The following is a 454,702-nucleotide window of genomic DNA, read 5'->3' as shown; positions in this document are numbered from 1 at the left end:
AGTGCAACGTGCGGTACAGGCGGCCTGCGCGTCGCCGGCCGGTACGACGAAAGCGATGATCCGGTCCGCCAAGGCGGTGATGGATTTCACCGGTCCCACCCTTCTCCGGCGAGTTATTCGCAAAGCGTGACCATGTAATAGGTGCAGTCCGATCGATAGCACTTCATCTTGTAGCACCCGGTGGCCGGGTCGTAGCTGACCTGCACGCACCTCACGGCGCACGCCGCGTCAGCCTTGACCGTGGGAATCAACCGGTCGATGAGCTTGTCCAGCATTCTGTTTTCACCTCCTTTCTTGCCTCGGGTTCACTGGGCGCGGTATCACCGGGGGCTACCTCGTGATATCCGCGGGCTTGTAGGCGGAAGAGGCGCGCGTAGGTGCCGTCCACCGCCATGAGTTCGTCGTGGCTTCCCCGCTCGGCGACGACCCCGTCCTTCAGGACGACGATCAGGTCGGCGTCCCGCACGGTGTTCAGCCGGTGGGAGATGAGCAGGCTGGTCTGGCCCGTGCGGTACTGGCGCATCCGGGCGTGCACGTCGGCCTCGGCTTCGGGATCGAGACCCGAGCTGGGCTCGTCGAGGATCATCAGATCCCGTCCGTCGCGGAAGAAGGCTCTGGACAGGGCCGTTCGCTGCCACTGGCCGCCGGAGAGCACGACGCCGGTCGAGGAGTCCTCGCGGTCCTCCTCGCTGGTGAACATTCGGGTGAGCAGCGTGTCGTAGCCCCGGGGAAGGGCCGCCAGCAGCTCGTCCACGCCGGCCTTTCGCGCGGCGGCGCGGATCCGGTTCAGGTCGTCACGGGCACCGACGTCTCCCACGCCGACGTTGTCGCGGGCGGAGAAGTCGTAGGCCATGTGGTCCTGGAAGACGCCGCTGATCCGCTCCCGCAGCGCCTCCGGCCGGACATCGCGCAGGTCGGCTCCGTCCCAGAGGATCGCTCCCCGGCTCGGGTCATAGAACCGGCAGAGCAGCTTGACAAGCGTGCTCTTGCCCGCGCCGTTGAGCCCGACCAGTGCCACGGCCGCGCCGTACGGGATGAACAGGTCGACGCCGCGCAAGATCCAGGGGTGGTCGTCGCTGTAACGGAACCAGACGTCGCGCAGCTCGATCCCCCGGCGCAGTGGCGGCAGCGGAGCGGGGGCGGTCGGCACGACGAGGTCGGGCTCGGCCCTGACCACTGCCACGTAGTGCCCGAAGAGCCGCAGGTTGTGATCGGTGATCGCGATGCCGTTGACCAGGGTGTCGAGCCCGCCCTGGACGGCGACGACGGCGACGGTGAACATCGACACGTCACCGACGGTGAGCGTGCCCGTCCGGGCCGCGGCTATGGCCCAGACGAGCCCGCCTCCGGTCACCACGGCGGACAGCAGGGCGAGCGCCCCCTCCGCCGACAGCTCCTTGCGGTCCATCCGCCGCTTGCCCGCCTGAGCCGTTGACAGCTCGGCCATGAGGCGGCCGCGCAGGAATCCGCCCAGGTTGAAGAGCCTGATCTCCTTGGCCGCCTCGATCGTGCTGAGCAGGGTGCTGTAGAAGAGCTGCCGTCGTTCCGCGGGGCCGATCTCCCACATCAAGGTCGTGCGCCGGCGGGACAGCTTCAGCTGCGCGATAAGTGCCGGCACGGCGGCGCACAGCACGATCAGCGTCATGGCAGGACTGAGCACCAGCACGGACCCGACGAAGCCGATCACAGTCACAGCGGAGCGGACCAGGCCGAACGCCTCCGTGACGATGCCATCTGCTCTGGACATTCCCTCCTGGGCAAGGCGCAGCCGGTCGAGGAAGCGCGGATCCTCGAAAGGCCGGAGCCCTGGAAATCGTGCCGTGGCCGCGAAGAGCCGGTCCGTCGTGGTGGCCGCAATGGCGCGGCCGATCTGGCTGCCGAGGTACCGCGAGGCGTGCGGCAGGGTCGCGGCGACGACGCCGGTACCGGCCAGCCCGGCGGCGAGGCCCAGCAGCTCCGACAGGGAGGCCGCCCCGGTGAGGCCGTCGATGACCAGCTTGGTCAGCCAGGCCACCGCGACCGGCGTCGTGGCCATGCCCAGCAGGGTGAACGCGTACTCGATCATGGGAACGGCAGCGCTGCTCCAACCGGTGGCCGCCGCCTCACGCACGGAGGCGGCCAGGCGCACCCCGTCAACGGCCATGCTGCGTCTCCAGCTTCTTGACGGTGACGGCATGGAGGTCGTCGGCGTGGAAGAAGCCGTGCTCGCGGGAGTCGAAGCTGGCCTCGGTGTTGTCACCGATCAGGACGAACCTGCCGGCCGGGACGACGTCGTCGGCGACGACTCTCCGTACCCGCTCCGGGACCGGATCGCCGGGAAGGGCGGCAACACGTTTGATCAGGAATTCGCTGCCGGCCGGGTGTGGGCTCGAGACGACGGCGATCTGCCCCTTGCGCAGCGCCGCCAGGTCCGTGCGCCGGGCCAGGAGCCGGTCTCCATGGGTCAGCGCCGGGGCCATGCTGTTGCCGCGGACGCGGATCACCAGGTACGTCGCGCGCAGCCGAACGGCCAGCAGGGCCAGACCCACGAGTCCGCACGCCGCGGTGAGGAACGCCCGCCTCACGACGCCTTGACCTCGGCGGGCATGGTGTGGCCGCTGCTGACGACCGTGTCCCGAGCGTCGATCGTGATGACCGTCGGGTACCCGTTGACCTTGAACGCCGTCTGAAGAGGGCCCTGGGGTGCCTCCGTGACGACACGTGCTACCTCCGCGAGCCGTTCGATGTCGGCTGCGGAGTCCTCGCCGGGGTCGGCGACGACCACGGCGAGCACGGCGTCCGACGTGCCGCGTGCCCGCTCCACGAAGAACGGGAGCAGGTCCTTGCAGGGCTGGCAGCCCCGGGAGAAGAATCCGACCATCGCGGGTCCGCTCAGGAGTTCGTCGGAGATCGGCTCGCCGCTCGTGCTCGTGGCGGCGAACTGCGGGACCCTCGCACCGGGGGAGAGGCCTTCCACCGGCATCGACGGCGGCAAGCTCTGGCTGCGCAGGCGGCGGATCACACCGACGGTCAGCAGCAAGTTCACCAGGCCCAGCAGACCGACCAGCACGACCGCGGCGACCAGGTACTGCATCACGCCCTCCCCATTCTGTCCATGAACAACTCGGTGACGTCGTCAAAATCGATGAGCACGGCCGTCCCGCCAGCCCCGCTGGCATTGCCACCGCCAGCGCCGCGACCGGCGGCTCGCTCGTGAAGGTCAGCGCCATCTCGCCGAGCGCCACCACGAGCAACAGCAGGGCGTTCCGCATCAGGTACACCGATCCGAGCGAGACCACGGACGGGCCGGAGCAGCGGTAGGACACTCACATGCCCCGCCGGGCGGTGACAGCGATCATCAGAGTGAATGCGCCGAGCATGATCCGGCTGAGGACCAGCCCTGGTTCCCGGGATCGCCATGAGCGCAGCCGTCGCCGCCTCACTTTTCGCGACCACGCCACCCACCGGAAGGCGCAGCCTTTCCGGCACCATCACCAGGATGGACGCGAACAGGCGGAGGTCCGCGCTGCTGCGCAGCTTGGTGAACGCGGCAACGGCGAACACTGCCCCGATCAGGACCGGGCACGTGACGAGCAGGGGATCCACGATCTGGATATTTCATGATCCCGCTCGCCCGGCCCTCGCGCGCCGCTAGCCCGACCGGAATCAGGCCTGTGGGACTCAATAGCGGGATTCGGCGTCTGACCTGCCGGTTCTTCTCCGTGGTTTCAGCTGGCGATCTCGTACGCGTTGATGAGACCGCCGACGACGGCTCTGCGGTGGCCTCGGCGGTTCGCCGGGTCGATAGGGGACGGCTGTCCGATGCTGCGGGGGGGTCCAGGTAGCGGGTGAGGGGCGCCCGGTGACCCAGTTCGCTGTCGGGTGAGTGGTGGTGCTGAGCACGCGGACGCGTCGGGTGGCGTTCTCGATGGCCGCCAGGATGTACTGGCTCGATGGTCGTCTCGAAGGACGGATTGGGATTGACCGGCTGCGCGGGGGGCGGCGCGGCCGTGGTGAACGTACAGCTCGACAGGGTCATGACGTTGCCTGCCGCGTCACTGGCGCTCGGATTCCGGACCGCCGTGGATGGACAGCAGGACCGGGGGAGGGCCGGGGTCGTCCGGGCGGTAGAGCAGAGCGTGGACGTCGCGTCCATCGCGCGTGCCGAAGCCGCCTCCTGGCCGTCTTGAGAGCTGCCCGCCCCCCGTCATGAAGTCCGCGCTGGACGTCACCTGGGATGACCCGGTCCAGTCGAACGCTCCCTGGACGGCCTGATAGCAGAAGCCTGGACGACGGCACGTACCGCCTCCCCGCAATGCGGGGGAACGACGGCTCCGCCGGAAGGGCATGCCTCCGATATACCGGGCCTCCCTAGCATTGCCTCTCCAGTCCGACAACCGCAAAGGGGACCTGAAATGCGCAAGATCTGGACCTTGGCCGGAATGGCGGCCACCGCCGCGATCATCGCCTCCACCGGGGCGGCCCCGGCTACGGCAGCCGCGGCCCCTACCGCGACCCCGGCCGCAGCCGCAGCGCTGGCCACTTCGTCGGATGCGCCGACGAAGGCCACCAGCGTCAAGACCAGGGTCTACAGCCATAGGACCGATCTCGGCACGCTGCAGATGCGCTATGGCAAGTACAAGAACAAGACCTGGATCTGGGCCCGTATCGAGAAGCCGACGAAGCTAGCCAACGACAAGTACGAGATCACGATCTCCGCCCAAAGCAACTATCTCCACAAGAACATCAGCGGCACCAGCTACACCAAGGCGTTCGAGGCCAAGGACGGCGTGAAGTACTACGTGTGCATAGCCAAGATCGGCGCTGCCACATGCACGGGCAACTCACTCTCGTGGGTCTATTGACGCGTTAGGCGGCCAACTGCCGGCCCAGGGCGGTGAGGTTGGTGCAGGGCCCAGTCGAGCTCGCGGCTACCGCCGTAAAGAGCGCCCGCTGATCCCCGACCTCACCGGAGCGACCCGGCCGCCGTCGGATGAGCCCAAGCCGCTCGACCTGTGGGAGGGGGTGAACAACGAGGTCAAGGTGTTCTTCGACGAAGCCCGGGCCAACCGGCCCGCCGCCCGCGAGCTCCTGGCAATGTTCACCCGCAGCTGCCGGTCCCTGGAGGAGTTCGAGCGGGAACGCCAGACCCTGATCAACGCCGGGATCAGCCCGGACTTCCTCCCCGACGCCCTATCGATCTCCTCCCGCCGCCAGGACGAGAGAGCGCTTCTGACCCCTGATCATCCTCACCCCGGTCCTTGAGGTGCAAGGCCGTGCTGCCGCCCGGTTCGTTCCCCGGAGTGGACGAGGTAGACGTTTACTCCTTTTGGGAGCAGTACGCGACGAGCCGATAAACATACCCGCGCCATACCGTCGCCTCCTATGGTCGATCCCGCGCACGAGAGGTCAGCGGGAAGGCGGGCAACGTCTTAACGCACGTTACGGAAAATCGCCTTCCCTGTTCATTTTCCATTCAGTCGGAATCCTCCTGGAGGAATCTCATGCCTCGATCCGCTTTATTACGCGGATTCATCGCCACGCTGTTCGCCGCCGCGCTCGGGATCGTCGGGCTGGCGAGCCCCGCGCTGGCCGTACCAGACTTCCAGCTTCCCTTCCTGTGTGGTCAGAAGTGGCAGCTGAACAGCTGGGGGCACGCGCCCGCTCTCGACATGGTGAAGGAGCCCGACCAGCAGGGGACCGAAGGCGCCACCCTGCTCGCAGCCGCCAGCGGGACCGTGGACAGGTCCTTCTGGCACGACAACGGCGGCAACGTCGTGCAGATCGATCACGGCGGCGGCTACTTCACCACCTACATCCACCTGCAGTCCCGTGCCGTCTCAGCCGGGGACAAGGTGGAGCGGGGAACAGTGATCGGCAAGGTCGGCAAGACCGGGGCATTGTCTAACGACCACCCCCACCTGCACTTCGAGCTCGCCTACGACTCCAACGGCGACGGCCACGCCTCGTGGGGCGACCCCGACTCCGAGCGGATCAAGCCGATCTTCAACGGCGTCACCTATGGCCAGGCCAACGGCATGGAGTGGAACAACGTCGAAAGCCACAACTGCGGCACGGTGTCCCCCAAGGGCACGGCCTCGGTGTACGGTGTCCTGTCCGACGGGCGGTTGACGTACACGGCGATCGATGCGGCGACCGGGAAGCGGACGGCGGGTGCCGAGCTGTCGGCGGTATCGCTGGGGTTCAAGGCCAAGGCGCTGGCGACGTTGAATTACAACACGTTGCTGGTGACCGAGGATGGTAGGGATGGTCGCCTGTATCGGGTGGATGTCATCTCGGTAAGGGATGGGGTCACGTTCTCGCCGCCGGTGTTGCTGGGGACTGGTTGGACCCATGATCTGCTGGCGTATGACGGGTCGAATTACCTGTTCGGTATCGCTGATGGTGCGTTGCGTCGGTACAAGCTGACGGCTGACAAGCCGGTGCTGGCCGATATCACGGGTAACACGCTGATCGGGACCGGGTTCGCGCTGAAGACGCTGACCGCGACGGGTCCGAGCTGGATTCTGGGTACGACGTCGGCGGGTGCGTTGATCTCGTACAAGATCAATGGTGCGGAGTCGTGGCAGCGATACCAGCTGCGTGACACGACCTGGCAGGTGTTCGACCAGCTGCTGTCGCCGGGTGGCGGTGTCTACTACGGCCACAGGAACGCCGAGGGGTCGGTGCACCGCTACTTCGACGAGAATCCGCTCGACGGCAAGGGCGACGATCTGTACGGGCAGGGCGTGGTGGACACCGAGGGTTGGACGCAGGTCCTGCTGTCGGCCTACCCCGACTCCGTCACCTGAGAGGGGGCGTGAAGGTCCCGGTACCTGCCGGGGCCTTCACGCATGCCCGCCCCTATGCTTCGGGCGCGATCGCGGTGGCGATCTCCTCGTCCGGATCGATGACCACGTTCTGGTCTTCGTCGTAGACGAACCCGACCGGCAGCGGCAGCCGCAGCTCGCCGCGGGCGGCCGCGGCGCGTTTGGCCTCGTTCATCCGGCTGGTCAGCCAATGCAGCTCGGCCTCGCCCATCTGGCCTTTCAACCCCAGCAGCAACCGGTCGTTGATGTCGGACAGGCCATAGACCCCGTCTGTGTCGATCACCAGGGTGTCGGTGAAGCGTGCCAGCTCCAGCAGGCGGGCCACGTCCGCGTTGGAGCGGGGCCAGCCGGGAGACCTCCAGCCCGAACACCGCCCCGACCTCGCCCAGGTAGATGCGGGCGACCAGCTGTTTGAACCCGTCCCGGCGGGCGGCGCTGCGTCCCGACAGCCCCAGATCGCAGTCGATCACCTCGATATCGCACCCGTCCTAGCCCATCCGCGCCGCCAGATCTGCCAGATCGTACTGGCGCCGGGTCGACTCGGTGTGCTCGCGAATCTGCACCAGCGTCGATTGGCAGACATACACGATCGCGACGCGTTCCAGGCGCGAACGCGTCACCTTCGACTCGCCCCGGATCATCGGTGCTCGCTCCGTCGCCCTGTCCGCTCGGCTGGTCGTCGCCGCCGGGCGTCGCCTCGCCAATCCGGCGCGCCGGCACCGTCTGCGGGCCGCCGGCCAGGGCGGATTCCAGCATGTTCGCCAGCACCGCGATCACCTCATACGACGTTGGGGGTGCTCACCGTAGATCCCCTCAGTGGGGACGCCTTCTCATCCGGGTTGAAGGAAGAAGCCGTCCGCATGGTGGTGGAGAACGCGGGGGTGGTCGCGTCGGTGAGGTGCGAGTTCGGGCCCCGGTCAGCAGACTGGCCTTGGGCATCGGAGAGGCGAAGTTCGAAGCCGGTGTCTCGGTCAGCGGCTGTGGGCAGTGCCGCTGCTGGTCATCGCGCTCCAGAGCCGGGGCCGTACGTGGCGGAGCGGGGACTGTTCAGGGCTAGCGCAGATCCCGAATCCGTGGACCATCGAACCGGCAGTCACAAGCTGGCCACCGGGCAGAACACGTGGCGAGCCCGTTCCGGTGAGAACCGCACGGCGGGTGCGAGACGGCGGCTCGGGGAAACGGACCGGCGGCAACACCGACACCGCGCCCTGGGCCGACCGCACAAGCGCACAACCAGCCCATGCCGCCAACCGCGCTACCGGCGTGCTAGCGCCGGGCTAAGGGGCCGGAAGAGCATCTGGGGTCATGGTTCACGTGCTGGTGGCGAGTCAAGTCCTGCTCACCACGGTCTTCGTTGTCTCCGCGTACTCGAAACTGCGCAGTCGTGCCGCACTACAGTCTTTCGCCGCCACCCTGCGATTGCTGCCCGGCCCGGCCCGGTTCCCGGCTGCCATGGCAACGGTGGCCGTGGAAGTTGTCACTGCCGCCACCTTGATCGTGCTTCCACATGCGGGGCTGGCCGTCGGCGGGATGCTGTTGATCGCGTTCTCCACGTGGATCGCTATTTCTCTTCGCTGGGGGCAGCGCGAGCCATGCCAGTGCTTCGGCGCGTCCGTGACCCCGCTTGGCCCGGTGCATCTGGTCCGCAACGGGCTTCTGCTGCTCGTTGCCGCGCTGGGTTCAGTGGCGCTGATGTTTCCCGGCGGCCCGGTAACCATGGTCGGCCTCGCCCTGGCAGTGCCGGTTGGGTTGGTCGGCGCCATCCTCTTGATCGTCTTCGACGATATCGCCGATTTGTTCATGGAAGTCGCGGGGAGTGCGTGATGCCGTATCTGATCGTTGCCGTCGTCCTGGTCGGCGTGCTGTGCCTGCTGAATCTCCTGTTGACGGTCGGAGTGATCCGCCGGCTGCGGAAGCAGGCGGCGTCAGCGGCATCCTTGCCACCCATGGAGGAAGGGCTCGCCATCGGAGAGAAGATCCCGGAGTTCGCCGCCACCACCACCAGCGGCGAGCCGATCTCCGATGAGCTGATCGAAGGGGCCGCCCTGATCGGGTTCTTCTCCCCGTCCTGCCAGCCCTGCAGGGAACTGATGCCGCGCTTCATCGACCATGCCCGCCGAACCCCGGGTGCCGTGCTCGCCGTCGTCGTCACCGACAGCGACAAGGAGGCCATCGCTGACGTCGAACGCCTCGCTGAGGTGGCACGTGTCGTGGTCGAGGCACCTCATGCCGCCATTCAGAGCGCCTTCCGGGTCACCGGATATCCGACCGTCTTCGAAATCGGTGCGGACGGCAGGGTCACCGACAACGATCCCGTGTTGCCCGCCACGGTCAGCGCATGATCGGAACGGCGAAGGCCGCCGCGGGGGTCGCCCTGCGCGCGGCCCCGGGATTGATGGTGGTCTATGTCCTGGTAATGATCGTTGAGGCCATCGCGCCGATCGCGGTGGCGTGGCTGACCAAACTGGTGGTCGACTCCCTGGCAAGACAGGGATCGGCGGCCGAGCTGAGCACCCTCGCGGTGGGGTTGGCCGCCGCGGGCATCCTGGTAACGGTGCTGCCTCAGCTCATGCAGTACCTCAACAGCGAAATGGGCAGGTTGTTCACCGCTCAGACCACCACACAGCTGTTCTCCGCGACGCTGCGGTTCGCCGGGTTGCGACGGTTCGAGGACCCCAACTTCCACGACCAGTTGCGGTTGGCGAAGAACAGCCTGTCAACGGGACAGGAAGTCGTCACCGGATCCCTGGGGGTTGTGAGCGCGGTCATCACGCTGGCCGGAATGGTCGGCTCCCTTCTGACGGTCAGTCCGGTTCTCACGGGGATCGTCCTGGCAACCGGGGTTCCCGCACTGTTGGCGCAGTTGCGGCTGTCGCATCGTCGCGCCGCGATGATATGGGACATCGGCCCGGCGGAGCGACGCCAGATGTTCTACGGCGATCTGCTTACCACGATTGCGGCGGCAAAGGAGATCCGGCTATTCAACAGCGGCCGTTTCCTGCGAGGCCGCATGATGACCGAGTTGCGCACGTCCAACGCCGCACGCCGCCGGATGGACATCAAGGAACTGTCCGTTGAGGGCCTGCTGACGCTGCTGGGCGCCGTGGTCGCGGGCGGCGGGCTGATCTGGGCCGTCATCTCCGCCGGCTCCGGCGCGTTGAGCATTGGCGACGTGTCCCTGCTGATCGCCGCCATCGGCGCGGTTCAGGCCGCCCTCAACGGGCTGATCATCGGTATCGCCGCTCTCCACCAGGATCTGCTCATGTTCGGCCATTACGTGGCCGTGACCTCGGCCGAACCCGACCTCCCCATTCCCGCCGAGCCCGCGCCACTGCCCCGGCTGAGGCACGGCATCCAACTGACCGACGTGTGGTTCCGCTACAGCGAGGATCACCCTTGGATCCTGCGCGGCCTGAACCTGTTCATCCCGGCCGCCGCGTCGGTCGCCATCGTCGGTCTGAACGGGGCCGGCAAGTCCACCCTCGTCAAGCTCCTGTGCCGGTTCTACGACCCGCAGCACGGAAGCATCACGTGGGATGGCGTCGACATCCGTGACGTGCACCCTGATGATCTGCGGCACCGCATCAGCGGAGTGTTCCAGGACCATATGGCCTACGACATGTCCGCAGCCGACAACGTCTCCATCGGCTTCGTCCCCGCCCGTGAGGACGAAACCCGAATCCGTGGGGCCGCTCACGAGGCCGGGATCGACGACAAGCTCTCCTCACTTCCTCGCGGGTACGACACCCTGCTCACGCGGACCTTCTTCAGCGAGGATGACAAGGACGCCCCCGACACGGGTGTCATGCTCAGCGGCGGGCAATGGCAGCGCACGGCCCTGGCCCGCGCGATGTTCCGCGGCCACCGCGACCTCGTGATCCTCGACGAGCCCTCCGCCGGGCTGGACCCTGAGGCCGAGGCCGACGTGCACACTCGAACCCGGCGCCGCCGCCACGGCGCCACCAGCCTGCTCATCTCTCACCGGCTCAACACCGTGCGCGACGCCGACCTCATCATCGTTCTGGAGGACGGCGCCATCCGGGAAGCCGGAAAGCACGACGCCCTCATGGCCGTCCGCGGCCCCTACGCACGCCTCTTCAATCTCCAGGCGACCGGGTACCGCGGCCCGGAAGAGGCGGTGGCCCTGTGAGGTGGGTGCTCTTCGTCGTGAGCTGCGCATCGGCCTTGTTGATCGTACGGCTGCGCGCGACGTATTCCGTGATCCGGGTCGATGGCGACAGCATGGCTCCCACATTGACTGACGGCGATCGGCTACTTGTCCGGCGCGTGGCCGCGTCGGCGCTCCGATGCGGCCAGATCGTGGTGGTCCGCGCTCCTCAATTCGTCGGCGGGACCTTCCTCATCAAGCGGATCGCCGGATTGCCGGGCGATCCTGTTCCGCTCTCGGTGGCCCCGGTGGTGGCCGAAGGTCGTATCCCCGTCGGCAATGTCGTCCTGCTCAGCGACAACAGCGAGGGCAGCTTCGACTCGCGAGACCACGGTTACTTTTCTCTCGCTGACGTTCACGCCATCACTCGCCGAAGGCTTTCCCTCGGATCTGCAGGCCTGTCAGTAAAGGAGACGGCATAGAGCAACTGACCAAGTTCTGAGACCGTGAACGAAGAAATGGATGAAAAGCGTGAAGATCATAACCGGGCTCGCGGATCGCGCCCTGGCCTGGGTCCTTCCCGAAGACTCTGCCGGCGCCCTCGTCAAGTGCTACAACAGACCCATTGACGGCTATTGGTGGGGGCGGTGCTATTACAACCCCGCGTGCGGCAGCAGGTCAATGAAGGACAAGTACGCGTGCAACTGGGGGCCAGGAAGCACCTTCGGGGTTCGGACTACTCTCGAGCGCAGGTGTTGCTAGCCGCGTAGTGACCACTGCGGGGCCGGACAGTTGCCGTAACGGGAAATGTCCGGCCCCCTCGTGTGCGTTCAGACCTGAGACGGCCTGCTGCCGAGGGTGGAGCGGACGCTCGGCGGCGAGCATCCTGACACCTTGCTCACCCGGGCAAGCCTCGCCCGCTGGACGGCGGAGGCGGGGACGCTGCCACGCGCACGTACCCAGCTCACCGCCCTGGCTCCTGTGGCAGAGCGCGTGCTTGGCCCTCAGCACCCGTGGCCCCTGCGCCGCGACATGATGACCGGTCCGCCTCCGTGGTCGCGCTCCTGTGCGCCGCCACGGTTTGCGAGCTCGCCCGCATCCAGACGGCCCCGGCCCGCCGGTGCTCTCTGGAGTATGGGATCCATTCCGTGAAGCCCCGATGCGATGATCATTAGGGTTGTCGGCCGTGCTCGGTGCGTGCTCGTACGCCCCGTCACGCATCGTCAGGACCCGGCACTGCCGGACACGCAAAATTCACGCTGGCCCGGCCAATCGCGCGGTGTTGAAGACCGGTGACGCGAGCGGCATTCAGCGTTTGTCATTGACCGCAGATGGCACAGTCGCGTTGGTCGGTACTGATGACGGCGGGGTGGAGGTGTGGAGTCTGGCCACACTCGCCAACCCGGAGCGACTGACAAGACTTGCTCACCCCTCATCGATCAGCGATGTGGCGGTGAGCTCCGACGGGCGTACGGCGGCGGTGGTGAGCAGGGGAGAAGGCTACCTGTGGGACTTGACCGATGCCTCCCACCCCTCTCTTTACACCCGTCTGCCAGGCGTGCGAGGCATTGCCCTCAGCGGTGATGGGCGGCGGGCCATGACAGCCGGCGTGAGCGATGGCGGCACTCAAAGCCCGGTACGCCTTTGGGACTTGGCCGACCGACGCCGTCCGAGGGCGCTGGGCTCGTTGACTACCGATGCCAATAGAGTGGCGATCACTCCAGACGGGCGTACCGCTCTTGCCGGCACCCCGCACGGAGTGACGACGCTCTGGGACTTGCGGAACCCGTCACGTCCTGCCCTGCGCGCCACGCTAAAGGGCCCGGCCAAGGCCGTGGAGGATGTGGTGCTGAGCGCCGATGGAGATACCGCGATGCTCGCCACTCCACGCTGGGGTGCCTTCTCCTGGAACGTGCGCGGCATATCGGGAGATCCCTTGCGTGATCTATGTGGCTCCGGTGACCAACGTGCGGATGTAGCACTCAGTCGGGAACGTTGGGCCGCCATCTCCGGCGGCCAGAAATGGCCCAGCTACTTCGGTGGTCTCGCGAAGTTCGATCCCTGCGACTGAACCGTGTGCCGCTCGAATATTGAGTTACGTCTCCTGAGCTGCGGCTGAGCGGCGTGGAACTGCGGGAGAGCCAGGGCCGGTGGCGATGTTGTTCGAACGGTGTGCGGATCGTGCCGTCGGCGCCTTGACAGCCCTTGTTCGCGAAGGTCTTGACGCCGGCACTGGTCAGGGCGTCGATCAGGCCGACCGTCGCGGCGGTGCGGTGAGCGGTGGTGCCCAAAACGCGGACGCGTGTGCCGGCGTGCTCGATGGCGGCCAGGATGTGCTGACGCTGCATCGGCATTGTGGAGATGCTGCGCACCGGGTCCGTCAGTCCCGGATCGATGAGGGCTCGTCCGTCGGTTCGGCCCGCTGGTGCGTTCCGTGCGGACCCATCGCTCGGCGAACGCGTTCGCACATGGATCGTCAGCGTCGCGTGGCGGCGCGAGCCTTGGTCACTCAGAGGACGGAATCAAGTGCGGAAGGATGATCCGCCGTGTTCCTTCGCCTGGCCTACCTCACCATCACCGACACCTTCGCCGCACTGTGACTACTGCCCATGAGCAATCGGAAAAGGGTCTGGAGATTCTCGCCCCGCGTTGGTGGTGTGGCCGCCCGATCACTGTTCGAGTGGTTCGCGGTCACCCGTGCCCCGGGACGCCCTACCTTCCGAGGACGTGACACCAGGCCGGTACTGCCAGACGAACTCCAGCCACGGCGGGGCCACCCCTATGAAGTGCGACCAACTGCCCGGTTCCGCATCGGGGTAGTCGCCTCGGACTTCGGACAGGTGTGTCAGCATGAAGCCGTGCTGGATCAGGCTGTTGACGATCCGGCTCAGTGTCTGCGTGTACTCCCTGGGTTCGCGGATGCGATCATCCGCCGGCTTCCCGCCGTAGACCCAGTCTTGGTCGGGATAGCTGGTCTCGGCCTCGTCGATGTAGGGCTGCTTCAGCGGGTAGCCCGCCCCGTTCCAGGAGTCGTGGGTGAGCCCGGCGAAGAACGGGTTGGCGCACATCAGGTAGTAGTGGCCGCCTTTTCCGACGACTCTCGCGACCTGGCGGAAAACGATCCGGGAGTCCGGGACGAAGGTCAGCGAGTATGGATGCCAGACAAGATCGAATGTGGAGTCGTCGAGGGCGGACAGGTCCCGCATGTCTCCTTGGATCGTGCGGATGCCGACGCTGTAGTGCTCAGCGGCCAAGCGGTCCCGCTCCAACTGTCCGGAGGAGATGTCGAGAACCGTCACGTCGGCTCCGAGCAGGGCGAAGGCCGCGGACTGCTGGCCGCCTCCTCCTGCCAGGCAGAGCACCTTTCGGCCCGCCAGGTCTGCGGGAATGCCCAGCCTGTCCAGGCCGAGATAGGCCTGAGCCTTCTCCGCGTCCAGGTCGAGCATGGGACGGGTGAACAACGCGTCCGCCTCCGCAAGGGCTTCCCAGCGTTCCTTGTTGTAGCGGTAGATCTCGTCTCGCACAGCGGACACGCTATCTGTTGTCCAGCTGCCGAGGCGAACGATTATGATCTGGCCTTGCTCGTCCGCCGTCCCTGGGCCTGTTGAAAACTCCATCCGTACGGGTCAAGTGGCATGTGGGTCGCGTCCACGGAGGTGGTGTACGGGTTGGAGCACGTGCCGAGCACTGCGACTGACCTCTATCTATCGTGTTGGCATGGCTGGAACGTGGGATCCATTCCAGGGAGCCTGATGCAATGATCAATAGGGTGTCCGCCGTGCTCGGTGCGTGCTCGTACGCCCCACCACGCGTCGTCAGGGCCCGGCACCGCCTGACACGCAATGTGCGCCGAGGTGGTACGAACCACCACCAGACGGCGCCGCGCGACACTAAAGGATCTTGCTTCTAATCCGACGGTCGCAGGTTCGAATCCTGCAGGGCGCGCTTCTCTGGCCAGGAAAATCATGGCCTGACCTGCGAGGACGCCAGTCGCTCAACTTCTGGCGTGTGCCACCGTGTGCCAGTCGTGGCCCTCGTGTGCCGCCGTTCACGGACTATACGCGGATTGGTTTCGCCGTCCGCCGCGACCCCCCGGGCGGGGGTGCCGCGGTGACAGCGGCGGCCGCTGGCGTGTCGGACGCGCCCGTTCTTGCTGTCGCGCCGTCGAAGGCGCTCATCCTGGCGTCCGTGCCGCACGGCATGCGCCGCACCCCCGACCAGCAGGCGTTCCTGCGCGCTCTGCGTGAGGATCCTGAGGTCCTCGGCCTCCGCTACGACGGATACGGCAATCTACTCCGCGTCGCCCAGGTGATCGCCTGGGCCGCTGACTGGAAGACGATGTGCTCCCGTCCGACGATCGCGGGCATCGTCGAGCGCACCGGCCTGTCCAAGGCGACCGTGAAGCGCTGGGTGCGCTGGCTCCGTGAGCATGGCTGGCTCGGCGTTGTCGAGGAGGGTTCCACCGTCCGTTTCCGGAAGGGCACCGCTGCGGGCCTGGACGACGACGGCATGGGCAACCGAGCGGCCCTCTGGGTGATCTGCATCCCTCGCGACATCACACCTATTCCGACCAGCGACACCAGATCTGACCAGGTCAAGACCTAAGTGAACCCCCTCCTTCTCTCTCCCTGAGAGAGAAGGAACAGATCCCACGCGCACGCGCGAGGCACCCCGCCGAACCCGCCGCAGCCCACGTATCTCGCCGACCTGGGCATTGCACAAATCGCCGAGGACCAGACGTGATCGACTCGCAGCCTGCGAACGGCTCCGGCAGGAGTCGAACGTGCTCCAGCACATGACGCCCTGGTATCTGCGGTAGCTGCTGCGGTCTTTCCTCGCTGCTGGGTGGACGGCGGCCGACGTGCTGCACGCGCTGGACGTCCGCCCGGACGACAGCGCGTGGACGTACACGTGGTCGAGCGTGGCCGAGCTGCGGCACATCCCCGGCTGGGTGCGGCACCGCCTCGCGGCCTGGCTCGGCGACGACGGCCAGGCGCTGCCCTCGCGGTCGCAGCGCGCGGCTGCGGCCGACGCCCGGCGCCGAAAGGAGCAGGAGGAGCGCAGGCGAGCGCGTGAGTTCATGGCGGCCGCGGCCGGTGTCGAGCTCGTGGACGAACCTCGAGTGAGTCGCGCGGAAGCTGGCACCGCCGCCTGTGGCTGACGTCTCGCAGTGGTCGGACCCGAACGACGCCTACCGGGCTGTTCGTGCGCAGATGGCGCGGCGCCGCGAGGAGCGGGAGGCGGAGATCGCCGCGGCGATGGCGCGGAGGCGGCGGTGAACCAGCAGGAGGGCGTGGCCATGCTCCGCAGGTGCTGGCACAGGCGTCGCCCAGGGCGGCGGGCGCGATGCGTGATCGTGAGCTGGAGCGGGCTCGCCGGCCGGAGGCGGCGCGGGTTATCTTGGGTGACCTTTGGGAGGCAGGCATGTTCGGTAAGTAAGGTTGGCGCGTACTACTCCACGACCTCGGACGGCACCCGTTACGGCCTGCAGCCTGGTACGCGCCCCGGGCCATCCCGGAGCCTGCCTCTCCGGCGAGGCGAAGGGGGCAGGGGCAGCGGCCTCCGCGTCGGCCGTCAGTGGGCGCAGTGCTGCCAGTACCTCGTTCAGGGCCCGGCTGACGGACCGCCGTCCGGGTCCTGAGTTGCGCAGCGCGTCGTGAGGCCGTCAGGCTGTCCTGGTGTCGGGCACAGTGCCGGGCTCGCCGTCAGACCAATCGGCTACTCCGGAGGCGCGATGGTCGGTGCTGCCGTGGCCGGCAGCTTCGCTGCACCGGACCCACTGCCCGAGATACTCGCTGTCCGGATGCTTCGTGGTGTCCCACGCCAGTTTCAGCGCACTGCAGTCCTCGCCGGGGGGATCCATAGCCCCCGGCAGCGGGAACAGGCCAAGAGCGCCCAGAGCGGCGTAGACGAGCTGTTGGGCCACAAACCAATCCACGGAATACTCTTGGGCTTTGCCGATGAGGGCATTCCCGACGTGGATATCCTCCTGTTCAGTCAGTAAGCGCAGGGGCGGGGGAAGCGGGACCGGCGTGTCGGTCTGATCTTCGGACATGCCGTCACAATGGCATAGGGCGTTGCCCCCGTCACCATGGCCGCTTCGCGGACGGCGTCCTTTGCCCGGTCTCCTGCGTCGGCAGACGTCAGTGGCGCGGGCCCGGGAGTGGGCTCGGGCTGAACGCGCGGCGTGCCTTGGACCCGGGCTGTCTACGCCTCGTCCGGCGAGTCGCCCATTCCTCGTCCGTGAGGTCGCCACGCGCCATGCCCATGGCTTATCAGGGCCGGACCGCACCGCGCAGACGAATCCACAACCCCTCGTGATCCGAACCCCGAACAGGCCCGAGTCCTCTAATTTGACTGGAACCAGGCGGCGCCGTCCGGATCCTTTCCGCGTCGTCAGCCACCGGGCGCGGGCAGCTTCCAGGTGTTCCCGTTGCACACCCTGCCCTGATAACGATATTGCCGGCCGCTGTCCGACGTGGCGGTGAACCGGTCGCCCCGCGACTGTTCGCAGTAGCCCTCGGGAAGCGCTGTGGCAGTCATACGACCGGGCGGCAACGTGGCGTAGACGGCGTCATTCCACTTCACCACCACCGTCTCGTCGGTTTCGTTGACGACCCTGAACAGCTCGCCAGGGCCGATCTGGCAGGCGGACAGGGTGAGCAGAACCAGGAGTCCCGCCGCTGCCCGCACACGCGCCGGCTCGCTCATTCGGGTGACCTCCCCGGGGACGGCCCGGCAGGAGCACGGCGTGCCCCTGCCGGGCGGCGTTCACGGTGTTTTGGTGGTGAAGAAGGCCGTGACCGGCACATCGATGAATCGGGGGTACTGATTGTCAGGGAAGTAGTAGCCACGCGTCCAGCAACTCGGTCTTCACAGCACTGGTCCCGACCGTGTAGGCGATGGAGATCTTGCCGGGGTCGTTCAGCACATACGGCTGGATCCTGGCGCCGTGGACGGTGGCGTACTGGGGGCTGGTATGCGTCTCCGGCGGCGTGTAGAGATCGATCTGCTGAGTCCCGAATCCCCAGAGAGTGCCGGTGGGCGGCCATGCGGCACGTTGCGGTTATCCGAGGTCAGGCGGCGCGCAGGGTCCAGAAGGTGGCGGTGACGTCCGGGTTGGTGAGCAGGATCCACTGGTCGACGTTCACGTCGGTCCACGGACGAAAGGCCTGGCCGAACGGGTACGAGGTGGCCGCAGGTGACGATGTTGTCGATACTTCCTCGCTCACTTGTCACCCCGGCATCACCGGGCACAATCTGCGTCCCCGTCGCAGATGCCGGACCGAGCTGCATCGTCCTCGGGCGCAACGAGCACGACCATCGCGACTCCGTCGCCGCCCTCATGGCGGCGACGGCAACGGCCAACAGCACCCGCTGAGACCACCGCGCCCGTGGTCGGCCCAGTACAGAGTCGAGCCGGTTGCGGGTGCCGGTCAGGTCGGCGATCCGCCTGTCGATCTAGTCGCGCTGGGCGGCCAGCCGGGCGAGCAATTCGGGCCCCTTTCTCCCCCGATCGCATCGAAGCGGTGGGCCGTCAGGAACGGCTTGAGGGCCGCCAGCATTTCCTCGGGGGCCTCTTCGGCGGGGTAGTGGCCGCAGTCGGGGATGATCACGCTTTCCACGTCGTCGGCGGCGAGCCGCATGGTCTTTTCGACCAGGTCGCCGGAGTTGCCCGCTCCGGCGATCGCCAGGACGGGGATGGTCAGCCGTCGGGTCTTGCGCCGCTGGTTCTGCGCGATGGTGGTGTCGAGTGCGCGGTAGAACGCGAAGCTGGCGCGAAGGGCGTCGGGGTCGGCAGCGAGGGGGCCGACATAGTGTTCGACAGCGTGGTCGGGCAGCTTGCGCACGGCCTTGGTGGCGAACTGGTGGCCGAAGAAGATGCGCTCCTTGCCCTGGATGAGCAGCTCGTTCAGCTCGGCGAGGCGGTTGAAGGCGAAGTGCCAGAGGCGGTCGTTGGCCTGTGTGTCATGGAAAAGCGGCGGTGAGGGGGACAGGCCCGGGATGGCGGCCTCGGCGACGGCCAGGCGGTCGAGGCGCTCGGGGTGGTCGGCGGCCAGCGCGTAGCCGGTCCACATGCCGATGTCATGGCCGACCATGGAGAAGCGCTGGTGCCCGAGCGCGGCCATCAACGCCACCATGTCGGCGGCGAGGGTGCCGGTGTCGTAGCCGTCCTGCGGCTTGTCCGACAGCCCGACGCCGCGCGGGTCGACCGCGACGACCGAGAAGTCGGCGGCCAGCGCAGGCATGAGCAGCCGCCAGGCATACCAGCTCTGCGGCCAGCCCGCCAGCAGCAGCAGCGCGGGTCCCCGGCCGCCGGTGACCGCGTGCAGGCGCACGTCGCCGGTGTCGACGTAGCGGCTGATGAAAGTGTCGGTGAAGCCGGGCGGCAGGTGCGGCGCTCCGCTGACCGAGCCGGGACCTTCGAGCATGGGTGCCTTCATGGCGTTTCCTTTCTTGTAGGTGATGCGGCCGCGTCAAGCAGCCGGAGTGGGACGCCTCAGCGCCGAGGCTGGGCCAGCCGCTGGGTGACGGCGACGCCGCGGCGGAACACCAGCCCGACGCCGGCGCCCGCAAGAATCGTGCCGACGACGAACAACGCCAGCGACCGGGTCCACAGCGCGGTCTGGACGACGACGCCCGCGACGAGCGACAGCGGCGGCGGCCCGCCAGAACTCCGGCCTCCCCGCTTCCCGGGCCGGTACGGCCGGCCTGCGCACGGCCAGGGCGGGTCGTCCGCGGACCGCGACGGTCTCGGGCGTGATCGCGACGGCGAGGAACGCAGGCGCCAGCGTCGCCAGGTAGACCCAGAAGACCAGGTGCGTGGGGTCGGTGCCGTACTCGGCGAACACGCCGGCCATGACGGCGCCGAGTCCCAGTCCGCCCATGTTCGCCGCGGTGGACACCATCGCGGCGCGCCGAGCGTTGCCGCCGGCGAGCTCGCTCAGCGCCGCGATGGCGGTGGAGGCGAACACCCCTGTGGCCAGCCCGCACAGGAATCGCGCCGCCAGCAGCGTCCCGACGTCCCGGGCGATCAGGAACAGCGCGGTGCTCGCGGGGGCCGCCAGCAGCGGCCGGAGCCCCGCGCGATCGGACAGGGACGCGAACATCATCAGCGCCAGCACCGTTCCCAGCGCATAGACGGCGAACGCCAGCGTGGTGGTGAAGGGCCCGAAACCCATTTGCGGCGCCCAGAATGCGTACAGCGGAATCGGCAGGGTGCCACCCAGCATGACAGGGCGTACATCGTTGCCACGAGCCAGAACGTGGCGCGGATGCGGCGGCCGCCGTGGTTTTGCGAACCGATTTCTGGAGCGATGTCCTGGATCACAGTGGTTTCTCCCGTGCGAATGCTCCAGCACGCTATGTCATCTTGTACTGAACAGTCAAAGATAGTTTTATCGTTCAGTCCAACATGTGAGTAGAATCACGGCGGGTTACCAAGAACCCGGGAGGTGTGGCATGTCAGGCCGCAAGCAGTTCGACGTCGGCGTTGCCCTGGACCAGGCGATGCGTGTGTTCTGGCAGCGCGGATACACCGATGCCTCGCTCGACGTCCTGGGCGCGGCCGCTGGTCTGGGCCGCGGCTCCATCTACGGCACGTTCGGCGGCAAGGATGCCCTGTTCCGCCAGTGTCTCGACCGCTACGCGGCCACCTACGCCGCCCAGTACGAGGTGGCGCTCGCCGCGCACTCCGACGATCCGGTGCGCGCGATCGAGGCGTTCCTGGACGTGGTGCTGGCGCGCATCGCCGATCCGTCGGTTCCTACGGGGTGCCTCATCGCGCAGTCCGCGGCGCAGTCGGCGATCCTCGGCGAGGAGAGCCGTGGCCATGTGCGCACCCTGCTCGACATCCAACGCCGACGGGTACGCGGGGCGCTGGCGGCCGCATCGGCCGATCCCCGCGTCCTGGACGAGCTGGCCGTGTTCGTCGTCGCCATCAACCAGTCGCTGGCCGTGCTCAGCCGCGCCGGCGCCTCCGACGCCGAACTGCGTTCCGTGGCGCGGCTCGCCCGCACAACGGTGGCCGACACTCTCGCCCGCGCGGCGACGGGCGAGGCCGCAGGCGACTGAGGGCCGGCGATGCGATTGCAGCCGCTCACCTGCCCCGACCGAAGCGACGCCTCCCACCAGCCCCGCCGCCGTTGAGCAAGTGGGCTCCAAGGTTGTCAGGCACGTTCGTCACCGGTGAAGTCCTTCGAGGATTTCGCGCAAGGCCGCGGGGCGCACAGTGACCTGGTCGAGGCCCCAGCGATCCGGACCGGCCGACGGCGCGGTGGGCCCCCGAGCCCGCGGATTAAGCGCGGAGGGCGTCGATCAGGGCGTCGACGGCGGTGAGCGCGGCGGAGGCGTCGAGTCCTGCGCGGGAGACCAGGGAAAGGCCCTGGACGGTGAACAGCAGGAGCTGCGCCTGGGCCTCGGGGGTGGCGGCCTGGGTGACCTCACCGATGGCCTGCGCGCGCCGCAGGGCGTCGGCGACGATCTGGGTGAAGCGAGCGTGTGAGCGGGCTACGATCTCGCGGGCCTCGGCATCGTGCGGGACCAGTTCGGCGGTGGTGTTGCCGATCATGCACCCTTGCGGAACGCCGACGTCAGAGGCGTACTCCTGCGCCCGGGCCGGATGGGTGAGCACCTCGCGCAGCGCCGGCAAGACCGGCCCGGCCTCCAGCGCCGTGACCAGCTCGCGCTCGTAGGTGTCCCAGTACAACTGGACCGCTGCCAGGTAGAACTGCCGCTTGTCGCCGAAGGCGCCGTACAGGCTGCCCCGCTCCAGCGCCAGCGCGTCGACGAGGTCCTGGACGGAGGTCTCTCCGTAGCCCCGGGACCAGAACAGCAGGAGCGCGCGCTCGAGGGCCTGGTCTTTGTCGAATGCGCGGGGGCGTCCTGTCCGTGCCATATCCCCCAGGGTACGACTTTTTGACCGCTTGCACGAAATACCGTACGGTGACGGCTGGCGACTTATTGAACGAACGCATAGAAGTCGGTGGCGCGTGAGCGCGCCGGCGGACGAGAGGCAGGACCCCATGGACTTCAACGGGAAGACGGCGCTGGTCACCGGATCGGGTGCCATCGGCGGGCTCGGGCACGCGACAGCGAGGATCCTCGCCGCCGGCGGGGCCAACGTGATCATCACTGGTACCGACCCGGATCGTGGCGCCCAGGTCGTGGATGACGTGCGGGCGAGCGCGGCCGGCACCGTGCGCTTCATCCCCGCCGACCTGGCCGACCCGCAGGCCGTGCAACGGCTGGCCGATGACGCCGGGGCGGTGGACATCCTCGTCAACAACGCGGGCGTCGTCCCGTTCAGCGCGACCGCCGACCAGGACCTCGCCGGTTACGACGCCGCCTTCGCGGTCAACGTGCGCGCGTCGTTCGTCCTGGTGGCCCGGCTCGCGCCGAAGATGGCCGCCGGCGGGGGCGGCAGCATCGTCAACGTCAGCTCCACCGCGGCCGCCCTGGGCATGCCGACGATGGCGGTCTACGGCGCCACCAAGGCGGCGCTGGAGTCGCTGACCCGCACCTGGGCGGCCGAGTTCGCCGCCTCCAACGTGCGCGTCAACGCCGTGGCGCCTGGCCCGATGACCACATCAAAGGTGGTGGCGGCCATGGGCCCGGACCTCGGCGGCATGGGGCTGACGACCGCGCTGAAGCGCGCCGCCGACCCGGCCGAGGTCGCCCAGGTGATCGCCTTCCTCGCCGGCGACCAGGCCGGCTACGTGACCGGCGCCGTTGTGGCCGCCGACGGAGGCCGCACCGCCATCTGACCCGGGGCGTGCTCCGGTCCTCTGCACAACCATCGTTACCAGAACCACGCGCTCGGGCGCGAGTGAGGAGATTGAGGTCAATGGGTCGTCTTGAGGGCAAGTACGCCCTGATCACGGGAGGGACGAGCGGCATCGGGTTCGAGACTGCCCGCGAGTTCCTCGCCGAGGGAGCGGTCGTCGCGATCACCGGCCGCTCGCGCGAACGTCTGGAGGAGGCCGCCCGGCGGCTGGGCGGCCGGGTGTTGCCCGTGCTGTCCGACGCCGGCGACGTGCCCGGCCAGGCGGCGCTCGCGGCGCGGCTGCGGCAGGAGTGGCCCCGGCTCGACGTCGTGATGAGCAACGCCGCCGACGTCACCCACCTGCCGATCGAGGAATGGACCGAGGAGGCGTTCGACCGGCTCGTCGCCACCAACCTCAAGGGGCCGTTCTTCCTGATCAAGGCCCTGCTGCCGCTGTTGTCCCGGCAGGCGTCCGTCATCCTCGTCGGCTCCGTCTCCGCCTTCATCGGGCACGAGAACGCGGCGGTCTACGGCGCCGCCAAGGCCGGCCTGCTGTCCCTGTCGCGCGGGCTGACCTACGAGCTGAAGGAGCGGGGCGTCCGCGTCAACGGGCTGAGCCCGGGGCCGACCCTCACGGACACGTTCGCCTCACTCGGCCCCGAGCGGCAGGCCGCCCTGTACGCCGAGCTGCGACGGACCGTGCCCCTGCATCGCATCGGCACCGCCACCGAGCTGGCAAAGGCGGCTGTCTACCTGGCCTCTGACGAGTCCGCCTACACCGCCGGCACCGTCCTGCGCGTCGATGGCGGCATCGGAGAACTCGCCTACTGACCTCGATTCGTCAGCGGTCCTGCCCACACTCTCGGTTGCGTGGATTGGCGAGGTGTTTCATAAGCGACTATGAAACACCGCTCGCGGCGGCGCGCGTCCAGGGCGAACGCTGTTTCATAGGTCGGTGCAAACAGATGGCCACATGAAACGGGCTCTGGCACAAAGATCGTGATGTGATCACCCTGGAGCGCCTGCAGGTCGGCCAGAGTGGCCGGCTGGTCGGGCTGAGCGCGTAGCCAGTTCTTCATGGTCTTCTGGAAGCGTTCGACGGCCGGGAACTTGCCATCCCTGTCTCGGATCAGAAAGCGCGCACGGCAGCCCGCATCGTTCAGGTCCATCACCAGGTTCTTGATCGCCTGGGTGACCCAGTCCGCGCTCGGGTGCGCGGTGGTGCCGAGCACGCTGATGCGCCTGGTGGCGTGCCCGATGACGGCCAGGATGTACTGGCGCTGCCCGTTCAGGGTGACGGTCTCGAAGAAGTCGGCGGCTAGTATGGCGTCGGCTTGGGAGCGCAGGAAGTCGGCCCACGTGGTGGACGCCCGCTCGGGCGCCGGATCAAGACCTTACTGCTTGAGGATCCCCACGCCGTGGATGGCGCGACCTTGATGCCGAGGGGGTGAGCTCTCCGTGGACCCGCCGGTAGCCCCAGTCGGGGTTCTCCCTAACCAAGCGCAGGATGAGGGTGCGGATGGAGCGGACGGTGGGCGGGCGGCCAGCCCGCTTCGGTCGGCAGGTACGGGCATGACGCCGTTTCACCAGATCGCGATGCCACCGTAGGACGGTATCCGGCCGGACGATGAGTCGCAGTTGGCGCAGGGCCTCGCGGGGCAGCGAGGTCAGGAGCACGGCGAGAAAGGCTCGGTCCTCAGGCGCGAATCGCACTCTGGTGTCAGCGCCGAGTTGGCGTTCAAGGACGGTGATCTGGTGGCGCAGGGCAAGAATCTCTACGTTCTTATCCCGATCGCTCACGGGTAGCAAGCGCAGTGCGGCGAAAGCGTTCGTGACGGTGAGGTAGGCCAGGCGAAGGAGCACGGCCGATCATCATGCCGCACCCGCCTCCCTCTTCTGCTCGCCGGAACTCGTGCATGCCGCACCTAGCCCTAACAAAGGGCGTGACCTGGGCAGACGTAATTTTCGGCAGGCGCGATGTCCAGCACTTCCGCGTGCCCGTCGACCTGGACGTACGGGCCGTTCCAGTCGTCGGACAGCACGCACATCGACACCCGCTCGTCCCGGCGCGCGTTGACCGCCTTGGCCCGGTCGGGATGGGTGGAGACCACGATCCGGCCGCCGTCGTCGACGCCGCAGGCCACCGGCGAGAGTTGCGGCCGGCTGTCCGCGCGGGTGGTCGACAGCAGCCCGTGGTGCCGGGGGCGCAGGAAATCGAGCAGTTCGGGCAGGTCGCCCCGCGCGGTCGCGATGTTCGGAGCCATCTCAAGTCCCTTCCAGGCACACTGAGGGGACCATCCTTTCACTCCCAGAAGAGCTTCATGACGTCCTCGAACCGGGTGTTGACGTACGCCAGGTGCTCAAGGGTGAGGAGGGCCTTCGAATTCGGGTACAGATAGTAAAGGACATACTGAACGCGGAGCCGGCGGAGCTCCTCATGGGTGAACCTGGTGAGCGGGAACTGGATGATTCTCTTGCCGCGGGATGCCGCCCGATTGCTGATGTCCGCTGGAATGACGAATTTCTGGGGTGCGAAGAAAACGACCGCCTCCTTCGCGTGCTCGACCGCCGCCAGGAGCATGATCTCCCACCAGCGCGTCAGTGTCAGATCGAGGTCGAACTTGCTGGACAGAAGCCGGCGAACATGATCGGGATCGCCGATCAGATCGGCTTTGGGAACCCGTCGATCCATATCACTGCCCAGCCGGCTCAGCACATCCTCGAGCGTGAGGCTCCGATCCAGGAAAGTGACCCGGCCGTACACCTCGTGACATGACACCGCGACCCAGTCGCCGTACTTGTTCTTCAGGTCCGGCTTTTCCCAAAGATTTTTCCAGAAAAACCATTCTTCGACACCTGGGTCACTGTCCCGGCCCGCCATGCTGGACGCGAACTCGCAGGTCGGAGTATCTGGGGTGACGGAGTCGTAGCCGTCGAACAGCCAGAAAACCGGCTCGTTGCGGTCGATGTCCTTCCTTTTCTTGGTCACGTGCTTCTTCACGTACAGCCGGGGCTGGCCTCTGTAGTGGCTCCGCAATGTGCGGCGGAAGTCGATGCCGTCATGCAGCGAGCCCTGGAACTCCATGCTCTTCACCTGCCGGTCCCCGCTCAGCTGGACCATGTTGTACGCCTTCTGCCGCATTTCGTTGACGAACCAATCGGCGGGTGGCCAGCTCATGCTGGTTTCCGTGTCTTTCGCGAACGGCCGGCGAGGCCTCCGGGGAGGCGTCGGGTAGTCGAGTTCGACCTCCTCGATCTGATCCGGTGAGAGGTCCGGCGCGAAATCCGGCACGGCTCCGTCGACGTGGGGCGGTTCGCGCGTGCCCGGCGGGTACACGACCTCGTAGGAGTGTTCGAAATAAGTGCAGTTGCGAGCCACGAAGATGTCGCGGCGACTGCCTGGATTCGTCAGGCTGACCTCGAAAAGGCTCTCCCTCGTGCTGAGGACGCGTCCTATCCGTTCGACCTTGACCTGGTCGAAGTAGCCGGCCAGGTGCCGGAACACGCGTTCCCTGAAGGGACCGTTGAAGCAACTCCCGCTGGCCAGCAGCACGGTGTCGAACTGCGGCGAGATCCGTTTCTCCTGCTCCAGGAGCTTCGTCAGCACCTGCGAGAACGCCTGATAGTGCCGGATCGAGAACCTGAGGTCCGTCGCCTCCTGGTTCATCAGGTAGATGAGCTCCAGCAGGGCGTCGAGTTTGTCGAATTCATGGGCCTGCCCGCCGGCCCTTCTTCTCTCGTACATCTCGACGAGGCGGGGAATGTAGTCCAGGTAGCGCACGAGAATCGGCAGGCTCGGCTCCCAGATCCGATAATTCACCGGTGGCAGCGCGGATCCGGCGGCGTCGGCAGGCGGGACCGGGCGGCGGATCAGTTGCTGGATCGGCCGGACGTGCGCGGCGTGGCAGACGAAGAGGATGCGGCGGTGGCGCGGATGCAGCCGCTGCAATTCGGCGGCCATGTGGAGCTCACGCCAGGTGTCCACCGGCTCGAAGCGGGAGGGCGGGTGCGCGAGCCGCTCGGCGATGAGGTCGAGATACCACTCGGCGCCGTGCGTGAGAGCCAGGCCGTCGTCGGGCCAGTCCTCGTCGGCGACGCAGAAGTGGTCGACCAGATTCCCTGGTGCGATCTCCTGGTCGACGAATCGGAGGGGGACGTGCCGCTCGGTCGCGAGGCGAATGGCCTCGACGATGCCGTCGGCGGGCGTGATCGGAAAGACCTCACGCTGGTCACTGTCGCTGACCGACGAGATGACCAGCGAAACGCGTGGAAGCCTGCCGATGGCCTCGAGAGTCCGCTCCCTGACCGATTCGGGAAGTCCCACCGCGACGAGGTCCTCCGGACCGAGCCGGAGGAGTTCCGCTGCTTTCTGGACCTGCACCGCGAAATTAAGATGGTGGCGCAGGACGGGCACGAAGTAGATGTTGCCCCGTTGCAGATAGGGCATGGGAAGATCCACGCGGGCACCTTCGTTCTCATGCGCTCAGCTCTTGCGGCCCATCACGAACGACGCGACCTTGTCCAAGATGCCGGCCTTGCGGCCGCCGACCTGCTTTTCGTAGCTCATGGCGTAGGTGACGAGAGCGAGTGCCTGCCGCACGGAGACCTCCGCTCGCTCCTCCTTGTGGTACCACTCCGTGAAGGCGTCGAGAAAATCCGGCGACGGGTTGAGATGTCTCTGGATGATCTGCTGCAGGTCTTCGAACGGCGGGTGATTGATCTCGATGACGGGTATCGTCCGCTGTTCGATGTAGTCCGGCAGCACGTAGCCGGCGCTGCTCAGCCCCGGATTGAGCGCACAGCAGAAGCGAAAGCCCTGCCTGGCCTCCTCGTCCGGCGGCTTGATGGTGATGCCGGTCATCGCCGAATAGATGGACTGCCGTCCGTCGAGCACCGAAGCCAGCGGGCTCAGCGCTCGTTCCGGGACCCGGTTGATCTCATCGAAGAAGAACAGACCGCCCACGTGAAGCGCGGTCGCGAGCTTGCTTGCCCGAAGGGTCATCGGCATCGCGTCGACGAAAGCGGCTTCGGGGTCAGGGGCCAGCAGCAGCGCGAGATCTTCCGGGGTGAACTCCTCGTGGCCCTGAAGGATGTACAACGGCTTGCCGAGTGCGCGGGCGATCTCATAGACGATCTCGTTCTTGCCGAGGCCGGGCGCGCCTTCCAGACGAAAGGGGAGCGGCGGGACCTCACTGGGAAGGAACTCCGTCCCGTCCTGGGTGACGCCCCATGCCACTCGGCACATCCGCAGCTCCTTCTCGCGGCCGACGAACGTCCGCTGCCGAACGTCATCGGGTTCCGCCAAGGTGACCCTGGACCCCTCGATCTCCACCACTCTTTGCGTCACGCGCTGCCCTCCTCTTCCTCCATCCGCCGCGCTCCGGCCACGCGGAACCCCAACCGGTGAAATCTGACGAACGGATCGAACCAGCCCCCCATCACCAGCCAGACGGGGTTGTACGGGTCCGTGGTGGAACCGCCTTTCACCACGATCGACTCTCCTTTGCCGACGTGCGCCGCCCGCGGCAGGTCCTCAAGACGCGTCTCCGTCGAGGACACCGTCGACACCGCGGTGCCGCACCATTGCCACACGTTCCCGAAGAGGTCATGGCAGCCGAGACCGTTCGCCGGGAACACACCGACAGGCGTCACCGCTCCATGCTCCAGCTGGTCCCGGTAGCGAACCATGTAGCCCTTCGTTCTCGACACGAGCTCGTTGCTCAGGTCGAGCTCCTGCTGGCGATCAAGCTCGATGGGCTCGGCGGCGAGCTCCTTGTGCGCGGGCCGCCTCCGGGCCTTCCACCGTTTGATTCTCGACGCGTTCCGTTGCCCCGCCCGGCGCTCGGCGTTCAGCCGGAAGGCGTCGCGGGTGATCCGCAGGATGTCTTCGAAGACGCCGACGTCGCCGTGTGCTGCTCGATCCCATTCGGCTGCGGACGGCAGCCGGAAGAGGTAGCCCTGATGCCGCTCGGTCAGCCACGCGCAGTACGCAACGGCTTCGAAGAAGTTGACCCCGGTGACCGGCTGGTTCGGCTGGTTCAGACGGTTGTTGCGCCAGTACCGGGGATGACGGATCTTGTTCTGCTGCGCCCAGTCCCAACCGGCGTCGGGCCACCATCGCTTGGTGTCATATCCACGATCGACGAACTCGGCGAACTCCATGTTCGTGACGGGATACTGGCCGATCTTGAAGGGCTCCATCAGTTCCGACCCGGGAACGTCGACCATGTTCCCCAGCGGAGTCCGCACGTCGATTCTCGGATCGAGGTGACGCAGCGTCCTGGCGTCGTCGACCTTGGCCGTGATGTCGTCGGTCTCCCTCATCCGGCTCCTCAGGAGCGGTGAGGTCGGATCGTGCAGAAGAGACCCTTGGACCGCCAGTTCGAGCACGCATTCGTGCGCCAGGCGGAGGTCGACCCGGCTGAGGAAGTCGACCAGCTCGCCGGCTCGCGCGTTCGGGAGCAGGCTCACGACCATTCTGAGGACGTCACGCCACGTCGCGGGAACGGTGCCCTCGCCGTGCTCGCCGTGCTCGCCGTGCTCGCCGTCCTCGCCGCCCAGGAGACCGGCGAGGATGGAAGCCACATCCGACCGCGTCAGCTCTTTCGCCAGCTGCCTCGCGGCGAAGTAGTCGCTGAGGGTCTCGAACCGGAACGCCAGCACGCCCGGATCCCTGACCTCGTTCAACAGTCCGAGTGCCCGGCCGATGGAGATCAGTCCCTGCTCTTCCGGGTCGTCGGTGCGGTAGTGATGCTCCTGCGCGGCCTTCGTTTCCAGCGCCACCTTGGCGAGCCACTTCTCCGTGACCCTCCGGCGGCGGTCGCTGACGACCCGCCGGCCCGAGCCGGCGACGTAGAGCTCGATGACCTTCCGGAGGTTGGCGTTCTCGACCTCCTCGCCGGTGCACTCGAGGTCGCAGATCAACCTCAGCAGCCGGGGATTGCGTACGTACCGTGATATGGGTTTGCCGTTCGCCGCCATCAGAGCGAGCAGTGAGGGATGCCCGTGTCCTTGGCGGAGCAACAGATCGACCTGCTGCTCGTTCAGCTCCCGGATCTCCGCCACGCTGAGCCGCGCCCGCGTGGCCATCCGCGCGTCGCGGCCGGTCAGCAGGATCCCCATGCCGGGATAGTCGTTGCGCAGATCGTCCAGGTCCTTGGTGAGGCGGTGCTCGTTGGCCGGGGAGAGCCGATCGGCGTCATCCAGCAACAGCATCAGCGGAGAGCCGAACAGGCCGCACAACGCCTCCAGAGTCCCGAGCTTGCCGATGAGGGCGTGGCAGGCGAGCCGGTGGCGTTCGCCGCCCTCATCGAACCGGCTGAACGAGCCGTCCGCGAGCCGCTCCCCGATCTGGCGCGCCAGGCTGAATGCGCCGGCTTTGGCGAGCGGAACGTACAAGGGAAGGTAGGCCGGGAACCGCATGCCCGACGTGGCCCACCGCGGCAGCAGCCAGAGTTGCTCCGTCTTCAGCAGGGAGGTCGTCTTGCCGCTGCCTGTGTCACCGACGAGGAGCCCGTGTCTGACCATCGCCGGCAGCTCCGCGGTCGACTCCACCAAACCGACGATCGAGCTCTTCCGATCCGCCACCAGATCCGCCGTCAGCGGGATGAAGACCTTGTCCTGCGCCAGGGATCGGCAGTAGCCCTCCAGCCGGAAGGCGATCTCGTAGTATCCGGCTTCCAGGAGCCTGCGGGACAAACCGAGCAGGAAGGCGATCCTGTCCGATTCCGAAGGGTGCCTGGGGACGGGCAGGCTCGCGATCATCTCTGCGCTTGTCCGGGCGAGCGTGGCGCTGTTGGCGCTGAGCAGCGGGAGCAGGACGTCCCGGAACGGGACGCTCCTGCGGAGGACCTTTTTCTCGCAGTCCTCCACCCGAGGCTCGTACGCGGGAGAGAACAGCTCGCCCGAAACGAAGGTCCATGGGGAGAGCCGTCGTAGCGTCTCCCGGCTCAGCCGCGACGCGACGAACCGCGGCAGGCCCAGCACGACCCTGTGATCACGGCTTTTGGCCAGGGAGAGGAGCAGAGAGAGGTCCTCACCGAAATCGCGCTCGCCGGACTTCAGCACCCGGTCGGGCGCCGCGGCGGAGAAGTCGATCACCAGGGTGGACGGCCGCGAAGCGGAGAGGTCGACGGTGTCCGCGCCCTCCTGTGCTGCGTCCGCCGGCGCGATCAGCGGCTCACCGTCGATCCACAGCGTGTTTCCCGTGTCGTCGTCGGCGGCGAGAAGGGTCGGCGGCACGTCGGGCGGAAAATCCATGATGAGGATGAGCGGATACCCCGAGGACGACCGCGCCCACTCCGCCCAGATGTCCTCCACGGGCCTCGGCGCGGTGCCTGGTGCGGACAACTCGTCGAGTGGTTGGAAGAGCAGCGAGCGGAAGCCGTCCACCTGGCTCTCGGGCGGTCGTTTCCGGCGCACGGCCGGCGGTCGCCTGGCCGGCCGTACGCCGGTTGCCGCGTCGATGCGTGAGCAGACTCGCTCGACCGCCTCGCGCTGCTCGGCACCCGCCGGGATCCTCCGCAGCACCCGCTTGAGCAGGTCATGAGGGAGCCGCAAGACCAGCCGGCTGGAGAACACCCGGGGGGAGCCCTCCCACTCGATGTCGTCGAACCCGTGCCACTCGCTGAGAACCGGTTTCAGGATCTCGCGATCCGCGCTGCTCTGCAGGTGTCGGCTCAGGTAAGCCACGATCTCGTCGAACAGGTCCTCAGGCAACGCGGGCACGAGGTCAGCCCTTCAATCTCGCGGCGATCTCCGGTGCGTTTTCGCGGAGGTCGTCCAGTATGGCGATGCTGGTCGTACCCGCGTTCCTCAAATAACGTCGCTGAGTGCTCGGCTCGGTCAGCATTCCCCCACTGTGATGGATTCCGATCACTTTGAACGCGTTGTTGCACACGGGCGATCCCGACGATCCGGGCTCCGTCGACGTGGTGTACTGAATGACGCGCGCATCGGCGTACGCCACGAAATTGTTCTGAAAGGAAATCTTCTTGTAGTGGCCGCCGGGGTGCTGAATGATGTTCACCCGGTCATCCCGTCTCACCTGCTCGGCCTTCAGCGCCAGCGGTGCGAACTCGTACGACGCGTCCCCGAGTTCCAGCACGCTGAAATCCAGCTCCGCGTTGGTGTAGAACGCGCCGTCCGCCCTGGCCTTGCACGTGTGCACAGGAGCTTCGAGGCCCCATCGGTCGAGCTGGTAATTGAACTGGTAGTGGCTCCGCCCGGCGGTCCGGATGTCCGCGACCACGTGGTTGTTCGTCATGAGCAGGTCTCGCGTGATCATGAACCCCGTTCCCAGCGACGTGGGGGTCGCGATGCGGACGACCGCTCTGGCCGCGTCGAGGGCGAGCTGGAGCATGGCGATGTCCCGGAGCGTGTTCTCGCCGATGATCTTCTCGTGGACCTGTCCGGGGGACTCACGTCCACGCCAGTCGCCGAGAGCGCGGAGGTCCGCGGTGGGCTTGGTCTCCAAGGGGTAGTGCCGCAGGAGTTCGCGCAGGAAGTCGGCGTCGTCGCCGCCGCCCATGTACGCCAGCGTCTTGTTGACGAGCACGCCCAGCGTTTCCCGGCCCGGCTCGTCCTGGCCGAAGTTCTGCAGGCGTTCGATAACCCGCACCGCGACCGCGCGGGGAGTGCCGTCGAGGTTGAGTGAGGCGATCACGTCGTCCTTGCGGGGTGATCCGGCGAAAACATCGGTCATGAAGTCGACGCGATTCTGTACCGTCCGGAAATCCGGCAGCATTCCCAGAAGGTCGGATAAGCGACTGAAGTCCTCCGGATCGAGTCTGATGCTCATGGCGTTCTCCGGTCCGGCGCGGAGACCAGGGCAGCGCAAAGCCGAGTCATGGGCGATTCTCTCGTTTCCCCGAGGGCCGAAGACGGGAGCATCAGCGTAAACGACCTGTGGCTCATCGTAAACAACACTCAAGGAAATGCGATCATTTCATCGAGGGCTTCGCCGCGCTCTCGCGGACACCCGTCAGGACCGGCACGAACGTCACGTCCGTACGAGCCGCCGGCGGCGGCTACCGCGTGACGACGAGCCGCGGCGAGATCGCCTGCCGGGCGGTGGTCATCGCCGGCGGCGCCTGCAACCGGCCGGTGGTGCCGCCGTCCAGCGACGCGGTGCCGCCGTCCGTGGAGCAACTGACGCTCTGCGACTACCGCGAGCCCGGCCGGCTCCCCGATGGCGGCGTGCTGGTGGTGGGCGCGTCGGCGACCGGTGGTCACCGACACCTTGACCGTCCTGCTCGCGCAGACCCGCTAGAAGGCCGCCTTCCGGCTCAGGAGAACCGTGTGTCCCCTCGCGCTGGGGGACAGCGCCGCCGTAAGTGCGACGTTGGCGTGCTCGGTGCGTGCTCGCGCGCACCAACCCCGCACACACCGTGATCCATTCACCACCTTCGACTCCTGCGGCAAGAGCAGCGGCCCCGCCTCGCCGCGAGCAGGGTTCGTGCGATGATTCTTCCCGTGTTGCCTGGGGGCGGTCAGGTGCCGAGCACCAGCGGTACGAGGTGGTAGATCTCGACGGCCTCGTAGACCGCGCCGATGACGAAGAGCGCAAGCGCCGGGACCCAGAGCCGGCCGAGTCGACTCAGACCACGCACATAGGCCTGTCCTCTCGTGGTGGCACCCACGGTCGCCGGTCGGAGCCAGGACCTGCCCAGCAGGTAAGCGCTGAACATCACCAGGACGTAGGCCTGGAACTCGATGAGGATGGTCGGTGAGTGCGGGATGAGGATCAGTGCCGATGTCCGGTTGACAGGCGCCAGGGTGATTCCGATGTCGACCGTCTTGATCACGAAGACGGCGAGGCCGGCGAAGGGGATCACGAGCGACGGCAGGACGATGAGCAGTAGCGCTGTGGCGAAGACGTTGACCACGAAGATGGTCGCGCCGAAGGCCCAGGGGCTGCCGATCACGGTGTTGACGAGCGCCCCTTGGCCGCCGTCGGCGAAGGCGGACGTCCGCGCGGCATGGAGATCGGGGAAGATCATGGCCAGGACCATGCCCAGGAGCAGCACTCCGTAGACGAGGGCATTGATCAGCAGGTACGCGCGCAGGTCGGCGCGGATGATCTGGAACGGTCTGCGAAGGACGTTCATGATTCTGGTGTCCCTTTCTGGTGATGTGTCATCGACGCCGGCTGGAGCGGGCCCCGAGTGGTACCGGCCCGGGTACTGCGTGCGGATTGCCTGCCAGCCGCAGCCAGGGTTGTCGGTCAGTGGCCTCCGGCGTCGAGCAGCCAGTGGTAACGCAGACGCAGCGCTCTTTCCGCGCTGGCCAGCGCGGCGCCGAGGGCGAGGGTGATGTTGAGCCAGGGCGGCAGGTGGATGGGGGAGGTGAAGGTGCCGAGGTTCTCGGCGATGGGCGGCACCTGCGAGATCGGCCCGATGATCTGCGGGAGGTTCAGCCCCACGCCGATCACGAGCAGCACGATCGAGGTGGCGGCGATGATGCGGCTGACCGTCGGATGATCGCGCTCGAGACGGGCCCGCCGGCCCTCGCCCGATTTCGGGTCGGGAACAAGTTGGTGCTCCTGGCCCGTGGTGGTGACGTAGTGGCAGCGCTTGATCCCGAACCTGCTGGTCGCGACCTCGATGACGCCGCCCTCCACGGGGAACGCGGCGGGGATCTTGGACTGGGCGTGATGGCGGCCGTCGAGATACAGGTGTGCTGTCTTCTCGCCGCCCGGCTGGTTGCCCCAGTGCCGTACGTCGACGGTGTATGCCCCCGGCCGTCGGCCGTCGGATGAGGGCCGGAGGTGGAACAGTGCGCGCCCTAACGGCAACTGCCACCAGCGAAACCGCTGAAGGGGACGCCCGTCGCCCTGCTTGACCCGCCGGATCGCCCGGCTGCGCCGCCATGCCTTCACCGCGTTCCCTCCGCTCCCGGCCGGTCCGGCCGATGCTCCCTGGGTCGCTTCATCACCACCCGACTAACACACTGTGTTAGTCGCTCCGACGGCAAGCTATCACAGCGTGCTAGTACAGTGTGATAGTGCCGTGGGTGAGTGAGGCGGAGGCTCAGGTGATGACGGATCAGAACGAGCAGCTCAGCAGCCGGGACAAGGTTCTCCTGGCGGCGATGCAGTTGATCGGGGAAAACCCCGGGGCGAAGCTCAGCGTGCGAGCGGTCGCCGCCCGCGCGGGAGTGAGCACGGGATCCCTCCGGTTCCACTTCCCGACGCAGCGCGCGCTCCAGGACGAGGTGCTCACCCGCCTGTACGACGTCGTCGTCTCCGAAGAGCGGATCCACGATCGGGACGTGCCGGCCCGTGACCGCCTGGTCGACTGCCTGCGCCAGGTCGTCGCCCCCGCCGGAGTCGGCGCCGGCGCGCGGGAAGCGCACCGCACCGTCTACGAGCAGTTCATCGCCTCGGAACCGACTGAGCAGGTGCGGGAGGCATACTTCGCCCTGGAACGGGAGGGGCGACGTCGCGTGGAGTACTGGCTGACGGTGCTCGCGCAGGAAGGCGCTCTCGCCCCCGGCGACACCTCCCGGCGCGCGAAGTTCCTCCTTGCCGTCCTGGACGGACTCGCACTGGAGCGAGCCCTCCCCTCCGACGGCTCGATCTTGCAGTCCGAGACCGACACCCTCTACATGGCCGTCGATGCGGTCTTGAGCGCCGGAACATCCTGACCCCGTCGACTTCGACCGCGTACGCCACGGCCGGTTCGATGTTCCCCTGGCCGCCGCTGACAAGAACTCAGTGAAACGCAGGATGCGCTGGCCGGCCAGTAGACGCTCACTGGCCGGCCAGGGTCATCCTCGCCGGATGTGCGGCCGCGGCATCGCCGTCGCCCTGCCGTAGCTCGGCGCCACGGCGATTCTCGTCCTGGGCCCGGCCGTCCAACTCCAGGTCCAGATGCCGGTGCCACCGCGCACGAAGATCTGCTGATCTTCCGTAAGCACGTCTCGTACACCGGTGGTGTCAGGGGTGGGACGGCCGTGGCCGAAACGTGCGGGCGGCTCCTCAAGCCGGTCGACCTCGCGCCAGGGATTCGAACCCTGAACCTACGGATCAAAAGCCGGTGGCGCGACGGACTGGCGCACCACGACGTGCGTGCCGAACACGGCGTGCTGCTCCGAGCCGCTGCTCGCCCGCCCCTCTTTCAGCTCCAGCGCCAGGCGCACGGCGTTGCGGCCCAGCTCCTCGTACGGCACGCGCACGGTCGTCAGCTGCGGCCGCAGGTCCGTCGCCAGCGGTATGTCGTCGTAGCCCACGAGCGAGATGTCCTCGGGCACGCTCAGCCCTGCCTCGAAGATCGCGGCCATCGCGCCTCCCGCGACGATGTCCGTCTCGGCGAAGATCGCGGTGAACGGCGGCCCCGAGCTCAGCCACCGCCGCGTGTGCTCATAGCCGGACGCCCGGCTGAATTGCACTTTCGTCTCGATCAGCTCGGGGTCGACGGGCACTTCATTGTCCTCCAGCGCCCGCCGGTACCCCGCCAGCCGGCCCGCGGTCGTGGTGAACCCCGGCGGCCCGCCGCCCAGGAAAAGGATCCGCCGATGCCCGCGGGACAGCAGGTGAGCTGTGGCGGCGTAGGCGCCGGCCTCGTTGTCGTACTCCACGACCGTGACCGGCATGTCGCCGCCCATCGGCGGCCGGCCGCACAGGACCAGCCGCGACCCCGCCGCGTCCAGCGAGCGCGCGATCTCGGCCATGCGCGTGTGGTAGGCAGGCTCGTCGACCGCCCCGCCAATGAGGATCACCGCCGACGCCCGCTGCTCGCGCATGAGGTGGATGGCGGCCAGCTCCCGCTCGGGGTCGCCCTCGGTCGTGCACACCAGGCACAGCCGCCCGCGGCGGGCCGCCTCCTGCTCGGCTCCGTAAACGGCGGCGGCGAAGGCGGGCCCGCGCACGTCGTTGACGATGAACGCCACCGTCTGGGTGCTGCCCACCACCAGCGCGCGGGCGTGGGTGTTGGCCACGTAGTTGAGCTCCTTGATGGCCCGTTGCACCCGCAGCTTGGTGGCCTGCGCCACCGGGTAGTCGCCGGCCATCACCCTGGACACCGTGGAGACGGACACGCCGGCCCGCGCCGCGACGTCCCGGATCGTGTTCTGGCGGTGCTCATCTCTCCTGGCCATGATCCCGCAGTATAGACAACGTTTTCCAACAGCACTCTATTTGAGGCTGCCCAAGGTGACGCCGGAGCGCCAGTAGCGCTGCATGGACACCATCAAGGCCACCATGGGAATCAGGGAGACGATCGAGCCGACCACGACCAGCCCGGTCAGGTCCGTGGAGTTGTCCACCTTGACCTTGAGCCACGAGTAGAGACCCAGCATGACCGTCCACTTGTCCTGGCTGCGCAGGTAGACCAGAGGCCCGAAGAAGGAGTTCCACGACCCCACGAAGCCGAGCAGGAAGATCGTCGCCGCGCCCGTGGACATCAGCCGCGCCCCGATGACGAAGAACATGCGGTACTCGCCGGCCCCGTCGATCCTGGCTGCTTCCAGCAACTCATGCGGGATGGCTCCCTCGGCGTAGACCTTCGCCAGATATACCGAGAAGGCGCTGAAGAAGCTCGGCACGATGATCGCCCAGGGCGTGTCGATCATCCGCAGGTCCGTGTAGAGCAGGAAGGACGGGATGGTGAGCAGCGCGTGCGGCACCAGGAAGGAGCCGATGATGCAGCCCATCATCACGCCGCGGCCCCGGAAGCGGTACATCGCCAGGCCGTAGCCGCACGCCACGCAGATCAGCGTCATACCGGCGGTCCCGGCGAAGCTGTAGACCACGGTGTTCCACATCCACGTCAGGAAGATGCCGTCCTGGTAGGTGAACAGCTCCCTGAAGTTGTCCAGCAGCCGGAACTCGGCGAACCACAGCCCGTTGGTCGTGTAGAGGTCGCTCTGCCCCTTCGTCGCGGACACGATCAGCCACCACACGGGCGCCACGGAGTACACAGTGAAGGCGATCAGCCCGAACAGCACCGTCGCCTTCGTACGTTTGCTGTGCGGCGCCACCGGCTGCCGCGGGGCGGCGCCGGTGACGGTACGGCGGTCGAGCGTCGTGGTCATGAGGTCGGCGCCTTGTTCGTGAACCGATAGAAGATCGCCGACGCCAGGCCGACCACGAGGGCCAGGATGATGGACAGGGCGGCGGCGTAGTTGAAGTCACCCTGCGCGAAGGCCCAGTCGTAAATGCCCATGATCGGCGTGAAGTCGCGGGTGACGGTCTCCGGTGCCATCGACCGGAAGAGCATCGGATCGCTGAAGATCTGCAGCGTGCCGATGATGCTGAGCACAGTCGTCAGCACCAACGATCGCCGGATCAACGGCACCTTGATCGACCAGGCGATCCGCAGCTCCGAAGCTCCGTCCACGCGGGCGCCCTCGAAGATCTCCCGAGGCACGGCCTGCAACGCGGCGTACACGATGAGCATGTTGAACCCGATGCCGCCCCACGCCATCAGATTGCCGATCGACACCCAGATCAGTTCGCCGCTGTAGAAATCGGCGTCCATCCCGAACAGCGCGAAGAACGGCGTCAGCGGCCCGACGTCGGGGCTGTAGAGATAGATCCAGATGAGCGTCGCCACGATCCCCGGGATCATGTACGGGATCAGCAGCGCCAGCCGGAACCGCGCCGCCACCTTCCGGGTGGCGGCGTCGAGCAGCAGCGCCACGGCGACGCTGGCGACCTGGATGAGCGGGATGCTGATCGCCGCGAACAGTGCCACCCGCCCCATCCCCGCCCAGAACCGCTCGTCGCCCACGCCCTTCAGCAGGTTGGCGAGCCCCGAGAGCTCGATGGTCTTCTCACCGAACCCAAGCCCGGAGCTCTTGGTCGTGTACATGCTCTCGCGCAGCGCCAGGACGATCGGCACCGCCGTGAACAGCACGAATCCGAGGAAGAACGGGACGGTGAAGGAGGCTCCCTTGATCGCCGCGATCCGCCGCCAGGTCATGACGGCGGGCGAGGCCATGCTGTCAGCCCTGGACATTGATGTTCTTGGCCTTGAGGTCGTCGACCGTGAACTTCTGCATGTGCTCCAGCGCTTCGTGCACCGTGATCTTCTTGGTGACGATCTGCGCCCACTGGTCCTGGAGCTCGGTGAACACGCCGGTGTAGTTGGGGCCGACCACCCAGGGGTCACGGGCGCTCTTGACCGCCTTGAGAATGACGTCCTTGGCCTCGCCGCGGCGCTCGCCGAACAACTTTGCCGGCACCGCGGAGTCGACCCAAGGGCTCGGGTCGGGGATGGCGCCCGGCCAGGCGTACTGCTTGGTGTCCTCCTGGTAGCTGGCGTCGACGGCTTGCTTGCTCGTCGTCATCCAGACGGCCGCCTCGACCGCCTCCTTCACGTTCTGGCAGCCCTTCGGCACCAGGATGGCGCTGCCGTGCGCATTCGTCACGAACGCGGGGGCGTCGGCGAACTGCGGGAGGTCGATGGGCTGCCAGTCGCCCAGCGACTTCTTGTAGTTGAGCTCGTAGTTGCCGAGCTGCCAGGTCGAGGTGGGCAGGGACACCATCTTGCCGGAGTCGAAGTAGGCGATGAGGGCCGGCCGGTCCTGGTAGGTCTGGTTCGCCACCAGCTCGTTGTCCACCAGCTGCTGGATGACCTCAGCGGCCTTGAGCGACTCGGGCGAAAGGAAGTCCACCTTCCACGTGTTGCCCTCAACCTTGTACCAGGTGCCGCCGGCCTGCTGGGTCAGGTTGACCAGCGTGGAGGGGTCCTCGCCGGCGAGGTTCATCACGTAGACGCCGTGCTTCTTCAGCTCCTTGCCCGCCGCGATCAGCTCGTCCCAGGTCTTGGGCGGCGCGATGCCGTACTTGTCGTAGACGGTCCGGTTGATGATCATGAACGACGGGTTGAACCCCGACGGGACGCCGTAGTAGCGGCCGCCGGCCTGCGCGCCGGCGTAGGCCGGCTCGTTGTACAGGCCTTTCTTGGTGTACGGCTCGAACTCCTCCGTGACGTCCTCCAGCAGCCCTTCACCGGCCAGTCCTGGCACCTCGCCGATGTTCTTGACCAGGCAGGGCACGTCCTGCTTCGCGGCCACGGCATTGCGCAGGTTCGCCGCGGCGCCCGGAAGGTCGGTCTGCTTGACCGCCTTGAGCTTGATGTGGTCGTGGGTGGCGTTGAACTTCTCGACGATCGGGTCGAGGAACTTGTGCTCGTCCCAGGACCACCAGGTGATGGTGACCGGTCCCTTGCTCTGGGGTGCGGCGGGTTGCTCGCCGCCGCAGCCGGCCAGGGTGACGGACGTTGCAAGGATGGTCACAGCTGCGGCTTTCAGCTGCTTACGGGTCATGAGGACACCTCTCCGTAAGGGGGAACGCGCCGCGCGGGTCGGCGGGAACGGGGAGTAGTCGGATAGAAAACGGTCTCTACGGAAGTTAGAACCTGGCGACAGCCCGGGGCAAGATGTCACCCGGATAAATATGGTGTTTCGGGGACTTTGCCGGTCGCATGCAGGCAGGCGGATTCAGACAACGTTCCCTGCTTCCCACGCGGCGGGGTGGCCACCGTCCGGCCATCGCCAGCGGGACCGCTGGCGTGGTGAGCCCGGCTGACCGTCGTACTGACGACATGGTCCGGGTCCCGCCCGGCCTGACTGGGCCGGGCGATGTTGCCCTACCCAGACAAAGGAGTCGAACAGATTCCCGGCCCGCGCGACCTGCTTTCGTACTGGTAGGCGCTCGCCCTGGTGGCGTCGTCGGGCGTGCGCGCCTTCGAGTCGAACTACGCGTCGGACTTGATGTCGCCGTAGAGCTCGACCTCGGAGAGGTCGCCGTACCAGCTGGTGGCGTTGTAGATCCGCAGGTACCGATAGTGGTCTTCGCCCGAGGTGGGCTGGTCGCTCCAGCCGTTTGCGGCGGCCCCGGTGAGTGGCTTGGTGAGGTCGGTCCAGGTCTGGCCGTCGTTCGACCCCTGCACGACGGTGCCGTTGGCCCGCTGGGGGTGGCTGGCCCGCGGCAGGATCAGGACCTCGTCGGGCCGCACGGTCGCGTGAGCGCCGAAGTCGATGTCGTAGTACGCGCCCGGTCCGGTGTTCAGGTCGCCGTACGTGTCGGGGTCGCGGTCGAAGAGCAGGTAGCCGACCTTGTCGGCGCCCAGTCCGGTGCCCGGCCACTGTTTGTCGGAGGCGATGACGGTGGCCACTTTGGCCACGTCGATGAAGTGCGCGGGGTCGCCCGCGATGTAGAGCTTCGACCCGTCGGTGGTGCCGTAGGCGGTCGGCCCGGGCTTGCCGTCGGCGTCGAGGTAGTCGACCGCGACCTGGATGTCGCCTGGGGCCACGTTGTCGAGTTTGACGGAGGCGGTCCAGTTGACGCCGTCGTCGGAGTTCGCCTTCGCCGTCACACCTTGGACGGTGACGGTGACCTGTTGGATCGGCTTCTTCGCGGTGACCGAGGCGTCGACGGTGTCGCCAACCATGATCTTGCCGGCGATGGCCTGGTCGGAGGCGATCGAGGTCGCCTTGACGTAGTTGTCGATCTCGTGCCGGTTGCCGTAGATGTGGAACTCGGTCATTTCGAACAGGTTGCGGACGATGCCGTAGAGCACGTCCGGCAGGGGTTTGAGCAGCTGAACCTTGATGTAGCGGAATTGCTGGTCGCGCAGAGCGGGGGCGACGTCGAGGGTGTTGAAGTCCTGGGTGAACTGGGTGACGCCCGGGGTCAGACGGGTCCAGTTCCTGCCGTCGTTCGAGCCGTAGACGGTGGAGTTCGCGAGCCGGTCGGCGAAGATGTTGCTCTGGAATCCGAAGCGGGTCGCCGAGACTCGGAAGTCGGGCCCGAAGTCGAAGGTGTGGGAGAGGTTGACCGCCTGGGCGTACCCGGTTCCCGACTGGTTGTCGCCGTCGACGAGATTGCCGATGTTGGCCCCGGCCGTGGAGGTGGTCACGAGCGAGGGATAGTCGAGGCTGCGGTCCACGGCCGTGCGCGGGGAGAGGAGGGCGAGACCGTCGACCGCCGTCACGAGGTGGGTCAGCGCGGCGAGGTACTCGTCGTCCGTACCCTTCTTGCCCGCGGCCTGGGCAGCGGTGAGCGCCTGGTCGAAGGCGGCCTCGGTGCCGGAGACGTACTCGGCGTCCGTGTCGTGGCCCTGCTGGGCGAGTGCCAGCGCGTCGGAGCGGCTGTGGGCGGCGGCGAGGACGACGGGGTGGCTCGCCAGGGTGGTGCCGTCGGAGACCGTCACGGTGATGACGGTGGAGCCGGCCGCGGCGGGTGTCCAGGTCAGCTGTCCGGTGGAGGCGTCGAGGGACGCCCCGACGGGCAGTCCCCGCGCCGTGTAGGCGAGCTTGTCGGCGCCGGCGTAGTGCGCGGAGAGGTCGGCCGTGGCGGTCGCGCCCTTCCAGCTCACGATGCGGGCGGTCGAGGTGTCGTCGAAGGTGGGCGGCGTCAGTTCGGCGGCGGCATTCGTGTTGATGTGATCGATGTCGATGGTCGCCCCGTCGCCGGTGGCCTGGATGAACAGCATGTCCCCGATGGAGCGCGGGTACATGACGTACCGCCATTTGCCGCCGGTGTCCGGCACAAGGATCGTGCGGTCATCGTGGCGGTCGATGCGCAGCCGGACCTCGCCGTCGGTACGGACCCGGAAGGCAAGAAGCTGCTTGCTGCTCGAGCCGCTGAGGTAGGCGATCTCGGAGCCGGGGCGCGAGGTCGACATCCGCACGTATGCGGTGCCGGCGTCGGTTCCGCGCTCGACGTCGCCGGAGAGCCGGGTGTACTTGTTCTCGACTTCGAGGATCGTCGGGCTGTCCGGCAGCGGCGGCACGGTCTGCCCGGCCGCCGAGGCGGGCGCGAAGAGCCACGAGTCGCCGCCGCCGTCCACGTTGTCCCACGCCTTGTTGAGGCCGCCGCCGTAGTAGAACAGGGGGCCGTTGCGTTTGGCGTACGCCTCGGCGAAGTACGGCGCGAGCTTTCTGACGTCCTCGCCGCGGGTGAACGCGTAGTAGTAGTAGACGTCCCAGAAGCTCGCGGTGTTATAGCGCCCGCGGTAGCTGTTCGAGATGTGGTTGTAGGTGTCGCGGATGGTGCCGTCGGGCGAGATGGCGTACGCCATCGGGGTCCACTTGGTGTCGTAACCGAGCATGAACCGCCAGAAATAGTCGGCGGCCGCGAGGATCCGGTCGCCGAGGAACTCATAGGGACCCACTGCGTTCGGGGCGTCGGAGACGGTGCCGCTGACGGGGTCGACCTTCGTCCGCTGCGCCAGCAGCATGCGGGAGATGATCGCGGCGTTGGTGAGGTCGCCACCGCCGTGGGCCTGGTCGCGTCCCATCTCGGCGTGCTGGACGTGCGGGTCGTCGATCGGCTCGCCGGTGGCGTCGTTGGTGTCGACCCATCGGAACAGCCGCGTGATCGAGCCGTTGAAGCCCTGATCCTTCGCGGTGGCGTTGACCGTGAACCATTCGACCGACCGCTTGTAGAGGGTGGTGTCGTTCATGAAGATGGAGCCGGCCATCGCACCCATGAGCGGGTAGTTGTGCTGGTTCATGAAGTGGTTGTTGTCGTTCTGGAAGGTCTTGATGACCGGGACTACGAGGTTGTCGGTGAACGACTGCGTGTCCGCGTCGGTCCAGGGGTACGCCTCGTCGGCGCACGAGGTGTAGCGCAGCAGCTCGGCGGCGGAGACCATGCGGTTGAGGGGGATGCCGGTGTGGATGTGCGAGTCGGTGAAGTACTCGTACTTGTCGGGGGCCATCTGCTCCCAGATGCGGATGATGTCGAGGGCGTTCTTGCGGTAGACCTCCTTGCCGGTGAGTACGTAGAGGATCGCCTGCGTGTAGGACTTGAGGCCGTCGGCGATGAAGCGGCCGTTGAAGCCCTGGCTGTTGAACGCGTCGGAGGCGGGTTTGGTCGGGTCGGCGCTGCTGCGGTTGGACGAGGTCACCCCGGTCCCAGCCGCGGACGACTGCTGCATCGCCTTTAACGACGAGGTCCAGGGTTCGGCGCCCGCGGCGATCTGCCGGCGGGCGTTCTCCAGGATCGGCTGGGTCAGGCCGACGCCGGGGTGGACGAACCCCTGCTCGCTGACGGTGGCCTGGAATGTCGGGGTGCACGTGCCGAGATCCTGCGCGGCGGCCGGCCGGGCTGCCGCGCAGAGGAATCCGGTGACGAGCAGGAGCGCTGCGGCGAACGCGCCGGGTCGTCGGACGTGGGCGCCTGCGGCGGCTGGAGTCGGATTCGGACGGCGACGTTTCCGCGCGTCCTGGTCGAAGCAGACTCTTCGCAGAACATCGAACATGGCACGGTCCTCCATTCAGGCGGCTACACCGGAAAGCGCTTGCCTGCCTAGGTGTCGAGGATGCCGGGAGCGGCCGAACCGGTCAAGAGTTCTCAGCAACCGTTTTCTAATCCTCCGCTTCCGCATCATCGATGCAGAACGAGGCTCTGATGGGGCGATGTGTGGATATACGTAACATTCCGATAACGAGATCTGGTGGCATCGGGCCTCCCTCACTAATGTCCCCAGATAACGTTCTCTGCCTCGTGGCCGCTTCAACCAGAGCCGGCGCGGCCTGGTCCACCCGCGCACCGACATCGGCTGCGTCTATCGCTGGGACCGCGACCGCTGGGTTCCGCTGCTGGACTGGCTGCTCACCGCCACACCCGCGGCCGGACTGCCCGCCGGTCGGAAGGGTGTGGCCAGGGTTCAAGACGGTCCCGGACAAGGCGGGTCACGGGGTGAACGGCCTGTTCAGGTCCGACGACGCGGGACGGCGCCGGAGGCGGATCAACGACGCCCGGCACCAGTACGGCGACGCCGAATACGCCCTTGCCGGCGATCCCAGGATTCACGGCAGGCTCTATCTGGGTGCGAACGGTCGCGGCCATCCATGGCGACCTCCATGGACGGGGTCGGCGCCGTCCACCCGGGCCGGTTCGTCCGGAAGCGGTGGTGGACGATGCGGCGCCGGGCCCAGCCCTCTGACATCAGCCGCTCGTTCTTGGACAGCGTCACCGGTTACCGGCTGCTGTCTGCGATTCCTCCAGCAGACCCCACAGCGCTCGCGCACACATCGCAGGAAGTGCTCGACCTCAACGATGAACCCGCAGGGCATAGATCTGGGGCTGCAACGGGCAGCCCAACCAGCAGTGGACCGCCGTCACTTGACGGCTCCTCCGGTGATGCCGGAGATGATCCGTCTTTGGGCGACGACGAAGACGACGACCAGCGGCAGGCTCATGAGCACGACGTAGGCGAAAACGAGGTTCCAGTTGTTCTGATACAGGTTGCTGCTCGCCACCGAGTACAGGTTCAGGGGAAGTGTCGAGTACGTCCCTCCGCCGAGCACGAAGAAGGCGTAGAAGACGTCATTCCAGATGTAGAGGCAGATGAGGATCGTGGCGGTCGCGATGACCGGGCGCAGCAGCGGCAGGACGACCTTGATGAAGATGCCGAGCGGCCGTGCGCCGTCCATGCGGGCCGCTTCCTCCACCTCGACCGGTATGGTCCGCACGAAGCCGGTGACGAAGAAGATCACCAGGGACATGTACATGCCCATGTAGACCAGCATCATGCCGATCGGCGTGCTGGCCAGGTGGAGTTGCCGGAGCAGCAGCACGATCGTGACGACGGCCGGGGGCAGGATGATCCCGCTGATCGCAGCCGAGTAGAGCACGGCCATGACGCGCCCTGCCCGCCGAGCCAGCACCCATGAAGCCAGCGAGCCGAAGATCAGCACCCCGGCGACGGACGGCACCATGACCAGCAGGCTGCCGAACAGCGCCCACAGCATGTGGCCCTGCGTGAACGCCTGGGAGTAGTTGTCCCACAGGTGCCACACCCGTGGGAGGGACAGGTCGGGCAGGTTCGCCTCGCCTTGCGACTTGGCGGAGGTCACCAGGGCCAGCCACAGCGGGATTCCGATGACGACGGCGGTCAGGATGATGACGACGGCCGGGTGAACGAGGCGGGACCAGCCCCGGGCGGAGATCCTCACAGGACACGCTCCCTCTTGCGCAGGTAGCCGATGACAGGGAAGGCCAGCAGAGCGACCAGGAGAAGGAGGGCGAGGCTCATCGTGGTCGCCTGGGCGAACAGGCCGTTGCCGTAGACGCGGAAGATGTAGATGTCGAGCACCTCGGTCTGCTGTGCGGGCCCTCCCCCCGTGGTCGCCAGGATCGTGTCGAACCCGTTGAAGGAGCCCAGCAGCGCGGTCGCGACGTTGAAGGTCACCGCGGGGGCGATCAGCGGGAACCGGATGGACAGGAAGGTCCTCCACCTGCCGGCGCCGTCGATCCTGGCCGCCTCGAGCACGTCGGCCGGGATCGTCTTGAGACCGGCCAGGAAGATCACCATCGCCAGCCCCATCCACTTCCAGGAGTTCACGAAGGCCACCGTCACCACCGTCCAGGTGGTGCTGCCGAGCCAGGGGATCGTCACGTGCTGGCCGGTGAGAGCGCCGATGAGCCCGTTGAGCGGACCGTCGGGCTTGAGGAGCGCCTGGAAGGTGTACCCCACCGCCAGGGCGGACATCAGCACCGGGACGAAGAAGACGACCCTGGCGAACCGGTTGATCCGGGTGTCGCGCTCCAGGAGGAGAGCGAGTCCCAGCCCGAACCCCGTTTGCATGATCGCCACCAGGACCGCGTAGACGATGGTGATCCGCAGTGACGACAGCAGGGCGCCGTTGGACAGCACCGCCTTGACGTTCGCCAGCCCCACGGGGCGGATGTCGTCATGGAAGGCCGACCAGTCCGTGAAGGCGTAGACGAAGTTGAAGACGGTCGGTAGGAAGAAGAACACGGCCAGCACGGCGAACGCCGGAGCGAGGAACGAGCTCGGGTACAACACCGCTCGCCGCGGCGAGCGACCGGAAGCGGCCGAATGAGAAGGGATCATGGCGATCCTGCACACCTTTCAGTGTGATGGCGGGGGCGGGCGGGGGTCCGTGCCCCCGCCCGCCGTCAGAAGCCCTGGATCCCGAGTGCCTGGGCGAGCTGGGCGAACTGTGACTGTGTAGTGGAGGTCACCTGTTCGGGGGTCATGGTCCCGTTGACCATGTTCGCCAGGTTCACGTAGAAGTCCGGGTTCACCGCGGCGTTCTGCTGCATCGAGCCGGCCGCGTCGTCCAGCGCGGCCGAGGCCTGCTTCACGACCTCCGGCACCCCGGCGGGAGCCGGTACGGTGGGTTCGATCGACACGGTGCCGGCCGACTTCACGTAGTCGGGGTAGTAGGTCTCCAGCCAGAACCGCAGGAACTGCCGGGCGCCGGACTCCCGCTTCGGATCTCCGGTCTTGAAGGCGACCAGGGCGTTGTCGCCGCCGGGCACCGACGTGGCGATGTTGCCGTCCTTGGAGATCGGGAACCAGCCGATCTCCCGGTCTATGGTCGCCGTGTCCGCCGTCGACTGCATCAGCGACGCGAACGAGGTGAGCTGGAGCACCATCGCCGCCTCGCCCTTGAGCAGGGCTGGGCCGGACTCGGTGTACTTGGAGGTCTTGTCGTCCTTGTTGAACAGACCCTGCTTCACCATGTCCTGGAACTGCCGGACGGCGCCGAGGATCTCCGGATCAGTGAACTTCTCCTTGTTCTGGCTGACCCGCTCCCACAGGCCCTTCTTCGACGCCTCGGCCAGCAGGACCTGCGGCCACCACTGGGTGGGCCACTGGTCGCCGGCGGCGCCGAAGAACGGCGCCACCCCCTTCGCCTTGATCTTCTGGGCGTCGGAAAGCAACTCGTTGAAGTTCTTGGGCGTGCTCGTGATCCCCGCCTTCTGGAACACCGACTTGTTGTAGAAGACACCGAGAACGGAGGGGACGTTGACGAAGGCCGCGTAGTGATGCCCGTTCACCAGACCCAGCTTCTGGATGGCCGGCGTCTGCTTGGCCAGCCACGGCGCGCCGTCCAGGCTCTGCAGGTCGGTGGCCGGCTTGAGCAGGGAGAGCATGCTGCCTGTCGGCTGCCAGGTGGCGAGGTCCGGTTTGGCGCCCGTGGCCAGCTTGGTCGGCGCGTTGGTCTCGTAGACGTCGGGAATGACGACCTTGTTGATCTTCGCTCCGGTCTTGGCCTCGAACGCCTTGATGACGTTGTCGGCCATCGCGGCGGTCTGCGTCGACATCCACAGGGTGAGGGTCACGCCCTGCAGGCCGGCGCCCGGGTCAGGCCAGGTCGTGGTGACCGGCCCGGCTGTGGCTGAGGACGTCCCGGGGTTGCCCGCCGAGCAGCCGGCCAGCAGCAGCGCCCCGCACGTGGCGGCGGCTGCTGCGCGGAAAAGGCGTCGCGTCTTCATGGATTCTCCTGGTGTGTGGTGGGAGGTGAGGGCTGCCACGCTGAAAAGGGATCAGTTCTCCGGCCGCAGGCGGAGCAGGCGTGCGGACGGTCCGGGTACGGCGGGACGCACCGTGAGCCGCGCGGTGGAGGCGTCCCACTGGTGCTGCCAGCCGGGTAGCGTCGCCGGATACTCGGTCTCCACCCGCAGCCGGCGGCCGCGCAGGCCGGGCAGGTCCACCTGGATGTCGTGCGGCCCGCCGTCGCGTTGCCATACGGCAAGGCGCACCGTGTCACCGGTGCGCAGGCCCAGCGCGACGACGTCGTCGGACCAGGCGGGCAGCCCCAGCGGCCAGAACGGCTCGGCCGTGGCGACCTCGGCCCTGATCCGCTTGTGCACGGCCACCCCGTCCGCGACGAGCTCCCGCTCGGCCCGGCTCATCTTGTCGAGATGCCCCGACAGGTAGAGTCGTCCGGCCAGACCGTTGATCATGGTGAAGGCCAGAGCCTCCGTGTGCATCCCCGGCTGCGGGTAGGCCCAGTTGCCTGCCTGCTCGGGGAGCACCGTGGCGGGCGCGGACGCCGCGATGGCGGCGTAGAGCCGCCAGTCCTGCTGGTCGGAGGTGGACTGGAGCTGGAGGCGGGAGAGCATGGCGTAGTCGGCCCGCATGGCTCCCGAGGCGCAGTTCTCGAAGATCACCTCCGGGTGGCGGCCGAGCAGGGCGTCCAGCCACTCCAGGTGGGCCCGGTTGTGCTCGAGCAGTCCCTCTCCCGGCTGGAGCGCGCCCCGGTCGGTGCCCGGCCCCGGGGTGACGTTGTAGTCGAGCTTGAAGAATCCGGTGCCGTAGTCGTGCACGAGGCGATCGACCACCTCGTCGAGATGCTTCCTGGCGGAGGGGTGGCGCAGGTCGAGGAAGTACCGGCCGTGCTCCACGACCCGCTCGCCGTTCCGGCTCAGGAACGCCTCGTCGGGCAGCATGGCGGCGACCGGGCTGCGTACCCCGACGACCTCCGGCTCCAGCCACAGGCCGGGGCGCATGTCCCTGGCCCTGATGCGGTCGAAGACCCGGGCGAGCCCGCCGTCCGGGAAGCGGCCGGTCGAGGGGCGCCACTCGCCGACGCTGTCCCACCACTTCCCGCCGTCGTCGTACCAGCCGGCGTCGATGCAGAAGTACTCGGCGCCGCTCTCCGCGGCGGCGTCGATGAGAGGCAGCAGGCGCTCGGTGGTCGGGTCGCCCATGAGGGTGTTCATGTAGTCGTTGAAGATGACCGGCAGCGTGTCGCCTGTGGGATGCGCGCGGCGGATCGCCCTCCGCTGCCGGGTGAGGGCGGCCAGCGCTCCCTGGCAACCCTCGTCGGACACGGCGACGGACACGGGAACAGCGACGAAGCTCTCCTCGGGGAGCAGCCGGGTGCTCCACTGGTGGTCGAGGTCGGTGGGGCCGCTCAGCACGAGGGAGACGGCGTTCGCCCCGTCGCGGCGGCGGTCCACCTCCCAGCGCCAGGCGCCGTTGTGCTCGATCTGCCAGCCCCAGGCCCGGCCGGTGCGGGCGCTCGCCAGCACGCCGGTCGGCAGGTACTCGCCCGAGGACCAGGTGCTCTTGCTCACCGTGACGAGCGCGCCCCGGCCGTCGTGCTGGTGCAGTTCGCTGTTGATGTCCGCCAGCCCGTCCGGCCCGGACAGCGGGATGGCCGCCCACCTGCCCTCTGCGCACCAGTCGGCGCGCGCCCGCCACAGGACCAGGTCGCCGTCGTCCGCCGTCTCGGCCAGCGCGCCGGAGGCGAAGGACGACACCATCTGCAGAACCCGGGGCGCCGACCCGGTGTTCGTGACCTCGGTCCAGGTCTGCAGGGCCGGGACGTCCGTCCTGGCGCGAAAGACACTGGTCGCCTCCAGCCCGGTCACCTCGTCACGCTGCCTCACCCGCAGCTCGCGCCAGTCGCCGTCCGCCCGCTCGACGGCGTCCACGAACCGGAGCCGCGATCCGGCGGCGGTGTCAGTGAACCGGGTGTTGGACAGCCCCCGGCCTTCCCCCAGAACCATCAGCTCGACCAGCGGCTGCACCCGGAACGGAGCCACGGGGCTCGGTGCGGGCGACGCGGTCCCGAGCCTCACGATGCGGGCCGGAGCGTCTTCGGGCCGCTCGAGTACCAGGTCGAGTGAGCCGGTACGCCACTGGATTGTTCTGCTCGTCATCACGTTCCTAAAGCCGGACATATGGTGCGGTTTAGCTATGAAAACGTTTATCAAGCGATGTGGCAAGGGGACCACGGGAAATGGTCTGATAACGCTTTCAACACGAGATGCCGTGAAGGAGCATGACCACGCGTTCGCGCGGGTTTCCCAGGGGTCCTGGGCCGAGGTCAGCCGGCGGGTGGAGCGGTGCTTTTGCGCACGACCAGGCGCGGGGTCGACCGCGCCGCCGCGACCGGCACGCCTGCCAGCCTGCCGAGCAGGAAGTCGACCGCCATGCGCCCCAGTTCGGCGAAGTCCTGGCTCATCGTGGTCAGCGAAGGAGTCCAGATCTCGGCCAGCGGATGGTCGTCGAAGCCGACGACGCTGACGTCCTCGGGGACCCGCGAGCCCTCGTCCTGCAAGGCCTTGATCACGCCGAAGGCGACCTCGTCGTTGCCGCACAGCACCGCGGTCACGTCGTCGCGCCTGGCCAGGCGCGCGCCGGCCTCGAGGCCCGAGCGCGGGGTCCCGTCACTCTCCACGATCTCCGGAACCGGGGCTCCCGCCGCCTCCAGCGCCTCCCGCCAGCCCAGCAGCCGCCCGCTCGGCCGGCCGGAGGCCGGTATCCCCACGTGGTGCACGGTGCGATGGCCCAGTCCGAGCAGGTAGTTCGTCGCATCCCGCGCGCCGGCGTGATCGTCGAACAAGGCGCGCGGGACGCTCCTGCCCTGCCCTGCGGAGGACACCGCCGCCACGGGGAGCGTGTCGGGCAATGCCGCCAGCGCCCGGCTGCCCTGGATATCGAACTCGAGCACGATCATCCCGGCGAGCGGCTGGTCGAGCGCGAGGTCCACGGCCACCCGCGCCGACTCCTCGTCGTCGCCGTCCAGCATCGTCAGGGCGACCACCAGGCCGACCGCGCGGGCGGCCTCCTCGATCCCCCGTATCGTGCTGGCATAACCGTATCGGGTGGTGTCGCTGGTCAGCACGCTGATGATGGAGCGCCGGCCAGTCACCAGGGCGCGCGCCGCGGCGTTAGGGCGGTATCCCAGCTCCTGGATCGCGCGTAGGACCTGCCTGCGCTTGTCGGCGCTCACCGGCGCGGACCCGCTCAGCACCCGAGACACCGTGGGGACGGACACGCCGGCGGCCTTCGCCACGTCCGCGAGGATGGGAGGGCGGGTGTGCGGGCGGCGGGTCACACCGGTAAGCGTACATACCAGGAGGTGAAGGCTCAGACGGGCGGCTCCTCCGCCTCTGACAGGCACGCGAGCTGCGTGGCCAGGGTGGCTCGCCCAAGGAGATCGCTCGCGCACTCGGGATCACCCGTCAGCGGCGGCCCCCTGATCCGCGCGGTCATGGCCGAGGCCTGATCCGACCAGCCGCTGAGCGAGGCGGCGGGCTGCTGGGTCGGGGGTAGGTGTGGACGGCGGGTCGTGGGACGATGCGGCGTTCACCTGGTTGCGCACGGGTGACGTGGCGGTGCTGGGGGAGCGGCGGCCGCCGGCGTTGGAGAGCTGTCGCAGCGATCGCCCGCGGCCCCGCCGGCGCCGTTACCGGTGCCGCCCAGTCGCGCGCGCGTAGCTTGGAGGCCAGCCGGGTCTTTCCGACACCGGTCTTCCCTTCGATGAGGGCCACGGCCGGTGGCTGCAACACCGTCGACACCAGCCGGGCGAGCTCTTCGCCGCGCCCGACCAGCGTCGGCGACACCAGTCGCCGCCTCGATACACGGGACTCCCGCAACCCTGACCCGGCTCGTCTGATACCGCTGCCGGTAGCCTCCGCCGGGCTCCAGGCTGACCGGGCGGCCGGTTCCGGCCCCGGCTCGCTCCGAGCACGTCCGTGATCAATCCTGGAGGCGGTGTTTCCAAAGATCACGACGTGGAGGCGTCGGTGATCGCGCGGTGGTACGGATTGCCATCAAATGGCACGCCCCCGACACCAATGGATGGTGCTTCTGATCCTCTGCTAACGTTCACCGTGACGCGGGGTGCCCGGGAGGCCGGGCTGAGATCACACCCGTCGAACCTGATCTAGTTCGCACTAGCGAAGGGACGTCATCGGTGACTTTTTGTGAGCAGATGTGGATGCGCACGGCCACGTTGCTCGAGGCGATCCACGACCACCCGTTCAACACCGCGCTCCGCGACGGCACCCTCGACCGGGACCGCTTCGCGTTCTACCTGGTCCAGGACGGCCGCTATCTGGTGGCCTACTCCAAGGTGCTCGCGACGGCCTCGGCCCGCGCCACCGACCCGGCCGACGCCGCGTTCTTCGCCCGGAGCGCGCACACGGCGCTGGTCGTCGAGCGTGGCCTGCACGCCGGCTACCTGCAGCAGTTCGGCCTGGCGGCCGCCGAGACGGAAGCCGTCGCCACCTCGCCCACCTGCCTGGCCTACTCCTCCTATCTGCAGGCCACGGCCCTGGCCGCCCCCTTGCCCGTGCTCGCCGCCGCCGTGCTGCCCTGCTTCTGGGTCTACCAGGACGTCGGCACGGCGCTGCTCGAGCGCACGGCGGAGGTCGCCGACCACCCGTACCGGAGCTGGATCGCCACCTACTCCGACCCGTCCTTCGCGGCCTCGGTGGAGCAGGCCAGGGCGCTCGTGGACCGGCTGGCCGAGCTCGCCGACCCGGGGACGCGCCGGGCGATGGAGGAGGCGTTCTGCCGGGCCACCGAGTACGAGTGGATGTTCTGGGACAGCGCGTGGCGCCTCGAGAGCTGGCCCACGGAGCGGTGGCTGGCCGGACACCCCGCCGTCACGCGAACGACTCGCTGAGCTCCCTGCGCAGCTCGTGGGCCTGGTGCAGGTAGTGGCGGGCCAGCACGGAGCGCCCGGACGAGTGGTACAGCTCGCCCAGCGACTGGTACGTGTCGGCCTCGCCGCTCCGGTCCCCGAGCTGCTGGAAGATCACCAGTGAGCGCTCCAGCTGGTCGGAGCCGTCCGACCGGTCGCCCCTGGCCACCTGGAGCCCGCCCAGGTTCCGCATCGCGTACGCGCCGCAGTGCCGATCCCCGAGAGCCTCGAAGATGTCCAGCGCGTGCCCCTGGAAGCGCATGGCCCGGTCGGACTCGGCGACCAGGTCGTACAGGCGGCCGAGCTGCATCGACACGCAGCCCTCGCGGTGGGCGTCGCCGAGCTCCTCGGCCAGCCGCAGGGCGTCCCCGAGCCACCTGGAGGCCTGGCGCACGTCGCGCAGCGACAGGTAGACGCGCCCGATCGCCTGCCGCGCGTACGCCTCGCCGCTCCTGTCCCCGATGGCCAGGAACATGGCCAGCGCGTGCCTGAAGGATCCGAGCGCCCTGAGATGCCGGCCGGAGAACTGGTTGACCGCCGCCAGCCCGCAGATCGAGATCGCCTCGCTCCGCGTGTCGCCCAGCTCGTGGAAGATGACCCGCGCCCGCCGGAACATGTCGCCGGCCTCGGCGTAGCGGTCCTGGTAGACGCAGACCTGTGCCAGGCCGCGGAGCATGGCGGCCTCGCCGTGGCGGTCGCCGGCCGCGCGGGCGCTGTCCAGGGCGACGCGGTGCGTGGTCTGCCACTCCTCCAGGCGGCAGTGCAGGTCGAAGTACGGCACCAGGGTCGCGGCCAGCCCCCACGCGGACTGGGCCAGGCCCGCGTCGGCGGCCAGCCGTACGGCCTCGACCAGGGAGTCCTGCTCGGCGTCGAACCACGCCAGCGGCTCGGCGGTCAGGCGGCCGAGGGTCTCCCGCTCCAGGCTCCAGCGGGGCGCCCCGTCGGACGTCAGCCCGAACAGGGTGGTCGGCAGCTGCGTGGCAGCGTGTTCGGCGGCGGTCAGCCAGCCGCCGAGCACCCTGACGAGCGCGTGCCGTTCGGCGCCGTCGATGGTGGGGGCGCCCGCCTTCTCCTTCGCGGCGCAGCGGACCAGGTCGTGCAGGCGGTAGCGGGGCTGGCCGACGGGGTCGGTGCCGGCCAGGCGCAGCAGGTTGGCGTCCACGAGGGTGTCGACCACGGTGTCCGACCGGTGCCGGTCGAGCACGGCGTCGGCCACCCAGCCGGGCACGGACTGCGAGCCGAGCAGGCCGAGCGCGCGGAGGGCCAGGGCCGCGTCGCCGGGGAGCCGGCGGTAGCTGAGCTCGAACGAGCCGCGTACCTCGAGGTCGCCGGCGCGCAGCTCGTCGAGGCGGCTCGTCTCGTCGTCCAGCCGCTGCCGCAGCACGTTCAGCGGCCAGCCGGGCCGCCCGGCCAGCCGGGCCCCCGCCACCCTGACGGCCAGCGGCAGGTGGCCGCAGGAGTGCATGATCGCCTGCGCGGCCTCGCGCTCCGCGGCCACCCGCTCGGCGCCGACGATCTTGCCGAGGAGCTCCTCGGACTCCGCGGGCGCCAGCACGTCGAGCTCGAGCTGGAGGGCGCCCGGCAGTTCCGCGATCCGCCGCCGGCTCGTGACGAGCACCGCGCAGCCGTGGCCGGGCAGCAGGGCGCGTACCTGCGCGGTGTCGGCGGCGTCGTCGAGGAAGACCAGCATGGGCCGCCGGGCCAGCAGGGACCGGTACAGGGAGGCCCGCTCGCGCAGCGTGGGCGGCAGGGCCGGCTCCGCGACGCCGAGCGCGCGCAGCGCCTCGGCGAGCAGGTCGAGGGGGTCGGCCGGCGTCGCCTCGGTGCCGCCCAGGCAGAGGTAGAGCTGCCCGGCCGGGTATTCGGCGCGCAGGGCGTGCGCGCAGTGGACGGCCAGCGCCGACTTGCCGACGCCGGGCGGCCCGGTCACCACGGCGATCGAAGGGGGCCCGTCCGGCGGCCGCTCGCCTGCCGACAGGGCCTGGGTCAGGGCCGCCACGTCCGCCGCCCTGCCGGTGAAGTCCGGCACGTCCGCCGGGAGCTGGTGGGGCGTGAAGTCCGGCACGTCCGCGGGAAGCTGGTGGGGCGCGGCGGCGGGCGCCGCAGGCGGGTCGCCCGCCGTCACGGGCGCGGGCGCCGGGTCGCCCGCCAGCACGGAGGCGTGCACGTCACGCAGGTCCTGCCCCGGCTCGATGCCCAGCTCGTCCACGAGCTGCCGCCTGATCGTGGTGTAGGCGTGCAGCGCCTCGGCCCGCCGGCCACTGTGGTGCAGGGCGAGGATCAGCCGCTGCCACAGATCCTCCCGGTAGGGGTGCTCGCCGATCAGCGCGCGCAGGTCGTCGATCGCGCCGGCGTGCTCGCCGCGGGCCAGCTTCAGCTCGGCCAGCTCCTCGGCCGCGGCCAGCCGGGCCTGGGTGAGCGCGCGCAGCCGCCCGTCCCACAGCGGGCTGGCGGGCAGGTCGCCGAGCGGTGTCCCGCGCCATAACGCCAGCGCGCGGCGTAAGTGCTCGAAGGCCTCATCGGTACGGCCCGCCGCCCGCGCCCCGGTCACCAGCTCCTCGAACCGCAGGGCGTCCAGCCGGTCCGTATCGAGCTCGATCGCGTAGCCGGAGGCCTGGGCCACGATCTGGACCCCGGCCGAGCGCAGCGAGCTCACGTACGTGCGCAGGTTGGCCACGGCGGACGACGGCTGCACCCGCGGCCACAGCACCTCGACGAGCACGTCCGAGCTGACCACCTGATTGGCGTCCAGCAGCAGCGAGGCGAGCAGGAGCCTGGGCTTCCTGCCCGCGATCCGAAGGGGCCCTTCAGGACCCCGGACCTGCAGCGGCCCGAGAACACTGAATACGGGCTGTTCAACCACCATGACCGCGCGTTCTCCTGAGCTGGACGCCGGGCGGGGCGCCCGTGGGTGAGGCGTATCAAGCTGGAAGGGCCTTTATACCGATTTTGGATGTTATTTGTATGCAGTACTCGCAATCTTGGTCCCCAGCAAGAGCGCTTCGAAAGATCCAACGGACAGTTCGCGGTGCCGGGCGGGGACCACCCCCTCCTGGCGCGCGCAGAAAGGTATCCGCATGAGACCCAGAGGGGTGCTTACGGCCGGGGTTGCCCTGTTCTTCAGCCTCGCCACGAGCTCGATCGCGACGGCGGCGTGGGCCGCCCCGACCCCGACCCCTTCGGCATCGCCTTCGCCGAAGGAGGACGAGGGGGAGATGGGCAACCCGCCGAACCAGGTGGACGTCCCGCCGGTCTCGACCCTGGCCGCCCCGAGCTTCCAGCTCCCGTTCCCGTGCGGCCAGACCTGGACGGGCAACAACAGTGGGAGCAGCGCCCACAGGGCGTGGGAGATCGACTTCAACCGAGGCAGCACGCCCGACGCCGACAAGGGTGACACCGTGGTCGCCGCCGCGGCCGGCACCGTGGTCATCTCCGCCCACCAGGGCTCGACCAACGGTTACGGCAACCTGGTCAAGATCGACCACGGTGGTGGCTGGACCTCGTACTACGCCCACCTGAACTCCCGCGCCGTCTCGGCCGGCGCCCAGGTGGCCCAGGGCCAGAAGATCGGCACCGTGGGCAACACCAGCAAGCCGGGCAACAACATCAGCCCCCACCTCCACTACGAGGTGCGCAACGGCTCCAACTACCCGGCCAACATCAAGAAGGCCGTCTTCAACGGCGTCACCTTCGGCTACCCGATCGCCTCGGTGACCTCGAAGAACAAGTGCGGTGGTGGCGGCGGCTCCACCAACCCGCACACCCCCGAGTCCGTCTGCGGCAGCGGCTACAAGGTGATCGACTCCCAGGCCCTCGGCTCGAACGGCACGGTCTACCTGACCTACAACTCCGCCAACGGCAACAACTGCGTGGCCACGATCAAGAAGACCTCGCTCGGCAAGGCCAGCGCCACCAGCGCGTACCTCGAGATCAAGGACAAGGCCCGCGTCAGCGACAGCGGCAGCTTCGAGTACTACGCAGGGCCGGTCCGCGGCGCGGCCGCCGGCAAGTGCGTCAAGTGGGGCGGCAGCGTCGGCTCGAGCAAGTATGACAGCCCGTCCGAGCACTGCGGGAGCTGAACCCTGTGAAGATTCGCATGATCCTGACGGGCGCGGTCATCCCCCTGGCGATGCTCGCGGGCACGGGGCACCCGGCCTCGGCCGCCGCTGCCGACCCGCTGGCCGACGCGTTCGCCAAGGCCGCGGCCGCCTACGAGGTGCCGCGTGACCTGCTGGTGTCGGTCGCGTACTCCGAGACGCACCTGGACGGCCACAAGGGCCAGCCCAGCGCGGACGGCGGGTACGGCATGATGCACCTGGTCACCTCCAAGACCCTCGACCGGGCCGTCACGCTGACCAAGAAGCCGCTCTCGGCGCTGAAGGCGGACGACGCGGCCAACATCGCCGGCGGCGCCGCCGTGCTGCGGGCCTACGCCGACGAGCTCAGGCTGACCGCCGCCGCCCGCAAGGACGCCGGCAAGTGGTACCAGGCGGTGGCCAAGTACTCCGGCGCGTCCGCGCCCGAGGTCGCCCGGCTCTACGCCGACACCGTCTACGACATGCTGGCGCAGGGCATCCGCGCCACCACGCCGGGTGGCGAGACCGTCACCGTGCCGGCCCGCACCGTGACGCCTGACCGCGGCCAGTACGCCAAGGCGGACGACCTGGACAAGCCCGGCACGCTTGCGGCGAGCACGGACTACCCGTCGGCCGTGTGGGCGCCCGCCCACAGCAGCAACTACGCGGTCTCCAACCGGCCGACCAGCGACGCCATCGACCGCATCGTCATCCACGTGACGCAGGGCTCCTACGCCGGGACGATCGACTGGTTCCAGACCGGGCCCAGGCCGAACCCCACCTCGGCCCACTACGTCGTGCGCTCCTCCGACGGCGCCATCACCCAGATGGTCAGAGAGAAGGACCGCGCCTTCCACGCCGGCAACTACAACCGGCGCTCGATCGGCATCGAGCACGAGGGCTTCGTGGACAACGCGACGTGGTTCACCGACGCGATGTACCGCTCGTCGGCCGCGCTGACCCGCAACATCGCCGACCGGTACGGCATCCCCAAGGACCGTACCCACATCATCGGCCACGTCGAGGTCCCCGGTACCGACCACACCGACCCGGGCCGCTACTGGGACTGGACCAAGTACATGCAGTACGTCACCGGCGGCGGCGGGGGCGGCGGCACGAACCCGCACACGCCGGAAGAGGTGTGCGGCAGCGGCTACAAGGTGATCGACTCGCAGGCCCTCGGCACGGCGGGCACGGTCTTCCTGCTCTACAACTCGGCCAACGGCAACAACTGCGTGGCCACGATCAAGAAGATCTCCCTGGGCACGGCCTCCGACACCAGTGCCTTTCTGGAGGTGAAGGACAAGGCCCGCATCGAGGACGCGGGCAAGTTCGAGTACTACGCCGGACCCGTGAGGGCCGCCGCCGCCGACAAGTGCGTCATGTGGGGCGGCAGCGTCGGCACCAGCAAGTACGAGAGCCCCTTCGAACACTGCGGATGAACACCCACTGACCTGTGGCCGGATCGCACCGGACTGGCGATCCGGCCACAGCCATGTCCGGCCCCGATCAGCCGGCCCGATCAGCCGGCACGGGTGCCCCTGGCGTATTCGGCGGCGCCGCCCGCGAAGTCGTAGACCACGCACTGCTCGTCGCCCACCACCCAGGCGTCGTGCCCGGGCGTGCAGACGAAGACGTCGCCGGGGCCCACCTCGGCCTCGCCGCCCTCGTCGGTCCGCAGGCGCATCCGGCCCTGGACGACGAAGCAGTTGTGGTGGACCTGGCAGGAGTCGGTGCCCACGATCGGCTTGACCGACGCCGACCACCGCCAGCCGGGCTCGAACGTGGCCACGCCGAACGTCAGGCCCTCCAGGTTGCACACTTCGAGATGCCCCATGGGGAAGTCGCGGCGCTCGTCAGGCTTGTCGATGCTCTTGACCTCGATCATGACGTCCCCCTTCCGTCATTCCCAGCTTACCGTCCGTGATCGCCGCGCCGGGACCCGCCGTTGCCGGTGCTTGTCCTGTTTCCGTACATGGCGGGAAAAGGACTCTCGATCATCTTTCGCGGCTTTACTGCGATCTGTCATGGTTCCCGGGGACTAGGCCGTGTTTCGAAAGATCACGTGTGTGAGGCGTGTCGGTGATCGTTGAACGAAGAGGTCTCCGGTAGGTGGTTCAACGACCAAGAAGAACGAAATACCGGAGACCTCGTGACCAGCGTAGTGGTGACGAGGCGGCACGACCTCACTGATGCGCAGTGGGCGGCGCTGGAGCCGCATCTGCCTGCCGCATCGGGCAAGGGGCGTCCGCCGAAGTGGAGCAAGCGTCAGTTGATCGACGGGATCCGGTGGCGGATCCGGACCGGGGCGCCGTGGCGGGACGTTCCTGCCTGCTACGGCCACTGGTTCACCGTGTATGGCTTGTTCCGGCGCTGGCAGCGGGAGGGGATCTGGGCGCGGATCCTGGCGGCCTTGCAGGCGTGTGCGGACGCCGCCGGGAAGATCGATTGGACGGTGAGCGTGGACTCCACCATCACCCGGGCTCACCAGCACGCGGCCGGAGCACGCCGGGACGGTCACCTGCAAAAGGAACCACCCGGCGGGGTGCACAGCGAGCCGGCCGATCATGGCCTGGGGCGCTCGCGCGGCGGGCTGACCACCAAGACCCATCTGGCTTGCGAGCAGGGCCGCAAGCTGCTGGCTGCGGTGGTGACCGCCGGGCAGCGGGGCGACAGCCCGCAGTTCATACCGGTGCTCGGCAAGATCCGGGTGGCCCGCCTCGGCGGTGGCCGTCCCAGGACCCGCCCGGACCGGGTCCTGGCCGACAAGGCCTACACCAGCAAGGCCAACCGGACTCATCTGCGCCGGCGTGGGATCAAGGCGTGCATTCCGAGCAAGGCCGACCAGGACGCTCACCGGCGAGCCAAGGGATCGAAGGGAGGTCGCCCGCCCGCCTTCGACCCCGCGTTCTACCGGCTGCGTCACGCTGTGGAGTGCGGCATCAACCTGCTCAAAGGCAACCGCGGCATGGCGACCCGTTACGACAAGCTCGCCGTACGCTACGAAGCCGTCGTCATCATCGCTGCGATCAACCAGTGGCTCAATGCCTTATGAAACACGACCTAGATGATCTCTGAGGAGACGCATGATCGGTCGCTCTCTTGTCGCGTTAGGCGTGCTGCTGTCCACCGGGATGGCAGCGCCGACCCCCCTTCCCCCCCTCTCGGCCCCGGCGCCGGTCGCCGGTGCGGCGGGGGAGTCCGCCAAGAAGATCACATTGATCACCGGGGACGTGGTGACCTACGGCACCGCCCCCGACGGCAGCCCGCAGGCCCAGGTCGAGCCGGCCAGGAGGCACGACGGCGCACCGATGTTCTTCATGTCGGTACGCGAGGGCAAGGCGTACTACGTCTACCCCACGGACGTGATGGACGAGCTGTCGGCGGGCCGCCTGGACAGGGGCCTGTTCGACATGGCGTACCTGGCGGGCAACGGCTACTCCGACGCCGAGACCCCCACCCTGCCGCTGATCGTCCAGCACGGGACGCAGCAGCGGATCGCCGGGGCGCGCGCCCTCGCCAGCATCGACGGCGTGGCCGTCAAGGTGGACAAGAAGGCCGCCGGGCAGTTCTGGTCCGGGGTCGCCACCGCCAGGGCCGCGTCCTCGAAGATCTGGCTCGACCGCAAGGTCCAGGTCACGCTCGACCGGAGCGTCAAGCAGATCGGTGCCCCTGAGGCGTGGGCGGCCGGGTTCAAGGGCACGGGCGTCAAGGTGGCCGTGCTCGACACCGGCGTCGACGCCACCCACCCCGACCTGGCCGGCCGGATCGCCGCGACCGCGAACTTCAGCTCCGAGTCGAGCGCCGAGGACGGTCACGGCCACGGCACGCACGTCGCCTCCATCATCGCGGGCAACGGCCCCAAGTACCGCGGAGTCGCGCCCGAGGCGTCGCTGCTCGTCGGCAAGGTGATGAACAACTACGGCAGCGGCCTCGAGTCCGACATCATCGAAGGCATGCAGTGGGCAGTCGCCCAGCAGGCCCGCGTGGTGAGCATGAGCCTCGGCGGGTGCTGCCCGGGCCCGGACAACCCGCTCGACCAGGCCGTGGACAAGCTCTCCGCCGACTCCGGCGCGCTGTTCGTGATCGCCGCGGGCAACGACGGCCAGAACCGCACGATCGGCTCGCCCGGCACCGCCGCCTCGGCGCTGACCGTCGCCGCCGTGGACCGCTCGGACGCGCTCGCGTCCTTCTCCAGCCGCGGCCCCACCCCGATCGGCTACAGCCTCAAGCCCGACATCAGCGCCCCCGGCGTGGACATCGTGGCCGCCCGCGCGCGCGGCACGTCCATGGGTGAGCCCGCCGAGGACGGCTACACCGCCGCGTCCGGCACGTCGATGGCCACCCCGCACGTCGCCGGCGCCGCCGCGATCCTCGCCCAGGAGCACCCCGACTGGACCAACGTCCAGCTCAAGGCCGCGCTCACCAGCACCGCCCACGGCGACGGGCGGGACGCCTACGAGCAGGGCGCGGGCCGCGTGGACGTCGCCCGCGCCGTCAAGCAGCAGGTACGCGCCTCCGGCAGCGTCGACTTCGGCTTCCTGCCCTCGCCCCAGAGCGGCCCGGTCACCAAGACCCTCACCTACACCAACGACGGCGACCAGCCGGTGACCCTCACCCTGAGCACCGGCGTCAAGGCGCACCGCGGCGACCTGCCGGCCCGCGCGCTCACCCTCGACCGCGACACGGTCACCGTCCCCGCGCACGGCACCGCGCCGGTCACGGTCACGTTCGACCCGGCGGGCCCCGACACCTGGTACGAGGGTTACGTGCGGGCCTCCAGCGGCGACGTCCAGGTGAACACGGCCGTGGGCGCGTTCGTCGAGCCGCGGAAGGTCACCGTGCGCACCCGGCTGGTGCTGCCCGACGGGGCCACCGGCAACACGGAGATCCCGTGGCTGCTCATGCGGACCGACGACCGCGACGACCTGCAGTACTCCTACAGCCCGGCCACGGGCACCGAGAGCCAGGCGCAGGTCTACCCCGGCACCTACGCCGTGATGAGCGCGGTCGCCTGGCGCGGCGCGGACGGCGAATGGGCCCAGGCCCTGCCCGTCGAGCCGCAGATCGAGATCACCAAGGACACCACGGTCACGCTCGACCTGCGCAAGGCGCGCAAGGTCTCCGTGGAGACGCCGCGCGACTCGGAGGTCTACCTCTCCCAGTACACCTTCCGGCGCAATGCGGCCAACGGCATCGCCTCCATCGACGCGGAGTCGCTGTATCCGCAGTACGGGATCGACGACTACCTGATGCTGCCCACCCGCAAGGTCACCCAGGGCACGTTCCATCTGACCGGCCGCTACCAGATGGGCGCCCCGGCCATCCGCATGAAGGTGCCCGGCGGGCCCGACCTCACCCCGCGCTACGCGGACCTGCAGACGGTGACGCCCAAGCTCGACGGCCGCAGCAGGCTCACGCTGGTCAACGCGGGCAAGGGCGCCGACCTCAGCGGCCAGGACGTGCGGGGCAAGCTCGTCCTGCTCGACCTCGGGGACCTGTGCCCGGCCACGGCCTGCACGGGCAACGCCCTGGACCGGGTCAAGGCCGCCCAGCAGGCGGGCGCCGCCGCGGTCCTCGGGTACGGGGCCGCCGGCCGGTCCTTCCTCGACCCGGCCGCGAGCTGGCCCACCTACCCGATCCCGACCATGAGCCTGCCCGCCGAGCAGGGGCGCGCGCTGGCCGCCCTGTCCCGGCGCCGGCCGGTGACGGTCACGGCGGAGGGCGTCGCGACCACGCCGTACCTGTACTCGCTGTTCCTCCCGGAGCAGGGCCGGGTCCCCGCCGACGTCCGCTACTCGATCAGGTCGCGCGACCTGCAGCAGATCGACGACCGCTTCCACGCCGACCGGCCCGGCGACGTGGAGCTGAGCACGGCGGCGTCGCTGCTGACCCATCCGGGCGCATACGCCGGGCCGTGGTCCATGGAGCACGCCGTGCGCGCGCAGACGACCCTCACCGAGTACGTCGGGCCGGTCTCGCCGGACGTCGTCTGGACCCGGACCAACACCATGACATATGACGAAGGCGACGACTGGTACGCCAAGCACGCGCTGACGACCACCGCCGTGGACATCTTCACCAAGGCCGGGTCGCGCACGGAGCCGTGGGGCATCCAGCCCCGCGTGCCGGGCAACATCGTCGTCTCCGACGCGGTGCTCGACGCGGGCGTCGCCATGTGCTTCCCGTGCCGTACGCAGGACACCTTCCTGGCGGCCGTGCCCGTCATGGGGCCGGTGCCGAACCACCAGGAGGCGTACACGTACAACGCCAACTTCCAGAGTGACGTCCACGGCGGCAAGGACGAGATGCACCTGTACCGCGACGGGCAGGAGATCCCGCTCGTCGAGGCCCAGATCGTGCTGGCGATCGTCGCGTTCATCGTGCCGACCTTCACCCTGCCGGAGACGGCGGCCGCCTACCGGCTCACCGACAAGTTCCACACCCCCAACCCGTCGCAGCTGTACGCCAAGGACGTCGAGACGGCGTGGACCTTCCGGTCCAAGCGGCCGACCGGAGGGATGTCCACGACGGACGACGGTCTCTGCATAGCCTGGTTCGCCACGGGCAAGCTGGCGCCGTGCGAGCCGGTCAGGCGGCTCAACCTCCGCTACGACGTACCCCTCGACCTGGACAACCGGCTCAAGGCGGGCACCTCACACCGGATCACCGTCACCGGCTACCACGGGTCCTACGGGGTGCGGGACGCGAAGCTCACCGCGCTGAAGCTCTCGGTCACGTTCGACGACGGCGCCCACTGGACCCCGGTGCCCGTGTCCTCCTCGGGACGCGCCACCATCACGCCGCCCGCGCTGTCCCGCACCACGGGCGCCGTGGGGCTCAGGGCCCAGGCCACGGACGCCGAGGGCAACACCGTGGAGCAGACCGTCCACCGGGCGTACGGCCTGAAGTGAAGACTTCCCTCCCCGCCTCCAGGCGCGCTGGAGGCGGGGAGGGAGCGCCCACTAAGCTCTGCCTGTGCGGCGAAGGATGATCATCTGCTTGGCATCGGTCCTTCTGCTCGCGGGATGCCGCGACGAACCTTCCCCCGAGCCCCGGAGGACCTCCCCGCCGCCCACCGCGTCCGTGCCCGCGCCCACGTCGGCATCCGCGTCTCCGACGCCGTCCACACCCCGTGCCAAGAAGGCGAACGCACGCCCTGACGACGTCAACGGGGACAGCCGGGCGGACCTGGTCGTCGCGTACGGCGAGGTCGGCCGGCGGCGTCTGGCGGTGGTCTACGGCTCGTCCCGGGGGCTCGATCCGGGGAAACGGGCCGTCGTGTCATCGGATGCGTTCCAGCCCTGGTTCAGTGGCATGGAAGCAGAGGTGGGGACCAGAGCCGATCTCGACGGCGACGGCTTCGGCGACATCCTGGGCTACGGGAGCACGCCCGGCCAGGACGGCCGGGTGCGCCCGTACGTCTTCTGGGGCGGCCCGCGCGGCATCAAGTCCAGGGCGCTCCCCACACCCGTGAGGGTTCCGAAGGAGAGCAAGTGGGGCGAATACTGGCCCATCGCCGGTGACTACGATGGCGACGGCGCCGCCGACGTGGCGATGTCCAGCCCGGCCGACAGCGGGGAGGACAACATGGGACTGGCCGTGCTCTACGGCCCGTTCAGCCGCGAGGGGATCCCGAGCCGCCAGACCGTCCAGCCGTCGCCGACCGGCTACGTGCTCGGACGGCTGGCCGTGGACAAGATCGAAGGACGGCGCCCGACAGGGCTGATCGTGTACGAGCCGGACGACGACAACCAGATGCCCGGCTGGCTGCTCGGCGGCGGACCCTCGGGGTTGGCGAAGGAGGGGCGTAAGCTCAACGCGGGCATGGCCTCCGCGTTCGGCGACTTCGACGGTGACGGCACCAGGGACATCGCGGTCGGCGACGACGGCAGCCGCAACGACGAGCCCGGCTACGAGACGGAGCCGCCCACGGTCGACAGGACGCTGACCGTCTACTACGGCGACGGCCGGCAGAAGGTGTTCAAAGGCACGGCGGGCGCCGCGGTGGCCGGCGACTTCAACGGGGACGGCCGCGACGACCTCGCCTTCGGCGGGGACAGGGAATGGCCGGTGTCAGGGCGCAGGCACACCGTGGCGCGGATCTTCTGGGGCGGCCCCGGCGGCCTGCGGGCCGGCGGAGGCGTCCCCGGCGTCGGCCAGGCCGCGCCGCTGGCGGCGGGCGACTACGACGGGGACGGGGACGACGACCTCCTCTTCGCCTCCGGCTTCGACAACCTCACGATCATGGTGACCGACGGCAGGAGAGTCCTGACCCGCTTCACCACGTCGAGCCTGAGACCCTGAACGCGGCCCGCCCGCCGGGCCTCCGCCGCCGATCCCCGCCTTCGCCGGGTCTCAGACGCGGATGCCCGCCTTCCGCCACACCTTGAGCAGGCGGCGGGCCGAGCCGCCGACGGGCCCCACCGCTTCGTACAGCACCTCTCGTGACACCGGCTCGGCCTCCGTCACGGCGGTCAGGGCCTCGTCCGCGGCCGTGATCGTGTGCGAGCAGACGCTCAGCAGGTACTCCGGGATCTGCAGGCGCGGATCCGTGCAGCCGACCAGCGGGACACCCACGGCCGCGACCACGGGGAACACCGTCCCCGGGATGCCGATGGCGGCCTCGGCCCGCGCCGAGGCCTGGACCGACGGCACGGAGCTGATCTCGTACCGCTCCCACAGCGAGCGGTCCTCGCGCGGGTGCAGCCCGACCAGGATGTGCTTGCCCGCCGCCGCCAGCCGCTCGGCCGCGGCCAGGAGCAGCTCGGTGCCGGGCGCCGAGCCGCCGGTGCTGCTCGACCTGGTGACGCTGGTCAGCACAAGGACGGTCCCGTCCTCGGGGGCGTGCCGGGGCAGGTCGTCGGTCTGCGGGGTGCCCACGACCGCGATCGGGCGGCGCGTGCCCAGGTAGTCGTCGAACACCTTGGCCTCGGCGGGCGAGGACGCGGTGATCGCCCTGAGCCGGCCGCGGAACTCCTTCGCGCGGGGCGCCTCGACCGGCAACTGGTACGCCAGCGAGCTCGCGATCAACGGCAGCTTCGGGAACCGCGCCGCGCACTCCGCCGGCCAGTCCCCGGCCCCCGTCACCACGAGCAGGTCGGCGCCCTGAACGCGGTCCGGCGTCACCGCCGGCACCGGATCGCCCGGCTTGATCCCGGACAGGTCCGGCACCAGCTGCGTGATCTCCCATCCTTGCCGTCGCGCCTCGGGCAGCAGCGGGGCCACGTGGTAGGTGCCCCACGGCTCGTTCGTGGCGATCAGCACGCGGGGCGCCCGCACGTCGGCGTACGCGGCCGTGCCGCTCAGCGCGGCGAGACCGGCTCCGGAGAGCGCACCGGCAAGCAGGGAACGCCGGGAGAGCCTGGGCGACATGTCACTAAATTTCATGGGATAGGAATCTATGGCGTGGTTGCAACCCGTTTGTGAACAAACGTGGACACTCAGGGGAATGGGCGGCCATCAGCCCTTTTCGGAGCCCTCGTTGGCGCCGCGTACGAAGTACCGCTGGAAGACCACGAACACGACGGCCACCGGAATGGTCGCCAGCAGCGCGGCGCCCAGCTTGAGCGGGTACTGCGTGCCCTTGCCCAGCGACCCGCTCACCAGGTCGGCCAGCCCCCGCGGCAGCGTGAACAGCTCCGGGCTCTGCACCGCGACGAGGCTGTGCGGGAACTCGTTCCACGTGCCCTGGAAGGAGATGATGGTGAGCGTCAGCAGCGCGGGCCGGGCCATCGGCAGCACGACCGACCAGTACGTGCGGAAGACCCCCGCCCCGTCCACCCGGGCCGCCTCCTCGACGCTGACCGGCAGCGAGTCGAAGAATTGCTTCATGATGAACACCCCGGCGGCGTCCGCGATCACCGGCAGGATCAGGGCGGTGTAGCTGTCGTACATGCCCAACTGGTTCAGCACCAGGAACTTCGGGATGAACAGCACCACGCCCGGCACCGCCATGATCGCGATGATCGACGAGAAGATCGCGCGCCGCCCCGCGAAGCGCAGCCGCGACAGCGCGTACCCGGCCATGGAGTCGAGCAGCACGCGCCCGGCCGTGACGACCACGGTCACCAGCAGCGAGTTGCCCAGCCACAGCGGCAGGTCGGTGTTGACGAACACCTTCTCGTAGCCGCCCATCGACATGGGGTCGGGGAACGGCGACAGGGGGTGTGCGGCCGCGTCCGGCTCGGTCTTGAAGGAGGTGGCGATCTGGATGACGAACGGGTAGAGGAAGACGAGCGCGAAGAAGATCAGGATGCAGTAGCCGGCGAACGTCGAGGCCAGCGACCGCGCGTTGTCCTTACGCATGGCGCCTCTCTCTCATCACCCAGCGCTGCACCAGGGTCAGCACCACGATGATGGCGAACAGCACGAACGAGATCGCGGTGCCCGAGCCGTACTCGAAGCTGCGGAAGGCCGTCTGGTACGACAGGAACGCCGGCGTGAGGGTGGTCTTGGCGGGATTGCCCTGGCTCATCACGTAGATCTGGTCGAAGACCTGCCACGTCGAGATCAGCCCCAGCGTCAGCACCAGGAACAGGGTCGGCTTGAGCAGCGGCAGCGTCACGTTCCTGAAGACTTGGCGGCGGCCCGCCCCGTCCAGCATGGCCGCCTCCTCCAGCGACACCGGGATGTCCTGCAGGGCGGCCAGGAACATGAGCATGAACGTCCCCGACGTGGTCCAGACGACCAGCATGATGATGGTCGTCATCGCCACGCTGGGCCCGGACAGCCACTCCCACCACGACAGCCCGAACGGCCCGCCGGAGGTCAGCGCCTCCGGCGGAACCGCCGGATCGACCAGGCCGACGGCCCCGAGCAGCAGGTGCAGCACGCCCCGCGAGTCGGCGAACCACTGGGGCCCGTCGACGCCGAACAGGCCCAGCAGCGCGTTGACCGCGCCGGAGTTGGCGAACACGAACAGGAACACCACGCTGATCGCCACCGAGCTGGTCACCGAGGGGAAGAAGAACGCGGCGCGGAAGAACGTCCGGCCCTTCAGCAGCCGGCTGTTGACGATCAGGGCCAGGCCGAGCGCCAGCACGGTCTGGGCGGGCACCACGATGGCCACGTAGTAGACGTTGTTGCGGACGCTCGTCATGAAGTCCTGCCTGGCCAGCCCCTCCTCCGTGAACAGGCGGGTGTAGTTGGCCACTCCGGCGAACGGCACCCCGCTCCGGAACGGGCTGCCCTGCCCGTTCCAGTCGGTCAGGCTCACCCAGAACGCCATGAGGATCGGCGCCAGCATGAACAGGCCCAGGATCACCACGACGGGCGCCACGAACAGCCAGCCCGCCAGGTGCTCGCGTGTCTTGCGCGCGGTCATGACGTGCCGAGCGCGGCCTGGATGTTCTTCTGCGTCCGCTGCAGCAGCGTCTTGGGCGCGGTGGTGGCCAGCTTCTGGAGCCCCGTGTCGAAGTCGACCAGGACGCTGTCCATCTTGGGGGCGTTCACGGGGCCCTGGGCGTAGTCGGCGCCGTTGACGAAGGGGCCGTCGTCGGGGAACTCGGCGGTGTAGGCGGCCTTGGCGGACTGCCGCGAGGGCATGACGCCGAACGCCTTGGCGAAGGCCATCTGCTGGTCGGCCTTGGTCATCGCCTCGACGAACGAGACCGCCTGGTCCTTGTGCCGGCTCTTGGCCGAGATGCCCCAGCAGTTCGTGAACGACAGCGTGCCCTTGCCCTTGGGGCCCGCCGGCAGCTCGTGAACGGAGTACTTGACGTCGGGGAAGTCCGCCTTGAGCGCGCCCTTGATCCAGTTGCCCTCGATGGTCATGGCGACCTTGCCCTTGCCGAACGCCTCGCCGCCCCAGCCCGCGTCGAGCTGGTCGGGGTAGCGGGCCAGCTTGGCCGACACCAGCGAGCGCACGTACTCGAGGGCCGCGAGGTTCTGCGGGCTGTCGGCGGTGGCCTGCCTGCCGTCGGGGCTGGTCAGCCAGCCGCCGGCCTGCACCATGAACGCGCCGACGCGGTCGCGGGTGGGGCCGATCGCCAGCGGGGTGACGCCCTTGGCCTTGAGCTTCTCGCCGACCGAGGTGAGCTGCTCCCAGGTGGTCGGAACGTCGGCGTCGGTGAGCCCGGCCTTGGACCACAGGTCCTTGTTGACGATCAGCGCGAGGGTGGAGAAGTCCTTGGGCGCGCAGTAGAGCTTGCCGTCACGGGTGAACGCGGTGCGCAGGGAGGGGTAGAAGTCGTCGGGCTGGCTGATCTTGTCGCCGTACGGCTCCAGGGCGCCGACGCTGGCGTAGTCGGCGAAGCGGGAGGCGTCCACGTAGAACACGTCCGGCGGGTTGTCACCGGCGAAGGCCTGGCCGAGCTGCTGGGCGAGATCCTGTGCGGGCGTCACCGTCGCGGCCGCCCCCGCCGAGGCGGCCCACGTCTGGGCGGCCTGCTTGACGGCGGCGGTCTCGGCCTCGCCGGAGGAGCCGATGAGGACCTGCAGGTTGACCTGACCGCCCGTCTGCTGGGCCGGGCTCGGCTTGTCGTCGAAGCCGCTGCCGCAGGCTGACAGAGCGAGCGTGGCGCAGGCGAGGCCGCTGATCGCGGTGGCGCGGCGGGTACGTGGCGTCATCGGAGTGGTTCCTGTTCTCGCGTTGGGGGGCAGGGGGCAGGGGTCAGGCGGACTGGCGGATGGTCAAAGACGGCGACAGCAGCACGTGCGCCGACGGCGGTCCGGCGTCGGGGCTCTCCAGGGCGCGGGCGAGCAGCTCCACGCAGGCCGCGGCGGCCTCGCCGAGCGGCTGGTGGACGCTGGTGAGGCCGACGGCCCTGGCGGCGGGCGTGTCGTCGAAGCCGATCACGGCGACGGGCCGGTCCGGCTCCCGCGCCTGCAGCGCGCCCAGGGCCAGGGAGTCGCTGGCGCACACCAGGGCGGTCACCTCGGGCTCGGTGCCGAGCAGGTCGCGGGCCGCGCTCTCCCCGGCGGCGATGCCGTCCTCGACCGCCCGCTGCACCCCAGGGGACGAAAGCGTGCGGGCCCAGCCCTCCCGCCGGTCGTCGCCCACGCCCGAGCCGGGCGGCCAGCCGATGAAGCCGATGTGCCGGTGACCGGTGGCCAGCAGATGGCGGGTGGCCGCTTCGGTGCCCGCGGCGCCGTCCACGTCCACCCACGGATGGCGGGCGTCGGGCAGGTCGCTCCAGGGCCGGCCGAACGCCACGAACGGCAGCCCGCGCTCCAGCAGCCAGGACGCGCGCAGGTCGTCGTGGTGGGTGCCGGTCAGCACGAACGCGTCCGGCTGGTAGGCGCCGAGCAGGTCCTCGTACGTCGCGATCTCCGAGCGGTCGTCCGCGGCGGTGTAAAGCAGGATCCGGTACCCCTCCTGCGCCGCCGTCTCCGACAGGCTGTGCAGGAAGCGGTCGGCCCAGGAACCGCTGATCCCGTCGCCGTCAGGCTCGATGCCGATGGCGATCAGCCGGGAGCGGCCGGTGCGCATCTGGCGGGCGGCCTGGTTGGCGCGGTAGCCGAGCCGCTCGATCACCTCGAGGACGTGCTTGCGGGTCTCGTCCCGGACCACTTCGGGGCTGTTGAGCGTGTTCGACACCGTCTGGCGCGACACGCCTGCCGCCTTCGCCACATCGGTGATCGTCACCTTTCCCGCCATAAATCGCCTTTCGAGGGGTTGAACGTTCAAAGTCTGTTGCGGCATGATTTGATCGTTCAAAATTAGCGGAGTGTTTCGAAATCTGCACCCCCGGCGACCTTCTGTCAAGACCCGCCGGTGACCATTGACCCGACCCCAGGGGGAGTCCCAGTGCTTCAGCCGCTGCTGCACGATCTGGTCAGCACCGTCATGGCGCCGGCGAGCGCGCTGAGCGACGCCGACGGCCAGATCCGCCCGGCCGGCGTCCAGGGGCTCTTCTACGCGGACCGCCGGGTGCTGTCCCAGGCCCGGCTGTTCGTGGACGGGCGGGAGCCGGAGTCCGTCGGGCACGCGCCCGCCGGGGCCGGGCGCGACCGCTTCGTGTCGCTCGCCCGCTGGCTCGGCGACCGCACGGCCGACCCCACGGTCCGGCTGGACCGGCTGCGGGAGCTCTCGCCGTACGGGATGATCGAGCAGGTGGCGATCACCTCCACCGCGTCGTCGCCCGTGACGGCCACGGTCACGGTCGAGCTGTCCTGCGACTTCGCGGCCATCGACGCGGTCAAGTCCGGCCGCCCCGGCACCCCCGTCCCGGCGACGCCGGTCGGCGAGGGCCGCCTGAGCTGGGGCTCCGACACCACCCACGTCACCGTCACCGGCCACGACGCCCAGGCACTCGTGGAAGGGAGCGACGGACCGGCCTGCCTGAGGTGGGAGGTGAGCCTGCCGCCGCGCGGCCGGGTGACCTTGCGCTGGGAGCTGACCGCCGAGGACCCCGCCGCGGTCGTCGTAACCCCTACGGCCTCCCTCGAATGGAGCCCGCCGCGCGTCACCGCCGACGACCGGCGCATCACCAGGCTGCTCGACCAGTCGCTCGAAGACCTCAGGTCGCTCCGGCTGGCCGAGCCGGGCGCGCCCGGTGACACGTTCCTCGGGGCGGGAGCCCCCTGGTTCCTGACCCTCTTCGGCAGGGACAGCATCTGGGCGGCGCGCATGCTGCTCCCCCTCGGCACCCGGCTGGCCGCGGGCACCCTGCGCGTGCTGGCCCGCCGCCAGGGGACGCGCCTCGACCCGGACACGGGGGAGGCCCCCGGCAAGATCATGCATGAGCTGCGCAGGGAGGCGTTCGACCTGGCGGGCCAGAAAGGACGGCTGCCCGCCGTCTACTACGGCACCATCGACGCCACCCCGCTCTGGATCAGCCTGCTGCACGACGCGTGGCGCTGGGGGATGCCGCCGTCCGAGGTCGAGGAGCTGCTGCCGCACCTGCGGGCCGCGCTGGGCTGGCTCGCCGACCACGCCGACCCCGACGGGGACGGCTTCATCGAGTACGTGGATTCCAGCGGTCGCGGCCTGGCCAACCAGGGCTGGAAGGACTCCGGCGACTCGGTGCGCTTCCACGACGGCCGCCAGGCCGAGCCGCCGATCGCGCTGGCCGAGGTCCAGGGCTACGCGCACCAGGCCGCCCTGCACGGGGCCGCCCTGCTGGACGCCTTCGGCCTGCCGGGGGCGGCCCGGTGGCGCGAGTATGCGGCGGCGCTGGCCGAGCGGTTCCGCGACGCCTTCTGGGTCGACGGGCCGCAGGGCCGCTTCCCGGCGCTCGCCCTCGACCGCGACAAGCGGCCGGTGAACGCCCTCACCAGCAACATCGGCCACCTCCTCGGCACCGGCCTGCTCTCACAGGAGGAGTCGGCCCGGGTCGCCGAGCTGCTGGCGTCACCCGCCATGGCGGAGGGGTTCGGGCTGCGCACGATGTCGTCGCGTGAGGGCGGGTTCAGCCCGCTGTCGTACCACTGCGGATCCGTCTGGCCCCACGACACGGCCATCGTCATCGCCGCCCTGGCCAGGGAGGGCTTCGGCGAGCAGGCGGCCACCCTCGCCGAGGGGCTGCTGGCGGCGGCCGAGTCGTTCGGCTACCGGCTGCCCGAGCTGTACGCGGGCGACGCGAGGGACCAGGTGGGCCGCCCGGTCGCCTACCCCGCCGCCTGCCGCCCCCAGGCCTGGTCCGCCGCCGCCGCGATCGCCATCGCCCACGCGGCCCTGGGCCTCTACCCCGACGTGCCGGCGGGCCGGGCGCGCCTGCGCCCGCTGTCCGGCGCGCCCCTGGGAGCGCTGACCGTCGCCGGAATGCGGGTGGCGGGCGCGGAGGTCGAGGTGAGCGTGGACCACGACGGCGGGGCCGCGGTCACCGGCCTGCCGTCGGACCTCCATCTGGAGGAGGCCGTCAGCCCTTCGTCGCGCCGCCCGTGAGGCCCTTGACGAACTGCTTCTGCAGCAGCAGGTAGAAGACCAGGATCGGCAGGGTGGCCAGGAACATGAGGGCGAACATGCCGCCGAAGTCCGCGGCGTACTGGCCGAGCGACTTGTACACGCCCGTCATGATCGTCGTGCCTTCGCGTGGCCCGTAGATGATCAGCGGGTTGAGGAAGTCGTTCCAGATCCACACGCCGAGGAAGATCAGCACGCTCGCGGTGGCCGGCCGCAGCAGCGGGAAGACGACGCGCCAGAACGTCTGCCACCGCGTCGCCCCGTCGATCGCGGCCGCCTCCTCCAGCTCGCGCGGGATCCCCTTCATGAACCCGGAGAAGACGAACACCCCGAACGGTACGTAGTAGCCGACGTTGAACAGGACGAGGCCCTGGAGCGTGGACATCAGCCCGAGCGACTTGAGCACCTGCGTGACCGGGATGAGGATGACCTGCGGTGGGATCATCAGCCCGCACAGCAGCAGCACCATGACCGCCCGCGACCACCACTGGCCGTGCCGCGCCAGGTAGTGGCCGAGCATCGCCGACAGCACCGTCAGGATGACGATCGACAGCGAGGTGACCACGACGCTGGTGCGCAGCGACGACCAGAAGAGGCTGTCGGGGTCGGTCAGCACGCGGACGAGGTTGTCCAGGGTGGGGGGCGCGGGCAGCGACATCGTGTCGCGCGCCACCTGACCGCTCGCCTTGAAGACGTTGATCAGCGCGATGTAGAGCGGGATGAAGAAGACGGCGCCGATGACCAGCGCGACCAGCGGGCGCACCCACGGCAGGCGGGATCCCGTCATAGCTGCACCTCCCTGCGCTGCAGGATCCGCAGCGTGACCACCGACAGCAGGGCGATGATGACGAGCATGACGACCGCCTCGGCTGAGGCGTAGCCGGTGCGGTTCTCCACGAACCCCTCCTGCAGGACGACGAACGCCACGCTGGCCGTCGTGCCCGTGCCCGGCCCGCCGTTCGTGATGACCTTGACGTGGTCGAAGATCTTGAACGCGGAGATCAGCAGGACGACCGTGTTGATGGTCAGCGCCGGCGCCAGCAGCGGCCAGGTGACCTTCCAGAAGCGCCGCAGCGGCCCGGCCCCGTCGATCGCGGCCGCCTCGGCCAGTTCCTGCGGCACCCCCTGCAGCCCGGCCAGGTAGACGACCACGCAGAACCCCAGCATCTGCCAGCAGACGATGGACGACAGCGAGTAGAGCGCGATGTCCGGGTCGGACAGCCAGCCCGGCGGCTCGCTCACCCCCAGGGCCCGCAGCCCCTGGTTGACCGGTCCGTCGTCGGCGAGCACACGGGTCCAGATCACGCTGATGACCACCGAGCTGATCACCATGGGGGTGAAGAAGACGCTGCGCAGCGCGTTGTAGAGCCAGCCGCGCCGGTCGAGGACGACGGCGATGGCCACGCCGAGCACGTTCGGGACGATGACCACGATCAGGGACAGGATGGTGGTGACCCGCAGCGAGCTCAGGAACGTGTCGTCCTTGAACAGCAGCGCGTAGTTGCGCAGCCCGACGAACCGCGTGTTCGGCCTGAGCAGCGCCTGGTTGGTGAGGCTGTAGCCGACGCTCATGGCGATCGGCAGCAGCACCAGGCACGTGTAGACGAGCGTGCCCGGCGCCGCGAAGGTCAGGAAGTGCCACAGGCCCGGCCGCACCGGCCGCCTGCTCCCACGGCGGGTCAGCGCGCCGGGCCTGCGATGGGTGGTGCTGACGGCCATCAGCCGCTCTTCTCCCATTCGGTGTCGAGGAACGCCAGCGTCTGGTCCGTCGTCTTCTTGCCGCTGACCAGGTCCTGCGCGGCCGACCAGAACTTGCCCTGCATGCCGGGCAGCATGGCCGCGTCGCCGGCCTCCCAGCCGAACGCCGGGACGGTCGCGTTCTCCTTGATCGCCTGCTGCCACAGGTCGTACACGGCCTTGAAGACCGGGCCGGTGGTGGACGGCGGCGTGTAGCCCTTGATGGCCGGGAACAGCGCGTCGGCCTTGACCGAGGCGTCCAGGTTCTCCCTGGTGAGCTGGAAGGCCAGCGCGAACTTCTTGGCCGCGGCCAGGTTCTTCGCCGTGGCGCTCACGGACAGGCCGCCGCCGGTGAACGCCGGCAGGTGCAGGCTCCCGTCATCGCTGGGCCAGGCGAACACGCCGATGTCGTCCTTCATGTCCGACTGGTCGGCCGCGGCGGCGAACCAGCTGCCCATCGGGTACATCGCGCCCTTGCCGCCCAGGAACGCCTCCTGCGTCTTGGGGTAGTCCTGGCCGATCTGCCGCTTGTCGATGTAGCCCTTGGCGGCGAGATCGGCGAACTTCTGCGTGGCCGCCTTCACGACCGGGTCGCCGGCGAAGGTGACCTGCCCGGCGCGGCGCTTGGCGATCCAGTCGGGCGTCTTGGCGTACAGGTCGGTGGCCAGGATGGCGGTCCACGGCTGGGAGGTGACGAACACCCCGCCGCTGACGAACGGCGTGATCCCGGCGGCCCTGAGCTTCTCGGCGTCGGCGAGCAGCTCGGCGTACGTCTTGGGCGGCGCCGCGATCCCGGCCTTCTTGAACAGCTTCTTGCTGTAGTAGACGTTGGGGATCGTCTGCGTGTTGGCCGGCAGCTGCAGCACCTTGCCGTTGACCGCGCCGCAGGTCGGGCAGAGGAAGTCTGTCAGCTCCTGCTCGGTCCAGGGCGCCAGGTTCGGCTCCAGGGCGATCAGGTCCTGCATGCCGATCTGCACGTCGGGCAGCTGCCCGGACGCGGCCAGCTGCTTGGCGTAGTCGTTGCGCTCGGACTCCGACGGCGCGGCGACCAGCTCCACGTCGAGGTCAGGGTTGGCCTTCGTCACCAGCGCCACCTGGGCCTTCCAGTACGACTCCGGCAGGTTCGGCGAGGGGAAGACGAGGAACGTGACCTTCTGCTTGCCGCCGGACGAGCCCCCGGACGAGGGGGCGGCGGACGTGCCGGGCGTACCGCTCGAACAGGCGCTCAGCGCCAACGTGACGGCCAGTGCGAGCGCACCGGACGCGGACAGCTTGTTCATGGTGAGCTTTCTTCGGTGGTGGGGGATGGGGTGTCGTCGCCGGTCGTCCGCTGGACGACGTCGGACGGCGGGCCGTAGCGGAAGGCACGCACCCGGTAGGAGGCGTGCCGCTCCTCGGGCAGGGTGACCAGGCCGAACGCGTTGACGTCCGGCGCGAGCACGGCGGTCACCCGGTAGCCGGGCCGGCCCGCCGGTCGGTCCTCCAGCAGGTAGCCCTCCTCGTCGCGGGCCTGGTCGGCCCACCGGAACGCGACGCCGTCGGCCTGCGTCACCGTTGCCTTCAGGCCGGTGGGAGCGGCTCCTTCGCTGCCCACAGGCCGCGTCCCGGGGGACCCTCCCGGGAGCACGCGCGGCTCGGCCCAGCGGGGATCGGGCTCCGGGTACGGCCCGCCGCCGAGCGTCACGTCGACCGGCGCGGAGGCCGCGCCGTAGTAGGGCCGCAGCCGGTAGGAGAAGGTGGTCCGCGGCATCAGGTCGGGATGCGTGTACGACGTCTGCTCCGGCGGCAGGAACCCCAGGATCGTGTACGGCCCCGCGGGCTCGGTGGCGAACTCGATCACGTGCCCGGCGGCGCCCGGATCGCGGCGCTTCCAGCGCAGCGTGATGTCGGTCGGCGACACGAGCTCGGCCTCCAGCCGGACCGACGGCTCCTGCCGCCCCGACGGCTCCTGCCGCTCCGACGGCTCCGGCCGCTCCGACGGCTCCGGCCGCGGGACCGCGCACGCTGCGGCCACCGGGACCACCAGCACCAATGCCATCAGCACCCACGCCTTCCGGGCCCTCATCGCCCCCTACTTACGCCAGAAGCGGATGCCGCTCCACTCGACCGTGGCGGGCCCCTGGCCGCTGGCCGTCCGGTACGCGCCGAACTTGTCGTAGAAGCTGCCGCTCTCGCTCGACACCGTGTGCTTCAGCGACCCGTTGATGTAGGTGCGGTGGACGCTGCCGACCACATGGACGGTGTTGACACGGACCGTGGTGCCGATCGTCGCGCCCGTGGCGACCGTGTCGCCGCCGTGCACCGAGTACAACCGGCCGCCGCGCTCGACGGCGAGCATGAAGAACGGCCCGGTCGTCTTGAACGTCTGCTTCAGGCTGATCCGGGTGCCCGGCAGGCTGGTGATCTTGAAGTAGCCCTCGAACTGGCGGGTGCCGCTGGAGTAGGTGGCGTAGCGCCGCTCGGCCCGCTGGTCGCCGCTGTCCGTCGAGCAGGTCAGCTTGAACGTCAGGTCGCTGACGTCACCGCACCCCCGCTCCTGGACGGTGAACGTGGGCGAGTACTCGGTCCAGGGCCCCGACTCGACGGGATCGGCGGAAACGGGGAGGGCGGGCAGCAGCAGCCCGACGGTCAGCGCGCTCGTGCTGAGTAATCGCATTGACCCTCCATATTAGGAAAGTTTCCTATCACGAGTCATAGGATCACTTTGCGTGTTCCTGCGTCAAGACCCTTGACCGGCTGCTGAGGCTGCTGTATTCATCGGATGTCTGGAGGGGTTTGCCCATGGGACTTCGACGTACTTTCGTGGCCGCACTGATCCTCGCCGTGGTCGTGAGCCTCTGCGCGGCGCCCGCCGGCGCGGAGGTCCAGCATCCGAGGCAGCAGTGGTTACGCGACTCCACGGCCGGGCTGTTCCTGCACTGGGGCATGTTCACCGCGCCGCGCCACCTCGACTGCGCCGCCTGGGAGCGCGACGTGACGGAGGGCGGCTGGAGCCCGGACTACTGGGTGGACGAGGCCCGCAAGCTGGGCGCCTCGTACATCGTGCTGGCCACCTTCCACAGCAGGCTCGGCTACGCGCGGCCGTGGCCGTCGGAGGTCCCCGGCTCGTGCGCCACCAAGCGGGACTTCCTCGGCGAGCTGGTGAACGCCGGGAAGGCGAAGGATGTACGGGTCATCCTCTACATGACCGACGACCCCCAGTGGCACAACGAGCAGGGCGTCGAGACGCTCGACTCGGCCGCCTACTCCGCCTACAAGGGCCGGCAGGTGGACCTGACCACCCGCGCCGGATTCGGCATGTACAGCTACGACCTGTTCTCCGAAGTTATGGCGAAATATCAGGACCTGGCGGGGTTCTGGATCGACAACGACAACGAGTACTGGGAGCAGAACCACCTCTACGAGCAGATCCGCGAGAAGCGGCCGTCCTGGTTGTTGAGCAACAACAACGAGGACACCCCGATCATGGACACGGTCAGCAACGAGCAGAAGACCGGCATGACCCCGGCCTACGACTACCCGCAGGCCGCCTGGACCCCGATGCCGCGCCTGGTCGAGGCCGACTACAAGCTGCCCACGACCGGCGACTGGTGGTACGACGGCGGCAGCCACCCGGTGGACTTCCGGCTCAGCACCGGCCGCTACGTCACCAACGCCGGCTCCTCGATGAAGTCGCTGATGGCCGAGACCCCGATGGTCAACGGCAGGTTCCCGCCGGAGCAGGAGGAGTTCAACGACTTCATGGCCACGTGGGTCCCGCCGATCAGGGCGTCCCTGCGCGGCACCGAGGGCGGCGGCTACCTGTACGGGGGCCTGCAGCCGGGCTTCTGGAACGACGGCGCGCACGGCGTCGTCACCGTCGAGCGCGGCGGCGCGAAGATCCAGTACGTGCACGTGGTGACCAGGCCCAGCACCGACCTGGTACGCCTGCGCGACAACGGCTACCGGGTGAGCGCGGTGAGCGACCTGCGCACGGGGGAGCGGATGCGGTTCAGCCAGTCCGGCGGCTACCTGACGATCCTCGGCATCGCGAAGTGGGACACCTACGACACGGTCTTCAAGGTGGAGACGGCCGGACGGCAGCACTTCTACGACCAGTCCGCGCTCAGGGCCACCGCCTCCTCGTCACGTGACGGCCACCCGGCGGGGGCGCTCGTGGACGGCAGCCACGAGGTCTACTGGGACAGCGCCGCGAAGCTCCCCGTGTCGGTGACGCTGGACCTCGGCAGGGTGCGCAAGGCGGCGTACCTCGCGGTCAGCCAGCGCGAATGGTCGCCCACGTACGCCCGCGAGACGTTCGGCCGCCCCGAGGACTCCGCGCGGATCAAGGACTACCGCGTCTACGTGAGCGACGACGGCCGGCACTGGGGCAGGCCGGTCCGGACGGGCGCGATGCGCAGCGCGCGCGGCACGCAGGCCGTGGACCTCGGCGAGCGGCGCGCCCGCTACATCAAGCTGGAGGTGCTGAACACCTGGGCCGGGCCGCAGGCGCCGCGCTTCTTCCAGGAGCTGCAGATCGACGAGATCGAGGTCGCGCACGACTACCCGGTCTCCTCCGGCGCGGCGGTGCCGCTGGAGGCCGAACATCAGCGCCGCTCGGGCGCGGCGCGGGTCGAGCCGTGCCCGGCCTGCTCCGGCGGGGCGAAGGTCGCCGGGCTCGGCGGCGGGCCGCGTAACGCGATCGCCTACCGCGACGTCACGGTGGCGGCGGCGGGCGACTACCGGCTGCAGATCGACCACACCGCCGCCGCCGAGAGCTCCCTCTCGATCGGGGTCAACGGCGCCGCGCCGATCCAGGTGCGGGTCCCTGGCGACAACGCGGACGTGCCGCTCTCCACGGCACTGCCGGTGCCGCTGCGCGCCGGGGCCAACACGATCACCTTGGCCAGCGACGCGCCCAGGGGGCCGGGCGTCGACCGGCTCGCCGTGGCGCCGCTGCCGCCCGCCTCGTACGTGCCCAAGACGACCATGACCGTCGAGCCGGGCGGCCTGCGGTGGGCAGGCCCGGGGCAGCAGTCGCTGAAGGTGTCGGCGAAGCTCCGCCTCGACGCCGACGACGCGCTCGACCAGGTGCGGCTCGCCCCGGTCGCGCCCGCGGGCTGGACGGTCGAGGGCGATCCCGTCACGGCGGGCACGATGCGGCTCGGGCAGACGCTGGAAGGCACGTGGACCCTCACCTCGCCGCCCGGCCAGGACGTCACGTCGGCCGACATCCCGGTCACGGCCGCGTTCCAGGTGCTGGGCCGCCCGAACACGGTCACCAGGCAGGTGCGGGTCCGGCCGCGCCCCGCCGACCGGGTCTTCATGCGTGAGGCCGAGGACTCGCGCAACGGGCTCGGCAGCGCGGGCATCACGAGCTGCACGCCCTGCTCAGGCGGCCAGAAGGTGCGCAACCTCGGCGGCGACTCGGACGCCTCCGTGCTGTTCGAGGACGTCGTGGTGCCGGAGGCCCGCCAGTACACGCTCTTCATCGACTTCACCGTCAACGGCGACCGGTCGTACTTCGTGACCGTCAATGGCGGGACGCCGGTCGAGGTGAAGGTGAGCGGAGTGGGCAATAACACCCCCTACACCACGTCCGTGCCCGTCACGCTGCGGGCGGGCGCCAACACCATCAAGATCCACAACGACACGGCCGCCGCCCCCGACCTCGACCGGATCTCGATCGGCTAACTGCTGAAATGAGCCGGACGCACCCCTGAGGCCGACTACGCTCCCTTAGAGCGGGATTCGTGGGGGCGGAGGGATGAGTGACGGTCAACGGGGCGGTGAGCCATCAGGCGGCGGCGACGTCGGCGACGCCTGCGAGCGGTGAGGCGGTCGGGCGGGTGCTGGGCACCCAGGCGGCCTCGCCGCTGTCGTTCTGGGTGGGGCTGGAGCCGGGCAAGGTCGTCCAGCTCGACGACGTGGTGGTGACCAGGCGCGAGGTGCCGGGCTACGGCACGGTGCTGGTGGCCGGTGTGGTGACCACGGTGGAGGCCCGGCACGAGGGCGCCGCGTACGACTCCGACGTCTTCCTGATCGCCGACGGCGCGCTGCCGGCCGCGGTGGTCGAGGTGGCGGAGGTGCGGGTGACGCGGGTCGAGCCGGAGGTGTTCGTGCCGCCGCTGCCCGGCTCCAAGGTCTTCCTGGCCGGCGCGGGCGACCGTGACCAGGCTCTGTACTTCGACGTGATGGACCGGCGGATCCCCCTCGGGATGGGCCGCGACGGCCAGCCGCTCTACGTCAACTTCGACTTCCTCGACGGCACCCGCGGCGCGCACGTGTCGATCTCCGGCGTGTCGGGCGTGGCCACCAAGACCTCGTTCGCGACGTTCCTGCTCTACTCGATCTTCAATTCGGGGGTGCTGGAGGGCGAGGCGGCCAACACCAAGGCGTTGATCTTCTCGGTCAAGGGCGAGGACCTGCTCTTCCTCGACCACGACAACGTCCGGCTCGACGAGCGCGCCGCCGGCGTCTACGCCCGGCTGGGGCTGCCGGCCAGGGCGTTCGGCAGCGTCCACGTGTTCGCGCCGCCCCGCCCGGGCGACCCCAACGGCGTGCCGCACGTCTCGGCCCGCACGCAGGGGGTGAGCGCCTTCTACTGGACGCTGGTGGAGTTCTGCCAGGAGGAGCTGCTGCGGTTCGTGTTCGCCGACGCCGACGACGAGCGCGCCGGCTACTCGCTGCTGGTGGGGCAGGTCGCCGCCCGGCTCAAGTCGTGGGCCGAGCCGGTGGGCGACGGCGGCGCGGTCATGGTGCGCGGCATCTCCTGCCGGACGTTCGCCGACCTCGTGGAGATGCTCTCCGACCAGTTGCAGGACGAGAGCGCGCGCGGCGAGTGGAGCGGCGCGCAGACGCCGCTCGGCACGGTCAACGCCTTCCTGCGCAGGCTGCGCAGCGCGGTGCGCCCGCTCTCGCCGATCATCCGGGGCGATCTGCCCTTCTACCGCAACCACTCGGTCCGCACCTCCGACGCGCAGGTGTCGATCGTGGACCTGCACAACCTGCCCGAGCGGGCGCAGCGGTTCGTGGTGGGCGTGGTGCTGCGCGGGGAGTTCCACCGCAAGGAGTCGTCGGGCACGGCCCGGCCGCTGCTCTTCGTGGTCCTGGACGAGCTGAACAAGTACGCGCCGCGCGAGGGCGACTCGCCCATCAAGGAGATCCTGCTGGATGTGGCCGAGCGGGGCCGTTCGCTCGGCGTCATCCTCATCGGCGCCCAGCAGACGGCCTCGGAGGTGGAGCGGCGCATCGTCTCCAACAGCGCCGTACGCGTCGCGGGCCGCCTGGACCCGGCCGAGGCCGCCCGGTCCGAGTACGGCTGGCTGCCTCCGGCCGTGCGGGAGCGCGCGACGATCGCCAAGCCGGGCACCATGTTCGTCGCCCAGCCGGAGATCCCGGTGCCGCTGGCGGTCGCCTTTCCCTTCCCCGCCTGGGCCACCCGGCCGGCCGAGGCTGCGACCCAGCCGGCCAAGGTCTCGGCCGATCCGTTCCAGGGCCTGCCCGGCGTCGAAGACGACATCCCGCCCTTCTGACCACAGGTGGTTTCGTGAAGATCCTGCACACCGCGGACTGGCATGTGGGCAAAGTGCTCAAGGGCCGTCCCCGCTTCGACGAGCACCGGGCCGTGCTGCGCGAGCTGGTCGCCGCCGCCCGCACGCACGACGTGGACGCCGTCATCGTGGCCGGCGACCTGTTCGACACCTCGGCGCCCACGCCCGAGGCGCAGTCGCTGGTGCTCAACGCGCTGATGGCGCTGAGCGGCGACGGCCGCGACGTGGTGGTGCTGGCCGGCAACCACGACAACCCGCAGCTGCTGGAGGTCTACCGGCCGGTGCTGGGCAAGCTCGGCCTGCACGTGATCGGCTCGTTCCGGCGCCCGGACGCGGGCGGCACGCTCGCCTTCACGGCACGCTCGGGGGAGCCGGTGCGGCTGGCTGTGCTGCCGTTCCTGTCGCACCGGTACGTCGTACGCGCCGCTGAGGTCCTCACCGGCACCGCCTCCGACCACAACCGCGACTACGCCTCCCGCATCGGCGAGCTGATCGGCGCGCTCACCGCGGGCTTCCACGCCGACACCGTCAACCTGGTCACCACCCACGGCACGCTCCCCGGCGGCGCGTTCGGCGGCGGCGAACGGGAGGCGCAGTCGATCTTCTCCTACTACTTCGAGCCGACCGCGTTCCCGCCCGCCACCCAGTACGCCGCGCTCGGCCACCTGCACCGCCGCCAGCAGATCCCCGGCCCGTGCCCGATCTGGTACAGCGGCTCGCCGCTCAACGTGGACTTCGGCGAGGAGGGCAACACCCCGGGCGCGCTGCTGGTCGAGGTCACCCCGGGGCGGCCCGCCGTGGTCAGCGAGCTGACGTTCGCCTCGGCCCGCCGCCTGCGTACCGTGCGCGGCACGCTGGAGCAGCTGGAGGGCATCGAGCCGGGCGACGACTGGCTGAAGGTGATCGTGGAGGAGAAACCGCGCGTCGGCCTGGCCGACGACGTGCGCGAGCTGCTGTCCGGGGCCGTCGACGTCATGCTGGACGAGAAGTTCCGGCCGGTGCCCGCCACGCGCAGGACCGGCTCGGGCGAGCGCAGCCCGCGCGAGCTGTTCCGCGACTACCTGACCGCGACCGGCCGCCACGACGAACAGGTGGCCACGCTGTTCGACCGGCTCTACGACGAGGTGACCGGCTGATGCGCCCCCTGCTGCTGCACCTGGACCACTTCGGCAGCTTCCGCGAGCCGGTGACCGTCGACTTCTCCGACACCGAGTACTTCGCGCTCGTGGGCGCGACCGGCGCGGGCAAAAGCACGATCATCGACGCGATCTGCTTCGCCCTGTACGGCACCGTGCCCCGCTGGGGCAGGGAGAACGCCGTCGCCCACGCCCTGGCCCCGTCGGTCACCGCCGGCAAGGTGGCGATGGTGTTCGACAGCGACGGGCGGCGCTACGGCGTGGTCCGCGCGATGGTGCGCGACGCCAAGGGCGCGGTGCGCACCAAGGAGGCCAGGCTCGACGAGCTGGACGCCGCCGCGCCGCTCGCGGAGGCGTTCGACGCGGTGGTCAAGCCGGTCGCCGAGGGCGAGAACGTCACCCCGGAGGCGCAGCGGGTGACCGGGCTGGAGTACCGGTTCTTCACGCAGTGCGTGGTGCTGCCGCAGGGCCGCTTCGCCGAGTTCCTGCACGCCGCGCCGCGCGAGCGGCAGGACCTGCTGGTGCAGCTGCTCGACGCCGACGTCTACGAGCGGATCAGGCAGAGCGCCGCCCGCGAGGAGGAGGCCGCCAAGCAGGCCGCCTCCTTCGCCCGCGACCAGCTCGCCAAGCTGTCCGGCGCGACGGAGGAGGCCGAGCGCGAGCTGGCCGAGCGGCTGGCGGCGCTGCGGCGGCTGGCCGAGACCATCGGCGCCGACCTGGACCTGCTGCGTGCCCGCGAGGGCGACATCCGCCGCGCCGAGCAGGAGCGGGCCGCCGTGGCCGAACGCCAGTCGGTGCTCGCCCAGCTCCGCATGCCCGCCGCCGTCCCCACCCTGGCCGCGGCCCGCCGCGCCGCCGCCGAGTCGGTCGAGACGATGGCCGCCGACGTGGCCAGGCTGGAGGCCGACGAGCACGAGGCGTACGAGGCGCTGGCCGCGCTCGGCGACCGCGGCGCGCCCCGGGCGGCGCTCACGGCCCTGGACGCCCGCGAACGCCGGCAGGCCGAGGCCGCCCGCGCCCGTGCCGCCGCCACGTCGGCCGCCGCCTCACTCGAGGGCCTGGCCGCCGAGCGGACCGCCGCCGAACAAGCGCTCGCCACCGCCGAAGCGCAGCGCGAACGCCTGCGCGACGCCCACGCCGCCGCCCACCTGCTCAACCGGCTCGCCGTCGGCGAGCCGTGCCCCGTCTGCCGGCATCCGGTCGCCGAGCTGCCCTCTCACGAGCCGCCCGCCGACATGCGCACCGCCGACCGCGCCCTCGCGGGCGCCCGCGAACGCGCCCAGCGCGCCGGAGCCGCCTGGGCCAAGGCCGAGACCTCGGCCTCGATGCTGGCCACGCAGGCCGCCGGGCTGGAGTCGGAGCTGGCCGCGCTGCCCGCGCCCGGCGACCGGGCCGAGCTCGAGGCGCGGCTGGCCGCCATCGCCAAGGCCGACCAGCTGGTCGCCCAGACGCGCAACGCCGTACGCGCCGCACGCGGCGGCCTCGAGCAGGCGCGGGCCGCGGCCGAACAGGTCGAGCGCCAGACCGAGAGCGCCTGGCGCACCCTGGAGACCGCCCGCGACCGGCTGCTCGTCTCCGGCGCCCAGGACGACCCGCCGCCATCCCTCGCCCGCGAGGACCTGCACCGGGCCTGGACGGAGCTGCTCGGCTGGCGCGACCGCGCCGCCCAGGCCGCCCGCGCCGCGCTCGCCGAACGCGAGGAGCAGCTCGCCCAGGCCCGCGACCGGCTCGCCGCCGACCGGCGCAGGCTGGGCGAGCGCCTGGCCGAGCACGGCGTCGTCGCGTCGCGCGACGCCTCTCCCGACCAGCTCGGCGCCGCCGTCGCCGGCTCCGTCGCCCGCGCCGACAGCGCACTCGAACGCCTCAAGGAGGAACGCGGCCGCGCCGCCGACCTGGACCAGCAGGTCGCCCAGAAGGAGCACGAGGCCAAGGTCGCCCACGAGCTCGCCCTCCGCCTGCGCGCCAACGCCTTCGAGCGCTGGCTGTGCGCCGAGGCCCTCGCCGTGCTCGTCGCCTCCGCCTCCGACACGCTGCGCGAGCTGTCCGACGGCCAGTACGAGCTCGCGCTCGCCGACAAGACCGGCGACATCGAGGTGATCGACTACGGCGAGGCCGGCATGCGGCGCAGCGCCCGCACCCTGTCCGGCGGCGAGACCTTCCAGGCCGCCCTAGCCCTGGCGCTGGCCCTGTCCGGCGCCGTCGCCAGGAGACTCGACTCGATCTTCCTGGACGAGGGCTTCGGCACCCTCGACCCCGCCACGCTCGACACCGTCGCCACCACACTCGAACGCCTCGCCGCCGGCCAGGAACGCATGATCGGCGTCGTCACCCACGTGCCCGCGCTGGCCGACCGCGTCCCGGTCCGCTTCGAGGTCAGCCGCGACGGCAAGGGCTCCCACGTACGGAAGGCGACCGTCGCTCCATGACCGGCTTCACCGTCGACCCGTGGGACCCCGGCTACGCCGCCGCCCTCGCCGTCGAGAACCTCTCCGAGCTGGGCACCACCAGCGCCGAGCTGATCCTCGACATCGAGCAGCCGGCCGCCGACTGGAAACCCGTCACGCCCGGACCCGACGCCTCCGCGCCCGAGACCCTGCTCGTCGCCGACGGCGTCCGCAGGATCGACGCCCGCGTCTGGGTCCACGATCCCGACGCGCCCATGCCGGTCCCCGGCATCGCCGCCTCCTACGCGGCCGGGATCGTCCGCTGCGGGCCGGAGGGCGCCGACCTGGCGGAGATCCAGGTCAACCGGACGCTCATCTCCGCCTCCCCGTACGCGCCCGAGGTCAAGACCACGCACGCCACCTACCATCCCAGCAAGGCCGCCGACGCCTCCTTCGAGGAGCTGTCCCTGGCGCTGCAGCGCCAGGTCACCCAGCTCGAGGTGGACCTGGCCGTCCGGCACCGCAACCGCGGCGACGACCTGCTCCTGGTGGACGGGCCGCTGCGCGGGCGTACGCACGTGCCGCGCACGGTCGGCTACATCAAGACCCACCACACCGCCTACCTGCCGCCGCCCCAGTCCGCGGTGGTCGCCGCCCTCACTCCCGGCCAGCGCACCCCCGTGTTCCTCATGGGCACCAGCTGGCGGCGCCACGCCTGGTACCTGCGGCTCCCCGTCCAGTCGTCCGCGCCGTGGGCGGGCGTGGCCCGCTGCGAGGCCAGTGCCGACCTCGACCCCGCCCAGGCCGTACGGCTGGCCGACTCCGTCACCCTCGCCCTGCCGCCGCTGGCGGGCGTCGACTACAAGGACCCCCGCGCCCCGCAGAACCTGGTCCCGATCGGCGGCCTGGAGAAACTCCTGCGCCACCACCTGGGCGACAGCCGCCTGCTCTACCGCGCGCTGCGCACGGCCGCGACGGCCTAAGGAGCACAGGCACTCCACGCGGCGGCCCGCTCCTCCTCAGGGAGGGGCGGGCCGTTCGTGCGTCCGGAGTCCGTCAGCGTCACTCGACGGGCTTGTGGTGGTCGTGGTCGTGGTCGTGCTCGTGCTCGAAGTCCTCCTTCTCCCACCGGTCCTTGTTGAACTCGTTGTCGCTGTAGAAGTCCCTGCGGTGGTCGAAGTTGAAGCTGTTGTTGCGGTTGAAGACCTGGATGTCCGCCTCCTCGTAGTTCCGGTGGCGGTGCGGGCGGTGATGCACGACCTTCTTCTGGACGTGGACGCGCGGCGCTGCCTGCGGCGCCGGCGCCGGCGGGCCGCCGGCCTGGACGGCGGGGAAGCCCGTGCTCGCTCCGGCCACCCCCTGGCCGAAGGGAAGGAACATGAGACCGGCGGCCGCGCCGGTAAGAGCTAGTGCCACGAACCGCCCATGGCGTGAGGTCCGTGACCGCCGACTTTCAGTATTCACTGCTCTCGTTTCCGTTCATTGGATTGGACGGCCCGTAATCCGGCAGCCGCCATTTCGGCGGAGTATTCGGATTCACCAGGCACTCAGACGGAAGCAGACATACCCCTACCAGATACTCACAGTTACCTCTTAGACCCCAAACAACCCGTAAAACCTATGAGGTGTTATACATCCATTATTTTGATGTTTGGCAGCATCGTCGCCGATGTCGCCAGCTGGGAGCGGGGTGCGCCGGCGGCCCGGCTGATGGCCGGCGCGCTCCAGGGTGGGCGACGTGCATGATTACGGGCAGTTATGGGCACAACGGACTTCGTATCATTAAGAGGCTGTCTAGCCTGAAATATGCCTATTTGTCGGGGGACTGGAGGCATCGGCCATGCGGAATGGCGGAACCATATTCGTCGGCACGTTCACCGTGGTGCTGCTCGTGACCGCAGGCTGCACCTCGGGCGGCTCCAACCCGCCGCCCGGTAAGCAGCTGGGTCCGGCGGCCAAGCTGTCGATCATGCCTGCCGACGGCACGAGGAAGGTCTCCCCGGACACCGGGATCAGCGTCAAGGTCACCGACGGCAGGATCACCAGGCTGACCGTCGCGGACGCCAAAGGACAGGAAGTCAGCGGGAGCGTGGGCACGGACGGGACCTGGCGGCCGTGGTGGCCGCTGAAGCCGTCGACGGCGTACACGGTGAAGGCGCAGGCCATCGGCACGGACGGGAATCCGGTCACGGCGCAGGCCGGGTTCACCACGCTCAAGCCGAAGCGGGTGCTCGGCACCGGCGTGTCACCGATGGACGGTGAGAAGGTCGGCGTCGGGATGCCGATCCAGCTCATGCTGACGCGGCCGGTGACCACGCGCGAGGACCGGGCCGCGGTCGAGCGGTCGCTCGAAGTACGGATGTCCAAGCCCGTCGAGGGCGCCTGGAGCTGGGTGAGCGACCGGGAGATCCAGTTCCGGCCGCGCGAGTACTGGCCGACCGGCGAGCGGGTCACAGTGATCGCCCACCTGGCCGGCCTACGGGTCGGACGGGACATGTGGGGCGCCCAGGACCGCAGCGTGACCTTCACCGTCGGGCCCGAGCACATCACCAAGATCCGCAACTCGACCCACCAGGCGGTCGTGCGGAAGAACGGCAAGGTCGTCAAGACCATCCCGATCAGCCTCGGCAAGCCCGGCGACGAGAGCTACTCCGGCACCATGATCGCCCAGGAGAAGGCCGCGGACGTCCTCATGGACTCGGCCACCATCGGCAGGCCGGGCCTGTACTACGCGCACACCAAGTGGAACGTCAGGATGACCTACAGCGGCACGTACTTCCACGCCGCGCCCTGGTCGGTCGACGCGCAGGGCAGCCGCAACGTCAGCCACGGCTGCGTGAACGCCAGCACGGCCAACGCCCACTGGTTCTACAAGTTCACGCAGCGGGGGGACATCATCAAGGTCGTGGGGACGTCGCGCAAGCTCGAGTTCGGCAACGGGCCGACGCCGTGGGCCAAGTCGTGGGAGGAATGGCTGGCGGGCAGCGCCCTCGGCACGTCGATCAACGCCTGACTCTCGTCTCCGGCCGCCGCCACGTGCAGCCCCGGCCCCCTGCGGGGCCGGGGCGCCGCCGTATCGAACAGGCGGATCAGCCGGTGGCGGGACGCGGGGCGCGCAGGTGGGCCCGCTGCGCCAGTTCCCTCTCGTCGACGTACGTGAGCATCGGCTGACCCGGCTCACACAGCATGAACACGACGAACTTGGTCGGCGAGTCCGGCAGGGCGTTGCCGTCCTGGTAGTGGATCACGTCGCCGCCCGGCTCCCAGAACGTCTCACCGGCCTCGACCACGCGCTCCGGCTCACCCTCGAGCTCGAACCGGACCGCCCCTTCGATCACGTAGCCGAACGCCGGCCCCGAGTGGCGGTGCGGAGCGGTGCCCGGATGTCCGGGAGGCCACGCGACGAGTACGGTCATCCCCGAAGCGCCTTCGGGGATGAAGGGCGGCTGGATGTCCGCCAGCATCGTGGGTCCGGACGCCGCAGGGCGCTCCTGCTCGGCGGTCCCGACGCCTGAGTTCTTCTTCGACACGGTATTACCCCTCCGTAAGCCTGCCCGGAACGGACGATCTCGCCTCCGGTGTCACACAACTACCCACATACACGCAGGTCAGATCGGTCTGAGGGCACCGGGCCGAGGCTTTGGGCAGCCGATCCTCGGCCATTACCTGGATGCCTTCCGGCTCAGGGGGCGAGATTGATCGTGGCCGGGATGCCCTGGCGGGTCATCTTGGCGTACGGGCACAGCGCGGTCGCCTGGGCGAGCAGCGGGGTGGCCGTGTCACGGTCGACTCCGGGCCACCTCACGACGAGGTCGGCGCGTAGCTGGTAGCCGCCGTCGGCGGGGTCGCGGCCGAATGCGACGGACGCCTCCACGGTGATCGGCGACGGGTCGAGGAGGTGCCGGCGGGCCAGCAGGCTGAGGGCACCGTGGAAGCAGGCCGCGTATCCGGCGGCGAAGAGCTGCTCGGGGTTCGGGCCGGGGTTGTCGCCGCCCAGTTCCTCGGGCATCCGCAGCTCCAGGGCGAGGGCGCCGTCGGCGGAGCGGGCCCGGCCGGGGGCCCGGCCGTGTGCGGAGCTGCCGCCGCTCACGGCGACGCGCGTGACGTAGAGCGGTCTGAACGCGGAGCCGCCGTAGTCGTGCTCCGTGGACAATGCCGGGTCGTTCACAGGTACACCTTCCAGCTGCTGGTCATGGGCGGTGCCAGCGCTGCAACTTGTCGGGGTTCAGCACGATCCACACCGCGGTGACCTTGGCTCCGGCGACGCTCACGCCGGCCACCGCCACGGCCCGGCCCGCCTGGCGCAGCACCAGTCCCGTCCGGCCGTTCACGGGCTCGACGGCCACCTCGGTGCCGGGCCGGCCGGTCAGCAGAGCCGTGAGGAACCGGGCGATCGCGTCCGCGCCGTAGGTGGGGCGCACGGCGGCGCGCAGCTTGCCGCCGCCGTCGCTCACGACCATCGCGTCCGCGGCCAGGACCGCCCGCAGCGCCGCTGTGTCCCCTGCCTCGCAGGCCGCGGCGAACCGGCGCGCGACCCGGTCGTGTCTGGCCGGCATCGCCCGGTCCGACCCGGCCTGCTGGTGTGCCAGGCCGGTGATGGGTTCGCGCCGGAGTGCCTGAGCGGGGGTGGTGGCGGGCGCTCCGGTCGTGCCGAGTTGCGGTGTGCCGCTGGGGGCGGGGGCCGGGGCGGCGGCGAGCAGGTCCAGGCAGATGCTCCCGGCGACCCGCGTCAGCCAGGCGCGTGGCACCGCGATGCCGGCGCGCTCGTCCTCGCCGAGTGCGTACCAGCGGCGATAGGTCTCCTGGACGATCCGGTCAGCCGTCGTCTCCGAGCCGAACATCCACGTGGCGATCTCGAGCAGATGCCGCCGTTCGTCGAGCATCTCCGCCAGCGTCCCGGCGCTCACTTCGGTCATGTCCTGCCGCCCGTCCACGGGGTCGCCCGCACGATGTCCTCTTGTTCTGTCGGTGTCGGCAGTTAAGACCGGACAGCCCGGCTTGTTGTGACGCCTGTCCAGCCCCTCCCAGGAGGGTCGGCGTCCCCGCGGGAGCGTGAGCGTTCGAAGGCGTCGAGCTTGGCCGGGTTGACGATCCACATGACGTGATGGATGCCCTGCGGCGAGGCCTCGATGGTGAGGAGGGTGGCGTCGGTGCGGTTGCGGGGGACGAGCACACCGGCACGCCCGTTCACCTCGACCCACGTCAATGCGGTGTCCGGCCAGAATCGTGGCGCGTACGCGGCGAGGAACTTCGCCACGCGGGCGCTGCCCAGCAGCGGGAACCGCGCCGCCCCTCGGATGCCGTCGCCGTCGGAGGAGCTGACGACGTCCGCGGCGAAGAGGTCTTCGAGGGCGGCGATGTTCCCCGTCTGGGCGGCGTCGAGGAAGACCTTCAGCAGGCGCCGATGCTCGATCTTGTCGATGGGCTCGTGTCGTGCGGCGGTCAGATGTCTGCGGGCGCGGCTCACGAGCTGGCGGGCATTGACCGCGCTGACCTGGAGGATGTCGGCGATCTGCGGATAGGGGTAGACGAAGGCCTCGCGCAGCACATAGGCGGCCCGCTCGGTGGGGGTGAGTCTCTCGAGCAGCAGCAGGAAGGCGAGTTCGAGCGCTTCGCCCCGTTCCGCGCCCAGCGTGGGATCGTTGCTGGTGTCCACGGGTTCGGGGAGCCAGGGCCCGATGTAGGCTTCGCGTCGCGCGCGAGCGGACTGCGCGACGTTGATGGCCAGGCGGGTGGTGACCAACGCCAGGAAGGCCGAGGGGTTCTCGACGGTGGAGCGGTCGGTGTTCTGCCAGCGCACCCAGACGTCCTGAAGGATGTCCTCGGCTTCCACCGCGCTGCCGAGCATCCTGTAGGCGATGCCGAACAGGCGTGGGCGCAGCTCGACGAAGGCGGAAGCAGCCTGTTCGAGTGCGCTCGCCTGTTCCAAAGATGGCGTATGCATTGGTTCCCCCGACTTGGCGGCATCGGCGCCAAGTTGTCACATCGATTCCCCTGTCGGCCAGTGGCTCCTCACCACCGGCCGACCACCCGTCACACGGCCGGGTGTGCGCCGTTCAGTTCCGTACGTGGCCGGCGGCCTCGAGGACGGCGGCGGTCGCGGCGTCGGGCTGGGACGCGGCGATCGCGTGAGAGGCGCCGGCGATCTCGCGGGAGCCGGCCCGTTCGGCCATGAAGCGCAGCGCCGTCGCGGCCATCAGCGCGGACTCGCCGGCGTCGAGATCGGCGCAGAACTGGTGGTGGAACGGGTCCGTGGCGATGCGGAACTCGTTGCCGCCGGAGAAGACCGGGTAGGCCTCCGGCGCGTCGCCCAGAGTGCTGTCTTCGAATCTACCGGACCGCAGCAGCGCGCTCTCGCCAGGGTCGGGGGCGGGGATGCGGTGGCGGCACCCGGCGTGTCCGGCCGGGGCCGGTCGCTGACGGCGTTGAGCAGGTTCGCGGCCGACGCCAGGCGCAGCAGCGGAGGCATGCTACGCACCGTGTTCGCCGGGCCGGGAGTCGTCCTCGAGGGCCTCGACCGCGTCGAGCAGGCCCCGCAGGCCGATCTCCTCGCGCTCGGCGTCCGTCGGATCGAAGAGCCACTCGGTGACCGGCATGCCCGCGACCTCCTCAGGACGGCTCGCCTCCGCCAGGGTCACTTCCGCCTCGACCTCGACCTCGAGCTCATACAGAAAGTCGCCGTCGCCGCTCGGAGCAGCGCTCATCATTCCTCCGTAGGTGGTTGGACAGCCTGAAGTGAGGACGCGCGGCTACTTGGCGGGGTTCTGCCCGAGCCAGTCGCGGTATCGGATCTCGCCGATGATCGCGCCCTCACCCGGCACCAGCGTCCGCTCGCCCGGCACGCTGCCGTAGTAGGACGCCTCCGGGTCGGTGACCACCGTGCGCGGGTCGCCCCAGGCGGCCAGGGCCTCGCGGAAGAACTCGTCCATCCGGGACTGCTCGGGGCCGGCCACCTCGACCCGGCCGTTCAGCGGCTGCCCCACCGCGACCCGGCCGACCGCCTGCGCGACCTCTTCGCCCGCGATGGGCTGGTAGCGCACGGGCGCGATCCGTACCGAGTCACCGTCCGTGGCCGCATCGGCGATGCTGCGGGAGAACTCGAAGAACTGGGTGGCGTGGACGATCGAGAACGGGATCCCCGACTTCTCGATCAGCTGCTCCTGAGCGATCTTCGCCGCGAAGTAGCCGTTCTCCGGCATCCGCTCCGTTCCCACCACCGACAGCGCGACATGGTGACCGACCCCGGCCGCCGCCTCCGCCGCCAGCAGATTGCGCGTGGAGGTCCCGAAGAACTCCATCACCGCGGCGGGCTCGAACGACGGCGAGTTCGACACGTCGATCACCACCTGCGCACCCGCCAGCACCTCCGCCAGCCCTTCCCCGGTGAGGGTGTCGACACCGGTGCTCGGCGCCGCCGCCACCGCCTCGTGCCCGTGCTCACCGAGCTTCGCCACCAGCTTCGACCCGATCAGGCCGGTCCCGCCGATCACGACGACCTTCATGGCAAAAACCCCTTCTGTCCGCCGGGGCACCCATGTGCCGACCGGTCCGCCAGCTAAGACAGAACAGCCTCCGGGCTTGTGACAGGTAGCGTGAAAATTCTTTCCGCAGCGGAAATCTTCCTCGGCTTTACCTCGTCCGTACGTTCGCCTCCCCTGGCGGGCGCGTCGCGGGTGGCCGGGCACGTGAAGGCGTTCGCGGGCCACTTCTGGACCAGAGTGTCACGGACTCGCCAGAGCCGGCGAGGCGCAGGCCCTGACGACGCGTTCCGGCGGTCGCGGTCATGATCGTGAAGGCGACCAGCAGAACGCAGCCGGCCGTGATCGCCGCGACCACGGCTGCCAATGAGCGGCCGTGGCCGGCACGCCGGCGGCGAGGATCAGCACGCCGGCCATCTGCACCATGGTCAGCAGCCGGTAGGGGACGTCGTCGGTGTCGTACGACGAGGCGAACCACGTGAAGTTCATCCACGCCCACCAGATCGCGAAGAACACCTGAAGGAACGGGACCAGTCCGGCGAGGCCGTGACCGGCGGCGATGCCGTGCGCGAGCTGGGCGGTGACGCCGGCGACCGCGACCACGAAGGTCAGGTCGAACAGCAGCTCGAGACGGCCGGCCCCCGTCCGGAGGCGTTACTCGGGCTCGACGAACTGCATGTCGAGCTGGATCTTCACGGAGTCACCGAGGATGGCGAGGGCGAAGCCGAGATCGAAGTCGCTCCGGCGGATCTCGCCCTTCGCCTCGAATCCGGCATGCCTGCGTCCGTCCACGACGGAGTCCTCGACCCCGCCGAACTCGACGTCCAAGGTGACGGACCGGGTCACCTCGCCGATGGTGAGGTCGGCCTCGAAGCGCCCGAACTGGCCGCGCACCTTCGAGATGCCGAGGTGGCGGATCGGGAAGCCGACCGCCGAGTGGTACGGGTCGAGGGTCCACTGCCCGGCGGTGAGTGGCAGAGCGGTCGGGGTCGTCGCGATGGTCTTGGAAGTCATGCCCTCAAACCTGGCCCCGGCGGCGGCGCGTGGGGAGGCCGGGCTGATGCTGGCCACGCTCGCGGGGGTCGGCGTCGAGTACCTCGCGCGGCTGGAACAGGGCCGCGACCGGCATCCGTCGCCGCAGGTGCTCGGCGCGCTCGCCGACGCCCTGCGGATGTCCACCGACGAGCGTTTCCACCTCAGGCTCCTGGCGAAGGCGACCGAAGGCGGCAGCTCCTTGATCTGCCCTTCGGCCCAGCCTCCGGTCATGTGCATCCGGCCGACGGTGCGGGCGCTGATCGACAAGCTGGAACCCGTCCCGGCGGTGCTGATCAACCGGATGACGCAGCTGCTCGCGTACACCACGGGCTTCGAGCGCCTGGCCGGGCCCACCGGGCTCCTGGACGCGGCCGAGCCCAGTTTCGCGCGGTTCGTCTTCACCGACCCGCGCGCCCGCGACGTCTACCCCGACTGGGACGCCGTCGCGACCCAGCAGGTCGCCATCATCAAGTGCGCGGCCGGTCTCGGCGACCCGCACGTGGCGGCCCTCGCCGACGAGCTCACCGTCACGGCCGGCGGACCCTTCGTCGAGCTGCTCACGACGCCGGGCGTCCCCGAGCGGGCCGGCGTCCAGCGCTGGGCGCACCCTGAGGCCGGGGAGCTGCGCCTCGCGTACGAGGCCCTCGAACTCGCCGACGACCAGCGCCTGATCGCCTACCTTCCGGCGGACGAGGCGTCGTCGGCCGCGCTCGACCGCCTGACCGGCCGCCGCCTGGGCATGCTCCGCGTCGTCAACAGCTGAGCCCGATCAGCGGCGACATCGCCTGCCATAGGTGATCATCTGCCTGCGGTCACGGCTTTCAGCTCCTCGAGTGACTCCCGGATGAGCTGCGGAAAGTCCGACTGGGCGGACGTGCTGATCCAGCGTTCGAACGCGATCCTGAAGACGGCGATCCCCGCCTCGGCGGCCAGGTCGGCGGCCGGCTCGGTGACGCCGCGCCGGCGCAAGGCGTCGGCGAGCGCCGCGGACAGCCAGGAGAGCTTGATCAGCTCGCGTTCGCGGAGTTCGGCGTTCGCGGCGATGATGGCATGACGCTGCCGGGCGTAGTCGCGTCGCTCCTGAAGCAGCGCGGCGCCGGCCTCGATGGCTCCGGCGATCGCGTCGATCGGGGCCGCGGAGTCAGGCGCGCCGGCGACGGCGTCCACGAAATGCTGCTGCAGCGTGCGGGAGCCCCAGAACAGCACCTCGCGCTTGTCGGCGAAGTGCCGGAAGAACGTGCGCTCCGTCAGCCCCGCGCGCTTGGCGATCTCCGCCACCGTGGTCTGCTCGAACCCGCGTTCGGTGTAGAGCTCCATCGCCGCCTGCTCGAGCCGGCCCCGCGCGTTCGGCTCCCATCGACCCATGCGTCGAATCCTACCTTGATGACAGTGACTGACATCGGTGCTACTTTGATGACAGTCACTGACATCGATCGACCGCTTGGAGTACCTCTCATGCGTGTATTCGTCACCGGCGCGTCCGGGTGGATCGGCTCCGCCGTCGTACCCGAACTGATCGGCGCGGGCCACCAGGTCACCGGCCTGGCCCGCTCGGACGCCTCGGCCGCCGCCCTCGCCGCTGCCGGGGCGCAGGTGCGTCGCGGCACCCTCGACGACCTCGACGGCCTGCGGCGTGCGGCTGCCGAGTCGGACGGAGTGATCCACCTCGCGTTCAAGCACGACATCGCCTTCTCCGGGAACTACCAGGGCGCCGCCGACGCCGATCGTCTCGCTGTCGAGACCTTCGGCGAGGCCCTCGCGGGCTCTGGCCGGCCGCTCGTCATCGCCTCCGGCATACTCGGGCTCGCGACGGGGCGGGTGGCCACCGAACGGGACGGGCGCGACCACGACCCGTCGGCTGGGCCGAGCGGCGGCCCGCAGGGTCGGCTGGCCACCGCGCAGCTGACGCTCGCCCTCGCCTCCCGCGACGTCCGCTCGTCCGTCGTGCGACTCGCCCCGACGGTGCACGGCGAAGGAGACAACGGCTTCATGGCGGCCCTGGTCGGCATCGCCCGCGACAAGGGTGTCTCCGGTTACATCGGGGACGGGTCCAGCCGCTGGCCCGCCGTGCACCAGCTCGATGCCGCACACCTGTTCCGCCTGGCGCTGGAGCAGGCCCCGGCGGGGTCGGTGCTGCACGGGACCGCGGACGAGGGCGTGCCGATCCGTGACATCGCCGAGGTGATCGGCCGCCACCTCAACCTGCCGGTGGTCTCGATCCCGCGCGAGTCCGCGGGCGAGCACTTCGGCTGGCTGGGCGGCTTCCTCGCGAGCGACAGCCCGGCCTCGAGCACGCTGACCCGGGAGTCGCTGGGATGGCGGCCGGCGCATCCCGGGCTCATCGACGACCTCGACAAAGGCCACTACTTCAACGACACATCCGCCGCCTGATCAAGACGCCGGAGCCCTTGGAGCGCTAACCCAGCAGCTGGGTGAGCTTCAGCACCAGCTCGTACACGCCGAAGGCGAAGGGCAGACCGACCCAGGCCCACGCCAGCACCATCAGAGCGGTCCGCCTCGAGGTCATCGCGCCTGCCCTTCCACCGCCAGCCGCTCGGCGGGCTTCTCGTGGTACTTCTCGCTCACCGGCCGGATCAGCTCGTTGGCGACCAGCCCCACCGCCAGCAGCCCGATCATGATGTAGAGGGAGGTGGTGTAGAGCGCGGGGCCGGACCTGCCCGCCGCCTTCTGCGCGTCGGCGACGGCGTTCACGATGAGCGGGCCGAGCACGCCGGCGGTGGACCACGCGGTGAGCAGGCGGCCGTGGATCGCGCCGACCTGGAAGGTGCCGAACAGGTCCTTCAGGTACGCCGGGACCGTCGCGAAGCCGCCGCCGTAGAAGGACAGGATGCCCAGCGCGCACAGGATGAACAGCGGCTTCGAGGAGTTGCCCGCCAGCGCGATCACCAGGTAGAGCAGCGCGCCCACGCCCAGGTAGACGCGGTACATGTTCTTGCGCCCGATCACGTCCGAGGTGGACGACCAGACGAAGCGGCCGGTCATGTTCGCCAGCGACAGCAGCGCCACGAATCCTGCGGCCGCCCCCACGGCGACCGGCGTGGCCGTGCCGGCGAAGAAGTCCTTGATCATGGGCGCGGCCTTCTCCAGGATCCCGATGCCCGCGGTGACGTTGCAGCACAGCACGATCCACAGGCAGTAGAACTGCGGGGTGCGGATCGCGTTGCGGGCCGAGACGTCCGCGTCGGTGATCAGCGGCCGGGCCGCGACCGCGGGCGGCGTCCACCCGCGCGGCGACCAGCCCTCCGGCGGGACGCGTACCAGCAGCACGCCCATCGACATGAAGACCGCGTAGACCACGCCGTGCACCAGGAACGTGGTGGCGATCCCGCCCGTGCTCGTGCCGAACGACTCCAGCATCTGCGCCGACCACGGCGAGGCGATGAGAGCCCCGCCGCCGAACCCCATGATCGCGATGCCGGTGGCCATGCCAGGCCGGTCGGGGAACCACTTGATCAGCGTGGAGACGGGGGAGATGTAGCCGATGCCGAGCCCGATCCCGCCCACGAACCCGTACCCGAGCACCACCAGCCAGTACTGCCGGGTGGCCACGCCCAGCGCGGACAGCAGGAACCCGGAGGAGAAGCAGGACATCGAGACGAACATCGCCCACCGCGGCCCGTTGCGCTCCACCAGCGTGCCGCCGAAGGCCGCTGACAGGCCGAGCATGACGATGCCCAGTTGAAACGGCAGGGCGCTCTGCGTGCCCGACAGCTGGAGCACCGACTCCAGCGGGGGCTTGAACACGCTCCACGCGTACGCCTGCCCGATCGCCAGGTGGACGGAGAGCGCCGCGGGCGGCACCAGCCACCGGCTCCAGCCCGGGTCCGCCACGATGCGGGAACGGTCGAGGAATCTTGTCGCCACCTGTCACGCGTACCACATACCGTATGCAGTACTGGAGCTCCTTACGGCGAGCGGTCAGAAATCAGCGACGAACGGCCTCTTGCTCCTTCAGTCCCGCGGTGGTGAACCCGCTGACGAAGCGCCGCTGCATGAACGGGAACAAGAGCAGCACGGGCAGCAGACAGATCACCGCTCCGGCCGCGATGAGGTTGTTGAGCGGAAGACCCTGCTGGTTGACGTAGCCGGCGGCCATCGCCAGGAGCGGGGGAGCGGTGCGGTCAGCGGGCCTGCGCGAGTCTGGTCAGCAGGGCGGTGATCCGTTCGCCCGCGGCACGCGTCCCACCCGAGGTCAGCGCCGACCCCATGCCGCAGGCCACGGCGCCCGCCGCGATCCACTCAGGTGCGTTGTCGAGAGTCACGCCCCCGGTGGGGATCGCGGGCACCTGCGGCAGCGCCGCCCGCACGTCCCGCAGCCAGGACGGCGACACCGCGGACGCCGGGAAGATCTTCACCGCGTCCGCCCCCTCCTCCAGGGCCTGCACGATCTCGGTCGGCGTCGAGACACCAGGGAAGACCGGGACGCCGTACCGATGGCCGGTGCGGATGACCTCGCGGTGCAGGTTGGGCGAGACCAGGAAGCGCGCACCGGCCTCCACGGCGGCGCGGGCCGCCGCGCCGTCCAGCACGGTGCCCGCGCCGACCAGCGCCTCGGGCCGCCGCTCGGTGACCGCCGCCACGGCGGCGAGGGCGCGCGGCGTCGTGAGCGCCACCTCGACGGCCCTCAGCCCGGCGTCCAGCACGGCCTCGGCGGCGGCCACCGCCTCATCGGGCCCTGAGGTCCTGACGATCCCGAACACCCGCTGCTCGGTGACGGCCCGGACGATCTCCCAGCGGAACATGACTCCCCTTCGCAGGATGACGACGTGCGCCCTCATCCTGTCGCGGGTCCCTGCGCTCCAGGCCATCGCCCCCACTGAAGGGTCGCAGAGTCGAGATCGCTACTCTATGTGATAAATAGGTAGCAGTAAGTCACACCGGGGGTTCTTGTGAAGATCGCGTGCGTTGGGGCCGGGCCCGCCGGCCTGTACTTCTCGATCCTGATGAAACGGACCGATCCGGCCCATGACATCACCGTCTACGAGCGCAATCCGGCCGGATCGACGTACGGCTGGGGTGTGACGTACTGGGACGAACTCCTGAGCAACCTGTACTTCGCCGATCCCGAATCCGCCCAGATCGTCAGGGAGAACTCCATCCGCTGGGACAGCTGGGTCGCCTACATCCACGAACGGGCCACGGTGACGGCGAACGACTCGGACGTCGGTTACGGCATCGGCCGGCACCAGTTGCTGGCCATCCTGGCCGAGCGGGCCCGTTCCCTCGGCGTGCGCATCGAGTACGAGCACGAGATCACCCACGAGGACGAACTGGCCGGCGCCGACCTCATCGTGGCCGGCGACGGCATCAACAGCACCCTGCGCGAACGCCACGCCACCCACTTCGGCACCCAGACCACCCTCGGCCGCAACAAATACATGTGGCTCGGCACCACCAAAGCCTTCGACTCCTTCCTGTTCGCCTTCGTCGAAACCGACCACGGCTGGATCTGGTGCTACGGCTACCCCTACAGCCACGACCACAGCACCGGCGTCATCGAATGCTCCCCCGAAACCTGGAAAGGACTCGGCCTCCACCAGACCCACGAAGCCGACAGCCTGGCCCTGCTGGAAAAACTCTTCGCCGACATCCTCGACGGCCACCCCCTCCTCGGCCGGGCACTCAACGACGGCAGCGCACACTGGCTGAACTTCCGCACCCTGACCAACCGCACCTGGCACCGCGGCAACCTCGCCCTCGTCGGCGACGCCGCACACACCACCCACTACTCCATCGGCGCAGGCACCGCCCTCGCCCTCGGAGACGCCGCCTTCCTGGCCCACTCCCTGTATCAGGACGACCGGCTGGAGGCCGCCCTGGCCCGCTACGACCGGCGACGCAGAGCCGAGATCAGACGCATCCAACGAGCGGCCCACTACAGCGCCCAGTGGTACGAGAACCTGCCGCGCTACATGGACCTCTCGCCGCTGGAGATGTTCACGCTGCTGGGCAAGCGGCATTCGCGGCTGCTCCCGCACATCCCGCCGCGGCTGTACTACCAGGTCGGGCATGCGATCGAACGACTCCCGTCGCCGGGCGTCTTCCGGCGCGGCTCGAAGGCCAGATGAGACGTTTCGCCTCACGAGCGCGGGCGGCGGCTATCTCCACAGGTAGTCGTAGCGCGTCGGGGCCGGGTTGACGACGACCTCGCCGTCGCGGACCCGCCATTCGCTCTGCCCGTCCACCTCGTGGAAGGCGAAGAACAGGCCGCAGACCCGGTCGTCGTCATCATCGGTCGCGGGGAGCGCGGCGATCCGGCGTACCTGGTCGAGCACCTCGCCGACTTCGTGCGCGCGGACGGCGCGGGCGTAGCAGGCGGCGTCCAGCCAGCCTCCGTCGGGGAAGGCCCAGCCCTGGGCCTCGCCCTGGCCGATGATGCGTTCGGCCGCCGGCCGCTGTCCGTGGAACTCCAGCCAGCCGCGCAGATAGACCCAGGTGCCCATGATCCGATGATGGCAGGACTTACCGGACGAGCGAGACTTATGATCATGATCAGTGGGTCACCCGACAGGCGTAACCGTCACCATCCCACCGGAGATCACACGATGCCCGCTCAGCAGCCCCTCACCTACGACGCGTTCGTCGAACTCGCCACCGCCGACCCCGCCGTCGTCGGCCTCGTCCTCAAGGGCTCCCACGCCCACGACGACATGATCACCGAGCACTCCGACCACGACCTGTACGTCGTCCTCGCCGACAGCGCGGCAACGGATCTCACCCGGTTCACCGGCCACCGCACTCCCGAGCTCGACCTCGTCATCATCCGCCTCGCCGAGTTCCGCGCGGCCGGGATGCCCGGCTTCGAGCGCTACGCCCTCGCCCGCGCCAGGGTGGTGCTCGACCGGCTCGACGGAGACATCGCCCGGATCCTGGCCGCCAAGGCACGGCTCGACGCCGATGAGGCGTTCCGGGATGCCGATGAATGGCTCGACGCCTATGCCAACTCCCTCTACCGCTCCGTCAAGAACGACCGCGACGGGCACGTGCTCGCCGCCCGCCTCGACGCCGCCGACAGCCTCCGGTTCCTGCTGGAGCTGCTCTTCGCCCTCGACCGCCGCCCCCGCCCCTACAACAAGTACCTGGAATGGGAGCTGGCCCGGTACCCGCTGCCCGGCTGGGACACCGGCATGCTGCTGGACGCACTGGACCGCATCTCGCGAACGGGTGAGGTGTCCTTGCAGCAGAGCCTCTTCGCCCAGGTCGAGGCGGCGGCCCGGACCGCCGGGCACGGTGCGGTCCTGGACGCATGGGGCGAGGACCTCGACCTGATGCGACCGCGGAGGGCGAACGTGGACGCCATTACTTGACGGCGCCGCTGGTGATGCCCGAGATGATCTTCCGTTGGGCGACGGCGAAGACCACGACCAGCGGCAGGCTCATCAGGATCACGTACGCGAAGATCAGGTGCCAGTTGTTGAGGTAGAGCCCGGCACTGGCCACGCGGAAGAGGTTGAGCGGCAGCGTGTCCAGCCGCCCGCCGATGACGAAGAAGGCGTAGAAGACGTCGTTCCAGACGTACAGGCAGACCAGGATGGTGGCCGTGGCCAGCACCGGGCGCAGCAGCGGGAGCACGACCAGCCAGAAGACCCTGAACGGGCTCGCGCCGTCGAGCTGCGCCGCCTCTTCGAGCGAGTCGGGGATGGTACGCACGAAGCCGGTGACGAAGAAGATCACCGTGGACAGGTAGATGCCCATGTAGACGCCGATCATCCCGACCGCGGTCCCGGCCAGGCCGAGCTGGCGCAGCAGCAGGACGACGGTGACGACGGCGGGCGGGAGCACGATCCCGCTGATCGCCAGCGCGTACAGCACGGCGTTGATCCGCGTGGCGCGCCGGGCCAGGATCCAGGCCGCCATCGACCCGAACAGCAGCACCCCCACCACCGACGGCACCACGACGAGCAGGCTGCCCAGCGTCGCCTGCAGCACCTTGCCGTCGACCCACACCTGGCCCAGGTTCTCCAGGAGGTGCCACTGGGACGGCAGCGACAGGTCCGGCTGGAGCGCCTCGCCCTGCGACTTGCCGGCCGTCACCAGCACCAGCCAGAGCGGGACGCCGATGGACGCCGCCACGAGGACGAGCGCGACGACCGGCTGCAGTCTCCGCCAGAGAATCAGGTTGCTCACAGGACCTCCTCCCGCTTGCGCAGGACGTAGATGACGGGGAAGGCCATGAGTGCCACCAGCAGGAAGAGCACCAGGCTCATCGTCGTGGCCTGCGCGAACAGCCCCTGCCCGAAGGTGCGGTAGATGAAGATGTTGAGGATCTCCGTCGTACGGGCGGGGCCGCCGCCGGTGGTGGCCTGGGCGACGTCGAACCCGTTCATCGAGCCCAGCAGCGCCGTGGCGACGTTGAACGTGATCGCGGGAGCCAGCAGCGGGAAGCGGACCGTCCAGAACGTACGCCACCGCGACGCCCCGTCGATGTGGGCGGCCTCCACGATGTCCTCCGGGACGGTTTTCAGTCCGGCCAGGTAGATGAGCATCGACAGCCCCATCCACTTCCACGCGTGGATCAGCGCGACCACCACGATCGTCCAGGTGGTGTCGCCGAGCCAGGTGTAGTCGATCCCGAGGAGCCGGTTCAGGCCGCCGGTGGGCTTGAGCAGTGCCTGGAAGATGTAGCCGACGGCCAGCGCGGACATCAGCACGGGGATGAGGAAGAACACCCTGGCCACCCGGTTGACCAGGGTGTCGCGCTCCAGCAGCACGGCCAGGCCGAAGCCGAACGCGTTCTGGAAGACCGCCACCAGCACCGCGTACACCACCGTGACCCGCAGCGACCGGAACAGCGTGCCGTTGGAGGCGAGGTCGGTGAAGTTCTCCAGCCCCACCGGACGGATCGAGCTCTTGAAGCCCGACCAGTCGGTGAAGGCGTAGACGAAGTTGAACACCGTCGGCAGGAAGAAGAACACCAGCAGGATGGCGAACGCCGGGGCCATGAACCACATGGGGTGCGTGCGTCGGCGGACGATCGGACGTCCGCGGGTCGTGGTGCGCCGGGGCGCGGTCTGCCGCGCGGGGGTGGTGGTCAGCACGTGGGGACTCCTCAGAAACCGCTCGCCCCGGCCGCCTTGGCGAGCTGGGCGAACTGGTCCTGCGTGGCCGAGGCGACCTTCTCGGGCGTCAGAGTCCCGTTGATCATGTCGGCCAGGTTCAGGTACAGGTCGGGGTTGGCCACCGCGAGCGCCTGCATGGACCCGACGGCGGTGGGCAGCGAGGCGTGCACGTCGAGCAGCGCCTGCGGCACGCCCGCCGGGCTGGGCACGGACGGCTCCAGGGAGACGGTGTTGCGGTCGGCGACGAAGTCCTTGTAGCCGGGTCCCATCCAGTACGCCAGGAGCTGCCGCGCCGCGGCCTCCCGCTTGGCGTCACCGGTCTTGAACGCCACCAGCGCGTTGGACTGGTCGGGGATGAACGTGCCGACGTTCCCCGACGGCGAGATCGGGAAGAAGCCGATCTTCTTGTTCAGCGTCGCGGTGTCGGCCGAGGCCTGCAGCTGCCCGAAGAACGAGTTCACCTGCACGACCATGGCGGCCTTGCCGCCCAGCAGCGCCGCGCCCTGGTCCTCGAACTTCGCCGTCCTGATGTCGGAGTTGAACAGCCCCTCGTCGATCAGCGACTTGTACGTCTTGATCGCCCCGACCACGGTCGGGTCGGTGAACTTCTCCTTGCCGGTGTTGACCCGCTCCCACAGGCCGTCCTTGGCCGCGTCCGCGAGCTGGACCTGCACCCACCACTGGGTCGCCCACTTGTCGCCGGCCATCTCGAAGAACGGGGTGACGCCCTTGCCCTTGAGCGTGCGCGCCAGCTTCACCATCTCGTCGAAGTTCTTCGGCGTACTGGTGATCTTGTTGGCGGCGAAGACCTCCTTGTTGTAGTAGACGCCTTCGACCGCGGGGCTCGTGACGAGGGCCGCGTACCGGGTGCCGTCCAGGATGCCGGTGATGTCCTTCAGGTCCGGCGACAGCTGCGACAGCCACGGCGCGTCGTTCAGCGGCTGGAGGTTGGCCTTGGCGTTGATCGCGGTCAGCATGGACGCCGTCGGCTGCCAGAACGCCAGGTCCGGCTTGTCGCCGGTGGCGACCTTGGTCTGGATGCCCTGCTCGTACGGGTCCGGGATGGTCACGACCTCGACCGTCGCGCCCGTCGCCTTCTGGAACCCGGCGATGACCGCCTTGGGCACGGTGTTGCTGTTCTGCGCGGCCCAGATCGTCAGCTTGACGCCGTCGAGCTTCGCGGACGGGTCGGCCCAGGTGGCGGGGGCGGCCGAGGTTGAGGAGGAGGTCTCGACCGAGGGGTCGCTGCACGCGGCGAGCCCGAGCGCGAGCGTCGCCGCGGCGGCGGCGGCCGTCCATTTCGTCTTCATGGTGGTCTCTTTCATGAGGCGGTGCGGATGCGGAGGATCCGGGCGGAGAGGGGCTCCTCGCCGCGGGATGTGAGCGTCAACACGCCAGGGCCGGGCTTCCAGTCGTGATCCCAGTCCGGCAGGTGCCGCGGGTAAAGGACGTCGATCTCGACCGCACGGCCCGCCAGATGGGGCAGGTCGAGCCGTACGGACCACGCATCGTCCCGCCGCCAGACGCCGGCGTATGTGGTGTCGCCGGAACGGAGTCCCAGCGCGAGCGCGCCGTCGTCCCAGCGCGGCAGCCCGAGCGGCCACAGCGGCGTCGCGCGGGCCAGGTCCGCGCGGATCTCCTTGTGGACGCGTACGGCGTCGCGGACGGAGTCGAGCTGCGCGGCGCTCATCCCGTCCAGGTGGCCGGACAGGTAGAGCCGCCCCAGCATGCCGGTGCAGAGCGCGAAGGCGATCTCCTCGTCCGACATGTCGGGCTGCGGGTACGCCCAGCTCGCCGACTGCTCCGGCAGCACCGACATCGGCGCCGCCACCGCGATCGGCGGGTAGAGCCGGAAGTCCTGCTGGTCGCTGGTGGACTGCAGGTGCAGCCTGGACAGCATCGCGTAGTCCATGCGCATGGCGCCGGACGCGCAGTTCTCCAGGGTGAGCCCGGGGTGGCGATCGAGCACGCCGTCCAGCCAGGCCAGGTGGGCCCGGTTGCAGGCCAGCAGCCCATCGCCGGCGCTGTCGGCGTCCAGGTCGGTGCCCGCTCCCGGGTCGATGTTGTAGTCGAGCTTGAAGTAGCCGACGCCCAGCTCCTCCACCAGCCGGTCCACGACCTGGTCCAGGTGCGCGACCGCGCGGGGATGGCGCAGGTCGAGGTGGTAGCGGCCGTTCTCGACCAGGCGCACGCCGCCGCGCTGCAGGAATGCCTCCGGCGGCAGCTTGTCCGCCATGGGGCTGCGTACCCCGATCACCTCGGGCTCCAGCCACAGGCCCGGCACCATGCCGTGCTCACGGATGCGGCCGAGCACCTCCTTGATGCCGCGCGGGAAGCGCGTCTGCGACGGCTGCCACTCGCCGACGCTGTCCCACCAGAAGCCGTCCTCGTCGTACCAGCCGGCGTCCACGCAGAACACCTCGGCTCCCGCGGCCGCGGCGGCGTCGATCAGCGGCAGCAGCTTGGCCGTGGTCGGGTCGCCCAACAGCGTGTTCATGTAGTCGTTGAACACCACCGGCAGCCGCTCCCGGTCGGGATGCGGCCGGACGATGGCCCGCCGGTGCGCGGTCAGCGCCGCGGCCGCCCCTTCCAGGCCCTCGCCGGACACCGCGACCGACACCGGCACCGTGGTGAACGACTCCCCGGGCGCGAGCCGATGCTGCCACTGGTGATCGATGTCGGTCGGCCCCAGCAGCGCGACGTACGGGCCGTCGAGCCGCTCGCCGACCTCCCAGCGCCAGGGGCCGTTGTGCTCGATCTGCCACAGCCACGCCTGCCCGCTGTCGCGGTCGATCAGGCCGCCCGTGGGCAGGTGGGCGCCGGTCGACCAGGTGCCCGTCCCGACGACCGCGAGCCGGCCGCGGCCGTCCTGGCCGTGCAGGGACAGGTGCAGATCAGGTACGGCCTGCCCGCGCAGCGGCTCGCGGACCCAGCGGCTCTCGCCCAGCCACTCGTTGTCGGCCCGCACCACGTCGGAGGAGTCCACCGAGCCGGCGAAGGCGGCGGCGAACGACGTGACGCCCAGCAGCAGCGCCGGAGCCTGGCCGCGGTTGGTCACCCGCGTCCACGCCTGGAACGCGGCCACCCCGTCCGCCGAGCGGAGGAACACCTCGGCGTCCAGCCCGCTCTCCGCGTCGTGCAGGTGCACCCGCAGGAGGTGCCACGGCCCGTCCGTGCTCTGGTCACAGCCCAGGTAGGCGAGGCGCCGGCCGACGGCCGTCTGGGAGAAGCGGTGTGAGGAGTGCGCCCGTCCGGTGCCGGGGAGCAGCAGCTCCACCAGCGGCTGCGTCGCCCGGGGCCGGTGCGCGGTGGCGGTGTCGCCGCGTGACAGCGACCGCATGCCGACCGGGCCGTCGGGTGAGACGTCGAGCACGACCCGAAGACTCGGGTGGCCCCAGACGACGCTGGTGTTCATGGATCTCCCTTGCTTGATCTTGCTGAGCGGTGCTTGCTCTAGCCGAGTGGTGCGGCGATCTGGATGCGGTCGATGTCGGGTGCGTACTTGGTGGAGGCGTTGCCGAACGTGATCGTGTTAGCTCCGGCGGCCAGTGTGACGTCCACCACCGTGGTGCGGTAGTTCGACCAGCCCAGCGTGTTGCGGAAGTAGTGCCGGACGGTCGAGCCGCCGTTGACCGCGATGTCGGCGTAACGGTCGACGATGTTGGTGTTGTAGTTGCTCGCGCCCTCGCCCAGCTCGCCGTTGGCGTACGTGACGACCATGCGGTAGCGGCCGGCCGACGGGACGGTGACGTTGTTGAAGCGCAGCGTGTTGGCCGCCCCGGCGCCGACGTAGCCGACGTAGCCGCCGCCCGAGGCGGCCGAGTTGGACGACACCCTGGCGGCACCACCCAGCGTGTTGGCGCCGGACTCGGCCTCGTACGCGGTGATCGTGCCCGAGGACGACGCCACGTCGATGTAGTCGAGCTGGGCCGCGCCCACCTCCAGGCGGTTGATGCCCGCGGTCAGGAACACCTTGGCGGTGACGGTGTTCCAGCCCGTGGCGGCGGGCAGGGTCACGTCGGTCAGGTCGGAGCCGTTGAGCCGCAGCCTGACCGTGCGGGAGGCGCCGCCGTCTCCTGGGGCCGAGTAGCGCAGGCCGACGTTGTAGTAGCCGTCCGTGGGGGCCGTGACCACGAACCGGGTGCTCCCGTCCACGGAGGAGACCTGGCCGTACGTGATCGAGCCCGACAGGTCGGCGAACTCCGCCTCATAGCGGGAGCCGCTGGTCGCGGCCTTGGCCGGGGTCACGACCACGTGGTAGGCCGAGGAGCCCTTGAGCCCGGTGAGCGGGATCGTGACCTGGCCGCTCGCGGGGGTGAAGTCGGCCTCGGTGAGCTTGTACGGGCCGGGGGAGGGGTTCAGCCCGGTGTCGTCCACGCCCCAGACGGTGGCGTGGACCGGAGTGCCCAGCGCGCTCGGGATGCCCTTGACGACCAGGTTCGTGTCGTACGTGCCGCTCGCCGGGTTGTTCCCGCCGAAGATCACCCTGGCCTGCTTCTTGGCCTGGTCGAACGCGGCCAGTCCCTGGAGCGAGCCGCTCGCCGCCGGTGGGGTGACGGCCACGGTGCCGCCGGTCAGCTCGCCGTACCACTTGTACAGCCACCAGCCGCCGGTCGCCTGGTTGTTCCTGGTGACCAGGTCGTTCAGCCCCCCGGCCGTCGTCCAGTACGCCAGGCAGCCGTCGACCTTGCTGTTCTCGAACTTGGCCACGAACTGCACCAGATTGCCCGGCACGCCCAGGTCGCCCGACGACCGGCCGTACTCGTTGATCGTGATGCTTCTGGGGGAGATGCCGAGGCTCGACTCGATGGCCCGGTAGTCGGAGTAGTGCGCGTTCCAGCTCGTGAAGAAGTCGTTGCCCAGCTCGTGCCACGTGGTGACGTCGGGCAGCACGGCGTTGTCCCGCGCGAACTGCAGGAACGTGCGCAGATCGGCCGAGCGGTAGCTCGCGAAGTTGGGGCCGGCGATGCGGGCGCCGGGGTCGATGGAGCGGATCCGGCGGTAGACGGTCCTGTAGTCGTTCATGAAGCCGGTCAGGTTGCCGCCGTACCAGATCTGGTCGGGCTCGTTGAACGGGACGTACACGTACGAGGCGCGGTACGGGTCGGCGACGACCTTCCTGACCATGGTGTCGACCTTGGCCAGGTAGTCGTTGATGCCGAGGTTCTCGTACGGCCACTGCTTGTAGACATCCTGCATGTAGATCTGGATGTCGCGGCCGCCGGCGCGCTTGAACATGGGGGCGATCTTGAGCGCGTCACCGTTCGGGTGCTGCAGGCCGTCGGGGGCCTTCTGGGCGGTGACCTGGGGCTTGAGGGCGGCCAGCATGGTCTCGTTCGGGATGCCCTCGTCGCCGAGCCCGTACAGGAAGCCGGTGGCGCCGTACCGCAGGGCGCCGGTCTGGGTGGCGAGGTCGACGACGAGCTGGGACGCGGCCTGGGCGGGGGCGGCAGGCGTGACAGCGGTCACCATGACCACCGCCAGCACCGCTGACCAGGCATTTTTCCTCCTCATGACGGGACTACCTCCTTGCGTGCTCGGGCGTTTTCGCGCCCTCGGGGGGACGTGGAGGTGCATGGATGTGACCGGTCACATTTCCTTGAAGCCTGAGTGTGACCGCTCACATTGACGAGGAAAAGACCCTGTTACCAGGTTGTTACGAGGAAGTCTCAGGCGAGCGCTTGGTAGGCGGCCGTGGCCAGGCGCGTCGTCGAGGACCGCATGGCCGCACTGGAACGGACCGGCGCTCGCCTGTTCGTCGAACGCCTGCGCCTGGAGTGGCGCCCCGGGACGCCGATCGCCGAGCCGAGCGGGCGCCTGACGTTCCGGCCGGTCCGCGACACCGAGGAGATCCTCTCCCTGATGACCCAGGTCCTGGACGGCACGCTCGACGCGCACAGCCGCGAGGACCTGGCCCGGATGTCCGCCCGCGAGGCGGCCGTCACCCACTACGAGGACGAACTCGCGCACTACCGGAGCCCGCAGGACTGGTGGCGGGTCGCGACGCTGCCGGACGGCGAGCCGGTGGGGTTCGTCACCCCGGCCCGCAACGACTACAACCCCATCATCGGCTACCTCGCCGTACTGCCCGCACACCGGGGCAACGGCTACATCGACGACATCCTCGCCGAAGGCACCCGTGTCCTCGCCGCGCAGGACGTTCCCCGCATCCGGGCGGCCACGGACCTCGGCAACGCTCCCATGGCGAACGCCTTCCGACGCGCCGGATACGTCAACGTCGAACGCACGATCAACATGACCTGGAAATGAGCCGGAAAAATGGTTGTACGGTACGCCATCCGGGCTGATAGCGTTCCGGTCACCGTGACACCACACCAGGAGGTGAGACCCATGAACGCTGTATCGATGTGGGTGCTCCCCTCGTCGTCACGGTCGGGCGATTGACGTAGGTGTCGCCGGGAGCGCCTGGACAAGGCACTCCGAAAGGCAACACCTATGAATTCTGCGCATTTCACTTCGGGCCCCGTAGTGATCACGCGGGTCGCCGAGAGCCAATGGCACGCCGTGGAGGACGACCGGACGGTCGGCCGCGGCGACGTCTCCCGCAGGCCCGACGGACGGATCTTCATCAGCATCGACGCGTGGCACGACACGGTCTTCGACCGACTCGCCGAGGCCATGCTGCCGGACCTGCCGAAGCCGCTGCACACGGTGGTCGACGAGACCGATCTCGACCTGATGTCGAACTGGGAGCGAGCCGGCTTCACGGCCCGCCGCCGCGAGTGGGACTACGTCGTGCCCACCGACCCGAAGGTCACGGGACTCGGATCGGTGCCACCGCCGTCAGGCGTGACGCTGCTCGGCGTAGGCGAGGCGGAGGAGGGCCCGCTGCGCACGTTGGACCGCGTGATCCGCGACGAGGTCGAGGCTGCCGTCGGATGGCGGGAGATGCCGGCTGAGATGCTGCCCCGCCTGGATGGCGCCACCCTGCGCGACCCGTCGAAGTACGCGGCGGCGGCACAGTCCGGTGAATACGTGGGACTGCTCCGGCTGGCGACCATGACCAGGCGGCCGCGGATCGGGCTGATCGCGGTCCGGCGCGACCGGCAGCGCCGCGGCATCGCTCGAGCGCTGCTCGCCCACGTGCTGAGCGGACTGCACCGAGGCGGGATCGAAACGGCATCGGCCGAGGTGAACGAGTCCAACGGGGCGGCCACGGCGCTGTTCGAGGGCATCGGCGCCCGGCGTGCGGGCAGCAACCTGGAGTTGGTGCTCCGCTGACGTCCCCTATATCAACGACCTCAGGGAGGAGTGCGAGAAACATGCCAAGAACATCGAACGGCATCGAAGTAGAAGGCACCGTGGTCGAGTGTCTGCGGAACGCCACCTTCAGGGTGGAACTGGAGAACGGGCACAAGGTGCTGGCGCACATCAGCGGGAAGATCCGGAAGAACTACATCAAGATCCTTCCGTTTGACCGGGTGCTCGTGGAGCTCAGCCCGTACGACCTCAACCGGGGGCGGATCATGTACCGCTACCGCACGTAGCGACGGGCGAGGGCCGCGCGTTCTCGACATGCCCGCCGGCGTGAGCCGCGCCGGGGACCCCTCCGGCGCGGCTCACGAGTCCTTTCAGAGTTTCAGACCCATCAGCAGCGGGTCGTGGTCGGAGGAGCGGAAGGCGTCGGGTGCGTACAGGTAGGGCGGGTTGAACTCGGTGTTGTAGTCCATGAACCGGCCCTCGTCGGCGTTGACGTGCCAGATCGTGGCGCCGGTCACCAGCTTGCGCGCGCCCTTGTCGGCCAGCGCGTGGTCGAGCTCACCCGACAGGCCGCCGAACACGTAGCTGTAGCGGTCGTCCTTCTTGACGTACTTCTTGCTCAGGCTGGTCAGGCCGCCGTCCTCGAAGGTGTGGATCGGGTCCTCCTCGCCGTAGGCGTTGATGTCGCCGAGGACGAGCGCGTTCTTCAGCTGGAGGCTGTCGATCAGGGCCAGCACGGCCTTGGCCTGCTTGACGCGCTTGGCGTTGTAGCAGCTCTGGCCGTCGCCCTGGTCGGCGTCGTCACCCGAGGCCGTCCCGTCGCCGTCGGTGCAGCCCTTGGACTTGAAGTGGTTCACCAGCACGGTGAAGGTCTTCCCGGTCCCGTCGGCCTTGCCGAAGGTCTGCACGAGCGGCGGCCGGTTGAAGATCGGGTCGGACGACGACCGCGCCGCGCCGATCGGGGTGACCTTGGCCGGCTGGTAGATCAGCGCGGTCTGGATGAGGTCGGTGCCCGGGTTGGGGTGCGTGATCGCCTTGTACGTGCCGGCGCCCGCCTTGGCGTTGAGCGCGTCGACCAGGGTGTTGAGCGCCACGTTGTCGTTGCGCTCGACCTCCATCAGCCCGGCCACGGCCGGGTTGAGCGTGGTGATGTTGGCGACCAGCTTGGCGAGCTGGCGGTCCCGCTCCGCGGCGGTGGTGGCGCCGCGGGACTTGAGCGTGGTGAACCAGTTGAGCGTGTTGAGGCTGGCCACCCGGATGTCGCCGCCGACCTTCGCGGGCTGGGCGCGGCGGGGGTTCTCGGCCTTGATGACCACCGGTGCGGTCGGCTGGACGCGGTAGGCGTCGAAGCCGTACGTGAGGACGCCCGTCAGGTCCTTCACCTCGTCGCCGATCCGGACGGAGTTCGAGCCCTCCGTGTGGTACGGCAGCGTGGGCGGGTTCTGCACGGTCGAGCCGTCGTCGAGCAGGATGGCGCGCCGCGCGTCCTTGTCGGTGTTGACCTTCTTGCGGTCGGTGGGCTGCCACAGCCGGGCGCCGCCGGCGAGGGTGATCTCGCCGAACCTGGCCAGGTTGTAGATCTCGGAGACGGCGAGGTCGCGGTCGAAGGTGACGAGCATGCCTTCGTAGCGCTCGAGGGTGGTGTCCTTCTTGAGCGGCAGCTTCACCCTGGTCGGCTTGATCGTGCCGGTGCCGCAGACGTTCACCGCGGTGGCCGGCGAGATCTCGGTGAGGCCGTTGTACTCGATCGCCTTGCCGGAGACGAGGACCCGGTCACCGGGCTTGACCGGCGAGGAGGAGTACACGAACAGGCCCTCGGAGGTCGCCGGGTCGGCGTCGGGCGTGGGCGCCTGCAGGTAGAAGCCGCCGAACTGGCCCGTGCCCTGGAAGGCGGCGGTGACGACGCCCTCGACGCGGACGTTCTGACCGTTGGCCGGGCTGGTCTCGCCGCTGCCCTGCACCTGCGAGATCTGGTGCGTGGGCGCGGTGTCGCAGCTCTCGGTGGGCGTGGGGGTCGGCGTCGGCGAGGGCGTGGGGGTCACCGTCGGCGTGGGCGTCGGGCTTGCCGTCGGGGACGGGTCGCCGCCGCCGCAGGGGGCCGAGGCGGTGGCGCCGTTGCGGGGCGCGGGGGCCGCGGCCTCGAAGTCGGCGGCGTTGTCGTCGGTGTCGGCGCAGCCGCCGCTCTTACGGAACGCGCCGGTGGCGTTGGTGAGCGCGGGAGCGGGAGAGGTCTCGGAGAAGTTCGCGGTGCCGTACCCGACCAGGTCGGCCAGCAGCGCGAGCTGGTCCGCGGAGCAGGCGGTGGAGGAGCCGTTGCAGGCCAGGCCGTCGCTCGAGCGGACCAGCGCCACCTTGCCCGCGGTGCCGCTCATGTTGATGGCGCCGACGTTGTCGGGCTGGGGGAGCGCGCCGCTGGGAGTGGTGCCGGCGGCGAGCTGCACGAGGTGGTACTGGCCGGGGGCCAGGGTGCCGGAGAGGTCGGCCTTGTTGGAGGCGAAGTTCCCGGTGCCGGCGGCGCTGGTGTACTGCACGGACCAGCCGTCCAGTGACACGGGGGCGCCGCTGCGGTTGAACAGCTCGACGTAGTCGTTGCTGAAGGGGGCGCCGGAGTTGCCTCCTCCGCCGTAGACCTGGCTGATGACCACGGTTCCGGGGGTCGCGGCCACGGAGGGTGAGGACAGGGCTGCGATCGAACCGGCGACGACGCCGGCCGCAACGAGGACCGCTAAGGCCCGGGACTGAACACGCATGCGGGGGAGCGTAAACCGACAAACGCCGGAAAACCCATATAAGACATGGACGAGTTATGAAATTTCAAATATTGACATTGAACAGTGATCCTCGCCTGACACCCCGTTCAGCAGGCGGCCAGGGTGTCGCGCCACACCTCGTCCAGCGCCATCTGGGTGGCGCCGGTGAGTACGGTGCCCTCGGCCAGCTCCGACAGCTCCACGCTCGGCGGGGTGAGGGTCAGGTCTTCGAGGTGCCGCGCGATCGCGTCCAGCAGGACCGCGCCGGCTCGGGCGATGCCACCGCCGATCACTATGGCGTGCGGGGAGAGCACGAGAACGGCGGGTGCGATCGCCTCGGCGAAGACGGCGGCGACCTGGTCGACGACCTCGGCGGCGACCGGGTCACCCGCGGCGGCGGCCGCGAAGACGGCGGCCGCGTCCGTCGCACGGGCGAGCCCGGACTGCGGATGCTCCGCGGCGCTGCGGCGGGCGAGATCGACGATCGCCTCGGCGCCGATCGCGCGCTCCAACGGCCCACGGCCGTCGCCGGTCGAGCCGGGAAGGTCGCCGGCGGGACGGATGAAGCCGATCTCCCCGGCCTGTCCCGCGCCCCGATGCAGCCGCCCGTCGATGACGACCCCGGCTCCGAGCCGCTCACCCCACTGGACCGCGAGCAGGGTGCCCGAGCCGGTGCGCTGGTGTGCCGCCGCCAGCGCGGCCAGGTTCGCGTCGTTCTCCACCGTGACCGGACACCTGAAACGGGCCCGCAGGTGGCCGACGAGGTCGATCTCCGACCAGCCCGGCACGCTCGGCGCGAACAGCACCCGGCCGGTGCCCGCCTCGACGATGCCCGGGGTCCCCGCGGTGACCGCCGTGATCTGTTCGGCGGCCAGGCCGGCCGTCGCCAGCGCCTCGCCCGCTGTCTCGTCGACCGCCTCGAGCAGGTGCCGGGCGTCGCGCCGACGGACCGTCCGGCGGATCACGGCGAGGCGCTCACCGGCGAGGTCGGTGATGCCCGCCGTGACGGTGTGCGGCCCGAGGTCGAGGCCGAGTACGGGCGCCGCCCGGCCGTTCAGTGAGAACCGCGTCGCCGGTCTGCCCACCGTGGCCGGCTGCGGCGCGTGCTGCCGCAGCCAGCCGGCGGCCAGCAGATCCTCCACCGCCTGGGCGACCGTCGGGCGGGTGAGCTCGGTCAGCTGGGCGAGTTCGGCCAACCGCACCGGCTCGGGCGCGCACTGCCGGACGGCGTCGAGCACCGCGGCCCGGTTCATCCTGCGCAGCACCGGCGTGCCCGCCGGCCGCTCCTCCTTCATCCGCGCTCCCATCCGGGGTCTTGACCTACCGGTCGCCTACGGCTGAGTATATTTCGTAAAGTGTTTACGTAAAGTCTTTACATAATTGGTGCCCCTGCACGCCCCCTCGGAGGTGGCCGCCGATGACCCGTTCCCGCGAACCCCGAAGCCCCGTCCCGCTCTTACCGCGACCCCTGGTGGCGCTCGCCGTCCTGCTCTCGATGCTCGCCGCCCCCTTCGTCCATCAGCCCGGCGCGGCGGCCGACACGCCCGCAGAGCCGGCGTCCGCCGGGCTCGCCGGTCCGGCGGCGCAGGCCCTGGAACGCCTGATCGGAACATCGCGCGCCAAGCAGGTCACCCTGCGCACGCTCGACAAGGGCGCGGGCCGGGACCGGTTCGAGGTGTACGCCGACAAGGGCCGCCTCGTCGTCGCCGGTACGACCCCCGCGGTCCAGCTGACCGGCTTCGGCTCCTACCTGCGCCAGGTGGCCCACGCCGACATCTCGATCAACGGCTCCCAGACCGACCTGCCCCAGCGCCTCCCGTTGCCCACGGCCCCCATCGCCAGGGACTCGTCGGTGGATCACCGCTTCGCACTCAACGACACCAACCAGGGCTACGCGGGCGCGTACCTGAGCTGGACGGAGTGGCAGCGGCGGATCGACGTCCTGGCCCTGCACGGCATCAACGAGGTGCTCGTCTACGAGGGCCAGGAGGCCGTCTACCAGCGCACCTTCATGGAGTTCGGCTACTCCGACCAGGAGATGCGCCAGTGGATCCCGCAGCCGGGCCACCAGTCCTGGTGGCTGCTGCAGAACATGTGCTGCACCGACAGCCCGATCTCCCAGCACCTCATCGACCAGCGGATCGGGCTCGGCCGCAAGATGGCCGACCGCCTGCGTTCGCTGGGCATGGTCCCCGTGCTGCCCGGCTATTTCGGCACCGTGCCGACCGACTTCAAGACCCGCAACCCGGGCGCCAACACGGTCCCGCAGGGCACCTGGAACCAGCTCGAACGCCCCCACTGGCTCGACCCGACGAATCCCGTCTTCGAGCGCGTCGCGGCCACGTTCTACCGGGTGCAGAACGAGCTGTTCGGCTCCAGCACGATGTACAAGATGGACCTGCTGCACGAAGGCGGCACGGCCGGAACGGTCAACGTCGCGCAGGCGTCACAGGCGGTGCAGCGGGCGCTGAACGCCGCCCACCCCGATGCGCTGTGGACGATCCTGGGCTGGCAGAGCAACCCGCTGCCGGCGACGCTCCAGGCCATCGACCGCACCAAGATGTTCATCGTCGACGGCATCAGCGAGGAACCCGGCATCACCGACCGGGACAAGGACTTCTTCGGCACTGGGTACGCGTTCGGCACCATCTGGAACTTCGGCGGCCATGTCAATCTCGGCGCCCGGTTGACCGTGTGGAACGAGAAGTTCCACGCCTGGCGTGACAAGCCCCGCACGGCGCTGAACGGCATCGCGGTGATGCCCGAGGCCATCGACAACAACCCGGCCGCGGTCGCGTTCTTCGCCGACCTGCCGTGGCAGGACGGCCCGGTCGACATGCGGCAATGGTTCGCCGACTACGCCACGGCCCGGTACGGCGGCGACGATCCCCATGCCAAGGCGGCCTGGCAGATCCTCCTCGACACCGTCTACAGCTGGCCCGCCGGCGCCGACAGCCGGCACGTCACCGGCCTGTACGACGACGAGCCCGGCCTGGCGAACACCGGCTACCCGCTGCCGTACGACATCGCCGCCTTCGACCGGGCGCTCGACGAGCTGCTCCAGGTGGACCGGCGGCTGCGCGGCTCCGGCGCCTACCGCTACGACCTCGTCGACGTCGCACGGCAGGTGCTGGCCAACCACAGCCGGCTGCGGCTGCCCGAGATCCGCGCCGCCTACCGGGCCAAGGACCTCGACCGCTTCGAGCGCCTCACCGGCCAGTGGATGGACCAGATGCGGCTGATGGATCGGCTGCTCGGCACCGACGAGAACTTCCTGCTCGGGGTCTGGCAGAAGGAGGCCCGCCGGCAGGCCGCCACCCCGGCCGAGGCGGCGACCCTGGACTACAACCTCAAGTCGCTGGTCACGCTCTGGGCCACCGGCGCCCGTCTGCAGGACTACGCCCGCAGGGAGATGAACGGCCTCGTCGGGCAGTACTACGCCAAGCGGTGGCAGCTCTTCTTCGACCACCTGAAGACCGCGCTGCGCTCGGGCAAGGAGTACCCCGAGCCGATCGACTGGCTCGCCGTCGCCCAGGACTGGGCGAAAGCCGGCACCAAGCTGGCCTCCGAACCGAGCGGCGACTTCTACCGCGAGGCGAGCCGGGTGGCGGCGCTGCCGGACGGCGCGGTGACCGTCGGGGTCGACCGCAAGGGCGTCAAGCCGGGCGAGACGGTGCAGGTCACCGCCGTGTTCACCAACGACAACACGCTGCGGCCCACCGGCAAGGTCACGCTCCGGCCCGACGTCCCACGCGGGTTCCAGGTGCGGGCCACCTCACCGAGCCGCGCCGACCAGGTCGCCCCGCTCGGCAAGCTCACCGCCACGTGGACGGTGACCGTCCCTGCCGACCAGGCCCCGGGCGACACCCTGGCGCTGGACGTCACCGCCTCCTGGCGATCCGGCGACGCCGACCGGCAGGACCGGGCCTCGACCCGCCTGCTGATCGCCGGAGCCGTGCCCGCGTCGTACCGGACGATGGCCAACGTGCCGGCCGAGTTCGCGCCCACCGGCGACGGCGTCGCGATCGCGGCGGGCGGTGCGGATCTGTGGCGGGAGACCAACGAGCTGGCCACCGCCTACCGCAAGGGCGCCCTGGCCGACGGGCAGCAGCTCGCGAGCACGGTGCTGCGCGAGGACGGCTCGTCGGAGTGGACCCGGGCCGGGCTGGTGGTGAGCAACGACCTGGCCACCCCCGGCTCCACCGGCTACGCGAACATCGCCGTCACTCCGGGTCACGGCTGCGTGTTCAGCTGGGACTCCGACGGCAACGGGCAGTTCGACTCGTACGCGGAAGTGGGCGGGTTCGCACCACCGGTGCAGGTGCGCATCGGCAGGTCCGGCGACCGGCTCACCGGCTCGTGCAGCAGCGACGGCAGGAACTGGTCGCTGGTCGGGTCGGCCCGCGTCCCGGGCACCGGCGCCGCGCTCGACGCCGGCCTGTTCGTCAGCGCGGCCAACCGCCACACCGGCCAGCAGGCGGTCGCCACGCTGACCGATCCGGCACCGGCCCCGTCGACTGCCCGCGACGGCGCGGGGGACACGCTGCAGAGCCTCCGCAAGCCGGTCACCGCGCTGAGCTGGGAGCCGAACCGGGGTCCAGAGCACGCGAACGACGGCAACCGGGCCAACTCGCCCTACTTCGCCAGCCAGCTGATCTGGGACACCACCTGGTGGCAGGTCGATCTGGGCGCGGTCAACGACATCTCACGCGTCAACGTACGCAACTATGTCGGGGGCGGGCGTTACTACGAGTACCGGCTGGAAGGCAGCCTCGACGGCACCACCTGGTACACCCTCGGCGGCCGCCAAGGCGCCCGGGCCGTGACCGACGCCGGGGACACCATGACCACCGAGGCCAAGGCCCGGTATGTCCGGGTGGTCGGCACCCACAACAGCGCCAACCTGTCGTTCCACCTCACCGAGGTCAGCGTGTACGGGACGCCGCAGCAGTGACCCGCGCGGACGCCGCCCATGGCCACGCAGCCGGCGGCCATGGGCGGCGTCATGCGTGCTCAGTCGTGGCTGACCCTGGGACCGCCCCAGGGGAGTCGGTCGGTCGGCCAGAGCTCAGGCTGCCGCTTGACCGTGGCGTCGGCCCGGCCGCCCACGGGGCAGCGGAAGCCGTGCGGGGGCACGGTCAGCGAGATCAGGTAGTTGTCGATGGGCACCGTGCTGCACTCGTCCTTGCCGTAGATGCGGTGGCCCCAGCCCTCGTACGTGAGCAGCACCGCCTTGGGGCCGAGCTGGCGGCCCACGTCGGCGGACCAGACGTACGGCGTGGAAGGGTCGTGGATCGAGTTGCCCAGCAGCAGCGGAGCACTGCCCGTGTAGCGCAGCCGGTGCTGCGGGTTGGTGGTGGGGTGGCCGAGGCAGACGGGCAGGTCCTCGATCGGCATCGGATTGAGGCGCATGTCGGGAGCGAGGCGGCGGGAGCTGCGCAGCAGCGCGGCGTACTCGTGGTAATTGCGGACCCGCAGGTTGTAGTCCTCGCAGAGGATCGTGGTCGGCAGTTCGGCGACCTCCCCTGTCACGGGCTGCCGGCCGGGCGGCGGAGGCACCCACTCCGGCAGCGGTCCGCCGTCCAGTGCGCGCAGCATCTCGCTCAGCAGTTGCCAGGCGGGGCCCTCGGTCCCCAGCACGCCCTGCCAGAGGACCTGCACCTCGGTCATCGGGCGGTCCGTGACGCCTGGGTAGTACAGCTGCCCGCTGCGTGCCTTGGCCAGCAGCCGCTCCCACAGCGCCCGGACGTCCTGGCCGTGCAGGGCGCAGGCGGACTCGTGCTCACACCAGGCGACGAACTCGTCGAACGCGTCCTCGACGGCGGCCGCCTCCGTGTCGAGGAAGGCCTTGACGCCGAGGCTGTGGTCCATGTTGCTGTCGAGCGCCAGGGCCCGGATGCGGCCGGGGAACAGCTCGGCGTACATCTGCCCGATCAGCGTGCCGTAGGAGATCCCGTAGTAGGTGAGCTTCTCCTCGCCGAGGGCGGCGCGGATGGCGTCCAGGTCCCGCGCGACGTTCGCCGAGTCGACGTGGTCGTACAGAGGGCCGGTACGGGCCCGGCAGTCCTGGCGCAGCCTCCTGGCGTAGGCGCTCCACCTGTCGAAGTCGGCCTGGCTGGTCATGACCGCGTACGGCATCTGGTTGTACAGCGAAGCCGAGCAGATCACCGGGTGGCTGCGGCCCACGCCCCTGGGGTCGAAGCCGACGATGTCGAAGTGCCGCTGGAGCTCTTCGGTGAAGAAGTCGGGAGCGCCGTAGGCGGCCTCCACGCCCGATCCGCCCGGCCCGCCCGGGTTGATCACCAGGGAGCCGATCCGAGCCGCGGGATCGGTGGCCTTGCGCCGGGCGAGAGCGAGGTCGATGGTGGGGCCCTGCGGCCTCGACCAGTCGATCGGCACGGTCAGCGTGCCGCACTCGGCGGAGGGCTCCTCCTCGCAGGGGGCCCAGACGATGCCGCCCTTCGCCGCCTCCGCCGAGGCTCCGTCCGGGGTGGCCGCGCCTGCGGCCGCCGCGGTCGGTAACAGGGTCGGTAACAGGATTGCCACCACCGCCAAGGCGGCGGCCAGTACAGAGGACTTCGGTCGCACATCGCTCCAATCGTCGTCGACTGGCCCTCGCATGGCACGCGGCCGACTCTGATCGTCCCCGTCGACGGCCCCGTGGCCCGGCGGCGCGGCGAGCGCGCACCGTGGGCAGGCCGAGCGCACCATCCAGCCGATCCACACGTTCGCTCGTACGTCGTACCACGAAACATTCACCTATGGACGTCATAGATCGTGATATGGCCGGAAATATCGTGATGATGGCGCTAATCGTTGCCCCGCCGCGCCTACACCGAGGCAGGCAGGGCGAGGAGTGGGAAGTGGTCGGGGCCGAGGAAGGTGACGATCTCGGCAATGTGCTCGCCACGCAGCGCGAACACGGTGATCGACCAGGCGAGATGCGGCCCGGTGGGGTCGGCGCCGAGGTAGAAGGCCACGGCGGGCTGGCCGTTCGCGCTGGTGGGCAGGGTGCGCCAACTGGGGCATCTGGTCATCGGGACCTGAAGCGCGAAGTCGGCGACGGCCTCCAAGCCGGAGTACCAGTGCGCCATCGGTGGCATCGACCAGGTGACGTCCTCCGTCAGCAGCGCCACCAGGGCGTCGGCGTCGCCGCGTTCCAGCGCCGTGGCGAATCCGGTGACCAGCTTGCGTACGTGGGCGTCGCCCAGCTTCCGCAAGGTCTGCTGCTGGGTGGGGGAGGAGATCCGCTCCGCGGTGAGCCGGTGCCGACACCGCTCGGCCGGATCGCGGTGTTCGCCGACCCCGACGGCAACCTGGTCGGCCTGCTGAGCAGGAGGGACGCATGACCGACCCGGTATCCCGGCCGACCCGGCACCGCGACGCCGACCTCTGGTCGCTGATCCACGCCGAACGGGCGGCCCTGGCGGCCGACCTGGCGGATCTGACCGGCGAGCAGTGGGTCACGCCGTCGCTGTGCACCGGGTTGACCGTGCGCGAGGTGCTGGCGCACCTCACCGCGGGCGCCACCCTCAACCCGGTGCGATGGCTGGCAGGCGTCATCCGCTGCCGCTTCGACTTCGACAGACAGGTGGCCATGCGGCTGGCCGAGCAGCTGGGAGCGAGCCCGGCCGAGACGCTCGGCAGGTTCCGCGGCGTCATCACCGGCACCACCAAACCGCCCCTGCCGACCGTGGCGATGCTGGGCGAGACGATCGTGCACGGCGAGGACATCCGGCGGCCTCTGGGCATCCGCCGCGACTACCCGATGGAGACGCTCACCGTGGTCGCCGACTACTACCGGCGCTCTGACCTGGTCGTCCTCGCCAGGGGGCGGATCAGCGGCCTGCGTCTCTTCGCGAACGACGGGCCCTTCACCGCGGGCTCCGGCCCGCTCGTGGCGGGCACCACGTTGGCGCTGACGATGGCCATGACCGGGCGCGCCTCGTACTGCGACGAGCTCGAAGGCGAGGGTGTGGCGACCTTGCGCGAACGCGGTGAGACGCCCTGACCTCGGCCGCACGCCGCCAGGCGACAGGCACATGGCCCGTGGCCGAGTGCGGAACCGCTCGTCAGGGGCGGGCGTGGACACCGATGCCTCCGGAGACGACAAGGTTGTCGCCGGTGATGTAGCCGGCGGCGTCCGAAGCGAGGAAGGCCACGGCTTCGGCGACATCGGCGGGAGCGCCGACGCGGCCGAGCGGGACGTCCCGAGCCCAGGAGTCGATCATTTCCTGGGAGACACCCATCTTGCTGTAGGCAGGGGTGTTGATCAGTCCTGGGCTGACGGCGTTGACGCGGATGCGGCGGGGGGCGAGTTCGAGCGCGAGGGAGCGCATGAGGGGGACCAGTGCGCCCTTGGCGGCGGTCATGGCGGCTCCGATCCCTTCGCCGGCGCCCACGGTGAACACGACCGAGGCGCCCTCGCTGAGGAGCGGGAGCGCCTTCTGCAGGGTGAAGAAGCTGCCCTTGACGTTGACATCGAACAGGGCGTCGAAGGCGGCTTCGTCGGTTGACTCGATCGGGCCGGGCCGGGAGATGCCCGCGTTGAGGAAGAGCAGGTCGAGGGAGCCGAATTGCCGGCGTGCCTGCTCCATCGCGCGGTCGATGTCCGGCAGGGACCGTGCGTCGGCCCGGACGATCGCGATGTCATCGGGAAGTCCGGCGTCGGCGAGGTTGCTGACGCCGGTGACCATGACGCGGTAGCCGCGGGAGCGGAGCAGTTCAGCGGTCGCCTTGCCGATGCCGCTGGTTCCACCGGTGATCAAAGCTGCAGGTGCAGACATGATGCGTCCTTTGCGTGCTTCCGGGAGGTAGGGGGATCGGTGCGCGGCTCTACCGCGACGATCATTTTTGGCAGCGTACGACATCTTGGCAGCGACTGCCAACATGCGTTCGAGTGTCACCGTGGCAGTGCTCAGTTAACCTGGGCACATGAAGCAGGAAGCCGAGACGGCGAGGGATGCACCGGCCACGCTGTGGGACCGGACACGGCAGCTGGCCTCCCGGGAGATCCTGGAGACGGCTCTGCGCCTGTTCACCGAGCAGGGCTACGACGAGACGACCATCGCCCAGATCGCCCGAGAAGCCGGTGTCTCCCAGCGCACTCTCTTCCGCTATTTCGGCACCAAGGAGGACCTTCTCGGCGGCAACCAGGACCGGTTCGGCCAGGTCCTCACAGACACGATCAGCGAACTGCCGACCGAAGCCGGTGTCTGGGAGGCCCTGCGCGCAGGGGTGGCTGCCGTACTGAACCTGCACAACAGCCGCGAACAGGCCCTGGAGCGGTTCCGTCTCCTGCACAACACCGCCTCGCTACGTGCCGGTTGGCTCGAAAAGCGACTGCGATTCCAGGAGGACCTGCTGCCGCTCATCGAGGCGCGTATGGATGCTGCTACCGGCAGCGTGAACGTCAAGGCCCGCGCAGTGATCGCGACGGCGTTCGCATGCCTGGATGCCGCAACGATGACGTGGGTCGACAATGACGGCAAGGGCGACATCATGGATCTGTACGACGAGTGCCTGGCTGCAGTGCGTGGCTGACCAGCCAGAAGCTGGGTTCTAGCTACCGTGTGTGAAGGTGTACTCGCTGGGGTTGAAGGAACAGTGGCTGCCCGACAGCACCTGACCCTTGTGCGAGATCTTGTGTACGCCGCTGGACTTGTAGGTATGAGACCCCAGCGGGATCACGGCATCGGATTCTCTTCCGCCGGTCCGGTACACGTCGACTGAGCCGTCGCCCCAGTCGACGACGTTCTCGAATCTGCACCTTGAGGTGTTGCCCGTGTTGATGACAGCCACCGAGGCGGTGGGATCCGTGCTCGCGCACTCTTCCACGGCCGTTTTGGCGAATCGGCACGGCTCCTTCGCGGGGAGCGCTTGCTGCTCGGCGAAGCTGCTGGGCACGGAGCCGGCGACAAGGCCGGCGGTCATGGCACATGTCGCCAAGGTGAATGCCAGGAGTTTTTCGCTGCGCCTCATGGCGGATTCCCTTCGGAGCGGTCAGAGCTAACGCTTTGTGCGCCTTTCAGGAATTGGCGGTCAGCGACCGGGGCTTGGCTGCCTCCTTGATTACATCGTTCACGGGCTCTGCGGCTGCGCTCAACCAAGTCGGCCTCAAGTCGCTCCCAAAGGTGTTGACCCTGACGCTGCGTCAACCTCTCAGCATGGTGGGCATGACGACGAGAACCAGTGCGATCGAGGTCGCCGGGCTGCGCAAGTCGTACGGCGACCATGAGGTGGTCGCCGGGGTCGACCTGACCGTCCCAGAAGGCACCGTCTACGCCCTGCTCGGGCCCAACGGGGCCGGCAAGACCACCACAGTCCGGATCCTGTCCACGCTGCTCCCCGCCGACGCCGGTGAGGCGCGGGTCGCCGGGTACGACGTCCGCCGCGAGGCCGACCAGGTGCGTGAGCGGATCGGAGTGACCGGACAGTTCTCCGCCGTGGACGAGTTGCTGACCGGGCGGGAGAATCTGCGGCTGATGGCCGACCTCGGCCACCTCGACCGGCGCCGTGCGGAGACCGTGGCCGGGCAACTGCTGGAGCGGTTCGACCTGGTCGATGCCGCCGACCGGCGCGCGGCGACGTACTCCGGCGGTATGAAGCGGCGGCTGGACCTGGCGATGACCCTGGTGGCCGGCCCGCGGCTGATCTTTCTCGACGAGCCGAGCACCGGTCTCGACCCGCGCAGCCGCCGTGACCTGTGGGGGATCGTGCGGGAGCTGGTGGCGGACGGGGTCACCGTCTTCCTCACCACCCAGTACCTCGAGGAGGCCGACCAGCTCGCCGACCGGATCGGCGTGCTCGACGGTGGCCGGCTGGTCGCCGAGGGCACCGCGGCCGAGCTGAAGCGGCTGGTCCCCGGCGGTCACATCGAGCTGCGGGCCGCCGACAGCGGGCGGGTCGCCGAGCTCGCCCGCCGCTTGCCCGGAGCGAGCCCGAACGCCGAGGCGCTCACCGTGACCCTGCCGCACGACGGCAGCCTCACCGCGCTGCGACGGCTGCTGGACGGGCTCGACGACGACGCGGTCACCGGGCTCGCCGTGCACACCCCGGACCTGGACGACGTGTTCCTGGCTCTGACCGGCCACCCCACCACGGAGCAGGAGGTACGCCAGTGAGCACCACGACGTACGCCGTCCGCGACTCGGCGACCATGCTGCGCCGCAACATGAAACGCATGGCCCGGTACCCGTCGATGACGCTGGTGCTGATCGGCCAGCCGCTGCTGTTCCTGCTGCTGTTCGTCTACGTCTTCGGCGGCACCATGGGCGCCGGTCTGCCGGGAGCGCCGACGGGGGACCGCGGCGACTACCTGACGTTCATCACCCCGGGGATCCTGATGATGACGGTGGCCAGCGTGTCCATCAGCACGGCGGTCCTGGTCGCCACCGACATGACCAACGGGATCATCGACCGGTTCCGGACCATGGCCATCGCCAAGGTCTCGGTGCTCACCGGCCACGTGCTCGGTGCGATGATCCAGACCGCGCTCGCGCTCGCGGTGGTCTTCGGGGTGGCGTTCCTGCTCGGGCTGGAGACCGCCGCCTCGGCGATGCAGTGGCTGGGCCTGGTTGGTCTGCTCACGCTGCTCTCCTTGGCGATGACCTGGCTCACCGTGGCGCTGGGGCTGGCCAGTCCGGACCCGGAGACCGCGAGCAACTGGCCGATGATCTTCCTGCTGCTGCCGTTCGTGGGCAGCGGGTTCGTACCGGTCGAGTCGATGCCGGCCGGGCTGCGGTGGTTCGCCGAGCACCAGCCGTTCACGCCGATCATTGACGCCTTCCGCGGCCTGCTGGCCGGATCGCCGGCTGGGGCGGACGTCCTCTGGGCCGTCGGCTGGTGTGTGGTGATCGGATCGGTCGGCTACCTCTGGTCGCGTCGCCTCTACCGGACCCGCGCCGCGAACTAGGAGACTGGTGCGATGCTGACCATCGGCGAGCTGGCGTCGTACGCCGGAGTGACGGTGCGCGCGGTGCGGCACTACCACGCCAAGGGGCTCCTGCCGGAGCCGGAGCGGGACCACTCGGGCTACCGCAGGTACGACGCCGGCGCAGTGGTCGAGCTGATCAAGATCCGGACCCTCGCCGAGGCCGGGGTCCCGCTCGCGCGGGTGCGGGAGCTGCTCCAGGCCGAGGAGGAGGAGTTCGCCGCGGCGGTCGCGGACATCGACAGGCGGCTGCGGGCGGAGATCCGGGAGCGGCAGCGGCACCGCGAGCGGATCGCCCGCCTCGCCGCCGGGGACAGCCTGGCGCTGCCCGCGGAGGTGGTCGAGTTTCTCGACCGGCTGCGGGCGCTCGGGGTCGACGAGCGGATCGTCCAGGTCGAGCGGGACGGCTGGATCCCGCTGGCCGCGCACTCGCCCGACCGGGTCCCGGAGTGGATGGCACGCAAGCGGGAGCAGCTCGCCGACCCGCAGCTCATCGACTTCTATCTCACCCTGGGCCAGGCTCTCGACCGTACCGACGACGACCCACGGCTGGTCGAGCTGGCCGACAAGCTCGCCGCCTACATCACCCGGATGGCCGACGAGCAGGGCGAGGAGTACGTCGACGACGCCGACATCGAGCCGCCGTTCGCCAAGCTGATGGACGCACTGGCGTTCGACACCGCGCCGCCGGCCCGACGGCTGATCGAGCTGCTGAAGAAGCGGGGCTGGACCGGCTGGACCAAGCTGGAACGCGTGGACCCGGCACGGTCCATGGCCAAGGAGTGGGCCGGCCCTGGCTAAGCTGCCCGCATGTTGCGTCCTGGAAGTTGGTCCAGGCCTGCGGGTGAAAGTCCCGTCCGGGTAAGCACTGGAGCGCCCGGTAGCAGGCCCCGGTTCGTCGTGGAGACATGGCGGGCTGAGCGGGGCGTCGAGAGCCTCTTTGGAGGGAGCAAGCACGCGGGCCGTAGCGTGAAGCGAACCTTGCAGCCTCGTCATAGTTACAACGGAGAAGCCGAGCCGCTCATGTCACGGCGAAGGCCATGCCTGGTGGGCTCTGTTCCAGGGTCAGCTCGTCGGGTTCTCCCGGGGTACGGAGGATGGCACGTGTGCATGGTCTGGGCCGGAACAGGAGAGACCCGTCTGACCACGCCTTTCGTCGGGCAAGAGACCAGGCGTATAAGCCGATGGTGAAGTCGTCTGGAGGGCAGCGGGAGTCCGAGGGGGTCGTAGTACCGCTGATCGGCGTGCAACACAACGCGCCGGGAGGGAAGGGCCCTCACCTTGATCACGCTTGGGGCGAGGGTAAGCACAAGGGCATGACCCAGGGTCCTGGGTCCAATCACCCCGGCGGGCCGTCGCCCGCCGTGCTGGACGGGCAGGGGTCCGTTCTGAACGTGCGACGACTTCAACGCAAGCTATGGACTGCGGCCAAGCAGTCTCCGGAGCGGCGTTTCCACGCTCTGTTCGACCGTGTCCACAGAGGTGACGTGCTGTGGGAGGCGTGGGAGCGGGTCCGGGCCAACAAGGGTGCCGCCGGAGTCGATCGGGTGACTGTGGCGGATGTGGAGGACTACGGGGTCGGCCGGATGCTGGCCGAGCTTCAGCATGACCTTCGCGCAGGCAGGTATCGTCCCGCGCCGGCCAGGCGTGTGGACATCCCGAAACCACACGGTGGCAAGCGTCCGCTGGGGATACCCCGGATCCGTGATCGCGTGGCTCAGCAAGCCGCCAAGCTGGTGTTGGAGCCCATCTTCGAGGCCGACTTTGTGCCGGTCTCCTTTGGGTTCCGGCCGAAGCGGTCGGCGACGCAGGCGATGGAGCGGTTGCGTAAGGGCTTCATCGAGGGCCGGGTGTTCGTGGTGGAGTTCGACATTGTCGACTTCTTCGGCGAGATCGATCACGATTGTCTTCTCGCTGAAGTAGGGCGGCGGGTGTCGGACCGGCGGGTGCTCAAGCTGCTGCGGCTGTGGCTTCAAGCAGGGGTGATGGTGGATGGGGAGGTTCGGCGGACGGTCGCGGGAACTCCACAGGGGGGCGTGATTTCGCCTCTGATGTCCAATATTTACCTGCACGTTCTGGACGCCGAGCTGACCAAGCGAGGGGTGGGCGAGCTGGTGCGGTACGCCGACGACGGAGTCGTCTTGTGCCGCAGCCAAGCCCAGGCCAGAGCGGCCCTGAAGGCGGTCGAGGGCATCCTCACCGCGCTGGGGTTGAGGCTGCACCCGGACAAGACGAAGATCGTTGACCTCAGAGAGGGCCGGGAAGGACTCGACTTCCTCGGCTGCCACTTCAGAGCCCGCATGTCCGGGCGGTTGTGGGAACACAAGCGGGTCATCCGCTACTACCTGCATCGCTGGCCCAGTCAGACGGCGATGAAGAGACTCCGGTCCAAGGTCCGTGAGCGGACCGACCGCCGCCGGTCGGGAACGGATATCCGTGACGTGATCGCGGATCTCAATCCGGTCCTGCGCGGCTGGGGCAACTACTTCAAAACCGGGAACGCCGCCACCAAGTTCCGCCAGATCGACAACTACGTGGTGTGGCGTCTGCACCGTTTGATGATCAAGAAGCGCGGACGCAACCTACGAGCCGGTCGATCGAGGCAGTGGACCGAGGAGTGGTTCAACGGGCATGGCCTGCATCGCCTGCGAGGCACCATCCGCTGTCCGAAGGCAGCGTAACCATGTCAAGAAGATCATCGGTAAGCCGTATGCGGGAAAACCGCACGTACGGAATTGAAAGGGGGATGGGGAACCGGGCCTTCACGGCACCGCGCCCCTGACTACCAATGGCTCGGATTCTTCTCCTGCACTCGATGTACGGCCTGCGGCCCGCCGTGCACCAGGCCGCCGACAGGTTCCGGGCGGCCGGCCACGACGTGCACGTCCCCGACCTCTACGGCGGCAGGGTCGTCGACACGGCTGAGGAGGGCATCGCGATCAAGGAGGAGATCGGGCGGGACACGCTGCTGAAGCGGGCCGTGGCCGCTGCAGCCCCGCTCTCCGGCGAGCGGCTGGTCTACGCGGGCTTCTCGCTGGGGGCGGCGCTCGCGCAGAACCTCGCCCTGGCCGACGAGCGGTCCCGCGGGCTGCTGCTGATGCACGGGACCTCCGACATGGCCGACGGTGTCTCGGCCGACGACCTGCCGGTCCAGCTCCACGTCGCCGACCCGGACACCTACGAGCCCGTCGACTGGCTGAACGCGTGGTACCTCAGGATGCGCCGGGCGCGGGCCGACGTGGAGGTCTTCCGCTATCCCGGCGTGGGCCACCTGTTCACCGACCCTGACCTGCCCGACTACAACGCCGAGGCCGCCGAGCGCGCCTGGGCGGTCGCCCTCGACTTCGTCGCGGACCTTTGACCGGCTACGTCGCCACGCCCCCGTCCAGCTCCAGGCGGGAGCCGGCGAACGTGGCCCGCAGGCGACGATCGTGCGTCACGACCACCAGGGCGCCGTGGTAGGAAGCCAGCGCCTCCTCCAGTTGCTCCACGAGCATCGGCGACAGGTGGTTGGTCGGCTCGTCGAGCAGGAGCAGGTCCACGGGCTCGCTCACCAGCCGCGCCAGCTCGATCCGGCGCCGCTGCCCGTAGGAGAGCTCGCCGACGCGCAGGCCCAGGTCGGACGGCCGGAACAGCCCCAGGGCCAGCAGCGCGTCCGCGTGCTCGTCCAGGCTCCCGGGCCGCCCGTCCGCGTAGGCCCGCAGCACGGTCCGATCCGCCGGCCCGGCCGGCCGAACGGTCCCGCCTCTGTCGGGCCGCCGCAGGTCGCCGGTGTCCAGCTCGTCCTGACGGAAGTAGCCGACGCGGCCGGACCGTCGTATCTCGCCCCCGTCCGGCCGTAGCTCGCCGGCGAGCACCCGCATCAGTGTGGTCTTGCCCGCCCCGTTCGGGCCGGTGACGAGCAGCCGTTCACCGGCGCGGAGGGCGAGGGAGTCCAGCCGGAGCCGTCCCGCCACCACCACGCCGTCGAGCGCGACCACCTCAGCTCCGGCAGCGGCCCCCGCGGTGGTGAGGCCGGCGGTGAAGCGCAGCGGCTCGGGCGGCGGCGGCGCCGGGTGGTCGGTGAGCCACCGCAGCCGCTGCTGGGACTGCCGGATGCGCCCGGCGGCCCCGTGCGTACGCGAGCGCGCCCGCCAGGCGCCGGTGCCCATGCCCGCCTTGACCGCCTTGCGCGGGATACCGGCCAGCCGGCCCGCGTTGGCCGCCACCAGTGTGGCATGGCGGTCCACCTCCGTCTTCCACTCCTCGTGGGCTCGCGCCTGCGCGGCGCGTTCGGCGGCCTTGGCCGTGAGGTATCCGGTGTACCCGTCGCCGTAGCGGCGCACCTTCCCGTCGCAGACCTCCAGGACGGCAGTGGTCACCCGCTCCAGGAACACCCGGTCATGCGTGATCGCCACGACCGTGCCCCGGTGGGCGCGCAGCCGCTGTTCGAGCCAGGTCACCGCCTGGTCGTCCAGGTCGTTGGTCGGCTCGTCGAGCAGCAGCAGCTCAGGAGCGGACGCCAGGGTGGCGGCCAGGGCGAGCCTGGAGCGCTCACCGCCGGACAGCGTGCCGAGGGGACGGCGCCGATCGAGTCCGGGCAGCCCGAGCCCGTGCAGCGCGATCTCCACCCGAGCGTCGGCCTCATAGCCGCCCCGCGCCTCGAACTCCGCCACCAGCCGCGCGTAGACATCGTAGACATCCAGTCCCGCGGAGACCCCTTCCACCTCCGCACGAGCCTCCACATGAGCTCCCGCATGTGCCCGCGCGCGAGCCTCCGCACGTGCCTCCACCTCAGCCTCGCCGAGCGAGCGCTCGGCGGCACGCATCCGCGCTTCGAGCTCGCGCAGATCAGCGAGGGCCAGGTCGACGGCGTCGCCCACCGTCGCGTCCGGCGGCAGCGCGAGCGACTGCGGCAGGTATCCGACACCGCCGGGCGCGACGGCCACGAGCTCGCCGTTGTCCGGCCGCTCGGCCTCGGCCATGAGCCTGAGCAGCGTGGACTTGCCCGACCCGTTGTCGCCGATCACCCCGATCCGCTCACCGGGCCTGACGGTGAGCGACACGCGGTCCAGGACGACACGAGTGCCGTAACGCTTGGTGACCTCGGTAAGCGCCAGTTGGGCAGCACTACGCAAAAGGGCCCAGCCTCCTCTTCTAAGAAAGACGAGACGGTCCGTCTCGCCTAAGTGAGTATGCAGGCGCGGCGGCACTAAGTCAAGACGGACCGTCTCGTCTCCTCAAGTCAGGATGGGCCGCCGCCGTACGCGGCCGAGCCCGCGCCCGTGCCGGAGGGTGAAAGTTTCAACGCGAATCCGCAGGTCGCCGCCGGCAGCTCCGCCCCAGGTTTGACGCGGGCGGCTGCCCGTGCGATCAAGCAGGCGCGGTTCCCGCCGGAAGGGAAAGCGCTTGCCGAAGAAGCGCGCCCGCAATGTTAGCGCTACCACAAACCGAGGTACCCGAATGAAACGCCTGGCCGTCCTGCCCCTCCTGCTGATCGCCACCCTCCTCCTACCCATCCAGAGCGCCCTGGCCGACACGAACGTGGCCAGGAGCGCGACGCCGTCCGCCTCGTACACGTCCTCCTGGGAGAGCGTGGCGGCGATCAACGACGGCATCGACCCGCCCGGCTCCAACGACACCGCCAACAAACGCTGGGGCACCTGGCCCAACACCGGCACCCAGTGGGCCGAGCTCACCTGGAGTTCGACCCAGTCGATCAAGGGCGCCGACGTCTACTTCTTCGACGACGGCGGCGGCGTCCGCGTCCCCGCCTCCTGGAAGCTCCAGTACTGGAACGGCAGCGCCTACACCGACATCTCCGCCACGTACCCGATCGCGGTCAACGCCTACAACAAGGTGAGCTTCACGCAGGTCGGCACCACGCGGCTGCGCGTCGTCCTGCAGAGCGGCCAGGGGTCCGTGGGGCTGCTCGAGGTCAAGGCGTGGGCCCCCGACTCCGGCGGCGGCACCTCCACCTGGAACCCGCCGGCCAATCTGGTCACCCCGCTCAACGAGGTCTGGCAGCACGTCGAGAGCACGTACCCGGACCCGTACGGGTTCCGCAACTACGGCTGGGACCAGATCATGGCCAACAAGGGCTCGATCAACTACTGCGTCCGCTGGGACACCACCGCCACGGTGACGGCGGCCCAGCGTGACCAGATCCACGCCGCCCTGGCCCGCCAGTTCAAGAAGTGGATGGACGTCATGGCCGGCCACAACGGCTGGCCGTACGCGAGCGTGCCGGTCAAGGTCGTGGGCTGGGCCGTACGTGACCGCGCCCAGCTGCAGTGGAGCGACAACTCGGTCGACATCTACGTCAACAACATCCGCGAGAACGCGCCCCAGTGCTCCGAGCCCTGCGGCCGGTTCTTCAACCAGAGCGGCAACTACCCCAACTGCCCGGGCGGCGCGTCGCACCACTACGACATGTCGCTGTGGCTGACCGCCGGGTTCGGCGGGGGAGCCGGGGGCGACTGGGGGCAGCGGATCGGCAGCGAGTACTTCATGTCGAACCTCAACACCGACAACATCCACATCCTGCTGCATGAGATGGGACATTCGTTCGGCCTGGACGACTTCTACGACTGGACTCCGACGGGCCAGTGCTGCTTCCTGATGAAGGCGGGCAGCGCGGCGCAGATCACGGAGTTCGACGCGTGGATGTTCCGCGACTGGTGGCGGCACCTGAAGAGCCGCTACGGCTACTGACGGACAACGGGGAGGGCGGCGGGGTCTCCGCCGCCCTCCAGCCGTTCACGCGACCGTGAGTTCGTACTCACGCGTGACCGGCGTGCTCAGCTTGTCGTTGTCCCTGAGCTGGACGGTGAAGGTGGCGGTCCCGGCTGTGGTGGGGGTGCCGGTGATCGCCCCGGTGAACCGGTCGAGGCTGAGCCCCGCGGGCAGCGAGCCCTCGACGACCTGCCAGTCGTAGAACGGGACCCCGCCCTTGGCCTGGAGGCGCTGCTGGTAGGCGGCGCCGGTCTTCGCCGCGGGGACGGCGGAGGTCTCGATCGAGGGCTTGAGGAACGGGGTCAGCTTCCTGTTCAGCTTCCACCCGGCGTTCTCCGCGATCAGCAGGGACAGCTTGGTCAGCTCCCACCTGCGGGTCGGGAAGACGTGCCGCCAGCCGCCGCTCTGCCCGCTCAGCCGGTCCCAGTACGGGTCGTCGCCGGGCACGTGGTAGCTGCTGTCGAGCGGCACGGGGTAGCCCTGGTAGTCGATGACCTCCTGGTCGTCCTTGCCCTTGCCGGCCACGTAGTCGGCCATGCCCTGCCAGTCGCTGTGGAAGGCGACGGCGTGGCCGTACTCGTGCATGACCAGACCCTCGACGTCGATCACCTGGCCGAGGTCGGTCTTCCACCAGTCCTCGTCGCCCAGCGAGGTGAACAGCTTCATCAGCTGCTCGTCGTACTCGAGGATCATGCTGGTGGAGCGGTGGTAGGGGGTGGGCTTGACGTTCTGGGTGTGGAACTTGCCGTTGATGGTCGGGTAGCCGGTCGAGTACGGCGTCTGGATGCCGCGGAACCACACGTACATGCCGTTGTACGGCTTGGCGTTGGAGACCTCGACCTCGTTCTGCCAGTCGTCGCCCGGCAGCTTGTTGACCTCGTCGCCGGCCGGGACCGTGTCGAACGGCCTCAGGTCGAAGAACGCGAACCAGTTGCGCACCGCGGCCTCGGCGGCCTTGCGCACGCCGGGGTCCTTGAAGTAGCCGGTGATGTTGTCGTAGCGGTAGTCGAAGTCGATGGGGATGGACGGTTTGAGCGGGGTCTTCTCGTCCTGCTGCACCCTGATCGGCATGGTCTGCGTGTTCGTGCCGCCGGACGCGTCCGTGGTCTTCATGATCCACTGGTGCAGCTCGTCCTGGCCGCTGCTCTGCTTGGAGTGGATGGCCAGCCGGACGACCTCGCGGTCGGCGGGGCCGGTGAGGGTGAAGGACTTGGTCGCGCCGGTGGCCGTCAGCTCGCTCGGCATGTTGAACATCAGCCGGGAGGTGCCCTTGGCCTGCAGGTCCACCTTCAGCGGGTAGCTGATGCCGGGGACCTTCGGCGCGCGTACCGTCAGCTCGATGTACGGGTTGGCGAGATAGCCCTGCCAGTCCACGAGCTGGACGCCGTAGTCGTTGACCTTGCGGTAGAAGATGTCGAACACGTCCAGCGCGGGGGCCGCCTGACGGGCGGCGAGGCTGGGGGAGGGGACCGACAGCGCGCCGGCCAGGGCGGCCAGCGCGCTGAGGGTGGCGAACTTCCTCATCGAATCCTTTTCCAGGTGAACTACGTGAAGGCCTTCACTTCGAGCAGCCCCACCGAGGCCTGGCCGCTCTGCAGCGCCACGCGCAGGCGGGTGGTGCTGATCGGGTTGAACGTGACGTGGTTGTAGGCGTTGACGGCGATCGGGTAGGTGCCGGGGACGTCGACGTAGGCGCTGCCGTTCCAGTACTGGAGCTTCCAGGAGGCCGGCAGGCGGACGCCGTCGTTGTCGTCGAAGAAGTAGACGTCGGCGGCCTTGAGGGTCTGGCTGCTCGGCCAGGTGAGCTCGGCCCACTGGGCACCGGTGTTGGGCCAGGTGCCCCAGCGCTTGTTGACGGTGTCATTGGAGCTGGGCGGGTCGATGCCGTCGTTGATGGCCGCCACGCTCTCCCACGGCGAGGTGTACGAGGCCGACGGCGTCGCGCTGCCGGCCACGTTCACGGAGGTCCCGCCGCCGCTGCCCACGGTCAGCTGGAACGTCCTGGTCACCGGCGTGCTGAGCTTGTCGTAGTCGCGCAGCTGCACGGTGAAGCCGGCCGTGCCCGCCGTGGTGGGGGTGCCGCTGATCGTCCCGGTGAACCGGTCGAGGGTCAGCCCGGCGGGCAGGGAGCCGCTGGTGACCTGCCAGTCGTAGAACGGCACGCCGCCCTTGGCCTGCAGCGTCTGGCTGTAGGCGGTGCCCGGCGTGGCCGACGGCAGGGAGGTCGTGACGATGGACGGCGGCAGGAACGGGGTGAGGTTGCGGTTGAGCTTCCACCCGGCGTTCTCCGCGATCAGCAGCGACAGCTTGGTCATCATCCACCGGCGGGTGGGGAACATGTGCGTCCAGCCGCCGTTCTGCCCGCTGATCCGGTCCCAGTACTTCTGGTCGCCCGGGATGTGGTAGCTGCTGTCCAGCGGGACGGGATAGCCCTGGTAGGCGACGACGTCGGGATCATTGCCGCCGTTCTGGACGTATGACCGCATGCCGGCCCAGTCGCTGTGGAAGGCGACGGCGTGGCCGTACTCGTGCATGACCAGGCCGTGCACGTCGAGCACCGAGCCCGCGATCTCCGTCTTGTACCAGTCCTCGTCGGCCAGGGAGGTGAACAGCTTCTTGTTCGCCTCGTCGTACTCGAAGATCATCGCGGTCGAGCGGTGCAGCGGGCCCGCGAGCTGCTGGCCGTTCCTGGTGCTGTACTTGCCGTTGGCGGCGGGGTAGCCGGTCGAGTACGGCGTCTGGATGCCGCGGAAGAACACGTACATGCCGTTGTAGGCGGCGTTGTTGGTGACCGTGATCTCGTTCTGCCAGTCGTCGCCCGGCAGGTGGTTCGTCTCCGCCCCGGCCGCCACGGTGTCGAACGGCGCCATGTCGAAGAACCTGAACCAGTCCTTCACGGCCTCCTCGGCGGCGGTCCGGAAGTTCGGCTCGTTGAAGTAGCCGGTGATGTTGTCGTAGCGGTAGTCGAACGTGACCGGCAGGCTGGGCTGCAGCGCGGTCTTCTCGTCCTGCTGCACCCGGATCGGCATCTGCTGCTGGGTCGTGGTGCCGGACGCGTCCCGGATGTTGAGCTTGAGCGTGTAACTTTCATCCTGGCCGGGCCCGCGCTTGGAGTGGATCGCGAGGCGGAACACCTTCTGGTCGTTCGCGTTCGCGAATGTCAGCGTCTTGGTGGCGCCGGTGGCGGTCAGCTGGCTGGGCAGGTCCATCATGAGCCTGGAGGTGCCCTCGGCCTTGAGGTCGATGGTGACGGGGTACTGGACGCCGGTCGGGGGTTTGACGGTGAGCTCGACGTACGGATTGGCCAGGTAGCCCTGCCAGTCGACCAGCTTGACGCCGTAGTCGTTGACGGTCCTGCCGAACATGTCGACCACCGTGGCGGTGGTCGCGGCGTGCGCTTGCTGCGGCACGCCGCTGAGTAAGGAGGCTAGTAAGACGGCCGCTGCGGTGACTCGCCTCGCACCCTTGGCGGCCTTCGGTGCGTGGCGGGATCCTCGGTCCATCCGGACTCCTTGTAAGGATTTTGGGAATAGGTTTTCCCTGGCGCACCGTAAGGTGTTACACAGCACCGGTCAACCCCCGCCGCGCCGCTCCGCGTCGCGTGTGCGGACCGCTTGGCGAGGGTGGCTCGGCCCTTCGCTCCGAGGGTCGTTCGGCGCCACGGACCGACGAGGGCTCGTCCATGCGCCACTGGTATGCGTGCAAGGCGCGTCCCCTCATCGGCGTGCGTGCAGGGCGCCGCGCCCGATCGGCGATCCCCGCCCGGACGTCAGGGAGTGGCGCGGCGCGTGGACTCGCGGAGGACCAGGCTGGCCGGGACGATGGTGACGCCGCCGGTCGTCGGCTGGCCGGCGATGGCGTCCAGCAGGTGGCGGGCCGCCAGGCGCCCGATCTCGCCCAGGTTCATGTCCACGGTCGTTAGCGGCGGCCGGCACCCCAGCGCCATCGGCTCCCAGTTGTCGAACCCCACCAGCGCCACGTCCTCGGGCACCCGCCGCCCCCGCTCGCGCAGCGTCTCCGCCACCCCCCGCGCGATCTGGTCGCTCCCGCAGAAGATGGCGTCCACGTCGGGCGTGGCGTGCAGCAGCACGTCGGCCCCCTGCCGGCCCCACTCCTCGCTCCACTGCCCGTACAGGATCTCGCCCGCGGGAGACAGCCCGGCGGAGGAGAGAGCGGAGGTGAGCCCCTGGGCGCGCCGCCGCGCCGCCTGGAAGCGCTGGGGTCCGGTCACGTGGCCGATGCGGGTGCGTCCCGTCGCCATGAGGTGCCGGGCGGCCAGCGCTCCGCCGCCCTCGTCGTCCGGGATGATCGAGACGTCCGAGTCGTCCGTGGACTGCGTCATCGCGTACACGACGGGAACGGGCAGGTCGCGGCCGATCCCCGGCCGCGGCTCCGTGCGCCGCCCCGTGACGATGATGCCCTCGACGCGCCTGGCCAGCAGGCGCTCGACGTAGTGCCGTTCCCTGATCGGGTCGTCGCGCGTGTCGCACATGAACACCGAGATCTGGCCCGCGCCCAGCGCGTCCTCGGCGCCCAGCATCACCGGGATGCTGAAGCGGCCGAAGCTGTCGCCCGTGACCAGGCCCACGGTGTACGTGCGGCCCGCCAGCAGCCCCTGGGCGAGTGGATTGGGCCGGAAGCCGAGCCGCTCGGCGGCGGCGAGCACCCGGTCGCGGGTCTCGACGCGCATGCGGCCCCGCCCGTTGAGCGCCTTGGACGCGGTGCCGATCGACACGTCGGCGGCCGCCGCGACGTCTCTGATCGTGACGGTTCTCGCTGTCCCATCGGACGGGTTGGCCAACCGAGTCCCCTTTCGCGTCACACCCTATTGCGCACAGGCATCCCCTTGACCTGTGATGTATCACACCTTACCCTCCGATTGAGAAAACCTATTCCCACAGTTTTCTCACCAAGGTCAGAGGTTGAGGAGCTAGATGCAGCAGAGTCCTGTCATTCCGTCCGGCCGGACAGTATGGCGGCCGCTCGGGATCCCAGACGTGGTCATCACCGGTGGGCCGCTCGCGCGGTGGCAGCGGATCAACCACGAGGCCAGCATCCCGCTGGGCCTGGAGCAGATGGAGCGCTCGGGCGCCCTGCCCAACCTGCGCCGCGCGGGAGGGGAGGGCGAGGGGCCGTTCCAGGGCTACCGGTTCCAGGACTCCGACCTCTACAAGCAGCTTGAGGCGATCTCCTGGGAGCACGTCCGCGCCCCCGAGCCAGGGTACGGCGAGTTCGCCGACCAGGCGGCGGCCGTCCTGAAGAAGGCGCAGCGGGACGACGGCTACCTCAACTCGCACTACCAGGTCGTCAAGCCGGACAAGATCTACACCGAGCTCGAGTACAGCCACGAGATGTACTGCGCGGGCCACCTGTTCCAGGCGGCGGTGGCGGCCGCCCGCGCCGGGATCGGCGACGGAGTGGTCGAGGTCGCCAGGCGCCTGGCCGACCACCTCGTCGACGTCTTCCTGACCGGCGGCAACGACGGCATCGACGGTCACGCGGAGGTCGAGACCGCGCTGGTGGAGCTCTACCGCCTGACCGGCGAGCGGACCTACCTGGACCTGGCGGCCAAGCTGATCGACAACCGCGGCAAGGGCCTCATCAAGGACAGCGGCATGGGCATGCTGTACGCGCAGGACCACCTGCCCGTACGCGAGGCCGACACCGCGGTGGGCCACGCCGTGCGCCAGCTCTACCTGGAGTCCGGCATCGTCGACGTCTACCTGGAGACCGGTGACGAGTCGCTGCTGGAGTGCTCACTGCGCCGCTGGGAGGACATGGTCGCCACCAAGACGTACATCACGGGCGGTCACGGTTCGCGCCACGACGGCGAGGCGTTCGGTGAGCGGTACGAGCTGCCGCCCGACCGCGCCTACAGCGAGAGCTGCGCCGCCATCGCCAGCATCCACTGGAACTGGCGGCTGCTCCTGGCCACCGGCCACGGCCGCCACGCCGACCTGATCGAGCGCACGCTCTACAACGCCTTCGCCGCCTCGACCTCGGCCGACGGCCTGCGCTTCTTCTACGTCAACCCGCTCCAGCGCAGGAACGACCTCGTCGAGGACGCCTACCTCGGGCGGCGCAGGGAGTGGTTCGCGTGCGCCTGCTGCCCGCCGAACATCATGCGCCTGGTGGCCTCGCTCGGCTCCTACGTGGCCACCGTCACCGACGCCGGCCTGCAGCTGCACCAGTACGTCCCGGGCACCGTCGCCGGGAGGATCCGGATCGAGACCGACTACCCGTGGGACGGGCTCGTCCGCATCACGGTCGAGGAGGCGGGCGACTGGGAGCTCGCCCTGCGCATCCCGGCCTGGAGCGAGGCCACGTACGTCGACGACCGCCCGGCCCGGTCCGGCGAGGACGGATATTTCCGTCTCCGCCGCGACTGGCAGGCCGGTGACACCGTCGAGCTCCGGCTCGACATGACGCCCAGGATCACCTACCCCCACCGCAAGATCGACGCGGTCAGGGGCTCCGTGGCCCTGGAGCGCGGGCCGCTCGTCTACTGCTTCGAGAACGCCGACCAGCCCGACGGCGTGGAGGTCGACGACCTCGCCCTGAACCCGCAGGCCCCGCTGCGGGTCAAGCCCGTCGACGACCTTGAGGGCGTCGGCCGCACCGTACTGATCGAAACCGACGCCGTCGCCGTGCACCAGCCGGGCGACGGCCTGCCGTACACCACGAAACCCCTGGCGACCAGCACCGGCGTGACCGCGACCGCCGTCCCCTACTTCCAGTGGGACAACCGCGACGGCGGCGCGATGCGGCTCTGGATCCCCCTCGCGTAAGGAAAGACGCGGATGAGAAGACGCGACCTGTTGAAGCTGGGCGGGCTCGCCGCCCTCGGCGCCACGGCGTCGGCCTGCGGCGGCTCGGGCTCCGGCTCGGACGGGAAGAACGTGCAGCTGCAGTTCATGTACTGGGGCTCGACGTTCGAGAAGGCGGCTGTCGAGCGCATGCTCAAGCAGTACGAGCAGAAGCACGCGGGGGTGAAGGTCAAGCCGCTCTACACGCCCGACGAGTACGACGTGAAGCTCAACACGCTCGTGGCCAGCAACCGGCTCCCGGATGCCGGGTATGTGCCGCTGGCGATGTCGTACCGGCTGGGCCAGCAGGGCAAGCTGGTCAACCTGTTCCCCTATTTGAAGAAATATCCGCAGCTGGCCGGTTACCTGCCGGACGCGTACCTGTGGAGCGGCCAGGACAACCTGCACGGTGTCGCGACGGCCAACGAGATCGAGCTGCTGTGGTTCAGCAAGTCCGCCGTCGCGGCCGCCGGTGTCACGCCGCCCGCCGACGCCGCCTCCGCCTGGACCTGGGACCAGCTCGTCGAGAACGCCTACAAGCTGACGATCGACCAGAACGGCAAGCACCCGGACGAGTCGGGCTTCGACCCGAAGCAGATCAAGCAGTTCGGCATCTCCAGCAGCATCACCTACGGCGCCGCCTGGTATGGGTTCCTGCGCAGCAACGGCGTGGACTTCGCCGACGAGAGCGGCAAGAAGTGCCTGCTCGACACGCCCGAGGCGATCCAGGTGTTCCAGAACCTGCAGGACCTCGTCTACAAGCACCGCGTCGCGCCCGGCCCGGGCCAGCTCGCCGCGACCGGCGACGACGCGCCGGGCACCAACATCCTGCTCAAGACCAAGCGGGTGGCCATGGTGGTGGACGGCCACTGGAGCCTGCTCGACATGAACGAGAGCAAGGTGGACTACGGCATCGGCGTGCTCCCCAAGTACAAGGAGCCGTTCACCGCCAGCCAGGTGGCGGGCGCGTCGGCGGTGTTCGCGGGGACCAAGCACGAGCAGGAGGCGGTCGAGCTGTTCGCCTTCCACAACGACCCGCGCTACGTCGACCTGTTCGCCAAGGGCCTGTGGATGCCGCAGGAGAAGAAGTACTACGAGGACCAGGCCTCCATCGACTCCTGGACGAAGAACGACCTGCACCCGGCGGAGTTCCGCACCGCCGTGGTGGACTACGCCCGCGACCACGGCGTGCCCACGTTCGGCAACCGCGTCAAGAACATGTCCACCATCAGCAGTGACGTGCTGGCCCCGGCGCTCCAGGAGATCGAGACCGGCAAGCGCCCGGCCGCGGAGATCCTCAAGGAAGTCACGCCGAAGATCACCAGCATGCTCCAGGGCTGGCAGCACACCCAGGAGCTCTGATGCGCCGCCTCGAAACGCGCTGGGGCATCCTGATGGCGCTCCCCGCCATCCTGGGGTTCGTCATCTTCACCATCGGGCCCATGGTGGCCTCGGCGTTCTTCAGCCTGACCGACTGGACGATCGGCGCCAGCCCGTCGTTCATCGGCCTGGACAACTACGCCACGATGGTCAAGGACGAGCTGTTCTGGAAGTCGCTGAGCACCACCGCGTACTACACGCTCGGCGCGGTCCCGCTGGTGCTGATCGTCAGCTTCGTCGTGGCCCTGCTGCTCAACCAGAAGGTGCGCGGCCTGGCCGTCTGGCGGACGATCTTCTACCTGCCGACGCTCGTCCCGGCCATCGCGAACGTCGTGCTCTGGATCTGGATCTTCAACCCGGACTTCGGCCTGCTGAACTCCCTGCTCCGGGAGGGCGGCCTGCCCGGCTCCCAGTGGATCTACGGCGAGTCGACGGCCGTGCCCTCGATGATCATCATGAGCACCTGGGGCTTCGGCAACACCATGGTGATCTTCCTGGCGGGGCTGCAGGGCGTGCCGAGGCACCTGTACGAGGCCGTGTCGATCGACGGCGGCGGCGTGTGGCGGCGCTTCTGGCACGTCACGCTGCCGATGATGACGCCGACCATCTTCTACAACCTGGTGGTCGGTGTGGTCGGCACCTTCCAGGTCTTCAACCAGGCGTACGTGATGACCGAGGGCGGCCCTAACCACGCCACGCTCTTCTACGTCTACTACCTGTTCCGCAAGGCGTTCACGGAGAGCGAGATGGGCTACGCCAGCGCGCTCGCCTGGACCCTGTTCATGATCATCATGGTGGTGACGTTCCTGATGTTCAGAAACGCCCGCCGCTGGGTCTACTACGAGATGGCAGGCGCACGATGACCGCCGTGGCGACCCCGGACAAGACCCGCTCGGGCCGGGTGGCTCCCACCGAGGGGCTGCGCAGACCCCGCAGGTACGGCCGGGCCCTGCTGTACGTGGCGCTGGTGGCGGGGTCGATCCCGACCCTGCTGCCGTTCGTCTGGCTGGTGCGCAGCGCGCTCATGCAGGACGCGCAGATGTTCGTCTCGCCGCCCCAGTGGATCCCCTCGCCGTTCCAGTGGTCGAACTTCACCGAGGCGCTCACCACGCAGCCCTTCGGCCGCTACTTCTTCAACACCCTGGTCATCGCCGTCATCAGCGTCCTCGGCACGGTGCTGACCTGCGCGGTCGCGGCCTTCAGCTTCTCCCGGCTGCGCTGGCGCGGGCGCAACGTGGTCTTCGCGCTGCTGCTGAGCGGCGTGATGCTCCCGTACGCGGTGACGCTCATCCCGACGTTCGTCATGTGGCAGGAGCTGGACGCGATCGACACGATCGCGCCCCTCACCGTGCCGAGCTGGTTCGCCGGGGCGGGCGGGGGAGTGTTCAACATCTTCCTGCTCAGGCAGTTCTTCCTGACGATCCCGTTCGAGCTGGACGAGGCCGCCTACATCGACGGGGCCTCGCCGTGGCGGGTGTTCTGGACGGTCGTCATGCCGCTGTCCAAGCCGGCGATCATCGTGGTGACCATCTTCACGTTCATCGGCACCTGGAACGACTTCCTCGGGCCGCTGCTGTACCTGCAGAACGAGGAGAACTACACGCTGTCGCTGGGGCTGGCCTCCTTCCAGAGCATGTACATCACCCAGTGGGGCTACCTCATGGCGGCCTCGGCGGCGGTGATCGCCCCGATCATCGCGCTCTTCTTCTTCCTGCAGCGCTACTTCATCGAGGGGGTCACGCTGACCGGCATCAAGAACTAGGCACCACATCCGCGGGTCCCGCGTGGATCAGCCGGATGATCGCCTGGCTCATCCGGGCGTAGTCGTGGTCGTTGACCAGCTCGCCGCGGAGGCTGAAGTCGTTCATCACCGCGATCCGGTCGGCGAGCGTGACGATCTCCGGCAGATCCGACGAGATCAGCAGCAGCGCCAGCCCGGCTCCCGCCAGCTCGGCGATCAGCTCGTGGAACGCCGCCTTGGTGCGCACGTCGATGCCGACCGTCGGCTCGTCCACGATGAGGATCTCGCATTCGGCGGCGAGCCACTTCGCGAGGCTGACCTTCTGCTGGTTGCCGCCGGACAGCTGGCCCGCGAGCTGGGACGGCGCGGAGATCCGGATGCCCAGCCGGTCGACGTACCCGGCCACCAGGCGGCGTTCGGCCCGATCGGTCACCAGCCCGGCCCTGGCCAGGCGCCGCCACACGGTGACGCCGACGTTGCGGGCGATCGGCTGGTCGAGGAAGAGGCCCTCTTCCTTGCGGTTCTCGGTCACGTAGCCGATGCGGTGGCCGCGGAGCGCGTCGCCGACATCGCGGATGCGCACCGGACGGCCCCGCACCTCCACCGTTCCCGAGGTGATGCGGTCGAGCCCGAGCAGCGCCTTGGCCAGCTCGCTGCGGCCGGCACCGACCAGGCCGTACAGTCCGAGGATCTCTCCCGGGCGCACGGACAGGGAGACGTCGCAGTGGCCCCGCGCGGTGCACACCTTCTCCAGCCGCAGGGCGGGCGCCGTCGCCGGGTCGACGTGCCGCTCGGCCAGGCGGACGGAGGAGTAGGCCCGCCCGACCATGAGGTCGACGATCTGGTCCTGCGTGTAGCCGGCGAGCGGTTCGGCCTCGGCGACGCTGCGTCCGTCGCGCAGCACGGTGACCGTGTCCGCGACCGCGAACACCTCCTCCAGCTTGTGGCTCACCAGCACGACGGCGTGCCCGCTGTCGCGCAGCCTGCGCACGATCCCGTAGAGCCGGTCGGCCTCGTCGCCGGTGAGCGACGCGGTCGGCTCGTCGAGCAGCAGCACCTTGCTGTCGACGCTCAGCGCCTTGGCGATCTCGACCAGCTGCGCCTGCGCCACGGACAGCCGGGAGACCGGGGTGTCCGGGTCGAGGTCCAGATCGAGCAGGCCGAGGCAGCGGCGGGCCTCGGCGCGCATGCGCGCCCGGTCGACGAGGCCGAGGCGCCGCGGCAGGTGGTGCAGCAGGATGTTCTCGGCGACGGAGAATCCGGGGATCAGGTTGCGCTCCTGGTGCACCACGCCGATGCCGGCCCGCTGGGCGTCGAGCGGTCCGGTCATGTGCAGGTCGGTGCCGTCGAGCACGACCCGCCCGCCGTCCGGGCGGTGCACCCCGGTGAGGATCTTGATCAGCGTGCTCTTGCCCGCGCCGTTCTCGCCCAGCAGGGCGTGCACGCTGCCGCCGGCGAGCCGCAACGTGGCCCCGTCCAGCGCGCGCACTCCCGGGAACGTCTTCACCAGGTTCTCGGCGGTGAGCATCATGACGACCCCTTCGACAGCTTCTGGCGTACGGTGCCGAGCAGCACCGCACCGAGGACGACCGCGCCGACGATCAGGTCGATCCAGCGCGGGTTGATGTCGAACTGCGCCTGCATGACGTCCACCAGCCGGACCAGGAACGCCGCGAGGCAGGTGCCGGCGACGCTGACCACCCCGCCGGTGAGCGCCACCCCGCCGATGATCGGCGCGGCGAAGCTCGGCAGCAGCAGGTCGTCGCCGATGCTGGAGTTGACGGAGCCGGAGGCGGCGACCGTGATGACGGCGGCCACCCCGGCGAGCAGGCCGCTCAGCCCGTGCGCGATGACGATCGACCGGTCGTTGGAGATGCCGGACAGCCGCGCGGCGAACGGGCTGCCGCCGCTCGCCAGCAACTGCCGGCCCATGACCGCGCGGCCGAAGAACAGGGCCACCAGGACGGCCACCGCCAGAGCGACGACGAGGACGACCGGCAGCCCGAGCACCGAGGCGGTGCCGAGGTCGCGCAGCCCCTGCGAGTAGCCCTGGAAGGTGTCCGGGCCGTTGATCCCGTACCGCAGCCCAGCGATGATCGTCATGGTGGCGAGGGTCACGATGAAGCCGTTGATCCGGGTGAACACGACGAGCAGCCCGTTGACGAGACCGGCGGCGAGGCCGACCCCGAGCGCGGCCGGCACGGCCAGCGGGGCGGGCAGCCCGCCTTCGAGCATGAGCCACGCCGCGACCATGGCGCACAGGCCCGTGAGCGTGCCGACCGCCAGGTTCATCTGGCCGATGGCCAGCACCACCATCTGGGAGAGCCCGATCACGATCGGGACGGCGAGGAAGCGGAAGAACGCGTCCAGCGTGCCGCGTGAGAGCAGGTTGCCGTCCGTGGCGACGGCGAGCGTGACGAAGCCGACGGCGGCGAGGACGGCGAGGGTGAACTCCGGCCGAGTGGTGACCTCCCTGAGCCTCCCGCCGAGCCCGGCGCGGCCGGCCGTCGTGGTGCCGGTGCTCATGCCCGTGCCCCCCTTCGTTCCGCGACGACGTGGCGCACCCGGTCGAGCGAGAGCGCGGCGAGCAGCACCAGGCCGATGTAGAGATTGAGCTGGTCGAGCTGGAACTGCAGCAGGTTCAGGCCCTTGTAGATGACCTGCGTGAGCGTCGCGCCCAGCACCGTGCCGAGCACGCTGACGGCGCCGCCGGCCAGCAGCGTTCCGCCGAGCACCGGGCCGAGGAACGACGGCAGCAGGAACGCGTCGCCGATGCGCGCCGAGAACGCCCCGTTGTTCGCGGCGAGCAGGAAACCGGCCAGCCCGGCGAGCAGCCCGCTGAGCGCGTGCGCCTGCACCACGCGGCTCCGTACGGGGATGCCGGACAGCCCGGCCGCCTTCTCGTTGGAACCGGTCATCAGGATCTCCCGGCCCAGCCTGCTGAAGCGGAACAGCACTCCCACCACCAGCACCGCGACGAGGGCGAGCGGCACGACGAGAGGGACGTGCGGGCCGCACACGTCGCCCATGCAGTAGTCGGCGAACGTGTCGTTGCGCAGCGCGTCCATGCCGGCGGGCCGGCTGCCGAAGGCGACGCCGTCGGTGAACCTGGTGTAGAGGATCGTGATGAGCCCCACCAGGGCGAAGTCCATCGCCAGCGTGACCACGAACGAGTTGACTCCGGTACGCGAGATGATCAGCCCGGCCAGCGCGCCGAGCGACATGCCCACGATCAGCCCGATCACCAGGCCGGCCACCAGCGGCACGCCGAGCCGGTCATAAGCCAGTCCCATGGCGAACGCGCTCATCGCCGCCATCCGGCCGACGGCCATGTTCATGTGCCCCAGCGACAGGACGGCCAGCTGGGAGAGGCCGACGACCGCGTACACGCTGATGTCCGACTGCAGCGGCACGAGCGTGAGCGTGGTGTTCATGAACGCCGGCCGCAGCACGGTGAAGAGCGTGACCAGGACGACCAGCAGGACGAGCAGCCCGAGGCGGGGGTTCGCCCACAGCGGCATTCCCGACGGCCTCCGCGGTCCCGGCCGACCTGCCGCGGGGGTCTCCGGCGGCGTCGCGGTCCGCGTGCTCACCGGACTCTCCGGTCGTCGATCGCGTCGCGGTCCCACTCGATGCCGAGCCCGGGGGAGGACGGCGCCAGGGCGTGCCCGCCGGCGACCTCGATCTCGCGCCGCGTGATCGCCCTGAGCTGGGGGATGTGCTCCAGATAGCGGCTGTTCGGCACCGCACAGCAGAGGCTCACGTGCAGCTCCATGAGGAAATGCGGACAAACCGGCACGTTGTACGCCTCCGCCAGGTGCGCGACCTTGAGCCAGGGCGTGATGCCGCCGATGCGCGCCACGTCCACCTGCACGATGCCGGCCGCCTGCCGGTGCAGGTACTCGCGGAACTGCGCCATGGAGTAGAGCGACTCGCCGACCGCGACCGGGATCGAGGCGGCCGCGGCCAGTGCCTGGTGCCCGGCCACGTCGTCGGCCGGCAGCGGCTCCTCGAACCAGTACGGGTCCGACGGTTCGAGAAGCCGGGCCCGCCTGACCGCCTCCGCGGGGGTGAGCGACTGGTTGGCGTCGAGCATCAGGTCGAAGTCCGGCCCGACCGCCGCACGCACCGCGGCCAGCCGCTCCGCGTCCTCCACGGGGGAGCGGCCGATCTTGAGCTTCACGCCGGGCCAGCCCGCGGCCTGGCTCGCCTTGGCGCCGGCGATGAGCTCTTCGGTGGTGAGGTGCAGCCAGCCGCCTTCGGTGTCGTACAGCGGGATGCGGTCCTTGGCGCCGCCCGCCAGGACCCAGAGCGGCTGGCCCGCGTCGCGGCAGCGCCAGTCCCACAGGGCCGTGTCGACGGCGGCGAGTGCCAGGGAGGTGATGGCGCCGACCGTGGTCGCCCGGGTCGCGGCGAACAGGTCGTGCCAGACGGCCTCCACCCGGCGGGCGTCCGCGCCCATCAGCCTGGGCAGCAGGTAGTCGCGGAGCAGGGCGAGCACGGCGGTGCCGCCGGTGCCGATCGTGTACGTGTAGCCGGTGCCGGCGCCGCCGTCGTCGGTCCGGACCTCGACGAAGACGGTCTCCTGCTTGATGAACGACTGGACGGCGTCCGTGCGTACGGTCTCGACCTCCAGGTCGACGAGATACGCCTCGGCGTGGGTGATCGCGGGCAAGGGGAGGCTCCTCCTGGGGGGTCGTGGACTACTTGCAGGACAGGTACTGGCTGTCGAACGCCTTCTTCAGCTCGTCCGTCTTCGCCTGCCGGTCCGTGTCGTAGGTGTCGATGTCGTCCTTGGTCACGACGAAGGAACCGGAGTCGATGATCACTCCCGGCTGCTTCATCGTGCAGCCGCCCGCGAGCTTGGTCAGCGCGTACGAACCGACGGACGCCTGGCCCACCGGGTTCTGCAGCACGGTCGCCGCGACCGAGCCGTCAGCGATGCCGGCCAGGATGGTCTTGTCGTCGTCGATCGCGACGACCTTGATCGGCAGCTTGGCCCGCTTGACGCCCTCCGCGGAGGCGACCGCGGGGTTGTAGGCGGTGTTGACGATGCCCTGGATCCGGTCGCCCTTGGCGGCGAGGAGGTCGGCGACGGCCTTCTGCGCCGTCTGCAGGTCCTTGTCCACGTCGGTGACGGTCTGCAGGAGCTTGACCTTCCCGCCGGTCTCGTCCACCGCCTTCTGCACCCCCGCGATGCGACGCTGGGTGTTGGAGTCGACCTTGTTGCCGGTCAGGTGCACGAGGTCGCCCTGGCCGCCCATGGCCTTGATCGCGGCCTGCGCCGCCTTGTAGGCGGCCAGCTGGACGTCGGTGGACAGGCAGAAGTCCGCCTTGTCGACCTCCCCGGCGGGGCACGACGCCAGCGAGGCGACCGGGAAGCCCTGCCGTTTGAGATCCTCGAAGGTGGCGTTGACGTTCTCCGGGGAGACGCCGAAGACGCCGAAGGCGTTGTAGCCCTGCGCGGCGAGGGACTTCAGCACGTCGTTCTGCTTGGTCTGGTCCCAGTCGGAGGTCTCGTTGAAGGTGACGTCGCCGACTCCCAGCTCGGACTTCGCCTTGGCGGCCGTGTCCTTCCACGGCTGGAAGTAGGGGTGTGCCCCGCCGGGGACCAGGGCGATCTTGACCTGGTCAGGTGTCCGGGCAGGGGTGCCGGCCGTCGCCGTGCCGTCGCTCTTCCTCGTGCAACCGGCGGTGGCGGTGGCGGCGAGCATCAGAGCGGCAGCCAGCCCGCCGAGCCTGACCAGTGGTCGTCCATTCATGGCCGCGCCTCTCGCTGAATTCATAGATCCTATAGGATGTTTCATGGAGGTATAGTCCGTGGTCGTCAGAACGTCAAGACCTGATGTTCGTGGGAGGATTGGGCCCGATGGCACCCACCGAACCGATTCGGCTGAGGCGGTCGACGCTCGGCGACGACGTCTACGACGTGCTGAGAGCGCGGATCCTCGAGCACAGCATGCGGCCCGGCGACCGCGTCAACATCGACGCGCTGGCCCGCGAGCTCGACGTGTCCCAGACGCCGATCCGCGAGGCCCTGGCCCGTCTCGAGTCCGACGGGCTGGTCCGCAAGCGCCCCCTGGTGGGCTACACGGTCAGCCCGCTGCTCACCCGCGCCGAGTTCGACCACATGTTCGAGATGCGGCTGCTGCTGGAGTGCGCCGCCGCACGACTGGCCGCCGAGCGGGCCACCTCAGAGCAGCGCGCGGCGATCATCGAGGAGGCCGCCACCTCGATCGCGCAGGAGCCGGACGATCCCGGCGGCTGGCACGCCGCCTTCACCGTTCACGACGCCCGCTTCCACGACCTCATCGCAGAGGCGTCGGGCAACCCCCTGCTCCGTGACGGCCTCGAGCGCCTGCATGTCCACCTCCACCTGCACCGGAGATACTTCCCCTACGCCCACGCCGGCACGACGATCGAGGAGCATCAGCGCGTCGCCGCGGCCATCGAGGCCGGAGACCCGGATGCGGCCGAGGCGGCGATGCGGGGACACGTGACCGAGGCGCGGGAGCGCCAGCTGACGGCGTTCGACTGAGGCCGCTCAGCTCAGGACGGTTCGCGCCCGCGCCAGGGTGGCGAGGGCGTGGGGGAGACCGGGCAGGCGGTCGGCCAGTGCGTCCAGGACGGAGAGCAGCACGCGCGCCGGTATGCCGCGTGCCGCGAGCATCTCCGCCATCCAGCCCACGTAGGAGGCGAAGAGCTCGGGGTCGTGGACGTACAGAGCGGCCCTCAGGAAGTCGACGATGTACGCGACGTCCTCGGCGGGATGTCCGAGCTGGTGCGCCGCGTAGGCCGACTCCGTCTCGGGGACGCGCCGGATCAGCTCTTCCACGACGCGTCTCACCAGGTCGCCGGCGGAACCGGTGAGAGCGGCGTACTCGTGGCCGGCCAGGTGCGGCAGCCCGTCGGCGCCCTGGTCGGACGCGGGCCTGCGCTGCGACGGCCCGTCGGCGCCCTGGCCGGAGGCGGGCCTGCGCGGCAACGGCCCGCCGGCCAGAAGGTCGGCGGCGGCACACGCGTCGGGGGCCCAGGCGTCGGCGCCGAGCAGGCGGGCATAGCGGCCGTCCGGCCCGAAGGCGGCGCCACCGGCCAGCACCGGCGTCCCTGCCGCCTGGCACGACGTGATCGCCGCGTGCGCGGTGGGCAGCCGGGTCGCGAGCGAGCCGGACAGCGCCGCCGCGTCCGGGTCCGTCCGGTGCAGGTGTGCGACCAGGTGCGGCGTGGGCACCTGCGTGCCCAGGTAGTTGACGTGCCAGCCGCGCAGGCGCAGCACCTCGGCCAGCAATCGCGCCGGGAACGCGTGCCACTCGCCGTGGACGCACGCCACCGTGACGCGGCCCCTGCTGGGCTCCGGATTCCCCCGTACGGAGGGGTGCTGGGCCAGGGCGGCGAGCACGCGCTCGTTGACGGCCGTGGCGGTGTGCTCCTGGGTGACCGTGATGCGGTTGGCCGCCCACTCCTGGCCGACGCGCGACTGCACGGCGCACACGACGTCCAGCAGCAGGGTCTCCATCGGGACCCCGGCGTCGAGCGCGGCCAGCGCCGCGTCGGTGGCGGCGTACTCGTCGCCGGCCGTCGCCGCCGCCCACAGCGTCTCGACGCGTTCCTCGACGTCGTATCTCACGGCAGCCCCTGTCCGTGCGCGGGTCCGGCCGGGGGCCCGTCCGCGGGCCCGTCCGCGGGTCCGGCCGCGGGTCCGGCCGGGGGCTCGGCCGCACCGTGCGACGCCTCGCGGGGCGCGGTGATGGCGACGACCGCCATGTCGTCGTGCTCGCCACAGCCCACCCACTGGCACGCCAGCATCTGGACGCGGTCGGCCAGGGCTTCTGGCGGCATGCCGGCGCACTGCCGGAGCTGCTCGCACAGCCGCTCCTCGCCGAAGAACTCATCGCCGAGCGGGCCGCCCCTGGCCTCGACGATGCCGTCGCTGTAGAGCAGGCACGTCTCGCCCGGTTCCAACGACACCGACTCGGTGACGCTGGTGATGGGCTCCACCAGGCCGATCAGCGTGCCGGCGGTGCCGACCGGCTCCACGCGGCCGTCGTTCCGCACGATCAGCGGCTCAGGGTGCCCGGCGCTGGTCAGCCGCAACACGACCTGCGTCCCGCGCCGCTCGATCGAGGCCAGCACGAGCGTGACGTAGCGGGTCGGATCGCAGTCGGTCAGCAGCACGCTGTTCAGCAGTTCCAGCACGCGATGGTGGTCGTCGGCCAGGGGCGCCAGGGCACGCAGGATGTTGCGGATCTTGCCCGTGAGCACGGCCGCCTCCAGGCCTTTGCCGGATACGTCGCCGAGCACCACCAGTGGCGCCCGCGCGGAGCCGGCGACGGGATGCACATCGTAGAAGTCGCCGCCGACCCGCTCGCTGTCGCCCGCGGGGGCGGTAGCGGGCCGCCAGTTCCACGCCTTCCAGCGGTGGCGCCGCGGGTGGCAGCAGCCCGGCCATCAGGGTTTCGGTGATGGCCGCCTGCTCGGAGTACAGCCGGGCGACGGAGATCGCCGCGCCGGCCCACGCGGTGAACAGCGGCGCGAACACCTGCTCGTCGTCGGAGAAGCCGGCCTGACGGGTGCGGCGCAGCAGCACCAGCGCGCCCGCGGGCAGGCCGTGGCCGGGCAGTGCGGTCACCGCCACGGAGCCCACCTCGCCGCCCCCCTCGCCGCCTCTGCCTCGGAGCACCCAGTCGGGGGCCTCGGCCGGCTCGATCCAGCGGGTGGGCGTCGGGGGAAAGCCCTGCAGCGCCTCCGTGAGCCCCGGAACCGTACGGGTGTCGATGGATGCGCTCTCGCGGACCACCTCACCCCGCGGATCGCAGACGACGATCGCGTGCTGGCGCGGGCCCAGTGGCATGACCACCAGCGCGGCGTCGGCGAACCGCCGGGCGGCCAGGCGCGCGGTCGCCTCCAGACAGCGCTCGAGGTTCAGGGAGGACAGCAGTTCGACGGACGCCTCGACCATGAACGCGGTCCAGGCCCGCTCGGCGTGCAGCTCCTCGACGGCCCGTTGGTGGTCGTCGGCATCGACGAGCCACCACGTGACACGATCGCCGTCGGCGTGTACGGGATGCGCCTCGAACACCGACCGGCCGACCGGACCGCGAGCCGCCTCGCGATCCCCGCGCCCGCGGTCGGTCCGCTGGTCGGCCCCCTGGTCAGCGCTGAGCCCGACGCAGACCTCGCGGTGGGCCTGCGACAGCCAGGCCGGGGCGACCCGCGCCAGCGGTACGCCGGCGGCCGCGCCGACGAGCAGCAGGCGAGCCGCCTCGTTCGCCTGCTCGATGATGCCGGCGGCATTGATCGCCAGCATCGGGTAAGGCGCGTCTTCCCACACCATCCCGATCGTGCCTCGCTTCAGGCCCCTCTCTTCAGCTCCGTCACTCTACGTGGTGCGGTCCGTCACTTTTCTCACGTCATGTGGTTCTTTGCAGGAACTTTCACCCCCGGCTGGCTCCCCCTGCCACGCGTTGACCGCCGCTCGAAGATCAGGTCTCGTGGAGATATCGATTCCTGGATCTCGTACTCGTTAGCAGCAACTTCTTGACGAGGGTCCTGCTGACTTCTACATTTCTGGGAAATCGATTGCTCGCCCCCCGAGCTCTCTCCAGATCAGGAGGATGCACTATGTCCGCTTTCGAGAGGGTGACTCGCCGATCGCTGCTGCGTGGCGGTGCCGTCATGCTGGGTTCGGCGATGGCGGCACCGCTGCTGTCCTCCTGCGGGGGCGGGGCGAAGTCCGGCAACGCCAAAGAGCTGACGTTCTGGAACTTCTACGGCCCCAACCCGAAGGCCGACGCGCAGAGCAAGTGGTTCACCGATCTCGTGGCCGGATGGAACGCCAACAACGAGGTCAAGATCAAGCTCCACTACCTGCCCGTCTCCGAATACATCGCCGGCACCGCGCTGCAGACCGCCTTCTCGGCAGGCCAAGGGCCGGACATCTTCCTGCTCAGCCCCGGCGACTTCCTCCGCTACCACAACGGTCATGTGCTGGCCGACCTCACGCCGTACCTCAAGCCCGACCAGATCGCCGACTTCGACGGCGGCGTGCTCAACACGCGCAAGGTGGACGGCAAGATCTACGGCCTGCCCATGGAGCAGGAGCCGCTGGCCGTCTACTACAGCGTCGACGCCTTCGAGAAGGCCAAGCTGTCAGAGGGCGACATCCCCAAGACCTGGGACCAGTGGCTCGACGTGGCCGCCAAGCTGACCACCAAGGACCAGTTCGGCCTCCTCTTCGAGACCATCCCGGGCTACTACCAGAACTTCACCTGGTACCCGTTCATGTGGATGGCGGGCGGCTCGGCCGTGCCGGAGAACGGCGGCGCCGGGTTCAACGTGCCCGGCGTGCACCAGGCGCTGAAGCTCTGGCAGGACGCGATCAACAGCAAGGTCGCGCCGCGCAAGCCGCAGGGCGACGGCGCGGGCAACGCGGCGGCGAACCTCGCCGGCGGGTACGTCGCCATGCAGCAGACCGGTATCTGGTCGGTGTCGCAGCTGGAGGCGGAGAAGAAGGACTTCAAGTACGGCGTGTTCCCGCTGCCCGTTCCCGACGGCGGCACGTACACCACCGACATCGGCGGGTGGGCGTTCGTGGCCAACGCCAAGGGCGCGAACCCGGACGCGGCGGGCAAGTTCATCGCCTGGGCGCTGGGCGCCACGGACGCGGCCGGGGTCGAGCGTGGCCGGCAGTGGAACACGGTCGTCAAGACGAACCTGCCCGCCCGCAAGTCCGTCCAGGAGGCGGCCAAGGCGGCGGGCGCGTTCGACAAGCCCGCGCTCAAGGTCTTCCTGGAGCAGGTGGTGCCGGGCGGGCGGGGCGAGCCCCGCTACACGCCCGAGGTGTACAAGGCCGTCTCGGACGCCATCCAGGCCACCCAGCTAGGCGGCGTGGACCCGGCGAAGGCGGCGGCGGACGCCGCGTCCAAGATCGACACTTTCCTGAAGGGCTACAAGGGTGCAGCCATGCTCTGACGCTCCCCGCGTCGCGCCGCCGGTGTGGACCCGTCGCAGACGGGAGGCGCTGGCCGGGTACGCGTTCGTGGCCCCCGACCTGCTGGGCCTGCTCGTCTTCGTCGGGCTGCCCATGGTGCTGGCCGTCGGCGTGTCGCTGTTCAGCGTGGACGGCTTCGGCGGTTACACGTACGTGGGCCTGGACAACTTCCGGCAGATGGTCGAGGACGCGCAGCTCTGGCAGAGCGTCAAGGTCACGCTGACGTACATGGTGACCTTCGTCCCCATCGGCTTCGTCGTCAGCCTCGGGCTCGCGCTGCTGGTCCGCGACCACTTCCCCGGCGTCGGGCTGGTGCGCACGATGTTCTTCCTGCCGCACGTCATCAGCCTCGTCGTGGTCGGCGTCGCCTGGCAGTTCCTGCTGGCCGACAAGCAGGGTGCGGTGCCCGCGCTGCTGCGGCCCGTGGGGCTCGGCGACGTGTCCTTCCTGGGCAACCCCGCGCTGGCGCTCGGGTCGCTGGTGGCGATCAGCATCTGGTTCTTCATGGGGTACCAGATGCTGATCCTGCTGGGCGGGCTGAAGGACATCCCGAAGGAGTACGAGGAGGCGGCGCGCGTGGACGGGGCGACCTCGTGGCAGCGCTTCCGCCATATCGTCTGGCCGCTGCTCCGCCCGACGAGCTTCTTCGTGCTGGTCAACTCGACCGTCGGCGCGGTGACCGGGCTGCAGGCCTTCGACCTCGTGTACGTGCTGACCAAGGGCGGCCCGGCCAACAGCACCTCCAGCGTGGTCTTCTACATCTACCAACAGGCCTTCACCTTCAACAACGACGGCTACGCGGCGGCGCTGACCACGGTGGTCGTCGGGTTCCTGATCGTGGCCACGGGGCTGATGTTCGGGTTCACGAAGGGAGGCAGGTTCGATGTCGGTTAGGCTGCGCGCCCTCGTCGGGTACGCGCTGGCGGCCGTCACGGTGGCGCCGCTGGTCTGGCTGCTGGTGGCGGTGCTGAAGCCGGCGGACGAGCTGTTCGACGTGGGGCTGCCCTCCAGGCTGACCCTGGACAACCTGCTCTACGTGCTGACCGAGGTGCCCATCGGCACGTACATGCTCAACAGCCTCATCGTGTCCGCGGCGGTCACGGTGGTCGCGCTCGTGCTCCACTCGATGGCCGCGTACGCACTGGCCCGGCTCCGCTTCCCCGGGCGACAGGTGGTCTTCTCGATGATCGTCTCCACGCTGCTGGTGTCGCTGCCGGTCATCCTCGTGCCGCTGTTCCTGGTGGCCAGGCAGCTCGGGCTGCTGGACACGTACGCGGGGCTGATCCTGCCGGCGATCTTCCACGCTTTCGGGATCTTCCTGCTCCGGCAGTACTACCTGACCATCCCGCGCGAACTGGAGGAGGCCGCAGACCTCGACGGATGCGGATATTTCCGGCGCTGGTGGCAGGTGATCGTGCCGCTCAGCCGGCCCGTGCTCGCCTCGCTGGCCGTGCTGTTCTTCCTGGCCAACTGGAACGCGTTCCTCTGGCCGCTGACCGCAACCCGCGATCCCGAGCTGCGCATGGTGCAGGTCGGGATCGCCACCCTCACAGGCCAGTACGGCTCGGCCTGGAACTACGTCCTGGCCGCGACGGTGATCGCGGCCGTGCCCACGTTGATCGCGTTCGTGCTCGGCCAGCGCCGCCTGGTCGAGGCGATCAAGACCTCCGGACTGAAGTGAGTGACATATGACCTACGGAAATCACGGCAGCAGCCTGCGCGACCTGCCCCGCCTGCGGGCGTCCAAGCGCAAGCGGGTCTCGAGCTACGACCGTACGGGCGGGAACGAGGACCGGCTGACGGTCCAGGCGGGCACCACCGTGACCCTGGCCGACATCGAGGGCCCCGGCTCGATCAACCACATCTGGTGCACGGTGGCGCTGCCGCTGAAGGACGTGCCGGACGCGGTCGACGTCGACTACCTGCGCAGGCTCGTCCTGAAGATCACCTGGGACGATCAGGAGCACCCGAGCGTGCTGGTGCCGCTCGGCGACTTCTTCGGCATGGGCCACGCCAAGACGGCGAACTTCGTCTCCGCGCCGCTGCAGATGAGCCCGCAGGACGGCAAGAGCTTCAACTCGTGGTTCCACATGCCGTTCGCGAGTCGGGCGAAGGTGGAGCTGATCAGCGAGCTGTCGGCCGAGCCGGTCTTCTTCTACTACTACATCGACTACGAGCTGTTCGACTCCGCCGCCGACGACCTCGGCTACTTCCACGCGCAGTGGCGGCGCGAGCGGCCCACCGACGGGGTCCCGCAGGGCACGCAGAGCAACCGTGAGTTCCAGGTCGAGGGCATCAACGACACGGGCGACGGCAACTACGTCATCCTCGACGCCGAGGGGCGCGGCCACTTCGTGGGCTGCGTGCTCAACATCCGCAACCTGCGCGAGACCAGCGACTGGAACTGGTACGGCGAGGGCGACGACATGATCTTCATCGACGGGGAGCCGTTCCCGCCCTCCCTGCACGGCACCGGCACCGAGGACTACTTCAACACCGCCTGGTGTCCGACGCAGACGTACCACGCGCCGTACCACGGCATCACCATGCCGGGCGGGGACAACTGGAGCGGCGAGATCTCCCTCTACCGCTTCCACGTCGAGGACCCGATCACCTTCACCGAGTCCATCAGGGTGACGATCGAGCACGGCCACGCGAACAAGCGCTCCGACGACTTCTCGTCGGTCGCGTACTGGTACCAGACGCTGCCGCACAAGCCGTTCGGGCTCGCGCCGGTGGAGGAGCGGCTGCCGTTCCCGCCCGTGTAATCGATTTCCCAGGGCATGGGTCCGTGTCTGCGCCGCTTTCGCTGAAATGGGATGAGATTGGTCAAGATCCAGGACGTCGCGCGGCATGCCGGGGTCTCCGCCGCGACGGTCTCCCGCGTGCTCAACGGCCGCTCCACGGTCAACCCGGAGCTGGCCGCCCGTGTGCTCGCCGCCGTACGCGAGCTCGGCTACCGGCCGAACGGGGTGGCGCGCAATCTCCGGCGCAGGCAGACGACGCTGTGGGCGGTGCTCGTCTCCGACGTCGGCAACCCGTTCTTCACCTCCCTGGTACGGGGGGTGGAGGACGGGGGCCGGCAGTTCGGGTACTCGGTCGTGCTGTGCAACACGGACGAGAACCGGGCACGGGAGGCCGAGTACATCGCGGTGGCGCAGGCCGACAACATGGCCGGCGTGATCATCTCCCCGGCCGACGACTCCACGGACATCAGCGCCCTGGTCGCGGCCGGGACCGCCGTGGTCACCATCGACCGCGAGCTGGCCGAGACCGAGGTGGACGCGGTGCTGGTGGACAACGAGAAGGGCGCGGAGCTGGCCACCACGCACCTGCTGTCGTCCGGCTACCGGCGCATCGCCTGCATCACGGGGCCGCGGCGCATGTCGACGGCCATGCAGCGGCTGCGCGGCTACCACCGGGCACTGCGCGCCTTCGGGGTGCCGCTGGACCGTGCCCTGGTGCGGCACGCGGACTTCCGTGAGGAGGGCGGCTGTTCGGCCATGGCCGCGCTGCTGAACGAGGGCGTGGAGATGGACGCGGTGTTCGCCGCCAACAACCTGATGACGGTAGGGGCGGTGGAGTGCCTGACGGAGCGCGGGGTGCCGATCCCCGAGCGGGTGGCGGTGATCGGGTTCGACGACATCCCCTGGGCCCGGCTGTTCCGGCCGGGGCTGAGCACGGTGCGGCAGCCCACGTACGAGCTGGGGCGGGCGGCGGCGCAGCTGCTGGCGGACCGGATCGAGAACCCGGCCCGGCCGGCTGTCCGGATGGTGTTGCAGACGGAGCTCCACCCCCGCGAGAGCTCCCGGCCGCGCCGCCCCCATTGACCGCCGCCCGCGTCGCGCCGAGCAGCTGAGCTGCAGGAAATCGGTTCACCGTTGTGATTCTGTGATGTGAAGCGGGATTGACGGTCCGCAGACCGAGACTTAGCTTGAGTGGAAATCGATTTCTGAGCAATCGATTTCTGACTATGGAGGACATATCCCGTGGCACGTATCGGAGTGCTGAGCATCTCGGACGGGCGCGACTACGTCGCCCGCGATCTCGTGGAGCACATCACCAACGCGACCACCGCGCTCGCAGAGGCGCTGCGCAAGGAGGGCCACGAGGTGATCGTGGCCCCGGAGATCGTGTGGACCAACGAGCTGGCCACGTCGCAGGCCCGGTGGCTGGCCGACCGCAGGCCGGACCTCACGATCTTCAACTACGCCGTCTGGGCCTTCCCGCACTTCACCATGCTGGCGGCCGAGTCCACCCCCGGGCCGCTGCTGCTCATGGCGAACATCGACCCGGTGCAGCCCGGCATGGTCGGCATGCTCGCCGGCGGCGGCGCCCTGGACCAGATCGGGCGGCTGCACGCGAGGGCCTGGGGCGACATCGACGACCCCGCCGTCAGGGAGCGCGTGCTGACCGAGGTACGCGCCGCGCAGGCCGTCAGAGGGCTGCGCGGCTCGACGTTCGGCAGGATCGGCGGCCGGCCCATGGGCATGAACACCGCCGTCGCCAACACCGACCAGTGGATGCGCACGTTCGGCGTGGACGTCGAGGAGATCGACCAGTGGGAGATCGTCCGCCGCAGCGAGAACGCGTCGCAGACCCGCGTCAAGGCAGCCCGCGAATGGCTCGAGGCCAAGGGCAACGTCCACTACGACGGCAAGCAGCTCACCCCTGACCTGCTCGAACGCCAGATCCGCACGTACTACGCGATGCGCGAGCTCATCGACGAGTGGAACCTGGACTTCTCCGGCATCAAGGGCCAGCCCGAGCTGACCACGCACTTCTGCACGATGGACATCGCCGAGGCCTTCCTCAACGACCCGTACGACTGGGAGGGCCCGAAGGACACCCACGTCTGCGCCACCGAGGCCGACATGGACGGCGCCCTGACGATGCAGATCCTGAAGCTGCTGAGCGGCGACCCCGTGCTCTTCGCCGACGTCCGCCACTATCACGCGGACAAGGACGTCTGGGATCTGTGCAACTCGGGGCAGCACGCCACCTGGTACGCGGCACGGTCCGACGACCCCGAGGAGAACCTCGCCAAGACGCACTTCTACCCCGAGGTGTTCTTCTTCCCGGCGGGCGGCGCCAGCGTGCACCACCTCGCCGCCCCCGGCGCCGCCACCTTCGCCCGCCTGACGCGCAGGGACGGCAATTACCGCATGCACGTGATGCGCGGCGACTTCGAGCTGTACGACGACGCCACCAACGAGGCGATGGCCCGGCAGTCCACGTTCGAGTGGCCGCACGCGTTCACCAGGCTGCACGTGCCGGCCACCGAGTTCCTCGGCCGGTTCGGCTCCAACCACATCCACGCGGTCCCCGGCGACTACGTGGCCGAGCTCGAAGCGGTCTGCAAGCAGCTGGGTGTCGAGTTCGAGGGGTTCGGCGATGCGGCTTAGCGCGATTCTGGCGACGGCCGCCCTGGTCGTCGGGGGCCTGGCGGCGGTCACGTCGGCCCAGCGCACCACATCAGGAAATGTCGGTTACTTCCGTACGCAGTCCCGCGTCGGCGGCACCAGCCCCGGCAAGAGCTGGCCGTTCCTGCGGGTCTCCGGCACGCAGGGCAAGTTCGTGGGGATCAGCCACACCATGCGCGGCCCGACCACCCGCAACTACCTGGAGGGTGACGAGCGCGTCTTCGTGGACGGCTCGCGTACCCCGCAGATCCACGGCACCGGCACCGAGGACTTCTACCAGGCGGGCTGGTACTTCAACCGCGAGACCTTCAGCACCCCGTTCCACGGCAACACCGCGCACCTGGCCCCCGCGACCGGCTGCCCGGCCGACGACGACTGCACGGGCGCGTACCGGCTGATGATCGGCGACGCGGTGCCGTTCGGGAGCTCGCTCACGTTCGACATCGAGCACGGCTGGACGAACGACGTCGAGGGCGTCTACTCCTCCACCGCCTACTGGTACGGCGCCGACCAGGCCGCCACGGCCCAGACGGACTCGTTGACGGTCGGCGACCAGGCCGGCGAGCAGCAGCACGGCTACACCGGCCAGGGCGAGGTCGAGACGCTGGACTCGGCCTTCGAAGGCGACTTCAGGAACCCCCTGACGCTCAAGGCCACCCACCGCGTCACCCAGGCCCCGGTCACCTTCAAACTGCGGATCGACCGGAGCAACCAGGGCGTCGAGCTGCGCCGTACCGGCGACCAGAGCGTGGCGGGACAGCACGCCGAGGTCACCGTCAACGGGCACAGGCTGCCTGACTGGGTGCAGCCGCTGGGCAACCGGACCCGCAGGTGGCTCGAGGACGTCTACCAGATCCCGGCGGGCGTCACCCGCGGGCAGCGCGAGATCACCGTGCAGCTCACCCCGAAGAGCCCCTGGTCGGCGGCCTCCTACACGGCTTGGAGTCTGCGGTGACGACAGTGCTGACGATGCGGGCCATCGGCAAGTCCTTCCCCGGCGTGCGGGCCCTGGACGGGGTCTCGCTCACCGTGGCGGAGGGCGAGGTGGTGGCCCTGCTCGGGGAGAACGGCGCCGGCAAGTCCACGCTGATGAACATCCTGGCCGGGGTGTTCAAGGACTACGAGGGCGAGATCGAGGTCGGCGGCGAGCTCGTCCACATCCACTCGCCCAAGGACGCGCGGCGGCACGGGATCGCCATGATCCACCAGGAGCTCAACCTGGTGCCCGAGCTGACCATCGCGGACAACATCTTCCTCGGCCAGGAACGTGCGCTCCTCGACCGCAAGACCACGGAGTCGCGCACCGCCGAGCTGCTGCGCGGCCTCGGGCTCGACCTGTCGCCGCGCACGCTCATCAAGCAGTGCAAGATCGCCGAACGCCAGCTCATCGAGGTGGCCAAGGCCCTGTCGCAGAACGTCCGCGTCCTGGTCATGGACGAGCCCACCTCGGCCCTGGCCGACGCGGAGGTGCACCGGCTGTACGAGGTCATCCGCGACCTGACCGGGCGCGGCGTGGCCGTCATCTACATCTCGCACCGGCTGGAGGAGCTGGAGGAGATCGCCGACCGAGTCGTCGTGATGCGCGACGGCCAGTACATCGGCGAGCGCAACGGCATCAACCGGGACGAGCTCATCCAGATGATGGTCGGCCGTCCCCTCGGGGAGATGTTCCCCCGCGCCGACGGCGGCTCCACAGGTGAGGAGCTGCTGAAGGTCGAGGGGCTGTCGGTGCCCGGCGAGTCCGGTTCGGGCCGCACCCCGCTGCATGACATCTCCCTGTCCGTACGGGCGGGAGAGATCGTCGGCGTCGCCGGCCTCATGGGCGCCGGCCGCAGCGAGCTGCTGGAATCGATCTTCGGTGTCAGCAAGCCGGCCCAGGGCGAGATGACCCTGGGCGGGCGGCCCTACCGGCCGAAGAGCCCGAAGGCAGCGATCAGGCGCGGCGTCGCGCTGGTCGCCGAGGACCGCAAGGCGCAGAGCCTGGTGCTCGGCAACACGATCGGCTTCAACGCCAGCCTGCCCTCGCTCAAGCGCTTCCTGCGGCTTGGCGTCGTGGACGCCAAGCGCGAGAACGCGGCCGTCGAACGGCAGGTGCGCGAGCTGCGCGTCAAGGCCCCCGGCACCCGCTTCACCGTCGGCAATCTCTCCGGCGGCAACCAGCAGAAGGTCGTGCTGGCCAAGTGGCTGCTGACCGAGCCGTCGCTGATCCTCATGGACGAGCCCACGCGCGGCATCGACGTGGGGGCCAAGGCGGAGATCCACGCCCTCATGTCGTCGCTGGCGGCCGAGGGCAAGGGCGTCCTCGTGGCCTCGTCCGAGCTGCCCGAACTGCTCGCCATGTGCGACCGGATCCTCGTGCTCTGCGAGGGCCGCGTCACCGCCGAGTTCCGCAGAGGTCAGACCACACAGGAGGCCATTCTCGAGGCCGCCATGGCCAGACAAAAGGTGACCGTATGACAACCGTGAAAACCGCGCCGCCCGTCAAGGCACCGGGGGAGAGCCGGATGCGGCGCACGCTCTCCGCCCTCGGCGCCGGGCAGGCGTACATCGGCCTGGTGCTGATCCTCGCCGTCGGGATCGCCACCAAGGGCGAGATGTTCCTGAACGAGACGAACCTCACCAACGCCATCGGCGCCTTCGCCTCCCGCGGCATCCTGGCCGTCGGCGTCACGCTGGTGATCCTGACCGGCGGCATCGACCTGTCGGTCGGCTCGCTGCTGGGCATCGGGTCGATGACGGCCGCGATGATGCTGGCCAAGTTCTCGCTGGACCCGTGGCAGATCGTGCCGATCTGCATGGCGGTGGGCGCCCTGTTCGGGTTCCTGAACGGCGCCGGCACCGCCTGGCTGCGCATCCAGTCGTTCGTCATGACCTTGGCCATGCTGTCGGTCGTACGCGGCCTGGACCGGCAGGTCAGCGACAACGTCAGCGTCGGCACCCAGATCGCCGGGCCCGACGGGAAGCTGACGCCGCAGGCGGAGGCGTTCCAGGTGTTCGGCACCCCCGGGCACAACCTGTTCGATCGCATCTACTATCCGGTGCTGGCCTTCATCGTGGTCTGCATCGTCTTCCACCTGATCCTGACGAAGACCCGGTTCGGCCGGCACGTGTACGCCGTCGGCGGCAACGCCACCGCGGCCCGGCTGTCCGGCGTCAACGTCACGGCGGTCACGATCGCGGTCTTCACGCTGTCCGGCATGCTCGCCGGCTTCGCCGGGCCGATCGACGCCGCCTACAGCGCCTCGGCCGACCCGCAGGCCGGGCTGTCGTTCGAGCTGGACGCCATCGCCGCCGCCGTCATCGGCGGGGCGTCACTGGCGGGCGGCAAGGGCACCATCGCCGGCACGTTCGTCGGGGCTCTCATCCTGACGCTCCTGGACAACGTGCTCGGCCTCAACGCGGTCAGCGACAACTGGCAGCTCGTCATCAAGGGACTGATCGTCGTAGTGGCGGTCGTCCTGCAGCGTCCCGATCTCTTCAAGTTTCTCCGAGGAGGGTCTCGATCATGAAGAAGACCATCACCCTTATGCTCTGCGCGCTCCTGGCCGCCGCCTGCGCCTCCAAGACCCCCGCGCCTTCGGCGAGCACGGACAGCGGCGCCGGCGCGAAGAAGAAGTTCGTCGTCGGCTACTCGCAGTCGAACAACGCCGAACCGTACCGCGCCCAGCTCAACCTGCAGCTGCAGCACTTCCTGAAGCAGTATCCGGACATCGAGCTGCTGCCGATCGCCGACGCCAAGCAGTCGAGCGCCACGCAGGTCTCCCAGGTCCAGAACTTCATCACCCAGAAGGTCGACGCGCTCATCGTCTCGCCCACCGAGCCCGCGCCGCTGACGGCGGCCGTGCAGCAGGCGTGCGACGCGAAGATCCCCGTGATCGTCCTCGACCGCACCGTGAACACCGACTGCTACACCGCGTTCATCGGCGGCGACAACGTGCTCATCGGCAGGAAGGCGGGAGAGGAGGCGGTCAGGCTGCTGCCGAACGGCGGCAACATCGTCGAGCTGCGCGGCATCATGTCCAACCAGCCGCAGATCGACCGCGACAAGGGCTTCCGCGAGGCCATCGCGGCCAACCCCAAGATCAAGATCATCGCGGACCGCGAGGGCAAGTGGGTCAAGGAGCAGGCCACCCCGATCATGCAGCAGTGGCTGTCCCAGAACCAGCAGATCGACCTCGTGTACGGGCACAACGACCCGATGGCGCTGGGCGCGTACCTGGCGGCGCAGGCGGCGGGCAAGGCCGACAAGATCAAGTTCGTCGGCATCGACGGCCTGGCCATCCCCGACGGCGGCATCCGCGCGGTCCAGCTCGGCCAGCTCTCGGCCACGTTCATCTACCCGACGGGCGCGAAGGAGGCCGCCGAGACCGTCAACAAGATCCTGCACGGCCAGCAGGCCGAGAAGAAGCAGGTGCTCGGCACCACGCAGGTCACCAAGGAGAACGCGGCCGAGCTGTACAAGCAGTACGACCTGTCGGGGCAGAACTGATGTTCCTCGGCGTCGACATCGGCACCTCGAGCTCCAAAGGGGTGCTCGTGGCGCCCGACGGCACGGTCGTGGCGACGGCGGTACGGGAGCACTGTACCGAGACGCCACGGCCGGGCTGGTTCGAGCACTCGGCGCAGGACGTCTGGTGGGCGGACTTCGCCGCGATCGTGGCGGAACTCGCCCGTCCCGGCATCGCAGCCGTCGGGCTGAGCGGCATCGGGCCGGTCGTGCTGCCCTGCGCGGAGGACGGCACGCCGCTGCGGCCCGCGATCCTGTACGGGGTGGACACCCGCGCCACCGCCGAGATCGCGGCGCAGACCTCGCGTTACGGCGCCTCGGCGATCCTGGAGCGGTGCGGGTCGCCGCTCACGTCCCAGGCGGTGGGGCCCAAGCTGGAGTGGCTGCGCACCCACGAGCCCGAGGTGTGGGGGCGGACCCGGCGGCTGTTCATGGCGCACTCGTGGCTGGTCCACCGGCTGACCGGCGCCTACGTGCTCGACCACCATGCGGCCAGCCAGTGCACGCCGCTGTACGACACCCGTGCCCATGAGTGGATCACCGACTGGGAGCTCTTCCCCGAGGTGGAGCTGCCCGCGCTGGCATGGAGTGGCGACGTCGTCGGCACGGTGACGGCGCCGGCCGCGGCGGCGACCGGGCTGCCCGAGGGGATCCCGGTGGTCGCCGGGACGATCGACGCGTGGGCCGAGGCGCTGAGCGTCGGGGTGACCTCGCCCGGGGATGTCATGCTGATGTACGGCACGACCATGTTCCTGGTCGAGGTCTTCGCCTCGCGGGCGGTCTCGCCGCGGCTGTGGGGGACCGCCGGGGTGTCGCCCGGGACGTACAACCTGGCGGCCGGGATGGCGACCTCCGGCGCGATCACCGGGTGGCTGCGGGACCTGACCGGCGCCTCGTACGCGTCGCTCACGGACGAGGCCGCCGCCGTGGGACGCGGGGCGGAGGGGCTGCTCATGCTGCCGTACTTCGCGGGGGAGCGGACACCGCTCTTCGACCCGGACGCGCGCGGGACCCTGATCGGCCTGACGCTGCGCCACGGGCGCGGGCACCTGTACCGTGCCGCGCTGGAGGCGACCGCCTTCGGGGTGCGGCACAACCTGGAGGCCATGCGGTCGGCGGGCGGATCGGCCAAGCGGCTGGTGGCGGTGGGCGGCGGGACGCGCGGCGGGCTGTGGACGCGGATCGTGTCGGACGTGCTGCAGCAGGAGCAGGTCCTGCCCACCCACACGGTCGGCGCCGCCTTCGGCGACGCCATGCTGGCCGCCCAGGCCTGCGGCGTCTCATGCGAGGGCTGGAACCCGGTGGATTCCGTCGTGGAGCCCGACCCCGCCGCCGCCGAGGACTACGGACGCCTGTACGAGCTCTACCGCGACCTGTACGAGTCGACGGCCCACATCGCCCACGAGCTCGCGGGGCGTTAACGGGAGCTGCTCTGGCGGGGATGGAGCTCGGCGGGCAGCACGATGGTGGCGGGCTTGGCGGCCGGGGTCGCGATGCGGTCGACCAGGAGGCGGGCGGCCATCCGGCCCAGCTCGTACGTCGGCTGCGCCACCGTCGTGGGCGAGGGACGCACCAGGTCGGCCCACGGGACCTCGTCGAAGCCCACCAGCCCCATCTCCCCGGGCACGTCCACCCCGCGCTCCTTCAGGCACCGCAGCGCGCCCACCGTCATGAGGTTGTTGGCCACGAACACCGCGTCGGGAGGCTCGGGAGAGGACAGCAGTGCGGCCATGGCGTCGTAACCGCCCTGCTCGCGGAAGTCCGTGCGGACGATCACGGGAGGCGCGGACAGGGCGGCGGTGTAGCCGCGCAGGCGCAGGTCGGCGGTGCTCACGCCCTCGGGCCCCGTGATGCACGCGATCCGCCGGTATCCGGCCGCGAGCAGGTGCTCCACGGCCGTGCGCGCGCCCGCCTCGTTGTCGACCATCACCGTGTCGACGCTGCCGCGGGGCAGCTCCCGGTCGACGGCGACGACCGGGATGGGCGATTCGATCAGGGTCTTGGCCGCCTTGACGCTCCCTGACGAGGAGATGATCACACCGGCCATCTGCTCGCTCAGCGCCGCCGCGACGTACGTCTCCTCCTTGGCCGGGTCCTCGTCGCTGTTGCACAGGACGACCGAGTAGCCCTCCTGCTGGGCGACGTCCTCGATGCCGCGGACCATGGCGGTGAAGAACGGGTTGCCGATGTCGGAGATGATCACCGCCCAGAGCGTCGTGCGGCTGCGCCGCAGGTTACGCGCCACGGCGTTGGGACGGTAACCGAGCTCGCGGACGGCGGTGAGCACCCGCGCGACCATGTCGGGGTCGACGGTCTGGGCGCCGTTGAGCACGCGGGAGACGGTGGCGGCCGACACGCCGGCCTCCCGGGCGACGTCGTAGATAGTGGGCATCGCTCCAAGTTTCTACCATCGCGGAGCCCCGTGCCCCAGCCTCGCGCGGATCTGGGTAGAGGTCCTGGTCCAGGAATCGCTTTCCGTCCAAGATCATACTTCAACATTTCGCGAAATATTGAAATGTGCCGCTCTAGCTGCGGAAATGCTCTACATACATCCTGACAAATGAGGGCTTGACGGCCGTCAGGTCGTGATTGTACGTTCATCCAGAAATCGATTGCTCGCACCTCTTCTCCCTTCACCCGCCGCCCGCACCGCCTCCTGACTGCCGCGCGCGCTCAGGGGGTTCCGCACTGCCTGGAGAAGTCATGTCCTCGATCGTCCGACGATGTCTTGGCACGGTTCTTGCGACCCTGCTCGTCGCGGCTGTCACCGCCGTACCAGGGGTGACAGCCGCCGCCTCACCACCGCCCAGCCCGTTCTTCTCGACGGTGCAGATCGACTCCGCCGCCTCGGTCGGCGCGCCCGCCGTGGGCGACAACCGCAACCACGGCGATCTGTGGCCCAACTGCTGGTCCGACGACGACAACGTGTACACCGCGTACGGCGACGGCGTCGGCTTCGGCACGGCGTTCAGCGACATCGGGGTGGCCCGCATCTCCGGCATGCCGGGCAACCTGACCGGCACGCAGCTCCCCGTCGGCGACAACGTCGGCCAGGTGTGGAAGCCGAACCACACCCGCAAGCCCACCGGCATGGCCTGCGTGGGCGGCACGCTCTACCTGGCCGTGCAGGACCTGGCGTTCGACTTCGACGACGCCCCGGCCGCGACGATCGCGAAGTCGACCGACCACGGCCAGACGTGGACGTGGGACCGGTCGGCACCGATGTTCGACGACGGCCTGTTCACCACGATCTTCTTCCTCGACTACGGCAAGGCGTACGGCAGCGCCCCCGACGGCTACGTGTACGCCTACGGCCTCGACCACAACTGGCGCGACTCCTTCTCCGACCATGTGCCGGACCCGGTGGACGTGTGGCTGGCCCGCGTGCCCAAGGACTCGGTGCAGAACCGGTCGGCCTGGCAGTTCGTCAGCGGCTTCACCACCTCGGGCACGCCCACCTGGTCGGCGGACATGGGCCGGCGCGTCGCGGTGCTCCACGACGACCGGCGGCTCTACCCGGACGTCTACACCGCCAACCGGCCCAGGAACCTGAGCGTGCTCAGCCAGGGCGGCGTGGTCTACAACAAGCCGCTCAACCGCTACATCTACACGTCCTGGACGGAGTACACCTTCGAGTTCTACGAGTCGCCCACACCGTGGGGGCCCTGGAAGCACTTCTCGGGCAAGGACTTCGGCGGCTACCCGTGGACCAGGACCAAGCACGGCGGTTACGCCACGACGATCCCGTCGAAGTACATCAGCGCCGACGGCAGGTCGATGTGGCTCCAGTCGAACGTCTGCCCGTGCGGCGGCGGTTTCCCCGACGGGGAGCACTGGGCGTACACGTTCTCGCTGCGCAAGCTGCGCCTGGAGCCGTCCGTGGACACCACCCCGGGCAACGTGCCGGATGCGGGCAGGAACCTGGCCCGCGAGCCGGGCACCGTGGGCGTCGAGCGGGCCACGCATTTCGGCAACACCGCGTTCTACAACGACGGTGACAAGGCGCAGAGCGAGGACGACTGGAACGACGAGCGCAAGGGCTCGAGCTGGTGGGGCTACACCTGGCCGCGCGAGTACCTGATGAACAAGGTCGTCTTCACCGGCGGACAGACGTTCGGCGACGGCGGCTGGTTCGCCCGGGACCTCCGGGTGCAGGTGCGCAGGAACCACGCATGGGTGGACGTGAGCGGGCTGCGCATCACGCCGGACTACCCGTACGACAGCACCGCTGGGCCGAACCGCACGTACGAGCTGGGGTTCGACCCGATGGACGGCGACGGCGTGCGCGTCATCGGCGCGCCGGGCGGCACCCGCACATTCACCTCCATCGCCGAGCTCGAGGTCTACTACGGCGGCACGGCCGGGATGATGCGCGGCGGCTCGCCGGCGGATGTCACCGGTGACGGCAAGGACGACATCGTCGCCTTCACGCACGGATCGGGCGCGGACGTGTGGGCGGCCGCCTCCACCGGGACGGGCTTCGGCCCGTCCGGCAAGTGGCACGACTTCTTCGCCCCGAGCGGTGAGACCCCCTTGACCGGCGATTTCACGGGTGACGGCAAGGACGACATCGTCACCTTCACGCAAGGGGCGAATGCCGACGTGTACGTGGCCCCCTCCACCGGAACGGGCTTCGGCGCCGCCGCCAAATGGCACGACGACTTCGCCCTCAGCGGCGAGATCCCGGCGGTCGGCGACGTCAACGGTGACGGCAAGGACGACATCGTCACCTTCACGCGCGGTTCCAACGCTGACGTGTACGTGGCCCTGTCGACCGGCACGAGCTTCGGCGCGGGCCAGAAATGGCACGACTGGTTCGCGCTCGACGGCGAGTTCCCGGCCCTCGGCGACGTCAACGGCGACCGCAAGGACGACCTGATCGTCTTCACCCAGGGCTCCACGGCGGACGTCTACGTCGCACTGTCCACCGGCACGGGTTTCGGGGCTGCCGCGAAATGGCACGACGACTTCGCGCCCGGCGCGGAGCAGCCCCGCGTGGGCGACTTCAACGGCGACGGAAAAGACGACATCGCCACCTTCACGAACAACCCCGCCGCCGACGTGTACGTGGCCCTTTCTTCCGGTACGGGTTTCGGGGCTGCCGCGAAATGGCACGACGACTTCGCCCCGGCCGGTGAGTTCCCCTACGTCGGCGACTACGACGGCGACGGCAAGGACGACATCGTCACCTTCACCAAGGGATCGAGCAACGACGTCTTCGTCGCCACCTCCACCGGCACCGCCTTCGGCGCCGGGCTCAAGTGGCACGACTTCTTCGGCCTGAACGGCGAAACCACCCTGTGAAAGGGATGAGCATGACCCGCAAGCTGCTCGCCGCGCTGTCGGCGAGTCTGCTTCTCGCCGCCTCCGCCGTCACAGAGCAACCCGCTGTGGCGGCGGGGGCCGACCCGCAGCCGAGCCAGATCCGCTGACCGGTCGCCCAGCCCCACTATATCCTGTCATTCAGGATATAGTGGGGCTGTGAATATTACGGAACCCATGTTCCTGGCACTCACCGCGCTGGTCGACGAGCCGCGCCACGGCTATGGCATCGTCCAGGAGGCCGAGCGGCTGTCCGGCGGGCGCGTCCAGCTCAAGATCGGCTCGCTCTACGGCGTGCTGGATCGGCTCTCCGCGGAGGGGCTGGTCGCGCTCGACCGGGAGGAGGCCATCCAGGGGCGGCTGCGCCGCTACTACCGGCTGACCGACAAGGGGGTGGAGGCCCTGGAGGCCGAGACGGCCAGGTTGGCCGAGCACGTCAAGACCGCGACCGCCCGCCTGCGGGCCCGTACCGCAGGGGGGCACGCGTGATGCTGCTGGAGCGACGTTACCGATCCGTCCTGCGCATGCTTCCCGCCACCTATCGCGCCGAGCGCGAGGAGGAAATGGTGTCGGCTTTCATGGAGGTCTGCGGCGACGTGCCGGACGAGGAGAACCCGCGGCCCCGCTGGGGCGAGATCGCCAGCGTGCTGGGGCTCGCCGTACGGCTACGGCTCGGCGGTGCGGGAGCCGGGCCTCGGTTCGCCGTGTGGGGCGCCGCGGTGCGCCTGGTGGCGCTGCTCGGGCTCGCCTTTCAGAGCGTGCTCGGCCTGTTCGGGCTGTTCGCGCTGGTGAACCTGGGGCTGGGGTCGGAAGGGCCGGGCGTCTTCGGTGCGCCGGAGTCCGGTCTGCGCCTGTCCTGGATCCTGACAGGGGTCGAGTCGGTGCTGTGGGTGACCGCGTTCGTGGCACTCACACGGGGCGGAGTCCGCCAGGCCAAGGTCGCGGCGGGCGTCGCTACCGCAAGCGTGCTGGCCGAGCTCGCGACCACCGCCGATCCGCCACGCCTGGCGTGGAACGTGGCTGTCGGCCTGCTGACCGTGGTGCCCACGCTCGCCCTGTTCGCCGCCTATCACCGGGATGCGCCCGCCCTCCGCCTGGCATGGTGGCAGGCCGTGGCTCCGCCGGCCGGTGGGGTGATCCTGGTGGGCCTGACCCGGCTGGCGCTGGTGTCGCTCGCCGACGCGCCGTGGATGTGGAGGTGGACGGACTCGATCGGCATGGCGACGCTGGCGATCGCGCTCGGTGCAGGCATGTGCCTCGCCCGGGGTGGCTCGGCCCCCGTGCGGCTCGGGCTCGCGATGCTCGCCGGCGTGACGCTGCTGGCCCGCCTGGCCTGCCTCATGGGCCCCTCGGGAGACCCGGAGAACGTCGTGCGCATCTCAGATGCGGCGCAGTGCGTGCTACTCGCGGTGATCGTGCTGGTCCTCGCGGTTTCGGGGGTGCGTGCACTGCCTTCCGTACGGCATGCCTCTGCGGCACCCGCCACGTTCCGCCCCTGAAAGACGTCAACACGCGGACTTGACGGCGCGTTCGTGTGGGACCAACGTCCCGCCGGGCCGGGTCGCATGGCCCTACAGGACGGCTCCGCCCGAGCAGAGACTGGCTGCCATGGAGCGCTGAAAGGAGCCCTGCGGACATGGACCACATCGTGCTCGGCTACGACGGCTCGGACTTCTCGGTGCAGGCCCTGGACTGGGCGCTGGACGAGGCGGAGCTGAGGAAGCTGCCGCTGACCATCGCCCACGCCTGGCAGTGGCCGTACGGCGAGGCGGAGGAGGACGCCAAGGCCCACCTGCGCAAGGCGGCCGAGCACGTCCTGTGGCACGGCGCCGACTGCGCCCGCTCGACCAGCGCGGGCGTACGCGTGGAAACCGACCTGTACGAGGGCCCCGCCGCCCAGCGCCTGGTCGAGCTCTCCGGCGACGCCGCGCTCGTCGTGGTGGGCTCCCGCGGACTGAGCGCGCTGCCCAGAGCGGTCGTAGGCTCGGTCGCCGGATATGTCGCCGCGCACGCCGAATGCCCGGTGATCGTCGTACGCGGCCCTGGACCCCTGCCGGCCGAGACGGATCCGGGGCCGATCGTGGTCCCCGACAAGGAGCCCGACGCGGCCGTCCTGGAGTTCGCATTCGACGAGGCCGCCCTGCGCCGGGTCCCGGTGTCCGCCTCGGCCGACCTGTCCGAGTGGGCGCACCGCCGCCCCGAGGTCCCCATCCAGCAGGGGGAGGCACAGGAGCGCTGGACGCTCATGGTCGTCGGGCGCAGACGGTCGGCCCATTTCGGCGCCGCGAACTTCCTGCTGCAGCATGCTCCCTGCCCGGTCGCGGTCGTGACAGAAGGGTCTTACGCGCTGTGATGCAATGCTCGCGCACCGCGCTGCCCGCTTGATGCGACACTGGCGGGCATGGTCGCGTTCATTCCGTACCGGCGTGAGTGGTTGCGCGGTGACGTGCTGGCCGGGCTCACCGTGGCGGCCTACGCGATACCCCAGGTCATGGCCTACGCCATCGTGGCGGGGCTGCCGCCCGTGGTGGGCATCTGGGCCACCTTGGCGCCCTTGGCGGTCTATGCCGTGCTCGGTTCCTCCCGCCAGCTGTCGGTGGGTCCCGAGTCGACGACCGCGCTCATGACCGCCGTCGCGGTCGGACCGCTGGCGGCGGGTGATCCCGTCAGGTACGCGACACTCGCGGCCGGGCTCGCCGTCACCGTCGGCCTGCTCTGCCTGCTCTGCCGGCTGCTCCGCCTGGGGTTCGTCTCCGACCTCCTGTCCCGGCCGATCCTGGTCGGCTATCTGGCGGGTGTGGCGGTCATCATGATCGTCGGCCAGCTCGGCAAGGTGACCGGTGTCCGGGTGTCCGGGGACGGCGTCATCGCCGAACTGCTCTCGTTCGGGCGGGGCCTGACGGAGATCCATCCGGCGACGTTGCTGCTCGCTGCCGGGGTGCTGGCCCTGGTGTTCCTCGCGCAATGGCGCCTGCCGTGGATCCCCGCCCCGCTGCTCGCCGTCCTGCTGGCCACCGCCTGTGTGGCGCTGCTCGGGCTGGAGCGGTACGGGATCAAGGTGGTGGGCGAGATCCCCGCCGGGTTGCCGGCGCCGGCCCTTCCGGCGCCGGCTGATCTGCGCAACCTGCTGCTGCCCGCTCTCGGCGTGCTGCTGGTGGGCTACAGCGACAACGTTCTCACGGCCCGGTCGTTCGCCGCGAAGCACGACCAGCAGATCGACGCCAACCGGGAACTGCTCGCGCTCGGTGTGGCCAACCTGGGCGCGGGTGTCCTGCACGGGTTCCCGGTCAGCAGCAGCGGCAGCCGAACGGCCCTGGCCGACGCGGCCGGCGGCCGCAGCCAGGTGTACTCGCTCGTCGCTCTGGTCGCCGTCATGAGCGTGGTCTTCTTCGCCGGGCCGCTCCTGGCTGATTTCCCCCTGGCCGCGCTGGGCGCCATCGTGATCTACGCCGCCACGCGGCTGATCGATGTGGCGGCTTTCCGCCGTCTGGCCGCCTTCCGCCGCAGTGAGCTGCTGCTCGCCCTGGCCTCGTGCGCCGGGGTGCTGGTCTTCGACATCCTGTACGGCGTGCTTCTCGCGGTGGGGCTGTCGGTCGTGGAGATGCTGGCCCGCGTGGCCCGGCCACACGACGCGATCCTGGGCGTCGTCCCGGGCCTGGCGGGGATGCACGACGTGGACGACTATCCGGACGCGCGGACCATCCCCGGCCTGGTGATCTACCGCTACGACTCCCCGCTGTTCTTCGCCAACGCCCAGGATTTCCGGCGTCGCGCCCTGGCCACCGTGGACCAGCAGGAAGAGCCTGTGTCGTGGTTCGTGCTGAACGTCGAAGCCAATGTGGAGGTGGACGCCACGGCTCTGGACGCGATGGAGTCGCTCCGCTCCGAACTGACCCGCCGCGGCATCGTGTTCGCCATGGCCAGGGTCAAGCACGATCTGCGTACCTCGCTCGACGCGTTCGGCTTGACGGAGGCCATCGGGGAGGACCTGCTGTTTCCGACTCTCCCGACCGCCGTGACCGCCTACCGGCGATGGCAGACTCCGTGACGGAGTGACGGAACTATGTGCGCCAATGTCCGTTTCGGGAAGGAGGAGGGCAGAGACAGCTCTGTGAAGGAGGCCCGGTGATGACCGGACCGATCGTGGTCGGCGTGGACGGCTCCGAGTGCGCGAGAGCGGCGATGGAGTGGGCGGTGGCCGACGCCCGGCGCAGGCGGCTGCCGCTCAAGGCCGTACATGTGTGTGAACGCATCTCACGCGGCTTCGACAGCAGGAAGTACTGCCTCGGCGTGCTGGAGGCCGCCGCTGACAGTGCTCGCGCGGTCAGCGCGGACGTCGAGGTGAGCACCGAGCTGGCCGAGGGGAACGTCGTCGACGTCCTGATCCGCCAGTCGGCGTCGGCCGATTCCCTGGTGCTGGGTGGCCGGGGATCGGGGGGATTCGCCGAACTGGTGCTCGGCTCGGTCGGGCTGGCGGTCGCCGGCCATGCCGGGGGACCGGTCGTCATCGTCCGCGGGCCTGCCGCCGCGGAGCACGGCCGGATCGTGGTCGGCGAAGACGGCTCAGAAAGTGCGCGAGAGGCCATGGCGTACGCGGTCGAGCAGGCCCGTGCCCGCCACGCACAGCTGCTCGTCGTTCACGCGTGCCGGGAGTCGGTCGTCTCGGCCTACGCCCCGGACTACGGTCTCATGCTGGAGGACGCTTTCCAGGAGGAGGCCCGTGCGGCCCGGGAGCGGATGAGCCTGTGGCGCGCGGAGAACCCCGACGTGGAGATCATGGAACAGCAGGCGAGAGAGCATCCGGTGCCCGCCCTCAGCAAGGCCTCGGCCACGGCCGATCTGGTCGTGGTCGGCTCGCGCGGGCTGGGCGGTTTCGCCTCCGCGGTGCTCGGCTCGGTCAGCCACGGCGTGCTGCACCATGCCGTGTGCCCGGTCGCGGTGGTACGGCCCCGCGCCGAGAAGCCGTGACCGCCCCGGCCGCTGGGGTCAGGTGCCGGATCGGCAGGATCACGGCGGACGGGTGCCGGGGGTCGTGGAAGACCTGCTGGTCGGCGGCGCGGAGGGTGGTGGCGGTGGCGCGGGGTTCACCGGTGCCGGGGTTGCGGTTGTAGCGGGGGAAGGCGCCGCTGGAGACCTGGACGCGGATGCGGTGGCCGCGCTTGAACCGGTACGCCGTCGGCCACAGCTGGACTGTCGCGCGGGTGGTGTGGTCGGCGTCGGTGAGGCTGACCAGGCCGTCGCAGACGTTGGTGGAGCGGCCGTCGGCGTCGACGTCGCACAGGCGGACGAAGACGTCGGCGTACGAGAGGCTGGAGCGGAAGAAGATCTCGGCGCTGACCTCGCCGACGACCTCGACGTCCCCGTCCAGGACGGGAGTCGTGTAGGTGAGCACGTCGGGCCGGGCCTCGATCGCGGCGTTGTCGACGGGGCCCTCTTTGGCCGTGGGGGACAGGCGTACTCCGCCGGCCGTGGGGGTGGGGTCGGCGGGGTCGTAGCGGTAGCCGTCCGGGGAGGAGTCGGCGGGGGCTTCGGTGGAGAGGGCGCCGCCGGGCTGGAGGTGGAAGCGCTGGGGCTCGTACCCCGGCGGTGGCCAGGACGGGAAGTCGTGCCACTTGTCCTCGCCCATGACGAACAGGCGTACCGGGGCGCGCTCAGGCGGCCGCTGGTCGCGCGCGTAAGCCAGGCCGAACTCGAGAGCCTCACGGGTGACCGACTCACTTATGGCGAGGAAGGACATGTGCGCCCAGGGGCCGACCGTGAGCCGGGCGGTGGCGGATCCGGCGTCCTGCAGGACGCGGTAGTCGCGGAGCTGGCCGGGCAGGAACATGTCGTACCAGCCGCCGACCAGGCTCATCGGCACGGTGATGTCGGCGACCCGGTGGCGGTGGTCGGCGGGCGCCCAGAACGGGTCGTCGGCGTCGTGGGCGAGCACGTCCTGGATGAAGCCGGAGTGGTGACCCAGGGCCGCGACGTCGGCCTGGTTCAGCGGCAGCGCGCGCATGGCGCGCTGGACCTTCTTCTCCTCCAGCATCTGGCGGAGTGACGCGAACCTGCGTTCCTGGCAGGCCATCTGGACGCCCCAGACGAACGGGATCTCCAGGGAGAACCCGTCCTCACGGAGGAACTCCAGAGTGAAGGCCGATTCGGACATCGCCGGGATCATGGCCTTGACCTGGTGCGGTACGGCGTCGGCGACCGCCCACTGGACGGCGCCGAGGTAACTCATCCCGACGAGGACCATGGAGTCGCCGAACCAGGGTTGTTTGACCACCCAGTCCATGGTGTCCAGGCCATCCTCGCGCTCGCACCGCATCGGGTCGAAGGGGCCGTCGGAGCCGAACGTGCCGCGCGTGCTCTGCACCAGCACCTGGAAACCGCGCTCGGCCAGCGGCCTGGCCGTCTGCGAGGCGATCATGCCCGTCCGGCCGTAGGGGACGCGCACCAGCGCGGTCGGGAGGCCGTCGCCGCCGGACCTCGGGGCCCAGCGGTCGGCCAGCAGGACGGCCCCGTCGCGCATCCGCACCTTCAGATCGCGCTCGATGACCAGATCCCTGGTCAGCGGTGGGGCAAGGTGCTGCAGCCGCTGGGTGAGGTAACTGCTCACGTTCATCGGATACGACCTCCATCGACCTGCCGGTGGGGCAACAGGGATCCTTGGGTCCCTGCGCTCACCTTCGCCGAAGGAGCGGACCGGGGGTCAGGGCCGAAAGTCCCGTCCGCGACGGCCCTGCGTCACCTGTCGCCGGTCGCAAAGAGACAGCCGCCCCCGTTCGAGACGGGGACGGCTGCCGGTTTCAGCTCATTGGTTCGGAGGTGGCGGAGGACTCGGGCGCACTGGGATGCGCTTGCCGCCCTGGGTCATGTAGAACTCCACGTCGTCCCAATTGCGATAGCCCAACCGGTACGCCCGCCGCAGCTCCCCCATCTCCCAGGCGGTCCCGAGATTGTTGGAGGGGTTTGCGACCATGCGCCAGTCTCCCGCGGGGATCTTGTCCGCCCGCCTCAGCAGGGCGGTCATGGCCTCGTCAGCGGTCTTGGCGAGAGTCGTCAACGCATCGTCCACGTAGATGCCGTCGAGACTTACGGCCAGGTGGATGTCGCTGTTTCGCACACTGCGGGTGACGGTGTCCATCCAGAGGGGACGTCCGTCGCCGTTCGGCGCAGGAAGCCCGAGTGCCCCTCTCTGGTTGAGGGTGAGCGCGCGGCCTTCCAGGAATTCGGCCAGTTCGTCGCCGTATCGGCCGACGCCGAGGACGAGCTTGTCGCCGCTCGTGACGATGTCGTCGGCGCAGTTGTTGTGCACGAGGACCGGGGTCGAGCCTGCGTACACGTAGTACGTGTGGTCGGTCTCGACCTCGAAGTTGTACACGTCCACCGGCCCCTCGGAGCCCGACACGGCCTGGACGGGCTCGGCCGCGCCGGACGGGTTCTGGAGCGCGTCGCCGGGACGGAGGTCCTCGGCGCGCGTCCAGCCCTTGCCCTGCACCCAGAAGGGGTGGCCGTCGGTCGCCGACAGTGTCCCGCCGGCCGTCGTGATCCGCACCAGCGAGTCGACCGTGCGGTGGAACAGGCGGGCGACCGTGCGCAAGGTGCGTTTGCCCGTCTCCGGATCGGCCGCCCACACGCGGTCGCCGACTTTTATGTCCTCGATCGCCCGTGGGCCGTGCTCGGTGTCCACCATCGTCCCGCCCGGGAAGCACTGACCCGCGGCCAGTGCCCGGCCGGTGTTCCGCTCAAGGCCGGAGATCACCGCGCCCGGGAGTCCGGAGCGCTGCAGCCGGAACAGGGCCTGGGCGATCGACGAACCACCCTTCAGGGCGGCGCGCACGCCCATCGCGTACTCGTACCCGACCTTGACCATCGGCGGGATGACGAAGTCGGCGAGGACCCAGCCGCAGTTGGCGGTCGATCCGCCCGTGCCGCTCAGCTTGCGCCAGCAGCCCACGTAGTCGCTGATCAGCGCCCGGGCGAGGCTTTCGATGATGGTACGGGTCAGCTGCCAGCCGTTGATGTGCGTCTTCTTGGTGTAGCGGGAGTCGAACGGCCCGCTGCCGAGATAGTCGAGCTCAAGGCTGGCCGTGCAGTCGGCGATCCCGCGACCGGCCTGCGGGCAGGATACCAGGTAGTAGTCCTGCTCCCCCCACATGTGGTACTCGAGGTCGATGTCACAGCCGATGTCGTCACCCGACCCGGTGCCCACGCAGTTGCTCTTGGGGTTGATCTCGTACCAGGGCTCGGTCACCGTGGTGATCAGCCCGGCCATGCCGGTCGGGCCCGACTCCGAGGCGCGGTCGGCCTCCCGGGCCCGGTCGGCCGCCTCCTCGGTGCGCCGGGCGGCCTCCTGGGCCTCCTCGGCGGCCTCGCGCGCGTGGGCCGCGGCGTTCTCGGCCGTGGTGGCGTCCTTCTCGGCCTGGGTGGCGACGTCGCGCGCGGTGGCGGCGTCCCCTTCCGCCGCGCTGGCGGCCTCGCGGGCCGAGGCGGCGTCCAGCTCTGCCTCGTCGGCGGAGTTGCGGGCGTCGGTGGCGTAGCCTTCCGCGGCGGTGGCGGCCGACTCTGCACGCGCGGCGTCCTCGGTGGCGCGCCGGTCGTACTCGACCGTGTTGGCCTCGGCCTGCACCGCTGCCTTGGCCGCAGCCGCCGCCTCGTCCGCCGAGGCGCGTGCCCGCGCCAGTGAGGCCACGGCCTTGGACGCGGACTCCGCCGCTTCCGCCGCGGCGACCGCGGCCGCCTTGGCGTCGGCGTCGGCCTTGTCCGCCAGCGCCTTGGCCTCCTTCGCGGCCTTGGCCGCCTGGGCCGCCTTGGCCTGGGCGACGGCGGCCTGCTGGGCGGCGAGCGTCTTGGACGCCTGCGCGGTCAGCACGGCCAGACCGGCCGAGGCGTCGGTCTCCTTGTACGGGGAGCCGAGCTCGATGGCGTCGTTGGCCGGCTTGACGACCTGGAGGGCCGAGTCCCGGGCGGCCAGCGCCGCCTGGGCGGTGGCGTAGGCGAACCCGGCGGTCTTCACCGCGCTCACGCGGGCGGCGTCGGCCTCCTTGCGGGCGACCGCAGCGTCGATCTTGGCCTGGACCGCCTTGGCCTTGGCGGTCTTCGCGTACTCCTCGGCCTCCTTGACGTTCATGGAGGCGGCCCACGAAGCGGCGATGGCGTCGGCCGCCGCGGCGTGGGCCTGCTTGACGGCTGCGTTGGTGATCGCCACGTCTCGCTGGGCCGAGTCGGAGGCGGACCTGGCACGGGCAGCGGAGCCCTCGGCGCGGGTGGCCGCCTCCCGGGCGGCGGACGCGGCCGCGGTGGCGTCGTCGGCGGCGGCGCGGGCGTTGGTCGCCGCGGTGGTCGCCCGGTCGGCCGCGGATCGCGCCTGCGTGGCCGCGGTCCTGGCCCCCTCGGCCGCGTCGGTGCCCTCGGCGGCGGCGGCGTACGCTTCAGCCGCGGAGGCCTTGGCCACGGCGGCGTCGCGCTGGCTCTCGGCCTGCAGAGCGTTGTTGCGTGCCGTGACCGCCTTGCTCTCGGCCTCCAGCGCCTCGTTCTTCTTGTTGGCCGCGGTCGTGCCCGCCGCCTGGGCGTCACTGAGCGCGCCGGCCGCGACCTGACGTTCGCCCTGGGCCCGCTGCTCGGCGGCGGCGGCTCTGTCCCGCTGCTGAGCGGCGATGTCCCGCTGTCGCCTGGCGTTGTCGCGCTCGGACTCGGCGATCTCCCGCTTGGCGCGGGCGTCATCGGCTGCCGTCTTCGCCGTCGCCTCGGCGGCTTCGGCCCTGGCCTGGGCGTCCTTGGCCTTGGCGGCGTTCTCCGCGGCCAGATCGGCCTGGCGGGCGGCGCCCTCGGCGGCGGCCTTGGCCTGCGCGGCGGCCTCCTGTGCGGCGATGCGCCGGAACTCCGCCTGCGAGGCGTGCGCCTGCGTCTCGGCCAGCGCCATCAGCGTCTTGCTGTCGGCGGCAGAAGCGCGGGTGGCGTTCGAAGCGGTCTCGGTCGCCTTGACCACAGCCAGCGCGGCGGCGGCCGAAGCGCGGGCGACCTGCACGGCCTGCTGGCCGTAGAGCAGGCCGCGGCCTCGGGGCAGCCCGGCGCCGTCCGCGATCGCGTACGCGGCCTGCTGCGCGGCCACGGCGTTGTCCGCGTGCCGCTGCGCCGACTGGGCGGCCCGCGCGGCCACGAAGACGCGGCCGAGCGCCATCGCCTGGGCCTTGACGATGTCGTTCTTGACCTTGGTGAACTCCGCCGCGTCCGGATAAGTGGGGGTGCCGGACGGCTGCTTGAGCCAGTACGCCTGCCAGTCCGCCAGCCGGACCCCGATGATCGACTGGCCGAGCGCCTCGCCCAGGGCCTGGGAGGCCACCTGGAGGTCGGCGGAGGCCTGGGCCTCCTCGGCCAGGATGGTGTCACGTTGGGCGCGCTGCCCGTCCACCTCCTGCTGCCACTCGATCGAGGCGGTGGTCAGCTCGGCGGTCAGGACGCCCTTCGGGTCCGGCGGGTTGTGGCTGGTGCAGGAGGCGTAGCGGGCCTTGAGGTTCTCCACCTCGACCCGGAACTCCATGCTGCCCGGATCGGGGGCGCTGGTCGGGAAGCCGCCGCGGGCCAGGAAAGCGCGTGCGTCGTCGGCGTACATGGGATGCAGGAAGGCCATGTCCTTCCACGCCTGCCATGCCGCGTTGTCGTCGCCGTTCTCCGGGTACCGCTCCTTGGCGATCGCGTTGACCGCGTCCACGGACTCCTTGGACGCGATCGGGGTCTGGTCGGCGTAGAAGTCGTCTTCTTTGGCCCAGTACTGGTTACTGCTCCAGGTGGACAAACCGACCTTGACGAACGGGTCGTCCTTCTGGTCGATCCACTGGAAGGCGGCGTCGGTGTAGCCCTTCGGGGGCGTGACGTTGAGCGACTCCTCCCAGACGTTGTTCCGGTTGTCGAGCTCGTCCAGCTTGGCCGACGCCCGGTCCTCGTCCTTGCCGTAGGCGGTGTGCAGCGGCGTCGGCGGGTCCGACCAGTAGTCGGGGGCGGCGTTGCGCAGCAGGACGTCGTCCGTGCCGCCCAGTCCTTCGCGGGCGACGGCCTTCAGGTCCTGGCCGCCCTTACGCTGTACGACGGTGAGCAGACATTGCGCCGCGCGGACGTCGGCGGCACGTGCCAGGTCGTACGGCGGCTCGTCGGCGTAGGCGGCCGTCGGGCCGAACCCCGGTACGGGCGTGAGCTGCGCTCCCGAAGCGACGACGGCGGCGGAGGCGAAGGCCGCGGTGGTGGCTCGCAACCGGCCTAAGAGAGGGCGCCGGGCACGGCGCGGTGAAGATGCTTTGGTGCGCATGGTCAGCTTTCAGCCGAGATAATGTGGGAGACGATCAGAAGAAGGCGTTGAAGGCGTTCCAGCCCGCGTTGCCGATCTTCTCCTTGGCGGCGAACGGCGCCGAGGCGACGCCGGTGCCCTTGAACAGCCACAGCGCGCCGGCAGAGTCGCGAGCGATCAGATCGGGCTTGCCGTCCCCGTTGTTGTCGCCGGTCGAGACCAGGGCGGTATAGGCGTCCCAGCCGGTGCCCGCGCTGACGCGGGTGCCCAGAATCTGGTTGGCGGTGGTGCTGCCCGTCCCCGGATAGATGTACAGGGTTCCGGCGGTGGTCCTGGCCAGCAGGTCGTTCTTGCCGTCGCCGGTGTAGTCGCCGTACCCGGCCAGGGCGTTCATGGAATTCCAGCCGGCCGTGCCGGCCTGCACGCGGGCGGCCAGGCCGCCGTCGGAGCGCCCCGGGTAGAGCCAGAGGGCGCCGGAGGTGTCCCGCGCGATGATCTCGGGCGAGGCGCTGCTGCCCATGTCGCCCGGGGTCATGATCAGGTTGTAGGCGTCCATGTTAGAGGCGACCGGCATGGTCGAGGTGCCGCGCTCGGCGGTGTAGTAGAGCTCGCCGCCCAGGCGGAAGAACAGGTCGTTGCGGGTACCGCCCTCCGAGGTGGTGGCGCGCACGAGCGCGGTCGCCTCGGCGAAGCCGCCGCCGAGGTCGACCGGCGACTGCAGGCCGCCGCCGCTCTTGGGCTCATAGGCCAGCAGATGCCCGTCGGAGCTCCTGCGTACGAACAGGGGCAGCACGGGCGTGCCCGCCGCGGCGGCGGACGCGGCCGGCGCGGCGAGCAGCGAGCCCAGCACGGTGAGCAGGACCAGCGCTGCCAGGGCTCTGGTACGGGATAACGCCCGCTGTACGGGGTTGGACATACGACGTGACCTCGCATGGGGAAAATCTTCCAGGATGGACCCAACCCTGGCGCGGAGCGGTACCGGTTCACTTCCGGTGTGCTTCCGGCGGGCCGCGTACTCGGAAGACTCCAGGTCGGACGTCGAGGCGGCACAGCCTTGATGGTGCGGCGGCCGAACTCGCGCCCCGTGAGGTCGTACGGCGGCAGGCAGAGCCCTTCGGCCCTTGTGTTACGGACCTACGGCCCTGCAGCGGATCGCGTTGGCGGAGTCGGATGGAGGTGTGACAGAGGAGGGCAAGATGATCATCGTAGGTGTGGACGGGTCCGTGGCCTCACGGGCTGCGGTGGAGTGGGCGGCCGACGACGCGCTCCGCATGAAGGAGCCGCTGCGGATCGTGCACGTCGTGGACCGCTCGCCGTACCAGGTGGGCAGATATTCCGACATCGCGCTGCCCGACGTGCTGCAGCGCGAAGGACAGAGAGTGCTGCGCGAGGCCGAGGCGCTCGTCCACGAGCGCCAGCCCTCCATCGAGGTCGCCACGCAGGAGGCCGAGGGCGCGCCGGCCGTGGTCCTGCGCGAGCAGGCCAAGGACGCCACGGAGATCGTGGTCGGCAGCCGCGGACTGGGCGGGTTCGCCGGTGCGCTGCTCGGCTCGGTCAGCACGCACGTGGCCGGGCACGCCCACTGCCCGGTCGTGGTGGTGCGCGGCGAGCATCGCCCCGTGCGGGGGGGAGGTCGTGGTGGGCGTGGACGACTCGCCGGAGTGCGAGCCCGCGCTCGCCTACGCCTTCCAGCAGGCGAAGCTGCGCGGGTCCGCCCTGCGGGTCCTGCACGCGTGGCAGCTGCCGGTGCACGCCTTCGCCCCTGAGATCACGTACGACATGGACGAGATCCGCCGGGCCCAGCACCAGGTCGTCCGCGACCGGCTGGCGGTCTTCGCCGCGGACCATCCCCAGGTGACGATCGTCGAGGACGTGCAGTCCGCGCATCCGGTGGACGCACTGGCCGACGCATCCGAACGTGCGGACCTGCTGGTGGTGGGCTCGCACGGGCGCGGCGCCCTGGGCTCGATGCTGCTCGGCTCGGTCAGCCGGGGCGTGCTGCACCACGCGCACTGCCCGGTGGCGGTGGTCCGCGCGTAGGGGCCGAAAGTCCCGGAACAGCGGGACGTACGGCTCTGCGGGAGATGCCGGGAACCGCGGCGGCAGCCCCACCACCGGCTTCCTCAAGGGCACCGGCGAGAACGCGCTCGGCGGCTTCTTCAGCTCGCTGGCCGGGCAGCCGTGGGTGGACTGGCTCTTCATGGCCGGCCTGCTCGGCGTCGGCCTGGCGCTCGTCCTGGGCGTCGGCACCCGGATCGCCGCCGTCACCGGCAGCCTCATGCTGGTCCTCATGTGGGCGGCCGAACTGCCCCTGGACACCAACCCCTTCATGGACGACCACATCATCTACTCGATCGTCCTCATCGGCCTCGCGCTCGCCAACGCAGGAGCCACCCTCGGGCCAGGCAACCTCCCCATCGTCCAGCGCAACCCCTACCTCAAATAGTGCGGGCCACCCACACCGCCCACCCTGGCTGCCGTGCTGTATACGGTGCGCCAGGTGGCGGGAGGCATGTCGGCCTGGCGTCGGAAGAACGTGGTGAAGTTGCCGACGTCCCTGAATCCGAGGCGCCGGGCGCAGCTGCTGACCGGCAGGTCGGTGTGGGCGAGCAGTCTTTTGGCCTCCAGCAGGATGCGCTGGTCGAGGAAGGTTTTGGCGCCTGTGCCAGTGGCCGCACGAGTGGCACGGGTGAGTGTGCGCACGTCATAGCCCAGTGCCTGCGCGTAGTCGGCCACGTGGTGCCAGTCGGTGAAGTGCTCTTCGAGAGTGGCCCGATAGGCGTCAAACACCTCCATGTGCCGGTTGCCGGATCTGGTCGCGCCGGTTGAGGCCGGCGCGTCGGGGAGTGCGCGCAGGATCAGTGCCGCCAGCAGATGGGAGAGCAGGGCGGGAGATGCCAGGCGTGGTGTTCGTACGGCTGTGTCGTGTTCGCGGCTGAGATGTTCGGCTGCGAGCAGGGCCAGGGACAGCCGCTGCCGGTCCACGTGCCAGCACGCCGGTGTGGTGGCCTCCGACGCTGTGAAGCCGGGAAGGAAGCCGGGCCGGAAGAGGACCAGCGGGCCGTCGCAGGCGTCGACGTCGCTCCAGCGGTGCACCATGCCCGGCCTGATCCACACGGCGCTGCCTTCCTCCAGCCGGTAGTCGCGGAAGTCTGCCTCGTGGGCGCCGGTTCCTGAGCTGATCAGAGCGAACACGTGGAAGTCGGGGCGTTGCGACTGTACGCGACGGCGGTGGACGTCCATCGAACGCAGCGCGGCGAAACTGAGCATCTCCACCCCGTACGCCGATCCGACGGCAGGCAGATAGTGCAGTTGCCGCACCGAGCTGTGTCCGTTTTTCACAATGACTGTGCTCCTTTCCGCCAAGGCGGGGACGCCCCACTCGCATACTGTCGCAGCCGGCCCGGCAAGCAGGTCAGGCTACCCGGTTCAGAGCTGTGGCAGGACGGCGGGCGCCGCTTTCCGCAGCCAACAGGAAAGGCGAGATGATGACGGAAACGACAACGACGCTTCCTGTGGCGGGCGGGTCACTCGACGTGCGGGCAGGGGGCCACAACGGACCGGCGTTGGTGTTCGTCCATTACTGGGGCGGCTCCGCCGACACCTGGAACGGTGTGATCGGCCACCTGCCGCCTGGGCAGGCTACGGTCCGCTTCGACCAGCGCGGCTGGGGCGCCTCGCAGGCGTTGCCCGGGCCCTATCACCTGGACCAGCTCGCCGACGATCTCGCCCGGGTGGTCGAGACGAGCGTGTCGGGGCCGTTCGTCCTCGTCGGCCACTCGATGGGCGGAAAGGTGAGCCAGCTCGTCGCGGCCCGCCGACCGGCCAGACTGGCGGGCCTGGTGCTCGTCGCCCCCGCGCCGCCGCAGCCGCCCGCCACGGTCACCGAGGAGTACCGGAAGGGCCTGTCACATGCTTACGACTCCGCCGAGACGGTGCAGCACGCCCTCGACCATGTCCTGACCGCCGCACCGCTGCCCAAGACCGTGCGGGACACCGCGGTACGCGACAGCCTCGCCGCCGGAGCCGAGGCCCGGCACGAGTGGCCCCTGCGCGGAATAGCGCAGGACATCACACGCGCCGCGCGGGACATCGAGGTCCCGGTGACGGTGTTGGCAGCGGAGAACGACGTGGTGGAGCCGCCACGCGTGTTGCGCGACCATCTCCTGCCCTACGTCCCGCAGGCGACCCTGACGACCATCCCTGACGCCGGCCACCTGCTGCCTGCGGAAGTCCCCGGCGCCGTCGCGACCGCCCTCGGAGACTTCCTCACGGCCATTCAGCGCTGACCGCTCGTAGTCACCCAAGACGACTCTCACGTGGTACGTCACTCCCGCGCCACCCGGCGGAGGCGCGGACGCGCAGCTCACCCTCGTCGTCACCGGCAACGGCATCGGCCTGGGTGAGGCGCGCGAGTCCCGTCAGTCCCGCCGGTCGGCACGCAGACGCGCGGCCAGCGCGGCCGCCTGGGTGCGGCGCTGCATGTTGAGCTTGGCCAGCAGGTTGGAGACGTAGTTCTTGACCGTCTTCTCCGCCAGGAACATCCGCTCGCCGATCTGCCGGTTGGTCAGCCCCTCGCCGATCAGGTCGAGAATGTGCTTTTCCTGCTCCGACAGCGTGGCGAGCGGGTCCTTTCTGGCCGCCTGGTCGCGCAGGCGCTGCAGCATGGCGGCGGTGGTCTGCGGGTCGAGCAGCGACTGCCCGGAGGCGACCGTGCGCACCGCGCCCACCAGGTCGGAGCCGTGGATCTGCTTGAGCACGTAACCCGACGCGCCCGCCATCACCGCGTCGAACAGCGCGTCGTCGTCCGCGAACGAGGTCAGCATCAGGCACGCCAGCCCCGGCATCCGGGAGCGCACCTCCCGGCACACGTCAACGCCGCTGCCGTCCGGCAGGCGCACGTCCAGGATCGCCACGTCGGGCCGCAACGCGGGGAGACGGGCGATGGCCGACTCCGCGGTGCCCGCCTCGCCGATCACCTCGATGTCGTCCTCGGACTCCAGTAAGGCGGCCACGCCCCGCCGCACGACCTCGTGATCGTCGAGGAGAAACACACGAATCATGCCCTTGACGCTAACTCCTCGCGCCGCGCGCCCCCAGGGTCCAAAGTCCCTAAGATCCAGTCGTTCTAGGCCGGGGCCGCGACGGGAACCAGCATGAATCCGGTGACGATCTCAGGCTGGATGCGGATCACCTGGTCCATCTCGCCTTCCACCCACGGCCGTAGCATGGCCTTGTACCAGGCAGCCTCCCGCGAGTCGGTCACGGGCCGCGCCATTCCGGTGACGATCACACTCCAGCCCAGGCGCTGGTGACCGTCCAGCTCGTCGGCTTCGAAAGCCACCACGGCCTCCGCCGGCTGCACGTGGGTGCTGAGGATCGTGCCGGGAGTGGAGCGGATGACGATCTGCCCGTCGACGACGAGGTGGTTCACCGGCCGAACCGCGGGAAGCGCGTGACGGGTGAAGACGATCCTGCCGAACGGCACGCCGGCCAGCAGGCGCAGCGCCTCGACCTCGGGAAGCTCCTGGAGATGCCGTGCACTCATCTCGTCCGGCCACTCGTCGTACTGGTACATCACCCTGACAGCCTGCCGCTCGCGCCGCGCCGGAAACAGGGACCAAAGTCCTTTATTTCCACACCAAGGTCCCCGTGCCTACGGCGAGAGAATCCGACAGGATCTGCGAGGAGGGCGGTCACATGCTGGAGATGGCCCTGACCGGGGGAGGAGCGTCATGACGTGGTGGTCGGTGGTGCGGTTCCTGCACGTGCTCGGGGCCGCGCTGTGGGTCGGCGGGCAGCTCACGGTGTCGCTGGTGATGCTGCCTCTCGCCCGTCGCCTGCTGGACGAGCGGCGGCGCGGGCAGGTCCTGACCGCCGTCGGCCGCCGCTTCGGCCTGCTCACCGTCGCGGCGTTCCTGCCCGTGCAGGTCGCCACCGGCGTGGCCATCGCCTGGCACAAAGGCGTCACCTGGGCCTCGCTGGCCGAGCCCGGCTACGGGCGGATCCTGGCCGCCAAACTGCTGCTGTTCTGCGCCGTCATGGCCGCGGCGGGAGCGCACGGCTGGGCCTCGGGAGCGGGCCGTCCCAGGCTGGCGCGGGCCATGGCGGTGGCCTCGCTGGTGGGTTCGCTCGGTGTGGTGCTGCTGGCCACCGCGCTGCCCGTCACCTGAACGCGTCTGTGTGTCCCCGCTGCTCCAGGTCGCCGCGTACCTGGAGCTGGCCGTGCGGTGCTGGACTTCGCGGATGCCGCGCGGCCGCCGGCTACGTCCGCGCAGGCACCGCGTACAGGACGGCGACGAGTGACTCGCCCTCGAATCCGATGCGCACGCTGTCCGGATCCTGACGGACGGCGGCGGGAGTAGCGGCTTCCGGCACCGCAGACGGGGGCACCGGCATCGGGTGGAACCCGGCCTCACGCAGCCGGGCGAGCCAGGTGGCGGTCGGCTCGTGACGTTCGTAGCGCTCCTTGTCGTCGGCTGTGCCGACGATGTCGGCCACCTCGCGGCGGAAGAACAGCTTCATCGCGTTGCGGTCGGCGGCCGCCACCTCCAGCGCGTCTATCAGCCGGAAGACGGCGTGGAAGTGCTCCCACGAGTTGTGGAACCGCTCAGGGAGCGCCACCCGATGATGGTCGGAGTCCGGCTCGCACAGCACCACGACATCCGGCTCGGCCGCGCGTAATCTCTCGAAGAACGAGTTCCGCTCGTCCACGCCGGACGGACTGTCCCGGAGGTGGTGCAGCGCGAACGCGGCGTTCATGACCAGCGGACGTGGCGCACGGCGCACCAGGTCCCAGTCCTCGTCGGTCATGTGTTCGGCGAGTCGGGGCACCCCGTGGAAGTCCAGCGTGACACCGGTGTCGCGGATGGCCTGTTCGGCCTGGCGGAGGCTGGCCGCCGCAGGGTCCACCCCGATGACCCTCAGCCGTCCGGGTGCCTGACCGCGGTCCGTGAGCGTCCGCAGCACCGCCGCCTCCTGGCCGCCTGAACCGATCCCCACCGACAGCATCGTGGCCTCGTCCTGACCGGCGAGGTGTCCGGCGAGGAGCGCGCCGCCAATGCGACCTGCCAGATTCACGATCGGCAGGTGCGCGGCCACCAGGTCGAACAGCTGGATCTGCGGACGCTCGAAACTGCGGAGATAGAGATTGTCCCGCTCGTCTTGGCACGTTCCATGCCGGGCGGCCAGAGCGTCGTGATAGAGCAGATAGAGGAAGTCGTCGCCGCCTGCTTTCTCGGGGTTGATCACACTGCGGAGCTTTTCCAGCCAGCGCCCCGCCGTGTCGGCGCGGCCCGCGTCCGTCTCCTCCACGGCACGGCACAGCAGGTCGAATGCATGGGAGCTCATGTTCAAGCCCTTCCTTTGACGTCGGTAATGATCGAGGATGCCGCGGTGCCCTTGTAATCAACTTGGGATGCGCTGGGAATGGACGAGGACGCGCCCGCGCGACGACGTCGGTGTGGCTGCCGGGCACCGGTCTCGCCCTCCAGGCCCGTCAGGGGGCCCACGTGTCGAGCTCGCGGGCGAGAGCGCGCAGCGCGATCGTGTACGCCTGCTTGGTGTTGGCCTTGTCGACCATGGTCAGGAATTGCTCCACGTGCCGGGGACGTGTGGCAGGTCGGCCCTGCCTGCGGCGCTTGAACGTCCAGCAACGCCGCACCAAATCGGCATGCCGGCGCAACAACGTGCCCGGCGTTACGAACAGCCGCAGGCGACCGGGTGCAGGCAGTGGCCGCGCCAACGCAACGCCATGAACGACGATGATGCCGAGCGCACGCTCGAGTGCCAAACGTCAACGTCGCGGCCGACCGGGAATATGAACTGACCCACCCACTGGTGAAGATCTGCGAATTACGCCATCCGACAAGCTGCGTGACGGTTTATCTCGACCGCGAGCGCAACCTCCGCCAGGCGATCAGAGTGAAGATCCATCCGGAAACCCCCGTCGAGACGCTCGAGGCGATCGAGGTCATTCAAGGGCTGAGCATCAACCCTGACTTGTTCCCCCATGACAACATGCGTCGTTTTCCGAAGAGACTGAACGGAGGCAAAAAGAAGATTCATTTCGCTCGTTCAGTCGTATGCGCCGATATCACCGCCTTCGATCGCCTGCTGCAGACGCTTGCGACGGAGTGATCCGATTCTTAGGCCGGGACTCAGCATATCGTCCAAGCGGAAGAGTCGGTTCCGATCGAAACTCGGACACCCGTCACACGCGGAGAACGGTGACCTGGCGGCCGGACGGCGTGGTCGCCTGGTCGAAGCCGCCTCGTTCCTTCCAGGGTGGGGCTTGGGGGCGGCGGTCGAAGATGACCAGGACGCCGGTGGGCAGGGTGAGGCGGTCGAGGTATTGGTCGAGCTGAGCGAGGCCTTCGGGTTGGGGGTCGTCGGTGCCGGGTCGCCAGACCTTGAGTTCCATGGCTTCGCGTTGGATGAGTCGTTGGCCGTCGGGACCGTGGTAGGGCCAGCGAGCGAGCACGTCGAGGCGTTTGGTGCCGGCGGCGTATTCGCGGTCGAGGTGGCCGCCGCCGTTGACGAGGCGGTGCAGGAAGGCCATGAGGATGATCTGGCAGGCGGCTTCGTGGTAGCCCTCCTGCTGGATGAGGACTTCGCCGTGCTCGCGCCAGAAGATCACGAACTCTTGCAGCAGGTGGGGCAGGTCGAAACGGCCGTCGGGGAGCACGAAGCTGTGCGGGTCGGCGCGTATGAATCGTTCGGTGCGGTCGCCCAGGACCCGGAGCAGGACCTCCCGGTAGATGGGGTTGGCGATTTCCAGGTCTCTGGTGCCCCGGATGAGGCCGAGGTCGTGGACGTAGGAGGCGGCGTGGTCGAAGGCGACGTCCGTGCCCGGGGACGTGCCGGCCACGATGGGTTCGATCACTCTTTTGACGCGGGGGTCGTGCAGCCGGGCCGCCAGGGAGTCCAGGTGGGTGGCGCGGGCCCGGATCAGCCGCTCTTTTGCGTCCTCCACCTGTCCGTCACTGATTGTCCCGGTCACTCCCATCTCGGTGATGATCTCATCGGCGAGGGCGTTGACCAGCCAGGGTTGTCCCTGGGTCAGCTCGAAGACACGGTCGAGGGCGTCCTTGGTGAACTCCTGGCCGGTCGCCTGCGTGTGCTGGTCGTAGAGTTCGGCGATCTGATCGGTGGTGAAGTCGCCCAGGCGTAGCGATTTGCGGATGATGTTGAACGGGCTGGCCGCGTTGTACCGGTCGGGTTCGCCGCCGGAGGCGGCCTTGTAGTCGCGCAGGTCGCGCATCCCGCACAGCACCACGGACGCGGGGAACGGATAGCCTTTCGATCGCTTGTTGTGGCCGTCGCGCAGCTGGCTCAGGATGCTGACCAGGCTGTCGCCCTGCAGGGCGTCGATCTCGTCAAGGAACAGCACGACCCGGCGCGGGCAGCGCTGGCACCACTCCCGCAGTGCCGCACCGAACCGGCTGCCCGGCGTCACCTGCGGCCAGGAACCCGGCGGCAGCAGCTTCTTCGACCAGCCCGACAAATCGGCGGCCTCGCGGAGGGAATCCAGCAGAAGCGACTCGGCGGCGCCGTAGTGGTCGCCGGCCGCCTTGGCGCGCTCGCAGGAGAACATCAGGGCGGCGGTGTCGCCCTCGGCGGTCAGTTCGGAGGCCAGGGCGTCCAGGATGGTGGTTTTCCCGGTTTGCCGGGGCGCGTGCAGCACGAAGTAGCGGTCCATCTCGATCAGTGCCCGCGCTTCGGGAAGCCGTGGTGTGGGGGGCAGCATGTAGTGGCGCTGCGGGTCGCAGGGACCGGTGGTGTTGAAGAACTTTACTGGGGGTGCTGCCATGGTCACATTCTGCCACCATTTTGAGCTGGGGATCCGAAGATTCTCATGCGGGCCTCGGTCAGCGCCTCGTCGGTGAAAGGTCCCTGCTGTTCCCGGCGCAGCAGGTCGGCGCACAGGGGCGAGTGGTGCAGCAGGAACTCTCGGTAGATCGGGTTGGCGATCTCCGGTGCTCCGCTTCCCCGGATGAGATCCAGATTGCGAACGTAGGAGACCTCATCGTGGAGGTAAGCGTCCGTGCCCGGCAGTATTCCCTCCATAACCGCCCGGATGACGCGTTCCACCCGGGGCTCGTACAGTCGTGTCATGAGGGCGTCCAGGTGAATGGGGCGCTTCCGGATCAGTCGTTCCTTGGCCTCGTCGACCTGTGCGGTGGTGATGGCGCCGCTTACCCCCATCTCCGAAGTGATCTCGTGGGCGAGGGCGTTGACCAGCCAGGGTTGTCCCTTGGTCAGCTCGAAGGCCCGGTGCACGGCGTCCTTGGTGAACTCCTGGCCGGTCTCCTGCGTGTGCTGGTCGTACAGCTCGGCGATCTGGTCGGTGGTGAAGTCGCCCAGACGCAGTGAGTCAGCGAGGATGTTGAATGAGCTGGCGGGGCTGAGCCGTGCCGGGTCGCCGCCGGAGGCGACTTTGTAGTCGCGCAGGTCACGCAACCCGCACAGCACCACCGAGGCGGGGAACGGAAACCCCTTGTGCCGTGCGTTGTAGCCGTGGCGGAGCTGGCTGAGGATGCTGATCAGGCTGGTGCCCTGCAGGGCGTCGAAGTCGTCGAGGAACAGCACGACCCGGCGCGGGCAGCGGCGGCACCACTCGCTCAGCGCCTTCCCGAACCGGGTGCCTGCCTGCCCCTCAGGCCCGGAGTCCGGTGGCAGCAGTTCGTCGAGCCAGCCCGACAGGTCGGCGGCCTCGCGGAGGGAGTCCAGCAGAATCGCTTCCGTGGCGGCGATGTCGTCGCTGAAGATCTTGGCGCGCTCGCAGGAGAATGACAGGGCGGCGGTGTCGCCCTCGGCGATCAGTTCGGAGGCCAGGGCGTCCAGGATGGTCGTCTTGCCGGTCTGCCGGGGTGCGTGCAGCACGAAGTAGCGATCTCTTTCGATGAGTTTGCGCACCTGCGGGAGCTGCGGCGTGGGCGGCAGCAGGTAGTGGCGCCTCGGGTCGCAGGGTCCGGTGGTATTGAAATGCTTTGCTGGGAGCGTTCGTATGGTCACAGTCTGCCATCTCCTCGCTTTCTGTATCTGGGAAAGCTCTCTCGGACGTCGGCGACGCGTTCATGAAGCCGGGCGTTCCTCGCAGACAAACCAGACGATCTTGCCGTCCGGTGCCGGATCGACGCCCCATCGCTCGGAGTAGGCCGTGACGATCGCCAGTCCGCGTCCGTGCTCCTCGTTCGGTCCCGCCGGCAGCGGGGTCGGCCAGACGGGGCTGTGGTCGGCCACCTCGCCCCGGACGCTTCGGCCCTGCCGGTGCAGGGAGAGGGTCATCGCGGACTTCGCGTGCACGACCGCGTTGGTCACGACCTCGGAAACCACCACGGCCATGTCGTCGGCCAGGCCGGACAGGTTCCACGTTGCGAGGGCTTCGCGTACGAGCCGGCGCGCGACGCTCGCCGTCTCGGGGGCGGCGGGCAGGTCCCAGCAGGCCTCTCCGCCATCTTGTACGAGGGGTGAGGCATGCCTGTTCACCGTGCCCGTCCCTCCAGCAGTGCTGTCCAGAGCTTGTCCGCCTCTGCTCTTCTCAGCCAGGGGCTCTCGCTGACATGGGTGCCCGCCGACGAGCGCACGGTGCGGCGGATGAAGGCCAGGCCCGCCGCCTCGCACAGCTCGTATGACGTAGGGGTGCAGGCGCAGGTGTGGCTTCTGACCCTGATGGAGGCGGCTCTGGCTACGGACGAAGACCACCTGATCCTGGTGTGACCGTCCTCGAGTGGCTCGGGATGTGCGCTGTGAAAATCCTCGACGCTCATGCCGACCGCCCCTCGTATGCATCTCGCGCCCAGCCGCAGCCCTCGCAGACGGCTATTCTCGTCGCCGGGATTTTCGTGAGACCAGCCATATGCGGCGCTTTCGGGACTGCCGTTTCTGTGTCGTCATGGTGAAGGTGCCTTCTCATGCGTTCACCTCCGCGACGATGATGGCGGCGGCATTGTCGGCGTGGGCAACCACCCATGTGTCGCGCCACCACAGCCGCGCCCACCAGGGGCGCAAGGTGAACACCCAACCGCAGTAACGGCGAATGGCGGTGATGTGGACTTCGGCGCCGTCCATGGTGAGCATCTCCAGGACCGGCAGGTCGGCCACGGGCACGAGCAGCGAGACGCAGTGGCCCAAGACGTGCAGGTCCCAGCCCAGGCGGGCGAGGTGGTCGAATCTCTCGCGCTCTTCGCGTGCTGCCATGCTCCTGCCTTCCGGCTGGTTTCCCGGCGGTACGCCCGGAGCGATGAATAGCGCTGACGGGGTTATTCGTGTCCGGCCGAGGAATGTTGTGGGCAGTTTTCTGTGTCTGCCGTCGAAGAAGGTGTGCGTTCAGCGTGCCTTCTCGATGCCGGTGCGAACAATCAATTGGCCAGGCCAAGACAGCATGACTGATGACAGCGGTTGGTCAGGTGTGGTTTAAAGGTGTTATCGGCCGGCAGAGGTTTCCGTTTTTCTCTAATATGAGAGGAAATGCCATGGACGTTGTGCCGTCTCTCAACCCGGACTCTCCTCGCGTGCGCTTCGGCGCGGAGATGCGGCGGCTGCGGGAGGCCGCCGAGTTGTCCCAGGCGGCGGTGGCGGCCCGGCTCGGCTGCACGCAGACGCAGGTGAGCCGCCTGGAGAAGGCGACCCGTACGCCGTCCCGGTCGGACGCCGAGCGGCTGGACCTGCTCTTCGGCACGTCCGGCGGCGTCTCCTTCGCCCAGCTCCACGAACGCATAGTCAGTCAGCCGGGCAACCCGCCCTGGTTCAGGAACTGGACTGAGGAGATCGAGCCCACCCTGCTTGTCCTGCGATCATGGGACCCTCTGCTCGTCCCCGGCCTTCTCCAGACCGAGGCATACGCCCGCCATATCTTCAGCCACGGGCCGCGGATCAAGCCCGACGAGGTAGACGAACGTGTCGAAGCTCGCATGCGGCGGCAACGCATCCTCGATCGGGCGGACCCACCCCTGTTGCTGATGCTTGTCGATGAGGGTGTGCTGCACCGTAGGATCGGCGGAGCCGAAGTGATGTACGAGCAACTGGGCCATCTGCTGGAGATGACTCAGAGGCCCGATGTTTTCTTGCAGGTCGTCGATCCGGAATGCGTAGCTGGGCTGGCCGGTGCCTTTATGATCGCTGAGCTTCCCAACGGGCAACCTGACGTTGTCAGTTCGGACTCACCGGCACAGGCATATATCACTACGGAGCGTGATACCGTGGCCTCGATTTGGCATCGCTATGAGGCGCTCAGGATGTGGGCATATCCTGAGCGGATATCCCTCCAGAAAATCGAGGAAGCGAGGCGCAGATGGACCTGAGTGACGCCGTGTGGCGGAAGTCATCGCGCTCTTCTGACAACGGCGGCCAGTGCGTGGAGGTTGCGATAAACCTGCCCGGGATGATCGCTGTTCGTGACAGCAAGGACCCGGATGGGCCCAAGCTGCTGTTCACTCGCGATGAGTGGAAGGCGTTCATCGGCGGCGTAATGGATGGCGAATTCGATATTCTGGCCTAGCTCTCTTGATTGCCCTTCATATCGCCTCTCGCCGAATGACAGGGACCTCGTCCCATTGAAACGGCTCGCCGCCGAGGTGGACTACCAGGGCGCCAACTCCGGCATGCTCAGGGCGCGCGCGACCTCCCCCACAGGAGCATGGGCGGGGTTCCGTATCTCGTGCGGGACCGACTACTGCTCCATCAGGTCTCTCGCCAACAACAAATTGGTGTCTGCCGAGGTGGATTACGCGGGCTCCGGTTCTGCGCCGTGGTGCACCACACCTCCCAGGACACGGAGCGATCCATAGACCACGAATCCGCCGCGAGCGGTGCACCCTCGACGGCGAACTCCTGAGGCGTGGCAGTGCTTCGATCACGAAGACTCCTCATCGACTCAACTTCGATCACCTTTGATCGGTACTATGAGTCCAGCGAGGAGGATTATGACGAACACAGCTACCGGCCCGGCGGTCAGAACGGCAGGGCCGCTGCTCACCGCCTGGGGCGCCGCGGCGTCACCGGCAGGCCTGGCCGGCCTGTTGGTGTCGCCCGACTCGGCGCTGCCGGTGCCCGTCGCCGGGGCGGACGTCTGGGAGGGCGCCGCCGCTCGCCTCGCCGCCGTCCGCGAGCAGGCGGAGGCGGAGCGGGACACGCCGTGGCCGCGACCGTCGGCGTCGCGGTACGCGCGGTTCTTCCGCGACGGGAACCGCACGGAGTACGAGAGCCAGGTGCGAGAGCGCCAGGCCCGGCTCACCCGGGCGGTGCTCATGGCGGCGGTGAGCGGCCAGGGTGCGTGGCAGGACGGGTGGCAGGGCGCGTCGCAGGACACGTGGCTGGACGAGGCCGCCGACGGCATCGTCCTGCTGTGCGAGCAGAGCTCGTGGTGCTGGCCCGCGCACGAGGAGACCTGCCGGCCCCGTGGGACGGTGCTGCCCGACGTGACCTCTCCCTGCCTCGACCTGGGCGCCGCCGACGTGGCCGCACAGCTGGCCTGGGCGGATCACGTTCTGGGCGCGCGGCTGGACAGGCGCTTCCCCGGACTGCGGGAACGCGTGCGCCAGGAGACGCGCGTGCGGGTGCTCGACCCGTTCGTCCAGCGAGACGACTGGCATTGGCTGGGCCTCGACGGGGACGTGCACAACTGGTGCCCGTGGATCTGCGGCAACGTGCTCGTCGCCGCGCTGCGCCTTACGGAGCCGGGCGACCTGCGGGCTCTCCAGGTCTCCCTGGCGGTGGCGGGCATCGATCGCTATCTCGCGGCGCTGCCGGACGACGGTTCCGTCGACGAGGGCTACGAGTACTGGTGGAACGGGGCGTGCCGCGCGCTCGAGGCGCTCGACGTCCTGGAGCACGCGACCTCGGGGGCACTGGACGCCGCGGTGGTCCCGGTGGTGCGCGAGACGGTCCGTTTCCCGCACCGCATGCATCTGGGCGGGCCCTGGTACCTCAACCTCGCCGACTCGCGGGCCCGCCCTCCCGGTGACCTGCCGTGGCATGTGCCGTACCGGTGGGCCAGGAGGCTCGGTGAGCACGACGCGGCACGGCATGCGGCCTCCCAGCGCCCGGCCACCGTTCCAGAAGAGCTCGGGCGGGCGCTGCGGCAGCTCATCGACGCCGGAGGGCAGGACACCGCTCCGCCCCTGGTCGCCGGGGTCTGGCTGCCGGGGACACAGATCGGCCTCGCCAGGACGACCGGTGGGACGGCGCACGGACTCACGCTCGCGGTCAAGGGCGGGCACAACGGGGAGCACCACAACCACAACGACGTGGGCTCCGTCGTCGTCGCGCTGGACGGTGTGCCCGTGCTCGCCGACCCGGGCAGGCCGACGTACACGGCGCAGACCTTCGGTCCCGAGCGCTACTCGATCTGGACGATGCAGAGCGGCTGGCACAACGTTCCCGAGGTGCGCGGCACGCCGCAGGAGCCGGGCGAGCGGTACGCGGCCAGGCACGTCGAGGCGGTGGACGGGCCCGACCGTTTCGAGGTGCGGCTGGATCTGGCGGCCGCGTACCCGGTGCCCGAGCTGGAACGGTGGTGGCGCACGGCCGCCCTCGACCGGGCCGGGGCACGCGTGACGATCGAGGACGCCTGGAGCTTCACCGGCGACGGCGGTGCGAGTGTCCTGCACTTCGTGCTGGCCGGGCAGGTCGAGCAGCCGGCTCCCGGGCGGGTCGTGGTCCGGCCGCCGGCCGGTGCACGGGCCGCGGTCGTCAGCTGGGATCCTGGCGGCGCGACAGCCGCGCTGACCGTCCGTAGTCTGGATGATCCCATGCTGACGGAGGTGTGGGGCGAGCGCCTGACCCGGCTGGAGCTGCGGCTGCCCGGCACGGCGCGCGGAGCGTTCGAAGTGCGGGTGGAGGTGGGGAAATGACGGTGCCAGACTCGCCGGGCCAGCTGCCGGACGAGCGCCGCGCCCAGATGGTGGAGCTGCTCCGCCGCCGCGGCGTCGTCCGCGTCCACGAGCTGGCGGCCGAGCTGGACGTCTCGGCCATCACCATCCGCCGCGACATCGCGTTGCTGTCCTCCCAGGGCGTCATCCGCCGGGTCCGCGGTGGCGCCGCGCTGCACGGCCGGCCGCTCGCCCCGACCCTCACCGGCGTCGAGACGGAGGCGCGGGCAGGGGAGGAGCCGCCGCCCCAGCCGGCGTCCGCGGAGGAACGGCAGGTCACGATCGGGATGGTCGTCCCGTCGCTGACCTACTACTACCCCGACGTGATCAAGGGCGTCCGTGAGGCCGCGGCGGAGTACGGCGCGCGCATCGTGCTGCGCGGCGGCGGCTACCAGGCCGCCGACGAGCGCCGCCAGCTCTCCCGGATGCTCGAGACCGCGGGAGTGGACGGGCTGCTGGTCACGCCGACCACCACGGGCGAGGAGGGAGAGGCGCTGGTGCGCTGGCTGCAGGACGCCGACGTGCCCGTGGTTCTCATCGAGCGGGCGGCCACCGTGGGCCCCTACCACGAGGCGATGGAGTCGGTGGTCAGCGACCACGCCTTCGGAGCGGCCATGGCCGTGCGGCATCTCGTCGCGCTCGGCCACCAGCGCGTCGGGCTGATCACCACCCAGCAGAGCCCGACGGCCCCGCACGTGCGGCGCGGCTGGCGGCAGGCGTGCGAGGAGCTCGCCCTCCGGCTCGACGGCACCCCGGACATGAGCACGGTCGACCAGCTCCATCCCGACTGGCCGGCCACGCTCGATCGCGTTCTCGACGAGTGTCTCGCCTCGGGGACGACGGCGCTGCTCGTCCACTCCGACCCGGAGGCGATCAGTCTGGTCGAACGCTGCCAGGAACGCGGCCTCCGGGTGCCCCGCGACCTCGCCGTGGTGGCCTACGACGACGAGGTGGCCGAGCTGTGTGACCCGCCGCTGACCGCGGTCCGCCCGCCCAAGACGGCCATCGGGCAGGCGGCCTTCGCCCTGCTCGCGGCGCGTCTGGCGGACGAGGATCCGCAGCGCCCCGCCCACCGCGTCGTCATCGAGCCGCGCCTGATCGTCCGGGCGTCCTCGTCGAGCCGCGCCTGATCGGTCCGGGCGTGCTGATCAGGCCCGGCCGACCACGCTCGACGGGGTGATCAGGCCCGGCTGATCGCGCCGAGGTCGTCCTCCGTCCCGTCCGGCCAGGTCACGCGGGCGGCCGCCGCGCCGTGCCAGGAGACGGAGGGCGGGCTGCCCGGTTCCTGCCCGCCGAGGTGAACCGCCACCTCGTACCAGGTGTCCGGCTGGGCGGGCGCGCTGGTCGCGCACCACGGGACGAGCGTCCACGGGCCCAGCGGCGAGGAGTCCGCGGCGGAGGTCACGCCGGACAGGTTCAGCCCCGCTCCGGCGACGACGCTCGAGTACGCGGTGCCGTTCGAGATGCTCGGATCCTCGCCGCGGGCGGGTTCCGCGGCCGACACAGGCCAGCCGCCGATGCGCAGCGCGCCGGGGGCGGGGCGCGATCCGGCATCACCACCTGGCGAGCTCGGCAGCCGCACCAAGCGCAGCTCCCAGGCGCCCCGAACGACCGAGACCACCTCGATCCACGGCCCCAGACGCACCGTCCCCGGCAGGCCGTAACCGTGGTCCTGGCCATCCGTCTCGACGTCCACCCAGTGGGCCTGCCAGCGCGAGGCCCCCACCAGCGTCCCGGACGGAAGGCGGTCGAGCCGCAACGTCTCGAACCCTGTCCGGTGGCTCGGCCGTCCGTCCGCGTCGAGGATCGTCACCGACTGGTCCAGCGGCTCGGCTGCGTGCTCCCCGGCCAGCACGGGAGAGGTCGCGGTCGAGTATCCCAGCCGCGCGTACAGCGGTGAGTCGGTACGGTTCGTCCCTGGAGTGGAATGGTCGGTGCCGTGGTTGACCACGCGCACGACGCCGTCGGCGCGGGTGCCGCTGACCAGCCAGCCCGGCGCGGGCACCGTGAGATGGAAGTCGCCCGTCTCGACCGGCAGCGGCTCCTCGACGGCCGTCCACACCGGGTGGTCGGCAGGCAGGGAGAGCCCGAAGAAGCCCTTGGCCGCCCAGTACGGCGAGCCGGGCCCCGAATACGACTGAGCGATCGGCCGCCAGGCCCCGTGCCACCCGAGCGTCAGGACGCCGTCCTCGTCCGGAGCCCCGTGCTCGGTGAAATGGCGGACGATTCCCGAGGCGGCGCGGCGCAGGAGCCCCGGGCCCGGTGTCGCCGTGCCCGAGCGCGCGCCCACCCAGAACTGCGTGGCGGCGGCGAACCGGTAGGTGAGGCTGCGCCCCTGGATCAGGGGCGACCCATCGGCGGCGACGAGGTGCACCGCGTCGTTCAGGTAGCGTTCGAGTCGCTCCAGGTACACCGGCCGCCGTGAGTCCGCCGCCGGGTCGCCCGCGGCCATCTCGCTCCACATCAGCGGGTAGAACTGCAACGCCCACCCCGAGTAGTGGTCATAGGAGCGCTCCGCGCCGTCGGCGTACCAGCCGTTCTGGCGGGCGAAGCCGTCGAGGAGCCTGAGCCCGTCCTCGATGTCCTTGCGCTCGTAGGGGCCGTCGACCGAGGCGAGGAACTGCTCGACGACGATCTGGAACCAGATCCAGTTGATCGGCGGATAGTCGGAGCCGACCGCGGGCGCGAGATAGTCGACGACCCGCTCCCGCACACCGGCGTCGAGCCGGTCCCACAGCCACGGCCTCGTCAGGTGGAGCACCAGGGCGATGGACGCGGCCTCGACCTTGGCCTGGCCGTGCTCGTCCAGCCGTACCCAGCGCTCCGGCGAGCGGGGGTCTGTCCCGGCGGCGAGCCCCTCGGCGTACCACTCCATCAGTCCCAGCGGATCGCGCCCGCCCTCGCCCGCCACCCTGAATCCGGCGGCCAGGAACGTGCGCGCGAAGCCCTCCAGCCCGTCGACGTCGGGCCCGTACCCGCCCGGCGGGCCGGGGAACGAGATGCGCGCGTGCGTTTCCGAGGCGTAACGCCGCGCCGACAGCAGCAGGTGATCGGCGAGGGCGGCCCAGTGGTCCCGCGTCCATCCCGTGTACGGAGACAACCGCAGGTCGTCGAACTCCCTGAGCGAGCGCATCAGCCCTCCTGATCGGAAATGTGTGCCCCGGAGTCAACGCGAACGCTTCCTCCCACGTCAAGGGCGCTTGGCGACCACCGTACATTATCGATCAATATCGATCAGATTACGTGATCATCTAGCGGTAACAGAGTATTGACGTGATTGGAATGATCAGACATGATCGGCGGCACTGGTAAGCGCTTGCCGCCGAAAGGACCCAGGTGAGAGACGTACGACCGCAGGCCCTGCTGGTCATGGATCCCTCGAAGTTCGCCGTGCAGTTCCAGGAACCGCAGCTGCGCCGGTTGCAGGATCTCGTCGAGCTCGCCGACCCCGTCGTGACCGGCGACCTGGACGCGGCGCACGTGCGGCGGCGGCTGCGCGAGGTGGAGGTGCTGGTGACCTCGTGGGGCTGCCCCCCGCTGACGGCCGAGCGGCTCGCCGACGCGCCTCGGCTGCGGGCGATCTTCCACTGCGCCGGCACGGTGCGCACGTTCGTCACCGACGAGGTCTGGCGCCGGGACATCCTCGTCACCAACGCCGCCGACGAGAACGCGATCCCGGTGGCCGAGTTCACCCTCGCCGCGATCATCTTCGCGGGCAAGAAGGCGCCGTTCCTCGCCCAGGACGCGCGCCGCCACCGCGACGACTGGTCCTACCTGGCACACCGCGGGGAGCTGACGAACCGCGGACGCACGATCGGCGTCGTCGGCTTCTCCCGCACGGGGCGCCGGGTCGTCGAACGGCTGCGCAGCCTGGAGGCGGACGTCCTGATCGCCGACCCCTACGCCGATCCGGCCGAGGTGAGCGCGGCGGGCGGCCGCCTGGTCGGGCTGGACGAGCTGCTGCGGCGCTGCGACATCCTCACGCTGCACGTCCCGGCGCTGCCGTCCACCCGTCACCTCATCGGGGCACGGGAACTCGCCCTGCTGCGGGACGGGGCGACCGTCATCAACACCGCGCGCGGTGCCGTGCTGGACACCGCCGCCCTGGAACGCGAGTGCGCCATGGGACGGCTCGACGCGATCCTCGACGTCACCGAGCCGGAGCCGCTGCCGGCCACCTCGCCCCTGTACGACCTGCCCAACGTCATGATCACCCCCCACGTCGCCGGCTCTCTGGGATCGGAGACCCGGCGGATGAGTGAGAGCGCGCTCGACGAGCTCGAACGCTACCTGTCGGGCGAGCCGCCCCGCGCGGCCGTGACCGCCGCCGACTTCTTGGTAAGCGCCTGAGCCCTGAGACCGGCTCAATGGAAAGGAGACCGGATCAATGATCCTTTCGCACGCGTCGGGAAGAGCCCGAGAGCGCCGTCATCTGATCAGGAGCATCGCCGTCGCGGCCGCGCTCACCCTCGCGGCCACCGCCTGCGGCTCCGGCGGCCAGGCGGGCGGCAGCGGGGACGGAGGCAGCACGCTGACCGTCGCCGTCTGGAACATGGCCAAGACCCCCGAGTTCAAGGCGCTGTTCGACGCCTTCCAGGCGGCGAACCCCGGCGTCAAGATCCAGCCGGTGGACATCCTCGCCGACGACTACGCCGACAAGGTCACCACCATGCTCGCCGGCGGTGACTCGACCGACGTGATCACGATGAAGAACGTCACGGACTACTCGCGTTACTCCAGCCGTGGCCAGCTCACCGACATCACCGACCTGGTGAAGTCGGGCGACACCTCGAAGCTGGCCGGGCTCGACGCCTACAACGTCAAGAACGCGTACTTCGCGCTGCCGTACCGGCAGGACTTCTGGCTCCTCTATTACAACAAGGCGTACTTCGACAAGGCGGGCGTCAAGATGCCCGAGAACCTCACCTGGGACGAGTACGCCAAGCTCGCCCAGCAGCTCACCAAGGAGGAGGGCGGCAAGAAGGTCTACGGCACCTACCACCACACCTGGCGGTCGGTGGTGCAGGCCATCTCGGCGGCGCAGACCGGCGGCGACCAGCTGGGCGGCGACTACGGCTTCTTTACCGACCAGTACAACCTGGCGCTCGGGCTGCAGAAGGCCGGCGCCACCCTCGACTTCGGCACCGCCACCGCTCAGAAGTCGGACTACAAGACGATGTTCGAGACGGGGGCGACGGCCATGCTGCCCATGGGCACCTGGTACATCGCCTCGATCCTGGCGCAGAAGGAGAAGGGCGCCACCGACGTCGACTGGGCGCTGGCCCCGATGCCGCAGCGGCCCGACGGCACAGGTGTGACGACGTTCGGCTCGCCGACCGCCTTCGCCGTCAACAAGCGCGCCAAGAACGCCGACCTCGCCAAGAAGTTCGTGCAGTTCGCCGCGGGCAAGGCGGGCGCCGACGCGATCGCCAAGATCGGCGTGGTGCCCGCGCTGCAGAGCCCGGAGATCACCAGCGCCTACTTCGGGATCAAGGGCATGCCGACGGACGAGCTGTCGAAGAAGGCGTTCCAGCCGGACAAGGTCGTCCTGGAGATGCCGGTCAGCGAGCACACCTCCGACGTCGACACGATCCTCAAGGAGGAGCACGAGCTGATCATGGTCGGCGACAAGACGGTGGCCGACGGCATCAAGTCGATGAACGAGCGCGTCAAGAACGAAGTCCTGAACTAGGGAACAGCGGCGGCGGCGGAGACCCCCGGGGCCGCCGCCTCCCTGGAGGAATCCCATGACTCACGTCATCACGCAACCGGCCCCATCATCGGCCCCGCCATCGGCAGGGCCCCGCTCCAAGCGCGCCTGGCGCCCCATCCTCATCGGGTGGAGCTTCATCCTGCCGAACTTCGTCGGTTTCGCACTGTTCACGCTCATCCCGATGCTCGCGGCGTTCGCGCTGGCGTTCCTGGACTGGGACTCCTACAGCACGCCCGAGTGGGTCGGGCTGAAGAACTTCCAGCGCCTGCTCTCCGACGAGAACTTCCACGTCGCGCTCCGCAACACGCTGTTCTACGCCGCCGGCCACATCCCGCTGACGCTGATCGTCGCGCTCGGCCTGGCGATGGCGCTCAACAGGAAGATCCGCGGCGTGCAGTTCTTCCGCACCGCGGCGTTCTTCCCGTACATCACCTCGCTGGTCGCCGTCGCCGTCGTGTGGAACATGCTGTTCAACCCGACCGCGGGACCCATCAACCAGGCACTCGAAGCGATCGGCATCGCCCACCCGCCCCGGTGGGTGGCCAGCACCGACTGGGCGATGCCCGCGGTGATCGTCACCAGCGTGTGGCGGGACATGGGGTACTACATGGTGCTCTACCTGGCCGGCCTGCAGACGATCCCGAACGAGTACTACGAGGCCGCCCGGGTGGACGGGGCGAACGCCTGGCAGCGTTTCTGGAGCGTCACCCTGCCGTGCCTGCGGCCGACGACGTTCTTCGTCCTCGTCATGCTGACGATCCAGAGTTTCAAGGTCCTCGACCTCATCGTCGTCATGACCGACGGCGGCCCCGGGCGCAGCACGCTGGTCCTGGCCCAGCTCGTCTACCGGGAGGGCATCACCGAGGGGCACTTCGGCTACTCCTCGGCGATCGCCCTGGTGCTCTTCGTCATCGTGCTCACCGTGACCGTCGTCCAGTTCCGCCTCAACGAACGGAGGAGCGCCTGATGGCCACGCTGCATGATGCTCCACCGGCCACCGCCGGCCCGCCCCGCGACCTGCCCGCGGGCGCGGACCGCCCGGGGCGCGGCCTCGTCCGCAAGGTGCTGGCCTACGCCCTGCTCGTCGTCGTGGCGGCGCTGGTGCTGGTGCCGTTCGCGTGGATGCTCTCGTCCTCGCTGAAGCGCGACAACGAGGTCTTCACCATCCCCATCGAGTGGATCCCGCGCGAGTTCCGCTGGTCGAACTTCGTCGAGATCTGGGACCGCATCCCGCTGCTGACCTACCTGGGCAACTCGGCGTTCCTGTCCGTCACCATCACGCTGCTGCAGCTGCTCACGGGGAGTTTCGCGGCCTACGGGTTCTCCAAAGTGCGCTTCCCCGGGCGCGACGCGCTGTTCCTGGCCTACATCGGCACCATCGCCGTGCCGTGGCAGGCGTACATGGTGCCGCAGTACATCATGATGCAGCGCGCGGAGCTGACGAACACCTACTGGTCGATCATCCTGCTGCAGGCGTTCGGGGCCTTCGGCGTGTTCCTCATGCGCCAGTACTACATGTCGATCCCGGACGAGCTCTGCGAGGCCGCGCGGATCGACGGGCTGAGCGAGTACGGCATCTACCGGCGGATCATGCTGCCGCTGTCCAAGCCGGCGCTCGCCAGCCTGGCCCTGCTGACCTTCGTCAACACCTGGAACGACTACATGGGGCCGTTCATCTACCTGACCAGCAACGAGCTGTGGACCGTGCAGCTCGGCCTGCGCTCGTTCATCGGGCAGTACGACGCCGAGTACGCCATGATGATGACCGGCGCGGCGCTGTCGATCCTGCCGATCCTGGCCGTCTTCCTGTTCGGGCAGCGGTACTTCATCCGCGGCATCGCGACCAGCGGGCTCAAGGGATGAGGGCCCTGCTCAGGCCCGCGCGGCAGGAGACCTACGAGAAGGTCTTCCGCACCGTGCACACCGGGCTCGTGACGAACGTCCTGCTGACGATCGCGTGCGCCCCGCTCCTCGCGGCGCTCGCGATCGTCAGGGACCCACTGGCGTCGTGGCCCTTCTTCGCCGCGCTGTCGTCTCTGTGCGCACCCGCGCTGACCGGGGCCTTCCGGTGCTTCGCCGAGCTGGGCGAGGGCTCCGCGGCCGTGTTCCGCCCGTTCTGGGACGGCTACCGCCGGGCCGCCGGCCGATCGCTGATCGTCTGGGCGGCCGGCGCCGCCGCCGTGAGCGTGCTGGCCGTGGACGCCGTCGCCGTCGCGCGCACCGCATGGGGTCCCGCGCTCGTGCCGTTCTTCGCGACCGCGGCGGCGCTGGTCGTGGCGGCGGTCGTCGCCACCCTGGCGCTGCTCGCGGAGCAGCGGGACGGTTCCGTACGGCTGCGCGACCTCGTCCGGCCCTGCCTCTACCTGGTGGCGCGGCGCTGGTACCTGGCCGCGGCCAACGTCGCCGTGCTGGGGCTGGCCGTGGCGGTCATCCTGCTCAAGCCGGTGATCGGGGTGCTCCTCCTGTGCTCGCCCCTGCTCTACCTGGTGTGGGCCACGACCCGGTTCGTTCTCGCGCCGGTCCTGCCGTCCGGCACGGCCGCTCGCACCTGATGCCGTGCCGAGCCGATGCCGGGCTCAGAGCTTGGCGGCGATGATCGGCGCCAGGCGATCGGCGATCACGACGTGGCCGCTGTCGTTGGGGTGGACGTTGTCGGACATGTTCGCGCTGGTCAGCCAGCCCTCGGTGACGACGTAGGAGACATTGGCGTCGCCCGCGGAGTTGCGGGCGGCGACCGCGGCCCGCGTCTGCGTGGCGTACCGCTTGGTGAAGGTCTCCAGCGCGAAGATCGCCGCCGCCGGGTACGCCGCCCTGACCTCCTGCAGCAGGTGGGTGTAGGACGCCTGGAAGGTGGTGGTGCTCACGCCGTGTCCCACGTCGTTGGTGCCCAGGTTGATCACGACGGCGTTCGCCTGGTAGCGGGAGAAGTTCCAGTCCGGGGTGCCGGCGTTGGGGTTGAGCTTGGGGAAGCGCGCCTCCAGGCCGACGCAGCCGTCCGCGGTCGCCACCAGGCAGGCGCCGCCCTGGGCTATCTGGGTGTGTCTGACCTTCAGGCGCTCACCGATGAGCCAGCCGTAGGCGGTCAGGGCGTTCTTGGAGGTGGTCGTGCCGACGGTGATGGAGTCCCCGACGAACTCGATCAGCTTCTGCGGCACCGCCGCCGCGTACGTCGTGGCGCCCGGGTCGAGCAGGAGACCCTGGAACACCGCGTCACCGTGATAGGACCCGGCGACGACCCGGTAGGACACGCGTAAGGTGTGGTTCCCCGCGGCCAGCGGCGTCGGGGTGAGGTTGACCGTGCCGCGCACGTTCTGGATGTAGACCCACGCGCCTCCGTCGATGCTGTAGTACAGGTCGATGGTGTTGCGCTGGCTCAGCCTGACCGTCCTGCCGGTGAAGCCGGTGGTGAGATAGGTCCCCGCCCAGTACGGCACGTACGCGGTGGGCATGGAGGTGTCCCAGCGCCCGGTGAAGGAGATGTTGGCGTCGGTGGGCGACCCGTCGCCCGTCGCCGCCTGGGCCGGCGACGTGAGCGCCGCGGTCGCCGGGTGCGTGGCCGCCGCGGTGAGCGCGACGGCCGCGAGGATCACTGCAACGATCTTCCGCATGCCTTGCCTCCTGCTTGGAAGGACCTGGCAGGGACAGTGGACGGGAAGTCAGGAACGATCGTCAACGAGACCGCCTCCGACCTGTCCGGCGGGTCGTCTCCGTGCAGGTCGGAGGCGCGTCCGCGGTGAAAGTTTCACCCGGCCTCTACCGGATCACCCGGTAGGTCAGGTGGGTGACGAGGCCGGTGCCCGAGGGGGCGCCGAGCGGTTGCAGGGTGATGTCGCCGACGTTGTGGAGCAGCCGCTCACCTCTGCCGAGGATCACGGGCGCGACGTGCAGGCGCAGCTCGTCGATGAGCCCTGCCGCCAGGTACTGGTTCACCGTCTCGGCGCCGCCGGCGATGGCCACGTCGCGGTCGCCGGCGGCCTCGCGCGCCCGGGCCATGGCCGCCTCGATCCCGTCGGTGACGAAGATGAACGTCGTGCCGCCCTTCATCGTCAACGGCCCGCGCGGATGGTGCGTGAGGACGAAGACCGGCGCGTGGTAGGGCGGCTCGTCGCCCCACCAGCCGTTCCAGTCCAGGTCCCAGGCGCCGCGGCCGGGGCCGAACATGTTGCGGCCCATGATGAAGGCCCCGGCCGCGGTGATGCCCTCGATCACCGCGGCGTGCCGCTCGGGCTCGTCGAACATCCACTGGTGCAGACGGTCGTCCACGCCCTCGCCGAACGGCTTGTCCAGGCTCTGGTGCGGTCCTGCCACGAAGCCGTCGAGGGACATCGCCATGTCACAAGTGACCTTGCTCATCTCACTGCCTCCTGCGTCTCCGGCGCCCGTCCGGCGCCGCTTTCACGAGGAGGTCGGAGCCGGACGCCCGTTCTTCACATGCCGGCCGCGATTTTCTCTACAGATGCGGCAGCAGGGCGTCGATCGCGGCGTCGCCGGTCGGCGGGCCGAGGCGGGTGGGGGCGCCGGCCTCCAGAAGGGCCTCGACCGTGCCCCGGTAGTCGCCGTCCTCCGCCCGGTTGTTGCGCAGCCCCCACAGCGCGCAGTCCAGCGGGGTCGGCCCCTCGTCGTCGAAGGCCCGGTCGCAGAGGTCGGCGCCGCGTTCGATCAGCAGCCGCACCGTCTCCGCGCGGCCGTGCATGGCGGCCTGGTCGAGCGGCGTGAAGTTGCTCCAGCCCCGGGTGTCCACCGCCATCCCGCCGTCCAGCAGCGCCCGCACCACGTCGGTACGGCCCAGCAGGGCGAACTGGCCCAGCACCCAGCCGAAGTCCCCGGTGTCCGGGTTGCCGAGGGCCGGCGGCGGGGCGGTGGGCAGGCGGGCGGACTCGCCCCGCGCGACGGCCAGCACCGCGGCGTCCACCGGGTCCAGGTCGGCGCGTGCGCCGCGGGCGGCCAGCAGCTCATACGCCGCCAGGTGCCCGCAGCGGGCGGCCAGGGCGAGAGGGCGGCGGCCGACGTCCCAGCGGTCCCACGGCAGGTTCACATCGGCGCCGGCATCGAGGAGCATCGTGAGGATGGCCGTGCCGCGGCCACGGGCGATGGCGTGGTGCAGCGCGCGGCAGGCGTTCACGTCGGCGCCGCGATCGAGGAACCAGCGCAGCCCCGCCGCGTCCTCGAAGTCCAGCTTGTGCGGCAGCAGGCGTTCGTAGCCGGGCCGGTGGAGGAGGTCGAGGAAGGCCGTGTCCGACTGCTCGCAGGCATGGTAGAACGCGTCCTCGTCCCGGGGAGCGCCGCGCTCGACCAGGAGCCGCGTCAGGGCCAGGTCGCCGCGCTCCACGGCGTCGAACAGGGCGGTCCGGCTCCCCTCGCCGTCCCATTCGACGGTGTGGCTGCCCGGGTCGGCGCCGGCGTCCAGGAGGAGCCGGGCGCACTCGCGTACCTGCGCGCTGGGGGCGACGGCCCGGCGCAGCAGCACCAGCAGCGGCGCCAGCCCACCGACCGGATCGGTGGCCACGGAGGGATCGGCTCTCACGAGAGTCGCCAGCACGGTGGGATCGGCCAGGACGAGCGCCCGCTCGATGCCCTCCAGGGCGGCGACGCGTACGTGCTCGGCCAGCTTCGGCCAGCTGGGGAAGCCGTATTCGCGGGCGATCTCGAACTGGGCCCGGCTCAGCGGGATGCCCTGGGCGCGTCCGCGCCGCTTGGCCTGCTTGCGCAGGTGCTCGAGTGAAGGGCGCTGGGGAAGAGCAGGCACGGCGAACCTCCGTCTGCCCGGGTCCGCGTGCTCGGGCCGAGGTCCGTCGACCAAGGGGGAGATGCCGCCGGTGGGATGATCCCTTCCCCGCGGACCGGGCGCGCCCGGCAGCGCGGCCCCCATCCTAACGTCCGGGGGCCGCGCCGTGGAGTCAGAGCGTGATCGGGACCCGCATGCCCGTGCGGGCCGATTCGAGGGCGGCGGTCACCATGGCCAGGCTGCGGATGTTGTCGTGGCCCTCGCCCTGCGGCGCCCGCCCCGTACGCAGCCCCGTCACGAACTCCTCCAGCCCCTCGGCCAGCCCGCCGAAGCGCCGGCGGCCGGGGAACGGGTCGGAGCCGGGAGCGTACGCCCGCACCACCTGACCGTCGGCCGCCTCCGCCGTCGGAGCATGGCCGTCACCGCCCCACAGCGCCGTCCCGCGCGTGCCGGCGGCCCGCCAGCTGCCCGTCCACGACGTCGGCTGACCGGGCGCCGACCAGCTCCCGGCGAACGTGTAGCGCAGGCCGCCGGTCATCTCGAAGATCGCGGTGGCCGAGCACGCCCCGGCGTACCACGTCCACGAGGGACGGAACGACTCGCAGTAGACGGAGACCGGATCGGCTCCCGACACCGCCCGCGCCGCGTCGAACAGGTGGATCGACATGTCCTGTAACAGCGGATGCTCCAGGGTGTCGAGGAAATTCTTGTTCCGGTACGGCATGAAGAACTCCGACGTCAGCAGCCCCAGCGGCCCCAGATCGGCCACCGTGCGCCGGAAGGCCACCAGCGTGGGCATGAAGCGGCGGTTCTGGTTGACCACGAACAGCCGCCGGGACTCGTCGGCGGCCCGCACCATGGAGCGGGCCTCGTCCAGGCTGACCGCCATGGGCTTCTCGCTCAGCACCGACACCCCGCGCCGCAGCGCCGTGACCGTCACGTCGTGGTGGGCCTGGGGGACGGTGCAGTTGACGATGAAGTCGGGCTCCTCGCCGTCCAGCACGGCGGTGAGCGAGGCGCTGACGGGCAGGTCGTCGAGGCCGAGCTTGCCGGCGGCGGCGCGGGCGCGCTCCTCGTCCACGTCCACCCAGCCGGCCAGCGAGGTCTGGGGGTGGGCGAGCAGTTCGGGCGCCCACTGGCCGCCGATGAAGCCGGCGCCGACCACCACGCCACGCAGCGGCCGGTCCGTCTCGATGGTGTCGAAAGTCATGCCGCGCCTACCAGGTGATGGGGGTGTGGGCGTTCTGCAGGGGCTCGCCGACGCCGTCGGCCGGGGCGGCCCACAGGACCGCGTTGGCCAGCACGCGCCGGACGCCGGGGTGGTGGTAGATCGGATATTCCTGGTCGCCGGGGCTGAAGTAGAAGATCCGGCCCAGGCCCCTGCGGAAGCAGCAGCCGCTGCGGAACACCTCGCCGCCGCTGAAGTTGCTGATGAACACCAGCTCGTCGGGGTCCGGGATGCCGAACGGCTCGCCGTACGTCTCCTGCTGCTCGATGACCAGCGGGCGGGGCACGCCGCGCGCGATGGGGTGGCCGGGCGTGACCGTCCAGACCAGCTCGCGCTCGGCCGCGTCGCGCCAGGTGATCGTGCAGGTGGAGCCCATCAGCGCACGGAAGATCTTGGAGTAGTGGCCCGAGTGCAGCACCAGCAGGCCCATCCCGCCCAGCACGCGCCGCCGCACGCGCTCCACGACCTTGTCGTTCACCTCCTCGTGCGCCATGTGGCCCCACCAGGTCAGCACGTCGGTGCCGGCCAGCACCTCGTCGGTCAGGCCGTGCTCGGGCTCGTCGAGCACGGCGGTGCGCACGCGCACCTGGTCGCCCAGCACCTCGGTCAGCCCCTTCGCGATGGCGCCGTGGATGCCGTCGGGGTAGATGCGGCGTACCGCCTCCTCGCGTGGCTCGTGGTAGTACTCGCTCCAGACAGTGACGTTGACGGCCATGCGGTTCCTTCCTGGCACGTACGGGCGCGTGATCAGCGTACGTCGCCGCCCGCCGTCTCCAACAGCACCTGCACCTGCCACGGGCCGAGTCGCCCCTCCGCCCACCAGCGGCGCGGGCCGGCGACGCGCCCGCGACGGAGGTGGCGGAGCGTCACGAACCTGCAACCGTTTGAGGTGTGGCGTTGACGTGATCGTTACAGCGCAATTAACGTCCCGAGTTAAATATTTGGCTCGGTTCATGGACGGACACCCCGCATGAGCGATCTCAGCAGACGAGGATTCCTCCAGCTCGGCGCAGTCGCGGCCACCCTCACCCTGACCGGCTGCGCCGGAGGCGGAAGCTCGGGCGCCGGCCTCCAGTTCGCCTGGTGGGGCAGCACGGCACGGCACACCGCGACGCAGAAGGCCATCGACGCTTTCAAGAAGAAGAAGCCCGGCATCCAGATCAGGACCCAGTTCTCCGGCTGGGACGGCTACTGGGAGAAGCTGGCGACCCAGACCGCGGGCGGCAACGCCCCCGACGTGATCCAGATGGACTACTCCTACCTCGGCGAGTACGCCAGGCGCGGCAGCCTGCTGGACCTGAGTCCGTACGTGGGCAAGGGCCTGGACCTGTCCGGCTTCGAGCCCGACGTGGTGAACGCCGGGAAGATCGACGGCAAGCAGTACGCCGTGACGTTCGGTGTCAACTCCATGGGCCTCATCGTCAACAGGACCCTGGCGGCCGAGCGCGGCGTGGAGATCCCCGACACCTTCACCTGGCCCGAGTACGGCGAGCTGGCCAAGAAACTCGCGGGCAAGGGCGTCTTCGGCACCGAGGACGGCGCCCAGGACGGCGGCGCGCTGGAGAACTGGCTGCTGACACGGGGCAAGATGTTCTTCACCGCCGACGGCAAGCTCGCCTACGACGAGAGCGACCTGAAGGAGTGGTTCACGTTCTGGGACGGCCTGCGCAAGTCCGGCGCGGCCACACCGCCGGACGTCCAGGCCACCGCGGCAGGCGACGTGCAGAACAGCCTGGTCGCCACCCGCAAGGCGGTCATGGACTTCGCCTGGTCCAACCAGCTCACCGCCTACACCTCGCTCACCAAGGACGAGATCGGCATCCACGCCTACCCGACGGGCGACAAACCCGGCCAGTACTACAAGCCGTCCATGCTGCTGACCGTCAGCGCCGGCAGCAAGGCCAAGGACGACGCGGTGGCCCTGGTCAACGCGCTGGTCGCGGACGTGGACGTGGCCGGCCCGCTCGGATCCGAACGCGGCATCCCGCCCGCGGCTCCCGTCCGTGACGCGCTGCGGCCCAAAGCGTCGCCGCCCGAGCAGCTCGTGTACGGCTACATCGACTCGCTGAAGGCCACGATCGGCCCGCTCCCTCCACCGCAGCCGCTCGGCGCCGGTGAGCTGCACAACAAGGTGCTCACCAACATCAACCAGCAGATCGGCTTCGGCAAGCTCACGATCGATCAGGGGGTGTCCCGATTCTTCGAAGAAGCCCGACGCCTGCTCAAGTAGAGGGGCGCTCGGCCTACCTGCTGCTGCTGCCGTGGTTCGCCGGTCTGCTCCTGCTGACCGGCGGGCCCATCCTGGCCTCGCTGGCGCTGTCGTTCACCGACTTCGACCTGCTCACCACCCCGTCCTTCGTGGGACTGGACAACTACGCCAGGATGCTCACCGACGACCCGCACTTCGTCAACGCCGTACGGGTCACGCTGATCTACGTCGTCTTCTCCGTACCGCTGTCCGGCGCGTTCGCGTTGCTGGTCGCGGTGCTGCTGAACCGGCCCATGCGCGGCATCGGGGTGTACCGCGCCGCCTACTACCTGCCCTCGCTCCTGGGCGGCAGCGTCGCGGTGGCGATCCTCTGGCGGCAGATCTTCGGGGCCGACGGCCTGGTCAACGACGCACTCCGGTACTTCGGCATCGTGGGGCCGAGCTGGATCTCCACTCCCCAGTACGCGATCTACACGCTGATCGTGCTGCACGTCTGGCAGTTCGGCTCACCCATGCTGATCTTCCTGGCCGGGTTGAAGCAGATCCCCGCCGAGCTCTACGACGCCGCCGCGGTGGACGGCGCCGGCCGGGTGCGCGCGTTCTTCCGCATCACGCTGCCCATGCTCAGCCCGATCATCTTCTTCAACCTGGTGCTGCAGACGGTCAACTCCTTCAAGGCGTTCACGCCCGCGTTCATCATCAGCGGCGGAACCGGGGGACCGGCGGACTCCACGCTGTTCTACACGCTCTTCATCTACCAGGAGGGCTTCGGCAACTTCCGGATGGGCTACGCCTCCGCGCTGGCCTGGGTGCTTCTCCTGGTGACCGCGGTCTTCACCGCGCTGGCCTTCCGCTCCGCGAGGTACTGGGTGCACTATGCCGACTAAGCGCCGCTGGGCCGTCCACCTGCTGGTCGTGGTGGGCGCGCTCGTCATGCTCTATCCGCTGTTCTGGCTGATCAGCTCCTCGTTCAAGCCCGGCGACGAGATCTTCACCGATCCCGGGCTGGTGCCCGGCACCGTGGTCGCGGACAACTACGCCACCGGGTGGACCGCGCTGGGAGTGCCCTTCAGCGGGTTCTTCGCGAACTCGTTCGTCATCGCCGCGGCGGCCGTCGCCGGGAACGTGATGTCGTGCTCGATGGCGGCCTACGCCTTCGCCCGGCTGAGCTTCCGGTTCAGGAAACTCTGGTTCGCGATCATGCTGATGTCGATCATGCTGCCGATCCACGTGCTGATCGTGCCGCAGTACACGCTGTTCAAGTATCTCGGCTGGGTGGACACGTTCCTGCCGCTGATCGTGCCGAAGTTCCTGGCCGTGGACGGGTTCTTCATCTTCCTGATGGTGCAGTTCATCCGGTCGCTGCCGCGCGAGCTCGACGACGCGGCCCGCATCGATGGGTGCGGGCCCATCCTGGTGTACTGGCGGGTCATCCTGCCGCTGTCGCGGCCCGCGCTGATCACGACCGCCATCTTCACCTTCATCTGGACCTGGGACGACTTCTTCAGCCAGCTCGTCTATCTGAGCGACGTGTCCACCTACACGGTGCCACTCGCGCTCCGGGCGTTCCTCGACTCCAGCAGCGGCTCCACGTGGGGCCCGATGCTCGCGATGGCGGTGCTGTCGCTGATCCCGATCCTGGGCTTCTTCCTGATCTTCCAGCGTCGCATCACCGAGGGCATCTCGACCACGGGCCTCAAGGGCTAGGAGGCCCGTCGGCGACGTTCCCGGCTCCGGCCGCCCGCACCCCTGGGAACAAGATCCCGGCTTGCGGCGAAGGATGGTTGATCGTTGTTCACCATCCGGAAGGCACACTCATGACGGAGACGGGAACGTGACCGCCGAAGTCGGCGAGCGGGTGACCGACGCCGAGCTCGTCGCCGGCTACCGGCGGGACCCCGAGCTGTTCACACCTTCTCCGCGGTGGGCTGTTCTCCGACGAGCTCCGAGCCCGGCCGGCTTCGTCTCCCTCCGTGCCGCGGTGGCCGACTCGGCGGGCGCCCGGCTGACCCAGACGATCGTCCGCGCGTACGCCGTCGGCGGACCCTGATGATCGTCCGCCGGGACGTGGGCTACCAGGTCACCGGCAACCGGCGCACGCCGTAAATGGTCATGTCCGTGCGCATCGGCACCGCCTCCGACGGCTCGGCCAGCCGCAGGTCCGGGAACCGGTCGAACAGCGCCCGATACGCCACGCGCAGCTCCACCCTGGCCAGCTGGTGCCCCAGGCACTGGTGGATGCCGTGGCCGAAGGCGAGGTGCCCCGTGGGGGCGGCCTTGGTGACGTCGAGGATCTCCGGGTCGGGGAAGTGTTCCGGGTCACGGTTGGCGGCGGGGATCGACAGCGTGACCACGTCCCCCTTCCTGATGGTCCGCCCCTCGATCTCGACGTCCTCCAGCGCCGCCCGGAGCGGTCCGAGATGGGCGACGGACAGGTGGCGCAGGAGCTCTTCCACGGCGCCGTCCCACCGAGAGGGGTTCGCGCGGAGTGCGGCGAGCTGGTCCCGGTTCTCCAGCAGCACGTACGTGCCGAGGCCGAGCATGCTCGCCGTGGTCTCGTGCCCGGCGACCAGCAGCAGCAGTCCGGCGCCCGCCACCTCCTCCAGGGTCAGGCCGCCGTCGGCGGCCAGGCCGCTGAGCAGGTCGTCCGCCGGCTGCGCCTGCTTCCTGCCGGCCAGCTCGTACAGGTAGCCGAACAGGGAGACCGTGGCCGTCGTGACCTCCTCCTGGGTCGATCCGACGCGCAGCGCCGTGGCGGAGTCGTGCTGGAAGCGCTCGCGGTCCGCGTAAGGGACGCCCAGCAGCTCGCAGATCACGAGTGACGGCACCGGCAGGGCGAACTCCCGCACCAGGTCCGCGGGCGCGCCGCCGCGCTCCATGGCGTCCAGGACCTCCTCGGTGATCCGTTCGATCTCGGGCTCCAGCGCCTTCAGCCTGCGTACGGTGAACTGGGCGGCCAGCCGCCGGCGGAAGCGGGTGTGGTCGGGCGGGTCCATCTGCATGAAGAAGCCGGGCGGCGGGACGAAGCTCTCCGGGTCCAGCCCTTCCCAGGCGATCGGCCAGCGCAGCCTCTGGAGCTCGCTGCTGAACCGCGGGTCGGCCAGCACGGCCCGCGCCGCCTGGTAGCCGGTCACGAGCCAGCCCCGATGGCCGCCCGGATAGCTCATGGGTCGGACGGGCGCCTCCTCGCGCCAGCGGCGCAGCGCCTCGGGCGGGTCGAACGGCGACGGGCGCTCCGTCGGAAAGGTCACCTCGGTCACGAAGTTCTCCTCTACAGGTGGAGATGGCTCTACGTATGTAGAGTATCCGCGGCATGCGCCGGTGCCGTCGGCGGTACTCGGGAAGGATCAGCTCAGGCCGGCGGCGGCCAGCAGGGTGCGGATCCGGGGAAGCAGGTCAGGGCCCTCGGCGGGCTGGTCACCCTGGCGGAGGAGGTGATCGAGGACCAGGCCGTCGGCGTATGCGATGAGATCCCCCGCCAGCCGGTCGGCGTCGGGCACGCCCGAGCCGTCCAGCATGCGGGCCGCCATGTCACGCAGGCGAGCGCGGCCGGCCAGCAGCGCCTCCCGCAGCTCCGGGCGGCGCGTGGCCTCCAGGGACAGCTCGTAGCGGGCGAGCTGGCGTTCGCGGCCGGTGGTGAGCCACTGTCCGACCAGCTCGGCCGCCGCTTCCACCAGATCGTCCCGGTTGGTCAGGGATGACTCCACCGCGGTGAGCTCGGCGGCGGTGTGGTCGGCCAGCCGTTCGGCTGTCGCGCGCAGGAGCGCCTGGCGGGTCCTGAAGTAGTACGAGGTGGAGCCCTCCGGCAGGCCGGCCGCCCTGTCGACGGCGCGGTGGGTCAGGCCGCGCATGCCCTGCGCCGCGAGCAGCCCGATCGCCACGTCGGCGATCTCCTGTCTTCTGGACATCCGCCGAGTCTAGGTCGCTGGTGTTAAGCGGTCGATCCCGGCCGGTTGAATCTCGATCGCGATCTGCTGAGCCGGGCCTGTGATCGAGCTTGGGTGGCCCGGCCTTTGCGGGGTTCGGGTCAGCCCTGCTCTGCCGAGTTATCCACAGGGGTTCCGAAGGGTGTCCGCTGGCCTTCCGTAACCGTGGCGTGCGGTTGTTCTCCCTGGTCAGGCCATTGTCGCTGCCCATCGCCCGGTTGAGGTGGAAGTAACGCCGAGCACCGCCAGGCGTGCCAGGTTGACAGCGGCGGCCAGCAAAGAAAAGTCCGCGTCGACTTTGGTGGTGCCGCGCATGCGGGCGCGGCGTCCGCCATGCCGTCGCCGCATCAGATGCGCGATCTTGCGTTCGACCTTGGGCCGGGTGGCGCGGTATCGGGCCAGCCAGCCGGGATCGGCACTGTTGGCCCGGCCCCGGGCCAAGTGTGCCTCGTGCGGGCTGAGGTTGATGTCGCGGCCGTCCTTGGCGGTGGTGCACCGCTCCCGGAGCGGGCATCCCGCGCATGCGGAGCCGAAGGCCGCCACGCCACTGCCATTGCGATGCCAGCGGATCTCCTTGACGATCTGGTTCGGGCAGATCACCCGCCCGGCCTCCAGATCGACGGTGAAGGCATCCTTGGTGAAGCGACCTCCGGGCGCGCTGGAGGGCTGCGTCTTGACCATCGCCTCGATTTGCGCCCGGTCGAGCTTGGCAAGCATCGGCCCGGTGCCGTAGGCGGCATCACCATAAACCTCGGCCTGCTCGGCCTGCTCGGCCTGCTCGGCCTGCTCGGCCTGCTCGGCGTGCTCGGCCTGCTCGGCGTGCTCGGCCTGCTCGGACAGGAGGTCAGCCAGGAGTTCGGCGGCCGGTTCGGCATCGCCCACGTTGCCTGCCGTCACCCGGGTGGCAGTGATGATCTCGCTGTCGGGGTCTTCGGCGATGTGGCCTTTGTATCCGTCGAACGAGCGCTCCACCGTCTTGCGGCCGTGTCGCGCCTCGGCATCGACGGTGGAGATGACACGGTCCTTGGCCACCTTGCGGGCGATCCGAAACACCCCGTCCTCGCCGTGCTGCAGGTCCTGGCCGAGCACGGTGGCCAGCAATCGTGCCGCCTGATCGACCTCCTCAGCCACCTTCCGTCCGTCCAGCACGGCTAGCAGCGCGAACCCATCGCGGGCCCGCGAGTCGATCAGCGCCTCCCGCTCCGCTTGTTCGGTCCAGTCGATGACCGGCTTACCGAGATCGGTGTAGGCGTCCCCGCTGGAGATCACCGCCCGCAGCGCGACCCGCAACTCCCGGTCGGAGGCGCGCAGCACGCCCCGGATCGCCGAGCGGATCAGCGTGATGGTGTCCTGGGTGGCCACCGCGTCATAGATCGGTGCCGAGTCCAGCACCCGCTTGCGGCCGATCAGCCCGGCCCGGGCGGCCACCTCCACGGTCCGCTCGAAGATCCGGTCTGGCCGGTCGGAGGCGGCCAGCCGGGCCCGCATGTCCACCAGCACGGTGTGCACGAACCCTGGATGGTCGAAGTCCAGCCCGCCGGCGGCGTACTTCCACCGCACATCGAAGGCGAACCGATCCACCGCCTCGCGATCCGACAGCCCCTCCAGCCGCTGCAGCACCATCACCACCGCCACGATCATCGGCGGCACCGACCGGCGCCCATCCTCAGCGAACAGGTCGGCGAACATCTCGTCCGGAAACAGATTCCGGCACTCACGGTGCAGCACCGTGTAGATCGAGTTCGGCGCCAGCCGACCCTCGACAAAACTCACCGTGGAGGACAGCAACCCCGGCTGCATCGGAGTCTGGCCCACTGCCATCGCTCGGTCTCTCCCCGCTCCCGGTGACCAACACCGATCACCATGGCACAACAGGCGAGACCGACGCGAGATAGATCAAAAAACACCAGTCACCTAGAGCCTGCCGGCACAGGAACGTGGGTGTGGATCCGGCCGCTGCGTGACGGACGTGCTCGCCCACGCCTTGCGGCTGGACGAGCACGCGTACGAGCCCCGGCGCCGGCCGGGCCCTGGCCTCAGCTGGGATGGTCTGTCTACGGGGTCCACCTGATGTTGGGGTTGATGCCGCCGGTCCAGTTGAAGGTGGCCATGTTGTCCCACTGGTCGCCGGTGCCGTTGATGTTGGCGGGGTCCCAGCCGTTGCCCGCGATGGCGTACCAGGTCGGTTCCCAGTAGAAGACGCCGATCGCGCCGGCGCCGCGGGCGGTGTTCTGGACGGCGGTGAAGTTGTTCGCCTGCCCCGTCCAGGTGGCCGGGTAGCCGGAGCACGGCGCCGAGCCGCCGATCACGTTCGGCTCGCTGTCGGCGTTGGAGGCGGTGAACGGGTAGGCGGTCTCCGCCACGATGACCGGCTTCCCGTAACGGGAGCGCACGTCGTTGAGGACCGTGGACAGGTTGGACAGCGAGCCGTGCCACATGCAGTAGTACGACAGGGCGGTGATGTCCCACGGCACGCCCTTGGCGCGGATCCCGTCGTAGAACCAGCGGGCGTTCGCGAGGCTGTCGGCGTCGGCGGTGTGAATGATCACCTGGGTGCCGCTGTTGCACGCCTTGGTCGCGTTGTAGCCGGCCTTCAGCAGCAGGCTCAGGTTGGTGAAGTCGTTGTTGACGACCTTGCCGTCGTTCCAGAGCATCCCGACGTTGATCTCGTTGCCGATCTGCACGCTGTCCGGCGTGGTGCCCTGCGCCTTCAGGCTGTTGCAGACGTCGTAGGTGTAGTTGTAGACGTCGGTCTGGATCTGGCTGATGCCGTGGCTCGCCCACGCCGCCGGCTTGAACTGCTTGCCCGGGTCGGCCCAGGTGTCCGAATAGTGGAAGTCGATCATCAGGCCGAGGCCCTTGGCCTTGACCGTCCTGGCGTACGCCAGGACCTTGGCCTTGTTGTTGTAGCCGCTCGCCGGGTTGTTCCAGACGCGCAGCCGGACGTAGTTGACCCCGGCGCCCTTGAGGATGTCCAGGGGGTCCGCCGCCGTGCCGGCGGCGTTGTAGTACCTGGCCCCGAGGTCCAGGCTCCGCTGGAGCGAGGAGACGTCGGCGCCGCGCATGGACAGCGTGGCGGCTGAGGCGGGGACGGGACTCAACGGTACGACCGCGAGCAGGGCCGCGAGCGTGAGCAGGAGCGCGAACCGGATCCTTCGTAAGACAGCCATCCGATCTCCCTAGCTTGTGTGAACGCTCACAGATGGCTGGGGCGGTTGTATGTCCCAAAAATGCGCCTACAGGGACAGATTCGGCCGTCCTTGGACTGTGAACGTTCACAGACTCTTTGCGCACGAGGATAAAGAAGAATCCGGCCCCCGGGAAGGGACAGGCCGTCGGTGGTGAACACCTCACCGAAGTTGCACGTCTGGCCCTGGTCCGTCTCGGTGTAGGGGCGACGCGAGCCCGTAGTCCCCGCTACCAGGGGCAGCCCGTCCACGTCGCGCAGCTACCTTACGTCACCGGGGCGACAACCCGGCCGCGCGGTAGATGGCGTCGATGACCGACATGTTCGCGACGGAGTCGGCGGGCGGGGTGAGGTTGCCCTTGCCGGTGCGCACCGCCGACTCGAAGGCACGCAACTGGCAGGTGTAGGTGGCGTCGCCGGCCACCTTCTCGCGCCGGCTGACGCCGTCCACCGTGTACGCCAGCCGGTGGAAGAACTGCGGCGCGACGAAGTTGCTCACCCGCATCTCTCCGCGCGTGCCGCGCACCCGTACGCCGAGCTTGAGCAGCATCCCCGACCACATCGACGAGTGCACCCGCCCGGAGGCCCCCGAGGGAAAGCGCAGGGCGGCGCTCATGGCGCGGTCGACGCCCGGCGAGCGCTCGAGCGCCCGCGCCTCGACGACCGACGGCTCGCCGCCGCCCAGCAGTCTGGCCACATGCACGGCGTACGAGCCGGCGTCCATCATCGACCCGCCCGCCAGCTCCAGCGAGTAGCGAATGTCGGAGAAGCGCGGCAGCGGGAAGCACATCCACGCCTCCACCAGGCGCAGCTCACCCAGCTCCGCCACGATCTTCCGCATGCGCTCGGCCAGCGGGTGGTAGCGGTAGTGGAACGCCTCCATCACCACCGTGCCGCTCTTCTCCGCGGCCTCGGCCACCTCGCGCGCCTCGGCCTCGTTCGAGGTGAACGGCTTCTCGCACAGGACGTGCTTGCCCGCCTCCAGCGCCCGGATCGTCCAGGGGGCGTGCAGGGCGTTGGGCAGCGGGTTGTAGATCGCGTCGAGCGTCGGGTCGGCGATCAGTTCGTCGTACGAGGCATGGACCCTGGGGACGCCGTGCCTGGCGGCGAACGCCTCGGCCCTTGCCCGGTCACGGGCGGCGACGGCGGCGACCTCGACCCTCGGCACGAGGCGGCCGGGCTTGACCAGGGCGGCCGGGGCGATCCGCGCGGCCCCCAGAACTCCGATGCGCAGCATAGGCCGATCGTAAGTCCTCATCCACGATCGTGATCGTGCTGCCGGAAGCCGGGCAAACGTCGGACGTGTCAGCTTGGACCGGCCGTGCCATGCTGAAGGTCGCATCGCAGCCTGCCGAGACTGCCCGCCTGGCGCGGGCAAGAAACGAGATCAGCAGTGAAATCATGGGTTCCCCTTGTCATCGGCGTCCTTCTGGCCGCGGTCGGCATTCTGTGGACGCTTCAAGGGCTGGGCGTCGTCGGCGGCAGCGTGATGAGCGGCAATACCACCTGGGCCGTCATCGGCCCCATCGTCCTCGTCGTCGGGCTGGTCCTGGCAGTGATCGGACTGCGCCGGCTCCGAGCCCGGCCCTAGGCAGACGGGGGAATGCGCCCCTGTTGTTCCTGTTTCGTGACAAATGACCAGAATGAGTGGATAGTTTTCCTTCCCTTCTCTCTCTCCACGCACTCTGTTCACTCGTGCGCTCCAAAGTGTCCGCCCGAGAGCACGCCGCCTTATCGGCTGCTTATGCGCGACATGGAAGGGACTGCACCTGATGCAGCCAATGGCAGCACGAAACCTCCTGGGCGGCTTACGGAGCCGGGGGCGTCTCGCCGCGGTCGCCGCGGCCGCGGCGCTGCTCGCCGGCAGCCTCGTGACCGCGGCGTACGCCGACCCGGGGCAGGGCGAGCAGGAGCGGGGACGGCCCACCCCGACGCCGACCGCCTCCCAGAGCCCTCCGGCGCTCACCCCGGCGGGCGGTTCGTACCTCGAGGGCACGGTGAAGGTCGCGGCCGTCCCGACCGCGGCCGGTGACAGCGTCACGAAACTCGCCGTCGACGACACCCCACTCGACGCCACCCGGACGGTCGGCGTCTCCAAGCTCAGCTTCGACGTCGGCACCAACTCGACGGAGGCCCAGTACCACAGCTACGTGCTGGTCAACGGGGCGTACCGCGGCGACATCGGCGACCACGTGAACGAGCGGGCGACGATGGAGATCCCGAACGAGCACCTCGTCAAGGGAGAGAACACCGTCGAGATCGTCGTAGGGACGATCCAGTCGTCGTGCGGCCTCAACTACGACGACTTCGTGCTGTCCGACGTGGGCCTCGAGCTGCTCGGCGAGGTCGCGGACGGCGAGGACAACCCGTACACCTTCTCCTTCGGCGACGGCAGCTGTGGCACGAACACCACGCTGCTGAAGCGCGCCACGCTCAAGTTCTTCGTCCAGGGCGACCCGCAGGGCACCACGGGTCTCACCGCGGACGTCGACACCACCAAGCTGGCCAACGGAGAGCACGCCATCACCGCCACGACCGCGGCCGGCGTGACCGTCAAGAACACCGTGACCGTGAACAACGCCGCTGCGGGGGCGCCGCGGTTGCTGCCCACGGACGGCACGCTCGTCGCAGGCACCAAGGCGGTCTTCGCGACGGTCCCGGCAGGCAGCGAGGGCGGCGTCAAGTCCCTCACCGTCGACGGCGCCGAACCCGCCACGAAGCCCACGCTCGGCAACGGCGCCGCCAAGCTCGCCTTCGACGTGGGGCCGGACCCGATCGACGACAAGTTCGACAACTTCCTGCTGGTCAACGGCAAGCGCATCGACCTGGGCGGCTCCTGGGCGAACCAGCGGGTGACCGTCGCGGTCCCGGCCCGGTTCCTGGTGCCCGGCGACAACACGATCAAGGTCGTCACCGGGGACTACAAGGAGTCCTGCGGCAACGGCCGCGACGACTTCACGATCGCCAACCTCGCCCTCACCCTGGACGGCGCCACCGTGACCGGCAAGGACGTCAAGCCGTCGTACGAGATGGGCGACGGCGCCTGCGGCAGCAGCCAGACCCTCCTCCGCGAGGCCGAGCTGCGCTACACGATCGACGCCCCGGCGGTGCACGTCGTCGAGACGCTCGGCTCGGGCGACGCCACCCTCAGCTTCAACGTGGGCAGCAACTCGATCGAGGCGCGCTACCAGAACTTCGTGCTCGTCAACGGCCAGAAGGTCGTCCTCGACGGCGACTTCGTGAGCAAGCGCGTGGACCTCACGATCCCGAACGAGTTCCTGGTCCCCGGCTGGAACACCATCGACTTCGTGGCCGGCACCTTCCCGACGTCGTGCGGGAAGAACCGCGACGACTTCGCGATCTCGAACATCGCCCTCACCCCGGCGAAGGGCACGGCGACCGGCCAGATGCTCAAGGCCTCGTACGGCATGGGCGACGGCAACTGCGGCGACAACGTGAACCCGCTCACCGAGATCGACCTCGAGTTCCTCGTGGACGCGCCCGCCCGCGGCCTGCGCGCCGACCTCGACACCACGGCCGTCAAGGACGGCAAGCACACCCTGGCCGCCGCCTCGACCACGGGCGAGACCGCCACCCGCGTCCTGATCAGCGACAACTCGGCGCCGAAGGTCGCCAGGAGCGTCCCCGCCGCGGGAGTGAAGATCACCGCCTCGGTCGTGCTGGACGTCAAGCTCGAGGACGCCTCCGGAGTCGTGTCCGGGCCGGACGTCAAGCTCGACGGTCAGCCGATCCAGCTCGGCACCCAGGTGGGCCCCGGGCTGCACGCCGGCAAGCACACCCTGGCCGTGACCGGCGCCGACGGGCTCGGCAACACCGCGGCCCGCGAGATCGTGTTCGAGTCGGCCGGCATCCCCGACGTCCCCGCCGAGCTGACCCCGGCCCTGGGCGCCGTCGACGTGTCGGACCCCGTCAAGCTCTCGGCGAAGGTGGCCGAGCCCGACGGCGGCAAGGTGACGGCGACGTTCTCGCAGGCCGAGATCCTGACTCCGAACGAGGTGTTCCAGGGCACGGCCCCGTCCGTCCCGACGACCCTGCGGGTCCCGGGTGAGAAGCGCGTCAAGTCAGGTGCGCTCGAGCCCGCCGACGGCCGGACACTCGACGCGCCCGCCGGCCAGGATCTCGTCTACCAGCGGTACGACGTCCAGGTCGAGGGGCACGTGGACTCCCCGGTCCTGCGCTGGGAGGGCGCCATCGACCCCGAGCGCCTGGCGTCGCTGCGCGTGTGGAACACGAAGACCAAGGCGTGGGACCTCCTGACGAGCACCCGCGGCGCCGCCCAGGGCAAGACCGTCCTCACGGCCGTCGTCGACCGGGGGTACGTGGACAAGCAGCAGGTCCACGTCATGGTGACGGGCGAGGACCCGTTCGCCGACGACATCGAGCCCGGCGACCCGAACGGCTTCGCCGACCCCGCGAGCTACGACTTCTCGATCGTCCACTACACCGACACGCAGTACCTCTCCGAGGGCGCGGTGGAGCAGGAGACCCCCGAGGAGCGCGCGGTGTGGGAGTCCGCCTACTCCAAGGTCATGGACTGGATCAAGGAGAACAAGGACCAGCGCAAGATCTCGTACGTCGCCCACACCGGCGACATCATCGAGAACAACATCCGCAAGCCCGCCGACGAGGCCACCCAGAAGCAGGTCGTCGGCGAGTTCGAGCTCTCCTCGAAGCTGCAGAAGGTGCTGGACGACGCGGGCATCCCCAACGGCGTCATCGCCGGCAACCACGACAACCAGTCGGGCACCGAGGACGGGCCCGGCGCGATCTACAACCAGTACTACGGCCCCAACCGGTACCAGGACCTGTCCCGGGGCTGGCAGCACGCCAAGTACGGCGGGCCGTGGAAGGAAGGCGACAACCAGAACCACTACGACCTGTTCTCCGCGGGCGGTCTGGACTTCGTCGTGGTCGGCCTGTCGTACGGCGTGACGAGGGACGAGGCCGAATGGGCCGACTCCGTCTTCAAGAAGTACCCCAACCGCAACGGCATCCTGCTCTCCCACGACTACCTCGTGCCGAGCACCAACCCGGACGGACGCGGCACCGGATTCTCCGCCCCCGACGGCTCGATGCTGTACAAGACGGTGGTCGAGAAGAACTCGAACGTCTTCCTCATCCTCGCCGGGCACGAGCACGGCGTGGGCACCAACGTGAAGCCGAAGGTCGGCCAGGTCGGCAACGGCGTGGTCGAGCTCCTGGCCGACTACCAGTTCTACACGGTGTCGGCCGACCGGCTGGGGCTCACCCAGGTCGGCGGGTACAACCCCGAGGACCAGCTCCAGTTCGGCGCGAGCTTCTTCCGGCTGCTGCAGTTCAACGTCAAGCGGGCGGAGCTGAGCGTGGACACCTACTCGCCGCTGCTCAACGACTTCGGCGCCACCGAGTTCGACCCGCTGCGCCGCTACGACGGGCGCGAGGACAACATGGTGCTGCCGGTCGATCTCACCTCCCGAACGACGACGTTCCAGACGGACTCGCTGGCGCTCTACAAGCCCACGCGGACCATCGGCAGGAGCACGGTCGCCTCCGGCCAGGTCGCCTCGGTGACCTGGGACCGCCTGAAGGGCGACACGGCCTACGCCTGGTTCGTCACGGCGAGGTCCGAGGGCGGCGGCGTGACCGCCTCCGAGCCGAGCGTCTTCGTCACCAAGGACGAGCACGGCAGACCGGGCACATGGGGGCCTGACTCGCCCATGTACCACTGGTTCAACCGCTAGCCCGCCATCGCCGCCCCGGACCCGTTCCGGGGCGGCGTTCCCCTTCTGACCTGGAGAAAACAGACATGCCCCGCAGGCAGTGGCTGTTCGCCGTCGGCCTCGCCTTCATCGTGGGCGGCGTGCTGGCCGACCTCGTCTACCCCGCCCCGGCGTCGGCGCACGACGCGACCACGACCGCCCACGCCGAGGTGACCGGCTCGGGCGCGAACGTCAAGGTCGTGCTCGACCTCGAGTACGACCTGCTCATGAAGTCGGCCTGGCTCTACGCGCAGGCCTATGAGGCGAAGGAGCGGGCCGAGCAGCTCCGCCAGCTCAAGCTGAACCGTGACGCCGTCATCGACTACGTGACGCGCCGCTTCGACGTGGCGTACGACGGCAAGTCGTGCGCGCCCACGACGGTGGGCGACGCGGACGTGCGCCTCCGCGGCAGGGCGACCTTCGCGGTGCTCACCCTCGCCTACTCCTGCCAGGGTGAGGAGAGGGGAGTGCACGCCATCTCGAGCGCGCTCTTCCCCGACAACGAGAGCTTCGTCCACAGCACGAAGACGATGGTCCGGTACGACCTCGACGGCGAGACGAGCTCCGCGGTCCTGGACGCCGCGAACCCGACGGTGCGCGTCGGCGAGCGCCCGGCCGCGCACCAGCTGTGGGAGTTCTTCCTGCTCGGCGCCGAGCACCTGCTGTCCGGCCTCGACCACATCCTCTTCCTGATCGCCCTGCTCATCGGCGCGCGGCGGCTGCGCGACGTCGTCGTCACGGCCTCCGCCTTCACGGTCGCCCACAGCATCACGTTCCTGCTGGCGGCGATGGGAGTCGTGGACGTACCGGGAGCGATCGTCGAGCCGGTCATCGCGGCGTCGATCATCGTGGTGGCGGTCGCCAACCTCCTGGGCCGCCAGGAGGACAAACTGGGCAAATGGCGGCTGCCGATCGTCTTCGCCTTCGGCCTGATCCACGGGCTCGGCTTCGCGGGCGCGCTGGACATCAAGGAGAGCGGGTCGTGGCAGCTGCTCCTGTCACTGCTGAGCTTCAACGTCGGCATCGAGGTGACGCAGCTCGCGATCATCGCGGTGCTCTTCCCGCTGCTGGTGCTGCTGCGCCGGACCTCCGCGGCCCGATGGGCGGTGGTCGCGATGTCGGTCCCCATCGTGGCGGTCAGCCTGTACTGGTTCTTCGACCGCATCCCGCTGCCACTCTGACGGCCCGGGGCGCGGCGGTGAGCGGGCGGTGAGCCTGCGGTGAGCGGTCGACGCCATCGTCGTTCCGTCGCCGGATCCGCCGAGGACCGGCCATGGAATGAGGAGTGGACATGAACGTTCTGGCCGGCAAGACCGCGCTGGTGACGGGTGGATCGCGCGGCATCGGCCGGGCGGTCGCGCTGCGGCTGGCCGCCGACGGCGCCGAGGTCGCGGTCCACTACGGCGGCAACGAGGAGGCCGCCAAGGAGACCGTGGCGCGGATCGAGGAGGCGGGCGGCCGGGCGTTCGCCATCCGGGCCCGGTTCGGCGACGTCTCCGCGACGGACCAGCTGTTCGAGGGCCTGACCGCCGGGCTGGCGGGACGCGGGCTGGACATCCTGGTCAACAACGCGGGCATCGCCTCGGTCAACCCGATCTCGCAGGTCACCCCCGAGGAGCTGGACCGCCTGCTGGCGATCAACGTCGCCACGCCGTTCTTCGTCATCCAGCGGGCGCTGCCGCTGCTGAACGACGGCGGCCGCATCATCAACATGGGCTCGACGGCCAGCCGGTTCGCCGTCACCATGCAGATCGGCTACACCATCACCAAGGCGGCCCTGGAATCCATGGCCCCCACGCTGGCCAACGAGCTCGGCCGGCGCGGCATCACGGTGAACACGGTCGCGCCCGGCGCGGTGCGGACCGACATGACCGCCGGATACAACTCCCTCCCCGAGGTGGTGGCCGAGCTGGAGGGGATCACCGCGCTCGGACGGCTCGGCGAGCCGGAGGACGTGGCCGACGTCGTCGGCTTCCTGGCCGGGCCGCAGGGCCGGTGGGTGACCGGCCAGACCGTCGACGTGTCCGGCGGGACCTACCTCGGCCCGATCGCCAGGGGGTGATCCTGGCCGGTGGATAATCACCGGCATGCGGTTTGCAATCCTGGGTGAGACCCGGGCGTGGCGCGACGACGGGGCTGAAGTGCCGCTGGGCGGCCCGGCCCGCCGCGCGCTGCTGGCCCTGCTGCTGGTCCGGCCCGGCGAGGTCGTCTCGGCCGACCGGCTGGCCGACGAGATCGACCCCGACGGGGCGCTGTCGGCGCACGCCCTGCAGTCCCAGGTGTCCCGGCTGCGGACGGCGCTGGGCTCGGCGTCCTTGATCGAGCGGGCCGGGGCCGGCTACCGGATCGTGGCCGACGACGATGACGTGGACGCCTGCCGGTTCGAGCGGCTGGCGCAGGAGGGCCGGGCCGCGCTGCGCGACGGCGACGCCGGGCGGGCGGTCGCTCTGCTGCGCGAGGCGCTGGAGCTGTGGCAGGGGCCCGCGCTGGCCGGCCTGCCCGAGAGCCGTACCGCCCAGGCCGCCGCCGTACGGCTGGAGGAGCGCCGGCTCGGGGCGCTCGAGGACCGGATCGAGGGCGAGCTGCGGCTCGGCGAGCATCGCGCGGCCGTGGCGGAGCTCCGCGAGCTGGTCGGCCGGCATCCGCTCAGGGAACGGCTGGCGGGGCTGCTGATGCGGGCGCTGTTCGCCGAGGGCGGGCAGGCCGAGGCGCTGGTGGTGTTCGAGGAGACCAGGCGGCACCTGGCCGACGAGCTGGGCGCCGATCCCTCCGCCGAGCTGGTCGCGCTCCACCGGGAGCTGCTGAGCGCCGACCCGTCGCCGTCGCCCGCCGCGCCGCCCGCCCAGCTGACGTCCTTCGTCGGCCGCGCCGGGGAGGTGGCCGAGGTCGCCGAGCTGCTGCGCGTGGCCCGGCTGGTCACCCTGGCCGGTCCCGGCGGGGTCGGCAAGACCCGGCTGTCGGTCGAGGTGGCCGCCGTCGCGGCGGACGACGTGTGCTTCGTGGAGCTGGCGCCGCTCCGTGACGGCGACGCGCTGGCGCAGGTGCTGCTGGGCGCGCTCGGCCTGCGGGAGCACGGGCTCTCCCTGGGGGACGGCGGGCAGAGTCCGGTCGAACGCCTGATCGGGGCGCTGTCGGACCGGCTGCTCCTGCTCGTCCTGGACAACTGCGAGCACCTGGTCGAAGAGGCCGCCACGCTGGTGGCGCGGCTGCTGGCGGCCTGCCCCCGGCTCCGGGTCCTGGCGACGAGCAGGGAGCCGCTCGGCATCATCGGCGAGAACCTCTGGCAGGTGCGGCCGCTCGACGACGAAGCGGCCGCGCGGCTGTTCACCGATCGGGCCCGGGCCGTGCAGCGCGGCTTCGCGGGCGACCCCCGGACGGTGCGGCGGATCTGCGCGGCCCTCGACAACCTGCCGCTGGCCATCGAGCTGGCGGCGGCGCGGCTGCGTACGCTGCGCATCGACGACCTCGCGGGACGGCTCGACGACCGGCTCGCCGTCGCCGCCCGTGGCAGCCGCACGGCCGACGGGCGGCACCGGACGCTGCGCTCGGTGGTGGCGTGGAGCTGGGAGCTGCTGTCCGGGCCCGAGCAGCGGGCCGCGCGGTGGTTCACGGTCTTCGCCGGGGGCGCGACGGCCGAGTCCGCGCTGCGGGCGTGCGGCACCGACGGCGAGACGCTGGAGTCGCTGGCCGACAAATCCCTGCTGGAGGTCTCAGGCGGCCGTTACCGCATGCTGGAGACGATCCGCGCGTACGGCGCCGAACAGCTCGACGCGGCCGGCGAGCGCGAGCCGGCCCGCCGCGCCCACGCCCGGCACGTCCTGGAGCTGGTGCGGACCGCGGACCCGCAGCTCCGGCAGGCCGGGCAGCTGGAGTGGCTGGCGGTCCTGGCGGCCGAGCACGCCGACCTGCTGGCGGCCGTGCGCTGGGCGGTCGAGGCACGGGAGGTGGAGACGGCCCTGCGCCTGCTCGCTGCGGCCTCGACGTACCTGTGGATCCGCGGCGCGGCCGCCTCGGTCGCGCCACAGGCGATCGCGCTGCTGAACCACGTGGGCGCTGCGGATTCCGTGGGCGTCGCGGTCCCGGACGGGCTCGGCGAGGAGTACGTGGCGTGCGTCCTGCTGGCGGCGTCCGGCGAGGCCGGGCGGCCGGTGTGGCAGCGGCACCGTGCCCAGGCCGAGAAGGCGCTGGCCGCCGCGTGGTCAGGTCCCGAGCCGGGCCGCTATCCGGCCGTCCTGCTGCCGTGGATGATGCGGAACGCGAGCGAGGCGGACCCGCACGGCGCGTTCGCGCTCGTGTCGTCCCAGCGTGGCCGCCCGGAGCCGTGGGTACGCGCGGTCGCCGAGTACGTGTGGGGATTCGGGCTCCTCGGCGAGGGCGGCGGCACGGAGGCGGAGCGCGGCTTCGGCGCGGCCGCCGAGGGTTTCCGCTCGCTCGGAGACCGGTGGGGCACCGCGCTGGCGCTGGACACGCTCGCGAGTCTGGCGGGCGCGCGCGGTGACCGCGCGTCGGCCATCGCGCTCACCGACGAGGCGCTCACCCTCACCGAGCAGCTCGGCGCTCTGGAGGACGCCGCCGACCTGCTGGTCAACCGGGGCGATCACCTCTCCGGCGACGACACGGCGGCGGCCCGCGCCGACTATGCGAAGGCCGCCGACCTCGCCCGCCGCGCCGGCAGCGCCACCAGCCTGGCGGCCGCCCTCCGCGGGCTCGGTGACATCGCCCTGCTGGAGCAGGAGCTGACCGAGGCGGAACGGCTGTACACGGAGGCTCTTGAACGGATCGATCCGTACTGGATCAAAAGCCTCGGCAACCGGGTGCGCGCGCTCGCCGGGCTCGGCCGCGTCGCCGAGGCGCGCGGGGACGGCGCCGCGGCCCGGTCGCGGTACCAGGAGATCGCGGAGTCGGCCGCCGTCATCGGGGCCTCCACCACGGACGCGCTGCGCCTGATGGGCTTGCCGGAAAGCCTCGTCGAGGCGGTTATTCACCTGCGGTGAGCTCCGCAGGGGCGGCTATCGTCTAGGTTCTGGTCATGGGTCACCACGAGGAAGATCCGCACCCTGCCGGCTACACCCCCATGGTCGCTCCGGAGCAGGCCGAGCTCATCCGCCGCTGGCACGAGCGTGCCTACCAGGCAGCCAGGGCCGAGGCCGCCGCCGAGCAGACGTTCACCTATCTGGGCACGACCCTGGTCGTCCCGCCGCAGGTGCAGCCGATCACGGGGATGTCGCACCTGCTGGGCGAGGCCGTCCTGGCCGAGGTACGGGCGGGAGACCGCGTCCTGGACATGGGCACCGGCAGCGGCGTCAACGCCATATTGGCCGCCTCGACCGCGAAACAGGTGCTGGCGGTCGACATCAATCCCGTGGCTGTCGAGGCCGCACGTGGCAACGCCGAGCGCAACGGCGTCGCCGACCGGGTCGAAGTCCGGCTCAGCGACGTGTTCGCCGACGTCGACGGCCGGTTCGACCTGATCGTCTTCGATCCGCCGTTCCGCTGGTTCGCCCCGCGCGATCTGCTCGAGGCCGCCACGACCGATGAGAACTACCGGGCCATGACCTCCTTCTTCCGCCAGGCCAGAGAGCATCTCACCCCGGCGGGCAGAATGCTGATCTTCTTCGGCAGCTCCGGAGACCTGGCGTACCTCAGGCATCTGATGGACGAGCAGGGCTTCGACGTGGAGGTCGTCGCCCGGCAGGAGCTGACCAGGGACGGCCGGTCGGTCGGCTACTACACCTTCCGCCTGACCTGACCCATGACCATCAGTCCCCTCCCGAGATGGAAGCCTGAATGACCGTCACTCCCGCGCAATTGCGTGCCTTCGCGAGCCGCGCCGAGGCGCTCACCGCCGAGATCAGGGAACTCTGCGGCAGCGCCCCGGCCGAACCGGCCGAGCGAGCCCACCTCCAGGCCGCCCTGCACGCGGCGGACTGGCTGGCCAGAGGAGCCGAGGACCTGCAGCACGCGGCCGAGGACCTGGCCAGACTCAGGTCCCAGCCGCTGTGCGGCTTCGGATGGGGTGTCTGCCCGGAGCACGGCAACACCCTCTCCTCGCGCGCCGGCGTCGCCACGTGCCGGGTGTGCCGCCGTACGTGGAACTACGACCGGCTGGGTCAGCCGTGCCGAGAGCCGGTGACGTGGAAGGTGACCGACCCGGCCGGGACGGAGACGAGGATGTGCGACGGGCACGTTCTCGGCGCCCGCGCGGCCATGGGGGGCGCCACCTTCATCCGCCTCGACGCGGGGGCCTTCGACGAGCAGATGTGACCGTTACTGATTCCGTAGGTGGACATCAGCAATCCCGGCCTTTCGGGCGAGAAGGTCCGTGCCCAGCATGAGCGTGGCGGGCGAGGGCGTCGGCGGGCACGGCCAGCTCCAGCGTGGGGAGACGGTCGAGCAGCACCTTGGGCACGGTCTGCAGCTCGGTGCGGGCAAGCGCCTGGTCGCCGCCGGCCGGCCGGATCGGCGCCACGGGACAGCCCTGACGCAGCTCGGCCCACTCCTGCGGCGGCTCCAGAGCGCTGGGCGCGGGAGTACGAACCGAGGCCCCGGCGCCGCGGTGCGCAACCGGGCGGCGCTGATCGCGGCGGCGCGCGAGGTCTTCGCCGCCGCCGGCTACGACGCGCCGCTCAGCATGGTCGCCCGCGTGGCGGGGGTCGGCCAGGGCAGTCTCTACCGGCACTTCCCCGACCGCGTCAGCCGCGGTCCTGGTCAGGAGGCCGGCGCCCGCCCGGCGCGTCGCCGCCGCCCGCGCGTGGACGCTGTTGCGCAAGGGCCTCGGACCTTCGGGTGGGTCAGAGGCTTCGGATCCGCAAGATGGCGCGGTGTAGATGAAAAGTCAGCGAGGTAGCTTTCGGGAACCGTCTGGCTGAATTGTTGCGGGGCTTTGTCCGAGTTCGTGGCGGTGAACATTTCATCGGCGGTGGCGCTTGCCTGGCGACGCTGCCGCAGTTTAGGGCCGACATCGGTGCGCAGACGCCGACAGGGCAATGCTCGCGCCTTGACTTGACCCGCTGCATCGGTATTCGCTACGCCTCGCGCACCGCCGCCACCGACTCTGAATGAGGAGGCATCGGAAGCCGCACAACAATGTTAGCGATAGCAAGCGCCTGACGTGGTCTGTTGCCCTTCGAGGCGAAACTTGATCATCACGAGCCCCTCGACCGTCCGCGCGAACCCGGCGCGGAGGGCCCCGAAGAACGCCGGATCGGGTACGCGGGTGCAGCTGTGGGACTACCACGGCAACAGCGACCAGCAAGGGAACTTCAACGCTCCGGGACGGTCACCAGCGCGGCAGGCGTGATCACGAGAACGAGTGACGGCCGCGCCAGCCAGCACTGGACAAAGGCAGAGCTCCAGGCGCGCGGCCTACACCGCCCCGTCCGCCCGCCATCTCTGTCGTCGGCAACATCCCCGAAGATCGATGAAAGGTCCACACATGCAGCCGCTGGACAAACGCCGCACCACTGTGGTCGGCGTCGCCGCCTTATCCTTGGCCGCCATCGCGCTGACCACCCCAGCGCACGCCGCCACCACGATCACCGTGGCGGCTGACGGCTCCGGAAATTACACCACCATCCAGGCTGCGCTCGCGGCAGCCTCGTCCGACACGGTCATCAACATCAAGCCGGGCACCTACCACGGCCAGGTGTCCGTCCCGTCGAGCAAGCCCGGCATCACCCTGCAGGGTACGACCGGGAACGCGACCGACGTCGTGATCACCGGAAACACTCCCCAATCCACCGCCGGTGCCGCGGGTAGCGCGACCGTGCTCAACATGGCCAGGAACACCACAGTCAAGGGAATGACCATCGCCAACACCTACGCCGCGCACGACAGTCAGGCACTGGCCCTGTACGCCGGCGGCGACCGGCAGGTCTACCGCAACGTACGCCTGCTGGGCTACCAGGACACGTTCCTGTCCTGGGGCGGTACCGGAAGCTCGCAGGTCCGCCAGTACGTCTACCAGAGCTACATCGAAGGCGCCGTTGACTTCATCTACGGCAACGGCGCCCTGGTCATCGACTCCACGACCATCCGCTCGCTGGACCGCGGCAGCACCAACAACGGCTACATCACCGCCGCGGCCACCAACTCCCGCAACCCGTACGGCATCCTGATCACCAGATCGACGCTGGCGAGCTCGGCCGCGGCGCGGACCGTCGCCCTGGGCCGCTGCTGGCACGCCGGCGGCGCAGCCGACGCGATCGGTCAGGTGCTGATCCGCGACTCGACGCTGGGCGCGCACATCCGCCAAACCGGAGCCTGGCAGGACATGGGCGGCTTCTCCTGGAAGACGTGCCGGTTCAGCGAATACAACAACAGCGGCGCCGGAGCCAGCACCGGCACCAGCGACCGCCCGCAGATGAGCAGCGCAACCGCGGCGAACTTCACCCCACAGAAGTACCTGGCCGGCAGCGACGGCTGGAACCCGGTGCAGTAGCCCGTCGGCGTTCACCAGACCGCTCATCCTCACCCTCTCCGTCCATGAGGACATCGCCTCGTGAACCGAGGGCGCGTCATCCTGGCGCCGACCGAACGCTCGTGGTGAACCCGGCACGCCTGGCGTTCGTCTGAGGAGTGTGCGTCGACTCGCTTTGCTGACCCTTCTGCTCGCCGCCGGCTGTTCGTCCGAGGCGGTGTGTACCGCGATCGGCACCCCTGTCGGTGTGGCCCTGCACATCGCAAGGCCGCTCGCCGCCGAGGTGAGCGACGCCACGATGGAGGTGTGCTGGGACGGTGCCTGCAAACAGGTCGGCGTCGAGTTGAGGCCGTCCACGCGGGCGGCCAGGGAGACCTGCTCCGGCGACAGTTGCAGGGCGGAGGAAGTGCAGACCGGCGAGAAGAACGGGTTCGGTGACGTCGCAGGGCTGCCCAAACGGCCGGTGACGGTCCGGCTGACGCTGCGCGGAGCCCGCGCGAAGCCGCTGCTGGAACGGAGGCTCGAGGTCACACCGAAGGGACGTTTCCCGAACGGCCCAGAGTGCGGGGAAGGCGGCCCCAACGTTGTCCTCACGGTGGCGGCGGACGGGTCGGTACGGGAGAGCTGACAGTGATCGGGGCCTTGCTGAAACAGGCGCCACCCCGCCCGGGAGGCCCGGATGGGGTGGCGTGGGTCGGCGGCCCGAGCCGGAGGAAGTGCTATGGGCACGAGAACGGTCGGTCCGCCGATCTATCGGTTAGCAAATGCCCCAGACCGGGTTCCAGAGCTTGTTGTAGTAGCGCGTGCCCTTGTAGTAGATCCTCAGGCCGCACGGCTTGCGCGCGCTGCCCCCCTCGAAAGTGCGCGTCCGCTTGGCGTTGATGAGCTTGTAGCCGGAGTCGGGCCCGGTCTGGATCATGTTGACCTTGACGCGTCCGGCGCAGCCGTTTCTCACCTTCAGGTAGCGCGTGTTGCCCTTGACCCACGTCGTGTGCGTGACGCACCTCAGCTTCGCGTCGGCGCTGGCGGCTGCGTTGGCCGGGGGCGCGCCGCTGACGAGCGTGCCCGCGATTCCGGTCATCAGTGCAGCGACTACCAGTTTCTTTCGCATAACTCCTCATCGTTCTACTTTGAGGGATAAAAGCCGCTCAGGAGGCTAGCATGATCGCCATGACACAGTCGGTGCGAAAACGCCACATCACCGCGTTAAGGGAGCGGACCCAGCATGGGGAGAGTGGGCAGCGAGCCACTGAACCGCTGGTCAGAGGGGGGCCGAACGGCAGCTGATGTGACCCTCCGCACAGGTTTGGTTGCGATTCGGTGAACAATGCCGTTCGGCGTGGCTGCTCCCCGCACGGTCTCGGCATCTGGACGCGCCCCGCGCCAGGCCGGGGAAGACCTCAGAGGGGTCAGCGCGTTGCGTAGGCCTTCGGCAGTCGCATGCCACGGTCAGCCATGATCTGTCGGACTCGGTTTGGATAGTCCGTGATGAGTCCATCGATGCCCATGTCCATGAGGGCCTCGATGGTCGCGGGGTCGTCGCAGGTCCAGGGGACGACCTTCAGGCCACGCGCGTGCGCCTCGGACACCATCGTCGAGTCGACGTAGAAGCGGAAGCCGGGGTCGTTGATCTTGCCGTTCTGCGGGAAACCGTACACGGGAGACAGCGCGGTGACACCTGGGATGCCGGCGGCGGCCTTGACGAAGTCGCCGCCGGCAAGAATGCCAAGCTTGCCAGGGCACGGCGAAGGTACACGGGAGGCTCCTCAGGCAGGTCAAGATGACCTCGCGAAGGTAGATCGCCCGCGGACCCGCGCTACGGCCGTAGCGTGATGGCGTCGTGAACGTTCGCCGAACGCTTCCAGCGACGCCTGGAGGCCCGCTGCCTCGCCGACAAATGCCAAGCCAGGCCTGCGCTTCGGAAGCCCGCCAGAAGGAGTCGCTGGACTGTTCCGGTTTCGTCAGAATGGTCCTTGGCTACCGCGGCGGTTACTCCCTGGGCATCGGCGACACGCTGAGCAAGTCCGCCCTTCCCCGTCGAGCCGTCCAAATGGCCGACGAGAACGCCCCGGGGATCACCGTGATCGACGGTGGCACGGCCAAACCCACGTCCTACGCGGACCTGCGGACGGGCGACCTGCTGTTCTGGGACGCCAGCACGGACGACGGCACAGCCCTCGACCACGTCGGCATCTATCTGGGAATCGACTCCACCGGCAAACACCGGTTCATCTCCAGCCGCAAAACGGTCGACGGTCCTACGCTGGGCGACGAAGGCGGCCCCTCAACCCTCGACAGCGCCACGCTCTACGACCGCTCGTGGCGCTAGGCCAAACGCGCCTGACGGAAGGCGACGCCGGGTTGATCGCCAGATGCCAGGCGGCGCTACGACTCCTCGACACTTGATGCCCGGTGACACCCCGCGATCAGTAGACGAAGGGCCAGCCCGCGCTGTCGTATCCGAGGAGGTTGATGCCGAGCAGCGAAGCGCCGTTGTCGGCGTAGTAGTGGTAGAAGAGCACCTCGGCGTCGATGTCGGGGATCATCGCCTGGTGGCCCGGCCCGTGGACGCTGCCGTGCCCGGCCAGGACCTGGGTGCCGCCGCCCGAGGTCATGGCGACGCCGTTGCGGTCCACGTACGGGCCGGTGATGCCGGCCGAACGGCCGACCATGATCCGGTAGGTGCTGCTCGCACCCTGGCAGCAGGCGTCGAAGGACACCCACAGGTAGTAGTACGAGCCGTGCCGGAAGATGAACGGCGCCTCGACCGCGGTGGTGCCGCCGGTGCGCTGGGCCAGGCCGGTGATCGAGGTGCCGAGGCGCTTGCCGGTGGCGGGGTCGAGCTGGATGAGTTTGATCCCGGTCCAGAAGGACCCGAAGGTGAGCCACCAGCGGCCCTGGGCGTCCACGACGAGGTTGGGGTCGATGGCGTTGTAGGTGCTCGACGACGTGGTGGAGATGATCAGGCCCTGGTTGGTCCAGGTTCCTGAGGCGCCCGTGGGGCTGGTGGCGAGGAAGATCGCCGAATTGCGCGAGCCGAACGTCGAGGCCGAGTAGTAGAGGTAGTACCGCCCGTTGCGGTAGGAGATGTCGGGCGCCCACAGGTTGGCGCTGCCGCCGGTGTAGGAGGTGGTCCACGGCGCGCCGTTGGGGAAGGCCACGCCGGCGTTGCGCCAGGCGGTCCTGTCGGCGGAAGTCTTGATCGCGATGTTGTTGCCGGTGTGCACCAGCAGGTACGTGCCGTCAGGCCTCTTCACCACGCTCGGGTCGTGCACGCCGACGTCACCCGTCACGCGGCCCGGCCCGGGATAGGACGGTGGGGGAGTGGTCGGTGTGGCGAGGGGGTCGGGTAGGGGCGGGGTCGCCTGCGCCGGTCGTACGACGGAGGCGGCGAGCAGAAGGGCGACGGCGAGAGCTCGTTTCCACATGTCGGATCTCCTAGGAGACGGGCCGGATGGACCACTGCTGGCAGGCGCTGTTGTGCCGGCTCCACTGTCGTACGTCCACTCCGTCGGCGGTGCCGCAGTTTGCCGCATGGGCGACCTCGCCGGTGGCGGTGTTGACCAGGCGCCGCTCGCTGGGTGGACCGGACATAAGGGATGTGAGCGCTAACACCTGACCGTTGTCGCTCACCTGGGAGGTGTCAAGCGTGCCTGCCGCCGTCGCAGGTCGTCGGGGGTGAAACTTTCACCGCAGCTCGCGGAGGGTCACTTCACGGGGGCCGTTGAAGGGGGCCAGTGACAGCACCGTGCGCGGTATCCGCAGCCGGTCCTCCTGGAGATACGTGTCCCTGGCCTCCGCGTCGTTGTGGAGCCGCTCGCGCGGGATGTCGTAGTGGTAGTCGCGGCCCTCCCACCGGTGGATCATCAGGTCACGGGTGACGCGTGCGAGCCGCGCCGGGTCGGAGGGCAGGTCGGCGTAGAGCGCGGCGAAGACGCCCGGTGCCGAGAAGCTGCTGTGGGTGGCGTAGAAGGCCGCGACGCCGGATAAGTCGGGCATGTGGTCCTCTCGAAGGTACTCAGGTGGGTGAGGGGGCGCGGGCGCCCGGCCGGTGGCCGGTGTCACGGCGGTGGCCGTGCTGGCACCGTGGCCGGTGTGGGACGGTGGCCTGTGCTGGGATTGGTGGCTGATGCCACGGCGGCGGCGGGGGTCACGGCGGTGGGGGGTGTCACGGCGCGGTGGGTGGTCTCAGGACGTGCCCGCGAGGCGTGATCGGGTGCGGGCCGGGGCCGACGGCGGCAGGGAGGCGAGGATGTCGGCGAGCGAGACTCCGGTCAGGCTGCGCCGCCACGCCTCGTGCGCCTCGGCCATCTTCTCGGCGAGCACGCAGGTGTTCCGGCAGTCCTCGGGCGGCAGCGCGCCGCGTCCCCGCCGGCGGATCTCGCGGCACTCGTACGGCGAGGACGTGCCGTCGACGGCCTCGACGATCTGCAGGAGCGTGATCTCGGAGGCGGGCCGCGCGAGCCGGAACCCGCCCCGCGGACCGGTCGTCGCGGCCAGCACGCCGGCCTTGACGAGCGCCTGCAACTGCTTGGCGAGGTAGGGCGCAGGAAGGTCGTAGTACTGCGCGAGCTGTGCCGTCGACGCGGTGACTCCCGGCTCGAGCTGCGCCAGCGTCGTGGCGCAGTGCAACACCCATTCGGTGCTCACAGGCAGCTTCACGTACCCGAGCTTATCGCAGATATTGTGGACCTATATAGTCCGTGATAGCGTCCGTCCGCCAACAAGACGGCGCCGACAAGACAGGGGAGATCATCATGCGGATCGCAGTCGCGGGCGCGACCGGGAACATCGGGGCCCTCACTGTCGCCGCGCTCGAACGGGGCGGCCACGACGTCGTGCGCGTCAGCCGTTCGCTCGGCGTGGACCTGGTGACCGGTGACGGGCTCCACGCCGCCCTCGCCGGTGTCGAGGCGGTCATCGACGTCACCAACGGGCCGGCCACCGATCCGGCGGAGGTGGTGGCGTACTTCGGCGCCGCCACGCGAAACCTGCTCGCCGCCGAGGAGCGGGCGGGCGTCCGTCACCACGTGCTGCTGTCGATCGTCGGGATCGATCGGGTCGAGGGCAACGCGCACTACGCCGGCAAGCGGGAGCAGGAGCGGCTGGTGGCCGCCGGCCCGGTGCCGTGGACGATCGTCCCGGCCACCCAGTTCCACGACTTCGCCGCGATGGTGGCGAGCTGGACCGAGCAGGACGGGGTGGCCACGATCGCGCCGCTGCTCGTGCAGCCGATCGCGCCCGCGGACGTGGCCGACGTCCTCGCCGAGATCGCGGTGGGCGACCCGAAGGGCCGCTACGCCGACGTGGCCGGGCCCGAGACGCAGGACCTGGTCGACATGGCCCGGCGCACCAACCAGGCACTCGGCCGCGAGGTGAAGCTGGTGCCGACGTGGTCGGGGTTGTTCGGCACGTCGATGGCCGGCAACGTGCTGCTGCCCGGCGAGGGTGCCCGCATCGCGCCGACCACGTTCGACGAGTGGCTCGCCGCCCAGCGATAGGGCCGCCGGATCAGAGGGAGGCCGAGCGCAGCCATGTCTCGGCCTCGTCGTAGAGGGCGGCCACCAGGTCCGGCCGGTCGTCGCCGGGTATGTCGGCCGGCAGGTGGCCGCGGGCGCTGTAGGTCAGGAACTGGTACGAACGCCGATAGGGGGCGGTGTCCTGCCGCGAGATGGCCAGCCGGTCGGCGGGGTAGACGGGGGCCATCGCGTCCTTCTCATAGATCGCGTCCAGGCTGGCCAGTTTCCAGCCTGAGGCGGTCCTGACGACCCGAGACAGCAGCCGTACGCTGATCACCACGTCCACCAGGACACCGTCGACCTCGACCCGGAGCTCCACCAGCGCCGACGTCTCCGCCAGGGCGCACTGGATCCGGCGATGGCCGCGGTCGCCGCGTTCCGGAATCTGGCGACCACCCTGGACCTCCTCGACCAAGTCGCCGCGGCCCGGCTCGGAGTCGCACGAAGCGACCTGCGCTACCTCGACATACTGTCCACGCGCGGTCCGCTGCCGGCCGGGGCGCTCGCCGAGGCGGTCGGCCTGTCCGCGCCCGCACTCAGCGCCGCCCTGCGCCGGCTCGAGAAGCACGATTACGTGCGACGGGCCCATGACGAGCACGACCGCCGCACCGTACGGGTGAGCCTGACCGAGTCCGCCGCGACGGCAATCGCCTCGCTGTTCACCGAAGTGCGCGCCGCGACCGCCACGTTGCTCCAGCGGCTCAGTCCGGCCGAGCTGGCGACCGTCGCCAAGGTCGCCGACGACCTGGCCGGGGCCATCAGGGCCATCGCGACGCGCGACGCCTAGAGCCTGTCCGGCGGATCATGCCGGGCGGTCCACCGGCGCTGAATCGCTGTATCGACCCGTCGGACAAGGAGTTCGGTAAAGCAGGTCGGGGTCGGCGATAAATACCTCGACATGGATCGTGATGATCAGGGACGCTTTGCGCGATGACCAGAATCGATGACACACCGTCTGCGTGGGACGAGCGCACCCAGCTCACCACGTTTCTCGACTACGCACGTGACACCGCCCGCGCCACATGTGATGGCGTCTCTGCGGAGGACGTCTGTGCCGTTCGTACACCGTCTTCCACGGACCGAAACGCGCTGGTAGATCCCGCCATGGCACCCCGGTGCGCAGTCGGTACAAGATTCCGTTGATGACCCCTGCGGTGACTGGCCCAACGGCCGCCGCGCCGCCCGGATTTCGGCAGATGCAGCTTCAGCCGGGCCCACTCCGCATGCGTTAAATCTCCCCGTCCCATGCTCATGCCAACGCCCCGAAGCCGGGACGGTCACATGATCCGCCGCACAGGGCCTATCCGCCGGACAGGGCCTAGGCCGTGTTTCGAAAGATCACGTGTCATGCGTGTCGGTGATCGTTGAACGAAGAGGTCTCCGGTAGGTGGTTCAACGACCAAGAAGAACGAAATACCGGAGACCTCGTGACCAGCGTAGTGGTGACGAGGCGGCACGACCTCACTGATGCGCAGTGGGCGGCGCTGGAGCCGCATCTGCCTGCCGCATCGGGCAAGGGGCGTCCGCCGAAGTGGAGCAAGCGTCAGTTGATCGACGGGATCCGGTGGCGGATCCGGACCGGGGCGCCGTGGCGGGACGTTCCTGCCTGCTACGGCCACTGGTTCACCGTGTATGGCTTGTTCCGGCGCTGGCAGCGGGAGGGGATCTGGGCGCGGATCCTGGCGGCCTTGCAGGCGTGTGCGGACGCCGCCGGGAAGATCGATTGGACGGTGAGCGTGGACTCCACCATCACCCGGGCTCACCAGCACGCGGCCGGAGCACGCCGGGACGGTCACCTGCAAAAGGAACCACCCGGCGGGGTGCACAGCGAGCCGGCCGATCATGGCCTGGGGCGCTCGCGCGGCGGGCTGACCACCAAGACCCATCTGGCTTGCGAGCAGGGCCGCAAGCTGCTGGCTGCGGTGGTGACCGCCGGGCAGCGGGGCGACAGCCCGCAGTTCATACCGGTGCTCGGCAAGATCCGGGTGGCCCGCCTCGGCGGTGGCCGTCCCAGGACCCGCCCGGACCGGGTCCTGGCCGACAAGGCCTACACCAGCAAGGCCAACCGGACTCATCTGCGCCGGCGTGGGATCAAGGCGTGCATTCCGAGCAAGGCCGACCAGGACGCTCACCGGCGAGCCAAGGGATCGAAGGGAGGTCGCCCGCCCGCCTTCGACCCCGCGTTCTACCGGCTGCGTCACGCTGTGGAGTGCGGCATCAACCTGCTCAAAGGCAACCGCGGCATGGCGACCCGTTACGACAAGCTCGCCGTACGCTACGAAGCCGTCGTCATCATCGCTGCGATCAACCAGTGGCTCAATGCCTTATGAAACACGACCTAGTCGCGGGGCGTGCTGTCAGGGCCTTCGCGCGGCACCGCGACGTCCAACCGCCGTCTTGACCGTGCGACGGGCCGTTACGGCCTTCGTGGCACCGCGTCGCCCGGTCGGGCCGTGGGCCGTCAGGAGTCGCGGGTCACGGGTGCCAGCCACAGCCCCACGAGCGCGTCGATCAGGCCGGTGGCCGCGTCGTGCCAGCTGGCCCGGGGCGTGGGGGTGCCTTCGGCGAGAGCGCGTTCGCGCTCGGCGCACATGTGCGTGATCAGCTGGCGGGCCATGTCGCCGCGCTCGGCACGCACTTCGGCGGGCAGTTCGGGCAGGCACTGGTGAAACCCCTCGAGAGTCCGCCTCAGCGAAGGGGAGGAGCGGGTCTCCTCGGCGACGAGCGCGCGTAGCGAGGGGTCGGTCACCACCTGCGCGATGAACCGGGCGTGCCAGGTAGGGGAGCCCAGGGCGGCCAGATGCTCGGTGACCGGCCGGACCAGGCAGGCGGCCCAGTCGCGTACGTCCGCGGAGTCGCCCATGTCGGCCAGCATCCGCTCGCGTATCCGCTCGACCGGCTCGGCGTGTTTGCGGATGATCGCGCGGACCAGGTGGGTCTTCGTCCCGAAGTGGTAGCCGACGGCGGCGTTGTTGCCCTGTCCGGCGGCCTCGCTGACCTGACGGTTGGACACGGCGAACACGCCGTGCTCGGCGAACAGCCGCTCCGCCGCCGTCAGGATGCGTTCGCGGGTGACGCTGACCCGATCGGCCCGCTCGGTCTTGCCCGTCATCGTCACCACCGTACCGGAATCTGCCGCGCCTTCCGGCGATCTTGGCTCACTGAGGAACGCCCCCTTCGGATCGGACCGCTGAATCGATGCTGTTAGTCTTAAGTCAAGCGACTGATTTACCGTATACCTCATCGTTCGCCTCCCCAGCCCCCGTAACGGAGTCCTCGCATGGCCAACAGCGCAGCCCGTGCCGCACACGCGGCCGGCCCTCCGCGATCGAGGCTGGCCCACACCGAATGACGCCGCGGCGCCACCGCGAGGAAGCGACGAGCAGAGCAGGAGCACCATGTACACCAGCCACGAGGCCGCCCACCCCAGCCGGCAGGCCGAGGCGGGCGGCCCGGCCGGTCGCCGGGGGTTGCGCGCCCTGATCAGGACGAAGGACGGATGGCCCGTGCGTCAGGCCGTCGTCACGGTGACCGACCTGACCGGGCAGCAGGTCGTCCGGGCCGAGGCCGACGCCGACGGCGTGGTGTCGAGCGGCCCGCTGCCCGGCCCGACCCCGGAGACCTCCGCGGTGGCCGCCGACATCGTGGCCGCGTCGATCGACACGGGGAACGGCATGCGGGACGACCATCTCCGCTCGCCCGACTTCCTGAACGTCGACGCGTACCGGATGATCTCCTACCGCAGCACCGGGCTCACCCCCGCGGGCACCGACCGGTGGACCGTGCACGGGACGCTGACGCTCGCCGGGGTGGCGCGGCCGGTCGATCTCGACCTGGCGTACCTGGGGACCGGCCCGGACCCGTGGGGCGGGCTGCGGGCGGCGTTCCGAGCCGAGACCGAGCTGCGCCGCGAGGACTTCGCGATGACGTACAACCAGGTAGTGCGGGCCGGGGTCAACCTGATCGGCGCGACGCTCAAGGTGGAGCTGGACATCCAGGCCGTACAGGGCGCGTCTCTGCCCTAGCGGCACACAGTCGACAGCCGACTACCGATTGCTACGCTTTGCGGGTGACCACCGGCAGTTCCCGGCGGCTGCGCGCCGACGCGGTCCGCAACTCCGAAAGGATCCTGCGCGCCGCCCGGCAGGTCTGGGCCGAACACGGCCCCGACGCGCACCTCGAAGAGATCGCCCGCCGCGCCGGCGTGGGCATCGCCACGCTCTACCGCCGCTTCCCGGACAAGGCGGGGCTGGTACGCGCCGCCCTCGACCAGAGCATCTCCGAGGACATCGCTCCCGCCATCGAGCAGGCGCTGAACGACGACGACCCGAGGCGTGGGCTGGTCACCGTGCTGGAGGCGGCCGTGTCCATGGCGGCCCGCGAACACAACACCCTGGCCGCCGCCCGCAACTCCGGCGCCATGACGGCGCAGGCCGGCACCCCGTTCTTCGACTCGCTGACGCTGCTGACCCGCCGGGCGCAGGAGGCCGGCCTCGTCCGCGCCGACCTCGTCCCCGACGACATGCCAAGGATCATGGTCATGCTCCTGGGCGTGCTGTGGACCATGGACCCCCGCAGCGACGGCTGGCGGCGCTACCTCACGTTGGTACTCGACGGGCTGTCCCCGGAAACGCCCACTCCGCTGCCGCCCGTGGTGCCGCTCCAGCAGCCGGGCGACTGCTCCCTGTGACCTCCCCGTACGACACGGGCGCCCGTCCGGGGACGGGCGCCCGTGTGCCGGTTACGGCTGTACGGCGGGCAGCTTCCCGAAGCCGACCTGGTCGGCCTCCTGGGCGCCGCTGCGGTCGTCCAGGGTGACGACCAGCCAGCCCTTCGCCGGCGTGGTGGCCAGTCTCGCCCGGTCGACCGTGAGCCGGACGGTGGCGGACGCGCCGGGCTCGAGCAGTGCGTACGCCCCCGTGGAGAGCGCCGGAGCGAAGGCGTCGAACGCCGCCGCCTCGGTCTCGTCCACGAGCCCGTCCGGAACCTTCGAGAACCCGGTCACCGCGTACGTGAACCGCGAGGCGCCCTCGGTCAGCCCCACCTCGGAGGCGAGCACCGGCATCAGCAGCGTGCCGCCGTTCATGGGAGCCGTGGCGACCCACGCGTCCACCATGGACCCGTCGGCCTTGAAGACGAACGTGGCGAACCGCCCGTCGAAGTCGCCCGTGGTGACCAGACCGTAGTCCGCGCCGACCAGGATGTAGTCGGGCGATCCGTCGCCGGTGGTGTCGATCGACAGGTCGAACTCGTTGGCCGCGGCGTTGGACCAGCGGCCGGAGGTGTTGACCGCGAAGACCAGCGCCCGGTCGGTGTCGGCGCCGCCGAGCGCCGAGCCCGGGAGCGCCTGCACCCCGACCGTGCGGATGTCCATCGAGTCCTCGGCGCCCTTGACGTCCTCGGCGTCCGTGATGCCCCAGGCGTAGACGTCCGCGGCGCCGGCGTGCACGCCGTCGTTGCGGACGCCGACGGAGGTCACGAGCCCGCCTTCGCCAGGCGTGTACGTACCCGGCCTGGACGAGCGCACCCGGGACTCGGCGTCGGGCACGAGCAGGAACGCCGACCGCAGCGGGTAGACGCCCTCGGCGGCCTTGCGCGGCGTGGCGGTCACCGCGCCCTGGATGTGGACGACCGTGCCGAAGTTGGACGTCTCGGCGGTGGGCAGCGCGGCCACGGCCTGAGCGCTGAGCGACAGCGTGACCTGGACGGTACGACTGCTCTCCCGGCCCACGGTCACGGTCGCGGGAGAGACCGAGACCTTCGCGCCGTAGGGCTGACCGGTGAAGGCGGCGGCCAGGTCGTAGGTGACCGGGGTCTTGCCCTTGTTGTGGAGGGTGAGGCTCTCGCTCTGCCGGTAGGGGCCGGTCAGTTCCTTCAGGCCGAACGACAGGTTGGGGGAGCCGTCCTTCGCCTCACTGATCACCGAGGCGCCGACCGCCTGCCGCGCGGCCACCACACCGGAGCCGGCGACCCTGGCGGTGTAGTTCTTGATCTTGGACGTGGCGTCGGCGGTGCTGACGATCGCGGCCTTGATCTGGGCGGGACGCCAGCGGGGATGCGCCTGCTTCACGAGCGCCGCCACGCCGGCGACCATCGGCGAGGCCATCGACGTGCCCGAGATCGTCGCGGGGCCGGAGCCGGTGCCCACCCCGGTCGAGACGACGGCGACGCCGGGCGCGGTCACGTCCGGCTTCAGGGAGCTGCTGACGTTCGCCGGGCCGCCGGAGGAGAACGAGGCGAGCGCGGCGTAGCTGGGGTTGGGCACGGTCAGCGCCGCCAGGGTGGTGGTCTTGCCGTCCAGCGCCGCGGCCGCGGCGCCGTCGGTGCTCCTGATGCCGAGGAACGGGATGGTGACCGTGTACGGCTCACCGGTGTCCGGATCGGACGTGATCGGTCCTTCCAGGGGCGGGAACGCGGCATCGGTGTTGATCATCGCGACCGCGGCGGCACCGGCCTGCTGGCCCAGGATGGCCCGCTTCACCCGCGCGCAGGAGCCGCGCAGGGTGATCACGAGCTTGCCGGTCACCCCGCCCGGATAGGCCGCGTAGTCGGCGGGGTCGCAGCCCAGCGAGAGCGCGCCGGACGGGTAACTCGTGCGCAGCACCGCGATCGGCAGGGCGCCTGACGGCAGGGCAGCCTCGTTGGAGTTCTGCGCGACGATCTCGGTGCCGTTCGCCGAGATCTTCGCCGCGGGCAGCTGCGCGCGGGCCGCGTCGAGGGCGGCGACGGCGATGGCCGTGGGGGCGATGGCGGGCGCCCCGACCAGGTAGGCGTTCTGCCCGGAGTTGCCGGCGGAGGTGACCACGGTCACGCCCGCGCGGGTCAGCGTCCGCACGGCCTGCGCCGAGGGCTCCTCGATACGCCCGAAGGGCGAGCCGAGCGACATGTTGACGACGTCGGCGCCGTCCTTGAGCGCCCGCTCCATGGCCGAGACGATGACGTCCTCGCTGGCCGACCCCTCACAGCCGAAGACGCGGTAGGCCATCAGCGAGGCGGCCGGCGCCACACCCGGTCCGACCTTGAAGGTCCTGGTGTGCGTGGTGGTGTCGTACGGGCCGGTGTAGGTCTTGCCGTCCGCGGTCACGCCGGAGCCGGCCGAGCTGCCCGCCACGTGGGAGCCGTGGCCGTTGCAGTCAAGCGGGTCGGGGTCGGGCTTGGGCGTCGAGGCGGGGTCGTTGGCGTCGTAGTCGTCGCCCACGAAGTCGTAGCCGCCGATCACCTTGGCGGTCGGGAACGTGCCCGGCTCGATCACGGCGCCGTTGTTGCTCTTGAAGTCGGCCGGGTTGCCCGAGCCGCCGAAGTTCGCGTGCGTGTAGTCGATCCCGGTGTCGATGACCGCCACCTTCACGCCTGCGCCGGTCTTGCCCAGGTCCTGCCAGGCCTGCGGGGCCCCGATGTAAGGGATGGCCGCGGTGTTGTCCGGCCTGAACGTACGCACCGGGTGCACGGAGAGCACCCCGGGGGCCTCCTGGATCGCCGGCAGGCTGCGGCGCGGGACCGAGGCGGCGATGCCGTTGAAGGTGTCGGTATAGGTGGTGAGGACTTTTCCGCCCTCGGCCTTCACCTTCTCCTCGACGCTCTGCTGTTTGTCGTGGAGCGCGGCACGTAAGGTCGGCCGGTCGACCGTCCTGCCGGCCTCGGCGGCGTCGGCGGCGGCGTCGCCGACCGGCGTGCCGTCGACCTGGATGAGGACCTTGACCTGGCGGGCCTGGTCGAGCGCGGCCGGCTTGAACCCGGCGTAGCCGAACGCGCCGTCCAGATGCTGGAAGCGGTCCGGACGGGCAGGTTCGGCGTTCGCCGTGGACGGCATCACGGTCAGCGGAAGCGCAATGCCCGTGGACGCGAGGACTGCGAGCAGCAGACGCCTCTTCAATGATCACCTCGGGGGTGCGTGGGACAGGGCTGATCAAAGAGTGAACCCGTCACAACGCTTCAGATCGCACTTAGGTAACAAATGGAACACGGGACCTACAAAGCCGTCAGCAGCTCAGATTCGGGCAGTTCAGCGCCAGCACCAGGCGGTCGCTCCCGTACGCGCCGGCATAGTCCCCGCGGAACTCGTTGACCAGCCACACCTCTCCGCTCGCCGGCCAGTAGGAGACGTTCTGGGCGTTGGCGGGAACGGTCGTCATGTAGTGGACGTCGAGCGTGCCGCGGTCGGCGGAGATCGTGACGCGATGCAGGCAGGACTTGCGGTAGTCGCCTGAGATGCTCGCCGTCCCGCCCGGCATGTAGCTCACCGCGGGCGCGCCGTCGGGGCAGAGGCCCACGAGGATGCCGTTGCCGCCGGTGAACACGCCGCCCTGGAGTTCCCAGACCGGGCTGGTCCAGCCCTCGGTGGGGTGGACCAGCCCGTCGGAGCCGGTCTTGAGCAGAGCGGTGAGCGAGTCCAGGGGCCAGCGGAGGATCTTCCCGCCGGAGGCGCCCCTCTTGTATTCGACGGTGGTGAGATGATCGGCGCCGCTGCGATCGAGCGAGACGCCGTTGAAGCAGGGCCTCGCCAGGTCGAGGCTGACGCACACCGACGGCGGGCCGAGCCGGTAGTAGCCGATCTGCGGCAGGGCGAACCCCGAGTACGCCGCCGAGCAGACGCCGCCGACGCAGCCGACGTTCCCCGAGGTGGTGGAGTTCATCCTCCAGAAGTGGGTGAGGTCGAAGACCCGTATCAGCCGGTCGCCGCCGGACACGTCCGGGTCGCCGCCTGTGACGACGAAGAGCTTGTTGCCGTACCACGAGATGCCGTCGGCGTGGGTGGCGATCTCGTGGAAGCCCTCGGCGCTTCCGTCGGGCTCGACCAGCACGACATGCCGGTACGGCGCCCCCGCCGTTCCGCCGGTGACGTCGACGAAGGTGACCCTGGCCAGCCGGTTGGCCCCGTACTCGTGGGAGGCGCCGCTGCGCCAGCTCACCGCCACGATCTTCCGGCCCGCGCAGCCGTCGCAGGGCGGGTAGAGCACCGAGCCGTTCATGCCGTCGCCGCTGCCGGTGATGCCCTGCGGGAACCAGTTCGCGGTGGTGTCGTCGGTGCCGTCCCAGCAGAATCCGCTGACCTGGACCGAGACGTGGAGGTCGGTGGGGTGGCAGAGCGCGCGGGTGGCGTAGCCGCCGGCTATGACGGCGTTCATCCTCACCTTGGTCACCGGCAGGGTGGTGGCCACCGCGTCACGCTCCGGCATGGTCGAGGTGAAGGCCAGCGGCCGGACCTGGGCCAGTTGCGCGGCCGTCAACGCCTGGCCGGTGGCGGCGCCGGCGGGCAGGGGGACGGTCAACGAAGCGGCGACAAGCAGGGCCAGGGCGACTAATCGCAGGATCACGTGGTTCTCCCGGCGTAATTACGAAGGTCTCCTTCATTAGCTACCTCAGGCAGGCGGGGAGATCAACATGTCTGGCATGACAGCCTGTCTGACGCCGGAAATGATCGTGCGGCAGGCGGATGGGGTTTCTCATCTGTCTGCAGACTGCCGACTCCTAGGGCGGGACCTGTCCTAGGTTGTCCGTAGTGTGGCTGTCGTCAGCGAAGACCGAACAGGGAGACGTGCTCGATGACCAACCGTTCCACCGCGATGGCTGGGCTGTCCTGGGCCGATATATGGGGCCGACGGCTCGATCGGCATGGGCTGTCCGCCCCGATGCGCGACGGCCGACCGGCAGATGCCGTCGCCGCCATGTGCGGGGCGCATGCCCAGGTGCTCTCGGCCGCCGAGGTGTCCATCGGGCTGCGCGTCGTCGGTCTCACCCGCAACGATGTCCGGTACGCGCTGTGGGAGGAGCGGAGTCTGGTCAAGACGTTCGGGCCGCGCGGCACCGTGCATCTGCTGCCGACGCACGAACTGCCACTGTGGACCGGCGCGCTCGGCGCATTGCCATCGTCTTCGAACAGCATGCCCGCCGACGCGCGGCTGACCCCGGAGCAGACCCACGAGGTCGTCGCGGCCATCGCAGAAGCACTGGCCGACACGGAGCTCACTGTTGACGAACTCACTGCGGCGGTGGCCACCCGCACCGGTCCGTGGGCCACCGACCCGGTGGTGCCAGGATTCGGGAGCATGCGGCCACGCTGGCAACAGGCGATCCACCTTGCCGCACACCGCGGGGTCCTGTGCTTCGGCCCGAACCGCGGGCGAAAGGTCACCTACACCAGTCCACGACGATGGCTCCCAGGGTTCCGGCCCACCCCGGCAGCCGACGCGCTCGCCGGCCTGGTCCGGCGCTACCTGCACGCGTACGGCCCGGCCACGCCGCAGCAGTTCGCGCAGTGGCTGTCCGCGCCGCGCCGCTGGGCGGCCGAACTGTTCGACTCCCTTGCCGATCAACTGCAACAGGTCGAGGTCGCCGGCGCTGTGGCCTGGGTCCTCGCCGGCGACACCGCGCCGGCACCCGTGCCGGCACACGGGGTACGGCTACTGCCGTACTTCGACGCCTACACCGTTGGCTGCCACCCGCGTGAGCGGCTTTTCCCCGCAGCTGCCGCGCAACGCGCGCTCTCCGGCGGTCAAGCCGGCAACTATCCTGTACTGCTCGTCGACGGCACTGTCGCCGGGATCTGGCACCAGCGTCGCTCCGGCCGCAAGCTGGACATCACGGTCGAACTGCTGACCACACTCACCATCGACGAGCACCGTGAGCTGGCCGACCAGGTGAAGCGCATCGGGGAGATCCTGGAGAGCGAACCACGGCTGACCATGGGCAAGATCGCCGTAGGCGGCCACCTGTAGGGCCGCAGGCGACAGCCGTGACACGAAGGCCGAAACGGTCGACTGCCCGCACCGTGCGCTACCCGCACACACGCGGCCCGCGTCACTTCTTGGCGGCGTGGAGCATGTCCCGCACCCGCGTGACCTCCCACGGGACGTCCTCCACGGGCCAGCCCGCGCTCAGCTCCTCAAGCATGGCGCGATGGTCCTCGATCACCTCGTCCCACATCAGCCCCCATGCGGCGGCGGCTTGAACCTCTACCTCGGGACAGCGCGTCGCCCGGACGAGCGCGTCCACGAAGTTGCTCCCCGGAGACTCGTTCAGCAGTTCCAGTGCCCTGAGGCGGTCATACAACGGCACCTTCTCCTCGCAGGCCACATTCCCAAGCGCCTCGACGAGCCGCAGGTCAGCCTCCTCCGCGTCCTTGAACACCGCCTCCACCGCATCGAGAGCCCGCTTGCGAACGTAATCGCCCGCGGCGGCCTCCACGACCTCGGCCAGCAGGGGCGGCTCTTCCGCTGCCACGACGTCCAGCGCCGACAGTGCGGTGCGGTGCTTGGCCTCGGGGCCGTACGTGCGGCTGAGCTCGGTCGGTGAGGGAGGCTGCCGCAGGATCTCCCGGATGCGGTCCAGGACGAGTGCCCTCTCCGGTCCACGTGCTTCCTCACCGCCCCGCGCCATGGCGCCGTCGGGACTCCACCAGTGGTCGAGGGCGATGCCCACGGCCGCCTGGTCGTCGCTTTCGAGCAGCGTACGAAGCGCCTGGTGATACGACTCGTCCACCGTGGGAGCCCTCAGCCTTCTGTGGGCGCGATGCAGGTCAGGGTCCGCCAGCCGGTGTCCTTTCCAGTGGATGCTGTGTGGCGTGCCGAAGATCATCTCAATGGGGTTCTGGCCCCAAGGGCGTACGGGAGGCTGCTCCCCCCAGCTCTCCGCGACCTCTTCCAGGATGACGCGGTGCCGCTCCAGGCCTCCCGTACGGATCAGGTAATGAGAGGCGGTGGCCTGCACCTTCGGCTCGCCCTCGCGCAGCGCCCGGAGCAGAATGTCGTCCGCGTCCGCGCCGAGGCTCTCGGCCAGGATACGGATCGCCGTCTCCTTCGTGCCGACGGACGGGTCGAAGATCAGGTCGCCCAGGGCGGCGACGAGTCTCTCGTCCTTCACCTCGGCTTCGTCGAGCACGCCGTAGGCCATCCAGATGGCCTCGTTGCGCACCGCGTCCGAGTCCGTTCGGGCGAGAACGTCCAGCAGGAGGCGAGCGTCACCGGGCTTGGCGTGCTGCTTCCCGATCATGTTCAGGGCGCTCACCTCGGCGGGAGACATCGGCCGCCGGAGCACCTCACGAGCGCGAGCCAGCACCTCGGGCAGGTAGCCATCGGCACGTTCCTCGTCTTCCAGGACATGACGCAACCCCTCCGAGGACTCGTAATGGTCGAGCGCGATGCCCACGGCGACCGGGTCCTCGCTGTGGAGCAGGGTGGCGAATGCTCGCAGGCATCCCTCGTCGCTGAGCGGGAACATCAACTCGTCATGGGCCTTCCGGAGCACCGGATCGTCCAACTCGGTGTCTTTCCAGTAGGTGCTGTGGAAGCCCTTGAGCGCTTCGCGACGAATATGCTCGGCCTCCCAACCCGCGTCCTCCGGCCAGGATCTTACGAGCCGCGTGACGCGGTCACGGTGGACACGGAGCCGCAGGGGCGTCGCGAGATAACCCGCCGCGCACACCTGGAGTTGCAGTTCGGACGACTCACTGACACGGACGATGAGGTCCTCGACCTCGGGGAGATCGAGAACGACCAGGGCGCGCACGGCGTCCCTGCGATCCTGCACATCGAGGCTCTCGTCCAGCACCATCGCGGTGATCAGCGCCAGTAGCCGCCGGTTCGGCTCCTCGCTCTCCGCGAGGGCGGTGCCGGCCGCGAGAAGCGCCATTTCCCGTACCTCGGCGCCGGGGGCGCCTTCGAAAGCGTCGGCGATCAAGTCCGCGTCCTCCTCCTCGGCGAGATGCCACATCACGGTCAGAGCGCTCGCGTGGCTGCGGCCGGACGGAGGTTGCCCGAGGAGGTCTCGGGCGGCGAAGCGCACCTCGTCGGCCAGGGGCCAGTAGGGGTTGTCCACACCCCACCTGGTGTCCGCCTGTGCTGACTGGTAATCGTCCAGAGCTCTGCGGACGACGTCGATGTCGTCGCTCTCCAGCCGGGCGCTGAACTCCCTGAGGCGGGACTTCTCTTCGTCGCTCACGAGACGGCCTTCGTGATCATCTGTTCAGACTGGCAGAGCCGTCCGTGCCATGTCTGCGCATTCTCCGATCCGATGGGGCTGATCTTGGCGTTGGCCGGGATCGCCGTCGGAGACGACCACCTCGCCGGGAGCGGCAGGCGCCCCGCCGGAGCCTGGTCACCCGATACGTCCACGGGGAAACCGATGTCGGGAACGGCGGCGCGGACGCCCGGACGCGGGCCCTGGAGCGGGACCGTTCGCACGTTCCGGCCTGGCCGGTGGCCGGGTGCCGGGGCGGGGCGCGAAGATCGTACAGTCCCGTATGTGGAGGTGCGATGATGCCGCAGTGGCTTGAGGCGGGGCTGTGGGGGTTGCTGGCCGGTGGGGCCCTGGTCCTGGGGGCCGGGTTCGCCTGGCTGGAGCGGGTTCCGGAGCGGGTGATCGCCATGATCATGGCTTTCGGGGCCGGTGTGCTGATCTCGGCGCTCTCGTTCGAGCTGATGGACGAGGCCGAGCGGTCCGGCGGCCTCCTGCCGACCGCCGCCGGCTTCCTCGCCGGCGCCTGCGTCTACGTGGCGGCCAACGCGCTGCTGGCCCGGCGCGGCGCACGGCACCGCAAGCGTTCGGGCGATCAGCAACCGAGCGAGGCCGACGTCCAGGGGAGCGGCGCGGCGATCGCCATCGGCGCCCTGCTCGACGGCATACCCGAGTCCGTGGTGCTCGGCGTGTCCCTCGTCGGCGGCGGGGAGATCGGGCTCGCCGTCGTCGCCGCGGTCTTCATCTCGAACGTCCCCGAAGGGCTCTCCAGCGCCGCCGGGATGAAGCGCGCGGGCCGCGGCGCCCGCTACGTGTTCGGCATCTGGGGAGGCATCGCGCTGGCCAGCGGCGTTGCGGCGCTGCTCGGCAACCTGTCCATGCAGTCCGCCTCGCCGGCGGTCACCTCGGTCATCATGGGCGTCGCTGCGGGCGCGATCCTCGCCATGGTGGCCGACACGATGATCCCCGAGGCCTTCGAGCGCGCGCACACCCTCACGGGGCTCATCGCCACGATCGGTTTCCTGTCGGCCTTCGCCATCGAGCGCCTGGCCGAGTGATCCCGTCCTGAGGCGCGTCGGCCCGCCGCTGCTCTTGATCTACCGCCGTACGCGCACCAGCATGGTCAACGGCAGCCGATGACAAGGGAGACATGCCGGCGTGAACGACCACAGCGGGGACGCGCGCAAGGTCCGGCGCGAAGGCGGGAGCGACCTGGCTGCTCAAGGCCCGACCGCACGCGAGACCTGCCCGGTCAGGCAGGCCGATGACGGCACGTGGGAGGTCCGCGGTTACGCGCAGGCCCGCGCCGTGCTGCGCGGCGACGGCACCGTCCAGGCCGGGCTGGGCGTCGAGACCGTGGAGAAGCTGCCGGCCAGGATCCGGCGTCCCGTCCTCTACCGGGACGGGCCCGAGCACCGCGAGCACCGCCGGCAGACCGCGAAGTACTTCACGCCCCGCCGGGTGGACGAGCGGTATCGCGCGCTGATGGCGGAGACCGCCGAAAGGCAGCTCGCCAGGCTGCGGGAGGCGGGCGAGGCGCAGCTCTCCGAGCTGAGCTTCGGCATGGCGATCGAGGTGGCGAGCGCGATCATCGGCCTCACGTCGAGCAGGCCTGGGATCCGCGGCAGACTGGAACGCTTCTTCCCGGAGAAGTTCGGCAGGCCCGGCCTGACCAGCCCGAGCGGGATCTACTGGCTGGTCCGGCAGAACGTCAACTGGCTGCGCGTCTACCTGGCCGACGTCCGCCCGGCGATCCGCGACCACCGCCGCGAGCCGCGCGACGACCTCATCTCGCACCTGATCTCCGAGGGGTGCACGGCCGCCGAGATCCTCGGTGAGTGCCTGACCTTCGCCGCGGCCGGCATGGTGACCACGCGCGAGTTCATCTGCGTCGCGGCCTGGCACCTGTTCGCCGATGACGCGCTGCTGGAGCGCTACCGTGCGGCGGACGAGCCCGGCCGCCTCGCCGTCCTGCACGAGATCCTGCGGCTCGAACCCGTCGTGGCCCGGCTGCGCCGGCGCACCACGGCCCCGCTCGAACTGCCCGGCGACGACGGCCAGGTCACGGTGCCGCCGGGCGCGCTGATCGACGTGTTCGTCGACGCGGCGAACACCGACCCCCAAGCCGTGGGCCCGCAGCCGCTGTCGATGTGCCCCGGGCGCGCCATCGACGGCGGCGGCGGTGGTACGGGCGCCGCGGCCCTGTCCTTCGGCGACGGCCCGCACCGGTGTCCCGGAGCGGGTATCGCCGTCCTGGAGGCCGACGTCTTCCTCAGCCGCCTGTTCGCCATGGACGGCGTCCGGATGGCGTCGGCGCCCCGGGTGAGCTTCAACAACGACATCGGCGGATACGAGATCCGCGGGCTGACGGTCAGAACGGGGCCGTGAGCACGGTCGGTCTAGTTCCAGATCCCCGGGGCCTGGTACGGCACGTCGTCCGCGATCTCCTCCCGGTCGATCACGTCTCCCCGGAGAGGCAGGAGGACGGTGACCTGACGGCCCCAGTCCGAGTACCGGCTGCTCGACTCGATGTGGACGGAGCCCTTGGCGCGGGGCAGGACGGCCTTGGCGGACAGGCGCTCGACCAGGCCCGTCGGGCCGAGCCACAGGGTGTAGGAGATCCTGCCGTCGCGGCCGCTCTTGAAGCGCGTCCCGAAACGCGAGGCGAAGGAGGAGGAGACCGCGGCGAGCTTGGTGGCCTTGATCGATCCCTTCACCACCCCGTCGCGGTAGGAGCTCCGGTGGGTCAGGAGCGTCTTGAGCGTGGCGGGCTCCAGGATCTCGAGCAGCAGATTGCTCGCCGGCAGCTTCGTCCGCCCGTAGCGCACCCAGCTCGTGCCCTGGGGCAGCGCGGCGTCGACCACCGGGCCGGAGACGTAGCTCGCGTCCTTCGAGGAGATCATCCTGACCGGCCCTTCCTGCAGGGCCTCGGTCTCCTCCGGGTTCGCCCTCATCATGGTGCGGAGCAGCTTCTTGCTGTACCGCAGGGTCTGGGCCACGTCGGACGCGGTCGCGCCCCGCGGGCCGAACCCGATCGTGCCCTCCAGGTCGGAGGTGGTGACGAGGTCGCGCGCGAAGGTCACCTTCACGGTGGACCGGACGTTGACGGCCCGGCCAGGGGCCAACTCGGACTTGAGCGCCCTGACCGGGTCGATCTTGGCTGCCGCCTGCGCGGGCGTGGTGGCGAGCTGCACCATGCCCGCGACCACGACGACACCGACGATGGTTCGCTTCATTGGGTTCCTTGGGGACGGTCCTGAAAGACGCGAACAATCTGGTGCATCGAAGATCATCCGTCAAGCCGTTCTGGCCGCCGTGCGGACCGCGGCTGGATGAGCGGGCTCTCAGGGCGTCCCCGGAGGCGAGTCAGCGCAGGTGGGCCGCCGTCCAGCAGTCCATCGCGCCGGGCCTGCCGCAACTCACGAGAGCGGCGAGGGCCTTGCTCAGGCCGGCCGTTCTGGCGTTGCGCGGGTCGTTGGACTCCTCGCGGGGATCGGTGACGGTGTTGTAGTACTCGGGCGTCGGATCCCCCTTGTACTCGACGTAGAGGTCCCCGGCGGTCCGCACGGCGTTGTAGGTGGGCGGACGGGAGTTGCCCTTCTTGAGGGCGTCCGCGTCGGGGTCGGGCTGGCCGGGCGCGTGCGGGGTCGGCTTGACGTGCTCGATCAGTGCCGCGTCGCGCCAGCCGGTGACCTTCTGGCCCTGGATGAGGGGGAGCAGGCTGCGGCCGTCGCGGCTGTCACGCGTCGCCTTGTCGACGCCGGCCATGTCGAGGAAGGTCGCGAACAGGTCCACGTTCTGGGCGATGGCGCTGGTCGCGAAGTCGCCGCGCGGCCCGGCGGTCGGACGCCTGACCAGGAGCGGCACCCGTACGTCGTGGTCGTAGGCGGTGGCCTTGCCGCGCACCAGGCGGTGCTGGCCGAGGTGGAAGCCGTTGTCGCTGGTGAAGACGATGTACGTGTTCTGCTTCTCCTGCTCGGTCAGCGCGGACAGGACGCGCTGCACCATGTCGTCGATCGACTGCACCATGCGGATCCGGTCGCGGAAGTCCTCGCGGAGCTGGTTGACGATCTTCGGGTCGAGTGGCGCCCGCCGTACCCAGGAGGGCTTGTCGGCGGTGTCCTCGTTGAACGTGGGCAGGGAGGCCACGTCGATGCTGTTGCAGTCGGGACCCCCGCAGTCGCCGTGGGGGAACTCCCCGCCGGGGAAGCGGTCCTTCGGCCGGTCGCGCTCCGCGGGCGGGAAGCGCGGCTCCGTGTCGCCGGGCTTGACGTTGACCCGGTTGTGCGGCGAGAAGGGGGAGACCTGGAGGAAGAACGGCTCGCCCGGGGCGTACTTGCGGGAGCGCTCGATGAAGCCGACCGCCCGCTGCCCCAGCTCGTCCACCAGGTACTTGCCCCCCGAGGGGTCGGTCGTCCGCCGGCGGCCCGATTCCTCCTTGATGTAGTGGGTGAGCCGGTACTTGAATTCGTTGTAGCCGCCGGCCGCGCTCACATGCCACTCGTCCCAGCCCGGCGGCACCTGGTAGCCGCGGCCGGCGGGATACTCGTTGATGTACTTGCCGAGGTAGCCCGTACGGTATCCGGCCTGGTGCAGGGAGACGGCGTACGTCCTGCCCTCATGCTTCTGGAACGCCGGGTAACCGCCGTGATCGTAGCCCTGGTTGGTGCGCACGCCGGTGTTGTGCGGGAACTCGCCGGTGAACATGGTCGCCCGTGACGGGCAGCAGAGCGAGTCGGCCACGTAGTAGTCGCTGAACGTGGTGCCGTCGTGGGCGAGGCTCTTGACGGTGTCCATGTACTGGAGCAGCTCGGCCGACATGTCGTCGACGAGGAAGAAGATGATGTTCGGCCGCTTGGGCGCGGACACGGTGCCGGCGGACGCCGGGGACGCCATGGCCAAGGCAAGGACGATGGCGACCACCACCGCCCAGCTTTTCCTGATATTTCGGGACATCGCCATGACAAGCCTCTTTGGCACATATAGGAGGGGTTGGGGGGGCGCCGATGCACAGTAATTCATGACAAACCGCCCAAACAACTCAATGTCGCCCAAAGAGGCATATTTCGCCGCATGTGAGGAACGGTGCCATCGTGGATCGCGGGCCCGCAGTGACGAATGTGACCTCGCCGTCCCCGCGAGCGGTCCCGCGGTCACCGGGCGCTCGGGCCGCCCGCGTCACCCCAGACGAAGGAGAGAGCACTCATGCCTGATCAACCAAGGCTCATGCGGACGGGCCGGGCGATGGCGATCGCCACTGTCGTCTCGAGGGCCACCGGCTTTGCCCGCACATTGGCGCTGGTCGCCGCGCTCGGGCTGGGCAGCCGGTTGCTGGACGCCTACACCGCGGCGAATGTCACCCCCAACACCGTCTATGAGCTCGTCTTCGGCGGCGCGCTCGCGAGCGTGCTCGTTCCGCTGCTGGTTCGTACGGCCGCTGACGGAGACGTCGACGACGAACTGTTCGCCCAGCGGCTGCTGTCCTTGGTGGTCTACGGTCTTGGGGCCGTAGTGATCGTGACGATCATCGCCGCGCCGTTCATCGTGGACCTCTACGTTCCCGGCTTCAGCCCCGACCAACGGCATCTGGCAGTCGTCTTCACCCGGTACTTCATGCCCCAGATCCTGTTCTACGCAGTGAGCGCGACCCTGGCCGCGATCCTCAACGCACGCAGCCGCTTCATCTCGCCCATGTGGGCGCCGGTGGCCAACAACCTTGTCGTCATCGCCACCGCGTCGGTCTTCCTGCTGATCGGCGGCACCGGAGAGTTGGAGACGCTGACTCACGTTCAGACGCTGCTGCTGTCGATCGGCACCAGCGCCGGGGTCGCCGCCCAGATGATCGTGCTCGCAGTGGTCAGCCGGCGGACCGGATTCCGGCTTCGGCTGCGCGCCGACCCGCGAGGCATCGGAGTCCGTCGCATCGTCACCCTGGCCGGATGGACCGTCGCATCCGTCGCCGCCGCCCAGGCCGGGTTCATCGTGATCACCCGGCTCGCCTCGCAGGCCGGGCCCGGCGCCGTCAGCGTCTACTCCAACGCCTACACCCTGTTCCAACTGCCCTACGCTGTCATCGCGGTCACCGTCATCACCGCGGTCCTGCCCAGGATGAGCCGGGCAGCGGCCGATCGTGACCTCGCCCAGGTCACCGCCGATCTATCCCAGAGCCTGCGGCTCACCGGCGTGGCCCTGGTCCCCATCGCCGCAGCCCTCATCGTGCTCGGCCCGCAGTTGACCACCGTGCTGTTCGCTCACGGCAACGCCTCGCCCGCCGCCGCCCATCTCACCGGCTCGGTGCTCGCCGCCTACGGCCTCGCCCTCGTCCCCTTCGCCGGCTACCAGATCATGTTGCGGGTCTTCTACGCCCTCGGAGACACCCGCACCCCAGCGCTACTGAGCGTCGGCGTCTCCGCCGTCACCATCGCCACCTGCCTGGCCGCCGCACAGCTCGCGCCCGGACCGAACCTGATCGTCGCCCTTGCGGCTTGCTCCGCCATCGCCTACACCGCAGGGCTACTCCTCACGGCTCAGCTGCTGCGCCGCCGGATCGGCAGAGTCGACGGACACCGCCTGCTCAACACCCACACCCGGATACTCGCCGCAGCGATCGTCGCGGGCCTCGCCGCGTCCATCATCAACCACGTCCTTGGCACCGCTGTCGGGACGGACTGGGCCGGCTCGCTCATCACCGTCTGCACCGCAGCCGTGATCGGAGTCGGCCTCTACGCCCTGGCCGCGCGAGTCCTCCGCATATCCGAGTTCAGCAGGATCTGGCGTGGAACCCCGGGCGTTTACGCCCGGGAGGAAACGACAGCGCGGGAGGGCCCCAGGCCCGAGCGGTGCCGTGACGGCTGGCTTCGCGTGAGCGGCTCAGCCTGGTCGCTTCTGATTCTCGATGTACTCCTTGATGATCGACAGGGGTGCGCCTCCGCAGGAGGCGGCGAAGTAGCTGGGCGACCAGAAGTGGCCGCCCCAGAGATAGCGGCGGACATGAGCGCTGTACTCCTTGCGCAGCAGCCGGGCCGAGACGCCTTTGAGAGAGTTGACCAAGGTGGAGAGCGCGACCTTGGGCGGGTAGTGAACCAGCAAGTGGACATGGTCGTGCTCGCCGTTGAACTCGACCAGTTCGGCGCCGAAGCTGTCGCATACCTCGATCATGATTTCTTCACAGCGGCGCAGAAGTTCGTCGGTGAACACTCCACGCCGATATTTGGGTGTGAAGACCAAATGGGCATGCAGGGTGTAGACGACGGTGCGCCCACGCCGGATATCGGGATGGGGTTCCCATCGCGGTGACATAGGCCAAATGTTAGTGTGTTCGATATGAAGCTGGTGGTGCAGGTGCGACTCCTGCCGACGCCCGAGCAGGCGGCGGCGCTGGAGGCGACCCTGCGCGCGGTCAACGCAGCAGCCTGCCAGGTCTCCACGCTGGCCTACGATCAGCGGGTCTTCCGCAACTACGACCTGCGCAAGCACGCCTACACGAGCATCAAAGACCACTACGGGCTGGCCGCCCAGGCCGCTCAGCACGTCATCAAAAAGGTCGCCGACGCCTACGCCGTCCTGCACGCCAACCTGCGGGCCGGGAACCTGGGCAAGCCGGGCTCAGCGCGACGCCTCAAAGCCGAATCCAAGCCGATCGTCTTCCGTTCCGAGGCCGCTCAGCCCTTCGATGACCGATGTTTGTCCTGGCAGATCGACGCGCGGACGGTGTCGATCTGGACGGTTGCCGGGAGGCTGAAAGACCTGACGTTCACTGCCTCCGCCGAGCAGCTCAAAACCCTGTCGGCCTACCGGAAGGGCGAGTCCGACCTGGTCTGCCGGGACGGCATGTGGTTCCTGATCGCGACCTGCGACCTTCCCGACCGGCCGGTGAGTCTGCCAGACGGCTTCCTGGGCGTGGACCTGGGCATCGCCAACATCGCCACCACCAGCACCGGCACCCGGCATTGCGGCAAGGCACTGAACGCAGTCCGCCACCGGCGGCGCGAGCTGCGACGCCGGTTGCAGGCCAAAGGCACCAAATCGGCCAAGCGGCTGCTGAAAAAGCGGCGCCGGGCCGAGGCGCGCTTCGCCGCCAACACCAATCATGTCATCGCCAAGCAGATCGTGACCGAGGCAGAACGCACCGGACAAGGGATCGCCCTGGAAGACCTCCAAGGCATCCGCGACCGGGTACGGCTTCGCAAGCCCCAGCGGGTCACGCTGCATGCGTGGAGCTTCCACCAACTCGGGAGCTTCATCTCCTACAAGGCGGCCCGGGCCGGGGTCGCCATCATCCACGTCGACCCGTCCTACACCAGCCAGCAGTGCTCGGCCTGCGGGCACGTGGACAAGAACAACCGGCCCGACCAGGAAACCTTCTCATGTACGTCGTGCGGCTTCGCTGAGCACGCCGACGTCAACGCAGCCCGCAACATCGCCTCACGCGGTGTGGCGGGCTGGGCAGTGAGTCACGCTGCCTGACGTGGACTTCGCCGTCGAAGCCATCGACGGCGAGGAGCTGCAAGCTCGGTCGTTCACGGCCGAGAAGCTGACAGCCCTCATCACCGCTCTGCGGATCGACACGTGACCATCACGACCACCAGCCCCAAGCCACACAGGTCCTCACATGGCGAGGTATTCAGACAGTCCCAAGCTCCGACGATGCCGTGAGCTGTCTACCCGGCGGAGCCGATCGAGGCACACAGACCGTTCATCGCCCGCCGTCGAGCCGAACGCCGATGACGCGAACCGCACTTGGGGATGCCCGCGTGCCCCTGGGAGGGTGTGTCCAGTCAGTGGTGTATCTCGATCTTTTCTGATTAGCGGGTGGTCGGGGTCAGGCGGCCTTCGAAGGTGATGGCGAAGGCGTTCAGCGCGGCTTTCCAGCGGGTGATCCAGCGTTTGCGGCCCTTGCCGGTCGGGTCCAGGCTCATGATCGCCATGTAGACGCACTTGAGCGCGGCCTGCTCATTCGGGAAGTGCCCGCGCGCCTTGACCGCCCGCCGGATCCGCGCATTCACGGACTCGATGGCGTTGGTCGAGCAGATGACCCGGCGGATCTCGGTGTCGAAGTTGAGGAAGGGCACGAACTCGGCCCAGGCGTCCTCCCACAACTTCACGATCGCCGGATACTTCCCGCCCCACGCCTCGGCGAACTCCAAGAAGCGCTCGAGCGCGGCGGCCTCGGTCGGCGCGGTGTAGACCGGCTTGAGCGCCTTGGCGATGGCGTCCCAATGCTGGCGAGCGGCGTAGCGGAAGCTCGCACGCAACAAGTGGACGACACACGTTTGGACGACGGCCTGGGGCCAGACACTCTCGATGGCCTGCGGCAGCCCCTTCAAGCCGTCGCAGACCACCATCAGCGCATCACCGACGCCACGGTTCTTGATCTCGGTCAGCACGTGCAGCCAGAACTTGGCGCCCTCGCCGCCGTCGCCGGCCCACAACCCGAGGATGTCCCGCTCGCCATCGATGGTGACCGCCATGGCCACGTAGATGGGGCGGTTAGCGACCTGACCCTCGCGCAGCTTCACGTGGATGGCGTCGATGAAAATCACCGGGTAGACAGGGTCGAGCGGCCGATTCTGCCATTCGGCCATCCCCTCCAAGACCTTGTCGGTGATGGTGGAGATGGTCTGCTTGGACACCTGCGCGCCGTAGACCTCGGCCAGATGGGCGGAGATCTCTCCGGTGGTCAGTCCCTTGGCGGCCAGCGAGATGATCATCTCATCGACGCCGGACAGGCGGCGCTGCCGCTTGCGCACGATCTTCGGCTCGAAGCTGCCGTCCCGATCGCGTGGGACGGTGATCTCGACCGGCCCGACATCGGTGATGACCGTTTTAGAGCGGGCGCCGTTGCGGCTGTTGCCTGTCTCGCTTGCACCACGCTGGTGCTTGTCGTAGCCGAGATGGTCGGTGATCTCACCTTCCAGCGCGGACTCCAGCACCAGCTTGGTCAGCCGGCCGAGCAGCCCGTTCTCGCCCACCAGTTCCACGCCCTCGGCGCGGGCCTGGTCGACCAGCCGGGCCACCAGCTCCCGGTCCGACTCCTTGGCCTTGATGTCCTTGGGCTGCTTGCGGGCCACGCCGGCGTCCTCCAGGTCGATCTCCGTCGATGCCTGGATCACAGTACTCATCAGGTGCGTTCTCCTTGATCAGGAGTTACACCAGTGACCGTACAGACCCGACGCGGACGCCTACGTGGCTATGTAGGTGGATCCGAGAGCCAGATGTCGGTCAGTTTGAGAGCCACTTGGTGATCAACTGGGCCTGGAGTGTCGGTGAAAATGAGAGCCATGCTCCGGCGGGCGGGGCATGGCTCTGGTGACGCTGAGTGAGTTGGGTCAGCTGGCTTGTTCGGCTCTGGCTCGGGTTTGGGCGAGACGGTAGGAGTCCGTGCCGGTCTCGATGATGTTGCCGGCGAAGGTGAGGCGGTCGACGATCGCGGAGCAGAGGCGCGGGTCGGTGAAGCGGGGCGCGCTGACCGCGCCTTGTGTGAAGAGCCAGGTTAGAGAAGGTTCGTTGGATTTTCCGCGATTGCTGCCGGAACCCCGAAGGCAGAAGCGGCATACCAAAGGAGTTGAATAACCGCACTGAGTTTTCGGGTGCGTCGGCAGGAGGCCGAGATGAACCGGGATGAGATATGGCTGGCGATCGATCACGAGCGGTCCACTCTCGCGGACCTTCTTGACGACCTCTCCGACCAGGAATGGGAGGTCGCATCCCTGTGCTCGGGCTGGCGGGTGCGCGACGTCGCCGCCCACCTGACCCTTGCCCATATGGGTGTCGGGCAGGCGGCGCGTGAGCTGCTGAAGGTCCGCGGAGATATCAACCGCATGCTTCACGACACCGCCGTACGGCAAGCCGAGTTGCCCGTGCACCAGATCAGTGCCCTGTTGCGGGGCATGGTGGGCTCCCGCAGGAAGGCGCCCGGCGGGCAGCCGCTCCTGGACATCCTCGTCCACGGGCAGGACATTGCCATCCCTCTCGGACGAGATCGCCCAATGCCGGTGCGGGCCGCGGCTTTCTCCGCAACCCGGATCTGGACCATGAGATGGCCCTTCACCATGGGATGGTCCTTTCATGCCCGTCAGGAGTTGAACGGACTCGAGTTCGCGGCCACCGACTATGCCTGGTCCGTGGGACAAGGACAGAGAGTTGAGGGTTCCATCGCGGCGATCCTCCTGTTGCTGAATGGACGAAGTGCCGCCCTGACACGCCTGTCGGGCCCCGGCATGACCGAACTGCGTGCTCGCCTGCCACTGGCCACCCAGGTCTAGTGCCGAATCAGGCAACGTTCGCCCTGTCCCGTCCCTCCGGGGGCATGAAAGGACGGCTCCTCTCGGGTCGACGAACCGGTTGCCGGCGAGTGGCTATGTAGGTGGACCTTGGTGATCAACTGGGCCTGGAGTGTCGGTGAAAATGAGAGCCATGCTCCGGCGGGCGGGGCATAGCTCTGGTGACGCTGAGTGAGCTGGGTCAGCTGGCTCGTTCGGCTCTGGCTCGGGTTTGGGCGAGACGGTAGGAGTCCGTGCCGGTCTCGATGATGTTGCCGGCGAAGGTGAGGCGGTCGACGATCGCGGCGCAGAGGCGCGGGTCGGTGAAGGTGCGGGTCCAGCCTGAGAACGACTCGTTGGAGGCGATGGCGACGCTGTTCTTCTCCTCGCGTTCGGTGAGGACCTGGAAGAGGAGTTCAGCGCCGTGCCGGTCGAGCTCCATGTAGCCGAGTTCGTCGATGCAGAGCAGGTCAACGCGTCCGTAGCGGGCAACGGTCTTGGCCAAGATCTTGTCGTCGGCGGCCTCGACCAGTTCGTTCACGAGTTTCGTGGCGAGGGTGTAGCGGACCCGGTAGCCCTTCATCGCGGCTTCGGTGCCGAGGGCGATGAGCAGGTGGGACTTGCCGGTGCCGGAGTCGCCGATGAGGCAGAGCGGCTGGCCTTTCTTGACCCACTCGCAAGTGGCGAGGGTGTGAATGGTGGCGGGGTCGATGTTGGGGTTGGCATCGAAGTCGAAGGCGCGCAGGGACTTGTCGCGGGGGAACTGGGCGGCCTTGATGCGCCGTTCGGAGCGGCGGCGGGCGCGGTCATCGCACTCGGCCATCAGCAGTTCGGCCAGGAAGCCCAGGTAGGACATCTGGTCGCGGGCAGCACTTTCAGCCAACTCGGGGAACTGGGCGCGGATGCTGGGCAGGCGCAGCATCCGGCAGGCCTGGTCGATGGACGCCTGGGCGGCTTGCTCGGTCATGCCGCGGTGGGGCGGGGGCATGGTGGTCCTCCTGGCAGGACGCTCGCCGGTCGGCTGAGCGCGTTTGAGCAGCTGGTCATAGACCGCCACTGAGGGCAGCGGTCTGGTATCGCGGGGAAGCTGGGCCAGGCGCCGTTCGGTCAAGAACGTCACCGTCGCGCCGGCGTCGTCGGCGGGCGCGGGAGGCGGTGGCTGCTGGTCTTCCTCGGCTGCCTTGCGGGCCTCCAGGGCGACCGCGTCCGCGGTATGAGCACCGGCCCGCAACGCCGCCGCCAGACCGGTGACCAGATGCTCTATCGAGATGTGCCGGGCCAGCAGCAGTACCTCGATCAGCGCGCGTGTCCCGTCGCGGTCCCCGTGGGCCTTGCAGGCCGCCGCCCACCACGCGTCGTGGACAGGGGTGAACTTGCCCGCCGCGCGGGCCTGCTCCAGCGCGGTCGCGCCAGGCAGCGCGCCCGGTTTGCGGACCAGAACCTCCAGATAGTGGTCGAGCTCCAGGCGGCGACCGCCCTTGGCGAACAACCGCTCATGCTCGGCGACGACCTGTTGCCCGTCATAGACGATCAGGTGGGAGGCATGCAGCATCACCCGGAGCTGGCGGCCGATGAACCGCGCCGGAACCGAGTACCGGTTCGTCCGGACGGTGACCTGGCTGTAGCGATCAACCCGGACCGGCAAGAGCAGCCCAGTCTCGAACGGTTCGTCCGGAACCGGCCGCAGCTTGGGCTGCTCGATCGCGAAATACTCCCCGACCGTCCTGGCTCGTGCGCCGATCCGCCGGCCTTCATCCTGGGCGTCCCAGAGGTCGATCAACTCGTTCAGCTCGTCCAGCGAGGCAACCTCGGGAACCGGCACCAGATGGTTGCGCCGAAACCAACCGATGTCGCCCTCGACGCCGCCCTTCTCGTGGGCGCCCTTGATACCCGGCTGGCAGTAGAACGCCTCGATCCCGTAGTGCGAGCGGAACGCCGTCCAGCGTGCGGACTCGGTGCGCGCTCGGGAGAAGCCCAGCACCTTGGAGACCGCGGCCTTGAGGTTGTCGTAGCGGACCTTGCCTGTCGGAACTCCGCCCAGCACCGTGAAAGCGTGAACGTGTCCCTCGAAGAACGCCTCCTGGCCACCGGTGGCGAGCACCCGATGGACCGCCTTGCCCGAGTACGACAACCGGAACGAGAACAGAAAGCACCTGACCTGCTCGCCCGCGATCCGGACGGTCACATCTCCGAAGTCGACCTCTGCTTCCACTCCCGGCAGATGCGACTGCGGGACGAACGCCTCCGGCGGATCGCGGCCCGCCTCCATCCGGATCTCGCCCCGCCGCTTGGCGAAATAGGCGCGGACCATCTGATACGACACCTCGGCCGCCTGGTGCTCATCCACCAGACGCGTGAAGATCCGTTTGGCTGTGTGCCGCTGCTTACGCGGAGCGTCCAGATCCGCCCGCAGCATGTCGTCGATCAGCTGTTTGAACGCATCCAGCCGACTCGCCCGCGGAGCCATCTGTTTCCTCGGTTCCGGCCATGGCTGTCGCAAGGCCGCAGCCACCGTGTTCCGGCTCACCCGGTACTTCATCGCGATCTGGCGACCCGAGAGGCCATCCCGGGAATCCCGGCGAATCGCCGCGAAAACCTCAGCCCTGGACTTCGGGTACATCACCAGCGTCTCCTCACACGGAGTAACGCACCGATGCTCCCACCGTTAACCCTCAGGTGGCTCCCGAATTCACTAACACGACCCTGGCCCCCTCGGGCAGCACAGAGCCACTGACCGACATCTGGCTCCCTGATTCACCTACAGAGCCACCTACGGCTTCGCCAGCGGCGTCCTTAAAGGTCCGCTCAGCGAACAACACCGCTCTGGCCTGACGCGGCTGACGTCGGTATTCGAGGAGATCCTCCCGACGATCGACGACGACTATGCAACCAAGTACTACGGCCATGTGCGCGACATGGCCATATTGGCCGCCGAAATCGAGAGCCTGCGCCAGAAGTAGCTCTCTAGCCAGGACATTCGGCACTGAAGACGTAGAACGAGTAGCGCGGTCAACAACCTGGCGAACGTATGCGTGAACCGGCACTAGGTCGTGTTTCATAAGGCATTGAGCCACTGGTTGATCGCAGCGATGATGACGACGGCTTCGTAGCGTACGGCGAGCTTGTCGTAACGGGTCGCCATGCCGCGGTTGCCTTTGAGCAGGTTGATGCCGCACTCCACAGCGTGACGCAGCCGGTAGAACGCGGGGTCGAAGGCGGGCGGGCGACCTCCCTTCGATCCCTTGGCTCGCCGGTGAGCGTCCTGGTCGGCCTTGCTCGGAATGCACGCCTTGATCCCACGCCGGCGCAGATGAGTCCGGTTGGCCTTGCTGGTGTAGGCCTTGTCGGCCAGGACCCGGTCCGGGCGGGTCCTGGGACGGCCACCGCCGAGGCGGGCCACCCGGATCTTGCCGAGCACCGGTATGAACTGCGGGCTGTCGCCCCGCTGCCCGGCGGTCACCACCGCAGCCAGCAGCTTGCGGCCCTGCTCGCAAGCCAGATGGGTCTTGGTGGTCAGCCCGCCGCGCGAGCGCCCCAGGCCATGATCGGCCGGCTCGCTGTGCACCCCGCCGGGTGGTTCCTTTTGCAGGTGACCGTCCCGGCGTGCTCCGGCCGCGTGCTGGTGAGCCCGGGTGATGGTGGAGTCCACGCTCACCGTCCAATCGATCTTCCCGGCGGCGTCCGCACACGCCTGCAAGGCCGCCAGGATCCGCGCCCAGATCCCCTCCCGCTGCCAGCGCCGGAACAAGCCATACACGGTGAACCAGTGGCCGTAGCAGGCAGGAACGTCCCGCCACGGCGCCCCGGTCCGGATCCGCCACCGGATCCCGTCGATCAACTGACGCTTGCTCCACTTCGGCGGACGCCCCTTGCCCGATGCGGCAGGCAGATGCGGCTCCAGCGCCGCCCACTGCGCATCAGTGAGGTCGTGCCGCCTCGTCACCACTACGCTGGTCACGAGGTCTCCGGTATTTCGTTCTTCTTGGTCGTTGAACCACCTACCGGAGACCTCTTCGTTCAACGATCACCGACACGCCTCACACACGTGATCTTTCGAAACACGGCCTAGTGGCATCGACCTCACCCTCACCTTCCTGCGCCAGAAACGAGGCCGGACCCGACGACTCGCCAGAGTCGCCCCGACGAACCTGGGAATGCCAGGCGTGCGCACATCCGGAACGCAGACGTGATGGGTGATCAATACGGCACCGCGCTGAACTCGCGGAGCCGGGCGACCGCTTTAGCCCCTGATCACCAGGCTGCACGCGGCGAGCCGCCCTCACCTGGACGCTCGTCGACTGTGATCGGCACCGAGGTGACCGCGCCGTCGGCGAGGGCAACCCGGTAGGCGCGCCACTTATGCACATACAGGAGGTGTTCGCCGGTCCCGTCGACGCTGAAGCGCAGGCTCAGCGAGGCGTCGGGCGGTAGCTCCGGCCGGGCCAGGACCTGCGTCGGCCCGCCCGCCAGGGGGACACGTTCGACGGTGTGCCCAGATGCGTAGATCAGCGCGCTGCCGTCAGGGGTGTGGGCCAACGACTCGAACGGCATGGCGCCCGTGGCGTTCTTGATGATCCGGGACGCGGCACCTTCCGGATCGGTGCCCAGCCGGGCGAGGTCGAGCAAGGCGATGGCCCGGCCACCCAGCACATAGGCGAGCGAGCGGCCGTCCGGGGCCCAGGACAGTCCGCGCACCATCGAGTGTGTCAACGTCTTCCAGTCCCGGCGTCGGCCGGTGGTGACGTCGAGCACGGAGATCTTGGCGCCGCCTCCGATGAGCGGCGTGGAGTAGGCCAGCCGGGTGCCGTCTGCGCTGAGGGCGAGGTCGTAGACGAGCGTCAGGTCGTCGGGGTCGGTCTGCGTGACGACCACCGGCTTCCCGGGCTGCCCGTCCTCGCCGAGGCGTACCAGGAAGAAGCGAATGTCTGGATTCTTCGGCTCGGTCCAGCCGGCGATGGCGAACGTGCGGTTGTCCCGGGCAGCGGCCACGAGGTGCCAGGAACTTTCGACGCCGGGCGGCAGCGGGATGTTCGCGATGAACGACCCGGTCTCGGCGTTGTGCACGGCGGGCGGCACCGGGGTGAAGACAGCGGTCTTGGACTTGCCGGGGAAGTGGGCGAGCGGAGCGCGAGCGGAGAGGAAGAACCGCGGCGAGCCCGTCGCAGCCAGGGGTGTTCCGGTCGCCATGGGCTCGGCCAAGGAGGTCGCCAGTGGGAACGGGTGCCGTACCGGCCCTGAGGACACCACGGGCGAGGGCTGCGGCGAGACCGCCGTGAGCGACGGAAGTGGCGGGGACGCCGGGGGCTGAGCCGCGCTGACGAGCGACACCCGGTCGGCGGCCGGATCCGCGCATCCGGCGGCCAGGACGGCCAAGGCTAAGCCCGCCAGCGCGGCAGACGAACGGGACGACATGCAGCGATCGTCGTATGGAACGGCCTTCTTGACCAGCACGGGACATGATCAGTTGAGAAACTGTGAGGAATCGCAGCGCTATGCGGACGGAGGCGGCCAGGACCGCTGCCGCCAGCCGATCAGGCAACGGTTGCACGTCACCCGCGCCCTCGCTCTCGAAACGAGAGATCTCACGGCAGCCGACTTGCACAGTGCAGAGAAACTTCGAAATGCGAAAGGTCGCCCTCGGCGTCTGCGGCGTCAGCCTCGGCATGCCTGACTTCCGTCGCGACGCCGGACGAATCAGCACCGAGTACGAGGACCACCATTGACAGAGCTTCGCCGACACACCTGCCGTTCCAGCCAGCGTTCGGGAGCCTTCACGACGCGAGCCAAGTGCCAGAAGGAATGCTCGCTGCCCTTGCTCCACGAACCCGTCATCCAAGGACTCTACGATCTTGGGCGTGACACCTTCGGTTTCGCGTCCCCCAGAAGCGGTACTTGCAGCATTCGGCATCCGCGCTGATCCAGTGGTATTACCAGGCGGCAAAGGCGGCACCGAACACCAGGGGCATGAGCGCGGCCGTCAAGCCCAAGCCCGACCCCGGCCGACCGGGCAGGTTCCTGTGCAACGGCGCGGCCGCGAAATCCGGGCTCAACAAGGCGATTCTCGACAAGGGCTGGTACGGCCTGGAAGTCGCTCTGCGCGCCAAGGCGCGCTACACCGGCAGCGTCATCCATAAGATCGACCCCGCGTACACGTCCCAGACGTGCCCGGAACCTGCGTGCGGGAAGGTGGACGAGAAGAGCCGCAAGAGCCAAGCGATCTTCTCCTGCACTTCTTGCGGGCACACCGGGCACGCCGACATCGTCGGGGCCAGGAACATCAAGAGCAAAGGACAGGCGGCCGGGCTGGTCGTCTCAGGGCGTGGAGACCCACCCGGGTCCGCGAAACGTCAAGCACCCCGTTCCACAGCACGGGCCGCGCAAGCGGCACGAGCTGCCGCATAGCGGCACGGGAATCCCCGTCCCTTCAGGGCGAGGAGCAGGTCAAGGAAGGTGGAGTTGCCCTGACGTCAGTGTCAGGGTTCTACGATCCGCTCCGTCCCTCGGAACGAGCAGAAGGAACAGACGATGAAGTTCGGCGTCAGCTACAGCACGCCCTATCAAGGGGTCGATCCGGACAAGATCGTGGCCTTCGCCCGGAACGCGGAGGAGTGCGGCTTCGAATCGCTCTACCTGCCCGAGCACATCGTGCTGTACCCCGGCGCCGCGGTGGGGCCGTACGAGCTGCCGCCCACGCTGCCCTACCTCGATCCGCTCGACTGCCTGAGCTTCGTCGCCGCGGCCACGGAACGGATCCTGCTCGGCACCGGCGTGCTGCTGCTGCCGTACCACCATCCGGTGATCCTCGCCAAGCGTCTGGCCACCGTCGACGTGCTGTCCAAGGGCAGGATGCGGCTGCTGACCACGGGACTGGGCGCGCTCCCGGGTGAGGCCCGGGCGGTGGGGGTGGAGTACGCCACCCGCGGCCGCCGCGCCGACGAGGCGATCGACGTGCTGCGCCTGCTGTGGGCCGGCGGCGAGGACGGCGTCAGCTTCGCCGGCGAGTTCTTCTCCTTCGAGAACCTGGTCAGCTTCCCCAAGCCCCACCAGGCCGTCCAGCTGCCCGTGCACATCGGGGGGTCGAGCCGGGCGGCCGCGCGCCGGGCGGGGCGGCGCGGCGACGGCTACTTCCCCGGCGGGGCGCTGGACGCGCGGGAGCGGGCCGTCCAGTGGGAGCTCGCGCGCTCCAGCGCCGCCGAGGTCGGCCGTGACCCGGACGCGCTGGAGTACACCCGCATGGGCTCGATCGACATGCCCGTCGAACGGGTCGAGGAGCTCGCCGCCCAAGGGGTCACCCGCATCGTCGTCAGCACCGCCGCCACCGAACCGGAAGAGCAGCGCGAGGAACTGACCGCGTTCGCCAAGAGGTTCGGCCTCCCCCAGTAGTACGTCCACATTGGAGATCTCATGGCGCAAGCACCATCCGACGCGGAACTGGCGCGTTCGCTGGAGGGCGGGTTCGTCAGCAGGCATGCCGACGTCAACGGAGTCCGCCTGCGCTACGTGATCGGCGGCCGAGGCGAGCCGCTGGTCCTGCTGGGCGGGTGGCCGCAGACCTGGTGGGAGTTCCACAAGATCATGCCGCCGCTGGCCGAGCGCCATCGCGTGATCGCCGTCGACCTGCGGGGGATGGGCGGCTCGGACAAGCCCGCCTCCGGCTATGACAAGAAGACCATGGCGGGCGACATCCACGCGCTGACGCGTCATCTCGGTCACGACGCGGTCGACATCGCCGGGCACGACATCGGCGGGATGGTCGCCTACGCCTTCGCGGCCAACCACCCGGAGAGCACGCGGCGGATCGCGCTGCTGGACATCGCGCACCCCGATGACCGTTTCTACGACTACTCCCTGCTGCCGCGGCCCGGGCGCCAGCAGATCGACGGCGACATCCACGCGGGTCCCGGGCGTTTCCTGTGGTGGTTCGCGTTCAACCAGGTCCCCGGCCTGCCCGAACGCCTGCTCGCCGGCCGGTCACGCCTGCTGGTCGACTGGATGTGCGACTACCTGATCGAAGATCCCACCGCCATCGGCGACCGCGACCGGAACATCTACGCCCACGCCTACTCCACCCCGGACGCGGTCCGGGCCGGCAACGCCTGGTACCGGGCCTTCGGGCAGGACATCGCCGACGAGAAGACGTACGGCCCGGTGACGGCGCCGATCCTGGCCCTGGGCGGCGGCGAGGGCGGCTATCGGCTGCTGCGGCACGTGCTCGCGGACAAGGGGACCGACGTCGAGGTGGTCGAGGTGCCGGGCAGCGGCCACTACATCCCCGAAGAACAACCGGAAACGGTCGTCAAGCATCTGACGCGGTTCTTTGCCTGACTTGCCCAAGGTTGACCTGGAGTGCGCTCCAGCGGGCAGGGTGTTCTCATGCACAAAGCCATGAGAACGCGCACCATCGGAAACCGCCAGGTCGGAGTCATCGGGCTCGGTGCCATGCCCATGTCGGTGGCCGGGCACATGCCCGACGAGGACCAGTCGATCCGTACGATTCTCGCGGCCCTGGACGCCGGCATCACCCTGATCGACACAGCCGACGCCTACACCCCCTCGCACGACGACATCGGCCACAACGAGCGCCTGGTGGCCCGGGCCCTGTCGCTGTGGGGCGGAGACGCCGACACCGTGCTCGTCGCGACCAAGGGCGGACACACCCGCACGTCCGGCGGCGGCTGGTCCGTCAACGGCCGCCCGTCGCACCTCAAGGAGGCCTGCGACCGCTCACTGAAGGCCCTCGGCGTGGACAGCATCGGCCTCTACCAGCACCACCGGCCCGACCCGGCGGTGCCGTACGAGGAGACCATGGGCGCGCTCAAGGAGCTGCACGACGCCGGCAAGATCCAGATGGCCGGCATCTCGAACGCCGACCCGGCGCAGATCCGGCTCGCCCACAGCATCCTCGGCAGCGCCCTGGTGAGCGTCCAGAACGAGTACTCGCCGCGCTTCCGCTCCAGCGAGCCCGAGATCGACGTCTGCGCCGAGCTCGGCCTCGCCTTCCTGCCCTGGTCTCCTCTGGGAGGCATCGGCCGCACCGGAGAGCTGAGCGGGCAGAACGCCGCCTTCGCCGAGATCGCCGCGGCGCGCGGCGTCTCCCCCCAGCAGGTCTGCCTCGCCTGGGAGCTGGCCCGCAGCCCCGTGGTGATCCCCATCCCCGGCGCCAGCCGCCCGGAGACCATCATCGACTCGGCCGCGGCCGCCGACCTGGAACTCAGCGAGGAGGAGCTGGCCCGCCTCAGCTGACGCGGTGCCCGGTGAGCGGCCCGCCACCGTACCGCCGCCGTACCGCCACTGGCCCGCGACCGGGCCGCCGCCGGGCTCATGCGTACTGCTTGAGCGCCACCACGTCCTCGGCCACCTCCACCGGCGGCTCGGTGGGCGGCTGGAGGAACCAGCGGGCCGCGGTCCGGCCGTGCCGCTGGTTGCGCTCGACGTAGTCGCGCAGCTGGCGCTCGTACGCGGCGAAGGCGGTGGTGTGGTCAGGCGCCTCGGCCAGCTCGCCCGCCAGCACGTACGCGCCGATCAACGCCTGGGAGGTGCCGCGCCCGGAGGTGGGGGCGGCGCAGTGGGCGGCGTCGCCCACGAGCGCGACCCGGCCGGTCGACCAGGAGTCCATCACCACCTGGCCGGAGGAGTCGAAGAAGAACTCCTCGGCCTCGCGCATCGCCTCCAGCAGCCGGGGCACCTCCCAGCCCGCGCCGGCGAAGTGCTTGGCCACCAGCTCCTCCTGCTGCCGGCGGTCGCGCCGGTCGTAGTCCAGGTGGTCGGCCCCGAACGACAGGCCGACGCGTAGCTCGGCGTTGTCGCGGGCGGCGAAGGCCAGCGCGTTGCGGCCCGCCGTGTTGTACATCAGGCCCGCGCGGTCGAGGCCGAGGATGTTGGGCGTGGTGCACAGCGCGCCGTAGATGCCCAGGTGGCGGACGTACTGGGACTCGGGCCCGAAGGCGAGCCGGCGCACGGTCGAGTGCAGCCCGTCGGCGCCGATCACCAGGTCGAACGTACGGGGCCGGCTGCGCTCGAAGGTCACGTGGACGCCGGAGCCGTCCTGGTCGAGGGCGGTGATCGTGTCGTCGAACAGGTACTCCGTGGTGTCCCGGGTGGCCTCGTACAGGATGGCCGTCACGTCGGACTTGAGCACCTCCAGGTCGCCGGAGATGGCGGTGGCGGGCAGCGTGGCTATGGTGGCGCCGGCGTCGTCGACCAGCGTCATCGCGGTCATCCCCGTCTCGTGCCCGCGCATCTCCTCCAGCAGGCCCATCCACTCCAGCACCTGCAGCGCGGAGCCGCGGAAGTCGATGGCGGCGCCGCCGCCGCGCACGACCGGCGCCCGCTCCACGATCGTCGGCCGGTGGCCGTGGCGGTGCAGCCAGTAAGCCAGAGCGGGGCCGGCGACGCTGCCGCCGGAGATCAGGATCCGCATGGGAGGTCCTCCTCGGTAGGTGAGGACGCCACCGTACGACGGATTGGCGCAAATGCGCAAGACGCATGTCTCATGCGTACGTGCTAGGCTTGCCTGCCATGGGAAACCGTGAGGACCTGCTGGCCGGGGCGCGGCGCTGCCTGGTGGAGAAGGGGTGGGCGCGCACCACCGTCCGCGACATCTCGGCGGCGGCCGGGGTCAGCATGGCCGCGATCGGCTATCACTTCGGCTCGCGCGAGGCGCTGCTCAACGCGGCGCTGGTAGAGGCGATGCGCGAGTGGAGCGAACAGGTCGGCACGGCGATGGCGGCCGCTGACCATGCTGCGGACGACGCCGAGGTCCCGCCTGCCGAACGTTTCCAGGCGCTCTGGGAGCAGCTGATCGCGTCGATCGGCGAGCACCGCACGCTCTGGCTGGCCAACCTGGAAGCCCTGGTGCAGGCCGAGCACTCGCCGGAGCTGCGTGACCAGCTCGTGGCCGGGCAGCGCGAGGGCCGCCGCGGCATGGCCGCCCACCTGGCAAACGGGGACGAGGCCGGCCTGGCCGAGCGCGAGGTGCGCACGGTCGGCTCGGTGCACCTGGCCCTGCTGCTCGGGGTGATGGTGCAGTGGCTCAACGATCCGGACCAGGCTCCGACGGCAGCGGAGGTCCTGGCGGGCCTGCGCACGTTGGGCGCCCGCTTCGAAGACCCCATCGCCTGATCCCGGTACGGGGTGCGACACTGACGGCCATGAGGATTGATCAGATCCTGATTTATCCGCTCAAATCGGGAAGCAGTCACTCGGTGGCGGAGGCGGTCGTCCACCCGTGGGGCCTCGACGGGGACCGCCGGTGGGCGGTCGTCGACGAGCACGGCGACAACCTGTGGCTGGGCGAGTTCCCGCGCCTGGCCTCCGTCGCCGCGCGGCCCACGTCCGAGGGCGGCCTGCGGCTCACGGCGCGCGGGATGGCGGACGTGACCGTGCCGCCCGCCACAGGCGCGATGACGCCGGTCGGCTTCACCGGCCTGGACAGGGCGGTGCTCGCCGATGACGTGGCGCACGCGTGGTTCACGGAGCTGCTGGGGCGCCCGGCCAGGCTGGTATGGCTGGACGACCCCGGGCGCAGGTCGATCGACCCGGCGCACGGCGGGTTGCCCGGTGAGGTGGTGAGCTTCGCGTGGGACGCGCCGCTGCTGCTCGTCTCCGAGTCGTCCGCACGCGTCCTGGACGGGTGGCTGGCCGAGGAGGCGGCCACGCACGGCGAGGACGCGCCGGGGCCGCTGTCGCGGCTGCGGTTCCGTCCGAGCGTGATCGTCGAGGGTGCGGAGGCGTTCGCGGAGGACGGCTGGCGCGAGGTGCGGATCGGCTCGGTGCCCTTCCGCGTCTCGGAGCTCTGCGACCGCTGCGCGGTGACCACCATCGATCCGGAGACCCAGGTGAAGGGTAAGGAGCCGCTGCGGACCCTGGCCCGGCACCGCAAATGGGATGGCAAGACCTGGTTCGGCGCCCGCCTCGTGCCCCGCGAGCCGGGCCGGATCCGGGTGGGCGACCCGGTCAGCGTCCGGTAGAGCCCCGGCGCCGCGGCGTCACAGCAAGAGCCCCCGGCGCCGCGGCGTCACAGCCTCTCCCTGGGATGCCTGGCCCGGCGATGGGCGCGCATGATGTCCGTCATGATGAGCGCGATCACGACGCCGATGACCGCCGTGAGCAGGGGAATCCCGGCGGACACGCTCAGGACCACCAGCCCGGCCGAGATGATCAGCGCGATCGAGCCCAGCATGATGTGCACCGCCTCGGCCGGAGTCTCGCTCGCCGTCGGCGCCTGTGTGCGCGAACGCCTGCCGGGCCACCGGTGCCCGGCGCGTCCACCCGGAGACATGTCCCCCTCGCCGGCTACCCGCTCATCACGGGCTGTTGCTGCCCCTCGATGCACGACTTCAGCCGCAGCAGGTCCTCCTTGAGCCTGGTCCCCGGGTCGGCGCCCAGCAGCCGCGCGATCGCGTGGCCCGCGGCGCCCGCCACGGGGTTGTAGGTCAGCTGCACCTGCAGCCGCGTCCTGCCGCCCTGCTCGGGCGCCAGCCGTACCTCCCCGGTGTGGGCGATCAGCTGGCCGTCGGCGGACTTCCACGTGATGTGGCTACCCTCCTGCCGGCTGGTCTCGACCGCGTCGAAGCGGATCGGCCGGCCCATGGGACCGCGGATCTCCCAGTGCGACTTCGTGCCGTCAACGGACCGCCGGACCTCGCGGACGTCGGGCATGATCCTCGCGAAGATGGAGTAGTCGCTCAGCAACTCCCAGATCTGCTCAGGGGGCGCCGCGATCGTGACCGCGCGGGTGACGTCGACGGCGCGGCGGCCGGCGTTGATGCCCGTCAGCCGGCGCAGCGGCAGGTTGGTGGCGGAGCGCGCCCCGAGCATGATGGCGGCGCCGCGCAGCGGCCACGCGACGGCCCGCGGGAACCGGCCGGCGAAGATCCACAGGGCGGCGGCGCCCGTACCGGCCAGGAACCTGGCCGACGGAGCCCAGTGCTGCTGGAGCAGTTCGGGGACGGGCGACCGGACGCGCCCCGTGCCCTGGAACCGGGGCACCTCGGACGGGTCGCGGTGGACGTGCCACCTGGGTTCGACGGACCTGATCCCGGGGATGCGGCGGACCGCCCGCACCGCGCGCCGGTCCTCACCGGTGAGCACATCGCCGTTCAGCAGCGCCACTCCGTCCTCGACCTTCACCTCCACGGCGTGGGGATGGGCCAGGTAGCGGCCGATCTGCGCGCGTACGCGCTCGTACAGGATCCGATCGTCCGCCGAGCGGCCGGCCAGCCGGAAGCGGGTCCCCGCGGCCAGGCCGCGAGAGCGGTTCCGCAGATCGCGGCTCAGGCGGCCGACCCCGTAGGTCAGCTCATGTGTGGCGTGCGAGGCCTGGTCGCGTACCTTGGCCCGGCGGCTGCGGCCGCGGTCCGGATCGAACAGGTACTCCACGGCGGCGCCCACGGCGGCGCCGGCGCCGGCCACGGCCGCGATCCTGGTTTGCGGACCACGGGTGTCCCTCGGTACTTCAGAGTCGCTTCGGCGCGTGCGCATGATCTACCGCACCTCCCCTCCTCGCCTATCAGCGCGGCTACCCCAGGCCATGAGCCGCTAACAGCTCGGCCACCTGGTTTGGCGACGGTCTGCCGGGGGTACCAGCGGCGGATCCTCCCAGGTCAGAAGCCGATAGATGTCGAAATTTCGGGATAGGGGAGTCAGGAGGGAGGGGAGGCGACGACGCGACATGGCACGCACCAACGACGACGTGGCCGCCATGCTGGAGGAGTACGCCGACCTGCTGGCCATCACCGGCGGCCCGGACTTCAAGATCCGCGTCTACCAGAAGGCGGCCCGCTCCATCGGCGCCCACGTGACGGACATCGCCGGCTACGACACCACCGAGCTGCGGCAGATCCCCAACGTGGGCGAGTCGATCGCCAGGAAGGTGGCCGGATACCTGCGCTCGGGCACCGTGCCGCAGCTCGAGGAGCTGCGCGGCCGCATCCCCGCGGGGGTCCGCGCGCTGACCCGCATCCCCGCGCTGGGGCCCAAGCGGGCGATGGCGCTGCACCAGCGCCTGGGCGTGGACTCGCCGGAGAGCCTGGAGGCGGCGATCCACGCCGGCGCCCTGCACGGCCTGCCGGGGTTCGGCGAGAAGACGGAGGAGAACCTGCTGCACGGCATCGCCCTGCTGCGTGACGCCGGCGAACGGGTCCACCTGGGCGTGGCGATGCCGCTGGCCGAGGACATCGTGACGGCGCTGCGAGCGGTGGAGGGCTGCCACCGCTGCGGGTACGCGGGCTCGCTGCGCCGGATGAAGGACACCATCGGCGACATCGACATCGTGGCCACCTCGAACCGCCCGAAGGTGCTCATGTCCGCGTTCGTCGCCCTCTCGCAGGTGACAGAGGTGATCCTGCACGGCGACACCAAGACGTCCGTCAGGACCGGCCAGGGGCTGCAGGTGGACCTGCGCGTGGTGCCGCCGGACGCGTGGGGCGCGGCCATGCAGTACTTCACCGGCGCCAAGGCGCACAACATCCGCACCCGCGAGATCGCCGTGCACCGCAAGCTCAAGCTCTCCGAGTACGGCCTGTTCGACGCCGTCACCGACGAGCTGATCGTCTCCAAGACCGAGGAGGAGGTCTACCAGCGGCTCGGCCTGCCGTGGATCCCGCCGACGCTGCGCGAGGACATCGGCGAGATCGAGGCAGCCCTGGCCGGGGAGCTGCCCGACCTGGTCACCGAAGAGGACGTGCGCGGCGACCTGCACACCCACACCGAGCTCACCGACGGCCACGCCTCGCTGGAGGAGATGGTCGCCGCCGCGGCCGAGCGCGGGTACGCGTACTACGGCGTCACCGACCACGGGCCCAAGCTCTACATGCAGCAGATGACCCTGGACAAGGCACTCGCGCAACGCGAGCGCGTCCGCGAGCTGGACGGCACCAGCGGGCTCCGGCTGCTGCACGGCGTCGAGCTGAACATCGACCCGGACGGCGACGTGGACTGGCCGCCCGACGTGCTGGCCGGGTTCGACGTGTGCGTCGCCTCGGTGCACTCCCACTTCGACCTGCCCCAGGACAGGACGACGCGGCGGCTGGTCCGCGCCGCCGAGCACCCGTGCGTCAACATCATCGGCCACCCCAGTGCCCGGCTGATCGGCCGCAGGCCGCCGATCGACGCCGACTGGGACGAGGTCTTCCAGGCGTGCGCGCGCTCCGGGACCGCGCTGGAGATCAACGCCTTCCCCGACCGCCTCGACCTGGCCGCCGAGCTCATCCGGCGGGCCCGGCGGTACGGGGTGAAGTTCGCCGTCGACAGCGACTCCCACGCGGTCGGCCACCTGGCCAACCTCCGCTACGGCATCGGCACCGCGCAGCGCGGGTGGCTCACGGCGGACGACGTGATCAACACCTGGCCGCTGGACCGGCTCACCGCGTTCCTGCGCAAGAAGCAGGCGGCCGGTGTGTCACGGCCATGAATGCGTATTGTGCAATGCGCGGCCGTAGTCGATCATAACGGCACCATCGTCATTCCTTTCTGGACAGCCCATCTCACCATCTGAGATATCGGGCTGCCGGTGGGAGGGAGAGAGCGTGCGCCCCTTACGTATGATCGCGGTGCTGGCCGCGCTGGTGACGGCCGCGGCAACGCCCGGTGTCGCCGCCGCCGAGCCGCTGACCGGCCATGACCCCGGCGTCCTGGCCCGCGTGCACACGGCCGGCAGAGTCGAGGCCGGTGCGGGCTCCGTCACCTACAGCTGGCCCGGCGTCTACTTCGAAGGACGGTTCAGCGGCACCGGAGTCGGGATCGTGCTCAACGACGCCGCCGCCGACTACGACATCCAGATAGACGGCACGACCGTCACCACCTTGGTGACCCCGGGACAGACCACGCACTGGGTCAACGGCCTCGCAAAGGGCGTGCACAGCGTCCGGGTCGTCAAGCGCTCGGAGAGCCCCTGGGCGACGAGCGCGTTCGGCGGGTTCGTCGCCGCCCCGCACGGCGTGATCCTGCGCGGACCCCGTGCGCGGCACCGGCAGATCGAGTTCATCGGCGACTCCTACACCGCGGGCTACGGCAACACCTCCGCCACGCGCGACTGCACCGGCGACGACGTCAACCGGACCACGAACGCGGACATCAGCTTCGGTGCCATCACGGCGCGCCGCCTGAACGCCGACTACCAGCTCAACGCCTATTCCGGCCGGGGAATGGTGCGCAACTACAACGGCAGTGACCCCCAGGTCAACTACCGCACGTTCTACGACCGGGCGCTGCTGAGCGTCGAGGGCGACACCTGGACGAACCCGGGCACGTGGCGGCCGCAGCTCGTGGTGATCGGCCTGGGCATCAACGACTTCTCGACGGCCATCAACCCCGGCGAGCAGTGGACGCCGGAGACCCTCGTCGCCGCCTACCGCACCGCCTACCACGCCTTCCTCGACAAACTCCGGAACCGGTACGGCCGCGGCACGATCATCGTGGTGAGCGCCACGTACATGTCCAACACCACGGTGTACGCCGAGACCGCCCGGCAGATCGTCCAGGAGCGCAACAGCCGGGGCGACGACCGGGTCCGCTTCTGGTACTACCCGGAGACCGGCCTCGACTACGGGGGCTGCCACTGGCACCCCTCGGCCCACGACCACCAGATCATCGCCGACCGGCTCGGCGAATTCGTCGCCACCCTTCCGCTGCGCTGGTGACCCGTTCCCCGGGGACCGCCCGCGCGGGCGGTCCCCGGCGGACGGTCAGGTGACGGTCGTCTCGCGGCAGTCCTTCTCCTCGCCTCCCTTGTAGAGGCAGACCCGCACCGTCGGCGAGCTGACCGTGCCCGATCCGGTGGTGAAGGTGCCGCAGCGGTCGGCGTAGGCGCCGTCGTTGCCGATCACGACCACGCTGCCACCGGAGCGAGCGCGTACGTAGGCGCGGACACCCCAGCCGTCCGCCTCGTTGTCGCAGACCCGCAGCTTGGAGCTGCTGTCGGCGTACACGGCGAGGTCGGCCCAGCCCTCCTGGGACGCCGCCCCGGCCAGGACCGCCTTCGCCTTGGTGGCCGCGGTGGCGCGCGTCGTCACATTGGCCACCACCGGATAGTGGTCCGAGGCGATGGTGGCGACGGTGTGGGCGGCGCTGACGTCGAAGCCCGGGGTGGCGTAGACATAGTCGATCCGGGCGTCGTCACCGTCCCCGGGATGGGTGATGACGTCGGCGCCGATGTTGGCGTTGACCTGGGTCCAGGCGTCGTACCAGCCGGCCTGGGCGAACCAGGGCCTGATCTCGTTGTCCGGCCGCACGTTGAGGTCGCCGGTGAGCAGCATCGGCGTGGGCATCAGCGACGCGTTCGACACCTTGTCGATCGCGGCTCTGGCCTGCCTGTTGCGCCGCTCGGTTGCCTCGGCGCCGAGGCCGGGGGAGAGGTGGGTCGTGTAGATCCGCACGTCGGTGCCGTTGACATTGATCTTGACGCCGCCGAGGCTGCGCAGCACGGCCGCGCTGTCGGCCGGGTACTGCGGCAGCTGGTACGTGAGCTTCTCGATGATGTCGTACTTGGAGAGGATGAGGTTTCCCGCCACCCCGCCGAAGGCGTTGGTGTCACCCTTGGCGAAATGCGCCTTGTAGGCGGGGAACCTGTTCACCAGCAGCTGCCACTGGTTGTCGCCGCCGACGGACGAGTTGTCGTGCAACTCCTGGAGTGTGACGATGTCCGGGTTCTCGGCGGCGATGACGTCGATGATGCGGCCGAAGTCGTACCTGCCGTCCGTTCCCGTGCCGCCCTGGATGTTCCAGTCCAGGATCTTCAGGCTGGTCGCCGTGGCCGCGGCGGGCACGAAAGCGACCGTCTGCGGCCTCTCGCCGGCCGTACCCGCCGCCATGGCCAGCACCACCGCCGCGGCCGTCAACGCCGTCCTTAAGCTGAGCTTCACGAGCCCTGTCTCTCTCACAAGATCTTCACATCACAGCGGCCGCCACAGGTCAAGATCCATCTGATGGGTTCGGCGAGGTCACCGGCCGAACACCCCGGACTCGGCGAGCATCGGCAGCACCTGGTCGCGGATCGCCGGTGCGAGACGAGGGATGTAGGAGTCCCGCCCGTTGGTCCAGCCCATGGCGGCCAGCTCGGCGGCGGGTGCCGGCGGGCCGTCGATCCGGGTCACGAACACCGTCAGCCGCATGGGGACGCCCTCCAGGACGGCCGTGCCGTCAACGTGGCCGAGCAGGTCCATGTCGAGCGGGGAGACGCCGAGCTCCTCGTTCAGCTCACGTGCGAGGGTCTCCTCCGCGGACTCTCCGTCCTCGGGCTTCCCTCCTGGCAGGTAGAACACCTCGGGGGCGATGTTCTTGCTGACCAGGAGCAGCCGTCCGTCCTCGACCACCGCAGCGGCCACCACCTGCATCACCTCGCTTCCGCGGCTTTTCAGGACGGCGTCGAAGACGTGTGCCAGCTCGACGGCGTCCTCGCCGGTGTGGTGCGTGTGCCGCAGGTCGGTGAGCTGCAGTTGCTGCTTGATGAGGGGTTTGCGTGAGTCGACCCACTCACAGCCGGTCCGGCCCATCCAGTAACTGCGCAGGTCGAGGCCGGAGCCTGAGGCGTTGAAGGGGCTCTTGCCGAGGAAGCGGACGAAGTACCAGTGCGCGAACATCCCGTCGAAGACCGCCGGAGCGCCCAGGAAGACGGGCCGGCCGATCCGGCGCAGGTCGTTGATCCAGCGCGCGGCGGCGGCCATGGCCTCCTCGGCCGGGGGAGCCTCCCGTAGCAGGCGGTCGCGGTCGAGCCCGGAGACCGCCAGCGCCTCAGGCACGAAGTCGTCGGAGATGGGGCGGAGCTCGGTGTAGAAGGTCAGCTCGGGACGGCCTACGACGGCCATGCCGAGGGAGATCATGCTGTAGGGGCCCGGGATGGGCCCGTCCGCCTCCACGTCGACGGCCACGTACAGCTCGGGGAGCTTGGTCATGCGGGCCAAGCTAGACGGCCCGGACCTCCTGATCAACGGGATTACCGGCCACCGCTCGGGCGCCGTACCTCAGCCGAGGAACGGCGCGGTCGTCGCCACGAACCGGCCGGCGTCGTCGACCCACGGGAAATGGCCCGCCTCCAGCTGAACGACGAACTCGGCATCCGGGAACAGCTCGGCGAACTCGGCCACGGCGCTGGGGATCGAGTTCAGGTCGACCTCTCCGGCGAGGACCAGCACCGGCGCGTCGAAGGCGGCGAGCGCCGTGCGGGTGGCCTCCGGGTCGTAGGCGCCCTCACCGCCGTAGGCGGCCGCGGCCTCCTCGTTGCGCCGGCCGGCCTGGGCCGCGTGGTGGGCCTGTGCCGCCGCGTCCCATCGGCCGTAGAAGAAGGGGTCGATGGCCTTCAGGTTGCCGTCGGTGACGTTGCCGCCCACGATCTCCTCAAGAGCCGCGAACGCCGTACCGAACCAGGCCTCGCCCTTGCGCAGCCGCGCGAGCTCGAGCCGGGCCTCCCCGGTGGCCCGGATGCCGACGGCGAAGGTGCTCGGAGTGATCAGCGCGAGCCTGCCGACGCGGTCGGGGTGGCGGGCGGCGTAGAGGACCGCGAGGTTCGCGCCGGCGCAGTGCGCGAGCAGGTCGAACCGGTCGAGGCCGAGGTGCTCGCGCAGCGCCTCGACGTCATCGACGAGCCGGTCGCAGCGGTAGGAGGCGGCGTCCTCCGCTGTCGCGGACCGGCCGGTGCCCCGGGGATCAACCATGATCAGCTGTCGATGTGCCGACAGGCCGCCGAGCTCCCCGAGGTAGTCGGAGTCCTGCATGGGGCCGCCCGGCAGGCAGACGACCGGCGTGCCCTCCCCGTACGCGCGGTATGCGAGGTTGGTCCCGTCGTGTGCAGAAAAGGAAGGCATGGCGGCGATCCTGGCAGCGGGTCCTGAACAAGGCAAACCTGACTTTCGACAGGGGTACGGGGTGACGATCGGTGGATGCCCCTCCCGGCCCGCCCTTGCCAGGCTGCGCCTCCATGAACACCTACTTTCCCGGGCGGTGGATCGGCGGCGTGACCCTCGTCCTCGGCCCGGTCGTCATGTGCGCCGGATACCTGCTGCGCTACCTGAGCACGATCACCGCCCTCACCCCGCAGCAGCAGGCCTGGGCCGAGGCCCAGCCGTTCGCCGCCTACGGCCAGCTGCTCGCCTACACCGCGCAACCCGCCCTGCTCACCCTCGCCTACGCGGTGTTCGCGCTGGGCGCGCTGCTGCTCTTCCCCGCCTTCGTCGCCCTGGCCCAGCGGGTGGGTGGCGCCCTCGCCTTCTGGGGCGCCGCCTTGCTGGTCGCCGGGCTGTTCGCCCGCCTGTACTTCGCCGGTGCCGACCAGACCGCCTTCCAGCTCACCGAGGTCCTCGGGCTGGACCAGGCGACGAACGCGGTCATGAAGGAGTACGTGGACATCTCCTACGGGCCGTGGCGGGTGCCGGTCTGGGCCTCGGTCGGCCAGTACGCGGGCACGCTCCTGCTGGCCGTCGCCGCCTGGCGCACGGGCGTCATCGGCACCGCCCGGGCCGCGATGCTGCTGCTGGCGGGAGGCACCTGGATGGGCGTCCTGAAGGGCGCCTCGCTCCCCGACGCGCTGGTCACCGCGCTGCTCTGCGTGGCCCTGGTCCCGCTGGGGGTGCGGGTGCTGCGTGACCGGCCGCCGGCACCGGCCGGACGGTCGAAGGTGCTGAGCTGGTGAGCGGTCAGTAAGGGACGGCCCAGGTCTTGAGCGCGATGATGGCCAGCCCGAGCGCGAGGTTGGCGGCCCCCGAGATGACCACGACCCGCGGTGAGGAGCGGGCCTTGACGGCGGCCGCGACGGCCCAGGCGACCTGGCTCACCACCGCGACACCCAGCGCTAGACGGCCCCCGCGAACTCGGGCCGGTCCTGGGCTGCGTCGGTGTCCCGCGTGCTCATGGCAGCAGTGTCGCCGGGAGCCTGCCGGGCCGGGCCGGTCGGCGTGCGGGGGATGCCTAGTCTTGGGCTGTTGGAGAGCCATCCGGCGTCACGTCATCGGCCGTGGAAAGGAACCCAGTTCCCCAGGTACGCCCGTACGGTGTGCTCGCGCTCTCCGGCAGGGTGCCAGAGCGCGGGTGATGGCGGCCGGCGCCCCACCGACGCGAGGTGGGGCGCCGGCTCCAGTACTGTGATCGCGTGACCGGAGTATTCACAGTTTTCCCCGCCTCTCCCTGCGATGGTGACGTGGTTGGTGAGATCCACGCGGAGTCATGGAAAGCCGCTTATACCGGGTTCTTCACCCCGCAGTTCGGCGAAGGGGCGGTGAGCCATCGGCGCGGCAAATGGCACGGGGTGCTCGCCGAAGGCAAGGACACCGTCATGCTGGCCGCGCTGGACGGCCGGCCGTTGGCCTTCTCCTACTTCGGCTCCTCGCCGGCGCGGCCGGACTCCGCGGAGATCTTCGGTTTCTACGGCCACCCGGACGGCTGGGGGAGCGGGGTCGCACAGGTCCTGATGGCCGCCTCGCTGGACGCGATCCGCGAGAAGGGCTTCGAGCGGGTGCATCTGTGGACGCTTCGTGACACGTCGCAGTCTCGCCGTTTCTATGCCAAGAGCGGCTTCACGGAGTCCGGTGAGATCCGCGACCACGACTTCGGCGACGGCAACCCGATCGCGCAAGTCGAGTACGAGCTGATCTTCCGCTGAACCGCTCTCCGCCCGAGTATCTCCGCGCGCGTCGGGGAATTACCGGGTATGGGTGGAACCATGATCCTTTTGAGACGGACGGTCCCAGTCGCCGTGCTCACTGCTCTGGTCATCCCGTTCACCGCGGCCCCGCCCGCGACAGCCGACGCGCGAAAACAGTCGGAGGCCGAGGCCGGCGCACTGGCCCGCCGGATGCTGGGCCAGCTGAAAGTCGCCAGGGCGTTATCGATTCGTGGCTACAGCCACGAACGGTTCATGCCTCGATGGGCGCACCACAAAGGCAAGTGCGACACCCGGGAGATCGTCCTGGCCCGCGACGGGCGGGGCGTGCGCAAGAACGCGGCCTGCCACCCGGTCAAGGGCGTCTGGTACAGCCCGTACGACGGCAAGCGGCTGAAGAGCGAGAAGCAGGTCGACGTCGACCACGTGGTGCCGCTGTCGTACGCCTGGCGCTCCGGCGCCAGCAAGTGGAGCCAGACCCGCCGGCGTCACTTCGCCAACGACCTCACCCGCCCGGAGCTGCTCGTGGTCAGCCACTCCGCCAACGTCGCCAAGGGCGGCAGGGGGCCGCAGAGCTGGCGCCCGCAGCGCCGTGCCTACTGGTGCCGCTACGCGACCTCGTGGATCACCGTGAAGCGGCACTACCGGCTCTTCGTCACCAAGAAGGAGAAGGTCGCCCTGCTCAACATGCTCCGCACCTGCCGGTAGGGCCGAACGCCGCGCCGCACCCTGCCTCTCACTCGATTGACGAGAACACCTTCAGGTGGTCATGTCGTTTGTAACACCCTACGAGAGGCAGGTGCAGCGTATGTCCCAGCCGAAGGATCAGGGCAAGAAACAACCTCGCAGGATCCACGAGAAGAAGGTCAGGACCCGCGGCGAGGAGACGACCTGGCACAAGCCCGACTACCAGGTCGTCGAGGCGTCGATGGAGATGTCGGCGTACTTCCTGGCCACCAGGTAAGCAGGGATCGCCGTGCGACTGCAGGTGCTCGGCACCGCGGCCGGTGGCGGCGTGCCCCAGTGGAACTGCGCGTGCCCTGGATGCTCCGGGGCGCGCGCCCACCCGGGCCGGCGGCGCCGCCACGCGAGCCTCGCCGTTCAGCGGGCCGACGGCTGCTACGTGGTCAACGCCACGCCCGACATCGCCGACCAGATCGAGGCGTGCGCCTGGCTGCGCCCCGGCCCCGGCCCGCGGCAGTCACCGCTGAAGGGCGTCATCCTCACCGACGCCGCCCCGAACGGTTTTGGGCGCACTGGTCTCCCGCGTACAAACCCTGGGCGGCGACGCACGTCCCACGTGCGGTCCGATCCGGGGCGGCAGGTTCCCTTGCGACCTGGCCGTGTCGGCGCGGCCAGAGGCAGCCGGAGAGGCCTCGCACCATCACTCCGGTGGAACGAGGGCCCCGGAAGCCGACGCCACGCCAGCCGTCCAGATCGCGCACACACCGTACTCGTGCTGTTTCATACTGTCAACATCAACTCCTCGTGGACCCGGCGGCCGGCCAGCACAAGGTGCTGGGCATCGAGGTGGCGGCCGACGGGATGGTGATCGAGCTTTGAACGACTTCGAGGCGGAGCTGCGTGCCGTGCCGGAGCGGCGTTACCACCACCTGCACCCGTTCAACCTGCGCATGCACGCGGGTGAGCTGAGCCGCGACGAGCTGAGGGGCTGGATACTCAACCGCTTCCACTACCAGCGGCACATCCCGGTCAAGGACGCGTTCATCCTGGCCAAGCTGACCACGCCGGAGCTGCGCCGGATGTGGCTGCGCCGCATCCAGGACCACGACGGCACCGGGCCGGGGGAGGGTGGCATCGAGCGGTGGCTGCGCCTCGGCGAGGCCGCCGGGCTGGATCGCGACGAGCTGCTGTCGGGCGAGGGCGTGCTGCCGGGCGTGCGGCTGGCGGTCGACGGCTACGTGAACCTCTGCCGCAACGGCTCCGCGCTCGAGGCCGTGGCCGCCTCTCTGACCGAGCTGTTCGCACCCGACCTGATGCGTACGCGGATCGCCGCCTTCGAGAAGCACTACCCGTGGATCGACCAGGAAGGGCTCCGCTACTTCCAGGTACGCGTCTCGCAAGGCGGCCAGGACAGCCGCGAGGCCCTGGGCCTGGTCCTCGACTGGGCGCGGAGCCGTACCGACCAGGAAAGGGCCGTCGCGGCGCTCGGCTACAAGTGCGACGTGCTGTGGGCACTGCTCGACGCGGTGGACGGAGCGTATCGATGACGTGGCGGCCCGCTCTGTCCCGCTCGGCCCTGCTCCGCCACGATCCGGTGCGTGAGGCGGACCTGCTCATCGTGCCCGAGCGGATCGGCTGGCGCCCAGTCTTCCTGATCAACCTCCCGGCCGGCGTGGTGCTGCTGGTTCTCGGCCGGCGCGTCCTGGAGAACTCGCGTACAGAGGAGCGGGTACGCCTCGACCCGGCCGGAGTGGCGGTGCTGACCGTCGCCATGACGGCGTTCACCGTGCCGCTCATCTTCGGCCGCGACCACGGCTGGCCGGCCTGGGCATGGATCTCGCTGGCCTGCGGAGCCGCGCTGCTGGTGGGGTTCGTCCGCCATGAGAGCAGGGCACGGCACCCGCTGCTGGATCTGGCGGCGGTACGGCCAGAGGGAGTGAAGCCGGGGCTGGTGGCCTGCTGGATCATCATGGGCTGCTACACCGCGTTCCTGTTCACCCTAACCCTGCACCTGCAGTCCACACTGCGCTTCTCCCCGCTCCAGGCCGGGCTGGCGTTCGTCCCGTACGCCGTCGGCTTCGGCACCCTCAGCCTGACCTGGAACCGCTACCCGCGGCGCCTCCAGAACGCGCTGCCGGTGATGGGCCCGATCATGTTCGCGACGGGAGCGGTCCTGCTGGTGCTCCTCCACCGCGACCAGTGGCATCCGTACGGCTCCGTGCCGCTGCTGCTCCTGGCCGGGGCCGGGCACGCCGCCGGTTACAGCCCGCTGATCGCGCGGATCACGTCCCTGGTCCAGCCGCGGCTCGCCTCCGCGATCTCGGCGCTGAACTCCACCGGCCCGACCCTCGCCGGAGTGACGGCCGTCGCCGGGCTCGGCAGCGTCTACTTCGCGGCGCCCACTTCCGCCGAGGGTCTGCTCCGGGTCGTCTTCGCCGTCGCCGCTCTCCTCGCGATCGGCACGGCATGCGCGACGCGGGTCGCGCTGTTGTTTAACCGTTTACAGGAATGAGCGAGGAACGCGACCGGTGACGCGTGCCGGATCGACCTCCTTGCCCCCTCTGCCACGGGATTTGACGTGCTGGATCGCATGGGAAATCATCCGTTCAAGCGGTTACATGCGAGGGGAGGTCGGATGCCCCGTCGGGCCATGCCCGAAGACGGACGGCCGCGCCCCTCGACGATCCGGGACGTGGCCCGGCACGCCGGCGTCTCGGTCGCCACCGTCTCCCGCATCCTCTCCGGCACCTATCCCAGCGCGCCCGCCACGCGCGGCAAGGTCATGCGCGCGGTGCGCGAGCTCGACTACGTCGCCAACGCCCACGCCCGCGGGCTGGCGGGGGTGCGCCCCAAGACCGTGGCCATCGTGGTCACCTCCGTCGTCTCCCCGCACTACGCCCACGTCGCGCAGGGCGTGCAGGACCAGGCGGCGCGCGAAGGCAGGCTGTGCATCGTCGGCACCACCGGCGGCGACCCCCAGCGGGAGCTCGCCACGGTCCGGCTGCTGCGCGAGGAGCACGCCGAAGCCGTCATCCTGGTCGGCAACATGCCGGCCGACGACGCCTACCGCGAGCGCATGGCGGACTACGCCCGCGCGCTGGCCGTGGCCGGCTCGCGGCTCGTGCTGTGCGGCCGCCCCCCGCTGGGCGACGACGTGCCGGCCATCGTGGTCGAGTACGACAACACCGGCGGCGCCTACGCCATCACCAGCCACCTCCTCTCGGCCGGCCACAGGCGCATCCTCTTCCTCGGGCGGCGGACCGGCTACACCACGCCCGAGAGCCGGATCGCCGGCTACCGCGCGGCGCTGGCCGCGCACCGCGTCCCGCACGACCCCGCCCTGGAGGTCGACAGCGTGGTCATGGACCGGCGCGACGGCCACCGCATGATGCGCGAGCGGCTCGACGCCGGGCCGCGCGACTTCACCGCCGTCTTCGCCGGGAACGACCTGATCGCCGCGGGTGCGCGCGCGGCGCTGCGCGAACGCGGCCTGAGCGTGCCCGGCGACGTCTCGCTGGTCGGCTTCGACGATCTTCCCCCGGCGGACGACATCGACCTCACCACCGTCCACGTGCCGCACGAGGAGCTGGGCCGCACCGCCGTACGGCTGGCCCTGGACACCGACACGCCGGGCACCTCCCAGCACGTGATGCTCGGCACGCACATCGTCGTCCGCGATTCCGTCCGCCCCAACCTGGAAGAGCCGCCGTCACCGTGATACCGCCGCCCACCGACCCCCGCCTGTCTCCGCACACCGGCTGGACCCGCGCTCATTGGGAGAGCATGGCGGACCACCTGCTGGAGTCCGTGGTGCCCTACGCCACGGACGGCTTCGCCCAGTTCCGCCTGCCCGGCCCGGCGAGCCGGTCAGGGCCGGTGAGCGACGGGCTGGAAGGGTTCGCCCGCACGTTCCTGCTCGCGGCCTTCCGCATCGCCGGGGCGCGCGGCGCCGTGCCGCCGGCCCTGCTGGAGCGCTACGCCGCCGGGCTGGTGGCCGGCACCGACCCCGCGCATCCGTACGCCTGGCCGCCCCTGGCCGACATGTCGCAGCCGCTGGTCGAAGCCGCCTCGGTGGCGCTCGCCCTGCACGAGACCCGCCCCTGGCTGTACGACCGGCTCTCCCCGGCCCAGCAGGAGCGCGTGGTGGCGTGGCTGGCCGGGTTCGTCGGGCGGCGCACGCCGGCGAACAACTGGATCCTCTTCCAGGTGGTCGTGGAGCAGTTCCTGGCCGAGGTGGGCGGCCCGCACGACCCCGCCGAGATCACCGGCGGGCTGGAGCGGATCGAGGACTGGTACGTCGGCGACGGCTGGTACTCCGACGGCAAGGGCAAGAACTTCGACTACTACTCCGGCTGGGCGATGCACCTGTATCCGTCGCTGTGGGCCAGAATGGCCGGCGACACCGCCCGGCAGCGGCTCTACGCGGAGCGCCTGCACCGGTTCCTGGAGCAGTACCAGCACTTCTTCGCCACCGACGGCGGGCCGGTGCACCAGGGACGCTCGCTGATCTACCGCTTCGCCACGGTCGCGCCGCTCTGGCTGGGGGCGCTGACCGGCGCCTCGCCCCTTCCGCCGGGGCGCACCAGGCGGATCGCGAGCGGCGTGCTGCGCCACTTCGCCGAGCGCGGCGCCCCCGACAGCCGCGGCCTGCTCACGTGCGGCTGGTACGACGACTTCCCGCCCGGCAAGCAGGACTACTCCGGCCCCGCCTCACCGTACTGGGCCAGCAAGGCCTTCCTCGGCCTGCTGCTGCCGCCGGAGCATCCAGTCTGGACGGACGCCGAGGAGGCCGCGCCCGTCGACCTCGCCGACCAGGTCGTGGCGATGCCCGCGCCCGGCTGGCTGCTGCACGCCACCCGCGAGGACGGCATCGTCCGCGTCGTCAACCACGGCAGCGACCGCGACCGCGTCCAGGATCCTCAGGGCTCGCCGGACCCTCACTACCTCAGGCTCGCCTACACCAGCCACACCGGCCCCGACATCGGCGACGAGGCGATCGACGGGCAGTTCGCCGTCGTCTCACCGCAGGGAGCCGTCTCCCGGCGCCGCCGCATCGAGCCTCTCACCGCGGGAGAGCGCTTCGCCGCATCGGCGTACCAGGACGGCCCCATCCGCGTGGTGACCGCCTCCGTGGTCGACGGCGCGGCCGAGGTCCGCGTCCACCAGGTCACGGCACCCGCCGGGCACCAGGTGCGGGACGGCGGCCACGCGCTCGCCGATCGGCAACCGCCGGCGACCGAGTCCGGGGACACCTGGGCGCTGGCGCGGCGCGCGGACGGCCTGGCCGGTGTGGTGCGCGGGCTGTACGGCTACACCGGGGCGGGCGTGGCGAGCGCGCAGGGCGTGAACGCCTTCGGACGGCACTCCGCCACGCCGTACCTGACCTGCGACAACCACCCGGGCGGCACCGCCGTGTACGTCAGCCTGGTGCTGCTCACGGGAGCCGGGCAGGAGCCGCCCGCGCCGCAGATCCACGTGGACGGCGAGGAGGTCACCGTGACGCTCTCCGGCGGCGAGCCGGTCAAGATCCGCTTCGACGAGATCTCCGACACCCCTCCGCGGCGTCGAGCAGGTCGCGGAACGATGCCTGCCAGCCCGGGCTGAGCGCGGGGACGTCAACGGCGTGGCGAAGTTTGTCGATGTCGCGGTCGGGCAGGTAGGGCAGCGCGGCGACCGCCCTTCGGGCAGGTCGGCTGCCCACCCTATGCCCTAGCCGACGAGCGACGGCTGGCAGGCCATACCTTGGAGGAAGCAGGTGAGTGACGCCGGTGACGTGTCTCCGCGAACGACGCCCTGAAGCGCCGAGCGTACGTCGAGCAGGGTTCGCCACTCGTCCTCAGAGGCAGGCCGGCCGTGCGCGGACAGCCCATGCCGCCCCTAGGCATAACCATCAAACTGCTTATGGAGGTTAGGTATGGCTGCCGTTCACCACCGTTACTCGACCGTGCAAGGTCAGCGGCTGTTCTACCGGGAGGCCGGTCCGGCCGACGCTCCGGCGATCGTGCTCCTGCACGGCTTCCCGACCAGCTCGTTCATGTTCCGTAACCTGATCCCCGCGCTGGCCGATCGCTATCACGTGATCGCTCCGGATCACCTCGGGTTCGGGTTGTCCGCCGCGCCGCCGGCAGACGAGTTCGACTACACCTTCGATGCCCTGGCCGACCTGACGGCCGGGCTGCTCCAGCAACTGGGCGTGACGCGCTACGCCATGTACGTCCAGGACTACGGCGCCCCGATCGGCTGGCGGCTGGCGCTGGCCGACCCGAAGGCGATCACCGCGATCATCACGCAGAGCGGCAACGGCTACGACGCCGGCTTCGTGGAAAGCTTCTGGAAGGCCGTACGGGACTACCAGCGTGAGCAGACGCCCGAGGCCGAGAGCAAGATCCGCGGCGCGCTCACCCTCGAGGCCATCAGATGGCAGTACCTCACCGGCGTCCCGGACGAGAGTCTGGTCAGCCCGGACACCTGGCACCACGACATCGCGCTGCTGTCCCGGCCGGGCAACGACGCGATCCAGCTCGCGCTGTTCCGCGACTACGCGACCAATCCGCCGCTGTACCCGGCACTGCACGAGTACCTGCGCAGCAACCAGCCGCCGGTCCTCGTGGTGTGGGGCAGGGGCGATGAGATCTTCGGCCCCGACGGCGCCCGCGCCTTCGCCCAGGACGTCCCGAACGCCGAGATCCACCTTCTCGACGGCGGACACTTCCTGCTGGAGAGTGCTGGTGACGAGGTCGCCGAACTGATCCGCGGCTTCATGGGCCGGCTACCGGACGCACGCTGACGTACGCGGACGCGACCCGCCGGCGACGCTGAACGCGGCGATCATGGGCGCTCGAACCCGCGCCCGCTGCCGTTCAGGCGTTGACGACTACCATCTTGCCCCTGGCCTGGTTGGCCTCCATCAGACGATGCGCCTCCCCCGGCGCATGTGCATTTCGGCGTGGTTGATGCCGAACGCCTTGATGGCGATGACGACATGACCGGCGAGGGGCTCGGGGTCGGGCAGTTCGGTGTAGATCAGACAGTCCGGTCCGCCGAATTTCTCGATGACGATGGCACGCATCCCGGCTCTCCAGATGAGATGCGGCAGGGATGCCCGACCGCTGCATGGTCACGGTGATGCGGGCTACCGACGGGGCGCAACTTCCCTGACCGCCCCACCAACTTTCACACTACGCTCAGCCGAGGAGCGCACCCGCTCCACCCAGATAGCCAGGGAAACGGGCTGTCCATCGCTGTCGAGTTCGCGCACCATGGCAAGGCCGATCACCCCTTCGACCAGGCACGAGGAGGAGACGATGAGCACTGCGGAGTGGTACAGGAGCTTCGGGGCCATGGAGGCACGCGGGCAATCCGCGACCTACGACCTGCTGGCCGGCCGGATCGCCGAGGACGCCGAGCTGCTGGCCCTGATCGAGCAGCTGCCCGAGCCGAAGCGGCAGCCGAACCTGCTGTTCGGGGTGGTGCGCTTCCTCGGCGGCCCGGTCGCGGACTACCAGGCGTTCCGTACGTGGACGTCGGCCGAGTGGCCCCGGGTGCGGCAGGCCATGGCCGAGCGTCGTACCCAGACGAACGAGCCGGGCCGGTGCGCCGTGCTGCTGCCGGTCCTCGCCGCCCTGCCGCAGCCCCTGGCGCTGATCGAGGTCGGTGCGTCGGCCGGATTGTGCCTGTATCCGGACCGCTACCGGTACCGCTATGGCGGCGGGCACGTGGTCGGGCCCGCCGACAGTCCGGTCGTGCTCGAGTGCCGCGAGGACGGGCCGGTTCCGCTGCCCGCCGAGGTGCCCAGGGTGGTCTGGCGGGCCGGCGTGGACCTCAATCCTCTCGATGTGCGCAGCGCGGAGGACGTGCGATGGCTGGAGTGCCTGGTCTGGCCGGAGCAGCACGAGCGGCTGCCGCGGCTGCGGGGCGCCGTCAGCGTCGCCCGGGAGGAGCCGCCGCAGCTGGTACACGGGGACCTCAACGGGGTGATCGAGGACCTGGTCGCGCAGGCCCCCGCGAACGCGACGCCGGTGGTCTTCCACACCGCTGTCCTGGCCTACCTGTCCGTCGAGGAGCGGGAGGCGTTCGCCGCGAAGATGCGGCGCCTGCCCTGCCGCTGGGTCTCCAACGAGGCGGTCGGCGTCCTGCCGTCCGTGGACCGCGGCCTTCCCCGGCAGGCGCCTGATGACCGCCTGGTCTGCGTCGTGGCCCTGGACGGCCGGCCGCTGGCCTTCTCAGCACCCCATGGTCAATCCCTGGAATGGTTCGGTCGTCCGTACAAATCAGCGGCGGGGCGGCCGTAGCGCGAAGGCGGCGTGCGGGTTGGCGGTCAGCGCCGACTTGGCCGTCTCGCCGAGCCCCGCCGCCTCCAGCCGCGGCACGAACCGCTCCAGCAGGTACGTCAGCCCCGGCCCGCCGCCCAGCCCGGGCCAGTACGAGCGCCGGGCCAGGTCCATCCCGAACAGCAGCCGATGCCCCAGCCCGCGTCCGGCCAGTTCGGCGACGAGCGCGACGATGTCGCTGTCCGGACCGTACTTGATCCGCCCCGGCCGGTCGAAGGCCAGGTACGCCCCTCTCTCCGCCAATGAGGTGAGATATCCGGCGTCGGGGTTGTGGTCGATGTGCCCGAGCACCACCCGATCGGCCGCCACGCCGCAGGCCGACAGCGCGTCCAGCAGCTCGTGCCCCATCGTGCCCTTGTCGCAATGGGTGACGACCGGCACGCCGGTGCGGACAGCGGCGGCTGCCACGGCGGCCACCAGCCGCTCCACGCCGCGCCCGAACGCGTGGTACGCGGTCGCGATCTTGATGGCTCCTGCGCGGGCCGACGACCGCCGTACCAGGGGACCGACCAGCCCGTACTCGTCCATACCGAGCTCGATCTCGGCCACCAGCAGCTCGGTGATCTCGTCGGGGGAGTAGCGGTGCAGCCAGTGCGCGTCGCTGTAGTACGTGCTCTTGTGGAAGCCGGTCACCGCGATCACGTGCAGCCCGGTGCGCTCGGCCAGCGCCTTCATCAGCGACGGGCTGCGGCCGAAGCCCAGCGGCGTCATCTCGACCACCGCCGACAGCCCGAGCCGCTGGGCGGCCGCCACCTCGGTGACGGCCGCGTCCAGGGAGTCCAGCCGGTAGTCGGGTTCGTTGCGGACGGGCCAGTCACCGGTCATGAAGAGGTGCTCATGCGCATAGGTGACGCCGATCTCCTCGACGTCCCCCAGAACCGTACGGAACATCACAGCAGCGCTCCTTCCTCGCGCAGCCGGGCGCGCAGCAGCTCTACGTCCACCGCCGCCGGCTCCACGCCGGTCTGTACGGCCAGCGCCGCGGCAGCCCCGGCCGCCTGCCCCATCGCCATGCACTGCCCCATCGACCGGGCCGAGGCGTGCGCGTCGTGCGTGGCCGACAGGCACCGCCCCGCGACGATCAGCCCGCCGACCTCGACCGGCAGCAGGCACCGGTACGGGATCCCGTAGGTTCCGAAGTCGCGCACGTACTCCCACCGGGTGGCCGACCCCGCGGCGTGGTCCTCGATGGGCGCGCCGCACCGGGCGATCGTGTCGGGAAAATCCCTCCCGGCCAACACATCATCAGAAGTCAGGACATATTGCCCGACGAGCCGCCGCGACTCCCGCACGCCGATCCGCACGGACGTGCTCAGCAGCACCGCCGACTCGTACCCGGGCACCTTGGAGCGCAGGAAGCGGACGTACTCGCTCACCTGCGCACGTCCCTCGCGCTCGGCACGCGACAGCTCGAACGGGTCGGTCGGGTCGAGCCCGCTCACCCGGGTCAGATTGGTGTGCACGATCCCGTCGTTGACGGTCCTGTGTACCGAGCCCTCCCGCCTGGGCAGGTCGGCGTCGGCCATCAGCGCGTGCAGCTCCGCCGTGCTGGTGGCCGACAGATCCACCCCGCCCAGCCGGAACGTGGCCGTCATCGGCTGCGACCGCATGCCGGGGCGCTCCAGCATGGCCCCGGCCCGCCACGCCACCTCGCCGTCGCCCGTCGCGTCCACGACCACCGGGGCCTTGACCAGGAACCGGCCCGCCACGGTCTCCACCTCGACCCCGGCGCCCGGCACGTACTCGCACACCCTCGCGTGCAGCAGCACGTCCGCGTCCGCGGTGAGCGAGTCCCACACGAGCTTGAGCTCCTCCGGCTCGTACGTGACGCCGGTGCCGGCACCGTACGTGTTGGGCCGCTCGAAGGCGGCTCCGGCGGAGAAGAGCCGTTCGCACACCTCCCAGCCGATCCCGCCGACCACCCTCCGCGAGACCGGGCCGGGGGCGTAGAAGCCGTAGAACGTGTCGAGCACGGCGGCGCCGGTGCCGCCGAGGAAGCCCGCCGGCTCCACCAGCAGGCATTTCGCGCCGGCACGCACCGCCGCGACGGCCGCCGCGCAGCCGGCGCTGCCGCCGCCCGCGACGACCACGTCGCCTTCCCACAGGACGTTCACCGCAGATGCCACCCTCCGTCGACGGGAATGACCGCGCCCGTGGTGCGCCCCGACTGCGGGGACAGCAGCCAGAGCACGGTCTGCGCGATCTCCTCAGGCCGGCAGGGCGACGCGCCGAGCGGCATCAGCGATGGCAGCCTGGCCTGGACGGAAGCGGACGTACGCGCTCGAAGGCTCATCGGCGTGGCCACGAGACCGGCCGAGACCAGGTTGACCCGCACGCCGCGCGGCGCGGCCTCGCGGGCGGCGGTCCTGATCAGCGGGATCAGCGCGCCCTTGGCCGAGGCGTAGGCCACCGTGCGGAAGTCGTCGTCGATCGACGTGCCGAGCGCCGAGCCGATCACCACGATCGACCCGCCCTCGGGCAGCGCGGGGATCGCCGCGCGCAGCAGCCGGAACACCGACTCGTGGTTGACCCGGTGCACCTCGTGCCAGGCCTCGTCCGTGCACTCGGCCACGCCGCCGTCCCCGAGCCGCCTGCCGGACATGCCGACCGCGTGGACGACGCCGGCGATCCGGCCGTGCCGGGCCTGCGCCTCGGCCAGGGCCTTCTCGGCCCCGCCCGGTGTGGTGATGTCGATGCCGCCGGAGAGGTCCACGCCGTACGCGCTCGTGCCGGAGGCCTCGACCGCCTCCACGCAGGCGCGGCCGATGCCGCCGTCCGCTCCGGCCACCAGCACCGCGCTCATGGCTTCCTGAGCGCGGCGGCGGCACGGCGGGCGTGTTCGAGGTAGGCGGCCTCGAACAGCTCCTCGGAGCGGGGGCCGCCGACGAGCTTGGCGCTGGAGATGACCGGCGGCGTCCAGCCGCCCGCGACGAGCAGCTCGGCCGTGCGGACCTTGATCTCGTTGACCACGGAGACGGCCGCCAGCGTGCTGCCTGGCCCCACCGGCTCGGCCAGCCCCTCGACCTGGCAGAGCGCGTCGCCCACCGGCGTGCACAGGTCGACCACCACGTCGGCGTGGTCGGCGAGCCGGGTCCCGCTGGGATGGTGCGGCTCGACGGCCGTGGTCTCGTTCATCGAGGTCACGACCACGACGGGCAGGCCCGCCTTGCGCAGGCCCATCGCCATCTCGATGGGCACGGCGTTGAGCCCACTGACGCTGAACACGATCGCCGCGTCGCTCGGCCGCAGCTCGTAGTTGGCGAGGATGGCGTCGGCCAGCCCTTCGACGCGTTCGATGAACATGGCCTGCCGCATCCCGTTCGCGCCGGCCACCTGGGTGTAGAACGTCGTGGACAGCTCGACGATGGGATGGAAGCCGGGGTAGGAGCCGTACCGGGGGAACATCTCCTCCACACCCATCCGCGAATGCCCGGTGCCGAACGTGTGCACCACTCCGCCGCCGAGGATGGCCTTGGAGGCGATGCGAGCGGCTTCGGCAAGAGCCTCCTCCTGTGTCCGTTCGATCGCACCGAGCAGCTCCATGGCGCGGTTTATCCACTTCATCCAGATCTCCTCCCGTAAAGTGCGGCGCCGATCGCCCCCGCCAGCGGGCCGAGTACGGCGGGCAGCACCGCGATGTCGCCGATCAGCGGTCGTCTCCGTGCAAGCTGGGCATCCAGGGCGGATCGCATGAGGTCGAGCGCGCCGGAGACGCCGCCGCCCACGACCACCGAGCCGACGCCGAAGACCGAGGCCGCGTCGCCCAGCGCCACGCCGAGCGCCCATCCGGCCCGCTCGAACACCTTGGCCGCCCGCCCGTCACCCGCCCTGGCCGCCTCGGCGACCTCCTCCGCCGTGAGCTGCTGCGCCGGGACCTTCTGCGCCGGGACCTTCGCCGTGGCTCCCGAGGAGAAGCCCCGCACGATGCCGGGCCCCGCCGCGAACGTCTCCACGCAGCCCCTGTTGCCGCAGCAGCAGGCCTGCCCCCAGGGGGCGACCGTGACGTGCCCGATCTCGCCGAGGTTGTCGCGCGGCCCGACCAGAACGGCTCCGCCCAGCGCCACGGCCCCGCCCACGCCGGTGCCGAGCACGGCGAACAGCACGTCGGCCAGCCCGCGGGCGGCGCCCAGCTCCAGCTCGGCGAGCGCGAACGCGCGGGCGTCGTTCACGACGGAGACCGGGAGCCCGGCCAGCGCCCCCAGCCGGGCGCCCAGCGGATAGCCGCCCCAGTCGCCCGGCGGATTCGGGACGAACAAGGCGGTTCCGGTGGCGCGGTCCACGTGCCCCGGGAGACCGATCCCGATGGACTCGGCGTCCGGAGCCAGCTCCGAAGCCAGCCGGGCCGCGAGCTCCACCGTCTCGTCCGGGCTGGGCGGCGTGGGAACGGTGCCCGAGCCGACGACCGCGTCCCCCTCCAGCGCCACCCATTTGGTACGGGTGCCGCCGACGTCGATCCCGAGCCGGGTCACGGCCCGACCTCCAGCACCCGGGAGGCGAAGCGCGCGCCGCCGCGCGGCCGCCGGAACGGCTCGACCCCGAGCAGCCGCAGGTAGGCCAGCAGCGGCTGGGAGTGGCTGTGCAGGTTCGCGACCGGGTACGCCTGCATGGCGACCCCCACGTCGGCGAGGTCCCACGTCCGCCCGGGACGGCCCGTCTCGGGCGCAAGATACGCGTCGGGGCCCGACAGCGTGCCCTCCCAGACGTCCGGGTACGCCTCCGTGTGCGCGGCCAGCGTCATCCGCCGCCACCAGTCCCAGGCCAGCTCGGGAAGGTGCTCGGCGGCGGCCCAGACGAGCGTCATGTTGACCGCGTACCAGATCGTGCCGACCCCGCCGGGCCCGTACGCGTCGCGCGCGGGCCAGCGCAGCCGGGCGCCCAACGGGGAATCGGCGGCGGCGGTGCGCTCGATCGTGCGCAGCAGCTCCACGGCCCGCTCAGGTGGGGCGGCCCCGCACAGAACGGCCCAAGGCTGCACCTCCAGCCACAGATCGTCGTCACCGACGACCGCTCCCGGGCCGTACGCGCGGCGGTACCAGCGCCCGTTCCACTCGCCCGCGACCAGCTCGCGCAGCTCCTCGCCCAGCTTGCGGGCCTCGGCGGCGGTCGCTGCGTCGCCGAGCCGCTCGGCCAGCGTCGCGTAGCGCGGCAGGACCCAGGCGGCCATGGCGGAGTTCAGGACGGACTCGCCCTGGGTGATCATCACCTCGCGGGGCACGCCGCTCTCGGTGATGGCCATGTCGTTCCAGTCGGCGTTGAGTATGCGGAGGTGTCCGTGCTCGCCCCGTCCGACCGTGTCGGTGAGGAACCTGAACTGCCTGCGCAGGTTCTCCTGCAGCGGCACCTCGGGAGCCCCGTGGATCGGGTGGTACGGCACCTTCGCGCGGAAGGCGGCCTCGTCGCCCGTCGCGCTCAGGTACTCGGCGGCCAGCCACAAGGCCCACAGGTTCTGGTCCGACGGGCGGAACAGGTCGGTCCAGGGCTGCTTGCCCGGTCCGAGCGCATAGGGCAGGTCGCCGTCGGGTCCGCCCCATGCGCACGTGTTGCGCAACACGGACAGCGCCAGGTCGGGCTCGATGTGGACGAGGGGGAGGGCGTGCTGGAGCGGGTCGCGGGCGGCGCCGTTGAACCCGTGCCTGAAGGAGTAGCAGGAGCCCTGGTCGAGCGTGTGCCCGCCGAGCACGCCGTCGGCGCAGGCCGCGCCGGTGAGCAGGGCGGCGTGCCAGGGGATCTCCCGCTCGGCCTCCGGAGCGCGCGCGGCGGACGCACTGGGCAGCCGGGCACGCAGCGCTTCCAGGCTGCCCTCCAACGACGCGCTCCCGGAGTCGAGCAGGCCGTGGCGGAAGTCCAGCACCCGCTCCTCACCCGCCTCCAGCTCCAGCGGCACCCGCAACCGTCCGGACCGCGTCCTGGCCCCGCCCAGCAACTCCAGCTCGAGCCCGGGATCGTCCGTGTCCACGGCGCCGGTGATGAGCTCGATCCTGGCCGGCCTGGCCGCCCATTCCTCGGTCAGCTCCAGCCGTACGGGCGAATCGAGCAGGTTGCGCACCCGCAGCCGGACCAGCACCCACGGCTGCTCGCCCTCCGGGCAGAGGACCGTGCGCTCCAGAGCCACCTGCTCGTCGGCCACCCGGACGACGGCGAAGGTCGGCCCGAAAATCCGCTCAGATCCCGAAATATCAGTGGAAAGTCCGCCGACCCTGGTCACGCCGGTTCCCCGGGTGAGCCACAGCAGGCCCGTGTGCTCGTCGAACAGGTCGCTCAGCCCGTAGTTGTCCGACACCAGCGTGATCCGCCGGTTGCCCACGTGCGCGAAGTGCCGCCGCGTGGGCGGGTCGAGCACGGGGTCCCACTCGGCGCGCGGGTCCCGCTCCTGGTCCGCCGTGTACGCGAACGCGGGCAGCCCGTACGCCGTCGTCCACTTCCCGAACGAGCTCATTTCCGCAACCCTCCCAGCGTCAGCCCCGCGACGTAGTAGCGCTGCAGCAGGAACATCAGCGCCAGCGGGGGCACCGCCGTGATCAGCGCGGCGGTGCTGACCAGGCCGATGCTGAAGTCGTACTCGGTCTGGAGCTGCGACAGCCCCACGGGCAGCGGCCACAGCCCGGGATCGTTGGCCACGATGAGCGGCCAGAGCAGGCTGTCCCACTGCGCGAGGAACTGCAGCAGGAAGAGCGTCAGCAGCGCGGGCCGCAGCAGGGGGACCCCGATGCGGGCGAAGATGCGCAGCTCGCCCGCCCCGTCCACCCGCGCCGACAGCAGCAGCTCGCGCGGCAGCGCCAGGGCGAACTGGCGGACCAGGAACACTCCGAAGGCGCTCATCATGAACGGCACGATCATGCCCTGGAAGGTGTCGATCCAGCCCAGCGCCTTGACGACGAGGTACATCGGCACCAGCACCACGATCGGTGACAACGACAGCGTCCCCACGATCACCGCGAACAGCGCGCGGCTGCCGGGGAAGCGGAGCTGCGCGAGCGCGTACCCGGCGGCGCCGGACAGGATCACCTCGAGCACCGCGACGCCGAGCGCGAGGACCAGGCTGTTGCGCAGGTAGAGCGGGAAGCCGCCCTGGCCGAACAGCTGCGCCACGTGTGCGCCCAGCTGGGAGACGTCGAACGTCAGCCCGCCCAGGTCGTTCGCGTCCGAGGCCGAGGAGACGGCGATCATCGCGTACACCGGCAGCAGCATCACCGCCACGACCAGCGTGAGCACGACCTTCATGCGTCATCGCCTCCCCGCAGCACGCGGAACTGCGCGAGCGAGAGCGCCAGCATGGCCACGAGCAGCACCATCGCGATCGCCGACGCGTAGCCCATGCGCTCGAAGGTGAAGCCGGTCGCCCACAGGTAGAGCGGCAGCACCTCCGTCGCGCCCGCCGGGCCGCCCTTGGTCAGCAGGAAGGCGGGCACGAACGACTGCATGGCCCCGACCACCGCGATGACCAGCACGAACAGCAGCGTGCGGCGCAGCAGCGGCAGCGTGATGCGGGAGAAGATCCGTACAGGTCCCGCACCGTCGAGCGCGGCGGCCTCGAAGACGGCCGGCGGCAGCCCCTGGAGGCCCGCGGTCAGGATGATCACGAACAGGCCGAGGTGCTTCCACGTGGTCATGATCACCAGGGCCCAGAGCGCGAGCCCCTCGTCGGTGAGCCACGGCTTCGGCTCGGCGCCGGCCAGCCCGATCAGCGTGTTCGCCAGACCCTTGTCGGCGAAGATCACCGACCAGGTCATCGAGGAGGCCACCAGCGGCATCGCGGCCGGAATCATGATCAGCGCGCGGAGAAAGGCGTTGTAGCGGCCCGGCTTGCTCAGCGGCACGGCCAGCGCCAGGCCCAACACGATCGACGGGACCACGGACGCGACGGTGTAGACGGCGGTGACCTTCGCCGAGTTCCAGAAGCCGGGGTCGGCCAGCATCCTGCGGTAGTTCGCGAGGCCCGTCCACTCCGGCGTCCCGGCCAGGTCGTAGCTGGTGAAGCTGAGGTAGACGGCCGAGACGAACGGCACGAGCCAGAAGACCAGGAAGTACAGGGCGGCCGGGAGCGCCAGCAGGCCGCCGGTGCGTGCCTCCGCCCACCGCTGCCCCTTGCCCGACACCCGGGCGACGCGCGGCGCGATCTCCAGCGACAGCGTCATAGGGCGATCCGCATCGCCTGGTCGAAGTCGGCCGCGGCCTGCTCGGGCGTCTTCTTGCCGAACGCCACCGCGTCGGCGGCGTCGGTCAGCGCCTTGGCCATCTCGTTCCAGACCGGTGTCTGCGGGCCGAAGTCGGCGTGGGGGGCCGAGTCGGCCATGATCTCGATGGCCTTCTGGTCGGCTCCGGGCAGCTTCTCCCAGCCCTTGACCGGCGTGAGCAGGCTGGCGTCCTTGAGCTGCGTGGCGGCGACGTCCTCGCGCTGGAGGTAGTCGATGAAGTGCCAGGCGGTGTACTGGAGCCGTGACTTCTTGGCGACCGCCCAGCCCCAGGTGTAGGCGGGCGCGACGGGCGGGCCCGACTCCCAGCGGGGCATCGGCGCGATGTCGAAGACCTTGCCGAACGTGAGCTTGGGGTTCAGCGTCGGGAACAGGTCCATCGCGAACAGCCCGGACACCAGCATGGCCGCCTCACCGGTGGCGAACAGCCCGAAACCGGATAACGGGTTCGACAGCTTGGGGTTGCCCAGCCCGCCGTAGTAGCGCAGCGCCTCGATCCCGGGGTCCGTGGCGAGGGTGGCCTTGGCGGCGTCGGGGCTGAGTATCGTGCCGCCCTTGCCCTTGACCAGGGCGAGCAGCTGCATGAGCGTCCACTGCGGATTGCCCAGGATCCACTGCAGGCCCACCTTCTTGCCGTCGGCCGAGGTCAGCCGCTTGCTGTACTCGGCGACCTCCTCCCAGGTGGTGGGCGGCTTGTCCGGATCGAGCCCGGCCTCTGCGAACCTGTCCCTGCGGTAGTAGAGGTAGCAGATCGTGTAGTCGATGGGGACGCCGTACAGTTTGCCGTCGTACGACAGCGAGCCGATCGCATGCTCGTCGTACTTCTGCACCAGCGCCTTCTCGTCGGCCACGCCCATGGCCTTCGGCATGATCGGGGCCAGCCTGCCCTTGCGCGCGTGGCCGGGGACGGTCCAGCCGCCGATCTTGAACAGGTCGGGCGGGACGTCGCCGGCGAACGCGGTCAGCAGCTTGGCGTCGAGCTTGTCGACCGGCACGTACAGGGGAGTGACGTCCACGCCGCCGAACTCCTGGACGTAGCTGTGCAGCAGCGGGTTGAACACCTTGTCGTACGCCTTGGTCTGGTGCAGCCAGACGGAGAGCTTCCCCCGCGGCACCCCGTCGGCGGGGACCGCGGGGGCCGGGTCCGAGCCGCAGGCGGCGAGCAGGCCGGATGCCGTCGCGAGTGTGGCGGTTCTGAGCAGGGCACGGCGGGACAACCTGGTCATGCGCGACCTCCCGGTTATGGGGGCTACTGGCCCATCAGCGCGTTCTTGGCGTCGTTGAGCTCCACGGAGAACACGGTGAGGTCGCCGCGAGCGTGGCGGATGGTGTATTCGAGCGCGATCCCGCTCTCGGTGCACGTGCTGCGCGCGGTGGCGAGCAGGGCCGCGGCCATGGGGACGCGCAGCAGCTCGGCGAGCCGGTAGTCGGCGTTGACCGCGCCGATCGTCTCCCGGCCGCTCGCGGGGGTCAGGCCGTACTTGGTGCGCAGCAGGTCGTACAGGGAGCCGGTGAGATCCTCGTCGAGGATGCCGGGGACCAGCTCGACGGGCAGGTGGGCGCTCTCCAGCATGCACGGCACGCCTTCGAGCAGGCGCAGCCGCTCGACGAAGACGACCTCCTGGCGCTCCCGCACGCCGAGCGCGACGGCGACGTCGGGCCCGGCGTGCTGGAGACCGGCTCTGAGCAGCTGCGTCGTGGGCTTGCGGCCCAGCCGCGCCATCGTCTCGGTGAACCCGACCGGCCGCGAGCCCAGCTCGGGGGCCACAGCCAGCGGCGCGGTGTAGGTCCCGCTCCCTTGCCGGGCCACCAGCAGGCCCTCCTGCACCAGGTCGCCGATCGCCCGGCGGGCCGTCGCCCTGCTCACCCCCGCGTAGGCCATGAGGTCCTTCTCGGCGGGGATCATCGTGTCGGGCTCGCAGTCGCGGATCGCCGCCCGCAGCCGCTCGCGCAGCTGGTAGTAGAGCGGCACCGCGGCGGACGGGTCGAGCGCGAGCCTGTGTTCCCAGTCGGTCATCCATCCCCGCCTAAGTTGTACGGACGACCGTATCTTTTCCGCTCGGCGGGAAAGTGTCAATAGTGGATCACTCCAGGGCCATGAGCGCCCAGGACTGCCCCGGAGCCAGGCCCGCCAGCTCGCGGCCGCACGCCTGGAGCGCCAGCGGGCTCGAGGTGATGTGCGCGGTGCCGGTGTGAACGTCCCTGAACAGCCGCTGGATCAGCCCGTCGCGCACGGCCGTCGTGCCGCCCGACGCGTAGACGAACCGGGCCACCTCGGCGACCGTCCACGTGACGTGGTTGAGAGAGAGCCGCACCATCGTGTCCTGGCGCACGTCGAGGTGGCGGCCCGCGTCCAGGGTGCGTTCCACGTCGTCCCACGTCTCGTGCACCAGAGCCTTCGCCGCGCGGAACGTCGCCTCGGCGCGGGCGAAGTCGGCGTGGAAGGCGTCGCTGCCGGCGATCTGGCCGGGCCGCCCGGTCCGCGCCACGACGTAGCCGGCCAGCTCGTCGAGCAGCCGGCGGCCGACGCCGAGCGCCCAGGCGGAGTGGCAGATCAGCGCCTGGTCGACCAGGCCGAGCCGGAAGATCGCGCCGCCGCGCAACGGCTCGTCCTGGTCGAAGACGTGCGTCTGCGACTCCGGTACGAAGGCGTCCTCGATGACATAGTCGATGCTGCCCGTCGCGCGCAGGCCCAGGACGTCCCAGTTGCCGAGCATCTTGACGTCCGCTACCGGGGTGATGAAGATCCGGACCTCGTCGGTGCCCTCGATGGCGCCCAGGCTGTGGGCGTACTGGGCGTGCAGCATGCCGGAGGCGAAGCTCCACTGCCCGCTCAGGCGGAAGCCGCCGTCCTCGCGTACGGCGGTGCCCGGCCGGGTGCCCTGGCCCGCGATGAGCGGCGTCCGCGCGCCCGCGAAGATCCGCTCGACGGCGTCGTCGTCCAGGTAGGCGCCGGCCGTGCCGTTCTCCAGGGTGGTGGCCATGACCACCCAGCCCGTCGAGGGGTCGGCGTACGAGAGCTCCTCGAAGACGGCGATGAGCTCCCGGGGGGAGAGCTCGGAGCCGCCGAGCGGCACGGGAACCCAGATGCCGAAGATTCCTGCCTCGTGCAGGGCGTCCACGACGGCAGCGGTGAGCCTGCCCTGCGCCTCGGCCGCGTCCGCCTCGCGCTCGATCAGCGGGCGCAGGCCGCGGGCCCGCTCCAACAGGGTCGTGCCGGCGGTGTGGAGTCGCAGCGTGTCGCTCATGTCCAGGTGCTCCTGTTCTGATCGTCGGCGCTCTAACTCCGTCAGATCACGTAAGTACCGCCTTGTCCAGAACCGATGACGGGACCGGAATATCCTTAATTGGTAGATGATAATCAAATTTGTTAGCATCGTGGCGTGCGACTGACGAAGTTCACGGATCTGTCGCTCCGCGCCGTCATGCGCCTGGCGGTCCTGGAGCAGGGTGCCACGCTCACCACCCGACAGGTGGCCGAGGCGATGTCCATCCCCTACACCCACACGGCCAAGGCCATTGCCCGGCTCCGGCAGCTCGGGGTGGTGGAGGCGCGCCGAGGCCACGGAGGGGGCCTGGAGCTGACCGCCCTGGGACGGGCGGCCTCGCTCGGCTGGCTGGTCCGTGAGCTGGAGGGCGAGGAGGAGATCGTGACGTGTGAGGGGGAGACCCCGTGCCCGCTGCGTGCGGCCTGCCGACTGCGCGGCGCGCTGCGCGCCGCGCAGTCGGCCTTCTACGCCTCGCTCGACCCGCTCACCGTGGCCGATCTGGTCGCCTCACCGACCGGCCCGGTCCTGCTCGGCCTCAAATGAGCAGCTGCGGCCATCCGGTTTCCCTTGCTCTTCAAATATGAAGATCATTTACTGATTAAGGAGGCTCATGCTCTCTCCAGAGTCGGCGGCGGTCGTCCGAGCCAGCTTGCCCGTGATCGGCGGCGCCATCGAGGACATCGCCGCACGTTTCTACGCCACGATGTTCGCCGAGCATCCCGAGCTCCAGAGGAACCTGTTCAACCGCGGCAACCAGGCCAACGGCGAACAACGCAGCGCGCTCGCCGGATCGATCGCCGCCTTCGCCGGCCTCCTGGTGGAACGCCCCGGCGAACGGCCGGAGGCCATGCTCTCCAGGATCGCCAACAAGCACGCCTCGCTCGGCGTCACCCCCGATCAGTACGAGATCGTCCGCAAGTACCTCTTCGCCGCCATCGTCGACGTACTCGGCGAGGCCGTCACTCCGGAGGTGGCCAGCGCCTGGGACGAGGTCTACCAGCTGATGGCGGACGCGCTCATCGCTCTGGAGACCGACCTCGGCGAACCGGGTGACCACTGGACCGTGGCCACGGTGCTGAGCCGGCGCGCCGAAAGCGCCGAGACGATCTCCGTCACCCTCAGGCCGCCGGTCATGCTGCCCTTCAGGCCCGGCCAGTACATCAGCGTCGCGGTCACGCTCCCCGACGGCGCCCGCCAGATCCGGCAGTACAGCCTCTCCCGTTCCCCCGAACGAGGCGACCTGCGGATCACCGTCAAGCGCGCAGGCGGGGGCGACGACCCGGAGGGCGAGGTGTCGAACTGGTTGCACGCCAATCTCCGGGAAGGCGACCAGCTGACGATCTCCAGGCCGTTCGGTGACCTGACCCTGTCCCCAGGTGACACGCCCTTGCTGCTGGCCTCGGCCGGCATCGGCGTCACGCCCATCCTGTCCATGGTCGACCACCTCGTGGCCACGCGGTCCACGCGTCAGGTCACCGTCGTCCACGCCGACCGCACCGCGGCCGACCACGCCCACCGCGAGGAGCTCACCCGGCTGGTCGACGCGCTGCCCCGCGGCGTCCTGCACCGTTGGTACGAGGAGTCGTGCGACTGCGACTGCCGGCCGGCTCCCCGTACCGGCCTCGTCGACCTGAGCGAGATCGACCTGCCCGCCCGGACGGTGGCCTACCTCTGCGGGCCGCTGCCGTTCATGCGCGGCCTCCGGTCCCAGCTGCTCCGGCGCGGCGTACCAGGCTCCGACATCCACTACGAGGTGTTCGGCCCCGACCTGTGGCTCGGTCGGGACTGACTTTTCCCGTCCTTTCACACTCCCAGGCCAAGGACATCGACGCCCTCATCGGCTGCGCGAGTTCCGGATCCGCAAGCGGCCGTAGGTGATCCGGTCGGTGACGTTCATATGCAGTGCGCTGGGGCGCGCCCGGCCCGCCGCGTCCACGTCACCCTGCCCCATCCGGTACGCACTCTGTCGGCGTTCGCGGCGGCGCCGGGCGGCAGGGCGATCATCGCGGAGCCGTGTTCGAGCCGCAGGTCGATCGGGATGCGGTCAGCGGCGAGTCAGTACAACGAGTTCGCCGCCGCCCACCACCAAGCGGTCATCCGATGCCACAGCCAGTGCACCGATCCCCGAGGGAAATATCAGCTCCCGGCCTACCTGCTCACGGGTGATCAGGTCCCAGACTTGGGCTACCGAAACGCCGGCGGTGATGGCGTGAGGGCGGCCGTCCACCGCCATCGTGGCCACTCCGTTCATGGAGTCGTAGCCTCTCATCGGCTTGCCCACGGGCCAAGTTCTCATTCCCCAGGGATGGCTCACTATGCAGATCATCAGCCATGATCAGTACCCTAGCCAGCTCCACCGAGGTAACACTCGTCGTCCTGCACGCCGAGCCGGGCGCCGTGGTGCGGGAGAAGGTCGTCGACGACGAGCTCGACCCCGTCGCCTCCACGCTCGCGCTCATCCCGGAACGGCCCCGCTCCGGGATGAGCGCTCTGTCGCGCCGGTCAGTCGGTGCCGGACTCCATCGCGGCGTGGTCGAGCAGCTCGTCGTCGTCCGGAACTTCGACGTCCTCACCGCGGGAGGCGATCGCCTCGGCCCCGCCCTCGGGCATCGCGCCGATCAGCCCCGTGGCAGCCGCCTGAGCAGCGCCGATCAACGTCGGGTGCCCGCTGCCGACCAGGCCGAGCCTGGCGTACTGCTCCAGCTTGGCACGGGAGTCGGCGATGTCGAGGTTGCGCATGGTCAGCTGGCCGATGCGGTCGAGCGGCCCGAACGCGGCGTCCTCGGTGCGCTCCATGGAGAGCTTGTCCGGGTGATAGCTGAAGGCCGGCCCGGACGTCTCCAGGATGGAGTAGTCCTCGCCGCGCCGCAGCCGCAGCGTCACCTCGCCGGTGACCGCCGCGCCGACCCAGCGCTGCAGCGACTCGCGCAGCATCAGCGCCTGCGGGTCCAGCCAGCGGCCCTCGTACATGAGCCTGCCGAGCTTGCGGCCCTCGTTGTGGTAGGAGGCGAGGGTGTCCTCGTTGTGGATGGCGTTGACCAGCCGCTCGTACGCCGCGTGCAGCAGCGCCATGCCCGGCGCCTCGTAGATGCCCCGGCTCTTGGCCTCGATGACGCGGTTCTCGATCTGGTCGGACATGCCCATGCCGTGCCGGCCGCCGATGGCGTTGGCCTCCAGCACCAGGTCGACGGCGGAGGGGAACTCCTTGCCGTTGATGGTGACCGGCCGCCCTTGCTCGAAGCCGATCGTGACGTCCTCGGCGTCGATCTCGACGGCGGGGTCCCAGAACCGCACGCCCATGATCGGATCGACGATCTCGATGCCCGCGTCGAGGTGCTCGAGCGCCTTGGCCTCGTGGGTCGCGCCCCAGATGTTCGCGTCGGTGGAGTAGGCCTTCTCCGTGCTGTCGCGGTAGGGCAGGCCGTGGGCGAGCAGCCACTCGGACATCTCCTTGCGGCCGCCGAGCTCGCTGACGAAGTCGGCGTCCAGCCACGGCTTGTAGATCCGCAGGGAGGGGTTGGCGAGCAGGCCGTAACGGTAGAACCGCTCGATGTCGTTGCCCTTGAAGGTGGAGCCGTCGCCCCAGATCTGCACCGCGTCGTCGAGCATCGCGCGCACCAGCAGGGTGCCCGTGACGGCCCGCCCGAGCGGGGTGGTGTTGAAGTAGGTGCGGCCGCCGGAGCGGATGTGGAACGCCCCGCAGGCCAGGGCCGCGAGCCCTTCCTCCACGAGGGCCGCCCGGCAGTCGACCAGCCGGGCGACCTCCGCGCCGTACGCCTTGGCGCGACCGGGCACCGAGCCGATGTCGGGCTCGTCGTACTGGCCGATGTCAGCGGTATAGGTGCACGGCACCGCACCCTTCTCGCGCATCCACGCGACCGCTACCGAGGTGTCGAGGCCGCCGGAGAAGGCGATCCCGACGCGTTCGCCGACAGGCAGGGAGGTGAGCATCTTGGACACGAGTAGAAGTATATACATACCAATGCATGGCCATGCAACGCTGGGGTGGCTTCTTCGCCGCGCGTCGCCCTGTCGTCTGATGCTCGGTCAGAAGGTCGGTCAGAGGTCCACCCGCATGACCACCCGCCGTACGGTGGGGTGGCTGACCTCCTCGAACCCGGCCTCCTCGAAGACCTGACGGGCTCCCACGTGCAGCTCGCCCCAGGTGATCTCCTTGCCCGGCTGCGTGATCATCGGGTACGCCTCGAGCGCCCGCGCTCCGTGCTCACGGGCGAAGCCGATCGTGGCCTGGGCGAGGGGATAGGTCAGGCCGCGGCCCCGATAGCGTTTGCGGATCACGAGGCAGGTCACCGCCCAGACACCGTCGTCGTCCTTGTCCTCGGAGCGGCCGGCCCACGGGACACGAGAGGTACGCAGCTTGGGATAGGCCGTCCGCGGCTCGACCGCGACCCAGCCGGCGGGCTCGTTCCCGACGTACGCCACCAGCCCGCTGGTGGCCACGGCGTCCGGATCGCCGCAGGCGGTCTGCGCCCGGAGCATCGCGGTCCGCTGCTCCTGCGTGGAATCGCGCCAGATCCAGCCGACCACCTTGAACCTCTGGCACTGGCACCGGCCCGCGTCGGTGCCGAAGATCGCGGCCAGGTCGTCCCAGGACGCCTCGTTGGCGGGGACGACGGTCACCTGCTCGGCCGCGATGGTGTCCGGAACGGTGTCCTCAGTCATGCCCGGCATGCTAGGCCCCGTTCCGGACGTTCCCCTTCCGTATTGCGGGGAGCTCGTGAGTTCCGCGGCGTCAGAACTTTACGGCTGCTCGGATCAGCCGATGCGGATCGGCAGCGTACGGGGACCGCGGACCTGGCTGGCGGCCCAGGTGACGGCCGAGGGGTCTTCGAGGGTGAAGTCCGGGACGCGTTCGAGCCAGACCTCGAGGGCGACGCGGAGCTCCATGCGGGCCAAATGGGAGCCGACGCAGCGATGGATGCCCAGGCCGAAGGCGGCGTGCCGGTTGACCTCGCGGTCGATGACCACCTCGCCCGCCCGGTCGAACTGGGCCGGGTCGCGGTTGGCCGCCGGGAACGGCAGCAGCACCCAGTCGTCGGCCTTCATGTCCACGCCGTTCCAGCGCACGTCCTCCCTGACCAGCCGCGCCATCGTGACCGGCGCGTAGGCCCGCAGGAACTCCTCCATCGCGGTCGGCAGCAGCCCGGGCTCGGCCACCAGGCGCTCGCGGTCGGCGGGCGTCTTGGCCAGGTGCCACAACGACGCCCCGATGGCGCTCCAGGTCGTGTCGATGCCGGCGATGAGCAGCAGGTTGATCGTGCCGATGACGTGGTTGGGATCGAGCTTCTGCCCGAACAGCTCGGCGTTGAGAAGGTAGGTCGTCAGGTCGTCGCGGGGGTTGTCGACGTGGTCGCGGATCTGCGCGATCAGGTAGTCCGTCAGCTGGGTGAGCCGCTCGATGCGCTCCTCCGGCGGCCGGTTGATGCTTTCGAGCGAGCTCTCGACGAACTCGCCGAACATCGGCGCGTCCTCCTGCGGGAAGCCGAGCATGTCGGCGATGACCCGCGTCGGGATGTGCTGGGCGTAGTCACGGGCGGCGTCGACGACGTCCCGCCCCTCGAACGCGTCGATGAGCTGGTGGCAGAACGCCCTGGTCGCCGGCTCCAGCCTGGCGACGGCGGTCTTGGTGAAGGCCGGCAGCAGCAGCTTGCGCGCGTCGTGGTGGAAGGGCGGGTCCGAGGAGATCGGTGGTACGGGGCCCACCGGAGCGAGGTCCTTGGGCGGCTTGAAGTTGCTCACGACGATCGCCCGGGAGGTGAAGCTCTCGGTGTCGTACGCGATCGCCGCCACGTCCTCGTAGCGGGTGGGCAGCCACACGCCCCCGAACCGCTCGGTGTGCGCTATCGGGCAGCGCTGCCGCAGGTCGTCCTGGATCGAGTACGGGTCGGCCGCCCACTGCGGATCGACGTGGGAGAAGTCGGTCGCCCAGTCGGAGACGGGATCCGTGACGATCTCGGTCCGGTGGCCGTTGAGGAACCGTTCCCTGCGCGTCTCTTCGAGGTCTTCACCGAAGCGGTCGTCCACGGTCATCGCGCGGCCCCCTCGATGTCGATCGCCCGCTCGGGGCAGTTGGACGCGGCCAGGCGCGCATGAGGCTCCTCGCCCGGCGAGACGGAGCCGTCGCCGATGACCGTCCCGTAGCCTTCGTCGTCCTCGCCGAACACGTCGGGGGCGAGGTCGTAGCAGCGGCCGTGTCCCTGACAACGGCCGGAGTCGATCAGTACTCTCATTGCCTCGTTCCTGTCTGGGTCTCGCCTGACTCTGTGGTCATCTCCGTTCCATTAGACGCCGATTCGGGGCCTGTGGTGCGGCTTATGGCGATATCAAAAAACCGTTCATTTGATATGTCAAGGCTTGGGGCCGCGGGGCGGGTGTTGTTGTCTGACGGCTTTGAAGACGACAGTCCGTCGCGGCAACTGGAAGTGGACATGGAAGCGCGCCATCGAAGTTGGCAGTAGCGGCATGTACGGCAGGAGGTTCGAACCGGGATGGCGGCGGTCTGGCCACGGCGGCTGGCGTTGGTGGTGCCACCGGCGTCCGGTGAGTCGTTCGCGTCGTGGGTCGATCGGATGGCCCTGCGGAACGGACCCTCACCGATCCTGTGCTGGACGCGATCGAGGCCTGTGGCACCGAACTGCTGTCGCGGTATGAGCCGCTTTTGAACGTGTTCAGCCAGCGCGCTAGGCTTGTCCCATTCGCCTTGGGGGGAAGCCGGATGAAGATCGTGATACCCGGGGGAACCGGGCAGGTAGGCACCATCCTCCGTCGCGCGCTGGCCGCCGCGGGCCATGACGTTGTGATCCTGACCAGGCGGCCGGTGCGCGATCGCGACGTCCACTGGGATGCCGAGACGCTTGGCCCCTGGGCGAAGGAGATCGACGGTAGCGACGTCGTGATCAACCTGGCCGGACGCAGTGTCAACTGTCGCTACACGCCGGACAATCTGCGGGCCATGATGGATTCGCGGGTGCATTCCGCCCGGGTGGTGGGTGAGGCGGTCGCGGCCGCCGTACGGCCTCCCCGGGTCTGGTTGCAGATGAGCACCGCCACCGTCTACGCCCACCGCTTCGACGCCCCCAACGACGAGGTGACCGGCGTGCTGGGCGGCACCGAACCGGGCGTGCCGGGCTACTGGGCCTACAGCGTTGAGATCGCGAAAGCGTGGGAGCGGGCGCAGGAGCAAACCGAAACCCCGCACACGCGCAAGGTCAGCATGCGCGCTGCCATGGTGATGAGCCCCGACCGCGGCGGCGTCTTCGACGTCTTGCTGCGGCTCGTGCACCTCGGACTTGGCGGCCCGGTCGCCGGCGGTGGGCAATACGTGTCCTGGATTTATGACCGCGACTTCGTCCGCGCCGTCGAGTTCCTGACCGACCGGGATGACCTCGCCGGGCCGGTGAACCTCGCCGCTCCTGTCCCTGTACCGCAACGTACGTTCATGCGCGTGCTGCGCGCCGCGTTGGGTGTTCCGGTGGGCCTGCCCGCAACGAAGTGGATGGCCGAGCTCGGCGCGTTCGCGCTGCGCTCGGATACCGAACTCCTGTTGAAAAGTCGCCGCGTCGTCCCCGGCCGCCTGCTCGAAGCGGGCTTCGCGTTCGACTTTCCGCAGTGGCCGGAGGCCGCCGACGACCTCGTGCGACGCCTGCGCGGCGGGCCTGGATCCACTATGTGAGCCGGGTGTAGCTCGTTCTGAGGGAGTCTCAAGAATTAGCGAGCAGGCTCAGGATCCGGTTCCAGGCGTGGTCTCGGGCCTTCTGGTCGAAGGCCGGCGTGCCGGGCCAGAAGAACGCGTGACCGACGTCGGGGTAAACGACCAGTTCGTGCTCAACGCCGGCCTGCTCCAGTGCGCCGCGGATCTGGCCGCGCTGGCCCGCGTCGATCAGTGTGTCGTCCTCGCCGACCAGGTAGATCAGTCGGCCGCTGATCCCAGGGGTCAGGTCGAGAGTGGGGGTGGGCCGGCTCATCGGGATATCGGTGGTGGGCAGCCAGCCGCCGTACAGCACGGCGGTGTGGCTGATCGGCAGTCGGCAGGCTGCCAGGTAGGCCAGGTGGCCCCCGGCGCTGAAGCCGATCATCGCGGTTCGCTGAATGTCTGGCTGCGCGCCCAGCCAGCTCAGGCAGGCCTCCACATCGGCCAGGGCGTCCTGTCGGCGCAACTGATGCAGGAGGGCAAATCCTTCTCGGCGCCCAGCGTCGGTGCGTTCGAGCCAGCGGCCGGGTTCGGCGTGCCGGTGATAGAACTCCGGCACGAGGGTCAGGTACCCGGCCTGCGCCAAGGCATCGGCCACGCCCCGGATGTCGGGGTTCACCGCGAAGAGCTCGTGCGCCACGATCACCGCGACCGGGGCGGCGCGGCCGGCCGGGCGGGCCAGGTAGGCGGGCAAGGAGGTGCCGTCGGCCACGGGGATGGTGATGGTTTCCGGGATGATCGTCATGGGTCCAGCATGGGCGAGGCCGAAACTGGTAACCAGAGCAGCCTGTTACTGGTACTGGCATGACTAGGCTGCGCTTTATGCCAGCAATCGGTGATCTGCAGGCCCTGGGGCAGTTGCTCCGGTCCCGGCGCGAGCGCCTGCGTCCCAGCGATGTCGGTCTGCCTGCCGGAAGCCGCCGGCGCACGGCGGGACTGCGCCGCGAGGAGGTCGCGCTGCTGGCCAACATGTCCGTTACGTACTACACGTTCCTCGAGCAGGGCCGACCTGTGCGGCCCTCGGCTCAGGTGCTGGACGCCCTGGCCGACGCGCTGCGGATGTCCGGCGCAGAACGACAGTACCTGCGGGTGCTGGCTCGCGGCGGTGAGGATGGGCTCGGTGCTGCGGCCGCCGCGGCACCGGCGGAGTGGATCGATCCCGAAGCGGTCGCCCTGGTACAGCGGCTCCAGCCGTTCCCGACGATCGTCAAGGGACGCCGCTGGGACGTGCTGGCTTCCAACCCCGCCGCGCGTGAACTGTTCGCCGACTGGGACGCACCGGCTGCGGGCGAGCGCAACCTCGTGCGCTGGATGTTCACCGCGCCGCACGCCCGAACGGTGTATCTCGAATGGGAACCGGAGGCCCGGGCCATGCTCGGCCGGTTCCGGCTGGCGGCGGCCAGGCACCCAGACGATCCTGGCTTCGCGGCCCTGATCGAGGAGTTGAAGGCGGACAGCGAGGAGATCCGGCAGTGGTGGCCGCGGCATGACGTCGCGGCGGTGGGCAACGGATCGAAGAAGCTCCGCCATCCAAGACTCGGGCCACTCAACTACAGCCACGTCGTGCTGCAACTCGCAGACAACCCCGATCAGACCCTCGTCACTTACTCGGCGGCAGGCGCGGTCGACTGAGGGAAAGCGGACGTGGCACATGGCCGTCCCTGGCAACGCCGCCCATCTGGCCACCCCCCACCATGAATTCCCAGCTCAGCCGCTCCCCCAGAACGAGCTACACCCATGTGAGCCTTGGGCCCCTCCAGCGACTTGATGGCCGCCGGCCGCCCGCTCCCAGATTGGCCATCTATCGTTCACAGCCTCACCGGGAGATGCCTGCGGTCTGTCCTCGGCGGCTGGCGCTGGTGATGGCACCGGCGTTCGGCGAGTCGTTCGCGTCATGGGTGGATCGGATGGCACTGCGGAACGGATGTCCGCTGTGGGCGATGGTCGAGGCGTTGGGGCTGGATGTACACGCGGCGAGTGACGTCCGATCGCTGGCGAACGGCGTCGTCACGAAACCGGAGACGCGCAGAGCTGTCGAGGCCGCCACAGGCGTGAGCTCCGAGACAGTGCGTGGGATGCATCTGGAGGTGTTCGACGGCTCGGTCTTGGATCTGGCAGGTGTCCGCGTGGGCGACGAGGAGTCAGTGCGCCGGGCCGAGGGCCGTGAGTGGGTGCAGTTCTTCGGCAGCCGGGTATGCCCCGCGTGCCTGGCGGCTTCGGGCGGCGTGCGGCCGGTCTGGTGGAAGCTGGGCTGGGCTGCGGTTTGTCCCGCGCATCGGACGCTGCTGGTGGATCTCTGCCCGCGCTGCCCCGAACTGCTCTCCTACCAGCCCGGCCCGCTGCTCAGCGCCGCCGCGATACTCATCATCGACGAGCTCAGCTTCACCGGCACCCTGCTGGACGCGCTGCGCTCCTTCATGGACCAGCGCCGCTACGACCCCTGGGCCGGCACCCTCTGGCACCGCGGTCACCAACCGGATCCTTGACCACCTCAAGATCAGATACGTCGACCCGGCACTGCTCAAACCGCTCGCCCTCTGTGAACCCGGCGCGCCTCATCACCTGCACCTGGCCGAAACCGTCGACGACCTAGACCTGCCCGAGGCAGCGCTGCTCTGCTCTTGGCCGGTGAAGGACTACGCCCCTGGGAGAGGGTTACATCGCCTCAGGGCCGGCCCGCCGGGAGAAGCGCAGGGCAGACAGGGCATCAAATCTATCGGTAGTTTCTGATCATGTCCGATGCCGACTTCACCCCCCTCCGCGTCACCTACCGGACGCCCGAGCTCGGCCGCACTCAGATCCGGGACTGGGCAGAAGCGAACGGCTACCCGGTCAGTGAGCGTGGCCGGATAGCTCCAGAAATCACCGATGCCTTCTTCGCCGCCCATCCCGAAATCCTCGAGCAGGCGAGCACGTTTGAGATGGTCCACGCCACCGCGAGAACTCCCGGCGCGTCGCCAGAAGATTACAGGTGGGAAAAAGGCTGCGGGCTCGGCGACATCTACACCATCGTCTTCGTTCGCGGACTGGACGAGCATGAGGTGCTTCGCCGGATCGGGGCCGCAGACGAGGACATCCGGGTCATCACGGACGAGGACTACTCCCAGCCGGAAGGGCCGGAGATCATCACCGTGAGGCGAATCGAGGACTGGACGATCGCCATCGAGGACTGCGGCTGGCGAGCCTCACACATGGAGGCCCTCTGCCCTCTATCCCACGACGGCGGAGAAGCCGTGGCGGTGATGCGCCATGACTACGCCGCCCGGCACCGCCTCGCCTACGCCGTAGACGGTGAATACCTCACCGACATCAACCCCACCTTCCCCATCGAGAGGCGTGGCGCGGATCCTGACCGGCTCAATCGACACCTTCGTGAGCTCGGGATTGATCCAGCCGCCGACGACCGCATCGACAACCCCATCCCGGCGGCCCTGGCAATCGCCAGCCGGATCACCGGCGTCGTGATCACCCCACAGCACCTGCGCCGCCCTGCCCTTGGCGCCGCCATACCGGGGGCCTACTGATCACCTTGACCACCCTTCGTGATCTCGGCACCATGCCAACATGAGCGCCGGCCTGATCATCGCAATGTCTCTCCGCCAGTGGGGGCTCATCGACGCATCCATGGACAATGACGCCAGCGTCGAGACAGTAGATGGCGATCGCCGACAGGCCGATCTTGCGCGCAGCATCCGCAGGGCCGGTTGGGATCAGATCGCTCATTGGACGCCCGGTGTTCCGGGCTCCGGTTCGTGGCCGCCACCGGACGAGGTCGTGAAACCCGAACTCACAATCGCCCCATGGCTGCTCGCGATCGACGTTCTCGAGCGCTGGGCTGCATCCGGTGACCGTGTGGGACATCACGACAGAGCCGCTCAGAAACGCGAGCTCCGAGAGCTGATCATCTCTCGGCTTCAGGCGCACGGCGTTCAGATTCACTGATGCCGCAACATGCTCGCCAACGGGTGGAAACAAGGCGATGAAGCAAGTGCCGTTCCCAGAGAAGGTGGTATTCGTTGATTGGCACGGTGTGCTTTCCCGCGATCCCTTCTGGGCGTCCATCCGAGACAACGCCCGGCATCCGCTTCACTCACAACTCGTGGAGAGCCTTGCGCCGGTCTTCACCGGCGAGGGGGTCCACGCCTGGATGAAGGGCGAGTTGTCCTCCGCTCAGGTCATCGCAGGCCTGGGCATCAAGCTGGACCGCCGGTTCCGCGACGACTTCCTCCAGCGCCGGCTCCTGACCGACTGCGCCCGGATGAGGGTCAACGTTCCGCTGTTCAAGCTGCTCCGCGAGGTCAAGACGAGTGCCTCGATCGTCGTGGCCACCGACAACATGGACTGCTTCGCCGACACTTTCAGGCGGGTACGCAAGACCCGGCGTCCGGCAGGCCACCGTTCGGCAGCAACGCTGGCCCAGTGGGCCTTCGTCTGCGACGACATGATCTGTTCCAGCGACGTCGCAGCATTCAAGAGCGAAGATCCCGTCACATTCTTCTGGCCTTGGCTGAGCCGACGCGGCATGACCTTCCACGACGCGCTGCTGATTGATGACCGAGAGGACAACTGCGCCGCCTTCCGACAGCAGGGAGGAACCGCACTGCACTGGCGAATGGGCGCCGACGACATCGCCGAGGCCGCAACCGCGCTGCGCCGATGGCTCGACGCGCCTGCCGAGTCCGAACTCCTCCACACTTGATCTTCGGCTGGGAACTGCCAACTTCGATGACGCGAATGCCGGTATTTCGACACCAGTCGAAATGACAGTGCCCAGGTCAGCCGCAGGCCCCGCTGTCATCTTCAGCGACGCCAGACAGGTGTCCCGGACGGATGGAGGAGGGCATGGGGGTCTGGCCTCGGCGGCTGGCGTTGGTGGTGGCACGGGCGCACGGCGAGTCGTTCTGGTCGTGGGTCGATCGGATGGCCCTGTGGAACGGATGCCCGCCGTGGACGATGGCCGAGGCAATAGGGCTGGATGTAGGGAGCGTCAAGCGATGTCCGTTCACTGGCGTACGGCGTCGTTACGACGCCGGAGACGTGCAGGGCGATCGAGGCTGTCGAAGACCTGGACCTGCCCGAGGCTGCGCTGCTCCTGGCCGACGAAGGACTACGGCCCTGGGAAGCTGCTACAGCATTTCGCGGCCGCCATGCCGCGAGAAGCCCCCGGCCTGGACGAGCAGACGTGTGACGTCGAACGTGTCGGTAGTTTTACGGCCTTCTATAGTCCCGATCATGGATTCTCTGTCAGACCACTACGTCAGAGACGTCGCATCCGCGATGGCCGCGGTGCTTGGTTCGCGCCTGGTGGGCGTCTATCTTCATGGCTCCGCAGTGCTCGGTGGCTTCGACGCGCGACGCAGCGACATCGACGTCCTTGTCGTCTGTGCGCATCCCATGACGACAGATGAACAGGCAGCCGCTGCAGGACGGCTAAGCAACGATCGCCTGCCTTGCCCTGCTCGCGGGCTGGAACTGAGCGTCGTTACCCTCCCGGTCACCCTTCGCCCCAAGACACAGCCGCCATTCGAGCTCCATGTCACCACAGCGCCCGACGACACCAAGGTCGTCGACGGTCACGGGCACGGGGGAGACCCCGACTTGGTGTTGCACTTTGCCGTATGCCACCAGGCTGGTCGCCTGGTCGGACCCGGCCGAGCCCCGGCCGAGGTATTCGCTCCAGTCGCCCATGATCTGGTCATGGCCCAATTGGTGGCCGAGTTGCGCTGGGCTGCCGAACACGCACCCGGTGAATACGCAGTGCTCAATGCATGTCGTGCCTGGCGGTTCGCAACGGATGGCACACTCGTGTCCAAAATCGACGGTGGCCAGTGGGCGCTCCACCGCGTGTCGATGACGGGCCATGAGTTGGTCCAGTCGGCCCTTGAGCGCCAGCGATGCCTACCCGCTACCGAGTTCGACTCACGCGAGGTCAAGCGATTCGTTCACTGGATTCTCTCTAGGATCGTGGAAACATCGGCATGACGCCGCCTCCGGCTCCGCCGACGTGGAATTCCATGATTATGCGCCCGGCGGGATGAGATGAATGATCCGGTTCAGCGATCTCTCGGAGCAGGGCAGTTGAAGGACTACCCCAACCAACTACCGAACAATATTTGGGCCGCACTGTCATCTTGAATGTCGCTCGGACGGCCTGATGAGGCGCTGATCTAAATGACAGCGTCCAGGTCGGCCACAAGCCCCGCTGTCATCTTCAACGACGCGAGGCATGGAGATAGTTGTCACCTGCCAGCGATACTTGTCATCAAGATCAGGTTGGCGGTGGCGTCGGGAGGAGGATCGGTGACGACGGACCTGGCGGCGATGAGTGAACGCGAATACTTCGCTTTCGTGGCCAAGCGGTTGGGCATGTTCGTGGCGGGGGCGAGACTCGCTGGGGTGGAAGGGTTTCTGGACGGCTATGATCAGCACGCGCTGCGGCATGGAGGTCCTGGCCTGCATGGCTGGCGGGAGTGGCTGGTAGCTCGGCGAGGCCAGGACTGCAACCACGGCTGGCATGGCCAAGTGCGTCATATCGCTCTCCCTGATGGGTGGGAGCGGTGGGATCTGTCCCGCGAAGAGGAAGCCAAGGTTATCGAGGTCCTCTTCACGCTGCTGGATGAATTCCTCGCTGCCCGGGAGGCGTCGGACGCCCGTGGTGCCTAGACCATGGGAATGTCAGCTCATGATCGTATTCTTGGCGGCATGACCACCGCGCGGACCGTATCGTTCGATCTCCACGACGTTTACCGGCAGGCCTACCTCGTCGACGGATACGACGAGCTCCCGGTCATGGAGAACCGTCCTGAGCATTCCGCGGGAATGATCCGGGTGGCAGTGGCGGACGGCAAAGCTCTCCTGATCACGGGCCTATACAGCGGTCCGGTCGCTTCTCGGTGACCATGTCTGATGACGACCCGGGATGATCGAGGCCTGTCCGCGGGCCGCGGCCTCGCCGATCGCCGCTTGCATCAACTGCTGGAAGACGCCCGCACTCGCCCATATCCGGAACCGGTCATAGGCCGTGGACCACGAGCCGTACTCCGCGGGCAGGCCCCGCCACGGACTGCCCGAGCGAAAGCGCCACATCACCGCGTTGAACTGCTGCCGCAGATCCGGGATCGGGCCTCACTCACCCAGCGGCAGATGAGGCTCGATCAACGCCCATTCCTCGTCCGTGAGGTCGCCACGCGCCATGCCCATGGCTTATCAGGGCCGGACCGCACCGCGCAGACGAATCCACAACCCCTCGTGATCCGAACCCCGAACAGGCCCTGGTTGGCCCGTCTGGGAACGATAGGTGGCCCCGCGTTTCCGCCAGGCGGGTCTGACTGAGCGCCTGAGTCGGCGGATGTGCGCTTGAGTTAGCGAGTTCCGCGCATACGAGGAGCGAGGAGAGGCTGCTTCCGTCCGGCTCGATCTGCTGTCTTCGCCGGCGAGAGGGATGTCAGGCCGTTTGCATGCTTGATCCAGATCTGCCGTTTGTCTGTGCCGTCGAGACTGCTGGGCCAAAATGGCCCGCATGCCTACCACGCCCGAAGATCACGTTGAGGCCGCAAACCCCTCCGCACTCAACACCTATGACATGATCGCCGAGGGGTACGCGGCCGAGAACGCGACGAGCCTCGCAAACGCGTACTACGAGCGGCCCGCGATGCTGGAGCTCGCCGGGAATGTGGCCGGCCGGCGCATCCTCGACGCCGGCTGCGGCTCGGGTCCCCTGTTCGCCGAGCTGCGCGATCGAGGTGCCATCGTGACCGGCGTCGATGCGAGCGCCGGGATGCTGGAGCAGGCCCGACGCCGGCTGGGCGCCGACGCGGATCTGCAGGTCGCCGACCTGGCCGGCCCACTGCCCTTCCCCGATGAGGCGTTCGACGACGTCATCGCGTCCCTGGTGCTGCACTACCTGGAAGACTGGGGACCGACCCTGGCCGAGCTGCGACGCGTGCTGAAGCCTGGTGGCAGACTCCTCGTCTCGGTCGACCATCCTTTCAGCGTCGCTCTCTTTCAGCACATGGCCGGGGAGAAGCCCAAGTACTTCGAGACCCGCAGCCGGACCGACGAATGGACCATGGGCGGGCAGACCGTCCAGATGCGCTTCTGGGACCGGCCCCTGCACGCGATGACCGAAGCCTTCACCGCGGCGGGCTTTCGCATCAGCGTCATCAGCGAACCGCCGTTTGCGCCGGAAGCCCGCGAACTGTTCCCCGAGGAACTCCGCGAGATCGAGCCCACCCGTACGAGGTTCCTGTGCTTCTTGTTCTTCGTTCTCGAAGCCGCGCTCCTGGTTCCCAGAGGGCAAGCGGTTTGAGCAGTGTGACTGAGCGCTTCAGTTCGGGAATCGCCCGCTGAAAACGCGCAGTCACCACAATTGATCTAGAAGGGCTCGTTCAGCGGGACCTGCCGGACCGAGGGAAGGTATGCGTCGAGCTCGCCAGGCTCGAACCGGCGCATGCCGACGACGAACCAGAACTGGCCGGACGCCTCACCCATCTGCTTGTAGCGGCCGTCGGGGCTCAACGCGACCCAGCCGTCCGGCAGGCCGAGCAGGGTGGCACGCCGCGCCGGCGGCGCGCCGGAACCGACGTCCCACACGATGACGCCGCCGTCATCGCCGGCGCTGGCCAGGAGATCGCCGGACGGCGAGAAGGCCACCGCAGACACGCGCCGGGTGTGCCCAGTCAGTGTATGGAGCCGGCGACCCGACACCGGATCCCACAGGCGCACCACGTGGTCGTCGCAGGCTGTGGCGAGCAACGACCCATCCGGGCTGAAGTCGGCCGCCCACAGCCGTTCGGCCCCCTCCCGGAGCACGGCGAGGCACTCGCCCGTGGTCACGTCCCAGATGCGGGCCGTGCCGTCGATGCCGGCGCTGGCCAGCCGGTCTCCCGACGGGTGAAAGGCGACTGCGTAGACGCGGTCGTCGTGGCCGGTCAGCCAGGTACGCAACGTGCCGGATTCAGCGTCCCACAGCCGTACGAGACGGTCGTCGCAGCCGGTGGCGACGAGCCGCCCATCGGGGTTGAACGCGATCGAGCGCACGCGCCCGCGGTGGTCTGTCAGGTCGGCCACCAGCCGTCCGGTCGGGCGGTGCCAGATCTTGACGCAGTCGTCGTCATTGGCAGTGGCCAGCATGGTGCCGTCGGGGCTGAACGCCTCGGCCCAGATCTGGTCGGTCCCGGCGTTGATCTCGCGTTCGTGATGACCCGTGGTGGCGTCCCAGAGGTGCACCTCCCCGTCGTTGCTCGAGGTGGCCAGCAACGGCCCGGCAGGGGAGAACACCGCCGAGGCCAGGCGGTTGGAGGTGCCGGTGAACTCCCGCAGCCGTTCCCCGGTGCGCGGCTCCCACACGCGCACGACGCCGTCGTTGCCGCTGGTCGCCAGCATCGAGCCGTCCGCGCTGAAGTGCACCGACGAGATCCGCCGGCCGTGCCCGCGCAGGACCCGCCGACATTGGCCGGTGACCGCGTCCCACAGCCGTACGGTGCCGTCGTCGCCGGTGGTGGCGAGCTGCCCGCCGTCGGGCCGGAACGCGAACGGCCACACGGAGCCGGCGTGCCCGTTCAGCTCCACCCGCCCGCCGCCGAGTCGATGAAGCCTCACCACTCCGCCCGAGTCGCCACTGGCCAGCACCTCCCCGTCGGGGCTGAACAGGACCTGATGGACGGCGGTGTCGTGACCCGGCAGAGCCTCACGGGTAGGGTTGCCGGCCACGTCCCACAGCCGGATCGCGCCCATGGCGTCTCCTGAGGCCAGCAGCCGCCCGGTGGGATCGAAGGACAGAGTGAAGACCGAGCCCGTGTGCCCGCGGAACTCCCGCATGAGCGAGCCTTCGTGCGGGTCCCACAGGCGGACCACGCCCTCGCTGTCGCCGGCGGCCAGGAGCCGCCCGTCCGGGCTGAGCAACAGCCGATAGACCGCGCCGTGGTCACCGGCGAGCTCGTGCCGCACGCGGCCGGCGCCTAGTTCCCAAACCCGGATCACGCCGTCGGCATCGCCGGTCACCACCAGGTCATCGGCGAACACGGCCGTGTGAAGGGGGGAGGTGTGGCCGGGCAGGGCAGCCACCTGTTCCCCGGTGCGCACCGACCACACGTGCGCCACGCCGTCGGCGCCACCGGCCACCACCAGCTCACCGGACGGGCTGAGCACGACCGGCCAGACGCCCTCGGGATGCCCGGTGAACACCCGCAGGCACTCTCCGGCGGCCGGGTCCCACAGGCGGACCGTGCCGTCGGCGGCGCCGGTGACCAGCACGCCGGCGCTGTACGCGGTCTTGTAGACCCGCCCCCGGTGCCCGTGCAGGGTGCGCAATGGCGCCCCGGAGACGGCGTCGCAGATGAGCACGCCACCGTCGTCGCTGCCCACGGCCAGAGTGTTGCCGTCGGGGTGGTAGGCGATCGGCTCGGGCAGGCGGCTGCTCTGAGGGTGATAGCCGTACGACACGCCGAGCAGTGCGGGCGCCACCTCGGCGGCAATCGGCTCATCCGGCGCGATCGCGGCGCCGTGCAGTGCGGGGTCGCCGGCCAGCGTAGGTGAGGCGGTCACCCCGATCAGCGCCGCGCCGTCCCAACGGCTGCCCTCGGTCACGATGTCACGCAGGTCGGCCCGGGCCAGCCTGGCCCGGGTGAGATCCGCCCCCCGCAGGTCGGCCCCGGTCAGAACGGCCTCGTCCAGCCGGGCGCCCACGAGCCGGGCATCTCGCAGCACCGCCCGCGCCAGGTTGGTCCCCACGAGCTGAGCGTCGGTGAGATCCGCCCCGCTCAGGTCGACGCCGGACAAATCCCGGTACGACAGGTCCTCGCCGCTGAGCAGAGCACCCCGGAGGTCGGCGGTGGCGGGCTCGCGCAGGCGGATAGAGATCTTCACTGCGTTCGACCGCGAGATGTCGTCGGCGTCCGCATCGGCCAGCGTCCGCCTTACCCAGGCCAGTAGCCACCGCACGTCGGCCAGGTCGCACAGGAACTCCACCGTGAGCGCCGACAGCGACCGGTGCGACAGCGGCGCGAGATCTCCGGAAGCAATGTACCGGGCGATCAGCCATTCCAGCACCGAGAAATGGATGAACCCGAACATGCCTTCCTCGGTCCGCACGAGCAGGCTGCCTGACCCCACCGCGTGAGCCGCGTGCGCGGCCGACACCCGCCCGCCGGCCAGGTCGGTCAGCGTCTCGCCGATCTCGGTCAGCTCCTCCACGCCCAGCAGTGACTCACCGGACTCCCACAACCGCAACGCCAGCGCCGTCACCGCCTGCCACAGCTCCTCGATGCTCAGCGCCGCCGCCGAGCCCGGGACCCTGACCCGGTGCTCCTCGAACGCCAGCCACGAGCTCAGGATCTCCTCGTACAGTCCGGCGGGGCTGATCGCGCCGCCCGCCGTGGCCACCATGCGCAGCCGCTCGCCGGGCAAGTCGGCGACCAGGCTGAGCATGCGCGGGTTCTGAGCGAGGCCCAGCAGATCCGAAATGCCGCCAATCAGCGCGAATCGGTCCTCGGCGGCCGCCTCGTCGCCGTACCGGTTGAGCAAGTACGCCCGCACCTGCGCCGGCGTGAAATCCTCCACGCTCAGCACCCGCCGCTGCGGCAGGACCCCCACCATCTCGCCCATGGCTGTGAGGACCTGACCGTGTGACCTGAAGTGCTGGGTGCGGCTGGTCACCACGATCTTGGTCTTGCCCTCGGCCACGGCGAGCAGCGTCCCCAGGTGATCGGCCGCCCGTTCGTAGCTCACTCGCGTCACCAGCTCGTCGAAGCCGTCGAACAACAGCACGATCCGCCCCTCCCGCAGCAGGTAGCGGAACGCGTTGAGATCGATGAGCTTCACACCGTGCGCGGCCAGGTGCGCCGCCACCATCGCGTCCACGGACTGCGCCTTTTCCAGGGCGCGCAGTTCGATGAAGATCGGTGTGAGGTGCGGCACCTCGCCCGGGATGCGCCGGGCCAGCTCGCGCAGCGCGAACGTCTTGCCGCGACCGAAGTCGCCCAGCACCAGAGTGAACCGCCCGTGGTCGGCGGCCAGCAGCCGCATCAGCTCCCCGACCAGGTCCTCGCTGACGACCGAACCGGGCTGGTCCACGGCATGCCACCGCTGCGGCACGTACAGGCCGGGCGGGTAGCGTCTGTCGGAGCGCAGCCGTCTGGTCTGCTCCATCACATAGTCCGACAGGTCCAGCAGCCCCTGGAACTCGATGAAGCTGCGTAGCCTGATCCCTCTGCGCGTGGCGTAGTCGCGCACCTCGTCGGCCGGCGCCGGCCCCTGATAGACCAGTTCGGATCCCGGCCCAGGCACGGCGGCGTGCACGTGCCGCAGGAACGCCTCCACATCGGTCTCGGCCACCCGGCCGAGGTGAGCGCCGATGAGATACTGGCGAACGAATCCGTCCTCCGGGACGGTGATCAGCAGGTACGGGGGCTCGGCCGTCACCTTGCGGATCGTGGCGCGTTCGTGCCGGGCCTCGCACACCTCGGCGACGCGGTCCAGCAGCAGGTTCGGCGCCTCGGCAGCCGGCTCCGGATACCCCGGCGACGCCTCGGGCGCGGCCTCGACGGAAGGCGATCGGGGAGGGAGGAAGACGCCATGCCAGATCGCCCGTGCATCAGCGGAGGAATGGTCGCTGAGCGGCGCGTTCTCCATCCAGCCGACAGGGACCGGCGGCTGCGTCCTGCCACTCAAGTCGAGCCTCAGCTCGAGGTCCCAGGCGCCGTCCTGGGACGAGACGAGGTCCACCTGCACGGTGTTGCTCAGACTCGCCCATTCGCCGGCCGCGCACTGCGAGCGCCACAGCAACGCATGGCGCCGCCACTCGGTGAGCGGATCCTCGTGCCCCGGAAGCAACGCACCGGCCCTGAGAACGCCCTCGCACGCCAGTGCGATCATCATCAGGTTGGCGGAGTGGTAGGCGTGACGCCGGGCAAGGCCCGCCGTCCCCGGGCGGTAGTTCGGGTACGGCACGCGCAAACGCGTGTCCAACCGGCGGAACAGCCGTACGACGAGTTCACCCCAGCGATCCCCGGCCCCCTTCGTCTCGACCAGTTCCCGCAGGAAGGAGACGATGGTGGTACGAGACGACAATGCCGACCATGACAACAGCGTCTGCAGCAGCGCGTCGTCGACCTCGGTCACCACCAGGCCCGATTCCTTGACCGCCAGGTCGGCCAGCAGCGTGATGATGAGCCGGGCGATGAGATACTCGCCGAAAGTGGCATGCAGGAACTCATAGGTCTGCACCACGTCGTGGTCGCGGGTGGCCTGGGCACGGTGGATGAAGAAGAACTTCGCGACGGAGAGTTCCCCGGCCGTGAGCGGAGTGGCGAAGGTGCCGGTCCGGACCTGTGCGGGAAATTCCAGTCCTGACAGATCCTGGTCCAGTTCGGCTGTGGTCACCCACTGGCGGCCCCGGTTGAACATCGCGAACGCCACGTACGACAGGTGCAGCATCTCCCGTTCGAGAAAGGCCGGTACCTGGTCGCGCGGGCAGGCCTTCTCCAGCTCGCGCTCCACGAATCGACGCATCAGCCGCTCGTAGAGCTCGGTCTGCCGGAACTCCGCCACGTCTTTGCTCAGTGCGTTCCCGTCGGCGTCGTACAGGGCGAGCATCAGCAGAAGCAGCGGTTGCTCGGCCAAGGCCCGCTGGGCGAGCGCGACGTCGAGAGCGAGCGGCTTGATCCGCCGGCCGGCGAAGTAGGCGTCGTTCTTGGCGTTCCACGCGGTCAGCCACCGGTCGATCTGCGCCTCGCTGAAGGGCTCGAGCCGGGCGACCACAGTGCCAGGGACGAACGCGGTCCGATCCGCGACAGCCGTACGCGAGGTGATGACGACGGCGACCGCCCGACCTGCGTCGATCTCGCGGCGCTGGAACCTGGCCACCTTTTCGAGGTAGTCGGACTGGCGCACCCCTGTCGCCTGCAGCAGTTCGTCGAAGCCGTCGAGCAGGACCACAGGCAGGACGCCCACGGCGCTCCTGGCCAGAGCCGGCCATTCCAGCCGCTCACCGCTGAGCCGGTAGACGGCCTGCTCGATCTGCTCTTGGATGTCAGCGTTCGCCGCCACCTCCCGCAACGGCACCCGAACCGGCAGGTACCGCCCCTCCGGTAGCCGGGCGGCCAGGACCTTGGTCAGCAAGGACTTGCCCGCGCCGGGTTGGCCGAGAATGACGAACGGCACCTCGCTCGCCGTGGATCGGGTGAGAAAGCCGGCCAGGAATCGAGGCAGGTCCTCACGGACCTCCAGATCCTCCCACCATGCCTCGACGCTTGGGTTGGTGGAGTGGCGCACCTCGCCCGCACGGAAGCGAGGCGTCATGTAGGCCTCCTCGACGGTCGGCAGCCGCGCTGCGGTGGCCGTCTCATCCGATCCCCTCGTCGCCGCCAGCGGTTCCTTCAAGGCCGCGCGGTGGAGCCTGCTCAGGGTGGTCAACTGGTTCGGGAGCGCGGCACCCGAGCTGACCAGTGACAGCAGCCGCTCGAGCTCGGACAGACCCGCTCTCGTCGCCTGATGTTCGATCATCCCCACCCAGAGCGCGAACTCCGGGACGTCGAGCGCCAAGCTCCGGTAGCGGTCCTCGTAACGACGGACCGCCGCCTTCGGCAGCGTCCGCTCGAGCTGGGCGATGATCTTCTCCCGCTCCGACGGCGCCAGTTCGTCCCAGACCCGCAGCCCTCTGAGGAACGACCGCAGGCGATGGCCGCACCTCTCATAGAACCCGAGGACAGCCTGCTTGGCCTGCTCGAAAGGAAGGTAGGGCGAAGGACAGGCGAGGCCATGTGACAGGTCAAGGCCCGAACGCCGGGCCAGCTCCGTCTGCTCCTCCTTGCTCATTCGCAGGTCCTGGGCGCTGAACGGCAGATCGATGGCGTCGAGCGCCTCGAAGAACGCCGTGATGACGAGGATCGTGTGTGCGGCCTCGATGCGTTCGGTCCGGCTGTGCCACTCGCGGCCGGCGCGCCACTCGCGCCACCGGCCGAGCAGAGCGTTGCCCACCTGGACGAACTGTTGTTTGGCGTCGATCATGTCCCAGAGTCCGAGTGTGCCGACGCTGAGCCACAGGTCGATCGTCGCGACCGCCGGATCCGCACCGCCCAGGAGCCTGACGGCGTCGGCATACCGGTACTCTTTCGCCATGTCCCTGATCCTCCACTGCCGCAGGGCGGTTTGTGAACCGGTGCGCTGAGCCCACCCGGTCTGACGCCCGCACAGGGTCAGGCTGAGCCGGGGGCGGAGGCGTTTGGCCGCCCAGGCCGCGCGCTGGTTCACCGCGTCAACCATGACGACAGGGATGTCTACTCGGTCAGGTCGGGACCGGTGACAGCCTGAGCCGACGTGCCACGTAGGCGGCGCGGTCGGGCCGTGGCCACCGGCTACCTGCTGGGGCGAGGCTGACCCGGCGCAAGCTGTCAGCGGACTTGGCAGCAGCCCCTTGAGGCTGTGAACGATAGATGGCGGATGAGAGCGATAGTCGCCGGCCAAGAAGCCTGGAGTTGATCAAGCATCACAAGGACATCGGCCAGGGATCGATCCGGCCGCACCGCAGGAGGGTGACCTTCGCCGGCTGAACGCCCACGTCGGCGCAGCAGCTCGTAAGTCAGTCGGCGGGCAGCGAATCGGCTGCACAAGCAACTGCGTGGCGGTGGCCGCCGCGCTCGAGGCGGCGGCCACCGCCGGGCGGGAAGCCACCCAGGTGACGCTTCCCGCGCTTGGGGCAATGCCAGAAAGTTAAGGGTGATGGCGTGTGTCCCGAGGTTCGGCTGATCCCCGGGACATGAGAACGGAGATCCAGTAGAACGGGTGATCTTCTACGACCATCCGTCGAAGAACTGGATCTCCGTTGTGCCGACAGTCTCCAGGTTCGCCTTGGCCTCCGCTATCGACATCGCCGCATCGAGCGCGACTGCGGCCGGGGTGTTCGCTGCCGGTCATGTGGGGGAGCTGACCCGGATCGTGCCGTTCGAGATGGTCGATGCGGTGCTGGCCGAGGCGGGTGGGCGTGAGCGGCGGGTGCGGGCTCTGCCGTCGCGGGTGGTGGTGTATCTGCTGCTGGCGGCGGGGCGGTTCGCCGGGATGGAGTACCGGCAGGTGTGGGCGCGGCTGGTGGCCGGGCTGGATGATCCGCCGGGGGTGCCGTCGTCGCATCACGCAGTCCGGAGAAGTAACCGCCGGAGTCATCCGCCGAGGTGGATGCGCTCAAGCGCTGGCTGAACGGCCCCGGCGTCAACGTCCGCTCGGTCGAGCAGATCCCGAGGGCAACCTTCGTCTTCCACGCTCGGGTGTGGACCCCGAAGGCAAGTGGAACGGCAAGGAGTCCTCGCAGCCCTGGAAGGACCGTGGCGCCTGCGTTACTGTCAGCACTGGATCAAGCGCATTGGGGCCAGCAGCGTGTTAGCCGCCGGGGTGAGCGGCCGGGCGCACGGAATCCCGCGCTTGACAACCGGGCCTGCGCCGCGACACAACGCGGCCCGGCCGCCATTGGCACGGCCTCACGGCGACACGCGCGGCCTGGCCGCGCGTCCACCTCGGCGACCCGTCGCGGGTCGCCGGCCTTTTACCCCAAAGGCCCGCTCCAGTGCCTTGCTGAGCAGGTCAGGGCTGAATATTGATGAAGGGGTCCCAGCAGTAGTAACCCTGCTTCTCGCCCTTGTGATTGAGAATCATGAAGCTGAAGTTGTAGGTAACCGTCCCCGTGTCCAAGATCTCGCACTCCCAGTAATAGCTGTTGATCTTCTGCGTGGTGGGATTCAACGGGTCGTGACTGTTCGGTTGTGGCTCGCTGAGAATCACCGACCTCGGTGCGGGGGTGCTGATCAGATCCTGCCCGGCCAGGGTGTTGAACCTGTAGAGGATTCCGGTGTACTCGGCATTCAGGGACAGTGTCGTCTCGCGCCACCTGATGATGTCCATGGGGGAGGCGTTGATCGTCAACTCGCTGCCCGGTGTGCTCCCGAGCTGGTTCTGCCTGGTGGTCATATAGATTAGGTTGCTGCTGTCGGGGATCGACGTCGGCCCGTTCGGATCATTGTTCCTGCCGAACCTTTCGAGAATGGTTTCCGCGTCGATGGCGATGAGGACGTTGATGAATTCCGACATGCAGAAATTCTCCCTGTCGTGTCCGACGAAAAGGACGGTAAACCGTGGGACGAACGCCTCCACAATTATCGTTGACGTTAAGTGCTGTCAAGACTGCATAATGTGGCTCAACTAGAATCGTGTTATCGCGTAACGCTTCGCGCCGATGCGATGAGCAGCCGGGATACGTTCCTGAGTACCCCCTGCCCCATCCGCCGCTGCCCCGTTCGCGTCTCCCGCAACGCCTCATCGCCCATCTCGAACGGGATGAGCTGGGTCAGCTCCCCGAGAGGACCGAGAGCAAAGCCCCGGAAGCCACAACAACCTCACCGGGCATGACAGATTGAACTTCCAACGGAGCTCCCGCGCCGAACCGTGATCTTGGTCGACACTGTTCTAGCAGGAGCTCCGTTGTCCGTTTCCGCTGAATTGACGCACACGCCCGATCGTTGACTAACCGGCATTGGCGCTAGGGGTCCACGTAGCTGTGGCCCCTTCTGAACTCATTGACCTGCATCCCGCCGTCAAAGGCAAGGATTCCTGTCCCGCCTGCGGCGGCTCATCCCCAGACGGCGACCGCATTCATCCCTGGCCCGAAGGCCACGGCTTTCCGCGGATCTTCAGTAAACCTCGCTCTTGTTGTTGACGATCTCGTCTAGCAGGGTGGTGGTGTCGGAGTACCGCTGGGCTGTCGAGCTGTTGACCGGCAGGGCCAGGGTGGCGAAGCCGTACCGGACGGCTTCTCCGACCGTGCGCGTCCCGAGCTTGCGGGTGAGCGCGCTGTCGATCTGCGTGGAGGCGTTGATCTGCCGCGCGGCAAGGTCGAACAAGGTCGCCAGCAGCTGGAACGTGGCGGGATTTGGCTGCGGACCACCCGCCGAGAGCACGGCCCCGGCCTCTGAGTTGTCCAGTGCCCCGTTACCCGAGCTGTCGAACTGCTGGTAAGTGGCCTGAACTCGGGCCAGCAACTCGGCTGTGCGGTCCTCCGGGTGGGTCTTCCAGTAGCCGTGCGAGCGCGGGTCACGGGTGGGCGTGACCTCGGTGACCGTCGTGGTGGCCGTCGCGGTCACCGGCTCGTAGGCGCAGCCGTTGATGTTGCCGTACGTCACGGAAGCCTGATCGGTCAGCTTGTCCCCGGCGGTGAACAGCAGGCTGGGCCTGGCCGTGAACTGCACGGACCGGGTGGCGCTCGCGGTGATTTCGCCCAGCGACCACGTCAGCGTCGTCGTCCCATCGGCGTTGCGGGTGACCTCGGTCGGACGGGGACCTGTGCCTTGGTCGAGGGCCTGGCTGTAGTAGACCTCCTTCGGGAGCGTGTCGGTCAAGGTGACGCCGGTGGCCTTGGCGCTGCCGACGTTGGCGACCTTCAGGTCGACCGTGATCGCCTCACCGGCGTTGACCGTGGCGGTCGCGTGCTTTTCGAGGGTGAGTTTGGGGGCGTGGACCTTGGTCGAGGCGGTCGCGGTGTTGTTGTCCGTTCTGGCCTCGGCTCCGCCGGCGAGGTCCTTCGCGGTCACCTCGGCCTTGTTGGTCAGCACGGCGGCGTCTTCGGTATCGCAGGGGATCTCGTAGGTGAACGTCTCTGTGCTCGTACCACCTGCGCCCAGTTGTCCGACCTGGCGCGTTTGAGCGTCGCCGGTCGGCGGAGTGTCCTTCAGGACGATCGCGGTTGCTTGGCCAGTGCCGATGTTGTCCAGCTTGACCGGGTAGGTGAGGGTGTCGCCGGGCTCGGCGTCGGCCTTGTCGACGGTCTTCTTCGTGGCGATATCGGGGTCATAGAAATTGAAGAACGAGATCTCCTGGCGGATCACGGCGGCGAAGTCCAGTTCCTTCTCCACGCTGCCACCGGCCCCGGCGCAGGTGGGCGAGGACGCGGGCCAGCTGCTGCACGCCCAGCCCAGGCGGTCGGGGGACTGCGCCCGGAACCTGATCGCGGGCCAGTCGTCGTGATCCCTGAGGGTGGTCAGACCGTTCCCGGCGTTGATGTCCACGCTCACGTTGCTGGTGTCGATGATCGGGACGTTGGTGCCGGTCGTACGGTTGTCGTTCCAGTTGAGCGGCCCGTTGCCGGCGCCCGCCCGGAGCGGACGGAAACCGCTGCCCGGGTTGGCGAGGTTGTCGGTCCACCAGAACGTCCAGTCCGTGCCGTCGCTGATACCCGCAGACTCGTTCAAGCCCCCTTCGGTCAGCGGGGGCAGCTTGCCGTCGGACAGGCCTAGACGTACCGCGCCCACCTTCCAGTCGCGCAGCTGGTTGACCAGCAGCGGCGGCGGGCTGTTCGGGATGCCCGTCTGGAAGAAGTAGTTCATGAGGCTGAGGTAGTTGGGCTTGTAGTTGTCGTTGTTGTCGCCGCCGTGCCGCAGGGCCAGGGCGTGGAAGAGCTCGTGCAGGATGGTGCCGGCCTGGTCCTGCTCGGTGCCGACCTTCGCGTCGGCGTCGCCCGTGCCGGGGGTGAGCACCTGGATGTCGGTACTGTGCGCACTGGTCGTGTCGCACCGGCGGTTGTCGCCGACGTGGATCTGGGTGCCGACGGTGACGTCGTCACCACCTGCGGTGGTTTGCAGGGTGTCGTCGCCGCCGTAGTCGCGGGTGAAGTCGGCCACGCACATGGTCCGCCATGAGCCGAGGGTGACGATGAAGTCCTTGTTGTTGTCCCGGGTGGGTTCGCAGCACTGGCCCGAGGTTCCCGGGTCGCCGAGGAGGTCGTGGGCGAAGATTGCGTAGTGGGCGTAACGGGCCAGCTCGGCGGGGAAGTCGGCGTTTCGTGCGTTCCGGTAGTCGTTGCTGTTCAGGCCCATTTGCTGCTGTTCGGCGAGTTGGGCTCCTGGAATGTAGACGAAGTCGATGCCGCCGCGATGTGTCCCCGGATAGGGGCATGGATTCGTGGCCGGGAAGGGAGCGGCGTCGAGGGTGTTGCGGACCAGGGTGATCGCGCCGGGCTTGGGCTGGTGAGAGTGCCGGGTGGTCGGGTTGGTGTCGGCCATGTAGTCGAGCTGCAGGATGATCGTCTTGCGGCACGGGTCGGCGCCGAGCGTGGGCAGGTCAGCGATGACGTCGCCGCTGCGGTTCCTGATGCCGGTCAGTTCGACGATGTCCGGGATGCCGTCGCCGTCGGTGTCGGGCATCTCGGCGGTGGCGGTGATGCCGATTCTGGTGATCCGGCCGTCGTTGTTCCGGGGGAATCCGTGGTCGCCGTCGCCCTCGACGCAGGTCTCGCCCTTGGCGGTCTGCCCGTCGGACTTGACGCAGGGCTTGCCGAAGACGATGTCGTCGCCCGACAACGTGCCGGAGCGCACGTCGTAGACGAGGTTCAGCTCCAGGTCCTGGTCCCGGGGGCTGATGTCCATCCGGTCGTCGTTGGTGTTGAGCCCGTCGTCCCAGTCCCACAGCGTGACCGTGATGTCCACGGTTGGTTTGTCGCCCGGGAGGTCGTCTTTCGTAAAGGTCCAGCCGTTGGGGGCTTCCGGCAGGCCGAAGGGTTCGAACTCGTCGTCCTCGATTCTCGGGCCGGTCTCCAAGGGGCCGTCGGCGATCTTGACCTTGGGGTAGTAGTCGCCGTCGCCCAGACCGCCGCTGTCGGGGTCTTCGATCTGGCGGAGGTACTCGATCTTGAAGGTGAGTTTGATGCCGGGGGCGGCTGCGGCTGCGGGGGCGGCAAGCGCCGGGATCCAGGCCAGGAGCAGCGCCAGGAGCACGGCGAACGTTAAAGGTTTTCTCGTTTCACGCCTGAACCGACTGAACCGACTGAAGCCCATGGTTTCCTCCCTTGGAGCGCTGCTACAAGGAAGCGTCCGCCGTGGGCGGGGTCCGGCGCCTGAGTACCCCCTACCCAAGCGGGGGTGCTTGGGCATGTGCGCATCGACGGCAGGCGTCTCAGCCGCCGCTTTCAGCCGCCATCTATCGTGCCATCGGAGATGTCAGCAGGCGCGGGTACGGCAGGAGGCTCACTGGGCCGGGTCTCAAGGCCGAGCGGGGTCAGGCGGCCCAGCCGCGGAACGTGGCGGGGATCGTCGAGCGGAACGTGGCCTCGGCCGTGGCGGTGTCGAGGGCCCCGGCCAGTTCGAGCGTCACCAGCCCGTGCAGGGTCACCCAGAGTGAGAGCGCGATGGAGATGGTGTCGCCCGAGAGCACGGAAGCCGACAGAGCGCGATCTATCGCCTCGATGAGCGGCCTGACGGGATCGTCGGCACCCACGTCGCCGGACGGGTCGAAGCTCTGCACGCCGCCGAACAACACCGTGTAGAGGTGGCGGTGCTCACGTCCCCATCGCCGGTACGCGACCGCGAGCGCGTAGAGGTCAGCAAGGGGGTCGTCGGAGGCCGGCACCGCCGAAAGATCTTGTGACAGTCCGGCGACCGCTCTGTCACGCACTGCGGAGATCAGCCCGTCCTTGCCGCCGAACAGCGAGTAGACCGCGGCGGTCGCGGTCCCGGCAGCGGCGGCCAAGGCGCGGATGGTGATCGACTCCATCGGACGGGTCGCGAACATCTCGGTCGCGCACTCGATGAGGCGGTCCTTCACGGTGTCGTCGTTCGTTCTCGGCCTTGCCACGACGACCAGCCTAGCCGAGCTGCTAACGTTTCCAAACATCGTTTCAAAACAACGTTTGGAAACTGTCGATGCTTCTTGCCGTCCCCCTCCGCCTCATCGGCCGTCTGATCCTGACCGTGCTCGCCGCCGTGGGTCTGACCGGGCTGTTCCTCGCGCTGATCGTCCTGACGGACGGCGCGCGCTCGGGGCTCGCCGCCTGGCTGACCACCCTCGGAGCCGGAATCATCGCCGCACTGTGGCGAGGCCGCGGCCGCAGGTGGCCGGGCCGGCTGTGGCCGTTCGCGCCGGTGGTCGCCGCCGCCGTGCTCACGGCGTCGGTCTGCGTCCCCACCGTCCCCACGACGCGGCAGTATCCGCCCGACCTGCCATTCGTGGCCACGGGGCACTGGAGCTTGAGCACGGGAAGCCGGGTCGCGGTCTACCACTATCCGCCCGCCGCCGGCGCCCCCCGGCGCCCCACGCCGTTGGTGTATCTCCACGGAGGGCCCGTCCGCGGCATCTCCGTGCTCGACCACCGATTCCTGCGACTCCTGGCCGGGCAGGGCTACGACGTGTACGCCTATGAGCAGCCCGGCGGCGGACGGAGTGACCTGCTGCCCATGGAGCAGTACACGATCTCCAGGTCCGTACGCGACCTGGCCGCCTTCATCGATCGCCTGGACAAGGGCCCGGTCGACGTCCTCGGATTCTCCGCCGGCGCGGTCGTGCTCACCCGGGCCCTGGCCACCCCGAGCGTGGCCGTCCGCGTGCACCGGGCGATCATCGCCGAACCCGGCCCCATGGACGGCCCCACCGCGCTGATCAGCGGGAGACCGGGACGGCCGTCCGCGCGCGGTCTCGCGCCGGCCCCGACCGGCCCGCAGGCGACGCGCATCCCCCGGTACGCCGTCGCGTTCGGCCTCATCCAACTCGGGCTCCTCCCGCCCGGCACCGGCCTTATCACGCAGGCCGAAGGTGTCAACGCGGTCAAGGCCGCCGATCTCGGCGGTGACACCGCCTCCGCCTACTGCGAGCGGGACGCCGGCCGCATCCCTGCCGAGAACACCGCGGAGAACTTCTCCTTCAGCGTCGCCGCGAGCCTCCGCATCCAGCAGACGATCAAGGACTCGCCCTCCATCGCTCCCGAGCTGAAACGCTCCCGCACCCCCGCGATGCTGATGATCGCCGAATGCTCGTCACAGGTGCGGCAATGGGAGACCGCCGTGCTCGCCGCCGACCCCGCTGTCGAGCGGACCCAGTACATGCCCGGTGTCGGACACCATATGTGGAACGGCCTCGACGACAACAACCAGCGCGCCGCCGACGTCATCACGGCGTTTCTCCAGGGTGAGCCTGCACCCCTGAGGAACTACCCGACCCGCGCCGACATCTCCGCCTTCCTTCGCGATCACAGGTGACCTCCGCGCGCGGATCTTGACAGCCCGGCCTGACAGTGCGATGTCCAAGATGCCGGCCGATCACGACTAAGAGCGGCGCGGGTCGTAGTTCCGGAACTCGACCAGGTAGACAACGCTCTGCGGTAGCAGGGGCACCCCGCTGCTGGGCATCGTGGCCTCGCCCCTCGCCACCGCGATCACACGCAGCGGCGGGCAGCCCTTGTCGGCCGGGCACTCCTCGTCGACGAAGGACTTGGGCCTGGTCAGCCCGGCGTAGGCGGCTGTGGGCGCCAGGACCGGCACACTCAGCGTGCTCCCGTCGGCCCAGCGCAGCTCGACCGGGGCGGGCACCTCGGCCGAGAGCTCGTTCTCCAGCTTCCAGGCGCTGTTGATCATGATCCGCCCGACCCGCCGGGGCATGCGTCCCCAATCGGGCTCCAGGGTCAGGTTCCGCAGCGGGACGAACCCCTCGATCCAAGGCCCGCGCTCCGCCGAACTCTGCCAGTGTTCGGCGACCTCACTGGCGCGGCCGGTGAACCCGTCGGCAGTGCCCGGCGCTCGGACGGAACCGCAGCCCGCCGCGAGCACGAGGAGCAGGGGCTGGTGCTCGAGGGAGAGCCACAGCGCGCCGACGTCACCGCCTGGCCGGAGATCACCGAGCGGCTCAGACCGCGATGATCACAGGGTGACGTACTCGATGTCGCAGAGCTGGCCGCCCAGCCTGAAGGCGTATGCGTGGTCGTACGCGCCGGTGTAGGTCGCGTTGTACCCGAAGTGGTACGTCTCGCCGATCGCCACGTCCGGATGGAACGCCGGCAGCGTGAACGTCATATGCGGATCCGAGCCTCCGATGCTGGTGTTGGCGCCCCACCAGACAGAGGGCCGCTGGCCGTCGTCCAGGATCAGCGTGACCACCCCGTTGGGCAGCGGAACGCTGCGGTTGGTGACGGCGACGTCGGCCGAGAACCCGGTCGCCCACACCGACACCGTGTACGTCACCAGGCACGGCCCCGTCAGCAAAGTCGAGGAGGCCGCGGCCGGCCCGCCCATGAGGGGGAGGAGGAGCAGGGCGGCCAGTGCGTCGCCCGCCAGTCGTCTCGCAAAGCGCATGGTTTCGCCTTTCTCCGACGAGATGCGGAGAGCGTCTCGATCGCGATCATGAGCCGCTGCCAGACCCTTGTCAACAGGAGTGCCGCGCACATAAGTGGCACGCCGCCTTGCCGCCCGCTAATGTCTTTCGTCCACTCAGGAAAACGATACGGAGAAAGGCCGGCCCTGCGTTTCGAAATCCTCGCGCGAAAGCTGGAGCCCAGTCTTCGCCGGTCGGCCCCTGGGTGAGGTCCGCAGCGGATGATCGCAGGCCGCCGGGTATTCAAGGGGCGGCTTTTTGCTGTTCAGAGCGTCCGTAGCCCAACGGGAGAGGCACCGGCCTAAGGAGCCGGAACGTGCAGACATCCGATCTGCCTAAGTTGTCAAGCCATGGCCTTCGATCGTGGTGGGAAGGCGGCATCCTCGTTGTAGGTCACGCCCTTTTGCAGGCAGTGGTGAAGGCAGCCGAGCAGCCGGTTGAAGGTGTTGCGTAGCGCGCTGGAGTGTCGCTCGCCTTCGGCGCGTCGCCGGTCGTAGTGGGCTCTGGGGCCTGGTGCTCGTAGGGATGCGAAGGCCCAGAGGTAGCCGGCGGCGGCCAGGCGCTGATTCTTCACTTTGCGGTGGTGGACGACCAGGCTTTTGCCTGAGGCGCGGGTGATCGGGGCTGCGCCGGCGTAGGCCTTCAGCGCGCGGGCGTCGGCGAAGCGGGAGCGGTCGTCGCCGAGTTCGGCGAGTACCCGGGCGCCGGTGAGATCGGCCAGGCCCGGGAAGCTGGTGATGACGGCCGCATCCGGGTGCTGGTGGAAGGCCTCGTTGGTGGCGTCGGCGAGATCGTCAGCGGCGCGGCATGCTGCATCCAGCTGGAGCAGCAGCGCCTGGGCCTGGCGGCCGAGCGCTTCTTCGACCAGTGGGAGCTGGCGAAGGTGTTCTTCACCGAACAGCGCCTGCAGCCGGTCGGCCCAGGTGGCGATGTTGCGCTGCCGGCCCGAGGCGCGCAGCAGGGCGTGCAACCTGCGGGCGGTGAGCTTGGCGGCCGCGGTGGGCGTCGGCGCCGCCTGCAGGATGGTGCGGGCTTCGCGGGAAGTCAGGCCGATGTTCTTGACGTGGAAGGCCTGCAATGCCGCGGGGAAGTATTCGCGCAGCAGGGATCGCAGCTGGTTGGCCAGCTGCTGACGGCTCCAGACGGCGTCTTGTTGCGCGCGGGCCAGCACGGCGATCGCCTGGACCAGCTCGGAGTCCTGGGGCAGCGGCCGGTGGCAGGCCGCGTCCACGCGCAGGATGTTGGCCAAGGTCATGGCGTCGGCGTGGTCGGACTTGGCGCGGGCGACGGTGTGGCGTTCGCGGTAACGGGCCACGGCCAGCGGGTTGATCGCATACACCTTGCGCCCGGTGGCCCGCAGGCAGGACACCAGCAGTCCACGCCCGGTTTCGATCGCGACGGGGATCGGGTTGTCGGGATGGTCGCCGTGCTCGGCCAGCAGCTCGACCAGGACCCGCCAGCCGTGGGCATCGTCGCTGATGCGCCGCTTGGCCACCAGCTTGCCGCTTTCATCGACCAGAGCGACGTCGTGGTGCCTTTCGCTCCAGTCGATTCCGCATGTCACCGTCACCGGCGCCTCCTTCGTTCGATCCTTGGCTCAGGTGAGCCGCGCAAGGGGCACGCCACGCCCTAATGAGAGAGCTCGACGGCTCGACATCCGATCAGCAGTTCGTGGCCCCAGCCCGCCGCAGGTCCGCGTTCTGCGCAAGGGCTCCAGCGCCCGGGTAGATACGAGCGGTGTCTCCTGCGACTGGCTCACGCCACGATCTTGACCAAAAGAAGCGACTGACGGGCGGCGATCGAGAGAGACCGAGGTGCACGGCCTTAGCACAGGACTCCAGGTCCGGTATCGACTCAGGCATTGGCTCGGTCCCCGCCGACCGCCACCCGCCAGACCCTCGCCCCATACGCACGGCCTGCGGTCAGGAGTCAAGCTCCGATTCGAATCTAGGCATCTGAGGCGAGTGCCCGAGTAGGCGAAACTCGGGTTCGTACGGAGTCATTAGGTTCGAATCCTGCCGGACGCACGTCCATAAACGAACAACAATTCATTGGTCCGGCCTGCCGAAGTTACGGTGACCAAGTGGTCGGCTCCGGAAGTCCTTCGAGGGTTGGCTCCGGAGCCGGTGTCGTGCGGCGGCTATCAGCTGATCTCAGGGCCGCTGCCGGAACGGGGCGAGCGTGGCGCGCACGAGATCGGCGGCGCCCCAGTCGGGGTCGAACTGGGCGATCACGGCCAGGTGCTGGCGCAACTGGAGGATCGGCATGCGTTCGCGCCAGTCGCGGTCGAGCCCGGTCAGCTCGGCGTACAGCTCGAAGAACACGTGCGCCTCGGGCGGCGGCGCCGTCGTCCACAGGTGGGCCAGGTCGACCTCGGCCCACGTGTACGACACGGCGGGGTCGATCAGCGCGGGCCGCCCGTCGGGGGTGGCCATGACGTTCAGCGCCCACAGGTCGCCGTGCGTCAGGCACGCGGGGCTGACCGGCAGCAGCTCGGGCAGCCGGTCGCACAGCCGCTCCAGCGCCGCTCGGTCCGCGACGTCGAGCGCCTCCTGGACGCGACGTTCGCCGAGCCAGCGCAGCAGACGGTGCTGGGCGAAGAACTGGTACCCGTCGTCATCCCAGGTGTTGATCTGCCGACGACGGCCCAGCCAGTTGTCCCGATGCCACCCGAATCGGGAGGACCGCGTGGTGGTGTGCAGGTGGGCGAGCGCATGCGCGAGCTGCTCCCAGAAGGCCTCAGTGTCCGGCCGGGGCTGCAGCGCGGACAGCACGAGCAGGTCGCGGTCCGCGAGGATGATCTCGGGCGTGGCGACACTGCCCGCCTCGCGGAGCACGGTGAGCCCTTCGGCCTCCGCGGCGAAGGCGTGGTCCGACGGCGGCTCGCCGAATGCCTTGACGAACACCGACGTGCCGTCACCGCGGCGCGCGAGCCCCGCGGTCGCGGCGAGGCCTCCAGTGGCTGGCTCGACCGCGACGACGTCGGTCAGACCGGCCGCGTGTAGGCGTTCGAGCAGGAAGGACGTCGCGTCTGTCACGGGTGTGCTCCTCTCTGCTGGTCACGCGTCATGGTAATAAGGGCCGAGCCAGCGGCGGCTCACTCATTGGTACCGGCTGTGCCCTTTCGCACCCGAGGCGAGCCGCGTGCTGGACCTGTACGCCCGCACCTGGCCGGGGCGAACCCCTCAGACGGACGAGTACGTCATCAGCGCGGACGAGAAGACCTCCATCCAGGCCCGCTGCCGCTGTCACCCCACCCTGGCGGCCGCGGCTTCTGCGTCGTCACCCCCGGCGGGGTTCGAGACCACGCCGACTGCCTGGCTGACGGCAGCCCGTCGCCGCAGTCGCCGTCCTGACCGGTGCCGACGGCGGTGCGACCCCGGCCAACGCGGCGGCACTGCTGGCAGGAGGCGGCCACGGTCGCCGGCCGGCAACAAGCGCCACAGCCGGGCGCGCGCTGACCCGCCTCACCTACGGCAAGCCGCGCGTGCGCAGCGGCCAGGTCCCGGCGAGCGCGGTGCTGTCCGGCCCTTTATCGCTGGCTCTGCTGAACGTCCCCCGTACCGGTGGACGATGGTTGACGGAGCCGCAGGGCGGCGACCAGCAGCAGGGCCACCGCGCCCGCGGTGAGGATGGCGTTGCTGGTCAGGTCTTCCGCCAGGCTGGTCGGTCGGGTGGGCGGCACCGTCGGGGTGATGTTCCTCTGCGGGAAGGAGTGCCAGGCGTAGGTCAGCATGGCGCCGCCGGCGAGTGCCAGCCGGTGGGCCTGCGACCAGCCGGCGCGGTGTGACCAGCGGACCACCATCGTGGCGACGGTGACGAACAGGGCCAGATAGATGATCACGCTGAGCCACGCCGGGAGGGGGATCGCCTCCGCCAGCCAGGGCGTGAAGCCGGTGGGGTCGACCGCGTACAGCAGCACGAAGACCGCTCCGGCGACCATGGCGAGGGCACCGGCGACCCACGGGCTGGGGGCGCGGCCGGGCAGCGGGGTGAGGTCGGTGGTGCGCCTGGGGAGGCGGACGCCGACGACGATGATCGCGGCGATGACGACAGCGGCGCCGATGAGCTGGGGCGCGGAGGCATGGTGGCCGTAGACGGCTTGGGCGATGCCCGCGCCCAGGGCGACGACCGCGTACAGCACGCCCGTGATGGTGAGGCCGGCCTTGCCCAGCCATGGCGTGGTGCGCCGCGAGCCGGCGAGGGTCTCCGCGACCGCGATCGGTGCGCTGATGCTGAAGACCGTGTGCACGCCGACCATGAACAGCGTCCATGGTCCGGCGAGGCCGAGCGCGGGGATGAAGCCGTATTCGAGGGTGTGCGCGCCGACCACCCAGTTCGAGTCCCACAGCGTCTGGGTGACGTAGGCCTCCTCGATCATGCCGTAGGCCAGTGCGAGGGTCATCATGGTGGGCCAGCCGCGTCCGGTGCGGCGGGCGAATTCACGGATGAGGAGAGCGCCGCCGCCGTAAAGGGGGGCCAGGCCGAGCAGGTTCTGGACGTGGGTGATCGGTGCGTTGCCCATCAGGTACTCGGCGGTCAGGGGTGCCAGGAAGAACAGTCCGATCGCGGGTGCCAGGCGAGGCAGTAATGCTCCTTGGATCATTGCTCCTGCATACCACCACTGTGTGCAAACATACAACAGTGTAAATATCTTCTGGTGTAAGATTGCAGCTATGGAGGAGACGCGGCGCGAACGCAAGAAGCGAGAGACCAGGCACCTGCTCATCCGCACGGCAATCCGGCTGTTCACCGAGCAGGGCTACGAACAGACCACCGGCGCGCAGATCGCCGCTGCGGCGGACGTGGCCACCAAGACGTTCTTCAACTACTTCCCGAGCAAGGAGCACGTTCTGTTCGCCGACGTCGAGCGGTACTACGGGCTGGCACTGGAGGTGATCGCCGACCGGGCGCCGGACGACACGGTGCCGCAGGTGCTGCGCAGGACCTACGACCGCGTCATCGCCCACTACCTCACCCAGGGGCCGTGGACCGACAACCCGGAGCTGAAGGATCTCTACCAGAGGCTGCTCGCGATCGTGCCCGCCGTACAGGCCAAGGCCCTGCACGTGATGTTCGACGCGCAACGCCGGATCGCCGACGCGTTGCTGAAGGCCTTCCCTGACCGGCTGGATCCCATCAGCGCCGCGGCGGCGACCGGCGCGTTCATGGGTGCGGTGCAGGCGGCTGGGCTGGCCAGCCTGGAGATGCACGGCGAGGCCGAGCAGGAGTATCTGGCGTCGACCGGGAGGGCCGTGGACATCGCGATGCGCGGCCTGGAATCGCTGTGATGGGTCACGTTCGGCGAGTGAGGCCCGCACTTACTGCGGGGCGGTCCCGTCGAGCCGGGGCCGCCCCGCTTCGGCGTTCACGGGCGCCACAGGGGTTCAGTACTCGATGAACCCGTACAGCGCGAGATGGTTCGACTTCGTACTGCCGACCGTGTGATCAATGCTCGACGGCCGCACGGCGCCCTTGACGAAGAGGTAGTCGATCTTCCTGGACCCGTCGGTCGCCTTGGCTCCATAGCCGGTCATGCCGAAGCCGCCGAGTGTGGTGGAGGCGATGTTCGTGCGGTTCGCGTCGATCCCGATCACGCGGATCGTCGACGCGTTCATCAAGCTCGTGGCGTCCGCGCCGACGTGGATGCCGGAGCCCGCGATGCCCGTGTCGCCCGCGCCCGCGCAGGCGTTCGCGCCGTTCTGCTCCGGGAGGTGCATCGTCGCGGCGAAGACTGTCGTCCCCGTCTCCTTGATCGTGAACCTTGCCGCGAGAGCGCTGGTGCGCTTCCATTTGTAGGCGTTGGTGGCGCCGTCGTCGCTGTCCGGCGGCTTGTACAGCGTGCACCCGGCCCCGCCGTTGTACGCCGTTCCGGGCTTCAACCAGCCCGCGCTCCAGTACTTGGAGATGTCACCCGCCGCGAGGCTCAGCGTTCTGGTGTTGTAGACGATGGCGTTGGTCTGCTTCTTCTTCAGGTCGCCGAGCGCCTGCTGGCTGCAGTTGTGCGAACTGCCCCACTCCTCGGGGTCGTCCCACGGCACGAGCGCCTTGTAGGTGCCCGCCGGATAGCCGAACTTGGCCCCGAGTTGGTCGGCGTAGGCCGTGGCCTGTCCAGTGCCACGCACCTGCTGCACGATGAGGAGATCGGGAGCCTTCACGCCGGAGGTGCCCGTCTTGCCGTTGTCGTCGACGAGCATCGACGTCAGGTGGTCCGGGCCCGAGATCCGGGTGCACGTGCCGTCGGCGTTGTTCCTCACCAGGTTCTCGATGTTGTTGTTGTAGACCCGTAAGACCCGCTCCGCCGCGGCCGTGGGCGCTTCGTGCGCCTGCGCGATCGAGGGCGTGGTGAGCAGCGCGGCTGTCGCGAGCGCCACCACGCCGAGCGATCGGTGATGGAATGACATTGTCGAAGGGTAGCGATGATCGTCGCGAGTCGATGATCGACGTCCTTGACCTGGAGTCCGCTCCAGCTGGCAGCCTTCCTCGGAGTCGTTTCCGCGAAGTCAGGGAGAGTGCGAGATGAGTGATTCGTTCCGGACGTTGGGGCGTAGCGGCTTGCGGGTGAGTGCGATCGGGTTCGGGGCGTGGGCGATCGGGGGACCCTTCATGGCCCGTGGCAAGCCGGCCGGATGGGGGCAGGTGGACGACGAGGAGTCGGTGCCGTGCATCGGGCGCTCGACCTGGGAGTGACCTTCTTCGACACGGCCGACGTGTACGGCACCGGACACAGCGAGCGGGTGCTCGGGAGGGCGCTGTCCGGACGGTGGGACGAGGTCGTGATCGCGACCAAGTTCGGCCTCACCTTCGACGCGGCGGCGCGGGCGCTCACCGGCCAGGACATCTCGCCCGGATACATCCGGCAGGCGTGCCGGGCGTCGCTGGAGCGGCTGGGCACCGATCACATCGACCTCTACCAGCTGCACGTCGCGGACGCGCCGATGGAGCGGGTGGACGAGATGGTCGCCACGCTGGAGGAGCTCGTCGACGAGGGCCTGATCCGGGCCTACGGCTGGAGCACCGACGATCCCGAACGGGTGGCCGCGTTCGCGAAGGGGCCGCACTGCGCCGCCGTGCAGCACAACCTCAACGTCCTGCACGACGCCCCGGCGATGCTGGCGGTGTGCGACACCCATGAGCTCGCCTCCGTCAACCGGGGGCCGCTGGCGATGGGGCTGCTCACCGGCAAGTACGGCCCGGACTCGCGGCTGCCGACGGACGACGCACGCGGCGACTCCCCGGCGTGGATGACCTTCTTCAAGGACGGCCGGCCCGCTCCGGAGTTCCTCGCCATGCTGGACGCGATCCGCGACATCCTGACCTCCGGCGGCCGTACCCTCGCCCAGGGCGCCCTCGGCTGGCTGCTGGCCCGCAGTGGGCGCACGGTGCCGATCCCCGGCATCAAGACGGTCGGCCACGCCGAGCAGAACGCCGGCACGCTGCTGCACGGGCCGCTGGAGGCGGCGCAGCTGGCGCAGGTCGACGAGGTGCTGCAGCGGCACCCCCGCTGAGGTTTCACGTCGTCCGGACCCAATGACGGAGGAGCCCGGCCGATCACGGTGGATCGGCCGGGCTCGTCGGGTGGAGACAGGGTCAGGTGAGGTCGAACCGGTCGAGCTCCATGACCTTGGTCCAGGCCGCCACGAAGTCGGTCACGAACGTGTCCCGCGCGTCCTGGCTGGCGTACACCTCCGCGAGGGCTCGCAGCTGGGAGTTGGAGCCGAAGATGAGGTCGACCGCGGTGGCGGTCCACTTCACCTCGTCGGTGGCCACGTCACGGATCTCGTACACGTGCTCCTCGGACTCCGACGCCTTCCACCGGGTGCCCGGGGAGAGCAGGTTGGCGAAGAAGTCGTTGGTGAGCACGCCGGGCCGGTCGGTGAGGACGCCGTGCCGCGTGGCCCCGAAGTTGGCTCCGAGGGAACGCAGGCCGCCGATCAGGACGGTCATCTCCGGCGGGGTCAGGTTGAGCATGTAGGCACGGTCGACGAGGAGCACCTCAGGCTGGGCCTTCTCGCCGGCACGCAGGTAGTTGCGGAACCCGTCGGCCCGCGGCTCGAGGACGCCGAAGGACTCGACGTCGGTCTGCTCCTGCGTGGCGTCGGTGCGGCCCGGGCGGAACGGCACCGTCACCGCCACCCCGGCATCGCGTGCCGCCTTCTCGACGGCGGCCGAGCCGGCCAGCACGATCAGGTCGGCGAGCGAGATCTTCGCGCCGCCGGCCTCGTTGAACTCGCGCTGGATGCCCTCGAGGGTGCCCAGCACCGTCGCGAGCTGCTCGGGCTGGTTGACCTCCCAGCTGCGCTGCGGCTCGAGGCGGATCCGGGCGCCGTTGGCGCCGCCGCGCTTGTCGGTGGACCGGAAGCTCGCGGCGGAGGCCCAGGCGGTGGAGACCAGCTGGGCGGTCGTGAGGCCGGACTCCAGGACCTTCGCCTTCAGGGCGGCGATGTCGGCGTCACCCACGAGCTCGTGGTCGACGGCCGGCACCGGGTCCTGCCACAGCTGGGGCTCGGGGACCCACGGTCCGAGGAAGCGGCTGACCGGACCCATGTCGCGGTGCAGCAGCTTGTGCCAGGCCTTGGCGAAGGCCAGCGCGAACTCGTCCGGGTTCTCCAGGAAGCGGAGAGAGATCTTCTGGTACGCCGGGTCGACGCGCAGCGACAGGTCGGTCGTGAGCATCGTCGGCTTGTGCTTCTTGGACGGGTCGTGGGCGTCCGGGATGATCGCCTCGGCGTCCTTCGCGACCCACTGCTTCGCGCCGCCGGGGCTCGTGGTGAGCTCCCACTCGTAGCCGAAGAGGATCTCGAAGAAACGGTTGCTCCACTGCGTCGGCCGGTCGGTCCACGTCACCTCGAGACCGCTGGTGATCGTGTCAGCGCCCTTGCCGGTGCCGTGGGTGCTCAGCCAGCCCAGACCCTGCGCCTCCAGCGGCGCGCCCTCGGGCTCCGGCCCCACGTGGTCGTCCGCGACGCCGGCGCCGTGGGTCTTGCCGAACGTGTGGCCGCCGGCGATGAGCGCGACGGTCTCCTCGTCGTTCATCGCCATCCGCCCGAAGGTCTCGCGGATGAAATGCGCCGCCGCGGCCGGGTCCGCGTTGCCGCGGGGACCCTCCGGGTTGACGTAGATCAGACCCATCTCGGTCGCGCCGACGTTCGGCACCATCTCGGTGTCGGTGACGTAGCGCTCGTCGCCGAGCCAGGCGTCCTCCGGACCCCAGATGATCTCCTCAGGCTCCCAGACGTCCTCGCGGCCGAAGCCGAAGCCGAAGGTCTTGAATCCCATCGACTCCAGGGCGACGTTGCCGGCGAGGACGAGCAGGTCGGCCCAGGAGATCTTCTGCCCGTACTTCTGCTTGACCGGCCACAGCAGCCGGCGGGCCTTGTCCAGGTTGGCGTTGTCGGGCCAGCTGTTGAGCGGGGCGAAACGCTGAGCGCCGTCACCGGCCCCGCCGCGGCCGTCGTGGATGCGGTAGGTGCCCGCGGCGTGCCAGCTCATCCGGATCATGAGGCCGCCGTAGTGGCCGAAGTCGGCCGGCCACCAGTCCTGCGAGGTGGTGAGCACCTCGGTGATGTCCTGCTTGAGGGCCTCGACGTCGAGCTTCTCGAACTCCTTGGCGTAGCTGAAGCCCTCTGCCAGCGGGTTGCCCTTGGACGAGTGCGCGCGCAACACCGAGAGGTCGAGCTGGTTGGGCCACCAGTCCCGGTTCGTGCGCGGACGACCGCCGGTCTTCGGAGTCGGCGAGTCGATCGCCGGGTTCTCGCTCTCGCTGCCACGCGCGGTCACGGAGTCATGCGCGACCGGGCAGCCGGCCGCCGCCTTCTCGTCCACGCCCTGCGCGCTGGAGGGGCCGTTGTCCTGGGTGTCGCTCATCTGCTTCCTTCCGAACTACCGGGTCACTGGTCAATGCGTCTGGCCGCACAGTCGGGGCAGGTGCCCCAGTAGACGACCTCCGCCTCTTCGACCACGAAGCCCTGGTCGTCTGAGGCGGTGAGACAGGGGGCGTTCCCGACGGCGCAGTCGACGTCCGCGATCGCGCCGCAGGAGCGGCACACGACATGGTGGTGGTTGTCCCCCACGCGTGACTCGTAGCGGGCGGTCGTACCGGCCGGCTCGATGCGCCGCACCAAACCGGCATCGGTCAGCGCACGCAGCACGTCGTACACCGCCTGGTGGGAGACCCTGGGGAGCTGGGCTCGTACCAGGGCGATCACCGTGTCGGTGTCGACGTGCGCATGATCGCGCAGCGCGGCGAGCACTGCCAACCGCGGCCGGGTCACGCGCAACGAGACTGCTCGTAACTGCGCCTCGAAGTCAGACGCCATACGGCCAACATAGCGTCCTAATCTGGAATAGTTCAAGTTTGCCACAGATTGGGCGGTTGGTTCCGCGGCAGGGTGAGGGTCAGGACGGCTCCGCCTCCGGGGGCGTTGGCCGCGGTGAGAGTGCCGCCGTGCAGGCGCGCGTTCTCACTGGCGATGGCAAGGCCCAGGCCGCTGCCGTCGGTACGGGCACGGGCGGCGTCGCCTTTGGTGAACCGGTCGAAGACGTGAGGCAGAAGGTCGGCGGGGATACCGGGCCCGTCGTCGGAGACGGTGATGGCGAGCTGATCGGCGCCGGCCTGGACCTGGACGAGCACCGGCACCGCCGGGCCGCCGTGCCGTAGCGCGTTGCCGACGAGGTTGGCGATGATGACATCGACGCGTCGCGGGTCGAGGCGAGCGCGCAGAGCCGGCGGAACGTCGGACCGGACCCGGTCGTGCCAGTGCCGCAGTGCGAGCGTCTTGGCGATGAGCTGGCTCACGTCGACGTCGTCCAGATTCAGCACGGCGGCGCCGGCGTCGAAGCGGGACACCTCGATCAGGTCCTCGACCAGGCGGGTGAGCTTGCGGGTCTCGTCGGAGACCAGCTGCAGCGCCTCGGCGGTGAGCGGTGCGAGGCGGCCGGAGGCCGCGTCGGCGTCGAGGACTTCGGTCACGGCGGCCATGGCCGCCAGCGGCGTGCGCAGCTCGTGGGAGACGTCGGCGGCGAACCGGCGCGCCCGCGCTTCCATGTCGCGCAGCGCGGCCGCGTCGGCCTGGAGCGTGGCCGCCATGGTGTTGAAGGTGCGGCCGAGGTCGGCGAGTTCGTCGTCACCGGTGATGCTCACGCGGGTGTCCAGGCTGCCTCCCGCCATCTGCTCGGCGGCCGTGCGCAGCCGCCGTACCGGTCTCAGCAGTCTGCGCGCGGCCAGCAGAGCGGGGACGACGGAGGCCAGGGCGACGGGGAGGGCTCCGGCGCGCGCGGCGGCCGCCAGGCTGTCCACGTCCCGCTGCTGGGAGGCCAGGGAGACAGAGGCGTAGGCCACGAGCGGCGAAGGGCCGTGCGGCCGCGCGGCGGCGGTGACGGGAACGGCCACGGCCAGCCAGGGTGTCCGGGCGTGGTGGAAGCGCTGGGCCAGCGCGGTGCGCGCCGAGGCCGCCTGGTCGCGCAGGTGCGCGGGCAGCGGCGGCGCCTGCTTCCCGGCGGCGATGAGCGGGCCGCCGCGATAGGACAGGGCGGTGTGCCAGCCCCGCGTGCCCGCCGCCAGGTCCAGCTGCCGGGCCAGTCTGCGCAGGTCCGTCTCGGCCGGGTCGGCCGGGAGATCGGGCGTTCGGGAGGCAAGGTGAGCGCGCAGCTCCTGCAGGACGTCGGCCTGGGCGCGGTCCACGATCGCGGCATGGCCCTGGCGGTAGGTGACCGCGGCGGCGGTCAGCGCGCTGATCGTGGACACCAGGAGGAACACCAGGACCAGCTGGGCCCGCAGACCGCGTGCTCGGGCAGGGCGGATCACAGCGGCCCGAACCGGTAGCCGAAGCCGCGCACGGTCTGGATGTAGCGGGGGTTGCGAGGGTCGTTCTCGATCTTGGCTCGCAGCCGCATCACGCACGCGTCGACCAGCCGGTAGTCGCCGTAGAAGGTGTGTTCCCAGACCTGTTCCAGGAGTTGCTGACGGCTGAAGGTCTGTTCGGGCGCGGCCGTCAGGAACAGCAGCAGCTTCAGCTCCGTCGGCGCCAGCGCGAGTTGCTCGCCGTGCTTGAGCACGCGCAGGGCGACTCGGTCGACGAACAGGTCGCCGTGGGTGGTGCGGGCCTGGTCGGCGGAGGCGGGCTGGGTGGTTCGGCGCAGCACCGCGCGCATGCGGGCTTCGATGACCTCGCTGCTGGCAGGCTTGATCACGTAGTCGTCGGCGCCGGCCTCCAGGCCCACGACCACGTCCACGTCGTCGTCGCGCGCGGACAGGATCACGATGGGCACCTGGCTGAAGGCGCGGATGCGGCGGCAGGTCTCCAGGCCGCTCATGCCGGGCAGCATGAGGTCGAGCAGGACGATGTCGGGCGCGCTCGCGACGAGTTCGGCCAGTCCGTCCTCACCGGTCGAGACGAGCAGGGTTTCGTGGCCTCTGTGGCGCAGGCCGAGGCTCACGCCCCGGCGTACGGCCGGGTCGTCTTCTATCAGCAGGACGCGGGTCACGAGGCGGCTCCCTGCTCAGCCGGGACGGCCGACCCGCTCTCGTCGCACCTGACCGGCCAGGGCCTGCCTGCCATGCCGGGCTCGAACACCTCGATGACGGGGTCGTCGCCGACGCCTGGAGCCTCGGCGGCCGTGCAGACCAGCTGGCTCACCGCCGCCGGGCGCAGGTCACGCACCAGCCACGGCAGATGCAGCTGTACGCGGCCCTTGGCCGTCCTGGCCCGTACCGGCTGAGGCGCCGAGGGCAGTTGCGTGATCAGCCCCCGGGCCCGCTCGGCCGCTGTGGGGCCGTCGAGCAGCGCGTCCATGGCCTGTTGCAACCGGGCACCGGCCGACGCCGGCCGGGAGACCGGCCAGGTGCCCTGGGGCGTGACGAAGTACACCCGCAGCGAACCCGCGGGGTTCGCGGTCAGGCCGCCTTGGACCAGGTCACCGGCAGGGCGTGCATCGGTGTCGCTGATCCCGCAGCCCGCCACCGTCGCCGCCGCGGCCAGGACGGCCGCCAGGTGGCGTAAGACCCTTGGCATGTGTCCGCTCCCTCGTTTCCTGGCGGATCTGTCCGGTGATGACTACTGACTGAGTCTGCTCACGTCGACCGTCCCGGCGCCGGGCTGCGGCCGCGGTATCGCTGCCCACAACCCTGCCGCCAGCACCGCCGCGGCGGCCACAGCCACCCATCCGCGCCGCCCGGTGGCCCAGCCGGTGCGCAGCCGTATCGGATCTTCGACGGTGGCCTTCGAGACTACCGCAGCCAGCAGTGACAGCCCGGCCGCGACGATCGTCCAGCCCCAGCCGTCGAGCCCGGCCAGAGGCCGTGGCAGGAGCAGGTAGATCGGCCAGTGCCACAGGTACAGGCTGTAGGACAGCTCGCCCAGCAGGCGCGGTACGGTGCTGCCGATCACCCGGCCCGCCAGGCCGTCCGGCGCGTGGGCGAGGAGCGCGATCAGCGCGGCGCCGGCCAGGGAGTGCGCGAACATTCCGCCCTGGAACAGGCCGGGGTCCTTTTCCCCGCCGGTCAGCAGCCATGAGGCCGACAGACCGCACAGCAGCAGGACGCACGCCACGTCCACGGCGGTGCGCGACAGGCCGCTCACCGCGGCCCGGACGGGGGCGGTGGCGGCGGCCGCGCCGAGAAGCAGGGAGAAGGCCCGGGTGTCGGTGCCCTCGTAAGCGCGGGTGGTGTCCACGGCGGCCCCGAGCCTGATCATGAGCAGGAGTGAGACGAGCGCACCGGCCACCGCGACGAGCGCCACCCGCCGGTGCCCGCCGGGCCCTCTCCCGGCCAGTGCCACCGTCAGGGGCCAGACCAGGTAGAACTGCCATTCGACGCCGATGCTCCACAGGTGGGCGAACAGACGGGTGCCGGAGGCGTTCCAGTAGCCGATCTGCTCGCCGATGACGTGCCAGTTCACGCACTGGGCGGCCACCCACGGCGCGTCCTGGAGGGCGTACCTCACCAGGTCCGGCCCGGCGAACGCCCAGGCCGACAGCAGTGTCGAGATGACCATGACGGTCAGCGCGGGCAGCAGACGGCGGGCCCTGCGTTCCCAGAAGGCCACCAGGCGGAGACCGCCGCTCCTGCCGAGCTCCTCCAGCAGCAGGCCGGTGATCAGGAAGCCGGACAGGACGAAGAACAGGTCGACGCCCAGGAACCCGCCGCGCAGGTGCCCGGCGTGAAACAGCAGGACCGCGGTGACGGCGAGCCCGCGCAGCCCGTCAAGCGCGCCGACATGAGCGCGGCGCGGGGCTGACGTCGTCGCTCCCATCAGCCGCAGCCGAGTTTGGCGAAGCGGTCGTCGCCGGTCCACGGCCCGGTGGCCCAGACGGCGGGGGCGGCAGGGGTGAAGCCGGCCAGCTCGCCGAGCCGCTTGGCGAACCAGGCGGCGAAGGCCGCCGATCCCTGTTGACAGGAGTGGACCCCGTCCTGGGCGCGCTGGGCCTTGCCGGCGGCGTAGTCGTCCCCCCACAGCTCAGAGGCGTCCAGGTAGCGAACATCAGTGACCTTGGCGGCCATCGCGGGCGCGCTCTTGATCGCGTCCTTGTGGGGCCGGTAGAAGTCGTCGATCTTGAACGGCGGGGCTGACACCACGACGAGCCGGGCGCCGGCGTCCTTCGCCGTCCGGGAGAGCTTCTGGTAGGCCGCCAGCTGCTGGCGGGACGTGCCCCAGTCGTAGGTGGTGATCTGGTACGCGATCACCGTCGGCCGGAACGAGGCGAGATTCTCCTTGAGCGTCTTCCACGTGTCCTGGGCCGCCACGGCCGTCACCGGGTGATCACCGGCGACGACGTTGCCGCTGCCGTCAGAGGTGGCGTTCTTGACCTGCACACCGCTGGCTTCCAGCGCGGCCTCCACGGCCGGGGCCTCGGCGCCGGCGATGGAGTCGCCCATCCACAGCACCCTGACGCTGGTCGCGGCCTGACCGGCGTGCTGGTCCTTCGCGGCCGGTCCGTCGCCGGGGGCGGCGGTGAATGCGCCGCAGGCCGCCAGCGTGGCCCCGGCCGCGACGGCCACGGCCGCCATCACTCCGGCACGGCGGCGGCCGGTAGATCCTCGGGGGAACGGGGAGCCAGGGGAGCGGTTCGTCGGTCGCATGATCGGTAGGCAATCAGACGAATCCGGTGGTCAACCGCGTTGTCATCGTTTCATCACACAATGAGGGATCAGCCATCACAGAGCTTCGCTGCCCCTCGCCTCCGGCGGGTGAACGACGACGCCCGGCCGGCGACGATCGACGTCGTCGCCTGCCGGGCGTGTGAAGGAAGTGCTAGGGGGCTTTACTGCGGGGCGTCGAAGGTCCACTCGGCGTTGGCGCCCGGGCCCACGACAAGGGTCGAACGTCCGATCCGCTCCTCGTGCCGCGTCGCCACGGACTGGTTGAGCGACATGGAGACCTGCTTGAGGCCCGCCTTCTCACGCGCGACGGAGTCGAGCTGGATGGTGGTGCCGCCACCCGTCGCGATGGCGCCGCCGCCGGTGACCGTGACGTCGAACCCGCCCGCCTTGAGCAGCGGGACCGTGTTGGCGAGGTCGCGCGCGGGGACGCCGATGTTGATGTACCGGATGTCACGCATCAGATGGTCGGCGTAGGCGTCGGGCAGGTAGCGCTCGCGGCTGACGTCACCGTCGTAACTGGCCGGCTCGGTCTGGCTGCGCGGGTCGGCGAAGTACTCCGGGAAGTACTCCATCGCCCACGGGTCGAAGGCCTCGTACTGGTCGCCCGTGGTGCGGATGGTGTCGAACCACGGGATCGGGACGCCATCGCCGAAGTCCCGCGTCTGGCGGTACTTGGCCGGGTCGCTGATGCCCAGGGCGGCCAGCTGCGTGGTCACCTTGGCCAGGTCGCCGGTGCGCTCGGTCGACACGCCCAGCCCGGCGGAGCCGTAGAGGGCGTCCTGGCCGGGCAGGTCGCCCTCACCGAACAGCTCGATGTAGGTCTCGCGGCCCTTGAGGTAACGGCCCTTCCAGGTCATCCCGCCACCGGTCGTGGTGCGGACCTCGAAGTTGGCGAACTCCCGCAGGTAGGCGGAGTTCTCGACGGCGTCGGCCGTCTCCCGGTCGACGACGCTGTAGGCGTGGTTGTAGAACAGCAGCTGCTTCTGGGACGACACGTGGGACTCTTCGGCCTGGGCCGTCCCCACACCCCCGGCGAGCGCGACGGCGCAGGTCGCGGTGAGAGCGGTGATCATCCGTAATGTCCGGCGAATCATCATGAAAGTGATCTTAGAGCGAGGATGATCACCTTTACTATCGGTTTGACAGGACCAATACTGCAAATGTGGCGATCTCATAGCGGCGATGTGGCGAGCCCCTCACGGCGTGACGATCGTTGACACCTTCGGCGGCCGATGTTTGACTCAGCCGGGTGTCAGCTGGATCATCGGCTGCTCGCGCGGCGGCACGGCTGCCTCGTGAGCCCGGCGTCTACCGGTTCCGTGACCGGCATGGCCGCATCCTCTACCTGGGACGCGCCACCGACCTTCGGAGCCGGGTGCGCTCCTACTGGGGCGACCTGCGCGATCGCCTGCACCTGACGAAGATGGTCGCCCGGGTCGCCCGGGTCGAGGCGGTGGCGTGCGAGTCGGTGCACGAGGCCGCCTGGCTCGAGCGCAACCTGCTCGAAGCGGAGATGCCCCCCCTGGAACCGCACTCCCGGCGGCGCGGAGACGTCGATCTACATCGTGGTCGACACGCGGCCGCGCACCGCCGGGGTGCGCACGAGCCACGTCGCACGGTTCGACGGGGGCGTCGGCTTCGGTCCCTACCTCGGCGGGACGAGAGCGCGGCAGGCGATCGCCGGGCTGCACCGGGCGTTCCCGCTGTCGTACACGCGTGACCGGCTCGCCGGCGCCGAACGCGACATCGCGGCCAGGCGCGGCATCGGCCCGCAGCTCAGGGAGCGGCTCGCCGAGGCCGTCATCTCCACGCTCGACGGGACGGACGCCGAGGCCGCGCGTGAGGCGCTGACAGCGGCGCGCGACCGTGCGGCAGCGGCGCTCACCTTCGAGCTGGCCGCCCGGATCCAGGAAGAGCTGGTCGCGCTCGAATGGGTGACGAGCGTGCAGCGCGTCACCGTCGAAGGCGGCGGCGACCAGGACGTATGCGGGTGGGCGGACGGGCTCGCCGTCACATTTGCCATCCGCGGCGGGCGCCTGAACGGATGGGACCAGCGCGAGTGCGCTCGCTCGGCCGTGGCCCGGGCGAGCGCCGTCACGCCGCCCGAATGGGCCGAGTTCGCCCGGCGCAATGCCGAGCTGGCGGCGGCGCTCAGCCAAGCCTGATCGAGCGTCACCCGTCGCTCGGGAGCCTGGCCTCAACGAGCGTCACCCGTCACTCGGGAGCCTGGCCTCTCCCGCCGCCTGGCGGACCGCGACCTCGGCCAGCTTGCGGATCTCCGCCGCCGGGACGGCGACGCCAGGCGTCTGGAACGTCCAGCGGAGGAACGCCTCGACGTTCATGGCGGGCACCTCGCCGAGATAGGGCTCGATGTACACCGGCGTGTTCGGCTCACTGCGCCAGCTGTCGGCGAGCGTGCCGATGTCCACCGCGTCGTAGCCGAGGACGTCCATCAACAGGGCGGCCTCCGCCTTGGCCGCGGCGTCATCGCCGGCGATGGGCAGGGCGCTGCGGTCCGGCGCGCCCGCGGGCCGGGCGAGCGAGACCAGCTGGTGCGGGGTGATGGTGTTGAACGCCTTGATCACCCGAGAGCCCGTAAGGTGACGCTGGATCAGGCCGCTCGATGTCAGCTCGCCGGAGTCCAGCTCGGTCAGGTGGCCGTCCCGCTCGGGGTAGTAGTTCGCCGTGTCCAGCACCGTCTTCCCGGCCAGCGCGTCGGCGGGGAGCCGGTCGTACGCGTTGAACGGGATGGCCGCCACCACCAGGTCTCCGGCGCGTGCCGCGTCGTCCGGTGTGGCTGCCCGGACGCGCCCGCCCAGCTCGGCGAGCGTCTCAGGCCCTCGCGAATTGCTGAGGACAACCTCGAGACCTGCGGCGACGGCCAGGCGGGCAACGGAAGAACCGATCATTCCGCTGCCGATGACTCCGAGTGTCCGGGGCACGACTTCTCCGTTCGACGTGGCACACGATAGTTCGAGTTCAAGTAATGCGAGTCATAACTATCATGACTCGAATCATGTTCGCTAGACTCTCCGACCATGACCGAACGGGCCGACGCGGTGACGCAGACGCAGATCGACCGGGACGTGTGCCGGCTGGCTCACCGGTTCACCCAGCAGCTGGACGCGCACGTACGACGCGTCGCCGACGACCTCGCGCTGACCCCGGCCCAGGTGGTCGCGCTGCGGGAGCTCTCAGACCCGATCACCGCACGGGAGCTGGCCAACCGGATGGTCTGCGAGGCCTCCAACGCCACGTTCGTCCTCGACCGGCTGGAGCAGCAGGGCCTGATCGAGCGCCGGCCCCATCCGACCGACCGGCGCGCCAAGGAGGTCGTCCTCACCCCTGCGGGCGAACGCCGCCGGATCGACGTCCTGGAACGTCTGAACACCCACTCCCCGCTGGCCGCGCTCAGCCCGGCGCAACAGCAGTCCCTGTGCGAGCTGCTCCAGACCCTCATCGCCTGAGCGCGGCGTTCTCGTGATCTGCCGGTTTTGGGTGGCCTGACCATGCTTCGGGTGGTCATCAGCGGGTAGCGAAGCGATTACCACTGGTGACGACGGGAGGCGTGGCTATGCGTGCCATCAGCTCTGCGATGATCGGGATGGCCCTGGCCGCCACCGGTTGCACGTCGTTGGGGACGTACCCGTCGCAGACGTACGCGCCGAACAGCGGGGCCAACGCCGACCTGCAAGGCGTGCTGCACCTGCGCAACGCCTTCCTCCTGGACGGCGCGGACCCGGACTCGCCGTCCCCGCAACTCGCCCTGTACGCCGTCCTGATCAACTCCGGCAGCCGGCCCGCCCGGCTCGACCGGATCACCGTCGACGGCGGCGGCTCCGTACAGCTGGCAGGGCCGATCACGCTGCCTCCCAACCAGCCCGTCGGCACCGGCGACAAGCCCATCGGCACCGTCAGCGGCGTGCGCAGCGCCACGGTGCCGATGACCTTCGCCTTCAGCGGCGCCGCACCCATACGCGTGAACGTCCCGGTCCAGCTGAGAGCCGGAGAGTACGCCAACCTGCCCACCGCGCCGCCTCCAACGGGGTGATGGCGGCGGACGGCCGCCCGATCACAGCTTCGGTACGAGGCCGACGTCGAACCACACTCCGACCTCGTCGCTGAGCTTGAGCGCGCCCAGCAGCGCCGAGTAGGGCCGGATGCCCCATCGGGTCTGCACGACGGTCGCCGAGCCCTGCACGCGCTCGTCGGTCAGCGAACCCTGGACCTCGACGGGCTGCGTGACCCCGACGAGGGTGAGCTCGCCCTCGACGCGGAACGACTGCGCGGTCCCGTCCACCCGCGTCGATCGGAACGTGATCGTCGGGTGCTTCCGCACCTGCAGGATCTTCTCCCGAATGGTCCGCTCGATCTCCGCGTGGTCGGAGTCCGTCAGCGGCTTGACGCCGCCGGTCCCCTCCCTGACCTCGAGCGAACCGGCGTCGGCCTCGACCGTCATCGAGCAGTTGGCCGGGTCGGCGGCGTCGACGACGGCGGTGCCGCGCCAGCGGGTGACCTCGATGGTGAGATCATGGCCGGCCTTCGCGCCCAGCCCGGTACGGGTCGTATGGACGAGAAGCCGGCCTGACTCGGCGCCGAACGTGTAGTTACCAGCGGTGATGCTCACCTTGTCACGTTAGCCCGCACGTGCACGAGTCACGGTGACACGTGCCGCCGGCATGGCGAATCCGGGGCTGCCGGTTGCGTTTCCCGGATGAATGGGGTGTGGGACAGATCGCCCCGAACTGCTACTTCATGGCCGTCGCCTCCCGCGACCGTGATCCCGGCTCCTGCCACAGTTGCCGGCCCTGCCCGACGACGTGCTGCGTGCGCGGTCTGCGCCACCGCGCTCCGCGCCGGCACCGTCCACGCGGCCTGCCCGGTGTGCGGGACGACGGAGAAGAGGCTGCGCGGCTGAGGCCTCGTCACGTGTCGAACCATTCACATTTTTGGTAACGGTACCAGGCGTGGGAACATGGGGGAGTGGACACGATCGATCTGCTCCTGCACCCGGTTCGGCTGCGCATCGTGCACGCCATGTCCGGGGGGCACGCCCTGACCACGTCCGACCTGTGCGCCCGGCTGGCCGACGTGCCGAAGACGACCGTGTACCGGCACGTCGGGGTGCTGGCGGAGGCGGGAGTGCTGGAGGTCGCCGGCGAACAGCGGGTGCGCGGCGCCGTCGAGCGGCATTACCGGCTGTGCCGCGAGCGCACGAGGATCGACGCCGAGGACGCCACGTCCATGTCCCTGGACGACCACCGCCGCGGGTTCGCCGCGGCCATGGCGGCCCTGCTCGCCGAGTTCAACGCCTACCTGGACCGGGACGGAGCCGACCCGAGCGCCGACTTCGTGGGCTACCGGCAGGGCACGTACTGGTTCAGCCCGGACGAGCTCGCCCAGATGATCGACGCGCTGTACGAGGTGTTCGTCTCGAAGGCACGCAACGAGCCCGCCCCGGGCCGCAGGCCTTACCTGATGAGCACGATCTTCTTCCCGGCCGAGGCGGATGGACAGTGAGGTTCGCTGCCTATGCGGGCGTTCCGGGTGACCTGCGCAGCGACGCGACCCGATCGACCAGGTGGCCGATCTTGTAGTACAGCCGCGGCGGGACGTGCGGGAGCACTCGTGAGTGCCGCTGCTCCAGCAGTGCGAACATCTCCACCGGTGGCAGGTCGATGTAGCGCGGGAGGTTCTCGTACCACTGGGCGCTGTAGTGGGCCGCTCGTTGGATGCGTCTGATCTCGGCTCTGCGTCGCCGGTCGTAGCGGGCCAGGGCGGCCTCCAGCCGGTCGTCCTGATACAGGGAGTGGGCCAGGAAGGCGGCGTCTCCGAGGGCGAGGGCGGTGCCTGCGCCGATGGAGTAGTGGGTGGTGTGTGCGGCGTCGCCGACGAGGGCGAGGTTGCCGCGGTGCCAGGTGCGGTTGGTCAGGGTGCGGAAGTTCAGCCAGTGTGCGCTGCCGTCGTTGAGTGCCCGGCCGAGGAGGGGGTGGCCGTCGAGGATGTCGGCGAAGAGTTTTTCCAGCAGGGCCAGGCTGTCGGCTTCGTGGGTCTGGTGGAGGCCGAGTCCTTTCCAGGTTTCGGGGGAGCATTCGATGACGCCGGTGCTGTGGTCGTGGCTGTAGGGGTAGCCGTAGCACCAGATCCAGCCGTGGTCGGTTTCGACGAAGGCGAACAGGAAGGAGTCGAAGGCTTTGGTGGTGCCGAGCCACATGTATTTGTTGCGGCCGAGGGTGGTCTGGGTGCCGAAGTGGGTGGCGTGGCGTTCGCGCAGGGTGCTGTTGATGCCGTCGCCGGCCACGATGAGGTCGGCGCCGGCCAGTTCGTCCTCGTGGGTGATCTCGTGCTCGTACTCGATGCGCACGCCGAGGGAACGGGCCCGCTCGGCCAGGATGGCCAGCAACTGGTGCCGGCCGATGCCGAAGCCCTCTTCGCCGTGGTCCACCGTCAACGTCGCGCGGCGGTGCAGGTGGGTGACCCAGCTGTTCCAGCGGACGATGTTCTCGCTGATGGCGCGCGCGGACTCCGCATCGGCGAGATGAAGATTCTGGTACATCTCATCCCAGAAGGTCACGCCCCAGCCGTACGTCGATCCGGCCGGGTCGCGTTCGTAGACGGTGATGTCATGGGCCCGGTCGGCCCGTTTCATCAGGATCGAGAAGTACAGGCCGGCTGGTCCGCCCCCAACGCACGCGATCTTCACAAGAGCCCCCGATTGTCACTTACTGCTATCGATATATCACATAAAGTAGTCGAGACTGTCGAACGTGCGGCGGTGGGCGTGAGATAATGACTTCCACGGAGCCCTCTCCGCCTCGGGCACAGCCCAGGCGAGAGGGTTTTTTCATGCCCGCAAACGCAGTGACGACCTGCCTGCGGCGGGCGCCCCCGTTCACCCGAATGAAGGAGTCCTCCCATGGACCTTGGTCTGACCTGCCCGCGTTTCACCTGGCCAGGCGGCGACGCCGCCATCGCCGGCAGGTTCGCCGCCGTCGCCCGAGGCGCCGACCAGGCGGGTCTGCGCAGCCTGTGGGTGATGGACCATCTCTTCCAGATCCCCAACTTCGGCTCCGTGGAGGACCCGATGCTGGAGGCGTACGGCGCGCTGTCCTACGCCGCCGCCCTGACCAGCCGGGTGAGCCTGGGCGCGCTCGTGACCGGCGCCGTCCACCGAGCGCCCGGGCTGCTGGTCAAGCAGGTCAGCACCCTGGACGCGCTCTCCGGCGGCCGTGCCGTCCTGGGCATCGGCGCCTCCTGGTACGAGCCCGAGGCCCGCGGCCTGGGGCTCCCCTTCCCGCCCTTGGCCGAGCGGTTCGAGCGGCTCGAGGAGACGCTCCAGATCGCCCGGCAGATGTGGAGCGGTCAGGACAAGCCGTACCACGGCCGGCACTATCAGCTGGAACGTACGCTCGACGCGCCGCGCGGCAACCCGCCCATCCTGATCGGCGGCAGCGGGGAGAAGAAGACCCTCCGCCTCGTCGCCCAGTACGCCGACGCCTGCAACTTCCTGTTCGGCGCCGACGTGCGGCACAAGCTCGACGTGCTGCGCGCCCACTGCGAACGGCTGGGACGGCCCTACGAGGAGATCGAGAAGACCCTTCACATGCGGATCCCCGAGGGCCAGAGTGTCGAGGAGAGCGTCCAGCGCTGTGCCGAGCTGGCCGCGCTGGGCATCGAGCACGTCATCGTCGTCGTGCCCGACCCCTCCGAAGACGTGTGGCTGACCCATCTGGCCGAGCTCGCCGTACGGATATCTGCCATCACCCCGCTCGGCCGCTGAGCCTGCCGTTCCACCGCCTCCCAGACTTGGCGAGGTCTTGGACGCTCCGATGCCAATCCCCGAACCCCCCGTGCACAGGCTGCTACGGGCCGCGTGTTCGACTGGGTGAGGGGATTGGCAGATGAAGACTCAGCGACGCCTGTCGATTACGAAGCGTATGACGCTGTTCACCGGAGTGGTGGCGACGCTGCTGTCGGCGCTCCTCGCTGCGACGGTCATGATCGCGGTTTACCGGTTCGAGATGGGAAACCTCGTCGGTGAGCTCGCCGCGGCCGGTGGCCGGGTGGCCCACGAGGTTGAGCACAACGAGCTGGGCACGCCGCTGGTCGAGCACAGAGGCCGCAACCTGCAGATCGTCGACGCCACGAGGCGGGTCGTCGCATCGACGCCGCCGCTGCGGGGCAAGCCGGCGATGTCGAGCTTCAACCCCGACGGCAGGAAGATCATCACTGGCGTCGTATGCGGCCAGGTCTTCCCTTCCGGCGAGTGCCACATGGTGGTCGCGCAGTCCGCGTACCGGGAGGGGCAGGACTGGGTCGTTTACGCTTCCTCCCCGCTGATTCCTCCGTACGTCGATCCGTGGCTGGCCGGGATCGTGATCGGCGCGGCGGTGCTGATGGCTGTGGCGATCACCGGGATCGGCCACCGGATCGTCAACGCGTCCCTCAGGCCGGTGTCCGCCATCCGGGCGGAACTCGACAGGATCACCGAGACCTGCCCCGAGCGGCGGGTGCCACTCCCGCCGAGCCGGGACGAGATCCACGACCTGGCCGACAGCGTCAACCGGACGCTGGCCCGGCTGGAGACCGCGATGAACCAGCAGCGCCATTTCACCTCGGACGCCTCCCACGAGCTGCGTACCCCCATCGCCGCCATACGGGCCGAGGTCGAGGACGCTCTGCACGCGCCCGAGGAGACCAGCGTGCCCAGGCTGGGCAACACCGTTCTGTCCAGCCTGGACCGGCTCGAGGCGATCGTGGGCGACCTGCTGACCATAGCGCGGCTGGAGGCGGGCAGGGCGGGCCAGCGCGAGCCCATCGACCTGGCCGAGTTCGTGGCCTCGGAGTGCGAGAGGCGGCCGAAGCCGGACAAGCGGTTCGAGTACGCGCTCGAGCCCGGCGTGGTGGTGACCGGCGACCGGTTTCAACTGTCGCGCCTGCTCACCAACCTGATCGACAACGCTGAGCGGCACGCCGCCACGACCGTCGCCTTCCACGTACGGCGTGAGCCGAGCTGCAAACGTGACGCCCAGCGCTACCCGCACGGCGTCGCGATACTCGAAGTGGTCGACAACGGGCCCGGCATCGACCCGGACAAGCGCGAGCTGGTCTTCCAGCGCTTCACCCGGCTGGACAAGGCCCGCGACAGGGACGCCGGAGGCACCGGCCTGGGCCTGTCGATCGCCCGGCAGATCGCCGAGGCGCACGACGGCACCCTCCAGATCGAGGACAGCCCCCACGGCAGCCGGTTCGTCCTTCGCCTTCCCCTCGGCTGAGGGTGTCATAGCAGGTCAATCGGGTACTGGCCGGAGCGCGGGGGAGTCCGGCACGAGCTGATCGCGCCACGCGAAACCTTCATGGCCTGGAGACGTCCGCCGCTCGTACGGCACGCAGTCATGTGAGGGGACGCATGAGCACGAAATCCGACACCCTGGCCCGCGCGCTGGGCTGGGTCAGCCTCGCGCTGGGCACGGTGCAGCTGGCCGCGCCGCGCACCATCAACCGCCTGAGCGGCGTCGACGACTCCCGCCTGGCCAGGACGGTGACGCGCATGGTGGGCACGCGGCAGCTGGTGCACGGGGCGGCGCTGCTGGGCAGCCGCCGGCCCGGGCCGTGGACCTGGAGCCGCGTCGTGGGCGACGTGCTGGACCTGGCCCTGCTGGGCAGGGCGGTGGCGAGCCGCTCGGGCCGCTCAGGCCGTTCGAGAGCCTCGCGCCGCTCGCGCCGTTCCAGAGCCCCGGGCCGGAGACCCCGGAGGGCGGTCGCGGCGACGGCCGCCGTGGCGCCACGGCGGAGCGCCGCTCGCGGTGGCGGGCCAGGGTCCCGACGGCGACCGTGGAGTGGGAGGCGGAGATCCTGGACGAGCAGGCCGGCGAGCTGATCGCCTGGGCGTCGGTGCGCGGCTCCATGGTCGCCACGAGCGGTTCGGTCAGGTTCACCGACGGCCCCGCCGGGCGCGGTACGGCGGTCCACGTCACGCTGGAGTACCGCGGTCGCGGCCGGGCGGTCGGCGCCACGGTGGCCAGGATGTTCGGCGAGTACCCGGAGCAGCAGATCCGCGATGATCTGCGCCGCTTCAAGCAGATCATGGAGACGGGAGAAGCGCCGCTCTCCGAGGGCGGCCCCCAAGGCGTCCGGCCGCTGCGCCGGCTCGGGCAGCGCTCCGCCCAGCCGGTGGGAGGCCGGTCATGAAGGCCGGCGGGAGGCGGGCTCACGGCCGGGTGGCTGGTGGATCTGCTGCCGCGGCGCCGGCGCCGGCGGGTTCGGCAGGGTGACCGGCTCCGTGCGCAGCGGGAACGGCTCGCCGTGATGGGTCAACGTGATCGGCGGGCCCTCCAGCAGCCGGTAGCTCGTCGTCTCGCTCGTGACGCCGACGTGCAGCAGACTGCCGCGGTAGCGCAGCCGGAAGCCCAGCCGGGTGACGCCCGGCGGCAGCCTCGGGGCGAAGCACATCCGGCCCTCGCCGGCGCGCATCCCGCCGAAGCCCGCGACAAGGGAGATCCACACCCCGGCCAGCGAGGCCATGTGGAGTCCGTCGACGGTGTTCCGCTCCAGGTCCGCCAGGTCCATCATGGCCGCCTCGCCGAGGTAACGGCCGGCGAGTTCGAGCTGCCCCACCTCGGCGGCGATCACTGCCTGGGTGCAGGCGGACAACGACGAGTCGCGAACCGTCAGCGCCTCGTAGTAGGCGAAGTCGCGGGCCTTCTGCTCGGGCGTGAACGCGTCGCCGCGCAGGTGCAGCGCCAGCACGAGGTCGGCCTGCTTGACCACCTGCCGCCGGTAGAGGTCGAAGTAGGGGAAGTGCAGGAGCAGCGGGTACTGGTCCGGCTTCGTGGCGGCGAAGTTCCAGACTCCGTGCCGGGTGAAGCCCTCGCTCTGCTGATGGACGCCCAGCCGCTCGTCATAGCAGACGGTCATCGCGTTCGCCGCGTCCCGCCACCTCGTGATCTCCTCCTCGGTGATCCCGAGCCGCGCCGCCAGATCGGGATGGCCGGCGGCCGCCTCGGCCGCCTCACGCAGGTTCTGCTGGGCCATCAGGTTGGTGTAGACGTTGTTGTCGGCGACGGCGCTGTACTCGTCGGGACCGGTCACGCCGTCGATGCGGTACCGCCCATCGCTCTCGTGATGGCCGAGGGCACACCACAGCCGGGCCGTCCCGGTCAGCAGCGGCAGGCCGGTGTCGCGTTCGAACGCCGTGTCACCGGTGGCGTCGACGTAGTGCGTGACCGCGTGGGCGATGTCGGCGTTGATGTGGAACGCCGCGGTCCCGGCGGGCCAGTAGCCAGAGCACTCCTCGCCGTGGATCGTCCGCCACGGGAAGGCGGCCCCGGACAGCCCGAGCTGCGTGGCGCGCGCCTCCGCCATCGGCAGGGTCGACCTCCGCCACGACAGCGCGTCCGCCACGGCCCGCGGGTAGGTGTAGGTGAGCACAGGCAGCACGAAGATCTCGGTGTCCCAGAAGGCATGCCCGTCATAGCCCGAGCCGGTCAGCCCCTTGGCCGGGATGGGGCGGTCCTCCAGGCGCGCGGCCGACTGCAGCAGGTGGAACATCCCGAAACGTACGGCCTGCTGCACCTCGGCGTCGCCCTCGACCTCCACGTCCGCGCTCTCCCAGAACGCGTCGAGGAACTGCCGTTGATCCGAGCACAACCCGTCCCAGCCGACCAGCCGGGCGGCCGCCAGCGCCGCGACCACCTGGTCGTGCATGGCGGGCCGGGAACGCCGGGCCGACCAGCCGTACGAGAAGAACTTGACCAGCCGCAGCCGCCGGCCCGGCGGCAGGCGCGTGGCGACGGTCACCCGGCTGACGTCGGCGCTGCCCTGCGCGTCGATCCGGGTGCCGTCCGGCCCGTCGATCTCGTGGCACATGGCGGCGGCCACCCGCAGGCCGCTGGCCCGGGTGTGGTGGACCATGATCGCCACGCCGTCCTTGGCCGGCAGGTTCTCCTCCAGGACCAGCGGCGACTCCAGCGGGGCGGCCACGCGCGGGTCTCCGCTCGTGTACTGGCGGGTCTCGTTGGCGACGAGCTCCGACTGCACGACCACGTGCCTGGAGTCGTCCACGGCCTCGACCTCGTACCGGATCGCGGCCACCGCGCGATGGGTGAAGGACACCAGCCGCGTGGACGTGATCCGCACCTGACCCCCGGTCGGCGAGCTCCACAGAGCCCTGCGGGTCAGCGTCCCCGCGCGCAGGTCCAGGACCCGCTCGTGCTCGTGCAGCGTGCCGTACCGCACGTCGAACGGCTCGTCGTCGACCAGCAGCCGGATCACCTTGCCGTTGGTGACGTTCACCACCGTCTGCCCGGACTCGGGATAGCCGTAGGCGGTCTCGGCGTACGGCAGCGGCCGCACCTCGTAGAACCCGCCGAGATAGGTGCCCGGCTCCCCGTACGGCTCGCCCTCCTCGAGGTTGCCGCGCAGGCCGACGTGCCCGTTGGACAGCGCGAACACCGACTCGGTCTGCGCCAGCACGTCCAGGTCGAGCCGGCACTCCCGCACCGACCACGGCTCGACGCAGAACGCCGGATGCCGGATCATCGCGCCGCCTCATCGCGCGGGTCCAGCAGCTCGGAGAGGTCGCTCACGACGATGTCGGCGCCGTGGTCGCGCAACGCGTCCGCCTGTCCGGTCCGGTCGACGCCGACGACGAAGGCGAACCGCCCGGCCCGGCCCGCCGCCACCCCCGCCAGCGCGTCCTCGAACACCGCCGCCTCCGACGGCTTCAGCCCCAGCGCCTCGGCTCCCGCCAGGTACATGTCCGGGGCCGGCTTGCCGGCGAGATGCCGCCTCTGGGCCACCACACCGTCGACGCGCGCCTCGAAATGGCCGGTGAGGCCGGCGGCCGACAGGACCCGCTCGGTGTTCGCGCTCGACGACACGACGGCCCTGCGCAGCCCCGCGTCCCGGGCGGCCAGCACGTACCGGACGGAGCCGGGGAACGTCTCCACGCCGTCCCTGTCGATGACCGTCTGGACGAGCGCGTTCTTCCTGTTGCTCAGGCCGTGCACGGTCATGGCGTCCTGCGGATCGCCGGGCGACCCCTCGGGCAGGCTGATCCCTCTCGACCGCAGGAAGCTCCTCGTGCCGTCCAGCCGCTCCTTGCCGTCGACGTAGCGGTCGTAGTCGGCGACGGCGTCGAACGGCACGAACGGCTGCCCCGTCCGGCCGGCCCACCGCCGCAGGAACTCGTCGAACATCGACTTCCACGCGGCGGCGTGCACGGTCGCGGTGCGCGTCAGCACGCCGTCCATGTCGAAGAGACACCCGCGGACTCCGTCAGGCAGCCCGAGCATCAGCCCCCCGATCCGGCACGTGTTCCCGTGCCTGGCTGGCGACTACCCCGCAGCCCATGCTTCTCACCGGGGACGCCCGACCCCGAAAGTTTCGGCGCTCATTCGGGTGTATTCGCAGCTCGTGCGGGCGGATATGTGACTGATCTATGAAACATTTCGGATCTTCGTTGACACATTTCGAAGGGCTTTCCAGACTGATCGCCAACACCCCATCCAGAAGGGAGTGCCCAAGTGATCATCCGCTTGGTTGCCCTGGCGGTAGCGGCGACGCTCTCGGTCGCCGGAGCGGTGACGGGAGTGTCCACCAAGGCCGCCGCGGCCGCCGGAGTCGAAGACGAGGGTGCCGACTGCGCCGTGACCGGCCTGCCCGACGCGGGATCCTTACCCACCGATACCCGGCTTCCCGATCCCTTCAAGAAACTGGACGGCACCCGCATCTCCGCCAGATCCGAGTGGCGGTGCCGGCGGGAGGAGATCAAGAAACTGGCGGAGAAGTTCGTCTACGGCGAGAAGCCCGGGAAGCCGGCCGGCGTCACAGGGACGGTCTCGAGAACCGGTATCACCGTGAACGTGAGCCACAACGGCAAGAGTTCGAGCTTCTCGGCGAGCGTCGACCTGCCCAGCGGCTCCGGACCTTTCCCGGCCGTCGTCGTCTTCGGCGGGTTCGGAGCGGACACCGCCGCCATCAAAGCCGCCGGCGCCGCCGTCATCAACTACGACCCGTACGCGGTCGGCAAAGAGGGCACGCCGCGCAACAACAAGCAGGGCGCCTTCTACAGCATCTACGGCTCCTCGAGCAGCACCGGACTGCTCCTCGCCTGGGGCTGGGGCGTGAGCCGGATCATCGACGTCATCGAGCAGTCGGACGGCAGCATCCTCAGAGCGGACGCGACCGGCGTCACGGGATGCTCGCGGTTCGGCAAGGGCGCCTTCGTGACCGGCGCCTTCGACCAGCGCATCGCCCTGACCATGCCGATCGAGTCGGGCAGCGCCGGTGTGCCCATCTTCCGCGGCATCCCCGGGGAAGGCGCCCAGAGCCTGAGCAGCGCCTACGGGGAGCAGCCGTGGCTGGGCGACGCGTTCGGCTCCTTCACGAGCAGCCCGACCAGGCTGCCGGTGGACACGCACGAGATCGTGGGCATGTTCGCGCCGCGCGGACTGTTCATCATGGACAACCCTCACATCACCAACCTGGGCCCCAAATCCGCGAGCGTGGCGGCCCTGGGCGGCGCCGAGATCTACAAGGCGCTCGGCGCGGGGGAGAACATCACCTACTGGTCCGACATCCAGGACGGCAACCACTGCGCCAACCGGCCCGAATGGCGGACCCCGTTGCAGCAGAACATCCAGAAGTTCCTGCTGAAGACGGGCAACGCTCCCGGCGCGATGAGGATCTCGGCCAAGGCGTCCGGCAACCTGTCCCAGTGGAGAGACTGGCAGACCCCGGTCCTCGGCGACTCCGGCGACACCACCCCGCCGAGCACGCCGGGCACCCCGGCCGCGACCAACGTGACCACCACCGGCGCCACGCTCACCTGGGCCGCCGCCACCGACCAGGGCGGCTCCGGCCTGGCCGGCTACAACGTCTACCGCGAGGTGGGCGCCACCGACCAGCAACTCGGCCAGTCCGCCACCAATTCGATCACCCTCTCCGGGCTGACCGCGAGCACCCAGTACCAGGTGTACGTGCGGGCGCGTGACGGCGCGGGCAACCTGTCCGGCAACTCGCCCCTGGTCACCTTCACCACGACGACCGGCGGTGGCGACACCTCCCCGCCGACCGCCCCGGCCGGCCTGACGGCCTCGGGGACCACGTCGACGGGCACGAGCCTCAGCTGGACGGCCTCGACGGACGACAACGGCGTCGCCGGCTACGACATCCTGCGCGCGCCCGGCACGAGCGGCGGCACGTTCACCCAGGTCGGCACCTCGGCCGCGACCTCGTTCAGCGACACGGGCCTGGCCCCGAGCACCACCTACCGCTACCAGGTCAGGGCGCGCGACGCCGCGGGCAACACCTCGCCGGTCTCGAACACCGCGCAGGTCGCCACCCAGCCCGGCACGTCCACCGGCGCCTGCACGGCCGTCCCGACCGTACAGACCCAGTGGTCCACCGGGTACGTCATCCAGCCGCTGACCATCACCAACACCGGCACCTCGACGATCAACGGATGGACGGTCACCTTCACCCTGCCGGCCGGGCACACGCTGACCGGCTCGTGGAACGGCACCGCCACCGTCAGGGGGCAGACCGTGACCATCAAGAACGCCAGCCACAACGGCACCGTCGCCCCAGGAGCCAGCATCACCAACGTCGGCTTCCAGGCGAGCCGCCCGAACGGCGACACCGCGCTTCCGTCCGGCTACACCTGCGCCTGACGGCCCGCACCCACCGGCCCACTCATCCGCACAAAGGTGGGTGGGCCGCTTCGGGGGAGGTGTAGGTAAAGCGGGGTGTGCTCCAGCTGAAGCAGTCCTGCTTGCAGAGTGCGATGCTGAAGAATTCCATCGCCTATGCACAGTGATTGCCGCGACGGATAATGACGGCAATCTACACGTCTGGTGGGCACTCATGGAGCGCATCTTCGTCAACCTGACCAACTACGCGCTCAGGTTTGCTGGAGCCGCTGCGGCGATCTGGGGCATCGCGTATGCGATCAACGGTGCCACTCAGGCTCGCGGATATATCACTATACGCGTCGCACCCACGACGGAAGTCGCCGATCACCTTCGGGTGAGCGGTGTGAAACTCCCCGCCGGCGCCGTACTCGGCGAGGGAGAGCTGTCCCTGAGCATGTGGGATTCCACCGTTACCGAACAGGTGCTCTCGCGCGCAGACGTCTTGCTGAGCGGTCTTTGCGCGGGCGTGGCTGCCCTGCTGGTGAGCGGCCTGCTCAAGACTTTTATGAATCAGCAACCTTTCACAAGGGGCAATGCCGCCCGGATCGCCTGGCTCGCCGCTCTTGTGCTCGTCTCTGGTCTGGCCGGCCCCATGCTGTCCAGGCTCGCCGCAGCGACCGTGCTCGATCGGGCGGAGCTCGCGGCGATCTTCATTCCGTCGCTCAGCCTGTCATGGGTGCCCGTCGCGGGGTGCGTGTTTCTCCTCGCGTTGGCCCTCGCCTTTCGAAGAGGAGCGCAGACATCCGGCGCGGTGCTGGAGAACGCGGGCTGAAGCGTTCCACCGTCGCGCGTGGGTCTAAGGAGTATCTCAGTGGCAGCGGAGGTCGAGGCCGGCATCCGTGCTGTCGTACAGCTCCACGATGAAGTGCTTCATGTTGCCGTCAGCGGCCTTGTCCGAGGATCTATCGAAGTAGACCCTCAAGGGGGCCCTTTCGACTTCGACTCCAGCGATGCCGGCGGCGTCGTAATAACGGACCACTTCTTCCTCGGAGAGGGTTGTGGACAGCTTGATTCGGACTTGGTAGTCGCAGTGATTCCCGTTTCCTCGTAGGGCGATGGAACCCTCAGCGCTGTAATCCGCAAAGTCGGTGTCAGGCGGCAACGGATAGGCGAGGAAACGGTCCTCCAGGTTTGCAAGCTTCCTGTCGTTCAACCAAGCCGGAATGCTGAAGAGCAAGAAAAGCCCGACAAGAGGTGCCACGACCGCGCATGCGATGGCAACGAGGCATCCAAGTTTCACGACGGGCAACTCTACAGATTTCATCACGTAGTCGGAGAGGCATCCGCTGTGGATGTGAGTCTCTGTGCCGGGGCCTGCGCTGGGAGGAGAAAGCTGTTTGCCGCCCAGGAGCAGACCAGCGCCGGGGCAGTCACCTCGCCGAGGCCGCAGGGCCCTAGTACTTGCGGCAGTCGCCCTTGGCGAGAATCAGGGACATCCCGCCGACCTGGTTGGTCTTGTAGGACAGGTAGAAGAGGTAGAGCGCCTTCTTGTTGCCCGGCACGCTGGCGGTGGGATAGCCGCCCGGACCACGCCGCAGGTCGGGATAGGCGGCCTTCAGTTGCGCCTTGGTGGCCCCGATGCCGATGCCCTGGGGCGTCTTGAGGTCAGATGGCGAAACGATCATGGTCAGGCCGTACTTCTTGGAGATGTACATCCCCACCCGGTAGTTGGGGTACGGGTTCTCCTTCAGGTCCCAGCCCGTGCATCCGGCGTGGTCACCCACTGATTTGCGGACGATTCTCCCGGTCGCCTTCGCGTTCGTGGCGCTCATGCCGAGCTTCAGGTTGCCGTACCCGTACGGTCCCAGCGTCGCCTTCCGGGCGGCGAACGCGGCGGGCGCCACGGCGACCGGCACGAGCCCGCCCGCCAGCGCCACTACCAGCGCCGACCGGCCGATCCGTAGGCCGTTCGTTCGGTTCATCGTGCTCCTGATCTTTGACTTGATCACTTTAGTGATGGTCTGGATTGGTTGTTGGGGATTCGCGCAGTTGCGGGCAGGCGCCGTCACACTCGGATCACCCGCCGGCGCTGGATTTCACGTAATCGGCCTTGGGAGATGCGCTCATGCGGCGGCATTCGATCGACTACCTCAAGCGGGGCGGCCGCCAGCGCGGCATGCTCGTCCACCGCGGTTTCTGGGGCCACAAGGTGCCTCGGCTCATGCTGGGGTGTCGCCTCCGCGGGTACCGCCCCATGGTCGACGGGTACGGCCCGCACACGCCCGGCCTTGATGCGGCCCGCTGGGTCACCTGTCACTGCTGCGGCGTCTGCCCCGATCCGCAAGGCAGTCTCGACTCTCGGCACAGCCGGCCTGCCGCTGTGGACCGGCGAGGTTGAGTCCGGCTCCGTCATGCGCCGCCGGCGCGGGCGAAGCTTTGATGGCGCGGGCCCATGCCGCGGCTTAATCTGACGCCATGGTGCAGATGGGTCCTCAGCGGCTGATCAAGCGAAGCTTCCGTGTTTGGACTCTTCCGAGAATCATACTGTCAGGGCTGGCGGGCAATCTGCTCTGGGAAGTCGTGAAGAGCAATCTGCCTGCCACCGCGAGGTCTTCCTGGCCGTGGAGGTTCGTTATTCTCGATTCGTCGAGCACGGCCGCCATGGCGAGCATCCTGGCTGCGCTGATGATCGCGCGTGTCCAGTTATCCAAATCCATGGCTGCGGCAATCACCTGGACTGCGTATGACGATCCGAGCAGATATGTCAGGAACTCCAGATGGACGGTCCATATAAAGAACGGCGGCCCTGGTCGTGCGATCGTCTCTGGCGTGGTGTATCGAGTTCAGATCGTCGGCGCGGTGCCGGCGGGTGAGCATTGGGTGTCATGGTGGGATGCGGTTGCGGCCATTCAACGAACTGGGCTGAGGTTCCGCGATGACTTTTTCATTCTCGCGCTGGGCGAAGGAGCGGCGATCCCGCCATCTGGTCCGTCGGATACCGGTCTCGAAATATTTTCCCTCAACAGCAGGGCTGCGAGCAAGGTCGCGGAAGTATTGATGCGCGTCCAGGTGGACGATGTCATCGGCGACAAATACGAACGAACTATTACCTGTTGGCATGCGCCTTCGCGCCAGGCGTATGCGCAATTGGACAGCTCTCGGCACCCATTACTTCGGCGGTTGCTGAAAGGCCGATAGCTGCTTAAGGCGTTGAGCTGCTTCAGTGCGCGCGTTGGCGCACTCTCATACGCCGGCGACCGCGCTGGCAACGAGCCCGCCTCAACAGCCGGAACTACGCGGTGCTTGCGCTGGCCGGCGCTCCGCAAGCGGTGCTGGATGATCGACGTGGTGTCGGCAAGTGAGGCCGTCGCCGGTCTGGCCGCTCACCGCGGCACGTCGCCCGACGCGCTGAGGTGGCCCCGAAGGGAGAGTCGCGAGGCCACCTTCCGCGAGGGCCACCTTCCGCGAGGGCGGCATGCGCGCGATGCGGCACTGCATCGCGAGCCTGCTCTCGACCGCTCTTGATCGAGGACGCGAGCGGTCGAAGGCGGTCGCCGAGTGGATGGGACACCTCCGATGGAGGGGTGCTGCTCCTGTGGACCTGGAGCGAAGATCAGCGGACGTAGATGTTCGGCCGGGGCGGGGTGGGCATGCCGTCGCCGATGAAGAAGCTCGTGTGCGGCGGCTGGTTGTAGGCGGTGTTCTGCCAGGCGACCGACACCCGGTAGAGCGGGTCGTGCATCAGGGTGTAGATGCGCCGGTCGGTCGGCGTGGTCGTGGCGTAGATCCGCAGCGCGCGGTTGTCGCTCGTGGGCCAGATGACCTCCTCGCGCCAGTCGCCGAACAGGTCCGCCGACAGCGACGGGGTGGCCTTGGTGCCGTTGTTGGAGTGCACGCCCGAGGCGGTCAGCAGGCGGGTGTCGGCGCTCGTGCCGTACTTGTCGATCCTCGTCTGGTCGAGCAGTTCCCGGAGCGGGTCGGCGTCCCACCAGATGAGGAAGTTCACCGAGGACGGCTTGCGGCCGGCGTTGTTGCCGGTGACGCTGCGCAGGTTCTCGTCGTGGGCGGACCAGAACTCGCTCGCCACCCTGACGGTCGAGATGTCGCCGGCCACGCCGCGGCCGTTGTCGCCGTTGGCGGGGGTGGACCAGAGGATCTGGCCGTTGCGCGGGTCGATGTAGAGCGAGGAGGGCTGCGAGCCGGACTCGCTCACCTTGAAGTACTCCAGGCCCGGCCTGGCCGGGTCGAAGTCGCCCAGGTGCTGCGCGTCGCCGTGCCCGGTGCCCGTGGTCCACATGCCGGTGCCGTTGTCGTTCACGGCCATGGCGCCGTACACGATCTCGTCCCGGCCGTCCTGGTCGATGTCGCCGACGGACAGGCTGTGGCTGCCCTGACCGGTCCACTGCGAGCCCGCCGAGTTGCTGTCGAACGTCCAGCGCTTGGTGAGCGAGCCGTTGCGGAAGTCCCAGGCCGCGATCACGGAGCGGGTGTAGTAGCCGCGCGCCATGATCAGCGAGGGGCGCTCACCGTCCAGGTACGCCGTCCCGGCCAGGAACCGGTCCACCCGGTTGCCGTACGAGTCGCCCCAGGACGAGACGGTGCCGCGGGGCGGGTCGTAGGTGACCGTGGACATCGCGGCGCCGGTCTGGCCGTTGAACATGGTCAGGAACTCGGGGCCGGACAGGACGTACCCGCTCGAATTGCGGTAGTCGGCCGAGGCGTTGCCGATGACCGTGCCCTGGCCGTCCCTGGTGCCGTCGGCGGTCTTCATGGCGACCTCGGCCCGCCCGTCGCCGTCGTAGTCGTAGACCTGGAACTGGGTGTAGTGGGCGCCCGCGCGGATGTTCCGGCCCAGGTCGATGCGCCACAGCCGGGTGCCGTCCAGCCGGTACGCGTCCACGTACACGTTGCCGGTGTAGCCGGACTGGGAGTTGTCCTTGGCGTTGGACGGGTCCCACTTCAGCACGATCTCGTACCGGCCGTCGCCGTCCACGTCGCCGACGCTGGCGTCGTTGGCGCTGTAGGTGTACGCGACGCCGTCCGGCGTGGTGCCGCCCGACGGCGGCTGGATCGGCACGTCGAGGTAGGAGCCGCCGATGAAGCGGAGCGAGGCGGGCGAGGCGGCCTGCTCGGTCCCGCCGACCACCGCCCTGACCGTGTACGAGGCGTCGGCGGCGGCGCCGTTGTCCAGGTAGTTGGTGGAGGCGGTGAGGTTGGAGGCGACCCGGGTGGAGCCCCGGTACACGTTGAAGGCCACGCCGTCGGGGTCGGTGCCGAGCAGCCGCCAGGACACGAGGTTGCCCGATCCCGACCGGACGCTGACCAGGCCGCGGTCAAGGTCCTCCATCTGCTTCGTGGGCGGTGCGGCGTGGGCGGGCACGCCGCCGATCGCCAGGGCGAGAACCGTCACCATGCCGGCCAGTCGTAAACGCACGTTGCTGACTCCCTTCGTGGTAAGCGCTTTCCCAATGCCTGAAAAAACGAAACTTTCATCGCGGGCTCCGGCCGTGGGTTAGCGCTAACACGGATACGCCGGAAAGGAGGGTTCTCGTGGTGAGGGCCGGAGCTGCGGGAACGGTCACGGGACTCTCCTCGTCGGCGGCGGGGGCGCCCTGCCCCGCGCCGCGCGGTATTAAAGCCTCCGCTCCTTACACCCGCAAGCCCTCGGAGTCAGGTCAGGGCGTCCAGCGCGCGGTCGACGTCGTCGGCCGTGTTGTAGATGTGGAAACTCGCGCGTACCTTTCCCGCCCGTACGGCCGCCCGGATCCCGGCCGCCGCCAGCCGCTCGCCCGGCGCGTCCACGGAGACGATGGCGGTGTCGGACGGCTCCAGGCCGAGTCCGGCCCTGAACCGGTTGGCGAGGCCGACGTTGTGGTCGCGGACCCGCTCGACGCCGAGCTCGTTGAGCAGCTCGATGGCCGGGGCGGCGCCGACGTACGAGAACCAGGCCGGCGACAGGTCGAACGCCCGCGCGTCCGCCGCCAGCCGCAGCGGCGGGCCGTAGTAGGAGCCGCCCTCGTCGGCCCCCGCGTACCAGTTGGCGGCCAGCGGGCGCATGCGCTCGCGCAGGCCGGGCGACAGATAGCCGAAAGCGGCCCCGCGCGGCGCCATCAGCCACTTGTACGCGGCGCAGGCCAGCGCGTCGACGCCCTCGACGCTGACGGGCAGCCAGCCGCAGGACTGGGAGCCGTCGGCGATGACGAGCGCGCCATGAGCCCGTGCGGCCTCGACGATGTCCCGGAGCGGCGCGACGTACCCGGTGGCGGACTGGACGAGGCTGAAGGCGACGGCGGCGGTGGAGCCGTCGATCGCGTCGGCCAGCCGGTCGGCGGGCACGGTCTCGACCTCGGCGGCCACCGCCCACGGGAACAGGTTGCTGGTGAACTCGATCTCCGGCACCACGACCCGCGCGCCCGGCGGCAGCGCCGTGGCCACGGTGGACATGATCTGGGAGACGGTGGAGCTGATGGTGACATCGCCGGCCGAGACGCCGACGAGGCGGGCGAAGGCCTCGCGGGAGCGGCCGACGAACGCGTCCCATGGTTTCCAGTCGCTGCTGCCGTGCCGCCAGTCGGTCAGGACGGCTTGGAGCTCCTCGAAGGCGCTGCGCGGTGGCAGGCCGTAGGAGGCGGTGTTGAGCCAGCCGGGATCGGCGTCCCAGAGCGTGCCTGCAGAGGCGATGTCCATACGAGCGGCGTCCATGTGATCAGCATCTGCGATTTTCTGTGTTTACCTGAGTATTTTCGGCAAATTGGGTGGGCGTGGCCGTGGCGGGCCGTCCCGGTACTCGCCCAGCGCGAGTACCGGGGTGGCTGCGACGCGGTGGAAGCCGGTCCTGTGCTGAGAATCGCATACAAGCCCTGTACGTCCCGCTGGTGAGTGGGTCGCCTGGGGTGCCTGGCCCGCCGGACGCTGTCCCTTCCCTGGGAGGAATGGGGCGGGCACCGTGCGCCGGTCGGGCACACGGCTGGAGGTCATCAACGTGCTTACCGAGGTGGTGCGGGCTCCGGTGGCGCGGTGGGTACGGGTGGCGTGCTGGCCGAGCAGGCCGCGCGTGAGGATCCGCTCGGCGGCGGCCCAGTCCCGATCACACGACAGGCCGCAGGCCGGACAGTCGACCGTCTCCAACAGCATGCCGCACGACGGCATGCCGCCGTGCGGCGCTCGTACCGGCAGGCGCACCACACAACCGGCCCATTCTGATCGCAGGCCAACCGGCACGCCCCGCACGCCCTGTACCTCCGCCCATCCAGAGCGCGCAGCGCGGCGCCGGCCATGCTCGGTGGGGTCACCCCGCCGGGGTGACGTCCCTGATGAACACGATCCCGTCGGTCTCGCCCACCTGGGCGGGGTCCAGGGCGAAGTAGCCGTGGTTGGCGGAGGTGCGGAGAGCCAGTCCGGCGTCCGCGATGACCGTGCTCAGGCGCTGGGAGTCGATGAGGTGGCGGTTCTCGGGGAGGGCGGCGTACAGGACGCCCTCCAGGGTGTCCGGCGGGGGAGCGGCGATGCCGAGGTGGGGCGCCGCGCCGAGCGCCGTGGCGATGAAGGCGTACTCGGCGCCCACGTGCGCGGCGACGATCGCGCCCGCGCTCCACCACTCCAGCAGCAGGTCGCCGCCCGGCCAGCCGGCCGTCCGCCAGGCGCTCCTGTCGCGCTGGAGGTGGCGGTTGTGCGCGTAAACCAGTGCCGGCCCGTACAGCGGCGCGATGGCCAGGAGGTTCTCGGCCATCATCGCGTCCCGCAGTCTCATGAGGCGCGCGACGCGGGACGGCGACGGGTCGGCCATCCCGGCGTGGTAGCGGAGCAGGCCCGTGGCCGTGCGCCCGTACAAGGAGGCCCGCCACCACGCCTCCCGTGAGGTCGCGGCGATCAGGCGCGGCGACTCGGCCATGAGCAGGGCCACCAGGTCGTCGGCGACGAGGCGGAGCGCGACCGCGTCGCCGGACCGGCCGACGGACCGCGCGGGGGCCATGGTCGCCGCGGGGTCGGTCCACCGGGAGTCGGCGCCGAGCAGCCCGTCGAGGTCGGCGAAGGGCAGGACGTCGAGATGGGCGGCGAGGTAGCCGTGCAACCCGGCGAGCGCCTGCCGGGGGCTGCCGGGGCCGGCCATCTCGAGCGGGCCGTCGAAGCCGAAGAACCGGATCCGATCGGACGCCGGCCGGTCGCGGTTGTACGCCCGCATCCACGCCACGAGCTCCCGGTTCGCGGCCGACCCGCCGAGCCCGTGGCTGAACCCGCGCCGCATGACGTCGTCGAGCGTCCCCACACCCTCCCTGACGTAGTCGTCGACGATCAGACCCGCGAGGCAGTCGCTCTCGATCGCGATCGACCGGTACCCCTCGTGCTCGACGAGCTGACGGAAGACCTCGTTGCGCTGCGCCGGGAGCGCCTCCTCGCCGTGCAGGGGCTCACCCAGGCCGAGCAGGCGGGGCGGCGCAGGAAGGAGCCCGGTGATCGAGGCGCTGTCGAAGGGCCGGGCCGCGGCAAGGATCTCGGAAGCCATGCCTTCAACCGTATCGTTGAACTCTCTGTGTAAACTTTGCCGATGCCCCGTGAGCGACTCCGACCCGTGGACCTGGCGCGTGAGCACGGCCTGTCCACCCAGGCGATCCGAAACTACGAAGAAGCGGGCATCCTCCCGCCGGCCGCGCGCACGCCCAGCGGCTACCGCGCCTACACCCCGGCCCACGCGGGGGCCCTGCGCGCGTTCCTCGCCCTGGTGCCCGGCCATGGGCATCAGACGGCCACCTCGATCATGCAGGAGGTCAACGGCGGCGCCGTCGAGCAGGCCCTGCGGCTGATCGACGAGAGCCACGCCCAGCTGCTCGAGGACCGCAGCACGCTGCTGGCCGTCGAGCGGGCGCTCCGCGACCTGACCTCCGAGGACGGGCCCGCCGAACGGCCGGGGCCGGGCGGCGTCACCTTCATCGGCCCGCTGGCCAGAAAGCTCGGGATCAGGCCCGCCACCCTGCGTAAATGGGAGGCCGCCGGGCTGGTCAATCCGCGCCGCGACCCTCAAACCGGCTACCGCGTCTACACCGCCGCGGACGTGCGGGACGCCCGGCTGGCCCACCAGCTCAGGCGCGGCGGCTACCTGCTGGAGCAGATCGCGCCGCTGCTCGCCCAGGTGCGCGCCGCCGGAGGGCTGACGCCCCTGGAGGCGACCCTGCGCGACTGGCACGCCCGGCTCTCCGCGCGCGGCCGCGCCATGCTGAGCGGAGCCGCCGCTCTTGACGCCTACCTCCACGAAGGCCTGCCGAATGATTAAGATACAGTACAGCTCTGTATATTAATTAGCCATGACAGGCAGACGGGATGACGCCATGGGTGCATACGTGCTCGGCTTCCACGACATCGACAAGACCCTCCTCCCCCTGGTCGGTGGCAAGGGGGCCAACCTGGGCGAGCTGACCGCCGTCGAGGGCGCGCGCGTGCCACCGGGCTTCTGCGTCACCACCGAGGCCTACCGCGCGGTGGTGGAGTCGGACGGGACGGTCGCCGGGCTGATCGACGGGCTCTCCGGGCTGCGGGCGGACGACCGCGGCGGGATCGCGGAGGCGGCCACGCGGCTCAGGACGGCCGTCGAGACCCTGCCCGTGCCGCCCGAGATCGAGGGCGACATCCTGCGCCACCTCGACGAGCTCGGAGACGGGCCGTGGGCCGTGCGCTCCAGCGCCACCGCCGAGGACCTGCCGTCCAGCTCGTTCGCCGGGCAGCAGGACACGTACCTGAACGTCAGCGGAGCGCAGGCGGTGCTCGCGAACGTGCGGTGCTGCTGGGCGTCGCTGTTCACCGACAGGGCGGTCGCCTACCGCATCAAGAGCGGCTTCGACCACCGGGCGGTCCGCGTGTCCGTGGTCGTGCAGCGGATGGTCTTCCCCGAGGCGGCGGGCATCATGTTCACCGCCGACCCCGTGACGGGCAACCGGAACGTGGTCTCGATCGACGCCGGGTTCGGCCTGGGGGAGGCATTCGTGTCAGGCGTCGCCAACGCCGACAACTACCGGGTGCGCGCGGGCGAGATCATCGCGCGGAACGTCGTGACCCAGAGCGTCGAGCTGCGCCCGTCCCCGGACGGCGGCACCGAGGAGCGGGAGATCGAACCGGCGCGCCGGCACGTCCAAACCCTGACCGACGAGCAGATCGTCCGCCTCGAACGCCTCGGCCGCAGCATCGAGCGCCACTTCGGCCGCCCCCAGGACATCGAGTGGGGCCTGGTCGAGGGCGACTTCCAGATCCTCCAGAGCCGCCCCGTCACCACGCTCTACCCCGTGCCGGCCGTGACCGACGGCAAGAACCACGTCTTCATGTCGTACGGCCACCGCCAGATGATGACCGACGCCTTCAAGCCCCTCGGCCTGTCGGTCTTCGCCCTCCTACACGACCGGCTGGGCCGCTCGGCGGGCACGGTGTCCGGCGGCCGCTTCTACAAGGACGTGTCGCCCGAGCTGTCCTCGCCGTGGGCCCGCGCGGTCACGCTCAAGAGCCTCGGCCAGGTGGACGTCCTCATGGCCAACGCCCTGCGCCAGGTCCTGGCCAGGAAGGACTTCGTCCGCGACCTGGCCCACGGGAAGACCTCGATGCTGGACTTCGGCGAGGGCGGGCTGCTGCCGCTGGCCCGCCAGTACCTGAAGCTGTCCGGCGAGGACGACGCCAAGGTCGTGCCTGAGCTGATCGCCGAGAACGAGCGGACGGTCGAGGAGCTGCGGAAGGGCATCGCCGGAAAGTCGGGCGACGAGCTGTTCGCGTACATCTTGGACGACCACGACGTGCTGGCCCGGCTCACGTTCGACCCGCGCAGCGTGGCGGCGGCCTTCGTCGGCATCCAGGCGGTGAACTGGGTCAACAAGCACATGAAGGCCTGGCTCGGCGTGGAGAACGCCGCCGACGCCATCGCCCAGTCCGCCGACCACAACGTGGTGGCCGCCATGGGCCTCGACCTGCTCGACGTGGCCGACGCGATCCGTCCGTACCCGGCGGTGATCGAGCACCTCGAACGGGCCGGCCGTGACACGCTCCTCACCGGGCTCGACGGCCTGGAGGGCGGTCCCGAGGCCCGCGACGCGATCGAGCGCTATCTGCGCGTGTACGGGATGCATTGCTCGGGCGACATCGACATCACCAGGACGCGGTGGAGCGAGGATCCCACCCAGCTCGTTCCGCTCCTGCTCAGCAACGTCAGGAACTACGCGCCCGGCGAGCGCGCCCGCAAGGCGGAGCGGGGCCGCGCCGAGGCCGAGCGCACGATCGCCGACCTGCTGGAACGCCTCAGGGCGCTGCCCGGCGGCGAACGCAAGGCGAAGAAGGCGGCGCGGCGGATGAGCCTCATCCGCCACTTCATCGGCTACCGCGAGTACTCCAAGCACGCCCTCCTCCAGCGGTACGAGCTCTACAAGCGGGCACTGCTCGCCGAGGCCGCCCGGCTCGCCGAGCGGGGAGTGGTCAAGGAGCCCGAGGACGTGTTCTTCCTGTCGCTCGACGAGTTCCGGGAGGTGGCCCGGACGGGGCGGCTCGACCACGCCCTCGTCGAGGAGCGGCGTTCGGCGTTCGAGGAGTATCAGAAGCTCACGCCGCCGCGCGTCATCACCTCCGAGGGCGAGGTCATCTCCGGCGAGTACGACACCGGCGCCCTGCCGGAAGGCGCGCTGGCCGGCATCGCGGTGTCGTCGGGCGTCGTCGAAGGGCGGGCCCGGATCGTGCTGAGCATGGACGAGGCCGCCGTCGAAGAGGGTGACATCCTCGTCACGGTCTTCACCGACCCGAGTTGGTCGCCGCTGTTCGTCTCCGTCAAGGGAGTGGTGATGGAGGTCGGGGGAGTGATGACCCACGGCGCGGTCGTCGCCAGGGAGTACGGCCTGCCCGCGGTCGTCGGCGTGGAGAACGCCACGAAGCGCATCGAGGACGGGCAGCTCATCCGGCTCAACGGCACCGAAGGGTACGTCGAACTGCTCTGACCTGGCCGGATGCGGGCGCTGGCGGTGGCGGGCCTGCTGGGCATGCTCTTCGTGTTCCCGCTCATGTACCAGGACGTGCTGGAGGCCTCGGCGGCGCGGCGCTGGTCGCGGTGCTCGCCCTGGCCGAGCCGGGGGAGTGGGGGCTGCGGGCGCCATGTTCGGGGTGGGGCTGGTGCTCGGCCAGGCGGTGACGGCGGTGCAGGTGTCGGCGTTCGCGGCGGTCGGGCCGGAGGTCATGGGCCGGGCGATGACACTGTTCCAGTCGGTACGCATGCTCGGCGGCGGCCTCGGGGTGGGGCGTGCGCGCTGGCGGCCTCGCACGCGGGGTACCGCGCCGCCCTGCTGGTGGCGACGGCGTTCCTGCTGGGCGCGTTCCTGACGGCCGCGAAGGCGTCCGTACCGAGGGAACCTGCCCCGAAAATCCCTTTCTGAGGCTGACGGCGGTCGGCGAGACGACTGCCGGGCGCCTATTCGAACAGGGACGTGTCTCCCGTGCCCCGGCGGAGAATCTCGGGCTCCTCCTGCGAGAAGTCGACGACGGTCGTCGGCGTGGCGCCGCATTCGCCGGAGTCGATGACCGCGTCCACCACGTGGTCGAGCCGCTCCTTGATCTCCCAGCCCTGCGTCGAAGGTTCGGTCTCGTCGGGCAGCAGCAGGGTGCTGGACACCAGCGGTTCGCCGAGCTCGGCCAGCAGCGCCTGGGTGACGACGTGATCAGGGATGCGGACGCCGACCGTCTTCTTCCGGGGATGCAGCAGCCGCCGCGGAACCTCCTTGGTCGCGGGCAGAATGAACGTGTAACCACCGGGAGTCGCCGCCTTGACCTGGCGGAACAGCGCATTGCTCAGATGCACGAACTGGCCGAATTGGGCGAAGTCACGGCATACCAGGGTGAAGTGGTGGTCGCTGCCAAGGCCCCGGATCTCCCTGATCCGGTCCAGGCCCTCCTTGTTGCCCGGTCGGCATCCGAGGGCATAGCACGAGTCGGTGGGGTAGGCGATGAGCCCGTCGGCCCGCAGGATCTCGGCGATCTGGCTGATCAAGCGAGGCTGGGGATTGTCCGGATGAAGATCGAAGTATCTGGCCACGCCTCGGATCTTAGGGCTCGGCCTCATGGCGGCACAGGCGGCCCCAGGTCAGTACGGTCTCGCCGTCCGGCAGCGTTGCGCAGGGCACCCGCATCGGAACGGCCAGTGGCGGCAACCCGAACCCCGACCGCTCGCTGACGCCACTGGCCGTTCGCTTGCTGCTCAAGTGCCGCAGTGACGCGTGGATCTCGGTGCCATGTGGCTTGCCCAGGGAAGGTGGGGACTTCAGGTCAGCAGTTCGGCGATCTCGTTGGAGACGCTGATGTACGTGTTGTCATCCTTGTACTGGTAAATCCCGATCGGTGCCTTCGCTGGGTCACCCTTGTCGGTGAGATCGATGGGGCCGCTTGCCCCGTCGTAGTTGATGTCCTTGGCCGAGGCCAGAAGCCGGGCGCACGTGCGGAAGTCGGTGCACCGCTCGCCGCCCCTGGTCACGTCCGCCATGGCGCGAGCGATGCTTTTCGGATCGTCGCGCCCTGCGGCGAGAGCGGCCGGCGCGGCGACGATCGTCGCGTCGTAGGCCTCCGGCGCGTACTTGAAATCCGTCACCCCCGGGTCGAAGGATGCCAGCCGCCGCCGAAAGGCGTCGGTGACCTCGGCTCCCGCCAGGGTTGCCTTGACCCCGGTGAGGGTGCCCCGCGGGAGGCCGCTGCTGCCGGTGGTCCCGTAGAAGGACAGGTTGCCGTCCACGAAGTACCACCTGTGCCGGTCGACGCCCAGCCCCTGCCGCACCAGCTCTCGCGCGATCGCGGCCGTCTCACCGCGGCCGACCACCACGATCGCGTCCGGGGCCCAGGCCTTGATCTTCCCCACCTCGGTGGCGTAGCTCGCGTCAAAGACGTCGTAGGTCTCGGCATGAACATGGGTGAGGCCACGGTTCCCCAGCGACCTGCGAATGCGCCCGCTCAGCCCGCTTCCGTAGGCGTCGTCCACCGCCAGCACGCCCACCCGCCGGCTGCCGTCTGCCGCGATAAGACCTCCGAGGACGTCGCCCTGGACGGAATCCGGTGCCACCATGCGGAAGTACAGGCCGCCGTCGTCGACGTCAGTGAGCTGGTCATCGGTGGCTGTGGGTGAGATCTGCACCACGCCGGCGCTTTTGACCTGGTCGATCAGCTCGAGCGACATCGACGAAGTGGTCGGGCCGATGACGACGTCGGACCCACCTGAGATCAGCCGGGTCAGCGCGCTTCTGGTATCGGTCGGCGGGGCGCTGATGCAGGCCGGCGTGCTCAAGGCCGCCAGCTGCGGAGGGGCCGCCTCCTACAGCGAGGTGGGTGCCGGCGGGAATCGCGACTGGATCCTCAGTCAGCTCACCAAGCTGCCGTACACCTCCTTCGGGGTGGCGGACTCCACGAGATATGCCTCTGGCCTGCAGTGATGGGCAGAGCTCAGGTCCGGCCCATCAGCCTGAGACCTCTGTACAAGAGGCATATCCGTTGGATAGTGCGCCATGACCACAGTCCTTGAAGCTGGGGGTCACAGGCTGCGGGCGGTGATGTCGCCGTTGGAGGTGGTGGCGTGGATGTCGAGTTCGGTGGTGCCGTTGTTCTTGAGGGCGTTGGCGATGCGGCCGTGGCTGGTGCCGGCGTCCAGGGCGGCCGAGACCCCGGCGGCCGCGGCGATCGAGATGTCGCCGGACTGGGTGCTGAGCACAACCTTGCCGCCCACGGCCTCGGCGATCCGGATGTCGCCCCGTGCGGTGCTGATCTCCGCGGGGCCGCCCAGCCGGCCGATCTCGACGTCGCCGTCGACCGCGGTGAGGCGGAGGCTCGCCGCCTCCTCGATCGTGATCTGGCTGTACGCGCCGTCGAAGACGACATCGCCAAGGTGGCCGACGGTCCGCAGTTCGGCGCTGGCCGCCTTGGCCTCGACGCGGGAGCCGGCGGGCAGCTGGACCGTCACCTCGATGGACCCGGACGGGCCGAAGTACTGGTTCTTCTCCGCTGCCGTCTCGATCCGCAGGACGCCGTCGGCGTATGCGACCGTGGTCTGCTCCGCCGCCTTCACATCACGACTCTTTGCGGCGTTCGCGGGCAGGACCTCGACCACGGTGTCCACCCGGTCCGCGGCGACGAAGCGGACGCGTCCGGCGGGGATGTCCAGGACAGCGGAGATGGCGGCGGGGGTGTCGAACTTCTGCATGATGGGCTCCTTGTGCTGCGTTGTTTCGCTGTATGTCCTCCACCATCGCCGACCGCTCTGATACCGGGCCGTCGCCGCCCTGACGTCGCCGCTGACATACGGCGGGAAGTCGCCGGCCGGGGATGACCCCACCTGGTGAGCATTTCCAATGCCACTGCGGGGGATCGCTCGATCTTGGCGATCGGCGCCGCAATCCCGCGTCGTGGGCCGCTCCTATCCTCTGGCCGTCCGAAGCGCAGGCAGGAGAGGCCGCACAGCCGGCGTCAATGCGATCCTCTCCATTCATGAGAAGATCCACATGATGACTGGTCTGATGAGCGGCTGCGGCCGCCGAGAAAAGGCGACGGCCACAGCCATGATCACCACGGCTCCTCCGCGGGCATCAAGCCGAGCAGTTCCGGCGAGCTCTGCCCGCGCGTGCGATGGCGTACGGCCCGCAGGGGCCGGCCGCGGCGATGTCCGCACAACGGACGGTAGCCCCGTGCGGTGCTCCACTTGCCGGCGCGCGGAAGATCGAGCCAAGCGAGGCCGGGAGCTCTTCACCATCGCCCTTCTCTCGTTGCGCACGTGGTGAGCATGTCAGCCGCGCCGACCGAGGACCGCAATTCGCTCGCGGACACCGGGGCCTATGCGCCGGCAAGCAGCGAAGGTACGGGTCAGAGCGTGCCCGGAGCCTCGCCGCGCCTGACAAGACCCCCCGGCATCGGCGGGATCGCCGGGTTGCGGCTGCGTCATCGACGCGGCGACGGTGGACAGGTGTCCCAGGCAGACGTGGACCTCATCGACGCCTTGGACCCTCTCGCGTGGCGAACCGTGGCCGACTGGCTGCAGGAACGACCCAGCGTGGCCGGGAGAGGCGCCCGCGTGCAGATCCTGGCCGCATTTCTCCGCTGGTTGCATACGGTCGAGCCGGGCCTCAACCTGCTCGCCGTCACCGGAGAGCACGTTGACACCTATTGCCGGCAGGCCCGGTCCGGGGCGCTCACCGTCGGTGTACGCATTCCAGGAAAGCCTCTCGCAAGCGCCACGGTCACCGCGAGAGGCCGCGTGTTGTCCTCCTTCTACCGCTTCGCCTGGTCAGCCGGTGTTCTCCCGCAAGCGGCCACGCCGTCGGACACCACCTGTCCGCGCGCGATGACCCGTGACGAACGGCGGCAGCTACGCCGTGGTGCCTCCTGCTTGGCAGCCGACGGTCGCCTGGCGGAGGCTGTGGCCGTGGCCCTGCTCGAAGCAACAGGGGCCAGCGCGGACGCGCTGGCGAGCTTGACCGGTCACGACCTGCATGCCGTAGGCGATGGCTCCGGCAAGTCGCTCGTGCTGATCACCGTGCGCAACAGTCAGCGGGATGTCGTGACCTTCCCGGTACCCGAGTGGGTCATTCCCTGGCTCCGGGCGCGGAGTTCGCCCAGGTCGCCCGGGGAGCTGCTGATCGCGCGCGACGATGGTCGCCCTACGGACCCGGAGTGGTTGAGACTCGCGCTGGTGGACGCGGCGCTCGCCGGCGGGATTCCTGAACGGAGGGCCAAGGCGCTACGCCCGCCCATGTTGCGTGCTGTGGCTGCTGCATCTCTCGTGGAGCAGGCGACCTACGCCGACGTATGTGCCTCATTTCCAGGAAGAAGATAGGGAACGCTGTTCCGGCGAGGTCCGGCGTCTGGTGCATGCCCTGCCACGTCTCGAAGGGGTCTATAAATCTACAACGTAAAGGCGCCGGGCCGGAGGTCCACGACTGTCAGAGCAAGGACGACGGCAGCGTCGAGGAGAGACCTGTCGGCGGTAGCGGACACGGCGGCGGCCGCGAACGCGGGATCGTGCGGCACGGCGTCCCCCGAGCCGATGTCGAGCATGGGATGGATGGCCCGCACGACGTGCGACACGTTTGCCATGTCCGTCATCGCGAACGGCTCCCGTTCCACGGGCTCCGGCCGCCCCAGCGCTCTGGCGTTGGCCGCGTAGAGGCGGGCGAGGCCGCCGTCGTCGCGGAAGTCGAGGTAGTCGGGCTCCGGCCGGGTCAGGTGTGCCTGGCAGCCGGTGGCCAGGGCCGCGCCCTGGAGGCAGGCCTCGACGCGGGCGCGCAGCCCGACGAGGTCCTCCGCGGCGCCCCCCTTGGCGGCGGGCCTTGTCATCGACGACCTGGTCAAGGCGCTGTCGGGCGGCTAGCTCGCCGATGCCGCCGTGCGCGCCTTCGTGAGACCAGAGGTGGCCATGGCGATCACCATGACCAGGACGACGGCCACGGCGGCCCAGCCTGCGAACCACGCCCCACCGCAAAGGGCGCGGCGCACGCGGATCCCACGGCCCGATCGGCGATCCGCCCGCTCTTCCGCAGGGCGCGGTAGATCGCGTGTCCGGCGAGGAGGACCGCGTCAACCAGGGTTGGACGTGGCCGTGGAGCCGGTGAATGAGGCCGGCGACCACCACCAGGTGGGCTCCGGTGAAGGCTTGCAGGAGCTCAGGCCGACCCGCCGTCGTCGCTGCCGGTCGGTGCCAACCCGATGATCGGTGGATGTCCGGCCCTCGAGGCGTCACACGACGGCGACGGCGTCGATCTCGACGAGGAACCCGGGGCCCAAGCCGGCCACGACATGGACCGTGATGGCCGGCGGCGGGTCGGCCGGGTTCCACACCTGCCGGAAGGCGGCCACACCCTCGTCGAACGAGTGGCCGTCCACCACGGCGATGCGCCAGTGCACGATGTTCGCCAAGCTCGCCCCCTCGCTCTCCAAGATGGTCGCGAGGTTGCGGAACACCTGCCCGGCCTGCTCCCCGACCGTGGGACCGACGACCTTTCCGTCGGCGCCGACGCCGTTCTGCCCGCCGATGTAGATCGTCTTCGTCGGCTGTTCGACCACGACGGCCTGGCTGAAAGCCGGGCTGCGATGGAGTCCCTCGGGATTGATGTGCCGTACGCCCATGTGTCGCCCTCCTCCTCTGATGGCGAAACCAGTTAAAGCGGTTTCGCTCGCGACACCACTTATAGTGGTTTCATGCGAGCAAATGCAACCGGACGGGTGCTGCACGACCCCAAGGGCGGGTCGTTCCGGTTCGACGCCGGCGCCGTCTGCCTGGACTTCGCCCACACGGGCGGCGAGGGCCAATACGCGGTATTCGAGACCCTCCACGAGCCTGCCGACCTCAGCGAATGGCTGGCCCAGCCGCCGCTGGCCGCGGTCATGACGGTCCCCGTGACGACCCGCGAGCTGGCCGAGGCCAAGACCCTGCGCCAGGCGATCTGGGACGCGGCGCACGCCCGGGCGGCGCATGGCCCCCTCCCCGCCGAGGCCGTCGCGACCATCAACCGGGCCGCGGCCGAGGCGCCGCTGATCCCCGAGCTGGCCGCCGACGGCACGACCGCGGGGTGGGCGCCGCCGGTACGGGCCACGCAAGCGCTGTCGACGCTGGCGCGCGAGATGATCGAACTGCTCTCCGGGCCGCTCTCCGAGCGCATCCGCGAGTGCGCGAGCGACAACTGCCCGCTGGTGTTCGTCGACACGTCCCGACCCGGCGCCCGGCGCTGGTGCGCGATGGAGCGCTGCGGCAACCGCCACAAGCTCCGGGCCCACCGCGCCCGGCAGTCCACGGACTCGTGACGGGCACGGCCAAGTTGCTCAGCAGTGGTTGGGATATAGGCCCCGTCAAGACGAGTGGTCAATACGCCATAAAAAGCATGGTCGGCCTGCCGCATTTGTGCTCTCTGCGAAGATGTCGGTCTTGCAACATGATTACCGCAAAAGGAAGACGAACTTCAGCTAATCAGCCAATGACAGTGTCAATCAGCGAGTTGACGACGAGGCATTGAGAAAGTGGCTACTTCGGAGGGCGTCGTCGGCGCGCGTGCCATGCCACGGTAGCCTCCGGAAAGACCCAGATGGCACTGCTTGATCGGGCCGTCGCCCTGCGAGGCTTGACGCTGACCAGGCGATCACCCGCCCAGCGGGTCCGAAAATCACTATTCAGCGTTCCGGAAACCAGGGACGCGCGATGAGTCGCCCGGCTTATGCGATAAACGTGATCGTTGTTCTACGGGGCGTGGTGGAATATGAGCCCCCCTTGCGTTTTCGTCCCATAGGACGCATCATTTCGATCATCGGCTGGGCCGCGCATGAAGTCGCAGGATCACCCGTAACCCGGGCATGCGCGGTCCCTGCCAGACCTTCTCTGTTCTGACCGAGCATCCGTCTGCCTCCGGCAAGGCTTTCTCCATGGGCCTTGCCTGCTCCTCCAGCCACCCGCATTCGTCTGTCCGCTCCCCGGCCGACCGCGCAGGCCTGCCTGCCGTGTCACGAGGGTCGGGGCACCCCCTGTTCCACGTTCGGGAAGGACTCTTCATGATCCGTCGTACACTCATCGCCGCGGCGCTGGCCGCGACGGCCCTCGTCACCCTCCCCGCCGGTCCCGCGCAGGCCAGGGCCTGCGCGCTCGGCTCCCGATGCGTCACCACGTACTACTCCGACGGCATCGGCAGCCAGGTGGTCGGCGGCAGCGTCGAGGGTTGCGACGGCTCCTCTTACGCATGGGGCGTGCGCACCATATACAAGGACTGGTCCGAAACCCCCTGTAGCTGATTCCCCGCCGTTTCCCGCGATCAGGAAGGACAATTCATGATCCGTCGCGTACTGGCCGTCACGGTCCTGGCCGCCGCCACGCTCGCCACCGTACCGTCCGCCGCGCAGGCCGCCCCTCGCTGCCCGGCCGGCTACGAGTGCAACACTCAGTACTTCTCCGACGCCGCGCGCACCAACTTGGTGGGGGTCAAGACGGAATTCTGCGATGGCGAGGTCTCGACCTGGGGCAGGCTCTCCGGCTACATCAGCTGGTCCTCGAGCCCCTGCAGGGACTGATGGAAGGCATCCGGCAGGGCCCGCACCGGCGGCCCTGCCGGATGCTTCTGATGGCCGCCGCCGCTCATAGCTGCTGATCCGTACAAGCTCGAGCGTGGGAGCGGATGCGGTCGGACTGATCGTGGACTGGGAGCCGGTCGTCGCCGCGTGTGCCTCCGCCGGGAGCATGGGGTTCGGCTGGCGAGACCCTGACGGCGGCGATCTGCGCCTGCGGCCGTGGCGGGTACGGAAGCTGGTCGACGCCGCCTTCGCCGGCACCGCCTGCGCCTTCTCCTGGGACGAGCAAGGCGCGCTCTGGGTACGGCCCCGAGGCGCGCACGTGCTGCGGTGCGACGAACGGGGCGAGGTCCGGGCCGAGCCGCGAAAGTCCGGCAAGCCGGTCGATCTCAAGCTCGGCGGCATTCCGGGTGTGGACCGCCGTCGGATGCCCGGGCCGGGAATGCCGCTCGTCGAGGCCGGGTGGTATTACCGGCAATTCCGCGAGAGCCTGCCCGATGCGATCCGGCAGCCCGCCGACGCGCTGGTGGCCCTGCTGTACCCGGAGTCGCTTGGAGCGCCCACGCGTCACGACGATCTCAGCGTGGACGCCTCCGTGCCGTTGGCCGCCCCGGTCGTCTACGGGCTTCGCCCGGCCACCGTACTCCGGGCCGTCCGGCATGGGGCGGACATCTCCTGGGCCGCCCTTCGCGACGCCATGGAGAAGACCGCCGAGGAGTTCGACGCGTTCGAGAGGTTCGAAACCGCGATGACGTGGCAGACGCGCTGGTTGACCGAGGCGGGCGACCGTGGCCGGGGCGTCATCGCGCTGATCATGTTGTAAGCGGATCACCTTGTCCCCGGCAGGGTGCGGCCATCGAGGAGAGCGCCTGGAGGGCGTGGTGGGAGGGGGTGTCCGGGGCGGCGGTGTAGAGGACGAGGCGGTGCTCGCCGCCCGGCAGGGGCAGGATCTCGCAGTCGAGCTCGATCTCTCCCACCACGGGGTGAACCGCCCGCTTCGTCACCGTTCGCGGCACCTCGATCTCAAGCTCGGCCCACAACTCGGCGAACAGCGGGTTGGCCGCCGACAGCTCGCTCACCAGGCGCCGTACGTCCGGATCGTCCGGGTGGCGGGCGCTGGCCCGCAGGTCGGCGACGGCCTGGCGGGCGAACTCGGCATGGTCGGGCGGCAGCGTCGGCGAGCCGAACAGCCAGCGGAGCGTGTTGCGCTCGCGGGCGGGCACGTCGGAGGGGTCGCCGATGAGGGCAGCCAGCATGCGGTTCCAGGCCAGCACGTCCCAGCAGACGTTGATCACCATGGCTGGGACGGCGCCGAGCCGTTCCAGGAGGCGCAGGACGTTCGGGGGAGGCCCGGCCGGGACTCCGAGGCGCGGCGCGGGAGGCCGGCCGCCGATGCGCAGCAGGTAGTCGTGCTCGTCGCCGGTCAGCCGCAGGGTGCGCCCGAGCGCGGACAGGACCTGCTCGGACGGCTGCGGCCCGCGTCCCTGCTCCAGCCGGATGTAGTAGTCGACCGAGATGCCGGCCAGCAGCGCGACCTCCTCGCGCCGCAGCCCGGCCGTCTGGCGGCGGTGGCCGGGCGCCAGCCCCACCTGTTCCGGTTGGAGCCGCGCCCGCCGGCTGCGCAGGAAATCTGCTAGTTCGGTGCGCTTGCTCATGGCCTCCACTCCATGGCTCCATCTTCGCCCAGCGGACTGGTACCGCGAGTCCCAGGCCCGCCCGTGCCTACCCGTCGCCGTTGCGGCCCGGCCAGTCTGGTCGCATGACGATCCTGATCACTGGAGCGCGCGGTCACGTCGCGCGCAGCCTCGTACACCAGCTTCTCGCCGCGGGGCAGGAGGTGCGCGCCGCCAGCCGGAACCCCGCCGCCTCCGCCCTCCCCGCGGTGCTCTGCGATCTCGCCGACCCGGACTCGGCCGCTCCGGCCCTGGCCGGCGTCACCAAGCTCTTCATGTACGCCGAGCCGCGCGGCGTGGACGGCTTCGTCGAGCGGGCCGTGGCCGCCGGGGTGGAGCACATCGTGCTCCTGTCGGCCCTGCTCGCCAGCGCCGACGCGGAGGACGCCATCGCCCGCCTTCACCGCGACGCCGAGAGTGCGGTGGCCGGCTCGGGCGTGGCCTGGACGTTCGTGCGGCCCGGGGGATTCGCCACGAACACGTTGCCATGGGCGGCGACGGTACGCGCCGAAGGGGTGGTACGCGACCCGTTCCCCGACGCGCACTCCGCTCCGGTGCACGAGGCCGACATCGCGGCGGTCGCGGCGCGGGCCTTGATCGAGCCCGGGCACAAGGGAGCGGTGTACGAGCTGACCGGGCCGGAGTCGGTCACGCGCAGACGGCAGGCGGAGCTGATCGGGGAGGCGATCGGCCGCCCGGTCGGCTTCGTCGTGCAGGACCTGGCCGAACACCGCGCGGAGCTGAGCCGCTGGACGTCGCCGGAGGTCGCCGACTCCGTGATCCGCCACTCGCGTGACGCGGTCGGACGTCCGGCGCCGACCACCGACACGATCGAGAAGGTGACCGGTGAGCCCGCCCGCGCCTACGGCCGGTGGGTGCGGGACCACGCCGCCGACTTCACCGGCTGAGCTCGTCGAACAAGCCGTGGGAGTGGCGTCAGGTGGGCTTGGTGTCGAGGTAGGCCAGGACGGCCAGGACCCGGCGGTGGGTGTCCGGGGACGGCTCGAGGCCGAGCTTCGCGAAGATCTGCGTCGTGTACTTGCTGACCGAGCCCTCGCTGAGGAAGAGCCGCTTGCCGATGACCGCGTTCGACAGTCCCTGCGCCATCAGCGACAGCACGTCCAGCTCGCGTCGCGTCAGTCCTGAGGGGGCCCGGTCGGGGGCGAGCAGCCGGGCGATCACGTCCGGGTCGACGGCGGTGCCGCCGGCGGCCACGCGGCGCAGGGCGTCGACGAACTCGTCGGTGTCGGAGACGCGGTCCTTGAGCAGGTATCCGACGCTCCCGCCGCCGTCGGCGAGCAGCTCACGGGCGTAGAGCTGCTGGACGTACTGCGAGAGGATGAGCACCGGCAGCCCGGGCACCTCGCGGCGGGCGGTGATCGCGGCGCGCAGGCCCTCGTCGGTGTGCGTCGGGGGCAGGCGCACATCGATGACCGCCACGTCGGGCCGGTGCGTCAGCAGCGCGTCGAGCAGGTCGGGGCCGTTGTCGACGGCGGCGACGACCTGCATGCCGTACGCGTGCAGCATCCGCTCGATGCCGTTCCTCAGCAGGTAGAGGTCCTCGGCGAGGACAACGCGCACGGCACCTCCAAGGTCACGGTGGTCGGGCCTCCGGGCGGGCTGTCGACGATGAGCGTACCGTCGAACGGCCGCAGCCTGCGCTCCACGCCCACCAGGCCGGTCCCGGCAGCCGGATCGGCGCCGCCGACGCCGTCGTCGGTGACGGCGAGCCGGAGCAGACCTCCACGGCGGACGACGTGGACCGCGGCGCTGCCCGCCTGGGCGTGCTTGGCCACGTTGGCCAGGAGCTCGGCGGCGGCGAAGTACACCGCGGACTCCAGCGGCGGGACCAGCCGTCCGGGCAGGTCGGCGGTCACGCTCACGGCGAGCGGGTGCTCGAGGGCGAGCAGGCGCAGCGCGTCGCTGAGGCCGCGCTCGGACAGCACCGGCGGGCGGATGCCGTGCACGAGGTCACGTAGCTGCGCCACGGCGGCCGCCGCCGTGGCCCGCGCCTCGCACAGCAGCTCGTCGGCGCTGTCGGGGTCCTCGCGCAGCGTCCGCTGGGCCATGCTCAGGGTCAGCTGGATGGCCACGAGGCGGGCCTGGGCGCCGTCGTGCAGGTCACGCTCGATGCGTTCGAGTTCGGCCGCCTGCGCGTCGAGGGCCTCGGCGCGGGTGTCGGTCAGCTGCCGCACCCGGTCGGTGAGCCGCGCGTGGCCGGTCGGGGCGAGCAGCGCGTGGGTCCACCGCGCGTGCAGGCGCAGCGGCGCGGCGAAGCCGAGCACGCCCGGCAGCAGCAGGATCGTGCCGGCGACCGGGTCGAGCGCCAGCCACAGCAGATCTCGCCAGGTTGCCGGGTCGCGCGCGACCCAGTTGAACCAGAGCGACACGGTGGCGAGCGGCCGGCCCCGGTGGTAGTCGTACCCGGTCCAGTACCAGCCCTGCTCGGCGCGCTCGATCCGCGGCCGGGGCGGGTACGGCGACGGGATCGTCGTGTCCGTCCAGCGCCGGTGCAGCGCCCGGCTGACGGTGGCCAGGCGGCGGCCGCCGAGGACCAGCAGGACCAGTGCGGGAAACGAAAGCGCGCCGTACAGGTGCGTCAACGCCAGCGGCGGCACCGCCAGCAACGCCACCGCGGGCACCTTGAGTGCCAGCAGGGCAAGGCACACACCGCCACGCCGCACCCCGTCCCCCTTTCATCGCATCAAGGGTGGGGCCGGCCCCACCCGGTCATGGGTCCAGCCCGATGCCCGACTTCCGCCCTCGTCCCTACCGTCGATGTCATGACGACAACGCCGCTGCGACTCCTGCAGCTTTTCACGGTCCTCAGCGCGGGGCTGATCGCCGCGACCGCGGTGCTCAGTATCACCGACCCGGCCGCGGTGAACGCGGTCGTGTGGATCCGGGCCACCGGTGTCCTGATCCTGGCGCTGTTCAGCCTCCGCTGGGCGGCCCAGCTCGGCCGGGGCAGCCGTGGCGCGTACCGCCGCCTGCTGTGGATCTCGATCGTCGGATCCCTCGGCATCGCGGCCCTGGCGCTGCTGCCTGACAGCCCCTTCCCCCTGTGGGTCCGCATCGAGCAGGCCGTACAGGGCCTGGTCCTCGTCGCTCTGGCCGTGACCCTGCTGAGCCGGCAGGTCCGCCGCGCGGTCGAGGGCGCGCGATGAGCGCCGTCGGCCGCCGCGCCCTGCTGCGCGGAGCGGCGAGCGTGGGCGGGCTGGGGCTGCTCGGCGGCCCCCTTGCCCGGGGCGCCAGGACCAGGACGTTCGTGCTCGTACACGGCAGCAACGGCAACGCCGGCGTGTGGAGCGCCGTCGCGGCGGAACTCGCCCAGCGCGGTCACCGCGTCTGTGCCGTGAACCTGCCCGGGCACGGCCCCGATGCCTTCTTCCCGGCGTCGTACCAGGCGCCGCAGGACCTCGCCGCGTTCGCCGCGGCCCCTTCACCGCTGGCGCAGGTGACGCTCGCGGCCAACGTCAAGCACGTCACCGCCGCCGTACGGCGCCTGGCCCCGCACGGGCCGGTGGTCCTGGTCGGGCAGAGCCTCGGCGGGATCACCGTCACCAAAGTGGCCGATGCGGTGCCGCACCTGCTTGCCCGCCTGGTCTACATCTCGGCCTTCTGCTGTACGGCACAGCCGACGGTCTACGACATGTACAGGACCCCGGAGGGTGCTCCGAGCCTCGTCCTGACCCTGCCCAAGGTGGGCGACCCGGCTCAGACCGGCGCCCTGCGCACCAACTGGCGTTCGGCCGACCCGGCGTTCCTGGCCACGGCCAAGGCCGCGTTCCTCGCCGACGGCACCGACGAACGCCTGCGCGCGATCCTCGCCGAATGCGAGCCCGACGAGGCCGCAATCCTGTCCTTCACCGACGCCCGCCCGGACCCGGCGCGATGGGGCGGCGTCCCGCGCACCTTCGTCCGTCTCACCGCGGACTGCGCCGTCCCGCTGCCGCTGCAGGACCGGATGATCCGGGAGGCGGACGCGCTGACCCCGCGCAACCGATTCCGCACCGCCTCGCTCCCGTCATCACACCTGGGTTTCCTGGACCGCCCGGCGACCGTCGCGGACCTGCTGGAGTCCGAGCCGGCCCAGTAGTCGTACGTCCCGCCCCCCCAGCAGGACGTCGTGTGTGGTCCGGCCCGGGGCCTCTGCGATACATTCGGCCGCAGCCGAATCCAAGGAGTCCCCGGGCATGCTCACACTGGCGTTCTCCGCCTACGACCTGTCCTTCCTCAGGTTCGCCTTCTCCCCGCTGCGGGAGGTCGCCACCAGCATCCACGCGCTGCGCACGCCCGGCACGCGCGCCCTGCATCTGCCCTGGTTCAAGCAGGTACGCCCACAGCTCGGCAGCGAGCTCGCGCCGCTGCTCGATCTCGTCACCGGACGGGGCTACATCCCTGACTTCCTCTGTCCCGTCCCCACCGGCCCGACCCCGGACCTGACGGGCGAACTGGCGGTGTTACGCGCCGCCCCCCACGAAGTCATCCGCGCCGACCTCGACCGCATGGCGAGCGAGCTCGGCCCGCTGACCGGCTGCGCCGCGCAGCTGCACCAGGATCCGGCCGCGGGTCTCGAACGGCTGGTGCACGCCATCGAGACCTACTGGCAGCTCGCCATCGCCCCGCACTGGCCGCGCATGCGCACCCTCCTGGAAGGCGACCTGCTCCATCGCACCAGGCAGTACGCCGAACACGGCCCCGCCGGGGTGTTCGCGGACATGCACCCGGCCATCCGCTGGGAAGGCCGCAACCTGCACCTGGAACAGCGCCCCGAGGAGATGTCCCGGGTGCTGGCCGGCGAGGGGCTGCTGCTGGCCGCGTCCATCTTCGTCTGGCCCGGCCTGTTCTACCGCACCGACTCGCCCGGCCAGCCGATCATCACCTATCCGGTGCGCGCCATCGCCACCCTGTGGGAACGCGGCACGGCCCCCGCCCCCGACGCGCTGGCCGCCGTCATCGGCCGCTCCCGCGCCCTGCTGCTGGCGGAGCTGGACACGCCGGCCTCCACCACGGACCTGTCCCGCCGCACCGGCTTGTCTCCCGCCAACGTCTCCGAGCAGCTCACCCTGCTGCTGGCGGCGGGCCTGGTCACCAAGCACCGCGTCGGCCGGTCCATGCTGTACGTCCGGACGCCGCGCGCCCAGGCCCTGCTGGACGGCTGATTCGGCGCACACCGAATGTGTCGCCCCGCGCCATGGCCCGCCCGCACCATGCAGTCATGACGATCACGGCTCCCGCTCGCCCCACCGTCTTCCAGGGGCTGCCCAAGGTGTTCTGGCTGCTGTTCTCCGGCCAGCTGGTCAATCGGTTCGGCGGGGTCGTGCTGCCGTTCCTGGTGTTCTACCTGACCGGCCGGGGGTACGAGGCCGGCCAGATCGCCGCCGTCGTCTCGGCGTACGGGCTGGGTGGTCTGGGCGGGCAGCCCCTCGGCGGGTACCTGGCCGACCGGTTCGGCCGCCGCCTCACCCTGATCGGCGGCCTGCTGGCCACCGCGACCTGCCTGATCCTCATCGGCGCGGCCGGCAGCCTGGCCTGGCTGATGGCCGCCGCCGTGGCCATGGGACTGGCCGGCGACGTCTACCGGCCCGCCGCCTCAGCGTTGGTCGCCGAGACCACCCCGCCGCACCTGCGGCCCAAGGCGTTCGGGCTCATGCACTGGGCGGTCAACGTCGGCGCCGCCGCCGCCGGCGCCATCGCCGGGCTGCTGCTCGCCCACGGGTTCTGGCTCCTGGTGGTCCTGGACGTCACCACGAGCGTCGCGTTCGCCGTGATCGTGTACGTCGGCATCCCCGCAGGCCACGACAGAGCCGCGCCCAAGTCCGCGCGCAACGGTTACGCGATCGCGGCCCGCGACCGGGTGCTGATCGCCGCGCTGATCTTCCTGCTGATCGGCCTCGTCCTGTACGCCCAGGCCTCCTACGCGCTGCCCCTGGCCCTGGCCGCCGACGGGCTCCCCGCCTCCCTGTACGGACTGCTCATCACCGTCAACGGCGCCATCGTGGTGATCTTCCAGCCGCTGTTCGTCGCCTGGCTGTCCCGGCTGCCCCGTCTGCCGGTCCTCGGCGTCTCCATGGCGGTGGTGGGCGCCGGCCTGGCGCTGACCGGCGTGGCCGACCGGCCCTGGCACTACGTGGCCACGGTGGTGCTGTGGTCGATCGGTGAGATCGGCATGGCGGGCTTCGAGGCGGCGCTGATCGCCGACCTCACCCCCGACGGCTCGCACGGCACGTACCAGGCACTGTACGGCTGGACCACCGCCATCGCCCGCTTCGCCGGGCCCGCTGTCGGCGCCGTCCTGTTCCAGGCCCAAGCGCTGTGGTGGGCCTGCGCCGCAACGGGCATCCTGTGCGCGCTGTTCGCCTTCGTCCTGATGCCCGCCGTCGCCCGCCGATCGAGCTGACCCGCGCTCTTCGCCCCGGAGCGGCGGAGGGCGCGGTCAGTCGAGCGGGACGCCAGTGTGACTTTCCAGGACCTCAAGGAGGCGAGCCTGGAACTCTTCGTCCTGCGAGGCGGGGTGTGGCGGCTGCGTCTGCCGGTGGTACCAGTACCCGCCGGTGCTCGGGGTCACGTCATGGTGGGTGGCGAGCCACACCTGGGTCCGGTGCCCGGCGATCAGGTCGTCCGGTGCGCCGGGACCGCCCATGCGGGTGGGGACCCACCCGGGGTCGACCGCATGGCTGGAGGTGTCTGCCCACCGTGACGCGAGGGCGAGCGCGAGGGTGGTGACCCACAGTTTGCTGTCGCTGTAGGAAGCGGTGCCGTCGGTCAGCCGTCGCAGGTCGGTGGAGCCGGATCGGTGCATGGAGCTGCTGAGGTAGACGAGCCTGGCCGGTTTGTCCATCAGGGCCGTCAGCATGTACGGCGCGACGATGTTGACGGTGGTCACGTCGGGAGAGTGCAGGACGCCGGCGTTGTGGATGACGGCGTCGAAGCGGCCGAACCTGGACACTTGCCGGGCCACGCCGCGGATCTCGTCAAGCTTGCCGAGATCTCCGACGACGACGTCTTTCCACCGGGAGGTGTCACCCGCGTCGGTCAGACGGGCCCGATTGCGGACGTGGAAGACCACGTCATGCCCCTCGTCGGCCAGCGCGTTCGCCGTGTCGTGCCCGAGCCCGCTCGATGCCCCGGTCACCAGAATCAGTGCCATATCAGTCATCTCCCCGTCTGTGCGGTGATGGGTGCCCGCCGCTTGCGGCGTCAGAGGCGGTGGATGGGCGAGGCGTCGTCCTGGGAGGCGGCCCAGGAGCCGAGCAGGCGCAGGCCCTCTTCGGAGGGTGAGCCGGGTTCGGCGGTGTAGACGGTGAGGGTGAGGCCGGGTTCGGAGGTCATGGCGAGGGCCTCCCAGGCAAGGGTGAGGTCGCCGACGACCGGGTGGCGGAAGCGTTTGACGCCGGTGCCGTGGCGAAGGACATTGTGGGCGCCCCAGCGGGTGCGGAAGGCGTCGCTGCGGGTGGACAGCTCTCCCACCAGGTCGTGGAGGTCCTTGTCGTGGGGGTTGCGGCCGGCCTCGGTGCGCAGCAGGTCCACGGTCATGTCGGCGATGTGGTCCCAGTCGGGGTAGAAGCGGCGGGCGGCGGGGTCGAGGAACTGGAAGCGGGCCATGTTCGGCGGCATGGTGCTGTTGTAGACGTCACTGAAGAAGGCGCGGGCGAGCCGGTTGACGGCGAGCACGTCGAGGCGGCCGTTGGCGACCCACGCGGGGCCGGCGGTGATGGCGTCCAGCGTCCACTGCAGGCTCTTGTGCGGCATCCAATGCCTGCTGGAGCGTGTTCGGGGCCGCGCGAGCGCGTCGGAGCCTTCCGCGGCCTGGGCCAGGTGAAGCAGGTGGGCCCGTTCGGCGTCGTCGAGTCGGAGCGCGCGTGCGACCGCTTCGAGCACGCTCGGCGAGACACCGGCGAGGTGGCCGCGTTCGAGCTTGGCGTAGTACTCGACGCTGACGTCGGCCAGGGCCGCGACCTCGCTCCTGCGCAGCCCGGGCACGCGGCGCCGGGTGCCGGGCGGCAGCCCGGCCTGCTTCGGCGTGATCCTGGCGCGCCGCGAGATGAGGAACTCGCGGGCTTCGTCACGATTGTCCACACCCCGACCGTACGTCCAGCGCTGAGCTGAAGGGATGTACTGCCAGTACACCCTTCATCAGAACCTGGTTACGGGCCGGCAATGCCGGTTCCATGGATGCGGTGGCGCCCCTTTGCCAAGGGTGCGTTCGGAATTGCGGAGGGTACTCCCAGGCTGGGGCCGGTCTGCGGCGGGGAAGCCTGGCCGGCTGACCGCGTTCCGTCGGCGTCGCCCGCACGGATTCGATCACCTTGGGTAGTCAGCACAGAATAAGGAGTAAGCCATGCGTGGTGTCTTGATGCACGCCCCCGGTGACTTCCGGGTGGAGGAGCGAGAGGACCCGAAGATCCTGCGCCCGACGGACGCCGTCATCCGGCTGTCCGCGACCTGCGTGTGTGGTTCGGATCTGTGGCCGTACCGCGGGGTCGAGCCCATCGACGGCCCTTCCCCGATCGGCCATGAGTATGTGGGCATCGTGGAGGAGGTCGGCAGCGAGGTCACCACGATCAGGCCCGGCCAGTTCGTGGTCGGCGGCTTCTCCGCCTCGGACAACACCTGCGAGATCTGCCGCGCCGGCTACCAGACCTCCTGCGTCCAGCGTGAGTGGATGAACGCGATGGGCGCCCAGGCGGAGCGGCTGCGCGTCCCGCTGGCCGACGGCACGCTGGTGGCCACGCCGGGTATGCCGGACGCCGACCTGATCCCGAGCCTGCTGGCCGCCTCCGACGTGCTGGGCACCGGCTGGTTCGCCGCGACCGCCGCCGAGGCCGGGCTGGGCAAGACGGTCGCCGTGGTCGGGGACGGTGCGGTGGGTCTGCTGGCGGTGCTGGCCGCCAAGCAGCTAGGGGCGGAGCGGATCATCGCCATGAGCCGCCACGAGCCGCGGCAGAAGCTCGCACGTGAGTTCGGCGCCACCGACATCGTCACCGAGCGCGGCGACGAAGGCGTGGCCAGGATCAAGGAGCTGACCGGCGGGCTGGGCGCGCACTCTGTCGTCGAGGCGGTCGGCACCCAGGAGTCGATGCTGCAGGCGATCCGCTCCACCCGCCCCGGCGGGCACGTCGGCTACGTCGGCGTCGCCCACGGCGTGAAGCTGGACGGCGAGGAGCTGTTCTTCTCCCGCGTCCATCTGCACGGCGGCCCCGCGCCGGTCCGCCAGTACCTGCCGCAGTTGATCGACCTGATCTGGAACCGGCAGATCGACCCGGGCAAGGTCTTCGACCTCGTCCTGCCGCTGGAGCAGGCCGCGGAGGCCTACCGGGCGATGGACGATCGCCGCGCCGTCAAGGCCCTGCTGACCCCCTGACCGATCACCCAGGAATGCGCGGCCCCGGCAGCGCTCCCGGGCTCATCTGTGGATCAGGCCGGCGATGTCGTCGAACAGCCGTTTATGGGCGGCGGCCGCCTCGGGGGAGGTCAGGTCCATGTTCTGGATGAAGCCGTGCTCCAGGCCGGGTTCCTGGCGGTGCACCACGTGCGCGCCGGCCTGTGCCAGCCGATGCGCGTAGGCGTCGCCTTCGTCGCGCAACGCATCGTGTTCGGCGGTCACGATGAGTGCGTCGGGTATGCCGTGCAGGTCTGGCGCCAGCAGCGGGCTGGCGGGCGCGCGGTCGGCAGGGTCCGGCGTCCAGCAGGTGATGGCCCAGGCGAGGAAGTCGGCATCGAGCGCGTGGCCGGTGCCCTTGTCGAGGACGCTGGGCTGCGAGAGCGTCAGGTCGGTGTTGGGGCAGATCAGGATCTGCAGACCGGGCAGGGCGTCGCCGGCGTCGCGCAGTCGCAGGCACGCCATGGTCGCCAGGTAGCCGCCCGCGCTGTCGCCGGCCACCGCCGCCGGGCTCGCCCAGCGCAGTACGGCGGCCACGTCGTCGATGGCCGCGGGGCAGGGATGCTCGGGCGCGAGCCGGTAGTCGACGGCCAGCACCTCGACGTCGCAGATGTCGGCGATGCGCCGGCAGGTGCGGTCGTGGGTGTCGAGGTCGCCGAGCACGAAGGCGCCTCCGTGCGCGAACACCACCAGCGGCCGTGGCTGCTCGGCCGGCCGGTAGTGGCGCAGCGGGATGCCGTTCGGGCCGCGGACATCTTCCACCTGGCTCAACGCAGGCCCCTTGGGCCGGTCAGCGGCTCGCCGACGCGAGCTTTCGCGGAGTTCTGTCACATCTGGGTGGGTCATGGAGCGTCTCGTTCGTTCGGGTGCCGACGGTGATCAGAGACTAGTGGGAAGGCCGCGCGGAAATTCGAGTGCGTCATGGTGTGGCCGGGTGTTACATGAGTCAAGATGATCGACGAACCGCTGGAACGACTCCGCGCCGCCGCCCGGCGCACCCGTGAACTGGCTCAGAACCGAGCGGGCACCGGCCTGGGCCACCAGGACGCCGACGACGACGTCGGCACGATCGGCACGGACGGTGCCCTCGGGTTCGACCCGTTCCCGCTGCTCGAAGCCCTCCATCGCCACGGCGTCCGAGCCGTGGTGATCGGGCAGGTCGCCGGCATCATGCATGGATCCACCGAACTGACCGGCGATCTGGACCTGCTCTGGGACGGCCTCCCGGCCCACGCCCCAGCCCTGGCGGCCGCCTTCGCCTCCGTCAACGCCCACCTGATTGACGGAAAGGGCAGCCCCGTAGCAACTCACCCGGATTCCTTTCTCTGCCCCAAAGTGGAGTTCACCTCACCCGGAGCCGGCGGCGACTGCTGCACCCCGGAGCTGCCCTGGGGCGGCCTTCGGGTCCGCGAGTTCCTCGACCGCGCGATCACCGTGGTCGACCCCAGTGGCCTCGAAGTTCACTACGTCTCCCGAGAAGACCTGATCCGGATGCGCCGCGCCATAGGCCGCCCCAAGGATCTCCGGCGAGCAGACGAACTGGACTCGCTCGCTTAGGACCGCTGGAGCGCCGTGCTCGGCCTCCACACCGGCCCAGGCCTGGAGGAGACCATGGCGCTCGCGATCGACTGGTTTCGACCTTTACCTACGCAAGACGCGGCTCCCCGACACCCACCTACGAGTCGGTGGCCGCCATGACGCAGTGAGCCGGCACACGATCAGCAGAGGAGGATGCGACCTTCGAACAAGGACCGGTGATCGCACCTCCTCCTACCGCATCGAAGACGACGCCTGGCCCGCCATTCGCTACGCCGGTGAAGAACCACCATGCACCGCCGGCAACCTGAACTCGGGCTGATCCGGGAAACGCTGCTGCTCACTCTCCACGCCAGGGCCCTGGACGCCGGGCTGTCCAGCCCGATCCTCGGTGACACGCTCTCCGCCGACCTGGCCGGCGGGATCGACTACGACCTCCGCAAATCGAGAATCTGGTCCAGGGAGTCCTCGAAGGAGATGGAGAGCCGCGCCAGGTGCTCCTCGGATTCGAAATCGAATCGGATCACGTCGCCGTCGGGCAGATACCTGATCCGGAGCGTCGCGTCGTCGTTCTGGTAGGCGTGGTCGACCCAGCGCCACCCTTCGCCGCTTTCGGCCTGCCACCCGCAGTTCTCCAGCCGGCCCTGGATGTCGTCGATCAGGTCACTCTGTCCAGGCGATGCCGTCATGTGTCAGATACCAGCCTTGATCGCTTCGGTTTTGCCGCTTCGGGGGGTGGACCATATCCGAACGGCCAGCGGCCTTGCCAGATCGTCGGCCCGCCCGCGAGTCGTACAGCACCAGTTGCCGACGCGCCCTATGGGCCTCGCGGTGGCTCCCCATGTTCACTCCGCCTCATCAAAGGGATGAAAGGCGAAGCAGTCAACCCCGGGACGGGGTCATATCCGGCCGGACGTTCCGCTGGACGATGAGGCGCTGGTCAGCCGGGCTCGTCGCGTACGGTCCTGGCCGCGCGGTCGGCATTCCGCATCAGGCGGCGGCCGAGCCGATCGCCGCCGCCCTCGCGGGGCCCGAGATTGTCGTGGGCACCCGCTAGGGTCGCCGCGTTGGCTGACGCAGCGGAGGTGTAGTCGTGCGCCCGATCTTCTTCCCGGCCCGCCGGAGAGGTGACCGCGCGTGGGAGCGGCTGTTCAAGCTGGCCGCGCGTGGCGAGAGCGGCAAGGTGATCCGCCTGCTCGGCGAGCTGGACGCGGACGACCGGAAGGCGGTCGCGGAGCTGCTGCCCGCGCACCTGGCCGCGTCGGGGCCCGGGGGCGACTGGTCGATCTGGCGGGAGCACCTCAGGTCGGTGCTGCTGGCGGGGGTCGCGTGTCTGGGTGGGGCCGCGGCCGTCGCGACGTGGTTGTTCAGGCGCGAATTCGGCTGGTTGCGAGGCGATGAGGAGCTCATTCTCGAGCTGATGCGCGAGCGGCCCGCCAAGTGGAAGGCGGACCTGGCGCGCCGCCTCGCCCAGCGGATGCGCCTGCCCGACCTGCGCTATTGGTCGGTGACCGCGGCGTTGGTACGCGAGACCGGCATCGAGCCGCCGGACGGTGACGCGTTCATGGTGGGCTGGGTACGCGCGCTCGGCTCTGGTCCGACGGCCACGGACCCGCTGTTCGCGGCGTTCGCGCCGCGGCTCTTCGAGATCGACGGCCTGGGCGAGGCCATCGACGGTCAGGTGGGCACGATCACCCGGCTCGTCGAGGACGGCCTGCTGGAGCGCAAGACGGTCATCGACGGCCTCATCGGGCGGCTGCTGCGTGACGGGCCGTCCGCGACGGCCGCCCTCGCGATCCTGCACGACCGGCTCGATCTCGACATCGACGAGTCGGCCGAGCGGGCCGGAGACTACGTCAGGCTGCTGCCCGCCGGGCCGGTTCCCGTGGCCGATCTGGCCCTGGCGCAGTTGCGACGGCTGGAGGAGGCGGGGCGGCTGGAGGAGGAGCTGTTCGCCGAGGCGGTGCAGGCGCTGGCGTTCCGGCCGGAGAAGAAGCTGCTGCGCGCGGCCGTCTCGTGGGCCGGCGATGCCGTACTGCGCGACGCCGGGCGGGTGGACGCCGTGCTCGGCGCGCTGTCCCTGATCTTCGCGCAGGACACGCTGGCGCTGCAGGAACGCGCCGTGCGGCTGGCCGTCAAGGTGGCCCGCCAGGCCGGTGAGCCAGGCCGTGAGGCGGTCCGCCAGGCGGCGGCCGGGCTTCCGGACGAGCTGCGGGAGAAGGTCTCGGCCGCGTACGGGGGCGGCATCGAGGCGGAGGAGGTCACGTTCGTCCCCCTTCCCCCGGTCGGGGACGGCCCGGCGATGCCGGCGCCCATCGCCTCGCCGGAGCAGCTCGTGCGCGAGGCCGCCGCCCCTGAGCTGGACCCGTACACGTTCGAACTCCTCCTGGCCGGGCTGGTCGAGTGGGCGCGGCGGGCGCCCGACGCGCTTCACGAGGCGTTGCGTCCCTGGCGCGAAACGCTCGATCCGGGGTTCTTCGGTCTTTTCGGCGGCCGGCTCCAGGACGGCCCTGCTCAGGCCGTGCGCCGGGCCCTCCTCGCGTTCACCTCGCCCGGGGACAGCCGGCGGCTGTCGAAGACCGCCGCCAGGGAGGCTCGGCAGCTGCGCGCGTTCGACCGGCTCTGCCTGCGCCGCGCTCACGAGCTCGCGCGGTCGTTCCAGGACGGCGGCGACTGTCCGGTCCTGTTGGCCACACCCACCGCCGGCACCGGCCACATCGATCCCGAGGTGCTGCTCGATCGCCTGGAGGTGCTGGAGACGTCGGGCGCGCGGGCGCTTCCCGTCGATCTGGCGCAGGCCCTGCTGCGGCTGCCCCGCGACATCCCGGAGGTGTGCGTGCGGAGAGCGGAGGGGCTGTCCTCGGCGGCGGGCCGCGCGTGCGCCGACTGGATGCGCGGCGGCGGTCTGCCCGATGCGGGGGTGAAGGTCTTCGTGGCGGAGCATCGCCTGCCGTACGGGAGATCGATGCTGGTCCTCGAGACCGTGCTTGATGCGCCGGGCGACCTGCCTGAGCCGCTCCGCGAGCTGTACCAGATCGAGCCGATCCGCGAGTTGTACCGGCTCGAGACCGGGCACGGGTCCACGCTCGAGGGGTGGTCTCTCGCCATGCCATCGCACCGTGAGATCGTGGCCGCGCACATGGTCTGGAACGTGTGGGCCAACATGGACTCCACCTCCCTGCCCACCCGGGCGCTGGTGCGCCTCGCATACGCGGACGGCCCGATCGGCGAGGGCATGGCCCACGTGCTGGCCTGCGGCATGGGCCACGCCAACGCCACCAACCGCGCCGCCGCCACCGACGCGCTGCTGACGCTGGCGGCACGCGGGCAGGTCCCGGTGGCGGCGCTGGGGGAGGCGGTCACAACACTGGTCACGCGGGGCCTGGTCAAGCTCAACCGGGTGGTGTCGGCGCTCGACGACGCCACGCAGGCGGGAGCGCATGAGACGGTGTGGGAGGTGGTCGTACGGCTGCTGCCGGGACTGCTGCCGAAGGAGGGCGAACGGCCGCGTGCGGGGGTGGCGGACCTGCTGGCGGCGGGGGCGAGGGCGGCCAGGATCGCTGGGGCGCGTGCCGAGCTGCCGGACGTGGCGGCGCTGGCGGACCGTAGGGGGTCGAGCAGGCTCGTGCAGGAGGCGCGGCGGTTACGGCACCTGGTGGCCGTCTGATACGCGTAAGGAAGAGGTAGTACGCCGGAGGGCTGGGTCGGACCGGGGAGCGGGAGGCGTCGGCGCCCTCGCTTCACGGGCGAGGACGCCTTTTCCGGTCCACGGTGCGTTTCCGGCCACAACTGCCCCGACAGGACTCCGGGCAGTTGTGGCCGGGGTCGTCAGATCAGGGGAAGACGGCGGACGCCTGTCATGGTCGGCGTCGGCATGAACTCCACCGGGTCGTCCGGATCGGTGCGCAGGGGGTTGAGTCGGTCGAGGAGGATGTTCAGGGCGACGCGTCCCTCCAGGCGGGCCAACGGGGCGCCGAGGCAGAAGTGGATGCCGCGGCCGAAGGCGAGATGCGGGTTGGGGTCGCGGTCGGGGTTGAAGACGTCGGGGTCGGGGAACTGGCGGGGATCTCTGTTGGCCACTCCGACCCAGGTCATGACCATCTGATCGGCGGGGATGGTCACGCCGCCGAGTTCGACTTCGCGGGTGGTGGAGCGGCCGAGCGCGGCGAAGGGGGTGAACAGGCGCAGGGATTCCTCGATGACGTCCGGGATGGAGGAGCGGTCGGCCCGTACCTTGTCCTGTTGCTCGGGATAGGCGTCCAGGCACAGCACCGTGTTGCCGAGCAGCATCGTCGTGGTGATGTGTCCGGCGAGCAGCAGGATGATGGCGAAGTTCACCACCTGGTCGTCGGGAAGGCGCTCGCCGTCGACCTCGGCTTCGACCAGCTTGGTGAGCAGGTCGGCGCGTGGCTGCTTTCTACGTTCGGCGGCGTGCCCGGCGAGATAGTCGGACATCTCCCTCCAGGGCTTCAGCGAGGTCTCGACGTTCACACGCTGATCTTCGGCGGGTTCGGCGAGTGAGACCTTGGTGTCGCGTTGGAACAGCCCATCGGCCCACTGTTTGAACAGAGCTCGGTCGCTGCTGGGCACGCCCAGGAGTTCGGCGATGACGATGACGGGCAGCGGGTAGGCCAGATCGGTGACCAGCTCCAGCCGGCCGCGGTCCTGTGCCGCGTCGAGCAGTTCGTGGGTGAGGGCGGCGATCCTCGGTTCGAGATCCGCGACGACCTTCCGGGTGAAGGCGCTGCTGACGAGTTTGCGCAGTTTGCCGTGCTCCGGTGGGTCGATCTGGGTGATGAAGCCCTTCAAGGAGAAGTCCTTGGGCTTCAGAGCCTCGGGTACCACGCGCATGGTGTCGGAGGAGAACGTCGCGGGGTCGCTGAGGACCTCGTGCAGTTCGGGATAGCCGTAGACGTTCCACATCCCGGTGGCGGCGTCGTACTCGACCGGCGGGCCCGATCGCGGTCCGTGCAGCCAGAAGAGCTGTTCGGGGATGTTGTACCGCTTGACGATGTCGGTCATCGCCCCTCCCTTGGTCGTGAACCTGTGATCGGTGTACGTGAGGCGCGGCGGTCGAGCATTTCAGGGCGCGGGCACGACGCCCTCAGTCGCCGGCTGCCGTTTTCTCGCGATACTCCTGCCAGCGTTGGAGGAACTGCTCTCCGTCGTACTCGACGAAGGCGAAGAACTCCTTGGTGTCCCGCAGCCGCGCCCGCTGCTCGGGCCGATCGTCGCCGACGATCGACAGCCCGAACTCCAACGCCTCCACCGCCGGTCGGAGAAGGGCGAACTGGACCCGCATGACGTGTTCCCAGCCGCCGTGGACCACCTGGTAATGGTGCTCGCGGCCCGACGTGGGGACGCGCTCGACCATTCCGGCCATCTCCAGTTGCCTGGCGACGGTGCTGACCGCGGTCTTGCTCACGCCGAGCCGCGCCGCCAGATCGGTCAGGGACTGGTGCGGCGGCTCGCAGATGATCAGCCAGGCGTACAGGCGGCCCATCGTCCGTGTCCCGCCGAGTCGCTCCATGACCAGCCCCATCCGGTCGACGAACTCGCGTTCCCGGGGATCCATCTATGCCAACTCCGAGAGGATCGTAAAGTACGTACTTGACGAAGCGTACGTCCGGTGTCTGGCGCGGGCAACGACTGGGACTTCATGTGGCGTGGATCACCTGCGGCCCAGGATCGGGGCGATTGGTGATCTCGGATTCGATGGGGCGGTCATCGGCGCCGTAGACCGGGGAGGAAGACGGTGCAGTGGTCGCTGAGGCTCCGGTCGGTGGTGTTCTCGTCGGCGATGGCCTCGCTCACGGGTAGCCCCGCCCACCGGCACGGCTACCTCCGCCGCGCCTTGGCACATCACGAGCAGATCGCGTGATCCTGGGGATCGGCGCGCCAGCCGCCTCGGCAATCGCGTCGCCGCGCTCTGACCGCAGCAAGCCCAGGACGTCCCGGCCGTCTCTCCGGGAGGAGTGGCGAGCGGTCGGTCACCTGGACGATGACACCAGTCCCGCCTCGTAGGCGATGATGACGAGCTGGACCCGGTCACGCGCGTCGAGCTTGGCCAGCAGCCGGGTCACATACGCCTTGACGGTGGCGACGCTGATGGACAGGTCGACGGCGATCTCGTTGTTGGACAGGCCGCGGGCGATCAGGGTCAGGACCTCGCGTTCGCGCTCGGTGATGCCTTCCAGCTCGCGCGGCGCCGGAGCGGAGCCGGGGCGGTCGGCGAACGCCTCGATGAGCCGCCGGGTGACGGCCGGTGCGATCAGGGCGTCGCCGGCGGCCACGACCCGGATCGCGGCGAGGATGTCGTCGAGCGCCATGTCCTTGACGAGGAACCCGGACGCGCCGGCGCGCAGCGCGCCATAGACATTGTCGTCCTCGTCGAACGTCGTCAGGACGACGACCTGGGCCGGGCCGGATCCCCGGGTGATGAGCCGGGTGGCGTCGATGCCGTCCATTCCGGGCATGCGGATGTCCATCACCACCACGTCGGGGCGGAGCTCGCCGGCCAGCTGGACGGCCTCCAGCCCCGTCGCGGCCTCCCCGACGACCTCGAGGTCGGGGGCATCGGAGATGACCATCTGCAGGGCGGTGCGAATGAGCGGCTGGTCGTCGGCCAGGAGGACGCGGATGGTCATCGAACCGCGGCCGTCAGGGGCAGGCGGGCCGCCACCCGGAAGCCGCCTCCGGGCCGCGGGCCGGCGGAGAAGGTGCCGTGCAGCAGGCTGACGCGCTCGCGCATCCCGACCAGGCCGTAGCCGCCGCCTGACGCACGACGCGGGCCGTGCCCGTCATCGAGGACCTCGAGGGCCAGCTCGCCGTCGCCGTACTCCACGGACACCCGGCACGAGCCCGTGCCGGCGTGGCGCACGACGTTGGTGATCGCCTCCTGGACGATGCGGTAGGCGGAGATGTCGATCTCCGGCGGCAGCCGGTACGGCTCGCCCCGCCGATGCACCTCGACGCGGACGCCGGCGTCCGTGGTCGCTGCGGCCAGCCGGTCCAGGTCGGCCAGGCCGGGCGACGGATGCAGCTCGGCCAAGCCGCGTGACGGATGCAGCTGGGCCAGGCCCGGCGGCGGATGCGACTCGGTCAGGCTGCGTGATGGGTGGGGCTCGGTCAGGTCGGGTGATGGGTGGGGCTCGGTCAGGCCGCGTGACGGATGCGACTCGGCCACGTCGTGGGGCCGGTCCTCCTGGGTGTGGCGCAGCGCCCCCACCATCCGGCGCAGCCCGGACAGCGTCTCCCGGCCGACCGTCTCGATCTCGCCGAGCGCCTGGCTCGCCCTGGCCGGCTGGGTGTCGATGACGCGGCGTGCCGCGCCGGCCTGCAGGGCGATGACGCTGATGCTGTGCGCGACCGTGTCGTGCAGCTCCCGGGAGATGCGCAGCCGTTCGTCGGTGGCGGCCTGCACGGTGGCCTTGGCGATCAGCGTCTCGGCGTGCTCGCGCGCCTGGCGCACCGAGTGGCCGATCAGCCAGGCGATGACCACCGTCATGGCCACGGCCAGCTCCGCCGAGAGGCCGACCGGCCAGCCGGCCAGCATCCGCGTGGCCAGGTAGGCGGCCAGGACGATCAGCGCGCCGGCGAGGGCGGCGACCCCCGTCCGGCGCGCGGCGCCGGCCGCGATGAAGCACATCGCGACGTCGACCGCCAGGTATTGGGCCAGCGGAATCGCTCCCACGGCCAGCGGAAGGCAGGCCAGGACGGAGCCGGTCATCAGCAGCCACAGCGCCGTCAGCGGCCGGCGCCGCAGCAGCGCGCAGCCGTACAGCGCGACCGCGGTGGCCACCGCCAGGTTCGTCAGCCCGTCCCAGCGGAAGAACTGGGCCGCGGGCCACACGCCGGGCTCGCTCTCCCCTGGGAGCCTGACCCGCACCAGGAACGTGAACACCAGGCCGCCAAACCACGCCACGACCGTCCAGGCGCCCGGTGGCACCCGTTTGAGCAGCGGCAATGGCGGCGTCACGTGCATGCCCAGGATCGTATCGGCGTCCCCCTCGCCTCCGCATCGGACCACGGTCGTACAACCGTGGTATCCCGGCACCTGCGCGAATGCAGACGCCGGTTCGATGTGGTGCGGGTACCGCCTGCGGCACCGTCGATCGGGTGATCGATGTCAAAGCGCCCCGTCTGCGCCGTACCCTGCTCGCCGCATTCGTCTCCGCCTCGGTGGCGGCGCCGGTGACCGGCGCGGCGCGCCCCGCCGCGGTCCCCGCGCCCGTTCCCGCCCCGCTCGCCCCGCTGCGGGCCGCGACCCCCGAGACCTTGGCCGTACGGTACGCGGCGACCCGGGACGCCGTTCGTGCGGCCGAACGGATGGCCGCGGACCACGGTGACCTGCGGCGGGCCGCGCTGCTGCGCGCCATGGCCGATCCCGGACGCCGGTTTCTCTCCTTCGACGGCCGCGACGGCGGCCGTGCCGTCGAGGTCTTCGGCGACCTCGCGGCGGCCGAGCGGATCGTGGTGCTGGTCCCCGGCAGCGACACCACCCTCGACAAGTACGGGCTCCTGCGCGGCGGCGCGCTGAGGCTGTCGCAGCAGCTCGGCGAGCGGTCCGCGGTCGTCGGCTGGCTCGGCTACCGCACGCCCAGCCTGGTCAGCCTGTCGTCGCTGACCGCCGGCCGCGCCGAGGAGGGCGCTCCGGCGTTGCGCGCGTTCGTACGGGAGCTGGGCGCGGCCAGGCCCGCCGCCCGCGTCTCCCTGCTGTGCCATTCCTACGGCACCGTGGTCTGCGGCCGGGCCGCGCCCGCGCTGGACGTCGAGCGGCTGATCCTGATCGGCAGCCCCGGCGTCACCGTCGAGCACGTCGCCGGCCTGCGTACGCGGGCGGAAGTCTGGGCCGGCCGCGCCGGCGGCGACTGGGTCGCCCGTGTGCCGCACGTCCGGCTCGGCGCCCTCGGGTTCGGCGCCGACCCGGTCTCGCCGGGCTTCGGCGCCCGCGTCTTCGCGGCAGGCGACGGCGGTCACAGCGACTACCTGAAAGCCGGCTCCCTGCCGCTGCGGAACATCGCCGCAATCGTCTCCGGACACGCCCCCGTCTCCGGACATGCCCCCGTCTCCGGACATGCCCCCGTCTCCGGACATGCCCCCGTCTCCGGACATGCCCCCGTCTCCGGACATGCCCCCGTCTCCGGACACGCCCCCGTCGAGGCCCGCCGTGCAGCATGACCTCCTCCGGCGCATCGAGGTGGCGACCCCCTCCGGCCGCGACCGCGGCGTCGACGCGCTGCGCGCCCTGGCCATCGGCGGCGTGGTGCTCGGCCACTGGCTGGTGAGCGCCCTGGTCGCCGACAGCGGCACCCTGTACGTGGCCAGCCCGCTGCGGCACATGCCCTATCTGGCGCCCGCCTCGTGGCTCTTCCAGACCATGGCGCTGTTCTTCCTCGTGGGCGGGCAGATGGCCGCCACGAGCCACACCCGCGCCCGTGCCCGCGGCCTGTCCTACGCGCGGTGGCTCGGCGGCCGCACGGCCCGCCTGTTCCGGCCGGTCGGCGCCGTGCTGGCGGTCTGGGCGGCGGCGGCCGCCGCGATGCTCGCCTTCGGGGCCGACCTGCAGACGGTGAACGCGCTGGCCAAGCTGGTGTGGTCGCCGCTGTGGTTCCTGCTGGTCTTCGCCGCGCTGACGGCGGCGACCCCGCTGGTCACCGGCCTCCACCCGGCGTGGCCGCTCGCCGTGGTCGCCCTCGTCGACCTCGTCGACCTCGTCAGGTTCGGGGTGGGCGGGCCGGGCTGGATCGGCTGGGTCAACGTCGCCGCCGGCTGGCTGGTGCCGTACTGCCTGGGCGCGGCCTGGAGCCGCGGCCGCCTGCGTGACCGGGCGACCGGATGGACGCTGCTGATCGGCGGCGCCACGGCCAGTGCCGCGCTCGTCCTGTGGGCCGGTTACCCGGCATCCATGGTGGGCGTGCCCGGCGCCCCCATCTCCAACCAGTCCCCGCCCACCCTCGCGGCCGTCGCCTTCGGCCTGGCCCAATGCGGGGCGGCGCTGCTGCTGCTCGGCCCGCTGCGCCGCGTGCTGGCCCGCCCCGCCGCGTGGGCGGCCGTGGCGATGGCCAACCTGTCGGCCATGCCGATCTACCTGTGGCACCAGACCGCCATGATCGCGGTCACCGCACTCGGCCTGCTCGCCGACCGGCCACTGCCCGGCCTGCACACCGTGCCCGACAGCCCTGCCTGGGTGCTCGCCCGGCTGGCCTGGCTGCCGGCGTTCGCGCTGGCCCTGCTGGCCTGCTGCACCGCCCTCACGCGCCCTCCCAGGAGCGGGCTCGATCGGGGCCATTGACGCAACCATTCGGCCCCCGGCCACGGTGTGGGAGGCGACGTCGCCTCGGGGTGGGAGTGCCCATAGCGGCTGGATTTCTTCACCGGGCCAGCAGGCGCAACCGCCGTGCTGAGCATCCGTACGCCGAGGGTGGAGCCGGGTTCGAGGCCGGTCACCTTGCGGACGCGCTGCAGCCGGTAGTCCAGGGTGCGCGGGCGGAACCGGTCTGCTCGGACACCGTCGGGCCGGGGACGCGCAGCACCGACACCACGTAGCGGGGCGCCACCAACGGCCGCAGCTGCTCGGCGAGTTGCGGCGGCACCGGCGCGCCCGCGAGCAGCACGCGCGCGAGCAGCTCATTACAGGTCGCCAGCGTCCGTAACCGGCCAACGCCGGCGGTGTAGCCGTGCTGATCGCGGGCTGGTAGTTCGACATCGGCTGGGTTTTCCTGGGCCGATCGGCGACTGCTGAAAGTAATCAGATGGTAATGTTCGGTCATAGCCGGGTGCCTGACTGGTGGCGACTCGTTCAAGATCAATTCACGGGGCGTGCACGTCTGACGCCCGCATGATCAGCGCGCCGGTGGTCCCGTGACGGGCGCCACCGGCGCTCGAGGTGCCGCGTTGCCGGGCGTCAGCGGCGGTAGCCGTACGTCTCGTGGCGTTTGGTGAAGCCGAGGCTCTCATAAAGCTTGCGGGCCGCGAGGTTCTCCGCGTTGTGGTTGACCGTGACGGTGGTCAGCGAGCTCATGCGGTGCATGGCGTGCAGCATCACCGCGCGAGCCAGGCCCCTGCGCCGGAAGCCGGGGTGAGTGCCCACGGGCTCGAAGTGGCCCAGGCCGTTACGGGTGTCGACCCAGTAGACGGCGAAGGCCGCGATGCGGCCGTCGGGAGCCTCGGCGACGACCTCGCGGGCCGGGTCGTATCCGGGCTTGCGCATGACCTCGTCGCGGTACTCCGCACCGGTCCAGCCCGCCTGGAAGGCGCCGTTGTGGGCCTCGGCCAGCCCGTCGGCGTCGGACAGGCGGGCCCCGCGGACGGTGAAGCCCTCGGGAGGCTCCGGCTCCGGCGGGACGTCGGCGAGCGGCCTCTCCCGTATGTCGTCCCAGACGCGGAAGCGGGTGAAGCCGAGACGCTCGAGAAGCTCGATGCGTACGTGGTCGCAGTCGAAGACGTCGGTGAGCACCTCGTCGACGCCGTGGCCGGTGGTCACGCAGGCGTCCTCGATCATCGCGATCTCCGCCTCGGAGCCGCGCAGCCCGGGAGCGGCGAAGACGTCGAAGGCGTTGCCGAAACGGGTGTTGACGGTCAGCCCGGCCAGCTCGCCGGCGTGCTCCCACACGTGCACGACCTCGCCGACAGGGCGGCGGCCGCGCAGGTTCTCGTAGATCCGGTGCGGCAGCTCGCCGATGTGGTCGTAGCCGCACCGGCCCGCGCGGGCGATCCATCCGGCCACGCACTCCTGAAGCCAGGGCAGGTCGGCGTCGGTATAGGCGCGCTTGCTCAACACCGCGCCATTGTCGTGGACATGGTGATGCGACCGCCAGCGATTATCAGGCACCGACGAACGGGTGCGGTCAGCGGCGCAGGGCCGCGGCGAGGTCGTCGAGGTAGCGGGAGACCGGTCCCAGGGTGAGCAGCCCGCTGCCCGCCCCGGCCAGTTCCGCCGCCGCGGGCGCGAGCGCCGCATGGGCCCGTTCCATCGCCTCCCGGTCGCCGACCGCGACGGCGGCCCGCGCGACCAGACACCACATGGCCTCCAGCAGCAGATCCCGGGGAGGCTCGGGGAGGCGGCGCAGCTTCGCCGCGGCCTCATCGCGGCGGCCCTGGGCGAGCAGCAGCACGGGACGTGCCCACGGCTCGTACGGGCCGAAGTCGGCGCCCTCGTCCGCCATCACCCGGAGAGAGCCGGTGCTGCTGCTCCCGTCCGGCACAGCGCGAAGTGAGTGGGCGTCCTCGTCGGCAAGTCCTTTCCGCGGAGGCGGCTGCGACGGGGAAGGCGCGTGGCCGCGCAGGCGCAGGCAGAGCAGGGCGAGCGGCAACAGTCCGTGCTCCAGCCCCGGCATGCCGGCGCCGTCGAGCCGGGCTGCGGCGGCGCGGTAGGCGGACTCGACCTCCTCGACCGGGGCCTGCCCGGTCGCGTCGAGCCGGAGCGCTCGGAACCACTGGGTGAAGACGCCCACCAGCGGCAGCTCGTACCGCTCGGCCAGGCGGTCCGCGGTGCGGGCGTGGGCGTCGGCTCCGGGGAAGTCCGCGAGGGCGCAGCGGGCCTGGAGCCGGATGAGGTGCCCGAGGACCTCGTAGGTGGCCAAGCCGTACCGCGCCGACAGGGCGATCAGTTCGGCGCCGATCGCGTCCCGCCGCGTGGCCAGCCCCGCCCGGTGGAACGTCTGCATGAACACGGCGTTGAGCGTGAACGCCAGCAGCCTCGGCTCATCCAGGCGGCGCGCCAGCCGTTCCGCCTCCTGAGCGGCCTGCGGGCCACGCGGCGAGCGGGCGCCCCGAGACTCCAGGCCGATGGTGGCCAGCAGGCGAGCCCGGGCCGCATCACGTGCCCCCTGCGAGAGGACGGCGCCGTTCGCGGGGAGGGCGGCACGGCTGGTCGGGATTGCGGTGGGCGTTGGGGGAGAAGCCGCTTGCGGCGGGCGGCCGGACGCGGCGTCGTGCGGGTCCGGCGGGAGGGCGCTCAGGGCGCGTTCGGCTGCTGCGATCACCTGTGCAGCCTGGTCCGGGTCGTCGAGGCGGGTCCAGATCGCCGGAACGTCGTAGGCGCCGATGACGCGGGCCGTCAGTTCCACGTCGCCCAGTTCCTCCGCCGCCGCGATGGCCGCCACCCGATGCTCGCGAGCCGCCAGCAGGCCGCCGCCCCCTGTCACCGCCAGCCCACGCATCAGCGCCACCGTCGATTCCAGCCGGGCCCGCGCGCCCGGCGGCGCGCTGCGGTCGTAGGCTACGGCGGCCCGCGCCCACACCGCCTCGGCCACGCCCGTCTCGGCCGCACCGGCTTCCGCCATAACGGGTTCCGCCGCTCCGGTCTCGGCCGCGCCCGATCTGGGCATATCCCGCTGCGCAGCTCCGGTCTCGGCCACGCCCGAGTCCGGTGCACCCGAGTCCGGTGCACCCGAGTCCGGCGCATCCGCCGGGCTCGGGCTGAGGTGGTGGGCGTGGTGGAGGATGTCGTTCTCCAGGCGGCGCAGTGCCGGCCCCGGGTCGACCCCCAGATGCTCGGCCAGGAGCGTACGCGCCCGGCGCAGCACCGCGAGCGCGTCGCCCTGGCGGCCGGTACGGTACAGCGCCAGAGCCAGCAGTCGCCAGCCCTCCTCCCGCCACGGGTGATCGGCCACGTGCGCGTCCAGATCCGGCACCGCCGCCCCGGCAAGCCCCAGGGCCAGCCGGGCCTCGGCCAGGCGTTCGACGGCGTGCAGCCGCAGCTCCGTCAGCCGGGAGCGCTCCACAAGGGCCCAGGGTTCGTCGGCGAAATCGGCGTAGGCGGGCCCGCGCCACCACCCCAGCGCCTCCTCCAGCCGCTCGAGAACCTCCTCAGGCGGCCCCGGGGCGGCAACCGCCCGTTCGAAGCGCCAGGCGTCCACCGTGCGCGGCTCGGCGCGCAACGCGTACCCGGGCCCCTCGGTGACCAGCAACCGGGCGGGCGCGCGGGGCGGACGTGCCGGCTCCAGCGCCCGGCGCAGCGCCGCCACGAACGTGCGCAGCGCGCCCACCGCGTCGGGAGGGGGATCCTCCCACAGGTCGGCCACCAGGTGGGCGACCGGGACCACGCGTCCCCGGGCGACGATCAGCCGCGCCAGCACCGCACGGTGCCGCGGCCCCTTCAAGCCGATCGCACCCCCGGTGCCGTCCCAGGCCGCGACCGGCCCCAGCACCCCGAACTCCACCCGCACGTCACGGTCACCCCCAGGTCACGGTAGCGCGCTCATCGGATGCTCATTCGCGCCCGGCACCCTGAGGACCGACCCCAGCGGAACCGACCCCGACACAAGAGAGCGCCATCGTGATCATCGAAGGTTTCACCTACCACCGCGTCCCCGTCGGCGACGGCGTCTCGCTCAGCGCGGCCGTCGCCGGCGAGGGCAGCCCGATCGTGCTGCTGCACGGCTTCCCGCAGACCCACCTCATGTGGCGGCACGTCGCCCCCGAGCTGGCGGCCGGCCACACCGTCATCTGCCCCGACCTGCGTGGGTACGGGGCCAGCGACAAACCCGCCGAGACCGGCCCCGCCACCTACGCCAAGCGCACCATGGCCGCCGACGTCATCGCCCTGGCCCGCGCGCTGGGCCACGAGCGATTCGCGCTGGCCGGGCACGACCGCGGCGCCCTGGTCGCCTTCCGCGCCGCGCTCGACCACCCCGCGGCGGTCACCCAGCTGGCCTGCCTGGACGTGCTGCCGACCCTGGACATGTGGGCGGCGATGCACGGCGTCACCGCGGCCGTCGGCTTCCACCTCTACCTGATGGCCCAGCCGCCCGGCCTGCCCGAACGTCTCATCGCGGCGGACCCGGACGCCTTCTTCGGGCACTTCCTCGACGCCTGGACCGGCGACCCGCAGGCGATCCCCGCCGATGTCCGCGCCGCGTACCTGGAGGCCTGCCGCCACGCGATCCCCTCGATCGTGGCCGACTACCGCGCCTCGGCCGGCATCGACGTCGAGCACGACCAGGCCGACCGGGACGCCGGACGTCGCCTGCGGATGCCGGTGACGGTGCTCCAGCAGGACTGGGGCGCCGCACTCGGCTACGACGCGGCCGCGCTCTGGCGGGCCTGGGCCACCGACCTCCGGCATGTCACCGTCGGCTTCGGGCACTTCATGGCCGAGGAAGCCCCCGCCGACATCGTCAAGGCCCTGCGGGACCTGCTCGAGCGCTGAAAGCACCCCACATGCCGACTGCCCCGGCGACAGGCAGGAACGTCTTGTCGCCGGGGCAGAGGTCAGGCCACGATCGGCTGATCTTCAGGTACGTCGCCGGTCAAGGTCTGTCACCTGTTACAGGTCCTTATGTAATAGATCGGGTCCCAATACACGACGTCGAATTTTCCGCCTTTGAAGCTGCCGATCGTCTGACGTGCCGAGTTGAGGAAGTCGACCCTCAATGATCCGCCATTCTTGGCGTGGAAGTAGCCCCAGAAGTTGTACAGATGCCAGGTGGTGCAGCCCCCTAGCCACATCACCTCGAAGCGATTGGTGGATGCCTGGACCGTGATGACACAGACGTTATCCCCGCAATGGTCGCGAACAGCTGCTTGCGCTGCCGCGGCGCCTGCGTCGGTGCGGGGGAAGAAGTCGTTGCCGAAGGTGGTCCCCAAGCTCTCAGGGGTTACCGCCGGGTTGGCGACGAGACGGGCCGATGCCGCCGCTGCCGGATAGGTCCCGATCGAAAGAAGGGAGAAGAGAGTGGCGAGGGCCACCGCCCACGCTGACACCCTCCTCGGCGATCGACTCGCTTTTACCGCTGCACGCACTGAACGCACCTCTCTCCTTTTCGAAGTTGTGAACGTGCATTGCCGCTCGCGGTGAATATCGGCTCTTCGTAAGTGTCGGGCGTCAGCCGCGTGCCGGTCGAGGGCAACAGCCGGACATTTACCGGGCATTCCACCCGCGTCAGTGAGCAGGCCTAGCGGGCAGGCGGCCGCGACGCCAGCCCGCGTCCGAGCGCCCGCTCGAGGGCGATGCGGGTCAGCCACCCGAGGGCGGCGGTGAAGAGCGGCGGCCACACGATCGGCCCCATGGAGTAGCCGACCGCCACCACGAGCGGGATCCACACGCGGTGCACGGCGTGATGGAGCGGCCCGGGCGGGCGGACCCCGGCCAGGCGCGCCAGGTCGGGCAGCGCGAAGAACGCCAGCGCGGCGACCGTGGTCGGCAGACCGTACTTGACGCTCTCGAAAGCCCCGAACGCGGCCAGGAACAGTGCCAGCGCTCCCCAGCCGGCCCTCCGCAGCCGATCCCCGGCTTTCGGCACGGGCCGCGGCGCGTCGTCACGCGTGCGTTCAGTTGTCACACGCAGAGCATAGGGCCGGGCGCATGCCCGGAAACCGGCTGGTCGCGGTGTACGTCGGATAGGCATGACCATGCTGGAAATACGCCCGGGAACGGCGGACGACCGCGAGTGGATCTACCGGCTGCGGCACGAGGTCTACGCGCGTGAGCTGGGCCAGCACGTCCCCAACCAGGCCGAACGCCTGACCGACGAGCTCGACGGCGGCAACGTCTACCTCATCGCCGCCAGTGACGGCGAACCCGTCGGGTTCGTCAGCGTGACGCCGCCCTGGGCGGGCCGCTACTCCATCGACAAGTACCTCACCCGCGACGGTCATCCGCTGCTCGGCCAGGACGGGCTGTTCGAGATCCGTATCCTGACCGTGGCGCCGCGCTGGCGGGGGAGCGCGGCGGCGGCGCTGCTCATGCACGCGGCGCTGCGCTGGGTGGCCGAGCACGGCGGCAGGACCGTCGTGGCGCTGGGGCGGTCGGAGATCCTCGGCATGTACGTGGCGGCCGGGCTGAGCGGCATCGGGACGCGGGTGCGGTCGGGCGCCGTCACCTTCGAAGTGCTGTCCGGGCAGGTGCACGAGCTGGCCTCCCGCGCGCTGCGGCTGTACGGGCCGTTGTTGCGCGCGCTCGAGCCGAGGGTGCGCTGGAGCCTGGACATGCCGTTCCTGCCTGGCGGCGTGCCCGGCGGCGTGCCCGGCGGCGTGGACGGCGGCGTGGGCGGTGGCGCGGGCGGCTGCCGGCATGGGGGCGCGTCGATCGGCGTGCTGGGCCGACGGTTCGACACGGTGAAGGCGCGCGGGGACGTGGTCCCCGCCGATGTGCTCGACGCCTGGTTCCCGCCCGCGCCCGCCGTGGTGGAGGCGCTGGCCGACGACCAGGGGTGGCTGGCGCGTACCTCTCCTCCGGCCTACCCCGAGGGGCTGGTGGAGGAGATCGCCGAACGGCGCGGCCTGCCCGAGCCGGCGGTCGCGACCGGGGCGGGCTCGTCGGACCTGATCTTCCGCGCGTTCCGCGGCTGGCTGGACGGCTCGTCGCGGGTGCTGCTGCTGGACCCGGCCTACGGTGAGTACGCGCACGTCGCCGAGCGGGTGATCGGCTGCCGCGCCGACCGGTTCGCGCTGCGGCGGGCCGACGGCTGGCGGATCGACCTCGACCGGCTCCGCGACGCCCTGCGCGAACGCTACGACCTGGTGGTCATCGTCAACCCCAACAACCCCACAGGGGTGCACACCGACGCGGGCGACCTGCGGCGGGTGATCGAGGACGCGCCGGACGGCACGCGCTTCTGGCTCGACGAGGCGTACGTCGGCTACGTGGAGGGTGAGCCCTCGCTGGAGACGTACGCCGCCGCGTCCGAGAACGTCGTGGTGTGCAAGTCGATGTCGAAGATGTACGCCCTGTCCGGGTTGCGGGTGGCCTATCTGGCCGGCCCGGCGGAGATCGTCGCCGGGGTGCGGCGCTGGGCCCCGCCGTGGGGCGTGAGCCTGCCGGCCCAGATCGCCGCCGTCCACGCGCTGCGCGACCCCGGCTACTACGGCGCACGCTGGATTCAGACGCGTACGTTACGTGCCGACCTCGCGCAACAGCTGGCCGCGATCGACGGCGGCCTGGGCGTCCACGAGTCGGTGGCCAACTTCGTCCTGCTGACGCTGGCCCGGGGCGGTCCTGGCGCGGCCCGGCTGGTGGCGGCGTGCCGGCGGCGCGGGGTGTTCCTGCGCGACCTGTCGCCGCTGTCGCCCGCCTTCGAGGGCAGGACCGTTCGCGTCTCGGTACGCGACGCGGACGCCAACGAACGCGTCGCCGCAACGGTGGCCGCCGTCATGGACGCCGGATGATCACGCCCGCCACAGCGGTCCCGTACGTGGCGGGAGCGCTTGCCGTCGGCGGGATCGCCGTCGCCCTGTCGCGCAGGCGCGAATACATCCTGCGCTGGTGCGCCTGGGCGGTGGCCGTGCCCGTGGTGGTCGCCGCCCTGTACGCCGGTCGAGGCGGGGCCGCCGCGCTGGCCGTGGCGGCGGGGATCGTGTGCGCTCTGGAGTACGGCGGGCTGCTGAAGCTGGCCGTCGCCGACCGCGTGGCGCTCGTGGCGGCGGTGGCCGCCACGCCACTGGTGGCATGGCTGGCGCCGGCGTACCTGGTGCAGGCGGTGATCGCCGGGGTGCTGGCGGTGGTCCTCGTCCCGCTGCTGTCCGGGGACGCGGCGGGCGGGCTCAGGCGGGCGTCGCTGGGCGTGTTCGGAGTGGTGTGGTTCCTGCCGCTGGTGGGAGTGGTGCTGCTCGGCGATGCCGTGCTGGCGGTGTTCGTCGCGGTGTCGGTGGGCGACATCGCGGCCTCGTTCGGCGGGCGGCTGCTGGGCGGGCCCGCGCTGTCGCCGTTGTCGCCTGCCAAGCGGTGGAGCGGGGCGGCGGCCGGGGCCGCCGCCGGGCTGGGGGTGCTTGCGGCGCTGGGCGCGCTCACGGTCCCGCTGGCGCTGGCCGTCGTCGTGGGCGCGCCGCTGGGCGATCTGCTGGAGTCGATGGTCAAGCGGGGAGCGGGGGCCAAGGATTCGGCGTCGTGGCTGGCAGGGGCGGGCGGGCTGCTGGACCGGCTGGACTCCCTGCTGTTCACGCTCGGCCTGGCGCTGCTGTTCGCGTGATGCGGAGCACCAAGCGATAGACTTCTATCAGTTTCGCGGCGACAGTCCGATCCTTCGAGGAGCCGGTATGAGCGAGTCTGTGACCCTGCCCCTGTACATGCGGCGCGCGGCGTTCGACCCGGATCCCGAGCTCACCGCGGCGCGCGACGGGGAGCGCGTCCAGCGGGTGAAGACGGCGTTCGGCTTCGATGCCTGGATGGTCAGCCACTTCGCCGACGTCAGAGAGGTGCTCGGAGACCCCGCGCGCTTCAGCAACGCCCAGCGTGCCGTGTTCAGGGCGCCCGGCATGCCGCCGGTGAGTGAAGAGGAGATCAAGAAGCTGCGGGCGGGCAACCTGCTGGCCTTCGACCCTCCCGAGCACACCCGGCTGCGCAGGATGCTGACGCCCGAGTTCACCATGCGGCGGATGCGCCGCCTGGAGCCGCGTGTCAAGGACATCGTCACCGAGCACCTGGACGCCATGGAGGCCGCAGGCCCGCCCGCCGACCTGGTCCCGTCCTTCGCCCTGCCGGTCCCGTCACTGGTGATCTGCGAGCTGCTGGGCGTGCCGTACGCCGACCGGGACGACTTCCAGCGGCGTACCGGCAAGATCCTCGACATCTCGCTGCCCGCGCAGGAGCGGGCGGCGGCGCAGCTCGAGTCGCGCGCCTACATGGCCGAGCTGGTCGCCCGCACCCGGGCCGAGCCGGGCGAGGACCTGCTCGGCATGCTCGTCCGCGAGCACGGCGACGACCTGAGCACCGACGAGCTCATCGGCATCGCCGGGCTGCTCCTGCTGGCCGGCCACGAGACCACCTCCAACATGCTCGGCCTCGGCACCCTGGCCCTGCTGCGCAACCCCGACCAGCTGGAGCTGCTCAGGAAGGAGCCGTCGCGGATCGGCGCGGCGGTGGAGGAGCTGCTGCGCTGGCTCAGCATCGTGCACACGGGCACGGTCAAGGTCGCCACCGCCGACGTCGAGCTGGCCGGCCGGCACATCGCGGCGGGGGACCTGGTGGTGTGCGCGCTGCCCGCGGCCAACCGCGACCCGGACTTCATCTCCGATCCCGACCGGCTCGACATCGCCCGCGGCGACATGGGGCACCTGGCCTTCGGCCACGGCGTGCACCACTGCCTGGGCGCGCCGCTGGCCAGGATGGAGATGCAGATCGCCTTCCCCGCCCTGTTCGAGCGCTTCCCAGGGCTGCGCGAGGCCGGGCCGCCCGCCGAGTTCCGCTCCTTCAACGTCGTGTACGGGGTGCGCTCGCTCCACGTGGCCTGGTGACCCTGACGGGACGGCCAGAGGGCGACCCCTGACCGTCCCTTCGCGGGCGGCTCAGAAACCGCTGCCCTGGATGCCGGCCGACGCGGCGGTCGCCACCGCCACCACCGCGAACAACGCGACGGTCAGGGTCAGCACGAATCGGCGCCAACGAGCCATGATGCGCCTCCTTCCAGATCGGTGAATGGACCCGGTACGTATTCGCCGCAACGGCCCCGGCGGATCACCGCGTCAGGCGTTGGGGCAGCGGGCCGGGGCGGTGCCGTAGGCGTACTGGAGGAAGTCGACCAGGACGGCGGGCCAGGAGTTCCAGTCGTGGCCGCCCGTGCCGTAGCAGTAGCGGTGGCGCACCCCGAGGCCGGTCAGCGTCTGGTCGAAGACACTGGCGTACGAGCCGAGTATGGCCTCGTTGACCCCACCCGCCTGCGTGTTCTCCGGCGAGGTGGTGCTGTAGCCGCACTCCGCGGGGGCCGGGTCGTCGCCGTCGCCGAGCACGTACGCGCCCGACGAGTCGCGCGGCAGCGTCTTGCAGCCGCCCGCGTACAGGCCGAGTCTGCCACTGAACGGCGCGTACCTGCCCTGCGTCACGAGCACCGCCGGATCGGCGGAAGGCCAGTCGTAGACCCCGGAGGAGCTGACCGTGTAGTTGTCGCCGCCGCCGTTGATGAGGTAGAGCGAGCGGTAGCGGGTGCTCCGGGCCGGGTCGTACCCGGGCGGCAGGTAGACCCGCACGGTGATCTCATGGGCGAGCGGATCGATCGCCGGGGTGCCGCCGGCCGCCTGGAAGATCGCCGTCGAGGTCATGGTGACGTCGCGCAGCTCGGACCCGTCGCCCTGCGGGTGCCGGTCGACGCGCAGGCAGGTGATGCCGTGGCCGTCAGGGTGGGGGAGCGTGGCCGAGCACGTCTCGGCGTACGCCGCCGTCGCGGGCGCCACGAGCGCCGCGGCGAGCAGCAGGAGCACGGCGGCCAAGCGTCGCATCACATCTCCTCCGCACAAATGCTTGCTTGGTAGAGACCATCCCCGGTCATGGCACCAGGCATCGGCGGTCACGTCAACACCCCGCGCATTGACAGGCAAAACAACCAAGCGCATGCTTGGCGGCATGGTCGAGACCAGGAGATCCGGCAACACCCTGACCCCCGCAGGTCAGACCCGCCGCACCCTGCTCAAAGGGGCCGCCGTCGCAGGCGGCGCCCTGGTGGCGGGTACGGCGCTGGGCAGCGCGCCCGCCCGCGCCGACGCCGAGTACGACGTCGTGGTCGTGGGCGCCGGCGCCGCCGGGATGACCGCGGCGCTGACCGCCGCCAAGCGCGGCCTGCGCACCGTCGTGCTCGAGAAGGCCCCCACGTACGGCGGCTCGGCCGCACGGTCGGGCGCGGGCATCTGGATCCCGTGCAACGAGGTCGTCCTCGCAGCCGGCGTGCCCGACACCCCGGCCAAGGCCGCCGCCTACCTCGCCCGCGTCGTCGGCGACACGGTGCCCGTCGAGCGGCAGCGGGCGTTCCTCGCCGCCGGGCCCGCCATGATCTCGTTCGTGATGCGGAACAGCCCGCTGCGCTTCCGCTTCATGGAGGGCTACTCCGACTACTATCCGGAGTTCCCCGGCGGGATGCCGAACGGGCGCTCCATCGAGCCCGCCCAGCTCGACGGCAACATCCTCGGCGCCGAGCTGGCCCGGCTCAACGGCCCCTACATGGCCACCCCGGCCGGCCTGGTGGTCTACAGCGCCGACTACAAGTGGCTGACGCTGGCCGCCGTGAACGCCAAGGGCCTCGAGGTGAGCGCCGCCTGCCTGGCACGGGGCACCGAGGCCGCGCTGCACGGCCAGAAGCCGCTCACCATGGGACAGGCCCTGGCCGGCGGCCTGCGCGCCGGGCTGGCCACGGCCGGCGTCCCGGTCCAGCTGAACACCCCGCTGCTCGACCTGCTCATCGAGTCCGGCCGCGTCACGGGCGTCGTCACGCCCGGCGGAGCGGTCAGGGCTCGCCGGGGGGTGATCGTCGGCTCGGGCGGGTTCGAGCACAACGCGGCCATGCGCGCGGAGTTCCAGCGCCAGCCCATCGGCACGAGCTGGACCATCGGTGCCAAGGAGAACACCGGCGACGGCATCGAGGCCGGCGAGCGCGCCGGCGCCGCGCTCGACCTGATGGACGACTCCTGGTGGGGCCCGATGATCCCGCTGCCCGACCAGCCGTACTTCTGCCTGGCCGAACGGACCCTGCCCGGCTGCGTCATCGTCAACGGCAACGGCGTGCGCTTCGTCAACGAGGGCGCCCCCTACAGCGACGTCGTGCACGTCATGTACGACCGCAACACCCCCGGCGCGCCGCACATCCCCGCCTGGCTGATCGTCGACCAGAACTACCGCGACAAGTACCTGTTCAAGGACGTCGCGCCGCTGCTGCCGCTGCCCGGCTCCTGGTTCGACAGCGGCGCCGCGTACAAGGCGTGGACGATCGAGCAGCTGGCCCAGAAGATCGGCGTCCCGCAGACCGCACTGCGCGGCACGATCACCCGGTTCAACGGGTTCGCGGCGACCGGCAAGGACCTCGACTTCCACCGCGGCGACAGCGCCTACGACCGCTATTACGCCGACCCGCTGAACAAGCCGAACCCGTGCCTGGCCCCGCTGTGGCTGCCGCCGTTCTACGCGTTCAAGATCGTCCCCGGGGATCTCGGCACCAAGGGCGGGATGCGTACGGACGCCCGCGCGCGGGTGCTGCGGGCGGACGGCTCGGTCATCCCCGGCCTGTACGCCGCGGGCAACGCCAGCGGCGCCGTCATGGGCCACAGCTACGCCGGCTCCGGGTCCACCATCGGACCCGCCATGACCTTCGGCTACGTGGCCGCCAACGACATCGCCGACACCCCTTAATGGGTTTGCGACATCCCGCCACGGCCGACCACCATGGCGGGATGCGCTTCTCGATCAACATCCCGAACTTCGGGGACTTCGCCGACCCCCGCACCGTGGCCTCGCTGGCCGTCGCGGCGGATCAGGCGGGCTGGGACGCCCTGTTCGTCTGGGATCACGTCGTCCACCACAAGAGCCGGCCCCGCCCGTTCGGCGATCCCTGGATGCTGCTCACGGCGGCGGCCCTGGCGACCACCCGGATCAAGCTCGGCACCCTGGTCACCCCGGTCGCCCGGCGGCGGCCGCAGCAGCTCGCCCGCCAGGTCGCCACGCTCGACGTGCTCAGCGGCGGGCGAGTGATCTTCGGCGCGGGCCTGGGCGGGCCGATCGAGGACGAGTACGGCAGCTTCGGCGAGCCCACCGACCCCGTGGAGCTCGCCGAGCGCCTCGACGAAGGGCTCGACCTGCTGGCCCGCTACTGGACCGGCGAGCCGGTCACCCATCACGGACGGCACTACCGGGCCGAGGACGTCGCCCTGCTGCCCCCGAGCGCGCAGCACCCCCGCCCACCGGTCTGGGTCGCCGGCTTCTGGCCCAACCGCAGGCCCATGCGCCGGGCCGCCCGCTGGGACGGCGCGGTCCCGCTGTTCGGGCCGGGCTCGCACGGCTACAACCCGCCCGCCGACCAGGTCCGCGAGCTGGTCTCGTACGTCCGCGAGCAGCGCCAGGACGACAGCCCCTTCGAGATCGTCGTCGGCGGCGTCAGCCCTGCCGGGGCGGCCAAGGCCCGCGACCTGCTCGGGCCGCTGCAGGAGGCCGGAGCCACCTGGTGGGACGAGCGGCAGTCGATCCACAGCCCCGACAACGAGCGGCTCGCGCCGGTGCTGCGCCGCGTCGAGCAGGGTCCGCCGTCGGTCTAGGCAGCCTCAGCGGTCTGCCATGATGCAAGCGCACTTTGTGATCAGCGCTTGAAGGAGTTCCCCCGTTGGACCGCAGACGCTTTCTCGCCCTGACCGGCGCGGCCGGCCTCGCCACCGTGGACTTCGCCCGGCCCGCCCTGGCGGCGAGCTATCCCTTCGCCACGGGCGGCGTCCCCGACGAGCTGAAGTCGAAGATGGGCGAGCTGGCGCCATACGGCATCACCGCTGTCGCGTTCACACCGTCAGGCGGATGGGTGATCGTCACGCAGGATGGCCGCTATTTCGCCCGCGGCGTGCCCGACGCGTGTTTCGCCGAGCTCGAAAAGATGGTCAAAGCGGGCGGAAAGGTTCACTGCGTGGCCTTCCCGCCCGAAGGCGGCGATCGCTGGGTGATCACCGGTGACAAGGGGATGTCCGCGCGCGGCCTGCCTGAGGAGTGCCACCAGCGCATCAGCGACAGCTACGCCGCCGGCCGCCAGGTCGTGGACGTCGCCTTCCCGCCGGCCGGCGGCAACCGCTGGGCGGTGGCCGACACCCAGACCTTCTTCGTCCGGGGCATCGACGACGAGTGCTACCAGATGATGCGGAACCTGACGCAGGCCGGGCGCAAGGTGACCCGCGTCGCCTTCCCCAAGACGGGCGGATGGGCGGTCGTCGCGCAGGACCAGTTCTACGCGCGCGCCGTCGACGACGCCTGCTTCAAGCAGATGAGCTCCCTCGACGCCGGCGGCTGGCAGCTGCACCACCTGGCCTTCTCACCGAGCGGCGGCTGGTCGCTGGGCTCACGCGGCAAGGCGCCCGCGCTGCCCGCCGACCGCGTCAGGCAGGTCGAGAACGCGGTGGGCGGCGCCACCATCTGGCAGCGGATGAGCGCCTGGAAGACCCCGGGCGTGGCCGTCGCGGTGGTGGTCGGCAACAAGATCGCCTGGTCCACCGGGTACGGCTGGCTGGAGGCGGGCAGCGGCGCCGCTGCCCATCCCGAGACCGCCTTCCAGGCCGCCTCCGTCAGCAAGGCCGTGGCCTCGGTCGGCGTGCTGCGCCTCATGCAGACACTCAAGCAGCCCCTGACCGGCGACATCCGCCCCTACCTGGGCTGGACGCTGCCGCGCCGCTCGTGCGTCTCCAGCACGGCCGTGCCCACCATCGACCGCCTGCTGACCCACCGGGGCGGCGTCATCGGCCGCGGCTCCACCTCCCCCTCAGGCGCGTGCTCCGGCTTCGACGCCGGCGGCGGCGGCTTCGCCGGCTACGGCCCGGACGCGACCGTGCCCACGCTGCTGCAGGTCATGAACGGTGAGGGCAACTCCCCGAAGATCGAGCTCACCACCGCCCCCGGGGCGGAGTTCCACTACTCCGGGGCCGGCTTCGTGCTGCTGCAGCGGATGGTGGAGCAGAAGAGCGGCCTCACGCTGGCCCAGTACATGGACAAGGAGGTGTTCGCGCCGCTCGGCATGAAGAACAGCTCGTACGCGCTGTCGCCCGGCTTCGAGCTGGCCGCGGGCCACACCGCCACCGGAGCCGTGATCCCCGGCAAGCGCAACCGCTACCCCGAGTCGGCCGCCGCCGGCCTCTACACCAACGTCCTCGACCTGAGCCGCCTGGTGTGCTACCTCAACAAGGCGTGGACCGCCTCCGGCGACATCGCCGGGCCGCTCACCAAGGCCTCCGTCCGCACGCTGCTCACCCCCGGCCCCGAGCCCACCATGGGGCGCGGCTTCTTCGTCGCCGGCTCCGGGACGCAGAGCTTCTCCTACACCCACGACGGCTCCAACTACGGCTTCAAGTCGGTCGTCAAGGGCTACCCGCAGCTCGGCGCCGGCTACGCCATCCTCGCCAACGGCAACAACATGAGCCTCGTCAACGAGATCGCGGCGGCCATCCGCTCGGTCTACGGCTGGGCCTGACCCGTCCCGCGCCTTTCCGGCCCAGGGAGGCGCGGGCATAGTGTTCCCCCATGACGATCACCCCCTGCACCACCCGGGCCGGTCGGCCGGCCTTCGTGGTCAACGTCGAGGTCTTCCTGGAACGGGACGGCCGCTGGCTCCTCATCAGGCGCGGCCGCCAGGAGGCCCACGCCGCCGGCACGCTGGCCGGCGTGGGCGGCAAGGCTGAGGCGGACGGGGCCGGGGCCGGGGCCGGCATTCTCGAGCAGACCGCGCGCCGGGAGGTCGCGGAGGAGGTCGGCGTCGACCTGACGGGCACCGACCTCACCTACGTGGACAGCGCCTTCTTCGTGACCGACGACGGCGACCCAGTGATCAACGTGGTCTTCCGCGGCGAGCTGCCGCCGCGGGCCCGCCCGGTGGCGGCCGCTCCTGAGGAGGTCGCCGAGCTGATCTGGCTGACCATCGAGGAGGCCGAGGCGCATCCCGACTGCCCGCCGTGGGTCCTGCGCAGCCTTCGGCGGATGGCCTGACGCCTCGCCCCTCCCGCCGTCACCGGGCGCGCATGCGCCCGACCTCCGACTGGAAGACCTCCTCCGTCCTGCCCAGGAAGTCGGCGATCAGCTCCAGCTGCTCGTCGGTGTAGCCGTCCATCGCGCCGCGCCACGCCCGTACGAACGGGGCGAACACCGGGGCGATCACCTGCGCGGCCTCCTGGGCCAGGAGCGTCACCACGACCTTGCGGCGGTCGACGCTGTCACGCTCGCGCCGCACGTACCCCGCCGCCTCGAGCCTGTCGATCACCCCGGTCACGGACGCGGTCGTGATGCCCGCGCGCCTGGCCAGCTCGCTCGCCGTGAGCGGGCCGTCACTGAGCAGGTTGAGGCAGTGCAGGTCGGTGGTGTTGACGCCGATCCGCTCCGCGGCGCCCTGGCTCATCGCCACCGAGAGCGCGTTGGTACGGCGCAGCGCGTCGAGCAACTGGGCCACGAGCTCGGCACGCCTTGACATCGCCATCGAAACTCCTTAGCGTTCAAAGTGTCTAGGAAAACTAGAGATATGGCTCTCTAGTGGCTAGCTTATCGGAAGGAAGGCACGATGAAGGATGTCATCAAGCGCTTCTACGACGAGGTGCTCAACGCCGACGACCTCGACGTCGCCGACGAGATCGTCGGCCCCGGCTTCGCGCCCCGAGGCGGCGACGTCACCGGCCCCGAGGCGCTCAAGCGGACCGCCCGCTACCTCCGCTCGGCGCTTCCCGACATGCGCTTCGACATCGAGGACATGATCGCCGAAGGCGACCGGGTGGCCACCCGGTGGACGTTGCACGGCACGCACGAGGGAGACTTCTTCGGATTCCCGCCCACCGGCAAGCCGCTGGAGGTGCGCGCCTGCGTCATCTTCCGCATGGAGGACGGCAAGGTGGCCGAGATTTGGCCGGTCATCGACTCCAGCTCCCTCGTGGGCGCGAGGGGATGACGTTCCCTCCGCAGCATCGCCGAGTGGGCCCTGTACCGGTCGGCCGTCTCCTGCCCCCGCCGCCGCGCGTGGTCGGTGACCGCCCGCAACGGCAGCACCGGCAGGAGCGCCGCGCAGACCCTGCGCTGGGCGATCCTGGCCCGCGGGGGAGAGCGCCTGCCGCGGGTTGAACCTGATGTCCAGCGACCAGCTGTACATCACCCGAGAGCGACGGCTCCGAGCGCGGCCGTCACCGCGAGCGACCAGGTCGTGGCGGTGCGATGACGGGTGCAGGAGCGGATCAGGCAGGCGTGCGCGCGGGGTTCACGACTCTCTCGACGTGGGACCGCCGGTTCCGGTTTCCGCCGGCTCCGAGGTCACCTCGCCGGGCGGCTCGGTGACACTGCCGTGGGAGGTGGTCTCCTCCACCGGACCTGTCGGCTCGGTGCTCGACTCCTCGGGCCGGGGCGCCGGTGATCCCTGCTCAGCGGGCGGGGACCCGGTGGCCGTCGCGGTGGCCGTCGTGCACTCCGGGAAGGCGGCCGGGTCCGGCGCCACCGCGCACGCGTCGCCGACGTAGCTGCTCGGATCGCGCCCGAGCTCCGTGAGATGGTCAAAGGCCTCTCGCGCCTTGCCGGTGTCGCCCACGCCCGCGGCGCTGACCAGCTCCGTGTGGTAGAGGAGTTCCAGCGCCTGCATGCGCAGCGCGGGGGGAAGGGCGTCGAGATCCCCCTTGGCCTGGTCGGCGATACGCATGGCCTTGTGGAACTTCTTCATGTTCGCGTTCGCCGCCGCCTCGCAGACCCGCGCGATGGCCCGTTCGCCGTCCGTGGCGGCGCCGGAGGACGCCACCCGTCCCATCTTCTCGGCCCCGGCCTCGAAATCGCGGTTCCGCAGCATCGTCTGGCAGTCAAGGCCCACCCGGGCCTCGGCCTCGGGAAGCTCCCCGCTGCCCGCGGGCGGGACGGGCTCCATCGTGATGAGCGCCGGCGCGGCCGTCCGCGGGCCGGGCCCGCCCTGGCCGGCGCCGGACCCGCCGGGTTCGCCGCCGCAACCGCCCGCCAGCACCGCGGCGGCCGCGAGCACCGCCACCCAGGCCCTCACCACCGGCTCCCCCCGATCACTCGCTGGGGTCGTCATACCGCGCGGGGGCCGCCCCACGCTGGTACAACCCGCGGATCACCATGACCTGGCGAATTCTTGCCCCGGGATGCCCAGTCGGCGGGCAGTCCGTTGCGGCGGGCCAGCTTCCGCATGGCGCCGCGCAGCACCTCCGCCTCCTCGGGGGGAGCCCTTCGGTCAGCTCCGCGTCGATCTCGGCCGTTGCCTCGGCGCAGGCGGCCAGCAGTTCCTGGCCCCGCGCGGTGAGCGTGAGCGTGCTCTCTGGTCAACTAACTCACTAGTACGTACATTAGGAGGCGTCTGTCTTACCGCTCGAGAGGAAGAACTGATGGCCTCGTTCCTGACCGGGCTGGTCGGCTCGGGCATCGGCCCCTCGCTCAGCCCGCCGCTGCACGAGCGGGAGGCCGTCCACCACGGGCTGCACTACGTCTACCGGCTGCTCGACACCGACCGGCTCGGGCTGGACGTCGGACAGCTGGTACGCACCGCGCGCCGCTTCGGCTACGACGGGCTCAACATCACCCACCCGTGCAAGCAGACCGTCATCCCGCACCTGGACGACCTGTCACCGGACGCCCGCATGCTCGGCGCGGTCAACACCGTCGTCTTCGACGGCGAGTGCGCCATCGGGCACAACACCGACTGGACCGGGTTCGCCGAGTCGTTCGCCCGTGGCCTGCCCGACGCCGTCACCCGCAGGGTGGTGCAGCTCGGCGCGGGCGGCGCGGGCGCGGCCGTGGCGCACGCGCTGCTCACCCTGGGCGCCGACCGGATCACGGTCGTCGACGCCGACCATGCCCGGGCGGCGCGGCTGGCGGACGAGCTGGGCTCCCGCTTCGGCGCCGGGCGGGCACGCGCCGCCGGCCGCGACGACCTGCCGTCGCTGCTGGCCGGGGCCGACGGGCTGGTGCACGCCACGCCCACCGGCATGGCGCACCACCCCGGCCTGCCGCTTCCGGCGTCGGTGCTGCATCCAGGCCTGTGGGTAGCGGACATCGTGTACCGGCCGCTGGAGACCGAGCTGCTCAAACAGGCGCGGGCGATGGGCTGCCGGACGCTGGACGGCGGCGGCATGGTCGTCTTCCAGGCCGCGCACGCCTTCCGCCTGTTCACCGGCCGCGAGCCCGACGCCGAACGCATGCTCGCCCACCTGACCGACCTGGTGACCGTCTGAACTGTCTGCGAGGAGGAGACGTGCGCAAGTCCATCGCCACCGTGTCGGTGAGCGGCACCCTGATCGAGAAGCTGGAGGCCATCGCCGCCGCCGGGTTCGACGGCGTGGAGATCTTCGAGAACGACCTGCTCACCTGCCCGCTGCCGCCCGAGGAGATCCGGGCCCGCGCCGCCGACCTCGGGCTCGGCATCGACCTCTACCAGCCGTTCCGCGACTTCGAGGCGGTCCCGGCCGACCGGCTCGAACGCAACCTGCGCCGCGCCGGGCACAAGTTCCGCGTCATGGAGCGCCTCGGCGCCGACCTGCTGCTGGTCTGCTCCAACGTCTCGCCGCAGGCCGCCGGCGACGACGAGCTGGCGGCCGCCCAGCTGCGGCTGCTGGCCGAACGGGCCGCCGAGCACGGGATCCGCATCGCGTACGAGGCGCTGGCCTGGGGACGGCACGTCAACGAGTACCTGCACGCCTGGCGGATCGTCCACATGGCCGACCACCCCAACCTGGGCACCTGTCTGGACAGCTTCCACATCCTCTCGCGCGGCTCTGACCCGATCGGCATCGAGGCCATCCCCGGGGAGAAGGTCTTCTTCCTGCAGCTCGCCGACGCGCCGCTGCTCGCCATGGACGTGCTGCAGTGGAGCCGCCACTACCGCTGCTTCCCCGGCCAGGGCGGCTTCGACGTGGCCGGGCTGGTCCGCCACGCGCTGAACGCCGGCTACGCCGGGCCGCTGTCGCTGGAGGTGTTCAACGACCACTTCCGCCAGGCCGAGACCGGCCGTACGGCGCGTGACGGCATGCGCTCGCTCATCGCCCTGGAGGACACCCTGTACGGAGCCGCACACCCGGCCGTGCCCACCGGCTTCGCCTTCGCCGAGCTGGCCGGCCCGGGCTCCCTGAGTGGGGTGCTCAGCGCGCTCGGCTTCGCACGTACCGGGACACATGCCACGAAACCGGTCGAGCTGTGGGAGCAGGGCGGAGCGCGGCTGCTGCTCAACGCCACCGGCAGCGCCACCGGCAGCGCCACCGGCAGCGCCACCGGCAGCGCCACCGGCAGCGCCACCGGCAGCGCCACTGGCGGGGACCCCGCGCTGGTCGCCATCGGCCTCGACAGCCCTGACCCCGGCGCGGCGGTCAAGCACGCGGAGTCGCTGCTGTCACCGGTGCTGCCGCGCGAGCGCGCGCCCAGGGAAGCGCGCCTGGACGCCGTCGCCGCCCCCGACGGCACACAGATCTTCTTCTGCGACACCGCCTGGCTCGACGGCTTCGGCCCTTCGGGGCCGGTTCCCGGTGAGATCACCCGGATCGACCATGTGGCGCTGACGCAGCCGTGGCACCAGTTCGACGAGGCGGAGCTGTTCTACCGCAGCGTGCTCGGGCTGAGCCCGCAGGAGAGCCTGGAGGTGCCCGACCCGTACGGGCTGCTGCGCAGCAAGGCCATGGCGGACCCCGGCGGGCGCGTACGGATGGTCATCAACCTCGCCCAGGTCGGCACGGAAGACCTCCGGTGGCAGCACGTCGCACTGGCCTGCGACGACATCGTGGCCATCGCCCGCCGCCTGCGCGCCGAGCACCCGGACCTGCTGCTGCCCATCCCCGCCAACTACTACGACGACCTCGAGGCCCGCCACGACGACGTCGATCCCGAGCTGAGGGAGCTGGGCGTGCTGTACGACCGCGACGAGCACGGCGAGTTCCTGCACCTGTACACCGTCACCGTAGGACGCGTCTTCTTCGAGATCGTCCAGCGTACGGCCGGATATCAGGGGTACGGCGCCGCGAACGCCCCCGTCCGCCTCGCCATTCAGCACGCCGGGCATCACTGAGGTGTGCGCGACGGCAGGCGGAAGAGCGTGTGCAGCGCGCGCAGGGCGTCACGGTCACCGGTCGCCGAGGCGGCGTGGCTCTCGAGCGCGCCCGCGAGCGTGACCGTGCCCGCGGCGATGTCGCGGAAGGTCTGATCGTCGGTCGTGATGGTCGCATCGGGGTACTGAGCCGGCCCGTGGACCGTCTCCAGGGTGCCGTCATGCACGCGGGCGTGGAAGGTCTCGCCCCCCACGCGGAACTCGTAGATCGCGCGTAGCCCGGCGGCGGCTTCGGCCTGGAAACAGGCTTGCAGGCCGAGCACGGCCCAGCCGGGATGGAAGGACTCCTCGTCGCGGGGATCCTCCATCGCCCACTTCAGGCCCCAGCGGGCCAGGTCCAGCACCACCGGGCCGAGCTCCTCGCCGGCCTGCGTCAGAGCGTAGGCGGGCGTGCGTGCCGGCGGGGGAAGCGTGACCTTCTGCACCAGTCCGTGGCGTTCCAGGCTCTTCATCCTGGATGCCAACAGGCCGGTCCCCAGGCCACGCAGGTTGTGCTGCAGGTCGCCGAAGCGTTTGGGGCCGGTGAGCAGCTCGCGGATCAGCAGCAGCGTCCAGCGCTCGCCGACGATGTCGAGGGTGCGCGCGGTCGCGCAATACTGGTTGTAGCTCCGTTCCACCTCAATTCTCGTTTCCGTGGTCACGGTGGTCGGCGACCTGAAGGAGAAGCCGGGCGAGCGCCTCGGGGTCGCTGAGCATCACGTTGTGGGGTCCGTCCAGAGGGATCGACCGGTAGCCCAGCTCGGCCGCGAACCGGTCGAAGGGGTACGTCACGGGCCGGCAGTAGATGCCCGTCCCGGGGACCTTGTCCACCGCCCCCGTCAAACGGGTCGGCTCCGTGAAGGTCCGCAACGGCTGGGGCGTCAGCCGGTCGGCGAGCCAGGCGGCATCCGCCGGGTCGGTGATGCCGTACGCGGCCGGGGGAGGAGCCGGCACCGTCGTACCGCCTCCGCGGGCCTCGGCGGCGGTACGAATCGCCGTCACGAAGGAATCGGGCGCCAGGTCGAACAGGCTGGATCCGTCGCCACCCGCCCATCCGTCCACCAGGACGACCTGGCTGACCAGGTGCGGCCGGAGGTCGGCGGCCTGCCGGACCACCAGGCCGGCGTAACTGTGCCCGACCAGGACCACGTCATCCGCTGGCCGGTCGGCCAGGGCGTCGAGAACCGCGGCGACCTCGTCGGCGTGCCGGTGCAGTCCCGTGTCGCCGTCGAGAGTGAGGGCGGGCGTGACGGTGTGCGCGCCGGCCTGATGCAGCAGCGGAGTGACCCGGTCCCAGGCCCACGGGCCATGCCAGGCACCATGCACGAGCACGAAAACGGTCATGAGAGTCCCTCTGTTGAAAGTTACTACTTCTTCTTTTTGAAGTGTAATTTACGGCATCGAGAAGTCATCTGAGCTACGCCAGGGCGTTCCGTCGAAACGCCTGGCAGGTGGGCTATGAGGACGGTGTAGGGCGGGCGCCGTCGAGGCGGTCGTGAATCGCGCGGCGGGCGGCCAGGCCGGAGGGGACGTCACCCGACCGGCGGCCGACCGCCGGCTTCACGATCGTCGCCGAGGCGGCAGGCAGTGACGGACGCCAGGCCACAGGCGTCGTACGGGGCGCCGACATCTACGGCAGCACAGCCGTGATCGCCGTCGAGGGGGCGCGCCGAGGATACGCGGGTCTCCCGTCCCCAAGGAGAACCCCTTGAGCAACAAGATCAACGAGTTGACCGTGACCTCCGCCGACGGCACCACCATCGGCTACTACCAGGTGGGCCGCGGTCCCGGCCTGGTCATCTCCCACGGCGGCATGGGATCGGCCTACAACCACATCCAGCAGGCCCAGGCACTGGCCGACACGTACACCGTCTACCTGCCCGACCGCCGCGGGCGTGGCATGAGCGGACCCTACCGTCCCGGCCACGGCATCCAGCAGGACGTGGCGGACCTGGAGGCGGTCATCACGAAGACCGGCGCCCGCTACCTGTTCGGCCTCAGCGTCGGCGGCACCATCGCGCTGCAGGCCGCGCTGACGCTGCCCGACGCCGTCGACAAGCTCGCCGTCTACGAGCCTGGCGCGTTCACCGCTCCCACCGCCTGGCTGGCCAGGTTCGAGCGCGAACTCGCCGTGGGCAGGACGGCCGACGCCCTGGTCACCGCCCTCAAGGGCGCCCAGATGGGCCCGGCCTTCATGCGGGCCATGCCGCGCCGCCTGCTCGCGCTGGGGAGCGAGCAGGGGATGCGGAGGGAGGATCGCACCGGATCCGGCCAGTATGTGCCGATGCGGGACCTCGCACCGACCCTCTTGCAGGATGTCGGGGTCCTCATCGAGATGGAGGGACGGCTGGAGGACTTTCGCGCCATGCATGCCGAGGTCCTCCTGCTCGGCGGCTCCAGGAGCGTCCCCTATCAGAAGGCGTCTCTGACAGCGCTGGAGCACGTGCTGCCACGGGTCAGGCGGGTGGAACTGGCCGGCCTGGACCACGGAGCACCCTGGAACGCCGACCGCGGCGGCCGGCCGGAACGGGTGGTGCAGGAGCTGCGGCGCTTCTTCACCCCTTGACAGCCGGTCGCCCGGCGGATTCGTCCTGGCGTCTCCTCGCGGGATTCCGGCGCGAGGAGACGCCAGGCGAGCAACGAGCTTCTACAGCGTGCCGCCGACCAGCAGCGCGAGGTCGATGAGGCGGTTGGAGTAGCCCCACTCGTTGTCGTACCAGCCGACGACCTTGACCTGCGAGCCGAGCACCCGGGTCAGCTGGGCGTCGAAGACGCAGGAGGCGGGGTCGGTGACGATGTCGGTGCTGACGATGGGCGCCTCGGTGTAGGTCAGCAGGCCCTTGTACGGGCCGGCGGCGGCCTCGGCGTACGCCTCCTTGACCTCCTGAACGGTGGTCGGGCGGCGCGTGGTGACGGTCAGGTCGGTGACCGAGCCGGTCGGGACGGGCACCCGCAGGGCGAAGGCGTCGAGCCGGCCCTGGAGCTCGGGCAGGACCAGGCCGATGGCCTTGGCGGCGCCGCTGGAGGTGGGCACGATGTTCAGCGCCGCCGCGCGGGCACGGCGCAGGTCCTTGTGCGGGGCGTCCTGGAGGTTCTGGTCCTGGGTGTACGCGTGCACGGTCGTCATCATCCCGGAGTCGATGCCGACCGCGTCGTGCAGCACCTTGGCCAGCACTCCCAGGCAGTTGGTGGTGCAGGAGGCGTTGGAGATGATCGTGTGCCGCTCCGGGTCGTAGGCGTCGTCGTTCACGCCGAGCACGATCGTGACGTCCTCACCGCTCGCGGGGGCGGCGATGATGACCTTCTTCGCTCCGCCGTCCACGTGGGCGCGGGCCTTGGCGGCGCTGGTGAAGACGCCGGTGGACTCGATCACCACGTCCACGCCCAGGTCTCCCCACGGCAGGTCGGCGGGGTCGCGTTCGGCCAGCACCTCGATCGTGGCGTCGCCGGCGCGGATCGCTCCCGGCTCGGCGACGACCTCGCCGGGGAAACGGCCCAGGATCGAGTCGTAGGCCAGCAGGTGGGCCATGGTCGCCACGTCGCCGAGGTCGTTGACCGCGACGATCTCCAGATCGGCGCCCCGGGCGGCGGCAGCGCGGAAGACGTTGCGCCCGATCCGCCCGAAGCCATTGATACCAACACGAACAGTCATATGTATCTCCTCTCGCGGGCCTACATCATAAGCATCTTATATAAATTTTCGATGTATATTTGGAGGGGTGGACGACCTTCCCGATGACGACGACCTGGACGTGGACGCCTTCGCCACGGCCATCGAGAGCTTCAACCGCTTCTACATCCGCCTCCCCACGCTGGAGAAGCTGTCGTTCACGACGCTGTCGGTGCTGGACACCCTCGCCTTCGGCGGCGGCCCGATGCGGCTGACCGACCTGACGAGGACCGAGCAGGTCAGTCAGCCGGCCATCACGCAGCTGGTCACCCGGCTCGAGCGCGACGGGCTGGTGGAGCGCCGTCCCGACCCGAGTGACGGGCGCGCGGTCCTCATCCACATCACCGAGGCGGGCCGCCGGATCGGGCGCTCCCGCCACGACGACCGGATGCGCCACCTGGCCCCGCTGGTCGCCCAGCTGACCGCCGAGCAGCGCCGGGCGATCGCCGGCGCGCTGCCCGCCCTGACCCGCCTCGCCGAGCTCGGGCGCGCGTCCGCCAAGAAGGCGGGCTCATAGGCCGGCCTCGGCGTACTGCGCGACGCCGTCGCCGAACGACCAGTCGATCGGCTGGTTCTCGCTGATCGTGACGAACACGTTCCGCGGCTCGGTGCCCGCGTACTCCTCGGCGAGATCGGCGATCCTGCGGTAGAGGGCCTGCTTCTGCTCCGCCGTGCGGCCCGAGCGCATCGTGATGGCGACGAACACGAGGTCGTCGTCCCGGTGTACGCCGAGGTAATCGGCGTCGTAGCGGATCATGCGGTGTGTGCCGTCGTGGCCGGTGAGCACCTGGAACCTGTCGTCCGGCGGGATGCCGATGGCGTCGACCAGGGCATCGTGTACGGCCCGGCCCAGGGCGTCCAGCCGCTTCTCGTCTGCACGGAGCGCATCGATACGAACAAAGGGCATGATTTCGTCCTTTCTAAGGATTTTTTCCGTACGGCCCTAGCGGGCGTGGCCGGCGAGCAGGCCGAGCGCGCCGTCAACGGCCTGCGCGTACACCTCCGCGTCGCCGGCGGCACGGGCCAGCACGTAACCGCCCTGCAGCACGGCGACGAGCGCGGTGGCGGTGGCCGCCGGGTCGAGCGAGGCGTCCAGCTCGCCCTGTGACCGCGCGTCCGCGAGGACCCCGGCGAGCCGGGTGCGCAGCCAGGCGAACGTCTCCTCGACCGGGCGGCGCAGCTCGGGATCGGCCATCACGTCCGGGTCCTGGGTGAGGCGGCCCACCGGGCAGCCCCGCAGGGCGTCCCGCTCCCGGCGCAGGTAGACGGTGATCCGCTGGAGCGGGCTCGCGGAGCCGGAGAGCTCCGCCTCCGCGCGGACGCGCATGTCGTCGGCGCTGCGGGCGATCGCGGCCAGCGCCAGGTCGGGCTTGCCGCGGAAGTGGTGGTACATGCTGCCCTGGCCCGCCCCGGACCGCTGCTGGATGGCCTTCGGCGAGGTGCCCACGTACCCGCGCTCCCACAGCAGCTCTCGGGTGCTCTCGATCAGCCGTTCTCTCATGTCCACGTTGCGAGCGTACATACTAGTAGGTACAGAAACAACCCCGGGGAAGCCTTGCTCCGGCTCCGCTGCCAGGAGGTCAGCGCGCTCTGGTGAGGGCGTCGAGCAGCCCTGGGAACGCCTCCTCCATGTCGGCGCGGCGCAGAGTGTTCATCCGCGAGGTCCCGACGTAGTACTGCCGGATCAGGCCTGCCTCGCGCAGCACGTTGAAGTGGTGGGTGGCGGTGGACTTGCTGACCGGTATGTCGAAATCGCCGCACTTGATGTCCTCGCCGGCGGCGTCGAGCTGCGTGACGATGCTCCGGCGTACCGGATCGACGAGGGCCTCCAGCACCTGCTGGAGGTCGAACTGTGACACCTCGGGGTGTGGCGGCGTGCGTCCCATGGGCCCCATAGTACGACAGGCATCGAAGTTTGACAGCGATCGTACTTATGCGCTTGAGTGAGTCGCGTTCACAGCGAGCGAAGGATGGTTGGCATGGCGAGGACCGTGCGGTTCCACGAGATCGGTGGGCCCGAGGTGATGCGGCTGGAGGAGGTGGAGACAGGCGAGCCGGGGCCGGGGGAGGTGCGGCTCCGGGTGGACGCGATCGGGATCAACCGGGCAGAGGCCCTGTTCCGGAGCGGCCGGTACATCGAGCCGGTCAAGCACCTGCCCGCCGGGCTCGGCTCGGAGGCCGCCGGTGTGATCGAGGCGGTCGGACCGGGGGTGACCGGTTTCGAGGTGGGGCAGGCGGTCAGCGTCGTGCCGTCCTTCTCGTACAACGACTACGGCATGTACGCCGAACGGGCGATCGCGCCGGCGTCCGCCCTCCTGCACCGCCCCGACGGGGTGGACGCCGTCTCCGGCGCCTCGGTGTGGATGCCCTACCTCACCGCGTACGGCGCGATGGTGGAGGTGGGCGGGATGCGGGCCGGCGACGTGGCGGTGCTGAACGCGGCCTCCAGCAGCGTCGGCCTGGCCGCGATCCACACGGCCGACCGCGTGGGCGCCACGCCGATCGCCGTCACGCGCACCCGCGCCAAGCGGCAGCGGCTGCTCGAGGAGGGCGCGGCCGAGGTGATCGTCTCCGAGGAGGAGGACGTGGCGGAACGGGTGCTGGCGCTGACCGGCGGCAGGGGCGCCGAGTACGTCTTCGACGCCGTCGCCGGTCCTGGCGTGGTGGACCTGGCCAGGGCCGTGGCCGCCGACGGGACGCTGTTCCTGTGGGGCGGGCAGAGCGGGCAGCCGACGCCCTATCCGGGGTTCGAGCTGGGCATGCCCGCGCTGAACCTGCGCACGTACACGGTGCACGAGATCACCAGGAACGCCGGGCGGATGCGCCGCGCCGCGGCGTTCGTCGCATCCGGCCTGCGTACCGGGGCCTTCCGTTCCGTGGTGGACCGGCTGTTCCCGCTGGAGGAGATCGTGCAGGCGCATCGGCACATGGAGTCCAACATCCAGTTCGGCAAGATCGTGGTCACCGTGGCGCACTGACCAGGGCGCCGCTCACGCGTCGCTCGGACCGGGTCTCCAGCCGGTCCTCTGGGCCCACGCGTCGGCACGTCGCAGAATGTCCCGGACGTACGGGTCCTTGGCGGCGACGTACTTCTGCCGCTCGTCGCGGAACTCCTCCGCGCACCGCCGCTTCACCCTCGCGAACTCCGCCGCGGCGTCCGGGTGGACACGCAGGTAGTCGCGTGCCAGCAGGGGAGAAGCTGCCTTGTTCGCGCACGTGGACGTCGATCACCGGCTTGGCCGCCAGGCCGGGAACCGGCCGGCTACCTGGCAATCAGCACTTCGAGTGTCACCGGTTCGACGAAACGCCCGCTCGGATCGGCCGCCAGCAGAGCGTCGGCGAGTTCTTGCTCGAAGGCGGGCCGCCGATCGCCGAGCAGCCGCCGCAGGGGGAGCGAGGTCGAGTAGAGGTAGCCGATGATCCGGTCCGTGGTCCACGACCGTTCGAACTCGTGGACCACCCGGGTGACGTCCCGGAACGCTGAGTCAGCCAGCACCGCTCCGTGCGGCCTGGCCGGTGTCCCGCCGGCGCTGACCTGGGGTCCTATGAAACGGTGCTGCACCTCTTCGATGGCGTGCTGCCACGGCACGACCGCCCGCGCCAGGCAGCCGTCATTGGCGATCACCACGCCGCCGCCGTCCTCCACCATGCCGGCCAGCGCTCCCAGCACCTGCTCACGATCCATCCAGTGGAACGAGCGCCCCATGGTCACCAGCCGGAACCGTCCCAACGTGTCCGGCAGGTCCGCTGAACTGGCGCGCACCCACGTCACATTGCCGACCTCGCCCGCGAGCGCCTGACGGGCGGCCTCGGCGAGCATGTCCGGCTCAGGATCGACACCGACCGCCTCCGCGACGTGCCCGGCAAGCGGAATGGCCAGCTGGCCGGTGCCGCAGCCCAGGTCGAGCAGGCGCCCCGAGCCGTCGAGCCCGAAGCGCCGGACCAGATCGTCGAAGAAAACCTTCGGATAGCCCGGACGGAACCGCGCGTAGAACACCCCTGTCCCGGCAAAGAGCCCGCCACTCGACACGCCGCCACACTACCTATCTTGGCGGCTGGGCCCGCTCAGCCCGGTCCGGCGACAGTCGCGTCCATCAGTTCGCCACGGCTGACGGTCACGGCATGGCCGCCGACATGGACGTGGCCGTCCTCGATCCGCAGCGCCAGACGCCCCCGCCGTGCCGAAGCCTGGACCGCTTCCAGCCGGGTACGGCCGAGACGGGCCGCCCACAGCGGTCCCAGCACGGCATGTGCCGAACCGGTCACCTGATCCTCATCCAGCCCGTGGGCGGGCACGAAGACGCGCGAGGTGAAGTCGGCGTCCTCGCCGCCGGGCGCCGTCACGATCACCCGGCCGACGGGCAGGCGCAGAATGCGCTGAATGTCCGGCCGTATCTGCGCCACCTGCGCGGCCGTGTCGAGCGTGACGACGTACTCGGCGTCGTTGCTCGCGAATCCCGCAGCCTCCGCGAGCCCGAGCGCATCCAGCACGTCCTGGGGGATCGGGCCTTCGGTGACCGCGACGCCGCCGAACTCCAGCCAGATACGCCCGTGATGGCGGCGCACGCTCAGTGCGCCGCCGCCGTGGTGAAAGACGATGTGGTCTTGATCCAGCACATGGGTGGCGGCCAATGTGGCGTGTCCGCACAGCGGCAGCTCGTGCGTCGGGGTGAACCAGCGGATCCGCCACCGGTCCGCATCCGCCCAGACGAACACGGTGGTGGGCTGCTGCAGCTCGGCCGCGACCCGCCGCATCCACCCCTCATCCGCGGCAGCGCCGAGCCGGACGACTGCCGCGGGGTTGCCGGTGAAGGGACGCTCGGCGAACGCGTCAACAAGGAACCAGGCGATCACAGCGGTGATCGTATGCCCCTGGATTCTCTGGGCGGGCACCCGGGCTCCCTGTGCAGCCGACGAGTTCGGTGGGTCCCAGCGCGGTGGAGTCCGTACCAAAATTAAAGTCAATTGCAATTTTGCACTGGAGTGTGGTTTCCTCTACGGCATGTCCTCATCCGTCATCCACGCCCGGGGCCTCACCCGGACGTTCCAGCTGAAGAGCGGAACCGTGCACGCCGTACGCGGCATCGACCTCACCGTGGCGCCCGGCGAGATCCTTGGCTTTCTCGGACCCAACGGCGCCGGCAAGACCACCACGCTTCGCATGCTCGTCACGCTTCTGCCGCCCACGGGCGGGTCGGTCGAGATCGCCGGGCACGACCTGCTGCGCATCCGGCGGGCGTGCGGCGCCGCATCGGGTACGTCGCGCAGTCCGGCGGCCTCGATCCCGCGTGCGGCGTACGAGAGGAACTCGTCACGCAGGGCCGGCTGCACCGGCTGTCCAAGAGCGAGGCGTGCGAGCGGGCCGAGGAACTGGCACACGACCTGGCGCTGCTCGACCTGATGGACCGGCCCACCGCCGCTCTGTCCGGCGGCCAGCGCCGGCGCCTGGAGATCGCGCTCGGCCTGGTCAACCGGCCGCAGGTGCTCTTTCTCGACGAGCCCACCACGGGGCTCGACCCGGGCAGCCGCGCGGAGCTGTGGGACCTGGTCCGGCGCATCCGCGCCGAGCACGGAACCACGGTGTTCCTGACCACCCATTACCTGGACGAAGCCGACGTGCTCGCCGACCGCATCGTGGTCGTGGACGCCGGCGAGATCGTCGCCGAAGGCACGCCCGCCGACCTCAAGAGCCGCTTCACCGGAAATCCCGCCGCGAGCCTCCAAGACGCCTTCCTTTCCATCACCGGCCGCGCTGCCACCAGCGACGAGCCCATCGCCATCTGAACCACCCGAAAGATCTGAACCACCCGAAAGATCTGAACCATCCGAAAGACTCGAGAACCATGACTCTCCTCGGCGACACCGCCGTCATCTTCGGCCGCTACCTGCGCGCCACGCTCCGCTCCAAGACCAACCTGTTCTTCGGCATGCTGCAGCCGCTGCTGTTCCTGGCGCTGTTCGGGCCCTTGCTGACCCGGTTCGACCTGGGGATCGGCGGCTCGTCCTGGCAGGCGCTGGTGCCCGGCGTGCTGGTCCAGCTCGCCCTGCTCGGCGGCTCCTTCGTCGGCCTCGGCCTGCTGATGGACCGCAACCTCGGCGTGATCGACCGCATGCGGGTCACGCCTGTGCGCCCGCTTGCCCTGCTGCTGGGCCGCGTGCTGCGGGACGTCGTCCAACTGCTGACCCAGTCCGTCCTGCTCGTGCTCCTCGGCCTGGCCTTCGGGCTGCGTGCGCCGCTGGCCGGAATCGTGATCGGGCTGCTGTTCGTCGGCGTGCTCGCGGCCGCTCTGTCGGCGCTGTCGTACGGGCTGGCCATGAACGTCGCCACGCCGCCGGAGTTCGCCGCCATCGCGAACACGGCCGGCATGCCGCTCATGCTGCTGTCCGGCCTGCTGCTCCCGATGAGCCTCGCCCCCGGCTGGCTGGACGGCCTGTCGCGCGTGGTGCCCTTCCGCTACACCGTCGATGCGGTACGCGAGGCTTTCCTCGGCCACTACACCGGCGCCACCATCCTGGTCGGCGCCGCCGTGACGCTCGTCCTGACCGCGCTCTGCCTGCTCGCGGGCGCCCGCCTGTTCCGGCGCTCAGGCGCCTGAACCGTGCTGTTATCGTCCATCGCATGACCGAACTGATCGCTCCCACGGGACGGCTGCATTCCTCGTGGCTCGCAGCGCGCGACGAGTGGCCGCCTGGTGCGCACCAGGACGGGGCCGGTTTGCGGCTGGTTGATGACGATGACCTCGACAGTCCGGAAGTGTTCGCCTCATGGGTCGAGCGGCTGCACCAGCAGTCAGACCCGTCGCTGCCTGTCGGCGAAGAACGCGTTCACGCCACCCACTGGTGGATCGTCGACGGCGAGACCTACCTCGGAGCCATCGACCTTCGGCACTATCTGAACGACTTTCTGCTGGAAGTCGGCGGACACATCGGCTACAGCATCCGGCCTTCTGCCAGAAGACAAGGAGTGGCCACGTGGGCGCTGGGAGCAGTTCTGCGCAAGGCGCAGGGGCTCGGTCTGGACCGAGTCCTTCTCACTTGTGACGACGACAACGTCGGTTCGGCACGCACCATCGAGAGAAACGGCGGCGTCCTGGAGGATGTGCGCAGCACCGAAATCGGGGTGAAGCGCCGCTACTGGATCGCTCTCGATGACGCCGGTCACACCCATTCGGCGAGAACGGCCACCTCGTAGCGGACGGCGAGTTCGTCGTCCGCGCGGCTGAGGGAGTGACGCCCGTTCGGGGGTGACAGCCGTACCTCCTTCAGCCTGTCGGAGGCCGGGCCGGAGACGATCCGCCGCGCCCACGCCGTGCGCCCGGTCGCCGCCGTCCAGTCGGAGTACTCGCTGTGGACCCGGGACGTCGAGGAGCGGGTGCTGCCGGTGCTCCGCGAGCCGGGCATCGGCTTCGTGCCGTACTCGCCACCCGGCCCCGGCCTCACGCCTGCGGACCGAGTGCCGTTCCGGTGGAGACGACACTCGCCGATTCCTTGAGCTCGACGAAGATCGCGTGTGTCTCGGTGCCGCCGATGTTCTGCCCGGCGTGCTCCTGCGCGCTGAGCCAGCGCACCTGCCCCGCTTCCAGGGCGAGCTCGACCTGCTGATCACCGGCGGCCAGGCGGCGGGTGAAGGACGACAGGGTGATCATCACACTGTCCGGGTGGCCGTGCGGGCTGGTCGCGTCGCCGGGCCGGTCCCGGTAGCGCAGCACCCGCACCCGTTCGTTCTCGAAGACCACCGTGTAGAGATCCGGATTCGTCACCGCGGGATCGGCGCTCATGGACACCTCGCAGGGTTCGCCACACCGCTATATGGGACGACGGTACCATGATGGGCATGTCAGTACCATATGAGCTGACCGGCCGGCACCAGCAGAAGGCCCGCACTCGCGGAGCCCTGGTCGAGGCCGCCCGCCGCCTGCTGGCCGACGGCGCCGACCCCACCGTAGAGGACGCCGCCGCCGCGGCCGGGATCTCCCGCACCACTGCTTACCGCTACTTCCCCAACCAGTACGCCTTGCTGGCCGCCGTCCATCCCCAGATCGAACAGGCCTCCCTGCTCCCCCCGGACCCGCCGGCCGACCCCGAGGCCCGGCTGGACCTGGTGATGACCGCCTTCATCCAGCTCACCCTCGACTGGGAACCGCAACTGCGCACCTCGCTGCGCCTGTCCCTGCACCCCGACACCGGCCAGCCGCCTCTGCGCGGCGGGCGGGCCATCGGCTGGATCGAAGACGCCCTGGCCCCGCTCGCCCACACCCACCCCGGCCTCGACCTGCACCGGCTGGCCGTGACCATACGCTCGGCCACCGGCATCGAGTCGTTGATCTGGCTCACCGACATCGCCGGACTCACCCGCCGGCAAGCGGCCGACACCATGCGCTGGTCAGCCCGCGCCCTGCTCACCGCAGCCCTCGACGAACACCGGCCTGGCAGCCAGGTCAGCGATCAGCGGACTCCCACCACACCAGATGGGCGGCCGCCTGCGCCACCGGCTCGATGATCTCCCACCCCTCGGCGATCAGCCCATCGTCGAGCCGCCAGATGTCGACGACCGCGATCCCCGGCTCCTCGCCAGGAAGCCGGCGCCGCGAGTGCATCACCACGTGATCACCGTCGGCCAGCACGTGCTGGATCTCGACCCGCATGCCGGCGAGCGGGACGAGCGCGGCGCGCACGGCGGCGAGCCATTCCGCCTTGGTCGACGAGGTCGAATCCGGCCGGTGATGGACGAAGTCATCGCTCAGCAACGGCGCCAGCGCTTCGACGTCACCCGTCCTGACCAGTTCCGTCAGCGCGCGTTGGACGATGCTCTTGTTCTCTGCAGTCATGGACGCAGTGTTTCCGTCCGTCGCGACCGTTGTCGATGAAGTCCCATTTCATGGCGTACGGCGCCACGAGGAGTAGCATCGGCGATCATGTACACGGTGGGGGAGCTGCTGCGGCAGTGGCGGCAGCGCCGGCGGCTCAGCCAGCTCGATCTCGCGATCGCCGCCGACGTCTCGGCCCGTCACGTCAGCCTGGTCGAGACCGGCAAGTCCAGACCGAGCGCCGACATGGTCCTCCGGCTCGCGGATCAGCTCGATGTGCCGCTGCGTGAGCGCAACCGGCTGCTGCTCGCCGCCGGCTTCGCCCCCCGCTACGCCGAGCGGCCGCTCGACCGTGACACCCTGTCGGCGGCGTGGGGCGCGATCGAAAGGGTGCTCCGGGCGCACGAGCCGTTCCCGGCGCTGGTCATCGATCGCCGATGGAACATCGTGATGACCAATCGCGCTCTGAACCCGTTCCTCGCGGACGTCGCCCCCGACCTGCTGAAGCCGCCGATCAACATGGTGCGGCTGGGACTGGACCCGCGCGGGCTCGCTCCACGGATCGTCAATCTCGCCGAGGTGCGGGCGGTGCTCCGTGCCCGGATCACGCGTCAGCTCGCCACTGCTCCCGACCCAGCGCTCGCTGCGCTCTACGAGGAGTTGCTGGCTCCCTACTCCGAGGACGCGAGCCACCCGATCGAGTCCGAGGTCGTGATCCCGATGATCTTCTGCTTCGGCGGGCGAGAAGTGCGGCTGTTCTCGACCACCACCACGTTCGGGACCCCGATGGACATCACGCTGGACGAGGTCGCGATCGAGTCGTACTACCCGGCGGACGAGGAGAGCGCCGCCTACTTCACGAAGCCCGACGCCGACGCCCGAGCCGGCTGATCGGGAGCTTGCGACCGGCGCCGCCCCGCGCTCGCGAAAGAGCGCGGGGCGACGGAAGCCGGCCGTGAACTCGTCGCCGCCACAGGCCGGTGCGGGCGACGCTACGGCAGGGCGGGCACGGCCGGCGCGGTGTTGGTCCAGCCGGCCTCGAGCACGATCTGGGTGCTGGTCTCGTTGAGGGACAGCTTGCCGGTGATCGCGGTCGTCCGGCCCTCGGACAGCAGCAGCATCGTGCCGGTGTCCACGATCATTTCGGTCTCCTCCTTGATCGTCAGTCCGTTCTTCTGATCGGCCTTCGGGTGATCGATCGACAGGGCCGCGCCGGCTCTGCCCATGCTGTCCTTGGTCTCTCCCTGCGAACGGACACTGGGCATCGTCAGCAAGAGCTGGTAGGCCGCGGCGCGGACGTTCTTGGGCGCCGGAAGCTGATTGAGCATCCCCGGCAGCGCCCCGGTGATGTACTGGTCCACGTTGTTCTGCTTGACCCGTGAGACCCGCGCGGCCTCGGAGAGCCAGGACTTCAACGCGTTCGGGTCCGCGGGCAGTCGCTGGACCTCCTCGTACGTCAACTTCTGCCCGGCCAGAAAGAACTTGTCGTCGTTGCCGCGTACGGGCCCGACGTGGCCCTTGTCCGGCTCGGTCGACAGCTTCACGACCTGGCCGTCGGCCGTGCGGGTCCACTTGGCCGGCGAGCCGTCACGGCGCCACGCCTTCCGGTCCGCCGCGCTCTTCGGGTACGCCCCCGCCTTCCGGTATCCGAACCAGGCCTTGCCGTCGGGCGCGGTCCATTCCTCGCTGAGATCCTGCTCCACCACCCAGTAGCGATTCGCGCCGCTGCCCATCTGGCGGGGACCGGTGCGCTGGGTCAGCACCCTCGTATGCCAGTAGGCGCCTTCAGGCGGAGCCGACGCGGCGGCCGCGAGCCGCGTCTCCGGCGCCTTCGCGACGCTCGGCAGGCCCAGCAGGGCGGCGGTGCCCACGGCGGCCAGGCCGGCCCCGACGGCGATCAGCGGCCGGACCGGTGCTGTCGCGAGCTTCATCTGTTTCCTCCAGAGGTCCGAAGTGACGTCCCCCAATACGCCTGGGCGCCTGACAAGGTTGCCTGCGACACTCGGGCAACTGTTGGAGGATCCAAGGCGTATTAGGAGGCGTGAAACGGGACAGACAGACGTGAGCGGCGCGGAGCACGACTTCGGCGCATTCGTGGCCGCAAGGGCCACGACCCTGCTGCGGGTCGCCTATCTCGCCTGCGGGAACGAGGCGGAGGCGGAGGACCTGCTGCAGACGGCGCTGGAGCGTACTTACAGGAACTGGGACAGGGTGCGGCACGACAGCCCCGAGCCCTATGTGCGCCGCGTCATCATCAACACCGCCATCAGCCGGGCCCGCCGCCGGGCGATCCTGAGCATCATCCCGATGCGCATCCTGCCGGAGAGGGCGGCGCGCTCGACCGACGTCGATCTGCGCCACCTGCTCATGGACGCGCTGCGCGATCTGCCTCCCCGGCAGCGCGCGGTGGTCGTCCTGCGGTACTGGGAGGACCTCAGCGAGGCGCAGACCGCGGAGGTGCTCGGCTGCACGGTCGGCACGGTGAAGAGCCAGACATCGAAGGCGATGGCCAAGCTGCGTGCAGCGCTCGGCGAGACATCCGTGGAAGGAGTGATCGGCAATGCCCACGCTTGAGGAACGGCTCCGCCAGGTCATGGCGGACGAGACCGCGCGGCTGCACGCCGCGCCCGACCTGGTGGACCGGGTCGTCCGGTCCACGCGGCGGAAGAGGACGCAGGGCAGGGTCGCGGCCCTGGCCACGTCGGTGGCCGTCATCGCGGCAGCCCCCCTCTACCTGACGGTGGCCCCGGGCGCCATGCAGACGCCCGCTGTCTCGGAGACGCCGGCCGTCTCCGAGACGCTGGGTCCGCCCGCCATCGACGACACCCCGCCCGTGCCGTCCGAACCCCCCAGCCTCGGGGACCTGGGCGACGGGAAGACGCTCAAGCACGTCAAGGTGGGTTACCTGCCCAAGGGCCTGAAGTGGGGCAACTGGTCGGTGGACTACGGCGACAGCTACTCGACCTCGTGGAACTTCGACGGCGACGAGCCCGGCTCCTACTGCGTGCAGATCTTCGTGTACGAGGGTGAGGCCGTCCAGCAGCTCGACGAGCGCGTGCAGGCGCACCGCGACGAGGGGGAGGGCAAAGAGGTGACCGTCGGCGACCGGACCGGCTACTCGGTCATCGCGAACGTCGGCGAGGACGGCATGGCGGGCACCCCCACGCTCTTCCTGAACATGGGGGAGCAGCGGCGGGCCGAGATCATGTTCAGCCCTACGTACGTGAAGAAGTTCCCCGACGCCAAGGCCGTCGAACGCGAGCTCACCAAGATCGCCGAAGGGCTCACCGCCGACAACTAGGGCCTCCCTCTGTCCGCTCTGTGACATATACATCACAATGGGTAACAACATTGCGCGCATCCAGTGCTGTCACGCGAGCGGTAGATCGGGTCGGCTGGGCGCCGGGGGCCGTCCAGGCGACCCGACCTACGAGGGGAGATCTGATGAAGGGGTACGACGTCGAGGGGCCGGCGCTCGAACTCGGGGCCCTGGTGCGTGAGGACGGCACCGCCGACCCCTCCGAACAGATCCGGATCGCCCTGAGCACGCTGAACCGGCACGGACTGGTGGCGGGTGCCACCGGAACGGGCAAGACGAAGACCCTCCAGCTCATGGCGGAGCAGCTCGCGGCCCAGGGCGTGCCGGTGTTCCTCGCCGACATCAAGGGCGACCTGTCGGGGCTGGCCTCGCCGGGCACGGCCTCCGATCGCGTCACCCGGCGGGCCGCCGAGGTCGGCCAGGCCTGGCAGCCCACGGCCTGTCCGGTGGAGTTCCTCTCCCTGGGCGGCCTGGGGGCCGGGGTTCCGATCCGCGCCACCATGACGGCCTTCGGGCCGACCCTGCTCGCCAAGGTCCTCGGGCTCAACGAGACGCAGGAGTCGTCGCTCGGACTGATCTTCTACTTCGCCGACAAGAACGGAATGCCGCTGCTGGACCTCAAGGACCTGATCGCGGTCATCCGGTATCTGACCGCCACGCCTGAGGCGCTGAGCGGCATCGGCGGTCTGTCGGCGGCGACGGCGGGGGTCATCCTCCGGACGTTGACCAACTTCGAGGCGCAGGGGGCGGAGGCGTTCTTCGGCGAGCCGGAGTTCGACGTGCGCGACCTGCTCCGGGTGACCCCGGACGGCCACGGGATGATCTCCATCCTCGAGCTGCCCGCCGTGCAGGACCGGCCGCAGCTCTTCTCCACCTTCCTGATGTGGCTGCTCGCCGATCTCTTCCACGTGCTGCCCGAGGTGGGGGATGTCGACAAGCCGAAGCTCGTGTTCTTCTTCGACGAGGCGCACCTGCTGTTCGACGACGCGTCCAAGGCGTTCCTGCAGTCGATCACCCAGACCGTGCGGCTGATCCGGTCGAAGGGGGTGGGAGTGTTCTTCGTCACCCAGACGCCGAAGGACGTGCCGGGCGACGTGCTGGCCCAGCTCGGCGCGCGCGTGCAGCACGCCCTGCGCGCCTTCACCCCCCAGGACGCCAAGGCGCTCAAGGCCACCGTGTCGACCTTCCCCGAGTCCGCGTACGACCTGGAACGGCTGCTGACCGAACTCGGCACCGGCGAGGCCGTCGTCACGGTCCTGTCGGAGACGGGCGCGCCGACCCCGGTGGCCTGGACCCGCCTGCGCGCCCCTCAGACGCTCATGGCGCCGTCGAGCCCGGACGTGATCCAGAGCGTCATCGGCGCCTCGCCGCTTCAGCAGAAGTACGGCACGGCGGTCGACCGCGAGTCGGCGTACGAGATCCTGTCCACGAAACTGTCCGACCAGCAGCGCCCCGAGACCCCCGCCGCCCCCGCTCCGGAAGCGCCGCGCGAGCCGGACAGGCCCAGGGAGCGGAAGCCCGAGCCCAAGCAGTCCGTGCTGGAGAGCGTGCTGGAGTCCAAGGAGTTCCGCTCGATGGCGCGGTCGGCGGCATCCGCTCTCGGCCGGGAGATCACCAGATCCATCTTCGGCACCGCCCGCCGCGGGCGACGCTGAACCCGCGAGGCTCGGCGACACAGAAAAGACCAGCTGGGGGTAGGGCCGCAGCGCGGCCCGCCCAGGCCCTGGGCATGGTCCGAATAGGACACTCCCTGTCCGCTTCGCCTGCGACCGTTGTCGCGTGCCAGTCGACGACGACAACCCGAAGGACCCGAACGCCGTGACCGCCACCGCCACACTCCCTCAACCCGCGACGCAGAGCGGGGCGACCTGGGCGCCGCGCTCGCGACCCACGCTCCGCCCTGACCGACACCGTCCACAGGCCCATCGGCGAGCGCACCGGGGCCTGAGCCGATGACCGTTCTCAATACCCGGGCGCTCAACCGCGCGACGCTCGCCCGGCAGCTGCTGCTCGATCGCGCCGACGTGCCGGTCCTCGACGCCGTCGCGCACCTGTGCGGCCTGCAGGCGCAGGAACCGCAGGAACCGTTCGTCGGGCTCTGGTCGCGGCTGCGCGCGTTCGACCCGGCGGTGCTCTCGGACCTGCTGATCCGGCGGGGCGTGGTGCGCACCCACCTCATGCGCCGCACCGTCCACCTCCTCGCCGCCGACGACGCCCTCGCCTGGCGGGCCCGCCATGACGCCATGCTGCGCCAGCGCGTACTCGGGACCTATCGCCGCGAGCTCGCCGGGACAGATCTCGACGAGCTCGCCGCAGCGGGCCGGGCGGTGATGGCCGATGACGAGCCGCGCTCGATGACCGAGCTTGCGCGGGCGCTTGCCGAGCGCTGGCCGACGCCGGGACCGCGGGCGCTGGGGGAGATGCTGATCGCCGCCCTCGTCCCAATGGCGCAGCTGCCTCCGCGCGGGCTCTGGCGCACCAGGGCGGGAGTGCGCAACGTCCTGCTCTCCTCCTGGCTGGGCCGCGAGATCGACCCCCCGTCCCAGGACGGCTCCGATCCGGTCGGTGAAACGCTGGTACGGCGCTATCTGGCAGCATTCGGCCCTGCCGCCACGGCCGACGTGCGCGCCTGGTGCGGCCTCGCCGGACTGCCGGCCGCGGTCGCCGCGGTACGCGAGGAGCTGATCACCTTTCGGGACGAGCGTGGCCGGGAACTGCTGGACCTCCCCGACGCCCCGCGCCCCGACCCTGACACACCCGCCCCGGTGCGGTTCCTGCCGGCGTTCGACAACGCGCTCCTCGGTTACCACGACCGCCGCCGGATCATCGACGACGCCCACCGCGGCCTGTCCGTCGCCGGAGCTCGCGTCGTCCTGGTCGACGGCCGGGTCGCCGCGACCTGGAGCGTCGAGGCCGGCACCGTGAGCGTCAGCCCGCTGCGCCCCTTCTCCCGGGACGACCGCGCCACCGTGGCCGAGGAGGGGCGGGCGCTGGCGTCGTTCCTCTCCGACAACGACAGTCACCGCGTACAGATCGCCGCGTCTCCCCAGTGAGTGACACGTAAGCCCGCATGGCCACCGTCCCTCACACTGGCCGCTGTCCTTCAGGCCGTGCGTGACCCCTATGCGGGGCGCACGCCGTTGACGGCGAGGTCGAGCAGCCGGTCGGCTTGATCGGCGGCGTCGGGTTCGTGCTCGGTGGCCAGGGAGATGGCGTTGACGAGCTTGAGCAGCTCGACGATCGAGATGTCGGGGCGTACGGCGCCCGCCTGGCAGGCACGACCCAGCAGTTCCTGCCCGGCGTTCACGATCAGGTCGTGACACGTGTCGCCCAGGCCGGGGTCGCCGTCCTGGGCGCCCTGGATCAGCGAAGCGGCCAGGCCCCGGTTGGACGAGGCGTGCCGCGCAACGGCCCTGAGCCAGGTGACCAGGGCTTGACCTGGCTCGGGGCCGATCGCCAGGTCGCGGGCGGTGGCGCACAGGGCTTCGACCTTGTCGCGGAAGACCGCCTCCAGCAGCCTCTGCCGGGACGGGAAGTGCCGGTGCAAGGTGGCCGAGCCGACGCCGGCGCGCCGGGCGATCTCCTCCAGGGACGCGTCCGCCCCCTGCTCGGCGACGGCTGCGGTGGCGGCGGCGAGGATCCGGTCGTAGTTGCGGCGGGCGTCCGCGCGCCTGGGCCGTGCGGGCGGCATCGGCGTACGGCTGTCGTGCGGCATGCGGTCTCCGGCGGGCTTGCGAAAACGGGGTGGCCCTCCATATCGTACTCAACCGTAACCGGGGGGCCACCCCATTTGTCGGAGTGGCTGCTCCATGCCAACTCTCTGGAGACGCAGCGTGAACACCACGGAAGACAAGACCATCGTCGTTGTGGGGGCGACCGGCCTGCAGGGCCGTGCCGTGACCGAGCAGCTGCTCGCAGCCGGCCGGCCGGTGCGGGCGGTGACCCGCGATCCGGGCACCACCCGGGCCCGGGCCCTGGCGCGGGCCGGAGCGCAGCTCGTGCAGGCCGAGATGGACGACGTCGCCTCGCTGATCGCCGTGGCCGAAGGCGCCTACGGCATGTTCAGCGTCCAGCCCACCGTCGGCTCACCGGGCACCCCGGCGGGCTTCTCCGCCGAGGATGAGGTCCGCTGGGGGTGCAACGTCGCCGACGCGGCCCATGCCGCGAAGATGCGGCACCTGGTCTACGCCTCGGTCGCCGGCGCGGGGCGCCACAACACCGAGAAGCTGCCGCAGAACGTGGTCAGCAAGTGGCGGATCGAACAGCACATCACCCGGCTGGGCCTGCCCGCGACGTTCCTGCGGCCGGTCTCCTTCATGGAGAACTACACCGGCGCCTACCACCTGCACGACGGCGCCGTGGCCACCGCGTTCGCCGCCGACGTGCCACAGCAGATCATGGCCGTCGACGACGTCGGCCACTTCGCCGCCCTGGCCTTCGCCCGGCCGCAGGAGTGGATCGGCCGCGCGGTGGACCTGGCCGGGGACGAGCTGACCCCCGTACAGATCGCCGCCGCCATCTCCGACGCCGTCGGGCGGCAGCTGCCGTACGTCCGGATCCCGCTCGAGGTGATCGCCGAGGCCGGCGAGGAGTTCGCCTTCGCCTACAGCTGGCTCAACGGGCCCGGCTGGCGGGCCGACGTCTCCTTCACCCGCGCGCTGCATCCCGGACTGATGGACCTGCGCACCTGGTTGGCCCGCTCCGGCGCGGCCCGGATCATCGACTTCCTGGCCGCTCAGGACACCGCCGGGCAGGCCCGATGAGCAGCCGGACCATCGACCTCGGTCAGGTCGGCATCTGGGCGGGCGAGCTGGACCGCTACCCCGCCGCCGTCGTCCGCGAGGCGGTCGCGGCCGTCGAAGACCTCGGCTATCCGGCCCTGTGGTTCCCCGAGACGACCGGCCGCGAAGCCATGGCGCAGGCCGCCTGGCTGCTGTCGGCCACCCGGCGGACCGTCATCGCCACCGGCGCCGCCGGCATCTACGCCCGGGACGCGGTGGACGCCGCCCCCTTCGGGCGCCCTCGTTCCGTCAGGCGCCGCCGCGGCTGCTGGCCGCGCTGGGTCCGAAGATGCTCACCCTCGCCGGCGAACGAGCCTCGGGCGCCCATCCGCTCGGTATGCCGGTCGAGCACACCCGCCAGGCCAGGAAGCTGCTCGGACCGGAGGCGCTGCTGGCCGTCACCCAGCTCGTCGTCCTGGACCCGTGCCGCTCGCGCTCGGCCGGCCTGGCCCGCGCCCACGCGGCGGCGGCGCTGCCCAACCGGCTCACGCTGCTGAGGGCCCTGGGCTTCGACAACCCCGAGTCCCTCGATGACCGGCTGGTCGAGGCGCTGGTGGCCACCGGCGACACCGACGACATCGCCCGCCGCGTCCGCGACCACCTCGACGCGGGCGCGGACCACGTCAGTCTCCACGTGCTCACCTCGACCCCCGAACATCCGCCTTTGCACCAGTGGAGCCGGCTCGCCGCGCGACTCCGGTGAACGGCCCCGCCCGTCACTCCGCGGCGGCCCCGAGGCCGATGACCGGTTTGGCTGCCACTGCCATCAGGTGAGCGCTGACGCCCAGCATGGCCGGCTCGGACTCGGTCAGCCGGATCGCCCGCATGAGCTGCTCCGGCTCTCGCAGCAATTCCTCGAGGTTGCCCAGCGGCCCCGCGAACCCCTCCACGGCCAGGAGACGTTCGTGGATGAATCCGGCCCGTTCCACTTCCGGTCCCACTTCCTCTATCCGGTGGAAATAGGCCCAGAAAACGTCGTCGGGCCTGTCCGGGATATTGCTCTGCCCCGTACGCAGATTCAGGTCGAACGTGTCCCAGATATCTTGATCGCCCAGAAGGCCCCGGGCAGTCGCGTCAATGATCCACGCGTAGCGGCTGATGACCTCGGCCAGTAACCGGCCTCCGGGCCGCAGCACCCGGAAGGCCTCGCGCAGCGCCGACTGCCGATCGGCGGCGTCGGCAAGGTGATAGAGCGGGCCCATCAGCAGCACCGCGTCAAAACTCGCGTCGGGGAGCGGAAGACTGCGGGCATCTCCGAGATGGCACGGGAAGCCGGCAGCGACAGCGGTCGCTTGTTCGATGTGCTTGGGCACCGGATCGACCAGCACCACGTCATAGCCGAGCCTGGCCAGATGCGACGCGTGCGTGCCCGGACCGCCGCCGATGTCGGCAACCTGGCCGCTTTCAGGGAGGAACCGTTCGAAGATGTCCCAGGTGCGGCGGCGGGTGAGTTCGCCACGAGGGGTGGCCCATAGTCGCCCGGCCTCGTCGCTCAGCGCGTAGTGCCGAAGCACCCGTTCGTCCCGTGTCACGACAGAAGTCCCCTCGCGTGCTGGCTCGGCACCCCGAGTTTGGCAGGGGATCTGCTGCTTGATCAACAGAAGACGGCTCCCGCAAGAGCCTGGCCAGGCAGTGAGTGGGACGCACCCTACTCGGTCACGTTGGGATGCCGGCCGTTGAGGAGGGCGGTGCCCAAATGGGTGGTGGCGTGGAGGACCGTCTGACCATGACGCTGGCTCGTCACCAGCCCTGCTTCCCGCAGCGTCGTGACCTGGCGGCTGACCGTGGAAGGCGGGACACGCAGTTGCCTCGCCACCCCGGACGTCGTGCACACGCCGAGAGCGACGGCCTCCAGCACCCGGGCGCGGGTGGGGCCGAGCAGGCCTACCACGGCCTGCGGCGGACCGCCGCTCCCACCGTGCGCCCACGCCGGGTCATGCTCGATGGGGTAGACCAGAACCGGCGGGAGCTCCGGATCACGCAAGGTGACGGGGGCTTGGCGGCAGAAGAAGGACGGCTGCAGGATCAGCCCCCGTCCCTCCAGATGGATGTCGTGCTCGGCCGGATAGGCCAGCTCCAGCACCGGGTACGACCAGCGCGCCGACGGGTGCAACGCGGCGAACACCGCCTCCCAGCCGTTCTCCGACAGCACGTGGAAGCGGCGCGCCCGATCCTTGCCGACCTCTGCCCGGATCTGGGACCAGTACGGCGACAGGCACGCGTCGAAGTAGGCGCCGGCCGCCGTTGCAACGGCTTCCACCGCCTGCGTATCGCCGGCCGCCAGGTCGTGGGTCCAGCGGGGCAGCCGGCCGGCGGGATGCCGGCGGGACAGTTCCTCCAAGTCGGCGCGCAGCCGCTGACGTGGCGTGCGGCGCAGATCCTCCATGCCGGCCTCCAGCGTGCCCGACTCCGTCCGCGGGGTGAGGAAGTCGACGGCGTAGCCGCGGGACGGCGCGAGGGGAGTCAGCCGCCCGATGAGCGACGGCACGCAGCGGAGGGTCCGTCGCTTCCACTCGCCGTAGACCACGCTGTGCTCGCGGCGGCGCAGCCGGTGCAGGCTGAGCATCAGCTCCCACATCGCGTCAGGTTCTCGGGCGATCCGGGTCCTCGCCAGGTCGGCACCGGTGAAGTGGATGCGCAGCACGCTGGCCGCTCCTTCCTGGGGGGAGATCCGGCGGGTTCAAGAAGCGCTTTTCCGGCCCGATGGATTCAGAACCGCAACCCCGGACCGAGGTCCAGGCTGCGATGTCGGTGACGGAATCTCCAGATGATTCAGGCTGGCTTGAACAACGACGTCCGGGAAGAATCAGCTCAAGGGATGCCAATTACGGGGCGTAGATGGTTTACCGCATTCACTTCACCAGTCAGGATCTTGCTCGTACCCGTGTGGCCGAGGCGCCCATGCCCTTGGCGGAGCTGCAGCTGGCGATACGGATGTTGCAAGACCGTGAAGCGGCATGGTTGGACGGCTGGCGCCGACGGGTGCTGCCTCGACTGCCGCAGCACGCGCACATGGTGTTGTCCCTCGTTCCTGCGGTCGGGTGGGCACCGACCTTTCTCGGCCCGGGAAAGGCGGGCACCCTCCAAGAACTGATCGAGCACGTCAGAGCGACCCCATCCGACGTGGTGAACAGTGAACTCGCCATGCTGGCGGAGCGGCAAGCCGTTCCGGCATGGGCCCGCAGCCTCGGCGATGACGAACGGCTGCGAGGGCACCTGTACAACGTGCTCGAGCAGCTGTACGACCAGCTGTTGAGCCCCTATTGGCAGAGGCTGACCGACTGGTTCGTCGCCGACCGCGCTGTTCGGATGCAGCATCTGCTCACCGGAGGCGTCGAGCGGCTGCTCACCTTGGCCAACCCGCGCTGGATGCGCTGGAAGCCGCCGGTGCTGGAGGTGCGGATGGCGAATGGCTTCGACCACGATCTGCATCTTCAGGGCCAGGGCATCGTGCTAGTGCCGTCGGCCTTCGCATCGCGCTCCATCGTCGAGGACGACGAGAACGAACCACAGGTCAGCTATCCGTTGCCCGACCATCAGTCTCTCAACCGGTTGACCGCCCTTGTTCCCGAGCAGGAAGTCCTGGGCTCCATGGGCGCTCTGGCCGCGCTGCTCGGCAACACACGCGCCGCCGTACTGGTCGCCATCGCCGAACGCCCCGGCTGCACCACCACAGAACTGGCCGCGTTCAGTGGCACCACACCTCCAGGCGCCAGCCAGCACGCCACCGTTCTGCGCCAGGCGGGGCTCATCCATACCACCCGCTACCGCAACACCGCACTCCACACTGCCACCGCCCTGGGCATGGCCCTGTTGAACAGGTCGGACGGCACGGCGGACCCGCGAACACTCCAGACATGAATACGGAGCACGAGGTCATCGAGGCGGCCCTGGAGCGCGCGGACGCTCTGGCCGCGGGAGATCCTGATCGGCTGCGCCGGCTACTGCATCCGGCCTTTCACTGGACGTCCCATCTGGGCGAGCAGTTCGATCGGGATGACTATGTTCGGGCGAACACGGCGGGGACCATCACGTGGAAGAAGCAGTCCCTGACCGATCCCGAGGTGGCGGTGGTCGGGCAGCAGGTCGCGGTGCTGCGTTGCATGGTGGCCGACGACGTCGTCACCGGCGAAGGCGGCTGTTCGACGTTCCGGATGCCGATGACGCAGACCTGGGTCAAGGAAGAGGGCCGCTGGCTGTGTCTGGCCGGGCCAGGGCGAGGGCGGAGGCGAGGATGGCGGGTGGCACACGCATGCGTGCCCGCCGGGACGAGGGTTCAGCCATGGGCCTTTCCCGTTCGGGGAATCCGGGAGATGAGTCGAATCGATTCGACTGGACCATAGGCGTCTTCCGGAGCGGCGGTCAAGGGGCGTAGGGCGGGTCAGACGCGCGGCCGGACGGGCCCCGTCGTGCTGCGGAGCGAGATGGGCGGCGCCACCAGGAGGTGGCGGTGCGGCGTGTCCGGGTCGGAGATGCGCTGGATGAGCAGTTCGAC

Annotated in this window: 422 protein-coding genes, 11 pseudogenes and 1 riboswitch (2 of these 434 only partly in view); of the genes and pseudogenes, 209 read left to right on the top strand and 224 right to left on the bottom strand. The window is 69.8% G+C overall.

The genetic code is table 11. The features are described from left to right. From ABD830_RS18220 to ABD830_RS18205, 4 genes are all read right to left on the bottom strand, one after another. On the bottom strand, positions 1-90 hold the start of the coding sequence (locus ABD830_RS18220; protein WP_344988546.1) for a hypothetical protein. Its footprint begins 96 nt before the window's first position; only the first 90 of its 186 coding nucleotides appear in the window; it begins with the start codon at positions 88-90; its stop codon lies beyond the left edge, outside the window. A gap of 157 nt (positions 91-247) precedes the next feature. After that, on the bottom strand, positions 248-2,143 hold the full coding sequence (locus ABD830_RS18215) for an ABC transporter ATP-binding protein (RefSeq protein WP_344988544.1): 1,896 nt from the start codon (positions 2,141-2,143) through the stop codon (positions 248-250). After that, positions 2,133-2,564, bottom strand: a complete 432-nt coding sequence (locus tag ABD830_RS18210; protein ID WP_344988542.1) for a S26 family signal peptidase — start codon at positions 2,562-2,564, stop codon at positions 2,133-2,135. The genes ABD830_RS18215 and ABD830_RS18210 overlap by 11 nt, the downstream gene beginning before the upstream one ends. After that, the gene (locus tag ABD830_RS18205) at positions 2,561-3,073 is read right to left on the bottom strand and encodes a TlpA family protein disulfide reductase (RefSeq protein ID WP_344988540.1); all 513 of its coding nucleotides are present in this window, start codon (positions 3,071-3,073) and stop codon (positions 2,561-2,563) included. Before ABD830_RS18205 ends, ABD830_RS18210 begins: the two co-directional genes overlap by 4 nt. Before the next feature lie 236 nt (positions 3,074-3,309). Between ABD830_RS18205 and ABD830_RS18200 the strand changes: the two genes are divergently transcribed. From ABD830_RS18200 to ABD830_RS18180, 5 genes are all read left to right on the top strand, one after another. Next, positions 3,310-3,603, top strand: coding sequence for a hypothetical protein (locus tag ABD830_RS18200; RefSeq protein ID WP_344988538.1), 294 nt, complete (start codon positions 3,310-3,312; stop codon positions 3,601-3,603). 329 nt (positions 3,604-3,932) lie between these two features. Next, entirely contained in the window at positions 3,933-4,169 is a 237-nt protein-coding gene (locus ABD830_RS18195; RefSeq protein ID WP_344988536.1) for a hypothetical protein, read from the top strand. Positions 4,170-4,394: 225 nt separating this feature from the next. Next, the gene (locus ABD830_RS18190; protein ID WP_344988535.1) at positions 4,395-4,844 is read left to right on the top strand and encodes a hypothetical protein; all 450 of its coding nucleotides are present in this window, start codon (positions 4,395-4,397) and stop codon (positions 4,842-4,844) included. A gap of 160 nt (positions 4,845-5,004) precedes the next feature. Beyond that, a complete protein-coding gene (locus ABD830_RS18185; protein WP_344988533.1) occupies positions 5,005-5,244 on the top strand; it encodes a hypothetical protein in 240 nt (79 codons plus the stop codon). A gap of 239 nt (positions 5,245-5,483) precedes the next feature. Further along, positions 5,484-6,791 carry a M23 family metallopeptidase gene (locus ABD830_RS18180; RefSeq protein WP_344988531.1) on the top strand — a complete coding sequence of 436 codons (1,308 nt, stop codon included), beginning with the start codon at positions 5,484-5,486 and terminating at the stop codon, positions 6,789-6,791. A gap of 52 nt (positions 6,792-6,843) precedes the next feature. On the opposite strand, the gene ABD830_RS18175 is transcribed toward ABD830_RS18180, so the two are convergent. Next, positions 6,844-7,134, bottom strand: a complete 291-nt coding sequence (locus ABD830_RS18175; RefSeq protein ID WP_344988529.1) for a serine integrase family protein — start codon at positions 7,132-7,134, stop codon at positions 6,844-6,846. 163 nt (positions 7,135-7,297) lie between these two features. Continuing rightward, positions 7,298-7,450, bottom strand: coding sequence for a hypothetical protein (locus tag ABD830_RS18170; protein ID WP_344988527.1), 153 nt, complete (start codon positions 7,448-7,450; stop codon positions 7,298-7,300). 664 nt (positions 7,451-8,114) lie between these two features. Here ABD830_RS18170 and ABD830_RS18165 point away from each other — a divergent pair. The 5 genes from ABD830_RS18165 to ABD830_RS18145 all read left to right on the top strand — a co-directional run bounded on the left by ABD830_RS18165 (position 8,115) and on the right by ABD830_RS18145 (position 12,988). Continuing rightward, positions 8,115-8,633, top strand: a complete 519-nt coding sequence (locus ABD830_RS18165) for a MauE/DoxX family redox-associated membrane protein (RefSeq protein ID WP_344988525.1) — start codon at positions 8,115-8,117, stop codon at positions 8,631-8,633. Continuing rightward, complete coding sequence (locus tag ABD830_RS18160) at positions 8,633-9,151, top strand: TlpA family protein disulfide reductase (protein WP_344988523.1); 519 nt, start codon at positions 8,633-8,635, stop codon at positions 9,149-9,151. The genes ABD830_RS18165 and ABD830_RS18160 overlap by 1 nt, the downstream gene beginning before the upstream one ends. Continuing rightward, entirely contained in the window at positions 9,148-10,959 is a 1,812-nt protein-coding gene (locus ABD830_RS18155) for an ABC transporter ATP-binding protein (protein ID WP_344988521.1), read from the top strand. The genes ABD830_RS18160 and ABD830_RS18155 overlap by 4 nt, the downstream gene beginning before the upstream one ends. 5 nt (positions 10,960-10,964) lie before the next feature. Then, positions 10,965-11,399, top strand: a complete 435-nt coding sequence (gene lepB / locus ABD830_RS18150) for a signal peptidase I (protein ID WP_344988519.1) — start codon at positions 10,965-10,967, stop codon at positions 11,397-11,399. Positions 11,400-12,196: 797 nt separating this feature from the next. Continuing rightward, the gene (locus ABD830_RS18145) at positions 12,197-12,988 is read left to right on the top strand and encodes a WD40 repeat domain-containing protein (RefSeq protein ID WP_344988730.1); all 792 of its coding nucleotides are present in this window, start codon (positions 12,197-12,199) and stop codon (positions 12,986-12,988) included. Positions 12,989-13,025: 37 nt separating this feature from the next. On the opposite strand, the pseudogene ABD830_RS18140 reads toward ABD830_RS18145, so the two are convergent. Further along, a pseudogene (locus ABD830_RS18140) lies at positions 13,026-13,184 on the bottom strand (IS5/IS1182 family transposase); the annotation flags it as partial. Positions 13,185-13,586: 402 nt separating this feature from the next. Further along, positions 13,587-14,441, bottom strand: a complete 855-nt coding sequence (locus tag ABD830_RS18135; protein WP_344988517.1) for a class I SAM-dependent methyltransferase — start codon at positions 14,439-14,441, stop codon at positions 13,587-13,589. Between the two features lie 586 nt (positions 14,442-15,027). Between ABD830_RS18135 and ABD830_RS18130 the strand changes: the two genes are divergently transcribed. The 3 genes from ABD830_RS18130 (at position 15,028) to ABD830_RS18120 (ending at position 16,196) form a co-directional block, all read left to right on the top strand. Next, entirely contained in the window at positions 15,028-15,522 is a 495-nt protein-coding gene (locus ABD830_RS18130) for a helix-turn-helix domain-containing protein (protein ID WP_344988515.1), read from the top strand. A 256-nt stretch (positions 15,523-15,778) separates the two neighbouring features. Further along, on the top strand, positions 15,779-16,078 hold the full coding sequence (locus ABD830_RS18125) for a hypothetical protein (RefSeq protein ID WP_344988513.1): 300 nt from the start codon (positions 15,779-15,781) through the stop codon (positions 16,076-16,078). Continuing rightward, on the top strand, positions 16,071-16,196 hold the full coding sequence (locus ABD830_RS18120) for a hypothetical protein (protein ID WP_344988511.1): 126 nt from the start codon (positions 16,071-16,073) through the stop codon (positions 16,194-16,196). Before ABD830_RS18125 ends, ABD830_RS18120 begins: the two co-directional genes overlap by 8 nt. Before the next feature lie 386 nt (positions 16,197-16,582). Here the strand turns inward: ABD830_RS18120 and ABD830_RS18115 are convergent, their stop codons facing one another. From ABD830_RS18115 to ABD830_RS18095, 5 genes are all read right to left on the bottom strand, one after another. Next, positions 16,583-16,972, bottom strand: coding sequence for a hypothetical protein (locus ABD830_RS18115; protein ID WP_344988509.1), 390 nt, complete (start codon positions 16,970-16,972; stop codon positions 16,583-16,585). A 341-nt stretch (positions 16,973-17,313) separates the two neighbouring features. Beyond that, a complete protein-coding gene (locus ABD830_RS18110; RefSeq protein WP_344988507.1) occupies positions 17,314-17,628 on the bottom strand; it encodes a hypothetical protein in 315 nt (104 codons plus the stop codon). Positions 17,629-17,993: 365 nt separating this feature from the next. After that, on the bottom strand, positions 17,994-18,149 hold the full coding sequence (locus ABD830_RS18105) for a hypothetical protein (protein ID WP_344988505.1): 156 nt from the start codon (positions 18,147-18,149) through the stop codon (positions 17,994-17,996). Positions 18,150-18,353: 204 nt separating this feature from the next. Continuing rightward, entirely contained in the window at positions 18,354-19,361 is a 1,008-nt protein-coding gene (locus ABD830_RS18100; protein WP_344988503.1) for an alpha/beta fold hydrolase, read from the bottom strand. Between the two features lie 33 nt (positions 19,362-19,394). Further along, positions 19,395-20,150: an MFS transporter gene (locus ABD830_RS18095; RefSeq protein ID WP_344988501.1), complete on the bottom strand. Its 756-nt coding sequence runs from the start codon at positions 20,148-20,150 to the stop codon at positions 19,395-19,397. Positions 20,151-20,379: 229 nt separating this feature from the next. On the opposite strand from ABD830_RS18095, the gene ABD830_RS18090 reads away from it, so the two are divergent. Then, positions 20,380-20,991 (top strand): TetR/AcrR family transcriptional regulator, encoded by a 612-nt coding sequence (locus ABD830_RS18090; protein WP_344988499.1) that lies wholly within the window; start codon positions 20,380-20,382, stop codon positions 20,989-20,991. A 223-nt stretch (positions 20,992-21,214) separates the two neighbouring features. Here the strand turns inward: ABD830_RS18090 and ABD830_RS18085 are convergent, their stop codons facing one another. Further along, the gene (locus ABD830_RS18085) at positions 21,215-21,814 is read right to left on the bottom strand and encodes a TetR/AcrR family transcriptional regulator (protein ID WP_344988498.1); all 600 of its coding nucleotides are present in this window, start codon (positions 21,812-21,814) and stop codon (positions 21,215-21,217) included. Positions 21,815-21,941: 127 nt separating this feature from the next. Here ABD830_RS18085 and ABD830_RS18080 point away from each other — a divergent pair, with 127 nt between their 5' ends. Then, the gene (locus tag ABD830_RS18080; protein ID WP_344988496.1) at positions 21,942-22,682 is read left to right on the top strand and encodes an SDR family NAD(P)-dependent oxidoreductase; all 741 of its coding nucleotides are present in this window, start codon (positions 21,942-21,944) and stop codon (positions 22,680-22,682) included. A gap of 80 nt (positions 22,683-22,762) precedes the next feature. Next, on the top strand, positions 22,763-23,512 hold the full coding sequence (locus ABD830_RS18075; RefSeq protein WP_344988494.1) for an SDR family oxidoreductase: 750 nt from the start codon (positions 22,763-22,765) through the stop codon (positions 23,510-23,512). Here ABD830_RS18075 and ABD830_RS18070 read toward each other — a convergent pair. From ABD830_RS18070 to ABD830_RS18045, 6 genes and pseudogenes are all read right to left on the bottom strand, one after another. Next, entirely contained in the window at positions 23,506-23,913 is a 408-nt protein-coding gene (locus ABD830_RS18070) for a hypothetical protein (RefSeq protein WP_344988492.1), read from the bottom strand. The genes ABD830_RS18075 and ABD830_RS18070 overlap by 7 nt on opposite strands. A gap of 735 nt (positions 23,914-24,648) precedes the next feature. Next, a pseudogene (locus ABD830_RS18065) lies at positions 24,649-24,945 on the bottom strand (TIGR03618 family F420-dependent PPOX class oxidoreductase); the annotation flags it as partial. 38 nt (positions 24,946-24,983) lie between these two features. After that, positions 24,984-27,140 carry a hypothetical protein gene (locus tag ABD830_RS18060; protein WP_344988490.1) on the bottom strand — a complete coding sequence of 719 codons (2,157 nt, stop codon included), beginning with the start codon at positions 27,138-27,140 and terminating at the stop codon, positions 24,984-24,986. 24 nt (positions 27,141-27,164) lie between these two features. Continuing rightward, positions 27,165-28,013: an AAA family ATPase gene (locus tag ABD830_RS18055; RefSeq protein ID WP_344988488.1), complete on the bottom strand. Its 849-nt coding sequence runs from the start codon at positions 28,011-28,013 to the stop codon at positions 27,165-27,167. 11 nt (positions 28,014-28,024) lie between these two features. Then, on the bottom strand, positions 28,025-31,408 hold the full coding sequence (locus ABD830_RS18050) for an SUMF1/EgtB/PvdO family nonheme iron enzyme (protein WP_344988486.1): 3,384 nt from the start codon (positions 31,406-31,408) through the stop codon (positions 28,025-28,027). 4 nt (positions 31,409-31,412) lie between these two features. Next, positions 31,413-32,612: a trypsin-like peptidase domain-containing protein gene (locus tag ABD830_RS18045; RefSeq protein WP_344988484.1), complete on the bottom strand. Its 1,200-nt coding sequence runs from the start codon at positions 32,610-32,612 to the stop codon at positions 31,413-31,415. Here ABD830_RS18045 and ABD830_RS18040 point away from each other — a divergent pair. Continuing rightward, complete coding sequence (locus tag ABD830_RS18040) at positions 32,588-33,073, top strand: NAD(P)-binding domain-containing protein (protein ID WP_344988482.1); 486 nt, start codon at positions 32,588-32,590, stop codon at positions 33,071-33,073. The two genes, ABD830_RS18045 and ABD830_RS18040, sit on opposite strands and share 25 nt — an antisense overlap. A 98-nt stretch (positions 33,074-33,171) precedes the next feature. On the opposite strand, the gene ABD830_RS18035 is transcribed toward ABD830_RS18040, so the two are convergent. Further along, positions 33,172-33,789 (bottom strand): stage II sporulation protein M, encoded by a 618-nt coding sequence (locus ABD830_RS18035; protein WP_344988480.1) that lies wholly within the window; start codon positions 33,787-33,789, stop codon positions 33,172-33,174. Positions 33,790-33,905: 116 nt separating this feature from the next. Beyond that, a complete protein-coding gene (locus tag ABD830_RS18030; RefSeq protein ID WP_344988478.1) occupies positions 33,906-34,559 on the bottom strand; it encodes a hypothetical protein in 654 nt (217 codons plus the stop codon). 158 nt (positions 34,560-34,717) lie between these two features. Here ABD830_RS18030 and ABD830_RS18025 point away from each other — a divergent pair, with 158 nt between their 5' ends. Continuing rightward, the gene (locus tag ABD830_RS18025) at positions 34,718-35,326 is read left to right on the top strand and encodes a TetR/AcrR family transcriptional regulator (protein WP_344988476.1); all 609 of its coding nucleotides are present in this window, start codon (positions 34,718-34,720) and stop codon (positions 35,324-35,326) included. A 375-nt stretch (positions 35,327-35,701) separates the two neighbouring features. Here the strand turns inward: ABD830_RS18025 and ABD830_RS18020 are convergent, their stop codons facing one another. From ABD830_RS18020 to ABD830_RS17975, 10 genes are all read right to left on the bottom strand, one after another. After that, positions 35,702-36,778, bottom strand: coding sequence for a LacI family DNA-binding transcriptional regulator (locus ABD830_RS18020; protein ID WP_344988474.1), 1,077 nt, complete (start codon positions 36,776-36,778; stop codon positions 35,702-35,704). Positions 36,779-36,814: 36 nt separating this feature from the next. Continuing rightward, on the bottom strand, positions 36,815-37,714 hold the full coding sequence (locus ABD830_RS18015) for a carbohydrate ABC transporter permease (RefSeq protein ID WP_344988473.1): 900 nt from the start codon (positions 37,712-37,714) through the stop codon (positions 36,815-36,817). Further along, positions 37,711-38,640 carry a carbohydrate ABC transporter permease gene (locus tag ABD830_RS18010; RefSeq protein WP_344988471.1) on the bottom strand — a complete coding sequence of 310 codons (930 nt, stop codon included), beginning with the start codon at positions 38,638-38,640 and terminating at the stop codon, positions 37,711-37,713. The genes ABD830_RS18015 and ABD830_RS18010 overlap by 4 nt, the downstream gene beginning before the upstream one ends. Beyond that, entirely contained in the window at positions 38,627-39,952 is a 1,326-nt protein-coding gene (locus tag ABD830_RS18005; protein ID WP_344988469.1) for an ABC transporter substrate-binding protein, read from the bottom strand. The genes ABD830_RS18010 and ABD830_RS18005 overlap by 14 nt, the downstream gene beginning before the upstream one ends. Before the next feature lie 431 nt (positions 39,953-40,383). Then, positions 40,384-43,896, bottom strand: a complete 3,513-nt coding sequence (locus ABD830_RS18000) for a putative Ig domain-containing protein (RefSeq protein WP_344988467.1) — start codon at positions 43,894-43,896, stop codon at positions 40,384-40,386. 862 nt (positions 43,897-44,758) lie between these two features. Further along, positions 44,759-45,595 carry a carbohydrate ABC transporter permease gene (locus tag ABD830_RS17995; protein ID WP_344988465.1) on the bottom strand — a complete coding sequence of 279 codons (837 nt, stop codon included), beginning with the start codon at positions 45,593-45,595 and terminating at the stop codon, positions 44,759-44,761. Beyond that, entirely contained in the window at positions 45,592-46,449 is an 858-nt protein-coding gene (locus ABD830_RS17990) for a carbohydrate ABC transporter permease (protein ID WP_344988463.1), read from the bottom strand. Before ABD830_RS17990 ends, ABD830_RS17995 begins: the two co-directional genes overlap by 4 nt. Positions 46,450-46,562: 113 nt before the next feature. Then, positions 46,563-47,888, bottom strand: a complete 1,326-nt coding sequence (locus ABD830_RS17985) for an ABC transporter substrate-binding protein (protein ID WP_344988462.1) — start codon at positions 47,886-47,888, stop codon at positions 46,563-46,565. Positions 47,889-47,939: 51 nt separating this feature from the next. After that, positions 47,940-50,063, bottom strand: a complete 2,124-nt coding sequence (locus ABD830_RS17980) for a glycoside hydrolase family 36 protein (protein ID WP_344988461.1) — start codon at positions 50,061-50,063, stop codon at positions 47,940-47,942. Between the two features lie 167 nt (positions 50,064-50,230). Next, entirely contained in the window at positions 50,231-51,244 is a 1,014-nt protein-coding gene (locus tag ABD830_RS17975) for a LacI family DNA-binding transcriptional regulator (protein ID WP_344988459.1), read from the bottom strand. Between the two features lie 774 nt (positions 51,245-52,018). Then, a riboswitch (TPP riboswitch) is annotated at positions 52,019-52,114 on the top strand. Between ABD830_RS17975 and tenA the strand changes: the two genes are divergently transcribed. After that, positions 52,106-52,819 (top strand): thiaminase II, encoded by a 714-nt coding sequence (tenA, locus tag ABD830_RS17970; RefSeq protein ID WP_344988458.1) that lies wholly within the window; start codon positions 52,106-52,108, stop codon positions 52,817-52,819. Its footprint overlaps the riboswitch before it by 9 nt. On the opposite strand, the gene ABD830_RS17965 is transcribed toward tenA, so the two are convergent. After that, positions 52,800-55,703, bottom strand: coding sequence for an AfsR/SARP family transcriptional regulator (locus ABD830_RS17965; RefSeq protein WP_344988456.1), 2,904 nt, complete (start codon positions 55,701-55,703; stop codon positions 52,800-52,802). The genes tenA and ABD830_RS17965 overlap by 20 nt on opposite strands. 211 nt (positions 55,704-55,914) lie before the next feature. On the opposite strand from ABD830_RS17965, the gene ABD830_RS17960 reads away from it, so the two are divergent. Continuing rightward, positions 55,915-56,916, top strand: a complete 1,002-nt coding sequence (locus ABD830_RS17960) for a M23 family metallopeptidase (protein ID WP_344988454.1) — start codon at positions 55,915-55,917, stop codon at positions 56,914-56,916. 5 nt (positions 56,917-56,921) lie between these two features. Then, positions 56,922-58,355 carry an N-acetylmuramoyl-L-alanine amidase gene (locus tag ABD830_RS17955; RefSeq protein WP_344988453.1) on the top strand — a complete coding sequence of 478 codons (1,434 nt, stop codon included), beginning with the start codon at positions 56,922-56,924 and terminating at the stop codon, positions 58,353-58,355. 80 nt (positions 58,356-58,435) lie between these two features. Here ABD830_RS17955 and ABD830_RS17950 read toward each other — a convergent pair whose 3' ends face one another. Beyond that, complete coding sequence (locus ABD830_RS17950; RefSeq protein ID WP_344988452.1) at positions 58,436-58,801, bottom strand: cupin domain-containing protein; 366 nt, start codon at positions 58,799-58,801, stop codon at positions 58,436-58,438. Between the two features lie 279 nt (positions 58,802-59,080). Here ABD830_RS17950 and ABD830_RS17945 point away from each other — a divergent pair, with 279 nt between their 5' ends. From ABD830_RS17945 to ABD830_RS17935, 3 genes are all read left to right on the top strand, one after another. Further along, on the top strand, positions 59,081-59,968 hold the full coding sequence (locus ABD830_RS17945; protein ID WP_378521066.1) for an IS5 family transposase: 888 nt from the start codon (positions 59,081-59,083) through the stop codon (positions 59,966-59,968). A 31-nt stretch (positions 59,969-59,999) separates the two neighbouring features. Beyond that, complete coding sequence (locus ABD830_RS17940) at positions 60,000-63,827, top strand: S8 family peptidase (RefSeq protein ID WP_344988451.1); 3,828 nt, start codon at positions 60,000-60,002, stop codon at positions 63,825-63,827. An 88-nt stretch (positions 63,828-63,915) separates the two neighbouring features. Continuing rightward, positions 63,916-65,220: an FG-GAP repeat domain-containing protein gene (locus tag ABD830_RS17935; RefSeq protein WP_344988450.1), complete on the top strand. Its 1,305-nt coding sequence runs from the start codon at positions 63,916-63,918 to the stop codon at positions 65,218-65,220. Positions 65,221-65,271: 51 nt separating this feature from the next. Here the strand turns inward: ABD830_RS17935 and ABD830_RS17930 are convergent, their stop codons facing one another. From ABD830_RS17930 to ABD830_RS17910, 5 genes are all read right to left on the bottom strand, one after another. Next, a complete protein-coding gene (locus tag ABD830_RS17930; protein WP_344988448.1) occupies positions 65,272-66,303 on the bottom strand; it encodes a hypothetical protein in 1,032 nt (343 codons plus the stop codon). Positions 66,304-66,375: 72 nt separating this feature from the next. Beyond that, positions 66,376-67,221, bottom strand: a complete 846-nt coding sequence (locus ABD830_RS17925; protein WP_344988446.1) for a carbohydrate ABC transporter permease — start codon at positions 67,219-67,221, stop codon at positions 66,376-66,378. Further along, positions 67,214-68,239, bottom strand: a complete 1,026-nt coding sequence (locus ABD830_RS17920; protein ID WP_344988444.1) for a carbohydrate ABC transporter permease — start codon at positions 68,237-68,239, stop codon at positions 67,214-67,216. Before ABD830_RS17920 ends, ABD830_RS17925 begins: the two co-directional genes overlap by 8 nt. Then, positions 68,236-69,483, bottom strand: a complete 1,248-nt coding sequence (locus tag ABD830_RS17915; protein WP_344988442.1) for a sugar ABC transporter substrate-binding protein — start codon at positions 69,481-69,483, stop codon at positions 68,236-68,238. Before ABD830_RS17915 ends, ABD830_RS17920 begins: the two co-directional genes overlap by 4 nt. A 43-nt stretch (positions 69,484-69,526) precedes the next feature. Next, entirely contained in the window at positions 69,527-70,501 is a 975-nt protein-coding gene (locus tag ABD830_RS17910) for a LacI family DNA-binding transcriptional regulator (protein ID WP_344988440.1), read from the bottom strand. Positions 70,502-70,663: 162 nt separating this feature from the next. Here ABD830_RS17910 and ABD830_RS17905 point away from each other — a divergent pair, with 162 nt between their 5' ends. Then, positions 70,664-72,742: an amylo-alpha-1,6-glucosidase gene (locus ABD830_RS17905; protein ID WP_344988439.1), complete on the top strand. Its 2,079-nt coding sequence runs from the start codon at positions 70,664-70,666 to the stop codon at positions 72,740-72,742. On the opposite strand, the gene ABD830_RS17900 is transcribed toward ABD830_RS17905, so the two are convergent. From ABD830_RS17900 to ABD830_RS17880, 5 genes are read right to left on the bottom strand one after another with little or no spacing between them, the layout of a single operon-like run. Next, complete coding sequence (locus ABD830_RS17900; RefSeq protein WP_344988437.1) at positions 72,717-73,547, bottom strand: carbohydrate ABC transporter permease; 831 nt, start codon at positions 73,545-73,547, stop codon at positions 72,717-72,719. The two genes, ABD830_RS17905 and ABD830_RS17900, sit on opposite strands and share 26 nt — an antisense overlap. Next, on the bottom strand, positions 73,544-74,479 hold the full coding sequence (locus ABD830_RS17895; protein WP_344988435.1) for a carbohydrate ABC transporter permease: 936 nt from the start codon (positions 74,477-74,479) through the stop codon (positions 73,544-73,546). The genes ABD830_RS17900 and ABD830_RS17895 overlap by 4 nt, the downstream gene beginning before the upstream one ends. Further along, a complete protein-coding gene (locus tag ABD830_RS17890; RefSeq protein WP_344988434.1) occupies positions 74,479-75,777 on the bottom strand; it encodes an ABC transporter substrate-binding protein in 1,299 nt (432 codons plus the stop codon). Before ABD830_RS17890 ends, ABD830_RS17895 begins: the two co-directional genes overlap by 1 nt. Next, positions 75,774-76,562 carry a fibronectin type III domain-containing protein gene (locus ABD830_RS17885; protein WP_344988432.1) on the bottom strand — a complete coding sequence of 263 codons (789 nt, stop codon included), beginning with the start codon at positions 76,560-76,562 and terminating at the stop codon, positions 75,774-75,776. Before ABD830_RS17885 ends, ABD830_RS17890 begins: the two co-directional genes overlap by 4 nt. A gap of 6 nt (positions 76,563-76,568) precedes the next feature. Continuing rightward, positions 76,569-77,153 (bottom strand): polysaccharide lyase family protein, encoded by a 585-nt coding sequence (locus ABD830_RS17880; protein ID WP_344988430.1) that lies wholly within the window; start codon positions 77,151-77,153, stop codon positions 76,569-76,571. A gap of 125 nt (positions 77,154-77,278) precedes the next feature. Between ABD830_RS17880 and ABD830_RS17875 the strand changes: the two genes are divergently transcribed. The 5 genes from ABD830_RS17875 (at position 77,279) to ABD830_RS17855 (ending at position 86,532) form a co-directional block, all read left to right on the top strand. Further along, positions 77,279-80,170, top strand: a complete 2,892-nt coding sequence (locus tag ABD830_RS17875) for an alpha-L-fucosidase (RefSeq protein ID WP_344988428.1) — start codon at positions 77,279-77,281, stop codon at positions 80,168-80,170. A 77-nt stretch (positions 80,171-80,247) separates the two neighbouring features. After that, the gene (locus ABD830_RS17870) at positions 80,248-82,011 is read left to right on the top strand and encodes an ATP-binding protein (protein ID WP_344988426.1); all 1,764 of its coding nucleotides are present in this window, start codon (positions 80,248-80,250) and stop codon (positions 82,009-82,011) included. A gap of 14 nt (positions 82,012-82,025) precedes the next feature. Next, entirely contained in the window at positions 82,026-83,165 is a 1,140-nt protein-coding gene (locus tag ABD830_RS17865) for an exonuclease SbcCD subunit D (RefSeq protein WP_344988424.1), read from the top strand. After that, positions 83,165-85,591 (top strand): AAA family ATPase, encoded by a 2,427-nt coding sequence (locus ABD830_RS17860; protein ID WP_344988422.1) that lies wholly within the window; start codon positions 83,165-83,167, stop codon positions 85,589-85,591. The genes ABD830_RS17865 and ABD830_RS17860 overlap by 1 nt, the downstream gene beginning before the upstream one ends. After that, positions 85,588-86,532 (top strand): hypothetical protein, encoded by a 945-nt coding sequence (locus ABD830_RS17855; RefSeq protein WP_344988420.1) that lies wholly within the window; start codon positions 85,588-85,590, stop codon positions 86,530-86,532. Before ABD830_RS17860 ends, ABD830_RS17855 begins: the two co-directional genes overlap by 4 nt. 79 nt (positions 86,533-86,611) lie before the next feature. On the opposite strand, the gene ABD830_RS17850 is transcribed toward ABD830_RS17855, so the two are convergent. After that, positions 86,612-86,965 carry a hypothetical protein gene (locus ABD830_RS17850; RefSeq protein WP_344988418.1) on the bottom strand — a complete coding sequence of 118 codons (354 nt, stop codon included), beginning with the start codon at positions 86,963-86,965 and terminating at the stop codon, positions 86,612-86,614. 424 nt (positions 86,966-87,389) lie between these two features. Between ABD830_RS17850 and ABD830_RS17845 the strand changes: the two genes are divergently transcribed. Then, positions 87,390-88,562, top strand: coding sequence for a L,D-transpeptidase (locus ABD830_RS17845; protein WP_344988417.1), 1,173 nt, complete (start codon positions 87,390-87,392; stop codon positions 88,560-88,562). Positions 88,563-88,638: 76 nt separating this feature from the next. On the opposite strand, the gene ABD830_RS17840 is transcribed toward ABD830_RS17845, so the two are convergent. The 9 genes and pseudogenes from ABD830_RS17840 to ABD830_RS17800 form a co-directional block, all read right to left on the bottom strand. Next, entirely contained in the window at positions 88,639-89,079 is a 441-nt protein-coding gene (locus ABD830_RS17840; protein WP_344988416.1) for a cupin domain-containing protein, read from the bottom strand. Positions 89,080-89,231: 152 nt separating this feature from the next. After that, the gene (locus ABD830_RS17835) at positions 89,232-89,717 is read right to left on the bottom strand and encodes an Ohr family peroxiredoxin (RefSeq protein ID WP_344988414.1); all 486 of its coding nucleotides are present in this window, start codon (positions 89,715-89,717) and stop codon (positions 89,232-89,234) included. Positions 89,718-89,739: 22 nt separating this feature from the next. Beyond that, positions 89,740-90,465, bottom strand: a complete 726-nt coding sequence (locus tag ABD830_RS17830) for a sigma-70 family RNA polymerase sigma factor family protein (RefSeq protein WP_344988412.1) — start codon at positions 90,463-90,465, stop codon at positions 89,740-89,742. A gap of 62 nt (positions 90,466-90,527) precedes the next feature. Then, positions 90,528-91,478 (bottom strand): RNA polymerase sigma-70 factor, encoded by a 951-nt coding sequence (locus ABD830_RS17825; protein WP_344988410.1) that lies wholly within the window; start codon positions 91,476-91,478, stop codon positions 90,528-90,530. 127 nt (positions 91,479-91,605) lie between these two features. Further along, entirely contained in the window at positions 91,606-91,746 is a 141-nt protein-coding gene (locus ABD830_RS17820) for a hypothetical protein (protein WP_344988408.1), read from the bottom strand. Positions 91,747-92,019: 273 nt separating this feature from the next. After that, on the bottom strand, positions 92,020-92,253 hold the full coding sequence (locus tag ABD830_RS17815; protein WP_344988406.1) for a hypothetical protein: 234 nt from the start codon (positions 92,251-92,253) through the stop codon (positions 92,020-92,022). Positions 92,254-92,298: 45 nt separating this feature from the next. Beyond that, positions 92,299-93,051 carry an SDR family oxidoreductase gene (locus ABD830_RS17810; RefSeq protein ID WP_344988405.1) on the bottom strand — a complete coding sequence of 251 codons (753 nt, stop codon included), beginning with the start codon at positions 93,049-93,051 and terminating at the stop codon, positions 92,299-92,301. Positions 93,052-93,330: 279 nt separating this feature from the next. Beyond that, positions 93,331-93,654 (bottom strand): annotated as a pseudogene (locus ABD830_RS17805) (low temperature requirement protein A); the annotation flags it as partial. A 27-nt stretch (positions 93,655-93,681) separates the two neighbouring features. Next, positions 93,682-94,041, bottom strand: a complete 360-nt coding sequence (locus ABD830_RS17800; protein ID WP_344988403.1) for a YceI family protein — start codon at positions 94,039-94,041, stop codon at positions 93,682-93,684. On the opposite strand from ABD830_RS17800, the gene ABD830_RS17795 reads away from it, so the two are divergent. Continuing rightward, positions 94,040-94,825 carry a helix-turn-helix domain-containing protein gene (locus tag ABD830_RS17795; protein ID WP_344988401.1) on the top strand — a complete coding sequence of 262 codons (786 nt, stop codon included), beginning with the start codon at positions 94,040-94,042 and terminating at the stop codon, positions 94,823-94,825. The two genes, ABD830_RS17800 and ABD830_RS17795, sit on opposite strands and share 2 nt — an antisense overlap. Before the next feature lie 35 nt (positions 94,826-94,860). On the opposite strand, the gene ABD830_RS17790 is transcribed toward ABD830_RS17795, so the two are convergent. Then, on the bottom strand, positions 94,861-95,427 hold the full coding sequence (locus tag ABD830_RS17790) for a TetR family transcriptional regulator (protein ID WP_344988399.1): 567 nt from the start codon (positions 95,425-95,427) through the stop codon (positions 94,861-94,863). Positions 95,428-95,517: 90 nt separating this feature from the next. Between ABD830_RS17790 and ABD830_RS17785 the strand changes: the two genes are divergently transcribed. After that, positions 95,518-96,453, top strand: a complete 936-nt coding sequence (locus ABD830_RS17785) for an SDR family oxidoreductase (protein ID WP_344988397.1) — start codon at positions 95,518-95,520, stop codon at positions 96,451-96,453. Positions 96,454-96,478: 25 nt separating this feature from the next. On the opposite strand, the gene ABD830_RS54270 is transcribed toward ABD830_RS17785, so the two are convergent. From ABD830_RS54270 to ABD830_RS17770, 4 genes are all read right to left on the bottom strand, one after another. Continuing rightward, complete coding sequence (locus tag ABD830_RS54270; RefSeq protein ID WP_425567094.1) at positions 96,479-96,589, bottom strand: MFS transporter small subunit; 111 nt, start codon at positions 96,587-96,589, stop codon at positions 96,479-96,481. After that, positions 96,586-97,947 carry an L-lactate MFS transporter gene (locus tag ABD830_RS17780; RefSeq protein ID WP_344988395.1) on the bottom strand — a complete coding sequence of 454 codons (1,362 nt, stop codon included), beginning with the start codon at positions 97,945-97,947 and terminating at the stop codon, positions 96,586-96,588. The genes ABD830_RS54270 and ABD830_RS17780 overlap by 4 nt, the downstream gene beginning before the upstream one ends. Positions 97,948-98,008: 61 nt before the next feature. Beyond that, entirely contained in the window at positions 98,009-98,179 is a 171-nt protein-coding gene (locus tag ABD830_RS17775; RefSeq protein ID WP_344988393.1) for a hypothetical protein, read from the bottom strand. A gap of 25 nt (positions 98,180-98,204) precedes the next feature. Further along, complete coding sequence (locus tag ABD830_RS17770) at positions 98,205-98,825, bottom strand: bifunctional 4-hydroxy-2-oxoglutarate aldolase/2-dehydro-3-deoxy-phosphogluconate aldolase (protein ID WP_344988391.1); 621 nt, start codon at positions 98,823-98,825, stop codon at positions 98,205-98,207. Positions 98,826-99,026: 201 nt separating this feature from the next. On the opposite strand from ABD830_RS17770, the gene ABD830_RS17765 reads away from it, so the two are divergent. Further along, a complete protein-coding gene (locus ABD830_RS17765; protein WP_344988389.1) occupies positions 99,027-100,151 on the top strand; it encodes an FAD-dependent monooxygenase in 1,125 nt (374 codons plus the stop codon). Between the two features lie 30 nt (positions 100,152-100,181). Here the strand turns inward: ABD830_RS17765 and ABD830_RS17760 are convergent, their stop codons facing one another. Next, positions 100,182-100,526: a hypothetical protein gene (locus tag ABD830_RS17760; protein ID WP_344988387.1), complete on the bottom strand. Its 345-nt coding sequence runs from the start codon at positions 100,524-100,526 to the stop codon at positions 100,182-100,184. Between the two features lie 102 nt (positions 100,527-100,628). Here ABD830_RS17760 and ABD830_RS17755 point away from each other — a divergent pair, with 102 nt between their 5' ends. Next, positions 100,629-101,390 carry a hypothetical protein gene (locus ABD830_RS17755; RefSeq protein WP_344988385.1) on the top strand — a complete coding sequence of 254 codons (762 nt, stop codon included), beginning with the start codon at positions 100,629-100,631 and terminating at the stop codon, positions 101,388-101,390. On the opposite strand, the gene ABD830_RS17750 is transcribed toward ABD830_RS17755, so the two are convergent. From ABD830_RS17750 to ABD830_RS17730, 5 genes are read right to left on the bottom strand one after another with little or no spacing between them, the layout of a single operon-like run. Then, entirely contained in the window at positions 101,383-102,210 is an 828-nt protein-coding gene (locus tag ABD830_RS17750; protein ID WP_344988383.1) for a carbohydrate ABC transporter permease, read from the bottom strand. The genes ABD830_RS17755 and ABD830_RS17750 overlap by 8 nt on opposite strands. Beyond that, positions 102,207-103,121: a carbohydrate ABC transporter permease gene (locus tag ABD830_RS17745; protein WP_344988381.1), complete on the bottom strand. Its 915-nt coding sequence runs from the start codon at positions 103,119-103,121 to the stop codon at positions 102,207-102,209. Before ABD830_RS17745 ends, ABD830_RS17750 begins: the two co-directional genes overlap by 4 nt. Before the next feature lie 11 nt (positions 103,122-103,132). Continuing rightward, the gene (locus ABD830_RS17740) at positions 103,133-104,452 is read right to left on the bottom strand and encodes an ABC transporter substrate-binding protein (RefSeq protein WP_344988379.1); all 1,320 of its coding nucleotides are present in this window, start codon (positions 104,450-104,452) and stop codon (positions 103,133-103,135) included. 11 nt (positions 104,453-104,463) lie between these two features. Then, positions 104,464-106,557 carry a glycoside hydrolase family 36 protein gene (locus ABD830_RS17735; protein ID WP_344988377.1) on the bottom strand — a complete coding sequence of 698 codons (2,094 nt, stop codon included), beginning with the start codon at positions 106,555-106,557 and terminating at the stop codon, positions 104,464-104,466. 38 nt (positions 106,558-106,595) lie between these two features. Next, the gene (locus ABD830_RS17730; protein WP_344988375.1) at positions 106,596-108,656 is read right to left on the bottom strand and encodes a carbohydrate-binding protein; all 2,061 of its coding nucleotides are present in this window, start codon (positions 108,654-108,656) and stop codon (positions 106,596-106,598) included. A 180-nt stretch (positions 108,657-108,836) separates the two neighbouring features. Here ABD830_RS17730 and ABD830_RS17725 point away from each other — a divergent pair, with 180 nt between their 5' ends. The 3 genes from ABD830_RS17725 to infA all read left to right on the top strand — a co-directional run bounded on the left by ABD830_RS17725 (position 108,837) and on the right by infA (position 110,650). Next, positions 108,837-109,412 carry a GNAT family N-acetyltransferase gene (locus ABD830_RS17725; protein ID WP_378520940.1) on the top strand — a complete coding sequence of 192 codons (576 nt, stop codon included), beginning with the start codon at positions 108,837-108,839 and terminating at the stop codon, positions 109,410-109,412. Between the two features lie 186 nt (positions 109,413-109,598). Next, positions 109,599-110,384 (top strand): GNAT family N-acetyltransferase, encoded by a 786-nt coding sequence (locus ABD830_RS17720; RefSeq protein ID WP_344988373.1) that lies wholly within the window; start codon positions 109,599-109,601, stop codon positions 110,382-110,384. A 41-nt stretch (positions 110,385-110,425) separates the two neighbouring features. Next, entirely contained in the window at positions 110,426-110,650 is a 225-nt protein-coding gene (gene infA, locus ABD830_RS17715) for a translation initiation factor IF-1 (RefSeq protein ID WP_344988371.1), read from the top strand. Between the two features lie 84 nt (positions 110,651-110,734). Here the strand turns inward: infA and ABD830_RS17710 are convergent, their stop codons facing one another. Both ABD830_RS17710 and ABD830_RS17705 read right to left on the bottom strand, forming a co-directional pair. After that, the gene (locus tag ABD830_RS17710) at positions 110,735-113,113 is read right to left on the bottom strand and encodes an ExeM/NucH family extracellular endonuclease (RefSeq protein ID WP_344988369.1); all 2,379 of its coding nucleotides are present in this window, start codon (positions 113,111-113,113) and stop codon (positions 110,735-110,737) included. 107 nt (positions 113,114-113,220) lie between these two features. Then, positions 113,221-114,408 (bottom strand): ROK family transcriptional regulator, encoded by a 1,188-nt coding sequence (locus ABD830_RS17705; protein ID WP_344988367.1) that lies wholly within the window; start codon positions 114,406-114,408, stop codon positions 113,221-113,223. 122 nt (positions 114,409-114,530) lie between these two features. Between ABD830_RS17705 and ABD830_RS17700 the strand changes: the two genes are divergently transcribed. Continuing rightward, positions 114,531-118,067: an alpha-N-acetylglucosaminidase TIM-barrel domain-containing protein gene (locus ABD830_RS17700; protein WP_344988365.1), complete on the top strand. Its 3,537-nt coding sequence runs from the start codon at positions 114,531-114,533 to the stop codon at positions 118,065-118,067. Between the two features lie 59 nt (positions 118,068-118,126). Here the strand turns inward: ABD830_RS17700 and ABD830_RS17695 are convergent, their stop codons facing one another. Both ABD830_RS17695 and ABD830_RS17690 read right to left on the bottom strand, forming a co-directional pair. Beyond that, positions 118,127-119,659 carry an alpha/beta fold hydrolase gene (locus tag ABD830_RS17695; protein WP_344988363.1) on the bottom strand — a complete coding sequence of 511 codons (1,533 nt, stop codon included), beginning with the start codon at positions 119,657-119,659 and terminating at the stop codon, positions 118,127-118,129. Between the two features lie 284 nt (positions 119,660-119,943). Beyond that, positions 119,944-120,333, bottom strand: coding sequence for a nuclear transport factor 2 family protein (locus ABD830_RS17690; RefSeq protein ID WP_344988361.1), 390 nt, complete (start codon positions 120,331-120,333; stop codon positions 119,944-119,946). Between ABD830_RS17690 and ABD830_RS17685 the strand changes: the two genes are divergently transcribed. Both ABD830_RS17685 and ABD830_RS17680 read left to right on the top strand, forming a co-directional pair. Continuing rightward, positions 120,310-120,462, top strand: coding sequence for a VOC family protein (locus ABD830_RS17685; protein ID WP_344988359.1), 153 nt, complete (start codon positions 120,310-120,312; stop codon positions 120,460-120,462). The genes ABD830_RS17690 and ABD830_RS17685 overlap by 24 nt on opposite strands. After that, complete coding sequence (locus tag ABD830_RS17680) at positions 120,459-121,124, top strand: maleylpyruvate isomerase family mycothiol-dependent enzyme (protein WP_344988357.1); 666 nt, start codon at positions 120,459-120,461, stop codon at positions 121,122-121,124. The genes ABD830_RS17685 and ABD830_RS17680 overlap by 4 nt, the downstream gene beginning before the upstream one ends. Positions 121,125-121,185: 61 nt before the next feature. On the opposite strand, the gene ABD830_RS17675 is transcribed toward ABD830_RS17680, so the two are convergent. Continuing rightward, positions 121,186-121,899, bottom strand: a complete 714-nt coding sequence (locus ABD830_RS17675) for an SDR family NAD(P)-dependent oxidoreductase (RefSeq protein WP_344988355.1) — start codon at positions 121,897-121,899, stop codon at positions 121,186-121,188. A gap of 148 nt (positions 121,900-122,047) precedes the next feature. On the opposite strand from ABD830_RS17675, the gene ABD830_RS17670 reads away from it, so the two are divergent. After that, a complete protein-coding gene (locus ABD830_RS17670) occupies positions 122,048-122,656 on the top strand; it encodes a TetR/AcrR family transcriptional regulator (protein WP_344988354.1) in 609 nt (202 codons plus the stop codon). 18 nt (positions 122,657-122,674) lie between these two features. Here the strand turns inward: ABD830_RS17670 and ABD830_RS17665 are convergent, their stop codons facing one another. Continuing rightward, positions 122,675-123,094, bottom strand: a complete 420-nt coding sequence (locus ABD830_RS17665; RefSeq protein ID WP_344988352.1) for a hypothetical protein — start codon at positions 123,092-123,094, stop codon at positions 122,675-122,677. Positions 123,095-123,288: 194 nt separating this feature from the next. On the opposite strand from ABD830_RS17665, the gene ABD830_RS17660 reads away from it, so the two are divergent. From ABD830_RS17660 to ABD830_RS17640, 5 genes are all read left to right on the top strand, one after another. Next, positions 123,289-124,236 carry an ATP-binding cassette domain-containing protein gene (locus ABD830_RS17660; protein WP_344988350.1) on the top strand — a complete coding sequence of 316 codons (948 nt, stop codon included), beginning with the start codon at positions 123,289-123,291 and terminating at the stop codon, positions 124,234-124,236. Next, positions 124,233-125,027, top strand: coding sequence for an ABC transporter permease (locus ABD830_RS17655; protein WP_344988349.1), 795 nt, complete (start codon positions 124,233-124,235; stop codon positions 125,025-125,027). The genes ABD830_RS17660 and ABD830_RS17655 overlap by 4 nt, the downstream gene beginning before the upstream one ends. Before the next feature lie 12 nt (positions 125,028-125,039). Then, entirely contained in the window at positions 125,040-125,846 is an 807-nt protein-coding gene (locus tag ABD830_RS17650; RefSeq protein ID WP_344988347.1) for a MerR family transcriptional regulator, read from the top strand. Positions 125,847-126,532: 686 nt separating this feature from the next. Beyond that, positions 126,533-127,726 carry a group II intron reverse transcriptase/maturase gene (ltrA, locus tag ABD830_RS17645; RefSeq protein WP_344988345.1) on the top strand — a complete coding sequence of 398 codons (1,194 nt, stop codon included), beginning with the start codon at positions 126,533-126,535 and terminating at the stop codon, positions 127,724-127,726. Between the two features lie 107 nt (positions 127,727-127,833). After that, positions 127,834-128,406, top strand: a complete 573-nt coding sequence (locus ABD830_RS17640) for a dienelactone hydrolase family protein (RefSeq protein ID WP_344988343.1) — start codon at positions 127,834-127,836, stop codon at positions 128,404-128,406. 4 nt (positions 128,407-128,410) lie between these two features. Here ABD830_RS17640 and abc-f read toward each other — a convergent pair whose 3' ends face one another. Beyond that, positions 128,411-130,162, bottom strand: a complete 1,752-nt coding sequence (gene abc-f, locus ABD830_RS17635; RefSeq protein ID WP_344988341.1) for a ribosomal protection-like ABC-F family protein — start codon at positions 130,160-130,162, stop codon at positions 128,411-128,413. Positions 130,163-130,487: 325 nt separating this feature from the next. Between abc-f and ABD830_RS17630 the strand changes: the two genes are divergently transcribed. Further along, positions 130,488-131,738 (top strand): hypothetical protein, encoded by a 1,251-nt coding sequence (locus ABD830_RS17630; protein WP_344988340.1) that lies wholly within the window; start codon positions 130,488-130,490, stop codon positions 131,736-131,738. A gap of 45 nt (positions 131,739-131,783) precedes the next feature. Here the strand turns inward: ABD830_RS17630 and ABD830_RS17625 are convergent, their stop codons facing one another. The 3 genes from ABD830_RS17625 to ABD830_RS17615 form a co-directional block, all read right to left on the bottom strand. Continuing rightward, positions 131,784-133,283, bottom strand: a complete 1,500-nt coding sequence (locus ABD830_RS17625) for a putative Ig domain-containing protein (RefSeq protein ID WP_344988338.1) — start codon at positions 133,281-133,283, stop codon at positions 131,784-131,786. A gap of 20 nt (positions 133,284-133,303) precedes the next feature. Continuing rightward, positions 133,304-135,169, bottom strand: coding sequence for an Ig domain-containing protein (locus ABD830_RS17620; RefSeq protein ID WP_344988337.1), 1,866 nt, complete (start codon positions 135,167-135,169; stop codon positions 133,304-133,306). 359 nt (positions 135,170-135,528) lie between these two features. Further along, positions 135,529-136,560 carry a LacI family DNA-binding transcriptional regulator gene (locus tag ABD830_RS17615; protein ID WP_344988336.1) on the bottom strand — a complete coding sequence of 344 codons (1,032 nt, stop codon included), beginning with the start codon at positions 136,558-136,560 and terminating at the stop codon, positions 135,529-135,531. 133 nt (positions 136,561-136,693) lie between these two features. Here ABD830_RS17615 and ABD830_RS17610 point away from each other — a divergent pair, with 133 nt between their 5' ends. The 4 genes from ABD830_RS17610 to ABD830_RS17595 are packed head-to-tail and all read left to right on the top strand — an operon-like array spanning position 136,694 to position 141,707. Then, positions 136,694-138,547, top strand: a complete 1,854-nt coding sequence (locus ABD830_RS17610) for a glycoside hydrolase family 127 protein (protein WP_344988334.1) — start codon at positions 136,694-136,696, stop codon at positions 138,545-138,547. Positions 138,548-138,559: 12 nt separating this feature from the next. Then, positions 138,560-139,927, top strand: a complete 1,368-nt coding sequence (locus ABD830_RS17605) for an extracellular solute-binding protein (protein WP_344988333.1) — start codon at positions 138,560-138,562, stop codon at positions 139,925-139,927. Then, positions 139,927-140,808 carry a carbohydrate ABC transporter permease gene (locus ABD830_RS17600; protein WP_344988332.1) on the top strand — a complete coding sequence of 294 codons (882 nt, stop codon included), beginning with the start codon at positions 139,927-139,929 and terminating at the stop codon, positions 140,806-140,808. The genes ABD830_RS17605 and ABD830_RS17600 overlap by 1 nt, the downstream gene beginning before the upstream one ends. Positions 140,809-140,813: 5 nt before the next feature. After that, positions 140,814-141,707 (top strand): carbohydrate ABC transporter permease, encoded by an 894-nt coding sequence (locus ABD830_RS17595; protein ID WP_344988330.1) that lies wholly within the window; start codon positions 140,814-140,816, stop codon positions 141,705-141,707. Here the strand turns inward: ABD830_RS17595 and ABD830_RS17590 are convergent. From ABD830_RS17590 to ABD830_RS17570, 5 genes are read right to left on the bottom strand one after another with little or no spacing between them, the layout of a single operon-like run. Next, positions 141,697-143,217, bottom strand: a complete 1,521-nt coding sequence (locus ABD830_RS17590) for a sugar ABC transporter ATP-binding protein (protein ID WP_344988328.1) — start codon at positions 143,215-143,217, stop codon at positions 141,697-141,699. The two genes, ABD830_RS17595 and ABD830_RS17590, sit on opposite strands and share 11 nt — an antisense overlap. Beyond that, complete coding sequence (locus ABD830_RS17585; RefSeq protein ID WP_344988327.1) at positions 143,214-144,212, bottom strand: ABC transporter permease; 999 nt, start codon at positions 144,210-144,212, stop codon at positions 143,214-143,216. The genes ABD830_RS17590 and ABD830_RS17585 overlap by 4 nt, the downstream gene beginning before the upstream one ends. Next, on the bottom strand, positions 144,209-145,279 hold the full coding sequence (locus ABD830_RS17580) for an ABC transporter permease (RefSeq protein WP_344988326.1): 1,071 nt from the start codon (positions 145,277-145,279) through the stop codon (positions 144,209-144,211). Before ABD830_RS17580 ends, ABD830_RS17585 begins: the two co-directional genes overlap by 4 nt. Continuing rightward, positions 145,276-146,361 (bottom strand): mandelate racemase/muconate lactonizing enzyme family protein, encoded by a 1,086-nt coding sequence (locus ABD830_RS17575; RefSeq protein WP_344988325.1) that lies wholly within the window; start codon positions 146,359-146,361, stop codon positions 145,276-145,278. The genes ABD830_RS17580 and ABD830_RS17575 overlap by 4 nt, the downstream gene beginning before the upstream one ends. Positions 146,362-146,389: 28 nt before the next feature. Further along, positions 146,390-147,448 (bottom strand): sugar ABC transporter substrate-binding protein, encoded by a 1,059-nt coding sequence (locus ABD830_RS17570; protein ID WP_344988323.1) that lies wholly within the window; start codon positions 147,446-147,448, stop codon positions 146,390-146,392. Between the two features lie 107 nt (positions 147,449-147,555). Here ABD830_RS17570 and ABD830_RS17565 point away from each other — a divergent pair, with 107 nt between their 5' ends. Continuing rightward, entirely contained in the window at positions 147,556-148,224 is a 669-nt protein-coding gene (locus ABD830_RS17565; RefSeq protein WP_344988321.1) for a GntR family transcriptional regulator, read from the top strand. 6 nt (positions 148,225-148,230) lie between these two features. Here the strand turns inward: ABD830_RS17565 and ABD830_RS17560 are convergent, their stop codons facing one another. Both ABD830_RS17560 and ABD830_RS17555 read right to left on the bottom strand, forming a co-directional pair. Beyond that, positions 148,231-149,313 (bottom strand): cobalamin B12-binding domain-containing protein, encoded by a 1,083-nt coding sequence (locus ABD830_RS17560; protein ID WP_344988319.1) that lies wholly within the window; start codon positions 149,311-149,313, stop codon positions 148,231-148,233. Next, positions 149,310-149,948, bottom strand: a complete 639-nt coding sequence (locus ABD830_RS17555) for a PP2C family protein-serine/threonine phosphatase (RefSeq protein WP_344988720.1) — start codon at positions 149,946-149,948, stop codon at positions 149,310-149,312. The genes ABD830_RS17560 and ABD830_RS17555 overlap by 4 nt, the downstream gene beginning before the upstream one ends. A gap of 565 nt (positions 149,949-150,513) precedes the next feature. Between ABD830_RS17555 and ABD830_RS17550 the strand changes: the two genes are divergently transcribed. The 12 genes from ABD830_RS17550 to ABD830_RS17495 all read left to right on the top strand — a co-directional run bounded on the left by ABD830_RS17550 (position 150,514) and on the right by ABD830_RS17495 (position 164,027). Beyond that, complete coding sequence (locus tag ABD830_RS17550; protein ID WP_344988318.1) at positions 150,514-151,227, top strand: hypothetical protein; 714 nt, start codon at positions 150,514-150,516, stop codon at positions 151,225-151,227. Between the two features lie 80 nt (positions 151,228-151,307). After that, the gene (locus tag ABD830_RS17545) at positions 151,308-152,657 is read left to right on the top strand and encodes an ABC transporter substrate-binding protein (protein ID WP_344988317.1); all 1,350 of its coding nucleotides are present in this window, start codon (positions 151,308-151,310) and stop codon (positions 152,655-152,657) included. Further along, positions 152,641-153,570, top strand: coding sequence for a carbohydrate ABC transporter permease (locus tag ABD830_RS17540; RefSeq protein ID WP_344988316.1), 930 nt, complete (start codon positions 152,641-152,643; stop codon positions 153,568-153,570). The genes ABD830_RS17545 and ABD830_RS17540 overlap by 17 nt, the downstream gene beginning before the upstream one ends. Next, on the top strand, positions 153,560-154,357 hold the full coding sequence (locus ABD830_RS17535; RefSeq protein WP_344988315.1) for a carbohydrate ABC transporter permease: 798 nt from the start codon (positions 153,560-153,562) through the stop codon (positions 154,355-154,357). The genes ABD830_RS17540 and ABD830_RS17535 overlap by 11 nt, the downstream gene beginning before the upstream one ends. A gap of 7 nt (positions 154,358-154,364) precedes the next feature. Further along, entirely contained in the window at positions 154,365-155,444 is a 1,080-nt protein-coding gene (locus ABD830_RS17530) for a glycoside hydrolase family 172 protein (RefSeq protein ID WP_344988314.1), read from the top strand. 51 nt (positions 155,445-155,495) lie between these two features. Beyond that, positions 155,496-156,506, top strand: a complete 1,011-nt coding sequence (locus tag ABD830_RS17525; protein ID WP_344988313.1) for a LacI family DNA-binding transcriptional regulator — start codon at positions 155,496-155,498, stop codon at positions 156,504-156,506. A gap of 159 nt (positions 156,507-156,665) precedes the next feature. Continuing rightward, a complete protein-coding gene (locus ABD830_RS17520) occupies positions 156,666-158,081 on the top strand; it encodes an L-fucose/L-arabinose isomerase family protein (RefSeq protein ID WP_344988312.1) in 1,416 nt (471 codons plus the stop codon). After that, entirely contained in the window at positions 158,071-159,054 is a 984-nt protein-coding gene (locus tag ABD830_RS17515; RefSeq protein WP_344988311.1) for a DUF2961 domain-containing protein, read from the top strand. The genes ABD830_RS17520 and ABD830_RS17515 overlap by 11 nt, the downstream gene beginning before the upstream one ends. Continuing rightward, complete coding sequence (locus ABD830_RS17510; protein WP_344988310.1) at positions 159,051-160,556, top strand: sugar ABC transporter ATP-binding protein; 1,506 nt, start codon at positions 159,051-159,053, stop codon at positions 160,554-160,556. The genes ABD830_RS17515 and ABD830_RS17510 overlap by 4 nt, the downstream gene beginning before the upstream one ends. After that, complete coding sequence (locus tag ABD830_RS17505) at positions 160,553-161,608, top strand: ABC transporter permease (protein ID WP_344988309.1); 1,056 nt, start codon at positions 160,553-160,555, stop codon at positions 161,606-161,608. The genes ABD830_RS17510 and ABD830_RS17505 overlap by 4 nt, the downstream gene beginning before the upstream one ends. After that, positions 161,605-162,588 carry a substrate-binding domain-containing protein gene (locus ABD830_RS17500; RefSeq protein ID WP_344988307.1) on the top strand — a complete coding sequence of 328 codons (984 nt, stop codon included), beginning with the start codon at positions 161,605-161,607 and terminating at the stop codon, positions 162,586-162,588. Before ABD830_RS17505 ends, ABD830_RS17500 begins: the two co-directional genes overlap by 4 nt. Further along, positions 162,588-164,027, top strand: coding sequence for an FGGY-family carbohydrate kinase (locus ABD830_RS17495; protein WP_344988305.1), 1,440 nt, complete (start codon positions 162,588-162,590; stop codon positions 164,025-164,027). The genes ABD830_RS17500 and ABD830_RS17495 overlap by 1 nt, the downstream gene beginning before the upstream one ends. On the opposite strand, the gene ABD830_RS17490 is transcribed toward ABD830_RS17495, so the two are convergent. Next, positions 164,024-164,998 carry a LacI family DNA-binding transcriptional regulator gene (locus ABD830_RS17490; protein WP_344988303.1) on the bottom strand — a complete coding sequence of 325 codons (975 nt, stop codon included), beginning with the start codon at positions 164,996-164,998 and terminating at the stop codon, positions 164,024-164,026. The genes ABD830_RS17495 and ABD830_RS17490 overlap by 4 nt on opposite strands. A 311-nt stretch (positions 164,999-165,309) precedes the next feature. Here ABD830_RS17490 and ABD830_RS17485 point away from each other — a divergent pair, with 311 nt between their 5' ends. The 6 genes from ABD830_RS17485 (at position 165,310) to ABD830_RS17460 (ending at position 172,896) form a co-directional block, all read left to right on the top strand. Next, positions 165,310-167,910 (top strand): FG-GAP-like repeat-containing protein, encoded by a 2,601-nt coding sequence (locus ABD830_RS17485; protein ID WP_344988301.1) that lies wholly within the window; start codon positions 165,310-165,312, stop codon positions 167,908-167,910. A 177-nt stretch (positions 167,911-168,087) separates the two neighbouring features. Continuing rightward, positions 168,088-168,417 carry a PadR family transcriptional regulator gene (locus tag ABD830_RS17480; protein WP_344988299.1) on the top strand — a complete coding sequence of 110 codons (330 nt, stop codon included), beginning with the start codon at positions 168,088-168,090 and terminating at the stop codon, positions 168,415-168,417. Then, positions 168,414-169,427, top strand: a complete 1,014-nt coding sequence (locus tag ABD830_RS17475) for a hypothetical protein (protein ID WP_344988297.1) — start codon at positions 168,414-168,416, stop codon at positions 169,425-169,427. The genes ABD830_RS17480 and ABD830_RS17475 overlap by 4 nt, the downstream gene beginning before the upstream one ends. 137 nt (positions 169,428-169,564) lie before the next feature. Continuing rightward, positions 169,565-170,281, top strand: a complete 717-nt coding sequence (locus ABD830_RS17470; RefSeq protein WP_344988295.1) for a universal stress protein — start codon at positions 169,565-169,567, stop codon at positions 170,279-170,281. A gap of 48 nt (positions 170,282-170,329) precedes the next feature. Continuing rightward, positions 170,330-171,976, top strand: a complete 1,647-nt coding sequence (locus ABD830_RS17465) for a SulP family inorganic anion transporter (RefSeq protein WP_344988293.1) — start codon at positions 170,330-170,332, stop codon at positions 171,974-171,976. A gap of 80 nt (positions 171,977-172,056) precedes the next feature. Then, a complete protein-coding gene (locus tag ABD830_RS17460; RefSeq protein WP_344988291.1) occupies positions 172,057-172,896 on the top strand; it encodes a universal stress protein in 840 nt (279 codons plus the stop codon). Here ABD830_RS17460 and ABD830_RS17455 read toward each other — a convergent pair. The 3 genes from ABD830_RS17455 to ABD830_RS17445 all read right to left on the bottom strand — a co-directional run bounded on the left by ABD830_RS17455 (position 172,826) and on the right by ABD830_RS17445 (position 180,113). Further along, positions 172,826-174,538 carry a CocE/NonD family hydrolase gene (locus ABD830_RS17455; protein ID WP_344988289.1) on the bottom strand — a complete coding sequence of 571 codons (1,713 nt, stop codon included), beginning with the start codon at positions 174,536-174,538 and terminating at the stop codon, positions 172,826-172,828. The two genes, ABD830_RS17460 and ABD830_RS17455, sit on opposite strands and share 71 nt — an antisense overlap. 189 nt (positions 174,539-174,727) lie before the next feature. After that, positions 174,728-179,164, bottom strand: a complete 4,437-nt coding sequence (locus ABD830_RS17450; protein ID WP_344988287.1) for a polymorphic toxin-type HINT domain-containing protein — start codon at positions 179,162-179,164, stop codon at positions 174,728-174,730. Between the two features lie 88 nt (positions 179,165-179,252). After that, on the bottom strand, positions 179,253-180,113 hold the full coding sequence (locus ABD830_RS17445) for an FG-GAP repeat domain-containing protein (RefSeq protein ID WP_344988286.1): 861 nt from the start codon (positions 180,111-180,113) through the stop codon (positions 179,253-179,255). A 280-nt stretch (positions 180,114-180,393) separates the two neighbouring features. On the opposite strand from ABD830_RS17445, the pseudogene ABD830_RS17440 reads away from it, so the two are divergent. From ABD830_RS17440 to ABD830_RS17430, 3 genes and pseudogenes are all read left to right on the top strand, one after another. Next, a pseudogene (locus tag ABD830_RS17440) lies at positions 180,394-180,741 on the top strand (universal stress protein); the annotation flags it as partial. Next, the gene (locus ABD830_RS17435; protein ID WP_344988285.1) at positions 180,734-181,237 is read left to right on the top strand and encodes a universal stress protein; all 504 of its coding nucleotides are present in this window, start codon (positions 180,734-180,736) and stop codon (positions 181,235-181,237) included. The pseudogene ABD830_RS17440 and the gene ABD830_RS17435, both read left to right, overlap by 8 nt. Positions 181,238-181,382: 145 nt before the next feature. Continuing rightward, positions 181,383-181,643: a hypothetical protein gene (locus tag ABD830_RS17430; protein WP_425567092.1), complete on the top strand. Its 261-nt coding sequence runs from the start codon at positions 181,383-181,385 to the stop codon at positions 181,641-181,643. Here the strand turns inward: ABD830_RS17430 and ABD830_RS17425 are convergent. Beyond that, positions 181,631-182,539 (bottom strand): helix-turn-helix domain-containing protein, encoded by a 909-nt coding sequence (locus ABD830_RS17425; protein WP_344988283.1) that lies wholly within the window; start codon positions 182,537-182,539, stop codon positions 181,631-181,633. The genes ABD830_RS17430 and ABD830_RS17425 overlap by 13 nt on opposite strands. A 146-nt stretch (positions 182,540-182,685) precedes the next feature. Here ABD830_RS17425 and ABD830_RS17420 point away from each other — a divergent pair, with 146 nt between their 5' ends. Further along, positions 182,686-183,486: an alpha/beta fold hydrolase gene (locus ABD830_RS17420; protein ID WP_344988281.1), complete on the top strand. Its 801-nt coding sequence runs from the start codon at positions 182,686-182,688 to the stop codon at positions 183,484-183,486. 132 nt (positions 183,487-183,618) lie between these two features. On the opposite strand, the gene ABD830_RS17415 is transcribed toward ABD830_RS17420, so the two are convergent. Together ABD830_RS17415 and ABD830_RS17410 are read right to left on the bottom strand one after the other, a co-directional pair. After that, positions 183,619-184,260: a response regulator transcription factor gene (locus ABD830_RS17415; protein ID WP_344988279.1), complete on the bottom strand. Its 642-nt coding sequence runs from the start codon at positions 184,258-184,260 to the stop codon at positions 183,619-183,621. Between the two features lie 65 nt (positions 184,261-184,325). After that, complete coding sequence (locus ABD830_RS17410; RefSeq protein WP_344988718.1) at positions 184,326-184,775, bottom strand: pyridoxamine 5'-phosphate oxidase family protein; 450 nt, start codon at positions 184,773-184,775, stop codon at positions 184,326-184,328. 157 nt (positions 184,776-184,932) lie between these two features. Between ABD830_RS17410 and ABD830_RS17405 the strand changes: the two genes are divergently transcribed. Next, positions 184,933-185,370 (top strand): hypothetical protein, encoded by a 438-nt coding sequence (locus tag ABD830_RS17405; protein WP_344988277.1) that lies wholly within the window; start codon positions 184,933-184,935, stop codon positions 185,368-185,370. Positions 185,371-185,461: 91 nt separating this feature from the next. Here the strand turns inward: ABD830_RS17405 and ABD830_RS17400 are convergent, their stop codons facing one another. Then, positions 185,462-186,547 carry a GRAS family protein gene (locus tag ABD830_RS17400; protein WP_344988275.1) on the bottom strand — a complete coding sequence of 362 codons (1,086 nt, stop codon included), beginning with the start codon at positions 186,545-186,547 and terminating at the stop codon, positions 185,462-185,464. A 435-nt stretch (positions 186,548-186,982) separates the two neighbouring features. On the opposite strand from ABD830_RS17400, the gene ABD830_RS17395 reads away from it, so the two are divergent. Then, positions 186,983-187,336, top strand: coding sequence for a hypothetical protein (locus tag ABD830_RS17395; protein WP_344988273.1), 354 nt, complete (start codon positions 186,983-186,985; stop codon positions 187,334-187,336). A 73-nt stretch (positions 187,337-187,409) separates the two neighbouring features. Here ABD830_RS17395 and ABD830_RS17390 read toward each other — a convergent pair whose 3' ends face one another. From ABD830_RS17390 to ABD830_RS17380, 3 genes are read right to left on the bottom strand one after another with little or no spacing between them, the layout of a single operon-like run. Beyond that, positions 187,410-189,008: an ATP-binding protein gene (locus tag ABD830_RS17390; protein WP_344988271.1), complete on the bottom strand. Its 1,599-nt coding sequence runs from the start codon at positions 189,006-189,008 to the stop codon at positions 187,410-187,412. A 2-nt stretch (positions 189,009-189,010) separates the two neighbouring features. Further along, a complete protein-coding gene (locus ABD830_RS17385; RefSeq protein WP_344988269.1) occupies positions 189,011-190,213 on the bottom strand; it encodes an ATP-binding protein in 1,203 nt (400 codons plus the stop codon). A 60-nt stretch (positions 190,214-190,273) separates the two neighbouring features. After that, on the bottom strand, positions 190,274-190,687 hold the full coding sequence (locus ABD830_RS17380) for an ATP-binding protein (RefSeq protein WP_344988268.1): 414 nt from the start codon (positions 190,685-190,687) through the stop codon (positions 190,274-190,276). Between the two features lie 33 nt (positions 190,688-190,720). Between ABD830_RS17380 and ABD830_RS17375 the strand changes: the two genes are divergently transcribed. After that, entirely contained in the window at positions 190,721-190,918 is a 198-nt protein-coding gene (locus ABD830_RS17375; RefSeq protein WP_344988267.1) for a hypothetical protein, read from the top strand. A gap of 192 nt (positions 190,919-191,110) precedes the next feature. On the opposite strand, the gene ABD830_RS17370 is transcribed toward ABD830_RS17375, so the two are convergent. Further along, positions 191,111-191,398 carry a hypothetical protein gene (locus ABD830_RS17370; protein WP_344988265.1) on the bottom strand — a complete coding sequence of 96 codons (288 nt, stop codon included), beginning with the start codon at positions 191,396-191,398 and terminating at the stop codon, positions 191,111-191,113. Between the two features lie 275 nt (positions 191,399-191,673). Between ABD830_RS17370 and ABD830_RS17365 the strand changes: the two genes are divergently transcribed. The 4 genes from ABD830_RS17365 to ABD830_RS17350 all read left to right on the top strand — a co-directional run bounded on the left by ABD830_RS17365 (position 191,674) and on the right by ABD830_RS17350 (position 196,199). Further along, on the top strand, positions 191,674-192,501 hold the full coding sequence (locus tag ABD830_RS17365) for a helix-turn-helix domain-containing protein (protein ID WP_344988263.1): 828 nt from the start codon (positions 191,674-191,676) through the stop codon (positions 192,499-192,501). Then, entirely contained in the window at positions 192,492-192,698 is a 207-nt protein-coding gene (locus ABD830_RS17360) for a DUF397 domain-containing protein (protein WP_344988261.1), read from the top strand. Before ABD830_RS17365 ends, ABD830_RS17360 begins: the two co-directional genes overlap by 10 nt. Positions 192,699-193,122: 424 nt before the next feature. Continuing rightward, entirely contained in the window at positions 193,123-195,051 is a 1,929-nt protein-coding gene (locus ABD830_RS17355) for a heparinase II/III domain-containing protein (protein WP_344988259.1), read from the top strand. Then, positions 195,048-196,199, top strand: a complete 1,152-nt coding sequence (locus ABD830_RS17350; protein WP_344988257.1) for a substrate-binding domain-containing protein — start codon at positions 195,048-195,050, stop codon at positions 196,197-196,199. Before ABD830_RS17355 ends, ABD830_RS17350 begins: the two co-directional genes overlap by 4 nt. A gap of 50 nt (positions 196,200-196,249) precedes the next feature. Here ABD830_RS17350 and ABD830_RS17345 read toward each other — a convergent pair whose 3' ends face one another. After that, complete coding sequence (locus ABD830_RS17345) at positions 196,250-198,202, bottom strand: DUF2264 domain-containing protein (protein ID WP_344988255.1); 1,953 nt, start codon at positions 198,200-198,202, stop codon at positions 196,250-196,252. 203 nt (positions 198,203-198,405) lie between these two features. Here ABD830_RS17345 and ABD830_RS17340 point away from each other — a divergent pair, with 203 nt between their 5' ends. Genes ABD830_RS17340 through ABD830_RS17320 form a run of 5 tightly spaced genes read left to right on the top strand, consistent with a single transcriptional unit; the run spans position 198,406 to position 203,334 of the window. After that, on the top strand, positions 198,406-199,419 hold the full coding sequence (locus ABD830_RS17340; RefSeq protein ID WP_344988253.1) for a hydroxyacid dehydrogenase: 1,014 nt from the start codon (positions 198,406-198,408) through the stop codon (positions 199,417-199,419). Between the two features lie 37 nt (positions 199,420-199,456). Then, a complete protein-coding gene (locus tag ABD830_RS17335; RefSeq protein ID WP_344988252.1) occupies positions 199,457-200,761 on the top strand; it encodes an ABC transporter substrate-binding protein in 1,305 nt (434 codons plus the stop codon). Positions 200,762-200,816: 55 nt separating this feature from the next. After that, on the top strand, positions 200,817-201,749 hold the full coding sequence (locus ABD830_RS17330) for a carbohydrate ABC transporter permease (RefSeq protein ID WP_344988251.1): 933 nt from the start codon (positions 200,817-200,819) through the stop codon (positions 201,747-201,749). Next, positions 201,749-202,645 carry a carbohydrate ABC transporter permease gene (locus ABD830_RS17325; RefSeq protein WP_344988250.1) on the top strand — a complete coding sequence of 299 codons (897 nt, stop codon included), beginning with the start codon at positions 201,749-201,751 and terminating at the stop codon, positions 202,643-202,645. The genes ABD830_RS17330 and ABD830_RS17325 overlap by 1 nt, the downstream gene beginning before the upstream one ends. After that, positions 202,642-203,334: a hypothetical protein gene (locus tag ABD830_RS17320; protein ID WP_344988248.1), complete on the top strand. Its 693-nt coding sequence runs from the start codon at positions 202,642-202,644 to the stop codon at positions 203,332-203,334. The genes ABD830_RS17325 and ABD830_RS17320 overlap by 4 nt, the downstream gene beginning before the upstream one ends. Before the next feature lie 24 nt (positions 203,335-203,358). On the opposite strand, the gene ABD830_RS17315 is transcribed toward ABD830_RS17320, so the two are convergent. From ABD830_RS17315 to ABD830_RS17290, 6 genes are all read right to left on the bottom strand, one after another. Continuing rightward, entirely contained in the window at positions 203,359-204,390 is a 1,032-nt protein-coding gene (locus ABD830_RS17315) for a GDSL-type esterase/lipase family protein (RefSeq protein WP_344988246.1), read from the bottom strand. 145 nt (positions 204,391-204,535) lie between these two features. Beyond that, positions 204,536-205,135 carry a dihydrofolate reductase family protein gene (locus ABD830_RS17310; RefSeq protein WP_344988244.1) on the bottom strand — a complete coding sequence of 200 codons (600 nt, stop codon included), beginning with the start codon at positions 205,133-205,135 and terminating at the stop codon, positions 204,536-204,538. A gap of 97 nt (positions 205,136-205,232) precedes the next feature. Next, on the bottom strand, positions 205,233-206,528 hold the full coding sequence (locus ABD830_RS17305) for an ankyrin repeat domain-containing protein (protein WP_344988242.1): 1,296 nt from the start codon (positions 206,526-206,528) through the stop codon (positions 205,233-205,235). 151 nt (positions 206,529-206,679) lie between these two features. After that, entirely contained in the window at positions 206,680-207,717 is a 1,038-nt protein-coding gene (locus tag ABD830_RS17300; RefSeq protein WP_344988240.1) for a Gfo/Idh/MocA family protein, read from the bottom strand. 7 nt (positions 207,718-207,724) lie between these two features. Beyond that, positions 207,725-208,450, bottom strand: coding sequence for a ThuA domain-containing protein (locus tag ABD830_RS17295; RefSeq protein WP_344988238.1), 726 nt, complete (start codon positions 208,448-208,450; stop codon positions 207,725-207,727). A 32-nt stretch (positions 208,451-208,482) separates the two neighbouring features. After that, complete coding sequence (locus ABD830_RS17290; RefSeq protein ID WP_344988236.1) at positions 208,483-208,605, bottom strand: hypothetical protein; 123 nt, start codon at positions 208,603-208,605, stop codon at positions 208,483-208,485. 100 nt (positions 208,606-208,705) lie between these two features. Between ABD830_RS17290 and ABD830_RS17285 the strand changes: the two genes are divergently transcribed. From ABD830_RS17285 to ABD830_RS17270, 4 genes are all read left to right on the top strand, one after another. Next, positions 208,706-209,965, top strand: a complete 1,260-nt coding sequence (locus ABD830_RS17285; RefSeq protein WP_344988234.1) for an ABC transporter substrate-binding protein — start codon at positions 208,706-208,708, stop codon at positions 209,963-209,965. Further along, positions 209,932-210,831 (top strand): carbohydrate ABC transporter permease, encoded by a 900-nt coding sequence (locus tag ABD830_RS17280; protein ID WP_344988717.1) that lies wholly within the window; start codon positions 209,932-209,934, stop codon positions 210,829-210,831. The genes ABD830_RS17285 and ABD830_RS17280 overlap by 34 nt, the downstream gene beginning before the upstream one ends. Then, the gene (locus tag ABD830_RS17275; protein ID WP_344988232.1) at positions 210,821-211,651 is read left to right on the top strand and encodes a carbohydrate ABC transporter permease; all 831 of its coding nucleotides are present in this window, start codon (positions 210,821-210,823) and stop codon (positions 211,649-211,651) included. Before ABD830_RS17280 ends, ABD830_RS17275 begins: the two co-directional genes overlap by 11 nt. Before the next feature lie 127 nt (positions 211,652-211,778). Then, positions 211,779-211,994 carry a hypothetical protein gene (locus ABD830_RS17270; protein WP_344988230.1) on the top strand — a complete coding sequence of 72 codons (216 nt, stop codon included), beginning with the start codon at positions 211,779-211,781 and terminating at the stop codon, positions 211,992-211,994. Positions 211,995-212,016: 22 nt separating this feature from the next. Here ABD830_RS17270 and ABD830_RS17265 read toward each other — a convergent pair whose 3' ends face one another. The 5 genes from ABD830_RS17265 to ABD830_RS17245 form a co-directional block, all read right to left on the bottom strand. Then, positions 212,017-213,204, bottom strand: a complete 1,188-nt coding sequence (locus ABD830_RS17265; RefSeq protein ID WP_344988228.1) for a cytochrome P450 — start codon at positions 213,202-213,204, stop codon at positions 212,017-212,019. 87 nt (positions 213,205-213,291) lie between these two features. Beyond that, positions 213,292-213,852: a TetR/AcrR family transcriptional regulator gene (locus ABD830_RS17260; protein WP_344988226.1), complete on the bottom strand. Its 561-nt coding sequence runs from the start codon at positions 213,850-213,852 to the stop codon at positions 213,292-213,294. 207 nt (positions 213,853-214,059) lie between these two features. After that, positions 214,060-215,691, bottom strand: a complete 1,632-nt coding sequence (locus ABD830_RS17255) for an IS1182 family transposase (RefSeq protein ID WP_344988224.1) — start codon at positions 215,689-215,691, stop codon at positions 214,060-214,062. Positions 215,692-215,924: 233 nt separating this feature from the next. Further along, entirely contained in the window at positions 215,925-217,040 is a 1,116-nt protein-coding gene (locus ABD830_RS17250) for a glycoside hydrolase family 53 protein (RefSeq protein ID WP_344988222.1), read from the bottom strand. Between the two features lie 288 nt (positions 217,041-217,328). Beyond that, positions 217,329-218,294 (bottom strand): Gfo/Idh/MocA family protein, encoded by a 966-nt coding sequence (locus ABD830_RS17245; protein WP_344988220.1) that lies wholly within the window; start codon positions 218,292-218,294, stop codon positions 217,329-217,331. Positions 218,295-218,450: 156 nt separating this feature from the next. On the opposite strand from ABD830_RS17245, the gene ABD830_RS17240 reads away from it, so the two are divergent. The 10 genes from ABD830_RS17240 to ABD830_RS17195 all read left to right on the top strand — a co-directional run bounded on the left by ABD830_RS17240 (position 218,451) and on the right by ABD830_RS17195 (position 231,863). Next, positions 218,451-218,648: a hypothetical protein gene (locus ABD830_RS17240; RefSeq protein ID WP_344988218.1), complete on the top strand. Its 198-nt coding sequence runs from the start codon at positions 218,451-218,453 to the stop codon at positions 218,646-218,648. Positions 218,649-218,838: 190 nt separating this feature from the next. Then, a complete protein-coding gene (locus ABD830_RS17235; RefSeq protein WP_344988216.1) occupies positions 218,839-222,798 on the top strand; it encodes a metallophosphoesterase in 3,960 nt (1,319 codons plus the stop codon). 65 nt (positions 222,799-222,863) lie between these two features. Continuing rightward, positions 222,864-223,997 carry a HupE/UreJ family protein gene (locus ABD830_RS17230; RefSeq protein ID WP_344988214.1) on the top strand — a complete coding sequence of 378 codons (1,134 nt, stop codon included), beginning with the start codon at positions 222,864-222,866 and terminating at the stop codon, positions 223,995-223,997. Positions 223,998-224,107: 110 nt separating this feature from the next. Further along, positions 224,108-224,878 (top strand): SDR family NAD(P)-dependent oxidoreductase, encoded by a 771-nt coding sequence (locus ABD830_RS17225; protein WP_344988212.1) that lies wholly within the window; start codon positions 224,108-224,110, stop codon positions 224,876-224,878. A gap of 25 nt (positions 224,879-224,903) precedes the next feature. Next, entirely contained in the window at positions 224,904-227,810 is a 2,907-nt protein-coding gene (locus ABD830_RS17220; protein ID WP_344988210.1) for an ATP-binding protein, read from the top strand. 35 nt (positions 227,811-227,845) lie between these two features. Continuing rightward, entirely contained in the window at positions 227,846-228,565 is a 720-nt protein-coding gene (locus ABD830_RS17215; protein WP_344988208.1) for a methyltransferase, read from the top strand. 38 nt (positions 228,566-228,603) lie between these two features. Then, entirely contained in the window at positions 228,604-229,080 is a 477-nt protein-coding gene (locus tag ABD830_RS17210; RefSeq protein ID WP_344988206.1) for a hypothetical protein, read from the top strand. A gap of 67 nt (positions 229,081-229,147) precedes the next feature. Beyond that, positions 229,148-229,663, top strand: a complete 516-nt coding sequence (locus ABD830_RS17205; RefSeq protein ID WP_344988715.1) for a TetR family transcriptional regulator — start codon at positions 229,148-229,150, stop codon at positions 229,661-229,663. Positions 229,664-230,251: 588 nt separating this feature from the next. Then, positions 230,252-231,256: a pectinesterase family protein gene (locus tag ABD830_RS17200; protein WP_344988204.1), complete on the top strand. Its 1,005-nt coding sequence runs from the start codon at positions 230,252-230,254 to the stop codon at positions 231,254-231,256. Positions 231,257-231,395: 139 nt separating this feature from the next. Further along, positions 231,396-231,863, top strand: coding sequence for a hypothetical protein (locus tag ABD830_RS17195; RefSeq protein WP_344988202.1), 468 nt, complete (start codon positions 231,396-231,398; stop codon positions 231,861-231,863). 129 nt (positions 231,864-231,992) lie between these two features. Here the strand turns inward: ABD830_RS17195 and ABD830_RS17190 are convergent, their stop codons facing one another. Together ABD830_RS17190 and ABD830_RS17185 are read right to left on the bottom strand one after the other, a co-directional pair. After that, positions 231,993-232,316 (bottom strand): hypothetical protein, encoded by a 324-nt coding sequence (locus tag ABD830_RS17190; RefSeq protein ID WP_344988200.1) that lies wholly within the window; start codon positions 232,314-232,316, stop codon positions 231,993-231,995. Between the two features lie 328 nt (positions 232,317-232,644). After that, positions 232,645-232,893 (bottom strand): glycerophosphodiester phosphodiesterase, encoded by a 249-nt coding sequence (locus ABD830_RS17185; RefSeq protein ID WP_344988198.1) that lies wholly within the window; start codon positions 232,891-232,893, stop codon positions 232,645-232,647. A gap of 239 nt (positions 232,894-233,132) precedes the next feature. Between ABD830_RS17185 and ABD830_RS17180 the strand changes: the two genes are divergently transcribed. Beyond that, positions 233,133-233,564 (top strand): NlpC/P60 family protein, encoded by a 432-nt coding sequence (locus ABD830_RS17180; RefSeq protein WP_344988196.1) that lies wholly within the window; start codon positions 233,133-233,135, stop codon positions 233,562-233,564. 97 nt (positions 233,565-233,661) lie between these two features. Here the strand turns inward: ABD830_RS17180 and ABD830_RS17175 are convergent, their stop codons facing one another. From ABD830_RS17175 to ABD830_RS17160, 4 genes are all read right to left on the bottom strand, one after another. Beyond that, entirely contained in the window at positions 233,662-234,663 is a 1,002-nt protein-coding gene (locus ABD830_RS17175; protein WP_344988194.1) for an arabinan endo-1,5-alpha-L-arabinosidase, read from the bottom strand. Positions 234,664-234,673: 10 nt separating this feature from the next. Next, entirely contained in the window at positions 234,674-234,829 is a 156-nt protein-coding gene (locus ABD830_RS17170) for an RICIN domain-containing protein (protein ID WP_344988192.1), read from the bottom strand. A gap of 93 nt (positions 234,830-234,922) precedes the next feature. Further along, on the bottom strand, positions 234,923-235,234 hold the full coding sequence (locus ABD830_RS17165) for a hypothetical protein (protein WP_344988190.1): 312 nt from the start codon (positions 235,232-235,234) through the stop codon (positions 234,923-234,925). Between the two features lie 189 nt (positions 235,235-235,423). Next, a complete protein-coding gene (locus ABD830_RS17160) occupies positions 235,424-235,897 on the bottom strand; it encodes an RrF2 family transcriptional regulator (RefSeq protein ID WP_344988188.1) in 474 nt (157 codons plus the stop codon). Positions 235,898-235,992: 95 nt separating this feature from the next. On the opposite strand from ABD830_RS17160, the gene ABD830_RS17155 reads away from it, so the two are divergent. Then, positions 235,993-236,736, top strand: coding sequence for an SDR family oxidoreductase (locus ABD830_RS17155; protein ID WP_344988186.1), 744 nt, complete (start codon positions 235,993-235,995; stop codon positions 236,734-236,736). Positions 236,737-236,746: 10 nt separating this feature from the next. Here the strand turns inward: ABD830_RS17155 and ABD830_RS17150 are convergent, their stop codons facing one another. Further along, complete coding sequence (locus tag ABD830_RS17150; protein WP_344988184.1) at positions 236,747-237,073, bottom strand: hypothetical protein; 327 nt, start codon at positions 237,071-237,073, stop codon at positions 236,747-236,749. Between the two features lie 39 nt (positions 237,074-237,112). Here ABD830_RS17150 and ABD830_RS17145 point away from each other — a divergent pair, with 39 nt between their 5' ends. Continuing rightward, entirely contained in the window at positions 237,113-237,541 is a 429-nt protein-coding gene (locus ABD830_RS17145) for a MarR family transcriptional regulator (RefSeq protein WP_344988182.1), read from the top strand. A 267-nt stretch (positions 237,542-237,808) separates the two neighbouring features. Here ABD830_RS17145 and ABD830_RS17140 read toward each other — a convergent pair. Beyond that, positions 237,809-238,001: pseudogene (locus tag ABD830_RS17140) on the bottom strand (transposase); the annotation flags it as partial. Positions 238,002-238,196: 195 nt separating this feature from the next. Between ABD830_RS17140 and ABD830_RS17135 the strand changes: the two are divergent. Next, on the top strand, positions 238,197-239,084 hold the full coding sequence (locus ABD830_RS17135) for an IS5 family transposase (protein ID WP_378521066.1): 888 nt from the start codon (positions 238,197-238,199) through the stop codon (positions 239,082-239,084). Positions 239,085-239,215: 131 nt separating this feature from the next. Here ABD830_RS17135 and ABD830_RS17130 read toward each other — a convergent pair whose 3' ends face one another. Then, the gene (locus tag ABD830_RS17130; RefSeq protein ID WP_344988180.1) at positions 239,216-239,866 is read right to left on the bottom strand and encodes a TetR/AcrR family transcriptional regulator; all 651 of its coding nucleotides are present in this window, start codon (positions 239,864-239,866) and stop codon (positions 239,216-239,218) included. A 286-nt stretch (positions 239,867-240,152) separates the two neighbouring features. Between ABD830_RS17130 and ABD830_RS17125 the strand changes: the two genes are divergently transcribed. After that, the gene (locus ABD830_RS17125) at positions 240,153-240,779 is read left to right on the top strand and encodes a YceI family protein (protein WP_344988178.1); all 627 of its coding nucleotides are present in this window, start codon (positions 240,153-240,155) and stop codon (positions 240,777-240,779) included. Positions 240,780-240,823: 44 nt separating this feature from the next. Next, positions 240,824-241,444 carry a TetR/AcrR family transcriptional regulator gene (locus ABD830_RS17120; RefSeq protein WP_344988176.1) on the top strand — a complete coding sequence of 207 codons (621 nt, stop codon included), beginning with the start codon at positions 240,824-240,826 and terminating at the stop codon, positions 241,442-241,444. Positions 241,445-241,495: 51 nt separating this feature from the next. On the opposite strand, the gene ABD830_RS17115 is transcribed toward ABD830_RS17120, so the two are convergent. Next, positions 241,496-244,627: a S8 family serine peptidase gene (locus ABD830_RS17115; RefSeq protein ID WP_344988174.1), complete on the bottom strand. Its 3,132-nt coding sequence runs from the start codon at positions 244,625-244,627 to the stop codon at positions 241,496-241,498. A 106-nt stretch (positions 244,628-244,733) separates the two neighbouring features. Beyond that, on the bottom strand, positions 244,734-246,068 hold the full coding sequence (locus tag ABD830_RS17110) for a hypothetical protein (RefSeq protein ID WP_344988172.1): 1,335 nt from the start codon (positions 246,066-246,068) through the stop codon (positions 244,734-244,736). A 228-nt stretch (positions 246,069-246,296) separates the two neighbouring features. Here ABD830_RS17110 and ABD830_RS17105 point away from each other — a divergent pair, with 228 nt between their 5' ends. Then, positions 246,297-247,469: a winged helix DNA-binding domain-containing protein gene (locus tag ABD830_RS17105; RefSeq protein WP_344988170.1), complete on the top strand. Its 1,173-nt coding sequence runs from the start codon at positions 246,297-246,299 to the stop codon at positions 247,467-247,469. An 82-nt stretch (positions 247,470-247,551) separates the two neighbouring features. Here ABD830_RS17105 and ABD830_RS17100 read toward each other — a convergent pair whose 3' ends face one another. After that, positions 247,552-249,690, bottom strand: a complete 2,139-nt coding sequence (locus ABD830_RS17100) for a HEAT repeat domain-containing protein (protein WP_344988168.1) — start codon at positions 249,688-249,690, stop codon at positions 247,552-247,554. 314 nt (positions 249,691-250,004) lie between these two features. On the opposite strand from ABD830_RS17100, the gene ABD830_RS17095 reads away from it, so the two are divergent. Further along, entirely contained in the window at positions 250,005-250,763 is a 759-nt protein-coding gene (locus tag ABD830_RS17095; RefSeq protein ID WP_344988166.1) for a ZIP family metal transporter, read from the top strand. 100 nt (positions 250,764-250,863) lie between these two features. Beyond that, the gene (locus tag ABD830_RS17090) at positions 250,864-252,093 is read left to right on the top strand and encodes a cytochrome P450 (protein ID WP_344988165.1); all 1,230 of its coding nucleotides are present in this window, start codon (positions 250,864-250,866) and stop codon (positions 252,091-252,093) included. An 11-nt stretch (positions 252,094-252,104) separates the two neighbouring features. Here the strand turns inward: ABD830_RS17090 and ABD830_RS17085 are convergent, their stop codons facing one another. Together ABD830_RS17085 and ABD830_RS17080 are read right to left on the bottom strand one after the other, a co-directional pair. Next, positions 252,105-252,941 carry a hypothetical protein gene (locus ABD830_RS17085; RefSeq protein ID WP_344988164.1) on the bottom strand — a complete coding sequence of 279 codons (837 nt, stop codon included), beginning with the start codon at positions 252,939-252,941 and terminating at the stop codon, positions 252,105-252,107. A gap of 130 nt (positions 252,942-253,071) precedes the next feature. Beyond that, positions 253,072-254,667: a sulfatase family protein gene (locus ABD830_RS17080; protein WP_344988163.1), complete on the bottom strand. Its 1,596-nt coding sequence runs from the start codon at positions 254,665-254,667 to the stop codon at positions 253,072-253,074. A gap of 243 nt (positions 254,668-254,910) precedes the next feature. Here ABD830_RS17080 and murJ point away from each other — a divergent pair. Continuing rightward, a pseudogene (gene murJ / locus ABD830_RS17075) lies at positions 254,911-256,467 on the top strand (murein biosynthesis integral membrane protein MurJ); the annotation flags it as partial. 108 nt (positions 256,468-256,575) lie between these two features. Here murJ and tnpA read toward each other — a convergent pair. Beyond that, positions 256,576-257,004 carry an IS200/IS605 family transposase gene (gene tnpA / locus ABD830_RS17070; RefSeq protein ID WP_344988713.1) on the bottom strand — a complete coding sequence of 143 codons (429 nt, stop codon included), beginning with the start codon at positions 257,002-257,004 and terminating at the stop codon, positions 256,576-256,578. Between the two features lie 24 nt (positions 257,005-257,028). Between tnpA and ABD830_RS17065 the strand changes: the two genes are divergently transcribed. Next, positions 257,029-258,171: an RNA-guided endonuclease InsQ/TnpB family protein gene (locus ABD830_RS17065; protein ID WP_344988162.1), complete on the top strand. Its 1,143-nt coding sequence runs from the start codon at positions 257,029-257,031 to the stop codon at positions 258,169-258,171. A gap of 338 nt (positions 258,172-258,509) precedes the next feature. Here ABD830_RS17065 and ABD830_RS17060 read toward each other — a convergent pair whose 3' ends face one another. Together ABD830_RS17060 and ABD830_RS54265 are read right to left on the bottom strand one after the other, a co-directional pair. Continuing rightward, positions 258,510-259,775, bottom strand: coding sequence for an IS256 family transposase (locus ABD830_RS17060; protein WP_378521047.1), 1,266 nt, complete (start codon positions 259,773-259,775; stop codon positions 258,510-258,512). 258 nt (positions 259,776-260,033) lie between these two features. After that, positions 260,034-260,351, bottom strand: a complete 318-nt coding sequence (locus tag ABD830_RS54265; protein ID WP_378521046.1) for a hypothetical protein — start codon at positions 260,349-260,351, stop codon at positions 260,034-260,036. On the opposite strand from ABD830_RS54265, the gene ABD830_RS17050 reads away from it, so the two are divergent. Then, a complete protein-coding gene (locus tag ABD830_RS17050) occupies positions 260,316-260,969 on the top strand; it encodes a maleylpyruvate isomerase family mycothiol-dependent enzyme (protein WP_344988160.1) in 654 nt (217 codons plus the stop codon). The two genes, ABD830_RS54265 and ABD830_RS17050, sit on opposite strands and share 36 nt — an antisense overlap. A gap of 199 nt (positions 260,970-261,168) precedes the next feature. Here the strand turns inward: ABD830_RS17050 and istB are convergent. The 4 genes and pseudogenes from istB to ABD830_RS17030 form a co-directional block, all read right to left on the bottom strand. Next, positions 261,169-261,882, bottom strand: a pseudogene (gene istB, locus ABD830_RS17045) (IS21-like element helper ATPase IstB); the annotation flags it as partial. A 102-nt stretch (positions 261,883-261,984) separates the two neighbouring features. Next, positions 261,985-263,586 (bottom strand): annotated as a pseudogene (gene istA / locus ABD830_RS17040) (IS21 family transposase); the annotation flags it as partial. A gap of 435 nt (positions 263,587-264,021) precedes the next feature. Beyond that, positions 264,022-264,909, bottom strand: coding sequence for an IS5 family transposase (locus tag ABD830_RS17035; protein WP_378521066.1), 888 nt, complete (start codon positions 264,907-264,909; stop codon positions 264,022-264,024). Between the two features lie 308 nt (positions 264,910-265,217). Further along, entirely contained in the window at positions 265,218-266,378 is a 1,161-nt protein-coding gene (locus tag ABD830_RS17030; protein WP_344988158.1) for a WD40 repeat domain-containing protein, read from the bottom strand. A 480-nt stretch (positions 266,379-266,858) separates the two neighbouring features. Here ABD830_RS17030 and ABD830_RS17025 point away from each other — a divergent pair, with 480 nt between their 5' ends. The 4 genes from ABD830_RS17025 to ABD830_RS17010 all read left to right on the top strand — a co-directional run bounded on the left by ABD830_RS17025 (position 266,859) and on the right by ABD830_RS17010 (position 270,209). Beyond that, positions 266,859-267,368 (top strand): zinc ribbon domain-containing protein, encoded by a 510-nt coding sequence (locus ABD830_RS17025; protein WP_344988156.1) that lies wholly within the window; start codon positions 266,859-266,861, stop codon positions 267,366-267,368. Positions 267,369-267,491: 123 nt separating this feature from the next. Further along, entirely contained in the window at positions 267,492-268,349 is an 858-nt protein-coding gene (locus ABD830_RS17020) for a TIGR03619 family F420-dependent LLM class oxidoreductase (RefSeq protein ID WP_344988155.1), read from the top strand. A 21-nt stretch (positions 268,350-268,370) separates the two neighbouring features. After that, the gene (locus tag ABD830_RS17015) at positions 268,371-269,291 is read left to right on the top strand and encodes an alpha/beta fold hydrolase (protein ID WP_344988153.1); all 921 of its coding nucleotides are present in this window, start codon (positions 268,371-268,373) and stop codon (positions 269,289-269,291) included. A gap of 60 nt (positions 269,292-269,351) precedes the next feature. Continuing rightward, positions 269,352-270,209: an aldo/keto reductase gene (locus tag ABD830_RS17010; RefSeq protein WP_344988151.1), complete on the top strand. Its 858-nt coding sequence runs from the start codon at positions 269,352-269,354 to the stop codon at positions 270,207-270,209. A 76-nt stretch (positions 270,210-270,285) separates the two neighbouring features. Here the strand turns inward: ABD830_RS17010 and ABD830_RS17005 are convergent, their stop codons facing one another. Next, positions 270,286-271,386 (bottom strand): FAD-dependent monooxygenase, encoded by a 1,101-nt coding sequence (locus ABD830_RS17005; RefSeq protein ID WP_344988149.1) that lies wholly within the window; start codon positions 271,384-271,386, stop codon positions 270,286-270,288. Between the two features lie 98 nt (positions 271,387-271,484). On the opposite strand from ABD830_RS17005, the gene ABD830_RS17000 reads away from it, so the two are divergent. After that, positions 271,485-272,087, top strand: coding sequence for a TetR/AcrR family transcriptional regulator (locus ABD830_RS17000; protein WP_344988147.1), 603 nt, complete (start codon positions 271,485-271,487; stop codon positions 272,085-272,087). A gap of 29 nt (positions 272,088-272,116) precedes the next feature. Then, positions 272,117-272,935 (top strand): MOSC domain-containing protein, encoded by an 819-nt coding sequence (locus tag ABD830_RS16995; protein WP_344988145.1) that lies wholly within the window; start codon positions 272,117-272,119, stop codon positions 272,933-272,935. Positions 272,936-272,982: 47 nt separating this feature from the next. On the opposite strand, the gene ABD830_RS16990 is transcribed toward ABD830_RS16995, so the two are convergent. Beyond that, positions 272,983-273,246 (bottom strand): hypothetical protein, encoded by a 264-nt coding sequence (locus tag ABD830_RS16990; RefSeq protein WP_344988143.1) that lies wholly within the window; start codon positions 273,244-273,246, stop codon positions 272,983-272,985. A gap of 14 nt (positions 273,247-273,260) precedes the next feature. Next, positions 273,261-274,379 carry an SRPBCC family protein gene (locus tag ABD830_RS16985; RefSeq protein ID WP_344988141.1) on the bottom strand — a complete coding sequence of 373 codons (1,119 nt, stop codon included), beginning with the start codon at positions 274,377-274,379 and terminating at the stop codon, positions 273,261-273,263. Between the two features lie 259 nt (positions 274,380-274,638). Between ABD830_RS16985 and polX the strand changes: the two genes are divergently transcribed. Together polX and ABD830_RS16975 are read left to right on the top strand one after the other, a co-directional pair. Next, positions 274,639-276,378, top strand: a complete 1,740-nt coding sequence (polX, locus tag ABD830_RS16980; protein ID WP_344988139.1) for a DNA polymerase/3'-5' exonuclease PolX — start codon at positions 274,639-274,641, stop codon at positions 276,376-276,378. A 115-nt stretch (positions 276,379-276,493) separates the two neighbouring features. Next, positions 276,494-277,606 (top strand): SGNH/GDSL hydrolase family protein, encoded by a 1,113-nt coding sequence (locus tag ABD830_RS16975; protein ID WP_344988137.1) that lies wholly within the window; start codon positions 276,494-276,496, stop codon positions 277,604-277,606. A 45-nt stretch (positions 277,607-277,651) separates the two neighbouring features. On the opposite strand, the gene ABD830_RS16970 is transcribed toward ABD830_RS16975, so the two are convergent. From ABD830_RS16970 to ABD830_RS16960, 3 genes are all read right to left on the bottom strand, one after another. Next, a complete protein-coding gene (locus ABD830_RS16970; protein WP_344988135.1) occupies positions 277,652-278,827 on the bottom strand; it encodes an endonuclease/exonuclease/phosphatase family protein in 1,176 nt (391 codons plus the stop codon). A gap of 78 nt (positions 278,828-278,905) precedes the next feature. Further along, positions 278,906-279,856, bottom strand: a complete 951-nt coding sequence (locus tag ABD830_RS16965; RefSeq protein WP_344988133.1) for an NUDIX domain-containing protein — start codon at positions 279,854-279,856, stop codon at positions 278,906-278,908. Positions 279,857-279,925: 69 nt separating this feature from the next. Next, entirely contained in the window at positions 279,926-280,765 is an 840-nt protein-coding gene (locus ABD830_RS16960) for an alpha/beta fold hydrolase (RefSeq protein WP_344988131.1), read from the bottom strand. Between the two features lie 113 nt (positions 280,766-280,878). Here ABD830_RS16960 and ABD830_RS16955 point away from each other — a divergent pair, with 113 nt between their 5' ends. Continuing rightward, positions 280,879-281,589 carry a hypothetical protein gene (locus ABD830_RS16955; protein WP_344988129.1) on the top strand — a complete coding sequence of 237 codons (711 nt, stop codon included), beginning with the start codon at positions 280,879-280,881 and terminating at the stop codon, positions 281,587-281,589. A gap of 4 nt (positions 281,590-281,593) precedes the next feature. Here ABD830_RS16955 and ABD830_RS16950 read toward each other — a convergent pair whose 3' ends face one another. After that, complete coding sequence (locus ABD830_RS16950; RefSeq protein ID WP_344988127.1) at positions 281,594-281,731, bottom strand: hypothetical protein; 138 nt, start codon at positions 281,729-281,731, stop codon at positions 281,594-281,596. 362 nt (positions 281,732-282,093) lie between these two features. Between ABD830_RS16950 and ABD830_RS16945 the strand changes: the two genes are divergently transcribed. The 7 genes from ABD830_RS16945 to ABD830_RS16915 all read left to right on the top strand — a co-directional run bounded on the left by ABD830_RS16945 (position 282,094) and on the right by ABD830_RS16915 (position 288,843). Continuing rightward, positions 282,094-282,555, top strand: coding sequence for a GNAT family N-acetyltransferase (locus ABD830_RS16945; RefSeq protein ID WP_344988125.1), 462 nt, complete (start codon positions 282,094-282,096; stop codon positions 282,553-282,555). Between the two features lie 60 nt (positions 282,556-282,615). Then, positions 282,616-283,263: an HNH endonuclease family protein gene (locus ABD830_RS16940; protein ID WP_344988124.1), complete on the top strand. Its 648-nt coding sequence runs from the start codon at positions 282,616-282,618 to the stop codon at positions 283,261-283,263. Positions 283,264-283,363: 100 nt separating this feature from the next. Further along, complete coding sequence (locus tag ABD830_RS16935; RefSeq protein WP_344988122.1) at positions 283,364-283,519, top strand: hypothetical protein; 156 nt, start codon at positions 283,364-283,366, stop codon at positions 283,517-283,519. Positions 283,520-284,114: 595 nt separating this feature from the next. Then, positions 284,115-284,786: a pyrroloquinoline-quinone synthase PqqC gene (gene pqqC / locus ABD830_RS16930; protein WP_344988119.1), complete on the top strand. Its 672-nt coding sequence runs from the start codon at positions 284,115-284,117 to the stop codon at positions 284,784-284,786. Continuing rightward, entirely contained in the window at positions 284,783-285,751 is a 969-nt protein-coding gene (locus ABD830_RS16925) for an MFS transporter (protein WP_344988117.1), read from the top strand. Before pqqC ends, ABD830_RS16925 begins: the two co-directional genes overlap by 4 nt. A 123-nt stretch (positions 285,752-285,874) precedes the next feature. Beyond that, positions 285,875-286,957, top strand: coding sequence for a LacI family DNA-binding transcriptional regulator (locus tag ABD830_RS16920; protein WP_344988115.1), 1,083 nt, complete (start codon positions 285,875-285,877; stop codon positions 286,955-286,957). Next, entirely contained in the window at positions 286,954-288,843 is a 1,890-nt protein-coding gene (locus ABD830_RS16915; RefSeq protein ID WP_344988113.1) for a DUF2264 domain-containing protein, read from the top strand. Before ABD830_RS16920 ends, ABD830_RS16915 begins: the two co-directional genes overlap by 4 nt. On the opposite strand, the gene ABD830_RS54260 is transcribed toward ABD830_RS16915, so the two are convergent. Beyond that, positions 288,761-288,940, bottom strand: coding sequence for a 3-alpha domain-containing protein (locus tag ABD830_RS54260; RefSeq protein WP_425567089.1), 180 nt, complete (start codon positions 288,938-288,940; stop codon positions 288,761-288,763). The genes ABD830_RS16915 and ABD830_RS54260 overlap by 83 nt on opposite strands. Before the next feature lie 213 nt (positions 288,941-289,153). On the opposite strand from ABD830_RS54260, the gene ABD830_RS16910 reads away from it, so the two are divergent. Continuing rightward, complete coding sequence (locus ABD830_RS16910) at positions 289,154-290,026, top strand: alpha/beta fold hydrolase (RefSeq protein ID WP_344988111.1); 873 nt, start codon at positions 289,154-289,156, stop codon at positions 290,024-290,026. A 120-nt stretch (positions 290,027-290,146) separates the two neighbouring features. On the opposite strand, the gene ABD830_RS16905 is transcribed toward ABD830_RS16910, so the two are convergent. Continuing rightward, positions 290,147-290,308 (bottom strand): hypothetical protein, encoded by a 162-nt coding sequence (locus ABD830_RS16905; RefSeq protein ID WP_344988109.1) that lies wholly within the window; start codon positions 290,306-290,308, stop codon positions 290,147-290,149. A gap of 235 nt (positions 290,309-290,543) precedes the next feature. On the opposite strand from ABD830_RS16905, the gene ABD830_RS16900 reads away from it, so the two are divergent. Then, positions 290,544-291,530 carry a DUF2332 domain-containing protein gene (locus ABD830_RS16900; protein ID WP_344988107.1) on the top strand — a complete coding sequence of 329 codons (987 nt, stop codon included), beginning with the start codon at positions 290,544-290,546 and terminating at the stop codon, positions 291,528-291,530. On the opposite strand, the gene ABD830_RS16895 is transcribed toward ABD830_RS16900, so the two are convergent. From ABD830_RS16895 to ABD830_RS16845, 11 genes are all read right to left on the bottom strand, one after another. Further along, positions 291,510-292,460, bottom strand: a complete 951-nt coding sequence (locus ABD830_RS16895) for a phosphotriesterase family protein (protein WP_344988105.1) — start codon at positions 292,458-292,460, stop codon at positions 291,510-291,512. The genes ABD830_RS16900 and ABD830_RS16895 overlap by 21 nt on opposite strands. Continuing rightward, positions 292,460-293,683 (bottom strand): FAD-dependent oxidoreductase, encoded by a 1,224-nt coding sequence (locus tag ABD830_RS16890; protein WP_344988103.1) that lies wholly within the window; start codon positions 293,681-293,683, stop codon positions 292,460-292,462. The genes ABD830_RS16895 and ABD830_RS16890 overlap by 1 nt, the downstream gene beginning before the upstream one ends. Next, positions 293,680-294,372 carry an SDR family NAD(P)-dependent oxidoreductase gene (locus ABD830_RS16885; protein ID WP_344988100.1) on the bottom strand — a complete coding sequence of 231 codons (693 nt, stop codon included), beginning with the start codon at positions 294,370-294,372 and terminating at the stop codon, positions 293,680-293,682. Before ABD830_RS16885 ends, ABD830_RS16890 begins: the two co-directional genes overlap by 4 nt. Then, a complete protein-coding gene (locus ABD830_RS16880) occupies positions 294,369-295,133 on the bottom strand; it encodes a sugar isomerase domain-containing protein (RefSeq protein WP_344988098.1) in 765 nt (254 codons plus the stop codon). The genes ABD830_RS16885 and ABD830_RS16880 overlap by 4 nt, the downstream gene beginning before the upstream one ends. Beyond that, positions 295,130-296,038 carry an ROK family protein gene (locus ABD830_RS16875; protein ID WP_344988096.1) on the bottom strand — a complete coding sequence of 303 codons (909 nt, stop codon included), beginning with the start codon at positions 296,036-296,038 and terminating at the stop codon, positions 295,130-295,132. Before ABD830_RS16875 ends, ABD830_RS16880 begins: the two co-directional genes overlap by 4 nt. Further along, positions 296,035-298,005 (bottom strand): GH36-type glycosyl hydrolase domain-containing protein, encoded by a 1,971-nt coding sequence (locus ABD830_RS16870; protein WP_344988094.1) that lies wholly within the window; start codon positions 298,003-298,005, stop codon positions 296,035-296,037. Before ABD830_RS16870 ends, ABD830_RS16875 begins: the two co-directional genes overlap by 4 nt. Continuing rightward, the gene (locus tag ABD830_RS16865) at positions 298,002-298,790 is read right to left on the bottom strand and encodes a carbohydrate ABC transporter permease (protein WP_344988092.1); all 789 of its coding nucleotides are present in this window, start codon (positions 298,788-298,790) and stop codon (positions 298,002-298,004) included. Before ABD830_RS16865 ends, ABD830_RS16870 begins: the two co-directional genes overlap by 4 nt. Then, the gene (locus ABD830_RS16860) at positions 298,787-299,704 is read right to left on the bottom strand and encodes a carbohydrate ABC transporter permease (protein WP_344988090.1); all 918 of its coding nucleotides are present in this window, start codon (positions 299,702-299,704) and stop codon (positions 298,787-298,789) included. Before ABD830_RS16860 ends, ABD830_RS16865 begins: the two co-directional genes overlap by 4 nt. Further along, positions 299,701-300,987: an extracellular solute-binding protein gene (locus ABD830_RS16855; RefSeq protein WP_344988088.1), complete on the bottom strand. Its 1,287-nt coding sequence runs from the start codon at positions 300,985-300,987 to the stop codon at positions 299,701-299,703. Before ABD830_RS16855 ends, ABD830_RS16860 begins: the two co-directional genes overlap by 4 nt. Before the next feature lie 23 nt (positions 300,988-301,010). Then, entirely contained in the window at positions 301,011-301,778 is a 768-nt protein-coding gene (locus tag ABD830_RS16850; protein WP_344988086.1) for a GntR family transcriptional regulator, read from the bottom strand. A 67-nt stretch (positions 301,779-301,845) separates the two neighbouring features. Beyond that, positions 301,846-303,009 carry an acyl-CoA dehydrogenase family protein gene (locus ABD830_RS16845; RefSeq protein WP_344988084.1) on the bottom strand — a complete coding sequence of 388 codons (1,164 nt, stop codon included), beginning with the start codon at positions 303,007-303,009 and terminating at the stop codon, positions 301,846-301,848. 135 nt (positions 303,010-303,144) lie between these two features. Between ABD830_RS16845 and ABD830_RS16840 the strand changes: the two genes are divergently transcribed. Further along, the gene (locus ABD830_RS16840; RefSeq protein WP_344988082.1) at positions 303,145-303,573 is read left to right on the top strand and encodes an RrF2 family transcriptional regulator; all 429 of its coding nucleotides are present in this window, start codon (positions 303,145-303,147) and stop codon (positions 303,571-303,573) included. 67 nt (positions 303,574-303,640) lie between these two features. Then, the gene (locus ABD830_RS16835) at positions 303,641-304,819 is read left to right on the top strand and encodes a globin domain-containing protein (protein ID WP_344988080.1); all 1,179 of its coding nucleotides are present in this window, start codon (positions 303,641-303,643) and stop codon (positions 304,817-304,819) included. A 255-nt stretch (positions 304,820-305,074) separates the two neighbouring features. Here ABD830_RS16835 and ABD830_RS16830 read toward each other — a convergent pair whose 3' ends face one another. The 5 genes from ABD830_RS16830 to ABD830_RS16810 all read right to left on the bottom strand — a co-directional run bounded on the left by ABD830_RS16830 (position 305,075) and on the right by ABD830_RS16810 (position 309,281). Further along, entirely contained in the window at positions 305,075-305,311 is a 237-nt protein-coding gene (locus ABD830_RS16830) for a hypothetical protein (protein ID WP_344988078.1), read from the bottom strand. 221 nt (positions 305,312-305,532) lie between these two features. After that, positions 305,533-306,990 carry an argininosuccinate synthase gene (argG, locus tag ABD830_RS16825; RefSeq protein ID WP_344988076.1) on the bottom strand — a complete coding sequence of 486 codons (1,458 nt, stop codon included), beginning with the start codon at positions 306,988-306,990 and terminating at the stop codon, positions 305,533-305,535. Between the two features lie 99 nt (positions 306,991-307,089). Continuing rightward, positions 307,090-307,713: a GNAT family N-acetyltransferase gene (locus tag ABD830_RS16820; RefSeq protein WP_344988074.1), complete on the bottom strand. Its 624-nt coding sequence runs from the start codon at positions 307,711-307,713 to the stop codon at positions 307,090-307,092. A 93-nt stretch (positions 307,714-307,806) separates the two neighbouring features. Next, positions 307,807-309,081, bottom strand: coding sequence for a cytochrome P450 (locus tag ABD830_RS16815; protein WP_344988072.1), 1,275 nt, complete (start codon positions 309,079-309,081; stop codon positions 307,807-307,809). After that, entirely contained in the window at positions 309,078-309,281 is a 204-nt protein-coding gene (locus ABD830_RS16810) for a ferredoxin (protein ID WP_344988070.1), read from the bottom strand. Before ABD830_RS16810 ends, ABD830_RS16815 begins: the two co-directional genes overlap by 4 nt. Positions 309,282-309,652: 371 nt before the next feature. Between ABD830_RS16810 and ABD830_RS16805 the strand changes: the two genes are divergently transcribed. Continuing rightward, on the top strand, positions 309,653-310,723 hold the full coding sequence (locus tag ABD830_RS16805) for an epimerase (protein ID WP_344988068.1): 1,071 nt from the start codon (positions 309,653-309,655) through the stop codon (positions 310,721-310,723). A 28-nt stretch (positions 310,724-310,751) separates the two neighbouring features. On the opposite strand, the gene ABD830_RS16800 is transcribed toward ABD830_RS16805, so the two are convergent. After that, positions 310,752-311,486 (bottom strand): dienelactone hydrolase family protein, encoded by a 735-nt coding sequence (locus ABD830_RS16800; RefSeq protein WP_344988066.1) that lies wholly within the window; start codon positions 311,484-311,486, stop codon positions 310,752-310,754. Between the two features lie 59 nt (positions 311,487-311,545). On the opposite strand from ABD830_RS16800, the gene ABD830_RS16795 reads away from it, so the two are divergent. From ABD830_RS16795 to ABD830_RS16760, 8 genes are all read left to right on the top strand, one after another. Beyond that, positions 311,546-312,373, top strand: a complete 828-nt coding sequence (locus ABD830_RS16795; RefSeq protein WP_344988064.1) for a helix-turn-helix transcriptional regulator — start codon at positions 311,546-311,548, stop codon at positions 312,371-312,373. Between the two features lie 62 nt (positions 312,374-312,435). Continuing rightward, positions 312,436-313,227: a TniQ family protein gene (locus ABD830_RS16790; RefSeq protein WP_344988062.1), complete on the top strand. Its 792-nt coding sequence runs from the start codon at positions 312,436-312,438 to the stop codon at positions 313,225-313,227. Between the two features lie 246 nt (positions 313,228-313,473). Continuing rightward, entirely contained in the window at positions 313,474-314,265 is a 792-nt protein-coding gene (locus ABD830_RS16785; RefSeq protein WP_344988060.1) for a DUF6461 domain-containing protein, read from the top strand. Positions 314,266-314,305: 40 nt separating this feature from the next. Next, a complete protein-coding gene (locus ABD830_RS16780; protein WP_344988058.1) occupies positions 314,306-314,683 on the top strand; it encodes a hypothetical protein in 378 nt (125 codons plus the stop codon). A 37-nt stretch (positions 314,684-314,720) separates the two neighbouring features. Then, entirely contained in the window at positions 314,721-315,440 is a 720-nt protein-coding gene (locus tag ABD830_RS16775; protein ID WP_344988056.1) for a hypothetical protein, read from the top strand. A 533-nt stretch (positions 315,441-315,973) separates the two neighbouring features. After that, positions 315,974-316,723, top strand: coding sequence for an aminoglycoside adenylyltransferase domain-containing protein (locus ABD830_RS16770; protein WP_344988055.1), 750 nt, complete (start codon positions 315,974-315,976; stop codon positions 316,721-316,723). Positions 316,724-317,041: 318 nt separating this feature from the next. Further along, positions 317,042-317,404 (top strand): hypothetical protein, encoded by a 363-nt coding sequence (locus ABD830_RS16765; protein WP_344988054.1) that lies wholly within the window; start codon positions 317,042-317,044, stop codon positions 317,402-317,404. Positions 317,405-317,443: 39 nt separating this feature from the next. After that, a complete protein-coding gene (locus ABD830_RS16760; RefSeq protein ID WP_344988053.1) occupies positions 317,444-317,638 on the top strand; it encodes a hypothetical protein in 195 nt (64 codons plus the stop codon). On the opposite strand, the gene ABD830_RS54255 is transcribed toward ABD830_RS16760, so the two are convergent. Continuing rightward, a complete protein-coding gene (locus ABD830_RS54255; protein WP_425567104.1) occupies positions 317,609-317,851 on the bottom strand; it encodes a transposase in 243 nt (80 codons plus the stop codon). The genes ABD830_RS16760 and ABD830_RS54255 overlap by 30 nt on opposite strands. A gap of 400 nt (positions 317,852-318,251) precedes the next feature. Here ABD830_RS54255 and ABD830_RS16755 point away from each other — a divergent pair, with 400 nt between their 5' ends. Beyond that, positions 318,252-319,049 carry a class I SAM-dependent methyltransferase gene (locus ABD830_RS16755; protein ID WP_344988051.1) on the top strand — a complete coding sequence of 266 codons (798 nt, stop codon included), beginning with the start codon at positions 318,252-318,254 and terminating at the stop codon, positions 319,047-319,049. A gap of 65 nt (positions 319,050-319,114) precedes the next feature. On the opposite strand, the gene ABD830_RS16750 is transcribed toward ABD830_RS16755, so the two are convergent. Beyond that, positions 319,115-325,858 (bottom strand): NACHT and WD40 repeat domain-containing protein, encoded by a 6,744-nt coding sequence (locus ABD830_RS16750; protein WP_344988049.1) that lies wholly within the window; start codon positions 325,856-325,858, stop codon positions 319,115-319,117. Positions 325,859-326,521: 663 nt separating this feature from the next. On the opposite strand from ABD830_RS16750, the gene ABD830_RS16745 reads away from it, so the two are divergent. Then, the gene (locus tag ABD830_RS16745; protein ID WP_344988047.1) at positions 326,522-326,932 is read left to right on the top strand and encodes a transposase domain-containing protein; all 411 of its coding nucleotides are present in this window, start codon (positions 326,522-326,524) and stop codon (positions 326,930-326,932) included. 381 nt (positions 326,933-327,313) lie between these two features. Here the strand turns inward: ABD830_RS16745 and ABD830_RS16740 are convergent, their stop codons facing one another. From ABD830_RS16740 to ABD830_RS16730, 3 genes are all read right to left on the bottom strand, one after another. After that, positions 327,314-327,817: an inclusion body family protein gene (locus ABD830_RS16740; protein ID WP_344988045.1), complete on the bottom strand. Its 504-nt coding sequence runs from the start codon at positions 327,815-327,817 to the stop codon at positions 327,314-327,316. A gap of 599 nt (positions 327,818-328,416) precedes the next feature. Then, the gene (locus ABD830_RS16735) at positions 328,417-331,491 is read right to left on the bottom strand and encodes a CARDB domain-containing protein (RefSeq protein WP_344988043.1); all 3,075 of its coding nucleotides are present in this window, start codon (positions 331,489-331,491) and stop codon (positions 328,417-328,419) included. 280 nt (positions 331,492-331,771) lie between these two features. Further along, complete coding sequence (locus ABD830_RS16730) at positions 331,772-332,347, bottom strand: TetR/AcrR family transcriptional regulator (protein WP_344988041.1); 576 nt, start codon at positions 332,345-332,347, stop codon at positions 331,772-331,774. Positions 332,348-332,415: 68 nt separating this feature from the next. Between ABD830_RS16730 and ABD830_RS16725 the strand changes: the two genes are divergently transcribed. Then, a complete protein-coding gene (locus tag ABD830_RS16725; protein ID WP_344988039.1) occupies positions 332,416-333,744 on the top strand; it encodes an alpha/beta hydrolase in 1,329 nt (442 codons plus the stop codon). A gap of 66 nt (positions 333,745-333,810) precedes the next feature. Here ABD830_RS16725 and ABD830_RS16720 read toward each other — a convergent pair whose 3' ends face one another. The 5 genes from ABD830_RS16720 to ABD830_RS16700 form a co-directional block, all read right to left on the bottom strand. Further along, positions 333,811-334,311 carry a hypothetical protein gene (locus ABD830_RS16720; protein ID WP_344988037.1) on the bottom strand — a complete coding sequence of 167 codons (501 nt, stop codon included), beginning with the start codon at positions 334,309-334,311 and terminating at the stop codon, positions 333,811-333,813. A gap of 90 nt (positions 334,312-334,401) precedes the next feature. After that, positions 334,402-334,833 carry a cellulose binding domain-containing protein gene (locus ABD830_RS16715; RefSeq protein WP_344988035.1) on the bottom strand — a complete coding sequence of 144 codons (432 nt, stop codon included), beginning with the start codon at positions 334,831-334,833 and terminating at the stop codon, positions 334,402-334,404. A 362-nt stretch (positions 334,834-335,195) separates the two neighbouring features. Continuing rightward, on the bottom strand, positions 335,196-336,422 hold the full coding sequence (locus ABD830_RS16710) for an IS110 family RNA-guided transposase (protein WP_344988033.1): 1,227 nt from the start codon (positions 336,420-336,422) through the stop codon (positions 335,196-335,198). A 583-nt stretch (positions 336,423-337,005) separates the two neighbouring features. Continuing rightward, complete coding sequence (locus tag ABD830_RS16705) at positions 337,006-337,890, bottom strand: fructosamine kinase family protein (RefSeq protein WP_344988031.1); 885 nt, start codon at positions 337,888-337,890, stop codon at positions 337,006-337,008. Positions 337,891-338,384: 494 nt separating this feature from the next. After that, positions 338,385-339,458: a hypothetical protein gene (locus ABD830_RS16700; protein WP_344988029.1), complete on the bottom strand. Its 1,074-nt coding sequence runs from the start codon at positions 339,456-339,458 to the stop codon at positions 338,385-338,387. A 70-nt stretch (positions 339,459-339,528) separates the two neighbouring features. On the opposite strand from ABD830_RS16700, the gene ABD830_RS16695 reads away from it, so the two are divergent. Continuing rightward, the gene (locus ABD830_RS16695) at positions 339,529-340,143 is read left to right on the top strand and encodes a TetR/AcrR family transcriptional regulator (protein WP_344988027.1); all 615 of its coding nucleotides are present in this window, start codon (positions 339,529-339,531) and stop codon (positions 340,141-340,143) included. 96 nt (positions 340,144-340,239) lie between these two features. On the opposite strand, the gene ABD830_RS16690 is transcribed toward ABD830_RS16695, so the two are convergent. Further along, the gene (locus ABD830_RS16690; RefSeq protein WP_344988025.1) at positions 340,240-341,256 is read right to left on the bottom strand and encodes a hypothetical protein; all 1,017 of its coding nucleotides are present in this window, start codon (positions 341,254-341,256) and stop codon (positions 340,240-340,242) included. Between the two features lie 115 nt (positions 341,257-341,371). Here ABD830_RS16690 and ABD830_RS16685 point away from each other — a divergent pair, with 115 nt between their 5' ends. Beyond that, a complete protein-coding gene (locus tag ABD830_RS16685) occupies positions 341,372-341,542 on the top strand; it encodes a hypothetical protein (RefSeq protein WP_344988023.1) in 171 nt (56 codons plus the stop codon). Continuing rightward, positions 341,515-342,360, top strand: coding sequence for an aldo/keto reductase (locus tag ABD830_RS16680; RefSeq protein WP_344988021.1), 846 nt, complete (start codon positions 341,515-341,517; stop codon positions 342,358-342,360). The genes ABD830_RS16685 and ABD830_RS16680 overlap by 28 nt, the downstream gene beginning before the upstream one ends. Positions 342,361-342,442: 82 nt before the next feature. Here ABD830_RS16680 and katG read toward each other — a convergent pair whose 3' ends face one another. The 8 genes from katG to ABD830_RS16640 form a co-directional block, all read right to left on the bottom strand. Next, on the bottom strand, positions 342,443-344,719 hold the full coding sequence (gene katG / locus ABD830_RS16675; RefSeq protein WP_344988019.1) for a catalase/peroxidase HPI: 2,277 nt from the start codon (positions 344,717-344,719) through the stop codon (positions 342,443-342,445). 23 nt (positions 344,720-344,742) lie between these two features. Continuing rightward, positions 344,743-345,171, bottom strand: a complete 429-nt coding sequence (locus ABD830_RS16670; protein WP_344988017.1) for a Fur family transcriptional regulator — start codon at positions 345,169-345,171, stop codon at positions 344,743-344,745. A gap of 32 nt (positions 345,172-345,203) precedes the next feature. Next, positions 345,204-346,658, bottom strand: a complete 1,455-nt coding sequence (locus ABD830_RS16665) for a sensor histidine kinase (RefSeq protein WP_344988015.1) — start codon at positions 346,656-346,658, stop codon at positions 345,204-345,206. Beyond that, positions 346,655-347,338, bottom strand: a complete 684-nt coding sequence (locus ABD830_RS16660) for a response regulator transcription factor (protein ID WP_344988013.1) — start codon at positions 347,336-347,338, stop codon at positions 346,655-346,657. The genes ABD830_RS16665 and ABD830_RS16660 overlap by 4 nt, the downstream gene beginning before the upstream one ends. Beyond that, a complete protein-coding gene (locus ABD830_RS16655; RefSeq protein WP_344988011.1) occupies positions 347,335-347,865 on the bottom strand; it encodes a GerMN domain-containing protein in 531 nt (176 codons plus the stop codon). The genes ABD830_RS16660 and ABD830_RS16655 overlap by 4 nt, the downstream gene beginning before the upstream one ends. A 42-nt stretch (positions 347,866-347,907) precedes the next feature. Continuing rightward, positions 347,908-349,104, bottom strand: coding sequence for an acyltransferase family protein (locus ABD830_RS16650; protein WP_344988009.1), 1,197 nt, complete (start codon positions 349,102-349,104; stop codon positions 347,908-347,910). Further along, entirely contained in the window at positions 349,104-349,931 is an 828-nt protein-coding gene (locus ABD830_RS16645; RefSeq protein WP_344988007.1) for an SGNH/GDSL hydrolase family protein, read from the bottom strand. The genes ABD830_RS16650 and ABD830_RS16645 overlap by 1 nt, the downstream gene beginning before the upstream one ends. 182 nt (positions 349,932-350,113) lie before the next feature. Further along, the gene (locus tag ABD830_RS16640) at positions 350,114-351,049 is read right to left on the bottom strand and encodes a DUF5829 family protein (RefSeq protein ID WP_344988005.1); all 936 of its coding nucleotides are present in this window, start codon (positions 351,047-351,049) and stop codon (positions 350,114-350,116) included. 152 nt (positions 351,050-351,201) lie between these two features. Here ABD830_RS16640 and ABD830_RS54250 point away from each other — a divergent pair. Both ABD830_RS54250 and ABD830_RS16635 read left to right on the top strand, forming a co-directional pair. Beyond that, positions 351,202-351,450: pseudogene (locus tag ABD830_RS54250) on the top strand (nucleotide excision repair endonuclease); the annotation flags it as partial. A gap of 67 nt (positions 351,451-351,517) precedes the next feature. Further along, positions 351,518-352,117, top strand: a complete 600-nt coding sequence (locus ABD830_RS16635) for an excinuclease ABC subunit UvrC (protein WP_344988003.1) — start codon at positions 351,518-351,520, stop codon at positions 352,115-352,117. 42 nt (positions 352,118-352,159) lie between these two features. Here ABD830_RS16635 and ABD830_RS16630 read toward each other — a convergent pair whose 3' ends face one another. Further along, a complete protein-coding gene (locus ABD830_RS16630) occupies positions 352,160-352,894 on the bottom strand; it encodes an NADPH-dependent F420 reductase (RefSeq protein WP_344988001.1) in 735 nt (244 codons plus the stop codon). Positions 352,895-352,990: 96 nt separating this feature from the next. Here ABD830_RS16630 and ABD830_RS16625 point away from each other — a divergent pair, with 96 nt between their 5' ends. Together ABD830_RS16625 and ABD830_RS16620 are read left to right on the top strand one after the other, a co-directional pair. Beyond that, positions 352,991-353,419 carry a MarR family winged helix-turn-helix transcriptional regulator gene (locus ABD830_RS16625; RefSeq protein WP_344987999.1) on the top strand — a complete coding sequence of 143 codons (429 nt, stop codon included), beginning with the start codon at positions 352,991-352,993 and terminating at the stop codon, positions 353,417-353,419. 107 nt (positions 353,420-353,526) lie between these two features. Beyond that, complete coding sequence (locus tag ABD830_RS16620) at positions 353,527-354,003, top strand: copper chaperone PCu(A)C (protein ID WP_344987997.1); 477 nt, start codon at positions 353,527-353,529, stop codon at positions 354,001-354,003. A 21-nt stretch (positions 354,004-354,024) separates the two neighbouring features. On the opposite strand, the gene ABD830_RS16615 is transcribed toward ABD830_RS16620, so the two are convergent. After that, positions 354,025-354,579, bottom strand: coding sequence for a YceI family protein (locus tag ABD830_RS16615; protein WP_344987995.1), 555 nt, complete (start codon positions 354,577-354,579; stop codon positions 354,025-354,027). Positions 354,580-354,935: 356 nt separating this feature from the next. Here ABD830_RS16615 and ABD830_RS16610 point away from each other — a divergent pair, with 356 nt between their 5' ends. Continuing rightward, positions 354,936-355,472, top strand: coding sequence for a helix-turn-helix domain-containing protein (locus ABD830_RS16610; protein WP_344987993.1), 537 nt, complete (start codon positions 354,936-354,938; stop codon positions 355,470-355,472). A gap of 10 nt (positions 355,473-355,482) precedes the next feature. Here the strand turns inward: ABD830_RS16610 and ABD830_RS16605 are convergent, their stop codons facing one another. Then, complete coding sequence (locus ABD830_RS16605; RefSeq protein WP_344987991.1) at positions 355,483-356,655, bottom strand: FAD-dependent monooxygenase; 1,173 nt, start codon at positions 356,653-356,655, stop codon at positions 355,483-355,485. Between the two features lie 213 nt (positions 356,656-356,868). Here ABD830_RS16605 and ABD830_RS16600 point away from each other — a divergent pair, with 213 nt between their 5' ends. Both ABD830_RS16600 and ABD830_RS16595 read left to right on the top strand, forming a co-directional pair. Next, positions 356,869-357,732, top strand: coding sequence for an LLM class F420-dependent oxidoreductase (locus tag ABD830_RS16600; RefSeq protein ID WP_344987989.1), 864 nt, complete (start codon positions 356,869-356,871; stop codon positions 357,730-357,732). A 157-nt stretch (positions 357,733-357,889) separates the two neighbouring features. Continuing rightward, entirely contained in the window at positions 357,890-359,227 is a 1,338-nt protein-coding gene (locus ABD830_RS16595) for a sensor histidine kinase (protein WP_344987987.1), read from the top strand. Between the two features lie 118 nt (positions 359,228-359,345). Here the strand turns inward: ABD830_RS16595 and ABD830_RS54245 are convergent, their stop codons facing one another. Then, the gene (locus ABD830_RS54245; RefSeq protein ID WP_378520843.1) at positions 359,346-359,513 is read right to left on the bottom strand and encodes a hypothetical protein; all 168 of its coding nucleotides are present in this window, start codon (positions 359,511-359,513) and stop codon (positions 359,346-359,348) included. A gap of 51 nt (positions 359,514-359,564) precedes the next feature. Between ABD830_RS54245 and ABD830_RS54240 the strand changes: the two genes are divergently transcribed. Beyond that, positions 359,565-360,143 (top strand): SRPBCC family protein, encoded by a 579-nt coding sequence (locus ABD830_RS54240; RefSeq protein ID WP_378520842.1) that lies wholly within the window; start codon positions 359,565-359,567, stop codon positions 360,141-360,143. Here the strand turns inward: ABD830_RS54240 and ABD830_RS16580 are convergent. Then, on the bottom strand, positions 360,138-362,492 hold the full coding sequence (locus ABD830_RS16580) for a glycoside hydrolase family 65 protein (RefSeq protein WP_344987981.1): 2,355 nt from the start codon (positions 362,490-362,492) through the stop codon (positions 360,138-360,140). The genes ABD830_RS54240 and ABD830_RS16580 overlap by 6 nt on opposite strands. After that, complete coding sequence (locus ABD830_RS16575; RefSeq protein ID WP_344987979.1) at positions 362,489-363,247, bottom strand: beta-phosphoglucomutase family hydrolase; 759 nt, start codon at positions 363,245-363,247, stop codon at positions 362,489-362,491. Before ABD830_RS16575 ends, ABD830_RS16580 begins: the two co-directional genes overlap by 4 nt. Before the next feature lie 231 nt (positions 363,248-363,478). Between ABD830_RS16575 and ABD830_RS16570 the strand changes: the two genes are divergently transcribed. After that, complete coding sequence (locus ABD830_RS16570) at positions 363,479-365,626, top strand: fibronectin type III domain-containing protein (protein WP_344987977.1); 2,148 nt, start codon at positions 363,479-363,481, stop codon at positions 365,624-365,626. A 193-nt stretch (positions 365,627-365,819) separates the two neighbouring features. Then, entirely contained in the window at positions 365,820-366,419 is a 600-nt protein-coding gene (locus tag ABD830_RS16565) for a hypothetical protein (RefSeq protein ID WP_344987975.1), read from the top strand. 36 nt (positions 366,420-366,455) lie between these two features. Here ABD830_RS16565 and ABD830_RS16560 read toward each other — a convergent pair whose 3' ends face one another. Beyond that, positions 366,456-366,911: a hypothetical protein gene (locus ABD830_RS16560; protein ID WP_344987973.1), complete on the bottom strand. Its 456-nt coding sequence runs from the start codon at positions 366,909-366,911 to the stop codon at positions 366,456-366,458. Positions 366,912-367,041: 130 nt separating this feature from the next. After that, the gene (locus ABD830_RS16555; protein WP_344987971.1) at positions 367,042-367,569 is read right to left on the bottom strand and encodes a hypothetical protein; all 528 of its coding nucleotides are present in this window, start codon (positions 367,567-367,569) and stop codon (positions 367,042-367,044) included. Between the two features lie 493 nt (positions 367,570-368,062). Here ABD830_RS16555 and ABD830_RS16550 point away from each other — a divergent pair, with 493 nt between their 5' ends. Then, positions 368,063-368,785 carry a hypothetical protein gene (locus ABD830_RS16550; protein ID WP_344987969.1) on the top strand — a complete coding sequence of 241 codons (723 nt, stop codon included), beginning with the start codon at positions 368,063-368,065 and terminating at the stop codon, positions 368,783-368,785. 415 nt (positions 368,786-369,200) lie between these two features. Here ABD830_RS16550 and ABD830_RS16545 read toward each other — a convergent pair whose 3' ends face one another. From ABD830_RS16545 to ABD830_RS16535, 3 genes are all read right to left on the bottom strand, one after another. Further along, positions 369,201-371,021 (bottom strand): rhamnogalacturonan lyase, encoded by a 1,821-nt coding sequence (locus ABD830_RS16545; protein ID WP_378520841.1) that lies wholly within the window; start codon positions 371,019-371,021, stop codon positions 369,201-369,203. A 236-nt stretch (positions 371,022-371,257) separates the two neighbouring features. Beyond that, on the bottom strand, positions 371,258-372,289 hold the full coding sequence (locus ABD830_RS16540; protein ID WP_344987967.1) for an aminotransferase class V-fold PLP-dependent enzyme: 1,032 nt from the start codon (positions 372,287-372,289) through the stop codon (positions 371,258-371,260). Positions 372,290-372,875: 586 nt separating this feature from the next. After that, the gene (locus ABD830_RS16535; RefSeq protein ID WP_344987966.1) at positions 372,876-374,090 is read right to left on the bottom strand and encodes an erythromycin esterase family protein; all 1,215 of its coding nucleotides are present in this window, start codon (positions 374,088-374,090) and stop codon (positions 372,876-372,878) included. Positions 374,091-374,132: 42 nt separating this feature from the next. On the opposite strand from ABD830_RS16535, the gene ABD830_RS16530 reads away from it, so the two are divergent. The 3 genes from ABD830_RS16530 (at position 374,133) to ABD830_RS16520 (ending at position 377,920) form a co-directional block, all read left to right on the top strand. Beyond that, entirely contained in the window at positions 374,133-374,855 is a 723-nt protein-coding gene (locus tag ABD830_RS16530) for a TioE family transcriptional regulator (RefSeq protein ID WP_344987964.1), read from the top strand. A 31-nt stretch (positions 374,856-374,886) separates the two neighbouring features. Continuing rightward, the gene (gene rph, locus ABD830_RS16525) at positions 374,887-377,541 is read left to right on the top strand and encodes a rifamycin-inactivating phosphotransferase (RefSeq protein WP_344987962.1); all 2,655 of its coding nucleotides are present in this window, start codon (positions 374,887-374,889) and stop codon (positions 377,539-377,541) included. A gap of 154 nt (positions 377,542-377,695) precedes the next feature. After that, on the top strand, positions 377,696-377,920 hold the full coding sequence (locus tag ABD830_RS16520; protein WP_344987960.1) for a hypothetical protein: 225 nt from the start codon (positions 377,696-377,698) through the stop codon (positions 377,918-377,920). An 88-nt stretch (positions 377,921-378,008) separates the two neighbouring features. On the opposite strand, the gene ABD830_RS16515 is transcribed toward ABD830_RS16520, so the two are convergent. The 3 genes from ABD830_RS16515 to ABD830_RS16505 are packed head-to-tail and all read right to left on the bottom strand — an operon-like array spanning position 378,009 to position 379,865. Next, on the bottom strand, positions 378,009-378,629 hold the full coding sequence (locus ABD830_RS16515) for an L-threonylcarbamoyladenylate synthase (protein WP_138714148.1): 621 nt from the start codon (positions 378,627-378,629) through the stop codon (positions 378,009-378,011). 10 nt (positions 378,630-378,639) lie between these two features. Further along, entirely contained in the window at positions 378,640-378,795 is a 156-nt protein-coding gene (locus ABD830_RS16510) for a hypothetical protein (protein ID WP_344987956.1), read from the bottom strand. 59 nt (positions 378,796-378,854) lie between these two features. Further along, complete coding sequence (locus tag ABD830_RS16505; RefSeq protein ID WP_344987954.1) at positions 378,855-379,865, bottom strand: ABC transporter substrate-binding protein; 1,011 nt, start codon at positions 379,863-379,865, stop codon at positions 378,855-378,857. Here ABD830_RS16505 and ABD830_RS16500 point away from each other — a divergent pair. Then, entirely contained in the window at positions 379,777-380,010 is a 234-nt protein-coding gene (locus tag ABD830_RS16500) for a hypothetical protein (protein WP_344988728.1), read from the top strand. The two genes, ABD830_RS16505 and ABD830_RS16500, sit on opposite strands and share 89 nt — an antisense overlap. A gap of 98 nt (positions 380,011-380,108) precedes the next feature. On the opposite strand, the gene ABD830_RS16495 is transcribed toward ABD830_RS16500, so the two are convergent. Then, positions 380,109-380,774: a DUF4097 family beta strand repeat-containing protein gene (locus ABD830_RS16495; protein WP_344987952.1), complete on the bottom strand. Its 666-nt coding sequence runs from the start codon at positions 380,772-380,774 to the stop codon at positions 380,109-380,111. A 576-nt stretch (positions 380,775-381,350) separates the two neighbouring features. On the opposite strand from ABD830_RS16495, the gene ABD830_RS16490 reads away from it, so the two are divergent. Next, on the top strand, positions 381,351-382,400 hold the full coding sequence (locus tag ABD830_RS16490) for a hypothetical protein (RefSeq protein ID WP_344987950.1): 1,050 nt from the start codon (positions 381,351-381,353) through the stop codon (positions 382,398-382,400). A gap of 68 nt (positions 382,401-382,468) precedes the next feature. Here the strand turns inward: ABD830_RS16490 and ABD830_RS16485 are convergent, their stop codons facing one another. Both ABD830_RS16485 and ABD830_RS16480 read right to left on the bottom strand, forming a co-directional pair. Next, positions 382,469-382,900: a zinc-binding metallopeptidase family protein gene (locus tag ABD830_RS16485; protein ID WP_344987948.1), complete on the bottom strand. Its 432-nt coding sequence runs from the start codon at positions 382,898-382,900 to the stop codon at positions 382,469-382,471. Between the two features lie 399 nt (positions 382,901-383,299). Next, the gene (locus ABD830_RS16480; RefSeq protein WP_344987946.1) at positions 383,300-383,689 is read right to left on the bottom strand and encodes a RidA family protein; all 390 of its coding nucleotides are present in this window, start codon (positions 383,687-383,689) and stop codon (positions 383,300-383,302) included. A gap of 72 nt (positions 383,690-383,761) precedes the next feature. On the opposite strand from ABD830_RS16480, the gene ABD830_RS16475 reads away from it, so the two are divergent. The 4 genes from ABD830_RS16475 (at position 383,762) to ABD830_RS16460 (ending at position 386,435) form a co-directional block, all read left to right on the top strand. Continuing rightward, entirely contained in the window at positions 383,762-384,364 is a 603-nt protein-coding gene (locus ABD830_RS16475) for a CGNR zinc finger domain-containing protein (RefSeq protein WP_344987944.1), read from the top strand. Between the two features lie 738 nt (positions 384,365-385,102). Continuing rightward, a complete protein-coding gene (locus ABD830_RS16470; RefSeq protein WP_344987942.1) occupies positions 385,103-385,339 on the top strand; it encodes a DUF6289 family protein in 237 nt (78 codons plus the stop codon). A 36-nt stretch (positions 385,340-385,375) separates the two neighbouring features. After that, positions 385,376-385,615 (top strand): DUF6289 family protein, encoded by a 240-nt coding sequence (locus ABD830_RS16465; RefSeq protein WP_344987940.1) that lies wholly within the window; start codon positions 385,376-385,378, stop codon positions 385,613-385,615. 94 nt (positions 385,616-385,709) lie between these two features. Beyond that, a complete protein-coding gene (locus ABD830_RS16460; protein ID WP_344987938.1) occupies positions 385,710-386,435 on the top strand; it encodes a hypothetical protein in 726 nt (241 codons plus the stop codon). Here ABD830_RS16460 and ABD830_RS16455 read toward each other — a convergent pair. After that, on the bottom strand, positions 386,425-387,267 hold the full coding sequence (locus tag ABD830_RS16455; protein WP_344987936.1) for a helix-turn-helix transcriptional regulator: 843 nt from the start codon (positions 387,265-387,267) through the stop codon (positions 386,425-386,427). The genes ABD830_RS16460 and ABD830_RS16455 overlap by 11 nt on opposite strands. A 104-nt stretch (positions 387,268-387,371) precedes the next feature. Between ABD830_RS16455 and ABD830_RS16450 the strand changes: the two genes are divergently transcribed. Continuing rightward, the gene (locus ABD830_RS16450; protein ID WP_344987934.1) at positions 387,372-388,193 is read left to right on the top strand and encodes an NAD(P)H-binding protein; all 822 of its coding nucleotides are present in this window, start codon (positions 387,372-387,374) and stop codon (positions 388,191-388,193) included. A gap of 28 nt (positions 388,194-388,221) precedes the next feature. Here ABD830_RS16450 and ABD830_RS16445 read toward each other — a convergent pair whose 3' ends face one another. Further along, complete coding sequence (locus tag ABD830_RS16445; protein ID WP_344987932.1) at positions 388,222-388,866, bottom strand: response regulator transcription factor; 645 nt, start codon at positions 388,864-388,866, stop codon at positions 388,222-388,224. Beyond that, positions 388,830-389,969: a sensor histidine kinase gene (locus ABD830_RS16440; protein WP_344987930.1), complete on the bottom strand. Its 1,140-nt coding sequence runs from the start codon at positions 389,967-389,969 to the stop codon at positions 388,830-388,832. Before ABD830_RS16440 ends, ABD830_RS16445 begins: the two co-directional genes overlap by 37 nt. Positions 389,970-390,068: 99 nt before the next feature. Here ABD830_RS16440 and ABD830_RS16435 point away from each other — a divergent pair, with 99 nt between their 5' ends. From ABD830_RS16435 to ABD830_RS16420, 4 genes are all read left to right on the top strand, one after another. Further along, positions 390,069-390,452 carry a hypothetical protein gene (locus tag ABD830_RS16435; RefSeq protein WP_344987928.1) on the top strand — a complete coding sequence of 128 codons (384 nt, stop codon included), beginning with the start codon at positions 390,069-390,071 and terminating at the stop codon, positions 390,450-390,452. After that, complete coding sequence (locus ABD830_RS16430) at positions 390,449-391,384, top strand: alpha/beta hydrolase (RefSeq protein WP_344987926.1); 936 nt, start codon at positions 390,449-390,451, stop codon at positions 391,382-391,384. The genes ABD830_RS16435 and ABD830_RS16430 overlap by 4 nt, the downstream gene beginning before the upstream one ends. Before the next feature lie 97 nt (positions 391,385-391,481). After that, entirely contained in the window at positions 391,482-392,450 is a 969-nt protein-coding gene (locus ABD830_RS16425; protein WP_344987924.1) for an ArsR/SmtB family transcription factor, read from the top strand. A gap of 56 nt (positions 392,451-392,506) precedes the next feature. Further along, complete coding sequence (locus ABD830_RS16420; RefSeq protein WP_344987922.1) at positions 392,507-393,688, top strand: MFS transporter; 1,182 nt, start codon at positions 392,507-392,509, stop codon at positions 393,686-393,688. A 36-nt stretch (positions 393,689-393,724) separates the two neighbouring features. Here the strand turns inward: ABD830_RS16420 and ABD830_RS16415 are convergent, their stop codons facing one another. Further along, positions 393,725-394,438: an SDR family NAD(P)-dependent oxidoreductase gene (locus ABD830_RS16415; protein WP_344987921.1), complete on the bottom strand. Its 714-nt coding sequence runs from the start codon at positions 394,436-394,438 to the stop codon at positions 393,725-393,727. Positions 394,439-394,488: 50 nt separating this feature from the next. Then, positions 394,489-395,367, bottom strand: coding sequence for a helix-turn-helix transcriptional regulator (locus tag ABD830_RS16410; RefSeq protein WP_344987920.1), 879 nt, complete (start codon positions 395,365-395,367; stop codon positions 394,489-394,491). Between the two features lie 262 nt (positions 395,368-395,629). On the opposite strand from ABD830_RS16410, the gene ABD830_RS16405 reads away from it, so the two are divergent. Next, entirely contained in the window at positions 395,630-396,652 is a 1,023-nt protein-coding gene (locus ABD830_RS16405) for a zinc-dependent alcohol dehydrogenase family protein (RefSeq protein WP_344987918.1), read from the top strand. A 42-nt stretch (positions 396,653-396,694) separates the two neighbouring features. On the opposite strand, the gene ABD830_RS16400 is transcribed toward ABD830_RS16405, so the two are convergent. Next, positions 396,695-397,432 carry an alpha/beta hydrolase gene (locus ABD830_RS16400; protein WP_344988706.1) on the bottom strand — a complete coding sequence of 246 codons (738 nt, stop codon included), beginning with the start codon at positions 397,430-397,432 and terminating at the stop codon, positions 396,695-396,697. A 189-nt stretch (positions 397,433-397,621) separates the two neighbouring features. On the opposite strand from ABD830_RS16400, the gene ABD830_RS16395 reads away from it, so the two are divergent. Continuing rightward, positions 397,622-398,227 (top strand): hypothetical protein, encoded by a 606-nt coding sequence (locus tag ABD830_RS16395; RefSeq protein WP_344987916.1) that lies wholly within the window; start codon positions 397,622-397,624, stop codon positions 398,225-398,227. Between the two features lie 407 nt (positions 398,228-398,634). Here ABD830_RS16395 and ABD830_RS16390 read toward each other — a convergent pair whose 3' ends face one another. Then, positions 398,635-398,895 carry a hypothetical protein gene (locus tag ABD830_RS16390; RefSeq protein WP_344987914.1) on the bottom strand — a complete coding sequence of 87 codons (261 nt, stop codon included), beginning with the start codon at positions 398,893-398,895 and terminating at the stop codon, positions 398,635-398,637. A gap of 239 nt (positions 398,896-399,134) precedes the next feature. Between ABD830_RS16390 and ABD830_RS16385 the strand changes: the two genes are divergently transcribed. Both ABD830_RS16385 and ABD830_RS16380 read left to right on the top strand, forming a co-directional pair. Further along, positions 399,135-399,263, top strand: coding sequence for a hypothetical protein (locus tag ABD830_RS16385; protein ID WP_344987912.1), 129 nt, complete (start codon positions 399,135-399,137; stop codon positions 399,261-399,263). Between the two features lie 36 nt (positions 399,264-399,299). Further along, positions 399,300-401,873, top strand: a complete 2,574-nt coding sequence (locus tag ABD830_RS16380) for a DUF7825 domain-containing protein (RefSeq protein WP_344987910.1) — start codon at positions 399,300-399,302, stop codon at positions 401,871-401,873. Positions 401,874-402,034: 161 nt separating this feature from the next. Here ABD830_RS16380 and ABD830_RS16375 read toward each other — a convergent pair whose 3' ends face one another. After that, complete coding sequence (locus tag ABD830_RS16375; RefSeq protein WP_344987909.1) at positions 402,035-403,228, bottom strand: cytochrome P450; 1,194 nt, start codon at positions 403,226-403,228, stop codon at positions 402,035-402,037. Between the two features lie 82 nt (positions 403,229-403,310). Next, entirely contained in the window at positions 403,311-403,781 is a 471-nt protein-coding gene (locus ABD830_RS16370) for a GbsR/MarR family transcriptional regulator (protein ID WP_344987908.1), read from the bottom strand. Between the two features lie 180 nt (positions 403,782-403,961). Here ABD830_RS16370 and ABD830_RS16365 point away from each other — a divergent pair, with 180 nt between their 5' ends. Continuing rightward, the gene (locus tag ABD830_RS16365) at positions 403,962-404,087 is read left to right on the top strand and encodes a hypothetical protein (protein WP_344987906.1); all 126 of its coding nucleotides are present in this window, start codon (positions 403,962-403,964) and stop codon (positions 404,085-404,087) included. 109 nt (positions 404,088-404,196) lie between these two features. Here the strand turns inward: ABD830_RS16365 and ABD830_RS16360 are convergent, their stop codons facing one another. Together ABD830_RS16360 and ABD830_RS16355 are read right to left on the bottom strand one after the other, a co-directional pair. After that, the gene (locus ABD830_RS16360; protein ID WP_344987904.1) at positions 404,197-404,853 is read right to left on the bottom strand and encodes a response regulator; all 657 of its coding nucleotides are present in this window, start codon (positions 404,851-404,853) and stop codon (positions 404,197-404,199) included. After that, positions 404,850-406,190 (bottom strand): histidine kinase, encoded by a 1,341-nt coding sequence (locus tag ABD830_RS16355; protein WP_344987902.1) that lies wholly within the window; start codon positions 406,188-406,190, stop codon positions 404,850-404,852. Before ABD830_RS16355 ends, ABD830_RS16360 begins: the two co-directional genes overlap by 4 nt. Positions 406,191-406,324: 134 nt before the next feature. Here ABD830_RS16355 and ABD830_RS16350 point away from each other — a divergent pair, with 134 nt between their 5' ends. Together ABD830_RS16350 and ABD830_RS16345 are read left to right on the top strand one after the other, a co-directional pair. Then, positions 406,325-407,386, top strand: coding sequence for an alpha/beta hydrolase (locus tag ABD830_RS16350; protein WP_344987900.1), 1,062 nt, complete (start codon positions 406,325-406,327; stop codon positions 407,384-407,386). Next, complete coding sequence (locus ABD830_RS16345) at positions 407,376-408,500, top strand: acyltransferase family protein (RefSeq protein WP_344987898.1); 1,125 nt, start codon at positions 407,376-407,378, stop codon at positions 408,498-408,500. The genes ABD830_RS16350 and ABD830_RS16345 overlap by 11 nt, the downstream gene beginning before the upstream one ends. Positions 408,501-408,651: 151 nt before the next feature. Here the strand turns inward: ABD830_RS16345 and ABD830_RS16340 are convergent, their stop codons facing one another. The 3 genes from ABD830_RS16340 to ABD830_RS16330 all read right to left on the bottom strand — a co-directional run bounded on the left by ABD830_RS16340 (position 408,652) and on the right by ABD830_RS16330 (position 412,377). Next, positions 408,652-408,978: a hypothetical protein gene (locus ABD830_RS16340; protein ID WP_344987896.1), complete on the bottom strand. Its 327-nt coding sequence runs from the start codon at positions 408,976-408,978 to the stop codon at positions 408,652-408,654. Between the two features lie 134 nt (positions 408,979-409,112). After that, a complete protein-coding gene (locus tag ABD830_RS16335; RefSeq protein WP_344987894.1) occupies positions 409,113-409,988 on the bottom strand; it encodes a GNAT family N-acetyltransferase in 876 nt (291 codons plus the stop codon). A gap of 67 nt (positions 409,989-410,055) precedes the next feature. Next, entirely contained in the window at positions 410,056-412,377 is a 2,322-nt protein-coding gene (locus tag ABD830_RS16330; RefSeq protein ID WP_344987892.1) for an AfsR/SARP family transcriptional regulator, read from the bottom strand. Between the two features lie 110 nt (positions 412,378-412,487). Between ABD830_RS16330 and ABD830_RS16325 the strand changes: the two genes are divergently transcribed. Continuing rightward, complete coding sequence (locus ABD830_RS16325) at positions 412,488-413,360, top strand: alpha/beta fold hydrolase (RefSeq protein WP_344987890.1); 873 nt, start codon at positions 412,488-412,490, stop codon at positions 413,358-413,360. A 110-nt stretch (positions 413,361-413,470) separates the two neighbouring features. On the opposite strand, the gene ABD830_RS16320 is transcribed toward ABD830_RS16325, so the two are convergent. Together ABD830_RS16320 and ABD830_RS16315 are read right to left on the bottom strand one after the other, a co-directional pair. Next, a complete protein-coding gene (locus ABD830_RS16320) occupies positions 413,471-413,899 on the bottom strand; it encodes a hypothetical protein (RefSeq protein WP_344987888.1) in 429 nt (142 codons plus the stop codon). A gap of 206 nt (positions 413,900-414,105) precedes the next feature. Next, positions 414,106-414,492, bottom strand: a complete 387-nt coding sequence (locus tag ABD830_RS16315) for a hypothetical protein (protein ID WP_344987886.1) — start codon at positions 414,490-414,492, stop codon at positions 414,106-414,108. Positions 414,493-414,562: 70 nt separating this feature from the next. On the opposite strand from ABD830_RS16315, the gene ABD830_RS16310 reads away from it, so the two are divergent. From ABD830_RS16310 to ABD830_RS16300, 3 genes are all read left to right on the top strand, one after another. Beyond that, positions 414,563-416,317 (top strand): histidinol-phosphate aminotransferase family protein, encoded by a 1,755-nt coding sequence (locus ABD830_RS16310; protein ID WP_344987884.1) that lies wholly within the window; start codon positions 414,563-414,565, stop codon positions 416,315-416,317. Further along, on the top strand, positions 416,314-417,117 hold the full coding sequence (locus ABD830_RS16305; RefSeq protein ID WP_344987882.1) for a phosphatidate cytidylyltransferase: 804 nt from the start codon (positions 416,314-416,316) through the stop codon (positions 417,115-417,117). Before ABD830_RS16310 ends, ABD830_RS16305 begins: the two co-directional genes overlap by 4 nt. A 67-nt stretch (positions 417,118-417,184) precedes the next feature. Further along, a complete protein-coding gene (locus ABD830_RS16300; protein WP_344987880.1) occupies positions 417,185-418,381 on the top strand; it encodes a cytochrome P450 in 1,197 nt (398 codons plus the stop codon). Positions 418,382-418,609: 228 nt separating this feature from the next. Here ABD830_RS16300 and ABD830_RS16295 read toward each other — a convergent pair whose 3' ends face one another. After that, positions 418,610-419,359, bottom strand: a complete 750-nt coding sequence (locus tag ABD830_RS16295) for an alpha/beta hydrolase (RefSeq protein ID WP_344987878.1) — start codon at positions 419,357-419,359, stop codon at positions 418,610-418,612. 124 nt (positions 419,360-419,483) lie between these two features. Here ABD830_RS16295 and kstD point away from each other — a divergent pair, with 124 nt between their 5' ends. From kstD to ABD830_RS16275, 4 genes are all read left to right on the top strand, one after another. Next, positions 419,484-421,256 carry a 3-oxosteroid 1-dehydrogenase gene (gene kstD, locus ABD830_RS16290; protein WP_344987876.1) on the top strand — a complete coding sequence of 591 codons (1,773 nt, stop codon included), beginning with the start codon at positions 419,484-419,486 and terminating at the stop codon, positions 421,254-421,256. A 41-nt stretch (positions 421,257-421,297) separates the two neighbouring features. Continuing rightward, positions 421,298-422,155, top strand: a complete 858-nt coding sequence (locus tag ABD830_RS16285; RefSeq protein WP_344987874.1) for an LLM class flavin-dependent oxidoreductase — start codon at positions 421,298-421,300, stop codon at positions 422,153-422,155. 65 nt (positions 422,156-422,220) lie between these two features. Beyond that, the gene (locus tag ABD830_RS16280) at positions 422,221-424,059 is read left to right on the top strand and encodes a serine hydrolase domain-containing protein (protein WP_344987872.1); all 1,839 of its coding nucleotides are present in this window, start codon (positions 422,221-422,223) and stop codon (positions 424,057-424,059) included. A 50-nt stretch (positions 424,060-424,109) separates the two neighbouring features. After that, on the top strand, positions 424,110-424,571 hold the full coding sequence (locus ABD830_RS16275; protein WP_344987870.1) for an NUDIX domain-containing protein: 462 nt from the start codon (positions 424,110-424,112) through the stop codon (positions 424,569-424,571). A gap of 19 nt (positions 424,572-424,590) precedes the next feature. Here ABD830_RS16275 and ABD830_RS16270 read toward each other — a convergent pair whose 3' ends face one another. Further along, positions 424,591-425,055: a MarR family winged helix-turn-helix transcriptional regulator gene (locus ABD830_RS16270; RefSeq protein ID WP_344987868.1), complete on the bottom strand. Its 465-nt coding sequence runs from the start codon at positions 425,053-425,055 to the stop codon at positions 424,591-424,593. Positions 425,056-425,136: 81 nt separating this feature from the next. Here ABD830_RS16270 and ABD830_RS16265 point away from each other — a divergent pair, with 81 nt between their 5' ends. Then, positions 425,137-425,517 carry an ester cyclase gene (locus ABD830_RS16265; RefSeq protein ID WP_344987866.1) on the top strand — a complete coding sequence of 127 codons (381 nt, stop codon included), beginning with the start codon at positions 425,137-425,139 and terminating at the stop codon, positions 425,515-425,517. A 303-nt stretch (positions 425,518-425,820) separates the two neighbouring features. On the opposite strand, the gene ABD830_RS16260 is transcribed toward ABD830_RS16265, so the two are convergent. Further along, complete coding sequence (locus ABD830_RS16260) at positions 425,821-426,600, bottom strand: hypothetical protein (RefSeq protein ID WP_344987864.1); 780 nt, start codon at positions 426,598-426,600, stop codon at positions 425,821-425,823. 346 nt (positions 426,601-426,946) lie between these two features. Between ABD830_RS16260 and ABD830_RS16255 the strand changes: the two genes are divergently transcribed. Continuing rightward, entirely contained in the window at positions 426,947-427,792 is an 846-nt protein-coding gene (locus ABD830_RS16255; RefSeq protein WP_344987862.1) for a shikimate dehydrogenase, read from the top strand. 20 nt (positions 427,793-427,812) lie between these two features. Next, positions 427,813-429,612 carry a bifunctional sugar phosphate isomerase/epimerase/4-hydroxyphenylpyruvate dioxygenase family protein gene (locus ABD830_RS16250; protein ID WP_344987860.1) on the top strand — a complete coding sequence of 600 codons (1,800 nt, stop codon included), beginning with the start codon at positions 427,813-427,815 and terminating at the stop codon, positions 429,610-429,612. Here the strand turns inward: ABD830_RS16250 and ABD830_RS16245 are convergent. Together ABD830_RS16245 and ABD830_RS16240 are read right to left on the bottom strand one after the other, a co-directional pair. Continuing rightward, positions 429,606-430,268, bottom strand: coding sequence for a winged helix-turn-helix transcriptional regulator (locus ABD830_RS16245; RefSeq protein WP_344987858.1), 663 nt, complete (start codon positions 430,266-430,268; stop codon positions 429,606-429,608). The two genes, ABD830_RS16250 and ABD830_RS16245, sit on opposite strands and share 7 nt — an antisense overlap. Position 430,269: 1 nt before the next feature. Then, positions 430,270-430,974, bottom strand: coding sequence for an alpha/beta fold hydrolase (locus tag ABD830_RS16240; protein WP_344987856.1), 705 nt, complete (start codon positions 430,972-430,974; stop codon positions 430,270-430,272). A 364-nt stretch (positions 430,975-431,338) separates the two neighbouring features. On the opposite strand from ABD830_RS16240, the gene ABD830_RS16235 reads away from it, so the two are divergent. Further along, positions 431,339-432,196: an alpha/beta fold hydrolase gene (locus ABD830_RS16235; protein ID WP_344987854.1), complete on the top strand. Its 858-nt coding sequence runs from the start codon at positions 431,339-431,341 to the stop codon at positions 432,194-432,196. An 81-nt stretch (positions 432,197-432,277) separates the two neighbouring features. Here ABD830_RS16235 and gap read toward each other — a convergent pair whose 3' ends face one another. Then, positions 432,278-433,282 carry a type I glyceraldehyde-3-phosphate dehydrogenase gene (gene gap / locus ABD830_RS16230; RefSeq protein ID WP_344987852.1) on the bottom strand — a complete coding sequence of 335 codons (1,005 nt, stop codon included), beginning with the start codon at positions 433,280-433,282 and terminating at the stop codon, positions 432,278-432,280. A 67-nt stretch (positions 433,283-433,349) separates the two neighbouring features. On the opposite strand from gap, the gene ABD830_RS16225 reads away from it, so the two are divergent. Then, on the top strand, positions 433,350-433,817 hold the full coding sequence (locus ABD830_RS16225) for a MarR family winged helix-turn-helix transcriptional regulator (protein ID WP_344987850.1): 468 nt from the start codon (positions 433,350-433,352) through the stop codon (positions 433,815-433,817). Here ABD830_RS16225 and ABD830_RS16220 read toward each other — a convergent pair. From ABD830_RS16220 to ABD830_RS16210, 3 genes are all read right to left on the bottom strand, one after another. Further along, positions 433,812-434,207 carry a tautomerase family protein gene (locus tag ABD830_RS16220; RefSeq protein WP_344987848.1) on the bottom strand — a complete coding sequence of 132 codons (396 nt, stop codon included), beginning with the start codon at positions 434,205-434,207 and terminating at the stop codon, positions 433,812-433,814. The two genes, ABD830_RS16225 and ABD830_RS16220, sit on opposite strands and share 6 nt — an antisense overlap. Before the next feature lie 36 nt (positions 434,208-434,243). Further along, positions 434,244-434,801, bottom strand: coding sequence for a TetR/AcrR family transcriptional regulator (locus tag ABD830_RS16215; protein WP_344988704.1), 558 nt, complete (start codon positions 434,799-434,801; stop codon positions 434,244-434,246). Between the two features lie 79 nt (positions 434,802-434,880). Next, positions 434,881-435,186, bottom strand: a complete 306-nt coding sequence (locus ABD830_RS16210; RefSeq protein WP_344987846.1) for an ArsR/SmtB family transcription factor — start codon at positions 435,184-435,186, stop codon at positions 434,881-434,883. A 93-nt stretch (positions 435,187-435,279) separates the two neighbouring features. Between ABD830_RS16210 and ABD830_RS16205 the strand changes: the two genes are divergently transcribed. Next, positions 435,280-436,278, top strand: a complete 999-nt coding sequence (locus tag ABD830_RS16205; protein ID WP_344987844.1) for a zinc-dependent alcohol dehydrogenase family protein — start codon at positions 435,280-435,282, stop codon at positions 436,276-436,278. Between the two features lie 12 nt (positions 436,279-436,290). Here the strand turns inward: ABD830_RS16205 and ABD830_RS16200 are convergent, their stop codons facing one another. The 3 genes from ABD830_RS16200 to ABD830_RS16190 all read right to left on the bottom strand — a co-directional run bounded on the left by ABD830_RS16200 (position 436,291) and on the right by ABD830_RS16190 (position 438,154). Further along, positions 436,291-436,491 carry a GrpB family protein gene (locus ABD830_RS16200; RefSeq protein WP_486348595.1) on the bottom strand — a complete coding sequence of 67 codons (201 nt, stop codon included), beginning with the start codon at positions 436,489-436,491 and terminating at the stop codon, positions 436,291-436,293. A gap of 71 nt (positions 436,492-436,562) precedes the next feature. Continuing rightward, on the bottom strand, positions 436,563-437,330 hold the full coding sequence (locus ABD830_RS16195; RefSeq protein WP_344987842.1) for a class I SAM-dependent methyltransferase: 768 nt from the start codon (positions 437,328-437,330) through the stop codon (positions 436,563-436,565). Between the two features lie 35 nt (positions 437,331-437,365). Further along, on the bottom strand, positions 437,366-438,154 hold the full coding sequence (locus tag ABD830_RS16190; protein ID WP_344987840.1) for a PhzF family phenazine biosynthesis protein: 789 nt from the start codon (positions 438,152-438,154) through the stop codon (positions 437,366-437,368). 148 nt (positions 438,155-438,302) lie between these two features. On the opposite strand from ABD830_RS16190, the pseudogene ABD830_RS16185 reads away from it, so the two are divergent. The 5 genes and pseudogenes from ABD830_RS16185 to ABD830_RS16165 form a co-directional block, all read left to right on the top strand. Further along, a pseudogene (locus ABD830_RS16185) lies at positions 438,303-438,748 on the top strand (ATP-binding cassette domain-containing protein); the annotation flags it as partial. Continuing rightward, complete coding sequence (locus tag ABD830_RS16180) at positions 438,722-439,084, top strand: ATP-binding cassette domain-containing protein (protein ID WP_486348594.1); 363 nt, start codon at positions 438,722-438,724, stop codon at positions 439,082-439,084. The pseudogene ABD830_RS16185 and the gene ABD830_RS16180, both read left to right, overlap by 27 nt. A gap of 59 nt (positions 439,085-439,143) precedes the next feature. After that, entirely contained in the window at positions 439,144-439,896 is a 753-nt protein-coding gene (locus ABD830_RS16175) for an ABC transporter permease (protein WP_344987838.1), read from the top strand. Between the two features lie 23 nt (positions 439,897-439,919). Further along, a complete protein-coding gene (locus ABD830_RS16170) occupies positions 439,920-440,492 on the top strand; it encodes a GNAT family N-acetyltransferase (RefSeq protein WP_344987835.1) in 573 nt (190 codons plus the stop codon). A 69-nt stretch (positions 440,493-440,561) separates the two neighbouring features. Continuing rightward, a pseudogene (locus ABD830_RS16165) lies at positions 440,562-440,735 on the top strand (aldo/keto reductase); the annotation flags it as partial. 1 nt (position 440,736) lies between these two features. On the opposite strand, the gene ABD830_RS16160 reads toward ABD830_RS16165, so the two are convergent. Continuing rightward, complete coding sequence (locus tag ABD830_RS16160) at positions 440,737-441,078, bottom strand: cupin domain-containing protein (RefSeq protein ID WP_344987833.1); 342 nt, start codon at positions 441,076-441,078, stop codon at positions 440,737-440,739. Positions 441,079-441,134: 56 nt separating this feature from the next. On the opposite strand from ABD830_RS16160, the gene ABD830_RS16155 reads away from it, so the two are divergent. Then, on the top strand, positions 441,135-441,800 hold the full coding sequence (locus ABD830_RS16155) for a TetR/AcrR family transcriptional regulator (RefSeq protein ID WP_344987831.1): 666 nt from the start codon (positions 441,135-441,137) through the stop codon (positions 441,798-441,800). On the opposite strand, the gene ABD830_RS16150 is transcribed toward ABD830_RS16155, so the two are convergent. Beyond that, positions 441,739-442,128, bottom strand: coding sequence for a nuclear transport factor 2 family protein (locus ABD830_RS16150; RefSeq protein WP_344987829.1), 390 nt, complete (start codon positions 442,126-442,128; stop codon positions 441,739-441,741). The two genes, ABD830_RS16155 and ABD830_RS16150, sit on opposite strands and share 62 nt — an antisense overlap. An 87-nt stretch (positions 442,129-442,215) precedes the next feature. Between ABD830_RS16150 and ABD830_RS16145 the strand changes: the two genes are divergently transcribed. Further along, positions 442,216-442,998, top strand: a complete 783-nt coding sequence (locus ABD830_RS16145) for a helix-turn-helix domain-containing protein (RefSeq protein ID WP_344987828.1) — start codon at positions 442,216-442,218, stop codon at positions 442,996-442,998. Between the two features lie 101 nt (positions 442,999-443,099). On the opposite strand, the gene ABD830_RS16140 is transcribed toward ABD830_RS16145, so the two are convergent. Further along, the gene (locus tag ABD830_RS16140; RefSeq protein ID WP_344987827.1) at positions 443,100-444,038 is read right to left on the bottom strand and encodes a hypothetical protein; all 939 of its coding nucleotides are present in this window, start codon (positions 444,036-444,038) and stop codon (positions 443,100-443,102) included. A gap of 130 nt (positions 444,039-444,168) precedes the next feature. On the opposite strand from ABD830_RS16140, the gene ABD830_RS16135 reads away from it, so the two are divergent. The 4 genes from ABD830_RS16135 to ABD830_RS16120 all read left to right on the top strand — a co-directional run bounded on the left by ABD830_RS16135 (position 444,169) and on the right by ABD830_RS16120 (position 448,479). Continuing rightward, the gene (locus ABD830_RS16135) at positions 444,169-444,681 is read left to right on the top strand and encodes a SigE family RNA polymerase sigma factor (RefSeq protein ID WP_344987825.1); all 513 of its coding nucleotides are present in this window, start codon (positions 444,169-444,171) and stop codon (positions 444,679-444,681) included. Continuing rightward, positions 444,668-445,408 carry a hypothetical protein gene (locus ABD830_RS16130; RefSeq protein WP_344987823.1) on the top strand — a complete coding sequence of 247 codons (741 nt, stop codon included), beginning with the start codon at positions 444,668-444,670 and terminating at the stop codon, positions 445,406-445,408. Before ABD830_RS16135 ends, ABD830_RS16130 begins: the two co-directional genes overlap by 14 nt. Before the next feature lie 143 nt (positions 445,409-445,551). Then, on the top strand, positions 445,552-447,081 hold the full coding sequence (locus tag ABD830_RS16125) for a helicase HerA-like domain-containing protein (protein ID WP_344987821.1): 1,530 nt from the start codon (positions 445,552-445,554) through the stop codon (positions 447,079-447,081). A 297-nt stretch (positions 447,082-447,378) separates the two neighbouring features. Beyond that, the gene (locus ABD830_RS16120) at positions 447,379-448,479 is read left to right on the top strand and encodes a winged helix DNA-binding domain-containing protein (protein WP_344987819.1); all 1,101 of its coding nucleotides are present in this window, start codon (positions 447,379-447,381) and stop codon (positions 448,477-448,479) included. A 68-nt stretch (positions 448,480-448,547) separates the two neighbouring features. Here ABD830_RS16120 and ABD830_RS16115 read toward each other — a convergent pair whose 3' ends face one another. Next, positions 448,548-449,141 carry a TetR/AcrR family transcriptional regulator gene (locus ABD830_RS16115; protein ID WP_344987817.1) on the bottom strand — a complete coding sequence of 198 codons (594 nt, stop codon included), beginning with the start codon at positions 449,139-449,141 and terminating at the stop codon, positions 448,548-448,550. Positions 449,142-449,259: 118 nt separating this feature from the next. On the opposite strand from ABD830_RS16115, the gene ABD830_RS16110 reads away from it, so the two are divergent. Both ABD830_RS16110 and ABD830_RS16105 read left to right on the top strand, forming a co-directional pair. Further along, a complete protein-coding gene (locus ABD830_RS16110; protein ID WP_344987815.1) occupies positions 449,260-450,189 on the top strand; it encodes an NmrA family NAD(P)-binding protein in 930 nt (309 codons plus the stop codon). Positions 450,190-450,496: 307 nt separating this feature from the next. Continuing rightward, positions 450,497-450,910, top strand: coding sequence for an LLM class oxidoreductase (locus ABD830_RS16105; RefSeq protein WP_344987813.1), 414 nt, complete (start codon positions 450,497-450,499; stop codon positions 450,908-450,910). A 13-nt stretch (positions 450,911-450,923) separates the two neighbouring features. Here the strand turns inward: ABD830_RS16105 and ABD830_RS16100 are convergent, their stop codons facing one another. Together ABD830_RS16100 and ABD830_RS16095 are read right to left on the bottom strand one after the other, a co-directional pair. Then, positions 450,924-451,805, bottom strand: a complete 882-nt coding sequence (locus tag ABD830_RS16100; RefSeq protein WP_344987811.1) for a class I SAM-dependent methyltransferase — start codon at positions 451,803-451,805, stop codon at positions 450,924-450,926. A gap of 50 nt (positions 451,806-451,855) precedes the next feature. After that, on the bottom strand, positions 451,856-452,851 hold the full coding sequence (locus tag ABD830_RS16095) for an ArsR/SmtB family transcription factor (protein WP_344987809.1): 996 nt from the start codon (positions 452,849-452,851) through the stop codon (positions 451,856-451,858). A gap of 194 nt (positions 452,852-453,045) precedes the next feature. Here ABD830_RS16095 and ABD830_RS16090 point away from each other — a divergent pair, with 194 nt between their 5' ends. Continuing rightward, positions 453,046-454,068 carry an ArsR/SmtB family transcription factor gene (locus tag ABD830_RS16090; RefSeq protein WP_344987808.1) on the top strand — a complete coding sequence of 341 codons (1,023 nt, stop codon included), beginning with the start codon at positions 453,046-453,048 and terminating at the stop codon, positions 454,066-454,068. Beyond that, complete coding sequence (locus ABD830_RS16085; protein ID WP_344987807.1) at positions 454,065-454,550, top strand: nuclear transport factor 2 family protein; 486 nt, start codon at positions 454,065-454,067, stop codon at positions 454,548-454,550. Before ABD830_RS16090 ends, ABD830_RS16085 begins: the two co-directional genes overlap by 4 nt. Before the next feature lie 38 nt (positions 454,551-454,588). Here the strand turns inward: ABD830_RS16085 and ABD830_RS16080 are convergent, their stop codons facing one another. Then, a protein-coding gene (locus ABD830_RS16080) for a LacI family DNA-binding transcriptional regulator (RefSeq protein WP_344987806.1) crosses the window boundary here: on the bottom strand, positions 454,589-454,702 show its 3' end. 903 nt of this gene lie beyond the right edge of the window; the window shows 114 of its 1,017 coding nt (coding positions 904-1,017); the start codon falls outside the window, past its right edge; its stop codon occupies positions 454,589-454,591.

It is taken from the genome of Nonomuraea helvata, from assembly GCF_039535785.1.
GTDB lineage: Bacteria > Actinomycetota > Actinomycetes > Streptosporangiales > Streptosporangiaceae > Nonomuraea > Nonomuraea helvata.
This window is presented reverse-complemented; position numbering and strand designations above follow the sequence as displayed.

Excerpts from the sequence above, each read along its gene's own strand:
- ABD830_RS18215 (WP_344988544.1), bottom strand. The coding sequence starts at position 2,143 with ATGGCCGTTGACGGGGTGCGCCTGGCCGCCTCCGTGCGTGAGGCGGCG.
- ABD830_RS18205 (WP_344988540.1), bottom strand. The coding sequence starts at position 3,073 with ATGCAGTACCTGGTCGCCGCGGTCGTGCTGGTCGGTCTGCTGGGCCTG.
- ABD830_RS18200 (WP_344988538.1), top strand. The coding sequence starts at position 3,310 with ATGCCCCGCCGGGCGGTGACAGCGATCATCAGAGTGAATGCGCCGAGC.
- ABD830_RS18195 (WP_344988536.1), top strand. The coding sequence starts at position 3,933 with ATGGTCGTCTCGAAGGACGGATTGGGATTGACCGGCTGCGCGGGGGGC.
- ABD830_RS18190 (WP_344988535.1), top strand. The coding sequence starts at position 4,395 with ATGCGCAAGATCTGGACCTTGGCCGGAATGGCGGCCACCGCCGCGATC.
- ABD830_RS18180 (WP_344988531.1), top strand. The coding sequence starts at position 5,484 with ATGCCTCGATCCGCTTTATTACGCGGATTCATCGCCACGCTGTTCGCC.
- ABD830_RS18170 (WP_344988527.1), bottom strand. The coding sequence starts at position 7,450 with ATGATCCGGGGCGAGTCGAAGGTGACGCGTTCGCGCCTGGAACGCGTC.
- ABD830_RS18165 (WP_344988525.1), top strand. The coding sequence starts at position 8,115 with ATGGTTCACGTGCTGGTGGCGAGTCAAGTCCTGCTCACCACGGTCTTC.
- ABD830_RS18160 (WP_344988523.1), top strand. The coding sequence starts at position 8,633 with ATGCCGTATCTGATCGTTGCCGTCGTCCTGGTCGGCGTGCTGTGCCTG.
- ABD830_RS18155 (WP_344988521.1), top strand. The coding sequence starts at position 9,148 with ATGATCGGAACGGCGAAGGCCGCCGCGGGGGTCGCCCTGCGCGCGGCC.
- ABD830_RS18115 (WP_344988509.1), bottom strand. The coding sequence starts at position 16,972 with ATGTCCGAAGATCAGACCGACACGCCGGTCCCGCTTCCCCCGCCCCTG.
- ABD830_RS18110 (WP_344988507.1), bottom strand. The coding sequence starts at position 17,628 with ATGAGCGAGCCGGCGCGTGTGCGGGCAGCGGCGGGACTCCTGGTTCTG.
- ABD830_RS18100 (WP_344988503.1), bottom strand. The coding sequence starts at position 19,361 with ATGAAGGCACCCATGCTCGAAGGTCCCGGCTCGGTCAGCGGAGCGCCG.
- ABD830_RS18095 (WP_344988501.1), bottom strand. The coding sequence starts at position 20,150 with ATGCTGGGTGGCACCCTGCCGATTCCGCTGTACGCATTCTGGGCGCCG.
- ABD830_RS18090 (WP_344988499.1), top strand. The coding sequence starts at position 20,380 with ATGTCAGGCCGCAAGCAGTTCGACGTCGGCGTTGCCCTGGACCAGGCG.
- ABD830_RS18085 (WP_344988498.1), bottom strand. The coding sequence starts at position 21,814 with ATGGCACGGACAGGACGCCCCCGCGCATTCGACAAAGACCAGGCCCTC.
- ABD830_RS18080 (WP_344988496.1), top strand. The coding sequence starts at position 21,942 with ATGGACTTCAACGGGAAGACGGCGCTGGTCACCGGATCGGGTGCCATC.
- ABD830_RS18075 (WP_344988494.1), top strand. The coding sequence starts at position 22,763 with ATGGGTCGTCTTGAGGGCAAGTACGCCCTGATCACGGGAGGGACGAGC.
- ABD830_RS18035 (WP_344988480.1), bottom strand. The coding sequence starts at position 33,789 with ATGAACGTCCTTCGCAGACCGTTCCAGATCATCCGCGCCGACCTGCGC.
- ABD830_RS18025 (WP_344988476.1), top strand. The coding sequence starts at position 34,718 with ATGACGGATCAGAACGAGCAGCTCAGCAGCCGGGACAAGGTTCTCCTG.
- ABD830_RS18020 (WP_344988474.1), bottom strand. The coding sequence starts at position 36,778 with ATGGCCAGGAGAGATGAGCACCGCCAGAACACGATCCGGGACGTCGCG.
- ABD830_RS18015 (WP_344988473.1), bottom strand. The coding sequence starts at position 37,714 with ATGACCACGACGCTCGACCGCCGTACCGTCACCGGCGCCGCCCCGCGG.
- ABD830_RS18010 (WP_344988471.1), bottom strand. The coding sequence starts at position 38,640 with ATGTCCAGGGCTGACAGCATGGCCTCGCCCGCCGTCATGACCTGGCGG.
- ABD830_RS18005 (WP_344988469.1), bottom strand. The coding sequence starts at position 39,952 with ATGACCCGTAAGCAGCTGAAAGCCGCAGCTGTGACCATCCTTGCAACG.
- ABD830_RS18000 (WP_344988467.1), bottom strand. The coding sequence starts at position 43,896 with ATGTTCGATGTTCTGCGAAGAGTCTGCTTCGACCAGGACGCGCGGAAA.
- ABD830_RS17985 (WP_344988462.1), bottom strand. The coding sequence starts at position 47,888 with ATGAAGACGCGACGCCTTTTCCGCGCAGCAGCCGCCGCCACGTGCGGG.
- ABD830_RS17980 (WP_344988461.1), bottom strand. The coding sequence starts at position 50,063 with ATGACGAGCAGAACAATCCAGTGGCGTACCGGCTCACTCGACCTGGTA.
- ABD830_RS17965 (WP_344988456.1), bottom strand. The coding sequence starts at position 55,703 with ATGGTGGTTGAACAGCCCGTATTCAGTGTTCTCGGGCCGCTGCAGGTC.
- ABD830_RS17960 (WP_344988454.1), top strand. The coding sequence starts at position 55,915 with ATGAGACCCAGAGGGGTGCTTACGGCCGGGGTTGCCCTGTTCTTCAGC.
- ABD830_RS17950 (WP_344988452.1), bottom strand. The coding sequence starts at position 58,801 with ATGATCGAGGTCAAGAGCATCGACAAGCCTGACGAGCGCCGCGACTTC.
- ABD830_RS17940 (WP_344988451.1), top strand. The coding sequence starts at position 60,000 with ATGATCGGTCGCTCTCTTGTCGCGTTAGGCGTGCTGCTGTCCACCGGG.
- ABD830_RS17930 (WP_344988448.1), bottom strand. The coding sequence starts at position 66,303 with ATGAAATTTAGTGACATGTCGCCCAGGCTCTCCCGGCGTTCCCTGCTT.
- ABD830_RS17925 (WP_344988446.1), bottom strand. The coding sequence starts at position 67,221 with ATGCGTAAGGACAACGCGCGGTCGCTGGCCTCGACGTTCGCCGGCTAC.
- ABD830_RS17920 (WP_344988444.1), bottom strand. The coding sequence starts at position 68,239 with ATGACCGCGCGCAAGACACGCGAGCACCTGGCGGGCTGGCTGTTCGTG.
- ABD830_RS17915 (WP_344988442.1), bottom strand. The coding sequence starts at position 69,483 with ATGACGCCACGTACCCGCCGCGCCACCGCGATCAGCGGCCTCGCCTGC.
- ABD830_RS17900 (WP_344988437.1), bottom strand. The coding sequence starts at position 73,547 with ATGACGGGATCCCGCCTGCCGTGGGTGCGCCCGCTGGTCGCGCTGGTC.
- ABD830_RS17895 (WP_344988435.1), bottom strand. The coding sequence starts at position 74,479 with ATGGCCGTCAGCACCACCCATCGCAGGCCCGGCGCGCTGACCCGCCGT.
- ABD830_RS17890 (WP_344988434.1), bottom strand. The coding sequence starts at position 75,777 with ATGAACAAGCTGTCCGCGTCCGGTGCGCTCGCACTGGCCGTCACGTTG.
- ABD830_RS17885 (WP_344988432.1), bottom strand. The coding sequence starts at position 76,562 with ATGAGGGCCCGGAAGGCGTGGGTGCTGATGGCATTGGTGCTGGTGGTC.
- ABD830_RS17880 (WP_344988430.1), bottom strand. The coding sequence starts at position 77,153 with ATGCGATTACTCAGCACGAGCGCGCTGACCGTCGGGCTGCTGCTGCCC.
- ABD830_RS17875 (WP_344988428.1), top strand. The coding sequence starts at position 77,279 with ATGGGACTTCGACGTACTTTCGTGGCCGCACTGATCCTCGCCGTGGTC.
- ABD830_RS17860 (WP_344988422.1), top strand. The coding sequence starts at position 83,165 with ATGCGCCCCCTGCTGCTGCACCTGGACCACTTCGGCAGCTTCCGCGAG.
- ABD830_RS17855 (WP_344988420.1), top strand. The coding sequence starts at position 85,588 with ATGACCGGCTTCACCGTCGACCCGTGGGACCCCGGCTACGCCGCCGCC.
- ABD830_RS17845 (WP_344988417.1), top strand. The coding sequence starts at position 87,390 with ATGCGGAATGGCGGAACCATATTCGTCGGCACGTTCACCGTGGTGCTG.
- ABD830_RS17830 (WP_344988412.1), bottom strand. The coding sequence starts at position 90,465 with ATGACCGAAGTGAGCGCCGGGACGCTGGCGGAGATGCTCGACGAACGG.
- ABD830_RS17820 (WP_344988408.1), bottom strand. The coding sequence starts at position 91,746 with ATGGCCGCGACGGCGCTGCGCTTCATGGCCGAACGGGCCGGCTCCCGC.
- ABD830_RS17815 (WP_344988406.1), bottom strand. The coding sequence starts at position 92,253 with ATGAGCGCTGCTCCGAGCGGCGACGGCGACTTTCTGTATGAGCTCGAG.
- ABD830_RS17810 (WP_344988405.1), bottom strand. The coding sequence starts at position 93,051 with ATGAAGGTCGTCGTGATCGGCGGGACCGGCCTGATCGGGTCGAAGCTG.
- ABD830_RS17795 (WP_344988401.1), top strand. The coding sequence starts at position 94,040 with ATGCCCTCAAACCTGGCCCCGGCGGCGGCGCGTGGGGAGGCCGGGCTG.
- ABD830_RS17800 (WP_344988403.1), bottom strand. The coding sequence starts at position 94,041 with ATGACTTCCAAGACCATCGCGACGACCCCGACCGCTCTGCCACTCACC.
- ABD830_RS17790 (WP_344988399.1), bottom strand. The coding sequence starts at position 95,427 with ATGGGTCGATGGGAGCCGAACGCGCGGGGCCGGCTCGAGCAGGCGGCG.
- ABD830_RS17785 (WP_344988397.1), top strand. The coding sequence starts at position 95,518 with ATGCGTGTATTCGTCACCGGCGCGTCCGGGTGGATCGGCTCCGCCGTC.
- ABD830_RS54270 (WP_425567094.1), bottom strand. The coding sequence starts at position 96,589 with ATGACCTCGAGGCGGACCGCTCTGATGGTGCTGGCGTGGGCCTGGGTC.
- ABD830_RS17775 (WP_344988393.1), bottom strand. The coding sequence starts at position 98,179 with ATGGCCGCCGGCTACGTCAACCAGCAGGGTCTTCCGCTCAACAACCTC.
- ABD830_RS17770 (WP_344988391.1), bottom strand. The coding sequence starts at position 98,825 with ATGTTCCGCTGGGAGATCGTCCGGGCCGTCACCGAGCAGCGGGTGTTC.
- ABD830_RS17765 (WP_344988389.1), top strand. The coding sequence starts at position 99,027 with ATGAAACGGACCGATCCGGCCCATGACATCACCGTCTACGAGCGCAAT.
- ABD830_RS17760 (WP_344988387.1), bottom strand. The coding sequence starts at position 100,526 with ATGGGCACCTGGGTCTATCTGCGCGGCTGGCTGGAGTTCCACGGACAG.
- ABD830_RS17755 (WP_344988385.1), top strand. The coding sequence starts at position 100,629 with ATGCCCGCTCAGCAGCCCCTCACCTACGACGCGTTCGTCGAACTCGCC.
- ABD830_RS17740 (WP_344988379.1), bottom strand. The coding sequence starts at position 104,452 with ATGAAGACGAAATGGACGGCCGCCGCCGCCGCGGCGACGCTCGCGCTC.
- ABD830_RS17735 (WP_344988377.1), bottom strand. The coding sequence starts at position 106,557 with ATGAACACCAGCGTCGTCTGGGGCCACCCGAGTCTTCGGGTCGTGCTC.
- ABD830_RS17730 (WP_344988375.1), bottom strand. The coding sequence starts at position 108,656 with ATGAGGAGGAAAAATGCCTGGTCAGCGGTGCTGGCGGTGGTCATGGTG.
- ABD830_RS17720 (WP_344988373.1), top strand. The coding sequence starts at position 109,599 with ATGAATTCTGCGCATTTCACTTCGGGCCCCGTAGTGATCACGCGGGTC.
- infA (WP_344988371.1), top strand. The coding sequence starts at position 110,426 with ATGCCAAGAACATCGAACGGCATCGAAGTAGAAGGCACCGTGGTCGAG.
- ABD830_RS17710 (WP_344988369.1), bottom strand. The coding sequence starts at position 113,113 with ATGCGTGTTCAGTCCCGGGCCTTAGCGGTCCTCGTTGCGGCCGGCGTC.
- ABD830_RS17705 (WP_344988367.1), bottom strand. The coding sequence starts at position 114,408 with ATGAAGGAGGAGCGGCCGGCGGGCACGCCGGTGCTGCGCAGGATGAAC.
- ABD830_RS17700 (WP_344988365.1), top strand. The coding sequence starts at position 114,531 with ATGACCCGTTCCCGCGAACCCCGAAGCCCCGTCCCGCTCTTACCGCGA.
- ABD830_RS17680 (WP_344988357.1), top strand. The coding sequence starts at position 120,459 with ATGACCGACCCGGTATCCCGGCCGACCCGGCACCGCGACGCCGACCTC.
- ABD830_RS17675 (WP_344988355.1), bottom strand. The coding sequence starts at position 121,899 with ATGTCTGCACCTGCAGCTTTGATCACCGGTGGAACCAGCGGCATCGGC.
- ABD830_RS17670 (WP_344988354.1), top strand. The coding sequence starts at position 122,048 with ATGAAGCAGGAAGCCGAGACGGCGAGGGATGCACCGGCCACGCTGTGG.
- ABD830_RS17665 (WP_344988352.1), bottom strand. The coding sequence starts at position 123,094 with ATGAGGCGCAGCGAAAAACTCCTGGCATTCACCTTGGCGACATGTGCC.
- ABD830_RS17660 (WP_344988350.1), top strand. The coding sequence starts at position 123,289 with ATGACGACGAGAACCAGTGCGATCGAGGTCGCCGGGCTGCGCAAGTCG.
- ABD830_RS17650 (WP_344988347.1), top strand. The coding sequence starts at position 125,040 with ATGCTGACCATCGGCGAGCTGGCGTCGTACGCCGGAGTGACGGTGCGC.
- ABD830_RS17640 (WP_344988343.1), top strand. The coding sequence starts at position 127,834 with ATGGCTCGGATTCTTCTCCTGCACTCGATGTACGGCCTGCGGCCCGCC.
- ABD830_RS17630 (WP_344988340.1), top strand. The coding sequence starts at position 130,488 with ATGAAACGCCTGGCCGTCCTGCCCCTCCTGCTGATCGCCACCCTCCTC.
- ABD830_RS17625 (WP_344988338.1), bottom strand. The coding sequence starts at position 133,283 with ATGAGGAAGTTCGCCACCCTCAGCGCGCTGGCCGCCCTGGCCGGCGCG.
- ABD830_RS17610 (WP_344988334.1), top strand. The coding sequence starts at position 136,694 with ATGCAGCAGAGTCCTGTCATTCCGTCCGGCCGGACAGTATGGCGGCCG.
- ABD830_RS17605 (WP_344988333.1), top strand. The coding sequence starts at position 138,560 with ATGAGAAGACGCGACCTGTTGAAGCTGGGCGGGCTCGCCGCCCTCGGC.
- ABD830_RS17600 (WP_344988332.1), top strand. The coding sequence starts at position 139,927 with ATGCGCCGCCTCGAAACGCGCTGGGGCATCCTGATGGCGCTCCCCGCC.
- ABD830_RS17590 (WP_344988328.1), bottom strand. The coding sequence starts at position 143,217 with ATGATGCTCACCGCCGAGAACCTGGTGAAGACGTTCCCGGGAGTGCGC.
- ABD830_RS17585 (WP_344988327.1), bottom strand. The coding sequence starts at position 144,212 with ATGAGCACCGGCACCACGACGGCCGGCCGCGCCGGGCTCGGCGGGAGG.
- ABD830_RS17570 (WP_344988323.1), bottom strand. The coding sequence starts at position 147,448 with ATGAATGGACGACCACTGGTCAGGCTCGGCGGGCTGGCTGCCGCTCTG.
- ABD830_RS17565 (WP_344988321.1), top strand. The coding sequence starts at position 147,556 with ATGGCACCCACCGAACCGATTCGGCTGAGGCGGTCGACGCTCGGCGAC.
- ABD830_RS17545 (WP_344988317.1), top strand. The coding sequence starts at position 151,308 with ATGTCCGCTTTCGAGAGGGTGACTCGCCGATCGCTGCTGCGTGGCGGT.
- ABD830_RS17535 (WP_344988315.1), top strand. The coding sequence starts at position 153,560 with ATGTCGGTTAGGCTGCGCGCCCTCGTCGGGTACGCGCTGGCGGCCGTC.
- ABD830_RS17530 (WP_344988314.1), top strand. The coding sequence starts at position 154,365 with ATGACCTACGGAAATCACGGCAGCAGCCTGCGCGACCTGCCCCGCCTG.
- ABD830_RS17525 (WP_344988313.1), top strand. The coding sequence starts at position 155,496 with ATGAGATTGGTCAAGATCCAGGACGTCGCGCGGCATGCCGGGGTCTCC.
- ABD830_RS17515 (WP_344988311.1), top strand. The coding sequence starts at position 158,071 with ATGCGGCTTAGCGCGATTCTGGCGACGGCCGCCCTGGTCGTCGGGGGC.
- ABD830_RS17505 (WP_344988309.1), top strand. The coding sequence starts at position 160,553 with ATGACAACCGTGAAAACCGCGCCGCCCGTCAAGGCACCGGGGGAGAGC.
- ABD830_RS17500 (WP_344988307.1), top strand. The coding sequence starts at position 161,605 with ATGAAGAAGACCATCACCCTTATGCTCTGCGCGCTCCTGGCCGCCGCC.
- ABD830_RS17495 (WP_344988305.1), top strand. The coding sequence starts at position 162,588 with ATGTTCCTCGGCGTCGACATCGGCACCTCGAGCTCCAAAGGGGTGCTC.
- ABD830_RS17490 (WP_344988303.1), bottom strand. The coding sequence starts at position 164,998 with ATGCCCACTATCTACGACGTCGCCCGGGAGGCCGGCGTGTCGGCCGCC.
- ABD830_RS17485 (WP_344988301.1), top strand. The coding sequence starts at position 165,310 with ATGTCCTCGATCGTCCGACGATGTCTTGGCACGGTTCTTGCGACCCTG.
- ABD830_RS17470 (WP_344988295.1), top strand. The coding sequence starts at position 169,565 with ATGGACCACATCGTGCTCGGCTACGACGGCTCGGACTTCTCGGTGCAG.
- ABD830_RS17465 (WP_344988293.1), top strand. The coding sequence starts at position 170,330 with ATGGTCGCGTTCATTCCGTACCGGCGTGAGTGGTTGCGCGGTGACGTG.
- ABD830_RS17460 (WP_344988291.1), top strand. The coding sequence starts at position 172,057 with ATGACCGGACCGATCGTGGTCGGCGTGGACGGCTCCGAGTGCGCGAGA.
- ABD830_RS17455 (WP_344988289.1), bottom strand. The coding sequence starts at position 174,538 with ATGAACGTGAGCAGTTACCTCACCCAGCGGCTGCAGCACCTTGCCCCA.
- ABD830_RS17445 (WP_344988286.1), bottom strand. The coding sequence starts at position 180,113 with ATGTCCAACCCCGTACAGCGGGCGTTATCCCGTACCAGAGCCCTGGCA.
- ABD830_RS17420 (WP_344988281.1), top strand. The coding sequence starts at position 182,686 with ATGACGGAAACGACAACGACGCTTCCTGTGGCGGGCGGGTCACTCGAC.
- ABD830_RS17415 (WP_344988279.1), bottom strand. The coding sequence starts at position 184,260 with ATGATTCGTGTGTTTCTCCTCGACGATCACGAGGTCGTGCGGCGGGGC.
- ABD830_RS17410 (WP_344988718.1), bottom strand. The coding sequence starts at position 184,775 with ATGTACCAGTACGACGAGTGGCCGGACGAGATGAGTGCACGGCATCTC.
- ABD830_RS17405 (WP_344988277.1), top strand. The coding sequence starts at position 184,933 with ATGACGTGGTGGTCGGTGGTGCGGTTCCTGCACGTGCTCGGGGCCGCG.
- ABD830_RS17400 (WP_344988275.1), bottom strand. The coding sequence starts at position 186,547 with ATGAGCTCCCATGCATTCGACCTGCTGTGCCGTGCCGTGGAGGAGACG.
- ABD830_RS17390 (WP_344988271.1), bottom strand. The coding sequence starts at position 189,008 with ATGGCAGCACCCCCAGTAAAGTTCTTCAACACCACCGGTCCCTGCGAC.
- ABD830_RS17370 (WP_344988265.1), bottom strand. The coding sequence starts at position 191,398 with ATGGCAGCACGCGAAGAGCGCGAGAGATTCGACCACCTCGCCCGCCTG.
- ABD830_RS17365 (WP_344988263.1), top strand. The coding sequence starts at position 191,674 with ATGGACGTTGTGCCGTCTCTCAACCCGGACTCTCCTCGCGTGCGCTTC.
- ABD830_RS17360 (WP_344988261.1), top strand. The coding sequence starts at position 192,492 with ATGGACCTGAGTGACGCCGTGTGGCGGAAGTCATCGCGCTCTTCTGAC.
- ABD830_RS17355 (WP_344988259.1), top strand. The coding sequence starts at position 193,123 with ATGACGAACACAGCTACCGGCCCGGCGGTCAGAACGGCAGGGCCGCTG.
- ABD830_RS17350 (WP_344988257.1), top strand. The coding sequence starts at position 195,048 with ATGACGGTGCCAGACTCGCCGGGCCAGCTGCCGGACGAGCGCCGCGCC.
- ABD830_RS17345 (WP_344988255.1), bottom strand. The coding sequence starts at position 198,202 with ATGCGCTCGCTCAGGGAGTTCGACGACCTGCGGTTGTCTCCGTACACG.
- ABD830_RS17335 (WP_344988252.1), top strand. The coding sequence starts at position 199,457 with ATGATCCTTTCGCACGCGTCGGGAAGAGCCCGAGAGCGCCGTCATCTG.
- ABD830_RS17330 (WP_344988251.1), top strand. The coding sequence starts at position 200,817 with ATGACTCACGTCATCACGCAACCGGCCCCATCATCGGCCCCGCCATCG.
- ABD830_RS17325 (WP_344988250.1), top strand. The coding sequence starts at position 201,749 with ATGGCCACGCTGCATGATGCTCCACCGGCCACCGCCGGCCCGCCCCGC.
- ABD830_RS17320 (WP_344988248.1), top strand. The coding sequence starts at position 202,642 with ATGAGGGCCCTGCTCAGGCCCGCGCGGCAGGAGACCTACGAGAAGGTC.
- ABD830_RS17315 (WP_344988246.1), bottom strand. The coding sequence starts at position 204,390 with ATGCGGAAGATCGTTGCAGTGATCCTCGCGGCCGTCGCGCTCACCGCG.
- ABD830_RS17310 (WP_344988244.1), bottom strand. The coding sequence starts at position 205,135 with ATGAGCAAGGTCACTTGTGACATGGCGATGTCCCTCGACGGCTTCGTG.
- ABD830_RS17300 (WP_344988240.1), bottom strand. The coding sequence starts at position 207,717 with ATGACTTTCGACACCATCGAGACGGACCGGCCGCTGCGTGGCGTGGTG.
- ABD830_RS17295 (WP_344988238.1), bottom strand. The coding sequence starts at position 208,450 with ATGGCCGTCAACGTCACTGTCTGGAGCGAGTACTACCACGAGCCACGC.
- ABD830_RS17285 (WP_344988234.1), top strand. The coding sequence starts at position 208,706 with ATGAGCGATCTCAGCAGACGAGGATTCCTCCAGCTCGGCGCAGTCGCG.
- ABD830_RS17275 (WP_344988232.1), top strand. The coding sequence starts at position 210,821 with ATGCCGACTAAGCGCCGCTGGGCCGTCCACCTGCTGGTCGTGGTGGGC.
- ABD830_RS17260 (WP_344988226.1), bottom strand. The coding sequence starts at position 213,852 with ATGTCCAGAAGACAGGAGATCGCCGACGTGGCGATCGGGCTGCTCGCG.
- ABD830_RS17255 (WP_344988224.1), bottom strand. The coding sequence starts at position 215,691 with ATGGCAGTGGGCCAGACTCCGATGCAGCCGGGGTTGCTGTCCTCCACG.
- ABD830_RS17250 (WP_344988222.1), bottom strand. The coding sequence starts at position 217,040 with ATGGCTGTCTTACGAAGGATCCGGTTCGCGCTCCTGCTCACGCTCGCG.
- ABD830_RS17245 (WP_344988220.1), bottom strand. The coding sequence starts at position 218,294 with ATGCTGCGCATCGGAGTTCTGGGGGCCGCGCGGATCGCCCCGGCCGCC.
- ABD830_RS17235 (WP_344988216.1), top strand. The coding sequence starts at position 218,839 with ATGGCAGCACGAAACCTCCTGGGCGGCTTACGGAGCCGGGGGCGTCTC.
- ABD830_RS17230 (WP_344988214.1), top strand. The coding sequence starts at position 222,864 with ATGCCCCGCAGGCAGTGGCTGTTCGCCGTCGGCCTCGCCTTCATCGTG.
- ABD830_RS17225 (WP_344988212.1), top strand. The coding sequence starts at position 224,108 with ATGAACGTTCTGGCCGGCAAGACCGCGCTGGTGACGGGTGGATCGCGC.
- ABD830_RS17220 (WP_344988210.1), top strand. The coding sequence starts at position 224,904 with ATGCGGTTTGCAATCCTGGGTGAGACCCGGGCGTGGCGCGACGACGGG.
- ABD830_RS17215 (WP_344988208.1), top strand. The coding sequence starts at position 227,846 with ATGGGTCACCACGAGGAAGATCCGCACCCTGCCGGCTACACCCCCATG.
- ABD830_RS17210 (WP_344988206.1), top strand. The coding sequence starts at position 228,604 with ATGACCGTCACTCCCGCGCAATTGCGTGCCTTCGCGAGCCGCGCCGAG.
- ABD830_RS17205 (WP_344988715.1), top strand. The coding sequence starts at position 229,148 with ATGAGCGTGGCGGGCGAGGGCGTCGGCGGGCACGGCCAGCTCCAGCGT.
- ABD830_RS17200 (WP_344988204.1), top strand. The coding sequence starts at position 230,252 with ATGCAGCCGCTGGACAAACGCCGCACCACTGTGGTCGGCGTCGCCGCC.
- ABD830_RS17190 (WP_344988200.1), bottom strand. The coding sequence starts at position 232,316 with ATGACCGGAATCGCGGGCACGCTCGTCAGCGGCGCGCCCCCGGCCAAC.
- ABD830_RS17180 (WP_344988196.1), top strand. The coding sequence starts at position 233,133 with ATGCCAAGCCAGGCCTGCGCTTCGGAAGCCCGCCAGAAGGAGTCGCTG.
- ABD830_RS17175 (WP_344988194.1), bottom strand. The coding sequence starts at position 234,663 with ATGTGGAAACGAGCTCTCGCCGTCGCCCTTCTGCTCGCCGCCTCCGTC.
- ABD830_RS17170 (WP_344988192.1), bottom strand. The coding sequence starts at position 234,829 with ATGTCCGGTCCACCCAGCGAGCGGCGCCTGGTCAACACCGCCACCGGC.
- ABD830_RS17165 (WP_344988190.1), bottom strand. The coding sequence starts at position 235,234 with ATGCCCGACTTATCCGGCGTCGCGGCCTTCTACGCCACCCACAGCAGC.
- ABD830_RS17155 (WP_344988186.1), top strand. The coding sequence starts at position 235,993 with ATGCGGATCGCAGTCGCGGGCGCGACCGGGAACATCGGGGCCCTCACT.
- ABD830_RS17145 (WP_344988182.1), top strand. The coding sequence starts at position 237,113 with ATGGCCGCGGTCGCCGCGTTCCGGAATCTGGCGACCACCCTGGACCTC.
- ABD830_RS17130 (WP_344988180.1), bottom strand. The coding sequence starts at position 239,866 with ATGACGGGCAAGACCGAGCGGGCCGATCGGGTCAGCGTCACCCGCGAA.
- ABD830_RS17125 (WP_344988178.1), top strand. The coding sequence starts at position 240,153 with ATGTACACCAGCCACGAGGCCGCCCACCCCAGCCGGCAGGCCGAGGCG.
- ABD830_RS17105 (WP_344988170.1), top strand. The coding sequence starts at position 246,297 with ATGACCAACCGTTCCACCGCGATGGCTGGGCTGTCCTGGGCCGATATA.
- ABD830_RS17095 (WP_344988166.1), top strand. The coding sequence starts at position 250,005 with ATGATGCCGCAGTGGCTTGAGGCGGGGCTGTGGGGGTTGCTGGCCGGT.
- ABD830_RS17085 (WP_344988164.1), bottom strand. The coding sequence starts at position 252,941 with ATGAAGCGAACCATCGTCGGTGTCGTCGTGGTCGCGGGCATGGTGCAG.
- ABD830_RS17080 (WP_344988163.1), bottom strand. The coding sequence starts at position 254,667 with ATGGCGATGTCCCGAAATATCAGGAAAAGCTGGGCGGTGGTGGTCGCC.
- tnpA (WP_344988713.1), bottom strand. The coding sequence starts at position 257,004 with ATGTCACCGCGATGGGAACCCCATCCCGATATCCGGCGTGGGCGCACC.
- ABD830_RS17065 (WP_344988162.1), top strand. The coding sequence starts at position 257,029 with ATGAAGCTGGTGGTGCAGGTGCGACTCCTGCCGACGCCCGAGCAGGCG.
- ABD830_RS17050 (WP_344988160.1), top strand. The coding sequence starts at position 260,316 with ATGAACCGGGATGAGATATGGCTGGCGATCGATCACGAGCGGTCCACT.
- ABD830_RS17030 (WP_344988158.1), bottom strand. The coding sequence starts at position 266,378 with ATGTCGTCCCGTTCGTCTGCCGCGCTGGCGGGCTTAGCCTTGGCCGTC.
- ABD830_RS17020 (WP_344988155.1), top strand. The coding sequence starts at position 267,492 with ATGAAGTTCGGCGTCAGCTACAGCACGCCCTATCAAGGGGTCGATCCG.
- ABD830_RS17015 (WP_344988153.1), top strand. The coding sequence starts at position 268,371 with ATGGCGCAAGCACCATCCGACGCGGAACTGGCGCGTTCGCTGGAGGGC.
- ABD830_RS17010 (WP_344988151.1), top strand. The coding sequence starts at position 269,352 with ATGAGAACGCGCACCATCGGAAACCGCCAGGTCGGAGTCATCGGGCTC.
- ABD830_RS17005 (WP_344988149.1), bottom strand. The coding sequence starts at position 271,386 with ATGCGGATCCTGATCTCCGGCGGCAGCGTCGCCGGCCCCGCTCTGGCT.
- ABD830_RS17000 (WP_344988147.1), top strand. The coding sequence starts at position 271,485 with ATGGGAAACCGTGAGGACCTGCTGGCCGGGGCGCGGCGCTGCCTGGTG.
- ABD830_RS16995 (WP_344988145.1), top strand. The coding sequence starts at position 272,117 with ATGAGGATTGATCAGATCCTGATTTATCCGCTCAAATCGGGAAGCAGT.
- ABD830_RS16990 (WP_344988143.1), bottom strand. The coding sequence starts at position 273,246 with ATGTCTCCGGGTGGACGCGCCGGGCACCGGTGGCCCGGCAGGCGTTCG.
- polX (WP_344988139.1), top strand. The coding sequence starts at position 274,639 with ATGGCACGCACCAACGACGACGTGGCCGCCATGCTGGAGGAGTACGCC.
- ABD830_RS16965 (WP_344988133.1), bottom strand. The coding sequence starts at position 279,856 with ATGACCAAGCTCCCCGAGCTGTACGTGGCCGTCGACGTGGAGGCGGAC.
- ABD830_RS16960 (WP_344988131.1), bottom strand. The coding sequence starts at position 280,765 with ATGCCTTCCTTTTCTGCACACGACGGGACCAACCTCGCATACCGCGCG.
- ABD830_RS16955 (WP_344988129.1), top strand. The coding sequence starts at position 280,879 with ATGAACACCTACTTTCCCGGGCGGTGGATCGGCGGCGTGACCCTCGTC.
- ABD830_RS16940 (WP_344988124.1), top strand. The coding sequence starts at position 282,616 with ATGATCCTTTTGAGACGGACGGTCCCAGTCGCCGTGCTCACTGCTCTG.
- ABD830_RS16935 (WP_344988122.1), top strand. The coding sequence starts at position 283,364 with ATGTCCCAGCCGAAGGATCAGGGCAAGAAACAACCTCGCAGGATCCAC.
- ABD830_RS16925 (WP_344988117.1), top strand. The coding sequence starts at position 284,783 with ATGACGTGGCGGCCCGCTCTGTCCCGCTCGGCCCTGCTCCGCCACGAT.
- ABD830_RS16920 (WP_344988115.1), top strand. The coding sequence starts at position 285,875 with ATGCCCCGTCGGGCCATGCCCGAAGACGGACGGCCGCGCCCCTCGACG.
- ABD830_RS16910 (WP_344988111.1), top strand. The coding sequence starts at position 289,154 with ATGGCTGCCGTTCACCACCGTTACTCGACCGTGCAAGGTCAGCGGCTG.
- ABD830_RS16905 (WP_344988109.1), bottom strand. The coding sequence starts at position 290,308 with ATGCGTGCCATCGTCATCGAGAAATTCGGCGGACCGGACTGTCTGATC.
- ABD830_RS16900 (WP_344988107.1), top strand. The coding sequence starts at position 290,544 with ATGAGCACTGCGGAGTGGTACAGGAGCTTCGGGGCCATGGAGGCACGC.
- ABD830_RS16895 (WP_344988105.1), bottom strand. The coding sequence starts at position 292,460 with ATGTTCCGTACGGTTCTGGGGGACGTCGAGGAGATCGGCGTCACCTAT.
- ABD830_RS16885 (WP_344988100.1), bottom strand. The coding sequence starts at position 294,372 with ATGAGCGCGGTGCTGGTGGCCGGAGCGGACGGCGGCATCGGCCGCGCC.
- ABD830_RS16880 (WP_344988098.1), bottom strand. The coding sequence starts at position 295,133 with ATGAAGTGGATAAACCGCGCCATGGAGCTGCTCGGTGCGATCGAACGG.
- ABD830_RS16870 (WP_344988094.1), bottom strand. The coding sequence starts at position 298,005 with ATGAGCTCGTTCGGGAAGTGGACGACGGCGTACGGGCTGCCCGCGTTC.
- ABD830_RS16865 (WP_344988092.1), bottom strand. The coding sequence starts at position 298,790 with ATGAAGGTCGTGCTCACGCTGGTCGTGGCGGTGATGCTGCTGCCGGTG.
- ABD830_RS16860 (WP_344988090.1), bottom strand. The coding sequence starts at position 299,704 with ATGACGCTGTCGCTGGAGATCGCGCCGCGCGTCGCCCGGGTGTCGGGC.
- ABD830_RS16855 (WP_344988088.1), bottom strand. The coding sequence starts at position 300,987 with ATGACCAGGTTGTCCCGCCGTGCCCTGCTCAGAACCGCCACACTCGCG.
- ABD830_RS16850 (WP_344988086.1), bottom strand. The coding sequence starts at position 301,778 with ATGACCGACTGGGAACACAGGCTCGCGCTCGACCCGTCCGCCGCGGTG.
- ABD830_RS16845 (WP_344988084.1), bottom strand. The coding sequence starts at position 303,009 with ATGAGCGACACGCTGCGACTCCACACCGCCGGCACGACCCTGTTGGAG.
- ABD830_RS16835 (WP_344988080.1), top strand. The coding sequence starts at position 303,641 with ATGCTCTCTCCAGAGTCGGCGGCGGTCGTCCGAGCCAGCTTGCCCGTG.
- ABD830_RS16820 (WP_344988074.1), bottom strand. The coding sequence starts at position 307,713 with ATGACTGAGGACACCGTTCCGGACACCATCGCGGCCGAGCAGGTGACC.
- ABD830_RS16815 (WP_344988072.1), bottom strand. The coding sequence starts at position 309,081 with ATGACCGTGGACGACCGCTTCGGTGAAGACCTCGAAGAGACGCGCAGG.
- ABD830_RS16810 (WP_344988070.1), bottom strand. The coding sequence starts at position 309,281 with ATGAGAGTACTGATCGACTCCGGCCGTTGTCAGGGACACGGCCGCTGC.
- ABD830_RS16800 (WP_344988066.1), bottom strand. The coding sequence starts at position 311,486 with ATGACGATCATCCCGGAAACCATCACCATCCCCGTGGCCGACGGCACC.
- ABD830_RS16795 (WP_344988064.1), top strand. The coding sequence starts at position 311,546 with ATGACTAGGCTGCGCTTTATGCCAGCAATCGGTGATCTGCAGGCCCTG.
- ABD830_RS16790 (WP_344988062.1), top strand. The coding sequence starts at position 312,436 with ATGAATTCCCAGCTCAGCCGCTCCCCCAGAACGAGCTACACCCATGTG.
- ABD830_RS16785 (WP_344988060.1), top strand. The coding sequence starts at position 313,474 with ATGTCCGATGCCGACTTCACCCCCCTCCGCGTCACCTACCGGACGCCC.
- ABD830_RS16780 (WP_344988058.1), top strand. The coding sequence starts at position 314,306 with ATGAGCGCCGGCCTGATCATCGCAATGTCTCTCCGCCAGTGGGGGCTC.
- ABD830_RS16775 (WP_344988056.1), top strand. The coding sequence starts at position 314,721 with ATGAAGCAAGTGCCGTTCCCAGAGAAGGTGGTATTCGTTGATTGGCAC.
- ABD830_RS16770 (WP_344988055.1), top strand. The coding sequence starts at position 315,974 with ATGGATTCTCTGTCAGACCACTACGTCAGAGACGTCGCATCCGCGATG.
- ABD830_RS16760 (WP_344988053.1), top strand. The coding sequence starts at position 317,444 with ATGACCACCGCGCGGACCGTATCGTTCGATCTCCACGACGTTTACCGG.
- ABD830_RS16755 (WP_344988051.1), top strand. The coding sequence starts at position 318,252 with ATGGCCCGCATGCCTACCACGCCCGAAGATCACGTTGAGGCCGCAAAC.
- ABD830_RS16750 (WP_344988049.1), bottom strand. The coding sequence starts at position 325,858 with ATGGCGAAAGAGTACCGGTATGCCGACGCCGTCAGGCTCCTGGGCGGT.
- ABD830_RS16740 (WP_344988045.1), bottom strand. The coding sequence starts at position 327,817 with ATGTCGGAATTCATCAACGTCCTCATCGCCATCGACGCGGAAACCATT.
- ABD830_RS16725 (WP_344988039.1), top strand. The coding sequence starts at position 332,416 with ATGCTTCTTGCCGTCCCCCTCCGCCTCATCGGCCGTCTGATCCTGACC.
- ABD830_RS16715 (WP_344988035.1), bottom strand. The coding sequence starts at position 334,833 with ATGCGCTTTGCGAGACGACTGGCGGGCGACGCACTGGCCGCCCTGCTC.
- ABD830_RS16700 (WP_344988029.1), bottom strand. The coding sequence starts at position 339,458 with ATGATCCAAGGAGCATTACTGCCTCGCCTGGCACCCGCGATCGGACTG.
- ABD830_RS16695 (WP_344988027.1), top strand. The coding sequence starts at position 339,529 with ATGGAGGAGACGCGGCGCGAACGCAAGAAGCGAGAGACCAGGCACCTG.
- ABD830_RS16690 (WP_344988025.1), bottom strand. The coding sequence starts at position 341,256 with ATGTCATTCCATCACCGATCGCTCGGCGTGGTGGCGCTCGCGACAGCC.
- ABD830_RS16685 (WP_344988023.1), top strand. The coding sequence starts at position 341,372 with ATGAGTGATTCGTTCCGGACGTTGGGGCGTAGCGGCTTGCGGGTGAGT.
- katG (WP_344988019.1), bottom strand. The coding sequence starts at position 344,719 with ATGAGCGACACCCAGGACAACGGCCCCTCCAGCGCGCAGGGCGTGGAC.
- ABD830_RS16670 (WP_344988017.1), bottom strand. The coding sequence starts at position 345,171 with ATGGCGTCTGACTTCGAGGCGCAGTTACGAGCAGTCTCGTTGCGCGTG.
- ABD830_RS16655 (WP_344988011.1), bottom strand. The coding sequence starts at position 347,865 with ATGCCAAGGGTCTTACGCCACCTGGCGGCCGTCCTGGCCGCGGCGGCG.
- ABD830_RS16650 (WP_344988009.1), bottom strand. The coding sequence starts at position 349,104 with ATGGGAGCGACGACGTCAGCCCCGCGCCGCGCTCATGTCGGCGCGCTT.
- ABD830_RS16645 (WP_344988007.1), bottom strand. The coding sequence starts at position 349,931 with ATGCGACCGACGAACCGCTCCCCTGGCTCCCCGTTCCCCCGAGGATCT.
- ABD830_RS16640 (WP_344988005.1), bottom strand. The coding sequence starts at position 351,049 with ATGATGATTCGCCGGACATTACGGATGATCACCGCTCTCACCGCGACC.
- ABD830_RS16625 (WP_344987999.1), top strand. The coding sequence starts at position 352,991 with ATGACCGAACGGGCCGACGCGGTGACGCAGACGCAGATCGACCGGGAC.
- ABD830_RS16620 (WP_344987997.1), top strand. The coding sequence starts at position 353,527 with ATGCGTGCCATCAGCTCTGCGATGATCGGGATGGCCCTGGCCGCCACC.
- ABD830_RS16600 (WP_344987989.1), top strand. The coding sequence starts at position 356,869 with ATGGACCTTGGTCTGACCTGCCCGCGTTTCACCTGGCCAGGCGGCGAC.
- ABD830_RS16595 (WP_344987987.1), top strand. The coding sequence starts at position 357,890 with ATGACGCTGTTCACCGGAGTGGTGGCGACGCTGCTGTCGGCGCTCCTC.
- ABD830_RS16580 (WP_344987981.1), bottom strand. The coding sequence starts at position 362,492 with ATGATCCGGCATCCGGCGTTCTGCGTCGAGCCGTGGTCGGTGCGGGAG.
- ABD830_RS16575 (WP_344987979.1), bottom strand. The coding sequence starts at position 363,247 with ATGCTCGGGCTGCCTGACGGAGTCCGCGGGTGTCTCTTCGACATGGAC.
- ABD830_RS16565 (WP_344987975.1), top strand. The coding sequence starts at position 365,820 with ATGGAGCGCATCTTCGTCAACCTGACCAACTACGCGCTCAGGTTTGCT.
- ABD830_RS16560 (WP_344987973.1), bottom strand. The coding sequence starts at position 366,911 with ATGAAATCTGTAGAGTTGCCCGTCGTGAAACTTGGATGCCTCGTTGCC.
- ABD830_RS16555 (WP_344987971.1), bottom strand. The coding sequence starts at position 367,569 with ATGAACCGAACGAACGGCCTACGGATCGGCCGGTCGGCGCTGGTAGTG.
- ABD830_RS16550 (WP_344987969.1), top strand. The coding sequence starts at position 368,063 with ATGGTGCAGATGGGTCCTCAGCGGCTGATCAAGCGAAGCTTCCGTGTT.
- ABD830_RS16540 (WP_344987967.1), bottom strand. The coding sequence starts at position 372,289 with ATGGACGCCGCTCGTATGGACATCGCCTCTGCAGGCACGCTCTGGGAC.
- ABD830_RS16535 (WP_344987966.1), bottom strand. The coding sequence starts at position 374,090 with ATGGCTTCCGAGATCCTTGCCGCGGCCCGGCCCTTCGACAGCGCCTCG.
- ABD830_RS16530 (WP_344987964.1), top strand. The coding sequence starts at position 374,133 with ATGCCCCGTGAGCGACTCCGACCCGTGGACCTGGCGCGTGAGCACGGC.
- rph (WP_344987962.1), top strand. The coding sequence starts at position 374,887 with ATGACAGGCAGACGGGATGACGCCATGGGTGCATACGTGCTCGGCTTC.
- ABD830_RS16520 (WP_344987960.1), top strand. The coding sequence starts at position 377,696 with ATGTTCGGGGTGGGGCTGGTGCTCGGCCAGGCGGTGACGGCGGTGCAG.
- ABD830_RS16500 (WP_344988728.1), top strand. The coding sequence starts at position 379,777 with ATGACGACGTCGGACCCACCTGAGATCAGCCGGGTCAGCGCGCTTCTG.
- ABD830_RS16495 (WP_344987952.1), bottom strand. The coding sequence starts at position 380,774 with ATGCAGAAGTTCGACACCCCCGCCGCCATCTCCGCTGTCCTGGACATC.
- ABD830_RS16490 (WP_344987950.1), top strand. The coding sequence starts at position 381,351 with ATGTCAGCCGCGCCGACCGAGGACCGCAATTCGCTCGCGGACACCGGG.
- ABD830_RS16485 (WP_344987948.1), bottom strand. The coding sequence starts at position 382,900 with ATGACAAGGCCCGCCGCCAAGGGGGGCGCCGCGGAGGACCTCGTCGGG.
- ABD830_RS16480 (WP_344987946.1), bottom strand. The coding sequence starts at position 383,689 with ATGGGCGTACGGCACATCAATCCCGAGGGACTCCATCGCAGCCCGGCT.
- ABD830_RS16475 (WP_344987944.1), top strand. The coding sequence starts at position 383,762 with ATGCGAGCAAATGCAACCGGACGGGTGCTGCACGACCCCAAGGGCGGG.
- ABD830_RS16470 (WP_344987942.1), top strand. The coding sequence starts at position 385,103 with ATGATCCGTCGTACACTCATCGCCGCGGCGCTGGCCGCGACGGCCCTC.
- ABD830_RS16465 (WP_344987940.1), top strand. The coding sequence starts at position 385,376 with ATGATCCGTCGCGTACTGGCCGTCACGGTCCTGGCCGCCGCCACGCTC.
- ABD830_RS16455 (WP_344987936.1), bottom strand. The coding sequence starts at position 387,267 with ATGAGCAAGCGCACCGAACTAGCAGATTTCCTGCGCAGCCGGCGGGCG.
- ABD830_RS16450 (WP_344987934.1), top strand. The coding sequence starts at position 387,372 with ATGACGATCCTGATCACTGGAGCGCGCGGTCACGTCGCGCGCAGCCTC.
- ABD830_RS16435 (WP_344987928.1), top strand. The coding sequence starts at position 390,069 with ATGACGACAACGCCGCTGCGACTCCTGCAGCTTTTCACGGTCCTCAGC.
- ABD830_RS16430 (WP_344987926.1), top strand. The coding sequence starts at position 390,449 with ATGAGCGCCGTCGGCCGCCGCGCCCTGCTGCGCGGAGCGGCGAGCGTG.
- ABD830_RS16425 (WP_344987924.1), top strand. The coding sequence starts at position 391,482 with ATGCTCACACTGGCGTTCTCCGCCTACGACCTGTCCTTCCTCAGGTTC.
- ABD830_RS16420 (WP_344987922.1), top strand. The coding sequence starts at position 392,507 with ATGACGATCACGGCTCCCGCTCGCCCCACCGTCTTCCAGGGGCTGCCC.
- ABD830_RS16415 (WP_344987921.1), bottom strand. The coding sequence starts at position 394,438 with ATGGCACTGATTCTGGTGACCGGGGCATCGAGCGGGCTCGGGCACGAC.
- ABD830_RS16405 (WP_344987918.1), top strand. The coding sequence starts at position 395,630 with ATGCGTGGTGTCTTGATGCACGCCCCCGGTGACTTCCGGGTGGAGGAG.
- ABD830_RS16395 (WP_344987916.1), top strand. The coding sequence starts at position 397,622 with ATGATCGACGAACCGCTGGAACGACTCCGCGCCGCCGCCCGGCGCACC.
- ABD830_RS16390 (WP_344987914.1), bottom strand. The coding sequence starts at position 398,895 with ATGACGGCATCGCCTGGACAGAGTGACCTGATCGACGACATCCAGGGC.
- ABD830_RS16385 (WP_344987912.1), top strand. The coding sequence starts at position 399,135 with ATGAGGCGCTGGTCAGCCGGGCTCGTCGCGTACGGTCCTGGCCGCGCG.
- ABD830_RS16375 (WP_344987909.1), bottom strand. The coding sequence starts at position 403,228 with ATGACCGACATCGTCAAGCGGTACAACATCCCCGAACAGCTCTTCTGG.
- ABD830_RS16370 (WP_344987908.1), bottom strand. The coding sequence starts at position 403,781 with ATGGATCCCCGGGAACGCGAGTTCGTCGACCGGATGGGGCTGGTCATG.
- ABD830_RS16360 (WP_344987904.1), bottom strand. The coding sequence starts at position 404,853 with ATGACCATCCGCGTCCTCCTGGCCGACGACCAGCCGCTCATTCGCACC.
- ABD830_RS16355 (WP_344987902.1), bottom strand. The coding sequence starts at position 406,190 with ATGCACGTGACGCCGCCATTGCCGCTGCTCAAACGGGTGCCACCGGGC.
- ABD830_RS16340 (WP_344987896.1), bottom strand. The coding sequence starts at position 408,978 with ATGACCGAACATTACCATCTGATTACTTTCAGCAGTCGCCGATCGGCC.
- ABD830_RS16310 (WP_344987884.1), top strand. The coding sequence starts at position 414,563 with ATGCTGGAAATACGCCCGGGAACGGCGGACGACCGCGAGTGGATCTAC.
- ABD830_RS16305 (WP_344987882.1), top strand. The coding sequence starts at position 416,314 with ATGATCACGCCCGCCACAGCGGTCCCGTACGTGGCGGGAGCGCTTGCC.
- ABD830_RS16300 (WP_344987880.1), top strand. The coding sequence starts at position 417,185 with ATGAGCGAGTCTGTGACCCTGCCCCTGTACATGCGGCGCGCGGCGTTC.
- ABD830_RS16295 (WP_344987878.1), bottom strand. The coding sequence starts at position 419,359 with ATGCGACGCTTGGCCGCCGTGCTCCTGCTGCTCGCCGCGGCGCTCGTG.
- kstD (WP_344987876.1), top strand. The coding sequence starts at position 419,484 with ATGGTCGAGACCAGGAGATCCGGCAACACCCTGACCCCCGCAGGTCAG.
- ABD830_RS16285 (WP_344987874.1), top strand. The coding sequence starts at position 421,298 with ATGCGCTTCTCGATCAACATCCCGAACTTCGGGGACTTCGCCGACCCC.
- ABD830_RS16275 (WP_344987870.1), top strand. The coding sequence starts at position 424,110 with ATGACGATCACCCCCTGCACCACCCGGGCCGGTCGGCCGGCCTTCGTG.
- ABD830_RS16270 (WP_344987868.1), bottom strand. The coding sequence starts at position 425,055 with ATGGCGATGTCAAGGCGTGCCGAGCTCGTGGCCCAGTTGCTCGACGCG.
- ABD830_RS16265 (WP_344987866.1), top strand. The coding sequence starts at position 425,137 with ATGAAGGATGTCATCAAGCGCTTCTACGACGAGGTGCTCAACGCCGAC.
- ABD830_RS16255 (WP_344987862.1), top strand. The coding sequence starts at position 426,947 with ATGGCCTCGTTCCTGACCGGGCTGGTCGGCTCGGGCATCGGCCCCTCG.
- ABD830_RS16240 (WP_344987856.1), bottom strand. The coding sequence starts at position 430,974 with ATGACCGTTTTCGTGCTCGTGCATGGTGCCTGGCATGGCCCGTGGGCC.
- gap (WP_344987852.1), bottom strand. The coding sequence starts at position 433,282 with ATGACTGTTCGTGTTGGTATCAATGGCTTCGGGCGGATCGGGCGCAAC.
- ABD830_RS16220 (WP_344987848.1), bottom strand. The coding sequence starts at position 434,207 with ATGCCCTTTGTTCGTATCGATGCGCTCCGTGCAGACGAGAAGCGGCTG.
- ABD830_RS16215 (WP_344988704.1), bottom strand. The coding sequence starts at position 434,801 with ATGAGAGAACGGCTGATCGAGAGCACCCGAGAGCTGCTGTGGGAGCGC.
- ABD830_RS16210 (WP_344987846.1), bottom strand. The coding sequence starts at position 435,186 with ATGGGACGCACGCCGCCACACCCCGAGGTGTCACAGTTCGACCTCCAG.
- ABD830_RS16205 (WP_344987844.1), top strand. The coding sequence starts at position 435,280 with ATGGCGAGGACCGTGCGGTTCCACGAGATCGGTGGGCCCGAGGTGATG.
- ABD830_RS16175 (WP_344987838.1), top strand. The coding sequence starts at position 439,144 with ATGACTCTCCTCGGCGACACCGCCGTCATCTTCGGCCGCTACCTGCGC.
- ABD830_RS16170 (WP_344987835.1), top strand. The coding sequence starts at position 439,920 with ATGACCGAACTGATCGCTCCCACGGGACGGCTGCATTCCTCGTGGCTC.
- ABD830_RS16160 (WP_344987833.1), bottom strand. The coding sequence starts at position 441,078 with ATGAGCGCCGATCCCGCGGTGACGAATCCGGATCTCTACACGGTGGTC.
- ABD830_RS16155 (WP_344987831.1), top strand. The coding sequence starts at position 441,135 with ATGTCAGTACCATATGAGCTGACCGGCCGGCACCAGCAGAAGGCCCGC.
- ABD830_RS16150 (WP_344987829.1), bottom strand. The coding sequence starts at position 442,128 with ATGACTGCAGAGAACAAGAGCATCGTCCAACGCGCGCTGACGGAACTG.
- ABD830_RS16145 (WP_344987828.1), top strand. The coding sequence starts at position 442,216 with ATGTACACGGTGGGGGAGCTGCTGCGGCAGTGGCGGCAGCGCCGGCGG.
- ABD830_RS16140 (WP_344987827.1), bottom strand. The coding sequence starts at position 444,038 with ATGAAGCTCGCGACAGCACCGGTCCGGCCGCTGATCGCCGTCGGGGCC.
- ABD830_RS16130 (WP_344987823.1), top strand. The coding sequence starts at position 444,668 with ATGCCCACGCTTGAGGAACGGCTCCGCCAGGTCATGGCGGACGAGACC.
- ABD830_RS16125 (WP_344987821.1), top strand. The coding sequence starts at position 445,552 with ATGAAGGGGTACGACGTCGAGGGGCCGGCGCTCGAACTCGGGGCCCTG.
- ABD830_RS16120 (WP_344987819.1), top strand. The coding sequence starts at position 447,379 with ATGACCGTTCTCAATACCCGGGCGCTCAACCGCGCGACGCTCGCCCGG.
- ABD830_RS16115 (WP_344987817.1), bottom strand. The coding sequence starts at position 449,141 with ATGCCGCACGACAGCCGTACGCCGATGCCGCCCGCACGGCCCAGGCGC.
- ABD830_RS16105 (WP_344987813.1), top strand. The coding sequence starts at position 450,497 with ATGCTCACCCTCGCCGGCGAACGAGCCTCGGGCGCCCATCCGCTCGGT.
- ABD830_RS16090 (WP_344987808.1), top strand. The coding sequence starts at position 453,046 with ATGGTTTACCGCATTCACTTCACCAGTCAGGATCTTGCTCGTACCCGT.
- ABD830_RS16085 (WP_344987807.1), top strand. The coding sequence starts at position 454,065 with ATGAATACGGAGCACGAGGTCATCGAGGCGGCCCTGGAGCGCGCGGAC.